The sequence below is a fragment of the Stakelama saccharophila genome, from assembly GCF_032229225.1.
Lineage (GTDB): Bacteria > Pseudomonadota > Alphaproteobacteria > Sphingomonadales > Sphingomonadaceae > Sphingomonas > Sphingomonas saccharophila.
Genome location: NZ_CP135076.1, coordinates 2,764,916 through 3,185,593, shown reverse-complemented (window position 1 = coordinate 3,185,593; position 420,678 = coordinate 2,764,916). Strand labels below are relative to the sequence as shown.

The following is a 420,678-nucleotide window of genomic DNA, read 5'->3' as shown; positions in this document are numbered from 1 at the left end:
CAGAACCAGCTGCAGTCGGCGGTGAACAATCTGACATCGAACGTCACCAACCTGACCGATGCGCGCAGCCGGATCGAGGATGCGGACTTCTCGACCGAGACGACCAACCTCGCCAAGGCGCAGATCCTCAGCCAGGCCTCGACCGCGATGCTCGCCCAGGCGAACCAGTCGAAGCAGGGCGTGCTGCAGCTGCTGCGCTAACCGGACCAGATCCCCGGCGGTGATTGGCCGCCGGGCATCCCCACCTCTTCACGAAGGAACGGTATCATGACTGTTATCGGCACCAACACCGCGGCGCTTCGGGCGACCACGGCTTCGGCCAATTCCGACATGGCATTGTCGACGGCGATGGAGCGCCTGTCGACCGGCAAGCGCATCAACTCGGCGAAGGACGATGCCGCCGGCCTCGCTATCGCCAATTCGATGACCGCGCAGATCCGCGGCATGAACCAGGGCATCCGCAACGCGAACGACGGCATCTCGATGGCGCAGACGGCCGAAGGCGCGCTTAACGAAGTTACCAACATGCTCCAGCGCATGCGCGAACTGACCGTGCAGGCGAAGAACGGCACCTATGCCAGCGGTGATGTCACCAATATCAAGAGCGAAATGGATGCGCTGAAGACTCAGATCACCAGCGTCCTGTCGAACACCGAGTTCAACGGAAAGTCGCTGTTCGGTGCCACGGCTGCCGATGTGACGATCCAGGCCGGCGCCAACGCCAGCGATACGGTTACGCTGAGCTTTGCGCAGCTGAACACGGGCGGGGACGAAGTCGCCACCGCGCTGGCCGTCGATGTCACCGCCGCGGATGCAGGTACCGCCGGTACCGATGACTATCTGACGAAGTTCGATGATGCGATCGACAAGGTCGCCACGACCCGCGCAGGCCTTGGTGCTGCCCAGAACCAGCTGCAGTCGGCGGTGAACAATCTGACATCGAACGTCACCAACCTGACCGATGCGCGCAGCCGGATCGAGGATGCGGACTTCTCGACCGAGACGACCAACCTCGCCAAGGCGCAGATCCTCAGCCAGGCCTCGACCGCGATGCTCGCCCAGGCGAACCAGTCGAAGCAGGGCGTGCTGCAGCTGCTGCGCTAACCGGACCAGATCCCCGGCGGTGATTGGCCGCCGGGCATCCCCACCTCTTCACGAAGGAACGGTATCATGACTGTTATCGGCACCAACACCGCGGCGCTTCGGGCGACCACGGCTTCGGCCAATTCCGACATGGCATTGTCGACGGCGATGGAGCGCCTGTCGACCGGCAAGCGCATCAACTCGGCGAAGGACGATGCCGCCGGCCTCGCTATCGCCAATTCGATGACCGCGCAGATCCGCGGCATGAACCAGGGCATCCGCAACGCGAACGACGGCATCTCGATGGCGCAGACGGCCGAAGGCGCGCTTAACGAAGTCACCAACATGCTCCAGCGCATGCGCGAACTGACCGTGCAGGCGGAAAATGGGACCTATTCTGCCGACGATAAGAAGAACATCTATGTCGAGCAGAACGCCCTGGCCGATCAGATACGATCGATCGTGACCAACACGGAGTTCAACGGCAAGGCTCTTTTCAAGGGCGATGGCGCGACCGCCGGCACACAGCTGTCGGTGACGATCCAGGCAGGGGCTAATGCTTCTGACACCGTTAGCTTGAAGATCGACGATCTGAGCAACGACGCCGCCGCGACGAACAAGCTTTCGGCGGTAGTCGATATGGCGGCTTCCGGCGCCGACGGCATGACGGGCGATTCTGCTGCCGCGACGCCTGCTGTTCCGACGTTGCAGAATTTCGACGACGCGATCGATCAGGTCGCCACGGTGCGCGCCGGCCTGGGTGCTTCGCAGAACCAGCTGCAGTCGGCGGTGAACAATCTGACGTCGAACGTCACCAACCTGACCGATGCGCGCAGCCGGATCGAGGATGCGGACTTCTCGACCGAGACGACCAACCTCGCCAAGGCGCAGATCCTCAGCCAGGCTTCGACCGCGATGCTCGCCCAGGCGAACCAGTCGAAGCAGGGCGTGCTGCAGCTCCTGCGCTAATAAGCGCGTACTGCCGGCCCGCCGCCACCCCCTTACCCGTGGCGGGCCGGATGCCGCCCGCGCCCAGCGGGCAGCGCGAACCCCGGTAGCCGATATGGCTGTCGGGGTTTTCGCGTTGGCGGGCGGCGGTTGTGGAGGGGAGGCGTCGTGAAGCTGCCGATGCGAGCGGGTTGACGGCGAAAACCGTGCTCCCGCGCAGGCGGGAGCCCAGGGCGTTTGTCGTAGCGCTCGCGGCTCTGGACTCCCGCCTGTGCGGGAGTACTTTCTGTTCGATAATGATGCGCTTGTCCGGGGCTGTTCTTTCCTCGGGCCGGAAAGAGAAGAACGGTCCTTCGACAGGCTCAGGACGAACGGGGTGGCTGGGCGTGCGCCTTCAACGAAAGGCCCAGCGGATGGTGCGGCCGATCCCGCCCGTGCCGGCGCGGACCAATGGCGTCGTCAGGCTGGTACGAGGAAAACCGTGCATCGCTTTCGCCCAGCCGGGCAGCAGGTCGACGCCGGCGCGCAGCGTCAGGCGCTGGAACGGCGCGGCGGCGCGGCTGGTCGGAGGCTGGTCGAGCAACAGTTTCGCCACCGTGCGCGTGCGATCGTCATAGCGCAGCTCGGGCCGGGTCCGCGCGATATAGGCATTGATCGTCGCCCGGCTGTCCGGCACGTCGCGGGCGCCCAGCATTTGCGCGATCACCGCGACCTCGGCGAAATAGCGGTCCTGTTCGGCCGCCGGCATGTCCGGCTCGACATAGCGCAGCCAGCCTTCGAGAAAGCAGATGCTCTCGCTCACATGCACCCAGTTGAGCAGGTGCGGATCGTTGGCGTCATAGGGCGTGCCGTCGGGCAGCGTGCCCGATACCCGGTCGTGCACGGCGCGGATGCGGGCGATCGCTTCCGTGGCCTCGGCCTGCCCGCCATAGGTCGTCAGCGCGATGAAGCGCGCGGTGCGGCGCAGCCGACCGAGCATGTCCTGACGGAAATCGCTGAAATCCCACACCCCCGCCAGCGCGCCGGGATGCAGCATCTGCAACAGCAGCGCCGCGACGCCGCCGACCATCATCGAGGTCACGTCGCCGTGGACGCGCCAGGCGGCCGAATCCGGCCCGAACAGGCCGTCGGCCTTGCGCTGCACCGGCTTTTCGCCGCGCGCCTGATCGTGGAACAGCGCCCGGACCTGCCCGACCAGCGCACGCTTCAGCGGTGCCGTCAGCGGCGGGAAGGCGGCGGGTCGGGCCATGATCGGGAATGTGTGCCGACCGCCGCGGCCGCGCAAGTCGCAAGTGTTCATCCCAGGCGGCGGTGCAGGCCTTTTTTCAGGCGGTCATGCGCCTGCTTCTTGATCTGGCAGATGCGCGCCGCGCCGACGCCCAGCACCTGGCCGATTTCCTCCAGGTTCAGTTCCTCGACATAATATAGCTGGATCACCTGCGCCTCGCGCTCGGGCAGATCGGTGATGGCCGCGATCAGCGCCTCGCGCACGTCGCTTTCGGCGAGCTGTTCGAACGGATCGGGCTCCTCGCTCATGAACCAGGGACTGTCGTCGGCATAGACCTGGTCGATCGAATCGAAATAAAGCGGCTCGGCCGCGGCGTAGTCGGTTCTGAGCTTTTCCGGCGAAACCCCCAGCCGTTCGGCCAGTTCGGCGTCGCTCGGCTTGCGGCCGAGTTCGTGGGTCAGTGCCGCCAGCGCCCGGGCATAGGTCTTGCGCCGCCGCATCGCGCCGCGCGTCAGCGTCGCCTGCCGCCGCAATTCGTCGATCATCGCGCCGCGCAGCCGGGTCGCCAGATATTGTTCGAAGGTCACCTGGCCGCGATCCTCGAACGCCGCCACTGCCTCCACCAGCGCGACGAGGCCGGTCTGGATCAGGTCCTCCACCTCGACGATACCGCTCATCGTGCCGTGTACGTGCCAGGCGATGCGCCGCACCATCGGCAGATAGTCGCGCGCGATCGCATCGGTGTCGCGGCTGGCGCCGCCGTCGCGGCGATAGGTGAGCGGCCTGGCGCCGGTCAGATCTGCAAGCGGCATGCTCATGCGGGAAGCGCCTCCGGCGCGCCAACGACGGCGACGACCTCGACGGGCTTTTCCTCGGGCACTTCGAAGAAGCTCATCACCGGCGTGTCGGGGAGACAGGATTTGACCAGCCTGCGGATGGCCTGGCGGATCGAGGGCTGGACGACGAGCGCGAAGGGCTTCGCCTCGGCGATGAGCGGCGCGGCCGCCTTTTGCAGCGCGTCGACGATGCGGCGGCCGAGATCCGGCTCGATAGTGCCGCGGTTCGACGTGTCGGACCGCATGGCCTGGCCGAGCAGCGCCTCGAGCTGCCCTTCCAGCGTCATCACGCGCAGCGGCTCGCGCACGCTGCACAGCTTCTGGATGATCAGCGGGCCGAGCGCGGGCCGGATCAGTTCGCCGATCTCGTGCGGGTCGAGCGACCGCTGGGCGGCAACGGCGATGGCCGAGGCGATGCGGCGGAATTCCTTCAAGGGGATGTTCTCCGCCAGCAGGCCCTTCAGCACCTGAGTCAGCGTGGTCAGCGGCACCGGCTGCGGCGACAGCGAGGCGACGAGCTGGCCGGCGCTTTCCTTCAGTTCGTCGAGCAGGGCCTGGACCTCGTCCGGGCCGAGCAGGTCCGAGGCATTCTGGATCAGGAGCTGGTTGAGATGGGTGGCGATCACCGTGCCCGAATCCACCACCAGATAGCCCGCACCGGTCGCCTGGTCGGCGTCGGAGGGCGCAATCCATACGGCGTCGAGGCCGAAGGTCGGATCCTTCGCCTGTTTGCCGGAAAGCCGGCCGACCGCCTGTCCGGTGTCGAGCGCGAGCATTTCGTCGGGCGATGCCTGATCCTCGCCGACGACGACGCCGCCGACCGAGACGCGGTAGGTATAGGGCGCCAGGTTGATGTCGTCGCGCACGCGCACCTGCGGCACGACGAAGCCCAGTTCCTTCGAAAGCTGGCGGCGCACGCCGGTGATGCGGTTCATCAGGGCGGAGCCCTTGCGCTCGTCGACCAGCGGCACGAGGCCGTAGCCGATATCGACGACGATCTGCATCGTGTCGGTCACCTCGTCCCAGCCGATCTTCGACAGATCGGGCGGCGGCGCGGCGGGTTCGGGCGGCGGCGGGCGGTTGGCGATCTTGCGCAGCTTCCACGCGGTGAAGCCGGCACCGGCGGCGGCCGGCAGGATGACCAATGCGGGCATGCCGGGCAATATGGCCAGCAGGCCCAGAATGCCGGCGACCGGCGCCCAGGTCTTGTGGCTGCCGAACTGGCCGCTGATCTGGCTGGCAAGGTCGTTGTCCGCCTTTACCCGCGTGACGATGGCGGCGGCGGCGATCGACAGCATCAGCGACGGCACCTGTGCGACCAGCGCGTCGCCGATCGCGAGCATGACGTAATTGTGCGCGGCATCGCCCACCGACAGGCCGTGGCTGACGATGCCGAGGATCAGGCCGCCGACGATATTGACGCCCAGGATCAGCAATCCCGCGATCGCATCGCCCTTCACGAATTTGGACGAACCGTCCATCGCGCCGTAGAAATCGGCCTCGGTCGCGACTTCGATCCGCCGCGCGCGCGCCTCGTCGGGCGTGATCAGGCCGGCGTTCAGGTCGGCGTCGATCGCCATCTGCTTGCCGGGCAGGGCGTCGAGGGTGAAGCGCGCCGACACTTCCGACACGCGGCCGGCGCCCTTGGTGACGACGATCATGTTGATGATCATCAGGATAGCAAAGACGAACAGGCCGACGACATAATCGCCGCCGATCAGAAAGCTGCCGAACGCCTCGATGACATGGCCGGCCGCCGCTTCGCCCTCATGCCCGTGGACCAGCACGACACGGGTCGAAGCGACGTTGAGGCCGAGGCGGAACAGCGTCGCGAACAGGAGGACGGTGGGAAAGGCGGAGAAATCGAGCGGCTTGGTCGCGTTGAGCGCCACCATCAGCACCGCCAGGCTGATCATGATATTCATGATAAAGAAGGTGTCGAGCAGGAAGGCCGGGATCGGCACCACCATCAGCACGACGAGCAGCAGGATGACGAGCGGCAGCGCGCCGCCGCGGATCATGCCACCCAGATTTTCGGTACGCGGCAGAAACGACATGAACTAGGTCCCCAGGCTGGCGAGCATGAGATAGGCGAGACGCGCGGTTTCGGGCGTCGGGCGATAGGTCTGCGTGGCCGACAGGGCGGAGCCCGTCGTCCAGTCGGCGGCCATGCGCTCGGCCCCGGACAAAGCATCCATGGTGGTGCCGTCGCTGCCGTCGCCCGACAATTGCGCGAGCGTGGTGGCGAGCCATTGCCGGTCGCCACCCACGGCGCGGTTGCCCAGCACGACCTCGACACTCGGATTGCCGGGCACGAAGCCGGGCGCACGGTCGAGCGCGTCCGAGGCGAGGCCGGTCGCGCCCACGGCGGCGGCGCCGTTGTCGAGCTTGCTGGCGAAGCGCTGATAGATGTCGGCCAGCGTGCGCGGCTGACCGCTGGGCGCATAGAAGATGTTGCGGTTCGCGCGTGCGGCCGCCGGGAACATGCTGGCGCCGGTGCGATCGGGGCTGACGGACATGGTCGAGAGGAAGGAGCGCGCGCCGTTCAGGCCTAGAAAATGGGCCATGTAGAGATCGGTGCCGGTCGCTTCGCGGCCGAGGCTGGCCTCCAGCGCGACCTTGTTGTCGGCGGCATGCTCGGCCGCCATCAGCGAGGCCGCGCGCGGATCGTTGCGCAGGTCCAATATGGCTTGCCGGGTGGCGGAATCGCCGACGGTATATCGGCCGCCGGACGTCTGGTCGATGCTGGCCGCCGCCCAGCCAAGGCCGTGTTCGGCGCCGTGCTGCTTGACGACCGAAAGCCAGCTCTGCTCGATGAACTGATAGAGACCGGATGCGCTGGACGTGCCGGCGCGCGCATCGGCGCGCATGCCGCTTTCGACCTGCGCCTGGCCCATCAGATAGTCGAAATCCATGCCGGTCTGCCGACTGGCGGCAGCGATCGCGCGGGCGACCGGCGATCCGTTGGCGGTGATCGGATTGACGCTCATCCGTCCTTGCTCGTGTTACCCCTTACTGCGGGGTATTTCAGCAAGGACCGTGCCAATCGGCGCGAGCGGGCGCCGGCGGCGGTCAGGCCGCGCGGTAGGTTGCGGCGTAGGTGCCGGCGGCGGCACCACCGGTAATATCCTGCAGGCGGCGGCGAACATTTGCCGCCATCAGGTTGACATAGATGCGCGCGGTCTCGTTCAGGGCATGCGCCTGATCGGCGAGCGCGCGGGTTTCGGCGTCCATCGGCGCTTCGTCGTCATTGGCGGCGATCGTCTCGATGCCGGCCAGCTTCGCGCTGGTCGCGCGTTCCAGGGCGACGACATCGTTCGCCTTCAGCGCGGCGATCTCCGCATGGAGGCAGTCGATTACCCGGACAAGGGCGTCACGCTTAGTCATGCGGCCTCCATTGCAGTTTGAGGGCGATCAGCCGGTCCGCGATGGTGGCGGGCGTGATCGGGAAGCTTCCTTCCTTCACCGCCTGACGGATGCGGGCCACGCGCTCCGCATCGACCGGAGGCGCCTCGGCGAACGACCTGGCGGTCGAGGCGATCGACGCCGCGTCCTGCTCGGCATTCTCCTTCACGCGGTCGCCGCGCTTGGACTGCGCGACCGCGGACACCGGCCGCTGGGCCGAAATCTTGGGCTTTGCGCCGATAGGATCCACCATGTCCGCCGCCTTTCCTTCGTGCCGACAGGGGAGAAAACGACCGCATCGCCTATACCTTTAGGAAAAAATTCAGTCGGCCCAGCCTGGCAGGCGGACCAGGCCCGGCTCGACCGCGACCGCCTGGATCGGCGGTTCGGTGCGCTCCACACGGACGCGGAGCCTGCCGCCGGCCGGGGCGTCGTCCATGGCGATGCCGTTGCGCGTGATGCTGAAACCGGCGCCGCCGGCCTGGACCGTCACGGGGTCGTTGCGCTTGACGACGTCGACCGCCTCCGGCGCCTTCGCGTCCGGGCCGGCCGCGGACCGGTCGGGCGGCGCGGTGACGTTGAGCGGCACGTAGATGCGCCAGGCGGGCGCCATGCAGCGAACCACCACCGCGTCGTGAAAGCTGCCGCGCCAGTCGAATTGCGGCATCGGGCAGGGCGCCAGCTTCAGCCGCTCGTCGATCGCCGCGCGGGCGCCGCCCTCCTCTCCGATCGGCTTGCCGGTGAATTGCGCCACAGCCGAATCGAGCATCTCGGTGTCCTGGAACTTCGCCGTCTGCGCGGCCGCCGGCGCGGCATGCAGCAAAACGGGCAGCAGGGCGGGCAGCAGCATGCGGATCATCATGGTCTCCATCGTCAGCACTACGAATGCGCAAGGATTTGCCTGCGTGCAGCAAGAGCCGTGCCGAAACGGGCGGCAAGGCGGCAATGCCGGGCGGCAGATCATTGCCGCCCCCCGGCATAGCCGAGCGAAAGCGTCACCGAGCGTCGGCGGTCGGCCGCCGGGCGGGTGATGACAATCTGGTCCGGCCGCACCGCGCCGACCGCGATCAGCGCCTCCGCCACCGCGCGGGCGCGAGCATTGGCGAGCAGCATCGCGCTGCCCGTGGCGGGATCGACATCGGCGGCCGTACCGTCGGTGCCGCCGGCGATTTCGATCGCCGTTCGCGGGTCGCGCGCCGCGCCGCGTGCCCAGGCGATGGCAGCCGGGGCCTGGGCCGGAAGAACGGCGCTGCCGGGGGCGAATGCACCGACGCGCGCGCGGTCCACCGGCATCGGCGACGGCGCGGCTTCGGCATGGACGAAGCCGGCGCGCAGGCTGTCGGCCAAAGCGGGGCCGTCGAGATGATCGTTGGCCTGCAGAAACACGAAGAACCCGATGAGCAACAGGCCGAGATCGGCAAGCGTGGTCAGCCAGAGCGGCCGGCGTTCCGGTGCGGTGCCGAACCGCGAAAGGGCCGAGCTGGTCACGCCGCTTCCGCGCGAAGCCGCGGCTGGTGACGGCGTGCGAAGGCCACGAGGGGCCGTTCCAGGCGACTGCGCTCCAGCGCTTCGATCCGGGCCAGCCGGCGCAGTCTGCCGGCAATCGGCGCGGCGATCAGGCTTGCGATGATGGCGCCGTAGAGCGTGGTCAGCAACGCGACCGCCATGGCGCCGCCGATGCGGGTCGGATCGGTCATCACGATGAACAGCCGGACGAGCCCGACCAGGGTGCCGATCATGCCCATGGCCGGCGCGATTTCGGCGACGGAGATCCAGGTGTCGGCCGCCGCGAGGTGGCGCTCGGTACGGGCCAGTTGCGAGGCGGCGATCGCCCGACGCACCGTGTCCGGCCCGTGTCCGTCGACGATCGCTTCGGCCGCGGCGGCGACATCGCCGTCGCGGATGATCGAGCGGTCGAGCTGGATCACGCCGTGCCGGTCGGCGATGCGCGAGAGCGCGTCGATCTGCCGGAGCGTTTCATCCGCGCTCCAGGGGCGCCGGGTCAGTACGGCGAGGGCGCCGACGGCCCGGCCGAGGTCGTGGCGCGGTGTGCGCAGCACGACGGCCAGCGCGGTGCCGCCCAGAACGATGGCGAGGGCCAGCGGATCGAGAAACGGCCCCATCAGCGCCGGCAGGGAAATGGTGGCTGTCATGCCTCGCGCCTTTGCAAGCACTGCGCCAAATGACGCGGCGAGCACCGCACCGGCTGCGCCGCGCTGCCGGCGGGCACGGCAGCCGGTCTGCGTCCGTGCAGCGCCTTGCCGGCAGGCGGCAAGATGTTGCCGATCGCGCCGCCAGGGCGCCGGTTTCGGTGGATTGGCCCAGCTTTCACGGCCATCCTGCCAAAACTGGCACGGCCATTGCTTATCCAGTCGGGAGCGCAATTCCGCGCCAGGAGGCCTGCAATGGCGGACAACTCACTTTTCGGCGTGCACGGTGCAGCGCTCATGGTGCGTTCGAAGCGCATGGGGCTGCTGGCATCGAACATCGCGAACGCGTCCACGCCGGGATATCAGGCAAAGGATCTCGACTTTTCCGAGGCGCTCGCTTCGGTCGAGCGGTCCGGCGTCGCGGGCGCTGCGCATGCGATCGACGATGCCACGAAATATCGCGTGCCGCTGCAGGCTTCGATGGACGGCAACACGGTCGACCTTTCCACCGAACAGACCGCCTTCGCGGAGAACGCCGTCGCCTATCAGACGACGCTGTCCTTCCTGAACGGGCGGATCGGCACGATCACGCGCGCACTGAAGGGTGAATGACGATGTCCAATCCCATGAGCATCTTCGACGTGGCCGGGCGGGCGATGTCCGCGCAACTGGTGCGGATGAACACCACGGCGTCGAACCTCGCAAATGCCGGCGGCGTGGCGACGACGCAGGACGACGCCTACCGGTCGATGAAGCCGGTGTTCCGCACGCAGTACGACGCGGCATCCGGCATGGCCACGGTCGATGTGCAGAAGGTGGTCGCCGCCGGCGCCGATCCGGTGAAGCGGCATGATCCGGGCAACCCGCTCGCCAACGCCGATGGCGATGTCTTCGAGAATGCGGTCGACGAGACCCGCGAGCTGGTCGACATGATGGAGGCGGCGCGCACCTATCAGAACAATGTCGAGGTGATGCAGACCGCCAAGTCGCTGATCGTCGACACCCTCAAGCTGGGACGCTGATCATGGCGACATCTTTCGACAACACGATGGCCGATCTCGGCATTACCCGATCCAGTTCGGCGAGCCAGGCGCTGGCCAACGCGACCGGCAAGTCGACGCTCGGCCAGGAGGATTTCCTGACGCTGATGACGGCGCAGATGCAGAATCAGGACCCCTTCGATCCCATCGACAACACCCAGATGGTGTCACAGATGGCGCAGTTCTCCTCGCTTTCGGGGCAGGAGGAAATGAATTCCACGCTACAGGCGATCGCCGCCAAGCTGGGCGCCACCAGTTCCGTCGACGCCCTCGGCTGGGTCGGCAAGACGGTGCTGACCGAAGGCGACACCGCCTATCCGCTCAGCGACGGCAGCCTCCAGGCGGCGGTCGAGCTGGACGAGGACGCAACCGACGTGACCGTCGTCATCCAGGACGCCGACGGCAAGTTGATGCGCCGCGTGTCGCTCGGCCCGCAGGAGGCGGGCACGGCCCAGTTCGTCTGGGACGGCACGACCGAGGACGGCGAATCCGCCGGCACCGGTCCGTTCACCATCACCACCCAGGCCGAGAATGCGGACGGCGACGTTGCCAGCCGCACGCTCGTCTGGGCGCCCGTCAACTCGGTCCAGATGACCAATGACGGCGATCCGCTTCTCAGCCTGCCCGGCCTCGGACAGGTCCCCGCATCCGCCGTCCGCAGCGTCGGCTGAGTTCCAACAGGAGTTAAGATCATGGCCTTCTACACTTCGCTTAGCGGCCTTCAGGCGGCCCAGACCGAGATGTCGACCATCTCGCACAATCTCGCCAACGTCTCGACCGACGGCTTCAAGAAGAGCCGCACGGCCTTCGCCGACGTCATCGCCTCCAGCCTGTCGGTCAGTCCGGACCAGATGGTCGGTTCGGGCGTCGCGACCAAGAGCATCACCCAGCAATTCGGCCAGGGCACGCTGAAGCAGTCGGGCTCCTCGCTCGATCTCGCCATCGCCGGCGACGGCTTCTTCGCGGTCAAGCCCAAGCTCGACACCCAGGACGTGAACTTCACCCGTAACGGCGGTTTTTCGGTCGACAGCGACCGCTATGTCGTCGACGCGCAGGGCGCGCACCTGCAGGTCTATCCGGTCGATGGCAGCGGCGCCGTCGTCGCCAGCGGCCTCGATCAGGCGATCAGCCTGCGCCTGCCGCAGACCAGCGGCGAGCCGAAGGCGACCTCCAGCGTCGCGCTGGGCGTCAACCTGAACGCCAGCAGCGAGGTGCACACCGAAACGTTCGACCGGTTCAACACCGACACGTTCAACCAGTCGACGTCGACGACGATCTACGACGCCGAAGGCAATGCGCAGACGATGACCAGCTATTTCGTCCGCAAGTCGGCGCCCGATGCGTCCGACCCGACCAGCGGCAGCACCTGGGAAGTCCACAATTTCGTCGGCGACCAGGAGCTTCAGCCGAGCCCCGTGACCGCGCAGTTCGACGCCGGCGGCAACCTGACCGCGCCAACGGCGCCGACGACCTTCAACGCGGTCACGCCGAGCGGCAGCGCCACGCCGCAGGTCATCACCTTCGACATGTCGTCCTCTACGCAGCTTTCGGGGCCGTTCTCGGTCGCCACCCGTACCCAGGACGGCACCGCGGTCGGCCAGCTCCAGGGCGTGACCGTCGATTCCGAAGGGATCGTCAGCGCGAGCTTCTCCAACGGCGAGACCAAGGCGCTGGGCAAGGTGGCGCTCGCCAACTTCTCCAATCCCGGCGGTCTGCGTCAGCTCGGCAACAGCAACTGGACGACGTCGGCGCTGTCGGGTGAACCCATCATGGGCGCGGCCGGCGAAAACGGCTTCGGCTCGCTGATGTCGAGCATGGTCGAAGGGTCGAACGTCGACATCACCGAGGAACTGGTCGGCCTGATCGCCGCGCAGCGCAACTTCCAGGCGAACGCCAAGGCGCTCGATACGTCGAGCAAGATCAGCCAGGCGATCTTCAACATCCAGTGACGATCGGTTGAACGGACGGGGAACGCACGATGGACCGCCTGATCTATACCGCCATGTCCGGCATGAAGAGCCAGATGACGGCGCAAGCGGCGATCGCGAACAATATCGCCAACGCCAACACGACCGGCTTTCGTGCGGACCGCGTCAATTTCGACAATCTGATGGTCGAAGGCGACGGCTTCGATACCCGCCGCCCCACGACCGGCGACGTGGTCGACATGGACCGCGATCCCGGTGCGATCGAACAGACCGGCCGGGCGCTCGACATCGCCGTAGGGTCGGATAGCTGGATCGCGGTACAGGCGACCGACGGCAGCGAGGCCTATACCCGGCGCGGCGATCTTTCGGTCGCCCCGTCGGGCCTCCTGCAGACCGGCGACGGCTTCCCGGTGATGGGGTCGGCGGGTCCCATCACCCTGCCGCCTTATGATGCGCTGACGATCGGCGAGGACGGCACGATCTCGATCCGGCCGCTGGGCTCGGAACCGGGAACGCCGCCGCAGGTGATCGACAAGATCAAGCTGGCGAGCGCCGAGGGAACCGACACGGTGAAGGGGACCGACAACCTCCTCCACGTCCGCGGCGGCGGTGTGCTGCCGCAGGATCTCGGCGGGCAGGTGGTCTCCGGCGCGCTGGAACAGTCCAATGTCAACCTGACGCAGTCGCTGGTCGACATGATCGAGAACCAGCGCAGCTACCAAGTGCAGGCCAATCTCCTGCGCGAAGCCAAGAAGATGGATGAAGGCGGCGCATCGCTCTTGCGCATGCCCAGCTAAGGGAAACCGACCGATGAGCAATGCGGCAATGCATATCGCGCGGACCGGGCTCGACGCCCAGGACACGCGCATGCGGGTGATCTCCAACAACCTCGCCAACGTCAACACGACGGGGTTCAAGAAGGATCGGGCGGCGTTCGAGACGCTCGCTTATCAGACGGTCACGGCGCCCGGCGCGGCGAGCACCGCGCAGACCAAATACGCCACCGGCCTGAATGTCGGCACCGGCGTTCGGGTGCAGGGCACGGCCCGCATCGATACGCAGGGGTCGCTGCAGACAACGGGCAACTCGCTCGACCTGGCGCTGGACGGCGACGGCTATTTCCAGGTGCAGATGCCCGACGGCACCAACGCCTATACCCGCGCCGGCAATTTCTCGCGCTCGCCCGAGGGGCTGCTCATCACCTCGGAAGGGTATCAGGTGATGCCTGGCATCTCCGTGCCGGAGGACGCCACCGCGATCACGGTCGGCAGCGACGGCACCGTCTCTGCCACCATCGACGGCCAGACCGAGCCGAGCGAACTGGGACAGATCCAGATCGCGAGCTTTCCGAATCCGGGCGGGCTGCAACAGACCGGCGACAATTACCTGATCGAGACCGCGGCGAGCGGCGCCGTCAACATGGGCGTCGCCGGCGACCAGGGGCGCGGCCAGATCCGCCAGGGAATGCTGGAAGGTTCGAACGTCAACGTCGTCGAGGAGCTGGTCGACATGATCGAGACGCAGCGCGCCTATGAGGTCAATTCCAAGATGATCAAGGCGACCGACGAAATGCTGCAATATGCCAACCAGAACGTCTGAGATGGTGATGCGCACGCTCCTTTCCGCCGTCGCCGCCATCGGCGCGCTCGTCGCGGCGATCACCGTCGGGCCATGTGCGCAGGCGCGCGATCGCGACGGTCCGCTTTATTCGCGCACGCTGCCCATGCCGCCGGCGCCGCCTGCGGCCAACGGCTCGATCTTCCAGCCGTCGCAGGGTTACGCCGGCCTGTACGAGGGACAGCGCGCCGGGCAGGTCGGCGATCCCGTCACCATCGTCCTGGTCGAACGGACCAAGGCGACGAAATCGGCCGGGTCGACGCTGGACAGTGATGGCGGATTCTCGCTGCTGCCGCCGACGACGGGGCCGCTGTCGCTGTTCGATCCGACCGATATCGGCACCAGCGGCTCGCGCGGGTTCGACGGCGCCGGGTCGGCCGGCCAGTCGAACGCGCTGTCGGGCGAGATCACGGTGACGGTCGCGGCGGTCTATCCCAACGGCACGATGCTGGTGCAGGGGCGCAAGCGGCTGACGCTCAATCGCGGCGACGAATATGTCGAGATCCGCGGGATCGTGCGGCGCGCCGACATCACCGCGGACAACCGCGTGCCCTCGACCCGCGTCGCCGATGCGCAGATCGCCTATACCGGCAAGGGCGATGTCGCCCGCGCTTCCCGCCAGGGCTGGCTCAGCCGCTTCTTCCAAGTCATCAGCCCGTTCTGACGGCGCCTCCGGGGGAACCCATGACAACCTTGCTCCGCATCCTTCTCGCAGCGCTCGCCACCCTCGTCGTGGCCCAGCCGGCCATGGCCGAACGCGTCAAGGACCTGGGAAATTTCCAGGGCATCCGTTCCAACCAGCTCGTCGGCTACGGCATTGTCGTCGGCCTGCCGGGGACGGGCGACGACAATCTCGAATATACCGTCCAGTCGGTGAAGGGCATGGCCTCGCGCTTCGGCCTGCAGCTTCCGCCGGGCGCCAATCCGGGCCTGAAGAACGCAGCGGCGGTGATGATCACCGCGAATCTTCCCGCATTCGCGAAGCCGGGCCAGCGGATCGACGTGACCGTGGCGGCGCTCGGCAAGGCCAAGAGCCTGCGCGGCGGCAGCCTGATCCTGTCGCCGCTCCACGGCGCCGACGGCCAGATCTATGCCATGGCGCAGGGCAACCTCGCCGTGGGCGGATTGAGCGCGGACGGCGCCGACGGCTCTTCCATCGTGGTTAACGTGCCGTCCACGGGACGCATCCCGGAAGGCGCCACGGTCGAGCGCGCGGTGAACACGGGGTTCGCCAGCACGCCGTATCTGACGTTCAACCTCGCCGAATCCGATTTCACCACCGCGCAGCGCGTGGCGACCGCGATCAATGCCCATTTCGGCCGCGGGATCGCCGACGCCGTCGACGGTGTCTCCATCCAGGTGGCCGCGCCGCAGGGAGCGGGCCTGCGCGCCAACCTGATGAGCGAGATCGAGAATGTCGACGTGCATCCGGCCGAAGCGCCGGCGCGCGTGATCGTCAATGCGCGGACCGGCACCGTCGTCATCAATTCGGCGGTACGCGTGGCGCCGGCCGCGGTGACGCACGGCAAGCTGACGGTGCGCATCGACGAGCAGCCGCGCGTCAGCCAGCCGGCGCCGTTCAGCCAGGGGCGGACCGCTATCGTCTCCGACAGCGTCGTCGGCACCGACGAGGAGCGCAACCCGATGTTCATGTTCGCGCCGGGCCCGAAGCTGGCCGACATCGTCAAGGCGGTGAACGCCATCGGCGCCTCGCCCAGCGACCTCGTCGCGATCCTCGAGGCGCTGAAGGAGGCCGGCGCGCTCAAGGCCGACCTGGTGGTGCTGTGATGCAAGGGGTGACTTCCACCGTGAAGCCGGACGGCGTCGCCGGCGACAGCAGCCGGCTGAACACGCGCGCCAATCTCGACCAGGCCGGCGAACAGTTCGAGGCGATCTTCGTGCGGATGATGCTGAAGTCGATGCGCCAGGCGAACCTTGCCGATCCGCTCTTCGACAACAAGGCGACCGAGCAGTTCCGCGACATGCAGGACCAGCAGCTCGCGCAAACGATGGCGGCGACGACGCCGCTCGGCATCGGCGAGGCGATGACCGACTTTCTCGGCCGGGCGCAAGGTTCGGCCGATCCGGTCGTTACCCGTGTCGAACCCCCGACCGATAGCGAGGATGGCGGCTCATGAGCGATTTGCTGTCGATCGGCGCGAGTGGCGTGAAGGCCTATCAGACGGCCCTCACCACCACGTCCGAAAATATCGCCAATGTCGGTACCGACGGCTACAGCCGGCGCACGACCGACCTGCGCGAGATCACCGCGTCGAACAGCTATCGCACACGTTCCGCGCTCAGCGGCCAGGGCGTCTCGGTCGACGGCGTGTCACGCCAGGTCGATCAGTTCCGCATCGCGGAAGTCCGCGTCGCGACGGCGGACCTGTCGCGCACCCAGGCCGGCATCACGTCGCTGCAGCGCATCGACAATGCCCTGTCGGATTACAAGCTCGGCGATCGGCTGACCCAGTTCTTCAACAGCGCCACCGCGGTCGCGGCCGATCCCTCGGCAACGGCACCGCGCGCTACCATGCTCGAAGCCGCCGAATCGGTGGCCGACGCCTTTGCCGGCAGCAGCAGGCTGCTGGATGCCGCCGCGGCGGATATCGACGACCAGGCGGGCCTCGCGACGGCCAAGCTGAACGAGGCCGCACAGGCGCTCGCCAAGATCAACAGCTCGCTCAGCCGCACCGCCGCCGACAATAGCGGTCACGCGCAGCTTCTCGATCAGCGCGACCGAATCCTGGAGGAGATGAGCGAGCTTACGCATGTGAGCATCTCGCTCGACACCTTCGGCCGCGCGACCGTGAAGGCCGGCAGCGCCGATCGCCCGCTCGTGGAGGGCGATCATGCCGGTACGGTGAACTTTTCGCGCAACGAGGAGGGCGTCCTCCAATTCTCGCTGACCTTTCAGGGCGAGCGCTCCTATCTGGAACCCAATGGCGGCGCGCTTTCCGGCATGCAGGACGGCGCCCAGCGCATCGCGGCCACCTCGCAGAAGCTCGACCAGCTCGCCCAGGCCTTCGTGGAGGGCGTGAACGACGTGCAGGCTCCCGGCGAGGATCTGAGCGGCGGCGAGGGCAAGCCGCTGTTCGCCATTTCCGACGGCGCCGGCACCGTGTCGCGGGCGCTCGACGATCCGGCCGACATCGCCGCTGCGACGCCGGGTGCCGGTGCGCGCGACAACGGCAACCTCGAAAAGCTGGCCGAGCTTCGCACGACCGGCGGATTCGAAAACGGGATCACCGCCATCGTTACCGACAATGCCACCGTGCTGTCGGGGCGCGAGACGCTGGTCGATGCGCAGGAGGCCATTCTCGAAAAGGCGGTGTCGCTGCGGAATTCGGCATCGGCGGTCAATCTCGACGAGGAAGCGGTCGACCTCTTGCGCTTCCAGCAGGCCTATCAGGCGTCCAGCCGCGTCATCCAGGTCGCGCGTGAAACGCTGCAATCGCTGCTCAACATGGGGTAAGGCGCATGCGGATTTCCACCACCCAATTCTATGATCGCTCGATCAGCCGGCTCGACACGCTGAACGCGCAGGCGGACAAGCTGCAGACCCAGATTGCGACCACCAAGCGCTTCACCAGCGCGGCGGAAGATACGCTCGCCTTCCAACGGGTCAGCGTGCTCAACCGGCTTGCCGCCGACGACACCGCTTACGGACGCAACATCAAGACCGCGCAGGCTTCCCTCGACCAGGCGGATACGACTCTGTCCGGCATCACGAGCCAGTTGCAGCGGGTCAGCGAATTCGCCGTACAGGCCAATAACGGCACCTATTCCGACAGTGACCGCGAAGGCATCGCAGCGACGCTGGACGCAATCCTCGACGACGTATTGTCGCTGGCCAATACCAAGGATTCGCGCGGCCAGCCCCTGTTCGCGGGGACGGGGGGCACCACCGCCTTCACCCGCGATGCGTCGGGAGCCATCACCTATGCCGGCTCGGGCCCGGAAGCGACGGTGCCGATCGACGCCGAAGATTCCATGGCGGTGTCGACCGATGGCGAGAAGCTGTTTTCCGGCGCCGGCGGCGGCGTCGACATCTTCGCCGCCATTTCCGATCTCGCCGCCAAGGTGCGGTCGGGCGCCAGCACCGGCGATTCGATCACGACGCTGGAAAAGGCGATGCAGCAGGTGACGACCGCCCAGGCGTCGATCGGCGCACGGGGCGCGCGCCTGGAGCTTGAAAGCGCACGCCTCCAGGACGTGGCGACCGACCGCGAGGCGCAACGTTCCGCGCTGGAGGATACCGATGTCACGTCTGCGATCGCCAACCTGCAGAAGACGCTGACGGCGCTGCAGGCGACCCAGGCGAGCTTCACCAAGCTCGAGGGATTGTCGCTGTTCGATTATCTGCGGTGATTACCGATTTCGTAACCAAGATGGGCGAGGGTGCGAGGCCGACACGGATTGCCACGGCGCCGTCGCATGGCGCGATGGCGCGCACCTAGCAGCGGGGTTTCTGACGTTTATGTTTCCAGCAATCGGCCTTGTCGTCCTGCTCGTCATGGTGTTCGGCGGCTTCGTCTTCACCGGGGGCGCGCTCGGACCCGTGATGGAGGCGATTCCGCACGAGATGATCATCATCGGCGGCGCCGCCGTCGGCGCGCTGATCATCGGCAATTCGACGAAGGAACTGAAGGCGCTCGGTTCCGGCCTGGTCAAGGTGCTCAAGGGTCCGAAATACAAGAAACAGGACTATCTCGACACCATCTTCCTGGTCTCCAAGCTGATGAAGATGCTGCGCACCGACGGCCCCATCGCGCTGGAGCCGCATGTCGAGGAGCCGCAGTCTTCCGCCATCTTCGTCGAATATCCGCGCCTGCTGGCCGACAAGACGCTGGTCAACCTGATCGCCGACACGCTGCGCCTGATCGTGGTGTCGTCCGGCACGCTCGACGTGCATGCGGTCGAAGAGGTGATGGATAACGCGATCCGCACCCACCATCACGAGGTGGAAGGGCCGCAGATCACGCTCCAGTCGCTCAGCGACGCGCTGCCGGCGCTCGGCATCGTCGCCGCCGTACTGGGTGTGGTGAAGACGATGGGCTCGATCGACAAGCCGCCGTCCATTCTGGGCGGGATGATCGGCTCGGCGCTGGTCGGCACCTTCATGGGCGTGCTGCTTGCTTACGGTATCGTCGGCCCGCTCGCATCGCGCCTGAAACAGGTCATCGATGCCGATGCCGCGATCTATCACGTGGTCAAGCAGATCATCATCGCGTCGCTCCACGGCCACCCGCAGCCGCTGGTGATCGAGGCCGCCCGCTCGGGCATCCAGCACGCGAACCAGCCCGGTTTCGGCGAGGTGTTCGACGGCCTCAGGGGGCGCTGATCCATGGCCGCGCGGGCACCACACGGCTCCAACCAGCCGCCCAAGGTGATCGTCAAGAAGGTCTATGTCGAAGGACATGGCGGCCATCACGGCGGCGCATGGAAAGTCGCTTATGCCGATTTCGTGACGGCGATGATGGCCTTCTTCCTGCTCCTCTGGCTGCTCGGCGCCACGACCGAGAAGCAGCGCAAGGCGCTGGCCGACTATTTCACGCCGACGCTGGTCGAACTGAAGCAGAACAGTGCCGGCTCGAACGGCATGTTCGGCGGCTCCTCGCTGGTCGACAAGGACAATTATCCGCACCGCGCGACGCAGACCGGCACGCGTTCGCTGACCGTCCCGATCAACGCCCGCGGCGGCATCAAGGAAGGGTCCGGCGAGGAAGGCACACTGCGCAGCCGCCGCGATCTCGCCGCCGAAGACAAGCGCAATTTCGACAAGCTGCAACGCCAAATCCGCGAGCGCATCGCGAACTCGCCCAAGCTGGCGAAGCTCGCCGATCATGTGCGCTTCGTCGCAACCCGCGACGGCATGCGCATCGACCTTGTCGACGATGCCGATTATTCGATGTTCGCGCTGGGCACGACGCAACTGGTGCCGGAGGCCGACAAGCTGATCGGCATGATCGCGGAAACGATCGCGCCGATGGCGAACCCGATCATGATTCGCGGCCACACCGACAGCCTCGCTTACGGCGACCCGACCAACATGAACAACTGGATGCTGTCGAGCGGCCGGGCAGAGGCGACGCGCAGGCGGCTGGCCGAGGGCGGCGTCGGCGGCGACCGCTTCGACCGGATCGAGGGCGTTGCCGACCGCGAGCCGATGATCGCCGACAACCCGGCCGACCCGCGCAACCGCCGCGTGGCGATCACGCTGCTCTACCGTCGCGGCACGTTCGGCGAGTGACGCGTCAGAAGAACAGCTTGCGCACGCTGATCCGGATCGTGCGGCCCAGCGGATCGATATAGCCGGGCTGATAGCTCAGCGGCACGGTGCCGTCGGGGGTCGTCACCTCTTGCCGGGCATTGAAGATGTTGTCGACGCTCAGGCTGACGCGGGTCCCGCGCAGCCAGGAATGGTCGCGCACCAGCGATCGCTGTTCGCCCAGATTGGCGAAGATCCGCAGGTCGAAGGTGGCGAGGTCGGAAAAGCGCAGGGAATCCCCGCCCGAAACGCCGCCGTCCACCGTGGTCGCGCTTTGCCAGCTCGCCTCGGCGCGCAGACCGAGCCCGTTCTTGAAGTAACCGGCGCGCGCCTCGATCTCGTGCCGGGGCTGGCCGCCGTTGTCGCCCGTCGCCGAACCGTTCAGCAGGTCCAGCGGCGCCACGCCGTCGCGGATGAAGATCTTGTCCTCGAGATGGATGGTGTGGAAAACGCTGAAATCCAGCCGGCCGCCGCGGCGCCCGTGGCGTCCGCCGCCACCGCGCCCGCCACGCCGACCCGACCGCTGCTCGCCGCCGTCCGAACCGTTCCCGGCCTGCTGTCCGCCATCGCCGTTCTTCCGCTCGCCCTGCGCTTGTGGTGGTTGCTGCGGCGTCTCGGCCTGGAGCCGCTTGCGGAAATCGATGCCCCAGCGAAGCTGTTGCCGCCGCGATTGCTGGAAGTTCACCGGGCGGCGATCGACCTGAACCAGCATGCCCGAGGAATCGCGAACGAACCGGTCGGGAAAGGCGGCTTCAATCTCCGCGGTGGCGGACGGGAAGGACGCGATGGGATCGTCGATCCGCTCGCGGATATATTCGGTGGAGATGCGCAGGTCCTGGTCGCCTTCCAGCGGTTTCCAGTCCAGGCCGACCTTCAGCACATGGCGATTGTCGGCGCTGAGGCCGGCATTGCCGCCGGATATCGCCGTCACGTCCACCGTCTGACCGGTGACATAGTCGAAGATGCGCGTGTTGGGGGTGGAGATGACGGGATTGTTTAGCTGGCTTGCCGAAGGTGCGCCTTCTTCCTGGGTATAGCTGACGGTCATGCGGACCGGGTCGACCGGCTCCCAGTGAAAGCCGCCGCCCAGCGACGTCAGCGTGCCGAAGTCCGACAGTTCGGCGACCTGTGCATTGCCGTTGATCGACAGATTGCCGAGCGCCGACAGCACGCCGCGGCTTTCCCGCGCGATCGGCACGTCGACGTTCAACTGCGCATTGGCGCGGTCGCGACCGATCCGGCGCGACTGGAAGATGCCGCCGGTGGTCGATTCACTCTTCAGGTCGCTGGTTTCGAACTCGGTCTTCAAAGAGGTCGACACCTCGCCCGCCGGCAGCGAAAGCGGGCTGCCGTTGATCAGCGTATCGATGCTTCCCGTGCTGGAAACCGAGCGTGCGCGGTCGGTCAGCACCGGCGGGGCCAGCAGGTCGAAGGGGTTGGCACCCGGATCGCCGGCGGTGAGTGCGGCCTGCAACGCGGTCGTATCCACGCCGCGATCGGTTCGCGTCTCGGTGACGGCACGGTCATAATTGCCCGTGGCGGACCATTGCCAGCCGGAGAACTGGCCGTTGAGCGTGACGCCGCCGTGCCCGGTAAAGCTTTCCGACTTGCGATCCAGTGGATCGGCAGGACGCGCATACCGATAGAGCGTCACGTCGTTCGCGAAGGGCGAGAACGGATTGGCGGCGGGCAGGTCGAGCGCGAAGCCGGCCAGGCCCTGCAACGCCTGCGTATTTTCCTGTTCCAGCCGGATGTTGCCGGTGGCCGACATGTCGCCCAGCGGACGGGCGAGGATGGCGTTGAGGCTGTAGCGCTGGCTGGACGGCTGCAACGTGCGGTAGCGCGTGGTGTCGGTGACGTTGGTCGCGCCCGCCGTGGCGGCGAAATCGCCGAGCGACGGACGGGTGTTGCCGGCGGGAACCCCCGCCTGCGTGACCGGCTGGCCCGCTTGTGCGCTCAGGGCCGGATCGATCTCTCCGCCATCGGCGCCGACGACGTTGCCGAACAGGTCATAGGGGGAATCGGTCTCGGCGGCGACGATGTCGCGTTCGCTCTCCAGCAGTTTCGAGGTCCGCTCCGCCTCCAGGTCGATATTCAGCCGCTGGTCGCCGTCAATCGCGACATAGTCGGCTTCCGCCTCGAAATTGTTGGAGCCGCCGCCCGTCGGCACCTTTTCGTCGAGATCGGCGGTATAGGCCTTGAAATGTTCGCGCAGGACGAAGTTCACGACCCGCTGGTCGGCGCGATAGCCGTATTTCAGCGCGACCTCTTCGGGCAGGATGTCGACACGCTCGATCGCCTCGGTCGGCAGATCGCGGATTTCGGAGAAGCCGGAAATGCGTTGGCCGTTCAGCAGCACGACCGGCCGGCCCGAGCTGCGCCCTCGTCCGCTCGATGTCTGCGGCGACAGCGCGTCGAGCAATTCGGACACCGATGCCGCGCCATAGGAGCGGATGTCGCCGGCATCGAGCTGTTCTTCGGGTGGGATGTCGCCGATCACGGCGCCCCTTTCCCGGTTGGCGGTGACCACGATCTCGTCGACCGGCTCGCCACCGCCGGAAGCTGTTTCTTCTTCCGTGTCGTTTTGCGGATCGGCCTGCTGCGCGGCGATCGCCGCGGGCGCGGTAGCGAGCAGCAGGGCGGCGGCCAGACCGGGATATTTCAGCATCGAGGGAACTCCGTGGTTACGCGTCAACGGGCCGGGCGCGTTGCCGACGGGCCTTTCCTAAGTCTCGAATGTCGCAAAAGTTTCCCAATCGGGCAGCGGGGGCAAAAATTCGTGAACCGAACCTCTGGTTCCTGCATCTCTGCGACCTTTCCTCCGACCCGCGCGCACCTACCGCAGCCGCGAGCCTGCGCTTCGTGATTGCATTGCGCGACGTTGGACGCGACAAAGAGAAAAACGACCAAGATCGGGAGAAACGCCGTTGACGGGCACTCGGAACGGAAATCGCATATGACGTCGGCCGACCCGCGAGACCAATTGGGCCGCAACCTGACCTATGGTCTGCTCGACAATCTGGGCAGGGCGATCATCACCGGGGTCTATGCCGACACGCCTTTCCCCACGGAAGGCGAATTGGCGAAGCAACACGGGGTCAGCCGTTCGGTCACGCGCGAGGCGGTGAAGATGCTGACCGCCAAGGGATTGTTGAGCGCACGGCCGCGTCAGGGCACGATGGTGCAGCCGTCGGGCAACTGGAACCTGTTCGATACCGACGTGCTGCGCTGGATGCTCGATCGCAGCTTCTCGGTGGAGTTGCTGCGCGAGTTCAATCAGCTTCGAACGGCGATCGAGCCGGAAGCGGCAGCGCTGGCGGCGGCATTCGGCGATGCGCAGCAGCATGCGGCGATTTCCGCCGGACTGGCGCGTATGCAGGCTGCCGACCGGGGCGAGGACGACGTGCTCGACGCCGACATCGCTTTCCATGTCGCCGTGCTGCAGGCCTCGGGAAATCCCTTCTTCGCGCAGTTTCGCGATGTCGTATCGACGGCGCTGCGCCATTCGATCCGCTTCACCAATCGGATCAAGGGGCGTTCGGCCAGCGTGGTCGACCATGCCGCGGTGTGCGACGCCGTCCTCGCGCGCGACGCCGACGCCGCGCGGATATCGATGCGCCGCATCATCGGCGATGTCCTCGATCTGATGGAATCGGCAACGGCCCCCGAATAACCGCGCCGCCTCGATCGCGAACCGCGAATAGGAAAATCGGCGAAGTCGCGCCATCGGAAACGTCTCTCTCGATCGGAGTCATGCCAGCGACAGCCTGAGCGCCAGCGCCGCGAGCGTTACCAGCAGGATCGGCGTGGTCAGCGTGAGCCCCACGCGGAAATAATAGCCCCAGCCGATCCTGACGCCCTTCTGCCCGAGTACATGGAGCCAGAGCAGCGTGGCGAGCGAGCCGATCGGGGTGATCTTCGGCCCCAGATCGCAGCCGATGACATTGGCATAGACCATCGCCTGATGCACCGCGCCGCTCGCTCCTGTCGCGTCGATCGACAGCGCGCCGACCAGGACGGTCGGCATGTTGTTCATGATCGAAGACAGCAGGGCGGCGAGGATTCCGGTGCCGAACGCCGCGCCCCATACCCCGCCTTCCGCCGAGCGCGCCAGCAGCCCGGCGAGCGCGGTCGTCAGGCCGGCATTTTTCAGGCCATAGACGACGAGATACATGCCGAGCGAGAAGATCACGACCTGCCACGGCGCTTCGCGGACGACCTTCCGCGTGGGGATGATCCGGCCTTTGGCGGCGATGGTGATCAGCACGATCGCACCCGCCGCCGCCGTGGCGCTCACCGGCACGCCCAGCGGATCGAGGACGAAGAAGCCGATCAGCAGCAACGCCAGCACCACCCAGCCGGCGCGAAACGTGGCGCGGTCATGGATCGCCTCGGCCGGGGCGCGGAGCTGTGCGACATCGTAGCGGCGCGGAATGTCCTTGCCGAAGAAGAGCAACAGCGCGGCGAGCGTCGCGGCGGTCGCGGCGAGGTCGACCGGGACCATCACCAGCGCATAATCGCCGAAGCCGATATCGAAGAAATCGGCCGAGACGATGTTGACGAGGTTGGAGACGACCAGCGGCAGGCTGGACGTGTCGGCGATGAATCCCGCCGCCATGACGAACGCCAGCGTCGCCTTCTCATTATAGCCGAGCGCCCGCAGCATCGCGATGACGATCGGCGTCAGGATCAGCGCCGCGCCGTCATTGGCGAACAGCGCCGCGACGCCCGCGCCGAGCAGCACGACCAGCGCGAACAGCCGTCGCCCGTCGCCCCCGCCCCAGCGCGCGACGTGCAGCGCCGCCCATTCGAAGAATCCCGCGCGGTCGAGGATCAGGCTGATCAGGATCACCGCGACGAACGCAGCCGTCGCGTTCCAGATGATGTCCCACACCACCGGAACGTCGGACAGCGCGACGACACCGGTCAGAAGTGCGACCAGCGCGCCGCCCATCGCGCTCCAGCCGATGCCCAGCCCGCGCGGCTGCCAGATCACCAGCGCGATCGTGGCGACGAAGATCAGGATGGCGAGCAGCATCAGGCGATGCGCTGGCCCGATTCGCCGACGACCCGTTCGCCGTCTTCCTTCACGAAGGCGCCGCGCTGTGGCGACGGCAGGATGTCGAGCACCGTTTCCGATGGACGGCACAGCTTCACGCCGAGCGGGCTCACCACCAGCGGTCGGTTGATGAGGATCGGATGCGCCATCATCGCGTCGATCAGCGCCGCGTCCGACAGGCTTTCGTCGCCCAGGCCCAGTTCGCCATAGGGCGTGCCCTTTTCGCGCAGCAATCCGCGCGGCGCGACCCCGGCCCGCGCGATGAGCTGTTCGAGCATCGCGCGCGACGGCGGCGTCTTCAGATATTCGATGATATGCGGCGCGATCCCGGCGTTGCGGATCATTGCCAGCACGTTGCGCGAGGTGCCGCAATCGGGATTGTGATAGATGATGACATCGCTCGGCACGGCGCGTTCCTTCAACAGCAGGCGAGGTCGGCGATAAGCGGTTCGCACAGGTCGGCACTGCCGTTGCAGCAATCCCGGGCGAGGAACAGCATCAGCGCGCGCAGCCGTTCGATATCGGCTCGCTGGATCATCTGCCGGCCGCGCTTTTCGGGCGTCACCAGGCCGGCGGCGACCAGCACCGCCAGATGGCTGGAAAGGGTGCTCTGACCAAGGCCCGACGCCGCAACCAACTGGCCGGTCGACAGTCCCGCCGGCTCGGCCCGGACGAGCCGGCGAAAGGCATCGAGCCGCGTCGGGTGCGCAAGCGCGGACAGCGCCGCAAGAGCCGCATCGGTATCCATTGATCACCGAATATCGGTGGCCCGCGCCGACGGCAAGACCCATCGTGAATTTTCGATGATTCGTGCGCCGCCGCGGCCTCACGCGGTTGCGGTATCGGCAACGTCCAGGCTGCGCAGATCGCGTCCGCGCGTCTCGCGGCCGAACCAGACGACCAGCACCAGCGCCACTGCGGTCGGCGCAAGCATCAGCACAGCGGCGTTCTCCAGGTCGGGTTCGAGCGCGAGAACGCCCAGAAGCTGCGCGATCAGCGCGCCACCCTTGCTGCACGCCGCCACCCAACCGGTCGCCCGGCCGCGCACGCGCAGCGGGAAGCTTTCGGCGGTATCAGGCAGCAGCGTCGCGATCACGCCGTTGATGCCCAGGATCAGCAGCGCCACCGGCAGCACCGGGCTGCCGCCGATCCAGGCGAGCCAGAATATGCCGGCAAGGCCGAGGAGCGTCAGCGCGATCATTGCGGTCACGGTCCGCTTGGTGCTCCAGCGGCTATAGAGCGCGGCGGCGACGAACACCATCGGCAGCGCGATCAGCGCCGACTTGGCGAGCAGCGCGCTCGCGATCTCGACGCTGTAGCCGCGCGCGACCAGGTCGGCCGGAAGCCACAGGATCAGCCCGAAATTGATCAGTCCCCAGGCGAGCGCGGTCAGGCTGAGCGCGGCCAGCTTGCCGGTCATCGACCTGGGCATCGGTGCGGCCGGTGCGGCGCTCGGGACCGTGTCGCGCTTCACCTCGGCATGCGCACCGAAGGCCTGCATGATGCGCTGCGCCTCGCGCCGCCGGCCGCGGGCGATCAGATAGGCGGGCGATTCGGGGAACAGCGCAGCAGCGCATAGGTGACGGGCAGCATCCCGCCCGCGGCCAGGCCCATCAGGAAACACATGAAGATGTGCCAGCCGAGCGAGGGCATCGCGCCGCAGATCGAGGTGCCGACGAACATCACCGCCGACAGGAGAATCGATGCCTTGCGGCCGTAGAGATCGGCGATCGCGCCCCACAGGACCGATCCGGTCACCGTTCCCGCGATGGCGGAGAAGGGCACCAGCGCCGCATGGGCGGAGGTCACGCCATATTCGGCCTCCATGCCGGCATGGTTAACCCCCGCGTCGCCGGCTTCATTACGTCGATGGTCAGCGCGACGACGAGCACCATCATAAGCCGCCAATGCGCGGGGCCGAGGGCTGCATCCTCCGGCGCGGCGACGGTAATCGCATGCGTATCGTGCGCGACCGCCGCCTTGGCGGGAAGCAGATCTCGCGCAACCATCTCACAAAGGTTGTGCATGGCCTGGCCAGGGCCGGCTTTGTCGACAGCGTTCGCGGGCGTGCGGGCGGCATCCGGCTGGCCCGCCCGGCCGACGAGATCAGGCTGGGCGAGGTGTTGCGGATGACCGAGGAGGGTTTCGACCTGGTCGACTGCGCCAATTGCGTCATCGCCCCCGCCTGCGGTTTGACCGCGGTGGTGAATGAGGCGCTGCGCGCCTTTTTGGCGGTATTCGACAGCTATTCGCTGGGCGACATATTGGGCAGGCGCGACCAGTTGCTGGCCGTTCTGGACGCGCAGCGGCGGGTTCCGGACCTGGAGACGGCCTGAACCGATGGAACAGATCGTCGAACGCATTGCGGTAACAGGCGACGATCTCACGCCGCTGCAAGTCCTGCGCTACCGTTTCCTTCGGGCAGAGGAGACCGATGCCGGAAAGCGGGTTCGCATCGGTGCCGAACGGCTTGCGCTGAGCAGCGGTGAGGCCGTTCGGCCGCTGAACGGTTCGGAATTCCTCGTCATTTCCACCGGCCTGGTGCGCCGTTGAATACGCGGCGAAGCGCGACAGCGCTGACCGCTACCGCCGGGTTCGGGAGGGGAACAGACATGCCGTCCGCCTTCACAGGGTTGGGAAGCTACCGGGCGTGCGCTGCATCCCGTGCGATCGGGGGAGCGCCGCGCTGACAGATGGTGTAGCACCGGACCCTTGCCTGAAGGCGTCCTGCGATCGGCCGTCTTACGGCTTTGACTGGTAATAGCCCGGGGGATCGCTGGCAGGGAAGGATTCGTCCGAGGCCTCGTCCACCTTGTCCCAGTCGCGACGCGGCGCATCGCGCATGCTTTCTGCGCCGGCCGGCCGCACATCCGAATCGCTGTCGACGGGCGCCTCGCGTTCTCCGTTCTGCTTCTGCTTCTGCTTCCATTCCGTTTCACGAGCCTGCTTCGCCGTCGTGTCGCTGTTGGGCGCGTTCTCGATGCTCATAGGAATCTCCGCTCGCCGAACCCGGTTCTTCGGCCTCGGCCTTGACGAGGAGACGACTCCCGCCGCCCTTGGTTCCACCGCAAACGCCGCCGCGGCAATGACCAACAAATGCGGGCGGCAATTGTGTGCGGGTTCCCGCCGCCGGATCGGGAAGCCGATGGGCGCATACAGGCCGGCGGAAGAGTTCGGGGATCGTGCGCGGGCCGGCAGCTATCGGGGTCGAAAAGCTCGCCGCGCTGGCAGATCAGGAACAATAACCGCGCCGCTGCTTTGATAACGCTTGGATATGGTATCAGGAGAGAAGATCATGCGCGTATTTGCGTCCCTTGCCGTGCTCGCCCCGGTGCTCGCTTTGGCGGCATGTTCCTCTGACCCGAATGGCGCGCCGGACAACAACGCCGCAATGTCCGGTATGTCCCGCGATTCGCTGATGGGGAACGACGCCTTTGGCGGTGACATGATGGCGAACGAGCCGATGATGAACGGTGCCGCGCCAATGCCGACCGACGCCACCGCCTTCGTCAAGGCTGCCGGCGCCAGCGACCTGTACGAGATCCAGTCGGCCAAGCTGGCGCTGCAAAAGACCGAGGACGATGATATTCGCGAGTTCGCGAACATGATGGTGACCGACCATACGAAGACCACCGACGCTGTGAAAGCCGCCGCCAACAAGGCCGGCATGACGCCGCCGCCGCCCGCGCTGACCGCCGATCAGCAGCAGATGATCGCGCAGCTCAAGCCGCTGACGGGAGACGAGTTCGACAAGGCGTATCTCGCGCAGCAGACGCCGGCGCACCAGAAGGCTTTGACCATGCTGCGGAACTACGCCCAGAATGGCGACACGCCCGAACTCAAGGACGCCGCGCAACAGGCGGTGCCGATCGTGCAGAAGCATATCGACCGCCTGCAGGATCTGTCCAACCGATCGTGATCGGGGGCGACAGCGCCCCCGATCTCTCGCCCGCGCCGGGTTCCGGCCGGGCGACCAGGTCGTTCGCGTCGCGTTGGATCAGCAACCCGCCGCCGCGTCTCTCCACCTTCCGGCCTCGTGATCGGCTATCCGGCGGTTTCCATCGCGCGGCCGCGGCGTGCGTCACACGGCAGCTTGCCCGGCGGCTATGAGCGGGCAGAGATGATCGACGCGCTGACGGGCGAATCGGCAAAGCAGTCCGCGGCCGCGATCCATCTGTCACCGGGCGCCAGGATGGCGGTATCGGCCCACCATGCGGGCTCCGGCGTGCAGTTGTCCGTGTCGGCCAGGGCCGGCGCAAGGCGGATCGCGACCGCGGCGAACAAGACGCGGTCCCCGTGACGGCAAGTCCAGGCGAGAATGTGGTCCTTGCGCTCGCCCTTTACGGAAGTCCGCTTGATTGGTCCGCCGTTGAACAGCATCGGGCAGTCGCGGCGCAGCGCCAGCAGTGTCCGGATCAGCGCCAGCTTGCGCGCGCCGGGCGCGTTCGAATCTCCGTCGAGAACGGCGCGGCGCAAGTCGAAGTCCACCGGTCGGCGGTTGTCCGGATCGACGAGGCTGAGGTCGAGGAGCTCGGCGCCCTGGTAACAATCGGGAACTCCCGGCAGCAGGTAGCGCAGCCCTGTCTGGGCGAGACTGTTCGCCATCGCCGGGGCGTGAATACGGCGAAGGAACGCGTCCAGGCTGGAAAGAAACCCGCCCGAACATTGTGGATCGAGGAGGCTGCGGACGAAGGTCGTGCAGCGAGCCTCATATGCTTCGTCGGGGGCGGCCCAGGATGAACGGCGCTTGGCCTCGCGCAGCGCCTTCACCTGCCAGCCGACGACACGCTCGGCAAAGTCCGCAAGAACTTCGGCGTTGCGTTCCGACGGACCGGGCGGGAACGCTCCCAGCAGCGTTTGATAGAGCATGTAGCGGTCGGCCGGATGGATGCCGCTGTCCGCGCCGTGAGCGAGTGAATCCCAGTCGGCGACGGCGCAGCGCCAGGCTTCGGGCATGGCACTGAGCACCGCGAACCGCGCGCGCGTGTCTTCGCCGCGTTTGTGATCGTGGGTGGCGGTGGCAAGCATGGCATTGGCGTGCTGCTCCGCCCGCCGCGCGACCGTGCGCAGGAAATCATCGGGTGAAAGTGCGAACCGGCCCGGATCGCCGCCGACGTCGTTGAGCGACAGCAACCGGCCGTAGCGGTAGAAGGCGGTATCCTCGACCGCCTTCGCCGCGATCGGCGCCGCCAATTGCTGGAAGCGTCGTACCGCCTCTGCGGCGAGCGCCGGATCGCCGGGACCTTCGCCCGCGAGCCAGTCGAGCAGCCTGTCCAGTACGCCGCGTTCGCCGGGCGCGCTATAGGGCGCGGCGCGTTCGCGGACCCGGTTGCGCACGGAGCCGTCGCCCGGCGGAGCGCCAGTTCCGGTTCCATAGGTGCGATAGACGGGAAAAGCCCACAGCGCGCGTTCGATCGCGCGCCGCAGCATATGGGGTGTGAGCGCGTGCGTTTCGCCGTTCGAGCGGGCAAGCGCTACAAAGGCCTCGACACAGCCATCGAGCTGGCCAGCGAACGCCCAGGACAGCATCTCGCGGCGCGCGGTGCGTTCGACCGCCGCGAAAGTGTCGGCGTCGCGCGCCATTTCGTCCCATAAGCGGGTGAGCGGCGGTTCGCCGGCGGGCTCGTTCAGAAGTGCCGTCACATCCGCCATGAAATCGTAGCCGCTGGTGCCGTCGACCGGCCAGTCCGGCGGCAGCATCTCCCCCGGCGCGAGGATCTTCTCCACGACGATATAAGCGTGCCCGCGCGCGGCATCGGTACGTTCCCCGGTCGCGGCGAACCGCTCGCGCAGGCGGCGGCAATAGCCCGCGGGATCGGTGAGGCCGTCGATATGGTCGACCCGGACGCCGTCGATCAGGCCTTCTTCGTACAACCGGAAATAGAGCGCGTGCGTGGCCTCGAACACGCGCTCGTCTTCGGCGCGCAGCCCGGCCAGGTCGTTGATCGTGAAGAAGCGGCGCCAGTTGAGTTCGTCATTGGCGACACGCCACCAGACGAGGCGATAATGCTGCCGATCGAGCAGTGCCGCGATCTCGGCGTGGCTCTCCACGGCGCTCGCGATGGCGTGATCCGCCGGCCGGATCGGCACGCGATGCTCGCCATAGACGCTCAGCACCGGCTCGGCGCCGCTCGCATCGACCCCGATCTCGCCCGCCGCGATCACCTCGTCCAGCGGCGCACCGAGGATCGGCAGCATGACCTTGTGCCGCCAGTCGATGTCGAAGAAATCGGCATAGGCGCTGGCGCGGCCATGGCGCAGCACGTCGTTCCACCACGGGTTGTCACCGCCGGCGACGCCCATGTGATTCGGCACGATGTCGACGATGACGCCCATGCCGTGCGACCGCAGCGCCGCCACCAGCGAGCGGAACCCCGCTTCGCCGCCGATCTCCGGATTGATGCGCGTGGGATCGGCGACATCGTAGCCGTGCATCGAACCCCGGCGCGCGGTGGTGATCGGCGAGGCATAGAGATGGCTGATGCCGAGGTTGTGGAGATAGGGGATCAGCGCCTCGGCATCGGCGAAGGTGAAGCCCTTGTGAAATTGCAGGCGATAGGTTGCACGCGGGATCATGTTCGGCGCTCCGCATCCAGTCGCGCAAGCCGGGCCGCGACATCCGGGCGGGCGAGTATCGTATCGACGGCTTCGGGCATCCGGCGGCGCCAGTTGGGATGCTGGTCTGTCGTGCCGGGCAGGTTGGGCTGCTCGACGAGCGCGGCGACATCCTCCATCGGCACGATCGCCAGCGTGGCGGGGGTCGCGCCGACGAAGGCCAGGGCTGCATCCGCGACGGCCACGCCCCGCTCGGGCGCGGGGGCAGGGCCGTCCGCGGTCCCCGCGCGGGTGAAGGCCTGCCACAATTGCCCGCGATCATCCTGCCGTTGCCGCCGGTCCTCTGCGACCTCGGCCGCGGGCTTGCCGAGCCGCTCGCGCCAGTCGATGTCGCGCCCGCGCCACCAGCCGACGACGGTCGGCGTGTCATGCGTGCCGGTCATCGCCGCGGCATCGGGCTCCCAGTCCCTGGGGGAACGATAGCGCCCGGCATCGTCGCGCTCGAACCACAGCACCCGCATGCCCATGAGGCCGCGCGATGCCAGCTTCGGCCGCAATCCCTCCGGCACGGTGCCGAGATCCTCCCCGATCACGATGGCGCGGGACCGGTGCGATTCCAGCGCGATCAGTCGAAGCAGATCGTCGAGCGGATAGGTCAGATAGGCACCCTCGACCGAACGGGAGCCATGCGGGATGACCCACAGCCTTCGCAGGCCGAGGACATGATCGATGCGCAACCCGCCGGTATTGCGGGTCGCCGCCCGGACCGTCTCGATGAAGCCGGCGAAACCCGTGCTTCGCAGCGCGTCGGGAGCGAAGCCTGTGATGCCCCAATCCTGTCCCTCCGGGCCCAGCGGATCGGGCGGCGCGCCGATCGACAAGCCGGTCAGGAGATCGCCCCGGTGGCTCCAGGCATGGCTGCCGCCGCCATCCATTCCGACCGCAAGGTCCGCGATCAGGCCGACGGCCATGCCGGCGTCGCGCGCCTGCGACTGCGCGGCGCCGAGGCTGGTATCGGCGAGCCACTGCGCAAAGATATAGAAATCGATTTCAGCACGATGCGCGCGTGCGAACGCGTCGACCGCAACGCTGTCGGGGTCGTGATAGGCGGCGGGCCAGTCCTGCCAGCCGCGCGCACCATCGGCGGCGAAGAAATGGGCATGAAGCGCATCGAAGGTTGCGTGGCGTTCCAGATCGCGGCCGCGCTGCACGCGATAGGCGGCGACCGCGCTCGCAACCGTCTCGTCGCGTGCCGCAAAGGCGTGGCGCAAGGCGGCGAGGCGTGCCGGCATCGCCGCGTGCCAGTCGATCAGATCGCCGGTCTGCGCCTCCGCGACCGGTCCGCCGGCCAGCAGGGGATCGCCGAACAGAATGTTGTGGAACAGGCGGCTTGAAGGGGCATAGGGACTGAAGCGGCTGGCGTCGGCGGGAAAAAGAGCGTGGGTCGGGCTGATCGCCACCGCGTCGGCACCTTTCCCTGCAAAGGCGCGGGCGGCGCTGGCGAGGGTGGCGAAGTCACCGAAATCCGTCGCACGCTCGGCGCGCAACGCGGGCACCTGCACCGCCGGTCCCCAGAGGCGCCTGCCCGGCGCCAGATCGGCGGTTCCGAGACAACGATCCGGGGCGACGGCGAGGGTGATCGTGCGCTCGCCCAGATGCAGGCGGTGATAGCCCGCCGCGGCTATCGGCGGGATGCGAAGACCCTCGGCCGTGCGTTCGACCGGAACCCGGTGGACGGTCCCGTCCTCCTGTTCCAGCGCGGCCGAATCCTCTCCGGCAAGCCCCGGTATGAGGATCGCCCGGCCCCCGTCGGCAGCGACCAGCGGCGGTGGATTCCGCGCCAGGCGGGATTCGATGCTGGATTCGACGGCCGCATCGCTGTCCGCCGGATGCCCCAGCGCGGTCAGCACCCGGCGCAGCGCTTCGTCCGACACATGCTGCGGCTGACCGGTCGCATCCTGCCACCCGATCTGAACGCCGACGGCAGCGGCGAGGCGGTGGAGCGCGCTCATGTCTCCAGCCATGCCGCAAAGCTCGCCGGCGCGCCGGGGTGCCTCAGCGTGAACAGCGTCTCACCCCGCGACGCCGGGAAGGAAACGGGGGTGTCGCCCAGATTGACCGCAAGCCCGAGCACGGCCCCGTCGGCCATGTGCCAGCGCGCCGCCACCGCGCCGTCGCCCAGCAGGTCGGCGGCCTTCCCGCGCGCCCCGTCGAGCCGCGGCATGATCGCGCGCCGCCGTATCGCGATGAGATCGCGATAGAGCCTGCGCCAATCCGCCGCATCCGGGCCGGGTTTCGGCCGCGAGGCCGCGAACGTCGCTTCGGCATTCGGGTCGGGGATGCGGGCGCGGGCTTGCTCGTCGGCGAAGGCGGCAAAAGGAGCGAATTCGCGCCGCCGGCCCTCGCATACCGTATCGGCGAGCGCATCGTGAAAGTCGGTGAAGAACAAGAAGGGCGAGCGGCTTCCCAGCGCATCGCCGGTAAAGATCAGCGGAATCTGCGGGCTCAGCAACAGCAACGCCGTCGCCGCGCGCAGCCGGTCGGGATCGGCAAGCACCGTCAGACGCTCGCCAAATGCCCGGTTGCCGATCTGGTCGTGGTTCTGGAGGAAGGAAACGAAGGCGGTCGGGGAGAGGTGTCCACTCGGTTTGCCGCGGCGGGCGCCATCGCGGTTCGCCGACGGGTCGCCCTGATATACGAAGCCCTCGGCAAGACAGCGGGCAAGTTTTTCGGTCGGGCGGTCGGCGAAATCGGCATAATAGCCCTCGCGCTCGCCGGTCAGAAGGACATGAAGCGTGTTGTGGAAATCGTCGTTCCACTGCGCATCGAAGCGACCGGGGGCCAGGCGGTCGGCATCGTTGCGTTCGTTCTCCAGGATCAGGTGAACGTGCCTGCCCGTTGTCGCTTCGCGCAGTTCATCCGCCATGGCATCGAGAAAGCCGTTGTCCGCGATCGCATGCACGGCGTCGAAGCGCAGCCCGTCGAGCCGATATTCCTCCAGCCACATCCGCGCATTGTCGATGAAGAAGCGGCGCACCGGCTCGGCATCGAAATCGATCGCCGCGCCCCAGGGCGTATGCGCATCCGGATTGAAGAACGCGCTTGCATAGGCGCCGAGATAATTCCCGTCGGGTCCGAAATGGTTATAGACGACGTCCAACAGCACCATCAGCCCCAGCCCGTGGGCCCGATCGATCAGCGCCTTGAGTTCCTCGGGCGTGCCATAGGCTTCGGCAGGCGCATATGGCAGCACACCGTCATAGCCCCAGTTGCGCGTACCGGAGAAGGCGGCGATGGGCATCAGTTCGATCGCGGTGATGCCGAGTTCGGCAATGCCCGGCAGTTGTTCTGCAAGCCCGGCAAAGCCGCCCGCAAGCCCGACATGAACCTCCTCGATCACCGCCTCGCGCCAGGGGCGGCCCTGCCAGTCATCATGCTGCCAGACATAACGGTCGGGAGCGGGAAGCACGCTCCAGCCATGGACGCCGCCAGCCTGCCCGCGCGAGGCCGGATCGGGCACCTGCAGGTCGCCCAGATCGAAGCGGTAGCGTGTGCCAGGTGCGGCTTCCGCGTCGCAGACGAACCACCCCGCTTCGTCGCGCGTCATCGCCAGGGATCCGCCGTCCGCCAGCTTCAGCGCCACCGCCGATCGGTCCGGCGCCCACAGGTGGAAGCGGACCCGGCCGTCGGCACGGCGTTCCGGCCCCCAGCGTCTCATTCCTCACCGGCCCCGGTGATCCAGCAGACGAGCACCGCGGCATATGCCTGCACCTCATATTCATGCCCGATGGCGAACGGCTCGCGGTCGGGTTCGGCGCTGTCGACAAGAACCGTGCGCGGCACGTCGGGCGCGGGAGGAAGATGGAAGCACAACGCCTCGTCCGAAGCGTTGAGCAGCAGCGTCAGCGCCTCCACACGGCCGTCGTCGCAGCGGACCGCGCGCCGCATCGCGAGTGCGCGACCTTCGGGGTTGTTCCAGTCGTCCACGGAAAACTGCTCCCCGCGTTCGTCGAACCATTCGATGTCGTTGACGCCGTGTCCGGGCGAATCCTGCCCGTAAAGGAAGATGGGTGCGCGCAGCATCTGGAACCGCTTGCGCAACTCGATGACCCGCCGGGTAAAGGCGAACAGCGCGCCGCCGCGTTCGGTCTCGCGGTTGCTCCAGTCGATCCAACTGATCTCGTTGTCCTGGCAATAAGCGTTGTTGTTGCCGCCCTGGCTGTGCCCGAATTCGTCGCCGGCGAGCAGCATCGGCGTGCCGAGCGAGGAGAAAAGCGTGACCAGCATCGAACGGCGCACCCGATCGCGAATTGCCAGGATGTTCTCGTCTTCGGTCGGCCCCTCGACACCCCAGTTGCGGGAAAAGTTTTCGCCGTGGCCGTCCGCATTGCCTTCGCCATTGGCCTCGTTGTGACGCTCTTCGTAGGATACGAGGTCGCCCAGCGGAAATCCGTCATGGCTGGCGAGATAATTGACGCTGGCCCAGGGGCGCCGCGCGCGCCGGTCGAACAGATCGCCCGAACCGGACAGCCGCGCCGCCAGCTCGCCGCGCTGCGAGGCGTCGCCGCGCCAATACCGGCGCGCGGTGTCGCGATACTTGTCGTTCCATTCGGCAAAGCCGGGGGGAAAGCCGCCCAGCGCATAGCCGCCCGGCCCGATGTCCCACGGTTCGGTAATGAGCTTGAGCCGGCCGAGCACCGGATCCTGGCGCAGCACATCGAAAAAGCCGGCGCCGGGGTCGAAACCGTGGTCGGTCCGGCCAAGCGTGAGCCCGAGATCGAAGCGGAAGCCGTCGACGCCGAACGATGTCGCCCAGTAGCGCAGCGAATCCGCCACCATCTGGATTACCCGCGCCTTGGACAGGTTCAAGGTGTTGCCGGTGCCGGTATCGTTGACGCAGTAGCGCCAGTTATCCTGCTGCAGCCGGTAATAGGTGGCGTTGTCGAGGCCGCGCCACGAAAGCGTCGGGCCGAGTTCGCTGCCTTCGCAGGTATGGTTGTAAACGACATCGAGAATCACCTCGATACCGGCAGCGTGGAGGAGGCGCACCGCCATGCGCAGATCGTTGGCGTCGCCCCCGCCCATGTACCGCTGCTCCGGCGCGAAATAGCCCAGGGTGGAATAGCCCCAATAGTTGCGAAGCCCCTTTTCCTCCAGGAAGCGATCCTGCGCGAAGGCGTGGATCGGCATCAACTCGATCGCGGTGATGCCGAGCCGTTTGAGATGGTCGATGACGCGCGGATGGGCGAGGCCGGTGAAGGTGCCGCGGGATCCCGGCTCCACGTCCTTCATCAGCTTGGTGAGGCCACGTACATGCGCTTCGTAGATCACCGTCTCCGACCAGGGCGTGTTGGGGCGGACGTCGCCGGACCAGTCGAAATTGTCGATCGTCACCACCGCCTTGGGCATGGAAGGCGCGCTGTCGCGGCGGTCGAAGCTGAGATCCTTGCGCGGAGAGCGCACGCGGTAGCCGTGCATCGCGTCGGTCCATCGCAATTGTCCCGCAATCTGCCGGGCATACGGATCGAGCAGAAGCTTGTTGGGATTGAAGCGGTGCCCCTCTTCCGGTGCGTAGCGGCCGTGCGCGCGGTAGCCGTAAAGCAGCCCCGGCCGCGCGTCGGGCAGATACCCGTGCCAGACCTCGTCGGTCCATTCGGGCAGATCGAAGCGGGCGATCTCTCGCCGGCCGGTGCGCTCGAACAGGCACAATTCGATCCTTTCGGCATTGGCCGAGAAGACTGCGAAATTCACGCCGAGGCCGTCGAAGGTGGCGCCGAGCGGATAGGGGGAGCCGGGCGAGAGCCGGTCGGGCAGTGGCGTCAAGCGAGCACCTCGTCGTGGCAGAGGAAGATGGCGGCAAGCGGCGGCAGCGTGACGCTTGCCGAGGCGGGCTGGCCGTGCAGCGGTTCGTCGGCGGCTTCCACGGCACCGCCATTGCCGAAGTTGGAGCCGCCATAGAGGTCGGCATCGCTGTTGAAGATCTCCACCCAGCGTCCGCCGCGCGGCATGCCGGTACGATATCCCGTTCGCGGCTCCGGCGTGAGATTGAGCAGCACCACCACGGGCACGTCGTCGTCATCGCCGAAGCGGGCGAAGGTGAAGACGGAGTTATCGGCGTCGTCGCCGACGATCCAGGTGAAACCGCCGGGATCGGTGTCGCGCCGGTGCAGGGCCGGCTGCTCGGCATAAAGACGGTTCAGGTCGCGCACCAGGCGCTGGATGCCGGCATGGCGGGGATCGTCCAGCAGGTCCCAGGGCAGGGGGGCGTCGTGGTTCCATTCGGTTTCCTGGCCGAGTTCGCACCCCATGAACAACAGCTTCTTGCCCGGATGCGTCCACATGAAGGAGAGATAGGCGCGCAGGTTCGCGCGCTTGCGCCACTCGTCGCCCGGCATCTTGCCGACCAGCGATCCCTTGCCGTGCACTACCTCGTCATGGCTGATCGGCAGCACGAACCGCTCCGAATAGGCATAGACCAGACTGAAGGTGAATGCGTCGTGGTGCCAGCGCCGGTGGACGGGGTCGTGCTCGATATATTGGAGCGTGTCGTGCATCCAGCCCATGTTCCACTTATAGTCGAAGCCCAGCCCGCCATCGGTGACGGGCGCCGTCACGCCGGGCCAGGCGGTCGATTCCTCGGCTATGGTGATCGCGCCGGGGCAGCGTTCGGCGACGACGGCGTTCATGTGCCGGAGGAAGGACACGGACTCCAGATTCTCGCGCCCGCCATGGACGTTCGGCACCCATTCGCCGGCATTGCGGCTATAGTCGCGGTACAGCATCGAGGCGACGGCATCGACACGCAGACCGTCGATGTGAAAGGTCTCCAGCCACCACAGCGCCGAGGCCAGCAGGAATCCCGAAACCTCGCGCCGGCCGAGATTGTAGATCAGCGTATTCCAGTCCTGATGGAAACCCTCGCGCGGGTCGGCATGCTCGTAGAGATGCGTGCCGTCGAAGTGCGCGAGACCGTGCGGGTCGGTCGGAAAGTGCGCCGGCACCCAATCGAGGATGACGCCGATACCCGAACGATGAGCGGCATCCACGAAGCGCGCGAAATCCTCCGGGCTGCCGAACCGGGCCGAAGGGGCGAATTGCGACAGCGGCTGGTATCCCCAGGAGCCGCCGAAGGGGTGTTCCATGATCGGCAGCAACTCGACGTGCGTGAAGCCCATGTCCGCGACATAGGGGATCAGCCGGTCGGCGAGGCCGGCCCAGTCCAGCGCTTCCCGCTGTTCGCCCGGTGCCGCCATCCACGAGCCGGCATGGACCTCGTATATGGAAATCGGCGCATCGCCGGCATGGCGCTGCGCGCGTTCCGCCATCCAGTCCTCGTCGTTCCAGCGATACTCGGGTGGATCGGCGACGACCGAGGCGGTCGCGGGCGGTGCCTCGGTCTGGCGGGCGACAGGGTCCGCCTTCTGCACGATCCCGCCATCGGCGCCGGCGACCTCGAATTTATAGCGCTCGCCGGTGCCGAGGCGCGGAACGAACAGTTCCCATATGCCGGCGCCGTGGCGCAGCCGCATCGGGTGGCGGCGGCCGTCCCAGCCGTTGAAGTCGCCCACCACGGAAACGCGACGGGCATTGGGTGCCCAGACGGCGAATGCGACCCCCGGTACGCCGTCCATGACGCGCCGATTGGCGCCGAAGATCCGCGCCAGATCGAAGTGCCTCCCCTCGGCGAAGAGGTGGAGGTCGAGATCACCTAGGATCACGCCGAAGCAATAGGGGTCTTCGGTCTCGTGGACGACGCCGTCCGGCCATACGACGCGGAAACGATAGCTGTCGCGCGCGCCGAGCGTGCCGACGAACACGCCGGGTGCGACTTCGTCCATGGCGGCGGGCTCGCTGTCGTCGCCGGCGATCAGCATGACGCTTTCCGCGCCGGGCTGAAAGGTGCGCACGGTGCGCTCCGCGCCCTCGCCGTGCGGCCCGAGCAGTGCGAACGGGTCCTCCAGCCGGCCCTCGAGCAGTGCCGCGGCCGCGCCGGCGAGCAGGGTGTCGTTGGCGGTCATGGCAGTTCCTTGTGGATCAGTCTTGCTGCGATGCGGGCGAGGCTGGCGGTCGGCACGCCGATCCAGCCCGGACGGTTGGCGGCTTCATAGCTCACTTCGTATGCCGCCTTTTCGAGCAGGAAGAGGTCCAGCAGCGGATCGGCCGCGGCCTCATCGCCGAAATAGCCGGCGTGGAAAGCGGCGATCGTGCGCTCGCGGAACTGTGCGATCGCCCGTGCGGCTTCGTCCTCCCACGGCTCGGCGGCGGCGGGCAGATCGCGTGCGGCGACGGCGGCGGCGTAGTCGAACGAGCGCAGCATGCCCGCGACGTCGCGAAGCGGCAGGTCCTTGCCCCGGCGCTCGGCGAGCGGGCGCGTCGGTTCGCCCTCGAAATCGATGAACACGGCATCGTTGCCGGCGACCAGTATCTGGCCCAGATGGAGGTCGCCGTGGATTCGCGTGCGTGCCCGCCCCGCCGCGCGCGCCGCCAGATCCGCGATGGACCGCACGGTCGCATCGCGCTGCCCGGTGAGGAAGTCCGCGGCGCCAGCCTCTTTCCCGGTGAACTGCACGTCGCTGTCCAGCCGCGTGAGCGCGGCGTCGAACTGCGCCGTGACCCGTTCGCCCAGGCGCCGGGCCTCGTCCGCGCTCATCGTTTCGGGGGCGAAGGCCGGATCATCGGTGTCGCGCGCGAGCGCGGCGTGCATCTCGGCCAGCCGGCGACCGGCGTTGCGGGCGAAATCCTGGGCATCGGCCGAACCGCTCGCACTGTCGGTTGCGGCGCGCTCCAGCGCCCGCAGCGTCCATTGCCAGCCGTCGCCCTGATTGTACACGAACCGCTGCGCGAGCATCATCAACGTCTCTTCGCCGTCTTCGACGCGGCTGGCGGTGCCCAGCATCGGCGGTACGTTCTCGAAACCGCCGGCGGCGAGGTAGCGGACCATCTCAACCTCCGGGTGCATGCCCGGCGCGACCTTGCGCAGCAGCTTGAGTACCGCCCTGGCACCGATGATCATCGTGCTGTTCGATTGCTCGGCGGCGATCCATTCGGGCTCGTCCGCGGGATCGAGGTCGAAGCCGTCGAAGGCGGTGAAGCGCAGTTCGCCCTCGCCGCTCGGCAAGCGCGCGCCGTCGCGCATCGCCGCGACCACCGCCGAGGCGAACGTCGCCAGCGCAAAGCCGTCGGTCAGCAGGCCGACATGACGACCGCGCCGCACCCGCGCGATCGCGAGGTTGGAGGCGAAACGGCCATGCTGTTCCCCCTCCCAGGCAATGCCGAAGGGGAGCAGATAGGTCGTCTCGCGGTGGTCGGTCCCGACCGCGATTTCGCCGAGCAGCAGGTCCTGTGCCCCGGGGAGCGGCGTCGCGCGCACGAGCCGGGTCCGCGCAACCGTTTCGTCCTTGGCGCCGAACCAGCGGCGCTGTGCGATATAGTCCGGCAGCACGTCGCCTTCGAGCACACCGCGATTGGCGCCCAACGTGATATCGGCAAGGTCCGGGCGCAGCACGAAGGTATGGCGCTCGACCGCCTCGCCGGGCGCCGCACTTGCCCAGTCGGGCGCCTCGGCATCCTCGGACAGCGCGAACCACGAAAAGCCGTAGGGCGGCAGCGTTAGCAAATAAGGGAGCTGGCCAATCCGCGGAAAGGCGCCTTCGCCCGAAAGCTCGATCGGCGTGCGGCCGGCGAATTCGTGCAGGTCGAGTTCGACCGCCTGCGCGGTACGCGCGAGATTGGCGACGCACAGAATCGTCTCGCCGCCCTGTTCGCGGAAAAAGGCGAGCACCTTGCGATTGGCCGGGCGCAGGAAGCGCTGCGTGCCGCGGCCGAACGCGCGGTGCTGACCGCGCACCGCGAGCATGCGCTTCAGCCAGTTGAGCAGCGAATGGCGGTCACGCTCCTGCGCCTCGACATTGACCGCCTGATAGCCATAGACCGGGTCCATGATCGGCGGCAGCGCCAGAGCCGCGGGGTCGGCGCGGGAGAAGCCGCCATTGCGATCGACCGACCATTGCATCGGCGTGCGCACCCCGTCCCGGTCGCCGAGGAAGACATTGTCGCCCATACCGATCTCGTCGCCATAATAGAGGACCGGCGTGCCCGGCATGGTGAGCAGCAGGGCGTGCATCAGCTCGATCCGCCGGCGGTCGCGCTCCATCAGCGGCGCAAGGCGTCGGCGGATGCCCAGATTGATGCGCGCGCGCGCATCGGCGGCGTAGGTGTTCCACAGATAATCGCGCTCGGCATCGGTCACCATTTCGAGCGTCAGCTCGTCATGGTTGCGCAGGAAGATCGCCCATTGCGCGTGCTCGGGAATGTCGGGCGTCTGGCGCATGATGTCGGTGATCGGGAAGCGGTCCTCCTGCGCCACCGCCATGTACATGCGCGGCATCAGCGGAAAGTGGAACGCCATGTGGCATTCGTCGTCGTCGCCGAAATAGGCCTGCGTGTCCTCGGGCCACATATTGGCCTCGGCAAGCAGCATGCGGTCGGGATAATGGCGGTCGAGATCGGCCCTGATCTTCTTCAGCACCGCATGCGTCTCGGGCAGGTTCTCGTTCGAGGTGCCGTCGCGCTCGATCAGATAGGGAATGGCGTCGAGCCGGAGGCCGTCGATTCCCGCATCGAGCCAGAAATGCATCACCGACAGCACTTCGGCGAGCACCCTGGGATTGTCGAAATTGAGATCCGGCTGGTGCGAATAGAAGCGGTGCCAGAAGAAGGCTCGGGCCTCTTCGTCCCACGTCCAGTTCGATTTCTCCGTGTCGAGAAAGATGATCCGCGTGCCCGAATAGAGCTGGTCGGTGTCGGACCAGACATAGAAATCGCGCTCGGGGCTGCCGGGCGGTGCGCGGCGTGCCGCCTGGAACCAGGGATGCTGGTCCGACGTGTGGTTGATGACCAGTTCGGTGATGACGCGGATGCCCCGGACATGGGCCGCGTCGATGAAGGCGCGCGCTTCCTCCATCGTGCCGTAATCGGGGCTGACGTCGCGATATTCGGCGATGTCGTATCCGTCGTCGCGGCGCGGGCTGGGATAGAAGGGCAGCAGCCAGATCGCCGTGACGCCCAGATCGGCGATATAATCGAGCTTCTGCATCAGCCCGGCAAAGTCGCCGATCCCGTCGTCGTTCGCGTCGAAGAACGACTTGAGGTGAAGCTGATAGATGACCGCGTCCTTGTACCACAGCGGGTCGTCCGCCGCCGCCACGGTCGCGCTCACCGACTGCGGCGCGGTCACGACGCGCGCTCCGGGACGATCCGCCAGAGGCGGAAGGGCTCGTCGGGCGCGATGCGGATATGCTGGACCTTGCCGTGCCAGGTGAAGCGGTAGCCGGCGGCGAGATCCTCGACCGCGACGCTGCCGTCGTCGGCCAGCCCGAACTCCCAGAGCGGCACCTCGAAATCGCATTCATGGGGGCGGTGCGGATCGAGATTGACCATCACCATGATGATCGACCGCCGGTCGGCTGCGGGCTTTCCGTACCAGATGATATTGTCATCATACGCCTGGTAGAAGCGCGTATTGAGGTGCGTCTGAAGCGCCGGCCAGGTGCGGCGCAGGCGATTGAGCAGCGTGATGTCGGCGATGATGTTGCCCGGAGCTTCGTAATCGCGCGGGCGGATCTCGTACTTCTCGCTGTCGAGATATTCTTCCTTGCCCGGCCCCAGCGGGGCGCTCTCGCACAGCTCGAACCCCGAATAGACGCCGAACAGTCCCGAAAGGGTCGCGGCGAGCACGGCGCGCACGCGGAACCCGGCGCGGCCCGAGCCTTGCAGGTACAACGGATTGATGTCGGGCGTGTTGACGAAGAAGTGCGGCCGGTAAAACTCCCTGGGCGCCGTCGTCGTCAGTTCGGTGACATACTCGATGAGCTCGTGCTTGCGATCGCGCCAGGTGAAATAGGTGTAGCTTTGCGAAAAGCCGACCTTGGCGAGGCGGTACATCATTGTCGGCCGGGTGAAGGCCTCGGCGAGGAAAATCACATCGGGATGCTTGCCGCGCACATCGGCGATCATCCATTCCCAGAACGGCAGCGGCTTGGTATGCGGATTGTCGACGCGGAACGTCTTCACCCCGTGCTCGATCCACAGCAGCACGATGTCGCGCAGCGCCAGCCACAGATCGGGCACCGCGCCGGGGGCGTAGAAATCGACGTTGACGATGTCCTGGTACTTCTTCGGCGGATTCTCGGCATATTTCATGCTGCCGTCGGGGCGCCATGCAAACCAGCCGGGATGCGCCTTCAGCCAGGGGTGATCGGGCGCGCACTGGATGGCGAAATCGAGGGCGATCTCCAGGCCCTGCTCATGCGCCGCGGCGACGAGCCGGTCGAAATCCTCGAAGTTGCCAAGCTCTGGGTGGATGGCCTCATGGCCGCCCGCTTCGCTGCCGATCGCATAGGGGCTGCCGGGATCGTCCGGCCCCGGTGTCAGCGTATTGTTGGGACCCTTGCGGTTGGTCTGTCCGATCGGATGGATCGGCGGGAAATAGAGCGTGTCGAAGCCCATGTCGCGGATGGCGGGCAACCGATCGATCACGTCGGCGAAGGTGCCGTGGCGCGGCCTGGAGCCGGATTCCGGAATAGGGGTGATGGAGCGCGGGAAAAGTTCGTACCAACTGGAAAAACGGGCGGCGAGACGTTCTGCGTCCAGCCGCTGCACCGGCGAGCGGATCGCGTGCGGGCGGTCGTCGGCCCGGCTCACCAGCTTGGCGAGATCGTCCGAAAGCAGCAGGTCCGCCCGAACCTCATCATCTGCTTTTGCGCAGTCGGCCAGCACCGCCTGCAGCGCCTTCTTCAGGTCACCCCTGCTGCGCCCGGCCACGGCTTCAACCAGCGCCACGCCCTCCTGGAGGTCGACCGGCCGGGCTACGCGCGCATCGCGTTTCTTGCGGAAATCGCGCCGGAAGCCGCCGAAGCGGTCGAGCCAACCCTCGACGCGGAATTCATGTGCGCCGAGCCGGTCGGGCACGAAGGACGCCGTCCAGCGGTCGTTGGGAAGCGGCGTCATAGGCGCCGTATGCCATGCGTCCGCATCGGCGGCGCGCCACTGGAGTTCAGCGGCGAGCTGCTCGTGCCCGTCGGCGAAGACCGTTGCCTCCACACCGACGGAGTCGCCGGCCACGCGCTTCACCGCGAAGTCGCCGCCCGCGACACTTGGCGACAGGTCCTCCACGACGAGCCGGGGCCAGTTGCGCGCGGCGGCAGGATCGCGGAGCGGTGGCTGCGGCCGGCGGACCGCGGGCGCACATTCGGCGCGCAGCAGCAACGCATCGCCCTCGCCGAGTTCGCGCGGCGCCGTTCCGCCATCGAGCGGGGAAAGGGCGGAGCAGGGGAACCCGACCGGCTGGAGCAGCGGCGCCGGCATCGGCAAGGGGCGCGTCTCTTCGCGATTGATCAAGGCGACGACGATCCGTTCCGCCATGCGCAAGTCACCTCGGTCGCCGCGCGCGATCACCGTCACGGGGTCGTCGGGAGCGCTGGCCTCGCGAACCTCGCCGCGTATTTCCGCAAGCCGGTCAAGGTCGGCAAAAGCACGCGTGGCGGCCTCGCGCAGATCGGGGGAGGCGAGCCATGTCAGCGGCACCACCAGTCCTTCGGAGAGAAGCGGCGCCACCTTCAGCGCGACCTCCGGCCGGACATGGTCGGCGGAGAGTTCGGCGACGAGCGCGGTGGTGCCGCGCAATGCCTCGATCTCCTCGGTCATCCAGCGCGCGCCCGGATCCCATCGGCCGAAAGACGTAACCAGGCCGTCGATGCCCGATGCGCCCAGGCGCCGCGCGCTCGCGCGGTCCCGCAACGGTCCTGCAAGGAAGGTAATCTCACGCCCTGCGAAGGCTTCTGCGAGATAGCGAACCACATCGACGCCGAGCCGCTCGGGCGACAGGAGCCGAAAGCCGCGGGCGCCGGCCGATGCCAGCGCGTCCAGCCGCTCGACCAGTAGCTCGCCGAAACGATCGACAGCATCAGGCGCCCGTAATCGCGCCAGCGCCTCCCCGGCTGCCGGCATGGGCCGCCGGGGATCGACGGTCGCGCGGGCGCCGCCGGCACGGCGCACCGCAAAGGCCTCCGGATGCGCGACAACGAGCGGATGGTCGAGCGGAAAGCGGCTCAGATCGACCTCGATCGTGCAGGGCGGCAGGTCGTCGGGACTGCCGCGGATCGGTTCCACGGCTTGCGCAATCCCCGCTTCGAACAGCGACATGCGTCCGCTCAGGAGAACCGCGTCCGCGCCGGTTTCGCGGGCCAGGCCGGCAAGGTTGCCACCGCGACAGATGCCGTCCGAACCGATCGCATCAAGGGGCGCGGATATGTAGCGATGTGCGGATAGGGGCAAGTGACAGCTCTCCGGACCTTGGTCGGTATGCAGGTGGCGTTAGGCCTTGGTCGTGCGCTTCCGGCCGCCCGCGCGCTTGGCAGGCGCCCTTTTCGTCGCTGTTTTGCGGGTGCTGCTCGCCCGTTGCCTGCGTTCCCCGGACTTTGCCGCGCCGGGGCGCGCATCTTCGATTTCGGTTCTCGCCCTGGCCCAGTGTTCATGCTCGCGGCCTTCGGGCTGCCCCTCCTCCTGCCAGATCTGATATGCGCGGTCGCGAATATGCTGCTCGGTATCGTCTTTCATCGTCGCGGGTTCCTCTTCCGCTGGTCCGCCGGGTCAGCCACGGCGGCCAACGAAGACAATGCACTGATCGGGAAAAGGTGCCGTCGGCGTCGAAATCCTTCCCGTTCGGAGAGAGGGCGCGGCGACGAACCGATGCGCAGTGTGCCGGACGACGCAACCCGCGTCTGAAAGCTGTGCGCCGCAACCCGACAGCGCCTCCGGCGATATGCGGGCGTGCCTCCGGCGGTCGCCTCAAGATCGCGGTGCCAATCCCCATCGCCAGCCTCGGCGGATCTGTGCCGCCTTCGGTCTGCAGCCGCATCGCTCCGAGACGTTCAAGCTCTCCAGGGGTTCACTGTTGGTCGGCACTGTCATTTGCTATCTGCAAGCCATCATGAAAGTCTTCGCACATTCGGTCACCAATTCGCCGGAGGAACGATGGGAGCCGCTGTCGGCGCATCTCGCTGCGGTAGGAGCGAAGGCATTCGAGTTAGGCTCGCATCTGAACATCCCCGCATTGGCGCAAACAGCCGGATTGCTGCACGACATCGGCAAATGTTCGCCTGAATTCCAGGACCGGCTTCGTGGTGGACCGCCAGTGGATCACAGCACCGCCGGCGCGATCGAGGCTGGCAAGCGGTTCGACTCTTTTCTGGGCCGGCTGCTCGCCTTTGCTGTCGCGGGCCATCACGCCGGGCTTGCGGATGGCGGCGATCTGAAGAAGCGGCTGGCACGGGCCGATCTGCCCGATTATGCGGGCTGGGAAACCGAGACCGGGCCGCTGCCCCATATCGCGCCACCGCCTTTCCCATTTCGGCGTCAGCGCGCCTATTCCGCGGCCTTTCTGGGCAGGATGCTGTTCTCCTGTCTCGTCGATGCCGATTTTCTGGCGACCGAGGCCTTTTACGGCGCGAAGGAGCGCGGTGGCTATTCGTCGCTCCCGGTCTTACGTGAACGGTTGACCAAGCATCTCGCGGCGTTGACGGACAGCGCCCGCGAGAGCGACCTGAACACGCTTCGCGCCGAAATTCTCGGCCATGCCCGGGCCAAGGCCGGAATGCCGCCCGGGCTATTCACGATGACCGTACCGACCGGGGGCGGCAAGACGCTGGCCAGTCTCGCCTTCGCGCTCGACCATGCCGTTCGCCACCGGCTGCGGCGGATCGTCTATGTCATTCCCTACACCTCGATCATCGAGCAGACCGCTGCTGTCTTTCGTTCGGCGGTGGGTGAAGCCGACGTGCTCGAACATCACGGCAATATTGAATGGGAGCATGTGGGGGGCCGAAACCATCGCACAGGCGGACGACGAAGGGCGCGATGCCTCCGACAAGTTCCGCCGCGCGGCGGAAAACTGGGACGTGCCGATCGTGGTTACCACCGCGGTCCAGTTCTTCGAAAGTCTGTATGCCGCCCGCACCTCGCGCTGCCGCAAGCTCCACAACCTGGCGAAGAGCGCGATCATCCTCGACGAAGCGCAGACGCTTCCCACTCATCTGCTGCGGCCCTGCTTGGCGGCGATCGACGAACTTGCCGGCAATTACGGTGCGAGCGTGGTCTTGTGTACGGCGACCCAGCCGGCGGTGACGGAGGCGAAGGGCTTTCGGGACGGTTTACAGATCGCAGACGACCGCGAACTCGCGCCGCGCCCGCGCGAGCTTTACGACGAATTGCGCCGCACCGAGGTCCGGCACGCCGGAAGCGTCGCCGACGCCCGGATCGCGGCACGCTTCGCCGAGCGCGAGCAGATGCTGTGCATCGTCAACAGCCGCAAGCACGCCCAGGCCCTGTTCGCCGAGATCGCTGAGATGCCGGGCGCCCGCCATCTGACGACGTTGATGTGCCCCGCGCATCGCCGCGCGGTGCTGGCGGACATACGAGACGACCTTAAGGAAAAGCGGCCGGTGCGCCTTGTCGCCACGAGCCTGATCGAGGCGGGCGTCGATGTCGACTTTCCGGAGGTCTGGCGCGCCGAAGCGGGTCTCGATTCCATCGCGCAGGCGGCGGGACGGTGCGATCGTGAGGGCAAGCTGAACCGGGGTGAGGTCGTGGTGTTCGAGGCGGCGGATCACAAATCGCCGGCAGTGTTCGAGCAACCGAGAGCCGCGATGCGCGCCGCGATGCGCGGACATGAGGCCGACCCGCTTGGCCTCGGCGCGGTCGAGACCTATTTCCGCGAGCTTTATTGGACCAAGGGAGACGAGGCGCTCGATGCCGCGACGCTCGCCGGGAAGCCCTATCCGATCCTGCCGGCAATTGCGGAGCGCGCCGTGCCGCCCTTCGATTTTCCCTATCGCAGCATCGCCGACGCCTTTCGCATGATCGACGATGTCATGGACCCGGTGATCGTGCCGTGGCGCGGCGGCGATGGCCGGGACGAGGTGTCGGGTCTGCTCGACCAACTCCGAATGGCGGAGCGGCCACCCGGCGACGTTCTGCGGCGGTTGCAGCAGTTCACCGTTTCTATTCCGACCAAAGCGCGCGCGGCAATGCTGGCAAGCGGCGCGGTGCAAGCCGTGCTTCCCGCTTATGGCGACCGCTTCGTCCATCTGGTCAGCGACAGTCTCTACAGCGAAGCGACCGGGCTCTCGCTCGATCCATTCGGCATGGATGCGCGGGCGGGGGTGTTCTGATCCGTATCCGAGCGGATTCCCCTATTGTGCTTTCGGCCGAACGATAAAAGCATATCTTCGAGGGGGAAACGCATGACCGTTGGCATCCGTCTGCACGTCTGGGGAGAGCGCGCCTGCTTTACGCGGCCCGAGATGAAGGTCGAGCGCGTTTCCTATGACGTGATGACGCCGGCGGCAGCGCGCGGTATCCTCGAAGCGATCCACTGGAAGCCGGCGATTGCGTGGACGGTGACGCGCATTCATGTGCTCAAGCCCATCCGCTTCCAGTCCTTTCGCCGCAACGAGGTCTCCGCCAAGGCCTCGGAACGGCTGGCCAAAAGCGCGATGAAAGCGGGCACCACCGCCGGGGTGGGCATCGACGTGGCTGCCACGCGGCAACAGCGCGCGACGACGCTGCTTGTCGATGTCGGCTATGTCATCGAGGCGCGCTTCGACATGACGGCCAAGGCCGGGGCGGAGGATACGCCCGCCAAACATATCAGCATGTTCAATCGCCGCGCCGCCAGCGGGCAGTGTTTTCACCGCCCCTGTCTCGGCACCCGCGAATTCGCCTGCGACTTCCGCCTGATCGAGGATGGCGCGTCGCTGCCCGAAAGCACGCTGCCCGAAGCCGAGCGCAACCGCGATCTCGGCTGGATGAGCTACGCACCGCCCTATGCGCCCGGCCAGGAAGCCACCTTCTTCCGTGCGCAGCTCGACGACGGCGTGCTGGAGGAAAAGCTGGTCGCCGAGGGATTGGCGGCATGACCATCCTCCAGGCGCTGTCGAGCTATTACGATCGGATGGCGGCGCGGGGAGAGGCCGAACGGCCGGGGTTCAGCCGGGAAAAGATTAGTTTCGCGGTGATCCTTGCTCGAAACGGCACCGTCATTGATGTCGTCGATGTCCGGGATCACACGGGCAAGAAGCCCCGCCCGGTTCTTCGCGATGTGCCTGCCGCGGCCGGACGCACGAGCGGAATCAAACCCTATTTCCTGTGGGACAAAACGGCTTATGTGCTTGGAGCAACGGCCGGCGCCGGCAAGCGCCTCGCCGAGGAACATCAGGCGTTCCGCGATCTGCATTTCGAGCTTTTGGCCGACACCGACGATGCCGGCTTGGCAGCACTTCGGTTTTTCTTAGAGAATTGGGTGCCGGAACGCTTTTCGGAGCCGCCATTTTCCGACGACATGCTCGACACCAATATCGTCTTCCGGCTTGACGGCGACGTTGATGATAGCGGCGCACCTCGCTTCATTCACCAACGTCCGGCCGCCGCGCCGCTTGTCGCCGCCCGCACGACGGCCGGAGAAACCGGGCGTTGCCTGGTTACAGGCGAGGACGTGCCCATCGCGCGGCTGCATCCGACCATCGGGGGCGTCGACGGCGCGCAGAGTTCGGGTGCGGCGCTGGTCTCGTTCAATCTCGATGCTTTCGAATCCTGGGGGCGGAAACAGGGCGATAATGCGCCGACGGGTGAGACAGCAGCCTTCCGCTACGGCGCTGCGCTCAATCGCTTGCTCGATCGCAGCAGTCGGCACCGGCTCCGGATCGGCGATGCGACCACGGTGTTCTGGGCGGACACGTCCGCGACGGATGAAAGCCACGCAGCCGCGGCGGAGGACTATTTCGCGATACTGTTCGGCGCTGCCGATCGCGGTGGCGACCAGGACGCGACCGAAGCCGTCAAGCTGCGCGATGCGCTGGAACCGCTCGCGGCGGGGCGGCCGGTCACCACGGATCTGGGCGAACTTCGCCCCAGTACACAGCTTCATGTGCTCGGCCTTGCACCCAATGCGGCGCGCTTGGCGATCCGCTTCTGGTTTACACAAAGCCTCGGCGACCTCGCCCGCAATCTCGCCGCGCACGAAGCCGATTGCCGCGTCGAGCCGTTGCCGTGGAAGACTCCGCCCTCAATCAACCGCTTGTTGGTGAACACGACCGCCGCGCAGCAGAAATGGGACAATATCCCGCCGCTGCTCGCGGGCGAAGTCGCGCGCGCGGTGCTTGGCGGCGGGCGCTATCCGCGCAGCCTGTTGTCGGCGGCGATCATGCGGCTGCGCGCGGGCGACGACCCGGCGCGCGGCTGGCACGCCGCCGCGATCCGCGCGGTGCTGGAACGCGACAAGAGACGAAAGCTGGCAAGGGAAGGAGCCCCGATGAGCCTGGACAGAGAGGAGACGAACCCGGCCTATCGGCTCGGCCGGTTGTTCGCCGTGCTGGAAGCCGCACAATATGGCGCATTGGGCCGGGTCAACGCGACCATTCGCGACCGCTATTTCGGAGCGGCATCGGCGACGCCGGCAAGCGTGTTTCCGTTGCTGTTGCGCGGCGCGCAGAACCACCTCGCGACCTTGCGCAAGGAGCGCTTTGAAATGGGGGTTTCTGGCACATCCTGAAATTCAAAAGGTCCCGGAAAACCTTGATTTTGTATCTCCCAAGGCGCAGTGAAGTCTGAGTATGTTTTCCGTACTTTTTCCGTACGGAATGGATTTCGAGGTGGTGCGATGGGGCTAGACCTGAGCAGGGTGAGAGAGCGCGATGAACTGCCATCGCGCCGTGAGCCATATTGGCAGCGTATTCGACCAGGTTGTTTTCTGGGCTATCGGCCATCTGCTCGTGAAGGAATAGGAACATGGATTGCACGCGCCTATGACGAAGATAAGCGTGCCTACCGGTTAAAGGCGCTTGGGGGCTTCGGCGACCTTCCTGGACGCGATCGATTCTCCGCTGCCAAAGAGCAAGCCGAGGCCTTCGTCAAAATAATAGAAGCGGGCGGTGAGCCCGAGCAGAAGGTGGAGACGGTAGAACAGGCTTGCCGCAGATACGCCGACGAGAACGACGACGCCAAAGGGCGCTTCAAGCGCTATGTCTACAGTGATCCGATAGCCAAGCTGAAATTGTCGAAGCTGCGCCGCCACCATTTGAAAGCCTGGCGCCGGCGGCTGGAGGAAACGCCGGCGCGGGTCACCCGCCGCAAGAAGGGTCCCCAGGTGACCCGCCCTCGCGCGCCCTCGACGATAAACCGCGACATGTCGATGCTTCGGGCGGCGTTAAACAAGGTTCTGGCGCCCGGTACGCCAAACACGGAAGCAGCCTGGCAGGAAGCGCTGAAGTCCATCAGAAATGCCGATCGGCAGCGCACCCTCTATCTCGACCGCACGCAGCGCCGGACCCTGCTGGATCATATCGGCAGTGAAGCGCAGCCATTTTTCAAAGCGCTCTGTCTGCTTCCTTTGCGACCCGGGGCGGTTGCCCAGCTGACCGTGGCTGATTTTGACAAACGAACGTCGGAGTTGAGCATCGGAAAGGACAAGAGCGGGAAGCCGCGCCGCATTCTGATACCGCCCGCCGCCGCTGAACTATTTGCCGCGCAGGCAAAGGGTAAATCACCGACCGCGCCATTGATGACGCGGGCCAATGGCAAGCCTTGGGACTGTTCGACTTGGAAGGACCCGATTGCGAAAGCCGTGATTGCAGCCAAACTGCCCGCTGGCACGACCGCCTACACGTTACGGCACAGCACGATCACCGATCTCGTAAACGACGGTCTGCCGTTGCTGACCGTTGCGCAGATCAGCGACACGAGCGCGGAAATGATCGAACGCCATTACGGCCATCTCTGCCGACATGCGGCGGTCGAGGCGCTTGCTGGCCTTACGCTGTAAGCACCATGCCATGTAGCGGGAACCTCAATAGGCGAAAACTACTCGCCGCTATCGGCGGCTTTTTCTCCAAGGTACTTGTTAAACCACGCCAGCGTGCGCTTATCCAAGTCGGCGCGATGTTCAGGATCGCGGATGCCATGGCCCTCACCGGCATAGATCACCAGCGTTGTCGGCACGTTCATGTCTTTCAGCGCATTCCACCATTCGATCGATTGCGTCGGCGGTACTTCAATGTCGCGTTCGCCGACCACGATGAACGTGGGCGTGTGTGCCTGCTTGGCGAAATTCACCGCTGACACCGCGCGATATGCCTCGGGGTCGTCGTACATCGTCTTCCCGAAATAGGGCAGCATCCAGGTATTGATGCCGTTGGTGCCGTAATAGCTCACCCAGTTGGACAGGCCGGCACTGGCGACGATCGCCTTGAACCGATCGGTCTGCGTGTTCGCCCACATCGCCATGAACCCGCCATAGCTGCCGCCCGTCAGGCCCGAGCCGGTCGTCATCGATCGGTGCCTGTTTTTCGACCGCGTCGATTCCTGCAAGGATATCGCGCAGGTCGCCGCCGCCGAAATCGCTGCGGTTGGCGCGCACGAACGCCTCGCCCTGTCCATAGCTGCCGCGCGGATTGGGAAAGAACAGGTAATAGCCCGCGTCCAGCACCTTGCTGATCGTCTCGCCGGACAGGAAGCGCGGCATGTGCGCCGCTGCCGGACCGCCGTGAACGTTGGTTATCATCGGCGCTTTTTCGTTCGGATCGGCACCCAGAGGCGCGATCAGCCAGCCTTGAAGGTTATATCCCTCATTGGTCCATTTTGATGCTGCGCGCCTCGACAATCGGGCGAACGTCGTCATTGTCATGGGTGATCTGCTTCGGTGCGGTCACCGGCCCGGCATAGATCGCCGGCGCGTGCGTGAAATCCTGCACGACCGTCGCCACCGTGCGGCCGTCGCGGCTGAACACGGCCTTGCCGTCGCCCGCCGAAAAGCTCGCGGGACGCCCCCAATAAGGCGCCATGGCCTTGCCGGTGGCATCGATTGCGCCGATCTGGAGCGTATCGCTCTTGAGCGCGGTCGTACGCATTCCGCCCCTGCCCCAGTCGAGCGAGACGTTGGTCGTGTCCGAGCCTTGGGTCAGGTTTTTCGGCGTGCCGCCGGAAAAGGGCACGGTATAGATGTCGCCGCCCACCGAGCCGAAATCGCTCATCAGACCACCGATATAGGCAACCGTCTTCCCGTCGGGCGAGACGCGCGGCATGTCGAGCTGGGTGGTCGGCTTCGTGATCTGACGAACCTTGCCGGTGGTCGCATCCACCGCATCGAGCGTCGCCACCCACCAGTTTTCGTCGCCATTGCCGATCGCGCTGGTGACGACGAGACTGCGACCATCGGGCGCCCAGTCATATTCGTAGATATAGCGGTTCGCCGGCGACAGCGGCTTGATGGCGTCCGGCGCTACCGATGCGCCGACATCGAAAATCGCAAGCCTGCGCTCGTCGAAATGTTCGCCGATCTCGCCGACCTGGCGCACCCCCGCCTGGCGCGCACCAGCCTCCTTCTGCGCGCCCAGCGTCACCATCAATGCGATCCGCTTGCCATCGGGTGAAAAGCGCGGGGTCGATGCGATGCCGTCGATGGTCGCGACGGTGCGCACCCGATTGCCCTTCGCGGTCTCCAACATCACGCCCTCGTCCCCGCGCGCGAGAAAGGCGATGGTTCCGTCCGGGCCGAACGTCAGGTCCGAATACCGGCAATCATCGCACGGATCGACCGTGCCCAGAATGTGTCCGTCGGCGACCGAGCGGATCACTACCTTCGCGGCACTATCCATCGCTTCGACGGTCGCGATCCGGTCCCCGGCCGGCGCGATGGCGAGATCACCGTAATAATGGACTTGCGCGAGCGCGGGCGTGGAAATGGCGGTGAGAAGCAAAGCGGCAAATGGCAAGCGCATTCAGGATAACTCCGAGGAAAGGGAGGCTGTATCAAAGCCATAGCACGGACCCGCCGGTGCGCAATCGATCCGGTGAGCTCGGTTCGGCGCACGAATGGGAAGGTAGCCGTCATGATAATGATTTGCCTGGAGCGGGTGTCCTTGCTCATGGCGAGCGCACTGATTTAGCGACGGTGTTCATCATCATCTGTCTGGTTTAAGGCGAGCGAAAGGCAGCAAGCGATCGAGCAAACGGTCTTTTCCGGCGGCCCAATGCTATCGTTTCCGCCACGCGTGCGGCGAATAGCGAAACAATCTCCGCACAGGCTGCGGCGAATACGTCTGGACCGTGCGGCGAATATGGCCTATAATCGCCGCAAATTATGCGGTGAATATGGCCTATATATACGACATCGCTGATTGGCCGGGCTTTCGCTGGCAGGGTGACGCGCTCGTTCGCCCATTGGCGGACGTGCGTCACCGACAGGGCAGGCTCATCGGTCGAATGGAAGCGCTCGGCTTCCCGCTGCGCGAGGAGGCCGTGCTCAGGACCCTTACCGAGGATGTGATCAAATCAAGCGAGATCGAGGGCGAACAGCTCGACAAGGATCAGGTCCGCTCGTCGATCGCGCGGCGTCTCGGCATGGATATCGGCGGGCTGATTCCCGCGGACCGCGATGTCGAGGGTGTCGTCGAAATGATGCTCGACGCCACCCAGAATTATACCGCGCCGCTCGATGCCGAACGACTTCATGCATGGCATGCGGCGCTGTTTCCGACCGGACGCAGCGGCATGGTCAAGATCGCCGTCGGCGCCTGGCGCACTGATGAGACAGGGCCGATGCAGGTCGTGTCCGGGCCGGTCGGTCGCGAGCGTGTTCACTACCAGGCGCCGTCCGCAGACCGCGTCGACGACGAGATGGCCCGCTTTCTCGACTGGTTCGAAAACGGTCCCGATATCGATCCCGTCCTCAAGGCGGCTATCGCCCATTTATGGTTCGTCACGATCCACCCGTTCGACGACGGCAACGGGCGCATCGCGCGCGCCATCGCCGATCTGACGCTGGCGCGCGCAGAGAAGACCCCGCAGCGTTTCTACAGCATGTCCGCGCATATCCGCGCCGAGCGCAAGGCCTATTACGACATGCTGGAGCGCACGCAGAAGGGCGACCTCGACATCACGCCCTGGGTGCAATGGTTTATCGGTTGCCTGGCAGGGGCGATCGACGGTGCCGATGGCGTTCTTGCCGCCGTTCTCGCCAAGGCGCGGTTCTGGGAAGCCCATGGCCGCGAGGGTCTGAACGAGCGTCAGCAAAAGATCATCGAACGTTTGCTCGACGGATTCGAGGGCAAGCTCACCAGCTCGAAATGGGCAAAGATCGCGAAATGCTCTACGGACACCGCGCTGCGCGATATCAACGATCTCGTCGCGCGCTCAATCCTGCAAAAGGACGCCGCCGGCGGGCGCAGCACCAGCTATTCGCTGGTGAGGCCGTGAAGTTGCGGTCGTCTCAGCCTGTCTGTTCGTCGACGCTGTAGCACATCGGATTCCTGAGCCAGTCCTCGACCTCGTGCTCGCGCCAGCCCGCGCAGCGGGTGCCGATCTTGAGCTGTCTGGGAAACGTACCCTCGTGGATTTTGCGGTAGACGGTCGAGCGGCTGAGGCCGGTTCGGTCGAGCACGGTACCCAGTCTGATGATGCGGTTGGTGATCTGTGTCGTCGTCATGATGTCATCTCGCATTTCATGGATTGCGAAGCTCTCCCACAAGCAGCGTCGAGACATGACGCACGGATGGCAATAGGGCCGCGTCGGATCTAGCGAACAAACACGCTCCAACAACAAATGGGGCGCTGCGCGTCGCTACGTGACGCTCGCCATCGCTTGCCAACGTCCAGGAGGGGCCAGGGCGTCTCGCGGCGAGCGCGACCGCGTCCTATGGTGCTTGGCGCCACCAAGCCGCTGAAGCGTCTTAGCCCATTCGGGTGACGCCCGCTGACGTGTCGAGTCGGGCCTTGCCCGACCTGCGGACAGCGCGGAGGCGGTGCTCCCGCGCTGGCGTGCGCGCGTCGGGCGCGCGGGATGGCGGTGTGGGCGTCGCTCCCCTGTGGTCCCGCAGCACCGTGCCGCAACCGGCTGCGCCGGTGCTCCATTCCATTACGCCCCTACGGGTGCGGCCCGCCGCTTTCACGGGACCGTCAGTCCGCTCTTGCCGCCCACCCCGCCATTCCGGCGCCGGTGCGCTGGTGAGGAGGAGTAAGGGAGATGACGGACAGGACGAATGGCAAGCGGTCGAGCCTCTATAGCGAGGTAACCGCGCGGGTGATCGCCGAGCTGGAGGCGGGGCGGGTGCCCTGGATCTGCACCTGGGACAAATCCGCATGCGGGTGCGGGATGCCGCGCAACGCGGTGACCGGCAGGCGCTATTCCGGGATCAATGTCTTGATCCTGTGGGCGGCGGTGATCGAGGGCGGCTATGGGTCGCAAGCGTGGCTGACTACCGGCAGGCACAAGCGGCCGGTGGCAATGTCTGCAAGGGCGAGCGCGGCACGACCGTTTGCTACGCCGACCGCTTCACGCCGAGGGGTGAGGAAGAGAAGGCTCGCGACGAGGACCGCGACGCGCGGCAGGTGGCGTTCCTCAAGCGCTTCACCGTCTTCAATATCGACCAGTGCGAGGGCCTGCCCGACACGCTGACCGCGCCCGATGCGGTTCCCGAACCCGTAGAGATGCTGCCGGAGGTGCAGGCGCTGATCGATGCGAGCGGGGCGGATTTCCGGATCGGTGGTCCCGAGGCCTTTTACGCGCCCGACCGGGATTTCGTGCAGGTGCCGCCGCGTCAGGCCTATGGCGAACAGATCAATTGGTATCGGACCGCGCTGCACGAGCTTGGCCATTGGACGGGACACCCGACGCGGCTGGGCCGAGACCAGTCGGCCGCCTTCGCTTGCGAAGCCTATGCGCGCGAGGAATTGATCGCGGAGATGGCGAGCGCGTTCACGTGCGCGTCGCTTTCGATACAGCCCACCGTCCGGCACGCCGATTATATCGGGGCGTGGCTTGCCGTGCTGCGCGAAAACGAGAAGGCGATAGTTCGCGCGGCGAGTGCCGCTAGCAAGGCGGCGGATTACCTGCTCGCCTTTGTGCCCGACCCGGAGGCGGGATCATGAGCCGCGCGTCGGATGCTCTCGCGCGCTCGGTCGCGCCGCTACCGGAGCGGATCGAGGGTGAGCCCGATCCGCAAGCCGTCGCGAGACTGGACGCGGCGCTGCGCTCGCTGCGCCGGATCGACCGCGAGATATTTCTCGCCCACCGGCTGGACGCGATGTCCTATGCCGAAATCGCCCGGCGTACCGGCTTGAGCGCGGCGCAGGTCCAACGCCGCATGGCCTGGGCGCTCTACGCCATCAGCCGGCATATGGACGGCACGCCGCTGCCTTGGTGGCGGCGGTGGTTTTGAAAATTTCGCCTCGCGGGGTTCGCCCCGCGAGGCTGTGCTTATCGCCATCGTCGCGTTAGGATCGCTCTCGTGAAGACCAGCCTCGATCATCTGCCCCCGGCCAAACAGCGCGAGCTGGAACGTGTCGTCCAGATCCTCTTCGAGGAGTTCGGCGACGCGACCGCGATCGCGACGTCGGACTGGAAGAAGCAGGCGCGCATCCTGAAGGTGATTCTCTACGGCAGCTATGCGCGCGGCGGCTGGGTCGACGAACCGCACACCGCCAAAGGCTACCAGTCCGACTTCGACCTGCTGGTGATCGTCAATCACCGGAAGCTGACCGACCGCGTCGAGTTCTGGGCGAGCGCCGAGGACCGCTTGAACCGCGAGCTGGCGATCACGAAGACGCTGAAGACCCCGGTCAACTTCATCGTCCATACGCTGGCGGAGGTGAGTGCAGGCCTGTCCGAGGGGCGTTATTTCTTCATCGACATCGCCGCCGACGGCATCGCGCTCTACCAGAGCGCCGATACCGATCTGCCCGAGCCGCAGCCCAAGACGCCCGATCAGGCGCTCGCCATGGCGCGGGAATATTTCGAGGAGTGGTTGCCGGCTGCGAAAGGGCGCATCAAGCTGGCCCGCTACGCAATTGAACAGGAACTACCAAAGCACGCCGCATTTGAATTTCATCAAGCCGCTGAGAGCTTTTTCCACTGCGTACTACTCGTCGCCTGCTTCTACACGCCGCACGTTCACAATCTCGGTTTCCTGCGTACCCAGGCCGAACGCATCGATCCCCGGCTGATCGAGGTCTGGCCGCGCGCGATCAAGGCGGATCGCTCTCGCTTCGAGAAGCTGAAGGAAGCCTATGTGAAGGCGCGTTACTCCAAGCATTACCGGATCAGCGAGGAGGAGCTTGCCTGGCTCGGCTCGCGGGTCGAGGCGCTGGGACAGGTGGTCGAGACGATCTGCCGCGAACGGATCGCCGAGCTGGAGCGCAGCGCCGCCGCCTGAGGACGGCCGTCGCTTCCGATCGTCGATCCTCTGCATCGGTCCGGCGCTTGTTCCCCGCGCCAGACATCTTCCGGCAATGTTGCGCCGCTATCTCGGGGCCGGGACGCAAGGAGACCGGCCGTGGCCACAATCGATGACGATCTGCCCTATCTTCTGCGGCGTGCCGAGCAGGAAGCGATCACCGCGATTTTCGGCGATCATACGCCCGCGGGCGCGGCGCATTACGAGATGAGCGTACGCTATTCGGCGATGGCGGTGCGGGCCCTCGCCAAACCGCGCACCGAGCAGGTAGCCCCATCAATCGCGGTGAATGCGAACCCGCCTGCCGACTGAGCATCTACCATCGGTGATAGGGCTCGCAGGCCGTGCCGTCGTTGTCGCCATCGAGATGGTCCCGGTATCCGGGCGAGCCGCGATGCATCGGGGCAGCACCGGCGGCACGCGCAGCGGCGCAATCCGGATAATAGACCGAGCCTTCGATATCGGCGACGGCCTCGGGTGAGTTCGTGCCGACCGTCCACGCGGAAATGATATTCGGCGCGATCGTCCATGTGATCAGGGCGACGAATGCGCACAGCGTAAGCGCGGTCGTCAGGAAATCGTCGCGACCGCCGCGCTGGCGGTAGTGACGGCCAGACCTGTTGCGCCCTCGCGCGCTGAAGTGACGGTTCGACATAAAGAACATCGTCGTACGAGCCGGTTGCGAATGGATTAAATCTCGCCGGTGCACAGGATGAGACACCCGCCAACTCGAATCGATCGCCAATACAACTCCATACGGAGGAGCAGGTCGGGATCTCCGGTCGAACGACCCGACACCACACCCGATCTCCATGCCTTGTCCTATGGCCGGCGGTGCCCAACGGGAAACTGCGTCGCGTCTATTGGGATCCCGCTTTGCGCCATTCGCGTGTGCTGATCCCATATCGCTTCAACTTGTCATAAAACGTCTTTCTGGGCAGCTGCAGCGCTGCAATTGCCGCGGCGGCATTTCCCTCGGCCCGTATCAGCGCCTCGCGGAGTTGCGCCGCTTCAAAGTGCGCCACTCTTTCGGGTAGGGGAAGGCGCTGCGCCTCCGACGCCTCCGCGCGGCCGATGCCCAGCACCGAGCGTTCGGCCCAGTTGCTCAACTCCCGCGCATTGCCCGGCCAAGAATGATCGTGGAAGCGAGCCCAGTCGGACGCGCCGATGGCGGGCTTGGCGCGGCGGTGCCGTCTCGCCGCCTCGGCAAGAAAATGTTCGAAAAGCAAGGCGATGTCCTCGCGTCGCTCGCGCAGCGGCGGCAATTGGAGCGTGATCGCGTTTAGTCGATAAAACAGGGCGTCGATAAAGCGGCCTTCGCGCACGCGCTCACCGAGATCGGCGCTGCTGGCGGCAATTATCCGGACATCGACGGGATGCGCCTCGTTCGTGCCGAGCGGCACGACCACGCGTTCTTCCAATGCCTGCACCAGCTTCGGCTGAATTGCGGGCGGCAGCGCATCGATATTGTCGAGAAACAACGTGCCTTGCTCGGCGGACATGATGCGGCCGGTTCGCGAATGGTGCGCGCCAGGAAAGGCACCGGCGACATGGCCGAACAACTCGCCTTCGGCCATGGCTTCCGGCAGCGCGCCGGCGTCCAGCGTCACCATCGGGCGGCCGCCGCGCGCACTGGCACGGTGCAGCAGCGCAGCGACGAGCGACTTGCCGGTGCCGGTCTCGCCTTCGATCAGGATGTCGATATCGACGGGGCCGACCTGATCGATCGTCCTGCGCAGCCGCTCCGTCTGCGGCGACGACCCGATCAGCGCCGAACCGGCGGTCGCCCCCTCGGCCTCGCGCCGCAGCCGCCGGTTGTCGAGGGCGAGCGAGCGCTGCTCCAGGGCGCGCTCGACCGAGCGGAGTAGGGTCTCTGCGGAATAGGGCTTGGTCAGGAAATCGTAGGCGCCGTCCTGGATCGCCTTCACCGCGGTCGGCACATCGCCGTGGCCGGTGATCAGCAGGACCGGAAGCTCGACATCGCGCTCGCGCAGTTCGGCGAACAGTTGCAGACCGTCCATGCCCGGCATGCGCAGGTCGCTGACGACGACGCCGGCGAAATCGGCGTCCACCTGCGCCAGTGCCTCGGCTGCCGAGGCGCAGGCGACGGGCTCGTAGCCCGCCAGCTCGATGCTCTGCACATTGGCACGGCGCAGATCCGCGTCGTCATCGACGAAGGCGACGCGGCGACAGGCGACCCGGTCCGCGCTCATGCCGGTTTCAGCTTCAACGCGAAGGCGACGCTCGTGTCGCTGGCGGCCAAGGTCAGGTCGCCGCCAAGCTCGCGCACGATGTCGCGGGAAATGACGAGGCCCAAGCCGAGGCCGTCCTCCTTGCTCGACGTGAACGGCTTGAACAGGTTGGCCGCCACCTCGTCGGCAAGCGGCGGGCCGTTGTTGGCGATGACGAGGGCGATGTGGTCGGCCCTGGTGCCGGCGGTGATGCGGATCATCGGCGAAGGGGTGTCGCGCAAGGCGTCGAGCGCGTTGCCGAGCAGGTTCATCAATACCTGTTCCAGCCGCACCCGCTCGGCCACCACCAGCAGCGGTTCGCCGGGCGTGTAATCGACGTCAACGCCCTGGCGAGCGATCCGGTCGCGCAGCAGGAGCAGCGCGCCCATCACCGCGTCATCGAGCGAGATCGTCGCCGCAGTTCCCCGCGCCTTGCGGGAAAAGTTGCGAAGCTCGCTGGTGATCGACCCGATTCGGTCGGTCATGGAAACGATCGATTCGAAATTCACCGAGGCGTCTTCGTCCCGGCCGCGCGACAGGAAGGCGCGGCCATTGTCGGCATAGCTGCGAATGGCGGCGACGGGCTGTGCTATTTCGTGCGCGACGCCGGCCGTGATCTGGCCGAGCGATGCCAGCTTGTTGGCCTGGAAAAGCTGGTCGCGCGTCTCCTGAAGCTGCATCTCGCTCGCCAGCCGGTCGTTCATTTCGCTCTTCAGCTGTTCATTGGCCAGCCGCACGTCGCGCGTGCGTTCATCCACCTTGTGCTCCAGCGCGATCTGCGCCGCTTGGGCATCCGCCGCGCGCTGCCGGATCGCCCGCCGCCGCCGCGACACGAACAGGGCAAGGCCGACGATGACAACGCATACCATCGCGGTCGCGAGCCGCGCCGTCGTCGCCGCGCCGCTGATCGCCTCGTCGATCGGGGTCAGGACGTGCAGGGTCCAGCCGGGCTTTGCCGTCGGTTTGGTCGCCTCGACATAATGGGGGGACGGTGCATCGTCGTCGGCGATTCGAATGATCTGGTGATCGGCGATACGGTCCCGGCGGATCGGGAGCGGCGTCAGCGATGCCGACCCGAAATCGAGATTGCGCCGGATCGACCGCCGCTCGGCCCGTGGCAACGGCTCCAGCGAGCGGAAGCGCCACGTCGGTTCGCTGGTGACGAGCACGATTCCGCGCCCCTCGGCAACGAAGGCGGGTTCGCCCGAATGGCGCCATTCCTGCTCCAGCGCGTCGAATTCGACCTTCAGCACGATGACGCCGGATCGGCCTCCCGCGCGGATCCGCCGCGCGATGTAGAGGCCCGGATGTTGGCTGACCGTGCCCAGCGCGAACTGTTCGTGCCCGCCCGTCGCGAGCGCGCGGCGGAAATAGTCGCGGAAGCTGTAGTTCGAGCCGACGAAGCTGTCGGCCTCGTTCCAGTTGCTCGCGGCGATCGTCGTACCGTCTTCAGCGATCAGATAGATGGCGGATGCGTGGATGGCGTCGTTCAGCCGTTCGAGCCGCTTGTCGAAATTGCGGATGGTCGCGGGGGCGGGGGTGCCGAGAACCGATGCCGCCTCGGGGTCGCCGGCGAGGGCAAGCGGGACGAGGCGGTATTTCTGCAGCTCGCTGCGCAGGAGGGCGCCGTGCAGGGTCGCGGAGGCATTGGCGCTGCGCTCGATCCGCCCGATCGCGCGCTCGGTCGCGATCCGGCCGGACGCCCATATCGCGGCACCGCACAGCGCCGCCACGATCAGCGCGATCAGGACGGTCGATCGGTCGACGGCGGGGCGGTGTGCAGAAGTCATCGCTTGATTGGCACTCTGTGCGGAAAATCGCACTGCGTCGACCTGTAAAGTCCGATAGTCCGCACTTTTTGAAATAGAAAATGATGAAACGGACTTGATATCAATCGGTTATGAAATAGTCGGATTTCGTATTTTCCGGGAACTGGTCCGGCTATCATTGCTGCATCCACCGCCAGAGTGGCGTGACGATCAGGTGCAGGAGAGATGATGCTGGTTCAGGCAGACGACGCCGGGCGCGAGACGCCCCCCTGGTGGCGCCACCTTTACGTACAGGTGTTGGTGGCGATCGCGTGCGGTGCGGTGATCGGGCATTTCTGGCCGGATGTGGGCGCGTCGCTGAAGCCGCTGGGCGATGCCTTCATCAAGCTGGTAAAGATGATCATCGCGCCGGTGATCTTCCTCACGCTGGTCACCGGCATCGCCGGCATCCGCAACCTGGGCGAGGTCGGGCGCGTCGCGTTGAAGGCGTTCGTCTATTTCCTGTTCTTCTCCACCCTCGCGCTCATCATCGGCCTGATCGTCGCCAACACGGTGCAGCCCGGCGCCAGCCTCAACATCGATCCCGCCACGCTCGATGCCGGTCAGGTCAGCAGCTACGCCAGCAAGGCGCACGAAGTGACGCTGACGGGCTTCCTGATGAACATCATCCCGACCTCGCTCCTGTCGCCGCTCGTCGGCGACAACATTCTGCAGGTGCTGCTGGTGTCGATCCTGTCGGGCGTCGCGCTGGTGCTGATCGGCGAGCCGGGCAAACCCGTCCTCGCCATGCTCGACCGCATCGGCGCGGTGGTGTTCCGCATTGTCGGCCTGCTGATGCGCCTCGCGCCGATCGGCGCGTTCGGCGCGATCGCCTTCACCGTCGGCAATTACGGCGTCGAAAGCCTCGCCAATCTCGCCGAGTTGGTCGGCCTGTTCTATCTGACCGCGATCCTCTTCGTGACCGTGGTGCTCGGCACGGTGGCACGGCTCGCGGGTTTTTCGATCCTGAAGCTGATCCGCTATCTGCGTGCCGAACTGCTGCTCGTGCTCGGCACCTCGTCGTCGGAAGCGGCGCTCCCGGCGCTGATCGAGAAGATGGAGGATGCCGGCTGCGCCAAGGCGGTGGTCGGCCTGGTCATCCCCACCGGCTACAGCTTCAATCTCGACGGCACCAACATCTACATGACGCTCGCCGCCCTGTTCATCGCCCAGGCCACCGGTGTCGACCTGTCGCTGGGCGAACAGATCGCCCTGCTGGCGGTCGCGATGCTGTCGTCCAAGGGCGCCGCCGGCGTCACCGGCGCGGGGTTCATCACGCTTGCCGCCACGCTGTCGATCGTGCCTTCGGTCCCCGTCGCCGGCATGGCGCTGATCCTGGGCATCGATCGGTTCATGTCCGAATGCCGCAGCCTGACCAATTTCACCGGCAATGCCGTCGCCACCATCGTCGTCGCCAAATGGGAGGGGCAGCTCGACCACGAGCGGCTCACCGCCGCGCTCGACGGCAAGACCGCGACCGAACTCAGCGAGCAGGAGGCTTGACCATGTTGATGCGAAGAACGGTTCTGGGCGCCATAGCGGCGGCCGCTGCGCTCGCCACGGCACCGTACGTGCAGGCGCAGGCGAATTCCGACGACGGCGCGACCGTCATCAAACTTTGGCCCGGCGAGGCGCCCGGCAAGGGCAAGCCGAGCGGTCCCGAACATATCGGGCGCGAGGGCGCGGCACTCGGCGCGGTGTCTAACGTCTCGGTGCCGCGCATGAAGGTATATCGCCCGACCAACCCGGACGGCACGGCGGTCATAATCATGGGCGGCGGCGGATATTTCCGTATCCAGATCTCGCATGAGGCGATGCCCGCGGCACGCTGGCTGAAGGCGATCGGCGTGACGCCCATCGTGCTCTATTACCGTCTGCCGGACGATGGCTGGTCGGCCGATGCGCCGATACAGGATGCGCAGCGGGCCGTGCGCCTGGTTCGCTCGCGCGCCGAAGAGCTGGGCATTGACCCTGACGAGATCGGGGTCATGGGCTTTTCCGCCGGCGGTCACCTGGCCGCGATGACGGAGACAACCTACGACAAGGAGTGGTACCAGCCGGTTGACGACGCGGACACCCTGTCCTCGCGCCCCGACTTCTCCGCGCTGCTGTTCCCGGTCATCACGCTGACCGCGCCGTACGACACGTCGCGAACCAAGGAAGAGCTGGTCGGCGACAGCACCGATCCGGCGACGCTCAAGCCCTATTCGCCTGAGCTGCACGTCACCAAGAACACGCCGCCGACCTTCCTCGCCCAGGCCGAGGACGATCCGATCGCGGACCCGCATCATTCCATGATCATGTTCGACGCCCTGCAGAAGGCGGGCGTGCCGGCGGAGATGCATCTTTTCCAGAGCGGCGGACACGGCTTCGGCCTCGGCGCGCCGGGGACGCTGCCATCGGCATGGCCGCGGCTGTTCACTGCCTGGGCGAAACATAACGGTCTGATGGGGGCACCCGCGCCGAAAGGCCGGGATGACAATGCGGGACCGATCGAGGAGGACGAATAATGTCGGGGGTACACAAATACGCGCTGGCCGTCAGCGCCGTCGCGCTGATCGCCGCCAATCCGGCATCGGCGCAGGAGCGGGCCGATGTCGAAAAGCTGATCGACCTGGTCAAGCAGCAGCAGTCGCAGATCGCCGACCTGAAGGCGCGACTGGAAAAGCTGGAGGCCGAGCAACAGGCGAGTGCGGCCAGCGCGGCAGCGGCACCGACCGGCACCGCTCAGGCGACACCGCCGACGGCGCTTTCCGCCAAGCAGCAGCAACAGGCGGCCATCGATGCTCAGGTACAAAACGCCGTTGCCGACAGCCAGTCCAGCGAGACCGCCGCGATGCAGGCGCAGCTCGCGCAGTTGGCGGCGAACAGCGAGCGCGGCGTGGACGTGCGCTGGCGCACTGGCGGCCCCGCGTTCGAATCGAAGGACGGCTTCTTCACCTTTCGCCCCCGCGGGGATTTCCTGTTCGACTTCTCCCACACCTGGGGATCGGATTTCGCCGATCGCAACATCACCGGCACCGAAATTCGCGACGTGCGGCTGGGCATGGAAGGCTCGGTCGGCAAGATCGGGTACAAGGTCGATGTGGGCTTCGACCATAACGACGTGCATCTGAAAGAGGCCTATCTTTCATACGACGCGAAGCTGTTCGGCAACACGACGGAATTCTATGTCGGCCAGCGCCTGGAAGACCGCAGTATCGAGGGATCGACGACCAAGCGGCGCATTCCGTTCATGGAGCGAAATGCCGTGGCCACGGTCGGTGCGCCCGACCTCGGTTTCTTCAACACCGGCGTGCTGGCGAAGATGATCGGGCCGAACTGGCACATATCGGTGTCCGCCAGCGGCGACGGGGTGACCAACGAGGGTGACGAGTCCGACAGCTACGCCTTCTTCGCGCGCGGCCACTGGAACCCGATCAAGACAAATACCGGCTTCGTCCATCTCGGCGCCTGGGGCTGGACCGAATATCTCGGCTCGGACGCGGACAGCATCAACGAGTTTCCGGACATCGCCCAGCATTTCAACACGAATCTGCACGTCTCGGCGAGCTCGATCGACGGCACGATCCGCGATCATGCCTACGGCCTGGAGGCAGGTGGCGTGTTCCACAATCTCTACGCCTTCGGCGAATATACCGACCGCTTCATCCGCGCCAACGACGACCCCAGCGCGCATCAGAAAGCCTATTCGCTCTATGGCGGCTGGATGATCACGGGCGAGGACCCGTCCTTTTCGACGCGGTCGGGCATCTGGGGATCGACCAAGGTGATCGATCCGGTCACCTCCGGCGGGACCGGCGCGTTCGAACTCGCCGGCCGCTACGACAATTACGATTTCAGCGACGAACGCAGGGGCGGCATCGGCCATAGCTGGACGCTGGGCGTCAACTGGTACCTGAACAATTGGGCCAGGCTGATGGTGAACTATGTGCGCTGGCACACCGACAATCAGGTCAGCGCGCAAAAGGGCCCCGATTCCGGAAATTCGATCGGCGTACGCAGCCAGATTTCTTTCTGAGGCGCGCCCGCGCCTCGCACGAATAAATCGCAAACCCCGAGAACGGGGAAGCGGGAGGAGAGGATATGACGATGATCAAGACAGCGATTCTTGCAACCAGTTCGCTTTGCGCGGTGGCAGCCGCCCCGGCGCTCGCCCAGACGGCGCCGGCCGGCCGGACCGCGGAACAGCCGGCCGCCACCGATACCGACGATACCGAGTACAGCGGCGAGATCGTGGTCGTCGGCACCCAGATTCGCGGCAGCAAGGTGACCGAGGCGTTGCCGGTGAGCATTATCGATGCCAAGGATATCGACGCGACCGGCGCGGTGTCCGGCGACGAGTTGCTGCGCACGATCCCCCAGATGGGCGATGTCGATTTCAATTCGTCCAACGGGCCGCAGACGAGCAACACCGCGCGCGGCGACATCAACTCGATCGACCTTCGCAACCTGGGCGCTGGCAACACGCTGGTGCTGATCAACGGCCGGCGCATGGTCCAGCATCCGGTCAGCCAGGCCGGCATCGCCAATGTCCCGGTTCTCACCTACAACGCCAATGCGCTGCCGGTCGCGGGCATTCAGCGGCTGGAGGTCCTGCGCGACGGGGCCGCCGCCATCTATGGCGCCGACGCGGTGGCGGGCGTGGTCAACGTCGTGCTGAAGGACGATTTCGAGGGCCTGCGCCTGAACGCGCGCTACGGTCTGGCCGAGGGCACACATCTCCACGAGTTCAACACCAACATGCTCGCCGGCACCAATTTCGGCGGCGGGCGCGGCAATGTCACGGTGATGGGCGAATATACCCATCGCACGGCGGAGCTGGCGTCCGACCAGCCCTATACCGAGACGGGCGACCTGCGGCCTTATTTCGCGGACGACCCGGCCTATGCCGACAGCACTTCGCCGGACAACCGATCGAGCTATACGCCGTTCGCCAATTTCTCGGTCGTCGGGAATAGAGGTGTCATTCAGAACGGCGAGACGATCACGTCGGGTGCGGGGTCTTTTCACATCCAGCCGGACACGACGGACGGCTGCACGACGCCGTTGCCGAGCGGCGTGTGCCTCGCTTCCGGCTCGCTGTCCTATGGCCGACACCGCGAGCTCCGCTACGACGACGCCTATGACACCACGGTCAAGCCGTCGGTCGATCGCATCAACCTCTATCTGAATGGTCATTACGACCTGACCGACCATATCACCGCCTTTGCCGAGGCGGGCTATTACCGTGCCGTCTCGCACGCCAAGCAACCGCCGGTGATCGCGCTCAACGAGATCACCGTGCCGGCGTCCAATTACTGGAACCCGTTCGGGGCGACAACGCTGCCCGACGGGTCGCTCAATCCGAACCGGCTGCCGGGCCTGGACAATGTGCCGGGTGAAGGCCTGCCGGTGACGCTAACCCGCTACCGCTTCATCGACACCGGGCCGCAATATGTCGACGTCACCAACCACCAGGCACGCTTTGTTGGCGGCTTGCGCGGTGACGTGGCCGGGTTCGACTGGGAAACCGCGCTCACCTATTCGGAAGCGAAGGCCGAGGACGTCTCCGACAATGTGAACAGCACCGCGCTGCAACAGCAGCTCGCGCTGGCGACGCCGGACGCCTATGATCCGTTCAACGGCGGCGGGTGCGACGGCGACCCGAATATCGGCGACTGCACGCCCAGTTCGCAGGCCGCGATCGACCCGATCCTGTTCCGCATGCGCCGCGAGGACCGCACGACGCTGACCCAGGCCCAGGCAAAGCTGTCACGGCCCGACCTGTTCCAGCTTCCGGGCGGCCCGGTCGGCATCGCGCTCGGCCTGGGCTTCCGGCACGAGACTCAGGCGGACGACCGGGACCCCAATCTCGACGGCACGAACAGCTTCACCGACTCCGTGACCGGCACGACGAACGAAAGCAATGTCATCGCCGTCAGCCCGACGCCCGACACGTTCGGATCGCGCAATGTCTTTTCCGCCTATGGCGAGCTGGCCGTTCCCGTCATTTCCAAGGACATGCACGTGCCGCTGGTGCGCAGCATCGAGTTGCAGCTTGCCGGCCGGTACGAACATTACAGCGATTTCGGCGGGATATTCCGGCCGAAGATCGCAGGGTCGTGGGACGTGATCAGCGGCGTCAGGCTGCGTGCATCCTGGTCGAAGGGCTTCCGCGCGCCCAATCTGGAACAGCTGCACGCCGCCGAATATGCCCGGCTCGACACCAATAACGACTATATCCGCTGCGAGGCCGATCTGCGCGCGGGCCGGATCGACAATTTCAACGACTGTTCAGAGCCGGTCGGCTTTTCCGTCCGGGTCGCGGGCAATCCTGACCTTCAGCCGGAAAAGAGCGAAGACCGCTCGGTCGGGATCGTGCTGCAGCCGCATTTCATCCCCGAACGCTTCGGCCGGGTGACATTCACGGCCGATTACTGGGAGATCAAACAGCGCGGCATCGTCGGCCAGTTCGGCGGGCGGAACTCGCTGGTGCTCGATTATCTCGATCGGGTGCGGGGCACGAGCAATTCCAACGTGGTGCGCGATAATCCGACCGCGGACGACGTCGCCTTCTTCGCCGGCACCGGCATCGATCCGGTGGGCGAGGTCACGAGCGTCAACGACGAGTTCGTGAACCTGTTGCCGCAGACGGTGCGCGGGCTCGACCTCGCCTTTCTCTATGCGCTGCACGGTACCAGCGTCGGCGATTTCGACCTGAAAGTGAACGCCGCGCACCTGATGAAATTCTCGCGCGATACCGGCGATCAGGTGGCCGAGCTTTTCGACGCGCGCGACGCGGGCGAGATCAACGCCGCGGTGCCGCTGTCCAATGCCGAGAACCTGCTGGCGCGCGGCGGCCGGCCGAAATGGAAGGTGACAAGCTCGCTGACCTGGAGCCTCGACCAATTCGAGATCGGCGCGCTCGGCAAATATACCGGCGTGATCTACGACCACAGCTTCCTTTCGGACGACGGCGTGCCGTACCGCGTGGGCTCGCAGTTCACCGCGAACCTCTATCTTCAGTTCACGGTGGACGATGATCGCGGCCCGCTCAGCGGCATGCGGTTCCGTCTCGGTGCGCGCAACATCACCGACGAGCAACCGCTGATCTCACAGGGAGGCTATTACGGCTCGCTCTATCAGCCCTATGGCCGCTATCTCTACGCCTCGGCAGGGGTTTCGCTTTGAGAAAGGACCGCATGACGACCAAGACGATCGGAAAGGGCATCGCCGTGTTTGCGGCGGCGATGCTCGCCACCACCCCCGCCTTTGCGCAGCGGGCCGGCGGCGACGGGGCGACGCAGCCGCAGACCGTGCTGTTCATCGGCAACAGCTTCACCTTCGGCGCGCATTCGGCGGCATTGCGCTACCGGGCCGAGACCATTGCCGACCTGAACGGCGACGGCATCGGCGGCGTGCCCGCCCTGTTCAAGCTGTTCACCGAGGAAGCGGGGCTCGACTACCGCGTCAGCGCCGAGACCTCGCCCGGCAAGACTCTCGAATGGCACTGGCAGCACAAGCGCAATGTCGTCGATCACGCCTGGGACCATGTGGTGATGCAGGAATATAGCGTCCTGGACCGCGACGATCCTGGCAACCCGGCGAAGCTCCTCGAATATTCGGCGAAGTTCGCGCAGATGTTCGCGGACGAAAACAAGCATGTAGACGTCAGTCTGACCGCCACCTGGACGCGGCCCGACCAGACCTACAAGCCGGATGGCCACTGGTACGGCAAATCCGTCTATCAGATGGCGCGCGACCTTCGGCGTTCCTATGACCGTGCGGCTGAAAATAGCAGCGCGATCGACCACGTGAACCCGGTGGGGCAGGCCTTCAATTGCGCGATCAAGGCCGGCTTCGCCGATCCCGATCCCTATGACGGCATCACCTTCGGCCAGCTCGACCTTTGGACCTATGACCATTACCATGCCGGTGTCGCGGGCTACTATCTAGAAGCACTGACGGTCTTCATCGGCATCACGGGCAAGGATCCGCGCGCGTTCGGCCAGTCCGAGCGCGCTGCAAGCGAACTCGGCCTTTCCCCCCGGCAAGCCACGCGCCTGCAACGCGTCGCTTGGGCTAATATCCATGACGAAAGCTGCGAATCGCTGGCAAAATAAATGCCCGGATAATCGACCGCTACCGATCGTTCCACTGCCGGCGCGAGCGAATTACAGCAGCTCATCCACTTTTTGCGAAGCCGCCTTCCAGCGGCTGCAATCGCGGTCGAGAGCCAATGGTGTTCCACAGCACGAACCCGAATGTAGAAAGAGCAGGGTTTTTGGGCGTCTTCAGCGTATCGGTAAGGCTATGAAGTCCCAGTTCAGACAGCGGGCGAATAGCGGCGGCTTGCGCCCGTTCCATCTCCCCGCACAAATGCTCGCTCGTCATTTCTTTTTCGCTGCGCGGCCTTTCTTGCCGAGGCCGATCTGCTTTGCCATCGACCGGCGCTGCTCGGAATAGCTCGGCGCGACCATCGGGTAATCGGGCTTCAGGTTATAGCGCTCGCGATACTCCTCCGGCGTCAGCCCGTGCGTCGACAAGTGCCGGCGCAACGTCTTGTACGGCTTGCCGTCGATCAGCGAGATGATGTGGTCCTTGGATGCAAGCGATTTGCGCACCGATACCGCCGGCTCGGGCGCCGCTTCCTGGTCGGTATCGCCCGGTGTAGCCGCTGCGCCGGAGAGTTCGCTCACCGTCGCATGCATCTTCTTCAGAAATTCGGGCGCCTCCTCGGCCATCACCCGGTTGTTCGGGTTGCTGAGCCAGGCGACGGTCAGTTCGGTTGCGAGCTCGACAAGGTCGGGGCCGGTCTGTTCGATTTCTTCGGTCAATTCTACACTCCGATTATTTCGGTTCGAATATGGATGCGGGGCATCAGCTCGCATCCTGCCAGTTGATCGTGATAACGGTTCAGTGTTCGACGATATGCGGGCAGCGGTTTCGTCTTGTCGCCTGCGACAGAAACCATCCCGTCTCTGTGCCTTGACCTATGACCGGTCGAAGACCGGCGCAACCGGGGCACACCAATATTCTTCCCCGCCGCGTTCGCGGCTCCTCGCGGTCCAACAATATTGGCGCTCCACCGGTCCTTCGCTTCGCTGCGGCCAGACATGGTGCGCCGGTCTCCTGATGCCCGGTCTTCGGATCGGCAGGTGTCGATACGGGAACGGTCCCGGTCGAGAACCAAGGAGACGTCACATGCCTGCCATCGGATATGTCACCCGGAGCGACAACGGATCGTTCAAGGGCCAGCTGAAAACCCTCAGCATCCGCGCCGAGATCAATATCGTCGCCAATGCCGCAAAACGGAACGACGCCCAGCCCGATCACCGGGTCTATTCCGGCGATGTCGAGATCGGTGCTGGCTGGATGCGCCATTCCGAAACCAGCGGTCGCAACTATTTGTCGCTGAGCCTGGCCGCGCCCGAGTTCGGGCCGCGCCGGCTCTACGCCAATCTCGGTCGCGTTATCGGCAAAGATGATGATCGGTTCGCGATCATCTGGAACCCGGCGGATTGAATTCGTGTGGCGCCCCGCAGCTGATCGAGCTGCGGGGCGTCCCTTGGAAAGAACAATGGCAAGTCCGATCCGATTATTGCATTCGTTCGTCGGCTTTGCCGGTTCAGCCAGAAAACCGCAGCGCACATGGATCTGATACAGTCACCTCAGGCAGGTCCTCCATGATGACTGTTCCGGAATCTCGACCGATCGCGGCCACACGCCGGTCATGCCCGGCTACGAAGGCGAAGGCCTGGCCCTCGGCTTCGACCGCGATGGTGGCGACATGAATCAGCACCGGACCCATGCACGGGCGCGCCAGCACGTACATTTCCGGCCGGTCATGGCCGGTGACATAGAGCAGCCCGTCCGGCCCGATCACCCCGCCCGAGGCCGCCTTGGGCGCCAGACGGTCGAGTACGTCGCCCGGGAATAGCCAACCGCCGGTCCGCCGCCACTCCGCGTCATAGGTGGCGACATTGGCATAGCGCGCATTCTTCATGCCATTGCCGCCATGATCGTCATATTGCGCGAAGCCGGCGAGCCAGCCGCCCTTGTAGGGATTGGCCCAGACCAGCGAACCCTCATCGGTCAGGCCCAGCGACTTTGTCCCGACATGCGTCATGGTCGCGGTGTCGAAGATTTCGATCGAGGATCCCATAGGCACGTTGGGATAGTTGGAATTGGCGCATACGAGCCGCGTGTCCTCAACGATACAACTGTTGATGTGGCGGATGCGTTCATTCGCCGGACCTTCCCAGCGCGCGACCACCTTGCCGGTGCCGCGTTCGTGCTTGACGATGGTGTGATTGTCGATGGCATAGAAATAATCGCCATCGACCGCCACGCCCTGGTCCGCCGCGGGCGCCTCGAAGCGATGGACCGTCTTTGCCGAGAGCTGCGTCACGGCCTGCGCCCGCGCCGCCACCGGCGCCAGCGCGAGGATCAGGCCGGCGAGCATTGCGCTGCGCATCCGATCAGAAGCCGACATTGATGCCCGCCGATACGGTGGTGCCGACATATTCCGCCTCGGTGCGCCAGACCTTGTGGCCGCCCTGGAATTCGGTGGTTGGCTCGTTGGTCAGATTGACGCCCTGCACGAACAGCTTGAGCATCGGCGAGACGACATAGGTGAGCTTGGCGTCCAGCCGTCCGAACTCGCCCTGATTAAGCCGGTTGTCGGGGTCGCTCGCCCGGTCGGTCAGGTAATCGCCGTTATAGGTATAGTTGAGCGAAGCATCGATCGGTCCCTTCTGATAGAAGAGCGTGGCGGCGTAGGTCTCGCTCGCTTGCCCCTCTATGGGCGCCTTCTCGCCGTCGATGGTCGTGCTTCCATCGAGGAAGGTCGCGGATAGCGATACGCCCAGCCCGTCGAGCGGCGCCGGCAGAAAGGAGAACTGGGTCTGCCCGTTCATCTCGATGCCGTAGAGCTCGGCGCTGCCGGCATTGACCGATGTGGACACGATCAGCTCGGTCAGCCCCTCCGGATTCACCGCGCCGCCCAGGCCGTTGGCATCCAACGCATCCTGGATATCAGCCGGCGAGGTAAAACGGTCGGACACGCCGGTGATCTGGTTCCCGATATCCTTGTAGAAGACGCCGACCGTCACCGCGCTCAGGTCGTTGGGATACCATTCGGCGCTGGCGTCGAAATTCCACGACGTACGCGGCTTCAGATCGGGATTGCCGATAGACAGGCTCGCCTCGTTCGTCTCGACCGAATAGCTGGAGATCGGCGCGATGGTGTCGTAGCCTGGCCGGCCCAGCGCGCGCGATACCGCACCGCGCAGGATCGTTCGATCGGTCGGATGCACGTTGACGATCAGCGAGGGTAACCACTCTGCGTAATCGCCGCCGGCATGGATGCGATAGGCCTCGCCGTCGCTCTGCAGATAGCCGGCGCTGTTCACATCGGTATATTCATAGCGCACGCCGCCGATGATCTGCGCGATGCCGATCGTCTTGACGCCCATGATGTAGCCTGCGGCGATATTTTCCGTCAGGTCGTAATCATTGGCATAGCGCTGGACGAACGTATCGTCGTCGTTGCGCTCGAAATAGGCGGCGTTGGCGGGGTCATCGAAGAATGCGTTCAGCGCGTCGATGTTCATCCACAGGTTCGGGACATCGCTCGCCTCGACGTCGTTGACGAAGCCGCCGCTGTTGAGCGCCGGGTCGGTCGCCAGCGTCATCATCTGGGAGCCGGGGTCGTAGCGCTGGCGGTTATAGTCGTTGTGGCGGATCGTCTGCGTGCCCTTGGCGCCGACCTTCAAATAGAAATCATCGCTGGCGTTCCAACGCAGATTGACCGCCGTGACCCACGCATTCTCCTTCAACCTGGACTGCTGATAGCGGAGCCGGTCGAAAACCTGATATCGCGGGTCGGTGCGGTCGGCCGTACCTTCGTCCGGCATCAGCGTGACGATTCCGTCATCGTCGCGGGTGAACCGGCCGGGGCCGAACATATCATCCGACTCGAATTCCCAATAGCTGTAGGGATTGTTCAGCCGGTTGCGGTTGTACTGCAGCAGATAATCGAGCTTCAACGTGCCGAAATCGGAATTGCCGCCCGCGGCGATACTGAGCACGGATTTCTCCGTGTCTTCCAGCCGGAGATTGGCGCGCGTCGCGTTCATGCCATAGGTGCCGCCGCTGTCTCCGGTGTCGGTCACATCCTCGGTCAGTGCTTCCTGAAAGCGGTTGCGGTGCTGATATTCGTCCCATTCGGCATAAAAACCGCGCACGAAATACTCGCTCACATTGTCCGGCCGGAATTGCAGCGCACCGTTCAGGTTCAGCCGCTGCCGACCGATGGTATAATAATTGTTCTTCACCTCCTCGGGCAGGCCGAGGCCGTCGGCGTCGTGGAAATCGTCCTGATAGATGCCTTGGGCGATATATTCGCGGTCGGACCAGGCGCCGCCGACCAGCCAGCCCAGCTTGTCGCCGAACAGCTTGCCGGAAATGGTACCGTCGACACTATAGGGGTCGTGGCCGCCATAGCCCTTGTCCTTGGGCTCGATCGTCTCAATGCCGTAATTCGTGCTGCCATAGCCGTAGAATTTGTCCGAGCGGTCGAAAGGCATCTTGGTAACGATATTAACGGTACCGCCGATGCCCTGCGCATCCATGTCCGGCGTCGGCGTTTTCACCACCTGGACTGAGCCCAGCACGCTGCCGGCGATCAGGTCGAGCGGAACCTGCCGCCCGCCGCCATCGGTTTGTGGCGAGCCGATATAGACACCGTTGATCGTAACCGCGTTGAGATTGGCCGCGACGCCGCGAATCTGGACGAAACGTCCTTCGCCTTTTTCGACCAGCATGGTCACGCCCGGCAGGCGGTTGAGCGACTCGCCGACATTCTTCTCCGGCAACTGACCGAGTTCGTCGGCGCCGAGCGCATCGATCACACGAAGCGAATCGCGCTTCTGGTCGATGGCGCTCGCGCGGTTGCGTTTGGTGCCGATGACGACGATGTCGCCGCTGTTGTCATCGGCGGACTCGTCGGCTTGGCCGGCCGGAGTGCCAACACGCTGCGCTGCGGCCGGCGCGGCCATCAATGCCGAAGTCAACATGAAAGATACTATCGTGATTGGCGCACGGGCGCACGATCGCGTCGCTTGCATGGATACTCCCCGGTTTGATTGCCGCCGCTGACGGAGCAGCGGCACGGGGCGCCTGTGCTGGAGTGTGTTTACGCAGATATGACGAAAGGTTTACGCTGGCGTGACAAGCGCGAGCCGATGCAGTCGAACAAGAACCGCGGCATGATAAGTGCGGTGTTGGATCCGGAATCAGTCGGATGACTCCTGATGGGCAAGCCACGCCCCGCTTTATGACACGTGACTGGAAATGCTCTGAAACTGGGTTTGGCAAATAAAGATTGTGCTGCGAGATTTATCGCGCCTTCTCATCGAATGCTCGCTTCCCTCGCCGCCGCCAGAGCGTCAGCAGCTGCTCGCGCTCTTCGCCGCGCAACTTGGGGCTGCATCGACCAGCACACCAAGGATAATGGCGCGGTCGTCATCGCACAGATCGATCAGTCCCGACTTTGCGACCAACCCACCCAGTTCGATCAGCCGGCGCGTACGCTCGCGTCGCTTCACCTGCCAGTCGCGATTGTCATGCCGCGCCCGACGAAGCAGCAGCCGGTTCCGCGCCGCCGTTGTTCGATGTATCGCCACCGCGATCGTGCGAAACCCGGCCAGCAGCTTTGCCCTTTGCGCCGCGAAAGAACGCCTCGCCGCGCTGGCGCCAGGCTCCCTTCGTGGTGGCGTTCTTTTCTTCGATCGCGGCGATGAGCGCCCCGGCCAGCTCCTCGACCGGGAGCGCGTCCGCATCGGTCGCCTGCACGAGCTCGCCCAGCTGCATGACCTTGCGCTCGCGAAGCTTCCGGGCTTTGTCGCCGAGCGCCTTCAGTTCCGAATCATAGTCGCGGGGTTTGCGCATGACAGTCGTCCTCTTGTTGGTGGCGAAAACGGTTCAGCTATCGCTCGCTTGTGCGCGCGTAAATACCGCGATATCTCCTGACATGTCCTAGTCCCGAGGAAGATTAAATCTTTCGAGGGCGCGCTTATACGTCGTGCCGACGTCGCTTTTATAGTGTAGATGGATTGCCGCCATGGCGATCTACCATTTCTCCGCCAAAGTCATCTCGCGCGCCGCAGGGTCGTCGGCGCTGGCGGCTGCCGCCTATCGTTCCGCGTCGCGGCTGCACGACCAGCGGCTCGACCGCGATCACGATTTTTCCAGCAAGGCGGGCGTCGAGCATTCGGAAGTGCTGCTGCCGGACGGCGCGCCGGAGCATCTCCGTTATCGCGAGCGACTGTGGAACGACGTCGAGGCGGGCGAGGTCCGCAAGGACGCGCAGTTGGCGCGCGAGGTCGAGTTCGCGATCCCGCGGGAGCTGGACAGCGCCGAGGGTATCCGGCTCGCGCGCGAGTTCGTGAAAGCCGAGTTCGTCGACCGGGGCATGATCGCCGACCTGAACGTCCACCGCGATGTCGGACCGGACGGCATGGTCAAACCCCATGCGCATGTGATGCTCACCATGCGCTCGGTCGATGAGAACGGGTTCGGCGCGAAGATGCGCGAGTGGAACCGCACCGATCTGCTCGACCATTGGCGCGAGGCCTGGGCACAGCATGTGAACCACAGGCTGGTCGAGCTCGATATCGACGCGAGCGTCGATCACCGCTCACTGGAAGCCCAGGGCATCGATCTCGAACCCCAGCACAAGATCGGCCCGGCGGCATCGCGCATGGTCGAGCAGGGACGGTCGTCCGAGCGGCTCGACGAGCACCGCGACATTGCGCGCGAGAATGGCGACAGGCTGCTCGCCCGACCGGAACTGGCGCTCGATGCGATCACCCACCAGCAATCCACCTTCACCACCCGCGACCTTGCCATGTTCGTCCACCGCCATAGCGACGGAAAGGAGCAGTTCGATCATGTGATGGCGGCGGTACGCGGGTCGCCCGAGCTGGTGAAGCTCGGCAAGGACGGGCGCGGGCAGGAGCGGTTCACCTCGCGCGATATGCTGGAGACCGAACGGCGCCTGGAGATCGCGACCGAGGCGCTGGCGCGCCAGCGCGGCCATGGTCTTGCCGAGCGGACGATAGGGGGGACCCTCGCTCGCTCGGCAAGTGCGGGTCTCGTTCTCGGGGAGATGCAAGAAGCCGCGCTTCGCCACGTAACACGCGACACTGGCCTGGCAACGGTGGTCGGCTATGCCGGGACGGGCAAATCGGCCATGCTGAGCGTTGCGCGGGACGGATGGGAGCAGGAAGGCTACCGCGTTGTCGGCGCGGCGCTCTCCGGCATCGCCGCCGAGAACCTCGAGCACGGCTCGGGGATCACTTCACGCACGCTAGCCAGTCTCGAACATCAATGGGAGCAGGACCGCGATCTGCTCACGTCGCGCGATGTGCTCGTGATCGACGAGGCCGGCATGATCGGTACGCGGCAGATGGAACGGGTGATTGCCGAGAGCCGGAAGCGCGGCGCCAAGGTGGTGCTGGTCGGCGATCCCGAACAGCTCCAGGCGATCGAGGCCGGCGCTGCGTTCCGCTCGGTCGCCGAGCGCCACGGCAGCGTGGAGATCACCGAGGTCCGGCGGCAGCGTGCAGACTGGCAGCGCGATGCGACGCGGCAGCTGGCGACCGGGCGGACCGGGCTGGCGATCAGCGCCTATGACGAGCACGGCCATATCCACGCCGCCGAGACGCGCGAGCAGGCACGGCGCGCGCTCATCGCGCGGTGGGACCGCGACTGCGATCGGTCGCTGGAGGCGAGCCGGATCATCCTCACTCACACCAATGCCGAAGTGCGCGAGCTGAACCTGGCGGCCCGCGCGAGCCTGCGCGAGGTGGAAGCGCTGGGCGAGGATGTGACGTTGCAAACGGAGAAGGGCGAACGCCGCTTCGCGTCCGGCGACCGGGTGATGTTCCTGAGGAACGAGCGCAGCCTGGGGGTGAAGAACGGCTCGCTCGGGACCGTCCACTCGGTCAGCCGAAGCCGCATGGCGGTGATCCTCGACGACGACCGGGCGGTCGCGCTCGATGTGAAGGATTATGCCGCGATCGATCACGGCTACGCCGCGACCGTCCACAAGGCGCAGGGGATGACGGTCGACCGGGTGCACGTGCTGGCGACGCCGGGGCTCGATCGGCATGCCGCCTATGTGGCGCTGTCCCGCCACCGCGACAGCGTCGATCTCCATTACGGCCGCGACGACTTCGCCGACCGGTCGAAACTCGTCCGCGCGCTCTCTCGCGAGCGGGCCAAGGATATGGCGTCCGATCATCTCCGCACGCCCGAGCGCGAGCAGGCGAAGCAGCCCACAAAGCGCCGGAGCATGTTCGATGGCCTGAAGATAAACCGCGACATGGTCGAGAAGGTCATACCCACACCGTCACACGATCCGTTTGCCGGGCTGGACCTGCGGCCGGCCGCGCCGCCAATGACGCGCGGCATGTTCGACGGACTGAAACTCGATGCGTCGCCCGCGCCGGGGATCGAGCCACCTGGTCTGGGTAGCGCGGTCCAGCGGTTCGCGCGGGCGACCGCCGATATTATGCGCATGCGGCGCGACGGCTATCGCGAGCTGCCGCATCAGACGGCGGCGCTCGACAAGGCGCGTGCCGCGCTCGAGGCGGTGCGCCCGCACGCCGCGCGCGACCTCGGCGAAGCCTTTGCGCGCGACGCCGGCCTTGCCGACGAAGCGGCAAAGGGACGGACCAGTGCCGCCATCCGCGCGATGACGCTGGAGACGGAAATGCGCGCGAGCCCCGAGCGCCGGGCCGACCGGTTCGTCGAGGACTGGACCAAGCTGGCGACGGCGCACCGCAGGCTGGACCGTGCCGGTGACAGCAAGGGCGCACGGGCGATCGGCCAGCAGATGACCGCCATGGGCAAGAGCATGGAGCGCGACGCCCAGGCCGAGTCGCTGGTGAGAAAGCGTCTGCCAGAACTTGGTCTGGCGCCCCACCAGGGCGCATCCCTGTCCCACAGCATCCAGAACTGGCTCGGCCACTCGCGTTCGCGCGGGCTCGGCCGATAGATACGGTCGCATGGACCAGGAAAGCACCGAAGGAGCGGCGGCCAGCTTTGCCGCGCAGGCCTTTACCGAACTGCGCGGCGAGGTGGGACTGCTTCGCCGCGCGATCGAGCAGCTCACCGCCGAACGCACATCCATGCCCGATTACGAACCAACGCTTGAGGCGATCGGCAAGCGGCTGGAGGATATCTGTGTCTGGGCGCGCAAGGTTGCCGGCCAGCCGGGCGTCAAGCTGACGCCGGAAGTTATCGCGCAACAGATCACCGCAGCTGCCCGGAGCAGCCGCGAACACGATCAGCAGATGCTGGACCGAGCCACCTACAATATGAATGCCGCGAGCGACCGGTTCGATGCTGCCATTGCCACGACCCGGTCGGTCCATGCGCAGAACCGCGAACTGAAGAAAAACCGGATCGCGTTCGCGGTCGCCGGCATGATGACGTTCGCCATCCTGCCAGGAGCTGTCGCACGGTCGATGCCGGTAAGTTGGGCGATGCCCGAGCGCATCGCCGCGCGCATGCTCGGGCTGGACATGTGGCATGCCGGGCAAGACATGATGGCCAAGGCCGATCCGGACCGGTGGGAGGCGATATTGCACCGAGAGCACGAGCGGGCGGAACGTGCCGCTGCCAGGGCATCTCCGGAGAAGCGATAGGGCGGCTTTGCGCCCTCATTATCGCCGTTCAGTGTCAAGATCGGTGAGCCCGGAACCCACCATTCGTTCAGCTGCTTGGTTGTGCCGCGCGGAACGACCGCAATGTTCGACGTTCCGGAACGGCTCCTTTCGGGAACACAGATGGATATAGCGGACGTTCCCGGCTGCGATCGACGCGTCAGCTACGCGCCCTCATTGCCGTATTTCGTGCAGTCCTGCTGCGCCGCAAAAACTGGCCCCCTGGTTTATCTATTGACCGCACCTCCCCGGCGACAGGTCGGGATCTTTGGTCAAAAGATGTCCGGAACCTGTCGCACGCGAGGACAGGTTCACGCTAGTTCACATTTTAGAACGAATGCAGTACACCGTTGGCATGTGATCAGCGGTAGTTGGAGACGGAAGAAGTTATGACCAAGCGTCGTCATGTGTTCATCAGCCATCATCACGCAGATGATGCTCGGGTCACGAGCCTGACAAACATGCTGCGCCGGAATGCGCTAGAAATCCGTAACAGCTCGATCCGCGCAAAGCCCGCTAATGCAGAGAGACTTCGTAAAGGGCTAATCGCTGACAAAACACTCAAGCGTTTGCTGCGCATGAAGATGTCCTGGGCCTCAACGGTCGTGGTTGTCATCGGCAAGAACACCCACCAGCGCCCTTGGGTGAACTGGGAAATCGAGACGGCTCATCGTCTGGGCAAGCGCATCGTCGGCGTCTATGAACACGGTGGCACAGAAAATGACATTCCGGCCGCCCTAGACAAGTACGGCGATGCGATCGTTGCTTGGAACTCAAAGAATATCATCGGCGCGATCGAGGGACGATGCGATCCGCAGGAAACCCCGGCAGGCATCGAGAGAAGCACGCGCGACGGCACGAGGGGATGCGCGGCCTGATGACCAGCGTCTATATGTACGCTGTTAGCTATGACCTTGGGTTCGCACCGAATCCGTTCGGGGGCATCTGCAGCCTCGCCTGCTGCAAACCGGCTATCCGTTCCGGTGCGAAAGATGGAGATTGGATTGTCGGGTTAACGGGCACAAAATTGCGTCCAGCATTGCGGTGCATATTCGCCATGCAGGTCACACGATCAGTAACATTCGACGAATACTGGGCCAGCGAAGAGTTCGAAACTCGGAAATCTAGGCGAAATGGATCCGCCAAGAAGCAGGTAGGCGACAACATCTATCACCGCGACGAGCTGGACGCTCCGTGGGTGCAGGAGGATTCGGTGCACAGCCTAGAAGATGGATCTCAATGTCCGCTCAACACGGCGCATGACACGCGTGTCAACAGGGTATTGCTGTCCGAGCGGTTTGTCTATTTCGGAGCCTCCGCTCTGGCTGTGCCGGCCCATATCTTGGCCAGTATGAACTACGCGAAGAACCCGCGTGACATGCGCAAATATGCTCTGGCGGAAGCCAAATGCTTGATCGACTGGCTTGAGCCTCAAATCGTCGCCCACCGCAACATTCCATTGGATGACCCGATCAATTTTGATGCGACGTCCAAACGTTTCTCGGCCACGCGTCAGCGCATGGTCTAACCCTGCCTCATCTGTCTAAGCATTCGGCCGGCGCGCTAGGCTAGCGCAGCACGCCAACGGACGAACAGATCGCAGACCGCAAACGCGGTTGGCTCGCTTCGGTCATCGTTGGCAATGTCCTGCAAATCGGGCCTAACAAGCGCCGGTATCCGATCGACCATCGCCGCGATGCGGGCAATCGCATCGTGGTACCCAGATTGCTGCGCTTCACGCGGAACACGGGCGGCGGGATCCATCAGTTCGAGCGCAATGGCGCAGTCGCGAGTTGCACCACCGTAGGCTCCGAGGAGAACCAGTGGCTTGTCCGCCTCCAAGGTCATGACCGCTTCTTCTATGACGCCTGGCATCCGACCTTCATATCGGTCTTCCGGCAGGCCGACGATGCCCATCTTCCCACCCATCGCCACTCGCGCGTCCGCTTCCGCCGCAATTGCCCGTCGGACTGCGGTGTAGGCGTCGGCGTCAGACTGTCCCGGTTGGTTTTTCAGCCAGTCGTTCCACTCGGCTTCGGTGGATATGGTTTGCCGAGCCTCCCCAACACCGCCGACGATGAGGTGCTTACCTGATAGCCGCACCGAGGTCAGTTTGTCGGCGCTCGACAGTCTGATACTTGCGACGTTGCGGGCAAGTTTCAGCGCTGCAACGAAATCGAGGAACTGGATTCGTCGGGCGATGGGCTCAGCGATGATGTATAAGAAGGGGGCTGTCTCCCGGCTTCCGGCGTAGGCGCCCGCGAGATGCTGAAATATCTTGAAGGTAAAGTGCTCGGGCTGCAAATCGCCGGCATACAGTATTTCGCCCCCTTCGCGGATTATCGCGGTGCATACTGCGAGGAGCGTCCGTTCAACTTCCCTCTGAGGGAACCCCAGACGCGCCCGGTCGGGCGCATCGCTGACCGACAAGGCGACTTTCCATCCCTTCAGTTTCATGCCTGGTATTCGCCCAATGTTTTCAGCTGGCTGTCACTTCGCAATGCGGCCATCGCCCGAGTGACGAGCCGAGCCTCAAGGTCTCCTAGCGGAGGATCGGGATATAGGATCACTCGTGGGCATAGATCGGCGTCGATCACGTCAAAAAGCTCAGGGGGGCGCGGCATCACCGTGACCTCCGAATCCGCCGCCACAACTTTCGCCGCTTGAGCCTGAAAGATGTCGCAGCGCAGCCCTTCGGACATGGTTTCCACCAGCAATGGATCTATCCACGAACCGGCCGAACCGGTGGGATCAAGACGAACCCGGGGAAGATTTGCGCCGTAGGGATAGGTTCGGCTGACGCGAACGCCCCCGATATCGGCCAAGACGATTGGCCGCCTATGCCGCTTCGCGGTCGTCAGCTCGAAGATGCACCATGGCCGGGAGTCGTACACATCCGAGACGATGGCGATCAGCGTCCCTCGACTGATTTCAGCGTCAAAGCGCGCTTTGAAATCCTCGCCCGGATTCAACTCCATGGCGTCGTAGAAGGTGTGAAGGGGCACGTCATGATCTGGTGACTGTACATAAGCCACAATCTCTCTGGCGATCGTGTCTCCGTCCGCCTTGGCGTGACTAACGAACAGCGGCTCGTCGCGGTCGTCGCCGCTGAGTTTTCGCAGATGCCGACGGATCTGAACGAGCACATGGAGCAACAGACGCTTATCTCGCGCTAGCTGGTCCAGTCCCTTCCAGCCCGTCCTATAGACGTATTGCGTGTTCCGCTCCCTGTCCGAGGCGGGTATCGCGCTGCCGCCGTAGTCACAAAACGGGATGTAGACGTCAGCTGCGCCGCGCGTCTCCATGGCCGCACGCGTGGACTGAACATATTGATCCCATACTGAGGCTTGTTCGTCCATGAAGTCGTCATGCAGCAGCACGACGGCATTGTGGTCCGCGCGCGATAGGTCAACGGGTTTAGGCAACGGCGAGTCCGGAAGCCACGGCGCGCTCGCGAAGCGAACGGGCACTCGATAAGCCACCCCGTCCCTTTCCATTCCGATTCCGTCGAAATGCCGGGAGATCATTTCAGCGACGCGCGCTCCTTCTAGCGACCCGGAAGCCCAGACAACATGTATGCGCAGATGATCAATCATGGGCTACCGGCCGGTGTAATGAAAATCGCCATCGAATACAGGCGGGTTGAACAGTAGGCATACTTTACGAATACAGAGAATCAACATTGGGGTTGAGAATGCGGGCGGGACCGGGGGGAAGTTCATGAAATCGGAGCGGTACCGCAACATTAGCCACGCGACGGTAGGTGGTTTCGAGGCAGTGCTGAAAGACGGCAAGGCCGTCTCGGTGCGCGGCGAAGCCACACGGGAAGTGCTCGGACGTGGCACGCTCATAGAATGCCCACAGGAACGGTTTCCGTTCTTACCCGGGCGACTAGGTGATCCGTTCGCCCTCGTGGCTGAATGCATCTGGGTCCTTGCCGGGCGAAACGACCTCGACTGGCTGACCCATTACCTTCCGCGCGCCGCCCAGTTCTCCGACGATGGTAGGGTCTGGCGAGCGGGATATGGACCGCGCCTCAGGGACTGGCAGGGCGTGGACCAGCTGGCCGAAGTCTTTCGGCTTCTCAGCGCAGACAGGACTAGCCGACGCGCGGTCATGAGTTTATTCGATCCTCGATCTGACTTTGGTCCATCCCTAGACATCCCCTGCAACAACTGGCTCAGCTGGCTGATCAGGGACGGCCGTCTGCTGCTCAATGTTGCGGTACGCAGCAACGACGCAATGTGGGGGTTCTCGGGCGTCAATGCGTTCGAGTGGAGCGTCCTGCAGGAACTGTTGGCGAACTGGCTGGGGGTTGAACCCGGCCCAACCTATTTCCTCGCCTCCTCGTTTCACATCTACGAACGCGACCGGCATCTCGAACGTGCGGCCGCGGTCGTGAATGCGTTTCCTGGCGTTACGCCGTACGATTTCGAAGTTTCGACACCGCGTCTGGAAGTCGCCCAAGACCGCTTGGATGCCGCCTTATTGGAATGGTTCGCAGCCGAAGCACTCGTTCGCCAAGATCCCGACGCCTGGCCCGTTGAGAGCTTGCCAGAGGATCCCTTCCTCCTTGCCTCCCTCCGGACCGTTCGTCTCAAATGGGGCGCTGACATTTGGACAGAGGACAGGCTGAGGAACGAATTGCACGCGTGCCCTGACGACGACTTCACGGCCGCGGCTTATGAACGCCTGGCGCGCCGTTTTCCGCGGTTAGTAGACGGCATTCCGCAGCCCGGCGCTCGGGCTTACTTCAACCGAGCGACGTGCCGGCCGACTTCCGGCGATGGTCTCATCCAAGCGATAGACGCCCTACATCGAGAGAAGAACGCCGGCTACGGCGCGGCCTGGAAGCGGCGCGGTGAGCGCATCAGCATTCTGCCCAACATTGCGCGCAAGGTCGACCGGCTGGAACATTTCAGCACTTCGGGCCTGGAACTCTCCGGCGAGACGCTGTTCGACACGGCGGTTGACCTGTTGGTGTACGTTCTCAAATACGAGTTGTTTCTCGCGGAACAGTCCCCCTCACTAGCCGAGCGAATCGGCTTGCAAGGTGGGACCAGAGCCTACAGTGATTGTAACGATGATTTCACCGTGGCACTCCGTCATGCGGGTGTGACGCCGCTCGCCGACAATGAGGTAGACAGCGAGCTCATAGCGGCGGTTAGCACCTTTGAAGATCTCTGGCCCAAAGTAAAGGCGGAAGCGGACGTCGAGGCGCGCATCGCCGCTACCAGTCGGTTACGTGTTCATGCGGCGCGACTGGTCGGGGCAATCGCGCTGACTCAGCCTCAAGTCCTGTTGGCGTTCATTCAGCAATGGAGCCCGCGCGATGAAACCCCCTCCTCCTCGTAGCGTCGATATGAACCCTGCCGACCTGTCGACACTGCTCGAAACGCTCAAGCAAGAGTTGTCCGCTCGCCCCGAGACTGACGTTCTCGGAATCCTAGGCGTCGGCCCCGCCGCATACGACGTCGTAACCTGGCTGAACGTTGCGGGGCTGACCGGCCGGTTGACCGGAGTCTACGACACGTCACCGCAAGAGGCCGGGCTTCGCTGCCGACCGATGGAGGCGCTGGAACAGGACCGGCCCCAGATCCTGATTGTAGCTTCGGACCAGCGTAAAGAGGCGCTTATCGAGGCCGCTGTACCCCACATTGAGGCGAGCGTCCGGTTGCTAATCGGAGGATTCGACCACTTCCGGTACCGCGACCTGGCCTTTGAGCAAGAAACTGCAAACGCGCTCGTGCCCTCCTTCGCGAACGGATATCCGAACTGCCTGATCCATCTTTGGCAGGTTCTTCAGAACGCTGCACGCTTGGGCGTCGACGGGACGATCGTGGAATTCGGAATGTTCCGGGGAGGAACGACCATGTTGCTCTCTCGCTTCGCCGAGCGACTGGGCAAAGACTGGCCAGTCATCGGTTTCGACACCTTCGACGGTTTCCCTCCGCCACGTAGTCCGCTTGACATGTATTCTCACCCTGACTGCGTCTTTATGGACGAGGCCGCAGCCCGCCGATATCTGGCCGGACGGAACGTCAAGATCGTGCCGGGCGATATCGTCGAGACCGCGTCTCAGTTGAAGGAGCGGGGTATCCTGCTAGCGTTCATTGACACCGACAACTACACCTCGGCAGTGGCGGCGCTGGATGCTGTTCAAGGTCAGATAGTGCCCGGGGGCGCCATTGTGTTCGACCACTTCACTGGTGTAGACCGCTTTTTGTACACCTTGGGCGAACGCATGGCCGCCAAGCGCCTTCTCGAAGACCCGCGATTCTTCAATCTACACGGCACCGGCGTATTTCTTCGGCAGTCAGCGTGATGGATATCGTCGAAACACGCAGCAAGCCAAAGCCCCGCCGGGGAGTCTACGAACTGTACTGGCAGTTCGCCTCTCGACGGCAGGCAGCGTTTGAACGTCGTCTCGCCGGCAAGAATGCGCCTTGGTCGGACGATCCCATCCTGCAGGAGTTCAAGTTTTGCAATGTTTACCGGGCAGCTGATCGCGTCTCCCAGTATATGATCCGAGAGGTATGCTATGCTGAGGAAGTCGGCAGCGCAGCCGATCGCGCCTTTCAGATCGTCGCTTTCAGGACGTTCAGCAAAATCAGCACCTGGAACAGGCTCATGGCGCTACTGGACGGGCCTCCACGCATCCGAGATTTGGCGGACGGGAGTTTCGTCGCCGCGCTAGACCGTATCAAGCGCGAGGACGGCGGCCTTTACACCGGGGCCTTTATACTGTGCGCGAACAAGGCGTTTGGACACGACGAGAAGCATCACAATCACGCCGCCCTTTTTGAGAAAATGTTTGTCCAAGACGCCGTTGCAGATCGGCTGATCGGTGCGAACTCCTTCGAAGGCCTCGTCCGCACGCTTGAGGGCTATCCCTTGATGGGTCCGTTCATGGCCTATCAGACTGCGGTCGATCTTAACTATTCCGAACTAACGGATTTTAGCGAGAACGACTATACGCAAGCTGGCCCAGGCGCCGTGCGCGGCCTCGCCAAGGTGTTCGAGAACTTAGGCGATTACACACCGTCCGAAGCGATTCAATGGATGGTCGACCAACAGGAGGTCGAGTTCGAACGGCTCGATCTACCCTTCTCGGGCCTCTTCGGGAGACCTTTGCACGCGATCGACTGTCAGGGGCTGTTCTGTGAAACTGACAAGTACTGCAGAGAAGCTGCGCCGGAGCTCGCCAGCAACCGGTCGCGGATCAAGGCTCGCTATCGGCCATCGACGACCTCGCTTGAGCTTTTCTTTCCACCGAAGTGGCGGCTGGAGCCGCCTGCGCGAACGATTCCAGCTGCCCGCCTACAGACTCAACCGGACTTGTTCTCGAACGCCTAAGCCCCAATTTCAGTCCCAGAGAAGTTTCGCCGGGTGATGGCTTAAAGCGGTTATGCTCTGATCCTTCTTTACCGCACTGTGGACGGTCGTCGTCGTCAATGAATTTTCCACTCTACACGTTCAGCCACCAAAAGCGGACACGCGGCTTCCGGCCCACTTTTTGTCGCTATCCTATGCCGGTCGCGCAAACGCCGGATGTCGGCTCCAGACAAAACCTGTCCTTCAACACATCGCCAGCGAACGGCAGCAATGTCAGCGTCAACTGACACCGACTAGAGACGGCCTATTCGCTTCTGTCCAGACGAACGTTCGGTCCTATCAAAACTACCGTTTAGGTCGGTCAAATGGGAAGACTATGACGCGCAATAACGCCGGTCGGACGCCGGGCGGTGCGGCAGCGGGGGCGAGAGGCGCTACATGTAGAAGCTGTAGCTGACCTGAGGCTTCTCGGTCGGGCTGACGTACTTCATGATGTCGCCGATCTTGCGAGCGCATTCGAGCGTGATCGGCAGGCGGCCGTCCATCTGGGTGTTGTTCCAGTTCATCTTGGTCAGACCAAGGATCTCCTCGCATAGGTTCTCGAGGGACGAATCTTGTTCGTAGACCGTGATCTTGAGGGGCTTGGGAACGTAAGCGCCGGGATAGGTCTTGTAGAAATCGACGGTGCCGCGCGTGTATAGCAGTCCCTCGGTCTCGGTGATGGCGAGCATGGTACCGCGTTTGGGCGGATAGTCGCCGTCACCGAAAAGGCGGATGTCAGTGTCGGTGATGGCTACGAAATCCTTAACGCGAATGCCCTTCTCATCGAGAGCGCGCAGGAAGCCTTTTCGTTCACTATCGCGGAAGCGACTAGATTTGTGGATGACGATTCGAGCCGGCATGTGCTGTAGGGCGCGGTCGTATTCGTCCAATGCATCGCGCAAGAGTTCGTACGCCTGATCCTCGCTCAGGTAGGGGTGGCGGTTCTTCTTATCGATGGAGACCGGGGTTCCGCGCAGGATGATACCGTGGCCGAACTCGTCGAAGACCTGCGCGAGGCTGGACGAGACAGTTTCACCGTCGCGGCTCTTATAGAAGCCGATCCCTATGTAGCAGGAGCGCAGCTTGGCGGTCTCCTCAACGAGCCTCCATGGGATGGTGCGGTTGCCCTTGTAGTAGAGAGCAGTGCAGAAGTTCCATGCCTTGGTGGCCGGATCCTGCTGCTCCCCGGCCTGCTTCGTGATGAGAATGGTCTTCTCGCGTACGAGCTGTAGCGGCGTTCCGAGATGCATGCACTTCGCCTTGAGGATGCGGCGGAAATTGTGTTCCAGCCCGCTATCCCCTTCTTCACCCTCCTTGGAAGTGGTGACGGAGTCAAACATTTCGTTCGGCATTACGCAGACGATGACATCAACGGATCTGTTCTCGGCTAGGAAGCGGATCTGCTCGTAGTACAGCTCGACCGCACGCTCGACGCGGTCGGGGCGTGACGGTAGCTTTACGATGGCGGTGATCTCGGACTTCTGCAGCGTACGCGTGTACTGGGGCGAGTTGATGAGGCGGGTCAGGAAGCCGTAGCTCTGGTTGATGCCGCCGAAGCCCCGGAAAAGGTTAAGCAGCTTCGATTCCTTCTTGCGCTCGATGCCGCTGCGGCATTGAGCGAGCCATTCGTCAAGCAGATCGACACCTTCGCCGCGGCCGACGACGCCAATGCGCAGTTCTGTGCGGCGCAGCTCATCGCGCTTGTCGTACACCCCCATGTGCTCGATGCCGGTTCGCGGGCAGACGTGGGTGCCGGTGCCGAACCCAAGAAGCGGCTCGGCGAGAGTGGTGAGCTTCAAGCGGCTTCCTCCTGGTGGTCTGCGGCATCGGCGATGGACGTCTCGTCGGCATCGTCGGCGACGTCATCGGCGTCCTCAGCAACGTCGAACTCGATGAGGTTTTGGAATGCGAGCCCATCCTCATCGCCAGCGTCTGTTGCGGACAGGAAGTAGGCGATAAAGCGCACCTGGTTCCTGACGCTGGCATTCCGCTCGAGCCGCTTCTGTTGGGAGAGCAGGTCGTCGTGCCAGTTCGACTCGCGGAACCCGTCGAACGAGTAGAACCAGCTGGGCAAGATCTGCGCGAACCAATCGTCACCGAGCTTCGTGAAGGTTAGGTCGAACGAAAGGTGCTGGTGATGCGCGATCCGAGCGGGATCCTTTTTCGACGGGCGGGCGAAATAGACACGCCGTGTCGCCTTCTGTTTGCCAATCCACGGTTCCTTGCGTTCACTCTGTCCCTCCTCGTTGGCAATGAAGTAGAAGAAACGATCTTTGGGCTGCATGCGGACGTGGCGTGCCTTGAGGATCTCACGGGCCTCGGCGGTGAGCAGCTGCTTGAGCACGTTGATGTTGTCGGTTTCCAGGGAATCAGCAAGGTCAGAGACGTCGAGTCGTTCCACTGACCCCTCGTCCACGATGCTGATAAGGCCGCTGGTTTCCATGTCGTGGAAAGAGAAGAGTTTGTTGTCGTGGCAGACCCAGGCGTCTGAGTGCACGTCGTTGAGGAGGAGGGCCATCTTAACAACCGATGTTCTGCTCCGAGCCTTGCCCTTGTATGAAAGACTACTGCGCGCCTGCGCGACCACCTCCTTGTCGTTGATCGTCAACTCAGCGACGTAGACGGCCTGCGGCATCCGAATCTGTTGTAGGTTGGTCGTGATGGCCGTCGGATCGGGGATGCTGTCGGAGCTATACGCGATATAGGCGTCCACCTCACCCAGGATGCGTTGGAACTCCTCAAGGATGCGCTCCTGCGCGGGCAGGCGCAGCGCCGCGACCAGCCCGAGCAAGTCACCGAGGTCGATGACGTGCTTCTTGGTATTAAACGCGAAACGGTCGCCCACGATCTCGTTGACGGCGGCTTGGCTATAGGACGCCTGCTTCTTAACGAGGGTGAGTACGTACAGTTCGTCGAAGCTGTTGAAGTAGGTGCGATCCATGAACTGGCGGAGGGTCGCCTTCACCTTGTGGAGCGAGGTGGTCGAGGTGACCTGAAAGCAAACGCGGTCGTGATCGTCGCCAAGGTCGATGCCAGGAAAATTCTTCTGCTTGCGGTTAAGATTGAGGAGTTGGGGCAGGTTGTAAACCGACCGTAGGATCGGGATAAACGCGTCCTCGAGCGCTAAGTTGATGTCTGTTTCTTGATGGCTCCAGATTCAGCCTCAAGCGCCGGCTTCTCTATCGCGGCCGGGGTCAAGGACAAATTTCTGTTACCATGGCCTTTCTCCCATTTCGTGGCTCTGCGAAGGATGCTGTCTCACGAGGCTCTTGCTTCTCTTCGAGGTCGGCGCGGGCCGCCTCAGGATGGGGTAAGAAGGGGGCGTGGTTCTATCTTTGTTGCGTCCTTGCCATCGCGGCAGGATCCGCCGACGTTACGAACTCACGCCACCCATCGTCCCCGTGAGGACATCTTCCTGCCGAGGCAGAACCGTTTTTCCTGTCGTTATCCGATGGTTCAGGCCGCCGGCACGACGACGGCGATATTGCTATAGCGGAAGTCGGTGCCATCGACCCACATGCGGTGGAGTATGACGGCGAGCCTCCTGGCAAGCGCGACGGTGGCGCGGCGCATGCCCCTGCGCTGGGCGACCCGCGCTGCCCATGCCTTGAGCCAGGACCATTTCTGGCTGTGGCAGAGCATCGACTGCGCCGCTTCGTAAAGCATCGCACGCAGCATGGTGTCTCCGCATTTCGAAACACCGCCGTTATAGTCGATCTCGCCCGACTGGTGGCGCCGAGGCGTCAATCCCACGTGCGCGCCAACTTCCCGCGAATGGACAAACCGGTGCGGCTGATCCACCGACGCGCGGTAGGTGAGCGCCACCAACGGGCCCACGCCGGGAACGGTCATGAAGCGCCGGCACACCGGGTCCTGGCGAACCGTATCGAGCACCATCTTGTGCAGGACGGCGAGTTGCTCGCGCATCACGCGCCGTACGCTCAGCAAAGGCTCGACGATCGTGGCAAGCGCAGGGAAGTCTTCGACCAGATGCCGAATGCGCGCTTCGTAGCCGGTCGGGCTTACAGGACCGACCCTCAAGCCGAAGTTGCGCAGCGTACCGCGCAGATCGCACTCGATGTCGAGCAGCTTGCGCTGGACGAGCCTGCGGCTTGTCAGCAGCATCCTGTTTTCCTGCGCCGCCAGCGTCTTCACATGCACCGGCTTGAACAGACCCGCGCGCATCATCCGCGCAATACCGCGGGCGTCATTGGGATCCGACTTGTTGATCTGCTGGGCTTTGAGCAGCGCCTTCATGTGCCGGGTCTCGACACATACCATGGGCAAACCCGCTTCGGTCAATGCGTTCACTAGCCATTGGGACAAGGGACCAGCTTCGATCCCAACCCGAACATAGTCGCCGCCCACTGACGTAAGCAGGACAGCAATGTCGTCCGGCTCGGTCGCCACCTTGCGTTCACATAGAACCGCGCCAGCATCGTCCAGCACGCACACCGACGTCTCCTTCATCGAGACATCCAGACCAACGAAATGTGTCATCGTCTTCAATCCTTCCCTCGATGCGCGAGGTCAGGTGTGACCCCGATCAGCCATCGTACGTGAAGGAGGCTGCGCCCGATTGCGTTCCAAAGCGCAGCCGCCGCGATACACCATCTTTGTTGGCGCTGCTGACCGGGAGGTTGGTTCAAACGAACGGCAGCTTCACCCGCGCCAGCTGACCCATGCGTCGGCGTGATAGAAGGGCAGCTTCGCTTGTTCTGGCGGCTATGACCGGACAGGCGGAAACGTGTTGTTAACCGGCGCGGAACGGAGCAAAGCTGCATCCTGAGCCTTTAACGGAGGCAGCATGGATAACCATGCTGCCTCTCGCCGACGATCCTTAGAAGCGGATGCTCAGACCCGCGTGACCACCGCCGCCGCCTCGATATCGAGCTGCAAAGGCTTGCGGCCACGCCCGAGCGTATCGTCAGTTGCCTGGTCGTCGACATCGACCATTTCAAGCGGTTCAACGACGAGCATGGGCATGCCGCCGGCGATTTCGTGCTGCAAAGCGTCGCTACCGCGCTGAAGCGACAGATACGGCAGGGCGATCACGCGTTCCGCTATGGTGGCGAGGAATTCGTCCTGCTGCTGCCCGACCTCGATATCAAGCCGGCGACCGAGCGCGCTGAAATGCTTCGCGAACATATTGCCGGGATGCCGCTCGACTTCGATGGCCGCGATCTCGGCACGCTTACCATTTCGGTCGGCGTTGCGAGCGCATCGACGCAGGGCCGGTTGCAGGACCTTATAGATTCGGCCGATACGGCGCTTTACGCCGCCAAGCACGCCGGACGAAACCGTGTGGCGATCGCGCCGGAAACGCCGGAAAACCCGGTGTCGCGCACCGGCTGAGGCCCGAGCGGAATCGCGGCCATAGGGGCGATAGCGTATCAAAGCCGTTTATTTACAATTGCTTCATAGGCGCAGCTTAAATCTGCGGGAACAAGATTTACGGGACAGTGAGCTTGGCGTGAACCGGTATCTGGGCCGCAAGAAGGTGGTGAAGCGGGGCGAGGCGCTCGTCATCGCGCTTGCCGGTATGGTGCTCGGATTCCTGTTTATCCATTTCGACGCCTTCACAAAATACAGCAAATTCGTGGACAAAGCCGCCTATGAGCAGCTCGACGAGTTGCTCTTCGTGATCTTTTTCGGTGGTTTTGCGGCGCTGGTCATCGCCATTCGCCGGACCGCCGATATGGCAAGAGAGGTGCGCCGTCGCGAGGAGGCCGAGCGAAAGGCGCTGAAGCTGGCGCGCCTCGACCCGCTGACCGGTCTTCCCAACCGTCGCGTGCTTGGCGAACTGCTGGTTCGCGCCGTCCAGGAAGCCGCTCGCCACGACCGGGACTGCGCCGTGCTGCTGATCGACCTCGATCACTTCAAGTCGGTCAACGACCTTCACGGCCATCATATCGGCGACGCGTTGCTGGTCGAGGTTTCCAACCGGCTGCGCGAGCTGGCCTCCGATACCGCTCATATCGCACGCCTTGGCGGTGACGAATTCGCCTGCTGGCTGTCCTATGAACGCGGCAACGACGCGCCCGGCCACCTTGCCATGCGGATCATCCGGAGCCTGGGCCGGCGTTACGTCATAGAGGGGCGCACGCTCGAGGTCAGCGCCACGATCGGCATTGCGCGGTCTCCCCGCAACTCGGGAGATCCGGCAACATTGCTCCGCGCTGCTGATATCGCGATGTATCATGCCAAGCGCGAACAGCGAGGGACCTTCGAATATTTTCGCACGGAAATGGACGAGAAGCTGCAGGCCCGTGCGATGCTCGAGCGCGATCTCAGGCACGCGGTCGCCGAAGGCCATATCATTCCCTATTTCCAGCCGATCTATTCGCTCGTCGAAGATCGGATCATAGGATTCGAAGCGCTCGCAAGGTGGTTTCACCCCGAGCGCGGACTGGTAAGTCCCGTCGAATTCATTCCGGTCGCCGAAGATATCGGACTGATGCACGACCTGACGCAGCACATCCTGACGCAGTCCTGCATCGTTGCGCAAACATGGCCGGACGGGATTTCGTTTTCGGTCAACGTCCCGCCTGCTCAGTTGCTTGCCGGCTGGTTTCCCGCGCATACGCTGGCAACGCTGACCGCAACGGGCGTCGCGCCGAGCCGTCTGATCATCGAAGTGACCGAAAATGCGTTTATCGAGGATGCGGACTTCGCCTCCGGCATATTCGAATCGCTGCACAATGCGGGCATCCGCGTCGCGCTGGATGACTTCGGCAAGGGCTATTCAAGCCTCACCCACCTACGGCAATTGCGTTTCGATCACCTCAAGATTGACAGCTCTTTCATTCGGTCGATCGACACGACCGAGAGTCGCCAGATCATCAAGGCCGTGATCGGGCTGGGCGGAGCGATGGGCATGTCGGTTACCGCCGAGGGCGTCGAGGACGAGGCGGTCGCCCATGCGCTTGGGTCGCTCGGCTGCACCCACGCTCAGGGCTATCTTTTCGGCAAGCCCGTTCCGGCGTCCATGACCTTGCCAATGCTTCAGCCCCGGGCGAGCTTGCGCTCAGAAGCGGTGGGCGGCTAGGGGCGACAGTCCGAGCGAGGCGGAATCGGAAGACGACCGGGCTTGGCCGGCAAGTCGGTCCCGCCTTCATCGGCTTGTCCGACGGCGATACTATGGGCTCTGCCTATCGCTCTCGCCGCTCGGCGACGGACGAAGAATTGCGACGGGAGACCGGGATGCGCGTTGCCGTTTTCGCAACGAAGCCGTATGATCGTCACTACCTGGATGCCGCCAACGCGGCGTTCGGACATGACCTGGTCTATTTCGAGCCGCGGCTCGACGGAGCGACTGCGACACTGGCGAAGGGGTGCGCGGCGGTCTGCGTGTTCGTCAACGACACGCTCGATGAACCGGTGCTCGAGGAACTGGCGCGAAACGGCGTCCGGCTTGTCGCGCTGCGCTGTGCCGGCTTCAACAATGTCGATTTCACGGCGGCCGGGCGGCTGGGGATCGATGTCGTTCGCGTTCCGGCCTATTCGCCGCATGCCGTCGCCGAATTCACCATCGGCCTGTTGCTGGCGCTCGATCGAAAGATCCACCGCGCCTGGGCGCGCGTGCGCGAGAATAATTTCGCGCTGGACGGCCTTATCGGCCGCAATCTGTTCGGTCGCACCGCAGGGGTGGTCGGCACCGGGCAGATCGGCCGGCTCGTCGCCCGCGCGCTGCGCCTCGGCTTCAGTTGCGACGTTCTGGCGAGCGATCCCGCGCCCGACGCCGGGCTGGAGGACTGCGGCGTCCGCTATGTCGATTCCGCCGAGCTGCTCGCCGCCAGCGATATCGTCACGCTGCACTGCCCGCTGACGCCCGACACCCGCCACCTGATCGACGCCGCGGCGATCACGCGCGCCCGCGACGGGCTGCTGATCGTCAACACCAGCCGCGGCGCGCTGATCGATACGAGCGCGCTGATCGCCGGGTTGAAGAGCCGCAAGCTCGGCGGCGTCGCGCTCGACGTGTACGAGCAGGAATCGAACCTGTTCTTCGAGGACCTGTCGAGCGAGATCATCGACGACGACGTGTTCCAGCGTCTGCTTACCTTCCCCAACGTTCTGATCACCGGGCATCAGGCCTTCCTTACCGATGAGGCGCTGACGGCGATTGCGCAGACTACGCTGGCAAGCATCGCCGATGCCGAGGCGGGAAGGCCGCTTCGCCACCGGGTCGCGCCGCCGCGAACCGCTTGAGCAATCGCGGCTTTGACCACCGTCAATGCCGCCACACCGGTAAAGCGCGATTTTCAGGCGAGAGGAGAATGCCGATGAGCGAGGCCGCCGGCTCTGACGGTCGCGTCGAGCCCTTTTGCCGGTGCTGGCACGTCATTAAGGAGATCGATGTCGCCCGTCTTGTCGCCGGGCATCACCGACTCGCGGCGCTGTGCCACGAATTGGAGGCGTGCGCCGACGCACTGCCGACGCTGCCGTCGCCGACACATTCCGTCGCACTGTGCAGGCTGCTGGCGGCAACCGTCGTCCGGCGCGAGGGTGACCGCGGCAATTTTCCGGAGGCGCTCGCGGGAAAGCGCGATACCGGCCTGCTGGCACCGCTGCTGATGGCGCGGGTAGGACGCCTCCGCCTTGCCGACGCGGCCTATGGTCAGGAATTGATCGAGGCGTTGGAAGACGCCAGGCACAGCCAGCCGGTGGCCGGAGAAACGCTCGGATATCTGCTCCGCTGCGTGTTCGAGGGATGCCGCCGGACGATGGACGTCGAGGGGCTGGTCGTCCTGCATCTCGCCAGCCACCGGCTGACGGCCGAAGCGCGCATGCTTCTGGTCGAGAGCCTCCGCCGCCGCAGCGCCGTTTAAGCTGCTTCGGCGCGCGCCTCCAACGCCTCGCGGTTGGTGATCGTTATCGCCCGCGTTCCCGGCAGCGCGATGACGCCGGCGGCCTTGAGCCGCGTCATCTGGCGGCTCACCGTTTCGATCGTCAGCCCCAGCACGTCGGCGATCTGACCGCGCGTCAGCGGAAGGTCGAAGGTGAGCGGGCCGGCCGGCGTGGCGCGGCACGCCGACGCGCCCGCGCGCGCCGCCATATCGAGCAGAAAGCCGGCCACCTTTTCCTGCGCCGACTTGCGCGCCAGCGTCAGCATGCGGCTGCGGGCTTCGTCCAGCGCCTCCATCGTGCGCCGAAGCAACAGGCGCTCCATATGCGCATGATCCTCCAATACACGTGTGAACGGTTCGCGCGGGAAAATGCAAAGCTCCGCCTCAGTAAGCGCCGTGATCGTGAAACTCGACCGGCCGGGATATGGCTGTCCCACGAAGTCGGCGGGATAGAGCAGTCCGACGATCTGCTCGCGCCCATCGGCCGTCGACGCCACCAGCTTCAACATGCCCGACAACAGGTTGGCGCAGATCACATGGTCGTCGCCGGCCCACGTGATCGTTTCGCCAGGTGCGACCAGCTGTCGCCGGCTGAGCATGTTGAGCGCAGTCAGTTCGTCGTTGTCGAGGCTGCCGCACAGCGCCTGGTCGCGCACCGCGCAATCGGCACAGATATCGCTCGTCGCCATGCGCCCCATATAGGCGAAAGGTTGGCCCGTGCCGACCCCTCGCGTCAAGCCGCGCGTACGCCGCCGCGTCAGCGGTTGGCCGGCCCCTCCGCATCGTCCTCGACCGGCAAGTCGAATTCGTGCCAGATCCCGTTCAAAATGCCGAAGACGACCGCGAGGCCGAGCCCCAGCACCCAGGTGAAATACCACATGGCCTGTTATCCTTCGTCAGTAGAAATCGGGATTGGTGCGGACTTCCTCGGTCGTCACGCGGCCGAACATCACCTTGTACGCCCAGGCGGTGTAGGCGAGCACGATCGGCAGGAAGACAACGGTCACGACGACCATGATCGCCAGCGTGTGCGCCGAGGACGAGGCGTTCCACACCGTCAGGCTGGAATGCGGATCGATGCTCGACGGCAGGATGTACGGGAACATCGACAGCCCCACGGTGGCGATGATCCCCAGCGCCCCCGCCGACGATCCGGCGAACGCCGCCCATTCTCTGCCCGCGCGGATGCCGACCAGCGCGAGCGCGCTGCTAGCGAAGCCCAGGGCCGGCGCGATCAGCATCCACGGATAGCGGCCGTAATTGGTCAGCCAGCCGCCGCCGACCTGCTCGGTCGTCGTGCGCAGCGGGTTGGACGGGCCGATCGGATCGGCCGCGCCGACCATGCGGTAGCCGATATCGCCGAACGCTACATACAGCCCGCCGAGCGCGAACAGGGCCAGCGCCGCCAGCGCCGCCCAGGTGCCGAAGCGCCGCGCGCGGTCATGGACCGCCCCGTGCTCCAGCTTGATCGCCAGCCATGCCGCGCCGTGCACCACCAACATGGCTAGCGAGAGCAGCCCGCACAGCAGGGCGAACGGTGTGAACAGGCCGAAAAAGCTGCCCTCGTACCAGGAGCGCAGGTCGCTATCGATGCGGAAGGGCGCGCCCTGGAGCACGTTGCCGACCGCGACGCCGAACACCAGCGCCGGCACGAAGCCGCCGACGAACAGCGCCCAGTCCCAGCGGCTGCGCCAGGCGGCGTCGGGCTTTTTCGATCGGTATTTGAACCCCACGGGCCGCAGGATCAACGCGGCGAGCACCACGAACATCGCGAGGTAGAAGCCCGAAAAGCTGACCGCATAGACGAACGGCCAGGCCGCGAAGATCGCGCCGCCGCCGAGGATGAACCACACCTGGTTGCCCTCCCAGGCCGGCCCTACCGAATTGATGACCATCCGCCGCTCGGCATCGGTCCTCGCGGCGAAGGGCAGCAGCGCCGTCACCCCCAGGTCGAAACCGTCGGTGAGCGCGAAGCCGATCAGCAGCACGCCGAGTAGCACCCACCAGATCAGGCGCAGGATTTCATAGTCGAACATGGTGTGTCCTTTCGCGGATCATGCGGTGACGGGTTCGGCGGGGATCGGCCCGGGCAGCGGCTGCGGATCGTCGTCATGCTCGTAGGGGCCGTGGCGAATCGTGGCGAGGATCAGCCGCACCTCGATCACGGCGAGCGTTCCGTAGAGCAGGGTGAAGCCGATCAGCGTCGTCCACAGCGCCCCCCGGCTGAGCGTCGAGGTGGCGAGGAAGGTTGGCAGCACGCCCTCGATCGCCCAGGGCTGGCGCCCGATCTCGGCAACGAGCCAGCCGAGTTCGATGGCGATCCAGGGCAGCGGGATCGCGAGCACCGCCAGCTTCAGGAACCATTTCGCATTGAGGTGCATCCGCAGCGAACAGAGCATAAACGCGGTCGCGAACAGCGCGATCATCAGGAAACCGATCGCCGCCATGACCCGGAAGCCCCAGAACATCAGGGGCACGTTGGGCACCGTATCCCACGCCGCCTGGTCGATCTGCTGTGGCGTCGCCGCGGCGGGATCGGCCACATAGCGCTTGAGCAGCATGGCATAGCCGAGGTCGCGGCCGTGCATCGCGAATGCGGCCCGGGCGGTCTGGTTGTTCGGGTCGTTCTTCAGCGTCTCGACCGCTCTATAGGCGACCTGCCCCGATTCGATGCGGTCATGCGCCTTGAGCACGAGTTCGGACATGCCGGCGACGGTCTTGTCGAGGCTGCGCGTCGCGATCAGGCCCAGCACCCAGGGTATCTCGACCTTGTAGCGCGTCGTCCGCGCAGTAGTGTCGGGCATGCCGAACAGCGTCAGGCCGGAGGGCGCGGGTGCGGTGTGCCATGCCGCCTCGATCGCGGCGAGCTTCATCTTCTGGTTGTCGGTCAGCGCATAGCCGCTTTCGTCGCCCAGCACGACGACCGACAGCGACGAGGCCAAGCCGAAGGCGGCGGCCACCGTCATCGAACGCCGCGCCACCGCGACCCACTTGCCCTTGAGCAGATAATAGGCCGAAATGCCGAGCACGACGACCGAGGCGCAGACATAGCCGGCGCTGACGGTATGGACGAACTTGGCCTGCGCGATCGGGTTGAACAGCACTTGACCGAAGTCGCTGACCTCCATGCGCATCGTATCGGGGTTGAAGGTCGCGCCGACGGGGTTCTGCATCCAGCCGTTGGCGATCAGAATCCACAGCGCCGACAGGTTGGTGCCCAGTGCCACCAGGAAGGTGACGATCAGATGCCCCAACTTCGACAGCCGGTTCCAGCCGAAGAACATGATGCCGACGAACGTCGCCTCCAGGAAGAAGGCCATCAGTCCCTCGATCGCCAGCGGCGCGCCGAAGATGTCGCCGACATAGTGCGAGAAGTACGACCAGTTGGTCCCGAACTGGAATTCCATCGTCAGTCCGGTGGCGACGCCCAGCACGAAGTTGATCGCGAAGATGCGCCCCCAGAACCGCGTGACGACGCGCCAGATCGGGCGGTTCGTCATCACGTATACGCTTTCCATGATGACGAGCATGAACGACAGCCCGAGCGTCAGCGGCACGAACAGGAAATGGTATAGCGCGGTTGCCGCGAACTGGATTCGCGACAGGTCGATGACCTGTGGGTCCATGATTGAATCTCCCCGCGAGGCCGATCCTCCGACCTCTTGCTGGCGACGCGCTACGACCAGTCTTCGCGCCGGACATTGACCGCGATCAAAGACCCGACCGGGCGGAGCGGCGATGGCGATGCCCATGACGGCGGTTCCACACGAAAAGGCGCAGGCAGACGCGCGCAGGCATTGGTTGAAGGCGGCGGTCGCCGATGGCGGGCGAACCGGCGCATCGATCGCACTTCTCCTGCTCGACACGGTCGCCGCGATCGGATTCGCGGGCGGGATCGCCGGGGCGGTGATCGCCGTGCCGCACGGCGTCGCGGCGGTACTGCCCTGGGCGGTGCTTGCCGCGCTGTCGGGTGTCGCGCGCGGGCTGTTCGCCATGCTGGCGGCGCGATCGGGCGCGGCGGGAGCCGAGGAAGCGAAGGGTCGGCTGCGCCGGCGGGTCGTTGCCGCGGCGCTCCACCGGCCGCCCGGCGGCATCGCCACGACGGGCACGCTGATGAGCGCCGTTGGCGACGAGGTCGATGCGCTCGACGGCTATATCGCCCGCTTCCTGCCCGCGCGGAAGGCGGGGGCGATCGCGCCCCTGCTCGTGCTCGCCGCCACCGCGCTCGCCAGCCCGATCTCGGCGGCGATCCTTTGCGCGACGCTTATCCCCTTCATCATCGCGATGGCACTTGCGGGCGGTGCGGCGGCAGACGAATCGCGGCGGCAGTTCGTCGCGCTGGCGCGGCTGTCGGGCCGCTTCGCCGATCGCGTGCGCGCGTTGCCGGCGGTGCTCGCCTTCCGTGCCGAGGAGCGCGAGGCCGCGGCGCTGGGCGCGGCGGCGGACGAGCTGGCGCGGCGCACCATGCGCGTGCTGCGCGTCGCATTCCTGTCGTCGGGCGCGCTCGAATTCTTCGCCGCGCTGTCGGTCGCGCTGGTCGCGGTCTATTGCGGGTTCAACCTGCTCGGCCTGCTGCCCTTTCCGGTGCCCGAGCAGTTGGGCCTGGGCCAGGCATTCTTCGTGCTGGCGCTGGCGCCCGAATTCTATGCGCCGATGCGCCGCCTCGCCGCCGCCTATCACGACAAGCAGGCCGCCGAGACCGCCGCCGAGCGGCTGTCGGCGCTACCTGAGCCGGCGGCGCGCGCCGCGCGGACGCCGCCCGCCGGCCTGCCCGAATTGTGCTTCGAAAGCGTTGTCATCCGCTATGCCGGCGAGGACCGGCCGGCGCTGCCCGCCACCAGCTTCCGGGTCGCGCCCGGCGAGACGGTGGCGCTGCTCGGCCCGTCGGGAAGCGGAAAGTCCAGCCTGCTGCACCTGCTGCTCGGCCTCGCGCCGCTCAGCGCGGGCGCGGTGACGGTCGGCGGCGTCGCGCTGGCCGAGATCGGCGGCGTCGCGGCGATCGCCGCCTGGGCGGGGCAGAACCCGCTGATCGTGCCGGGTACCATCCGCGACAACCTGCTGCTCGCGCATCGGCAGGCCGGCGCCGACGCGCTCGCCGGGGCGGTGCGCGGCGCCGGGCTCGGGCCGATGCTCGCGCGGCGCGGCGACGGGCTCGACCATGTGCTCGATGCGCGCGGCAGCGGCCTGTCGGGCGGCGAGCGGCGGCGGATCGCGCTTGCCCGCGCGCTGCTCAGCCACGCGCCGCTGCTGCTGCTCGACGAGCCGACCGCGCATCTCGACGCCGCGTCCGAAGACGCGCTGATCGTGACGATCGCCCGCGCCTGTCGCGGTCGCACGGCGCTGATCGCCACCCATTCCACTGCGCTCGCCGCGACCGCCGATCGCGTCGTCCGGCTGGGAGACGCGGCATGAGCCCGCTCGAAACGCTGATCGCCGCAGAGCGCCGGCGCGAGCGGCGCCTGTTGCGACGCGGTGCGCTGCTCGCCGGGCTGGTCGCGGCGGCGTCGGTGCTGCTGCTCGGCCTGTCGGGCTGGTTCATCACCGCCGCCGCGATCGCGGGGACGGCGGGCGCGACGGCGGCGCTGGCGTTCAACTATATGCTGCCCGCGGCCGGCATCCGCCTGCTCGCGATCGTGCGCACCGGCGCGCGCTATGGCGAGCGGCTGGCGAGCCACGGCGCGGCGTTCGGCGCGCTCGCCCGCATCCGGCCCGCGTTGTTCCGCGCGCTCGCCGCCGCGCCGCCGGAACGGGCGCTCGCGCTCGGCACGGGGGAGGCGACGGCGCGGCTGGTCGGCGACGTCGATGCCGTCGAGACGCGCTTCGTGCGGCTGTCGGCGCCCTGGGGCGTCGGCGCGGCGCTGGTCTCCGGCATCGTGCTGGCGCTGCTGGGCGGCATCGGCGCGGCGCTGGCGACGGTCGCCTGGCTGGCCGCGCTGCTCGTCGCCGGCGAACTTTTGTCGCGCCGGTTGGTCGATACGGGCCGCGAGGTCCAGCGCGCGGCGGGCACGCTGCGCCAGGAATTCGCGAGCATGGCCGATGCCGCCGCCGAGCTGCGCTGTTTCGCGCTGGAGGAATGGGCCGCCGATCGCATTGACGGGGCCGGCCGCGCGCTCACCGCCGCCCAGCGCAGACAGGCGAACGCCGCGGCCTGGGTCGAGCTGCTCCATGCCGGCGCGGTCGGCGGCGCGGCGGCTTCCGCGCTGCTGCTGTCGGTCGCCGCCGGGCCGGCGATCGCGGCGCTGGCGGCGCTCGCCGCCGCGATGACGGTCGACGCCGCCGGCCCGGCGCTGCGCGCGATGACCGATCGCGGCCGGATCGAGGAGGCGCGGGCGCGGCTCGACGGAGTGCTCGCCGCGGCGTCGACGGAGGGCGCCTCGGCCGCTGCCGCGGGCGCGGCCATCTCGGCGCGGCCGGCGATCGTCTTTCCGGGCCTGCCCGCCCCCGTCCCGCCGGGCGCGCGGCTGGCGCTGGTCGGCCGTTCGGGCGCGGGCAAGACGACGCTGCTCGAAACATTGCTGGGCCTGCGCACCGCCGCCGCCGGGGCGGCACGCATCGACGGCGAAGATGTCGCGGCCATCGCCCCCGAAAGCCTGCGCCGCACCTTCGCCTGGGCGCCGCAGGATGCGAGCCTGATCGCGGGCACGGTGCGCGACAACCTGCTGCTCGCCGATCCGCAGGCCGACGAGGCGACGCTGCGGCGGGCGCTGCACGACGCCGCGCTCGACGATGTCGTCGCCGCGCTCGATCGCGGTCTCGACGGCTGGATCGGCGAGAATGGCGCGCGGCTGTCGGGCGGCGAGCGGCGGCGGCTCGCGCTCGCCCGCGCCTATTGCGCGCCCGCGCCCTGGCTCCTGCTCGACGAGCCGAGCGAGGGGCTCGACGCCGCCACCGAAGCGCTGGTCGCGCGGCGGCTGACCGCGCGGTTCGAACGCACGGGGCAGGGGCTGATCCTCGTCAGTCACCGCCCGGCGATGACCGCGCTGTGCGACCGGCAGTTCGATCTCGAGACCAGTCGCGCCGCGCCGCTAGCGGAAATTGCCGCCTGATCCTCATGCTGACATACCTTGCCTATCTGATCGCCCTGACAAGTCCGGCTGTGCCGGCAACCGCGCAGGCCGTCCCTGACGCGCCCGCCGCGACGGCGCCCGCACCCTCGGTCCTCGACGGCCCGATCGAGAAGCTGAAGCCGGGCGAATATCTCTGGGCGCCGCAGATCGCGCCGGACGGGCCGGTGACGATGGTCATCAGCCTCGCCGCGCAGCGCGCTTTCGTGTACCGCAACGGCGTGCCGATCGGGGTTTCGACCATCTCGTCGGGCAAACCCGGTCACCGCACCCCGACCGGGGTGTTCACCATCCTGCAAAAGGACGTGGATCACCATTCGAACCTCTACAACAGTGCGCCCATGCCCTTTATGCAGCGGCTCACCTGGGATGGAATTGCGCTCCATGCGGGCGACCTTCCCGGCTATCCCGCCAGCCACGGCTGCATCCGCCTGCCGCTCGCCTTCGCCAAATTGCTGTTCGATACGACCGAGCTCGGGCTGACCGTGGTCGTCACCGATGACGCCTGCGTGCCGGAGGTTTCGCCGGCGCCCAGCCCGCTGCCCTCGCGGTCCCGGGATGCCCGGGGAGCGCGGCAAGCCTATCGCTGGATGCCCGAACGCGCGCCGCACGGGCCGGTGTCGATCGTGGTCAGCGGGCGCGACCGCCGGATCGTGGTTCTGCGCAACGGCGTCGAAATCGGATCGGCGAGCGTTTCGCTCGACGCGCCGATTACCCGGACGCAGGCATTCACCCTGCGCGCGATCGACGCGAAAGGCGCGCACTGGATGCGGTTGCCGCTTCCGGAGACGGCGTCGGACAGCGCGGGAGGAGAGCTCAGCGCCGAAGAGCGCGCAGCCGGTCATGTCGCCGAGGGATTCCGGACCACGCTCGAAGCGATCCTCGAGCCGGGCGCCACCATGCTCGTCACGCGCGGGACGCTGGCGAGCAGCGGCACCGGCGCGCGCCTTCCGGTGCTGGAGGCGGACCCGGGCTCACCCTGACCCTGTCGCTGTCCCTTGCGACGCCGCGCGCCGTTCAAACCAGATCGCGGACGATGGCGCGTTCAGGAGCGGTACGATCAGCGGCTAAGCCGCTGCCCCGACCAACAGTGCCAATCCTTGCCAATACACCGCTATTGAAGCACGATGGCGTGCCCGTGTGCCGAACATCGACCGATCTGAGCGCTGCCGTTGTCAGTAAAGCGACTCGCGAGCAAGTAGTAGGTGGCATACATTATGTGATTGGCAGCTATCACGCTTCAGTCGTTGGAAAGCCACCCGACAGCTGCTGGTCCCGTTGCCATCGTCGAAAGGCTGCTGAATGAACGGCAGTCATCACTGAACGACTTCGAGGCCGCGAATGGCCGGTATGTTCGCGGCTGGCGTCACTGCAGACCCGGATCGAACGTGCATCTACTCGGTGGTAACTGCTTAGCGAACGCTTTTTAGGAAACGCCCGGTTTCGAGTGCTCGTCGTGAACTTGCACACTCCTCATCCCAGCGGCATGGTTGTTCCATGACATCGATAATGTTGATGATCCTCCTCCTTCCGGTTGGACTCCTTCTTGCGACCCTATTCGGGCGTAACGCCTTGATTGGACTTCGGACGGGCGTAATCTACGCTCAGAGCCATCGGATCGAACGAAAGGCTCAGCCGATCAACTTTTGGATTGCTGTCGTCTTTTCCATTGCGTTTGCGACGGTGAGCGTCGCGATGGTCGGCGTGGCCAGCTGGGCGATCGTCGCCTTCGGTTAGCGTCGACGTCTGACGCAAAATCCGCCCTCGATCCCCCATAGGCGTCATAATCCGCCGTGTGAACGAATGGCCGGTTTCAGGCGCCAGTTCAAAGCCTCGGAACGGCTGCAAAGTTGGCGGGAGCCGAACGTTTGATTCGGCCCATTTGTTGTCAGCACCGGACAGGTGGCAACCGGCCCCGATTCAACCATCGGTAGAATGAGCCAGACCGTGCCAATAAATCCGAGTACGATTGTGGGCATAATCGTGGGGTAGCCAGCTGTGGTTGGCGAAATATAGCCCGTCGTTCAATAGGCTAACCGTACCCCTAAGCGCCCTCCCGCAATTCCCTAGTGCGAAGCGGACGATACGCGCATGCCGGAAGGGCGCGCACTACCAACCCGAATCGTCGCAACGCGCATTCCAATTCAGCACAGACTGTACGATTGCGTTTTCCGTACGTTTTCCGTGCGGCAACATCGAATATTCGCTAAGTCATTGATTTTGTGGCGCACCCGACAGGATTCGAACCTGTGGCCTCTGCCTTCGGAGGGCAGCGCTCTATCCAGCTGAGCTACGGGTGCGTGGCAAGGGCGCTTAGCATCGCTGGTCGGGGGATGCCAGTCCGATTCAGTCGCCGGCGAGCTCGACCGGCTGAAATTCGCCCAGGCCGCAGGTCGGGCCCGGCTGCGGCGGGGAACAGAGAACCGTGATCGTGTCGGTCGAGCAGAGCTGGCCGATATGGGTTTCATACCCGAAGCGCTCTTCGAAGCCGAGGCCGGAGCAGCGATTGGGCAGCCGGTTGCGATAGACGCGGCCGCCGTCCATCACGAAGTCGATGACGGAATCGCCGTGCACGCGCGTCTCTCGGATCCGGTTCGTCTGGATGCAGGAAACCGCTTCGCCCGTGGGCGTGGCAGCGGGCACCTTTGCGGCCTCGCTCGCCTCGTAGGCGCTGCGCTCCTCCGGCGTGGTGGCGCAGGCGGCGAGGGCGGCGCTTGCGGCGATGGCCGCCGGCGCGATCAGGATCGGTCGCATGTCGGCATCTCCTATTGCTTCGCGCCCTGTTGCTTCTTGCGCGCGTCCGGCGCGGGCGTCTTGTCCTTATACGCACAGAGATCGCGAACGATGCATCGCCAGCATTCGGGCGTGCGCGCCTTGCAGACATAGCGGCCGTGCAGGATCAGCCAGTGATGGGCGTGGAGCCGAAAGGGTTGCGGCGTTGCCCTATCGAGCTTCTGCTCGACCGCGTGCGGGGTCTTGCCGCGCGCCAGACCGGTGCGGTTGCCGACGCGGAAGATGTGGGTGTCGACGGCGAAGGTTTCCCGGCCGAAGGCGACGTTCATCACCACGTTCGCGGTCTTGCGCCCGACGCCGGGAAGTTGTTGCAGGGCATCCCGGTCGGCGGGGACCTGCCCGCCATGATCTTCGATCAGCGCCTTCGACAGGGCGATGACGTTCTTCGCCTTGGTATTGAACAGGCCGATCGTCTTGATGTGCTGCTTCAGCCCGTCCTCGCCCAGCGCCACCATCTTTTCCGGCGTGTCGACCTGCCGAAAGAGTTGGCGCGTCGCCTTGTTCACGCCGGCGTCGGTCGCCTGCGCCGACAGGACGACGGCGATCAGCAGGGTATAGTCGTTGACCGATTCGAGCTCGGTTTCCGGGTGCGGGTTCTCCTCGGCGAGGCGGGAATAGAATTCGACGACATCCGCCTTCTTCACAGGCCGAGCACCGCGTTCATCGTGTAGCGGCCCGGTTGTTGCCCTGCGAGCCACAGCGCCGCCCTGATCGCACCGTGCGCGAAGATGTCGCGGCTTTCGGCCTGGTGCGACAGGGTGATGCGCTCGCCATTGCCGGCAAAGATCACGCTGTGGTCGCCCGCCACCGTGCCGCCGCGCAGGGATGCGAAGCCGATGGTGCCGTCGGTCCGCTCGCCGGTCAGGCCGGCGCGCCCGACGACGGAGAGGTCGGACAGGTCGCTGCCGCGCCCTTCCGCCGCGGCGTCGCCCAGCATCAGGGCGGTGCCGGAAGGCGCATCCACCTTGGCCCGGTGGTGCATCTCCAGCACCTCCACATCCCAATCGATGCCGAGGCGGGAGGCGGCGTCCTTCACCAGCGCCGCCAGCATGGCGATGCCGAGCGAGGTGTTGCCGGTCTGGAGCACGGCGATGTCGCGTGCGGCCTCGTCGATGCGGCGGTGATGGGCGCCGGTCAGGCCGGTGGTGCCGATGACGATCGGCGTCGCTGCCGCCTGCGCCGCGGTGAGATGCCGGTCGAGCGCGCCGGGAGCGGAGAAGTCGACCAGCACGTCGGCCGACCGGGCGAGCGCCGAGGCATCGCCGCCATGATCGATGCCGCCGGCGAAACTGCCGCCCGTCCGCGGGATCGCCGCCTCGATGGCGCGGCCCATACGGCCGAGATTGCCGAAGATGCCGATGCTGGTCATGCCGTTTCCCTCGTGTCGCGCGATGCCGCTCGCGCCCCTAGGCCCATGGCAGAAATCCGCGACGCGTGACAGGGGCTGGCGAGCGGTTATGTTCGCATGCGCATGGACGACATCCGCAACATCGTTGTGCTGACCGGCGCCGGCATCTCCGCCGAAAGCGGGGTGGCGACCTTTCGCGGGCCGGGCGGGCTGTGGGAAGGACATCGGGTCGAGGATGTCTGCACGCCGGAGGCACTGGCGCGCGACCCGGAAACCGTACATCAATTCTATGACGCGCGGCGGGCGGCGCTGGCCGGCGTGGAGCCCAATGCGGCGCACCGCGCGCTGGCGAGGCTGGACGCCGCATGGCCGGGCGAGCTGCTGATCGTCACGCAGAATGTCGACGACCTGCACGAGCGCGCCGGGGCGAAGCGGCTGATCCACATGCATGGCGAGTTGCGATCGGCGCTGTGCGCGATGTGCGGCGCGCATTCGCGGTGGCCGGGCGCGTTGCCGCCGGGAAGCGCCTGCACCGATTGCGGCGAGGCGATGCTGCGGCCCGACATCGTCTTTTTCGGCGAGATCCCGCGCGAGATGGAGCGAATCGAGCAGGCGCTGGCGCGGTGCGATCTGTTCGTGTCGGTGGGCACGTCGGGCGCGGTCTATCCCGCCGCGGGCTTCGTGCAGATGGCGGCGGCGTACGAAGCGGCGACGCTGGAGCTCAATCTCGACCGGTCGGAGGGCAGCCACCGGTTCGACGAGAGCCGGCTGGGGCCGGCGGGGGTGCTCGTGCCGCGATGGGTGGACTCGCTGCTTTCCTGAAAGGCGCGGAAATTCGCCAAAGGTCGCACAGAGTCGCACCTCTGCGCGCGCGCCGGCGCGCGGGTGCGCGCGAGGGGGAAGTATAACCGATATCAAAGAGCCATGGCGGTGGTGGCACAGACCGGCGGGTGTAGGAAAATGGTTTTTCCGGAGGTGGGGGGTGTCGAGGGAAGCATGGGTCCCTGCCTGCGCAGGAACGACGGGTTGGGGAGGTGGTTCTATTTCCCCTCCCTTCAAGGAGACTTCTCGCGAAACTCCCCGTCACCCCGGACTTGTTCCGGGGGCCACGGAGCCACGAACCCGTACGGTGCCGGTTTGCTGCACCGTGGATGCCGGAACAAGTCCGGCATGACGAAAAATGGAAAAGGGTATGCCCACCTTTCGCAGAGGCCTCTTTCAAGGGAGGGGCCGGAATCAGTCGACCCAGTCGAGGCCGATTTCGCTGTAGAGCGATCGGTCGTCTTCCCAGCCGGGGCGGACCTTTACGTGCAGATAGAGGTGGACGCGCACGCCCATCAATTCGTGCAATTCCTGGCGCGCGGCGGCGCCGATCGCCTTGATGCGAGCACCGCCCTTGCCCAGCACGATGGCGCGCTGGGTTTCGCGTTCGACCAGGATCTGCTGGTGGATCTCGACCGATCCGTCCTCGCGCTCGGTATAGCGTTCGGTCTCGACCGCGCTGGCATAGGGCAATTCGGCGTGAAGCTGGTGGTAGAGCTGTTCGCGCGTGACCTCGGCCGCCATCATCCGGTCGGTGGCGTCGGACACCTGGTCTTCGGGGAAGTGCCATGGCCCGGCCGGCATCCGCGCGGCGAGCGCGGCCTTCAGATCGTCGACGCCGTCGCCGGTGGTGGCGCTGACGAAATAGGTCTCGTCGAAGGCGGCGAGCGCGTTCAGCCGGGCGGCGTGGTTCAGCAGCTTGGGCTTGTCGGCCACGTCGACCTTGTTGAGGATCAGGATCTTCGGCTCGCGGCGTTCGGCCAGCGCTTCGGCGAGTTTGGTGATGCGCGGGCCGACGCCGCCCTTGCCGTCGACGACGAACAGGACCGCGTCGGCATCTTCCGCCCCGCCCCAGGCGGCGGCGACCATCGCGCGGTCGAGCCGGCGGCGCGGATCGAAGATGCCCGGCGTGTCGACCAGCAGGAGCTGCGTTTCGCCGGTAATGGCGATGCCCATCAGCCGGGTGCGCGTGGTCTGCGCCTTGGGGCTGGTAATCGCGACCTTTTGCCCGACGAGGCGGTTCACGAGCGTCGACTTGCCGGCATTGGGCGCGCCGACCACGGCCACGAGGCCGCAACGGGGGGAGGATTCGTGCATGGCGTGGCTCTTAGTGCGTTCCGGGGGGCGTGTCGAAGGGGAAGGGGGCGTGTGTTGGTTGGGTCGTCGGTGGGCTGTAGAGAAATACCGCCCTTCGACAAGCTCAGGGTGAGCGGGTGGGGTGGGGGCAGGAGTGAGCGGTGGTTTGGGGCCGCGTGGGTGTTGGTCGGACCTGTGGGCGGAAGAGGAGTGCAGCCCTTCGACAAGCTCAGGGCGAGCGGGGTGGGTTAGAATGTCGGGTCCGGGGGTCTTCGGCGTTGCGATTATTCCGTTTGCCCTGAGCTCGTCGAAGGGCGGTTCTTATTCCTCGCCAGGCGCGAGATTTCGGCGAAGTCGCCTCGGATGAGGGCGAGCTTCTTGGCCCGGCTCCAGCCCTTCAGGCGGCGTTCGCAGGCCTTGGCTTCTTCGCGGGTGGGAAAGGCTTCGGACCAGACCAGCTCGACCGGCAGGCGAGTGGCGGTGAAGCTGGGGATTAGGCCGGAGCGGTGCTGGGCGATTCTCCGGTCCAGGTTATCGGTGTGGCCGATGTAGAAGGCACCGCCGCGGCAGTGGAGCATGTAGGCCCAGAAGCGCATGCGGTTCAGATAAGGGGAAGAACGGCCCTTCGACAAGCTCAGGGCAACGGGAGGGCGGATCACCTTGCTCCATGCCTCTTGCTTTATCCGCTTGTGCTGAGCCTATCGAAGCACGGCCCTCCTTCGGGATCAACGGCGCTTGGCTGTTCCCTTGTCTTCTAGATCCTTCAGCAGTGCCTTGGCCGCTGCCGTTTCGGCTTCCTGTTTGGACGTACCCTCGGCCGTGGCTTCGGCGAAGGTGCCGATCGCCACCCTCACCGTGAAGCGCGGGGCGTGGTGGGGGCCGGAGCGGTCGAGAATGCTGTATTCGGGCGGACGGCGGTTGTGGGCCGCGGCCCATTCCTGCAGCGCGGATTTGGGATGCTGCGGCGCGCGGGTTTGCGAATCGATGCGGTCGCCCCAGGCCCTGCGGACGAAATCGCGCACCGGCTGCAGCCCCGCTTCCAGATACAGCGCGCCGAGCAGCGCCTCCATGACATCGCCCAGCACATTGTCGCTTTGCGCCGCGCCGTCGTCGCGCGCCTGCTTGCCGAGGCGCAGATGCGGCGCCACGCCGATGTCGCGCGCGACCTCGGCGCAGGTGGTGCCGGCGACCAGCACGTTCAGCCGGCGCGAGAGGGCGCCTTCCGGCTCGCTGCCGAAGCGTTCGTACAGCCATTCGGCGATGACGAGGCCGAGGATGCGGTCGCCGAGAAATTCCAGCCGCTCGTAATTGGCCCGTCCCTGGCTTCCGTGCGTCAGTGCGCGTTCGTAGCGCTCGATCGCCTGTGGCGCATGGCCGAAGGTTTCGCTCAGCCAGGTCTTCAGGTCGGCGCCGCTCAAAACGTCTTGCCGATCCGGTCCCAGCGGGCGGCCGACGCCCAGGTCCAGGGCAGGAACCAGCTCGCGCTGCCGTCGGTCGACCAGAAGTTGACCACGGCCTTGCCCTCCAGATTTTCCATCGGGACCATGCCGATCCCCTGGCCGACGACCTGCGGAAAGCGGCTGTCCTCGCTGTTGTCGCGATTGTCGCCCATCAGGAAGACGTGGCCGGCGGGCACCTTGTAGACTTCGGTATCGTCGGCGATGGTCTGGCCGAGGTCGAGCACCTTGTAGCTCTTGCCCGAGGGCAGCGTCTCGCGGAACTGCGGATAGTGGCAGGTGAGGGTGTCGCCGTCCATCTGCTGGTAATAGGCGTCGCAACTGAAATTGGGGCTGACGGGCAGGACGAAATCGGCCACGCGCTGTTTCGGAATCGGCTTGCCGTTGAGGATGACCTGGCCGGCGCGCATCCGGATCGTGTCGCCGGGCAGGCCGATGACGCGCTTCACCCAGTCCTCGTCATCGGCGGGCGGCGCCTTGAACACCACAACGTCGCCGCGGTGCGGGGTGTCGGCGAAGATGCGGCCCGGGATGATGGGCGGGCTCCACGGCATCGCGTGCTTGGAATAGCCGTAATTCCATTTGGTGACGAAGATATAGTCGCCGATCAGCAGCCGCGGCAGCATCGAGCCAGAGGGGATGACGAAGGGCGAGACGATGAAGCTGCGGATGATGAAGACGGCGAGGGCGAGCTTCACCACGAAGGAGAGCGTGTCGCGCCATTCGGAATGCGGCTTCGCCTCGGTGGCCTCGTTCCGGTCGGCGGAGGGTGCGTGATCGTTCATGGGCCGGATGCTGTGCGGCGCGGGACCCGCGCCGTCAAGCATGCGTTACCGCTGGCGACACCGCCTTTCGCACGATAGGGAGGCCGCATCCGGGGCAAATAGCAGGAGAAGACACGATATGGCGAAGCGCGATTGGTCGGCGATCGAGGGGTTGGAGCAGCAACGGCTCGATACGCTGTTCGCCGCGGACCCCGAGCGGGTGTCGCTGCTGAGCCTGGACGTGGCCGGCATCCATTTCGACTGGTCGAAGACGCATCTGACGGCGGAGGCGATCGACGCCTTCGTCCGGCTGGCGGGCGATTCCGGGCTGGCCGACAAGCGCGACGCGCTGTTCGCGGGCGAGACGGTGAACGTGACCGAGAGCCGCGCCGCCGAACATACCGCCGAGCGCGGCGAGGGCGCGCCCGACAGCGTGGCGCGCGCCCAAGGCTTCCACGCCCGCATGCGCGCGCTGATCGACGCGATCGAGGCGGAGGCGCTGGGGCCGGTGCGGCACATCCTGCATGTCGGCATCGGCGGATCGGCGCTGGGGCCGGACCTGCTGGTCGATGCGCTGGGCCGCGACAGCGACCGCTACGACGTGGCGATCGTGTCGAACGTCGACGGCGTGGCGCTGGAGGAGGCGTTCGCCCGGTTCGACCCGCAGGCGACGCTGCTGGTCGTGGCATCGAAGACCTTCACCACGACCGAGACGATGCTGAACGCGAACAGCGCGATCTCGTGGATGCGCCATGGCGGCGTCGCCGATCCGTACGGCAAGGTCGTGGCGCTGACCGCATCGCCCGACAAGGCGGTGGAATGGGGCGTGGACGAGACGCGCGTCCTGCCTTTTTCGGAAAGCGTGGGCGGACGCTATTCGCTGTGGTCATCGATCGGTTTTCCCGCCGCACTCGGCCTGGGCTGGGACGTGTTCGAGGAAATGCTGGAGGGCGCGGCCGAGATGGACCGGCATTTCCGCTTCGGCGATTTCGGCGCCAACGCGCCGGTGCTCGCGGCGTTCGCGGACCTGTATTACACGCAGGCCCGCGGCTGCGAGACGCGCGCGGTGTTCGCCTATGACGAGCGGCTGCGGCTGCTTCCCGACTATCTGCAACAGCTCGAGATGGAATCGAACGGCAAGGGCGTGACGGCCGAGGGCGAGCCGCTCGACCGGCCGAGCGCGCCGATCACCTGGGGCGGCGTCGGCACGGATGCGCAGCACGCGGTGTTCCAGTTGCTGCACCAGGGCACGCATCTGGTGCCGGTGGAGTTCGTCGCGGTGACCGAGCCGGGCGATGCGCTGAACCCCGACCATCACCGGCAATTGCTGCTCAACGCCTTCGCGCAGGGCGCGGCGCTGATGAAGGGGCGCGAGAACGACGATGCGGCACGCGCTTATTCGGGCGACCGGCCGTCCTCGACGCTGCTGCTCGACACGCTCGATCCGCGCACGCTGGGCGCGCTGATCGCCTTTTACGAGCACCGGGTGTTCGTCAGTGCGGTGCTGCTCGGCATCAATCCGTTCGACCAGTTCGGCGTCGAGCTGGGCAAGGAAATGGCGAAGGCGGCGGGCGCGGCTGCCGAGGGGGGCGAGCTTGATTTCGACGCCTCGACCAATGACCTGATCAAGCGGGCCTTCGGTTGAATGCGCCGTTTGCCCTGAGCCGGTCGAAGGGCTGCTTTCTACCAGGTGGAGAAGTGCAGTGATTCGACAAGCTCAGCACAACGGCTTTTACGTCTGCCTGAACGGAGAATGTGATGGCTTCCTATGACTACGACCTTTTCGTCATCGGCGCCGGGTCCGGCGGCGTGCGGGCGGCGCGGGTTTCGGCGGCGCACGGGGCGAAGGTCGCGATCGCCGAGGAGCACCGCGTCGGCGGCACCTGCGTCATCCGCGGCTGCGTGCCGAAAAAGCTGCTCGTTTACGGCGCGCATTTCGCCGAGGACCTGAAGGACGCGATCCGCTTCGGCTGGAAGGTGCCCGACCAGTGCGAGTTCGACTGGGGACGCCTGCGCGACAATGTGCTGGGCGAGGTCGATCGGCTGAACAACGCCTATACGCAGACGCTGACCAATCACGGCGTCGAAATCGTGGGTGAGCGCGCGACGATCACCGGCCCGCACGGCGTGAAGCTGGCGAGCGGCAGGGAGGTGACCGCGAAGGTGATCCTGATCGCCACGGGCGCGCGGCCGCATATACCGGGATGTCCGGGGCACGAGCACGGCATCACGTCGAACGAGGTGTTCCACCTGGACAAGTTGCCCAAACGCATCCTGATCGCGGGCGCGGGCTATATCGCCAACGAGTTCGCCGGGATCTTCCAGGAATTCGGCACCAAGGTGACGCTGATCAACCGCACCGACGTGATCCTGCGCGGATATGACGAATCGGTCCGCGACCGCTTGCTTCAGATTGCGATGATGAAGGGAATCGAATTCCGCTTCCACGCCGAGTTCCGCGGCATCACCAAGAACGAGGACGGCAGCCTGACGGTCGAGATGACGGGCCATGACCCGATCACCGTCGATTGCGTGCTGTTCGCCACCGGCCGCGTGCCGAATACCGAAGGGCTGGGCCTGGAGAATGCCGGGGTCGAGATCGACGACAAGGGCGCGGTGAAGGTCGATGCCGACAGCCGCTCGACCTGCGACAGCATCTATGCCGTGGGCGACGTGACCAACCGCGTGCAGTTGACGCCGGTGGCGATTCGCGAGGGGCAGGCGTTCGCGGACACCGTGTTCGGCGACAAGCCGACGCGCGTCGATTACGGCTGTATCCCGTCCGCCGTGTTCAGCCATCCGCCGGTGGCGGGCGTCGGCATGACCGAGGGCGAGGCGAAGGAAAAGCTGGGATCGGTCAAGGTCTATACCAGCGATTTTCGCGCGATGAAGAACGTGCTGGCGCAGCGCAACGAACGCGCGCTGTACAAGATGGTCTGCGACGGGGCGAACGGGAAGGTCGTGGGGCTGCACATGATCGGACCGGATGCGCCGGAAATCCTGCAGGCGGCGGCGGTCGCGGTGAAGGCGGGGCTGACCAAGGCGCAGTTCGACCAGACCGTGGCGCTGCATCCGAGCATGGCCGAGGAGCTGGTGCTGCTGAAGTAAGGCCGTTCGTCATGCTGAACTTGGTTCGGCATTCGGAGACGCAGGCGCTGTGGGCTCTGGATTCGGACTTTCGTCAGAATGACGATGGGCGATGGGGGGCGGCGTCAGTCCTGCGCCAGCAGGGCGTCGGCCTCGGTCGCCGGTTCCGCGTCCTTGCCGACGATGGCGGTGGTGACGGCAACGTCCATCATAACGTTGCCGATGGTGCGGACGAGGTCGGGCATCGTCTCCACCGCGACGAGCAGCGCCAGCGGTTCGATCGGCACGCCCATGGCGATGGCGATCGGCGCGATCGAGCTGATGAAGCTGACCTGACCGGGCAGGCCCACCGCACCCATGGTCGTGATCGCCGCGGCGGCGACGCCGGCCGCGAGCTGCGCCGGCCCGAGATGGATGCCGAAGACATGCGCGACATAGATCGCGACGGCGATGTTCATCACCGGCCCGGTGAAGCGGAAGATCGCCACCGCCATCGGCAGCACCATGCCGCCGCTCGCGACCGGCACGCCCGTCTTTTCCGTGCTGCGCAGCATCTCCGGCAGCGAGGCGAGCGAGGACTGGGTGGAAATCGCCACCGCCTGGGCCGGGGCGATCGCGCGGGCGAACCGGCCGAGCGGCACCCGGCCGCCGAGAACGGCGAGCGGATAGGCGACGAGCGATACCACCGCACCGACGCCGGCGACGATCAGGACGTAATGGATGAGCGCGCCGAAGGCCGAGGTGCCGGCGCGTGCGCCGACGACATAAGCGAGCGCGAAAACGCCGATCGGCCCCAGCCACAGCACCCAGTTGACGACCACCAGCATCGCATCGGCCAGCGCCTGGAAGAATCCCGTCAGCCGTTCGCGCGGTTCGTTCGGCAGGCGGGTGACGGCGAAGGCGAAGACGGTGGTGAAGATGATGAGCGGCAGGAAACTGTCGTTCGCGGCCGCGGCGATGGGGTTGGTCGGGATCATCGCCTGGAGGAATTCGGAAAAAGGCGGGATGTCGCCCACGGGCTTCGCCGCCGCGAAGGTCTGGCGCAGCGCCTCCGCCGCGTCGCCGGCGAGCGGGAACCAGGCGAGCGCCAGCGGGGTAAGGAGCGCGCCGAGGAGCGAGGACAGCCAGAGAAGCGCGATGAAGGTCACGATCGCGCGCGTCGCCAGCCGGCTGGCGCGGGCGGCCTTCGCGGTCGCGCCGATCCCGGTAATCAGCAGCGACACCACCAGCGGCACGATCGTCATCCTGAGCGCGTTGAGCCAGGCGGTGCCGACCGGCCGGACATAGTCGGCCCAGTCGAGCGCGCGGTCGGGCGCGACCGCGGCGGCCGCGATTCCGGCCGTCAGTCCGACGATCAGGCCGATGAGGATACGCGTGGCTTGTGACATGCTCGCTCTTTGTGGCTGGCGGCGCTATCACACGCGCAGGGAGTTTCCGGCAAGATTAGGGTATTATCGGCAATGGCAAGAAAATATTTCGGCACCGACGGCATTCGCGGCGTGACCAACCGGCTGCCGATGACCGCCGAAATGGCGATGAAGGTGGGAATGGCCGCGGGCGCGCATTTCGTGCGCGGCGACCACAAGCACCGCGTGGTGATCGGCAAGGATACGCGGCTTTCCGGCTACATGCTGGAAAACGCGCTCGTCGCCGGGTTCACCAGCGTCGGCATGGACGTGGTGCAGGTCGGCCCGATGCCGACGCCGGCCGTCGCCATGCTGACCCATTCGATGCGCGCCGATCTGGGCGTGATGATCTCCGCCAGCCATAATCCGTTCGCCGATAACGGCATCAAGCTGTTCGGGCCCGACGGGTTCAAGCTGTCCGACGCCGACGAGGAGCGGATCGAGGCGCTGATCGACGGCGACGTGCCGCTGGCCGCCGCGGTCGATATCGGCCGGGCGCGCCGTGTCGAGGATGCGCGCGGGCGCTATACCCACGCCGCGAAGATGACCTTTCCGACCGACCTGACGCTGGACGGGCTGAAGATCGTGATCGATTGCGCCAACGGCGCGGCCTATCAGGTGGCGCCGTCGGCGCTGTGGGAACTGGGCGCGGACGTGACCGCCATCGGCGTGACGCCCAACGGCAAGAACATCAACGACAAGGTCGGATCCACCGCGCCGCAGACCCTGTGCGAAACCGTGGTGACGATGGGCGCGCATCTCGGCATCGCGCTGGACGGCGACGCCGACCGCCTGATCGTGGTGGACGAGAACGGCCGGGTCGTCGACGGCGACCAGTTGATGGCGACCATCGCCTCCGGCTGGGCGCGCGACGGGCGGCTGGGCGGCGGCGGGCTGGTCGCGACGGTGATGTCCAATTTGGGGCTGGAGCGCCATCTGGGCGCGCAGGGCATGAACCTGATCCGCACCAAGGTGGGGGACCGGCACGTGCTGGAGAAGATGCGCACCAGCGGCTTCAATGTCGGTGGCGAACAGTCGGGACACATCATCCTGTCCGATTATGCCACGACCGGCGACGGGCTGATCGCCGCGCTGCAGGTGCTGGCGGAGATCGTGCGCGCGCAGGCGCCGGCGAGCGAGGTGCTGAACCGCTTCGACCCGGTGCCGCAGCTCCTGAAGAATGTGCGATTCGACGGCGGCAGGCCGCTGGAGGACGGGCGCGTGAAGGAGGTGATCGCCAGGGCGGAGGAAGAGTTGAACGGCACCGGCCGGCTGGTGATCCGTCCCTCGGGCACCGAGCCGGTGATCCGCGTGATGGCCGAGGGCGACGATCGCGGCAGGGTCGAGGAAATCGTCGACCGGATTTGCGACGCGGTGCGCGAGGTGGCGGAGTAGCCGGCGGCGCGGGTGCGTTCGCCGCTTCGGTTGCGGGTCCGAGGTCCTCGAGGGGGACCATCTGAAGCGTAGTGAAGGGGTGCCTCAAGGGCGAAGGCGTGTCTTTGCGCGGCTTCACCGATTCGCGGTGCCCCTCCACCGCCTTCGGCGGTCCCCCTCCCCAAGCGAGCTTGGGGAGGAATGGGTACAAATGGGGGGCGATCGCTGGCACAAGGGGCCCATGGCGCCACCGCGAATCCTCATCATCGCCGGGTCCGATTCGGGCGGCGGGGCCGGTATCCAGGCGGATATCAAGACCGTCGCCATGCTGGGCGGCCATGCCATGACCGCGATTACCGCGATCACGGCCCAGAATACGCTGGGCGTGCAGGCGGTGCACCCGATTCCGACCGAAACGGTGCTGGCGCAGATCGAGTCGGTGGTAGCCGACATCGGCGTCGATGCGGTCAAGATCGGCATGATCGGATCGGCGGCGACGGCACATGCGCTGGCGGACAGGCTGGCGGTGCTGCCGCAAGTGCCGATCGTCTTCGATCCCGTCATGGTCGCGACGAGCGGATCGGTGCTTGCCGACGACGCCACCATCGCGGCGTTTCGGCGGCTGATGACGCTCGCCACGCTGGTGACGCCGAACCTGCCCGAACTGGCGGCGCTGGGCGGCGACGCGGCGGTGCGCGCGGGCGGCGCGGCGCTGCTCGCCAAGGGCGGCCATGGCGACGGCGACATGGTCGAGGACCGGCTGGTCACCGATGCGGGCACGCGCCTGTTTACCAATCCGCGCATCGTTACGCGGCACACGCACGGCACCGGCTGCACGCTGGCCAGCGGTATCGCGACCGGCCTGGGCGCCGGCCTGGCGCTGGAGGCGGCGACCGGGCGTGCCATCGCCTTTGTCCGGGCGGCGCTCGCGAACGCGCCGGGGCTGGGCGGCGGTGCGGGGCCGATGGGCCACGCCCTTGGCGTCGCGCCGTTCGATGCGCTAACGCACTGAACATGCCCAGCCGCCGCCATGAAAAGCTGTTCGCCGCACCGGTGTGCGGGGTGGACGAGGCCGGGCGCGGGCCGCTCGCCGGGCCGGTGGTGGCCGCCGCGGTGATCCTGCCGGAACGCGGGCGGCCGCGCGGGCTGGACGATTCGAAGAAGCTGACCGCGCCCGCGCGCGAACGCCTGCACGACCGGCTGATGGCGTGCGCGATCGTCGGCGTCGGGATCGTCGAAGCCGACGAGATCGACCGGATCAACATCCATTGGGCGACGATGAAGGCAATGGCGCTGGCGGTCGAGGCGCTGGGATGCGCGCCGGGCCACGTCCTGGTCGACGGCAACCGCCTGCCGCGCTGGCAGCACCCGGCGACCGCGATCGTCGGCGGCGACGGGCAGGCGCAGTGCATCGCCGCAGCCTCCATCGTCGCCAAGCACAGGCGCGACACGATCATGATCGGCCATGCGCGCGATTACCCGCAATATCGCTGGGAATCGAACAAGGGCTATGGCTGCCCGCAGCACCGTACGGCGCTGCGCGAACACGGACCGTCGCCGCTTCACCGGCGCAGCTTCGCGCCGGTCGCGCAGGCCGAACTGCCGCTGGAGCCGCTCACGAGCCGTTTGTCCTGAGCAGGATGCCTCTGCGAAACCCATTCTCGTCTCCCCGGCGGAGGCCGGGTCCACCGAGCCGCTTGGCTTAAGCGCTTGATATTGCAGCTAAGTGGATGCTGAAACACGTTCAGCATGACGAAAGAGGCTTCCGTTTCGCGCCTTTTGCAGAAGTCTCCTCCAGGAAGGGACTGCCCTTCGACCGGTCCGGCGCCGACGGAAAACATCGGTGTGAGTCTTTCGTGCCACACCCCATCGGTTGTGCCGGAGGGCGCCTCCCGGACTCAATATCTGCCGGGGTCGCGAAATGTTCCGGGTCGTCAACGACCTCGTAACGCGATGCGTTAACTATTGTTCGCTTGACGGAGTCCGCGCGATCCGCACGATCGCCGGCCGAACAAGAGGGGGCAGGGATCGATGGCGGTGTTGGAGAAGGTCAAGGCGAAGCCGCGTGTCCGGCGGGTGCCGGAGGGCGAGCTGCCGCTCGACCGCATCCTGACGGGCGACTGCATCGCGGCGATGCGGTCGCTGCCCGCCAAGTCGGTCGACATGATCTTCGCCGATCCGCCCTACAACCTGCAGCTCGGCGGCGACCTCAACCGGCCCGACGGCAGCCGGGTCGATGCGGTGAACGACGCGTGGGACAAGTTCGACAGCTTCGCCGCCTATGACGCCTTTACGCGGCAATGGCTGGCCGAGGCGCGGCGCATCCTGAAGGACAATGGCTCGATCTGGGTGATCGGCAGCTATCACAACATCTTTCGCGTCGGCACCGCGATCCAGGATAGCGGCTTCTGGATCCTGAACGACGTGGTGTGGCGCAAGGCCAATCCGATGCCGAATTTTCGCGGCACGCGCTTCACCAATGCGCACGAGACGCTCATTTGGGCATCGATGGGCGAGAAGGCGAAATATACCTTCAACTACCGGTCGATGAAGACGCTGAACGACGAGTTGCAGATGCGTTCCGATTGGGAATTCCCGATCTGCGGCGGGCCGGAGCGGCTGAAGAAGGACGGCCACAAGGTCCATCCGACGCAGAAGCCCGAGGCGCTCTTATACCGCGTGCTGCTGGCGACGACGCAGGCCGGCGACGTGGTGCTCGACCCGTTCTTCGGCACCGGCACGACGGGCGCGGTGGCGAAGCGGCTGGGGCGGCGCTGGATCGGGATCGAGCGCGAGGCGGCCTATATCGAGGCGGCGGAGGCGCGGATCGCGGCGGCGCTGCCGCTCGACGAATCGCAATTGCAGACCATGCAGGCCAACACCAAGAAGCCGCCGCGCGTGGCCTTCGGGCAGTTGGTCGAAAACGGCTTTCTCGCGCCGGGTACGGTGCTGACCGACGCGAAGCGGCGGTGGCAGGCGGTGGTGGGCGCCGACGGATCGCTGACCTGCGGCGCGGCTGCGGGGTCGATCCACAAATTGGGCGCGACATTGCAGGAGGCGCCGTCGTGCAACGGCTGGACCTTCTGGCATTACGAGGCGGCCGACGGGCTGAAGCCGATCGACGCGGTGCGGCAGACCTATCTGCTGGCGACGCAGCCGTAGCGCTTCGCCACCGCGATGCACGTCACATGCCCCCGCTTTCGCGAGGGCAGGGGCGGCCCTAGAAAGGAGCGATGTCCGAAGTGATCTCCCTCCCCGCCGAGGCGAAACTCTATCTGCGGCCGGTGCAGTTCGTCGATTCGCCGATCGGGCTGGACGGACAGGTGGCGCGGATCGCAGGCGGGCTCGTGTGGTTCGCGGCCTATGAGGTGATCGCGGTCGTGGACGGGCGGCGCGCGGTGCAGCAGCCGGTGGCGGTTACGGACTTCGATGCCTTTGCCGAGGCGCTGCCGGCGGCGCAGCGCGAGCGGCTGACGGTGCTGGCGGCACATATCGCGGCGCCGCGCGGCGCCATCCGGGCGGGCGAGCGGACGCTCCGGCTCGATCAGCCGCTGGTGATGGGCATCCTCAACATGACGCCGGACAGCTTTTCCGACGGCGGCAGGCACGACGACGCGGACGCCGCGGCGCAGGCGGCCTTCGATATGGGCGCGGCGGGCGCGGCGATGGTCGATGTCGGCGGCGAATCGACGCGGCCCGGCGCGAAGGCCGTGTGGGAAGGCGACGAGATCGCGCGGGTCGTGCCGGTGATCGAGCGGCTCGCCCGGTCGGGCACGCCGGTGTCGATCGACACGCGCAAGGCGGCGGTGATGGAGGCGGCGCTGGCTGCGGGTGCGCATGTCGTCAACGATGTCGCGGCGCTGCTTTGGGATGAGCGCGCGCTGGAGGTGGTGGCCCGCGCCGGGTGTCCGGTGGTGCTGATGCATTCGCCCGATCCGGCACGCGGCCCGCATGGCGGCGACGGCTATGGCGACGTGCTGATCGAGACGTTCGACTGGCTGGAGCGGCGGATCGAGGCGGTGGCGGGCAGCGGCGTGGCGCGCGGCAATATCCTGGTCGATCCCGGCATCGGTTTCGGCAAGTCGATGGCCGACAATCTGGCGCTGCTGAACGGCCTGTCGCTGTTCCATGGCCTGGGTTGTCCGGTGCTGCTGGGCGCGAGCCGCAAGCGGATGATCGGCGCGCTGTCGAACGAGGCGCCGGCGGGCGAGCGGCTGGGCGGGTCAATCGCGCTGGCGCTGAAAGGGGCCGAACAGGGGGTGCAGATGCTGCGCGTCCACGACGTGGCCGAGACGGTGCAGGCGCTCAGGGTGTGGCGCGGGATGCGCGATGCGGCGCTGGTGGGGCGCGGCGGTTGACCATCCCTTAGCCCGGTGCGCCTGAGACGAAGGTCAAGCCCCGCAATACGGCCATGGTCGCGGTGCCGTCGCCGTGTTCGCGGTGTCGGTGTTCGATTACGACCGTGCGATCACCCGCGGGCAGGAAGGTATAGGTCGCGCCCATGCCTTCCGCCGTCTGTTCGACCCGAAAGCCTTCCCGCCGCGCCAGTGTCGTCCGTGCCGCCCGGCTGGCGTCGAAGCGGTCGCGCAGCGTCGCCAGCGGCAAGTCGACGACGGCGAAGGACAGACCGGCCTCCTTTTCGGCCGAACAGGTGCTGGTGCGTCCGGACAGGCCGTAGCGGCATCCGTTCTTGCCCAGCTTCGCGCGGCGATCCAGCGGCAGCAGTTTCGTCGCGTCGAATGCGCGGTCGTAGTCGGGCGGGAGGCGGAGCGCAGTGGCGACGGCCGCGAGACGTTCCGGTTGATAGCGAAAGGTGAGCGGGCCGGCATGGCCGACCATCAGCAAGCTGTCGAGTGCGCGCTCGGCGGTGTCCTTCAGCGCCATGCCTTTCGGCCAGGTGAACTGTGCGGTGACGATGCGCGAGTCGCTGGGACGGGCGAGGAGGATCGCGACGTACTCGCCGTTCTTCGTCATGGCGGTGGCGCGCCAGGTGGCGGGGGTTCGATCGACCACTTGGACGTCGCCGAGCCCTTTTCGTGCGCGGGCAATCTGGGCGTCGAAATCCTCTGCGAGCGCGTTATGGCTGCCAAAGACGCGCAAGCGGGCGCCGCTCTTGCGAAAGACACGGCCGTCCTTGTTCCGCGGCGCTTCGTCGGCGGCGAAGCCCGGTGGCACCTCCAGGGCAAAATCGAAGCGGGCGTTGGTGTAGCGGTGCCAGTCGCGGCCTGGAGCAGTGCCTGCGTCGCTCGTCGGCTGTACCGTCAGGCCGTTGGCGGTGGTCGTGGCGTCGACGACGTTCCCGGATTGCGGTGCGGAGGCGGAGTTGCTGGTCCCCGAACCGCCGGAGCAGGCGGCGAGGGCGAGCGCGAGGGTGGTTGTCGGGAGAATTGGTCGCATGCCCCGCCAAAGCGCGGCCCTGCGACGATGTTCCATCCGCTTCAGGCGGCGTGCTGGTCGATGCCGAGTTCGCCGAGCTTGCGGTAGAGCGTCGAGCGGCCGATGCCGAGGCGGCGCGCGACCTCCGTCATGCGGCCGCGATAATGGCCGATGGCGAGGCGGATGACATCGGCCTCGATATCCTCCAGCCGGCGTAGGTTGCCATCCGGGTGGAACAGGGTGACGCCGGCATGGCCGGTCGCGCGTGTCTTGTTCGCCGGGCGATCGGGCCGGCCGATCGCGATTTCCGCGATCTGGGGAAAGTCGGCCGCGGTCAGCGCGTCGCCTTCGCACAGCACCGAGGCGCGGAACAGCGCGTTGTGGAGCTGGCGCACATTGCCGGGCCAGTCATAGCTGGCGAGCAGCGACAGCGCCTCGTCGGTGATGCCCAGCGGGCGCAGGCCCGGCTGGTCGGCGATGCGGCGCAACAGGTGCCGCGCGAGCGGACCGACATCGCCCGGCCGGTCGCGCAGCGGCGGCACCGTGACCTGAACGACGTTGAGGCGGTAATAGAGATCCTCGCGAAAGTCGCCGGCCTCGATCGCATCGGTCAGCCGCTTGTTGGTGGCGGCGATGATCCGGACATCGACATGGTGGACATGGCGCGCGCCGAGCGGCTGGATCTCGCCCGATTGCAGGACCCGCAGCAGCTTCACCTGCGCATCGAGCGGCATCTCGCCCACCTCGTCGAGGAACAGGGTGCCGCCGTCCGCTTCCTGAAAGCGACCGATCTTGCGCTCGAACGCGCCGGTGAAGGCGCCCTTTTCGTGGCCGAACAGTTCGGATTCGACCAGATTTTCGGGAATCGCGCCGCAATTGACGCGCACCATCGGCCGGGCATGGCGCGGGCTGGCGGCGTGGACGGCGTCGGCGATCACTTCCTTGCCGACGCCGCTTTCGCCCTCGATCAGCACCGGCACGCGCGCCCGGGCGGCCTTTGCCGCGATGGCGAGCGCGGCGCGGAACTGCGGCGCGGAGCCCACCACCTCGTCAAAGGCGAGCGGGGCCGACATCTTTTCCGACAGCGGGCGGAGTTCGCCCTTCGCTTCGTCCTCCAGCACCGCGTCGAGGGCGCCGAGCAGGCGATCGGCGGCGATGGGCTTGACCAGGAAATCGGTGGCGCCGGCCCGCATCGCGCCGACGGCGGTGGCGGCGGAATCATTGGCCGACAGGATGAGGATGGGCAGCAGCGGCCGGTTCGCGCGCAGTTCGCGGATCAAAGCGGCGGTTTCCGCGTCGCTCAGCCAGGTGTCGATGATGACGGCGTCGAGCGACATGCCGTCCTGCGTGCCGAGCGTGGCGAGCGCGGTTTCGCCATCGGCGGCGAAGACCGTGCGCCAGCCGCGCCGCGCGGCGATCGCGGCGACGAGCCGCCGCTGGGCGGGTTCGTCGTCGATCAGCATCAACATACGCTGGCCGTTGCGCGTCATCCGGTGGTCCTTGAATCGTGCCAGATCGGAACGACGTGGATAGCGGCCATCGGTAAAGGGCTGCTTAAGTCGCCACCCGTCAGCGGGGCTTGAGATGGGCAGCGGCCGGGGTTAGGACAGAGGCAAGAGGGAATTCGCCATTCGGAAAGGAATGCGACGATGGCCGGCGACGGCGAACAGCTTCAGGCACATGAACAGACCTACCATTCGATCATGCGGTTGATGCGGGTGGGGGCGATCGCCTGTTTCGTGATCGCCCTGATCGTCGTCTGGCTGATCGCGCCGTAACGTGCGGATCGCCGTTCTCAAGGAACAGGCCGCCGGCGAGCGCCGGGTCGCCGCCGTTCCCGAAACGGTCAGGAAATTCACGTCGCTGGGCGCCGGGATGGTGGTCGAACAGGGCGCCGGGCTGGCCGCGTCCCATGACGACGACGCCTATCGGGAAGCCGGGGCGAGCGTCGCACCGCGCGCCGAGGCGCTGGCCGGCGCCGATGCGGTGCTGGCAGTGCAGGGGCCGGACCCCGACAGCCTGCAGGGTATCGGCAAGGGCGCTTTGCTCATCGCCGGGCTCAATCCGTTCGGCGAGCGTGAGCGGGTCGACCGGTATGCGCAGGCCGGCATCGAGGCGATGGCGATGGAGTTCATGCCGCGCATCACCCGCGCGCAATCGATGGACATCCTGTCGTCGCAGGCCAATCTGGCCGGGTACAAGTCGGTGCTGGATGCCGCTGCCGAATATGGCCGCGTCTTTCCGATGATGATGACGGCGGCGGGCACGGTTTCCGCGGCGCGCGTGTTCGTGATGGGCGTGGGCGTCGCCGGGCTGCAGGCGATCGCGACCGCGCGGCGACTGGGCGCGCAGGTGTCGGCGACCGATGTGCGCGCGGCGACGAAGGAGCAGATCAAGTCGCTGGGCGCCAAGCCGGTCTTTGTCGACGAAGGCGGGATCGAGGGCGAGGGCAGCGGCGGCTATGCCACCGAGATGTCCGAGGAATATAAAAAGGCGCAGGCCGAACTGGTATCGAGCCATATCGCCAAGCAGGACATCGTCATCACCACCGCGCTGATCCCGGGCAAGGCGGCGCCGCGGCTGATTTCCGATGCGCAGATCGCGACGATGAAGCCGGGCGGCGTGATCGTCGACCTGGCGGTCGAGCAGGGCGGCAATGTCGAGGGCGCGGTCGCGGGCGAGATCGTCGAAAAGCACGGCGTGAAGATCATCGGCCACCGGAACGTGGCGAGCCGGCTGGCGGCGGACGCATCGGCGCTGTTCGCGCGCAACCTGTACAATTTCCTGTCCGCCTTCTGGGACGAGGAAGCGAAGAAGCCGGTGTTTCCGGACGATGACGAGATCGTATGCGGCGTGCGGGTGACGCGGGGCGGCGAGGTGGTGAGCGAGAGGTTGGCGACGTGATCCTCCCCGGCACGGGGAGGGGGACCGCGCCCGCAGGGCGTGGTGGAGGGGGCGTTCCGCCTGCGCGGCGCCCGGAAGTCGTTGTTGCCAGAAAACTTCGCCGCAAGCTGACGCTTCCCGAAGCGATGCTTTGGAGGCGCCTGCGAGGGGGCGCCACTGGCGTGAAATTTCGTCGCCAGCATCCTATCGGCCCATATATCGTGGATTTCTATTGTCCGCGGGCTCGGCTCGCGATTGAGATCGACGGCTCCGTGCATGATGGGACCGCTACAAGCGAGCGCGATGCGTCACGGGACCGATTTTTGTCAGAGAACGGGTATCGGGTAGTCCGGATCGGGGCGAATGACGTGATGCGCGACTTGGACGCGACGATCGCTTCCATCGTTTCGCTTGCCGCCGTCCCCCTCCACCATGCTTCGCATGGTCCCCCTCCCCGTGCCGGGGAGGATTAAATGGACTTCATCTCGATCCTGTCGATCTTCGTGCTGGCGGTGTTCGTCGGCTATTATGTGGTCTGGTCGGTAACGCCGGCGCTGCATACGCCGCTGATGGCGGTGACGAATGCGATTTCCTCCGTCATCATCGTCGGTGCGCTGATCGCGAGTGCCGGGGCGGGTTCGGCGAGTTCGAAATGGCTCGGGCTGCTGGCGGTGACGCTGGCGAGCGTGAACATCTTCGGCGGCTTCGCCGTCACGGCGCGGATGCTCGCGATGTACAAGAAGAAGGAGCGGCCGGCGGCTGCGAAGAAATAGCTGCATGATATCACCGTCGCTCCTGCACAGGCAGGAGCCCATGGCTCTCTCCATCAGCGCGAAACCGTTGGGACAGAGAGATAGGCCCCTGCCTTCGCAGGGGCGACGTTACGGGGGAAGTAAGTAGCGATGGACGAGGCACTAGCGATCAATCCGTGGGTGGCGCTCGCTTATCTGGTCGCGGGGGTCTGCTTCATCCTCGCGCTGCGCGGCCTGTCGAGCCCGGAGAGCAGCCGGCGGGGCAATCGCTTCGGCATGATCGGCATGACGATCGCGGTGGTGACGACGCTGATCACGCACGGCCTGGGACTGAACGTGACGCGCGGCCTGAATTCGGTGACGGCGGGAATGGATTTCGACCCGGCCGCGCTGATCGAGATCCTGATCGCCATCGCGATCGGCGGCGCGATCGGCATCACCATCGCGCGGCGGATCGCGATGACGGCGATGCCGCAGCTCGTCGCGGCGTTCCATTCGCTGGTCGGCCTCGCCGCGGTGCTGGTGGGCGCGGCGGCCTATCTCAACCCCGGCGCGTTCGGGATCGCCGACCTGGTGACGCCGATGATCGGCGACCCGTTCATGGCGATCCACCCGGTAAGCCGGATCGAGATGGCGCTGGGCGTGGCGATCGGCGCGATCACCTTTTCCGGCAGCGTGATCGCGTTCGCCAAGCTGAACGGCAACATGTCGGGCACGCCGATCCTGCTGCCGGCGCGCCATGTCGTCAATTTCGGGACGCTGGCGGCGATCGTAGCGCTGGTCGCCTGGTTCACGCAGGACCAGAGCCCGTGGGTGTTCTGGGCGATCACGGCGCTGAGCTTCGTCGTCGGTTTCCTGCTGATCATCCCCATCGGCGGGGCGGACATGCCGGTCGTGGTGTCGATGCTGAACAGCTATTCCGGCTGGGCGGCGGCGGCGATGGGCTTCACGCTGCACAATACGGCGATGATCATCACCGGCGCGCTTGTCGGCAGCTCGGGCGCGATCCTGAGCTACATCATGTGCCGGGCGATGAACCGCAGCTTCGTCAGCGTGATCGCCGGCGGGTTCGGCGCCGACAGCGGCGGCGGGGCCGAGGGGGCGGAGAGAATCGACCGGCCCTGGAAGCGCGGATCGGCCGAGGACGCGGCGTTCCTGATGAAGCAGGCGGAACAGGTCATCATCGTGCCGGGATACGGCATGGCGGTGGCGCAGGCGCAGCACGCGGTGCGCGAGATGGCCGACAAGCTGAAGGCGGAAGGCGTCACCGTGAAATACGCCATCCACCCGGTCGCGGGGCGGATGCCGGGGCATATGAACGTGCTGCTGGCCGAGGCGAACGTGCCCTATGACGAGGTGTTCGAGCTGGAGGATATCAACAGCGAATTCTCCCAGACCGACGTCGCCTTCGTGATCGGCGCGAACGACGTGACCAACCCGGCGGCCAAGACCGACAAGTCCTCGCCGATCTACGGCATGCCGGTGCTGGACGTCGGGAATGCCAAGACGGTGCTGTTTTCCAAGCGGTCGATGGGCGGCGTGGGCTATGCCGGCGTCGACAACGAAGTCTTCTACCAGGACAATACGATGATGCTGCTCGCCGATGCCAAGAAGATGGTCGAAGAGATCGTCAAGTCGCTGGATTGAGGCCGGGCATGACAGGGGGTGAGCGGACGGTTTCCCTCCGGAATGGAGGCGATTTGACTTATCCGGCGCGTGTTCGTCTGGCATCGGGGGCTTTTCCCGACGACGAGGGCGCGATGGCGGATCAGGCAGGCACGGCGTTGCGGACGACACCGGCCGTAATCGTGATCACGGACGAAGAGGCGGCGCTGCGCACGGCGCGCGAGGCGGCGACGCTCGCCGGCGCGCGGATCCTCGCCGCGTGCGATTTCGCCGGTGCGCGCGAGCGGCTGGCGATGCAGGTCGGCGCCGACATCATCCTGATCGAGGCGGCGGGAATCGGCCAGGCGCTTCTGGACGACGCCATGGAGGCCGCGACCCTGTTCGCGCGCGAATGCGGTGCGCGCCTGGTCGCGACCTTCGCGCGCGACCAGATCGACGCCGTCGCCGCCTGCCTGCTCGGCAGCGACGTGCAGTTGCTCTGCGACCCCAGCATGGCGGAGCGGGTGGGGGCGCTCGCCGTGGCTGCGCGCGGCGGCCCCGGCGGCGTGCGCGAGGGCGCGGATGAGGAGATCGCGCGGCTGCAGCGGATCAACGCCGAAGTCGCGCGCATCGCCGAAACGCTGGCGCGGCTGACGCGGTCCGACGCGACCGGGCCGGATCGCGGCGTGCGCGACCGCGAAACCGGCTATGGCGCGCCGCCGCCGCTGCCGCCGCCGCGGCGGGTCGATGCCGGCACCGTGCGCGCCGTGATTCGCCTGCGCCGCCTGCGCGACCGGTTCTTCGACCCGGAACTGTTCGCCGACCCGGCCTGGGACATGCTGCTCGACCTGTACGCCGCCGCGATCGAGCGGGTGGGCGTGTCGGTGTCGAGCCTGTGCATCGCCGCCAGCGTTCCGCCGACGACCGCGCTGCGCTGGATCAAGACCATGACCGACACCGGCCTGTTCGAACGCCGCGCCGATCCGCACGACCGGCGGCGCGCCTTCATCGTGCTGGGCGAGCGCGCCGAAGCCGCGATGGGCCGCTATTTCGCCGCGGCCGCCGATGCCGGCCTGGCGCTCGGCTGAGGACGCGCCACGACATTGCGGCTTGCGGGCGGCGCGGGCTTGCCGTATCGCCCGCGCGACCGGGCGGTTAGCTCAGTTGGTAGAGCATCTCGTTTACACCGAGAGGGTCGGCGGTTCGAGCCCGTCACCGCCCACCAGCAAACCCCGACATCGTTACGCCGCCGCACCAGCCGTCCGATTATTCGGCGTTGCCGGGCATACTTAATTTGCGTCAAGCGTTTCGCTCTGTTGTAATAGCCTTCGACTACTCCAGAGCTGTCGCCGTCATCCGTACGGCTTTCAGGCCGCGTCGCCGCGGCCTCGCTACGCTCGCACAATGCAAGGGGAAGCTATGCAGACGCAGACCGACCAGGGCGTATTCGTGCCTGACGACAAACAGGATTATGGGGACGACCCCAAAGCGGTACGCAATACCGAGCATTACAAGAACGAATATGTCCGCGGATTCGTGGACAAGTGGGACGAGCTGATCGACTGGGACGCCCGCGCCAAGAGCGAAGGGCAGTTCTTCATCGACGTCCTGAAGGCGCGCGACAAGAAGAGCGTCCTCGACGTTTCCACCGGCACGGGCTTTCATTCGGTGCAGTTGCTGAAGGCCGGGTTCGACGTGACATCGGCCGACGGTTCGGCGGAAATGCTGGCCAAGGCGTTCCAGAACGCGATGGACGAAGGGCTGATGCTAAAGACGGTCCATGCCGACTGGCGCTGGCTGAACAAGGACGTGCACGGCAAATTCGACGCGATCATCTGCCTGGGCAACAGCTTCACCCACCTGTTCGAGGAAAAGGACCGCCGCCGCGCGCTCGCCGAATTCTATGCCGCGCTGAAGCATGACGGCGTCCTGATCCTCGATCAGCGCAATTACGACACCATCCTGGACGACGGTTTTTCGACCAAGCACAAATATTATTATTGCGGCGACCGGGTTTCGGCCGAGCCGGAATATGTCGACGATTCGCTGGCGCGGTTCAAATACAGCTTCCCGGACGGATCGGATTACCATCTGAACATGTTCCCGATCCGCAAGGACTATGTCCGCGGTCTGTTGCGCGACGTCGGCTTCCAGAAGCTGCACACCTATGGCGATTTCATGGAGGAGGGCGAAGAGAAGGCGCCCGACTTCTTCGTTCACGTTGCGGAGAAAACATATGACGGTTGATGCAGGCGTTGCCACGGCGCGCGACTATTACGACAGCGACGAGGCCGACGACTTCTACAACACCATCTGGGGCGGCGAGGACATCCATGTCGGCATCTATGACGACACCCGGGATATCCGCGAGGCGAGCCGGGCCACGGTGGACCGCATGGCGGAACTGCTGGGCGATGTTTCCGGCAAGGTGCTGCTCGACATCGGCTCCGGCTATGGCGGCGCTGCGCGAGTCATGGCGGCCGAGCATGGCGCGCGGGTCACCTGCCTGAACGTCGCTGTGGTCGAGAATCAGCGCAACCGCGAACTGACCAGGGCGGCGGGCCTGGAGGACAAGGTGTCGGTCGTGGACGGGTCGTTCGACGACCTGCCGTTCGACGATGCGAGTTTCGACGCCGCCTGGAGCCAGGATGCGATCCTGCACGCGCCCGACCGGCTGGCCGTCCTGCGTGAGGTCGCCAGGGCGCTGAAGCCCGGCGGCGATTTCATCTTCACCGATCCGATGCAGGCCGACGACCTGAAGGACGAGGGCGACTTGCAGCCGATCTATGACCGCATCCACCTGCCGAACCTGGCGTCATTCGGTTTCTATCGCGAGGAACTGGGCAAGCTGGGCTTCGAGGAGGTGGCGGTCGAGGACCGCTCGATCCAGCTTCGCAACCATTATGCGCGGGTCGCCGAGGAATTGTCGGCCCGGCGCGAGGACGTGAAGGCCGGCGACGCCTTTGTCGAGCGGATGCTCGAGGGGCTGAGCCACTGGGTCAATGGCGCCGATGCCGGCAAACTGACCTGGGGAATCCTGCACTTTCGCAAGAAAGGCTGACCGGGCTGGGGCCGACGATGAATGTAAGGGGCGGGCCTTCGGGTCCGCCCTTTTCTTGTCGGGCTCGCTTCGCTCGCGCCCACCCCCGACCCCTCCCTTGAAAGGGAGGGGAGATTTGCAGGGGTCCTCCCTGAAACGATGCCTCTGCGAAAGGCGCGATCAAACGCTTAAGCTAAGCGGCTCGGTGGACCCCGGCCTTCCCCGGGGTGACGAGAATGGGTTTCGCAGAGGCATCCTGAAAGGGAAGGGGAGCGTTACAGCGGGCGGATCAGGCGGGTGGCGACGGCGATCCAGGCGGGATCGGTGACGATGGTCTGGCGTTGCCCCGCGCCGAGCGGCAGGAGCTGGAGGCGGGCGCCATCGGTCGCGATCAGGCGGGCAAAGACGAAGCGGCCGGCGGGGCGGGGGACGAGGACGTCGCGATTGACCGCCTGGCGGAAGGCGTCGGGGGCGAGGCGGTCGCACCAGATCTCGTCGCCGGCGCGATAATCGCCGACACCGCCGCGCACGATGACGGCGACCATGCCCGGCCCGGCCTGCGGCGCGGTGACGGTTTCCGCGCGCCGCGGGGCGGATGCCGTGCCGCCGTCGAGAATGGCGGCGACGGGAATGTCGGGACGGTCGGGCAGGCGGACGAGGTCGGCGGCGTCGACACCCAGTGCCGCGGCGATGCGGTTGAGCCACTTGACCGACACGGTGCGCGTGCCCGTTTCCAGCCGGCCGATCGTCTGCGCCGTGGTCGGCGGATCGCAGCGTGCGGCGACATCTTCCAGCGTGAGTCCCTTCGCCCGGCGCACTTCGCGGATGGCGGTGATCATTCCCGTCTCCTGTTGACGAACCAAATCGGTTTTTCTTCTTTCCTACAAGCTACGCGATATGGCAACCCCCGCCGCGGGCCGATTCGGGAGAAGAGCGATGCGGGAACTGGTCGAACGGTGCTTCGACGATGGCGTGATCGGGGACGCGGCGGCGAAACGCGGCGGGCGGCGCGGGCGCAGCGTGACGGTGAACCTGGCGGAATCGCCGCTGGGCTGGCTGAAGTCGCGCGGGCTGGTGTCCAATCGGGCGTTCGACGCGGGCGAGCGGTTGCGCGCCGATTACGAGACGGCGTCACTGGGGCCGAGCGTCACCATGCGCTGGGACGCGTCGCCGACCGCCGGCGGCCGGCGCGGGGCGCCGGAAGGATTGGACCCCACGACCGCGCAGCTTGCGGCGAAACGGCGTTTCGACGGGGCGATGGCGGCGGCGGGACCGGGCCTGCGCGACGTGCTGTGGCGGGTGGTATGCGCGTGCGAAAAGCTGCCGGCGGCGGAAAAGGCGCTGGGCTGGCCGGCGCGCGCGGGCAAGCTGGTGCTCACCCTGGCGCTCGACCGGGTTGCGGACTTTTACGGCATTCGTTGAAGATGGCGGCCGCCCGCTGGCGGTCGGGTCGGACCCGAGGCGCCTGCCGCCCCAGCCAGTTTATCCGTAAACGGTTGGCAAGGTAGCAAAAGTCGGGTCACGCCATCCCTGGTGACCGCCGGCAGCGTAACGCGTCCCGTCCCGGCCCGGATTCGGTGTCAGGCAGGCGCTGTTCGGCGTGCCGTTAGAGCGCAAACCGAATTCCCGCAGTATAGGTCGTGTCGTCATAACGATACTGGTTTCCGAGATACTTCTCGTTGTAATAGCCGTAATAATGGCTGCCCAGGATGTTCGTCCCGCCAACGTCCAGCCGGATGCGGTCGTTGACCTCGTAACTCAGGCTGAAGTCGAGCCGGCCGGACGGGCGGACATAGTTGAGCACCGCCGGCGTGTAGCTGGTGTCGTCGGCGCGGTCGGGATCGATGGCGCGCAGGAACACGTTGCCGGTGAGATCGCCGTCATAATAGCGGGAGCGATAGGTATAGACTGCGCGCGCCGTCAGTCCGTATTTTTCATATAGCAGGCCGGCGTTGAAATTATATTTGGACACGCCTTGAAGCGGATAGCCGGCCAGGGGGTCGTCGCCCTTCACTTCGGTATCCGCATAGGTGAAGTTGCCGAACGCGCCGAAGCCGGACAGCGCGCCGGGCAGGAAGTCGAAGAAGGTCTGTCCGCTGATCTCGACCCCCTGCAACCTTGCCGATCCGACATTTCTCGGCCGGCTGATATTGTAGAGGATACCGCCGATCGATTCCGCGCTTGCAGAGGATATGACGCGATCGGTCAGATCGTGGCGGTATATGGCGATCGCCGCGAACCCCTTGTCGAAATAATATTCGAGTGAGGCATCGTAATTCTCCGACTTTTGCGGGCGCAGATCGGGATTGCCGGCAGAACCGGAGTTCAACACATTCTTGTTGACGGCCAGTGCATAGCTGAGGCCGGGATTGAGCGAGGCGAAACCCGGTCGACGAATCGCGACCGAATAGGCCAGCCGGGCCTGGAGTCCGCCGCCGAACCGGAGTCGCGCGCTGGCATTGGGCAGAATATCGGTGTCCGTGGTGGTTGCCGACAGCGGCACGATTTCGGTCCTTGCCGGCTCGTCATCCGTCGCCGGAATGCTGATGGCGCTAAAGCCATTGATGGTCCGTTTCGTGCGCGTCGGCCGCACGCCGACCGTGCCGTCGAGCGTCATCGAGCCGAGCGGGACCTCGTAATGGACCTGGGCATAGGCGGCGAAGGTGGTTTCCCTGGCATCGAAATGACGCTGCGGTTGGTAATCGGGATCGCCCGCTGCCGCGCCGAACAGCGCCCGGATTGCGTCCCGCCCTTCGTCGGAGCGGAGATATCCCGGATCGGGCACCAGCGACCGTTCGCCGCCGTTCAGTCCGGATATGCTGGGAAGCAGCGAAAGGAACCCGTCGGGAAGGCCGGCATCGACCACCCGAATCGCGTTCGGGTTCGACGGAGAACCACCGCCGGGCGACGGGGTCTGGACGACGGCCTGATCGAATTCCGCCTTGCGGACGGCGTAGCGCATGCCGACGTCGAAACTTTTCATGATGTCGCCGATCTCGAACGAACTGTCGAGCTTGGCGGCGAACAGATCGCCTTTCGATCGGGAGAAATACTGGTTCAGTCCCTGCGCGATAACCAGACCGTCCGGTTGCGCATAGGCATTGTCACCCACCGTATCTAGCTGCAGGCCATCGCCCTGGTTGGAGACATAGCGCAGCTCGGGGATGCGTTGTGCGGTGGCGACGAGGATCTCCTCGCCGATATTGTGCGAATTCTGGTACGATACGTCGCCGTTCACCGTCACGCGATCGGTGTCGAGCTTGAAGCCCAGCGCGCCGAGATAATTGTCGGTTTTGTTGTAATAGGAATGGGTGTTCTGCTGGCTGACGGCGTTGCGGAACGTCGCCGATTTCAGATTGCACACCTTGTTCAAGGTAAAGGGCTGAAGCGTCTGGACATCGTCGCCGGGGTCCGCAGTACCCTGCCGGTCGACCACTTCGCGCGGATTGAGGCCGTTCTGGTTTACCCGCGCGGTAAAGCACTGGTCGGTGGTCTCCACATCCGACATGGTGGTTTCGTCGGAGATGAAGAATTGCGCGTTCGACAGCGACCACTCGTCCTCGGCGCGGGAACCGGTGTAGAGTCCGTCGGCGTAGATCTGGAGGGCGTCGGACGGCTGCCATTGCAGCGACGCGTTGACCTGCGGCCGTTCATAATAGCCGTGGTTGGAATGCCCCTCGGCCACGATCGGCACCATCACGTCGGGTCTGCCGAGCGATGCGCCACTTCGCGGACCTCCTTCGCGCGTGCGGGGATGGTTGTAATGCGTCTTGTACCAGGTCGCGTTCACCAGCGCGCCGATATCGCCGATGCCCGTGCTCCAGGTGTCGGTGGCGAGGAAGCCGAGCTGCGGGTCGAGGCGGTCGGCCTTGACGGAGTAGTTTCCGCGTCCGTTCAGGACGACGGTCGGCTTGTCGAAATCGAAGGGTTTATGAAGTTGCAGGTCGATAATACCCGCAATGCCCCCCTCGATCAGGTTGGCGGTATTGGTCTTGATGACATCCACCCGCGCCAGTGCGGCGGCCGGCACGTCCTGCAACGAAAAGGAACGCCCCGTGGTGGAAAAGATTTCGCGCCCGTCGAGAGTCGTCAGAATGTCCCCCAGACCGCGGATCTTCACATTGCCGATCTGATTGGACTGGGTGACAGCGACCTGTACGCCGGGCACCCGCTGCAGCGCCGCAGCGGTCGTCGGATCGGGGAACTTGCCGATATCTTCGGACACGATGCTGTCGACGACCTGGTCCGCATTGCGTTTGATCTCGGCGGCGCGCTCCAGGCTCTGCCGGATACCCGTCACCACGATTTCCCTGACTTCGTCGGGAGCGGGGGCGGCGGCCTTGTCCGCGCTGTCGCTCGTCGTCGATTGCGGCGGCGCATCGCTTGTCTGCGCCGCGGCGGGATGCGCCGTAGCCAATGCCAGTGCCGACGCGCCCGCGAGATAACCGAGATGCCTCATACCCTCTCCCCTTCGGCCGAATTGATGTTCGGCTGCTTGATTTACTATTTATAATAGATCATATCATTCCGATGTAAAGGGCATCGAGCAAGTGCCAACCGCCTGAAATTTGCAGACAGCGCTATGTGCTTGTCATATAAAAAAGAGCAGCTTTGGCGCACATGAGAGAGGAGAGCCGCATGAATCGCCGTCATTTCCTGGGCGTGACCAGCATCCTGGCATCGACGGTCTCCAGCCCTGCGCTGGGAGCCGGGTTCCAGCAGTTGCGAAGCGCGCAGCCGCGTGGGCGGACCGGGCCGGCCAGCGTGTCGAAGCCGAACATCCTCCTGATCATCGCCGACCAGCACCATGCCGGCGTCAGCAAGCGGCATGGCTATCCGCTCGACGTCACCCCGACCATGGACCGGATGGCGGCGACCGGCGTCGACTTCTCCCGCGCCTATTGCACCATTCCCGCCTGCGTCCCGAGCCGCATTTCCATGCTGACCGGCCGCTGGCCCGAGGCGACCCGCGTGCGGATGAACTTCGACAGTCAGGACGCCTATTTCGCCAAGGACATGTATCAGGTAGCGCGCGAGCAGGGGTATCGCACCGGCCTTGCCGGCAAGAACCATACCTATCTGCGCCAGGGGGATATCGATTTCTGGCGCCAATACGGCCATCTCGACGGCTATGTCGGCCCGGACGCTCCGCCGGAATATGCCGCGTTCGACAAATGGCTGAAAACGACCCAGTTCAATCTCGTCACCGAACCCGCGCCTTTCCCGGTCGAGGCGCAGCACCCCCACCGGATCGTCTCCGACGCGATCGATTTCATCAAGGAATCGGCCGACCAGCGCTTCCTGCTGCAGGTCAGCTTTCCCGAGCCGCACAATCCCGAACAGGTTCCGAAACCCTATTGGGACATGTTCCCGCCGTCCGAAGTGCCCGAGCGTGACGCTGGCCCGGAGGCGCTGAAGCGGATGGGCGACCGCGAACGCTGGCTCCACGGGCTGGAAGGCGCTTATCCGGATCTAGAGAAACAATGGCGGCGCTACGTCTCGAACTATCTCGGTATGCTGCGCCTGATCGACGACCAGATGAAGCGACTGTTCGATCATCTCGACGAGTCCGGTCTGGCCGAAAACACGGTCGTCGTGGTTACCGCCGATCATGGCGACTATATGATGGAATATGGCCTGGGGCGGAAAGGCGTGGGGCTGCCGGATTGCCTGGCGCGCATTCCGATGACCTGGTTCGGCGCCGGCATTCGGCCGAACCGGGAGCTTGGCGAAAGCGCGCATGTCTCCATGGCCGATGTCATGCCTACTTTCTGTGAATTGATGCGGGCGGAAATTCCGTCGGGCGTGCAAGGGCGCAGCTTGGCGCCACTGCTGCACGGCGAGGACTATCCAAAAGAAGAATTCCGCAGCGTTTATGCCACGTCCGGCGTGGGCGGCTTGTTCTACGACGCGGAAGACAAGGTACCCTACGCCATTTCCCGTTCCGGAACGGAGGGCTTCGACGAACTCAACAAGGTCACCCAAAGCGGCAATACGAAGATGGTGCGCATGGGCGATTGGAAACTGATGTACGACATGATGGGCAACGGACAGCTCTATCATCTTCCCTCCGACCCGGCGGAGCTGAACAACCGGATGGACGATCCGAAGGCTGTCGATGCCCGAAACCGGTTGATGGCCGAATTGCTGATGTGGACCATTCGCAGCCAGGACGACCTCCCCACCGGGCCGCAGCGGGGGAAATACGACACCAAGGAGCCCAAGGCCCATAATTGGTTCGCCCCGTACCGCCGCGCACCGATCGGCACAGGATACCGCCCCTGAACACCACGCGGTTTCCTGCCGCCGACCCCGGACGAGGCCCGGCAGGTTCAGGGCAGACGGGTCAGACCAAGGTGGGCGAAGCCTCCGGACTTCCCGCTTTCGCGGCATGGCGCGGAGGTGCTATTCGGCGGCGTTGCCGATGAGGTCGAGAACATCGTCGATGAGCTTGTACATGGCGTCGTGCGCAGCCTGTGCCTGACCAGAGGCGATCGCGGAATGGACCATGGCGTGGTCGTCGATGCTTGCGCTGCGGCCGGCGATACGGTTGGTGAAGCGGATCGAGGTGCGAAGCGCGGTCGAAACGATGTCCCGGAACTGAACGTAGAAGGGATTGCCCGATGCGCGCAGCACGGCAACGTGGAATTCGATGTCGGCCGACAGCGTATCGTCCTGACCGCGTTCGGCATCGCGCATCCGCTGCAGCCCGGCGGCGATCGCCGCGACCTGGCTGGGGCGCGCGCGCTGTGCAGCCAGCGCCGCCGCCCGAGGCTCGACGCCGATGCGCAGCTCGTTGAACTGCCGCAGCGTCTTCACCGAAAGCTTGCGCTCGAGAATCCAGCGCAGCACGTCGGTATCGAACAGGTTCCATTGATCGTCGGGCTGGACGAAGGTGCCTTGCCGCGGCCGCGCGCCGAGCAGCCCCTTGGCGGCAAGCATCTTCATCGCCTCGCGCGTCACCGATCGGCTGACGCCGTGCTGCCTGGCAAGATCGGCTTCGGTGGGAAAGGGCTTTCCGGTGGCATATTCACCGACGACGATCGCCCGCCCGATCACCTCTTGCAGGCCGTAGGTGAGGTTGCGACCCAGATTGTTTGCCGCGGCCGTAGATGCCGCCGGGGGTGAAGCCATGCTGCCCTTCCGCGATGGGGGCCGGGAAAATACCCGCCTAACCGTGCAGCGTTAGCGCTGAAGCGCCTGCTCGACAAGTGAGATAGATACCACAAAGCGGAGCGGTAGCGGTAGCACCGATCGACATTCAGGCCGTCATCTTCTGAATGTCGACCGATCCTAGCCGCTCCAGGATCGCTCCTAAACGCGCCGGCGTAATCCGACAGGGCAATGTCATCTGCAGCCAGGCGATTCCGCGTCCCTTCTTTGTGGTGTGGGACCTGACGGTCGCCGCCGAAGCGCAGCGCGACCTCCGTGTTCCGGGCCCTTTACTTTAGCATATATGTACGACAAACTGCTCGTGAGCAAAAACAGAGCATGATAATGCCGTTGATGAAGCGACTTTCGAGAAAGCCGGGACGGGCTGAATGGTCGCCGGACGTGAAGGGCAAGGGAAAGGGGCGCAATGGATATCCGCGGCACGAATGCGACGAAGAAGGCAGCCAGGTCGGGTCTGCGAGGCGCGGCGATGCGACTGGCGGTCGCGGGAAGCATGCTCGGCTGCTGCGCGGCGGGCATTCAGCAGCCGGTGCATGCGGCTCCGGGGCCGCAGTCCGCCGCAACGCCCGCGCAAGCGCCCGATTCGGCCCCGTCGCGGCCGAATCTGCTGGTCATCATGGGCGATGATATCGGCTATTCGGACATCGGCGCCTATGGCGGCAATATCGATACCCCCAATCTCGACGAGTTGGCGCGCCATTCGATCAAGTTCACCAATTTCTACAACATGTCGCGCTGCTGCCCTTCGCGCGCGGCGTTGCTGACGGGGCGCTATCCGCACCGCGTCAACATGGCGGGCAACGGGACGAGCCTGTCGCTCGAGGTTCCGACGGTCGCCGAAGAGCTTCGCGATTCGGGGTATGCGACGTCGATGGTGGGCAAATGGCACCTGACCGCGGCGAAGCCGATCAAGAACGAGGCCGAGCATCTCAAATGGCTCAACCACCAGGGCCATTTCGACCGCGACTTCGGCGACAGGCGGACATATCCCGCCGCGCGCGGATTCGATCATCACTGGGGCATCATCTGGGGCGTGGCGGACTATTACGACCCGTTCTCGCTGGTCGACGACTTCACGCCGGTGAAGTCGGTGCCCAAGGACTTCTATCTTACCGACGCGATCACCGATCATGCCGTCCAGCAGATCAACACGCTGGCTCACGGCAGGAAGCCGTTCATGATGTATCTCGCCTACACCGCGGCGCATTGGCCGCTGATGGCGCCCGAAAAGGTTATTCAGAAATATATCACGCGCTTTTCCGGCGGCTGGAATGCGTTGCGCAGGCAGCGCTATGAAAAGCAGGTCGAACTCGGCCTGATCGCGCCGGGAACCGAGCTGCCGCCGGTGACGACCGGCTATGCGGGCAATGCCGACATCGCCTGGAACAAGCTGACGCCCGAGCAGCGCAAGGTGCAGATCCGCAAGATGGCGACGCACGCCGCGATGATCGACATCATGGATCAGGGCATCGGGCGCGTCATCCAGGCGCTCAAGGACAGCGGGCAGTACGACAATACGGTGGTGATGTTCCTCGTCGACAACGGCGCGTCGCCCGAGGTGATGACGCGGCCGGGCTATGACCGCCCGAGCGAGACGCGCGACGGCCGCAAGATCCGGTACGGCGAATATCCCGAGGCGAAGATCGGCACCGAGCTGACGATGGCGGGCATCGGCACGCAATGGGCGAGCGCCGCCAATACGCCGTGGCGCTATTGGAAGCGCGAGCAGTATCAGGGCGGCACGCACACGCCCTTTCTGTTCAGTTGGCCGGGGCATATGGGCGATCGCGCCGGCACCAAGACGACCGAGGTCGCGCATATCATCGACGTGACGCCGACGCTGCTCGACCTTGCCGGGACCAAGCCGCACCTAAAGGGCAAGCCGCCGATCGACGGCGTGTCGTTCGCCGGCGTGTTGAAGGGACAGCCGGTCGAGCGGTCGCAGCCGCTGTTTTTCGAGCACTATGCTGCGCGCGGCATTCTCGACGGCAACTGGAAGATGGTCTCGCTCGCCCCCAATGGCCGCCGCAAGACGTACCGGCCGTGGCATCTCTACGACATGAAGACCGACCGCACCGAAATGCATGACGTTTCGGCCCAGCATCCCGAAGTCGCCGCGCGGCTCAATCGCGAATGGCTGGCCTGGGCGCAGGATGTCGGCGTCGACATCCACGCCGAGCCGACCGAAGCCGACCGTACCGACGACTGACCGCATGGACGGCATGGCTGCAGCGGATCGCATGGGGGCAAGACGATGACAGTTCGAAAAGGATGCCGGAAAAACGCGTTCTCTCGCAGCCGCGCAAAGGGAAGGGGGGCATTGTTGCGGTGCGCGCTGGCGTGCGCGTGCGCGCTTCCGGCGTTGAGCGGCGTGTCGGCGGATGCCGCGCCCGCCGCCCCGCCGCCGACGCCACAGCAGGCGCCCGTGCCGACGCCCGATGCCCGCCCGAACGTCCTGTTCATCCTGATCGACGACATGGGCTGGGGCGATCTGTCGATCATGGGCGACAAGAAGGTGCAGACGCCCAATCTCGACAAGCTGGCGCGCGACGGCGTGCTGCTGACCAAGTTCTATGACGCCGCGCCGATCTGTTCGTCTTCGCGCGCCGGATTCCTGACCGGGCGGTTTCCGGCCGAGGTCGGGTTTGTCGGCATTACCGCATCACGCGCGCGCAATGCGGAGACCGGACAGGCGAACTGGCTCGCCCCCCAACTGCCCAATGTCGCGCGCATGCTACAAGACGCCGGTTATGCAACGGCGCATATCGGCAAGTGGCATCTGGGCGGCGGGCGCGACATTGGCGACGCGCCCTGGCCGACCGCCTATGGTTTCGACCAGAGCTTCACGACCTTCGAGGGGCTGGGCCCGCGCGTGCTCGTGTCCGACAAGGAACGCGGGCTTGCCGAACAGTCGGACAAGCTAGGTCAGGGGCCGCGCTTCTGGGAGATCAAGACGAAGCTCACCCAGCTTTATTGCGACATGACGGTCGATTTCGTCGCGCAGCACAGCGACGAGCCGTGGTTCGTCAACCTGTGGTTCAACGACGTCCATGACCCCTGGGCGCCGGACGACGAGTCGCTGTCGGACGCGATGGGCAAGGGCACCAGTTCGGACGACGACCGCTATCTCGCCACGCTGGTCAAGATGGACCGGACGCTCGGCAAACTGTTCCAGCGGCTCAAGGACATGGGCGAGTTCGACAACACGCTGATCATCGTCACCTCGGACAACGGGCCGTCATCGCTGCAACGCTACTATCGCGGCGGCGAGCAGCCGCCGGGCAGTGCGGGCCATCTGCGCGGGCGCAAGTTCAGCCTGTACGAGGGCGGCATCCGCCAGCCGCTGATCCTGTCCTGGCCGGGGCATGTGAAGGCGGGGTATCGCGACGACACGACGGTCGGACAGGGTGTTGACCTGCTGCCGACCATCGCTGCGGTCACGGGGGCGAAGCTCCCCGACGGCGTTGATGGCACCGATCTGTCGCCGGTGCTCGAAGGGCATGCGGTGGCGGCGCGCCCGGACCTGTTCTGGGCCTATGGCAAGGCAGGAGCGAAGCGTCAGCCGCGAACCCCGGCCGATCCGCACGACGTATCGCCGCGTTACGCGGTTCGGGAGGGCGACTGGAAGCTGCTCGTCAATGCCGACGGGGTCGACCCGGAACTCTACAATCTCGCATCCGACCCGGTCGAGGCGCACGACGTCGCGGCGGAGAACCCGCGCGTGCGCGACAGCCTGCTCGGCAAGCTCGAGCGCTGGACGGCAAGTCTGGGTCGGGCGAATGGCACCGCGAACCGCTGACAGCGCGACCGGCGGGCGCGTCGCCCCGTCGCCAATGCCGCAGCGATCAAGGGGGCTTGCGCAATCGCGTCGCCATGCGCTATCGCGCCTAATTAATAATATATATATGTTGGAGAGATGGTGATCAAAAGGCTTCTGCTCGCCGGTGCGACGAGCATGTTTGTGCTTGGCCCGGCATCGGCGCTCGCGCAAACGGCACCACCAAGCCCCAAGAACCCCGCTGCCGGGTCGGCCGGCTTCACCCGGCCGGGGACGGTCGAGGCGGGCAACACCTATGTCGGGCCGATCCTCAGCAAATGGGGACGCGAGGTCACCGCTGAGAATGCGTGGCGCGATTATCCACGCCCGCAGATGAAGCGTGACGCCTGGCTCAATCTCAACGGCAATTGGGACTATGCGATCACCAAGGCGGCCGCCACGCAGCCGACCGAGATGGATGGCAAGATCCTCGTCCCCTTCGCGGTCGAATCGCGTCTGTCGGGCGTCGCCCGGCATCTGATGCCCGAGGATCGGCTATGGTATCGCCGCTCCTTCACGCTGCCGGCCGACTGGCCGGGCAAGCGGACGCTGCTTCATTTCGGCGCGGTCGACTATGAATCGACCATCTGGGTCAACGGCAAGCTGGTGGGAAGCCACAAGGGCGGCTTCGATCCCTTCACCTTCGACATCACCGACTTCCTTCAGCCGGGGGCGAACGAGATCGCCGTCGGCGTCACCGACCCGACGTCGATGCGCGATCAGCCGCGCGGCAAGCAGACGCTCGAACCGCGCGGCATCTGGTACACCGCGGTCAGCGGCATCTGGCAGACAGTATGGCTTGAGCCCGTGCCCGATCTTTACATCAAGGATATCCGCACGACGCCGGATATCGACAAGGGCGAGCTGGGCGTCGATGTCGCGCTGAATTCGATGGCGCAGGATACCGATGCGGTGCGGGTCACCGCGCGCGCCGACGGCAAGGTCGTCGCTTCGACCGTCATCCGCGGCAACCGGCACGGAACGCTTCGTATTCCCAATGCGCATCTGTGGTCGCCGGACGATCCCTATCTCTATGATCTGACCGCAGAACTCGTCTCGGTCGAGGCGCCGAAGCGCGGGAACAAGCGGCAACGGGGCGTGGCGCCGATGACCGATGCAGAGGCGGGGGCTTATGCACGGGCGAAGGTGACCGCAACGGGGCGCGACCGCGTCGATTCCTATTTCGGGATGCGCAAGATCTCGACCGGCACCGACCCGAAGACCGGCAAGCCGGCGCTGCTGCTCAACAACAAGCCGCTTTTCCAGAACGGCACGCTCGATCAGGGGTGGTGGCCCGGCGGGTTGTTGACGCCGCCGTCGGAAGAGGCCGCGCGTGACGACATCCTGTTCCTCAAGAAAGCCGGCTTCAACATGTTGCGCAAGCATATCAAGGTCGAGCCCGCCCAATATTATTACGATGCCGACCGCCTCGGCATGCTGATCTGGCAGGACATGCCGTCGGGCGCATTTGGCGACCAGTCGGTGCGCCGTCCAAGCAATCGCGAGGCGACGATGTCGTCCGAGGCGATGGCCGAATATCAGTCCGAACTGTCGCGGATGATCGGCGCGCTGCGCAATTTCCCCTCGATCGTAATGTGGGTGACCAACAATGAGGGCTGGGGCCAGTATGACGCGAAGACGGTCGCCCGCCTGGCCAAGGATATGGACCCCAGCCGGCTGGTCGATGCCACGAGCGGGTGGATGGATGTTCCGGGAGCCGAATCGGACGTTTTCGACATCCACACCTACGATCCTGTTCCCGACGCGCCGACTCCGCACGGCGACCGGCCGCTCGTGATCGGCGAATATGGCGGGGTGGGCCTGCCCATCAAGGGACATCTGTGGTTCACCGATCGCGACGCCCGCATCTATCAGTTCGCAAGTGATCGCGAGGATTATCGCGCCCGCTACAAGCGCAAGTTCGACGAGATCGTGCGGCAGGCGAAGGAAATCGGCCTTGCCGCGGCGATCTATACCGAAACGTCCGACGTCGAGGGCGAGCTTAACGGGCTGCGTACCTATGACCGTGCGGTGGAGAAACTCCCGGCGAGTGATTTCGCGAAAATGGCGGCCCCGCTTTTCAGCGACGCCGAATAGGACGGGCCAGATTCACACGGAGGGAAGGTCGGCCGCGCGCCTGCCGACAGCGCCTTCGTTCCATGACCGCCGAACTCGCCGAGGAGGATGCCATGCCTGCCGCACATCAGACTGCCGAAGCCCGTGCCCACCGCCGGCGCTGTAAAGGACGTGCCCGTCGCATGGCGATGTTCGCCGGCGCGGCGCTTGCCACCGTCTCGCTGTTCGGCGGCTCCGCCATCGCAGTGTCCCCGCCCGTTACTGCCGCGGCATCGGCCCCCCGCGCGCCGCAACCAGAGCAGGCACGGCCGAATATCCTGTTCGTCCTGATCGACGACATGGGTTGGGCCGACCTGTCGGTGATGGGCGACAAGAAGGTGCAGACGCCCAATCTCGACAAGCTGGCACGCGACGGCGTGCTGCTGACCAAGTTCTACGACGCCGCGCCGATCTGTTCGGCCTCTCGCGCCGGGTTCATGACCGGGCGCTTCCCGGCGGAAGTCGGCTTCTACAGCTATGAGGGTAGCCGCGAGAGCAACCGCGCGCTGGGGCAGGTCGACTGGCTCGACCCCGAGGTGCCGACGATGGCCCGGATGCTGCAGCGGGCGGGCTATGCCACCGCGCATATCGGCAAGTGGCATCTGGGCGGCGGGCGCGACATTGGCGACGCGCCCTGGCCGACCGCCTATGGTTTCGACCAGAGCTTCACGACGTTCGAGGGGCTGGGCCCGCGCGTGCTCGTATCGGACGAGGAACGTTTTCTCGCCGAGCAGTCGGACGAACTCGGCGAGGGCGCACGCTTCTGGGAGATCAAGACGAAGCTCACCCAGCTTTATTGCGACATGACGGTCGATTTCGTCGCGCAGCACAGCGACGAGCCGTGGTTCGTCAACCTGTGGTTCAACGACGTTCACGATCCCTGGGCACCGGACGACGAGTCGCTGTCCGACGTGATGGGCAAGGGCACCAGTTCGGACGACGACCGCTATCTCGCCACGCTGGTCAAGATGGACCGGACGCTCGGCAAATTGTTCCAGCGGCTCAAGGACATGGGCGAGTTCGACAACACGCTGATCATCGTCACCTCGGACAACGGGCCGTCGTCGCGCCAGATCTACTATCAGGGCGGTGATACCGCGCCCGGCAGCGTCGCGCATCTGCGCGGGCGCAAATGGAGCAACTATGAAGGCGGCATCCGCCAGCCGCTGATCCTATACTGGCGCGGCCACACGAAGCCCGGCACGGTGGACCGACAGACCGTCGGGCAAGGCGTCGACCTGTTCCCGACCATCGCCAGCATCATCGGCGAAACGCCTCCGGCCTCGCTCGAAGGGGTCGACCTGTCACCGGTGCTAACGGGGCATCCCGTGACGGAACGGCCGCCGCTCTTTTACGCCTATGGCAAGGAAGGCGCCCCAAAGCAGCCGCCGAGCCCCGCCGACCCGCATGACGTCGCGCCGCCGTTCGCGGTGCGCGACGGGGACTGGAAGCTGCTCGCCGAGGCGGGCGGAAATAAGCCCGAGCTGTACAATCTGGCGAGCGATCCGACCGAATCGAAGAACGTTTCGGCGAAGCATCCCGCGATACGCGACCGGCTGCTCGCCGAACTCCAACGGTGGCTCCGTGACCGCACCACTCCGGAAAAAGGCGAAGGCCTTGAAAGCGCACCCACGGACGGCGCCGGATAGGCGGCATCGCCGCTATCGGTGCGTCGAAGCCCTTGCGCCCCAAGCCGGCTGCAAAGCAGCCCTGGAGACTTGACCTTCGGCCGATCGGCGCTTGAAGCTGGACTCTCAGATTTATATGCTTTAAATGACTTGTAAAACAATCAGTCGGTAACGACGACATCCCGGCAAAAGCGCAAGGCCGGGAAAACAAAAGGGGAGGAACGGGATGCGTGCGAGCATATCCTTGTGCGGAACGACGTCGGCCATCGCATTGGCCCTGCTGTCGCAGCCGGCCATGGGGCAGACGGCCTCGGAAACACCGGAACAGCAAAAGTTGCCGGACGATCAGGTTCCAGTGGCGAGCGGCAACGAAATCGTCGTCACCGGCGTCCGACAGAGTTTGGAAACCGCGCAGGCGATCAAACGCAACGCAGATCAGATCGTAGACGTGATCGCGGCGGAGGATATCGGCAAGCTTCCCGACATCACCGCCTCGGCATCACTGGCGCGCATCGCCGGCATCCAGGTGACGCGCAATGCGGGCACGGCGCAAAATGTTCGTATCCGCGGGCTTCCCGATGTATCGACCACGTATAACGGCCGCTCGATCTTCACCGGCTCCGGACGCAACGTCGCCATCCAGGACTTTCCCGCGGCCAGTGTGGCGCGCCTCGAAGTCTATAAGTCGAGCACGGCCAATCTGGTGGAGCCCGGCATTGCGGGCCAGGTCAACGTGGTGTCGCGCAAGCCATTGGATTTCAAGGGGTTCAAGCTAGCGGGTTCCCTCAACATGCGCCATTTCACCCAGTCGGGCGATGTCGACTGGAACGGTAACCTGCTCATCAGCGATCGTTGGGACACCGGGATCGGCGAGATCGGCGTGCTGTTGAACGGCAATCTTGCCTACACCGATTTCATGGATTCAATCCGGCAACAGAGCCAGGTGATCCAGGTCGCGCAGCCGAGCCAGACGGATTCGCCGGGCTTTCGATTTCCCAACTCCCAGGCCATCATCATCAATCAGGGCCATCGCTGGCGGCCCTCGGTCAACGCCGCCGTGCAATGGCGCCCGAGCGGCGATCTCGAACTCTACGCGGATGGTCTGTTCCAGGGCTATCGCGGGCGCGATCGCAATCGCAACCTCACGTCGCCGCTGCTCGATACCGGCGCGGATCTAGGCGGTCCGATCCGGTTCGAGGACGTTGTTCTCGAGGACGGCACCAACCAGGCGCAAGGCTTCACCGCCGTCGGCGGCCGACGACCCGAAGGTCATAACGACGCCTTCAACGCCAACACGAATACCTATCAGGTCGGCGGCGGCGCCATCTATAACCACGACCGGTTTCATGCGTCGACGGACGTCGCTTATTCCCAAAGCACCTATTGGTACGACCAGGCGAATATCGACTTCGCCTTCGCGCGTACGCCGGTGCGCGACGTCGAGTTCGACAGCAACAGCGCCGATGGCGGGCCGATCTTCGGTTTCCGCGACTTCAATCTCGCCGATCCGGAAAATTTCGTGTTCCGCGGCCTGTACGAGCATCGCCACGTGTCCAAGGGGCACGACGTCCAGGCGCGTCTCCACCTGCAATACGATATCGGCGCGGGCTTCCTGGAAAATATCCAGGCGGGAATCCGCTATGACGATCGCACTTCCAGCGTGCGAGACGGCACCCGCTATCAGAATGTCGAGGCGCAGCACATCCTCTATCCAGAACTCCCGGTTTCGTTGTACAATACGACGCCCGGTTTCGCCTTTGGTGGCACCGGAGGCATCTTGCCCCGCACATGGATAAGCCCGCGCCCGGAGAGCATCTTCGAGAATCTGGGCGAGTTGCGCGACATCGTCGGCTTTCCCGAGGGGCCGACGCCGTACAATCAGCTCAACACCTTCGATGCGAACGAAAAGTCCTATACCGGCTACGCCCAGGTGAAATACAATGTCGATATCGGCTTTCCCGTCGACGGATTGATCGGCCTGCGCGCCGTCCGCACCGAGGATAGGCTCGACGGCATCAGCCGCAATGTCGAGCCCGACCCGGCCGGAGGCGGGGATGTCGTGACGTTCACGCCTGTGACCGATCGCAACGGGTTCACCGACCTGCTGCCCAATTTCAGCGCACGGCTGAAATTTCGCGACGATCTTCAGTTGCGGGCGGCCTTCACAAAGACGCGGACCCGCGCAGCCTTTGGCCAGCTCAATCCCTCGCTCAACATCGCACCGCCGCAAGGTGTCTGCGACGCCGACTCGCCGAATTACGATCCGGAAAACTGTGTCCGGACGGGATCGGGCGGAAATCCCGATTTGAGCCCGATCACCTCGGACAATTACGACCTAAGCCTGGAATATTATTTTGCCCGGACGGGATCGTTGACGCTGGCGCTGTTCCGACACGACGTGACCGGCTTCATCTCCAGTTTCTCCGCGGTGACCGACGATCCCGAACTGGGGCGGCTGCGGATCACGCGGCCCGAAAATGGCGGCAAGGGGCGGCTGCAGGGGCTCGAAATGTCGTTTCACACCTTTTTCGACCTGCAGGTGCTGCCCAAATGGGCGCGCGATTTCGGCGTGAACGCCAATTACACCTATATCGACCACGGTTCCGAACTTCCGCCGGAAGGGCTCGGCCAATATCTGCCGGGGCTGCAGCCCGTCGCTGGCGTCTCCAAGCACACGTTCAACGTCGCGGGATACTACGAAACGCGCACCTTCTCGGCGCGGCTGGCATATCATTACCGTTCGCGCTTCGTCTTCAACTACACGCGCGTGAACAATCCCGGTCTTCCCGAGGGGCCGGGACCGGGGATCGTCAGTCCTGTCATGCAGGACGGGCGGGGCATTCTTGACTTCTCGGCCGGTATTACGCCCCAGCCGAACGTCACGATCGCGCTCAACATGTCCAATCTGTTGGCCACCCCGCTTTCGCGGGATCGCGCCTATGACCAGACCGGTGCGCGCTTTCCGACATTCGTAGAATATCTGGAGCGCACCGTGTCGCTGGGCGTCCGGTTCCGGTTCTGACGGGCGATCGACTGCGGGGACGGCGGAGACGCCGTCCCGCCACATCTTTTCGCGACGCGGCCATTTTCTTTCGGGCGAGTAGCGTCGAACAGTGCCTGAATCTGCTCTGTGACCGCGCGAAGGCGCGTGCGCGCTATTGTCGGCATCTTTCCTGGAATATGGCTCCAGTGATCTTATGCCGGCGGCCGGTCCAAAGGCCCGGATTGCGCTCCCAAGCTGGTGCGCCTCCCGCCTTCAGGCCCGCTTGATGCAGCGAAAGCCGATATGGCTGGTCGAGGTGTCGATCGTTTCGGGATGGCGCGCCGCGGGGCGATAGCGCTGGCAGTAATTCGCCGCGCACAGGTGCGATCCGCCTTTCACCACCTTGCGCGGTATCGTCACGCCCAACGCCGGATCGTAGCTGTCCCGTTCGCGTCCACCGCGCGGGTTCTGCGGCATGCAACAGCTTTTTGGGGCAGGCAGTGCCGAGCGCGTCGCATACCAGTCGCTCGTCCATTCCCAGACATTGCCGATCATGTCGTACAGCCCGAAACCATTGGCCGGGAAGCTCTTGACCGGCGACGTGCGCTCCCAGCCGTCGAGCTTCTGATTGGCGAAGGGAAACAGTCCCTGCCAATAGTTGGCGAGCATCGCGCCGTCGGGCGCCAGCTCGTCGCCCCAGGCATAGTCCTTGCCGCCCAGCCCGCCGCGCGCGGCATATTCCCATTCGGCCTCAGTCGGCAATTCCTTGCCCGCCCAGGCGGCATAGGCTTCGGCATCGCCGTATGCGATGTGGACGACCGGATGATCGTCGAGTCCCTCGATCGTGCTGCCGGGGCCCAATGGATGCCGCCAGTCGGCGCCGAACGAATAGTGCCACCATTGCGACGCGTCGCTCAAGTCGACCGGTCCGGAGGTCTTGCGGAACACCGCCGATCCCGGCCGCGCCATTTCGGCAAGCATGTCCGGATAGTCCGCGGGGTCCGGTGCGGTCTCGGCCACCGTGACATGGCCGGTGGCCTCGGTGAAGCGCGCGAACTCAGCATTCGTCACCGGGGTTTCGTCGATCCAGAACGAATCGACGCGAACCGACCGCGCCGGCATTTCCTCGGGATAGAAATTGTCCGATCCCATGGTGAAGCTGCCGCCTTCGATGAAGCGCATCGAGGAAGCGGACCGGGTATTCGAAACGTGCAAGGTGGGAAGGCCTATTTCCGGTTGGCGAGTTGTTCACGAAGCAGCGGCGTCATCTCGTCCATCGCATCGGGATGTTTGGGGACATCGCGTTCCCCAATTATGCCGTGGATTGTCACCGGGGTAAACGTCACGTAGCGCCCGGCTTTCATTGTCCCACATATATATGACATATATTACGGGTAAGGTAAAGAAGGCGAAGCTGGTGAACCGGGCGGTTCAACTGATCGTCGCAACATTCCGGAGGTTGCGCTGGGCATTCGAAAGCGGCGTTCGGATCGATGGGTGGCCGCCATCGGTCACCTGGTCAGCCATCGGGGGTAGAGGGCCGGGCGAGCGTCAGCCCCCGGATCGCCTCCGGGCTATCTTTGCCGCGAACCCGGCCCTGTACCGTTTCCCCGTCTTCTTCGTTCCCGTCGCATTTCCTCAGGTCGGGATGAGTTTGACATCCTGTGCAAGTTTCCGGGAGCGCCTCGGTCAGAACGCAAAGGCGGGGCCGGTGCGTCGGGCGCCGATGAGGAAAGCGTCGGCTACGAGTTCGAACGGCCGGATGTCGATATCCTGCTCGCCGCCGGCGACGAGTTCGGCGAACCGCGCGTAGAGCCGCGGATATTCGGCATCGGGAGCCCTGACCGGCGCACCGCCGGGAAGACGGAGGATGTTTCCGCCCATGGCGAGCCTCAGCGTGCCCTGGTCGGTATCGACCTCGATGTCCCAGGTCTGCGGTCCCGTCTGGAGGAAATCGAATTCGGCACGGACGGGGGCCGCCCCGCTGCGCATCTCCAGCTCGGCCCTGAGTGGTGAGGCGCGGTTCTCCGGCACTTCCATCGATGCCGATTCGAGGATGACCGGGCCGGGCAGGATCCGCGTCGCGATCGACAGCGCGTTGATGCCGGGGTCGAACACCCCGAAACCGCCGGCGGCGAGAATCCATTCCTGCCCCGGATGCCAGCGGCGGATATCTTCCTTCCAGGTGATCCGTACCGCTTCGACACGCCTGCCCGCGAGCCATTTCCGTGCCGGTTCGACGCCCGCTGCCTCGCGCGAGTGCCATGTGGTGAACAGCGTGACGCCGCGTGCGCGCGCCTGCTCGGCGAGCGTCGTTATCTCGCGGATCGTTGCGGCGGGCGGCTTTTCCAGCATGAGATGGAGGCCCGCGGCGATGGCGGCTGCCGCCTGGTCGAAGCGCCCGCCCGGCGGCGTGCACAGCGAGATGGCATCGAGCTGATGCCCCCCGGCGATCAGCGCATCGATGTCGCCGTGGCTTGGAATCCCGTCGACCTGCGCGTTGCGGCTCGCCGTCGCGACGAGTTCGAACCGGTCGTTGTCGACGATCGCGGGAAGGTGCTGATCGCGCGCGATCTTTCCAATCCCGACAAGTCCGAGACGAATTTCCCTGGAAAGATCCGGGCGAGCGCTTTCCATGATCCTCCACCCCCAAATTATAAGATATATAATCTTTCGATTAGCGGAGGATGGCGCCGGACGCAACCGGCGTTCGTGTATCAGCTTCGGACCAGGCCGGTCACCGGTTTCGATGCGTTGCCACGGCGAACGTGTAGCAGCGGTGCGTTGCGGATCGACCGCCAGTGCCTGGGCCCTGGCGATGACGGCATCGAGTGCTATCGCCGGCCGCGGGTCGCGTTTCTGGTACAAGTGCGGAATCCAGGCCGACCAGTCGAATACCCGCCGCCCTTACTCCGCCGCTGACGAGCATCGCCGTCGACGCGGTCTCGTGATCGGTATCCTGAGTTGTCGCTTCCAGCCGAATGACGCCGAGACCAGCTTCGAGCCGAACCCGCGAGCATCGGCGCGGCCGCCGATCGCAGCGCCGAACCGCGGCGCCCGTTCGCCCGGCGCAGCAGCAATGTGCTGCACTGGCCGCTAAGCGATAACCATTCCCGCGATTTGCCGCGGTGATTTGGTCCATTGCGCATTTGTGATCGGGCCGACCGCGAAGTGCTGGACGCCAATGTGAACTCCGCCTACGCGGTTGATGTTGCCGCGACGAAATCTTGCTTTGACACTTAAATCATATTTATATACGCCTCCTGGCAGAAGCGCAAGATCGAGGGAGGGCGTTCGGTATCGGTTGTAAGCGATGTCCCGCGTCCGGGCTTTGGCATGTCGCGCCCGGTGGCTTTTCGGGGCCGCTCGAAACGAAGAGCGGCGCTCGGCTTTCAAATGCGATGCTTGCGTCTGAATTCCTGAAACGAGGCATAGCGGTGTATTGTACTGGATATACGAGCCTATTCCGGCCTCTGGCGAATTCCGTCCGGGAGCTTCGGAATGGCTGAAGCTGGAAAATCCCCTTCCCGTCTGCGTTCGCGTGCGTGGTTTGACGATCCGGGGAATCCGGACATGACGGCGCTTTATATTGAGCGATACATGAATTACGGGCTGAGCCTGGAGGAGTTGCAGTCGGACCGGCCGATCATCGGCATTGCCCAGACGGGGAGCGATCTGGCGCCGTGCAACCGGCATCATCTGGTTCTGGCCGATCGGGTGAAGCAGGGCATTCGCGATGCCGGCGGCATTCCGATCGAGTTTCCGGTGCATCCCATCCAGGAGACCGGCAAGCGCCCGACGGCGGGGCTCGACCGCAATCTCGCTTATCTGAGTGTGGTGGAGACGCTGTACGGCTATCCGCTCGACGGGGTGGTGCTGACCATCGGCTGCGACAAGACGACGCCGGCCTGTCTGATGGCGGCGGCGACGGTGAACATCCCCGCCATCGCCCTGTCGGTGGGGCCGATGCTGAACGGGTTCCACAAGGGCGAGCGGACGGGCTCGGGCACGATCGTGTGGAAGGCGCGGCGGATGCTGGCGGCCGGCGAGATCGACTATAAGGGCTTTATCGAGCTGGTCGCGTCGTCGGCGCCGTCGACGGGCTATTGCAACACGATGGGCACGGCGACGACGATGAACAGCCTGGCCGAGGCGCTGGGCATGCAGCTTCCCGGCGGGGCGGCGATTCCGGCGCCCTATCGCGACCGGCAGGAATGCGCCTGGGCGACCGGACGCCGGATCGTCGAGATGGTGGCGGCCGACCGCAAGCCGTCCGACATCATGACGCGTGCGGCGTTCCTGAACGCGATCCGCGTCAATTCCGCCATTGGCGGCTCGACCAACGCGCCCATCCACCTGATCGCGATCGCGCGGCACATGGGCGTCGAACTCGACATCGCCGACTGGGAAGCGCACGGCCATCACGTGCCTTTGCTCGTCAACCTGCAGCCGGCGGGCGAGTATCTGGGCGAGGATTATTACCGCGCCGGCGGCGTGCCGGCGGTGATGGGCACGCTGCTGCGCGCAGGGATGCTGGACGGCGCGGCGATGACGGCCAACGGCAGGACGGTCGCGGACAATTACGGCGCGGCGGCGATCGAGGACGAGCGCGTCATCCGCCCGCTGGACGATGCGCTGAAGCCCGATGCCGGGCTGATCGTGCTTTCCGGCAACCTGTTCGAGGCGGCGGTGATGAAGGCGAGCGTGATCTCGCAAAGCTTCCGCGACGCCTATCTCTCCAACCCGGACGATCCGGAAGCGTTCGAGGGACGCGCGATCGTGTTCGACGGGCCGGAAGACTATCACGCGCGCATCGACGATCCGGCGCTCGGCATCGACGCGAAGAGCATTCTGGTCATCCGCGGCGCCGGGCCGGTCGGCTATCCGGGCGGCGCGGAGGTGGTGAACATGCGCCCGCCGGCCGCGCTCATCCGCGCCGGGGTCGATGCGCTGCCGTGCATCGGCGACGGGCGGCAATCGGGCACGAGCGAATCGCCGTCGATCCTGAACGCCGCTCCGGAGGCGGCGGTGGGCGGCGGCCTGGCGCTCCTGCGCACGGGCGACACGATCCGCATCGACCTGAAGCGCCGCGAGGCCAACATGCTGGTGGACGCGGACGAACTGGAACGCCGGCGCGCCGGCCTGGCGACGGTGGAGGCCGATGTCACGCCCGCTTCGCAGACGCCGTGGCAGGAGATCCAGCGCGGCATCACCGGCCAGTTCGATACCGGCGCGGTGCTGGAACCCGCGGTCAAATATCAACGCATCGCACAGACAAAGGGCCTGCCGCGCAACAGCCACTGATCGCGCCTGCGTGAACAAGGAGAGAGAGTCGATGATGAAGAAGCGGACGATGGCGGGCACGGCCCTTGCGCTGATGGCCGTGTCGGCAACGGCCGGCGCCGCACAGGCGAGCGAGGTGAGCAAGCGCTCCTTCGGCACGCTGCCCGACGGGCGCACGGTCGAGGCGGTGACGCTCAGCAACGATCACGGCGTGTCGGCGACGGTCATCACCTACGGCGCGGCGCTGCAGGCGTTGATCCTGCCCGATGCGCAGGGCGAACCCGCCGACATCACGCTCGGCTATTCCGACATCGAGGATTATCTGGAGCAGCCGCAATATTTCGGCGCCACCGTCGGCCGCTTCGCCAACCGCGTGGCGCGGGGCACGTTCGTCATCGACGGCAAGACCTATCACACGCCGCTCAACGACGGCGACAACACGCTGCATGGCGGCACCAAGGGGTTCGACAAGGTGCTGTGGGACGTGGTCGGCACCAGGGACGACGATACCGCCAGCGTGACGATGCGTTATGTCAGCCCCGACGGCGACATGGGCTATCCCGGGAAGCTGACGGTCAATGCGACCTATGCGCTTGACGATCACGACCAACTGACGATCACCTACACCGCGACGACCACCAAGCCGACGGTTGTGAACATCAGCAACCACAGTTACTGGAACCTGTCCGGGGAAGGATCGGCGAACGGGGCGATGGCCGATCTGCTCACCATTCCCGCGGACTATTACACCCCCACCGACGCTACCGCGATTCCGACCGGCGAATTGCGAGCCGTCGAAGGCACCGTATTCGACTTCCGCAAGCCGAGGGCCATCGGCGCGCGGGTGCGGGATGGCGACGATCCGCAGATCGTCTATGGTCGTGGCTATGACCATAATTTCGTCATCGGTCGCAAGGTCGCCAAGGACATCCATCTGATGGCGAAGGTGCGCGACCCCGCATCGGGTCGCGGCTTCGAACTCTGGTCCAATCAGCCCGGCCTGCAATTCTACTCGGGCAATTTTCTCGACGGTACGACGATGGGCAAAGCGCGCAAGATCTATCGCGAAGGCGATGCGATCGTGCTCGAACCGCAGCTATTTCCCGACACGCCGAACCAGCCGAAATTCGGATCGGCCCGGCTCGATCCGGGCGAAACCTATCGCAACGTGATCGTCTACAAGTTCTCGACCGGCAAGTGATCGGCCGTCCGTCGGCGCTGAAGGGTTGAACGAGATCGGTTCTCCGGGCCGCGCGCGCCGGGGCATCAGGAGAGTGGAATGAAGCTGGCAACCATCGATCTGATCGTCGTGATCGTCTACGCGATCGGCATTTTCGGGCTCGCCCAGTGGGTGAGCCGGGAAAAGGCCGGGCACGAAAAGGATTCGAGCGACTATTTCCTCGCGTCCAAGAACCTGCCCTGGTGGGCGATCGGCGCATCGCTGATCGCGGCGAACATTTCGGCCGAACAGATCGTCGGCATGTCCGGCTCCGGCTATGCCATCGGCCTGGCCATCGCGTCCTATGAATGGATGGCGGCGCTGACGCTCCTGATCGTCGGCAAATTCTTCCTGCCGATCTTCCTGCGCAACGAAATCTACACCATGCCGCAATTCCTGGAGCAGCGCTTCGGCACGCGCATCCGCACGCTGATGGCGGTATTCTGGCTGGCGCTCTACATCTTCGTGAACTTGACCTCGATCATCTGGCTCGGATCGATCGCCGTGACCGAGGTGACGGGGATGAACCAGGACCTCGCGCTCGTCGTGCTCGGCAGTTTCGCGCTGCTCTATCAGCTCAAGGGCGGGCTGAAGGCGGTGGCGCTGACCGACATCGTGCAGGTCACGCTTCTGGTGCTGGGCGGCCTGATCATCGCCTGGCTGACCCTGTCGAAGATCGGCGGCGATGCCGGCGTCGTCGCGGGGTTCGGCGAGCTGACCCGCCGCCTGCCGGGCCATTTCGACATGATCCTGTCGCGCGACAATCCTTATTTCAGCGACCTGCCGGGGATCAGCGTGATCGTCGGCGGCATGTGGATCGCCAATCTCAGCTATTGGGGCTTCAACCAGTATATCATCCAGCGCGCACTGGCGGCCAAGAGCCTGCCCGAGGCGCAGCGCGGCGTGGTGTTCGCCGGCTTCCTGAAGCTCTTGATCCCGGTCGTCATCGTCCTGCCGGGCATCGCCGCGGCGGTGCTGGCGCCCGACCTTGCCAAGCCGGACGAGGCCTATCCGGCGATGATGCGGCTGTTGCCGGCGGGGCTGCTGGGCCTGGTCTTCGCCGCGCTGATCGCCGCGATCATCGCCTCCACGGCATCCAAGATCAATTCGATCGCGACGATCTTCACCCTCGATCTCTATGCCAAGTACCGCCGCATCGAGACCGAAGCGGAGGACGCGCACGGCCGCAGCCGGCAAGAGCGCCATCTCGTGCTCGTCGGCCGCGTTACCGCCATCGCCGCCATCGTCATCGCCATGCTAACCGCCCGGCCGCTGCTCGGCAGCCTCGACCAGGCGTTCCAGTATATCCAGGAATTCTCCGGCTTCGTAACGCCGGGCATCACCGTCATCTTCCTGCTGGGGCTGTTCTGGCCCAAGGCGACGGAGAATGGCGCGCTGGTCGGGGCCGTTGCCTCGGTCGTGCTGTCCTATCTGATGTACCTGTTCGTGCCGGACTTCCCGTTCATGAACCGGATGCTGGTCGTGTTCTTCGTCTCGCTGGCGCTCGCCATCGTCGTATCGCTGGCGAAACCCGCCGCGCGCGAGAGCAACCGCATCACCATGGAGGGGGTCCGCTTCCGCACCTCGACCGGCTTCAACATCGCCGCGGTGATCATTATCGCGATCCTCATCGCGCTCTACGCGACATGGTGGTGAGGTGACGCAGGGCGCTTTCCTCGCCATCGACTGGGGCACCACCAACCGGCGCGTCTATCGCATCGATGCGACCGACGAGGTGGTCGCGACCGAGCGCGACGATCGCGGCATGCTGGCGATGGAGGGCGGCGATTATGCGGACGAGATCGCCCGCATCCGCGAACGGCACGGCGACCTGTCCGTCCTGATCGCCGGCATGGCGGGGTCGAATCGCGGCTGGCGCGACGCCGGCTATTGCCCCTGCCCCGCCGGGCTGGCCGATCTGGCGGCCGCGATCGCCTGGATCGAGCCGGGGCGCACGGGGATCGTGCCGGGCGTATCGCTGGCGACCGACACCCGCGCCGACGTGATGCGCGGCGAGGAAGTGCAACTGCTCGGCGCCGTCGCCAGCGGCATGGCCGGACCGGACGCGTTGTTCTGTCAGCCGGGGACGCATTGCAAATGGGCCGATCTGACCGGCGGGCGGATCACCGGATTCACCACTGCGATGACGGGCGAGGTCTTCGCGCTGCTGCGCCGGCACAGCATCCTTGCGCCGCAGCTCGGCGGCGCGATTGCCGACGGCCCGGTCTTTCGTGCGGGCGTGGAGCGCGCGCGCGACGGCGATCTGCTCGCCAACCTGTTCGACGTCCGCGCCTCGGCCGTTCTCGGCCGCCGGGCGGACAGCGATGCCGCCGCTTATGCCAGCGGACTGGTGATCGGCGCCGACGTCGCTGCGCGCCCGCTCGATCGCAAGATCGCCATTCTCGCCGATCCGGAATTGGGCGATCTCTACCGGGCGGCGGTCGAGACACTCGGCGGTGAAGCCACTATCCTTGACAGCCACGGCGCCTTCGTCGCCGGCATCACCGCCATCTGGAGACAGCTATGACCACGCCGAACGACTTCGCCGACGCATTCGCCCGTTGCCCGCTGGTCGCCATCCTGCGCGGCATCCGGCCCGACGAGGTGGAGGATGTGGGCGCCGCGCTGGTCGCCGCCGGCTTCACCCTGATCGAGGTGCCGCTCAATTCGCCCGACCCGATCGATTCGATCCGGCGCCTCGTCACAGCGATCGGCGACCGTGCGGTGATCGGCGCCGGCACCGTGCTCGATACGGCAGCGGTGGCGGCCGTGGCGCAGGCGGGCGGGCGCATGATCGTATCGCCCAACACCGATACCGGGGTCATCGCCGCGACCAAGCGGGAAGGCATGGCGTCCCTGCCGGGCTATTTCACGCCGTCGGAAGGCTTCGCCGCGCTTCAGGCCGGCGCCGATGCGCTAAAGCTCTTCCCGGCAGAGGCCGCGAGCCCGGCCGTGCTGAAGGCACAGGGCGCGGTGTTGCCGAAGGGCACGCGCAAGCTGGTGGTCGGCGGCATCACGCCGGACAACATGGCCCCGTGGCGCGCGGTCGGCGCCGACGGATTCGGCCTGGGATCCGCTCTCTACAAACCCCGCGACGATGCCGCGAGCGTGCGGGCGGCCGCCGACCGCTTTGTCGCCGCATTGGGATAAAGAGGACGACCATGGCCCATCGTGCATCGAAGCTGGCATTCGCGCTCGCCGCGTTCGGCCTTGTCGCCGGTTGCGCCGATACCGCGCCTCCGCCCGCCGCGATATCGCAGCATGCGGCGACCTTCACCAATCCGCTGCTGCCTTCCGGCCCCGATCCGTGGATCACGCAGGTCGACGGCACCTACTACTACACCCATACCACGCGCGACCGGATCGCGCTGTGGCGCACCGACGATATCGCCGATCTGAAGGATGCCGAGCATGCCGTCGTTTGGACCCCGCCCAAGACCGGCCCGAACGCGCACCTGATCTGGGCGCCGGAACTGCACCGGATCGACGGCAAGTGGTTCCTTTATTATTCGGCCACGGCGAGCGGGCACAAGGACGACCTGCATCGCGGCGTTTTCGTGCTTGAGAATGACTCCGCCGATCCGCTGACCGGCGAATGGATCGATCGGGGCAGGGTCGACACCCGGCTTCCCGGCATCGACGGCACCGTCTTCCGTTACAAGGGCGATCTGTATTTCGTCTATTCGGCCTATGACGGCCCCGACAGCGCGCTCGCCATCGCGCGCATGGCGAACCCCTGGACGCTCGCCACCCCCGAAACGGTGATCGCGCGCCCCGACAAGGCGTGGGAGCGGCAGGGCGGACGCCAGATCGTCGAAGGGCCGGAATTCCTGCTGGGGCCGAAGGGCGACCTGTTCATGACCTATTCGGGCAGCGCCTGTTGGTCGGACGACTATGCGCTGGGCCTGCTCCACGCCGCGCCGGGGGCGGACCCGCTCGACGCCGGTGCGTGGGCCAAGTCGCCCGGTCCCGTCTTCAAGCGCGGCAACGGCGTCTATGCGACCGGGCATAACGGCTTTTTCACCTCGCCCGACGGCAGCGAGAACTGGATCATCTATCATGCCAATTCGGGGCCGGACATGGGCTGCACCCCGAAGCGCGCGCCGCATATCCAGAAATTCGGCTGGACAGATGCGGGCTGGCCCGATTTCGGCGAGCCGGTGCCAGAGGGTGAGCCGATCCCGGTGCCTTCGCGATAAAGGGCGTCGAAACGTTCAGGCGGCGCTTACGTTTTCCGCCGGGCGGGCCGGAATAGTACGACTGCAAAGAAGGATAGCGATTGCCTTCGCTACCGTCGGCACTGGAAGAACAAGCGCGCCGTTGAGGGGCGCGCCTGGGACAATGTCGTGATGCAGGGATAAGGTACGTCCGACCGTCAGACCCCGGCGATCCGGGGTCCCTCTTCCTTCACGCCGCCCGTGGACCGGTTGCGCCGAGCGAACAGGCGGTTGACGCAAAGTGCGTGTTACGGACCGGGTGACAGCGTGCGTCGTGGCGGCTGTCACCCGGTTGCGGTCCGCCCTAGATCTTTACGCGGAGCCCGACCGTATAGGTTGTGCCGTCATCGCGGTAGTCGATGGGCAGCCACGGCACGGCATAATAGCTCTTATACTTGTTGTGCAGGATATTGGTGCCGCCGACATCCACGCGGATCGCCTTCGTGATGTCATAGCCTACGCTGAAGTCGAGACGGCCGCCGGAACGAACATAACTGAGGACGACGGGATCCGGGCGCAGGGTGTTGGTGCCCGTCGAATTGCCCTCTGCGTATTTCGACCGATATGTGTAGACCAGCCGGCCCGAAATGCCGCTGTGGTCGTAGAGCAAGCCCGAATTGAAGTTGTATTTGGACACACCGAGCAGCGGATAGCCCGCCAAAGGATCGTCTCCCCCGATCTTGGAATCGATATAGGTGAAGTTGCCGAAGACACCGAGGCCTGAGAGTGCACCGGGAAGGAAGTTGAAAAAGGTCTGCCCGCTGACTTCGACACCCTTCAGCTTGACGCTGCCGATATTACGCGGTCGATTGATATTGTATTCCTGCCCGTCGATCGTCTCACGCTGCGGATCGCCGACGACGCGATCCTCGATCGTGCGGTAAAAGCCTGCGACAGCCGCAAAGCCCCCGTTCCAGTAATATTCCAGCGTGGCGTCATAGCTGTCGGAGACCTGGGGGCGCAGGTCGGGATTGCCCGCAGATCCCGAATTGATGACATTGGGATTGGTGGACACCACATAATTCAATCCGGGATTGAGATCGCCGAAATTGGGCCGGCGCATGGTGCGCGAATAGGTTGCGCGCGCCTGCAGCCCCCCGCCGAACTGAACGCGGAGGCTGGCATTGGGCAACCATTTGGTGTCCGACCTGTTCGCATCGACCGGAACCGCGACGCCGTTTACGACACCAGCGCCTGAGATGGATCGTTCGGTGTTGACGACGCGCCCGCCGATCAGGCCATCGGCCTTGACCGGGCCGCCGATATCGAAGGCATATCCGAGTTGCGTATAGACCGCGTAGGTTTTTTCCTTTGCGTCGAATTCGCGCTCGGGCTGGTACGCCGGATTGCCGAGTTGCGTACCGTAAAGCGCACGGATGAGATCACGCCCATCGTCGGAGCGCAGATAATCGGGATCGGGACCATAGCCGTCGGCGCCGTCATTGACGCGCGGAACGCCGGGTACGGGCACCATGAAGCCATCGGGCGCGTTGCCCGCCACCGGCGTCGCGAAATCGCCGCCCGGCGCAGGGGTGTTGACCACCGCTTCCTGAAACAGTGCCGCCCGGCGGCTGAAGCGCGCCCCGAACTGGAATTTTTGAAGGATACCCAGTTCATCATCGAGATCACGCGTGATGTCGAAACGTCCCTGCCACATATCGCCGTTGGATTTATTGAACGTCTGGGCAAGCCCGTGCCAGAAGGCCCAACCCTCGGGGTCTCCGGCCGGGTTTCCGGGCTGTTCGGCGACGCCCGCGCCATTGACGTCGGTCTGCAGATTGACGGTGATCCGTTTTCCGACATCGACGATGAACGCCTCGTGCCGCCCGGTCGACTTTTGATAGGCGATGTCGAAGTCGATATGCGTCGCGTCGCTGTCGTATTTCAGCCCGAACGCGCCAAGATAGTTGTAATTCCTGTCGCGGAACGACTGGGTGGAACTGTTCAAAGGCACATTGTCGAATGTTGCCGATTCGAGCTTGCACAGATTCTGGGTCGTATACTGCCCGTTATCGAACTGATCTTGCGTTGGATAAAATCCATTCGGCGCAACGGGCGTGTCAAAACACTGGTCGGGATTGGTGACGATGTTCGAAACGGTGGTGCCGCCGACAAAGAACGGGGTCGCCAGGAACGATGTCTGATGGTCCGATTCGTACCCGGTGAACAGGCCGTCGACATAGACCTGAAGCTCCGGCGTCGCCTGCCATTGGATCGATCCGTTGACTTCGGGCCGGTCATATTGGCCATAAGTATTGACCGCGCCGAAGTTGAGCGGCGCGATGGCGCCCGGCACGTTGAACGGCCCCGTATCCAGGCTGCGACGCAGTCCGTCGAAGGTGATCGATCGATCATAATCGAAATAGGCATAGCTGGCGTTCACGAGAACGCCGATCTTGCCGATACCGGTTTCCCAGCTATCGGTCGCCAGCAGGCTGGCCTGCGGATTGATCTTGTCGGCGTTGTTTTCGTAATTGCCGCGCGCCGTCGCCACGATCGTGGGCTTGTTGAAATTGAACGGCTTGTTGAGTTGCAGGTTGATCGTGCTGGCGATGCCGCCTTCGATCAGATCGGCGGTGCTGGTCTTGATAACGTCGACCCGGGCGAGCGCCGCGGCAGGCAGATCCTGAAATGCGAAACCGCGGCCGGTTGCGGAGAAAATCTCGCGCCCGTCCAGCGTCGTCGTGATGTCGTCGAGGCCACGGACGCGCACGCCGGTGATTTCGTTGTTCGCGCCCACCGCAACCTGCACGCCGGGAACGCGTTGCAGTGCGCCCGCAGTGGTCGGGTCGGGAAATTTGCCGATATCCTCCGCCACGATCGAATCGACGACCTGCGGTGAATCGCGCTTGATCTCCGCCGCGCGTGCGAGACTTTCGCGGATGCCGGTGACCACGATTTCCTGACCCGGCAGGGTGGAAACCGTCTGATCGTCAGATCGGGATATAGAGTTGCTCTGCGGAGTTTCGCCGGCACGCGACTGCGCATGTGCGCCGGCGGCCATCGACATCACCGCCAATGCCGAAGCTGAGCAGCAGAAGATATTGCGGTTGTTCACTAAACCCCTCCGTACTTTGTGCGGATCGCACCCTGATGTCGGCGGCATTTTGCATGCTGCGTCCGATTGCCATCCGGCGGTATCGCATTTATAGGACTTATACAATAAGCTTTCGGCGGAGTTGCCGTGGCATTGACCATGTCGCGCGCGACAAAGCCGTGTCCGGCGGCGCAATGGATCCACCGCCGACACAATTGGAGGGGAGATGTGATGAAGGCTTTTATCCCGATCGTACTGGCGCTCGCCGGCATCGCAAATGCGCCGGCTTTCGCGGAAAACGCAACCGGCGCGCTTGGCGCGAACTACAATGAGCATTTCGAAGACGTCGATTACCGCGATCTCGAAAAAGCGCAGACGCACTGGGTGCGCATCTTCCTGCCGATGCCCCAGGTCGATGCCGAGGGGGCGGCGGGTCCGGGAGCCGTACGCACCATCCTCGACGTTCACGAACACGGCTATCGCACGCTGCTCACGCTGAAATGGCCGTATAATCATCGCGATTTTCCAAAGCCGGGCAGCGACGGGATGAAGCGCGAGCTGGCCCGCCTGGATCAGGTGCTGCCGATGGTGATGGGAAAGGTCGACATCCTCGAAATCGGCAACGAGCCGTTCATCGAGAGCCGCACGGAGGACCGTGACGCGGATCTCAACGTCTTTTACGAAACGATGGCGCGTCGCGTCATCGCATATCGCGAGGCGCATTGCGGCGGCGAATGCCCGACACGGCTGTACATGGGTGCGCTGAACCAGCTTCAAAAAGCCGGCCGGCGCACGAAGACGGCCGAACGCTGGATGGCCTTTGTAAAGGCCACGCCCCAGATCGCCGGGGTCGATATCCATCCCCACATAACCGATATCGAGGAATCGCGGGCGTTCCTGTCCTATGTGCTACCGCGCATGCGAGCGGACCAGTCGTTCATCGCCACCGAATTCTCGTTGATCTGGTGGTGGAACGACCAGATGAAGCGGCCGGTTTCGCCGACCTTCGCGAAGATGTACGGCCTGCCGTCGGACACGCGGAACTGGCAGGTGATCGCGCAGGCGCTCAAGGAACCGTTCGGCAAATCGAAATGGGATGACTTCCTGGCGCTCAGCCCCTGGTTCGAGGAGCATCGCCACTATCTGCGCGCGCAGATGAAGATTTTCCGCGATACTGGCCGTCTCGACGTCGCCACCTACGGCTTCAAGCAGGGCAGTTCGATGTCGGCGAATTTCGGGCCGGACAAGACGCCGTGGCTCATCAACAGCGTCTTCGCTCCGCGCACGGTACGGCCGAACCCGGACGGCAGCGCCCCCTATGGATATGCCTGGATCGAGGATTTCCGGGCGCTGCAAACGCGCTGAGCGGTTGCGGACCGCCCCCAGGCAAGGGCGGTCCGCCTCCACACCTCATTGCGGCCGCGTGCGCGAGCCCGCCAGAATGGCCTCCAACCGGTTGAGCATCTTGTCGGTGCGGTCAGGATAGCGCGCCGCCAGGTTCACGGTTTCGCCGGGATCGTTGGTGATATTGTAGAGCTGCGGCGCCGGCGCGTTGCCGATTTCGTTTCCGTGGAACGATGTCGGCTGCCCGTGCGGCTTGATGACCTTCCAGTCGCCCTGCACGAACGCGAAGATGCTGTCGCTGTGCCTGGTGAGGTTGCTTTCCTCGGCGATATTGGTGCTCGTATCCTCGATCAGATATTCGCGACCGTCGAGCGCGTGGCCGGTGAGGGCGGGGAGCAGGTCGAAACTGTCGACGGCGGCGTCGCGGCCCAGCGATTGCCCGACCAGGCCGGCGAGGCTGGCGAACAGGTCGACATGGTCGATGCGCGCGGGCGACACGACGCCGGCGGGCATGGCGTCCGGCCAGTGCGCGATCATCGGCACCATCAGGCCGCCGTCGAAGATCGCGTATTTTCCGCTGCGGAACGGGCCGGAGGGGCGATGCTCGCCGATCTTCTGCACCGCGTCATCGTTATAGCCGTCGTTGAGGACGGGGCCGTTGTCGCTGCTGAAGATGATGAGCGTGTCGTCCAGCTTACCGAGTTCCTCCAGCTTCTGGACCAGCGCGCCGACCACCCAGTCCAGCTCCGCGATCGAATCGCCGCGCGGACCCATGCCGGTCACGCCCTGAAAGCGCTTGGCCGGTACGCGCGGGACGTGGATTTCGCTGGCCGAGAAATACATGAAGAACGGATCGCTGCCGGTCTGTTCGAACCAGGCGCCGGCCTTTTCGACCAGCGTGTCGGCCATGTCCTCGTCCTTCCAGCGCGCGGCATGGCCGCCGCTCATATAGCCGATGCGGCCGACGCCGTTCACGATCGTTCCGTCATGCCCGTCATTGGACGTCATCCTGAGCAGTTCGGGATGTTCGCGCCCGGTGGGATCCGAACTGATATTGTCGGTATAGCTCACCCGGATCGGATCATCGGGGTCGAGCCCAACGACCTTGTGATCCTCGATGAAGACGGTCGGAACGCGGTCGAGCGTCCCTGGAAAATAGAAGGCATAGTCGAACCCGATTTCGAGCGGGCCCCGCGCGATCCGGCCGTTCCAGTCGAGATCGCCCGAGCCGAGGCCGAGATGCCATTTGCCCACGACCGACGTGGTATAGCCCGCGCCCTTCAGCATCGACGCGATAGTCGGCTTGCCGGGGGGGATCAGTGCGGGGGCGTTGCCGGGCAGGATATGCGCGCCTTCCTTGCGCCAGGCATAATCGCCGGTCAGCAGAGCATAGCGCGACGGCGTGCAGGTTGCCGACGGCGCGTGCCCGCGGGTGAAGCGCACGCCGTTCTTCGCGAGGCGGTCGATATTGGGCGTCGAGACCGCCGTCGCGCCATAGCATGAGAGATCGCGGTAGCCGAGGTCGTCGGTATAGATGATGAGAATATTGGGCTTGCGCGCCGCCGCGCCGTGCCGCGCAAAAGCGCTTGCGTTCGCCGCCGCGGCCGTAACGAGCGCCACCGCGCTTCCTGTCAGCAGCCGCCGGCGCGAGATGTTGCCGTTCATGGTCGTCTCCCCTGAATGTCGTTATTTGGATCCGGTTTCGGGCGGCAGCGCGTCAAAATCGGTCGGGACCGGCTTTTTCTTCATGTCGGGCGGTGGATCGTAGCTTGCCAGACCCGCAGTGCACCGAGATGCGGCTCGCGCGCATAGCCGTGATCGCGATCGGTTTCGCCGCGGTTCTTCCACATCCGCGGTGCGTCATACGCATGGGACGGAAGATAGATCGCGCCGCGGACCGATCCGGCATCGTCGACGCTGCGCGACGGCAGGCGATACGGACGCCCCGATTGCCGGCGGGCCGATGTCCGCGAGCGCCGGCGAGGCCGGTCTTCACGCATTTGCCGATGCCGATACATCATCTCCTTCCTGTTTGCATGACTGCAGCGACGGGCATACTAATCATATTTATCCCTAGACATGTCGAGGGCGAAAAGCCAGAGTGTCGTGCGCACCGATGATGCAATCAGGGCCGATGGAGGGGAAATGATGAAGTTTCGCACGCGTTTTTCACAACTGACGGCACTGGCTGCGGTTGGACTGGCGGCCGTCCATGTCTCGCCGGCAACCGCGCGCGATCGCTGGACCGCCGAGCAGGCAAAGACATGGTATGCCGGCCAGCCCTGGCAGGTCGGCGCGAATTATGTGCCGTCCAACGCCATCAATCAGATCGAGATGTGGCAGCCGGCGACCTTCGACCCGAAGCGCATCGACCAGGAGCTTGGCTGGGCCGAGAATATGGGAATGACGACGATGCGCGTTTTCCTGCACGACTTGTTGTGGGACCAGGACCCGAACGGCTTCGCAAGGCGGATCGACACCTTCCTGGCCATCGCGGACAAGCACCATATCAAGCCGCTGTTCGTCCTGTTCGACAGTTGCTGGGATCCGGACCCGAAGCTGGGGCCGCAGCATCCGCCGATACCGGGCGTGCACAATTCGGGCTGGGTCCAGTCGCCCGGCACTGCGGCGCTTCAGGACCCGAAACAGTATCCGCGGCTCGAAGCCTATGTGAAAGGCGTGGTCGGCCGGTTCGCCAACGATAAGCGCATCCTTGGCTGGGACGTCTGGAACGAGCCCGACAACCCCGCCGGGCAATATCCCGGCCAGCCGAAGAACAAGGCCGAACTGGTCGCCAAGCTGTTGCCGCAGGTATTCGCCTGGGCGCGCAGCGCGGACCCGGTGCAGCCGCTTACCAGCGGTCTCTGGGGACGCGGAACCGACTGGTCCCACAAGGATGAGCTGAACCCGGTGCAAGCCGTTCAGGTCGCGCAGTCCGATTTCATCAGCTTCCACGATTATGGCTGGCCCGAAAGCATGGAAGCGCGCATCGAGCAGCTCGAACACTATGGGCGGCCGATCATCTGCACCGAATATATGGCGCGTGGAAACGGTTCGACATTCGATGGGTCGCTGCCGGTGGGCTGGAGGCACGATGTAGGAATGATCAACTGGGGCTTCGTAAAGGGCAAGGAGCAGACTCATCTGCCGTGGGATTCCTGGCAGAGGCCGTATGTGCTCCAGCAGCCGACCATCTGGTTCCACGATGTCCTGCATGAGGACGGCACGCCGTATCGCAGGGCGGAGGTCGAACTGATCCACCGGCTGTCGCAAACGCCGCCGCCCGGCACGGCTGGGGGCCCGTAGGCGCCGCGACGGTTGAAGGCGGCATGCCGTTTTCACGGGATATCCGAAAGGCCCCGGCCGGCGACGCGTTCGCCGCCATGGCGCTCTTCCCGGCGGTGGCTTCCTCATGGGATCGGACCGCCACTACCTGGAGACAGCGACGGCCTTCCGGTCGATGATGCGCTGCTGGTCGATCGGCCTTCGCGTTGGAATTCCGGGTCCTGTGCAGCGCGAGCCGGCGCTGGTGAACAATCCGGAACGGCTATTCAAGAATTGAAGGGGGTAGTGGCGGCTCAAGGTCAGCGATGAGGCTGGAGAAATTCGGAGGTATGACGTGCTCCTGCCTTCGCGGGAGCACGGTCTGGTCTTAATGCCGGGCGACCAGCGTGGCGTTGTTGCAGCGGTCGCTTTCGGCGTGGCCGCCGCCTTCCAACTGGCCGATGACGAGGATGCCGCCGATCACCAGGATGACAAAGGCGATGGTCAGCCAGACCAGATATTTCTCGATAAAGGCCTTTGCCCAGGCGCCGAACAGGCGGAACAGCACGCCCACGAGCATGAACTGAAAGCCGCGGCTGAGGATGCTGGCCCAGACGAAGGTGATCAGGTTCATGTGGATGAACCCGGCGGTGATCGTCACCAGCTTGAACGGGATGGGCGTGGCGCCCTTGATGAGGATGAGCTGCCAGCCATATTCGCGCAGATAGCAGGCGGCGACGGGAAATTCCCGCGTCAGGCCGAGCGCGTCGAGCAGCGCCTGGCCGACGCTTTCGTAGAGGAAATAGCCGATTGCGTAGCCGAAGATGCCGCCCAGCACCGAGGCGACGGTGCAGATCGCGCCGTAGCGCAGCGCCTTGCGCGGATTCGCCAGGCACATGAGCCCGAGCAGCGGATGCGGCGGGACCGGAAAGAAGCTCGATTCGACAAAGGCGAAGAGGAACAGCCAGCGTTCGGCATGGGGATGCCCCGCCTTAGCCAGCGTCCAGTCGTAGAGGCGGCGCAACATGGACGCGGGGCTTAGCCGAGCCGAGGCGGGATGGAAAGCGGGTGCGACCGGCTGTGCGAATGCGATTTTCCTGATGCGTGCCGGATCGATCCCCTCTAGAGGGACGGCCATGCGCCTCGCCTTCATCAAGTGCCACGGATCGGGCAACGACTTTCCCCTGGTCGATGCGCGCGAAATCGCGCTCGACGATGCAGGATGGGCACGGGTGGCGCGGGCGCTGGCGAATCGCGACGGGCCGGTGGGCGGCGACGGATTGTTGCTGCTGACCCCCGGCGGGGACGGGCACGCCTTCGGCATGCGGATGTTCAATCCCGACGGCAGCGAGGCCGAGACGTGCCTGAACGGCCTGCGCTGTACCGCGCGGCTGGGGTTCGAAACGACCGGCCTGAACGCCGCGCAGGTGCGGTTGAAGACCAGCAGCGCACAGGCCGCCATGGCCGAGCCGATCGCGCCGGGCGTGACGTCGATCACGACGCGGGCGGGGCCGGTGACGACCGATCCGGGGGCCGTGGGCCTGGTCGGGCTGGCGGAGGCGGTGATCGACGCCGCGATCGCGGGCCTGCCGAGCGAGCGCGCCTTTACCGCGCTCGCCATCGCCAACCCGCATCTGGTCGCCTTTGTCGAGACGGTGGACGAGGCGGAACTGGTGGCGCTGGGCGACTGGTGCGAGGCGAAGCCGGCGCTGATCCCGAACCGGATCAATGTCAGCTTCGCGAGCGCGGGCAGCGGCGGACTGTTCGTGCGAACCTATGAGCGCGGGGTCGGGCTGACCAACAGTTGCGGGAGCGCGATGGCGGCGGCGACCTTTGCCGCAGGGCTGACCGGGCGGATCGCCTTCGGCCGCGAAATCGTGGTGCGCAATCGCGGCGGGCTGGTGCGGGCCCGCGCCGAGGCCCCGGCGGCGGGCGGCATGGTATCGGTCACCGGCAATGCCACCTTCCTCTATGACGGCGTGATCACGGTCGATCCCGACAGCGGCGCGATCGACGACCTTGCCGTGCATAGCCGGCGCCCGGACGAGGTGGCCGCCTGGGCGGCGGTGGCGGGCGGAGCATAATTTCCGGGTTCGGTCCGCGTCCGCAGGGCCGGCAGCCGGAGCGCGATCAGAAGTGCTGACGAATATTTAGAGTTAACCAAATAGGCAAAAAGCTCTTGACATCGTCACGCTGTTCTGGCACATAACGGGAACGCTGACGAATTGCGAATCGGGGTCGGGCGCCGACGAGGTGCTTCCGGCCCCTTTTGTTTGCGGGGGAGGGCGAGCAGATGGCCGACACGGTCGTGAGGCGGGGCAGGAACGGCAAGCCGCAGGTGCGCGCAACGCACTCCAACGGGTGGACGAAGAAGCGCCGGGAGACGTTTCTCAACACGCTTGCCGAGACCTGCAACGTCACGGCGTCGGCGCGCGCGGCGGGCGTTTGGCCGTCCAACGCCTATAAATTGCGGCGCAGTGATGCCGAATTCGCCGCGTTGTGGCGCGCGGCGATGGTCGTGGGCTATGACCGGCTGGAGGCGCGGCTGCTGGAAGTCGCGACGTCGGCGCTGAACGATATCGACCTGAAGGACCCCGGCGATACCAAGTCGCGCGAGATCAATTTCGACAATGCGGTGAAGCTGCTGCGCACCCACCGCGGGGCGGTGGCAGAAGGACGGACACGTTCCGCCGACGCGCCGCGCCGGCGGGCGACGCAGGAGGAAACCGACGCCGCGCTGATCCGCAAGCTCGACGCGCTCGACCGGCGGCGGAAGGCGAAGAATGACCGAAAGTGACGTGATCGAACGGCTTCTCGCCTGCAGTGCCGAGGAGCGGCGGCACGTCCTGCGCGGCCTGACCCCGCCGCAGCGCCGCGAGCTGAACGGGCGCTGGTCGGAATGGGCGCATCCCGGCCAGCTCGCCCCGCAGGGGAAATGGCGCATCTGGATGATCGTGGCGGGGCGCGGGTTCGGCAAGACGCGGGCGGGCGCCGAATGGGTGAGCGCCTTCGCCCGCGACCGGCCGCATGCGCGCATCGCGCTGGTCGGCAGCTCGGTCGACGATGTGCGCCGGGTGATGATCGACGGCGAGAGCGGATTGCTGGCGGTGGCGCAGGCCGAGGAGGCGGTCGCGTGGAACGCGACCAGGGGCGAGGTGCGGTTCGACAGCGGTGCGCGCGCTTATGTCTATTCGGCGGCGGCGCCGGAGCGGCTGCGCGGACCCGAACATCATGCGGCCTGGTGCGACGAGCTGGCCAAATGGGGGCCGGGCGCCGAGATCGCCTGGGACAATCTGATGATGGGATTGCGGCTGGGCGACGATCCGCGCGCGGTGGTGACGACGACGCCGCGGCCGGTTCCGCTGATGCGCCGGATCGCGAAGCTGCCGGGCGCCGCGGTGACGCGGGGCAGGACGCGCGACAATCCGCACCTGCCCGACACCTTTGTCGAGGCGATGGTCGCGCAATATGGCGGCACGCGGATCGGGCGGCAGGAACTGGACGGCGAGCTGATCGAGGATGTCGCAGGCGCGCTGTGGACGCGCGCGCTGCTGGAGGCGGCGCGGGTGCGCGAGCGGCCGGCGGTGCGGCGCGTCGTGGTGGGGGTCGATTCGCCGGCGGGGAGCGACGGCGATGCGTGCGGGATCGTCGCGGTGGCGCTGGGGCGTGACGGGCTGGGCTATGTGCTGGAGGATGCGAGCGTGGCGGCGACCTCGCCCGAAGGATGGGCGCGGGCGGTGGCGGCGTGCGCGGTGCGGACCGGCGCCGACCGCGTGGTGGCCGAGGCGAATAATGGCGGTGCGATGGTCAGGAGCGTGCTGTTGGCGGCGGACACCGACCTGCCGCTGAAGCTGGTCCATGCCAGCCGGGGGAAGAGCGCGCGGGCCGAGCCGGTGGCGGCGCTGTACGAGGCGGGCCGCGCATTCCATGTCGGCGCGTTTCCGGCGCTGGAGGACGAGCTTTGCGGGCTGATCGCCGGTGGTGGATATGAAGGGCCGGGGCGCTCGCCCGACCGGGCGGATGCGCTGGTGTGGGCGATGAGCGAGGTGATGCTGAAGCGGCGGGGTGCGGTTGGGGTGCGGGTTATGTGAGGAAAGATCGGCGATGCTGCGGAATGACAGGAAGCGTCATGCTGAACTTGATTCAGCATCCAGAGCCGCAGGCGCTGCGGGCTCTGGATCCTGACTTTCGTCAGGATGACGGACGGGGCGCGGTCGGCGTTGCTCATTCGTCATGCCGGACTTGATCCGGGGTGACGGTGATACACGATAGCCGTCGTTTCCGTTTGCCGCCCGCGCGGCTATGGCGGGTGGCATGTGTGTTCTGGCGATGGCGTGGGTGGTGCATCCGCGGTGGCGGTTGGTGGCTGTCGGGAATCGGGACGAGTTGCATGCGCGCGAGGCGTTGCCGCTGGCTGCGTGGGACGCGCCGGCCGGGGTGATTGCGGGACGCGATGCTGTCGCCGGGGGGACCTGGCTGGGGGTGAATCCCGCCGGGCGGTTTGTCGTCGTTACCAATTTGCGTGGGGAAGGGATGTCCGATGCGGCGAAGCGGTCGCGGGGGCGGCTGGTGAGCGAATTGCTCGGCGGGGAGCGGGCGGGATTGGCGGAGCTTGGTAACTATAACCCGTTCAACCTGATCGCGGTCGCGGGGGACGAGGCGTTTTATTGTACCAATCGGCCGGAACCGGTGATCGCGCCGCTGGCGCCGGGGATGCACGGGCTTTCGAACGGGTTGCGCGATGCGGCCTGGCCGAAGACACGCAAGCTGGAGGCGATGCTCGGGGACTGGCTTGCGGCGGGGAGCGAGGATATCGAGCCGCTGTTCGCGGCGCTCGGCGACGAGGAGCGGTTCGAGGGGCCGGCCGGGGATGGCGAGGTCGAGCCGGTCGCGTCGCCAATCTTCATTCGCGATGCCGTCTATGGGACGCGGTGTTCGACGGTGGTGACGGTGGATGCCGCAGGGAAAGGCGTGATCGCCGAGCGGCGCTTCGATGCGGGCGGCGCGGTGACGGGCGAGACGCGGTTGGGCTTTGCCTGGTCGGCATGAAGGGAAGATAATGGTTTCGCGCGAGTTGATCGATACGGCCGAGGTGCCGGACGGCGCGCCGCTGCGGCTGTTCCGGCGCGGGGGCGACTTCATGATCGTCATGGAGCGCAACGAGCTGATGAACAGCCGGATGAGCGGGTCCGAAGAGGCGCTCAGCACGCTGACCGCTGAGCGGTTGCGGGGCCGTGCGGGGCAGCGCTGGCTGATCGGCGGATACGGCATGGGATTCACGCTGAGGAAGGCGCTGGACGAGCTGGGCGACGATGCCGGGGTCGTCGTCGCCGAACTGGTGCCCAAGATCATCGACTGGGCGCGCGGGCCGATGGCGGCGCTTGCCGGCGGGTGCCTGGACGACGGCCGGGTGCGGGTGGTGATCGACGATGTCGGGCGGGTGATCGGTGGCGGGCAGGGGCGCTATGACGCGATCCTGCTCGACGTCGACAATGGGCCGGACGGGATCGTGCGCGCGGGCAATGACGGGCTGTATTCGGATGCCGGCCTGCGTGCGGCGAAGGCGGCGCTGACGCCCGGCGGGGTACTGGCGGTGTGGTCGGCGGCGCCCGATGCGGCGTTCGTGCGAAGGCTGAAGGCGGCGGGGTTCGTGGTCGAGGAGCAGGCGGTGCGGGCGCGGGCGAGCGGCAAGGGGCCGCGGCATGTGATCTGGCTGGCGCAGAAGCGGGGGTAGGCGGAGCGGCTGCGCTTCTCGACTTCGCTCGAAGCGAACGGGTGCCTGGGGACGCAATATCCTGTTCGTCATTCCGGATCCTTCGACTTCGCTCAGGACGGGCTTGATCCGGAATCCATTGGCGCTGCGTCAGATGGTCGAGCGGAGTGAGAATGGATCCTGACTTCCGTCAGGATGACGGGGAGGGTGGCTGCGGGCTGGACTGCCCTCCCCCGACCCCTCCCGGAGGCGGGAGGGGAGAAAAAAAAGGAAATCTCGGATGAAATGGTTCGGTCGGAAATCGGCCGGGCGCGATGGTGCGCGTCCGGTGTTGTCGCGGGTCGGCGCGGTGCCGGTGATCGGGGAATGGCCGCGCAGTTACGAAGCGCAGGTGCGCGAGGCCTATTGCGGCAATGCGGTGGCGCAGCGAGCGGTGCGGCTGGTCGCGGAAGGCGTTGGCGGGGCGCCGCTTGCCGTATCGGACGAGAACTTGCGGGCGCTGGTGGCCGCGACATCGGGCGGGCAGGGATTGCTGGAGACGGTGGCGTCGCATCTGTTGCTGCACGGCAATGCCTATGTGCAGGTGCTGGGCGACGGCGCGGGCGGGGTGGCGGAGCTGTTCGCGCTCAGGCCCGAACGGGTGTCGGTCGAGCCCGATGCGAGCGGGTGGCCGGTCGCCTATCGCTACCGCGTCGGCGAGCGGACGATGCGGCTGGCGTGCGAGGACGAGGCCGGGCGACCCGCGATCGTGCATATCCGCGCGTTCAACCCGGTCGACGATCATTACGGGCTGGGGTGCCTGGGCGCGGCGGCGGGGGCGGTGGCGGTCCACAACGCCGCGGCGAAATGGAACAAGGCGCTGCTCGACAATGCCGCGCGGCCCTCCGGCGCGCTGGTCTATGAACCGGGCGACGGGGCGGGCCTGTCGGGCGAGCAGTTCGAGCGGTTGCGCGCCGAGATGGACGGGGCGTTCGCGGGCGCCGCCAATGCCGGACGGCCGATGCTGCTCGAAGGCGGGCTGCGCTGGCAGGCGATGTCGATGACGCCGGCGGACATGGATTTCGTCGGGCTGAAGGCGGCGGCGGCGCGCGAGATCGCGCTGGCGTTCGGGGTGCCGCCGATGCTGCTGGGGCTGCCGGGCGACAGCACCTACGCCAATTACCGCGAGGCGAACCGGGCGCTGTGGCGGCTGGCGATCCTGCCGCTGGCCGACAAGATCCTCGGCGCGCTGGGGCAGGGGCTGGCCCCGTGGTTCGCGGGCGCGGCGCTGTCGGTCGATCTCGATCGGGTTCCCGCGCTTTCCGAGGATCGCGAGCGGTTGTGGGCGCAGGTGTCGGGCGCGGAGTTCCTTACACCCAGTGAGAAGCGCGCGATCCTGGGTCTGGCGTGACGGGAATGCGACAGACGCGGGCGTCCGCGTCCCAGATGCCGCCGACCCGGCCGCATTTATAGTCGAGCACGGCGTCGGTCCACCATAACCAGACGAGAATCGCCAGAAGCACGGCGAGGATCATGAAGACGATTTTGCCGGGCGAGGGGGGCATGGCGCCGACCGGTAGGATGGTGCGCGCGGCGGGGCAAGTGGGCGATCGCTGGAGCGGCGAGCCTCGGACCAGGCCCGTTTGGGCTGAGCTTGTCGAAGCCCTGCCTTTCCTTGCCACGGGAAAGAAGGAGGACAGCCCCCTTCGACTGCCTGCCAAGGCAGGCGCTCAGGACAGCCCTTCGACAAGCTCAGGGCAAACGGGTCTGGTTAACGCTTGATGGGCTGGTGAGCCAAGCTCGCGAGGCTTCGTATCCTCTCGCATAGGGGGAAGAAGGGGGGAGTATGACCAACGGATTGGTATTGGCGCAGCTCATCGATCAGGCGGAGGATGCGGGGGCGGATCTCGTGACGCTGCGCGCGATCGTCGAGGAGGCGGGCGAGCTGGGGGCGGCGCGGGCGCTTGCGCGGCTGGGGCTGGAGGATGCGGCGGCGGCCAAGGACATGGCCGAACTGCGCGAACTGCTGGGCGCATGGCGCGACGCCAAGCGGTCGGCGGCGAAGGCGCTGATCGGATGGATCGTGCGGCTGGGGCTGGCGCTGGTGCTGGTCGGGCTGGCGGTGCGGCTGGGGTTCGGGGCGTGGGTGAAGTGAGCGAGGGGTCGGACCTGCCCTCCCCCGGCCCAGTTGCCGAAGAACGATGCCCCGCATCGTTCAGGTCAGGCTGGGAGCTTGACCGGCCGGCAACTCGCACGCGGGAGGCGGGATTGGTGCGCTTTGCCGGCTATGCGGCGGTGTTCGACGCGCCGGATCGCGGGGGCGATGTGGTGCGTCGCGGGGCCTTTTCGGGCGTCGCGGGCGAGGTGCCGCTGTTGTGGCAGCATGGGGGAAAACCAGTCGGGCGCGTGCGCGTGCTGGGCGAGGATGCGCGCGGGCTGCGCGTGATCGGCGCGCTGGCCGAGCCGAAGCTGGCGGGGCTGGTGTGCGATGGTGCGGTGACGGGGCTGAGCTTCGGATACCGCGCGCGCGAGATAAAGCGAGGAAGATATCGGGAACTCGCGCGGCTCGACCTGATCGAGGTGAGCCTGGTGGCGCAGCCGATGCAGCCGCTGGCGCGGGTGCATGCGGTTGTGGGGGGTGGCGGGGCTGCCCTCTCCAACTTCGCCTAGGCGGCTTCGCCGCCGAGGCTTCGTATCCTCTCCCGCAGGCGGGAGAGGAAAATTGGGAGAATGTGAATGAGCGATACGGATATGGGTGTGCTCGAGACGAGCTTTGCCGAGGAGGAAGCGAAGGGCGTGCGCGCGGCGCGGCCGATGTTGATGGGCGGCGGTGAACCGGGCGGCGATGCGTTCGGCAGCTTTCTGCGGTCGGGCGCGGGTGCGGTCGAGATGAAGGCGATGTCGGGGGCGAGCGGGGCCGAGGGCGGCTATGCCGTGCCGGAGGAGATCGATCATGTCATCGACGCGACGTTGAAGAGCATCTCGCCGATCCGGTCGATCGCCAATGTCGTGCGTGTGGGCTCGGCGGGCTATCGCAAGCTGGTGGCGAGCGGCGGCACGCCGTCGGGCTGGACGGCGGAGACGGCGGAGCGGCCCGAGACCGACACGCCGGTGTTCAACGAGATCGCGCCGCCGATGGGCGAACTCTACGCCAATCCGGCGGCGTCGCAGGCGATGCTCGACGATGCGGCGTTCGATGTCGAACAGTGGCTGGCGGGCGAGATCGCGAGCGAGTTCGCGCAGGCCGAGGGCGCGGCGTTCGTCAACGGTTCGGGGATTGACCGGCCGCGGGGTTTCCTTCGCTCGCCGGTCGACGATGCCGGCGATGCGACGCGCGATTTCGGTACGCTGCAATATATTGCGAGCGGCGAGGATGGCGGCTTCGGCGGCGCGCCCGACGAACTGCTGATCGACCTCGTCCAGAGCCTGGCTGCGCCCTATCGCCAGGGCGCGGCGTTCGTGATGAATTCGTCGGTGCTGGCGCGCATCCGCAAGATCAAGACGGCGGACGGCGCGTTCCTGTGGCAGCCGAGCCTCGCGGCGGGGCAACCGGCGACGCTGCTCGGCTATCCCGTGGTCGAGGCCGAGGACATGCCCGACATCGCGGCGGGATCGCTGTCGGTGGCGTTCGGCAACTTCAAGGCCGGATATCTGATCGCCGAGCGGTCGAGCACGCAGATCCTGCGCGATCCCTATTCGAATAAGCCGTTCGTCCATTTCTACGCGACCAAGCGCGTGGGCGGGATGGTGTCCAATTCGGAGGCGATCAAGCTGATGAAGTTCGCCGCGGCCTGACGGGCGGCGAAGGATGCGGGGGCGCCGGTTGCGGCCGGTGCTCTTGCTTTCCGATCTACGAAAGCCGCAGCCGATTATCGTCATGCTGAATTCGGTTCAGCATCCAGACGCGCAGCCGCTGCGGACTCTGGATCCTGACTTTCGTCAGGATGACGGAAGAGAATTTCAGGGGATATGGCGATGGGGGTGAGACCGGCCGATGGCGGGGCGGTGGTGCTGGGCGATGCGGATCGCGCGGCGGCGCTGGACGAGGTGCGGGGCTGGCTGCGCAATGGCGGGGACGGCGATGCGGTGCTGGTGCCGCTGATCGAAACCGCGCTGGCGGTGGGCGAGGCGTTTCTGGGGGCGGCGCTGATCGCGCGCGAATTTCGTGACGTGATGCCGGTATCGGGAGTTTGGGCTGCGCTTCCCATGCTGCCGGTGACGGCGATTACCGCGGTCGAGGGGGTGCCGGCGGACGGGGCGGGGTTCGCGCTTTCCGCCGATGGCTATGCGGTCGACATCGGTGCCGACGGGATCGGCTGGGTGCGGGTGATGGTCCCCGGCTCGGCGGGGCGCGTGGCGGTCGAATATCAGGCGGGCGTCGCGGGCGACTGGGCGAGCCTGCCGCAGCCGGTGCGACAGGGCGTGGTGATGCTGGCGGCGCATCTGGTGCGCGGCGCGGATGCGGGCGCGGCGCCGCCGGCGGCAGTGACGGCATTGTGGCGGCCGTTCCGGCGGATGCGGCTGAATGCGGCGGTGCGGGCATGAGGGCGGCGCTGGAGCGGCGCGGCCGGGAGATCGCCGCGCGGCGTGCGGACCGGGAGGCGGACAAGGTCGCCGAAGCGGTGCGCGACGCCGCGCCCGACGTGCGCGTGACGCGCGAGGGCGAGGACGTGGTGCTGAGCGGGCGCGGGCTTTCGCGGCGGCGGCTGCGCGACCCCGTGCTGCGCTGGATCGGAGGGCTGGTGCGATGAGCGTGCGGAGCTTGCTGCAACAGGCGCTGGTGACGGCGCTTTCGGGCGATCCGGCGGTGGGCGGCGCGGTGACGGCCGTGTTCGATGCGCCGCCGCCGCGCGTTGCGATGCCCTATGCGCTGGTCGAGGAGACGGTGCTTTCCGACTGGGGTGCGAAGGATGTCGCGGGGCGCGAGGGGCGCGTGCTGGTGCTGATCGAGGATGCCGGCGAGCGGCCGGTGCGGGTGCGGTCGCTGTGCGATGCCGCGGGCGCGGCGCTGGCGGCGATGCCGCGCGAACTGGGCGAAGGGTGGCGGATCGTGACGATGGTGCCGCTGAGGAGCCGGGTGCTGCGCGCCGGGCGGGACCGCTGGACGGGATCGGTGGAGGCGCGGGTGCGGCTGCTGCGGGTCAGCTAGGGCAGTTCTCGGGAAGCCGGCGGGGATACCCCTCCACCATGCTTCGCATGGTCCCCCTCCCCCTGCGGGGGAGGAAATTTTTCCAGAGCAGGAACAATCTCGAAATCGCGGGCGAACAAGGAGACGAACGATGGCGGCGGAGAAGGGGAGCGCCTTTCTGCTGAAGGTGGGCGATGGCGGCGATCCGGCGGGCTTCACCACGGTGGCGGGGCTCAGGACGACGCAGATGTCGGTGAACGGCGAGATGGTGGCGGTCACGTCGAAGGATTCGGGCGGCTGGCGCGAGCTGCTGTCGGGCGCGGGCGTGCGCTCGGTGAGCGTTTCGGGCGCGGGCGTGTTCACCGGCTCGGCGGCCGAGGGGCGCGTGAAGGCGAACGCGCTTTCGGGCGAAATCGACGACTATCGGCTGAGCTTCGAGAGCGGCGACACGATGACCGGGCGGTTCCTGGTGACGCGGCTCGATTATGCGGGGGATTATAATGGCGAGCGGAATTACACGCTGAGCCTGGAGAGTTCCGGGGCGGTGGTTTCGGGATGAGCGGGGGTGACGGCGATGGTGCCTCTCTTGCGGGTTCTGCTGCCCCTCTCGGAGATTCGACTGCCCCTCTCCCTAACCCTCTCCCCGGCGGGGAGAGGGGACTTGGGGCCAATCCGGCTCGCGGGGAGGCGGTGTTGCGGGTTCGCGGGGCGGAGCTTGTGGTGCGGCCGTCCTTTGCGGCGCTGGTCGCGGCTGAGGGCGAGCTGGGGCCGCTGTTCGCGCTGGTCGAGCGGGCGGCGGCGGGGAAGCTGGCGCTTTCCGAGATGGTGGCGCTGTTCTGGCACTGCCTGCGCGAGCGGCCCGAGGGGCTGAGCCGTGCGGAATTCGGCGAGGCGGTGACGGCGTGCGGGCTGGGCCATGCGACGCCGGTGCTGAAGGGGCTGCTGGAGCAGATCCTGGCGGGGCGGTGATGAGAAGTACGGACAGCGCGGCACCCCTCCACCATGCTTCGTACGGTCCCCCTCCCCTTGCAGGGGAGGATTTTGGGAGCGGTGCCGCGCGGTTGGCGGGGATTGCGGGGGTGCTGTTCGGGTGGTCGCCCGATGCGTTCTGGGCGGCGACGCCGGCGGAGCTGGGAGCGCTGGTGCGGGCGATACGGGGTGATGGCGGCGACACGATCGAGCGCGCGACCGTCGACCGGCTGATGGAGATGTTTCCCGATGGATGAGGAAATCGAGCGGCTCGTCGTCAGCGTGCGAGCCGACACGCAAGGGTTCGCGCGCGACGTCGATCAGATGCGGCAATCGCTGGAAGGGCCGTTCGCCGATGGCGTCGGCCGCGCGGGGCGATCGCTGGAGACGACGCTGGCGCGGGCGGTACGGACGGGCAAGCTGGGCTTTGAAGACCTGGAGAAGGTGGCGCGCGGGGCGCTGGATCGCATCGCGGCGAGCGCGCTGCATTCGGGCCTCGATACGCTGTTCGGCGGATCGGGCGGCGGCGGATTGCTGACATCGCTGATGGGCGCCCTGTCGGGGCTGCCGGGCCGAGCGACCGGCGGGGCGGTGTCGCCCGACCGGCCTTATCTGGTTGGTGAGCGCGGGCCGGAATTGTTCGTGCCGACCGCAAGCGGACAGGTGATGCCGGCCGCGCCGGAAGCGGGCGGGCGCGATGTGCGGGTGGCGATCACGATCAACGCGGGCGGCGGCGAGGCGCCGAAGGCGCTGGCGCAATCGAGCCGGCAGGTCGCTAGGGCGGTGAAGGCGGCGCTGGCCGGGGTGGAATGACGGCGTTTTGCGGGGAGTGGGGGCGTGAGGGGCGGCTGCCCCTCTCCCTAACCCTCTCCCCGGAGGGGAGAGGGGACTGGTGGGCTATTCTCTGATGGCGGAGCGAACCGGGCAGCGCGAGGGGGTGATCTCGCGCTTCGACCCGCGGTTCTGGACCGTCAATTTCCCGCGGCCGATGATGGCGAGCGTCGTCACGACCGCGCCGGATGCGTTGCGGGTGGATTGCGTCTTCTATCGCAGGGGCGATCTCGCCGGGTTGATCTGGGAGGCGGAGGACCGGGAGGACCATCCGTTGCTCGCTTATGCGACCGACCGGGATTTCCGGCAGTGCCGGCTTTCCTTTCTCTGGCGGTCGTCGGGGAGCGCGGCGCTCGACGGCGTAAATGGCGCGGTGCTGACGATCGAGGGGCGCGACGCGAACGGCGATGCGCGGTCCTGGTATGTGCGGCTGTGGAACTATGCCAGCGGGACGGAGGGCGATGCGCAAGTGTCGCTGGACTTCGCCGATCTGACCGGCGGGTTCCTGTTGCCGGAGGAGGCCGATCCGGTATGGGCGGGCGATGTCGACCGGATGTTCGTGTCGCTGGTGCCGCCCGACTACGCCGAAGGTGACGAGACGCCGCTGTCGGCGCCGACCGAGGGCTGGGTCGAGCTGTCGGAGATCGTGTGCGAAGGACCGGGATCGGTGCTTGCCATCGGTGAGGCGATCGTGCCGGAGCACGGCCTGTCGATCGCGACCGGATATGACGACAGCTATCACCTGACGCCGGCGCGGCTGCTGCGGAATGCGCTGCACCTCGGCTATCGGGGCGCGATCAACCATTATGTCGGCATGAGCCATTATTTTCGGCTCGAGGCGCTGTACGGCGGCTATTATGTCAGCCTGGCGGGCGGGGTGCTGAACGCGCCGTGCGCCGCCTGGCACCGCGACTTCGCCGCGCGTGCGGCGCCGCTGGGATACGGCGTGATCTGGTCGCTGTCCTATGAACTGTTCGACGCGCATTGCTGGAACGACTGGAAACAGCGGGCGGCGGACGGTGCGGCCGGACAGACCGGCTGGGAGCCGCCCTCGGCGCTGCTGTCGCCGGCGCATTCGGGAGCGATGAACTATCTGCACACCGTGGCGCGCGCGTTCGTGGCGATCGGGCGCGATGCCGGGCTGGCGGTGCGGTTCCAGGTCGGCGAGCCGTGGTGGTGGGTGATGCCGGACGGGCGGCCCTGCCTGTACGACGTGGCGGCCCGGGCGGCGCTTGGCGGTGAGCCGCCGGTGATTACGAGCGTGCGCGGGCCGCTGTCGCCGGCCGAGACCGATCTGCTCGACCGGGCGGGGGAAGTGCTGGCGGCGTCGACGGCGGCGCTGTGCGAAGCGGTGCGGGCTGAGGCGCCGGGGGCGGAGGTGCTGCTGCTCGCCTATCTGCCGACGGTGCTGGACCGGGAGGCGCCGGAGCTGAAGCGGGCGAACCTGCCGCTCGGCTGGCAGCGGCCGGCCTTCGACGTGCTGCAACTGGAAGATTACGACTGGGCGGCGGCGGGCAATTCCGCAGGCACGGCGCGCGGTGTCGCGGCGGCCGAGGCGCGGCTGGGCTATCCGCCGTCGGAGCAGCATTATCTTTCCGGCTTCGTGCTGCGGCCCGAGGACCGGGACCAGTGGCGCGCGATCGATGCGGCGGCGGAAGCCGGGCGCGTGCGCGGCGTCGCGGCGACCTTCGTCTGGGCGCTGCCGCAGGTGATGCGCGACGGATTTACCCATTTCGACGAGGAGAGGGACGTGCAGCCATTCGACGACGTGCTGTTCCCGCTGGCACTGGGGCGCGAGGCGGAGGTGGCGCCGGAGCTTTCCACCGCGATCGTGACGAGTGCGGGCGGTGCCGAGAAGCGCAATGCGGACTGGTCGGCGGCGCGGACCCGCTACGATGTCGGGCCGGGGGTGCGCTCGGAAGCCGATATCGCCGCGCTGCTGGCATTCTTTCGCGCGCGGCTGGGCGCGGCGCGGGGCTTTCGCCTGCGCGATCCGTTCGACTGGTCCTCGGGCGAGGGCGGTGCGGTATCGCCCGGAGACCAGACGATCGGCACCGGCGACGGAACGACGACGCGGTTTGCGCTCGTCAAGCATTATGGCGAGACGGTGCGGCGGATCACACGGCCGGTCGCGGGCAGCGTGCGCGTGGCGGTGGACGGGACGGAGACGCCGTACTTCACGGTCGAGGCCGGCGGGTGGGTCGCGCTCGACAGCCCGCCCGCCGGCGGTGCGGCGGTCACGGCCGGGTTTCGGTTCGACGTGCCGGTGCGCTTCGCCGAGGACCGGTTGACGGTCAACCGCGCGTCCTTTCTGGCCGGAGCGGCGCCGTCGGTGCCGCTGGTCGAGATCCGGGAGGGCGGCGATGGCTGACTGGCTGCAGGGCGCGCTGACGACGATGACGCTGTGCTGGCGGCTCGACCGGCGCGACGGGGTGACGATCGGTCTGACAGCGCATGACCGCGACCTGGAACGGAACGGGCTGGTCTATCGCGCGGCGCCGGGCATGACGCCGTCCGCGATCAAGCGCGGCGCCGGACTGGACGTCGACACGATGGATGTGACCGGTGCGCTGGATCACGGCGCGATCGACGCGGCGGACCTGCGCGCCGGGCGCTGGGACGGGGCGCGGGTGACGCTGTTCGCGGTCGACTGGGAACGACCGGATACGCCGATCGAGCTGGGACGCGGCACGATCGGCGATGTCGAGACGACGGATACCGCCTTCACCGCCGAATTGCGCGGCGTGACGGCGGCGCTGGAGCGTGCGGCGGTGGAGGAGACGGCGCCGGCGTGCCGCGCCGCGCTGGGCGATGGGCGCTGCCGGGTGGCGATGGCGGGGCGGCGGCGCATGGCCCGGGTCGTGACGGCGGAGAATGTGGTGCTGACGCTCGATCGGGAAGAACCCATCGGGAATGCCTATGGCTTCGGCATGCTCGCCTGGTTTTCCGGGCCGAATAGCGGGCTGCGCGCGGCAATCGCGGCGTCGGACGGCGCGACGGTGACGCTGCGCCGGCCGCCCCGGTTCGAGACGGTCGGCGCGCTGGTGGAGATCACCGAGGGCTGCGACAAACAACTGGCGACCTGTGCGGAGCGGTTCGGCAATGCCGTGAACTTTCGCGGCGAGCCGTATCTGCCGGGCATCGACCTTCTGACGCGTTATCCCGGCGCATGACGCGGGGCGAATGCGTGACGGCGGCGGCGCGGGCGCTGGTCGGCGCGCCGTTCCGCCTGCACGGACGCGACCCGGCGACGGGGCTGGATTGCGTAGGCCTGGCGGCGGCGGCGATGCGGGCCGGCGGCATGTCCGGGCCGGTAGCGCAGGGATATGCCCTGCGCACCGGCGATCGTGACCGTGTCCGGCGCGCGATCGGAGCGGCGGGGCTGCGACCGGTGGACCGGGCGGCGGCGGGCGACCTGATGCTGTTCGCGGCGGGGCCGGGGCAACTTCACCTCGCCATTCGGACGGAGACGGGGATCGTTCATGCCGATGCGGGGGCGCGGCGCGTGCTGGAACGGCCGGGGCCGGCGCCCTGGCCGGTGATCGGATGCTGGCGGCTGATGCCGGAGGGAGAGGATAATGGCGACGCTGGTGTTGACGGTGGCGGGCGGTGCGCTGGGCGGTCCGGTGGGGGCGGCGCTCGGCGCGGCGCTGGGACGGACGGTCGATCGCGAATGGTTGTCCGACGCAGGCACGCGGACGGGCCCTCGGCTGACCGACCTGGCGGTGCAGACCTCGTCCTACGGCACGCAGATCCCGAGGCTGTTCGGGACGATGCGCGTGGCGGGGACGGTCATCTGGTCGACCGACCTGATCGAAAGCAGCAGCACGACCGACGGCGGCAAGGGGCAGCCGGACACGACGCGCTATAGCTATTCGGCGTCCTTCGCCGTTCTCCTGTCGGCGCGGCGCATCCGCACTGTGCGGCGCATCTGGGCCGACGGCAAGCTGTTGCGCGGTGCGGCGGGCGACCTCAAGAGCCGCTGCGCGGCGCTGCGCATCCATGATGGCGGCGAGGCGCAGGCGCCCGATCCGCTGATCGCGTCGCTGGAGACGACCGGCCGGACGCCGGCGCATCGCGGATCGGCCTATGTCGTGTTCGAGGCGCTGCAACTGGCCGATTTCGGCAACCGGATCCCGTCGCTGACCTTCGAGGTCGAGGCCGATGCCGGCGCGGTCGACCTGGGCAGCATCGCCGGCGACGTCTCCGACGGCGCGATCTGCGGCACGGCGGATTTCGGGCTTGCGGGCTTTTCGGCCTATGGCAGCGACATGCGCGGCGTGATCACGCGGCTGAGCGATGCTACCGGAAGCTGGTTCGTGCGCGACGGCGGCGCGGTTCGCTGGATGCGGGGGCCGGGCGAGGCGGCCGTGCTGACCGATCCGGGCGCGCGGCCGGCGGGAGAGCGGGGCGATGCGACGCGGCGGAGCATCGCCGCGGCGTCAAGCGCCGCCGACCGGGTTCTGGTGCGGCATTACGACCCGGCGCGCGATTATCAGGCGGGCGTGCAGCAGGCGGTGCGCCATCGTTGTGGCGCGCACCGCACCGAGCAGATCGAGCTTCCCGCGGTGCTGGGAGCGGTCGAGGCGCGGACCCTTGCCGAAATGGCGCTCGCCCGGGCCGATCTGGGGCGGGAACGGCGCCGGGTGGCGCTGGACTGGACGAAGATCGATATCCTGCCCGGTTCGCGCGTGCGGCTGTCCGGCGAACCGGGGCAATGGCATGTCGCCGGCTGGTCGCTGGAGGCGATGACGCTGATCCTCGATCTGGTGCGGATCGCACCGCCGGAACCGGTGGCCGCGGCGACGTCGGGCAGGGTGGCCGCAGCACCCGACCTGACGATCGGGGCGACGGTGCTGGCGCCGTTCGAACTGCCACTGGTGCGCGACGAACTGTATGCGACGCCGCAACTGGCGATCGTGGCGGCGGGGCAGGGCGCTGGGTGGCGCAGCGCGGCGCTGCTGCTGGACGACGGCGCGGCCGGGGCATGGCGGCCGATCGGGGCGACGGCCCTGCCGGCGGTGATCGGAACGGTGGCGAACGTGCCGGGGACGGCGCCGTCGGCGCTGGAGGATCGCCGCACCGCATTCGAGGTCGAGCTGCTGCACGAGCGGATGGCGTTGACGCAGGCGGACACCGATGCACTGGACGGCGGCGGCAATCTGGCGCTGGCCGGCGACGAACTGCTGCAATTCGCGGAGGCCGAGCAGATCGGCCCGCGCAGGTGGCGACTGCGTCGGCTGTGGCGGGGGCGGCGCGGCACCGAGCATGCGACCGGGCGGCAGAAGGCGGGCGACCGCTTTGCCCTCCTGTCGGCGGACACGGTCAAGCTCGTCGGGACGGACCTGTCGACGCTCGGCCGCGACGTGTCGGTCCAGGCGTCGGGTGTCGGCGATAGCAAAGGGCCGGTCGAAGCGGTTGCCCGGATCGACGGGCGGTCCCTGTTGCCGCCCGGTCCGGTCCACCTGCGCTGGCGGCAATCGGGCGAGGGCGATGTCGTGCTGACCTGGGCGCGGCGCAGTCGCCTCGGCTGGCGCTGGATCGACGGCGCCGACGTGCCGCTGGGCGAAGAAGCGGAGCGCTATCTCGTCTCGCTGAGGCGCGGTGACGGCCGATCGAGCGAGATCGAGGTCGGCGGTCCCAGCCACACGATTCCGGCGGTGGAACGGCCCGCGGAGCCGTTCACCGTCGCCGTCAGGCAGATCGGCGCGCACGGCCGGTCGCTTCCGGCTTCCACGACAATCGCATGAGGGGGACGATGACCCAGGAACAGACCGACCGCCTGGCGCTGCCGCTGTTGCAGCCGGGCCAGGCGCAAAAGGAAATGTTTCACAACGAGGCGCTGACGCTGCTCGACATGCTGGTGCAAGGCGTGGTCGAGTCGGTGTCGGCGGACGACCCGCCGGCCGCGCCGCAAGCGGGACAATGCTGGATCCTGGGCGATGCGCCCGGCGGCGCCTGGGCCGGCATGCCGGGTGCAATCGCCGGGTGGACGGCGGCGGGCTGGCGCTTCGCCGGTCCGCGCATCGGTTGGCGCATGTGGTCGGCCGCGGACCGGACCGCGTACCGCTTCGGTGACGGGGGCTGGATCGCCGATCCGATACGGCCCGAGGCGATCGTGTTCGCGGGCGAACAGGTGCTGGGCCCGCGCCAGCCGGCGATCGCCGCGCCGGCGGACGGCGCCACGGTCGACGTCCAGGCCCGCGCGGCGATCGGCGCCATCCTCTCGGCGCTGCGTGCCCATGGGCTGATCGGGCCGGAATAAGTGTGTTTTTCGGGCAACACCGAGGTAATTTTGTTCGCTTGCGCGGAAACATTCCCTTCGGTAGTGAGTTTGCGCTGTCCGTAGGACGTTTTGAAAGGGGATTAAGATGCGGAAGCTTGCCGTTACTATGGCACTCGCCTCCACCGCGCTCGCCTCCCCCGCGCTTGCCCGCGATAATTCGTGGTATGTAGGTGCGGAAGGTGGCCCGATGATCGTGGAGGACATCGACTACGATATCGGCACGACCGATCAGGGTACCGCAGATCATGACTATGGCTATGACGTCGACGCCACGGTCGGGTATGATTTCGGCGGTTTCCGGCTCGAAGCCGAAGTCGGGTATCGCAACGCCAGCCTAGACAGCTATCGTTCGACCACGACGACGCCGGCTTTTGGCCCGTCTGGTGCGCTGGGCTCCGCTCCCGCGGGTGATTATGGCAATGTCGGCGGTTCGACCTCGGCACTCAGCTACATGGTCAATGGTCTGCTCGACTTCGGTCCGGACGATGGCATTTCCGGCTTTGTCGGCGGTGGTGTCGGCCTCGCTCGGGTCAAGGCGGACGATTATGCCCTGACCTCGGGTGGTCCGTTCCTCGACGACTCCGACACGGTGTTCGCCTATCAGGGCATCGCCGGTGTCCGTGCGCCGCTGAGCGACAATCTGGACGTGACGCTGAAATATCGCTTCTTCACCGCTGACGACGCGAAGATGATCGATGCCACGGGTCGCGAATTCGAGGGCCGGTTCCGGTCGCACAGCATTCTGGGCGGCCTGGTGTATAACTTCGGCGCCGCTCCGCCGCCGCCTCCTCCTCCGCCCCCGCCGCCCCCGCCGCCGCCTCCCCCGCCGCCGCCTCCGCCGGCACCGGAGCCAGAACCGGTGACGTGCACGCCTGGGCCGTACATCGTGTTCTTCGGTTGGGACAAATCGGACATCACGCCGGAAGCCGCGAGCATCCTGGACAACGCCATCTCGGCTTATCAGAGCTGTGGCAATGCGCAGGTCATGCTGGCTGGTCACGCCGACCGGTCGGGTCCGGCTTCCTACAATGTGGGCCTGTCCCAGCGCCGTGCCGACGCCGTTCAGGCGTATCTGACGCAGCGTGGCATTCCCGACTCGGTCATCTCGACCGAAGCGTTCGGCGAGAGCCGTCCGCGTGTCGCGACCGCCGACGGCGTCCGCGAACTGCAGAACCGCCGGGTGGAAATCACCTACGGTCCGGGTTCGGGCATGTAAGCTCCGATGTATCGGAAACCTTGAAGAGGGAGGTCGGGAAACCGGCCTCCCTTTTTCTATGCGGATTCATCGGTGCGCCTGCTGGACTGCACCGCCTGCGCATTTCGCCGGTGCGTCGACCGGTGCACGCCGGGCCTCCGATCCCGATCGCGGTGCGCCGGATGCCGGTATCGCACTCGCCCGACGGACCTGGCGCGAATTCTCCTCCAATCCGACCGCAACGCCGGCCGCACACGCGCCGCATGTCGCGTGCCTGCAGCCTGCCTCTCCCGCGGTCCGCTGCCTGTTGTCTGCTCCTCCCGGATTTCGCCCGGATCGCACTGTTCGGGCAGCGCCCGGTGGAGCTGCCGACGGGTCCGTGTCCCGGACCATCCAGGCACGCTGCCGCCGTCCGAACAGGGATGTGCGGTCGACGCCGAGGCCGCCTGGAAGGCGAATGCTGTCGGCTTTGAACACTGGGCTCCTGCCTTCGCGGGAGCACAAGGTGGGGAAGGAAGGTGAGGTTGGTGCGAGGCTCTTCCTGAGCCGGCCCTGCCCCTGATGCGCGGATGATGCTGGTTGCGGATTCCGGTGCGCGATCGGCCGCCCCCCCCCGCTTGAAGGAAGCGCATGCGCAGAGGTGCGATCGGCGAGTTGCGCGCGTGCAATTCGGAAAACCGCGGGTTGATCGTCGTTACCGCACGGTGGCGTCGTGTCGGACCATGGACGCGGTACAAGGGCTGCAGGGCGCGGCGCGATTGGAGAGGTTCCGCCCAGGCCGCTCCGGCGGCCGCGAATTACGGCCGCGGTCGACCGATCGGCGGTCCGGGCACGCTATCCGGGCAGATCGTCCCGCAAGGCGTCGGCGAGCCAAGGGGGGCGCAGCGCGTCGCCCAGATCCTCCACCCTGCGCAGTTCGACCATGAAGCCGAGGTCCGGATAGACCGCACGTGTGCGCGGCCCCGGTTCGCCGAGCGGACAGACGACCAGGCGCCGGTTCACCTTGTTGCGGTAATGCATGCGGGCGGTGTTTTCCTGACCGATGAAGCAGCCCTTGTCGAAGCTCACCCCGTTCAGCTCGCGCGCATTGCATTCGAGCCACAGCGTCCGGTCCTGACCGAGTTCCGCCACCCCCTCGACCACGCCGAGCGAGAGCCGATGTGCCGGCCAGCGCGTGTCCGGCGGTCCCGCTTGCCCCAGCCAGCGATAGCCGAGATCCGCGAGCCGCGGGTCGGGCACGCCGCGCCCGGATTCCCGCGACCAATGGACGGCGCCCTCCACGGGCGCGATTTCGATATTGCGGCGAAGGCGATACAGCGCCAGCCGCTGGATCAGCGCGTCGCGTTGCGCCGCTTCGCAATCGACGAGCACGGCGTCGCCATCGTCCCATAGCAGGAAATCGAACAGCGCCTTGCCCTGCGCGCCGAGCAGTCCGCACCAGATCGGCGCGGATGGCGCCAGACGGGTGACGTCGCGCGTCACCAATCCCTGAAGGAAGGATCGCGGTTCGTCGCCGGCGATGCGGACGAGGGCGCGATCGGCGAGGCAGGTTCCCGGGCTGGCATCGGTCATGGTGAACAGGTAGGACGCACCATCAGCGCAGGAAAGGGGTATTGCAGATGCCGAGCTACGATCTGAAACTCACCGGCGGCACCGTTCACCTGCCCGGCGGCCCGGTCCACGCCTCGATTTGCGTCAGCGACGGCAGAATCGAGCGGATCGGCGGCGATGGCGATGCCGGAGAAACGATCGACTGCACCGGCCTCGACATCCTGCCGGGCGTCATCGACACCCAGGTCCATTTCCGCGAACCGGGGCTGGAGCACAAGGAGGACCTGGAAAGCGGCAGCCGCTCGGCCGTGCTGGGCGGCGTGACGGCGGTGTTCGAGATGCCGAACACCAAGCCCAACACCGACAGCGCGGAGGCGATCGAGGACAAGCTGACGCGCGCGCGCGACCGGATGTGGTGCGACCATGCCTTCTATGTCGGCGCGACGGCGGCGAATGCGGCGCACCTGAAGGAGCTGGAGCGCCTTCGCGGAACCTGCGGCGTGAAGATCTTCATGGGCGCGTCGACCGGGGACCTTCTCGTCGCCGAAGACGGGGAACTGGCCCGGGTGCTGGCATCCGGCCACAGGCGTGTGGCGATCCACGCCGAGGACGAGGCGCGGATGAACGAACGCGCCCATCTTCGCCGCAAGGGCGACCCCTCCTCGCACCCCGAATGGCGCGACGACGAAAGCGCGATGCTGGCGACGACACGCATCCTGCGGCTGGCGCGCGAGGCCCGGCGGCGCATCCACGTGCTGCATGTGACGACGCCGGCCGAACTCGAACTGCTGGGCCGCAACAAGGATATCGCCTCGTGCGAGGTTACGCCCCAGCATCTGACGCTGGCGGCCGAGGAGGCCTATCCGGCGCTCGGCACGCTGGCGCAGATGAACCCGCCGGTCCGCTCCGCCGCGCATCGCGAAGGCCTGTGGTACTGGTTGGGCCAGGGCGTGCCCGACGTGATCGGTTCGGACCATGCGCCGCATACGCGCGAGGAAAAGGCCGCCGAATATCCGGCGTCGCCCAGCGGCATGCCGGGGGTGCAGACATTGTTGCCGCTGCTGCTCGACCATGTGGCGAACGGACGGCTGACGCTGGAGCGGCTGATCGATCTGACCAGCGCCGGTGCGCAGCGCCTGTTCGGGATCGTCGGCAAGGGGCGGATCGTGTGCGGCTATGACGCCGATTTCACCATCGTCGACCGCAAGCGGCGCTGGACCATCGACGAAGGCTGGGTCGCGTCGCGCGCGGGCTGGTCTCCCTTCACCGGCCGGACGCTGACCGGCAAGCCGATCGGCACGATCATCCGCGGCCGGCGGGTGATGTGGAATGACGAGTTGATCGATCAGGCGACCGGCCGTCCGATCCGGTTCGAGGCGACCGAATTCGGCTGAACCGCCCCGTCAGAAGGGGAACCACTTCTGATGATCGCTGAACTTCATGTAGCCGATATTGGCGCCGAGCCGCCAGCCGACGCCCAGGCGGACGGGGATCAGCACCACGTTGCCCTTGCGTAGATAGCTGGCCGAAAAGCCGCCGACGAAATAGGCGCGCCCCTCCGCCGCCGGGAAGCGTTCGTACAGTTCCTGCGAGTCATAGAGGTTATAGACCAGCACGAAGACCTTGGCCGCGTCGCCGCCGACGTCGAACCCGACCGACGGACCGGTCCAATAGACGGGCATCGATCCTTCGATACGGTGGTGCATGATGCCGGAGCCGTATCGCAGGCCCACGACGAAGGCGCCCGATGCCTCTCGCCCGGCGATATAGGCGTTGGGCTGGCCCTGATCCTTGAGGATGTCCTCGATAATGTCGGCCAGGCCGGCCGCGCCCTTGCCGAACACGCCTTCGGCGGCGCCGATCAGGTCATCGCGGCCGTAGGTGCTGGCCGCATCGGTCGTATCACCGGCGGTAGGGCCGGAAGCCGACTGGCGCTGCGTCGCGGCCTGTTCGGGCGGCGCGACATAATCCGGTCCGCGAACGGGTGCACCGTTCCCGTTCCGGGCCGGGGCCGCCGTCTGCGGCTCGGGCTCGACCGTGGCGGGCGCGGTCGTGGGGGTCCGGTCCTCCGGCTCGCCATAAGGCGGGGCGGGCTCGTAACTCGGCGCTGCGCCGCCGGCGTCGCCCGCGCTCGTCGGGTCGGCTTGCGGCTGTTGCAGGTCGCCATCGATCACGTCGTTCGGATCCACCGTCCGGATCTGCGCGGTCGCAGGCATTGCCGCCATCATCATGACGACCAACCAGACGAGACCAAACGAACGCATTTTCCCTCCCCGCATACGATAAGTATCTCTTACTATGCCGTAACCGGCTTGCGCTGCAATGAACAGGCGATGACGCGAGTCCAATTTGCGACGGGAATTGTCCGGCGCGGCGCGCGCCATGCAATGCGCCATTGATCCGTTCGGCCGCCATCGCTATAGCCCGCGCTTCCGGCCAGGCGCGGAGACGTGGGTGAGTGGCTGAAACCAGCGGTTTGCTAAACCGCCGTACCGGGATTACCGGTACCGAGGGTTCGAATCCCTCCGTCTCCGCCAGCCGCCGGTCTTCGGCGAGCTTTGACGAACCGCCGCAATTAACAAAAACCGCTGAAAAACGGCGCTTTATGCGGGTGAATTATCCGCGGTCGGTCGCGATCGTTCGTCCCAGACCGTAGATATTTTTATGACCACTTTTATGACTAGCTTTTTCCGAATATGTGCCGCATACCTTATTCGAGGTTCTCAGGATGCATGCTCGCGGAAAGCTTCACGTTCGCCAGATTGCCGGTCTGACGAAGCCGGGTGTCTATTCGGATGGCGGAGGACTCTATCTGCGGGTCAGAAGGACCGGTAGTCGGTCATGGCTTTTTATCTGTATGATCAATGGAAAGCGCCGGGAAATGGGACTCGGATCCCTTCTCGATGTCTCCCTCGGACAAGCGCGCGCCAAAGCACTTGAAGCTCGGCAGCTCTTTCTGGAAGGCCGCGATCCTATCGAAGAACGGCGAGAATCGAAGTCGATCGCCGCAACTACGACAGTTTTGTTCGGACCATTCACCGAAGCACTGATTGACGATATTGAATCCGGTTTTCGAAACGAAAAGCATCGTAAGCAGTGGCGGTCGACGCTACGTACGCATGCGGCGCGACTGTTCTCCAAACCCGTTGATGAGATCCAGACAGAAGATGTCGTCGAAGTTCTGCGACCGATTTGGTTGGAACTGCCTGAAACCGCTTCGCGCGTTCGTGGCCGCATTGAGCGCGTGCTCGATGCAGCGAAGGCCAAAGGTCATCGGAGCGGAGAAAATCCGGCGCGCTGGCGTGGGCATCTCGATCTTCTGTTGCCGCGACGGCCTAAGGTGTCGGTTGAGCATCATGCAGCACTACCCTTTATTGAACTAGCTGCTTTCATGGGCGAATTGCGGAGGAGGCCCGCGATCGCTGCACGGGCGCTCGAATTTACGATTTTGACCGCTGCACGCTCTGGCGAGGTTCTCGACGCGACTTGGGGTGAAGTGGATCTGCGTGCCGCTATCTGGACAGTTCCAGGAGAACGAATGAAAGCGGGTCGCGAACATCAGGTGCCTCTGAGTGAAGTGGCCTTAAGCTTGCTGAACTGTTTGGCGAAAGAATCACGCTCGGCCAGCGATCGGATTTTCACCAATACAGATGGCCACAAACTGTCAAACATGGCGATGTCGATGGTTCTTCGTCGGATGAAGTGTCGAAACGTGACTGTACACGGCTTCCGATCGACGTTTCGAGACTGGGCTGGAGAGCGGACGGATTTCCCCCGCGAAGTAGTCGAAATGGCGCTTGCGCACGCCATCGAATCAAAGACTGAGCGAGCTTACAGACGCGGGCGCGCGCTGGAGAAGCGACGCCTCCTTATGGAGGATTGGGCGTCATATTGTGCTCAATTGCGGCGTGGATGAAAATACCTGGGCGCAAAGGGGTGTCCTGATGACGACGTTTTAATCCTACCGCTGGCGTACGGGCGAGGGTTCTCTATTTTAGGATCTGGCACGGTGCTTTGGCATGGCGACTTTGGGCGGTGTTTACGCTCTTCGGGCTCCGCTACGCAGCCCATTGCTTCAGATGCGCTGATGCGCGAGGCAATCGCCGGGCTCTAATCCCAGTTGGGGGAAACTGGGGATCTCGTTATTGCCTCGGCGGCCGCGGTCGGCTTGGGACAGCGATGTTCGTAGTGAAAAGGGATAGCCTGATAAGTGCGGCAGCGGGTTTCTCGCCGATCGTGCTCGGCGCAAGCGCATTCGGGCTGATCGATGCGGTCGTCGGAACTGACCGGCCAATATCAACCAACGACAAGCATCCACAGTCCCATCGCGAACATCATCACATTTTCGGTCAGTGAGACGAAGCCGAGCGGCACGTTCGATCCACCGCCTACGCAAGCGCACTTTAGCTCGCGCTTCTGGATGTAGACGGCGTAAAACACCGAAATCGCGCCCACGCCGCCGATGAACAAGGCGATCGGCACCGACAGCCAGTTCAGCGCGTGCGCGATCATCAGCGCGCCGGCCAGCCCCTCGCCGAACGGGTAGAGATAGGCATAGGGCACCCAGCGTTTGGCGAGCAGGTCGTAGCCAAGAAACATGGTCGCGAAGCCGTCAACATCCTGCAGCTTCTGCATCGCGAGCAGACACATCGAGATGGCGATGAACAGCTCGGCCGTCATCACGCTCAGTAGCGCACCCGTCAGCAGCCAATTGACCGCCAGCGCCATCGCCGCGCCCATGCCGAAGATCGCGATCACCGGCTTGTAGCTGGTCGCGCTCGGGTCCTTCACCGGCTTGCCGAAGAAGCGCCGCAGATCGTCATAGCCGCCGACGCGTTCACCGCCGATAAATGTCTGCGGTGTCGTCTTCACGCCGTTCTTTTCCTTGAACGCGTCGGTTTCCTCGCGCGTGGTCAGGGGATGATCTTCGACCTTGTACCCCTGGCTTTTGAGCAGATGCAGCGTCTTCAACCCGAAGGGACAGACATGCTTGTCCATCACCATCCGGTATACGGTGGCGGCCCTGTCGCGCGTGTTCGGCGCGGTGCTCATGTCGTTCATCGTTTCACCTTTTCGAACAGTTCGACCAGTTCGCCGAACTTAACCTGCTGCTCCGCCGGATCGCCCGACCGGATGGCATCGGCGACGCAGTGTGCGGCATGATCCTTCAAGACCGCGTTTTCGACCTTGGCGAGCGCGGCTTTCACCGCCTGCACCTGATAGAGAATGTCGAGGCAGTAGCGATCGTCCTCGACCATCTGCGCGAGGCCGCGGACCTGTCCTTCTATTCGCCGCAAGCGGTTCACAACGGCACTGCGCATAGTGTGGTCCTCAAGATACCCCTGTAGGGTATAATCGGAATTGGCCGAGTGGGTTTCAACCTCGAGCAATATTGGTCGACGATCGTGGACATTCGACGTCGTCAGCGAGGAAGCGAGCTTTCTGACCCAAGATAGGCGGCGTACATTTTGCCGGCGGCAAGGTCGGAGTTTGACACGGTAACGGTTCGGTTGCCGGCATCGAGAAATCCGAACAGGTCCACCACGCCGCCGATCTTCAGGGTCGCTTTGCCTGCAGCCGCGTCGATTGCCGAAATCCGGCCAAGTTTCCGTCCCTCGGCATCAATAACACGCGTTCCGACATTGGTGCGATCGACGGAGTCGAACCGGTTGGGGAAGGGCAGCGTCGTCAAGCGTCCAGCGCCGGTCTCGAGAATTCGAGCTGCCTCGTCCGGACGCCCTGTCTGGACCGCATGACGCGCCGATTCCACGAATTTATAGGCAGCCTCACCCGCAGGTCCCAGTTCGTCGCGCATGACGCGTCCGAGCCTGCGGGCGTCGTCAAGCGTCTTCATTGCCTCGTGCCGGCGTGACGGGCTCCGCAGCGCCGTTGCTGCCTTTTGAAAGTCCTTTGCAAGGCCCTTGACCAAAGGACGAGGAGAGCGTGCATCTGCCAGCTGCGCGACTTGCGAAGCAGCCGGAAGTGAGGTCGGCAAGGCACCTGCCGATAGAACCGACAACGCAAGAATTGTGTGGGGCGCAATGCGGATCATGGTGGAATTCCTCAATATTATTGTTCGCTGGTGCGAGCTTCTTGCCCGCGGCGCCCGTCGCGTTCGTCCTTGTTCATCTTTTTCAGCATGTCTTCATGTCCCTGGCCGTGTTTCCAGCCGATCGCGACCAGCCAATAGTTCATCGGGTACGTGAAGATGAAGCCAACCATCAGCCCCAAGGCGCCGAAGGTCCAGAAGGCGTAGGTATCGGGCAGCGGCTGAGCACCGACCGTTGCTGGCGTGACAAAGCGCATGACCAGCCCCATCCCCAGCATCACGGTGATCATGGAGAAGAATTCCGCACGGCCGCCCTTCCAAATCGACTCGAACCAGCCATTGTCGTGCATGCGCATCGCCCAGGTCTGGAAGATGAACCAGCCAAGCAGATAGCCGATGAGATATTCGAACCAGAACTCACCCCAGAAGCTGAAGCCTTCGACGCGGGCAAAGACCATTGCCGTCATGATCCCCATGCCGTCGCCGCCGACGCAATGCGTGGCGGACGCGACCACCTTGCGCCACGTCGGTTTCGAATATTGCGTGAAGCGCTCCGTCTTTGCCTTGCGTCCTTGGACGCGTCCGATGTCGCCAGGCCGCGACATCACGAGATAGAGGGCGACACCAACCAGCGAGAAGAAAAAGACGATGATCGGCCAGGCGACCTTCAGCGGTGGATTGAGTGCGCTGTTGGCAGTGTTCGCGTCTATCGCGATCGCAACCGCGCCGATAACTCCGATCGCGTACCAGCTGATCGCAAAGGCCGGCGACGCCATGAATGGCAAGACATGCGCCACCCAGTCGAGAAATCCCATCATTCTTTCTCCCTGTTTTGCGACTGAAAAAAGATCGAGGGGCGCAGGGGGTCCGGCGCGTAACAAATAGGACAACCCCTCGGAATCGCTTGATTCCGGGGAACATCTAGCCTGCGTGACGTTTGAGGTTGCAGGTATCGATGTCGGAGATAGAAGCTGCTCTATTTCGCTTCCTTGGTGGCCCTGATTTTCGCGCTGGCGCTGCTTGGCCAGTTGGCCTCACCTAGTTCTTGGCCGACATCGTGGCCGCAGGCGATGCCGTTTCTCGGCGGTGGTGATCAGGGCGCGCACGCCTGGCAGCGCTATCACATCCGCTATTATTCGATGACGCTGTTGTTCATCGCCTTCGAGATGGAGATGATGTTCATGTATCCCTGGGCGGTCGTCTTCGTCGCCGAGGGGATGAAGGCGATGGTCGAGATGGGTATGTTTCTCGCCATCCTGTCGGTCGGTATCGTCTATGGCTGGCGCGAGGGGGTATTTCGGTGGCAATGAAGGCGCTCGCACGGATCGCGATGCGCGCGCCGATCCCCGTGTTCGTGGCGACAGGGCGGGGTTGGCTTGGCCCGTGCCGGAAACTTGCCGCGAGCGCGGACATCGCGGTCGTCGCGAACATCCGCCAAGCTGCGATCCTCATCGTCGCCGGCGAACCGCGCGACGAGGATCGCGATGCGCTTCGGCGATTGCACGACCAGATGCCGCATCCGCGCGCGACCGCGTGGTGGGGCACGCGCCCGTTCGCCGAGGCCGATTCTGCACTCGAGGTCTCCGCGACCGACGATCCGGGGCCGTTGCTCCGCAGGGCATTCGCCGCACTTCTGGCGCGCGTCCGAGAGAGCGAGCCGGATTGGTTGCCCGATGACCCTCCCAATCCGTGGCGAGGCGAGGGGGATCATGGTCAGGGCGGCAAGGGCATGATGGGCGGAACCCCCTATGGCCGTCCCATGGCGATGACCGCCGACGACTTACGCGACGGGCTGGCGCTCGACAGCTTCAGCTTCACGGTCGGCCCCTTCTATCCAAGCCTTCCGCCTGGTCTCGCGCTCGAGCTGGTGCTGCAGGGCGATATCATTCAGTCGGCGCGTATCGTGCGCCCTCCGCTCGATCCGGGCAAGGGCGCCGCGGACGCGTGCCGGTCGATGATCGTGGGGCGCATGCTGCACCTTCTGGAGCTCGACGCCTTGGCGCGCCGATGCGAAGCGGTGCCGGTCGACGATCGGGACGCGGTCGCCGCTTTGCGACGACGGATCGGCGCGAGCGGCGCCATGCGTGCCATTCCGGACGGGCTCGGCAGGATCGCGGGTGCTGATGCACGCACCCGGTTCACGCGAATGGTCGCGGCGTTGGGCGATGCAGAAGCGTCATCGTTTGCCGGTCCCGGCGGTCGACTCGTCGACCTCCTGCCGGGGCTCGAATGGAGCGAGGCGATGCTTGTCATCAACAGCTTCTCGCATCGCGATCTCGTGGCGCTCGCGCCGCGCGAAGTGGAGCCGGAAGAGCACCGCGAAGGGCATGGGACGTGACCGCGCTCATCGCCGTGCTTCTGCTGCTTGCCGCCGGCATCTGGTTCGGTGCGACGGCCGACGCTGTTGCCGAGGCCGCTGTGGCTGGCCATCCGGTACGGGCCGCTCTGACGTCACCGTTCCGTCGCGCCGCACTGATGCTTTCGCGCCAGGCGATCGCGACCGAACATCCCGACAGGCTCAATCGTTTGCTCGCGCCAGCCTGTTATCTCGTGCTGGCCGCCGCCGGCCTTTCGGTCATACCGTTCGCGCCCGGGATGGCGGTTACCGATATCGCCACGGGTCTCGTGCTGTGGGGCGCTTGCGAGGCGTTGGTGGTTGTGGTGGTCTTTCTGAATGGCTGGTCGGCCAATGCGCCATTGCCGCTTATCGGCGGATACCGTTATGTCGCGATCGGCCTGCCGGCGATGCTGATCAGCATGTTCGTTCTGATCGGCGCGGCGCTACCTGCACAATCGCTGGGAGTCGGCGCCGTCGTCGAATCGCAGCGGGTGCTCATCAACGCCGTCCGGCAGCCGCTCGGATTGCCTCTGTTTCTGCTGCTCGGCCTGTCGATCACGTTGCGCGGGCCGTTCGACTATGGCGACTCGGCGGACCTCGCCGGCGGCACGCATGCCGAGGCCTCAGGTGCACATCGGCTGTTGTGGCGCGCTGCCAAGCTCGCGATGCTGACCGCCTTTTCCGCGATGGCGGCGACGGTGTTTCTCGGCGGGTATCTCGGAACCGTGCTGCCCGGCCCGGCGTGGCTCGTGCTGAAGACCGCTCTCGTCATGCTCGTTCTGGTCGCGATCACGCATCTGGTGGCGCGCGTGCCGCCGGCGCGGATGCTCACCTGGCTGTGGACGGTGTTGTTGCCGCTGTCCTTCGTCGATCTTGTCTGGGCGGGACTGGAGGCAATGCGATGACCCTCAGCGATATCGCCTTTTGGCTGTTTTCGGCAGGCGCCGTTTGGACCGCGTGGCGTGTGTTTCGCACCGATTCGATGGTCCGCGCCTCATTCGCGCTGATGCTCTCCTTCTTCTGCGTCGCGGCGATCCTGCTGCTCCTGTCCGCGCCCTATCTCGGCATCGCGACGATCTTCATGATGGCCGTCGAGATGATGGTCATGGCGCTGTTCATGGTCATGTTCATGATGAACCCGGCCGGCCTCAACCCGATGATGATGGTGCATCAGCATAAGGTATCGATCGGTGCCGGCGTGGCGGCCTTTGCCGGGTTGGGCGCGGCGGCTCTCCTGACCGATCTGCCCCATCACGCGGTCGCCGCCGGCAAGCCGGTGATTCGCGACCTCGGAACCGAACTGCTCGGCGGGTCGATGCTGATTTTCGAGACCGCGGGGATCACGCTCCTGGCGACGATGGTGGCGACGGTGGTGCTGTCGAGCCGGTCGGGGCGGTTTGGTGCCGCCGATGAGGGATCACGCCCGCCGGGCCTCGAACCCGGCGGCAAGCCCGCCGGCCGGGCGCCGGAGCGAGATAGCGATCATTCGCACCATGCGGAGCATGGCGGATGACTTTGACCGCGATCCTGCTCGTGGCCGCCGCGCTGATCGGCATCGGGCTGTACGGCGCGTTGTCGCAGCAATCGTTCGTCATGCTGATGATGGGGCTCGAACTGATCCTCAACGGGGTGCTGCTGATCGCGGTCGGATTCTGGTCGCTGGGTCTTGGCGGCCCGCCGCGCGGGCAATTGCTCGCGATCGTGGTGATGGCGGTGATGGCGATCGAGATGGCGGTCGGTTTCGCACTCGTCACCGCCGTCTACCGGAAGCGCCAAGCCGACACGACCGAGGGACTGGAGACGATGAAGCACTGATGTTGTGGCTACCCGCCCTCGTGCCGATCATCGGCGCTGCCGCGATCTTCGCCTGGCCTTCCGAACGGCGGATGGGGCTCGGCGCAGCGGGTGTCTTGGTACTCACGGCGACCCTCGCCCTCGCGGTTCTCGCTGCGACGCAAGGCTGGAGCGAGGCGCTCGAATGGGGCGGGCCGCTGCGCCTGATCGCGGTGCTGACGCCGCTTTCGTCCATTGTCGCAATCCTCGTGCCGGGGGTTGCGCTGGCAGTCGTGCTTTATGCCGCCGCGCATGAGGCGGAGCGCGGATTGCGGCGGTTATTGGCGCTTATGGTCGCTTTTGCCGGCGCGATGGAGTTGCTCGTGATCGCCGGGGATTTCGTCACGCTGCTCCTCGGCTGGGAACTGGTCGGCGCCTGTTCCTGGGCGCTGATCGGGCATCGCTGGCGCGACGCGGACGTGCCCGCGTCGGCGAACTACGCCTTTGTCGTGACGCGATTCGGCGATCTCGGCCTGTTCCTGGCCGGGATGGCATGTTTCGCCGCGACCGGGCGTTTTGCCTTCTCCTCGCTCGCGGTCATGCATGGCCCGGCGCTTGGCGTGGTCGCGGCGGGCCTGCTCTTGTCTGCAGCCGCGAAATCGGGGCAGGTGCCCTTCGCGCCCTGGCTGTTCCGGGCGATGGCCGGCCCGACCTCGGTGTCGGCCCTGCTTCATGCCGCGACGATGGTGGCGGCAGGCGCGTTCCTGCTCGCGCGGCTGTGGGAACCGCTTCACGCGGTCGACTGGTTCGGCCCGGCGACGATCGCGATCGGCCTCGCCACCGCGCTCGCCGGAGGGATCGTCGGGTTCGCGCAGTTCCACGCCAAGAAGCTCCTGGCGGCGTCGACCTCGGCGCATTTCGGGCTGATGTTCGTCGCGGTCGGCGCGGGATTTCCGGGTGTCGCCGTTCTCCACCTCGTCGCCCATGCCGCATTCAAGGCACCGCTGTTCCTGTCCGCCGGTGTGGCCGAACATGCGGTCGGCAGCTACGATTTGCGCCGGATGCGCCTCGGACGCGTCGTGCCCTGGACCGCGGCGGTCGCGCTCGTCGCCGGACTGGCGCTGGCCGGATTGCCGCCGCTCGGCGGGGGCTGGACGAAGGATGCGATCGTCAGCGCCGCCGAGGCCCGGCAAGGATTGCCCCTTGCGCTTGCCGTCATCCTCGCCGGCGGGTTGAGCGCGGCCTATGCGGCACGCTTTGTTACGCTCGGCTTTGGTTTGGGGGAAAAACACCAGCTCACCTCGCCGCGGGCCGCCGAGCGCGTTGGGCTTGGGCTGTTCGCGGTGGCAACGCTGGCATTGTCGCTGTTGTGGCTGCCGGGCGTCGAAGCGGCGACGGCGCGGCTGCTGGCGGCGGATTTTCCCGAACGGAGCGGCACCGGCTTGCTGTTGTCGCTCGCATTCGTGGTGACAGGACTGGTGGTCGGCGTCCGGGGGGTACGGATCGAGTTTCCGGGATGGATCGCCGAATGGTTCGGGCTGCCGTTACTGATCGACCGGCTTGTTGTACGCCCGGCCGTTCGCTTCGCCGAAAGCCTCGCGGGCGTCGACGACCGTCTGATCGATTGGGGCGTCGCCTGGACGTCTCGTCTGGCGGGCGTCATCGCGCGCCTCGGCGACAATGTCGGCGAGCGGCTTGCCGACCTGCTGCCGCACGGCAGCGCGCGCGCGGTGTCGATGACCGGCCTGAAATCGATGAAGCTCCAGACCGGACTCTCGCACCATTATTATCTGCTCATCGCGGGTGGAGGAGCAGGGATGCTCCTGTTGCTGTTCTTGTGGAGGTGACATGCTGACGATCGCGATCCTGCTGCCGCTTGCCGCCGCGCTCGCGCTGTTCATGATTCCCTCGCTTGGCGCGCGGGCATCGCGCGGCATCGCCATTGGAGTAGCGGCCGTGCCGCTCATATTGCTGGCGGTTGTCGCGGCGCGGTTCTTCGGCGGCGGTGCGCAGCCGGCGTTCGTCGCGACCGCCGAATGGCCGTGGATTCCGGCGCTCGGCATCGCCTGGCGGGTGGGCGTCGACGGCGTTGCCATCGCGATCGCCCTGATGAGCGCGCTCTTGTTCGTCGCGGCGATCGCCTGGCCGATCCGTCTCGATCGCGAGCCAAGGCATTATTACGCCTGGATGCTCTTCCTGCTCGGCGTCTCGCTCGGCGTATTCCTCGTTCTTGACCTGATCCTGTTCTACGTGTTCTTCGACCTGAGCCTGGTCGGCATGTATTTCCTGATCGGGCGGTGGGGCCATGGCGACGCGCAGGCCGCCGCGACCAAATTCTTCATCTATACGCTGCTCGGCTCGCTCGCGATCCTGCTGGCGATCATCGGGCTAGCGCTCTCGGGCGGGGGGCCGCTGACCTTCGACATGCGCACGTTGATCGTGCGCCAGCCGCTCGGCGGCGTCGATCCGCGGAGTTCGCTGATCCTGTTCGGTTTCGTGCTCGGCTTCGCGATCAAGACGCCGCTCTTTCCCGTCCATACTTGGCTTCCGCCCGCGCATGTCAACGCGCCGGGGCCGGTCTCGGCGATCCTCGCCGGCGTGCTCCTCAAAATGGGCACCTACGGCCTGGTGCGCATTCCGCTGTCGATGATGCGCGAGACCGTTGCCGCCTATGCGCTGCCGCTGGCGATCCTCGCGCTCGTCTCCATCCTGTGGGGGGCGTTCGTCGCCTTGGCGCAGAGCGATCTGAAGCGCCGGATCGCCTACACCTCGGTCAATCACATGGGCTACACCGTGCTCGGGATCGCGGTTGCCGGTGCGTTGGCGAGCGGCGATGCCGCCGCGCACCGCCTCGCGCTCGACGGCGCGGTGGTCGAGATGGTCGCACACGGCCTCATCACCGGCTCTTTGTTCCTGATCGCGGGCGCGTTCTGGCAGCGCACGCGCGACTATGATCTCGACCATTATGGCGGCTTGGCCGACGTGGCGCCGCGCCTGACGGCGCTGACCATCGTCGCCGCTTTCGCCAGTCTGGGCCTGCCCGCGCTTGCCGGCTTCGTCGCCGAGTTCCAGATTTTTGCCGGAACCTTCGCCACTTGGCCGTGGATCGCGGCGATCGGCCTGCTGGGCGTGCTCATTACGGCCGCCTTGTTCCTGAACATGCTTCGCCGGCTCTTTTTCGGTGACCTGCCAAAAGAGCGTCAGGGATTTGTCGATCTCGGCCGCATCGAAACCGCGATCCTCTCCGTTCTGCTCGGGCTCGTGCTGGCGATCGGCGTCTATCCGCGACCACTGCTCGCGCTGATCGGTTTCGGCACTGTCCCGATCGTCGCGGAGCGCTGAGGTGCCGATAGGCGACATCGCCCCCGAAATCGCGCTCGTCCTGAGCGCCGTCGCGATCGTCCTGCTCGCTACGTTCCTGCCGCGCGCGCAGCAGCGGCTGTGCGCCTTTGTCGCGCTGGCGGGCGGGTTGGTGGCGCTGGCGTTGGTCGCCATCCAACTCCGCACGCCGGTACGCGAGACGTTTTCGGGCCTGTGGGTGATTGATCCGGCGTCGATCTGGGCGCGACTTCTGATCCTCGCCGTTACGCTCGCGGTCACCATGATGAGCATCGGCTGGTTCCGCGCCGATCAACGCGAGGGCGAATATTATGCGCTGCTCCTGCTGTCGGCGCTGGGCGCGATGATCCTCGCCGGTGCGACCGACCTGTTGCAGCTCGTCATGGGAATCCTGCTGTCCTCGGTGACCGGCTATACGCTCGCCGCCTATCACCGCGACTGGGCGCTGTCGGTCGAGGCGGGAATGAAATATTTCCTGATCGGCGCGCTCGCCAATGCCGTGCTGATGGTGGGCGTGGCGTTGCTGTTCGGCCTGCTCGGCGATTCGAGCTATGCCGCCATGGCGGCGGCGCTAGGCACAACGGCGCCATCGCCGCTGCTGCTGGTCGGTTTCGCGCTGACAGTCGTCGGCGTGGCGTTCAAACTCGGGGCGGTGCCCGTGCATAGCTGGATGCCCGATGTCGCCGAGGGTGCGCCGGCGCCGGTCGCGGCGTTCCTGACGATCGCGCCCAAGATCGGCGGCGCCATCGCGCTCGCGCGGCTGGTGACGCTGTTCGGCGGCATCGACGCCGGCGTCCGGCCGTTGGTCGCCGCGCTGGCGGTAGCGACGATGACGCTCGGCAATCTCGCCGCGCTATGGCAATCGGACGTGCGGCGATTGCTCGGCTGGTCTTCGGTGTCGCAATCTGGCTATGCGCTGATGGCGGTGACGATCGTCGGGCTCGTGCCCGATGCCACGGCGGCGCTGCTGCTATTCCTGGCAGGGTATGCGGCGGCGAACCTGACCGCGTTCGGCGCGGTGATCCACCTGCGCGGACGCACCGCGATCGAGGATTATGCCGGTTTTGCTGGACGGCGACCTTTTACCGCGGCCGCGCTGGCGCTGGCGCTGCTCTCCCTGGTCGGTGTTCCGCCGCTCGCTGGTTTCGTCGGCAAGTTGTTGCTGTTCAAGACGACCATCGCGGCCGGCTATGCCTGGCTCGCCGCGATCGCGGTCGCGAATACCGTGATATCGCTCTTCTACTATCTGCGTGTTCTCGCCCGAATGTATTTCGGCGAGCGGGGAGGCAATGCCCGGATACTCGGCGGATGGAGCGGTGCCGCGTTGGCGATAGGCGCGGTCGGGGTGACCGGTATAGGAATTTTTGCCGGATTGGTGCTGGCAGCATTTTGATCCACGCCCACCCGCCGTCACGGAAATACTCTCTCGGGTGAGGGGAAAGGCCGCAAGGTGACGTAATGGAATTGAGGCCTTGCGTGAGGCGCGACAAGAAGGGGAGACCGAATCCGTGGCCGCAATCCGAAATTTCGACCATCGCAAACATCTACCTAGCGTCTCGTTCATTGTCGTAGCCGCGATCGTCATTGCGGTCTTCGCGGCCGTGCTGATCTATACCGGCGTGTACAATATCGGCGCCGACGCCCCGCATACCCGCGCCGTCTATTCGCTGCTCGACACGGTCCGTGACCGGTCGATCGCGGTCCATGCGCGCGGAATCAAACCGCCCGCCAACCTCGCCAGCGCCGAACGCGTGTCGCGTGGCGCGGGGCTCTATGACGAAATGTGCACCGGCTGTCACTTGGGGCCGGGCATGGCGCCGACCGAACTGAGCCAGGGCTTATATCCTGAGGCGCCCGAGCTGGCAGAACATGCGCATCACTCGAATGCACAGAAATTCTGGATGATCAAGCACGGCGTCAAGCTGACGGCGATGCCGGCCTGGGGCAAGACGCATAGCGACGAGCTGATCTGGGACATGGTCGCGTTTGTCGATCGTCTGCCGAGCATGACCCCTGCACAGTATAAAGCGATCGTGGCCAATGCGCCGGCCGATCATGATGAAATGATGAAGGAAGACGAAGGCGCGAACACCAAACCGGCGGGCGAAGCGCATGGCGGGGATGGTCACGATCGTCAGCACTGAGCGGGACGCGATGGGGAACCGGTGCCGTGCGACCAAAGCAGGCAGTGGTGCGCTGGTGGGTTGGGATCGCCGCCGAATTGGTATGCGTGATCGCGGCAGGCCTGAGTTTCTTCCTATTGCCCTCCCCGTGGAGCGATATTTTCCTTGGCGGCTTTGTCGCGCTGGGGTGGTGGTCGACAGCAAAGCTCGGGGGTCGACGCAAATCGTGATCTCAAGCCCGTCTAGCTCGGCGTGAATTTTCGCACGATCATCCGGCGCATTGGTTGCTCGACATAATCGTGGCTCAATGCTGCAAGCGCAAGGATAATCGCCGTCAGGACGACCGCCCATACAAGCTTCGCGGTGTTCGCGGGATGGCTACCGGTCAGGCCCGATAGCTGAGGCCATAGAAGCTCGGCGGTCATCAGCACGGGGAAATTGAGCAGATAGAGAGCATAGGACATGGTGCCCAAGCGCTGTGCCGCACGCGTCCTCGCTATTGCTCCAATCGGCCCGGCGTCCGAGGCGCTGGCGTAGATCAGTGTCGCGAAAGCTGGGATGAGAAAAACATCATGAAAACCGGACAAGAAAATGGCTGCGATCAGGATCAGCGCGCCGCACTGGGTTAATCCCATCCACGGTCTAGCGCGCAGCGGTCGTCGCTCATGCGCCCGGTAGAGAACGACGCCAAGCGCGAAGCCGGCAAAGCAGCGAAGAAGCGCAAAGGGTGTCAGGATATCGAGCGAGGGCTTTGCGTGAAGGATCGCAAGGTAGATCGACACCGATGTGACACACAAAACTACGATGCTGCGCACCGGGGCACGCGCGAGCGCGAAGGCCAGAAGCGGGAAGATCAGATACACATGCATTTCCGCGCTGATCGACCAGGATGGAATGTTCCAGCTGAGCGCTGCCTTCGCGTCCCAGATCTGGAGAAGAGAAAGCTGTTCAAGAAAATGGCGAAAATCGAACGTCGTCAGCGGCTTCCAGAAGCGTCCGCCCCCCAGCAACGGTCCTAGAAACGAGGTGCCGATCATGAGCACCGCCAGATAGGTGAGCGCCAAAATGTGAAATGGAAGTATCCGTGCGATTCGGGCGACGGCAAAGGCGGTGACCGATGTCTTTGACGGTGACGCGAGAAAGCCTTGATAGGTAAGCGCAATGACGAATCCGCTCAGAATGAAGAACAGGTCCACCCAGGCATAGCCGCGTGCGATGACCGGTGCTGCGGATCCAAGCGGTATCCGGAATGCGCGTATGAGCTCGAAATGGTAGAAGAATACGAACAATGCAGCCATGCCGCGCAATGCGGTGTGCGAGTGGATGTACGGTTTGACGCCCGCAGCTTCGTGCACGACGGCGCCGGCATCGCTCAGGCCGATACCCCGATCTACGCTGTCACGGTGGCGACCGGTCGCTGTTTCTCGGGTCGGACCCGACATAATAGACATGAGAAACGGACCCCCGCATTCCTCTTTGTCTATGATACGTGTGTGCACCCCCGATCCCCTCGCCGAGATCCGGAATGAGGTTAGGAAATTGGAAGAGAATAACCTGCGCACCGAGTGCGTGATGCTTAATGTACGCTTGACCGCTGTCCACGACATGTTCCCGCGAACATCGGTTTGCCGGCACTCAGGATTTGCGAAGAATCCGAGCCTATCTCGTGACCTCGAAGTCGAGTTCGCCACGCATAGGGTGCCCGTCCGCCGCTTCCACCGCCCAGCGCAGCGCATAGGTTCCAGGCTTTAGCCGATTGCGAAGCTTCAAGGTCACCGTTCTCGTGGTCGGGTCGGTGGCGGCGACGAACGCCTTGATCGCCATTGGCGAATGGTTGTTCATTCCCGGCATACCGGTCATCACGATTTCCGCGCTGCCGCTGTCAGGCGTGATCGCGGCATCGAAGGTCAAGGTGACGACCGATACGCCGGTAGTGGTGGTTCCCTCTGCCGGTGTGGACTTCACCAATTTCGTATGCGCAAGTGCGGATTGCGAAGCCGCAAACGTCATGCTCAATAGCGCAAAACCCGCCCATTTTATTCCGGTCATCGCAGTATCTTCCTTCGGCAAGCAACTTGTTGGTGTTGGATCAGAACCACAGCCTGATGCCCGCCACGAAATTCGTGACGCTGGGATCGTCGCCGCGTGCCCGGGCGAAATCGGCGCTGTTGCCGACCCGCCATTCCTGCTCGACGCCGATATAGGGCGCGAACTCGCGGGCGATTTCGTAGCGCAGCCGCACGCCGATCTCGGCGGTGTCGATCCCGGCACCGACGCCGCGTTCGCGAATATCCTGCGCCGACAGGTTGATCTCGGCGCGCGGCTGCAACCGCAGGCGCTGCGTGATGCGCTGGTCGAGTTCGGCCTCGATACGCCCGCGCAGCTCGCCCTTGGTCGACAGGAACGCCGCAGCGTCGATTTCGAACATATAGGGCGCGAGACCCTGAACGCCGATCACCGCGTCGGTACGGTCGGGGCCGGCGAAATCATGGCGCACGCCGGTCTGGAGATCGAACCACGGCCCGATCGCATGGCTGTAGAGCGCCTGAACCTCGGCCTGTTCGTTCTCGCCGCCGAACGCGCCTTCGCCCTCGCTCTTGAACCACAGCTTGTCGACGTCGCCGCCATAATAGCCCTGGACGTCCCACAGATATCCGTCCTTGCCCTTGTGCGCGCGGTATTCGAGCCGATCGGCCATAAACCAGAAATATTTCTGAGCGCCCTGTTCGCGGCGAAGCGTCTCGCGCGACGGCGCCATCGCATCGGCGCCGTAGATCGCATCGGCCGCGGTCGGCGGACCCGATCCCGCCGCGGCGGGTGGCGGTGTTTCCGTCGTCGGTGCAACGGGCATGTCCATCGCGCCGTGATCCTGCATTTGCATGGGCGCGGACGACTGCGGTGCGACCGACGGCATGTCCATCGAAACCGGCGCGGCAGGAGCCTTTGCCTTCGCCGCCGGCGTCGTCTGCGTGCGGCGCTTTGCGGGCGGCATCGGTGCGGGCTTCGGCGCGGCCTTCTGCCCGGTCGCCGCCTTGGGCTTTGCCGGCATCGGCATGTCCATGTGCATATGCTGTGCAGCAGCGGGCGTCGCGGCGAACAGCAGCGGAAGGAGGAGCAAGGCGCGCGTCATGCCCGCTCTCCCGGTGCGGCGACCGAGACGACCTGAAACATGCCCGCATGCATGTGGTAGAGCAGATGGCAGTGAAACGCCCAGTCGCCATATTCGTTGGCGGTCAGGTCGAACTGCGCGCTGCCGCCGGGCTGTACGATCACCGTGTGCTTGCGCGGCTGGTGCAGATGTCCGGCACCGTTCACCAGCTCGAAGAAATGGCCGTGCAGGTGAATCGGATGCGCCATCATCGTGTCGTTGACGAGCTTCACGCGGACGCGTTCGTCGTTCGCGAAGCGGATCGGATGATCGCTGACGGCGGAGAATTTTTCGCCGTCGAACGACCACATATAGCGTTCCATGTTGCCGGTCAGATGGATCTCCATGAAGCGCGACGGCACGCGGTCGTCGGCGCCGGGTTCGAGCGCGACGAGCTGCCTGTAATCGAGCACGCGGTGATCGACGTTATCGAGCCCGAGGCCGGGATCGCCCATCCGGTCGATCGGATTCATCGCGACCATGTCGATGCCGGGCCCGACTTTGACGTCGGGCGGCAGCAGCGATGTGTCACGCATCGACATGCCCGACATCGACATGCCCCCGCCGCCCTGCGACGCGCCCATCGCCATACCGCTCGTGCCGGCCATGTCGCCATGGTCCGTCTGACCGGCATGGCCCATCGCGCCGTGATCCATTCCGGTCATGTCCGAAGAGGCGCCATCGCCCATCTTCATGCCGTCCATACCGCCCATGCCGCTCATGCCCATATCGGCCATCGTCAGGAGCGGCGGATCGCGAAGCGCCGGTACCGCCGCGCGCGCGCCGGGAGCCGAAGCGAGCGTGGCGACCGCCATGCCCGATCGGTCCATCGCTTCGCCGACGATCGTATAGGCGGGCGCCGAACCGGGTTCGACGACCACGTCATAGGTCTCGGCAACGCCGATCTGCAGCTCGTCCACCTCGACGGGCCGCACATTCTGTCCATCGGCGGCGACCACCGTCATCGGCAGGCCGGGAAGCCTGACGTTGAAGAACGTCATCGCCGAGCCGTTGATGATCCGGATTCGCACGCGCTCGCCGGGCCGGAACGCGAATTCCATCCCTTCGGTCGGGCCGTGTCCGTTGGCGAGATAGGTGTAGGTGGATCCCGTCACGTCAAGGATGTCGGTCGCCATCATCCGCATCTTCGCCCACATGCGGCGGTCCTTGCCCGATAGCGGATAATCGTCGGTCCAGCTCGTCTGCTGGTAGTTGAAATAATCCTCGCCCTTTTTGAGCTTGGCCATGATCGCATGCGGATCGAGCGAAGAGAATTCGCTCAACAGGAGAACATAATCGCGGTCCGCTTGGACTGGATCGGGACTAGCGGGATCGACTACGATGGGTCCGTAATGGCCCGACTGTTCCTGCAGGCCCGCATGGCTGTGCCACCAATAGGTGCCCGACTGCCGGACCGGAAAGACCGCGCTGAATGTGCCGCCTGCGGGAATGCCGGGAAAGCTCACGCCGGGCACGCCGTCCATCTGGAACGGCACCAGCAGGCCATGCCAGTGAATTGAGGTATCGACGTCGAGGTCATTATGGATGTTGAGTGTCACCGGATCACCTTCGCGCAACCGAATGAGCGGTCCGGGAACACTGCCATTGACTGCGATGCCGCGTCCGGCGCGGCCCTCTACGCGGCGCGGGCCTCGGCCAACGCGAAGTTCGATGGTCTCGCCGCTCACCTCGTCGAAACCCTGACGGATCAGCGGCTGCGACAGGTCACCCCCGCGCGCCCAAGCTGGACACGAAAGCAAGGCGCTGCCGGCGAGTGCCGATGCGCGAAGGAAATCTCGCCGGCCAAACGGCGTCTGGAATGTCTCGGTGCTCATATCGCCTACTACGCGAGCTCGGTGTGACAACCCTCAAACATTTTGTGCGCCGCCGCGAAGCCGGGCACGCGCCCGGTAAATGCGCGTCTCCACCGCCTTTTCCGAAATGCCGAGAATAGCAGCTGCCTCGCCTTGCGAATAACCCTCGTGAGCCACAAGGATCAATGGCTCGCGAAGGGACGTAGGGAGGCGCGCGATCTGCGCCTGTACACGGCGGAGCTCGTCGCGCCGCTCGATCGACTCGACGGGATCCTCGGGATCGGGACGATCATGTTCGTTCGCCGGATCGAGCCGATCGAATGGGTTTTCGGTGAAGAAGCGCCAATGCCGACGCCGCAGGAGATCGCGGCACTTGTTCAGGGTTACGCGTGCCAGCCAGGGAGCTAGTGCGCGCGTTTCGTCGAAACGGTCGAGCTTCAGCCACGCCTGCGCAAGCGCTTCCTGCGCGGCGTCCTCGGCTTCAGCGCGATTGCCCATCGTCGCTTGAGCGATGGCCAACAAGCGCGGCGCATGGCGCGCGATCAGGCGGTCATAGGCAGCGCGGTCACCGGCCCTCGCGCGTCGAACAAGCTCCTGCTCTTGTGCTTCCGTCTCGCCGCCCCCGGGGGTCATTCCGGCTGGCTGGTGAGCGATTGCGTGACCCGGGCATCGAACCGCTCGCGCTGCGCCGGCGTAAGGATCGCGCGCATCGCGAACAGGTGATCGATCGTGGCGTCCTGGAGCGCGCCCATACGGGCATGGACGATTTCCACGGCCGCTTTCACTCGCGGGCCGTTGCGCCCTTCGATCTCGATCGCACGGGCGAGATCGACATTGGCCTGCTGCAATTGCAGATCGAGCGCGCGCTGCCGCGCGCCGAACCGTGCCTCGAGCGTTTCGAGCGCGGCCTCTTGGTCGGGCGATAGCCGCAACCGCTCATGGACAAAACTGTGGAGACCGGTCGCTGTGCTGTGAGTCGGCGCCCACCGATCGACCGCGAGCGCGCCGAGTGCGCCGAGTGCCACGGCGAGAAGCACGAGTAGGACGAGGCCAATGCGCCGCACCTTCAGCCTTCCAGATCGAGTAGCGCAGCGGGGGCATGGTCGGTTACCCAGATAGCACTGGGGTGTGCCCGGGCGGGATCGCTTCCGGCGATGCCCATCCCAGAAACCGTCGCGATGGCGAGGAACAGCGCGCTCAACGCCGTTTGGCGCAACCGTCTTTGTCGTTCGGTAATCGTGCCGATCCGCTGCCATACCCCACTTATGAATGCTGCATCGAGGGGCGCTGCAACGTCGGATTGCATTGGCTTCATTGTCATCACTTCCTGCTTTCACCTCTAATACGTATTGTCCAACCGGTTCCCCTCGCGGGCCGAGGGATAAGACACCTGGCGAGCGTAAGCGCAGGTGGAAACCTGGGGAATCTGCATTCGCATGGCCGAAACATGCTGAGCACTATCATTCTGACATTCGCGATTTTCGCGATAGTTTGCGCTGTACATATCGGGGGGATTGCCGGAACGGCACGCCATATCAGGCGCATCTCCGGTCATGGTCGGAGGACGGCGTGCTTACTGCCGTTGTTGCTCGCATTGCATCTGGCCGGCGCGGCGTTGTTCGCCATAGGGTTTTATTTTGGGGGGCTTTTGGGCCTCGGCGCGCTATCTGGATCCTCGCCACCGGATGCGATGGATCAATTCTACTTCTCGCTGATCAACATGACGACGCTTGGTCTCGGCGACGTATACCCGGTGGGCCATTTACGGTTTCTGGCTGGCGTCGAATCGCTGACGGGGTTTCTACTTCTCAGTTGCTCGGCGTCCTATGTCTTTCAGTCGATGCATCACGGTGTTGAGGAGAGGTGAGAAGTTGATCGGGTCATCGAGGGCCGAAGAGATCACCCGCTCCGGACAATATTTTCGTCCAGATATTCGCACTGTGCTTCGGTAGCATTCCGGTTCGGAGGTTGTCGCGATGGGTAGCGGATTTCTTCGCCAGATTGTACCCTTGGGGATCGCGCTCACTATTCCCGGTGTCGTCGCTTGGCATTGCAGATCAGTGGAAACAGCTTTTTTGACGCTAGGTTTGGCGACGCTCCTAAATACTGTCGCCTTGGGCATTGCCTGGGTTTCTATTCGCCTCTTCAGCCAGAACATTGGAGCGAGTTGGCAGCGCCTGCTCGGGTCTGCTCTACCGTTCGATCTTCCGCTCATCTGCTCTATCGCAAGCGGCATCGGGATTTGGAATGCCTGCTGACGGTGGTTCTTGGCTTAGCATATTTGACGGCGGCCAAACCCAAGCAGGCTGTCAGGCCCTAACGACGAACTGGCCCATCATGCCCGCATCCTCGTGCTCGAGGATATGGCAATGATACATATAGGGCAGATCGCGATCGGTGTATTCCTCGAACCGCACCAGGATGCGCACGCGCTCGCGGGGGCGAACGACGACGACATCCTTGAGCCCCAGTTCGGCGGCCGATGCGGGCCGGCCGTCGCGATCGAGGACACGGAACTGCACATTGTGGACGTGGAAGGGGTGCGCCATCATCGACGCGTTCTCGATTTCCCAGATTTCATCGGTTCCGACCGTTACCGCTTCGTCGATCCGCTGCATGTCCATCGACCGTCCGTTGATCGTGAAGCCGCCGCCGCGCATCATTCCCATCGGCATGTCGAGCACGAAACGCCGCTTCCGCACCGCCTTGCTCGCATCCGGAGGTGCGAGATCGACGAGACGACGCGGCAGCGGACCCCAGCGTCTCCTCGCTTCGCCCGGGCGGATGTCGAGCGCGACGAAGCGCTCGCCGCGGTCCGCGCCGCGCGCCATCATTCCCCCGCGCATCATTGTACGCCGGGCATCGGCGGCCAGGAGCTTGACCGCTAAACCGTCCTGAAGATCGACGATGATCTGAGCGCGTTCGGCAGGGGCCAGGATCACATGGTCGGTTCGCAAGGCGGCGGCGAGCAGCCCGCCATCGGTGCCGATCAGGTGGAATGACCGGCCATCGCTGAACGACAGGCGATAGAAGCGCGCGTTCGAACCGTTGAGAAGGCGAAGACGCAACCGGTCCGAGCCGGCATCGAATGTCCGGCCGATGCCGCCGTTCACGAGTAGCGTATCGCCGGTGACGCCCATCATCCTGTTCATCATCGACGGCGAATAGATCAGCTCCCCAGCGCTGCCGAACGACCGGTCCTGCAGGATGAGGGGAACGTCGTCGACGCCGTACTCGCCTGGAAGCGCGAGGCGCTCGCTTTCGCGGTCGCGAACGTAAATCGCACCCGCCAGCCCGTGATAGACCTGCGGTCCCGCTCGGCGGTGCATATGCGAATGATACCAGAACATCGCGCCGCGTTCGCGTATTTCAAACGATGGCGACCACGTCTCGCCCGGTGCGATCGGCTGATGCGGTCCGCCGTCCGCTGCCGCCGGCAGGTTGAAGCCATGCCAGTGCAGCGTCGCCGGCTCGTCGAGCGCGTTGACCACGGACATGCGAACCCGCTCGCCCGCATGCATTTCCAGCGTGGGACCGAGATAGGCGCTGTTGATGCCGATGGTTGGCGTCGTCCGCCTCTCGATAAATTCGCTGACGCCCTTTTGCAGCCGTAGCGAGAATTGGCGCGCGCCGCCGGCTTGAACTCCCGGGAGCAGCGGTGGAATGTTGAGCGGTTTACGGTCGCCGGTGCCGCCCGACACTGCCGTTCGAGACTCGTCGAACAGACCGGGCAGCGTGACGCCGGCGACGATCATGCCCCCGCCCAGCGCCGCTCCCGCGACCAGTTGCCTTCGGCCAATCATGCTGTTCCTTTCGTGGCTTGGGATCGGCAATCCGGCACGCAACCGGTGGCGTCATCCGGATCGCAGATATTTGACGAGCGCCAGCAGGCTGAGGACGAGCCATGCAAGAATGAGGATCCAGACGATGCCCATTCCCACCATCATGCCGGTCGGCATGTCACTCGCGCAGTTCATCATGGTGTTTCTCCTTGTTCTTTCTTGGCTGACCGGCGGCGCAACAGCAGATAGCCGGCGGGAATAACCAGCATTGAGATCAGCGGTGCGGTGAACATGCCGCCGATCATGGGCGCCGCGATGCGGCGCATCACTTCCGACCCTGTTCCCGCGCTTATCAGGATCGGCAGCAGGCCCGTCAAAATCACCGCGACGGTCATTGCCTTGGGCCGCACCCGCAGCAGCGCCCCTTCGCGTACCGCGGTCGTAATTTCGGCAATGCTCGGATTGGGGCCACGGTCGGCGAGCGCCTGCTTGAGATAGACAAGCATCACCACGCCGAACTCGGCCGCGACGCCGGCAAGCGCTATGAAACCGACCGCGGTCGCGACCGACTGGTTGTAGCCGAGCAGATAGAGCAGCCACAGCCCGCCGGTCAGCGCGAACGGCAGCGTCGCCATGACGAGCAGCGCCTCGTCGAACCGCTTGAAGATCAGATAGAGCAGGACGAAGATGATGAGCAGCGTCGCCGGAACGACGATCATCATCCGCTGCTCGGCGCGCTTCAGATATTCGAACTGGCCGGTGTAGGACACGCTGACGCCCGGCGGCAGCTTCACCTGGCTACGAACCGCGTCCTGAAGATCCTCGACGACCGAGGCGATGTCGCGCCCGCGGCTGTCGATATAGATCCAGGTCGATGGCCTGCCATTCTCGCTCCGGAGCATCGGCGGCCCCGAACTTACCGTCACATCGGCGACGCTGCCGAGCGTGATTTGCTGTCGCGACGGAGTGAGGATCGGCAGCGCGCGCAGCTCTTCCAGGCTGTCGCGAATTTCGCGCGGATAGCGCACGCTGATCGGATAGCGGGCCAGCCCTTCGACCGTCTCGCCGATCGTCTGCCCGCCGATCGCGCTCGCGACGATCGATTGCACGTCGGAGATGTTAAGCCCGTAACGGCCGGCCCGCGCCCGGTCGATATCGACATCGATATAATGTCCGCCGGACAGCCGATCGGCGAGCGCCGAGGTGACGCCGGGGACCGATTTCGCGACGCCTTCGATCTTTTGCGCGACGCCGTCGATCGTCGACAGCTCGGCGCCCGAGACCTTGACCCCGATCGGGCTCTTGATGCCGGTCGACAGCATCTCAATCCGATTGCGGATCGGCGGGATCCAGAAGTTGGCGATGCCGGGAACCTTCACCGCCGCGTCGAGTGCGTCGACGAGCTTGTCAGGCGTCATGCCTTCGCGCCACTGATCGCGTGGTTTGAAATGAACGACGCTTTCGAACATCGTCAGCGGCGCGGGATCGGTCGCGGTATCGGCGCGCCCCGCCTTGCCGAAGACGGTTTCCACTTCGGGAACGGTCTTGATCATCCGGTCGGTCTGCTGGAGCAGCTCGGCCGCCTTGGCGGGCGAAACCCCCGGCAGCGTCGACGGCATGTAGAGCAGATCGCCCTCGTCCATCTGCGGCAGGAATTCGCCGCCGAGCTGACTGATGGGCCACAGGCTCGAGGCGAAGACGAGACCCGCGATCAGGATCGTCGTCTTCGGGCGGACCATGACCCAGTCGATCGCGGGACGGTAAATCCGCGTCAGCCAGCGATTGATCGGATTGGCCTGCTCTTCCGGTATCCGCCCGCGGATCAGATATCCCATCAGGATCGGAATGAGCGTGACCGACAGGATCGCCGCGCCCGCCATCGCATAGGTCTTGGTGAACGCAAGCGGCGCGAACAGCCGTCCTTCCTGTCCCTGCAGCGTGAATACCGGCACGAACGACAGGGCGATGATGAGCAGGCTGAGGAACAGCGCCGGCGCGACCTCGACGGCGGACGCCGTGACGAGACGCCAGCGCGCCTCGCCCCTCAGCGTATCGTCGGGGTGAAGGTGGTTCCACCGCTCGATATGCTTGTGCGCGTTCTCGATCATCACGATCGCGGCGTCGGTCATCGCGCCCACCGCGATGGCGATGCCGCCGAGCGACATGATGTTCGCGTTGACGCCCTGGATGCGCATGACGATCAGTGCGATCAGCACGCCGAGCGGCAAGGTGAGGATCGCGACCAGCGCCGAGCGCGCGTGCCACAGGAACAGCGCGCAGACGAGCGCGACGACGATGAATTCCTCGAACAGTTTTTCCTTGAGGTTGTCGACGCCGCGATCGATCAGCGACGACCGGTCATAGGTCGGCACAATCTCAACGCCGGGCGGGAGGCTCTTCTTGAGGTCGTCGAGCTTGGCCTTGACGTTGGTGATCGCCTGCCGCGCGTTCTTGCCCGACCGCAGCACGATGATGCCGCCCGCGACCTCACCTTGGCCGTTCAGTTCGGCGACGCCGCGCCGGATAGCGGGGCCGGTCTGGATCGTGGCGACGTCGCCGAGCGTGATCGGAATGCCGCCCGACACCGTGTCGACGGGGATCGCCCGGAAATCATCGAGATTTTCGAGATAGCCGCTGGCGCGCACGATATATTCGCTTTCCGCCATCTCGACGACCGAGCCGCCCTTTTCCTGGTTGGCGTTGCGAACGGCGCTGATCACGGCATCCTGGGTGATGCCGTAGGAGGCCATGCGTTCGGGATCGAGCACGATCTGATACTGGCGCACCATCCCGCCGATGCTTGCCACCTCGGCGACGTCGGGGACGGTCTTGAGCTCGTAGCGCAGGAACCAGTCCTGGATGCTCCTCAGCTGCGCGAGGTCGTGCTGCCCGGTCCTGTCAACCAGCGCATATTCATAGATCCAGCCGACGCCGGTCGCATCGGGTCCGAGCGATGCCTTGGCGCCCTCGGGCAGCTGGCTTTGCACCTGGCTGAGATATTCGAGGACGCGCGAGCGCGCCCAATAGAGATCGGTGCCGTCGTCGAACAGAATGTAGACATAGCTGTCGCCATTGAACGAATAGCCGCGCACCGATCGTGCGCCCGGCACCGACAGCATCGTCGTCGCGAGCGGATAGGTGACCTGGTCCTCGACGAGCTGCGGCGCCTGTCCCGGATAGCTCGTGCGGATGATGACCTGCACGTCGGACAGATCGGGAAGCGCGTCGACAGGCGTGGTTTTCGTTGCCCAGATGCCGACTGCGAGCAAAGCTCCAACCAGCAGCAGGACGAGGAAGCGCCCGCGGACGCAGGCACGGACGAGCGACCCGATCATTGGCCGCCTCCCGCGCGCGCGATGCTCGTCACGGTTTGCGAGCGGCCCTGTTTGCGGAAGTGGAAGGTGATGCGGTCCCCCGTCTTGAATCCCCGCGCCAGTTCAGGTTTGGCGAGCGCGAAGGTCATCGTCATCGCCGGCCATTGCAGTGCCGGCACCGGCTCGTGCGAGATGGTGATCGCGTTGGGCTTGATGGCTTCGATCTTGCCGGTGGCGGAATGGTCCGCGCTGGCGTCTTGCGCCTTTTTCGCGCTATCGGCGGGCGCCGGGCGCGACGCGTCGAGCGGTCGGACCTGAAGGTTCGAGAGGCTGGCTTCGGAATCGACGAGGAACTGGCCCGAGGCGACGACCTTCTCGCCGGCGGCGAGACCGTCGAGGATTTCGGTCTGGCCTCCGCCCTCGCGGCCCAGCTTCACCTCGGCCGGCTGGAAGCGGCCATTGCCCGTCGCCAGCATCACGATGTCGCGCTTTCCGGTGCGGATCACCGCTTCGCTCGGAACGAGGAGATGCGGTTCGCCGCTTTGGCCGAGATGCACGGTCGCGAACATGCCGGGTTTCAGGCGGCCGCCGCGATTGGCAAGCTCGATGCGCACGGTCAGCGTGCGGCTGGCCTCGGCGGCGGTCGGCAGAACCGCGATGACGCGGCCGGTGAAGCGTTCGCCGGGATAGCTCGCGACATCGGCGGCGGCGGTTTCGCCGACCCTGATCTGCCCGGCCTGCGCCTCGGGAACGGCGGCATTGAGCCATACCGTCCCCAGCCCGTTGACTTGCGCCAGCGTCTGACCGGCGGCGAGCGTCATGCCCGAGCGCACGTCGAGCGTCTGGATGACGCCGCTGACAGGAGTCGAGATCGTCACCACATTCTGTTCGCGCCCGGTCCGGTCGACGCGCGCGATCAGGCCCTCCGGCATCCCGAGCAGTTTCAGCCGCTCGCGCGCCGCCGCGGCGAGGCTCTGATTGCCCGCACGCCGGAGCGCGAGATATTCCGCCTGCGCACCGCCCCATTCGGGCACCAGGAGGTCGGCGATCGGAGCGCCGCGCCGGACCAGGTCGCTCGGCGCCCGACCATAGGTGCGCTGGACGAATCCGCCGGACCGTGCCTGAATGACCGCGACGTCGCGCTGGTTGAAATCGATCGTGCCGGTGACATCGATGCTCGACCGCAGCGTGCCCATCTGTGCGGTCGCGGTGCGGATGCCGAGATTTTGCATGACGCGCGGATCGATCTTGACGCCGGGCGCCGAATTGCCGTCCTCGTCGGCATATTTGGGGATGGTCTTCATGCCCATCGACGACAGCGTGTCAGGATTGTCGTAATGCTCGGTCGGCACCATCGGATCGTACCAATAGAGGATCTTGCGGCCGTCCTTGGCCGCCGCGCCCGACGGCGCGGCGCTTGTCTGTTCGGCCAAAAAATAGCCGCCGGCGCCGGCGGCCAGCGAGGCGACGCCGATTGCCGCGGCAATCCGCAGCTTCAGAGATTTGTCGAGGGTCACTTGGCGTCTCCGGTATAGGCGAACAGGATTTGGACGGCGGCGCGCTTGAGCGCCGCTTCGCGTTCGAGAAGGTCGATTTCGGCGTCGGCTAACGCGATCGTCTGGTTGAGTGCGGCGCCCAGATCGAGCCGGCCGGCGGCGTAGCTTTCCTGCGCGACGACGGCGCGCTTCTTCGACAGGGGCACCAGCTGGTCGCGCGCGCGATCATATTGTTCGCGCCGCATGCGATAGTCGGCGAGATCGGTGCTCAACGCGGCACGGGCCTGACGCTCGGCATCGATCCGTTCGAGCCGCGCCGCCTGTTCATCGCCGAGCCGTGCGTCGATCACGGGATCCTGCCGCTTGCCGGCGAAGAGCGGAAGGTCGATCGAAACGCCGATCGACACGAAATTGCCGAACTGCGGCTGGCGATGCGCGAACGACGCCTTCAGCGCCCAGTCGGGATGCTTCTCGGCGCGGGCGAGGCGGACATCGGCTTGCGCCTGACCGATGGCGGCATCGCGCACGCGGAGTTTGGGAAGCGTATCGATCCGCGCAGCCAGCGCTGTCGAGTCGATCTCCGTGGCAGGCGGCGGGCCGGCGACCTGGGGCGCGGCGATACCGGTCCAGCGGCGCAGTTCGGCGCGCGCCTTAGAGATCGCCGCCTCGCGCTCGCTCCGGCGGTCGGCAAGTTTGGCGGCAAGAATGTCGGGATCGAACGCCTCGGCGCCGGTGGCGCTGCCCGAGGCGAGCCGCGCGCCCATCGTCTTTTGCAGGTCGCCGATATCGCTCTCCAGTTTCGCGAGGATGTCGAGGCGCTTTTGAGCGAAATAGAGATCGACCCAGGCCAGCGCCGCGCCGAGCCTGGCCTCGCGAACCGCGACCGCCTCGCGCGCGTCGGCGGCGGTGATGTCCGCCGCCGCCCGGTCGGCGCGAGCATGGCGCTTCTTGAGATTGGGAAATTCCTGACGGACACCGATGGTTTGCCGGACGTAGCCGTTGGGCGTCACCGGCGGAGCCTGCGTCAACCGGAAGTCGTTGAAATCGAGATCGATCGTCGGATCGGGGAGCTGATCGGCGGCAACGGCGGAACGTCGCGCCGCCGCGGCTTGCTCCGAACGTGCCTCGACCGACGGTGCGTCGCCTTCGGCGCGTTCGACCGCCTGTCCGAACGTCAACGATTGCGCTGATGCGGGTGTGGCTTGCACGATCGCCGCCATCCCAACGGTGATCGCCAGGCGCGCGGCGGCGCCTTGCATAGAGTTCTTCATTCGTGAGCCTTCGTGTCGCCGCGTACCAAGCGGGTACGGGCACGTCGCGAATCTGCCGCGCTCGCGGTGATGTCGCGGGAAGAGGCGCACGCCGCGGCGACGCAAAGGCCCCCATGTAACCGGGCAGCCGAGACGTCCGCCGCGTGGTCGCGGCGCCGTTGCCTAAAGGATCAGATAGATGGGCGCGGAGGCGCGAGTGGGGGTGCGACCGTCAAGCCGGTCAAGCGCGCGGAGGACGGGGCGAACGCAATGTCGTCCGACAGTGCAACGCGACGCGCGATCGCCGGGTCGGCCGATGGCGCCATGACGCCGCTGCACCCGGCCATGCTGACAAGACAGGTCGCGAAATTGCAGCCTTGCTTGTCCGAGCCGCTCTTGTTGGTGTCGTTCATCATCCGCATGCAGTCGGCGGAAGACGACGTACTCGCAGTCACGGTCGCATCGGTTGAACGGGCGTGCGCCAAGCCCTGCCCGCTCACGGTCAGTGCAAGCAGCGATAACAGGATCGAGTAGAGCACGGTTCGCAACACGCGCGATCCCTTCCATGCATCTGGCCGAATTGTCAACACCGAAAGCATCAGTGGCGGAATGTGGTGGCCTGCGAAAGGGACCAAATCTCTGACGGGTACTTTGCGTAGTAGTGTTTTCGCTTCTGCGGTGCAGTTGCTGAATTTCAAGTATTCGACTAAAGTTTACCCGAATAATACTTGTGGTAAATGCTTCCAACAGATCACAGTTATGCCGCCTCGGATTTGCCGAGCGGGGTTCGCCCGTGACGAGATCCGATCAATGGCAAACCCTGTCTAACCACGCTAATGGCGACAATCGGCGTCCTGCTCGGACGCAAGGCCGATGAGTATATGGGGAAAAGCGCGGAGGTGCTGGGCCGCGTGGCGCTGATCGTGATCGACGTATCGATGCTCCATCAACACATATGGGCCTAGCGGCGAGAGACCCCAAACGTCGCTCAACGCGTCTGGGAGCTTGTCGTACGTCGGATAGGTCCTATCGCTTCCGCGACGCAGCGATATGCCGCACCGGCGAGGAATTCCTTGTGGCTGACGGGTGAAAGCAACTCCTCGATCGCGTGCCAGGGCTTGATGGCGGCATAGTCGCGGCTGACGCCGAACGGGCGGTTGATGAAGATTGCCAGGTCGATGAGCCATTTCGGCCAGTGCTCGGGTTCCTTCAGCCCGAGACAAGCGAAGCGTGCCCCCGGTTGCAGTCGATCTGCTACGCGCGCTACCACCTCGGCGTGATCGGGCAGCATTTCGAGTGCGAATGTTGCCACCGCGCCGTCAAGTGCGTCTGGCAAGTCGGCGGTTCTGAGGTCACCGCATCGTAGCTCCACATTGTCCCAACCGTTATCGGCGACCCGTTCACGGGCCTTGGCCAGCATTTCCGGAGAAAGATCGATGCCGACGACCCGGCCGGTCGGTCCGACCCTCCGGACCAACATCGCGAGGTTCGCGCCGGTCCCGCAGCCAAGATCGACGACCGTTGCGCCGGGCCGAAGGTTCAGCGCATCGATCGAAGTCGCGCGCTGTCGGCCAATTCCCGCGAGCCGGTAAATGACCAGAGCGGCGTCATAGAATTTCGCGGTCCTGCCATAGACCTTCTTAACTTGGTCATTCTCGAGAACCATCACTCGTCACGGTAGCATGTCGACTGCTCTTGCTGAAGAGGAGTATTGAAGCCATCCTCGCCAATTCATGCTATATCAATACATAGCCCGTGCGGCGTCAGGATACATTTTTGAGTTTGACTAAGCACGCGGTGGCACTATGGATGCACGCCGCATGCGAGGATTGATCGCTCTTGTTCTGGGAACGCTGCTGTCGCTGTCATTGGCGGCAAGTGCGGTCGCGCATGTCATGGAGGCGCCGGTTTCGCATCTTGCCGGCGCGGTCGAGTGCACCGCCGATAACGACGGCAAGACCGGCGATAGCGACGGTGAGAAGTCCGCACCGCACGCTCATGCCTCGCATTGCCATCACCTGATTGCGCCCGTGGATGCGGTCGCGTCCGAGGTCCCGGTATCGCTGCGGGATATCGGTCTTGCGCTTCCGTCACGGCCGCTGGATCCGGCACCGTCCGACGGCATGCTGAGGCCTCCGCGCGCCTGACAAATGCGTCCTCCCCCTCACGGGGGATGTCCGTTCGTCAGGAGATAATTCATGTATCGTATCGTCGCCGCGGCCTTCGCCGTGGCCGCGACCGGCTGGGGCACATCGCCCTTGTCGGCGCAAACCGTGGCCGGACCGCCGGCCACGATGGGGCCTGTCGCGCAAGGCGCGCCGCCAGTATCGTCCACGGCAAAGCTGCCGGAGCGGCTCAGCCTTGCGGAAGCGCTCGCCCTAGCGGCGGCTCGCTCGCCGCGCATCGTGGACGCGCAGAGCCAGGTCGACGCTGCGCGTGCACGCGTTCGCCAGGCAGGCTTTCGGGTAAACCCCACGCTCAGCGTCGAGGCTGAGAATTTCCTGGGCTCCGGCGCTTTCGAAGGGTTTCGAAGCACCGAGCTGACCGCCTCGATCAACCAGCAGATCGACCTTGCCGGCCACCGCAAGGCGCGCGTGTCGGTAGCCGAAGCTCAGCTATTTGCCGAAACCCTGCGGCTGGCGATCGCGCGCGCCGACCTCATCCAGGACGTCCGGCAGCGCTTTGCCCGGGCGGTGGCGGCGCGAGAGCAGCTTACGGTCGCACGCGACAATGCCGATCGGTCTCGCGAACTCGCCCGCATCGCGGGGGAACTGGTCGATGCCGGACGCGAGCCGCCGCTGCGTGCGCTACGCGCCCGCGCCGCACTTGCCCGCGAGCAGGCGGCGGTCGAGTCGGCACAGGCAGAAGAGCAGGCCGCGCGCGCCGCGCTCGGCACCTTGCTTGGCAGCAAAACGCCGCCGGCACAGGTGGTCGGCGCTGTCGAGGTGCCGATGCCGGCCAGCATCAGTGCTCCGGAAGCGCTCGATGTGCTACTCGCCCGCGCGGAAACGGCGATTGCCGAAGCGCAGGTGAGCAACGCGCGGGCCGAGGGTCGGGTCGATCCGTCGATCGGTCTGGGTGTGAAGACGGTGCGCGAAACGGGCGATGTCGGACTGGTGGCGGGCATATCGCTGCCGCTGCCGGTCTTCGACCGCAATCAGGGCAATATCGCTGCCGCCGGTGCCGAACGCGTCGCTGCGGAAGCGAGGCTGGTCGATGTCGAGAACCGGACCCGGGCGGAAATCGACACCGCGCGTGCCGAGCTGCGCGCCGCTGACGCGCGCCTGACCGCCCTGCGCGACAGCGGGATCGGCGAGGCAAAGGAAGCGCTGCGCCTTGCCGACCTGTCCTATCGCGCCGGCAAGTCGTCGCTGATCGAATTGCTCGATGCCCAGCGAAGCCTCGCGCTTCTCCAAACCGATCTGATCGATGCGCGGCGCGCCCGCGCGGAGGCAGCGGCGGCGCTTGCGCGCCTTGCCGCGCCCTTCACCCAGGGGACCAACTGACATGAATCGCAACATCATCGCCGCGTTCGCGGCAATCGCCATCATATCCGGCGGCACCGGATATCTGCTCAGCGGAAGCGAGGACGCATCGCCCGACCAGGCGCCGGCGACCGCGCCGGAAACCGCCACTACTCCCGACAGCGTCGCGATGACGCCCGAGCGGATCAAGGCCGCCGACATCGCGCTGGTCGAGGTCGGCCCGGGTGCGTTCGGGTCCGAAATCGTCGCCCAGGGCTCGATCGAGGCGCCGCCCAGCGGCGTCGCCGTCCTCACCGCCGGTGCCGAGGGGCGCATCACCCGGATCACCAAGCAGATCGGCGACGCCGTCTCGCGCGGCCAGACGGTCGCCCGCATCGAGAGTCGCGACGCAGCCGATATTTCCGGCGACTTGCGTGCGGCGCAAGCGCGTGCCGCCCAGGCAAGGGCCGAATATGAGCGCGAGCAGCGCCTGTTCGATGCGAAGGTCACCGCCGAGGCCGATCTGCAAAAGGCCCGCGCCGACTATCAGGCCGCGGTCGCCGCAGTCGATGCGGCGCAGGGTTCCGCTGCCGCGGCGGGCGTGACCGGGCGCTATGTGCTCGTCCGATCGCCGATTTCGGGAAGCGTCACCGCGGCGCCGGCCAAGCTCGGCAATTATGTCAGCCCGGAAACCGAGCTGTTCCGCATCGCCAACCCCAATCTCGTCCAGGCGCAGGTCTCGGTGCCGGTCGCCGATGGCCGCCGGATCGAGCGCGGCGCGCGTGCCGTGATCGAGGCGGGCGGGCAGGAGATCCCGGCGCGGGTTCGCTCGGTCACGCCGTCCGCCAATCCCGAAAGTCGCACGCTGACGGTGATCCTGACGCCAACCGCCGGCCGTAGCATGTTGACGCCGGGTGATTACATCCGCGCTCGCATCACCGCCGCAAAGGGTGGTGAAGCCGGCCTGTCGGTCCCCGCCGAAGCGGTGCAGTCGGTCGGCGGGCGCGACGTCGTCTTCGTGCGGACGGACAAGGGCTTCGCCCCGCGCCCCGTGCAACTCGGCGCGCGCACCAGCGCGGCGGCGCAGATCCTGAACGGGCTGAAGCCCGGCGAGACGATCGCCGGCGCCAATGCCTTCCTCCTCAAGGCCGAACTCGAAAAGGGTTCGGGCGAGGAAGAGTGACCGGACCGATCAGGAGATACGCGACATGCTAGCCAAGCTAATCGACGGATCGGTCCGACACCGGTATCTGGTCCTCTTCATCATCGCGGCGATCGCGGCCTTCGGGTTGTTCCAGCTCAAGAAGCTGCCGATCGACGCGGTTCCCGACATCACCAACAATCAGGTGCAGATCAATTCGGTCGCGCCCGAGCTATCCCCCGTCAACATGGAAAAGCTGGTGACGTTTCCGGTGGAAACGTCGCTTGCGGGCATCCCGGGGCTGGAGACGACACGCTCGATCACCCGCAACGGGTTCAGCCAGGTCGTCGCGATCTTCAGCGACGATACCGACATCTATTTCGCCCGCCAGCAGGTCGGCGAGCGGCTTAACCAGATCGGCGACGCGCTGCCGCAGGGTGTGCAGCCGACCATGGGCCCGATCTCGACCGGTCTCGGCGAAGTGCTGATGTGGTCGATCCGCTATGCCGAGCCGGGGACCAAGGATGCCAAGGTGCGCGACGGCAAGCCGGGGCCGCAGAGCGACGGGTCCTATATCACGCCCGAAGGTCAGCGGCTGACGACCGAGACTGCCAAGGCCGCTTATCTGCGCACCGTTCAGGACTGGATCGTCGCGCTTCAGATGCGAACCGTTCCCGGCATTGCCGGCGTCGACTCGATCGGCGGCTACCAGAAGAAGTATCTGGTCCAACCCGACCCCGCGAAGCTTTCCTCCTACGGTCTGTCGTTCATGGATGTCGCCGACGCGCTCGAACGCAACAACCTCTCGGTCGGCGCGAACTATGTCAATCGCGGGGGCGAGGCGTTCCTCGCTCGGGTCGATGCGCGCATCACCTCGATCGACCAGATCGAGAATGCGGTGATCGCCGACCGTGCCGGCGTTCCCATCCGCCTGTCCGACGTCGCCTCGGTTTCGATCGGCGGCGAGCTGCGCACCGGCGCGGCATCGGAAAACGGCAATCAGGCGGTGATCGGAACCGCGCTGATGCTGCTCGGCGAAAACAGCCGGGCAGTCGCGCAGGACGCTGGCGAAAGGTTGGAACAGATCAGGCCGTCGCTTCCGCCGGGGGTAGAATTGCAGGTCGTGCTCGACCGCTCGAAACTGGTCAACGCGACGATCGAGACGATCCAGAAGAACCTGACCGAAGGTGCGCTGCTCGTCATCGTGTCGCTGTTCCTGCTTCTCGGCAATTTCCGCGCGGCGATCATTTCCGCGCTCGTCATCCCGTTTTCGTTTCTGATGATGGCGATCGGGATGAACTGGCTGAAAGTGCCGGGCAATCTGATGAGCCTCGGCGCGCTTGATTTCGGGCTGATCGTCGATGGCACGGTGATCATCGTCGAGAATTTCCTGCGCCGCATGGCGGAACGGCAGGAACATGAAGGCCGGCTGCTGAACGTCGGCGAGCGGCTCGAGGAGGTTGCGGGCTCGGTCAAGGAGATGATCCGGCCTTCGTTGTTCGGACAGGCGATCATCCTGATGGTGTTCGCGCCGCTGCTGACCTTTACCGGCGTCGAGGGCAAGACCTTCTCGCCGATGGCGATCACGGTGATGCTCGCACTGGTCGCCGCGTTCATCCTGTCGATGACGTTGGTGCCCGCGCTACTGGCGGTGGTCATCCGCGGACGGGTCGCCGAAAAGGAGGTGCGGGCGATTGCCTGGCTCAAGGATCGCTATGCCCGCGGCCTGCCGCGCGCGCTGGCGCGCCCCTGGGTCACGATCGGAACGGGCGTCGCGGTGTTCGCGCTGTCGCTCGTCGTGTTCCAGTTCGTCGGGCGCGAGTTCATCCCGCAGCTTGATGAAAAGGACTTTGCCGTCTCGGCGATTCGCATCCCCTCCACCTCGCTCGAACAATCGGCGAAGATGCAGCGCGACGTCGAACGCGCGCTGATGAGCGTGCCAGAGGTCGACTACGTATTTTCCAAAACCGGCACCGCCGAGGTGGCGTCCGATCCGATGCCGCCGAACCGGTCGGACAGCTTCGTGATGCTCAAGCCGGAGGAGGAATGGCCCGATCCGGACCTCAGCAAGGCGGAACTTGCGAAGAAGCTCGATGCGAAGCTGCAACCGCTGGTCGGCAACGCATTCAGCTTCACTCAGCCGATCGAGATGCGGTTCAACGAACTGATCTCGGGCGTGCGTGGCACGGTCGCGATCTCGCTTTACGGCGACGATCTCGACCAAATGGCGACGACGTCGGAACAGATCGCACGCGTCCTGCAATCGATCGACGGCGCGGCCGACGTCCAGGCCGACCAGACCGGGGGCTTCCCGACTCTCGACTTCCGCTTCGACAGAGCGGCAATCTCCGGATTGGGGCTGCAGGTCGAAGATGTCGCCAAGACGGTTTCGGCCGCACTCGGCGGCCGCGAAGCAGGCGTGGTGTTCGAGGGTGATCGCCGGTTCGACGTTGTCGTGCGCATGCCAGACGCCACCCGCGACAATATCGACGCGATCGGTGCGATTCCGGTCATGTTGCCGCAAGAAGCGAGCGCAGGACGCCATTCGGTGCCGCTGCGACAGCTCGTCGACTTCAAGGAGGTCGAGGGGATCAACCAGATCAGCCGCGTCAACGGTAAGCGGCGTGTCGTCATCCAGTCGAATGTGCGCGGGCGTGATGTCGGCACCTTCGTCGCCGAAGCGCAGGCGAAGGTCCGAAGCCAGGTCGATCTGCCAGCGGGCATGTATCTCGAATGGGGCGGGCAGTTCCAGAGCCTGCAGGCGGCGTCGCAGCGGCTGATGATCGTCATTCCCATCGCGGCGGTGCTGATCTTCGTTCTGCTCTTGATGGCGCTGGAAAGCATCGGGATGGCGGCGGCGATCTTCGCCGCGGTTCCGCTGGCGATTTCGGGCGGCATCTTCGCGCTGTTCCTGACCGGGCAGCTCTTCTCGATCTCGGCGGCGGTCGGCTTCATCGTGCTGTTCGGCGTCTCCGTGCTGAACGGTCTGGTAATGATGACCAGCATCCAGGCCAGGCTCAAATCGGGCATGGAAGTCGGCGAGGCGATCGAGGGCGGCGCGATGGAGCGCTTCCGCTCGGTGCTGATGACGGCGATCGTGCCGTCGCTCGGCTTCGTGCCGATGGCGATCGCGCACGGCACCGGGGCCGAAGTGCAGAAGCCGCTGGCGATTACGGTGATCGGCGGGCTCATTACCGCGACCATCCTGACGCTGTTCGTGCTGCCGGCGATCTCGAAGCTGGTGCTCGGACGACGGCGCAAGGAAGCAGCAACCGAGCTTCACCATGAACCGGCGAACGCTTGACGAGAGGAGAGGTGAGATGAGCGAAGAAGCAATGTTGCTTCGGCTTTATACCGATGAGAATGCCCGCCACGGCGATGAGGCGGTAATGGATTTGGTCGTCCGGCGCGCGAGGCGCGCCGGGCTGGCCGGCGCGACCGTCCTGCGTGGCCGGGCGGGTTTCGGTGCCCGAACGGCGCCGATCCATGAGCATCACGCGTTCGGTATCGCGGACAATCTGCCGGTGGTGATTGAAATGGTCGACCAAGAGGCTGCGCTCCGTGCGTTCGCCCATACGGTCGCCGATCTTCATCATATCGGCCTGATGACGCTCGAGCGCGTCGAAACGCTGATGCCGCTTCGGCGCGACTGACAGAAAGGGAAAGGACCATGGGCGGTCATCACCACCACGGACATGATCACGGCCATTCGCACGCCGGGCACGGCCATGCTCCGGCGAGTTTCGGCACGGCGTTCGCGGTCGGCATCGGCCTGAACGTCATATTCGTGGTGATCGAGGCCGCCTATGGCATTCTATCCAATTCACTGGCGCTTCTCGCAGACGCCGGTCACAATCTGAGCGACGTTTTCGGGCTCGTCATCGCCTGGGTGGCCTTGCTCGTCGCGAAGAAGGCGCCGACCTGGCGCTATACTTACGGCCTGCAGGGCAGCTCGATTCTCGCAGCGCTCGCCAATGGCGTGTTCCTGATGCTGGCAGCGGGCGCGATCGCCTGGCAGGCGGTGCTGCGCTTTTCCGATCCCGAGCCGGTCGCCGGTAATACGGTGATGATCGTCGCCGCGATCGGCATCGCGATCAACACCGGCACCGCGCTGATGTTCATGCGCGGCCGCAAGGGCGACATTAACATCCAGGGCGCGTTCCTGCACATGGCGGCCGATGCGGCCGTGTCGGCGGGCGTGGTGCTCGCCGGGCTCGCCATCCGCTATACCGGGTGGAATTGGCTCGACCCGGTCACCAGCCTCTTGATCGTCGCGGTTATCGTCTGGAGCACTTGGGGGCTGTTGCGGGAGGCATTCGCCATGTCGCTCAACGCCGTGCCGTCGGGGATCGATGCGAAGGCGGTGGAGGAGCATCTGGCGCAGATCGACTGCGTGACGGCGGTACACGACCTGCACATCTGGGCGATGAGCACCACCGACACCGCATTGACCGCACATCTGGTCGTGCCCGCCGAACACGACCGCGATGCGTTTCTCCACGACGTTGCCGCCGACCTGCACGAGCATTTCGGTATCGACCACACCACGCTCCAGATCGAGCGCGATCCCAAGGCGTGCGCGCTCGAGCCGGCGGACGTGGTGTAGCATCGTGCAGGCGCTCACCTACACGCTCATTCCCCTTGCCGCGCTTGCGATCGGCGCCCTGACGACGCTTCGCTTCAATGCCGGACCCCTGCTTCGCAGCGCCGTCCAGCATCTCGCAGCGGGCGTGGTATTCGCGGCGGCCGCGGGTGAGATTTTGCCCGACGTCAAACATGGCGGCTCGCTGCTCGCGGTCATCGTCGGCGCACTTACGGGTATCGCGGCGATGCTGCTGCTCAAGGCATATAGCAGCCGCACCGAGGGGGCGACCGGGCTCGCTGTGGCCACCGGCCTCGACCTCGCCATCGACGGATTGGTGCTCGGACTGGGCTTCGTCGTGGGGGCGCGGCAGGGCATGCTGCTCACCATCGCATTGACGCTGGAGGTGCTGTTCCTCGGCTTGACGCTGGTCGGGGCATTCGCCGAGACGCTTTCGCGTGGACGCGCGGTGTTGATGACCATGCTTGTCGGCCTGGCGCTTCCCATTGGCGCGCTGCTCGGCCAGCCGATTGCTGCGCTACCCGAAGCATTTCGCGCCGGCTGCTATGCCTTCGGTCTGATGGCGCTTCTCTATCTCGTCACCGAGGAACTGCTGGTCGAGGCGCATGAAAAGCCCGAGACGCCGGTCGCGACGGGCATGTTTTTCCTCGGATTTCTTGCCATTCTGGTCATCGAGGAATTGATGCGCGGGTAAGGCTTTGCCAAAAAGGAGCATGGCCAGCTATCTCGCTTATGTCGGTGCGGCTTTCGCGGAAATCGCCGGCTGCTTCGCCTTCTGGGCGTGGCTTCGGCTCGACTGGTCTTCGCTCTGGGTTCTGCCCGGCATTGCGTCGCTCGCGCTTTTTGCATGGTTGTTGACACTCGTCGACACGGACAGGCCGGGCGCGCTTTTGCAGCCTATGGTGGTGTCTATATCATGGCGGCGATCGGCTGGATGTGGATTGTCGAGAAGACGCCCCCCGACCGCTGGGATATCCCGCCGCGGTGTGCCTCGCGGACTCGGCCGTCATCCTCTTCGCCCCGCGGTCGGCCTGAGCGGAATGACCGAAATGGCTTATAGGCGACCGGACGCCCTTCTTCGCTGATCGCGCAAAGCGGCTATCATCCGCAGGCCGCGCCACCAGCCCGTCGTCCACAACAGCCAAACGGTGGTCGAAGAAAGCGTGGCGGTCAAACCGAGCCGCTGTAACTGCGCGCGGAGCATCTCTGACATCGGCAGCAAGCACCCCAGTGCGCCGATGCTGGCGGCGAGCAGAACAATGATGAGGGGACGTCTCACGCCTCTTGCCGCGATGCCATCTTCACCCTTCGCTCCGGGACGGCGGACCTTCGGGCGCCAAAGCCTGCAGGATGTCGCATTCGCCGATTGCCCCGCCTGTGCAGGAATTCACCAACCCGCTCAGTTCGCGCCGCAGCGACGAAAGGTCGACGATCTTACGCTCGACTTCCGCAAGGTGCTGACGCGCGATGGCGTCGACGCGTTCGCAATCGGCGCGGGCGTTGCGTGTCAGCGCCATCAATTCGGTGATCTGCTCCAGCGAAAAGCCGAGATCGCGCCCGCGCTTGATAAAGCTCAGCCGAGCGAGCGCGGCCGCGTCATAGTCGCGGTAGTTGCCGGCGTTCCGCGCCGGCTTCTCGAGCAGCCCGCTCTTCTCATACCAGCGGATGGTTTCAACGCGAACGCCGGTGCGGCGCGCGAGTTCGCCAATGCGCATGTGCCGATCCCTTGACCCTGTAGCGACTTCAGGGAGCATATGGCGTTCATGTTTGATTTTTCCACTCCGCACGGAGACCGCGATGCCATGTTGTGATTGCTCGTCCGAGGAGGCGCCGGCCAATGATCCCCATTGGCGGCGCGCGCTGTGGATCGCGCTCGCGGTCAACGCGGCAATGTTTGCAGGCGAGATTGTCGTCGGCCTTGTTTCGGGATCTCAGGCGCTACGCGCCGACGCGCTCGATTTTCTCGGCGATTCGGCCAATTACGCGATCAGTCTGGGCGTCGCAGGTTCGGCACTTGCCTGGAGAGCGCGAGCGGCGGTCGCCAAGGGTGCAACGCTTGCGCTCCTGGGAATGTCTGTCCTGGTTTCGACAGCGATCGCGGCATGGCATGGATCGGTGCCGCACGCCGATATGATGGGCGTGGTCGGGATCATCGCCCTTGTCGCGAATGGTGGCGTGGCAGTCATGCTGTTCCGCTATCGCGACGGCGATGCCAACCGGCGATCGGTTTGGATTTGCTCGCGCAACGACGCCATCGGCAACATCGCGGTTGTGGCAGCCGCAGCCGGCGTGTTCGGGACCGGCACGGCATGGCCCGATCTCATCGTCGCCGCGATCATGGCAGCACTCGGCATATCGGGCGGATGGCAGATTCTGCGCCACGCGATGCGCGACCTGTCCGAGGCGCGATCGGCACGGGAATCCGTCTCGATCTGAAATCTGAAAGTAAGAATGCGTTGCAATAGCCTTGACCCTATAGCGGCTTCAGGGATTATTGCGCGCGCTATGAACTTCCGGGAATCGCATCCGACATCGCGTCTCGCCTACCGCAGCACAGCGACGCAACGGCTCTTGCTGGCGCTTCTGACGGCGATGATGCTGGTGATGGTTGGCGGCGCTGCCTCGGCGCAGACGGTAGACGCCGGAACTGCCGGTAAGGTGACAACGACCTGGAAGCTGCTCGACTATATGGCGGTCGACTATGACGGGGCGGTGCGCAACGGCAAGATCGTTAGCCGCGGCGAATATGCCGAAATGACCGAATTCGCGGCCACCATCGTGAGCACGATCGGCGATTTACCCAGCCGACCCGGCCGTAGCGCGCTTGTGCAGCAGGCGGGGGCCCTACAGCGTCAGGTCAAGGCGAAGGAAGGTGGCGACCGGATCGCCGCGACTGCCCATGCGCTGTCAAAGGCGCTTCTCGCCGCATACCCGGTCGCGATCGCGCCCGAGACGCCACCGGATGTCGCGCGTGGCGACCGGTTGTTCGCCGACAACTGCGCCGCCTGTCACGGCGCCAGCGGCAATGGCAAGGGACCCAACGCCGCTGCTCTGGATACGCCGCCGATCGCCTTTACCGATGCCGGCCGCGCTCGCAAACGAAGCCTTGCCGCGCTCGAGCAGGTGATCACACAAGGCATCGACGGAACGGCGATGCAGAGCTTTCGCGATTTGCCGCCCGGCGATCGCTGGGCGCTGGCGTTTCGGGCGGGTGAATTCGCTTTTTCCGAAGCCGATGTTCAGCGCGGCAAGGCGCTCTGGCGAAACGAGGCTGCCATCCGATCGCGCATTCCCGACCTGAAAGCGCTGGTTACGACGACGCCCGCCGCGCTGGGCGAGGCGATCGGCCAGCAAAAAGCCGACGTCGTGATGGCCTATCTGCGCATGCACCCGGAGGCGGTGGCGCGCGCCTCGACAGGGGGAGCCGGCGACTCCATCGCGGTCACTCGGACGAAGCTCGATGCGAGTTTGGCAGCATATCGCGCCGGTGACGCGAAAAAGGCGAAGGCGCTGGCGCTTTCCGCGTATCTTGACGGGTTCGAACCCATCGAGCCGCTTTTGAGCGCCAAGGACGCCGGCCTGATGGCGAATATCGAGACCCGCATGGGGGCGTTCCGCGCCGGCATCGGCGACGGAATCTCGTCCGGCGAGCTGGCGTCACGGGCCGCGGCGATCGAAACGCTGCTCGACGATGCGTCGGCTGCACTGTCCCCGCAAGCGTCAAGCGCCGTTTCGACCTTTCTCGGAGCGTTCACCATTCTCCTGCGCGAAGGCCTGGAAGCTCTGCTCATCGTTGTCGCCATGCTTGCCTTTCTTCGCAAGGCGGAGCGGGTCGATGCCCTTCGTTATGTGCATGGCGGCTGGATATCCGCTCTCGCCGCCGGCGGCGCGACCTGGGCGGTGGCCACCTACGCGATCGGCATCAGCGGCGCGAGCCGCGAGCTGACCGAAGGGCTGGGCTCGCTCCTGGCTGCGGTGGTTCTGCTGTCCGTCGGGATCTGGATGCACGGCAAGAGCCACGCCGACCAGTGGCAGCGCTATATCCGCAAAAAACTTTCAGGTGCGCTCAATCGCCAATCCGGCTGGTTTCTGTTCGCGCTGGCTTTTGTCGTTGTCTACCGCGAGGTGTTCGAGACGATCCTCTTCTATGCGGCTCTTTGGGCGCAGGGTAACGGCGCGGTGATGCTGCTCGGCGCGGGCGCCGCCATCGGCGTGCTTGCGCTGATCGCTTGGGCGATGCTGCGCTACAGTCGCTCGCTGCCGATCGGCACCTTCTTCCGCTACAGCGCATGGCTGATGGCGATCCTTACGGTGGTGCTGGCCGGCAAGGGTGTCGCCGCGCTTCAGGAGGCCGGTTGGATTGATATCGCGCCGCTCGCCGAAATGCCGCGAATCTCAATGCTCGGAGTGTTTCCAACGTGGCAATCGGTGCTGGCGCAGATTGTCGCGCTGGTCGCGATCGTGATTGGATTCGTCCTGAACGACCGGCAAAAGCGGCCGCAAACCGCCGCGTAAATGGTGGCTGCCACGTGCGAACCGCGCGACCACAAGTTCAGGGTATCGCAGCGCGGTCTGGCTATTCCGCCATCGGCGCCTGCCAGATTCCTTTGGCGGCGTCGGCATTTATGACGCCGATGATGAGATCGGGATAGACAGACCGCCACACGATGGTGACCAAGCCCGCGACGATGATTGGAATATTGGCGAAGACGTCGGTACCGGCAACCGCAATAGCAAGATCGGTCTCGGCCATTTGAGTTCAGCGACCAGAGACCTTTGCGCATCGCGTGTCCGCCCAACGCGAAAGTCTACGCGATGCCCAGCGCCGTCTGGGCAATGTCCAACCGATACGGACCGATTCCGACAAAGTCCTCGACGTCCGGCGGACGACGTAGTGGGGCCGCAAGCGGGCTTCTACGGCGCGCGTCGTGGCGGTTACTACCTCAGAGCCCGCAGTCAGAATAGCGGATGAATTGCCATGCGCGAGCGCAATCGCTTCGCGAGGATGCAGGTGCGGAATGGCTTGCGTTAGTCCGTGCTATTAGGCGCGCAGGCGAGCAACAAAGTCATCAATACTTGACTTTAGGATCAAGCTGCGACGGCCGATATGAACCAGTTCCAGCTCACCCGAGCCAATCAGCTCGTATAGTTTTGTTTTGCCGATACCCAGCATCTGTGCCGCTCGATCGGCGCGGACGCAAATGGGCGTATCGAGCCGGTCTCGGTCAGGCACGCAGCTTGAATCAATTGATCCACTCATGATTTTGCCCGCCGCGCTTTTGCGAAGCCTCGATCGCTCTCGAGAAAACTGGTGAGCATATAGGGAACGAGGTTACCGACCGGCTCGGCCCGGCCATAGACTGCCTCGTAGACGGCGGCGTATTCGGTTAGCGCCTGATGTAGATCCGGGGCCAGGTTGATGGTCATCTTGACCGGCTTTCGCTCAGGCAATTTTGCAAGTTTCAGGTCGGGCATCTCAATTCTCCTTGGATCGTGGTGGCAGGATCAGATCGTGATGCACGACCAGTCGAACGGGTGTTCCCGGACGGATCGTGATGGTCGGTTGAATGCGAAGATCGCGCGAAATGAGTTGATCGCCGGCGCGCGATGCGTTTTGCTGCGTCGACTCACGTATTGCCTGGACGAGGTCACTTTCGCCCGTAAATGTCAGATTGGAACCGATACCCAGGAGTGTCGATACGGCAGCGCCCTTGAGCAGCGTCCAGGTGTGGAAATCGACTTTGTCGGCAAGGCCGGCATAGCCTGCGGGATCGGTTGCCGGCACATTATCCATGCGAAGCGACCGTCCATCGGGAAAGATGATGCGTTGCCAGACGATCAATGCGCGCCGCTGACCAAAGGCGACAACACTGTCATAGCTGCCGATGAGGCGCGCGCCTTGTGGGATTAGAAGAATGCGTCCCGTCGGGCTGTCGTAGACGCGCTCGGTGACCTGGGCGATCACAACCCCGGGAAGATCGGATCGCAATCCGGTGATGAGGCTGGCTGGAATGACGCTTCCGGCCGATAATATGTAGGGCGATGCCGCTGGCTCGATCTCATGCGGGTTCACGTCACCCTTGGTGTCGAGTGAGGCCATGAATTCGACCTTGTGCGGCGACGCATTCGGAAAGCGCCCGGCACTCGAGCCTGTGGGAATTTGTGGGGATGGCGTGGACATATCGGACGCCGTCGCCGGCTTGGGTGATTGATCGTGTCCTTCGTTTGCGGATCGAATCATCAAGGCAGACCTTCGCGCGCTATCAATCTCGGCCAAGACCCGCTCGTGCTTGGAATTCCGCGTATCGGCCGGTCCGCTTTGCCCGTTCGCAGGAAGCATATTCTGAGCACGCTGATGATCGAGAATGGGCTGACCGAGGTCTCCCGGAAGCGGCGGCCCGAGTTTGGGCGCGTCAGCGTAGCTGGTCGGCAGGTTGCCGAAGCTTCCGGCGGGAAGCCTGGCGGGCTCGCTGCCATCGCTCGGCGTTGAGATAAGATGCAATGCCTGGGGCTTGAGCGAGTACCAGGCCGCTGCGACGACGCCGACGATGGCGGTGGCTGCGATCAGGATGACGATGCTGCGCCGAAAACGGATCGCGCGGCTAGGCTGTGCTCGCAGAACGAGCGTTTCGGGATTCTCCTTCGTCTGGGCGGATGTCTTCGGCCCCTGAGTTGACTCAGATTGAACATGTGCGGCGGGTTCGGTCATAATCCGCTCCGCGCCACTGGGGCGGTTCGCGCAATTTGAACGGTCTTTTGATGTTTCGTGCCGAGCCGCAGCTCGGCGATATCAAACAGCCGATCGACGATGTAAAACCGCCCTTTGACGCGATAATTGACAAGGCTGATGGTCTTGTCGCCGTCAACGAGAAACAGCGGTGGCGCTTCGCCGACGCCGATCGATGCCGGAAATTCGATGAAGGTCTGCCGTCCATCGTCAAAGGCACGTACTGGACGCCACGCCGGATGATCGCCGCTGATGCGATACCCGAAATGAAGCTGTTCGACATCGAGACCGGTTGCGACTGGCGCCGCCGCTTCGGCGGTCTCGCGAGCGCGCTTGACGGCCAGCAGCGCGTCTTGCGGGTAGCGCCAGGAGAGCGCGGACATCGCCGCGCCATCGCTGCTGGTAAGCGCAAGATGATAGGTCCGCCGATCGGTCGTGATAACCAAATTGGTCGATAATTTCGGGGCGATTGGCTTTACGAGAACATGAACGCGCCGATCAGGTCCCGCGCCGCTGCTTGTGTCGCCGATCACCCATCTGACCGTGTCCCCGCTCGCGACCGCGACAAGCGCCTCGCCCGCCTGCAGGGCGATGTCGGTGACATGCTCGGGGGCGGCATAGAGCCGATACACGGCGTCATCACTATAGGCGTAAACCGCGCCCGCATTGACGAAGTCGCCACTGACCGGTTCGACCGTCGCCGCCGTTGTCGCTATTCGAACCGCGTCGGGCGGACTCGCTTCGGTCTGGTGCCGGCCAAGGGCCTGGATTGGCGCCGCCGATACAGGGACGGCAAGCGTTGGAGCGAGGAGGATCGGCAAAATTGTCGTATAGCGATACGCGGTCATGGCTGGATCTCCGGAGAAGAAGAGGGAAGGACAGTGTCGCCGCCATTCACGGTGGCTGCGGCAGGCGCGGTGACAGCGGGATCGAGCTCGCGACTCCAGTCGATGCTATCGATGTAAATGCCGAGCGGGTTGCGACGCAGTATCTCGGCAGAAGCGGGAGCGTGGTGGACCACGCTCACGATGCCGGTCCAATGCGAGACGCCGACTTGCGTACCCCGCTCAAACGCGGTCTGTGTCCATTTGATCTGGAATGACTGGTCCGATGCGCGCACCACGCTGGTCACCTGAACCGAGATCGTCCGCTCGCCAATCGACGCGAACGGATCGCTGGCACGCGCATAGGAATCGAGATAGCGCGCGCCGCGTTTGGTGACGAACGCATAGGCCGAAAGCCAGTTCTGACGCATGAGCACGGGATCGAGCGAGACCGAGCGTATCTGTTCGATGAACCGCGAAAGGTGCCAGGCGATTTCGGGATCGTCCGGACGATAGTCGCGGTTGGCTGGACTGACCGATCGCGCTTCGCCGAGATGATCGACTTCCACGACATAGGGAACGATGTGGCTTTGAAGCGACTGCCAGACGAGCGCGCTCGACATGCCGGCCGTCAGCAGCAAGCCGCCGAACGCCATGATCCGCCAGTTTCTTGCCTGAAGACGGGCCGAGCCGATCCGCTCATCCCAAATTTGGCCAGCACGTTGATAGGGCGTTGCGGGCTCGGGTGTATGTCCGTAGCGCTGGACACTGCGTTTAAAGCGCATCGTTCAATCCTCCTTTTCCTTGATGTCCGGGGTGGCGCCGCTGCCGCCGCGGTCGCCTTCACGCAGCGTCTGGAGCGCGACATGGCGGTGATGACGGGCGTTCTGCTGGCGGCGAAGGTCGCGTGCCCAGCCGGGCGCGCCGCCAGTCGCGCCACTTGTCGTTGGCTGGCCTGACCCACCAGCGTTGAGGGCTGACCAGGCAGCGGCGCGACCCGACTCGGAGGCTTGCCGGAGTCCGAAGGCTTGGCCGGCACGCTGCCGCGCCGCGCCCCCGGCGGCACGGGCGACGCCACCCATGCCCGAAGCGATGCTCGATGAACCTGAACCTTCCTGACCGAGCGTATAAGCCGTCGAAGCGGCCGAACCCATTGCCGTCCCGGCCCGAACCGCGCCGACCGCCGCACCACCTGCAAGCCGTGCCGCGCCGATGGCGGCACCACCGCCAAGCGCTACCACGCCGGCGGCGCCAATTGTCGAACCGAGGGCCGCGCCAGCGCCAAGTTGCGGCGCTCCCGCGACGAGGCCCGAAGCGATGCCGGGGCCGAAGATGCCGAGACCGAAGAGCGACAAGCTGGCGAGCACGAGGCTCATCGCTTGACCGATATCGGGTTCCTGGCCCTGAAGCGCGCCGGTGAACTCGCTGAAAAAGTTCGAGCCGATGCCGACGATCACGGCGAGCACCATCACCTTGATCCCCGACGAGACGACATTTCCCAGCACACGCTCGGCGAGGAAACTGGTCCGCCCCCAAAGTGCGAATGGCACGAGGATGAAACCGGCGAGACTCGTCAGTTTGAACTCGATGATGGTGACGAACATCTGCACCGAGAGGATGAAGAAGGCGATGATGACGATGATCCAGGCGAACAGCAGCACCGCGATCGTCAGAAAATTGTCGAAAAAGCTGGTGAAGCCCATCAACTTTGCGGCCTGGTCGAGCAACGGCCACGCCGCTGAAAAGCCGGTTGCCGCGAGGCGCCCCGGTTTGAGCAGGTCGTCAGCGGAGAGCGTCCCGCCACCGGCCGTCAGCCCCGCTTGCGCGAACGACCTGAAAATGATGTCGGCCAGCGTCGCGAAACGGTTCAGGATGAAGGCGAAAGCGCCGATATAGAGGATCTTGCGCAGGAACCGGCCGATGACGTCCTGCTCGCCGCCCATCGCCCAGAACAATCCTGCAAGCGTGATGTCGATCGCGATCAGCGTCGTGGTCAGAAAGCCGATGTCCGGACCCAGCAGGCCGAATCCGCTGTCGATGTAGCGGATAAAGGCATTCATGAAGCGGTCGAGGACGTTCAGGTCGTTCACGGATGATGATCCTGGTGGCCGTGGAGAAGAGAAGGTCGCGGGGCGCGCGGGGGAGCGTACGCGCCCCGCGACGGTGACGGACGGAGGGCGAATCCGCCGTCACCTCTCGGACTCAAGCCTATTGGGGCGTGTAGGCCGAGCCGGAGCCGAGAAAGCGTTTCGTGGTCGCGCGGGCGTCGCTTTCGGCTTGCGCGCGTCGCGCCGCCTCGACCGCTTGAGCGCGATATTGTGCCGCCATCATATTCTGGACCTGAAGCTGTTGCTTGGCGGTGAGCGCAAGCAGCTGATTGGTCGCCTGTTGAACCTGAAGCGCGCCTTCGGCGCCTTGGCTACGCGCGATAAGCGTGCGCAGGGTCGCGGCGTCCGAGGCGACGTTTTCGACGACCTGCGCCTGAACCGTCATCGTCTCGTGATAGGCGTCCATCGCGGTGCCGAGCCGGGTGCGCGCCGCGATCACACGCTCATCGCTCGACAGCGCCTGATCAAAGTCTCTTGGAAAGAGCCGACGAAATTGCCGGTCGAGGCCATCAACCCGAAATCCAACGCCCTTTGCCTCGCCCATCAATTGGTCGATTTGCTGGAGCGTCCGGTTGAGCGTCTCTACCTCGGGAAAATCAACGCGGCGAAGATTCTTCGCCTGATTGAGGAGCATCGACGCTTCATTTTGCAGCGACTGGATCTGGTTGTTGATTTGCTGGAGGGTGCGTGCCGCCGTAAGCAAATTTTGACTGTAGTTGCTCGGATCGAACACGGTAAATTGCGCCGCGGCGGGCGTCGCGGGGAGAGTGAGCGCGACGCCGAACGACACCAAAGTGCCGAGCGTGAGGGCAGACGAAACGAAATATTTGCGGGCGTCGAAGGACATTGTCTTACTCCTGTGCTGATGAGGTGTCGGGAAATTCCGCGAGCAGATCTGCCGCCCAGGACAGACCGGAGGCGGTGAGGAAGCGGGCGGCCAAGCCGTCCTGCCCGCCATTGGCGATGAGCGCGTCGATCTGCGCCTGCGTCGCGGGATCGGCCGCGCCACACAGCGCGAGCGCGATGGGGCCGAGACCGAGTTCGAACAGGCGGTTGCCGCGCGCTGATTGCAGATAATAATGCCGCTTGGGCGTCGATCGGCTGATCAGTTCGACCTGGCGCTCGTTGAGGCCAAAACGTTCATAGGCAGCGCGGCTTTGTGGCTCGATCGCACGATCATTCGGCAGGAAGATGCGCTGCGGACAGCTTTCGATAATGGCCGGTGCGATCGCGCTGTGGGTAATGTCGGCGAGACTCTGCGTCGCGAACAGAACCGAGACGTTTTTCTTTCTGAGCGTCTTGAGCCATTCACGAATTCGCGCGGCGAACAGGGGATCGTCGAGCAGACTCCAGGCTTCGTCGAGCAGCAACAGGGTCGGGCGACCATCGAAGCGCTTTTCGATGCGGTGGAACAGATAGGTGAGGACGGGCGCGACGACGCCTTTGCGCAGCATAAGCGCCTCGGTCTCGAAGCATTGCACATCGGCAAAGGCGAGCCGCTCGTCGTCGGCGTCGAGCAGCCCGCCATAAGCCCCATCGAGCGTATAGGGCGCAAGCGCGGTCCTGAGCGCGTTCGACTGGAGCAACAGACTAAGCCCGGTAAGGGTGCGTTCTTCGCGTGGCGCGCTCGCAAGGTTGCCGAGCGCCGACCAGATCAGCTCCTTGATATCGGGGGTAAGATTGACCTGTTCGTGGGTCACCAGGGCCGCGACCCACTCCGCCGCCCAGCTGCGTTCATCGACGTCATCGATATCGCGCAGCGGCTGGAAGCTGAGCCCTCCGCCATCGCCATGCTCCGGCCGAGGACCAAGGGAATGGTGACTCCCTCCCATCGCCAGCACCGCGGCGCGCGCCGAAAACCCCATGTCGAACACAATGATCCGGGCATTGGCGTAGCGACGGAATTGCAGCGCGATCATCGCGAGCAGTACGGATTTGCCCGCGCCGGTCGGACCGACGACGAGCATATGGCCGACATCGCCGACATGGGTCGAAAGCCGAAACGGCGTCGTGCCGCTGGTTTGGGCGTACAGTAGCGGCGCACCGTCAAGATGATCGTTCTTCACCGGGCCGGCCCAAACGGACGAGAGCGGCATCAGGTGAGCGAGATTGAGCGTATGAATCAGCGGCTGACGGACATTGGCGTAACTTTGGCCAGGCAGGGATGAAAGCCATGCCTCGACCGCGTTCACGCCCTCGCGCATGCTGGTAAAGCCCAGCCCGTTGACGATCCGCTCGACGGCGCGGAGCTTGTCGTCGACCCGGACGCGGTCCGTGTCGGTAACCGTGATAGTGGTGGTCAGATACCCGAACGCGACATGGTCGCCGCCAAGCGATTGGAGCGCCAGGTCGGCGTCAGCCACCTTGTTGTCGGCGTCGCTGTCGAGCAATTGCGCCGGCTGACTGTAGAGCACTTCACGCAGGAGCGCAGTGATCGACTTGCGCTTGTTGAACCACTGACGACGAAGGCGGGTGAGGATCTTGGTCGCATCGGCCTTGTCGAGCGCGATGAAGCGCGTCATCCAACGATAGGAGAAATCGGTGGCATTGAGCGCGTCGAGAAGGCCGGGCCGGCTGGTATTTGGAAAGCCGAGGATCGTCAGGGTGCGCAAATGCGCGGTCCCGAGCATCGGCTCGAGACCCCCGGTCAGCGGAGTATCGGCGAGGATCGCATCGAGGTAAACCGGCGTGTCTGGCGCGCGCACGACGTGCGGGCGCGTCGATATGGTCGCATGGAGATAGGTCAGGGTCTCGGTGTCATCCAGCGGATGAACATCGGGCATGAAGCCCGCGAGCAAATCGAGCGCACGATCGGTTTTCGCTGCAAAGCTTGCAAGGCTGGCGTGCCAGTCGCGGCCCTCTTGCCGACTATCGCGCTCCACCAGCGCGCGTCCGGCGGCATCGCTGCTGTCGGCGGGCGGCATCCAGACCAGGGTTCCAAAATACCGGCTCTCGAAGTGCCGACCCTCGGCTTCGAAGGCGGCGCGACGTTCGGCATCGACGAGCCAGGAGACAGGATCGGGGAAGCGGCTGACCGGATAATCTAGTGCTTCACGGCGGACTGCTTCGAAGAACAGCGCCCAGCCCGTCCCGAACCGCTTGAGCACGTTATTGGCGCGCGCGGATGCGGACACCAGTTCAGCCTCGGTCGCGCTTTCGAGATCGGGACCGCGAAACGTAAAGCTTCGCTGAAAGCTGCCGTCCTTGTTGAGGACGACGCCCGGCGCGACCAACGCTGCCCATGGCAAGTGGTCGGACAGCCGGTCAGCGCGCTGGCGATATTCATGGAGCGCTAACATGCCAGATAGCCCTTCTGGCGCAGATGGCGGATCAGCACGGGCGCGAAGTCGGGATCGTGGCGCGCAGCGAACACCGCAAGGCTGTGCCCGACGGCCCATAGTGCGAGGCCGGCGATCCATTGCTGGAGGCCAAGACCGACAGCGGCGGCAAGCGTTCCGTTGACGATCGCAAGCCCGCGCGGCGCACCGCCGAGCAGGATCGGCGAGCCGAGACTGCCATGGATGGGCACTTCGAAACCCTCGATATGGTGGGACGAAATCGAGGTCATGCGACCAGCGCCCCGCCGCCAAAGCTGAAGAAGGAAAGAAAGAAGCTCGACGCGGCAAAGGCGATCGACAGGCCGAAGATGATTTGGATGAGACGGCGAAATCCACCCGCCGTCTCGCCGAACGCAAGCGTCAATCCGGTGACGATGATGATGATCACCGCGACAATCTTCGCGACCGGCCCCTGCACCGATTCCAGCACCTGCTGAAGCGGCTGTTCCCAAGGCATGCCCGAACCGCTCGCCCAGGCGGTGGTCGAGGTCGTGGCTGAGAGAAACGCGGCGGCGATAAAGCAAGCCGCGCGGCGACGAAGGCGCATTGGGTACATGGTCAGTCTCCTTGACTGTCGGGGGGTGTGAGGGGGGTGATGTCGAGCACGGCGTAGCCGCCGTCCGGATCGAGACCGGCGACGCGCGCGAGCGTCTCGACCCGGCGCGCGGTTCCCCGGCCGGAAATGAACACGATCAGATCGATCGCATCAGCGATCAGTCGCTGGGGCACGGTGACCACGGCTTCCTGGACGAGCTGCTCGAGCCGGAAAAGCGCTGCACCGGCGCCGTTCGCATGAACCGTCGCGATGCCGCCGGGATGGCCGGTATTCCAAGCCTTGAGCATATCGAGCGCTTCGGGGCCCCGCACTTCGCCGACGATGATGCGGTCGGGCCGCAGCCTCAGTGTCGAGCGGACAAGATCGGCCATCGACACCGCACCAGCGCGAGTCCTGAGCGCGACGGTATCGGCCGCGGGCGATTGGAGCTCGCGCGTATCCTCGATCAGGATCACGCGCTCGTCGAGATGGGCCATTTCGGCAAGCAGCGCATTGGCGAGCGTGGTCTTGCCCGAACTGGTGCCGCCCGCGACAAGGATATTACGCCGATCGACGACAGCCAGGCTCAGCAACCGCGCGACTTCGGCCGACATGATCCCATCGGTCACATAGTCCATCAGCGTATAGAGCCGGGTCGCGGGCTTACGGATCGAAAAGCAGGGCGCGAGACTGACCGGCGGCAACACGCCTTCGAACCGCTCGCCGGCGCCGTCACCGAACGGCGGAAGTTCCGCCGATACGATCGGTGCCGTAGCATTCACCTCGGTACGAGCATGGCTGGCGACCAATCGGACGATTCGTTCGATTTGAGCGGGATCGTAGCGCACGCCGGTACCGATGCGGCCTTCGCCAAGCCGATCGAGGCGCAGCTCTCCATCGGGGTTGACCATGACTTCGAGGACAAGCGGATCGGTGAGGGCGGCGGTGATTGTCGGCCCCATCGCGGTGCGCAGCATGGTTCGGCGGCGGCCATCGCTACCGGCATCGAAGGTGTCGCCGCTCACGAGATTTTTCCGGTATCGGATGTTTCACCGAGCGTACGATGCTCCGAGGCGATTTGGCGCGCCACCTGGGACACGAACTTGTCGAACCGTGCCTGGCCGACCGCGATCGCGGCGGCGTCCCCTTCGGGAAGCGGCGCGGTCACCATCAGCTGGTAGCGGATGAACAGCGACAGGCTTTCGAGCAGCACTTCGATGTCGCGGCGGGTATGGCCGATCTCGCGACCGAGTCGGTCGAGCCGGCGCTTCAGAAGATCGTCAATCTCCTTTGCGCCGCGCCGTTCAAGCCAATCACGAATCGCGTCATTGACGAGCCGTGACTTGTTGCCGGCCTCGCCCGCGGCGAGCGCCTGGAGCGCCTCGGCGAGTTCTCGATCGATATAGAGGTTCTGGCGTATTTTCATCGCTCAGATCCCCGGCACCAGATCGTGGTCGCTTGACTGATTGAGCCCGTAGCCCCGCGCGACCGCGCTCAGGCTGCGCGCCTGATCCATGGCGCGCTTGTCCTGCGCGGGATCGTCGTCCTCAGCGGCCACAAGGGTCGGCTCTTGCGGTTCTGTCGCGCGAGGCGCGTGTTCGGGCAGCCCAGGCTGACGCTGCTGCTCGCGTCCGCCATCTCGAGTGCAGGCCTCGTCTTCGGCATCCGGTCGATCGCGATCGTCGAGGCGGACTGCGTCTGCCCAAACATTCGGGCGGTCAGCCGGACGGTCACCATAGCGGCCCTTGGCCAGGACGGGTGGTGCGGTGTCGCGCGCGGCAAAATTGCCGTCGGCGAAATAGCGCAGCTTGGTCGCCCGAATCGGCGCGAGACCGGCGACGAGCACAAGCTGCTCGTCGGACGGGAGCTGCATGATTTCGCCGGGGGTCAGAAGCTGGCGCGCGGTTTCCTGGCGGCTGACCATGACATGCGCGAGCCACGGCGCGAGGCGGTGACCAGCATAATTACGCATCGCGCGCTGCTCGGTCGCCGTGCCGAGCGCATCCGAAATGCGTTTTGCCGTGCGCTCGTCATTGGTCGCAAACGCCACCCGGACATGACAATTGTCGAGGATCGAATTGTGCTCGCCGTAAGCCTTCTCTATCTGGTTAAGGCTCTGCGCGATCAGGAACGCGCGGATGCCGTAACCGGCCATGAAGGCGAGACTGGTCTCGAAGAAGTCGAGCCGACCGAGTGCTGGAAACTCATCCAACATCATCAGTAGCTTGTGTCGATGTTCGGCGACGGTCGGTTGATCGAGGCGTTCGGTTAGCCGCCTGCCGATCTGATTGAGCACCAGGCGCACCAGCGGCTTGGTGCGGCTGATGTCCGAGGGCGGGATGACGAGGTAGAGCGAAAGCGGCTGCTTGCCCTCGACGAGATCGGCGATCCGCCAATCGCAACGCGAGGTCACCGCGGCCACGGTCGGATCGCGGTACAGGCCGAGAAACGACATGGCGGTCGAGAGCACGCCCGAACGTTCATTTTCGCTCTTGTTGAGAAGTTCGCGCGCGGCCGAGGCGACGACCGGATGCGGGCAGGGGGTCTTTTCGGTGCCGAGATGATTGGTTGCCATCATCTGTCGAAGCGTCGCGACGAAGCTACGTTTGGGGTCGGATAGAAAGGTTGCGACGCGGGCGAGCGTCTTTTCTTCCTCGGCATAGAGAATGTGGAGGATGGCGCCGACGAGCAGCGCGTGGCTGGTCTTCTCCCAATGACTGCGGCGTTCGAGCGCGCCTTCGGGGTCGACGAGGATGTCGGCGATGTTCTGGACGTCGCGCACTTCTTGGGCGCCGCGACGCACTTCGAGCAGCGGATTATAATGCGCCGAGCGGCGATCGGTCGGGTTGAACAACAGGCAATGCGAAAAGCGCGACCGCCAACCCGCCGTCAGCTGCCAGTTTTCGCCCTTGATATCGTGAATGACCGCCGAACCGGTCCAGGACAGCAAGGTGGGCACGACAAGGCCGACGCCCTTGCCCGAACGGGTCGGGGCGAAGGCCATGACATGTTCGGGACCGTCATGACGCAGATAGCGGTCGTCGAGACGGCCAAGCATGACGCCTTGATCGCGTAGCAGGCCCGCCCGTTTGATTTCGCGCGTTGTCGCCCAACGTGCCGAGCCATAAGTGGTGACATTGCGAGACTGGCGTGCGCGCCACAACGACCCGAAAATGGCGGCACCGCAGCCGGTAAAGCCGCTGGCACCCGCGAACATGCCGGCGCGATCGAAAATCCGCGGGGCATAGGCATTGAAATGATACCACCACGGAAATAGCGCCCAGGGACGGTAGATCGGCGTGCCAGCGAAGCGAAACCACGCGCCGCCCAATTCCGGTTGATAGGCGAGCGCCGCTGCGACCCACTGGGTCGAAGCCCAGAGACCGAGGAGGACGATCCCGAAAACGACGAGAATCTGACCGAGAAGAAGTTTGGTGGGCGTCACGTCGAAGCTCCCATACGGAACGACGACGGTCGAACCGGATGGCCTCAGACTCGATCAGAGACGATGGAAACGGAACGGTGCCGAATGGCCTTGAAGAGCTCGCTATGGCTCGTTGCGCTGATTGGAACGGCCACCGTCAGAGGCGTTAGAGGCCCGCGGCGGTTCGAAGTTCGTCTATTCGTTGCTGTGAGACGCCAGCGACTAAATTGCGCAAATCGCGGACCGAGCGCGTCAACATTTCGAGGTCCTCGGTGCCGATGGTGAAATTCGCCGAATAACGCGCTTCGACATAAGCGCGCTTGAGCAGTTCGAACCGGCGCCGCTCGAGACGGGTCGCACGGGGCCAGGCAGCGACGAGCCGGGGTTCGCTATCTTCGGCCAGCGACCGCAGGAACTTGATATTGTGCGACCGGGGGAAATAGAGCGTGCGGACGAGCAGGAAGCAGGCGTACGCGGTTTCAGTCGCTTGATGCAGATTGAAGGCGGCGTTGCGGGTCCATTCTGTGTCTGAGGCACCTTCCTCCATCGAAACTTGGGCTAGCTTCAGCCATCGATTAACCGCTGGCAGTTGTTTCGACAGATATGCTCCGCCCATTTCGTATGCATCTGCAGGCGTAAGTGGTTTGGGTGTCGCGAGCGTGCTGCCGGGCAGCTCGTAAAGCACGATGCCGTCGCGCGCGATATCGATCCAGAAATATTCGCCGCGACTGAGCGCCTGGTTCACTTCGTTGAGGGTATGGACGATGATATTGACCGGACGGTCGATTGCGGAATCGCGCTGGATCAGATCCTCGGCGATATACCAATAGTCCGCGATGTCGGTCAGATCGGGATGGCTGACGATCACGAGCAGATCGAAGTCCGACTGATAGCCCCTGTCCGGATCGTCAACCCAGTCGCTGCGCGCATAGCTGCCGAACAGGATGATCTTGAGAATCTTCCCGTTCTTTTTCCAGGGCTGGGTCGCGCGCGCGATCGCGGTCGCGAACTCGGCCATCAAATGCCGCGTGACGCGTTCCAGCTCGCCTTGCTGTGTCGGCGGCAAATGGTCGAGATTAGTGCGCATCGCGGACATCTTCGCGCGCGACGGCGATTTCTACAAGGAAAGCGGATGAGTCATTCATATCACGAGGTGTCCGCGATGGCGGTCGATCGCTGCTATGACCTTGCTCGATAGTGGCAGATGGTCCCTTTCCGACGCCCACGCCGCGTCGAACCGTTCGACCGTGTCTTTTGCGGCCCGGATGACGGGGCGAGTGGCGAGACGCGCCTTGTCGGCCATCGCGCCGAGTTCGTCATAGGTGTAGGATCCCCACGCCTTGGACCGGCGAAACTTGAGCGCCGCTTCCTCGTCGCCCAGATAGGGAACGGTCGATAAGAGGTCATAAGCCGGCGACAGGATCGGCGCTCGCCGGTCGGGATATACCAGCGACCAATTCTTCAGATGCATGTCGCCATTGCCGATGAGCACGCTAAATGTGAGACGGCGCACGAACTGCTCGATGCTCGCTTCGTCGGTCTCGATCGCCAGCACCGACAGGATATTTCGGTAGCTGGCATTTTCATATTTATCGTCGGGGTAGACGCCAAAGACCTGCGCGAAATCCTCGATATGGACGGGACCGTGCGGGGTCCGGTCGAAGCGCCGGATGGCATAGGCATTGTCGCCGAACTCGCCGATCCCTTCGGGCAGCCCCTCGATTTTTGCGACGGGTACGAGATCGATATCCGGCACCTCGATGCCGACGTGCCGGGCCAGGCTCATCGACGCGAACTCATTCTCGGGAACGTCGGAAAAGCGCGTGGAGGGTAGTTTGACGATCCAGTCACCGCCATTGCCATGCGCCGGAATCGTCAGGCCACCATTCTTGCCGCGATTTTTCAATGCCGAGAATTTGAGCTGCACCCCCGCCAGCGAGAAGCGAAATATGGGCGGCGCGGCGACATGGCTTTCGTTGTCAGCGAATTCGCCTCCGCCGGCTGCTGTGGTCTGCTGGACGGGCACTGCGCGAATGGCGCCGGGAAGATCGGTGCCGAGCTCGGCGAGCAACTGGAATTCGCGGCTTGCCTTCACGCCAGCCCGCTTAGCGAGATAGTCGCGCAACGTACCTTCGGGCAGCAGGTTGGAAAAGAACGGCGCGACGCGCGTCCGATAGGCACGGGTATCGGTGATCAGCGCGCCATATTCGTCTCGAACGGAGAGGCTTAGCGTTTCGCGCGCCTCGTCCGCGACATAGCCTTCGTCGAACGTGAAGATACTGTGATCACCGTCGAGCAGCGTGATCGTTCCGATCCTGCGATCGTAAAGGAAGATGTCGAGGGCACGGGCGTCAGTCATCGTCCTCCTCCAGCCTGTGGGCGGGACGCTGGCGCGGCGACGGGAGAACAGGCGCGTGAACGCGGTGGTTTCGCAACGCGCGCAGACTTGCGGTCGCCTGATCGAGCGCCTTCATGATGTCCGCTCTGCTGTCATTTGAATGCAGCAGCCGCGCGAGCTTACGCGAGGGTTCTACAGCCTCCTGCAATGCCTTCAGTGCCGGGGTATCGAAATGCAGCTGCCGAAGCTCGTCGATCGCCTGTCCATAACGCGACAGTTTGTCGGTCGCAGGAAAGGCGCTTTCGAGGTCCGCCAAGAGCTGCGCTTGTTCATCCAAGATCGTCCTGGCCCGACTGGCACTTGGATCGGCGTTGCGTCCGGTCGCTGCCTGGATCGTCCCCTCAAGCGCGGCGACCGCGGCGCGCGGGACGAGGGTGAGTTCGAGATCAAGCGCACGCGCAAGTTCGGCGAGACTCGAGAATTGAAGGTCCACCGCGCCCTGTTCGATCTTCGAAATGTGACTCTGGGGAAGTCCTACGCGTTCGCCAAGTGCACGCTGGGACAGGCTCTTTTCCCGCCTCGCGTGCCTCAGCCGATGGCCGAATGTAACCAGCAATTCAGTTTTAAGCTGCTCTGACATATGTTTTTATCAATCCATATGCTTGAATATATAACCCGCCCCCTGAGTGGCAAGCCTATATAGCATAATCTTGCTGCATTATATATTATTGCATATGATCGATAATCATCCTGAATGGTCACCGCAATCGCGGCTTAAGCGCTAGAGGTTTGTTTCGATTGGATATCTATATTCCTGTGTCTGACTGGACATCGGGAACGATCGGAAACCAATTAATCCTTCGTGACACGCGTTTTGCGGTCAGCGGACCTTCGGGCACTTTTCTTGGTGCATCGATCGACCCTCTGCATAGGTCATCGATAATTTTATCCGTCTTTGAGCAACGCATCCATCACAGGGCAGTGCGGCACATCGCCGCCTTCGCACTGGGCTGATATATCGGCGAGCGTGTGTTCGAGGCGTGCCAGATCCTTTATTCTCGTCCGGATATCCGTGAGATGGCCCCTGGTGAGCGTGAGCACCTCTCCGCAGGTATATTCGTGTGAGTCCGCGAGGCTGAGCAGACTGCGAAGCTCTTCCACCGAGAAGCCAAGTTCGCGGGCGCGCAGGATAAATCCCAACCGCGTTTGATCTGCTGGGGAATAGATCCGGTGTCCGCTTCGGGTCCGTTCGGGCGCCGGGAGCAGCGCGATATTCTCATAATATCGGATCGTCTCAATGTTGCATCCGAAACGCCTGGCCAGCGCGCCGCGTTTTAACGGACGGTCGGTCGCCGCGAATGCCATCGAAAATCACCTCTTGAACCTGTATCTACTACAGGGACTACATAAGTTCGGTCGGACAGGAATCGAGAGTTAAGGGCGAATGGCGGCCACGCGACCGGAAAGCGAAGGATCGACGTCCACGCGTCAGGGCGGCAGGCGCGGCGGGTGGTTGGCCACGGGCGGGATCGTCGGCGCCGTGCTGGCGTCGTCGTGCTGCATCGTCCCGCTCCTTCTCGTCATGCTGGGGATTTCGGGTGCATGGATCGCCAATCTTACCGCGCTCGAACCTTACAAGCCCTATTTCCTCGCAATGACGCTGGCATTTCTCGCCGGCGGCTTCTGGCACGTCTATTTTCGTCCGAAGCCCCACTGCGACGAAGACAGCTATTGCGCCCGTCCCCGATCCGACTTGCTGACCAAGGCAGTGCTGTGGGTAGCGACGCTCATCGTCGCGCTCACCATGACCCTGCAATGGTGGGCACCTCTGTTCTATTAGGAGACCTAAAATGAAGCACCGCCTGTCGATCGTCCTTTCAGGACTTGCCGCCGTTGCCGGCGGCACTGCCATCGGCGTCGCGCCCGGCCGCGCGGCGATCGCCGCACCGGCAAGCGAGCGGACCCGGACATTTGCGATCGGCCACATGACGTGCCCGACATGCCCGATCACCGTGAAGACCGCGATGGGCCGTGTCGCAGGCGTCAGGTCGGTCAAGATCGACTTCGGCGCGAAGACTGCCACAGTCACCTATGATGCGAAGGTCGCGACACCGGCGAAGATCGCCGCCGCATCGACCAATGCCGGCTACCCGGCGAAGGTTCGCGAGCACTGAACCGGTCAGCTCCAGAATCGCAAATGCAGAGTATGGTTATGGAATTGCAATCAACCTTGACGTGTCCGGTGTGCGGGCGATCCGAAATCGAGACGATGCCGACCAATGCGTGTCAGTTTTTCTACGACTGCAAAGGTTGTGGCGCGGTGCTACGCCCCAATGCGGGCGATTGTTGTGTTTTCTGTTCGTTCGGCAGCGTACCCTGCCCCCCGATCCAGGAAGCGCGCGCCACCGGAACGACGGCCTGTTGTCAGGGGAATACGGTATCCTGACGCAATCGTTCGACCTGGTCGTGCTCGGCGTCGGGATGGCGGCGGTGAGTGCGGCGAATAAATGCGCGGCGGCCGGCTGGTCGGTCGCCGTCGTCGACGAACTCCCTTATGGCGGAACCTGCGCGCTGCGGGGTTGCGATCCCAAGAAGCTGCTTCGCCGGGGTGCGGAGATCATCAACGATGCGCGGCTGATGCGCGGCAAGGGGGTCAAGGACGACGACCTGCGGATCGACTGGGGCGAACTGGTCGCGTTCAAGCGCAGCTTCACCGACAAGATGCCCGGCCGGATCGAGAGCGGTTTCGATGAAAAGGGCATTGTGACGTTGCACGGTCACGCGCGGTTCCTGAATGAAAACACAGTGGAAATCGGGGGCGGGACACGGATCCAGGGCCGCCATATCCTGATCGCAACCGGTGCCGTAGCACGACCGCTGTCGATGCCGGGGTCCGAACACGCAATCGACAATGCCGGGTTCATGGACCTCGATGAGCTTCCCAAGCGCATCCTGTTCATCGGCGGCGGCTATATCTCGTTCGAATTTGCTCATATCGCGGTTCGGGCGGGGAGCAGCGTCTGCATCGCCGATCACGGCCCGCGACCACTGCGCGCCTTCGACCCCGATCTCGTCGATCGACTGGTGGCGCATAGCCGCGATCTGGGTATCGACATCCGGCTGAACGTGGCGGTGCAATCAATCGAACGCGTGTCAGACGGCTTTCTGATCCGCACGAAGTCGGGCGACGAATGCGCCGAATTCACCGTCGACCTCGTCGTTCATGGTGCAGGAAGGGTTCCTGCCGTCGATCAACTGAATCTCTCTGCGGCGAATATTGAACGCACCGATGCCGGCATTCGCGTGAACGCGCACCTCCAGAGCGTATCCAATCCCGCTGTCTATGCCGCCGGCGACGCCGCCGGTACGGCGGGACCCGCGTTGACGCCGGTCGCGGTGGCCGAAGGCAAGGTCGCCGCGTCCAACATGCTCAAGGGCAATCATGCCAAGGCGGATTATAGCGGTGTGCCAAGCGTCGTGTTCACGATTCCCGAGCTCGCACGGGTCGGGATGCTCGAAAGCGAGGCCCGGGAGGCCGGATACGATGTGCGCATGGCGGTCAACGACACGAGCGACTGGTTTTCCAATTTTCGGGTAGGCGAATCCTGCGCCGCCACGCGCATCGTTATCGACGCCAAAACCGATCGAATTCTGGGCGCCCATCTGCTGGGACCGGGATATGCGGAATTGATCAATTATCTAGGTCTGGCGATCCGGACGGGACTAAAGGTCGGTGATTTGAACAAGATGATCGCCGCCTATCCGACGATATCGTCGGATCTGGGATCAATTTTGTAGCCGTCATAGATCATCCGAACACATGGTACCGCCTCCCTATCACGCGGAAGCTATCGTGATCAGGTGGCCCGATCCTGGAGTCGCTTTCGCATGATCGCAAAGTGAAGCGGACGATCGAGCGCAACCGGATAGGGCTTCGTTCGGCCGGTGAAGCCAAAGCCGCGTCGTTGATAGAATGATATCAATCGCGGTTGTTGAACGATGACCGCGATCTCCATCCACTGAGCACGAAATCGCTCGATCGCGACCCTCTCGGCCGCTGTGATCAGACGTTTGCCGAGTCCCGCCGTTTGACGATCTGGTTCGACCGTCAACAGACTTAGTTCGCATACGGTTTCAGGCTCATAGGCAATCCGCACGCAGCCAATGGGCGCATCATCGGCAAAGGCACCGAGCAAGCACTGCCGCGGGTCAGCGAGAATAGCCAGGAGCGCAGCGCGAGAAATTCGCTCTCCCTCGGCTAGAGCGACTTCATACGACCAACTCGCCCGGGAGGTCTCGCCTCGAAAGGCACGTTCAATCAGCGGATGCAAGCTATCGAGGTCGATGTGCCGCACCGCGCGAATGCGACTGTCGCCAAATATCGTCATGCTGTTATCCCATAAGCGAACCCAACCATGCGATAATCGGACCCAAAATCTAGCGGAGATTCCCAACTGCCTGCGGGTCGCGTGAATTGCGGTAAACGCGATGGCTTCGCGATCGAACAGGTTGGTGACGCATTGTGCCAGCCTTCTCGGCGCGGACAAGCTTGCCAGCTGGTCACCGCGCCGGCCCGCTCCGCCCGCGACCGATCGTCCAGTTGATCCCGTCGCCGCGCATCAGTCCGGACACGCTTTTCCCGACATGGCGATCGAGCACCGGCCGCCACGGCACGAGGGTAAAATCATGCGCGCGTTCGATGAGCGCGAACCGCCCGCTGACCAGATCGAGGCGGCGGCGATAAAGCCCCTCGATGCGTTCACCCGATGCCGCTTCCTCAAAGGAGCGTTTCAACTCCGATGAAAGGCGCGTCGCGACCGTGAGCAGTTCGCGTCGCCGCAGCGCCTCGATAAACCCGGTTCTGGCAACGAAATCCGTCCCGTTCCCCGAGCCCAGCCCTTGTGCGACGAGCCATTGCCGGCGGCGGTTCTCGGCATCCCGCACGGCGTGCCCAAATCCGGTATCGCGGGCAGGCGGCGGCGCGGCGTCCACGAGGCGATGATCGAGCCAGGTCGCGGCCTCGCGGTCGACCAGCCGATCGACCGCCATCGGTGACAGCATCGTGATCGCGACCGGGCGATCGCGCAGCCTTGCCGTCTCGAACCGGTCGACGGTATCGAGATGGTCGGCGCCGATACGCCAAGTGCCCGAGGCCTCACGAACGACATCGACGCCCGCTTTGCGCATCGCTTCGAGCCGTCGCACATGGGTTAGGGCGAAGGGTTCGCTGGCACGCTGATCGAAGGCGAGATGCGCTTCGACATCGTAGCGCCCGCCATTCGCGGCGGCGACTGCGGCGATGGTGTGATCGACTTCGCGGGCGCCGCCGGTGAGAGGCTCGATCTGGACGATCGCGCCCGGGCCGATGTCTTCGGCGCTTTCCTTTCCGATCGCGACATAATGGCTGCGGCCATCGAGCGCATCGACGATCAGATAATGGCGATCGGCAAATTCGTCGGCGAGGCCGCGCATCAGCACGCTGCCGGTCAGTGCTCGCGCGTCCGGTTGGGCGGGGTCGTAGATCGACCGGTCCGCGCTTGCGCGCTCGATCCGCGCGGCGGTAAAGGCGCGCTGCATGGTGCGGATGATATCGTCGCGTTCGCCGATCCGGGTCAGCGTCGCGGCAAGATCGGGGGCGAGCCACCAGCGTCCCCGTCCCGCCTCTTCGGCGAGACCGAGCTTTTTGAGTTTCGCCAATCGCCCCGCGCGCAGACTCTGCGCGAACGCGCCGCGCGCTCGCGCCTCGACGAGCCGGTCCTCTCCGGCCTCGGCGATCAGCTGGCGGTCGATCGCGGTCAGCCGGTCCTGATCGATTTCAACGGCCAGGGCGCGCGCGATGTCGCGATCGGTACGCGGTCCGAGATCGAGGTCGATCAGCTCGGCGGCGCGCTCGCGAAAGCCGCGCGTCAGATAGTCGCGCGCGATGACGAGATCGGCGCCTTTGTCGTCGACTCCGCGCAGGAGAATATGGCTGTGCGGGTGGCCGGTGTTGAAATGATCGACCGCGACCCAGTCGAGCCTGGTCCCGAGGTCGGATTCGGCGCGCGCCATCAATCGCCGGACGAGCGGCTTCAGATCGTCATAGTCGGCGCCGTCCTCGGGCGAGACGATGAAGCGGAACTGGTGACGATCGCCATGCCCGCGCGCATGAAAGGATTTGGCGTCGACCGCGTCCGCATCGCGTCCGTACAGGGCGCCGCGATCGCCCTCGCGGGTGGTGCCGTCACGCTCGAGATAGCGCAGATGGGCGGCCGCCGCATTCGCTCCCTTCCCCGCGAGCCGGACGATCCGCGTCTTGACGATGACGCGGCGGCGCGTGAGCGCCGAGCTGCCAGCCCGGCTGCCCAACAATCGCCCGACGCCCGCGCCGCGCCCGGTGCGACTGCCCGAATAGCCGCGCCGGGCCTTGCTGAATCCGGGCCTGCCGCCGCGCGCGAGATTGGTGGCGGCGAGCACGCGTTGGAGATAGCGCCGACCGCGCTTGCCGCCACGCGCGCGCTGGCGGCCCAATCGGGGTTCGAAATCGTCATCGCCGGACATCACAGGGCTCGTATAACAAGGGACGGATCGAGCTTGCCGCCGTCCGGACCTGCTGAAAACCGGTGTCGGCAGCAATGGCGCATTTGCGCCGTTTCTGCTCATCGACCGACACTGGTTCCCGCCGACCGGTGTCGGTAAAAGCGCCTGAAAACGATGTGCAGACAAAGACTTACGCGCTGGCCCGTGCCAGCGCTTTATCTTGCCTTACGCCGCCCCATTCGCCTTCCTGTCCTTTCCGGTCCCATCTGGTCCCACAACGCCCACCCCGCGCGGCCAAAAAATGCCGGGACGCGCCGCCCTTGTGACAGGCAACGCATCCCGGCCGTTCGCACCGGCTTCAGCCCAGACTTGCCAATGCCCGTGCCGCCTCGCTCCTGCGCCGGAAATCGCGCCGGCCCATCAGTCCGTGCGCGCATCCCTCGCCATCGATAATCAGCACCGCCACGCTCCACGCGCGCCCGAGCCGCGCCAGGATCGCCACCCGGTCGAGATCATCCGAACCCTCTTCGTCCGCGCTCCAATAGCGCCCGAGCCAGCGTTCGCTAATCCGTGCTTCCCAGAGAAAATCGCTCTCCTCGGCCTCCAGAAACCGCGCCGCGAGCGCTGCGCCCACGCCCTGCCCGAATTCGCGTTCTAGGCCTGCGCTCAGTACCGACAGAACCGTCTTCCCCGCTGCTATGTGCTGCATCATCGCCATCTCGAAATCTCCATCCTGTGATGCCCTTTGGATAAGGGCAGACAGTCCCGAGACGGGCGGCGGCGCGGCTGTCAGGGCCGCTGGCGGCGTGCCGCCAGCGCCGCGTCAGCGGCGGCGGAGGAACCGATTTTGTCGCGAGCAAGCGAACAACGCGCGCGCGGCAGCGCGCTCCTTATCTCGCGGGAAAATTGGCGGGGCCGCCGGCCTTGCACAGCCGCGCCGCCGGCCGTCATGCTGGGCCTTGCCGAGCCGAGCCCCTCTTATCCCCACCCACGCGCGGTGACGTCTGAAGGAGCGATCATCATCGGTCGGATTGGGCGCGGGTATCGCCGGTCGATAGCGGCATGAAGAGCGATCGCGATGGCGACGGCGGTGCTGACGACGGCAGCGATGATGCCGTGTTCGCCGTGACCGACGCGCCGTGTTGAACGACGAAAAGCGGTGGCGGCGGCGACGGTTTCGCCGCAGCCACGGTAGGCGTCGGCCGCCCATCGCCAGCGTCCCGGCCACCGACGAGCGCGAGATATTCTTGTGTCTCGCGCGGCAATGAACGCCGTCCCTCGCGCCATCCGGCATAGCGGCCGGGGCCGGCATTATAGGCGGCGAACAGGCCTGGATAGCCGAACCGGCGATACATTTTTGCCAAGTAAGCGGTGCCCGCGAGGATATTGTCGCGCGGGTCGAAAGGATCGCTGCCGAGCGCCTGCTCGGCGCGCATCGCCGCCCAGGTCGCGGGCATCAGTTGCATCAGTCCCATCGCACCCTTGCGGCTGGTGATCGGGCGTCCGGCACGCTTGACATGACCGCCGCTTTCGGCGCGCATGACGCGGCTAATCCACGCCTCGGGCACGCCGAACCGGACCGAGGCCTCGCGGATAAAAGGGCGCCAGCGCGCGACCGGATCGGGTGCTCGCGATGCAGGGACAGACGGCGACGATGCGGTCGGTGCGCGCTGATCGCGAAGGTGCAGCGCCGCATTGGACCCGGCAATCGCGGCGGTTTGACCTTCGGCAAGGTTCGTCAATGCGATGACGATCCCGATCGGCGCGAGCGCGATCAGTCTCCCGAGGCCCGCGGCACGGCGCGGGCGCGGCTCAGCCACGATCGTCGCCACGGTCATGCGGCGCCCAGATCAGCCGCGCGGTGCCGAGCACGTCGCGCGTGTCGCTGATGCCAAAATAGCGCCCGTCGAACGAATCGGGCCGGTCGGTCGCGAGCAGCAGAATTTGCCCGCGCGCGAGCGTGCGGCATCCCCGCCACGCGGGGAGCGCGTCGCCGCGTGCGTCGGCGGCAAGCCGCCGCGCTACGGCCGCGCCGTCGACCGTGATGACGCTGTCGAGGGCGCACACCCGCATGCCGGCGACCGCTGCGACATGCTTCACCGCGGGCACATTGGCGGGAAGATAGTGCCGCCGCGCCGCCAGCTTGCGCGCGCGGTCCGGGAACCAGGCGATGACCATGGCGCCGAGCGGCGGGCGTTTGCCCGGCGTCACGAGATAGAGGCCGATCGGCGCGCTGGCGCTCGCATTCCAGACGAGACGCGGGACCGGACGAACTGCGATGGGCATGAGGACGAGACCGGTCGCGACGGCGGCGAGTGCGCAAAGACGCGCGGCGCGGCGGCGCGCGCGGCGGTGCGCCGTTCGCTGTTCCTGCCAGGCGAATAAAGGCGGCGGCCCGCGCCCGGTCACGCGCGGTCGCCTTTGGCATTGGCGCGCGACCAGGCTTCGATATCGTCGATATGATAGCGCCAGGTACGACCGTGGCGGCGGCAGCGCGGGCCGGTCCCGGCTGCGCGCATCGCCTTGAGGGTCGAATAGCCAAGCCCGAGATGAAACGCCGTCTGTTTGGCGGTGAGGAACGGGCAGGTGTCGCGCGCGGCCTGGGCGCGCCGGGCGGTGTCATCCATGAGCGGCGGATCCCGATTAGGCGGCGCCGATGCGCGCCGCGTCGGTCCCGTCATCGCCCGATCGATCCCGTCCGGGCAGGGTCGCAATTACGTGCATGCGATTCCGACCCCCCTTGTCGGCGCTGGCGACGCGAAACGCCCGCGCCCCTTTCGAGAAGGACGCGGGCGTCGCCGGACTGGTCAGTCGGCGGGGTTCCAGATGATCGCGAACGCATCGTCGTCATCCTGACCGGCGGCGCGGCCGAGATTGGCGTAGAGCCGGCGCGGCCCGAATTCGGGCGCGGCGAGCGATAGCGACACATAGTCCTTGCCGGACATTTCGCCGCGCCGGACCCATCCCGCGCCGACCTCGACGCCGTTCGCCGAGACCCGGTAATCGGGCTGGGTGTCGGACGCCTTGCGGGTATTGGGCACGATCTCGATCTCGGTGCGGATCGACAGCGTCTTCAACTGGCCCTTGAAGCCGTTTCCCTCGCGGGTGACATAACCGATGGCTGGCATTGTTCGTCTCCTGATGTGTCGCCCGAACCCTTTTCCGGACGATAGCGCGACCGTCGGACCGGCCAGGCCGGACGCGCGAACCGTCAGGCCGAAGCGTCAGCGGAGGACCGGAGCGCCAAAGGCTTATTTGACCGCGAAGCGGGCGCGAGGAGCCCGTGGACACGGGCGGGGAAATAAGCCTTGGCGGCGATGGTTTCGCGCGCGCCGGCGGCAGGTCCAGGTCTTGCGCTGAACGAACCGGCAAGGGGCGGCGACGCCCTCCAGGCGACACATGCCAGCACGTTTTTTCGGAGCAGGCGAGTAGGTTTCCGGCGGACAGGGACAGGGGCCGATCGCCGTGCACCGAGATGATCGATGACCGCCCCCGCCAGCCGTCAATCATGCCCCTTCATTTCGGTGTCGGCGCGGCGTCGGACCAGGCATCGTCGCGACGGCATGGCGGAGACGGCATTGCCACGGGTGGTCGCGCCGCTGCCGACCAAAGTTCCTACTGGCGCCGGATCACCAATTTGGTCGCGCCGCACAGGCTGCACGCCGCCTTGCGCCGCTCGAATCCGTTCGATCCGGCAAGTTCGCGGGCCTTGTGTTTGGCGTGCTGGCGGACCGAAAAGCCGAGTCTGTCGGCGATACAATCGTCGCAGACCGGCTCGGGCGACAGTCGCGAGACGAAGCGCTCGACCTCCTCCAATAGTGTCATTGTGTTGCGTCTTCCCCTTGATCGGTCGGCCCTGCCGCACGGAGATCGCGTCGGCAATCACCAAGACGACACCATGCCTGGCCGCACGATCGGCGGTGACGCGAGAAAGCGGTTTTTGCCAACAAGTCACGGTAATTTTCACCGCGCGCGCGGTACGGATGACGCATTATGCGCGCGCGATCCACCGTGATGGACACCGCCATCAAGGACATGAATCGTGCAGACGAATCAGCGCAATCCGCCCCGCATTCAGGCGGTGGCACCCGCCACGTGAAGCGGCGGGACGGCAAAATCCGCAGCGGCGAAATATGCGAGCACGGCATCAAAACACCTGCATTGTTCGACCGTTTGACGATCGATCACCACGCGTTCCTGCTCGTCGGCGGCAAAGGCCCGAACCGCGCCGCTGCCGGTAAAGACGATGATTTCGGGCGACCATGCGCCGCCATAACCGTCCGACCAGCGCATGAAGGGGAGCGCCAGTTCCAGGCACAGGGCTTCGAGCGTTGCGAGCCGTCCTCAGGCGATGGCATGGGCATAAAGTCTGAGCGCATCGTCCTTGGGCGGTTGGCACGCGTCAAAGGCGGGGCCGTCCTATTCGATCGACACGCCTTCCTCGATGATCGCCGCGACGAAGCGGTCGCGGTCCTGTGCGGCAAGCGTACCGCCGATGGTGATCGCTACCGAAACCCGGTCCGCCATGATATTTCTCCTTGCTTGCCGCGCGTCCGAGCGCCGTCAGGCGCGAGGCCGCGCGGCCCGATTTTTTGGCTCCGAAAAATGGGAGCGGCGGATCGCCGCTCCCTCACTCCGTCACGCCGCCAGCGGCACCGGCTCGCATCCCGTCTCGCCGTCCGTTTCGGGCGGCGCGGCGACGGCACCCGGCGCGGTCGGATCGGGGTCGGACGGCTGCTCGATCGCGCGCGCGGCCTCGGCGCGGGCATTCGCCGCGACCGTTCCCACCCCGCCCCGGTCGGTATAGGCCGAAGGCGGGAAGGCCATCCATTTCGGCACCCAGCCTTCGACCTTGTCGCGTCCGTTCGCGCCGTCCAGATGATCGCGGACAATCGCCTTCATCACCTTGGTCTTTTCGCCTTTATTGGCCTCGGCGACCGCGTCGCCCGCCACCTCGGCGACGATATGGCCAAGCATCTCCTTGTCGCGAATCAACTCGAAAAAGGCGTCATCGGCTTGCCAATAGTCCGCCATATCGACGCCGATCCGCATCCCGACCGCCTCGACGGCGGCGCTGCCGCTGGCGAGCGTTTCGCCCATGACGATGGCGATCACGTCCATGAGCGCCGCATCGGGTATTTCGAGCAGCCGCAGGAACAGCCCGACCAGCCCATGTTCATCGGCATTGCCGCCGGTGACGGTCGGCGTGTCGGCATCGAAGTCGAGAAGCCCGAGCACCGCGCGGCGGCGTTCGTCGAACGCCGCTTCGGCCCGGCTGTTGTCGAGGCTGTCGCGCACGGCCTCCTTGCGCGTGGTCTGCGGCTCGGGGCTGATCCGCCACAAGGGCGAGCCGGTGATGGCATGGGCGACCATCAAGCGCAGCGCGACGCCGGGATGACCGGTGAGCGCGGCGCGAACGGCGGCGTGGCGGTGCAGATCGATATAGGTCTGGCACGTCGAGGTGATTTCGGGGCGTTTGGGCTTGTCGGCGGTCGGCGTCTCGCCGCGCGCGATCTGTGCGGCTTCCTTGTGGCTGATATAGCCTTCGTGGAACGCCACCTCGCCCGACTGGCGGACATCGATATAGACGCGCCCGCCTTTGCGCTTGGCGGCCTTTTGATATTCCCATGTCGAGAAATACCGGTCGGGGCCGACGATCACCGCATCGGCCCAGCCCGCCTCGATATAGCTGGCGCGGCTCTGCTCGATCGCCGCGTCCTGCGCGGTCCAGAAGGCATCGGCGTCGGCGAAATAACGGTCCTCGCCGAACAGGTCGGCGATGGTCGCCAGCCCGCTCGCTTCGACATCGAACAATGCGAAACCGACCGGGACCGACTGTCCGCCGAACAGCCATGCCTTCAACTGATGGCCGGTCGGCAGATAGGCATTGTCGTCATCGGCGAGCGCGAGCCATGCCCTTTGCTGGCTTTTGGAGGCGAGCGTCAGATGGCGCACGGTCGCACGGTCGATTTCCTCGCGCGCATAAAGCGCGCGGATGCGCGGCAGGAGATTGCCGAGCGCGAGGACGCGCTTGATCGTCAGTTCGGGCAGACCGAAGGTCGCGGCGATATCGTCGATGCTGCGGCCTTCCTTGACCAATCGCGTGAAGGTCGCCCACTGCGTGACCTCGTCGGCGTCGAGGCGCGCGATATTTTCGATCAGCGAGGCCTCGACCGCATCGGCATCGTCGCCCCAATCGAGGATTGCGCAGGGCATCGGTTCGGGGTCGAGCGATTCGGCGCGGCGCTCGTCGGCAACGATCGTCGCGGCGGTGAAGCGTCGCGCGCCCGCGACGATTTCATAGCCATCGGGCGCACAGCCTTGGACGGGTTCAGGGCCGGGATTGGGGCGCACAATGACCGGCTGGATGACGCCGCGTTTCCTGACGCTGGGCAGGATATCGGCGACATCGGGCGGACGTTTGCCGTAGCGCATATTGGTCTTGCTGACCGACAACTTGTTGAGCGGGATAAAATCGAGTTTCATGGGATTGCTCCTTGGTGAGTGCCGGTCCCGTGTCGGGTGGAATCGCGGGCGGGACCGGTTTTGAATGACGGCGAGACGCGCCGCCCGCGTCAGCCGCCTCCCGGATCGGGAGGCGGAAGCTGGTTGGAACCGCCGCGCGGCAATTCCGGGGCGAGCGCGGTCTCGGCGGCGGCGATCGATCCCGCGCGGCGCGCGGTGTCGGCCCAGACCGACAGTGGCGCGTCGCTTTCAAAGAACAGGTCGCGTTCGATGGCGAGGCCGAACGGCAAGCGCAAAGCGGCGATTTCCGCGAGGCTGAACGCGCCGAGTTCGGGACAGCCGAACCCCAGATCGGCAAGTCCGAACAAGGTATCGCCATCGGGATCGAGTTCGCTCGCGAGCCAGGTCGCCGCGCCGACGGGAGTGAACAATTTAACCAGCGGCGCGGGATCGAAGCTCGGATCGGCGGCGCTGCGCGCGGCGTTGGCGGCGAGCCGGCGCGCGGTTTGCGCGGGAATCAAAATCATCGACTGGACTCCTCGGATGGTATCGCTGGAAGGCTGCGGCGATCCGCTGTGTCGCGGGATGGCGGCGGCGGGGTGAACAGGTCGAACTGGTTGCGCGCGTTGAGGTCGAACAGCCCGTGATTGCAGGGACGCTGCGGCTTTTTGGGTTCCATCGGCGCGGCGGCGCGCCATGCGAGCCGGTCGCGCGCGTTGATCGGCGTGATGCCGGGCACCAAGGATTGCGGACCGATCGCGGTCGGTTCGGTGGCGAAACCGGGTAGCGCCTCGGGGGCCGGCTTAGGTGCGGGCGCGCTCATGCCGCCGTTTCGATTTCGCCGGTGGGCGCGGTTTGAGGGTCGGCAAGTGCTGTGTGATGGCGCGCGAGCAACCAGTCGGCGGCTTTGCTGGCGGCGCTCGCGGCGCGAAAGATCGCGCGATTATCCTCCTTGAGCACGGCAAGCCACGAGCCGAGATAATCGGCATGGCGCACGGTCGGGGTGATGCCGAGCGCGGCGCACAGGAACGCCGATCCCATTTCGGCGATCAGTTCCTCGCGGGCATAGTCTTTCGAGCCGAAACGGTTGGTCAGGTCGCGACCGAGCCGCGATCCGTGGCCGGTTGCGTGGCAAAGTTCATGCAGCGCGGTGCGGTAATAGTTGATCTGCTCGAAGAATGCGGGCTGCGGCGGCACCTGCACGGTATCGGGGCCGGGGGCGTAAAAGGCCTTGTCGCCGCCGATCCGAAAGCGAACGCCGCTTGCCGCGATCACCTGTTCGGCGACCGGCACGATCTCGCGGCCGGGAAGCGGCGCGGGGTCGGCGGCAAAGTCGGCGGCAAGGCCGTCGCATTGCGCGGCGTTGAACACGGTAAAGCGCTTGAGAAAGGGAATGGCGCGCGCGTCGGTGCCGCTCTCGCGCGCCCGCGCCGCCTCGCTTTCGGGGATGAAACGGTCGGCATAGACGACGCTCTGGCCGTGCTCGCCCTTGCGGACGCAGCCGCCCGCGTCCCGCGCCTGTTTGAAGGTCAACCAGCCTTGGCTCGGATAGCCTTGCTCGATGACCGCGCCCCACAGGATGAGGATGTTGATCCCCGAATAAGGCCGTCCGGTGCGCGCGTTGCGCGGCAGACCCGGCGCGGCCCCGCCGGGCACGGCGCCCCAAGGCTGAACCCAGGGCAGCCGCCCGGCTTCCAATTGGGCGATGATCGATTGCGTGACGCTGTCATAGAGATCGGCGCGCGGCTGTTGCCCTTTACCCGCTTTTTCGGCCTGTGCCGCCTTGTCGGTCTTGTCCCGGCGCGTCGTCCGGGCGCGGCGGTTGCTTGGGGTACGCATCGCGAGCCTCCTGTCCCTGCCCAAAGCCAGCATGGCCTCCCCCGGAAAAGCGGGGGGTGGGCGGCACCAAGCGACCAGAAAGGCCCGGCTAGGAGCGCGTCCGGCACCGACAGGCCGGAACGATGAGTGGAGGAGCCGGGCGTCAGCCCGGCTTGCCGGACGCGCGGCCGGGCCTAGACGGGAGCGCCGCCCATCCCCGCTTTGACCGGGAGGCCACACGCAAACGCCGCCGCGCGAAACGCGCGGCGACCGCTTTACGGGATGGGCCGTCAGGCCCAGCCGGGCGCGCCAGCGATCGTCACCGTCAGGCCGAGACCCGCTGGGCGGGGCTCGGTGGCGAGGGGCTCGGGCCCGAGCCATAGAGCGCGGTCGCGCCCGGCGTCAGCGCGGGCGCGAGGCGCCAGCCTGTTCAGGCATCAGGACAGGAACAAAGCTGTCGTCATGGCCGTCTTTGTCGACCGACTGGACGTGGATGATATTGTCGCTGTCATTGCCTTTTTCGCAATAATTGCCGGTATCCGCCCGCCGCCATCGCCCGTGCCTCGCGAACCAGTCGCCGCACTCGCGAGCGCAGCGATCCCGATCCTGCATGCCAGTCCCGCGTCACACGGTCGCGACCGAACAACGCCGCGCCGATATCGGACTGGCTCGCCCCGTCGGCCAGCGCATCATGCACGCGCAGCATCGTCAGCAGGCGCGGAATGGCCGCATCGCGGGGAAACAGCGTCCGCGCGAAGCGCCGGTGCCGGCACAGATACAGAAATCGCCGCAGCGGCAGGAGCCGCTTTTCGGCGCTCGCCTGGCCAAACAGATGATAATATAGAAGCACATTATCCGCACCGGTCAATCGCCCCGCATCGACATCGAGGCGGATATGGCGCCAGCCATCGGAAAGCACGCAATGTTCATACCCATCGGGGTCGGTCGCGATCGTCAGCCAGGGAGCGAGATCGCGAACGCGGATGCCATCGGGATCCAACGCCCCCGTCGGCGTCGCGCTGACGCTGAGCGTGCCGGGGTCGAGTTCGGCATCCCAGATGATCCGTGCCTCGGGCGCCGTGAATTCGGGCGCTTCGGCGAAAATAGAGCCCCCATTGCACCGGGTTCGGCGTGGCGCCGCGCGTCGCTTCGCTCGCGCGCACGTGCCAGGCGATATAATCGGGATCGCGCCTGAGCCATTCCCACATGATCCCGGTGCGGTCGATCGCGCCAAGCCGCCTGTAAAAAGCGCCATTCTCCCAATCGCGTCGCGCGGTCATGCGTTGTTCCGATCGGGGGGTGGCGTGACGGGACGGGGATGCCGGGCCGGCGCCTGAGATGCCTCCATGACGGACCATGCCCGATTTTGCCGGATCAAGCTGCTGTGATATGAGGATTTAATGACCGGAGTCGCCGGGCAGCGGGGTGAGATGCCGCGGCCCAGCCCGAGCCAGGGGGCGGCCACGGGACCGACGGTAGCTTGAGACGCCGCCCGCGGCCGACAGGGTGCAAGGTGGGCATGCATCAGATGGCGATGCGCTTGATGCGCATCGTCGAGATGGTGACGAGTACCGACGATCTCACCGCGGCGATGGTCGCGGTCACCGCCGAGCTCGGCTTCGAGTATTTCGCGCTTACCCATCATGTCGATGTCGTCGCGACAAGCGGGATCGCGCTCCGGCTGCACAATTATCCGGCGCGCTGGGCGGACTATTATGATGGCCATGCGCTCGGCGTGTCCGATCCGGTCCACCGCGCCAGTCATGTCACGAGCATGGGGTTTTGCTGGTCGCAGATGCCGGACATGATCCCGCTGACACGCGCGGATCATGAAATTCTCGCGCTGGGTCGCGAAGAAGGGATTGGCGACGGCTTCACCGTCCCGGCGCATGTACCGGGCGAAGCGCGCGGATCGTGCTCGTTCGCCAATCAGGCCGGGCGGCCAATCCTTCCGGAAATGCTGCCGCTCGCCCAGCTTGCCGGAGGCTTCGCGTTCGAAGGCGCCCGGCGGCTGTGCTCGGCGCGCGGACATCTGCCCGACGCGCCGCGTCCGGTCTTGACCGATCGGCAACGCGACTGCGTGATGTGGGCCGCGCGCGGCAAGGGCGACTGGGAGATCAGCCGCATCCTGGAGGTGAGCGAGGAAACCGTTGCCCGCCATATCAAGCAGGCCTGCGCGCGCTACGGTGTGAACAAGCGGACATTGCTGGCGATCCGGACGCTGTTCGACGGAACATTGACCTTCACCGATATTTTCGGGCGCTGATATACCCCTTTTCCGGCATAGCGCCGCCAAGCCCCTAGGCTGATCCTTGGCCAATCCCGTCACAGCCAAGGTCATCCGCCATGCTTCATACGCTTCGCTTCGGCGCTTCCGAAACGCCCGACGGCGTCCTGCGCGCGATGTTCGCCGCGCGCAAATCGGTGTTCGTCGATCTGCTCAAATGGGACGTGCCGGTGATCGACGGCCGCTATGAGGTCGACCAGTTCGACGACGAGCACGCGACCTATCTGGTGCTCGTCGATCGCGCCGGCCGCCATCTGGGATCGGCCCGGCTGCTGCCGACGACGCGACCGCACATTCTCGGCAGCTTTTACCCGCAGCTTTGCGAAGACGGCCCCCCGTGCGGGGCCGATATCCTGGAAGTGACCCGCTTCTGTCTCGATCGGGGCCTGCGCGCCCGTGAGCGCCGTGCGGTGCGCGACACGCTGGTGACCGCGCTAGCCGACCATGCGCTCGATCAGGGCATCGCGGCCTATAGCGCGATTGCCGAGATGGGCTGGTTCCAGCAAATTCTGGCCTTTGGATGGCGCTGCATCCCGCTCGGCCTTCCCCAGCGCATCGGTGGCGAAATGCTCGCCGCGCTGCGCATCGATATTGCCGAGGACACCCCGCAGCGACTCTCCGTCGCCGGTATCCGGTCGGCCGCGACGCTTGTCGGTGGCGAACGCGAAGCCGCTTGACGCCCATATTTGAAGGACAGATGCCATGACAGGAATATCGACCGGGAACGACAGCGAGCGGTACGCCACCGAGCTCGCCGAGCGTGGCTATTGCATCATTCCCGATGCGGTGCCCAAAGCGACGATCGGCGCGCTGGATGACGATTTGGCCAAGGACTTTGCGGCGACGCCGTTCGGCCAGGGCGGTTTTTATGGAGCCACCACCAAGCGGTTCGGCCGATTGCTCACCCGGTCGTCGCAGACGGCCCGGCTGGTCCGGCAGGCGACCATCCTCGCCATCGTCGAGCGCATCCTGTCGCCCTGGTGCGACTGTATTCAGCTCAATGTTGCGCAGGCGATCGCCGTACATCCCGGTGCACCCCAGCAAATGCCGCACCGCGATCAGGATATGTGGCGCGTGCCCGTCGGCGAGTCCGAATATCTCGTCAACGTGATCTGGCCGCTCAGCGATTTCACCGCTGAAAATGGCGCGACGCGCGTCTGGCCCGGAACGCACGGCCCCGCCGCGCTCGATCCAGAGCCGAGCGGTGACCCGGTCCCCGCGGCGATGCCGCCCGGCGCGGCACTGGTCTTTCTCGGCTCGACGCTGCACGGGGCGGGCGCCAATAGAACACAGCAGGTTCGCCGCGGCGTCGTCATCGGCTATTCGCTGGGCTGGCTCAAACCCTATGAAAATCAGTGGCTCGCTTACCCGCCGTCGGTCGCGCGGCACTTCGATCCCGAACTCGCCGCGCTGATCGGCTACCGGCAACATCGGCCCAATCTCGGCAATTTCGAGGGACAATGTCCCTCGGTGTTGCTCGAGGGGTGCCCCGACACGCCGCGCGGCGCGATCGACGCGCTCAGGCCCGACCAGCAAGCGCTGATCGAGGCCTATGTCCAGGACCAGCGGGCGGCGTGATGAATTCGGGAGCGACCACCGAGCGGGTCTATGAAGCGCTCAAGCGCCGGATCATGGATCACGGCTTCCGGCCCGGTGACCGGCTCGATCCCACCGTGCTCGCCGATCAGATGGCCGCGAGCGTCACACCGGTGCGCGATGCCTTGCATATGTGTGCCGGCGAAGGATTGGTCGAGGCGCATAGCGGCACGGGATTCTATCTGCCGACGCTCGACGAGCCATCGCTCAAGGATCTCTACGCCTGGTCGGCCGAATTGGTCACGCTCGCGATCCGGGGCTGGCCAAAAAAGGTCGTGTCCGCAGAAAAGACCATCGAGGGTGTCGCGCAGTCGGTCGCTGGTGGCGATGCCGATATTTTTGCCGCGATCGCGCGGCGATCGCTGAACGGCGAACATGTCCGTGCGGTCGAGGCGCTGAACGCCAGGCTAAGCGCCGTGCGCGTCATCGAAGCGCAGTTGCTCGAGGACATTGGCGCGGAATTGCGTGCGCTCGCCGCAGCAGTCGATGCTGGCGATAAAAACACGCTGCGGCGCCTGAGCGGTCAATATCACCGCCGGCGTCTTAGAATAGCCGCCGATATCGTGCGCCTCGTCCATCGACGAGAATGAGCGATCGCCGGCCAGCCCCGCTTCGCGCGCGGTCGAAACACCCTTGGCGGTGGTGTCGATGCAAGCCATATGGCAAAGAACAGTGATGGGTGTTTCTCGCGAATTGGCAAGCGAGAAAATATGGCGAAAAATTCGAACGCGACTATGATCGATAGCCATATGGTCGGATAGGACAAGATGGCGCGCGGCGAACTGATGAAAAAGCTTCTGGCAAGCTATGGCAGGGATGAGGAGTTCCACGCCGTTGCCGAGCAGATCATCACCGAAGAAGAAAAGAAGAATAACCGCGTCCTTGCCCGGTCGCTGCGCAAGTCGCTGTCGAATGGTCCGTCACGTCGATCGCGACCAAAGGCGCTCGCGCCACTGCTGCCCTTTCCCGAGGCCGCGGCCGATTTCATCGAGCGCATCGAGCCGGTGCACGGCAAGCAGGATATCATCCTGTCATTTGAGAATATCCGGATATTTCTCGGGTTGATGAAGGAATTCGACCGGGCCGACGAGATTCGCCGTCACGGACTGCCGGTGCGCTCGAAACTGCTGTTCTGTGGACCGCCGGGCTGCGGGAAGACGCTTTGCGCCGAGATATTCGCCGCCGAACTCGGTCTGCCGCTCTATGTCGTCAAGCTCGACCAGCTCATTTCCTCCTATCTGGGCGAGACGGCCGCGAATGTGCGCAAGATTTTCGAGTTCGCCCGCACCCAGCCTTGCGTGCTGTTCTTCGATGAATTCGATGCGCTTGCCCGGACGCGCGACGAGAGCGGCGAGCACCATGAATTGCGCCGGGTCGTCAACAGCCTGCTCATCTTCATCGATCGCATGCGGCCGAAGGGGTTTCTGATCGCGGCGACCAACCTCGATCAGACGCTCGATTCGGCGATCTGGCGGCGGTTCGATGAGGTTGTATGGTTCGACAAGCCGGATAGCCGAATGATCCAGCGTTTCGTGGCCATGAAGTTCAAGAATCTCAGCATCGATTTCGACCCCAAGGCGCATCTGTCCGACCTTGAGGGCTATGCCTATGCGGAACTCGATCGAATCTGCCTGCAGGCGACCAAATCGTCGATCATCGCCAAGCGCAAACGGGTCAGCGAAGGGGATTTTGTCGATGCGATCGCCGATGAACGGCGCAGACGTCGCCGGACCTCCCGCATGAACGAACCGGTCTGACCGCATCCGGGGTGGCACGATACGATCATCTTCAGCTTGTACGGCTGCCGGAGCGACTGCCGCGCCGCAAGACCGGTGGCGGCGGCCCACCCCCTGCCCGGAACGCTGGCGGTCATAGCCGGCGCCTCGGCGATGAACTCGACGGGGCGATTGCCGCGCAGCAGCGGCGGCGGCGTCCGGACGCGGTCGATCCCTCGCTGATTTTGCGTGTCGAGATGAACGCCGCGCTGCTCGAAGACGAATGGAACAAGGTCGGACTGACCGTGCTGTCGAGCGACGAGGATCGCACGATGGTGCTGTTCGCGTCATCGGACGAGCTGGACGAGTTTCGCACCAAGCTCGAAGCCTATGGTCGCGGCGTGCAACCGGGTCGGCAAAATCCCGCTTACGCATCGTTCATCGCCAATATCGAGAGCTTTTCGGAGGTGTCGCCGCGCGACCGGATCGGCATGCGCGCCCGCGAGGCAGGGCTGGTCGAGGTCGAGGATTTTCAGGTTGGCGAGAGCTATATCGTCGATATCGAATTATGGGATCTCGGCCGCCGCGAGGTGCGCGAACGCAAGACCGATGATGTGGCGCGCTATGCCGAAGCGCTCGGCGCCGAAGAGCTGGACCGGCATATCGGTCCGAGCATCACGATGGTGCGGTTGCGCTGCGACGGAACGGTGGTGCGCTCGTTGCTGACGATCGAGGAAATCGCCGATCTCGATTTCCCACCCGAACCAGATCTCGCGACGGGCGAACTCGTCGACCTCGCGCTTGGCGATCTGCCGGAACTCGGCGCGCTCGATGCCGACGCTCCGCTCATCGGCATCATCGACAGCGGCGTCAACGATCATCCGCTGATCGAGGACATTATCGCCGGCGCGATCGGTGTTCCCGCTGCGCTCGGCACCGCCGACGATTATGGTCACGGCACGTTTGTCGGCGGCATCGCGACCTTCGGAGACCTGCGCGGGCAACTTGGGGCGGGCACGCTCGCCCGTCATGCGCGGCTTTGTTCGGCGAAAGTCGTCGATCATGACGGCAAGTTTCCGAACAGCCGCGTGACGCCGAAACTGATGCGCGAAGCGATCGGCCGTCTGCACGACGATTATGGCTGCCGGATCTTCGTCGTCGCGCTCGGCGACCGGAAAAAACTCATCGAAAACGGCAAGGTGGGCCCCTGGGCGCAGACGCTTGACGAACTGGTCCGCGAACTCGATATCGTCATTGTCGTCGCGGCGGGCAACCGACAGCCCAGGGGCGGCCTGCGCGTCGAGGAAGCGGTCACCGACTATCCGCGCTATCTGCTCGAGAACGCCAATCGCCTGTGCGAGCCGGCCGGCGGAATGAATATCGTCACCGTCGGCTCGCTCGCCCATGGCGACGGCCTAGGTCCTCGGGCGGCGGACAATGTCGGGATCCGTCCGATCACCGGCGCGATGGAGCCGTCGCCCTTCACCCGCATCGGACCCGGCGCACGCGGGGCGATCAAGCCCGATTTCGTCGATATCGGCGGGACGCTCCTCTATGACGGGCCGACAGCGGCGCTTCGCGGCGGCGAGGTTCGTCCCGAGGCCGGTGTGGTTTCGCTTCACTACCAGCCGGTCGACCGGCTCTTTGCCGCGCGCTCGGGCACATCGCATGCCGCGCCGCTCGTCGCGTTGAAGGCAAGTCAAATCCTGGCGCGTTTCCCCGACGCGTCCGCGAACCTCGTTCGAGCGCTTCTGGCGGGCGGCGCGAGCATCCCCCAAGAAGCGACCGCGCGGGTCAATTTGCTCGGCGACCCTGCGGCACGCGCGCTGTGTGGCCATGGACGGGTCGATGCCGAGCGTGCAGCTTATTCGGACGACAGCCGCGTCGTGCTCTATGCCGAGGATGAACTTCCGGTCGATCATTTCGCGGTCTATCAGATACCGATCCCCGAGCCGTTCCAGACCCGCCGCGGCCGACGCCATGTTCGCGTCAGCCTCGCATATGATCCCCCGGTGCGGCACAGCCGACGGGATTATAATGGGGTGTCGATGGGTTTCCGGCTGATCCGGGGCTGCGACACGGACAAGATATTCGACCATTTTCGAAAGCGCGCGCCCGACGACGGTCCGTTTCCGGAAATGGAACCGCGCTTCAACTGCAAGCTCGATCCGAGTTCGACCGTGCGGGAGAAATCGAGCCTGCAGACCGCGACCGTCACCTTCCAGCGCGACGTCAGCCAATATGGCGACAATTATTATCTGGTCGTTCGCTGCGCGAGCGGGTGGGCGGGGGACGCCGGACAGCAGGCCTTCGCGGTAACGGTCGAGATCGCTCACGAAGCGGAAATTCCGCTCTACGAACGGCTGCGCCAGCGCGTCCGGGTGCGCGTCTAGGCAATCGCTGCGGATTCTACATAATCCAAATAGAATCCGTATAAAGTTCAGATAGCCGCCCCCGCTTCCTACACTCCAGGAGCTGCATTTTCGCAGCGATTTGATGAAGGAGTGTATCATGGAACGCGAAGACGATGTCATCGATCTGGGTGCGGCGAGCATCGAGACGCAGGGTCCGGGTGCGCAGGTTGGGGACGAATTTCTCGGCCTGATTCCGACCGGTCTTGCCGATGACTGACCGAATGAGCGCGCGGACTGTTTCCGCGCGCTCTTTTTCGGGTTGCGCGCCATGGTTTTCCAACTCGCTCCGGATATCAGCTTTTGCGATGCCGGTGGCCGCTTCGTCTTTCTGGATCTCGCGGCCGATCGCTATTTCTGCCTGGGTACGGATATGGAACGGTCCTTTGCCCGCCTGGTCGCGGGTGAACCGCTGTCGGATGAAGACTGCGATCGACTAACGAGTCTGGTCCGTCAGCGACTTCTCGTCGAAACCGACGGGCCGGGCGTGCCGTCACGTTTCACGCCACCAATATCGCCTGTCCGTTCGGCCTTTGAAGGTACCGCCAATGTCGGTCTGCGGCACGTTGTCGACGCTTCGGTTTCGCTTGTCAGGGCAAGAATCGAGCTGCGATGTCGCGCCCTCTGCCGTCTGATCGGGACGCTGCGAGCTGCCAAAGCCGGACGGCTTCGTACCGATGACGAGGAAAATGCGGCCATACTCGCGAGAACGTTCAGGCGTGCAGCGCTGACCACCGGATCGCTGAACCAGTGTCTTGCTATCTCGATCGCGATGACCCGCACGGCGATCGCGGGCAATCTCGATGTCGACCTGGTAATGGGGGTGAGATTGCGGCCCTTCCAGGCACATGCCTGGGTCCAGCATGGCGAGCTGGTGCTAAGCGACGAGCTCGACACTGTGATACCCTTCACCCCGATCTTCTCGATATGATTCGCCCCCGGTATCTGGCTTTTCTGGCTTGCGGAATTGACGCCGATGCCGACTGGAAAGACCCGCTCGATGGCCCGGTGGCGAATGCTTTCGGCCTGATGACGATTGTCGATCATCCAGGTCTGCATCTCATGGCCGCCTCGCCCGGCCTTGGTCTTGGCGGCGAGAACATTGTCTTGGGTGAAGTCTTCCGCCGCGATGACTGCGCGCGGGTTCGATCGTTCGAATCGGCGGAGAGCCGTGCGATCGTCGCAACGGGTGGGACGCGCTTGGCTGATGAATATTGGGGGGCCTATCTTGCTATCCTGTCAGACGAGGGTGGTGGTTTCATGGTCTTGCGCGCGCCGCTCGGAGATCTTCCGGTCTATGTCTGGCAATCACAGCATGGGCTGGTGATTGCTTCCGATGTCGAGTTACTGGTTCGCATCGCTGGATACCGCCCGTCGATCGACTGGGTCGGTGTCGCCGAACATCTCGTCGCACCCGATCTGCGCCGTCCGCGTACATGCCTCGCCGGACTGTACGAGCTTTCGGGCGGAAGCCGGGGGCGCTGGCACCGCGGCGCCTGGACGGTGGACGATATCTGGTCGCCATGGCGGGCTGTCGCTGCCGAGCCGTTGCGCGTCGATTCACGGGACGCCGCCGAGCTGCTGGCAAGCACGATCCAAAGTGCCGTGACCGCGCGTCTCGCTCAATTCGACAGAATGCTTGGCTTGGTTTCAGGCGGCCTCGATTCGTCGATCGTGGCCGCCTGTGTCGCCGATATGGACAAGGCAGCGACTGCGTTGACCATGGTGACCCGGGATCGGGGTGGCGACGAACGCCATTACGCCGAAGCACTGACATCCCATTTGGGCATGTCGCTCAGGTCGGTTCTGCGTGAACCGGTCGAAATCGATCTATTCAAATCCGCCGCGGCGGGACTTCCCAGACCCAGCGCGCGCAGTTTTGCGCAGGCTACCCGGGCCGCCGCGCACGCCGCCGCTTGCGAGACGGGAGCGCAGGCGATCGTTCATGGCGGGGGAGGCGACAATGTCTTCTGCTCGGTACAATCGGCCGCGCCGCTGACCGACCGCCTTCTAGCCGGTGGCGATCTTCAGGGCAGCTGGAAGGTGGCGGGCGACATCGCCATGCTGACGCAAGCGAGTGTGGGGCGTGTCTTATGGCAGGCGATAAGACGGTTACGCCGCGATCCAGCATATCGGGTCGCGGGCGATCGCTCCCTGCTCTCTTCCTGCGCGGTCGCCGCTGCCTCCTCGGCGCTCGATCACCCTTGGCTCCTGCCGCCGCCCGGCGCCATGCCAGGATCGGCCGCGCATATCGGCCTGATCGCGGCGGCGCAGAGCGTGGTGGAAAGCCCCGACCCGCGAGCGGCCGTACCATCGGTTGCGCCGCTGATCGCGCAGCCGATTGTCGAGGCCTGTGTCGCGATTCCAAGCTGGCACTGGTTCGACCGCGGCCACAACCGTGCGGTGGCGCGGCATGCGTTTAACGACTACCTCCCGGAACCGATCGCATGGCGTCGGTCGAAAGGTGCGATGGACAGTTTCGTCATTGAGATATTCGAGCGCAACCGGGACGTGATCGCGCAGCTTGTGAAAGAGGGATTGTTGGCGGCGCACGGGTTTGTCGACAGGAACGCGATCGCTGGCATTCTTGATCAGCGGGGACCGACGCGTGGTCATGGCTATGCCCGCCTCATGCACTTCGCCGACGTCGAAGCCTGGCTTCGATCATGGATCTCGGTTTGATCGCGTCGAGCCATTTTGTTGGTGATTGGCGCGCAGTCTTCGCCATCGGCGATATTCATCTGTCTTTTCGGGCGCGGGATCGATCTTGCCGTTCAACCAGAAGTCGAACCAATCGAGATTGGTCTGGTAGATCGCGGCGCGGTGCGCCGGTTGCCACTTGATGTGGAACTCATCCGGAAAGACGCGCATCTCGACCGGCTGATGATATTGGCGCAGCGCCGTGATTGTCGGCAGCGCATAGAGCGACTCGCTATCGGCAAGCTGCAACAGGAGCGGCGTGTCCATCCTTCGTGCGTTGCGCACGAAGGAATAGGGACGCCAGAATTCGTTATCGACCGGATATGCCGGCGGATAGCCGATCTTGCGACTATACTCGGCCCATGCGGGTCCCGCGAGCGCGGGAGCCGATTCATCGACGCAGCAGCTGCTGATCGAGGCGGCAGCGAACAGATCGGAATTGATGAGCGCGAAGCGCGCCGCGGACGCGCCGTCGCTAAGCCCGGTAATACCAAGGCGGCGCGGATCGGCGATACCGCGCGTGACAAGGCGTTCGATTCCGGTCGCGATCGCGGACTGGACGCTGCGCCGCTCGCTCCAGTTCTCAAGGTCCGCGGCGTTGATGGCGTCGAATGTGGTTAGCTCGGGAAAGCGCTCGGCGAATATGGCGGGGCGTTCGATGCTGAGAACCGCGAACCCGCGCTGCGCAAAGAGAAAAACGGGATATTCATTGCCGGTCCCGCCACGCAGAAACCCGCGCGAATGATAGAGCGTGACGATTGTCGGCAGCGGCCTATCGCCTCGATAGCCGGGCGGCAGTACGAGATCGCCGTAAACCTCGAGGCCCAATGCATTGCGCCATGTCAACCGTTTCACATGGCCCAGGTCGAGCCGGTCGAAGGCCTGATTGGGATCGAACAGCGTCTCGATCTTCCCGGTTTGGGGGGCGATTTGGACGATATCGGCGGGATGGGTGGCGGTTTCGTGCAGGCACAGCAACTTCCGCAGATGCATCTGACATCGCTCGAGAAGGTCATCGGTTCGTAGCATCCGCCGGGGAGCGCCGGTTGCCGGCAACCAGCGATACAGCGCGGTATAGCGATGGTCCCAACCTTCGCGTTTGAGGAAAATCAGCGTTGTCCCGCCGCCTTTCCACCACATCCCTGCAAAAGTGCCGGTGCAGGCTGGTTGATCGCAGCGGACCTCTCTTCCGTTTCGGTCCGTGACCTGCAATCGTCTGGCGGAGAGTGGCGATGGTGCGGTTGGTTCGGTCGATGCCGACGCTTCGCCAGCACGGGCCTTTTCCGGATTGGCAGCGCGGTCCGCATTCGCGCGGATCAAGCGGACCTCCTGATCCGTCGCGTCGGTGACGCGCCCCGAGGCCAGTGTGACTACCTTGTAGCTATTGGCCACCGGCGCCTTGGGTTGCGGGCGCCAACTGGTATTGGGCGTCACCCGTTCATCGTACAGCCAGCCCCTGCGACTGGCGGCGTTGATCTGCCTCTCCATCATGTGGCGCCTGGCCTCGGCAGCAAATCCGATGCGCTTGTCGCCGGGCATCCAGGCGAACGATGCGACATCGCCCGCCTGACTGATGATGTCGCGGGCTTTACCCGTCGCGACCGAGACAAGCCGGATATGCGTTGCTCCATGCGCTCGGCGCAGATAGGCGATCGACCGCCCATCGGCCGACCAGACCGGCACGATCTGTCGAGGAAAGCCGTTCGGAATATAGAGGCCGCGCGCCACAACCTCGGTCATGATGAAGTCGCCGCCGCGATCGACAATTCGTGGCGGGCCCGAATTTTTGAGGTCGATCAGAACCAGCGCCTGGCAATAGCGATTGGTCGCGGTGTCGGCGCGCGCAATGAGGAACGCCGCTGTCTCGCCATCGGGCGAAATCGCCAATGGACTTGGGCCGCCGATCGGTTCTGAATCGGGCCGGCCGATACCGGCGATCCCGAGTAAATCGGACGCGGCAATCGGTCGGGTGACAGCGGATCGTTTTGCGAACGGCGTCCAGTCCGTACATCTGCTCCAGGCGGGATGCGCGGCAACGATCGACATTAGAAGAAGGAGCAGCCGGACATAGCCGGATGTCGCACGTTGCTGCGTCACCCTCACCATGATTTGCTGACCGCGAGGCTGATAACTCGACCGAGCGGAGAATAATTCGTCGAATCATAGGGCGTATCGGTCACGGTCGTTGTGAAGATCGTCGGCGGATCGACATCGAATGCGTTCTCGACGCCCAGGGTGATGTCGATTCCGCGAAGCCAGTACGGGCTTGAATCTCCGGTTCGATACCGCGCGGTGAAATCGAAGCGAAACTGCGACGGAAGCTCGGCAGCGGGTGAATACCGCGTGTCCTTGAGCGCGCCGGAATAGTTGGCGATGGCGGTCAGCGAAAGATCGTCATGGCTCCAGGTTGCGCTGGCACGTCCGCGCCAATGCGGCGGATTGAACAGGATGCCCGCAAGCGGCAGATCGGGTTGGCTTGCGCTGATCTGCCGGTGGCTGGTCAAATAACTCGCATTGGCATTCAGGGCGATCGTATCCCGGCCTATCTTGCCGTGATAGCTTGCGAGCATGTCGACGCCGTGCACCCATTGCCGCCCCGCATTGACATTGCTGTTATCGATGAAGCCAATGACGTTGGCAGGATCGTACGGCGCGCCAGTGGCGTTTACGAACGATGCGCCGCTCGCCAGGATTGCGTCCAACATCTGCTGAGACGGCGTTCGCGTCACTTGGGCTGCATAGACGGGGTTGCTGAGCGCTTGGGTGATGAAGCCGATCGGTGTGACGATACGACTGATATAGCGGGTGTCGAAATAGCTGATTTCGGCGGTCAGGCCGGGAATGCCCGGCGGATGGAAACTGCCGGTAGCCGACCAACTGGTCGCGCGTTCCGGGGAGAGCGTGGCATTGCCCCCCTGAATATAAAGCGCGGATGATCCGGGCGGCGGATCGGGCTCGCCGAAGACCGCAGCGTTGAGAAGTGTGAGTGCTGGTGGCTGATAGCGTTGCAGCAATGTCGGTGCGCGAAACGACTTTCCCCAACTGGCCTTGAGATCGATGCTCGACGTCGGCGCATAGATCAGACCGAATTTCGGCGTCGCGACCGAGCCGGTCTCCTGATAACGCTCGTAACGGAGCGCCGCACTCAGGTTGAGTCGATATACTGCCGGGATCACCATCGCGGGGCCGACAACCGGCATGCTGAGTTCGCCGTAAGCATAGCGGTTGGATTGTGAGCGCTCGAAATTTAGCGGACTGTCTGCGCCGCGGTCGTTTCTTAGCCTGACGTTGCGATATCCGACCCCCAAAGCGACCTTGGCGGGGCCAGCGGGCAAGCTGAACAATGGCCCGTCGCCGGCAAGTTCGACCGATTGCGCCCCGTTGCAGTAGCAACCCGCGCCGAGCAGCGTGGAACTTCCCGCAGAAAAGCCGTCAATGCGATAGTTGGTTCGGTCTCCCGCATAACTTCCCGACAGGGCAAGATTCCAGGCATCTCCGACGGCAACCGAAAGGGTGGGAGCGATCGCATAGGCCCGTGTCTTCGTAACCTGGTGAGCACCGCTTACCGACAGATCGCCTGCTGGATTTTGAGCATAGGTGATCGCGCTCCGCCGATCGTTGAAGAGCGCGTCGATTGAGAACTTGAGCGCGCTGGTCAGCTGTTGGTGACCACTGACGACGGCGTTGTGATTACGCAGTGACGGAAACAGGGTGAGGCCCGGCGATCGCGTCGCCGCATAGGATCGCTGCGATGCCTCGACCGCCGTATTCCGGTTGAATTCATAGGCCGCAATCAAGCCGCCCGTTCGCCACCGATGTCCACCGATCACATCATATTGTTGTTGAAAGTCCCCGCCCTGCGTCGACGTGGCGAGGCGCGCGCGGGTCTCGAGCCCGTTCATATCGCGCTTCAAAATGATGTTGGCGACGCCCCCCACGGCATCCGATCCATAGAGCGCCGAGGCACCGTCCGCGACGATTTCTATTCTTTCGACAGCCCCCACGGGAATGGTCGAGACATCGACACTTTGGCGTGAGCCACTATAGGATATCCGGTGTCCATTCAGAAGCGTCAGGGTCGCGTCGCTTCCGAGCCCGCGCAGATTGATCGACGATCCGCCGCCGACATCGACGCCGTTGATGGCAGGAACATTGAAGCCGATACCGGGATTTTGACCGCCTCCGAAACTCTGGGGAATATTGCGGACGACATCGCCGAGCGTGGCTTGGCCAGCATTACGAATTTGCGCCTGATCGATGGTGATGACGGGCGAGGGTATTGGCGCTCCCCGAATTCGGCTGCCGGTAACCACAATGTCCGCGGCATTGGCATTTTCGTCGCCGGCATTTGATGTGGCTGCCGGACGGATTACGAACGCTCCGTCGACGATACGAAATGACATCCCTGTGCCAATCAACAACTTGGCGACTGCCTGTTCGGGCGTGAAGGTTCCGACCACGGCAGCGCTGCGCTTGTTCGCAACATCGTCGCTCGCGGCGACGATTTCGCGGCCCGATGTTGCCGCGAACGCCTTGAGCGCCGCTGAAAGATCCTGCTCCGGAATGTTATAGGCGCGCGCGTTTTTGGTCTGGCCAATTGCGGTCTGAGGCGTCGCTGTGACGCACATCGCCGCGATTGCGCCCATCCATTTGTGCTGCACTCGTCTTCTCCCCCTCTGGCACCATCGCGGTGCCTGCGGGAGGATTGACGAGGTTGATCGAGGTATGGCCCCCCTCGATACGAAAATTTATGAAGGGACGCGCGCCAATCGTATGGCGTCGGGTGTGGCGCTCACTTTCAGGCCGAAGGTGGCGGAAAGTTTGCGCGCGAGTGCCCGCGTGTCGCGCAGGTCGAGAACCGCCGTTACGCGAAGCCGGCCGATTTCGGCAGATGCAAAGCGAATCGGCGGCGTGCCGATCTTGTTCGCAGCCGCAATGACATCGGCAAGGGGCGTGTTATCGAATGCCATTCTACTCGCCGGCCAAAGACGCTCGTCGCGAGAAATTGAAATCGGTGCCAGCTTGCCGTCGTAAAACCGCATGGCTTGACCTGCAACCAAGCCGATATCGCTTGCTTGGGGCGCATCGGAGCTGGACAGGCTCGCGGTTCCGCGTAGCGCTATCACCCGCATTCCGTCTGCGTCCGCCACAAGGTCGAATTCGCTGCCAGTTGAGCGAACCGTTCCACCGCGCAACTCGACCACGAAAGGAGTGGCCGGATCGTTGGCGACATCGAATCGGGCACGCCCGGATTGAAACCGTATCCGCCGCGAGCCTTGCGTGATCAAGACGGATAGCGATGTGTTCCTATCGAGCGCGACAATCGTCCCGTCGGCGAGCCTGACCGTCCGCACCGCGCGGCCGGAATTCGACACCTCCGCATAGGCTGGCGATGCGCCGCGACCGACGAACAGCAAGAGCCCGCCCATAATGCAGAGTGCTACGATAACCACGCCGAACGCCGGTTTCATAAACGTCGAAGCCCGCGGCGCTCGGCGGACCGGGCTCGCCAGTCTGCTCCCCAGCGCTGAAAAAGGCTCGACTTCTCGATATGCCCGTTCGTGCGCCGGGTCGGCGGTTCGCCAGGCGTCGAAATTTGCCTGTGTCTCCGCCGAAGGCGCTTCGAGCATTTCTGTATGCCAGTAGGCAGCGTCGCGCGCGATCCGCGCGTTGCGCCCCCACAACCACCAGCGCGGCATCAGATCGGTCCGACGTCACGGCGGAGCTGGAACAATGCTTTCGCCATCTGTTTCTTCACGCCCTTCACGCTCATATTCATCTCGGTGGCGATCTCCGCATAGGTGAGGCCTTCCACGCGATGTAGCAGGAATATCTCGCGCGTGCGGCGGTTCAAGCGTTTGACTGCCGCATCCACTCGGGCGAGCGCGTCTCGATGGTTTAGCTGCGGGTCGGGGTCGATCCCCACATGAAGCGCGTCATCATATTCGGTTCGCATGGCATCGGCGCGCTGGATTGCTGACTTTTTCTGGTCGCGAAGCAGGTTCTTCGCGATTCTTGAGAGATAGGCAGCCGGGCTTTCGATGCGCGTTTGCGACGATCGCTCTACTCGGACCAACCGCGCAAAACTCTCCTGCACGAGGTCAGCGGCATCGCTATCATTCGTGCGTCGCGAAAAGAAGCGAAGCAATCGGGGGGCGTGCCCGCGATAGAGCGCTTCAAACTCTATGGTCGGCGGACCTGGGGGCCTTTCCGGCGGCAGCGGATCATCTTCCGAGAGGCGCGGGTCGAAAAATGCCGCCAATTTGGGGGCGCTCAATGGCATGGTTTCGGCCAGCGCCGACGCACATTGCAAGAATCTACCTTGTCGAAATGCCTCATCACCCGTCGACCCCGCTTCATTCTTCGAGGCGAGGCCGGCAAAAGCCGGGTGTTGAGAACATGCTTGAGACATGCGCCGATGCCTTTAGCCGCATGGCTTGGACATACGCATCGGCCACCCGGCCGGATAAGTGGCGGGTCCGATCCCCAAGCGAGGTTCTCACGCCTCGGCGCCGTGTTCGCGACGCTCGACCAACTTAGCTATGCAGAACAAAATCGCAACCCGAAGTGATTTCAGCTTATGAGCATATGCCTCAGTCGAACGCCAAGTCGAGTTAGAGCGTCGGTTCCGAAGGGAAGCGCGACCAACTTATATTCTTATCTTCGGCGACAGAATGTTCTACAAAGGTTCTCGTTGTTGAGGAGAGCGATTTTGGCCAAAGTTGTGACGGACGCGCACGCGATCGAGGCGGGCGAGAATTACATGGCTGTTTACATCGACTGCTCTAAGGGCGTCGGTCAATCCATCGTTGCCGAAATGGAGATGGACCTCACCGGCCCCGTGACGGCCGATGTCGGCCAACCCCGAAAGTTGAGCGGCTTTGAACTCCCTGCTCTGGAACTCCTGCATCTGGCGCAAGCGCGCGCCGGGGAGAGGGGCGTGAAGAAGATTCTTCTCGTCGATCCCCAAGGGTTTCTGAGACTGGCGCGAACCAATCGCTACGCGCACCGTTAAGCGCCTGACGGAAGGCGTGGGGCGCTTGTTTGATCGGAAACGAACTATTCGGACAGTCGATTTCGAGCTGCCGCGCGGCGCGGTGTCGATCGAAGCTCTCATGGCGATGCCCCGCGAAGGCTGGGAGCATCTTCGCAATGAGATCAATATCCGGCGGCAGGCCGAACCTGCTCGCCCATTCGCCCGATGCAGGCTTTGCGAGGCCGGTGTCTTCATTCGCGCCCAGGCGGTCGATGGGGGGCATATTCCGTTCTACGCCCATTTTCCGGAGAGTCCGAAAAGCTGCCCCTGGTATGAAGGCGGTAATCTGAAACCCGACGACGCTCGTGCCGCGCAATATCAGGGACATCAAGAGTCCGCGCTTCACCGGCGCCTCTGCCAGACGATAGAGGCCCTCGCCAAAGCCGACCCGCGATGTGTCAGCTCGGCGATCGACACCTATTTGCGGCCGGAGATTCATGCCCGTGGCCGGTGGCCGGACGTGTACCTCGACATGGGTACGTTCGGCAGGTTCGCCTTGGAAATTCAGCTTTCAAAGCCGTTCGCCCCCGAGGTCGTGGCCCGTCATGTACATTATGAACGCGAAGGCGTCCGGCTGATCTGGATTTTCCGGGAGCTGGAAGACCCGCTTCCGCAGGGCTTTCATGATGTCATCACCATGCAGCGCGGCAACGCTTTCGTATTCGATAACGACGCCGAGGCCGCCTCGATCGAGAAAGGCACCCTGATCCTCAAATGCTATCTCGAGGATGGGAAAGGCGGCTATCTCAAATCTCGTCTCGTGACGCTCGATGATCTCGACATTACCACGGGCCTGTCGGTGTTTCTGGAGGACCGGCGCAGCGAGCGGCTGGTAAAATATTGCAAGGAGGTCCGAAACCGTTGGTGGCAGGCGTTTCAGCAGGCCAAGACGGACAAGCCATCCTCACCGTTCTACAGCGAAAAATTCGCTCCCGCCTGGGCATCTGTGCGAAGCTATGTGCCCGAGCTGTCCGCGTGGAAGGAGAACTATTGGGCGAGCCATTCCGATAGAGGACAGGCGCATCTTGCCAGCCTGTTCGCCATTCTCTGCTCGGTGGCACACAGCGCTGAGCAAGACAAAGAGGTTCTCCATATCACACGCCATTCGGGCGATGGCGCCCTGCTTGCGATGCTGAACAGCAAGCTTAGTTCCGCGACCTTCGCACCCTATGCCAACTTGATCGAAGCATTTGTGACGACTACGCCCTTGGCCAATCTACTGGATCGTCCCTCTCTCCGGAAGATTCAGGGCAATGCCCGGAGCGCCCACGACCAAGTCGATCGGGAGCATCCCGTCTGGAAGGCTTTGGCCCGCCTGTTTCCAGAAGCCCTTGATGGCATGGTCCGGGCGGAAATGGCGGATTTGGGACGATTGCCCAAGTGGGCGACCGGGCCACAAGCACTTCCGTCAAGCTGATATGATCTGTTCTTATATTTCGCCGGGAACACACCGACATGACCATAGAATCTTGCGATTTAACGACCACGCAAGAGTTCACGATTGATCTGGCAGGGGCGGGTGATTGTTATCGCCGAAAGACCCGGCCAGCTAATCGCCGCAGGCAGAGGGTCACGCGCTTCATTGGGCGTGAGGGCGATGTTGAGACCTTTACAGTTCAACAGACGTTCCCGGTCGTCGGTAGTCTGAACTTCGATCTCCCATCCGACGGTCAGCGCGAAGCTGTGGAGCAGTTCTTCGGACACTGCCCGGAATCCCGCTGGCAAGCTCACATCATGCTGAGCGCGCGCGACTACGGATTGGAGGTTTCGAGCCGCTATCCGTTCACGGCTATTCGGCGGATGGTCATTGGCGTCAGCGTTGCAGCCTACATACTCAGCGATCGAGGACTCCGCGACGACGTGCGTCAATGGTGTGAAAATCGCTATCAAGAACAGTCCCCAGGCATCAGCTCGGGAATAGCAAATCACCGCCCTTATCGGATGGCGAGCCGGTTCGTCGAAAAACTCGTGATGGATATGCGTGGTGCAGGATCGGAGGTATTCGGCTAAAGCCAGCCACGATCGTGGGGACTAACTGGGGGAATATTATGACGACCGTGCCGCCGGCACCTATCGACTATCACCTCATCGGCCTCGCTGAAGACGGCGGCATCGGGGATCTACTGGCGGGCCTCGATCAGAAGCAGGGACGTATCCGCCTTCAGGCACTCATATCCGAATGGCTACGAATGGAGAATCTCGTCGTTCTGACGGGATCGGGCACGTCGGTTTCCGCAGGCGGCAAGACGATGGCCAATCTTGAAACGGCTGTATTCGCCACGATCGAGGCTATGCCCGACGTTCCGACCTCGATCACTCCCATCATCGAAGCCCGCAAAAACGCTGTCCTTCTTGCCGCCTTCGACGACGATGACCCCATCGGCTTTGAGGCATGGCTCTCGTTCGTCGCGAATGCTTTGGTCGTCGCGGAGTCGCCCGGCGGGCCATTTTCCGCCGTGACCTGGCCCAGCACGCCCGCGCCTAGCGTCGCCGATCTGCGTTGGTTCGTTGATCGGCTTCGCATGGCAATCTTCGCCGAGTGCGCGCTTTTGCTGCCCGATAACGGGCTGGCTGCGTCTGCCGATAGCATCGCTCCGCATCTTGCGTTCCTGTCAAAGCTCGTGGCGCGGGATAGCAACCTCGGCCGCACCCATCTCTTCACGCTCAATTACGACACGCTGTTCGAGCAGGCACTGGAACTGCTCGGCGTCCAGTATTTCGATGGGTTCACCGGCCGCGCCTCCGCCCGCTTCGATCCTTCCGTCTATGGTTTGGACATCTACTATCCAGGCGAGGTGGCAGAGGGCCGCGTGCGGCGTTTCGACAAGTTCCTGCATTTCTATAAGCTCCATGGCTCGATCCACTGGTTCGAGCACGGCAATGAAATGCGTGCGCGGCATCCCGATCTGATGCCATTCCGGACCTACGCCACCTTGACAGCCGAGCAGAAAGCCGCGTCGCTTCCTTCTCTGGCTGGGGGGACTCCCTCGGTCGGAATCCTACCGACCGCGAACAAATTTGCTCAGACGCTTGCGATGCCCTACGCGCACTTGTTCCGGTCCTTTCAGGTGAGGCTCGGCACTCCCCAGACCTTCCTCCTCGTGCTGGGCTATGGCTTCGGCGACGATCATGTCAGCCGGATCATTGAGAACGCGCTGATGAATCCGTCGCTGGTGATGCTTGTGGTCGAACCCGATCCGAACAGTCCGGTGATCGCGCGCATTCGGCGATACAAGGATCTCGGCAAGCGCGTTTTCGTCCTGTGCCCGGCGACGGACGCCTTCTCTGCAACGCCGTTTAAGCACGCCACCTTCGACGATTTTGCGCGAACGGTGATGCCTGACGTGCAGTGGCTCGACGATTTTCTGCGCTTGCGCCGCTTCGAAAAGCAGATCGCTTCCTCCGCGACTTCAACCGGGGCGGACACGGAGGACGCGGATGGATAATCCCCGCCTCGTGGGTCACATCGTCTCGGTCCAAGGCTTCCGGGTGAAGGTCGAACTGCTGCCCGAAACTCGGTCGGCGTTGCGCGCCACGCTGGACGGAGTGCAGGCCGCCATCGCGATCAACGCCTATTTGACCTTCTCGCTCGGCGCCGGTGAAACGGTCATCGGCATCATCACCGATCTAGAAGCTCGCGAGACCTTCGATCCTGGCAGCGGAGACGATCTCAACCTCGAACTGATGAAACCGCGCCGCGTCGCGAGCGTGCAGTTGCTGGGGACGATCGAGCACAAGGATGAGGAGCCCGCGTTCGGTCCGGGCATCTCGGTGCTGCCGACACTCGATACGCCCGCGGAAATCGGATCGCCGGATATCCTTCGCGCAATGTTCGAAATACCCCCTCGGCGCAACAAACCGGAGGACTATGGCGCGAAGGATTTCGATTGTGATCTGAAGATCGGATACCCAACTGGTCAGGATCGCAACGTTGTCCGCGCCTCTTATAACGACCTGTTCTCACGACCGCTTGCGATTGTTGGCAATACCGGCTCGGGCAAGTCCTTCTCGGTGTCGAGCCTGATCCAGAAGGCGATGACGGCGCTTGATGGCGCCGCCGAAGAGCCGCACGTCTTCATCCTCGACATCAACGGCGAATATGCCAAAGCCTTCCCGGCCGCTGAAGCATCGCAGCGCTTGCCCGATCGCATTTACCTTAATGGCAAGGAGTTCGGCCTTCCGCTTTGGTTTCTGAACGCGGAGGAAATCTGTGCGTGGCTCAGCGCTTCGGAACAGACGCAGGAGCCCGTGCTGAAGGACTGGTGGGCGATTGCCAAAGGCGGCAGCGCCACGGCCGCTGCCAGCATGGGGGCGCTTCAGAATGGCATGAGCGCTCTCGACCAGCTCCTTAGCGAACTGACGAAAATCAAGAAGAAAGCAGCCGGTTCCTATTGTGATGCCGTGATTGGCCACCTCGCCCATGCAGATATTGATACAGACCCGTTCGCTGGCCTGTTTACCGCTCATCGGTCAGCCAACGATTTCAACACTGAGGTTATGAACAATCAGGCCGCCATCGCAGCGGAGGCGGAGAAGCTGAAAGACGCGGTTCGCGCCAAGATCGCAGGCAGCAGCGGCACGGCAGAGGCCGGTGCGCGCACTGCCGACTCCCCGTTGCACATCGCTCGCGCAACCCTGACCGATCCGTCGCTCATCAATCGCGCTGTGTCCAAGGAGGATACGTTTCGCGTCGATGCTCATCTGACAACGTTGAAGCTGCGGCTGAAAACTCGCATCGACGATAAGCGGTGGCGCGCCTTCCTCAATTATGAGGAAACCGATACAAAGATCGAGAAGCTGTCCGCATGGTTTGCGCGCTTCGGGCTTGGCACTGTGACTGGACCGAAAGTCTCGGTGCTCGACCTGTCGATGTTGAGCAACGAGGTTCTGCCCTATGCGTGCGCGGTGATCGGGCGGGTGTTGTTGGAGGCGCGTGAGCGCCTGCCGGCAGCCTCGCGCTATAAGCATCCCTGGGTGCTCGTTCTCGAAGAGGCGCACAATTATGCACGTCCGGCCCGCTCGGACGAGGATCGCGGTCATCGCTTGGCCCGATTGACATACGAGCGGATCGCCAAGGAGGGCCGCAAATTTGGCCTTTCGCTTATCATTGCCAGCCAGCGGCCGAGCGAGATCAGCCAGACCATCATCAGCCAGTGCGCCAACTTCATCAGCCATCGCCTGCAAAATCCTGACGACATCGACCATTTTCGGCGCATCATTCCAATGCAGGCACGACGGCTGCTCGATCAGGTGACAATCTTATCGTCAGGTGAAGCGATCGTGTTCGGCAGCGCCTTCCATATTCCGACGCGCGTCCAGTTCGATCGACCGGAGCCTAGCCCCTATAGCCAGACGGCCGCGCCTTATCATGAATGGCGGAAGGAACAGAATCCCTTCCCGCTATCGCAAGTCATTGAGGCTTGGGGTGCCTGACGAGGCGCATATCCGCCAGCGCTGCTCATGGGCATTGTGCAGCGGCTCATTTTAAGGAACCAAGAAGGGGCCTACCCAGGCGAACAAACCGCTGCCCCCTACGGTGCCAATCGGCGGAGAAAGACGCTTTACGGCGGCGTGATCATAGCGCGATAGCGTCGGTATAGTGCCCATCGTCATTGGACGTGGCCAGCCATTTTGCCACTGGCCGCCGTTCGCTGCCAATTCCTACACAAAAGCCGCACTTGCTACGCCCGCTCGGTACATCCAATCACCGGCCTGCAGCCCCGCGCTCAAACTCGTCGTGCATTTCTCGGACAGGAGTACCCCGCGCGCGACGAATCTCAGGACTGTAAATGCGGCTATGTGCGCGTTATGTTCCATTCGTGGTTGAGTTGTCAGGCTCTGAGGCAAACGCTGCACCCTCTCGGGCCGACAGCCTGCGTGTTATGACTCGAGGCATAGCAGTCGCCTCCGCATCGGCGCTGCCGTGCAAGAAGTCGTGTCGCCGATGAACAGACGGCGGGTTTCGAAAAGTCGAATCGAGCGCACGAAGGACCGCTATGTTGGCGGGAGTGGACTACTCGCGTCGAGTCCGAAAACGGCCGCTTTCCCAGGATCGCTTCTCGAAACATGTCAGTCAGCAAGCGGCGCCTGAGCCACGAGGCGGCTCCCGGCATAAGCTGCCGGTCAGCTAAGCGCCCCGATCTCGGTCGTTCGGGCAGGCTCGCGTCCTGAGAGTATCACTTACGAAACACCACTGGCGGAGGAAGATCCGCAGACGGAGTCATCCAGGAACCAGCTGCGCCAGCGAGGCGCACGTCCCCGAGCCGGTCCGCAAAATGACAATGTGGTCGGGCTCGGAAACGAACCACGCGAAGCTCCCCCACGCCAATTGGGTCACGGTCTTCTTGAATCCTGCCGAGGCGCGATCCTGATAGGCGGTGACGAACGCGATCTGCCGGCGATCGAAGCCTGCCGCATCGGTTAGGTCGAAGATCGCCTCTTGCCTGCGTGGCGTGATCGCGCCGTCGGTTGCGACAACTTCGACGAACACAATGAGCGGATCGCGCGGCGCGAGATCGGCAAGAATGAGGTCGGGCAGGTTCTTGTCCGCCTCGATGTTCAACCCGATCGATGCGGCGATCCGGTCATCGCGAACCACGACCTTGTTCCCGCTCTCGCTGAGCCAGAGCACGGCCGGTGTCTCGAGGAAGCGCGGGGCGAAGACCTCGACGACGCCTTGGGCAATAAACGAACTTGGGCCCGGCGCCAGCGGTCGAGTTTCGCCACTGGGGAAGGTGACGAGCACGCCGTCCGAGCGCGCGGCCGCGCCCGCCTGCATAATCGTTACGCGGGCAAGCGCACTTTTGCTCAAATGCGTGGCCTGAAATTCCGCTATCCGTTTCTCGAGTGCCTCGCCAGCGAGCGCCGGATCGAACAATGCAGCGAAATCGCGCTTGAGCGCGTAGCGCGGCTTGCCCGATGTCGTCGGCAGATCCTCACGGCGCGTGATCGCACCGATGGCGACCAGCCCGTCGCGCAAGGTCTCATCCCGGATCGGCTCGCGTGTGTTGTCGGCATACCAGCGTGCGCCGCTGACATGGCCGCCGCGCTTGAGTACGGCTTTGTCATAGCCGAGGCGCTCAGCGTCCTCGGCTCTGGCCGCCTGCTCGTTGGTCATGCGATAAACGTGGACAGGCCCGAGATAACATCCGGTGCCTTCAACGGCGCCGACATAGAGCGCGGCAAAGACGGTGCTCGCCGCCAACTCGCGAACGCAATAGTTCCGGTTGGGCGTGCCTTCGGGAAAGATGAGTGGCAGGCGCTCGGCGACGAGGTCGCGATCGGCATAAGGCGGCAGGTCGATCATGCGGTCGTCTGGCCGTACAATCTGTTGCACTCGGCGTCGACTGCCTCGCGACCGGCGCCCGCCGCAACCAGCCTCTCCAATTTGCCGAGCGCGCATGCAGTGGGAAGTGGCAGCGCGCCCAGTTCGAACGCCGAGACGGCAACGCTGCCGTTCATGCAACGGAACAGCTGATCGACGACTCGGCTGTTGAGGATCGCCGCGACGACCCTTGGCGCCACCGCGGCGCCATGAGCCGCGCGGATCATGTTGAGGTGGTTCTCGACGACGACGCCGCCATGCTCATCGACGAACGCCGCGGGCAACTCGGCGGCGATGAGGCGACGCGCCTGTTCCTTGGCGGTGGTGCGCTGTACCAGAACGCACGGCTCCTCGACGAGCAGCCAGCCATCCTTTCGCTCGAGCTTGAAAAACGGCGCGTGATTTCGTTTGAACGCGCGAAAGATAAAGCGCCCGTCGGCGCTGACACATTCCGCCCAGATCAGCGGACGGACGTCCTTGCCCGCCCCGCTCTGGCGCAGCTGCGATTTGAAACGATTCCAAACGAGCGGACCGGTGGATATCGAATAGCCCCAGTCGCCCAGGCGCGCGGTCATCGTCTCGGCCTGCGCGATCAGCGGACTGTCCGCGGCAGAGCGGGGCGCGAGCCAAGGCGCGCCCGAATCCGGAGGGAGGGCTACCGTGCCGTTGCGCGTGGTCGTCGCCTCGCGCTCGTTCGTGACATGGAGATAGTGAATCTGCGCTCGCCCTGCCGGCGCGCCCTTGCGATAGAGCGCGAGCAGCGTCTCTTGAAGCACATCCTCGAACACGCCGCGACGCGCGTGCACAAAATCGATCGCCACCGGCGGCGCCTCGTCGGCCAACAGGCGCCGCAAGGCGGCATAATATTGGCCGGCGAGAAAGCTCGTCGGGGTCAGATAGGCAATCAGCCCGCCGGGCTTCGTCCAGCGCAGCGCGATGTCGGTAAAGACGCCATAGAGATTGGCATGCCCGAAAAGGCTGCGCGCGAACCGCTTCCGCTGCTCGGGTGTGAGATTGACACGGCCATAAGGCGGATTGCTAATGACAAGATCGAATCGGGCCTCGGGCGCCTGTTCGAGCGTGTCCGCGATGCGCAATAGCTCGGGGACCGGCTCGCCCGCCGCCAGCGACACATCGGCAAGAGCAATTTCCAGCGCGGCCTGGGCAAGCACCGCGGCAGGGGGATCGAGCTCGATCCCCGCTAGCCGCGTGCCGATCTGGCGCAAGACGAACGCCGGTTCGCTGGCGACCATCGCGGCGCGCATGCGCAGCGCCGCCTGAACCATGAACGCGCCCGCGCCAGCTGCTGGGTCCAGCACGCGCACGGTCGCCCAATCGGCACCATGTTCTTCGGCCTGGTCGAGCAGACGCTCGACCAGGCACGGAGGTGTATAGAACGCACCGCGCAAGCCGCGGCTGCGCTCGGACAAAAGCGCCGGATAGAGACTGGTGACCAGATGAAGGCCCTCGACGAGCGGAAGCGCCGCCGCTTCGTGGCCGATAGTCGCGGCCAATTGCGCAGCGGCATGATCGAGCTCGCCGAAGGGCTTTGCCGCAGGGGCGCGGAGGTCGAGCATGGGTGCATGGCGATGCGCAAGCGCTTCAAGCGCGCGGTGCGCGAAAAGCGCCGCCATATCGTCGCGGCGCGATTCAGGAATAGTCCCAGCCCAAGCGCGACACAGCGTGCGGGCACGCGTGAGTTCGAGGCGAAGCTTCGGAAAATCGGCGTCCGGTGGTACCGGATGGTCGCGCTTGGCGTCGCCTAGAATCTGCACACGTTCTTCCTTCTCGTCCGAGGTATGAGCGGCACGGAGGTGCGCGCCGGTTCCCGATACGTTCCAACGATGCCCGACCTCGCTGACGATCGCAACTGTGTCCTCCATTAGGTAACTGCAGTTCGACGCGGTATAATTGGTGGCGTCCAAATAGCGAGAGGCGTCGGCACGACTTGGGCTCGACCCGCCTATCGACTGAGTGCTTATCCCGGCGCCGGCATGCGATGAATGGAGGGCGGCTTTCGACGAGCTCGCGGAGACCAGGGAACGTCCGCTTTGTTGGCGAGAACCGTCAGCACGCTGGGGTGCGAGGGTCGGCCACTAGGCGCCCAATCTCGGTCATCTGCTCGCTGCAATGCTAACGCTGGAAGCGATCATCCAATCACGAGCGAATGGCGATTGCTGACAGGTCTTGATTTGGGTCGAGGGGGCGGTCATCCGCTTTGCGCTCCGAATAGCGATCGACCAGTTGCTCGGCATGGGGACGGAGCAGCACGGTGAAGCGCACCAGCTCCTCCATCACGTCGACGATGCGGTCATAGAGCGGCGAGGGTTTCATCCGCCCGGTCTCGTCGAACTCCTCATAGGCCTTGGGCACGCTTGACTGGTTGGGGATCGTCACCATCCGCATCCAGCGGCCGAGCAGGCGCAGCGTGTTGACGCTGTTGAACGACTGCGAGCCGCCCGAGACCTGCATCACCGCGAGCGTGCGCCCCTGCGTCGGCCGCATGCCGCCGATGTTGAGCGGCAAGTGATCGATCTGCGCTTTCATGATCGCGCTGACCTGGCCGTGGCGTTCGGGGCTGCACCACACCATGCCCTCGGACCAGAAGGCGTGTTCGCGCAGCTCGGTAACGGCGGGGTGATCGTCGCCAGCGATCTGATCGGGCAGCGGCAGGTCGGCGGGATTGAAGATGCGGGTCTCCGCGCCGAACAAGTGCAACAGCCGCGCCGCCTCCTCGACCGCGAGCCGCGAATAGGATCGCTCGCGCAGGCTGCCGTAGAGCAGCAGAATGCGCGGGCGCGGGCTGTCATCGCCGAGTCCGAGCGCGGGCCGTTCATGGACATAGGCCGGGTCGAGCGCGGGAAGGTGATCGAGCTCGGGAAGCGGGCGCAGACGGGACAAGCGAAACTCCGAAAACAGAAAGCTCAGCCGCGCGGGCCGAACAGGATGATGGCGGCGCCGGCGAGCACGACCGCACCGCCGGCGACGTCCCAGCGATCGGGCGTCGTGCCTTCGACGACCCACAGCCATAGCAGCGAAGCAGCCACATAGACGCCGCCATAGGCGGCATAGGCACGCCCGGCTTCGTCGGTCGGCACCTGCGCGAGCAGCCAGGCGAACAGCGCGAGCACGGCGAGCCCCGGGACGATCCAAGCCGGCGTGCGGTCGAGCCGCCACCACGCCCAGAACGCGAAGCAGCCCGCGATCTCGCACAGCGCGGCCAGCGGATAGGCGAGATAGCCGGTCATGCCAGCGTCAGGCGCAGCGCCAGCGCCGCCAGCGTCACGAGCAGGATCGGCGTCGTCAGCGTGATGCCGACGCGGAAATAATAGCCCCAGGCGATCTTCACGCCCTTCTGCCCCAGCACGTGCAGCCACAAGAGCGTGGCCAGCGAGCCGATCGGGGTGATCTTGGGCCCGAGGTCGCAACCGATGACGTTGGCGTAGACCATCGCCTGGTGCACTGTGCCGGTGGCCTGCGTCGCGTCGATCGACAGCGCGCCGACGAGCACAGTCGGCATGTTGTTCATGATCGACGACAGCAATGCCGCCAGGATGCCGGTGCCGAATGCCGCGCCCCACACCCCGCCCTCGCTCGCGCGGGTCAGCAGCCCGGCCAGCGCGTCGGTCAGCCCGGCATTCTTGAGACCGTAGACGACCAGATACATGCCGAGCGAGAAGATCACGACCTGCCAAGGGGCCTCGCGGATCACCGTGCGCGTCGGGATGACGGGGCCGCGCGCGGCAATGGCGATGAGCACGACGGCGCCGACGGCGGCCACCGCGCTCACCGGCACGCCGAGCGGATCGAGCACGAAGAACCCGGCGAGCAGCAACGCCAGCACCACCCAACCGGCGCGGAAGGTGGCGTGGTCGCGGATCGCCTCGGCGGGCGCGCGCAATTGCGCGACGTCGTAGCGGGCCGGAATATCTTTGCGGAAGAAGATCATCAGCGCCGCCAGCGTCGCAGCAATCGCGGCGAGATCGACCGGGATCATCACCAGCGCATAGCGGCCGAAGCCGATATGGAAAAAATCAGCCGAGACGATATTGACGAGATTGGAGACGACCAGCGGCAGGCTGGAGGTATCGGCGATGAACCCCGCCGCCATCACGAAAGCCAGCGTCGCCTTCTCGTCATAGCCCAGCGCGCGCAGCATCGCGATGACGATCGGCGTCAGGATCAGCGCCGCGCCGTCATTGGCGAACAGCGCCGCGACCCCTGCGCCGAGCAGCACGACCAGCGCGAACAGCCAGCGCCCGTCGCCGCCGCCCCAGCGCGCGACATGCAGCGCCGCCCATTCGAAGAAGCCGGCGCGGTCGAGGATCAGGCTGATGAGGATGATCGCGACGAAGGCGCCGGTGGCGTTCCAAATAATGTCCCAAACGACCGGAATGTCGCCGAGTGAGATGACGCCTGTCAGCAGCGCGACGACCGCGCCGCCGATCGCGCTCCAGCCAATGCCCAGCCCCTTGGGCTGCCAGATCACCAGCGCGATCGTGGCGACGAAGATCAGGATCGCGAGCAGCATCAGGCGATACGCTTACCGGCATCGTCGGCGACGCGCTCGCCGTCCTCCTTGGTGAAGGCGCCGCGCTGCGGGTTCGGGAGGATGTCGAGCACGACTTCCGAGGGACGGCACAGCCTGACCCCGACCGGCGTCACCACCAGCGGCCGGTTGATGAGGATCGGATGCGCCATCATCGCGTCGATCAGCGCCTTGTCGCTCAGGCTTTCATCACCGAGGCCAAGCTCGGCATAGGGCGTGCCCTTTTCGCGCAGCAGCGCGCGCGGGGTCAGCCCAGCACGGGCGATCAGTTGCTCGAGCATCGCGCGCGACGGCGGCGTCTTGAGATACTCGATCACATGCGGCTCGATTCCCGCATTGCGGATCATCGCCAGCGTGTTGCGCGAGGTGCCGCAATCGGGATTGTGATAGATGACGACGTCGATCGCGGTCATGCCGCACCTTCCGGCGTGCCCTGCGCGAGCGGGGTCGCGCCGTCGCGGGCGCCGATCTCGTTCAGGCTGCGCTTGAGCGCGAGCCGGTCAAGGCTCTCTATCGGCAAGGCAAGCAGCAACTGGATGCGGGTATGGAGATAACGCATCGCGGTGAGGAACGCCTGTTCCTGCCCGGGGCCTTCGGCGGCGGTCGGATCCTCGATCCCCCAATGCGCGGTCATCGGATAGCCGGGCCATACCGGGCAGGCCTCGCCGGCCGCATCGTCACACACGGTGAAGATCAAATCGATCGTTGGCGCATCGGGGCCGGCGAATTCGTCCCAGCTCTTCGAGCGATAGCCATCGGTGGGAAGGCCCATCTGCGTGATCAGCTTCAGCGCCATCGGATGCGGCGCATCCTTCGGGAAGCTGCCCGCGCTATAGGCGCGGAACCGGCCTTCGCCGTCGCGATTGAGCAGCGCCTCGGCCATGATCGACCGGGCGGAATTGCCCGTGCACAGGAACAGCGCGTTGTAGGAACGCTCAGGCATGATCGGCTCCTTCAGCAGCAATCGGCGAGTTCGGTGACGAGCGGCGCGCACAGCTCGGCGCGACCGCCACAGCAATCCTTGGCGAGAAACAGCATCAGCGCGCGCAGTCGCTCGATATCGGCGCGCTGGATCATTTGCCGCCCGCGCTTGTCCGGAATGACGAGCCCGGCGGCGACGAGGATGGCGAGATGGCTCGAAAATGTGCTCTGGGAGAGACCGGAAGCATCGACGAGCTGACCGGTCGAAAGCCCGTCGGGCTCGGCCTGAACGAGCAGGCGGAAGGCGGCAAGTCGCGTCGGATGCGCGAGCGAGGCAAGCGCTGCGAGGGCGTCGTCAGTCGTCATCCCATCGACTTTTGTCGATGGGAATGCGCCCGGTCAATTCGCATCGTAGATTTACGATGGATCGCGGCCGCTATCTATGTAGCCGTTGCTAAAGGCGGAATGTCGGCAAGCGGGCCAGTTCAGGCCGAAAATGCTGGCAGTTGGCGAGAGTGAACTTGAGGAACTCGAGTATACAGCATCACTCGTCTCGGTCGTCGCGAGAGCAAGAGCGCAACGAACGTTCACTTCGAAGCGCCAACGAACGCCACCGGTCGGCGACTATTTTATGACCGCTTTTATGACGAAGATCAGTAAACCCGATAAAACCCTTTAATTTCAGTGCGGCAAGGCGGACTCCGTCTCCGCCACGGGCTGTTCCGCAGGGGCCTAAAGGGCCACCGATATCGAATTTTCCTCGTAAAAGCCGACGTTTAGCTGACCGGTTCGGCCGCGGCCGTTCATGGCCTTCCGGCGTTCGGAGGTGCGAGAATGTGGTACGAGCGGTCAAAAAACATGGTACTTTGGGAGACTGAAATTGTCGCCCGATGCGAAGCTGCGCGCCGTCAGACCGCACGCCAAACCCTACAAGTTCACCGACGCCAACCGTCTTTATCTGCGGGTCGCTCTCCGGCGTCGATTTTTGAACGTCAATGCGACGGCGCTTCGAGGTGCCGGAGCTTGTCGGGATTGCGCATTACATAGATTGCCTTGACCCGGTCATGCTCGATCAGCAACGCGGTCGTCTGGAGAATGCCGTCCTGCTCGCGCGTGACGAAGCCTGGCAGGCCATTGATATGGGCATAGCGCACGAGCTTTCCCGTCCCCCCGCGCATAAGCCGCGCGATCGCGGCAAAGGTGCGGATGACCTCGCCCGCTCCGCGCATAACGCGGCCCGCCGCCGGCCGCTTGCCGCCGCCGTCCGAATAAAGGCTGACATCCTCCGCCAGCATCGTGCTCAGCCGTGCGATTTCACCGCCGCGCGAGGCGGCGAAGAACGCCTGCGCTATCTCAAACCCGCGCGATCGCTCCACCGGAAAGCGCGGTTTTTCCGCACGGACATGCTCACGGGCGCGGCTGGCGAGCTGTCGGCAAGCGGCCGGATCGCGGCGAAGGATCTCGGCGATGGCATCGAAACTCTCGCCGAACACGTCGTGGAGAAGAAACGCGGCGCGTTCGAGCGGCGATAGCCGTTCAAGCGCCAGCATCAGCGGGAGGGTGACGTCCTCCTCCATATCCGCTTCGACCACCGGATCCGGCAGCCACGGGCCGAAATAGTCCTCGCGCCGCGCCCGCGCCGATTTGAGCTGATCGAGGCACAGCCGCGTGACGACACGGCGCAGGAATGCCTCCGGGACGCGAACGGCTTCGCGATCGGCATGTGCCCAGCGCAGCCACGCGTCCTGCACCACGTCCTCCGCATCGGCCATCGACCCGAGCATGCGATACGCAACCCGTAACAGCGGCGGCCGCAGCGCATCGAAGATGGCCGCAGCGTCGTTCACCGCTTCCAGCCCAGTTCCGGCGCGAACAGGTCGAAACCGACCGCCAGCCGGTTCCAGCCGTTGATGACGTTGATCATCATGGTCAGCGTAACCTGCTCCTCCTGGCTGAACTGGGCGTCCAATGCGTCATAGACATGCTGCGGCGCACGCTTGTCGGCAATCAGCGTCAGATGTTCGGTCCAGTCGAGCGCAGCGCGCTCGCGATCAGTATAGCATGGCGCGTCGTGCCATGCCGTCAGAACGGCAATGCGCTGCTCGCTCTCGCCGGCCTGCCGCGCTTCATAGCTGTGCATGTTGAGGCAGTTGGCGCATCCGTTGATCTGTGATGCGCGGATCTTGACCAGTTCGAGCAACGGCTTTTCGAGCCCGCCCGCGGCGACCTGGTCGGAGAAGTCCAGCCACATCTTGAGCAACGCAGGCGCGGCGGCATAGGGATTGATACGGTCGGTCATGTTTGCGGTCCTTTCGTCGGGTTGCGCGGACCTGACGAGACAGCGAGCCGGTTCGTGACATGCGGCGAGCAGATTATTGCATTTTGCGGACGCGGCCGCACGCATGTCGCGGATCAGGCCATGATCCCCGATGCGTCGTCCATCGCGCGATCAGCCGCCATGCGCGAACGAGGATAATCGGTCATGCCACCGTCGACGAACACCGTCGTCCCCGTGACATAGCCGGCAATGTCCGAAGCGAGCACGACCGCCGTCCGGGCGATATCCTCCGGCGCTTGCCGCGCACGAAGGAACGTGCCCTTCCGATTGATGTCGATCACCTCGCCCCAGGCGCTCGGCTCGGCTTCGCAGCGAGCGCGGCATGACCGTCGATCCCGGCATTGTTGGCCAGCACGTCGGTCCCGCCCCAGGCTTCGTCGACCTTGGCGAACATCGCCTCGACCGCAGCGGCGCGCTGATGTCCGCCTTCAATCCAAGCGCCTGCACGCCGGCGCCGGTGAATTGCCTCACCAGCATATCGGTCGCGTCGGGGGCGACCAGACAGTTGATCGCGACCCGAGCGCCTTCACCGGCGAACGCCCTCGCCATCGCCGCACCAAGCCGCGAATTGCCGCCGGCGTTTTCTTACGGGGAATGGCGTTTTCTTATGGGGAATAACGGGCCGGAAGCCGCGCACTCGGGCGGCCTACCCGAGTAACGACTCCGCTTCATGCCCGAATTTGCCATTCACGGATTCTGTCGCAACGCCCGAATGCTGACGCTCGGCATCGCGGTGGGCGAGAAAATGTGTCGCTTGGCAGGCGTCTGGCAGGTTTCACCTGAGGGCACATGCTGCGATCGAATCGCGGGGACGTGCTTCGTTTACGATCGTTGGTCGGCAAGCCTCACCGATCAGGAGCAGCGTCGGGTCGCTGTTGCCGAGTGCTTTCACCAGGAATGGCAGCGCGTCCAGCCGCCCGCGGATCAGGCGCTCGTTCGGAAGCGAGGCGTTGACGGCGATCATCACCGGCGTGTCCGGCGCGCGGCCCGCTGCGATCAGCTTCCGCGCGATGTCGGGCGCGGCCGCGCGGCCCATATAGATGGCGAGCGTGGTATCGGTGCGCGCCAGCGTCGCCCAGTCGAGATCGAGCGCCTCACCCGATCGGGCATGTGCGGTTACGAATGTGAGCTGTCGTGCGCTGCCCCGCAGGGTGAGCGACGCAAGTCCGCTCGCCGCGGCCGCGCTGGCGGCGGTGATGCCGGGACAGATGCGCACAGGCACGCCATAGGCTGCGCAAGCCGCCAACTCCTCCGCCGAGCGGCCGAAGATCGGCGGATCGCCGCCCTTCAGCCGGACCACGCGCTTGTCTGCCAGCGCGGCATCGACGATCAGGGCGTCGATCGTTCTTTGATCCTTCGAGTGCCGGCCAGAACGCTTGCCGACACAGATCAACTCCGCTGGTGCCGCGAGGTCGAGCACGCCAGCACCGACGAGTGCGTCGTAAAAAACGATGTCCGCACGCGCCAGCAATCGCGCTGCCTTGCGGGTGAGCAACTCGGGATCGCCGGGGCCGGCTCCGACCAGCCAGACCGTGCGCGGCGTGAAATCGTCATCCATTGGCGGCCTCCGTCAGTTCTTCATCGAGGATCCGGGCGAGCGCCGGGCGGCACGAGCCGCAATTGGTGCCGGCGCCGAGCGCCTCGCCGATCGCCGCGACATCGGCGAGGCGTTGCTCGCGGATCGTCGCCAGGATCGTCTTCAGTCCGGCATCGAAACAGGTGCAGACGATCGGCCCGCGATCGGGTTCGTCATCGGGCGCGCGGCCGGCGAGCACCTCGGGCCCCTGCTTGGTATCGAGTTGCGCGATCAGCCAGTCGCGGCCGGGCAATTCACCGCTGGCGGCGACGAACAGCACTGCCGCCAGCCGATTGTCGTCGAGCACCGCCACTCGCCGGTTGCCGCGTGCCGGGTCGCTCGCCTCGATCCGCGCGCCTTTGGGCATAGCCGCCTCGAGCGCGGCCGGGTCGCCGTCGCCGGCCAGTTCGAACAGGACGCCACCGGGCACCGTCACCCGCGTCGACCACAGGCAGTCGGGCGCCTTCACTGACCCGCGCGCGATAAGGAAGCCGCGCCAGTCGACGGTGACCGGCTCGAGCCGCGCCGGCGCGATCTTGAAGCCGGGCTGACCCGACCATGGATCGGTCAGCGATCGCGTCAGCAGCCCGGTGCGGCCGCCGGTCGATTGCCGGTCGGTCCAGTGAATGGGCGTGAACAACTCGCCGGGGCGCTGGCTTTCGCTCACCTGAACCCGAAACAGGCTGTCGCCCTGCGGCGTGACAACCCGGCCCAGCCCGCCATCGACGAGCCCGAACCGTTCGGTATCGGCTGGATGGACCTCGACCAGCGGCTCGTCGCGGTGACGGGCGAGCTTCGGGCTGAGGCCGGTGCGCGTCATCGTGTGCCACTGGTCGCGATACCGTCCGGTATTGAGCGTCAGCGGCCAGGCGCGCAGCGGCTTTTGCGTCCGCCGTTGCGCCACCGGCACAAGCCGGGCTTTGCCGTCGGGCATCGGGAAACGACTGTCGGTGAATGGGCGCTCGACCCAACGAAACGGCGCCATCGCATCGTAATCCATATTGCCGATCGCGGTTCGTCCGCGAAGATCGAGCAGACGCCGGCCGCCGTTGCGATAGGTTGTCAGCCGGGCATGCTCGCGCCAGATGTCGGCGGGACGATCGTATGCGAAGGCGGTGCGCCAGCCCATCCGCCGGGCGACCTCCTTGATGATCCACCAGTCGGGCCGCGCCTCGCCGGGAAGCGGCAGGAAGGCGCGCTGGCGGCTCACCATGCGCTCGGAATTGGTGACGGTGCCGTCCTTCTCGCCCCAGGCGGCGGCGGGCAGGCGGACGTGCGCGTAGCGGCTGGTGTCGGTCTCGGCGATCACGTCGGAGACGACGACGAACGGGCACGTGGCCAGCGCCGCGCGCACCGTGCCGGCGTCGGGCATCGACACTGCCGGGTTGGTCGCCATGATCCACAGCGCCTTGATCCGGCCCTCGCCGACCGCGCGGAACAGGTCGACCGCCTTCAGACCCGGCTTGGTCGCCATGTTGGGCGCGGCCCAGAAGCGGCCGACCTCGGCGACGTCCGCCGCCTCGAAACCGCGATGCGCCGCCAGCGTCGAGGCGAGGCCGCCGACCTCGCGCCCGCCCATCGCATTGGGCTGGCCGGTGATCGAGAAGGGGGCAGCACCCGGTTTGCCGATCCGCCCGGTGGCGAGATGTACGTTGATGATCGCGTTGACCTGATCGGTTCCCCGGATCGACTGGTTGATGCCCTGGCTGAACATCGTGACGGTGCGCGGCGTCGCGGCGAACAGGTCGTAGAAGCGCTTGAGCTCCATCGGCGGCAGGTCGCAGGTGCGCGCGATCGTCCACAGATCATGGCCGTCGTCGAGCGCCTTCCAGAAACCCTCCGGCACGGCGACGTGATCGGCGAGGAACGCCGTATCCAGCACGCCTTCGCGCCGGCAATGCGCCAGCAGCCCGTTCATCAGCGCAACGTCGCTGCCGGGCTTGAGCGCGAGGTGGCAATCGGCCTCGCCGGCGGTCTCGGTGCGGCGCGGGTCGATCACCACCAGTTTCGCACCTGCCTCGCACCGCGCGCGGATGCGCTGATAGACGATCGGGTGGCACCAGGCGGCGTTGGAGCCGACCAGCACGATCAAATCGGCGGCGTCGATATCGTCATAGCTGCCGGCGACGAGATCCTCGCCGAACGCGCGCATGTGCCCGGCGACCGCACTCGACATGCACAGCCGCGAATTCGTGTCGATATTGGCCGAGCCGATGAAGCCCTTCATCAGCTTGTTGGCGACGTAATAATCCTCGGTCAGCAACTGGCCCGAGACATAGAAGGCGACGCTGCCCGGCCCGTACCGCGCGATCGTCTCGCGGAAGCGCTTTGCCACCAGATCGAGCGCCTTGTCCCAGCGCGCCCGGCGCTTGCCGATCGTGGGGTGGAGCATGCGGCCATCGAGCCCGATCGTCTCGCCCAGATGCGTGCCCTTGGAGCACAGCCGGCCGCGATTGGCGGGATGCTGCGGATCACCGGCGATCGTCGCCGTCCGTTCACCGGTCGGCGTTGCAAGCACCCCGCAGCCGACGCCGCAATAGGCGCAGGTGGTGCGAGTGGTGGTCATCGCTCCTCCCCGGCACGGAGTTTCGGGTCGGATCGTCCCCCGGACGATCCTTGGCCATGCGGGGCATGGCCAACCCGAAGCTGGGGACCGCCGGCCGCAGGCCGGTGGTGGAGGGGCCTTCGCCACGTGCGAATCGCCCAGTGTCGACGCCCCTCCACCAAGCCGCTTCGCGCCTTGGTCTCCCTCCCCACGCCGGGGAGGAATAGGGCGCTCATCTTCACGCCGCCGCCTTCAGCGTGCTGGCGCGGCAGATCAGCACGCGGCCGGCGCTGACCTTGGCCGGGATCACCGGCGTACACCCGTTGTCGGCACCCTGTGCCTCGCCGGTGGCGAGCGCGATCTTCCAATTGTGCAGCGGGCAGGTCACGCTGTGGCCGTGGACGATGCCCTGGCTCAGCGGGCCGTTCTTGTGCGGGCAGCGGTTGGCGAGCGCGAACACCTTGTCGTCGCTGGTGCGGAACACCGCGATCTCGTCCCCGCCAGCAACCGGCACGGTGCGCGCGCCGCGCACCGGGATTTCATCGAGCCAGCCGATATCGAGCCAATCGCCGATCATGCCATTTCCTCCGTCCGGGGGGTGAACGCCGCCATCGGAGTGTGATGCTCGGGCCGGGCGCCGGCGGCGCGCTCGGCCCAGGGATCGTCCTGGCTGAAGCTTTGCGAGAACAGGAAGCGATCGGTCAGCGCCGCGCGGCCCTCGGCATCGTCGATGATCCGCGCCTTGACGGTATCGAGCCCGACGCGCTCGATCCACGGCGCGGTGCGCTCCAGATAGCGAGCTTCCTCGCGATAGAGCTGGATGAAGGCGGCGCAATACTCCATCGCCTCGCGCTCGGTCGCGACCTTGCAGAGCAGGTCGGTCGCGCGGACCTTCGTGCCGCCATTGCCGCCGACGTGCAGCTCGTAGCCCGAATCGACGCATACCACGCCGAAATCCTTGATCGTCGCCTCGGCGCAGTTGCGCGGACAGCCCGACACCGCGATCTTGAACTTGTGGGGCATCCACGATCCCCAGCTCATCCGTTCCAGCTTGACGCCCAGTCCAGTCGAATCCTGCGTGCCGAAGCGGCACCATTCGGAACCGACGCAGGTCTTCACCGTGCGCAGCGCCTTGCCGTATGCGTGGCCGGAAACCATGCCGGCAGCGTTCAGATCGGCCCAGACGGCCGGCAGGTCTTCCTTCCTGATGCCGAAGATGTCGAGCCGCTGGCCGCCCGTCACCTTGACCATCGGCGCGTCATATTTCTCGACCACGTCGGCGATCGCGCGCAATTCGGTCGGCGAGGTGATGCCGCCCCACATGCGCGGCACCACCGAATAGGTGCCGTCCTTCTGGATGTTGGCGTGCAGGCGTTCGTTGACGAAGCGGCTCTGCTGGTCGTCCGCATAATCGCCCGGCCAGGCGCACAGCAGGTAATAATTGAGCGCAGGCCGGCATGAGGAGCAGCCGTCGGGGGTCGACCAGTGCAGCTTCTGCATCACCTCGGGGATCGACTTCAGTTCTTGCGCGACGATCTCGCGGCGAACGTCGTCATGGGTGAAGCTGGTGCACTCGCACAGCGTCTTCGGCCCGCTCTCGACGCTGTCGCCGAGCGTCAGCGCCAGCAGCGTCTCGACGAGGTCAGTGCACGACCCGCACGAGGCCGAGGCCTTGCAGGTCGCGCGCACCGTGTCGAGGCTCGTCGCGCCGTCCTCGATGCAGGCGACGACCTTGCCCTTGGAGACGCCGTTGCAGCCGCAGATCTCGGCGTCGTCCGAGAGCGCCGCAACGGCCGCCTTAGGGTCCGCCCGCCCACCTCCGGAGGCGAAGGCCTGGCCGTAGATCAGCACGTCGCGGATATCGGCGACATCCTCTCCTTTTTTGAGCAGGTCGAAATACCAGCCGCCGTCACCGGTATCGCCATAGAGCACCGCGCCGATGATCCGGTTGTCGCGCAATACCACCCGCTTGTAGATGCCGCGCGCGCCGTCGCGCAGCACGATGTCCTCGCAATTCTCCCCGCCGGAAAAGTCGCCCGCCGAAAACACGTCGAGCCCCGCGACCTTGAGCTTGGTCGAGGTGACGGAGCCGCGATAGCCGGTGGGTTTCCCGACCAGCCCGTCGGCCAGCGCGCGGCACATCTCCCACAAAGGCACGACGAGGCCATAAACCTGCCCGTCATGCTCGACGCATTCACCGACCGCGAGCACGTCGGGGTCGGATGTGACCATATGATCGTCGACCTGAATGCCGCGTCCGACCGCGAGGCCAGAGGCGCGCGCCAGCGCCACTGAAGGCCGGATGCCGACCGCCATCACCACCAGGCTCGCCGGGATGTCGCGGCCGTCCTTCAGCCGCACGCCCGCGACCTTGCCGTCGCCGTGGATTTCGGCGGTGTCGGCGCCGGTCAGGACGGTCTGGCCGCGGTCCTCGAGCGCGGTCTTGAGCAGCCAGCCGGCCGCCTCGTCGAGCTGGCGCTCCATCAGCGTCGGCATCAGGTGCAGCACCGTCACCTTCATGCCGCGCAGCATAAGCCCGTGCGCTGCCTCCAGCCCGAGCAGGCCGCCGCCGATCACCACCGCATCGCCGCCGGTCGCGGCCGCCGCCAGCATCGCATCGACATCCGCCATGTCGCGGAAGCTGATCACGCCGGGCAGGTCGTGGCCGGGCACCGGGATGATGAACGGGTCCGATCCGGTGGCGATCAGCAGCTTGTCGTAGCCGATCGTGCGTCCGGCCTGCGATGTCACCGTTTTCGCCGCCCGGTCGATCGCGGCCACCGGGTCGCCGGCGATCAGTTCGATGCCGTTATCCTGATACCAGTCGTGACCGTTGATGACGATGTCGTCGAACGTCTTCTCGCCGGCGAGAACGGGCGACAGCATGATGCGGTTGTAATTGACGTGCGGCTCGGCACCGAAAATGGATACGCGAAACCGGCCCGCATCGCGCGCCAGCAATTCCTCGACCGCGCGGCAGCCGGCCATGCCGTTGCCGATCACCACCAGATGCTCGCGGGGGCGGGGCGTCGCGATCTCGATCGCGTCGGTCGCGCCGGGCGACGGAGAATCGTGTATGTCCATTCGTCTCGCTCCAAAACGAAAAAGGCCGCCATCCGGACCCCGTTTCGAGCGGGGCCTGGATGGCGGCCTTGCCATCATTCGCGCCTTGACGATCCAACGGCGGACCATCGCGGCTATGTCACGCGGGCATCATCGCCCTGTTGCGGTGCAACAATATCCGATTGTCGCCGCGCACTCAAGAGGCTTGTTGATTGGGGGGAAGCAAAGCCCCGCGCAGGCCCCGCTCGTCGATCGTTCAGATGCGTGCGCCGGTGGTCCAGGTGGCGCGCCAGCGGCGCTTGACGAGCGCCAACCCGATCAGCGCCAGCACCGCCAGCCCGGCAAAGATCAGGAAACCCGGCGCGAAGCTGCCGGTAAGCTGCCTCGCAAAGCCGAGCGACGAGGCAAGGTAGAAACCGCCGACCCCGCCGGCCATTCCGACCAGCCCGGTCATCACCCCGATCTCTTGCTGAAAGCGCTGTGGCACGAGTTGGAAGACCGACCCGTTGCCGACGCCCAGCGCCAGCATCGCCGCCACGAACAGGCCGAGCGCGATCGCCACGCCCGGCGCGATGCTCACGCCCGCCAGCGTCACGGCCGCCACCGCGAACACCACCGCCAGCGCCTTGATGCCGCCGACCCTGTCCGCCATCGCGCCGCCCAGCGGCCGCACCAGCGAACCGACGAACACGCAGGCCGCGGTGCAATATCCCGCCATCTCCGGACTCAGCCCGAACTGGTCGGTGAAATAGATCGGCAGCGACGCCGCCAGCCCCACGAACCCGCCGAAAGTGACGGCGTAAAATCCCATCAGCCACCAGGCGTCGACCGACTTCAGCGGGTGGAGATATTCGGTGAGCTTCTTGGGCGCCGGCTGGTCGGGCGCGTCCTTCGCCATCATCATATAGGCGATGAACACGATGGTAAGTGGAATGCAGGCGAGCCCGAGCACGCTGGTCCAGCCGAGCATCCTGGCCAGCGTCGGCGCGAACAGGGCGGCGAGCACGGTGCCCGAATTGCCCATGCCGGCCAGCCCCATCGCCTTGCCCTGATGCTCGGGCGGATACCAGCGGCTCGCGAGCGGCAGCGCGATCGCGAAGCTCGCCCCGGCAAAGCCCAGGATCACACCGAGCGCCAGCGTGCCGCCGAAGCTGTCGACGCCGAGCAGCCAGGCCGAAAGCAGGCCGCCGATGACGATGAGCTGACTGATCGCGCCCGAACGCTTCGGCCCGATGCGATCGACCAGCAGACCGTTGGAGACGCGCAACAGCGCTCCGGCCAGCGTGGGAGTGGCTACCATCAACCCTTTCTCGGCAGGGCTAAGCCCGAGTGTCAGGGCGATCTGCGGCGCCATCGGCCCGAGGATTACCCAGACCATGAAGGCCAGATCGAAATAGAACAATGCGGCGATCAGCGTCGGCCAGTGGCCGGCCTTCCAGAAGTTGGTGGGCGCCTGCTCGTCTGTCGATGCTTGCGCCGTGCGATCCCAAAATGCGGTTGCCATGATGCTTGTCCCCGTATGCGAAAGACACGAAAAAGCCGCTCGCCGGACGTTCGCATCGGCGAAATCCGGTCAGCGGCTCTGCTGCTTGCTGGGTGGACGCTTGTTGCCCCGCCTTTGGGGAATTGCATCCGATCAGGCGCACGTCGTTGCGCGTCGGATAATGTTATTCACCGATTCGACTCATGTTGCAATACGGAAAAACGAGCTGCTCAGCGCGGCACATCGAACCCGGCGATATAGTCGGCGACGCGCTCTGGATCGAACACGCGCTGGTCGAAGAAACGATCCGGCCCCAATGTCAGCGCACCGCGATAGGCGCCGACGCCGATCGGCGCCGACACCGCGCCTTCCAGCTTCATGCTGGCGCCCGGCATCGCGACATCGCTGGCACCGAGTGCGCGCCGGAACACGTCGGGCCGAAATACCGATGCCGCCGCTTGTTCGGCCGCTCGGCTCGGTTTGACCTGCCCCCAGCGGACGAGCTGCGAATAGATCCACAGCGTCTGGCTGCGCCACGGAAAGGCGGTTGCTTCTCGGTTGAAGATCAGGAAGTCGGGGACTTCGATCGGTGCTGCGCTTGCTCGAGGAATCACGAGGCCCTGCAGCCCGCGTTCGATGATCGCCGCCGGCTGATCGACATAATCGGGCCTCGCGAGCAATGCCGCAAGTTCGGCACGATTGGCCGGATCGTCGCACCAGCGCGCCGCCTCGGTCAGCGCGGCCAGGAAGCGGTCGATCGTCGCGGCATTGTCCTCCATCCACTCGGTGCGGAAAGCGAGTACCTTCTCTACCCCGCGCTGCCAGATCCGCGCGCCGAGCGCGACCGCCTCGACAAGCCCCTGCTCGATGGCCGCCGCCGGCCAGGGATCGCCGGCGATGAAACCATCAATCTCGCCGGATCGGCTCGCCTCGACCATCAGGGAAGGCGGCAGCACGCGCAACACCACGTCGCGGTCGGGATCAATACCTGCACTTGCCAGCCAATAGCGCAACGACAGCGCATGGCTGGAAAAACGATGCACCACGCCGATGACCGGCTTTCGGCGATAAAGCCCGATCGCGCTGGCAAAATCGTGCGCGGCGGCGAGCGGATCGGCCAGCCGCGAGGGCAAATCGGGATCCAACGCCGCTGCGAAGTCCGCCGTCATCACCAGCATGTTGCCGTTGATGTTGAGCTTGAACGGTGCCGCCAGCGCTGCCGGCTGCTGGCTCAGGCCGAGCGCCACCGCGACCGCTAGCGGTGCCAGCATGTGCGCCGCCTGTACCTGGCCGTAAACCAGTCGATCACGCAATGTTGCCCAGCTCGTAGTGCGCACCAGGTCAAGTTGGATACCTTCGGACTCGGCGAAGCCTTTCTCGCGCGCCGCCACGAGCACGGCGCTGTCGGTCAGCGGCAGAAAGGCCGCGCGGATCGTCGTCATGCTTGATCTCCCAGCAGGCTGCTGGCGGTGATCAGAGCCTCCGCAACCTCGACGATGCGCAGCCCCTGGTTCATCGCCGTCGAGCGCAGCAGCGCATAAGCGTCAGGCTCGCTCATCCCCCGGTTGGTCATCAGGATCGCCTTGGCCTTGTCGATCGTCTTGCGGTCGGCAAGCGCGGTGCGCGCTTCGTTGAGTTCCGCCGCCATTCGCGCAAAGGCATTGAAGCGTCTGACCGCGAGGTCGAGAATCGGCTTGACCCGATCCTTGCGCAGTCCGTCCACCACATAAGCGGAAACGCCGGCATCGATCGCCGCGCCGATCATCGCTTCGTCGGACCGGTCGACAAACATGGCGATCGGCTTGGCGAGTGCGCGGCTGACCAGCAGCATTTCTTCGAGCATGTCGCGGCTGGGACTGCCCAGGTCCATCAATACGACGTCGGGTGCCATCCGTTCAATCTGCGCGACGAAAGCGCCGCGCGGCGGCACGAGATGGATATCGTCATAGCCGGCCTCACGCAGCCCCTCCTCGAGGACCGAGGCGCGCAAACCACTATCATCGACGATGACAATCCGCACAGCCATCCTTCCGTTTCGTCGTCCGATTGCCTGTCATGCTGCGGCGCGTCAAACGATTTGCCGCACTTCGATTGGCGGATGTCCTTCCGAAACCAATCGCCAATTAGAGATGTGCGGGTTCCCGGAGGAGCAGCTTTCCAGCCATCTTCGCCCGAAACCCGACCGACAGAAAATGTTTAGAGTTGGGACGCCGAGAGGCGTCGGAAAGTCGGCGGTGCCCGAATCCGTGGACCCCAGGCGATGATCTATGGGATTTCGGCTTCTGGACAGTCCCCGGTGGTGACAGGTGCTGCCGACAAGCGGACGAAGTAAAATCAATCTAGCTAGGTTTCGGCGTGTCTACCACTGCCCCTACCAACAGGGTTGCCGCTGCTCGCCGGCTATCTGCTCGGCCGTCGGGATACCGAATGCAGCGGATGCGCGCCGCCAAGGACTGAGCGGTTGCGTGCGAAAGCTGCCGGGCAGTGTGCATTTCGGCGCGGACATTCGCATGCTGACACCAGACGGCAACAGTCGGACATTTTGTTCCGGTGATGACCCGGCTGTCGCTGCCTTGCTGAAAAATGCTAGAAGGCGGCAGGTTCTCGCGTTGCCGGTCGGTGCGGCTCGGAATGGAGGATGACGATGCTGGAATCGCTTGATGCTGTCCTGCTTGCGCGCATCCAGTTCGCCTTCACTGTGAGCTTCCACTTCATTTTTCCATCCTTCTCGATTGGGCTGGCGAGCTATCTGGCGGTGCTGGAGGGCCTATGGCTAAAGACCGGCAAGCAGGTCTATCTGGATCTGTTCCGCTATTGGGTGAAGATCTTTGCCGTCGCATTCGCCATGGGCGTCGTGTCAGGCATCGTCATGTCCTATCAGTTCGGCACCAACTGGTCGGTATTTTCCGAAAAAGTGGGGCCGGTCATCGGGCCGTTAATGGCCTATGAGGTGCTCACCGCCTTTTTCCTCGAAGCAGGTTTTCTGGGCGTCATGCTGTTCGGCATGGAAAAGGTCGGCAAGAAACTGCATTTCCTCGCCACGCTGATGGTTGCGGCGGGCACCCTGATTTCCGCCACCTGGATCATCGCGGCGAATAGCTGGATGCATACGCCGACGGGCTTCACCATGAACGCGCGCGGCCAGTTCGTGCCGGCGGGATCGTGGCTGCCGATCATCTTCAACCCCAGCTTTCCGTTTCGGCTCGTTCACACCGTCATCGCATCCTATCTGACGACGGCACTGGTGGTCGGCGGCGTCGGCGCCTGGCATTTGCTGTGCGATCGGACCAGCGGGCATGCGCGCAAAATGTTCTCGATGGCGATGTGGATGGCGGCGCTGGTCGCGCCGATCCAGATTCTTGCCGGCGACATGCACGGTCTCAACACGCTCGAGCATCAGCCCGCAAAGATATTGGCGATGGAGGGCGATTACCAGCCCAGCCCGGACGGCGCGCCGCTCATCCTGTTCGGCTTTCCCAGCAACGAGGACGCGACCGTCCATGCCCGGGTAGAAGTGCCGAAGCTCGGCTCGTTCATCCTCCAACACAATCCCGATGCCCCGTTGTCGGGGCTCACCGATTTCCCGCGCGACCTGTGGCCGCCGACACCGATCATCTTCTGGTCGTTCCGCATCATGGTCGCGATCGGCTTTGCCATGCTGGGCCTCGGACTGTGGAGCCTGGTCGCGCGCTGGCGGGGGCGGCTCTATGACTGGCCGTGGCTGCTCCGCGCGGCAATGATCATGGCGCCGTCGGGCTTCGTCGCGGTGATCGCGGGCTGGGTGACGACCGAGGCCGGCCGCCAGCCGTTCACGGTGTACGGGCATCTCCTGACGGCACAATCGCATTCGCCGCTGGCGGCGCCGGCGGTCGCCAGCTCGCTCATCGCATTCGTGCTCGTCTATTTCGCGGTGTTCGGCGCGGGCGTCTGGTACATCTTCCATCTGATGCGGCGCTCGGCCCGACCGCGCGGGGACGAGCCGGAAACTCCCATCCGCACAGCCGGCATCACGCCGGCTTCGGGCATCGATCACCAGCCGGCGGAGCAGGATTGATGGCAGTCGATTTCGACCTTACCACCGCCTGGGCGTTCATCATCGCTTTCGCCGTATTCATGTATGTGGTGATGGACGGGTTCGACCTGGGCATCGGCATCCTGTTTCCCGGTTTCGCGGTGGGAACCGAGCGCGACCAGGCGATGAACGCGATCGCGCCGGTCTGGGACGGCAACGAAACCTGGCTCGTGCTGGGCGGCGGCGGGTTGTTCGCGGCTTTCCCGCTGGCCTACGCCATCATCCTGCCGGCGACCTATCCGCTGATGATCGCGATGCTGCTGGGGCTGGTCTTTCGCGGTGTTGCATTCGAGTTCCGCTGGCGCGACGAGCGCCACCGCCCCTTGTGGGACGCTGCGTTCACCGCCGGCTCGCTGATTGCGGCACTGGCCCAGGGGATCACCCTCGGCGCGATCCTGCAGGGCATCACGGTTGCCGACGATGCCTATGCCGGCGGCTGGCTCGACTGGCTGACGCCATTCACGCTGCTGACCGGGGTCTCGCTTGCGTGCGGATATGCGCTGCTCGGCGCCTGCTGGCTGATCTGGAAGACCGAGGGCAGCGGGCAGGCGCGCGCCTTTCGACTCGCCCGGCTGTTCGGCGTACTGACGCTTCTCGCGCTGCTTGCTGTCAGCCTCTACACGCCCTTCCTCCATTACAGCTATTGGCGGCGCTGGTTCGATATGCCGGGCGTGCTGCTGACGGCACAGGTGCCGCTGTTGACGCTGATCGCCTCGGCCCTGTTCTTCCGCGCGCTGTCGCGCGGCCGCGAACGGGTGCCCTTCCTGTCGGCGCTCGGCCTGTTCCTGCTGGGCTTCATCGGCCTGGGGATCAGCATGTATCCCTATGTCGTGCCTGAGAGCCTGACCATCTGGGATGCCGCCGCCCCGGCGAAAAGTCAGGTGTTCATGCTGGTCGGCGTCGCCGTCATCATGCCGATGATCCTGGCCTATACCGCCTGGGCCTATTGGGTTTTTCGCGGCAAGGTCGGAACGCACGGATATCATTGATGAAAGCCGACCATTCGTCCATTTGGAAGCGGCTCGGTTGGATGGCGCTGATCTGGCTGGCAAGCGTAGTCGTCATCGGCGCGGTCGCCGGCGTCCTGCGGCTGTGGATCGCTTGAACGCCGAGCGCGGGGCATCTGCGCTGGGCGGTGATCTCCACCTGTCGCACGGCCGCCTTGGCCTCCAACGTCCGTAATCATGGCGTGTTTCAGGTGCTGCAAGGACATCGCGGCTTTGCCGCCGCGAAGAGAAAGCCGATCGGGCTGCCGAAAGTGTCGGTGGCCATGTGTATCGTGGCGTGCGTCCTCCACCGGACCCGCGCCGTAGAGCGCGGTCGCGTGAAGCGCCTTCCGCGTGCAGCATTGCCATTTGGCAGCATAATAGCCATATAAAGCCATATGACAGGAAATATGGCATGGCAGTGCTGACGCGCATCGACACCGAAGCGGCGCCCTTTGTGCCGGACCCGATCACCGATGCGGAAGCCGGGGCCATGTTCCGCGCGGTGGTGCGCCTGTTCGGCCATTGGGGCCTGACCGACGAGCAGGCGGCGACCCTGCTCGATCTGGGGCTTCGCAGCTATCGGCGCTGGAAGGCGGGCGGTCCCGGTCGTATCGGCCGCGACGGCAAGGCGCGGCTGTCGAACCTGATGGGCATCCACAAGGCGCTCAGGATCGTCTTCAACGAGCCCGCGCGGGGCTATCGCTGGATCAAGGCGCCGAACGACGCCTTCGGCGGCCGCTCGGCGCTCGACGTGATGCTCGGCGGCGAGTTGACCGATTTGATGCGGGTGCGGCGCTATCTCGACGCCGAGCGCGGCGGCTGGTGATCGATCCCGAAACCGTCCCGGTCCGCCGGGTCGAATGGCGGCACGCCCGGCGCATCATCCGCAGCGTCCATCCGCCGATCGACCTGTTCGAGGACGTGGCCGATCCGGAAGACTGGCCGCTCCTCGTCTCGGCCGAGCAGAAGACGAACCCGCGGCTGATGGAGACGCTGGGCACTATCGACCTGGTGCCCCCGGAGCGCCGCGTCGGCGGCCCCGGAGCGTCCTATCTGATGGCGCCGTTCACCCATGTCAGCCGCGACCGGCCAAGCCGGTTTACCATCGGCGAGTACGGCGTGCTCTATGCCGCCAACGCCTTCGAGACGGCACTTGCCGAGACCGTCCACCATCACGCGCGGTTCATGGCCCGCACCGAAGAGCCGGAGGGTTGGACCTCGCAATTCCGTGAGATCGTGCTCGACCTCGAACTGGACGCCCATGACCTCCGGAACGGCGCCGGGGCGTTCGACGAGGCGCTCGACCCCGACAGCCATGCGGCGAGCCAGGTGCTTGCCGCCGCCTTGCACGCGGCCGGCAGCGACGGCATCGCCTATCCGAGTTGCCGGAATCGCGGCGGTGAATGCGCGGCGCTTTTCTACCCCGATCTGGCCGCCAATGCGATCCAGGGGCGCCATCTGGACTATCACTGGAACGGCACACGCGTGGACTTCTATCGTGACGTCACGGGGGGCGAGGTGTTCCGGATCGACGAGGATCCCGCCTGAGCATACCGGCTGCGGCGCTTCCGCATAGGCCATCCGTCACCGACACCGCCGCCGCGCTCGCGCTCGCGCTCGCGCGCCAGGCGCGCCTGTATCAGCCGACCGGCGCGAGGCGGCTTCTCGCCATATGGTCCGAACGGCAGCGAGAGGACATTGCCAGGCAGTGGTGATCCAAAGAACGCGCTTTATTTAGTCTTATAAATATGTTCCTATCCGGTCCGGAGATACGTGCATATGGCCGAGACAGATCTGATCCGCGCGATGAGCGAGGCGCCCAAGGGCGTTGTGCCGGATGTCGAATATTGAGGCGGGCGGCGTGACCGCGAAGCGGACGAAACGGATGCTGCTGGCCGCGGTAATGGCGGCTGGCATCGCCGGCGCGGCACAGGCGCGGGATTCGGTTTTCGACGGGGCCGACCCATCTGCAATGGTCGTGGACGATACGGTCTATCTCTACCCCACCCATGACGGCGAGACGCTGTCCGCCTGGGCCTCGGACGACCTGGAGCACTGGCGACGCGAGGGTCCGTTGCTCGACATCGCCGATATCGACTGGATCGACGATGACGGCGCCCGCTTTCATGCGCTGTGGGCGCCGGACATGGTGGCGGCGAACGGGAAATATTTTTTCTATTACGCCGTCGGCCCGCAGAATCCGACGCCCAGCCGCATCGGCGTGGCGATATGCGACACGCCGACCGGCCCCTGCCGGGATTCGGGCAAGCCGCTGGTCGGCGGCGGTGACGGATTCGAGGCGATCGATCCCATGGTCTATGTCGATCCGGCCAGCGGCCGCCGCCTGCTCTATGCCGGCGGCAGCGCAGGCTCGACGCTGCGGCTATGGGAATTGGCGGACGACATGGTGACGGTCGCGCGCCGCGTTCCGGTGAACCAGCCGCCGCATTTCACCGAGGGAGCGTTCATGCACCGGCGCGACGGGCGCTATTACCTGTCCTACAGCCATGGCCGTTACAATGATGCGAGCTATCAGGTGCACTATGCGACCGCGGATTCCCCGACCGGGCCGTGGCGCTATCAGGGCGTGCTGTTGAAGAGCGACGACCGGTATAAGGGGCCGGGCCACCACGCATTCTTCAAAAGCCCGATCGACGGGCGCTGGTGGATCGCCTATCACCGCTGGGAAGACAAGGATGACGACGGCCCCTATCGGGGATCGCGCAGGGTCGTCGTCCAGCCGATCGAATATGACGCCGCCGGCCGCATAACGCCGGTCGACATGGAGCGTTGACCACGCTGCGCAGTGAGCGGCCTCGTCGCTCGGTATGCGGCCGGCTGATCCCCCAACCACCAGGCTCGTCCGCAGCGCATGTCGGTAGGCATAGCTGCCGCTGGCCGGGGTCGGATGTTGGAATACTGAGCGAACCCGTCAAAAATACAAAAAAATCGGCCCGCTGTCATCAACGCTCCACATTGGGGCCCTAGCGCATTTCCCGATTAGGTGCATCACTTCGCAGGAGCCCGGGATGCGGGTGCAGCGCTTGCGACTCTGGGTTCCTGCTTTCGCAGGAACATGTTCGACCGCGTCGGGAAACCTATTAGCGGGCGGCGATGCAAAGCTGTTGGGGCGGATATGGCGGTAGATCGCAGAACTTTCCTCTTGAGCGCGTCTGCAATGGCAGCGACGCAGGGCAGTGCGGCAAACGGGCTGGCGCGCGCATCGGAACGCGGATCGATCGACGATATCGAGCATGTCGTGATCCTGATGCAGGAGAATCGGTCCTTCGATCACTATTTCGGCGCATTGCGGGGCGTTCGCGGCTTTGCCGACCCCCGCCCGGTTACCTTGCCCACCGGCCGGCCCGTCTGGGCGCAGCGACGGGCGGACCGCGACGGCGGGCAGATCGCGTGGCCGTTCCGCCTCGATTATAACGACAGCAATGCGCGCTGCTTCACGGGGCTCGACCATAGCTGGAAGGACAATCAGGCGCGCTGGCGCAACTGGGACTGCTGGGCGGCGCAGAAAGGCCCATTGACCATGGCGCACCTGACCCGTGCTGACATTCCCTATTATTACGCGCTGGCCGACCAGTTCACCATATGCGACGCCTATCATTGCTCGCTCCAGGGGCCGACCGGGCCGAACCGCCTATATCATTTCACCGGCACCAACGGCCTGAGTGTCGGCCTGGAAGGCGAATATTGCGTCACCAACGGCGGCAGCGATCCCAATCCGGGCGCCGATATGGCGAAGGACGACGATAGCGAAGGACTGCCCTGGCGAACCTATGCCGGGCGGCTGGAAGAAGCGGGCGTATCGTGGCGCATCTATCAGGAACTCGCCAATTATTCGGACAACCCGCTCGGCTATTTCAAGGAGTTCCGAAAGCTGGATCCGACATCGTCCCGCTATCGCCGGGGCCGCGCCTTTGTCGACTGGATCGACGGCCAGGCGCCAAAGGATCCGGAAAAGACCCAGGCCCGACATCTGATCGCCGCCTTCGCCGCGGATGTCGCCGCCGACAACCTGCCGCAGGTGTCGTGGATCGTGCCGATGATGCAGATGAGCGAGCATCCCGATGCGCCGGTGCCGTTCGGAGAGGTGTTGATCAGCAGCCTGGTCGCCGCCCTTGCCGCCAATCCCAAGGTCTGGGCCAAGACCGCGTTCATCCTCAATTATGATGAGAATGACGGGTTTTTCGACCATGTGCCCGCGCCCGTGCCCGCCATTTCGCCGCGCTACGGCGCGAGCAATGTCGATGTCCGCAGCGAAACCTATCAGGGGGAGCCTGTCGGCCTCGGCCCGCGCGTGCCGATGATGGTGATTTCGCCCTGGACGCGGGGTGGCTGGGTCAATTCCCAACTGTTCGACCATACATCGGTGCTGCGTTTCCTGGAAAAGCGATTTGGCGTTGCGGAACCGAATATTTCGCCATGGCGCCGCGCCTGCTGCGGCGACCTGACCTCCATCTTCGATTTCGACACGCCCTATGAGGCGCGGCTCGACACCCGCTGGGCAGCGGCGCTCCCCTCGGTGGCCGGCTATGTCGAGGAGACGGAGAAGCTGTGCGCCAGCGCGCCCGCACCCGCTATCGCAACCAGCCGGGAGGTGCCGGTGCAGGAAGCGGGGACGCGCCCGGCTCGTGCGCTGCCCTATCGATTCTCGGTCGAACCGAGCTGGGGCGACGGGAAACTGAGGCTGCGCTTCGTCAATGACGGGCCGGTCGGCGTCATCTTTGGCGTGCAGGATGAAATCGCCTTTCCCGGCTGGCGCTATTTCACGGTCGCGGCCAATTCGCATCTGGAGGAAAGCTGGGCATTGCGCGCTGATGAAGCGCATGCCCTGGTCGTGCGCGGGCCGAACGGATTTCAGCGCGACTTTCGCGGCGGTGCCAACGCCCCGCGCGTCGAGGCCTTGTTGGCGTTTGACGAACCGGGGCGCGAGGGCGTGCTCCGCCTGGTCAATCGCGGCGCCTCGGCGACGGACCTGTCGCTGCACTGTGCGCATACCGGGGCAAGTGACAGGCTGCGCGTGAGCGCGGGCGCGCGGGCGAGGTGGCCACTCAGGCTGGCGGCGCATCGCTGGTACGACCTGCAGGTCGATGCGCCGGGCGCCACGCGCCTGCGCCTTGCGGGCAATATCGAGAATGGCGAGCCGGGCGTCAGCGAACCCGTGGCGGGATTCCCCCACCCGGCCTGAGTGCCGGCGGGCGCGGAAATGCGCGCCCGGAGTTCCCGGTTATCACTGTCATTTTCCTGTTGCGAAGCGGGCCTAGGTGCAGCGCGCGATGACAGCGGGCGCCATGATATCTGGCAGGGCGGCGGCACACTCACCCCTGTGGACCAGAGAATTTCTGGCGGTGGCCGTCATGGAGTTCTGGGAGCGCTTCGCCATGTACGGCGTCAAGTCGCTGCTGGTCGTCATCCTGCTCGACCGGATATTGACCGGCGACCTCAGCCATGTGGCGGGTGCGGCGATGGTGCGAGACGCAAGCGCGGCGTTGTTCGGTCCGGTCTCCAGGACCGGCCTGGCGTCGCAGCTCTATGGTTATGCCAACGCGCTCCTCTATCTTTCCATTCCCTTTGGCGGACTGGTCGGCGACCTGCTGGGCAGCCGGCGGGCGGCGGTGGCGTGCGGCGGGGCAGGGATGCTGGCCGGCCTCGCGCTGATGCTGCGCGAACACAGTTTCCTCATCGGCCTTGTCCCTTTCGCGATCGGCACGGGGCTGCTCAAGGGCAATCTGTCGGTACAGATCGGAATGCTGTTCCGCGATGAAGCGCAGCGGCGGCGCGGCTTTACGGTCTATCTGGGTTTCCTGAACGCCGGCGTGATCTGCGGGCCGCTGCTATGCGGGGCGGTTGCCGCCTATGCCGGGCCGACGTACGCTATCGCCGTCGCTGCGGCGGCGGTCGCCATCGGGCTGTTCTTCTATGCCCGGCGCGCCGGACGGAACGATATGGCCGAGCCGGCACCGGTGCGGGCCGCCCCTGCGAATGCTCCCATTCCGGCCACGGCAATGCTGATCGTGACGATGGTCGCGGTCTATCTCTGCTTCGCCGCCTATGAGCAGTTGGGGAATATCTTTCTTGTTTGGGCGAGGGCGCGGGTCGACCTGAATCTCGCCGGCTGGACCATGCCCGTGGCCTGGTTCCTGTCCCTGGACGGTCTTGTTACGCTGGGGCTGATCGCGGTGTGGCAGATGGTGCTGCGGCTGCTCGACCGGCGAGGCATCGCCGTCGGCGCGGTCATGCAGATATTCGCGGGCGCGCTGCTCTGCGCAGGGGGCTATATCGTGCTGGCGATCGGAAGCGCATATGGCGGCACATTGTCGCTGCCCTGGGCGCTTTCCTATCTGGTGCTGGTGGACGCCGCCATCGTGCTGATCTGGCCGTCGGGCCTCAGCGTGATCGCGGAAACCGCGCCGCGCAGGCTGGTCGGATTGTGGACGGGCCTCTTTTACCTGCACGGCTTTTTCGCCCATCTCTGGGTGGGGATGATCGGCATTTATTACGAGCGCGTGCCGACACCGCTTTTCTGGCTGCTTCATGCCGCCATGGCCGGGGGCGGCGCGCTGCTGGTCCTGATCGCCGGCATACCGATGCTGCGCGTCCTGCGCGCGCGTCAGGCGATCACCACTTCGGCATGAGCGAAGGCGTCGGCATATTCATCGTCCAGCGGCTGATCGGTGACGAGAATGTCGACATCGGTGAGCGCCGCCGTCCGGATCAGGGCGTACCGGCCGAATTTCGACGCATCCGCGCCCAGCAGAACCCGCTTTGACGTGGCATAGGCGATGCGGCTCATTTCTGCTTCGCCCGGATGGAAATCCATCAGTCCCTGGTCGGTGCTGATCCCGCCGACCGACAGAATGGCAAGGTGCGGCGTGAAGCCGCGCACATATTCCTGCGCGATGTGATCGGAAAAGGCGCGATAATCGTAATCCATCTGCCCGCCGGCGAGAAACAGGCGATTATTGTTGATGCCGCCAAGGTCGTTCGCGACACCAAGCGAGTTGGTGATGACGGTCAGTGATTTGCGGTCCACCAACTGGCGCGCGATGAAGCAACTGGTCGTACCGGAATCGATGAACAGGATCGCGCCGTCCGGCACCAGTTCCGCCGCGGCGCGTGCGATCCGCAGCTTTGCATCGGCATTTTCGCCAATCCGCTGATGCAGCGGGCCTTCCAGCACGGGCGCAGCCATGCGCGCGCCGCCATGCTCGCGGATGATGGCGCCGTGATCCTCCAGCGCCCGCAACTCGCGGCGGATGGTTTCGTCGGATACGGACAGATCGCTTGCCAGGGCGGTAACCGACAAGGTCCGCCCGCTTCGCAGGCGCGACATGATCTCGCGCTGGCGTTGTGATCTCTTGTCCATGGCTCCATCCGTCCGTCGCCCAACCATCCCGCCGTCATGCCCAAGGGCGTGGGCATTGCGCAAGCAAGGGCAGGCCGGGGGGCGCCCGATCGGACGGTCCCCGGCCCGATATGATCGGACCCTAGAAGCCCAGCTTCGCGGTCACACGCACATAGCGCGGCGTCTGATATGCGTTTGGCGAGCGATAATCGGGATTCACGGATCCGTCGCTGATCTCGCCATAATTGTTATAATTGGTGACGGCCTGGCTGTTGAAGATATTGAACACATCCAGCCGGATCGACGCATCCACATTCTCCAGTGGAAGACGGCCGACCGCGCTCAGGTTGAACTCGGTACGCCAGTCGCCGTCGAACGCGGTGCCGCGCGGGACGACCTTGCCCTGACAGTAGAAGCCGTAGCCGTGATAGGTGTTGGCATAAGCATCGACATCCACCGGCACCGCGCCGATGCAGCTATAATGGGCGGGCGACTGCACAAGGGCGTTGAGGCCAAGGTCCAGCACGTCGAACAGGCGATAGCTGCCATAGGCGCGGAAGGTGTGGCGCCGGTCGTTCGGCAGGTAGCCATATGCGCCGTTCACGAAGCCGGGCGAATCGAAGTCCGCCGACCGGTTGATCGATAGCTGTCCGTTCTCTGAGCGCACGCCGCCTTCGTAATTGCCCTTGTTGAAGGCGAGCGTATAGGATGCCGACAGGCTCCACTCCTGGTCGAAGGTCAGCGTCAGCGCGTCGTAGTTGCGCTTGGGATCGGGATAGCCAAGGTCCGATGCCTTCAACGTAGCGATCGGGGTGGTCCCGTCGGGCAGCGGATTGATCTGCACCGTCACGTCGCGGCCGGGATTGGCGATGACGAACTGGCTGCCGCCCGGATAGGCGTTCTGGCAGGCCTCCTCCGTAAAGCCCTGCGCGGTGCAATAAGCGCGGGCGCCTGCATCGATGGAAATATCCTCGATGACATTGCCGAGCCTGCGATGGGTGAAGGACGCGCCGACGCGGACATGGTCGGCCAGTTGCCGCTCCACGCCGATGATGAATTCATCGGCCGACTGCGGCTTGATACCGGCGTCGATGGCACCCGCCGGATTGAACGGCGAACCGTCGGCCGACACTTCGCAGTTGGCGATGCCCGTATCGGGGCAGGCCTTGGTGTTGACGACCGAAAGGATGGGATCGCCGGCGACCGGGATATTCCCTTCTCCGCTCACTCCGTTGAAGAGGTTATAGCGGGTATAGGTGACCAGGCTGCCCGCGACGTTCAGGTTGATATCGCCCGCCATCGGCAGGAAATATTTGCCGTAGGAACCGAAGATCCGCGTGCGGCCGTCACCGACCGGATCGAACGCCGCCCCAAGGCGCGGCGCCCAGAGGTCGCCCGATTTGAAGAAGGATTCGCCGTTCACACCCTGATTGCTGAAACGGTCGTTCCGCAGGCCCAGGTCGAGCCGCAGCCGATTGTCGAGCAGCGACCATTGGTCCTGAATATAAAAGGCTTCGTTGCGGACATGCGCCACGCCGTTCTGGGCATAGACGCGCGTCGTATAATATTCACTGCCGACCGGCAGCCCGATGCGCTCCGCCGATTCGTCGGTGACGGTGTAGATTTTGAATGCGCCCTCGCCGATCGTCTCGAAGGTCTGGGTCTGCTGATCCGTTTCATGATCATAGCCGATGCGGACATGATGCGCGCCCAGAAGATGGAATTGCAGATCCGTGTCGATCCGGTAGAATTCGCGCTTGTTGTCGGTCTTGCTGAATGCGTCGGTGACCTTGTTGAGGCCGATTTGAACGCCTGCCGGGTCGGTGCGGTAATCGATGACCTGCGGGTTGACGGTATCCAGCGGCAGATTGCCGGAACGCAGCTTGCTGACGCCGTAGGCGCCCGACACGGTCAGCCAGGGGGCGAAGGTGCCGGTGTAGCGGCCGACATAGTTGACGCCGCCCGCGCGCGCATTGGTGCCGCCGGTTTCGTCGCCCAGCGTATAACCGGTGCGGTCCCAGTCGTGGCTTCGGTTACGGGTTTCGTTGCTGGTGTCGAAATAGGTGAATTCGAGATGGTGGTCGCCGGTGATATAGCCGTCGACCTTCGCGCCCCAGAACGGGCTGTCGTTGCGGACCGTCGTCGCATTGTCCTGATTGGCCTGCGGCGTCATCGACCGGATGTCGCGCAGGTTGTAGAGACCATAGACGAACAGATGGTCCTTGATGACTGGTCCGCTTGCCTGAAGGACCAGTTCCTTGCGGCTGGTCGTTGCGTGGGCATAATCGGTGGTGCGGGTCGACGGCGCATCGTCGCGCAGGCCGCCCGGCTCCCAGATGCCCGTTACGCTGGCATGATATTCGTTCGATCCCGACTTGGTGGTGGCCACGACATAGCCGCCGGTGGCGCGGCCGAATTCGGCCGGGGCGCCGCCGGTCTTTACCTCGATGCTTTGATAGAAGTCGAACGGCACCTCGGTAGGCTGGCCGCCTGATACGAAGTCGGTGACGTTCAGGCCATTGATGTAGAAGGCATTTTCCGTGAAGGACGCGCCCGCGATCGACACCTGGTCGGCGAAGCCGCCATTGGAAGAAGAACCCTGCACCGTGCCGGGGGTCAACAGCATCACGTCGCGCAGTGTCCGGCCGATGGGAACCCGGTCCTTGAGCGTGCCGACATCAATGGTGCTGCCGATCGTCGTATCCTGAAAGTCCGCGATACGTTGCCGCGATCCGGTGACGACGATTTCGTTCCCGGTATCGGCGGGCACGAGGCGAAAGCTGTTGGCGCCGCCGGTCTGGCGCGTCAGCGGAATTTCGGCTTCGCTATAGGTGCCGAAACCCGGGGCCGAGACGACAAAGTCGTAATTGCCCGGCGCAAGCTGCGGGATCGTGTAGGCGCCGGTGTCGTCGGTCGAAACCGTGCGGCTCACGCCGCGGTCGGACGAGGTGATCCGCACGGTCGCGCCCGCGACAGGGGTGCCGTCTTCGGCCACCACGCGGCCCGATGCGGCGATATTGGTATAATCCTGGGCGCTGGCGGCCGGTACGGCGATCACGGCGGCCGGTATGGCGGAACTGAGCATCAACAGCGCGCGCAGCGACGCGCGCGACGAAAGTCGCGAAAAGCGGAACATCTGAATTTCCCCGGTTTGAGCACAGTAAACGTTGTCGAGCACGTTGCGAGCCGGGCTGTATGCGTGCGATGTTGATCTTTTGTGACAGATCAACACAATTTCAACATTACGCGTCGCTCTTCACATGTCCGAGGCCGCAGGAGCCTGCCGCCTGCGGATATCCCGCACAGCCCGGCGCTAAGCCGCCGCTTCTGAGGGGGCGTAGCCTTTGCCGGCTATGCGGCCTATCCGGTCTTCACCTGATGTTCGAGGTCTTCGGGAACCGTCAGCTACGCCGTGCGCGAATATCTGGAGGTGCTCGACGATGCAGCGTTCGGCGGAGCGATGTCGGTGCCGCCCAGGCAGCTTGCGGTGGCCGATCCCCGCCGCGCGCTGGACGGCAACTGGCCGGGAACGCGCGTTCTTCACTTACCGCTCTGGTGAACAGTACGCTTGATCACTCCTCATCCGGATAGGGCCCGACACCGCCCTCCGCAATGAAGCGGTCGATACGCGCGTTCAGTACGGGGAGCGGCACGGACCCGGTCTGGAGCACGGCATCGTGAAATGCGCGGATGTTGAATTTGGCGCCGAGCGCCTTTTCCGCTCTGGCGCGATCCTGACGTATCGCCATCTCGCCGAGATAATAGGACAGTGCCTGGCCCGGCCAGGCGATGTAGCGGTCGACCTCGGTCTCGATCTCATGATCGGCGAGCGCGGTATTGTCGTGAAGATATTGCTGCGCCCGCTTCCGACTCCAGCCCATGGAATGGATACCGGTATCGACGACAAGGCGGGCGGCGCGCCACATCTGATAGCTCAGCATCCCGAAACGCTCATACGGTGTCTTGTACATGCCCATTTCCTGGCCGAGCCACTCGCAATAGAGCGCCCAGCCTTCGCCGTAAGCGGAGATATAGCTATTCTGGCGAAATTCGGGCAGGTCCTTGTTCTCGGCAGCCAGCGGCATCTGAAACGCATGGCCTGGGGCGCTTTCGTGCAGCGTCAGTGCCGGCAGGGAATAGAGTGGGCGCGAGGGCAGGTTGTATGTATTGACGAGATAGATGCCCGGTCCGCCGCGCCCGCCGGTATAATAAGGCGCGATATCGGCCGGGACCGGCTTGATCGCGAAGCGGCTGCGCGGCAGGTGCCCGATCCACTTCCCGGCAATGCCGTCGAATTCCTTGGCGATCCAGGCTGCGTCCTTGAGCAACTCCTCGGGCGTCTTCGCATAGAATTGCGGATCGGTACGCAGGAAGTTCAGGAATTCGGGAAAGCTGCCTGTGAAGTTTGCGTCCTTCATCGTCTGCAGCATTTCGGCGTGGATCTCGGCGACCTGATCGAGGCCGATCCGGTGGATTTGCTCGGGCGTCAGGTCGAGCGTTGTGAATTCCTTGATCTTGGCGCGGTAATAGGCTTTGCCGTCGGGCAGATCATAGGCAGCGATCGAGGGTTGGGCGCCGGGGATATAGTCGTTGCGCAGGAACGCCAGCAGCTTCTTGTGCGCGGGGATCACCGAGTTGCGGATCGCCGCCACGGCCGCCGCGCGCAACTGTGCTTTGGTGGCGTCCGGGATGTTCGCCGGCATTGCCTCGAACGGCTTATAGAAGATGCTGTTTTCGGGCTTGTCGATATCGATGACCGAACTGACCGTGTCGTCGCGGCCCCTGAGCGTGATTTTCGGCGGGGTAAAGCCGCGCGCCAACCCAGCCCGCATATTTGCGATCTGCTGGTCGAAATAACGCGGGATATCCTCTAGCTGCGCAATATAGTTCCGGTAATCGGATTCGGTCGTGAAGGTCTGCCGCGCGGTGCCGGCGAGATTACCCCAGAACGAAGTGTCAGCATTGAGCGGACGCTCATAGTCCTTGAACTTCTGCTGATTGACCAGGACAGCGATTTGCGCCTTGTAGACGTCGAAATTGACCTGGTTTGCGGGCGACAAGCTGGCGCGGTCGATTCCGTCAAGGGCATTTGTCACCGATTCCCACTTCGCCAACCGCCTTGCCTGGGCGGCGGCGGAGACATCGGGCAATTTGGCGCGGATGTCCGATTCACCACTGTCCTCGTCTGCGGCGAACTGTTGCTGGCGCCAATCCCATTCGTCCGAATAGATTTTCCTGAACTTCAAGTCGGCGGCGGATTCGGCGGCCTTCGAGGTGCATTCGCATGCCGAGACATCCTCGGCCCTTGCGCTGGTGGCGTTGGTCATGCCGGCCGTTGCAACGACGATGCTCAATGCGCCCAAACAGATCGAACGGCTCATGCCTAGCTCCCCTTTTCGCCTCTATGTATTGTATACCGTATAATTATCATCTGCAACCGCGCGACCCAGCTGTGGCAGAGTTCGGATACGTTCCGATCAAAAGGCGCCGACCTTCACCCGGACAAGACGAGCGTCCTTATGAAAGTTGATGCCGTAATCGACCTCGTCGCCGTTGAGCCAGCGGTGTGCCTGCCATCTGCCGTCGCGGTAAACGCCTTCCTCGACACGGAGCAATTGGCCGCGCCGCCCATCTTCCGCCGTGCGCTCGAACGACGCGCGCACGTCAACGCCGCTCACGAGAAAATGATCGGCGTCGAGCCGGATCACGAAGGCGCGTCCGTCGATATCCGGCGAGTTCGGAATGATCGCCGGCGAACTGCCCCAGGGCGGCGGACCAAAAGCGAGCCTGACCCGCCAATCGCCGAAATCGAGCGTGCGCCGCGAAGCTCCGGCGGTCTCGATAGCAGCCTTCAATCGACCGTCGGCCATTGCCCGGGCGAGTAGGTTGTTGATCGGACCAAGAAGCCGATAATTGCGGGCGTGCGCCGTGATCGTCGCTGTCTGCGTATCCGAAGGCGGATTATCGATCCCGAACAGGGAAAAGCCGATGCCGCCGCGCGCGAGCACCTCGTAGAGCAGCGGGGCAGTGCCCGGTTCGAAACCGGTTTCCGAAACCCATGCCGGATTGTCCGGCCGGTGATACTGATCGAGTACCTTGCGAAATTCGGTGGCGTTGGTGGTGTAGAGATCGGTGCCGATGAAGTCGATCGCGGGACTGGCAGCGCGCCAGATGTCGAATACGTTGTAGGTCGGGCCGCCGCTTGGATAGTCCATCCCAGGGTATTTCTTGTCCTTGTAGCGCAGCCAGCAGTTCACATACATCGGCAGCGGATAGACGCGCTTGCCGGCCTGGGCGACTGCGCCGATGTAGCGTGCGTTCGCCCAGGCGTTGAACATCTCGTCGGCGTCCGGGCCGAACACATCCTGCCACGACCCTGAACTGCGATGCACCGACTTCAATATTCCCTCGGGAACGGGTGCGGCGAACGCGGCATTGGCAGCGGGGCTATGGTCACGGACAGCGCCGAAGGTCCCCGGTTCGTTTTCGACCTGCACCAGGATCACGGTGTGGCGGTTCCCGTCCACTTCCTTGAGGTGGGCCATCAATGCGGTAAATGCTCGCCGGTCGGCTTTGAGGTTGGCGGGCGCGAAGGTCGACAGGTTGTCGAGCGGCTGCCCGTGCGCGTCGAGCTGGCGCGGATAGGTTGCCGGGTCGCGCTTCACCCATTCGGGCGCATATTGCATCTGCCCATTCTTCCAGGTCCCGAACCACAACAGCACGAGCCGCTTGTCGGTCGCGCGGGCCTTGGCGATCAGGGCATCGACATTTTCCGTGTCGAAACGGCCCTGCTCGGGTTCGAACTGTTCCCAATAGACGGGCGCCTCGACCGTATTGGCCGCCAGGGCCTCGACGGATTTCCATGAGGCGTCGAGCATGTCGGGCCAGGCGTTTGAGTTGTGCAGTTGCGCAGCGAGGATGAAATAGGGCTCGCCATCGACAATCAGAGAAAAGCGGCCATCGTGACGTTCGAGGCGGGGTAGCGAAGTCGCAGCGGAGTCGCGCGCTACGGCGACCTGCGGCGCAGTGGCGGCGATTGCGAGCCCGGTCAGCGCGACAGCAATCGTTCGGCGCATCCGAATTCCTTTCGATCAGCGAAGAAAAAAAGACCGTGCTTCGCGCGGCCCCTGAGTGGGGCTCGGCGGGAGGAGACCCGAAGCGCCCTTAGAATTCAGCGGTGAGGCCAACGAAGATCCGGCGTCCCAGTGCATCGTAAAATCCCGGGAAGGTATTGCCGTTGCCGAACGAACTGTTCAGCCCCTCGTACAGCGCCGGCGGGTCGCGATCGAAAAGGTTGTTGACGCCCATGCGCAGTGAGACCCCCTTGCGCATCCTCACCGATGCCACGAGGTCGAAATAGTCATAGGCCTTGATCGTGTCGCCGTAGATGTAGTTGGTGCCGGACAGCAGCGAGTTGTCCTGATTATTGGTAAGCTCGACCGCCCCTTTGTGGCGCCAATTGAGCGACAGCGTGGCATGCGCCCACGGCATCTGCCAGGTCGTGCGCAGCGTATGCCGCCAGTGCGGATTGGGCTGGCCGCAGCTCGGGCCGTACAGTCCGACACAGTCATAGGTTCCAAGGCCCGGCAGTGGTTCGGTGATCTGGTGCAGCATGTAACTGCCGACCATGTCGAAGTTCAGCTTGCCCATGTTGCCGATGCCAAGGGTGTAGCTGGCGTTGATGTCGATGCCGTCGGTTTTCAGATAGCCCGTATTCTGCGTCGTCGCGACGACATAGCCGTCGGTGCCGAACAGCACGCCCGACTGGGGATCGCGGTGGAACAGATCGCAGAAGAAGGCATTGCCCGAATTGATGCACTGCTTGATGATCAGTGAGGGGTCGATCGAGCTGATATAGCCGTCAACCTTGATGTTGTAATAGTCGACCGACAGCGAAAGGGACGGCGCGAAACTCGGCGTGAACACCGTGCCGACGGTGTAGGTGTCGGCCTTTTCCGGCTCAAGGTCCGGATTGCCGCCATATTGCTGGACGCATACCTGAGCCGGGCATTCGGGAATGGAGCCGTATTGCGCCTGCGTTACGCCGCTGGCCTGACAGGCTTGCAGACTCGCGGCTGGATTCGCGCCCGCGCATGGATCGCTCGCGGTGACGTTGCCAACGCCCTGCGCCTGGAACAGCTCGGCGATATTGGGCGCGCGAATGGCGCGGTTGTAACTCGCGCGGAAGCGGATGTCGCGCGTCGGCGCATAGTTGAGTTCGATCTTGTATGTCGACGCCTCATAGTGCGATTCCGAGCCGCTGCCTTTGTTGGTATAACCCGAATAGCGAAAGCCCCCGTCGATCCCGAGCGCGTGTATGAACGGCGCATCCTGTACGATCGGAAGGTCGAGTTCGACGAACGCTTCGTTCACGTCGATCGTGCCATGGGCGTTCTGGGTGCCCTTGGACAGCGCGACCTGATCCGCCTGGAAATCTAGATACTCCTCGCGGTGCTCGGCACCGACGGCGATGCCGAGGCCCTGGGTAGCCCACGGGCTCGCGATGCCGTAGCTGGTCAGGTCGCCGTTGATCGTGCCGTTCAGGACGAGTTCCCGGTTGACGCCGTGGGTGTAGCTCGGGACGTACAAGTAATCGAATGCGGCGTCGGAGATCGTGCCATAGCCGAACACGTCGACCGGCGCGCAATCAGGGTCGGTGCCGTCGATCACCGACTTGCAGGTCGGCGTGCCATTGACATTGACGACCTGCAGCGCCTTTGCGGCGCGCGTCTGGTCGATATCGTTCTTGTAGCTTTCGTCGAAGATCACTTCCGAACGCAGCGCGCTGACGTCGAAGGAGATGCCCTGGGCCACGGTGCCGCGCATGCCGGCGGTGAACCGATAGTCGGTATGACGCAGATCGTCGCGCCGCGGGCTCGCACCTCCGGCGGTCGGACGATAGCCGATGAAAACATTCGCGTTGGTCGGCGTGCCGGCGCTCGTCCCGCAAAGCGTCGTAGCCTGCGATGCGCTCAACAGCGGGTTGTCGCAATTGATCGCGAAGGTCGTGCCCTGCCAGATCGCTGACGGCGCGACCTGCGACCAGCTATGGTCATCCATGAACATCGCGCTGCCGTAAAGCGTCAGGAAATCGGTAACGTCGTAATGCGCGAAAGCGCCCGCCGTATAGCGGTTGTCGGAGCGCTGGAAATAATTCGTCGGCGCATAATTATAGGCGAACGAGCTGTCATACGGGACCCAGTTCTTCGAACCGTCCTTCGAATTGACCAGCGTCTGTCCCTGGTTGGGACCCGTCAGCAGCGTGAACAGGCCGTACTGGTTGTTGCTCGAACCGCCACAACGTAGCGCGCTGTTGGCGGCATCGGCCGGATCGATCGCGCAGGCCGAGACGTCGCGGGTGGATTGGAGCACCGGTTCCGAATGTCGGTTGCCGATGAACATCGTGACATTGCCGCGATTGTCGGCGAAGTCGGTGCCGATCGCCGCATTGATCTCGTAGGTCGCGCCGTCGGCAACATGGCCCGGCGCCAGCTCGTATCCGCTGCTGGATACGACATCACGCAGGCGCCCGTTATTGTTGTGATGCTCGAAAAAGCCGTAGGTCGCGTCGATACGCGCGCCGTTGAGATCATCCTTGAGGATGAAGTTGACAACGCCCGAGACCGCATCCGCGCCGTAGACGGCGGATGCGCCCCCGGTCAGCACGTCGACGCGTTCGATCAGCGAGGCGGGAACGAAATTGAGATCGGTCGCCTGGGTCGGCAGCAGTCGCTTGCCGTTCAACAGCGTGAGAACGCGGTTCGAGCCGAGATTGCGAAGGTTGATGTTCGCGGTGCCGTCCGATCCGTTCGAAACATTGGAATTGGCGTCGGGCGTGAATTGCGGAAGGCGGTTGAGCGTGTCCTCGACCGCGGTCGAACCCTGATACTGGAATTCCTGATTGTCGACGACCGTTATCGGGCTGTTGCTCTCGAGATTGGGGCGGCGGATCAGCGTTCCGGTGACGGTGATTTCCTGGCCTTGTTCGCCTGACGGCGTCTCCGGCGACACTGGAGGCGTCTGGTCGCTCTGATCGGGCGGGTCGCTCTGCGCATATGCGGACGTGGAGAGCATCGCCGTGGCGAGCGCAATGCCGACCGTGCCGAGCAGTGCTGACTTCCTGTTGGGTGTCGCAATCATATCAAACCCCCTTCTCGTTGCTTGCACGTGAAGAAGGAGAACACGATTCGCAGCGATTATCAAATAAATTATACGATATCTGTTGTACGTTTGTTACGGGCGTATTTCCAGGCAGTTACAGTTCTCCAGCATTGCATCACGTAGGTGCCGTGCGTTGGCCAAGCTCGTCTCAGCCAGCGCTCGGCAGCCGACTCGGAATGATTGCGTGTGACCCTCGAACAGAGATGAAGCGGCTTTTGCGGTCAGGTGAGGTGCCCGGCATGATGCAATGTGGTCGCCGCGTCCTCGGGGAAAACGACCCTGTCATTTGCGGAGGCGGTTCGGTTCGGGGAAAGACGTATGCCGGGCGGAAGCAGATTGCCCGCCGGACACTATACATGATCCGGCATTTCCGTATACCGTATAATAGACAGTGCCATAAGGGGGGCGACGGAAATGTTCAAGCGGATGCTGGCTCACGGACTTGGCGGCATGGTCGTGCTGGCGATGGCTGCCACGCCGGCGACTGCCAAGGGGCCGGACGCGGAGCAGTATCGCGATGCGCTGACCCTGCGCGATCGGTGGCAATATCTGACGCGAGATGTGGCCTTTCCGGCGAACTGGGTAGGCAAAACGCACGATTTTGTGTTCCGCAAGACGGTCGCCGGCGGTTTTGCATTCGTGCGGCAGAACGCCGATACCGGAACCAGCCGGCCCGCATTCGATCAGGCGGCGGTCGCCGACGCGCTCGGCAAGGCGACCGGCGAACACTATTCGGCGCTGAAACTGCCGTTCGACGATTTCCATTATGATGCCGACGGCCGGGCCATCCTGTTCGACCTGCACTATTTGCCATGGCGCTGTTCGCTTGCGGGCGAGGGGTGCGCGCCGGTCGAACGTCCGGGCAGGCCGAAGGGCTTCGGCGTCGTGCGAGACCTGCGCGTACCGGCGGACAACATGCCGCATGTTTCGCCCGACGGGCGGTGGGAAGCTCTGGTCCAGGGCTTCAACCTCGTCCTGCGCCCCGCAGGTAGCGGCGCGGCAACGGTCCTTAGCCGCGACGGGACCGAGGGCAATTTCTACGATCCCGAGACGATCCGGTGGTCGCCCGATTCAGAAAAAATCATCGTCGATCGCGTCCGGCCCGGATTTCCGCGCTATGTGAATCGGGTGCTGTCGTCCCCCGACGACCAGCTACAGCCCGGAATGCGCGAGCAGCTTTATCCCAAGCCGGGCGACGCGATCGATATCGATCAGCCGGTGCTGTTCCGCGTCTCACCCGACGGTACGGCGCAGCAGATCGTGGTGGACGATACGCTGTTCCCCAATCCCCATCAGCTCACCGATATGCACTGGCGCGCCGACAGCCGGAGCTTTGCGTTCGAATATACTCGGCGCGGTCATCAGCAGGCGAAGATCATCGAGGTCGACGCTGAAACAGGCGCTGCGCGGACGGTGATCTCGGAATCGGCCGACACCTTTATCTGGCAGGATCGCGGCTATTGGCACGATGTCGGCGGAAAGGGCGACGAACTGGTCTGGCTGTCCGAACGCGATGGCTGGGCGCATCTCTATCTCTATGACGGCCGGACAGGCACTGTGAAGAACCAGATCACCCGCGGTGACTGGCCGGTGCGGCAGGTCGTCCGGGTCGACGACGAAAAGCGCCGGATCTGGTTCGCCGCAAGCGGGATGAACGAGGGCGAAGACCCGTATTTCGTTCATTATTACCGGATCAACTTCGACGGAACGGGCCTGACGCCGCTGACGCCGGCCCAGGCCTCTCACGACGTCGCGTTTTCCGGCGACATGAAATATTATGTCGACACCTATTCGCGGGTGGACCTGCCCAACGTCTCCGAGCTTCACCGGACGCGGGACGGCGCGCTCGTCCGCACGATCGCCAGGGGCGACATTTCGCGGCTGCTCGCCGCCGGATACCGGTTTCCGAAGCCGTTCGTGGCAAAGGGGCGCGACGGGAAGACCGACATATGGGGCCTGATCGTCCGGCCGCGCGACTTCGACCCGAACCGGAAATACCCCGTCATCGAGAACATCTATGCCGGACCGCACGGCAGCTTCGTGCCAAAGACGTTCTGGCCGTTCGGCTATCATTCGGGCGGCGACAAGGTGATCGGCATGCAGGAACAGGCCGACATGGGCTTCATCGTCGTCCAGATCGACGGCATGGGTACCGCCAACCGGTCCAAGGCGTTTCAGGACGTAGCGTGGAAGAACCTGGCAGATTCCGGATTTCCCGACCGCATACTGTGGCATGAGGCGGCAGCGGCGAAATATCCTTGGTATGACATCGCGGACGGAGTCGGCATCTATGGCGGCTCGGCGGGCGGCCAAAGTACCGCCTCGGCGCTTTTGTTCCATTCCGACTTCTATACCGTCGGAGTCGCTTATGCCGGCTGTTACGACAACCGCATGGACAAGATCAGTTGGAACGAACAGTGGCTCGGCTGGCCGGTCGACGCGAGCTATCTGCGCTCGTCGGACGTGGCCAATGCCGGTCGGCTGAAGGGTAACCTCCTGATGATCTTCGGCGAGCAGGACAGCAACGTCGATCCGTCGTCATCGCTGCAGTTGGTCGATGCGCTGATCAAGGCGCACAAGGATTTCGACCTGCTCGAAGTCCCCGGCGGCGAGCATACGACGGGCCGGTCGACGGGTCCGATCCTCTATGCCGAGCGGCGGCAATTCGACTTTTTCGTGCGGCACCTGCGGCACGAGCAGACACCCGACTGGAACCGGTTGCCGGATATCCTGCCGGCGCCCTGATCAGCCAGGTCGCGCCGGTCAGTCGCCGTTCGCACCCAACTGACGGCGAAGATCGACAATGGTCTTCTTGATGTGTGCGTGCATGCTTCGCGCGACGCCCTTTTCGTTGCGGTCGAGCCAGCACTGCATCACTTCTGCATGTTCCTGGTTGGCGCGCTCGTTGCGGCCGAGCGGCTCGAGATGTTTGCGCACATAGCGATCGCTCAGAACATGGAGCCTTTCGAGCAACTGGGTCGTGATCGACTGGCCGGCGGGACGGATGAGCGCGAGGTGGAACGCGCGGTTGGCGGCGCCGACACCGTCGGCATTGTTCGCGGTCACGACATCCAGAGCCTCGAGTGCCGTCACCGCGACTTTCCGCTCCTCATCGGTCGCCCGTCTCGATGCCAGTGCAGCGGCGTCGGGTTCGAGTTTGAGCCGGAGTTCATAGACTTCCTCCGCTTCGGCCGCGGACAATGGTCGCACGAAAAAGCCGCGATTGGCCTGGGAGCGGACCAGCCCTTCCTGTTCGAGCCGGGTCAGCGCCTCGCGCAGCGGAATCTTGCTGACGCCGAGTTCGGAGGCCAATGCATCCTGCCTGATCGCCCGGTCGACCGGCACGGCGCCGGCAAGAATCCGGTCGCGGACCAGTTCGACGAGTTGGTCCGGAAGCGTGCGGATGACGATGCTGCTCATGTTATCTGACCCCTTCCGCGGTCGCTATACCTTATAGTTCAGTAATTCGCGACCCGCGAAGATCCGTCACGAACGCGGAAACAGGTGGCGTGTTGCCAACCGGATAGGCTTTGTACCTGGCATATAACAACCCGCCGAACTGCCGCGGGGTTCTGGCGCGGTCGGCGAAGTGATCTCAGCCGTCGCGCGGGGAGAGCATGCGCCGGCCGTCGATCCTGGGCCGGGCGATTGTCTTGCGCGCCGCGTCGGCCTCGGCATCGCTGACATGGGCGAGCGCGGTCGCTGGCAGCGCCGCGAGCAGCCCGGCACCGAGCCGGGTTGTCACGGTATCACCCGGCCGCATCGACGATGTCGCGCGCCAATGCGCTGCGCGACCGGCCGTAGAGGAAATAGACGACCAGCCCGATCGCGTTCCAGATCATGAAGCGCACGAGCGTCTTCTCCGGCAGGCTGACGAGGAGATAGATGCACCCGGCGATCGCCGCGGTGCCGACGATGTAGGGGGCAGGGCAGCGAAAGATGCGTTCGAGATCGGGCGCCCGGCGCCGCAGGATCATCATGCATCCGCCGACCGCGATGAAAGCGAGGAGCGTCCCGGCATTGGCAAGCTCCGCGATCTCCCCGACATTGAAGAACGCGGCGATCAGCGACACGAATATCCCGGTCAGCGCGGTGACGAAGATCGGCGTTCCGGTGCGCTTCGATACGTTGGCGAGCTTGCGCGGCAACAGTCCGTCGCGCGCCATGACGAAGAAGATCCGGCTTTGTCCGTACATCATCACCAGGATGACCGAGGGCAGCGCGACCAGGGCTGCGCCAGCGACGAGCCACGAGGTGACCGGATGGCCGAGTTCGCGAAGGGCGAGTGCGAGCGGTTCGGGCGACCCGCCGAGCGTGGTGTAGGAAACCGCGCCTACCGCGGCGATGGCGACGAGGATGTAGATGGTCGTCGAAACGGCCATCGATCCGATGATTCCGATCTTGAGGTCGCGACCCGGATTGCGTGCTTCCTCGGCCGAGGTCGCCACGGCATCGAAGCCGTAGAACGCGAAGAACACGATCGCCGCCGCCGCCATCACGCCGCGCTTTTCACCGGCTTCGAAATGGCTGCCGAAGCCATAGGGCATGAACGGATGGAGGTTGGCGGCGTCGAAGGCAGGGAAGACCACCACCACGAATATCGCGAGTGCGACGAGCTTGATGATGACGAGCAGGATGTTGACGGTAGCACTCTCGCGGGTGCCGGCCATCAGCATCGCCGCGATGCCCATCGATACCAGCACTGCCGGCAGGTTGATGAGGCCGCCTGCACCGGGGCCCGCCAGCAGCCATTGCGGAGGATGCACGCCCGCGGACTCGATCAGGCCGACGAGATAGCCCGACCAGCCGACCGCGACGCCCGAGCAGGCGAGGGAATATTCGAGGATCAGGCTCCAGCCCACGATCCATGCGACCGTCTCTCCGAGGACCGAATAGGTATAGGTGTAGGCGCTTCCCGCCGCCGGGATCGCGGTGGCGAGTTCGGCATAAGCGAGCGCGGCGCAGGCGCACACCGCGCCGGCGATTGCGAATGCGACGATCACCGCCGGTCCGGCGCGATCGGCGCCGACACCGGTCAGTGTATAGATGCCGGTGCCGACGATCGCGCCGACACCCAATGCGATGAGATGGGGCCAGGACAGTGTCGGTTTCAGACGATGCTCGCCGTCGCCGCCGTTTCGCTCGATCGGCTTGATTCGTCCCAGCACGCCCATCGGCTACTTCCCCCTGATCGCTATTGCTTATCTGCCTTTATCGTCCGCCCCGGGAAGCTCCTGACCGACGCCGTCCGCCGGCTCGGAAGCTGCCCCGGATCACGGCCATCAGACCGTTTCGCGCTCTCGTTTGCTCGGCTGGGTGGCGCGGCACTGCTCCACCATCCGGGTGACTTCGGCGCGCCGTTCGCCGGTCAGCGGCATGCGGGGCATCCGCACGTGTTCGCTGCCGCGGCCCATGATCGTCTCGGCGAGCTTGATCGACTGGACCAGATCGTGTTCGGCGTCGAGGTGCAGCAGCGGCATGAACCAGCGATAGATTTCGCGCGCCTCTTCCCAGTTGCCGGCGTCGGCAGCGGCGACCAGCCGCACCGATTCATGCGGAAAGGCGCTGGTCAGTCCCGATACCCAGCCGCTCGCGCCCAGCATCAGCCCTTCGAGTGCGATATCGTCGAGCCCGGCCATCACGGTGTACCGGTCGCCGAAGCGGTTGATGACATCGGTGAAGCGGCGAGGATCGGGCGCGCTTTCCTTGATCGCGACGATATTCTCGACATCTTCGAGCACTGCCAGCGTCTCGAAATCGATATCGACACGGTAAGCGGGCGGGTTGTTGTAGAGCATCACGGGGAGCGATGTCGCCTCGGCCACCGCGCGGAAATGCGCCGCCAGTTCTTCCGGCTTCGGAACATAGACCATGGCGGGCAGCACCATCAGCGCGTCGACGCCGATCTTTTCGGCATCGCGCGCATAGCGAATCGCGGCGTCGGTGGTGAACTCGGAAACGCCGGCGACCAGCGGAGCACGGTTCTTCAGCGCTTCGACCGCGCCGGAGAGCACCAGGCGCTTTTCATCGGCGGTGAGCGAGTTGTTCTCGCCGCAGGTGCCGAGCAGGATCAGCCCGTCCACGCCATCTTCAATCAGCGCGGTCTGCATTCGCTGGGTTGCGTCGAGATCGACCGAATCGTCTGCAGCGAATTGGGTTGTTGCCGCGGGATAGACGCCCTTCCACAAGGCCTTTGGCGCATTCATCGAGTATTTTTCCTCCGTTCAAGACAGTTTCGTATACGATATAAGATTGTCCCGAACAACCGGTTTGTTTGCGCTATTTTCGGCTGGGCGGCGAGTGGATTGTCGCTTTCGGGCCACCTGGATGACCGACCTTGGTCGGACCGATCAGTCCAGCAGGCGGAGGAGATCGTCATGCAGCGTGCGAGCCAGCGTCACGCCGCCCCGCTCTTGGGACTGCTCGCGCGCGGCGAATCTTCGCTGCGAAGGCAAGCGGGCGCCCTGAGCGGTGATGCCCTCGAACAGCGCCTCGGCTCGGTTCATGTGCTGTGCCGCTGCATCGCCCAGAAAGCCGGACGGGTCGATGGCGACGATCAATTCCCCGCCAATCGGTGACGAACCGGCGCCTTCATCGGCAGTAAGCGATTCCGCGCTGGTCATGTCGCCGATCAGCGGCCCGGCGATCAGTTCGATCATCGCCGAGAGAGCCGAGCCCTTGTGGCCGCCAAAGGTCAGCATGGCCCCGGCGAGCGCGGCCGCCGGGTCCGTGGTGTCGTTCCCTTCCCGGTCGATGCCCCAGCCCGTCGGGATTTTCCGACCGGAACGGCAGTGCAACTCGATTTCGCCGCGCGCGACAGCGCTGGTCGCGAAATCGAAGACGAACGGGTAGGGGCCGGGCCTCGGCCAGCCGAATGCCAGCGGGTTGGTGCCGAACAGCGGCTTGCGGCCGCCGGCGGGAGCGACCCAGGCATGGCTGGGTGTGCAGGCGAGCGCGACGAGACCCTGGTCGGTAACCGCCTCGATTTCCGGCCAGAGCGCGGCGAAATGCACGCAATTGTTGATCGCCAACGCGGCGATGCCAGCGGCTTGCGCCTTTTCGACCAGGAGGGGCAGCCCGCGTTCGAAGGCGAGCTGGGCGTAGCCCCCGCCGGCATCGACCCGCGCCAAGCCTGGCGCGGAGTCGCAGACCTCTGGGTCTGCATCGCGGATTACTTTGCCGGTTGCCAGCGTCGCCGCGCACACGATCAGGCGATAAGCGCCATGACTTGCGCATCCGTCGCGCTCGCCGGCGACGATGGTGCGCGTAACTGCCTCGATCTGGTTCGGTCCAAGACCGTGATGCCGCAGGATGCGGCGGGACAGGTCTGCCAACGCGTCGAAGGTGAGGAAGATTGCGGTGTCGGCGGTCATCCAGAATCCCTGAACGATTGTTGGTGGCGCAGAAGCCGTGGCCGCGGCATTCGCTTATCGTATATAAAATACGTTGTGGCATAATTACGATACGATGCAAACGGGCCGGGGATCTCGACATCGAATTGGAAGTCGCTCGCGATCCGGACCGGGCTCAGCCTGTCGCCTATCGGATGCGGTTCAATCACTTCGCCGCGGGCGAATGCGGCTCCAGCACTATCTTGGTGGTCGTGGCGCCCAGCGGAATCGCATAGGCGCCGCGCACTTTCTGATGCCCGTTCAGCCTGTAGGCCGCGCCGTCGGCGGTCTGCTCGACCCGGAGCAGTGCCGTGTCGGTGTTCGCCGTCGCAGGCGCGAGCGTCAGCGTCACCGTGTCGGTTGCGGCATCGAAATCAACCGCTTCGAATTTGCCGGCGTCGAGCGTCAGCCATAGCGTCACAGGCGCGATGAAGAAGCGTGACCGTGCGCTGTCTTTCGGCACGACATGGATCGTATCGCCGCGCCGTGTGAGATTGCCGCCGAAGCTGATCCAGCCGAAGCGCGGATCGTTCACCATATAGGTCGCGGTCGCATAAGCATGGGCGAAGAACCCCATGCCGTAATCGCCGGTATAGGGATCCCAGCGCATCATGTCCGGCCAGCTATGGAAGGCGGCCGAGCCGAAGCCCTTCTGGTCGATATTGGTGATCCCGCCCATCAACCCGCCATAGGCGACGCGCAACAGATAGAGGTCGCTCGGATCCTGCCGATATGCCTGGAAGAGCGGGATCGCATTGTTGGTCGATCCATAGTGATGGATCTGCCGCTCGATGCGCGGATATTTGCCGGCATAGAGAAAGTCCCAATAACGGCGGGCATTGCCGTTATAGCCCCAGCTCGGGATCGTCGGATCGTAGCCCAGGATCACGTCGCGCGTTTCGTCGGCGAGCTTCTGGTGCCCGAAATAGCGCATCCACGCATAGACTTCGGGCTGGCCGGTGGAATCCCAGGCCATCTCGCTGCCGAAGGGGTAGGGGAGCGTCGTCCAGTGCTCGACCCGCGCCTTCATCAGTTTCTCGAGACTGTCCGCCTCGCCCGTCATCCCCTCGCGCCGGAGATCGTCGAGTATCTCGACGAAGACCTGACCCTCCATCTGGCCGAACTGCGCGTAATGGGGAGCGTCGCGCATCATCGCGACGATCGTCTGATAGGCGTGGTCTAGATACCAGCGCCATGGATGCGCGGTGACCAGCCCCTGGTGATCGCGTGCGAGGCGATAGAGCACCCAATAGCCGATCGCGACATGGGGATAGTTGAACGACCGGCCGAGACTGTCGGCTTCCTTCTTCGGCCAGGCGGTCCAGTTCTTCCAGTTCGCCTCGGGGTCGTAATAGCCGGGAAACCTCTCGGGGTCGTAATAGAACAGGCTCTTCTTCACCCCGCCCGCATGCTTGCCCTCGGCAACCTGCAGCTTGCCGACCACGGTCTCGTCGACAAGTCTCTCGAGCTTCGCGACTTCCTCCGGTTCGGGATTGTCGAGCTGCTTCATCATCGCTGCAACCCAGCCGCCCGCGCCGCCCTCGTCGCTCATGCCGGCGATCCAGACGCGCTCCTCCTGCGTCAGGATCTTGCCCGTCTCGTCGTCATAACCAAGGATGGACGGCGCGCGGTGGAACGGATCGTCCTTGTCGTCGAACCACTGTTCGGTCGTGGTGAAACGTCCCAGATCGGCGACCGTGCGGTCGAGCGGCTTGGTGATGTAATAGCTGACCGTCTGCGCGCTGCCGTCGGCATAGTCGATCGTCAGCCGCGCCCGCCCGAAACCGTGGCTCTTTACCGTATAGCGTCGCCAGGGGCCGCGCCGCCGCGCGGGCGTGACCGTGAGCGCGCCCTTTGGATAGCTGGAAAAGCCGGCAACCTTTTGCGGAGCCTTCAGGAACAGCGATGCGTCCATGTCGGTCGGCACGACATAGCCCGGAATTCCAACAGCGACCGGGCGGCCATAGGCGGCGAGCCTATCCTCGATCTGGCGGATACCAGGCGACAGGACAAGGCGAACACCGAAGCTGCGCGTAGCACCGGGCGCCAGCATGATGCTGGTCGGCGCATTCCATTGGCGGCCTGCGTCCTTCCATTCGCGATCGGCAAAGCCCTTGCTCGCGACCGTCCAGTCGTAAAAGCCTTCCGAAGTCTGGTTGCGCGGCGTCCGTTCGGTGAAGATATTCGCGTTGCCGCCGCGCTCTCGCGCATGGCGAAGCGGGCGATAGGCCTCGAGCGGCGTTCCCTTTTCCGGCAGCACCAGCAGCGCAGGCCCTTTGCCGTTCAGTCGGGTGACCTGAAGATAGCCGGCATCGCGCCCGATATAGGGATCTGCGAAGCTCGCCTTGGCATGCGCCTCCTCCAGCGAACGGTCCTGGATGATGTTGTCGAACACCATCGGCATCCCGAGCGCGCCGATTTCGATCGGACGGTCGGTCGGATTGGTGATGGCGAAACGCATGACGAGCGCGTCGTCGTCGGCAATCCAGGACCGGCGAACCTGCAGTGGAAATCCATCGCCCATCGTTGCGGTGATATCGGCGGCTGCGATGACTTTGCCTGTCGCTGCGAGCGGCCTGATCGGCGCGCGGCGATGGGCGGACGCGAAGTCCCGCCACTCTCGCCCGTGCGAGCGGATGCGCAGATTGAGATCGCCCAGATGGTTGTATCCGTTGCCGGCACGCTCGGCCTCGCGATCGGTGGGGACGAAGCTGAACCCTGGCGCATTCTTGGGCGACAAGCGCGCGAGCGTCTGCGTGTCGGTTCTCAGCGTGATGTCGAACGTCGCGAGATTGCGCCTCGTCTTCGCAATCGGGGGGAACACCTTTTCGGGCTTGTCCTGCGAACGTGCGGCGTCGGGGAGCGGGCCGGCGAGGGCCGTGGCAGCAATCAATGTGGCGACGATCACAATACGGCTCGGTTTCATGGAGATCCTCATCGGGCCTCGTGGCGAGCCCGCAATCTGCCGCCCCCCATCTGGGGGCCATACAATCAAGCGGATTTGCAAAGGTCAAACATATTATACAATATACGTCGACGCGACCTTTTGTCGGCCGGTTCGGTACACACGCTGTCCGCCGGGTCAGACAAATCATCCTACCGGACGCGACGCCGCGTCACACAGATTGACTGCACCGCGAAAGGCGATATCGTATACTGTATTCCAGCGAGAAGGACATGATCGTGACCACCCGAAGAATGCTCCTGATCGGCGCCGCAGCCAGCGCCATGCTCGCGCGGAGCGGTGCCGCGCTCGCGGTGCCACCGGTATCGCGCCTGCCGGGCCGGGCCAAGCCGCTCCCGCTCTCGGCGGTGCGGTTGCTGCCGTCCGATTATGCGACCGCGGTCGAGGTCAATCGCGGCTATCTGATGCGGCTCGTGCCGGATCGGCTGCTGCATAATTTTCGGCTCTATGCGGGGTTGAAGCCCAAGGGCGAAGTCTATGGCGGTTGGGAAAGCGACACGATCGCAGGCCACACGCTGGGCCATTATCTCTCCGCGCTCGCGTTGATGCATGCCCAGACCGGCGATGCCGAGGCATGCGAACGCGCGAACTATATCGTCGACGAACTCGCGCTCGCGCAGGACAAGCGCGGCACCGGCTATGTCGGCGCGCTGCAGCGCAAGCGAAAGGACGGGACCGTCGTCGACGGGGAAGAGATCTTTACCGAGATCATCAAGGGCGACATTCGTTCGGGAGGCTTCGACCTCAACGGCGCATGGTCTCCGCTCTACACCGTTCACAAGCTCTTTGCCGGGCTGCTCGATGTCCAGGCGCTGTGCGGCAACGACAAGGCGATGAAGGTCGCGATTGCGCTCGGCGGCTATTTCGAGCGCGTGTTCGCCGCACTAGACGAAGACCAGATGCAGGAGGTGCTGGCCTGCGAATATGGCGGGCTGAACGAAAGCTTTGCCGAGATGTATGCGCGCACCCGCGACAAGCGCTGGCTGCGCATCGCCGAGCGCATCTACGATCACAAGGTGCTCGATCCGCTCGTCGCGCGCGAGGACAAGCTCGCCAATTTCCACGCCAACACGCAGGTGCCCAAGCTGATCGGCCTGGCGCGGCTGCACGAGCTAACCGGCAAGGAGTTCCAGCGCGTCGCCCCGCGCTACTTCTGGGAAACGGTGACGCGGCATCACAGCTACGTCATCGGCGGCAATGCCGACCGCGAATATTTCTCCGCGCCCGACACCATTGCCGAGCACATTACGGAGCAGACCTGCGAGCACTGCAATACGTACAACATGCTCAAGCTGACCGAGCATCTGTTCGGCTGGAATCCGGACGGTGCGCTGTTCGACTATTACGAGCGCGCGCACCTCAACCACGTGATGGCGGCGCAGAATCCGCGTACGGCCGGCTTCTCCTATATGACGCCGCTGATGACCGGTTCGGCTCGCGAGTATTCGCAGCCGGGCGAGGACGCTTTCTGGTGTTGCGTCGGCACGGGCATGGAGAGCCACGCCAAGCATGGCGAGGCGATCTTCTGGGAGGGCGACGGCATGCTGTTCGTCAATCTCTATATTCCCGCCGAAGCGAGCTGGAAGGCGCGCGGCGCCGAGCTGACGCTCGATACCAACTATCCCTTCGAACCGGAAACGCGCCTGACCTTCGACCGGCTGGCGAAGCCCGGCCGCTTCCCCGTTGCGCTACGCATTCCCGGCTGGGCGGGATCGGCGGCGACCGTTGCGGTCAACGGCAAGCCGTTCGCGGTGACGCCGGACCGCGGCTACGCAGTGGTCGAGCGGCAGTGGAAGCAGGGCGACACGGTGGCGATCGTGACTCCGCTCGACCTCCGGATCGAAGCGACGCCGGGCGATGCGAAGACCATTGCCGTAATGCGCGGGCCGATGGTGCTTGCGGGCGACCTCGGCACGAAGGAGAGTGACTTCGAAGGGACCGATCCCGCGATGGTCGGAACCGACCTGCTGGCCGGGTTCGCACCACTCGCCGCCGATCGTGGTATCTATTCGGCGAAGGGCGTCATTCGGCCGGGCGATCTCAAATTCGTACCCTTTTACAGCCAGTATGATCGCCGCAGCGCGGTCTATTTCAAGCGCTTCACCGAACCCGAATGGAAACAGGAGGAAGCGGCGTTCCTCGCTGCGCAGGCGCGCGCCAAGGATATCGCCGCGCGCTCGGTCGACGTCATGCACCTCGGCGAGATGCAGCCCGAGCGCGATCACGAACTGACTTCGGAGATATCCTATCCGGTCACCTATCGCGGGCGGAACGGCCGCGACGCGCGCTCGGGCGGCTTTTTCGAGTTCGACATGAAGGTGCAGCCCGGACCGCTGATCTTGCAGGCGACCTATTGGGGCGGTGAGCGCAGCCGCGACTTCGATATCCTCGTCGACGACGTGAAGGTCGCCACGCAGCATCTGGAAGAGGACGAGCCAGGCGAGTTCGTGGACGTCGAATATCGGCTGCCGGAAGCGTTGACGGAGGGCAAGGATCGGGTGCGGGTGAAGTTCATCCCGCACGCGAAAAGTTCCGCCGGCCCGGTGTTCGGCGTCCGCATCTTTACCGCCAAGCCTGCCGTTACGACTTGACCGGGGGCGGCTTCATGCCTGGCTTGCGCGGCCGGGCAAGAAGCCGCACGGCCGCACGCAGCCGGGGCGGCTACCCGGTTCGCGGCGATCTGCGGCGCCGAATGGATCTGCCGCCGGGAACTAGTCGAACGGTCGGTCAATCGACTTCTGGGGCTCGGTAAACCAGGCTGCGCCGGTTTCCGTGACGTGGAAATGATCCTCCAGCCGGATACCGAACCGTTCGGGGACGACCAGCATCGGCTCGTCCGAGAAACACATGCCGGGCTCGAGCACGGTCCGGTCTCCGGGAACCAGATAGGCGGGCTCGTGGATCGAAAGGCCGATGCCGTGCCCGGTGCGGTGCGGCAATCCGGGCAGGCGGTAGCCGGGGCCCAGTCCGGCCTTCTCGATCACGTCGCGCGCCGCCTTATCTATTTCCTCGCATGTGCGGCCGGGCCGTACGGCATCGAATGCCGCCTGTTCGGCGGCGGCCTCGATCTGCCAGATGTCGCGTTCCGCGTCGCCGACATTGCCATAGGCATAAGTGCGGGTGATGTCCGAATGATAGCCCTCGACCAGACATCCCGTGTCGACGAGTACGAGTTGATCGTCCTCCAGCGCCCGATCGCCGGGCAGGCCGTGCGGATAGGCCGTGGCATGACCGAATTGCACGATGCAGAAGCTGGAGCCGGCAGCGCCCAGCGCGCGGTGCGCCGCGTCGATGAAGCGCACGACCTCGCTCGCTCGGATGCCGGGGTGCAGGATTCGCGCGGTACGCCGATGCACTTCGAGCGTCATCGCCTTGGCCTGTGCCAGCAGTGCGATTTCGGCCGCCGACTTGATGATCCTGCAGCGATCGATCGCCGGTCCTCCGTCGACGAGACGGCTCGGCGTTGCGGCGCGCAGGCGTTCGGCCCATTGAAAGGGAAACAGCGGATCGACCGCCAGTGTCCGGGCGCCCATGGCGCCGAGCGTATCGGCGATCAGCGCGATCGGGTCCTCCTCCTCTTCCCACAGCCGCATGTCGACATCGATCGCGAGATCAGCCTCGAGCGTGCCGAGTTCGAAGGCGGGGCAGATCATCGCCGGGCGGCCCGAGGCCGGCACCAGCATGGCGACCAGGCGCTCGCTCGGTTGCCAGGATATGCCGGCAAAGTAGCGCAGATTGGGGCCGACATTGACGAGCACGGCATCGGCACCGGCCTCGCCAGCGAGCGTGCGCAGGCGGTCGAGGCGGACTGCGCGTTCCTCTCGCGTTATGGCCGGCGCCTCGTCCGGCCAGGGTCCGAGGTCGGACAGTTCGGCTTCGGGCGTCGATCCGCCGATCATGCAAATATCCTCATTTTGCGAAACGATTGATATCGAACGGCGCGATGTCGACAGGGAGCGTATCGCCCCCGATCATCGCTGCCACGATTTCCGCGGTAAGGGGGGCGAGCGTCAGGCCGAGATGCTGATGGCCGAAGGCATAGAACAGGTTATGCGCTCGCCGCGATCGTCCGATTGCCGGCAGATAGTCGGGAAGCGTCGGTCGGCACCCCATCCAGCGGCGATAAGGCGGGCGCATCGGTAGACCGAGTTCGGCGACATGGCGTTCGAGGCGGCGCCACTTGCGCGGGTCGGGCGGCGCGGTGGGACTGCCGAGTTCGACAAAGCTCGCGGCTTGTACGCAGTCGGCATAGCGGGTGACGATCATCGAGCGGTCCTCGAACACGACCGGTGGCAGATCGGCCGGCCACGCATCAGCGCGGGCGCGGATATGATAGCCGCGCTCGGCGATCAGCGGGGTGGGATGGCCCGCCCGTTCCATCAGCGGGCGCGAACCGACGCCCGCCGCCACGAGAACCGCATTTGCCGCGACGCCCTCGACGACCGCCTTGCCGGCCCTCAGTGTCAGATCGGCGCGCTGATCGCGCACATCGACGCCGGCTTCCGAGACCGCGTCGCGCAGCAACTCGTGAAGGTGGCCGAGGTCGCGGATCTGTCCGCTTCCCATGAACTGCGTCGGTTCGTGGAGAGCCTTGCCGGTCAAGGCGGCCAGCTTCGCTTTGATGTCTGGCGATGCGGGCTTCACCGTGGCGGTCCCGATGTCGATGGCCTGCCAGGCGCGACGGCCGGCCTCGGCCGATGCGGCGCTTTCCCAGACTACCAGATGACCCCCGTCGGACAGGATATCAGGGGCATCCAGTGATTCGGTCAGACGACGCCACGCGGGCACCGCGTCTTTCATCAGCCCGCCGAGCGCCGAGCGCCCCGCGGCAAAGCGCTGCGGCTTCGTCGCCTTCACGAAATCGAGCGCGAAGGGTAGCCAGTGGCGCGCCATCGACAGCGGAAAATCCAGCGCACCGCCAACGGCGAACAATCTGCGTGGCGCGCTGCGCAGCGACGCGCGCGACGCCAGAGGTTCGATCTGCTCGACGGCGAGATGGCCCGCATTGCCCCAGGAAGGCGCTGCCTCGTCGCGCGGCGCATAGGCGACGACGTCATGCCCCGCGCGGGCGAGTGCGAGCGCGCTGCTCAGGCCGACAATCCCACCGCCGATTACGATCTTCATCCTGCGTGCTTCACCCGTTGCGCCACCAAATCATGTATCGTATACGGTATAAGTCCGCAATTGGTCGGGAATGCTGATTACCATGAATTTCGGTTGGAGGGGGGCGTTTCCCACCACCATCATGCGGGTGGAAAAGCCGCTGAGAATCCAGTTGTCGGGGCTGCGGCAGGTTGTAGACAAGCCGGGCCATCACCTCGCCCGGGCCTTGATCGTCTGACACGTTACCAATGCGGCACACATTCTTTTGCATTGATGGCCATACTGCGGGAAATCCCGTTCGGCTGGTCGCCGGTGGTGCTCCGCCGCTCAGGGGCGCGACCATGTCCGAGCGGCGGCAGGATTTTCTCGCACGCTTCGACTGGATTCGGACCGGACTGTGCTTCGAACCGCGCGGTCACGATATGATGTCGGGGGGCTTTCTCTATCCGCCCACACTTCCCGACGCCGATGTCGGAATTCTGTTCATCGAGACCTCGGGCTGCCTGCCGATGTGCGGGCACGGCACGATCGGCATCATCACCTTCGGGATCGAACATGGCCTGATCCATCCTGCCGAACACGGCCGCGTGCGGGCGGAAGTTCCGGCCGGACTTGTCGACATTCGCTATGAACAAAAGGGCGACCGCGTCACGTCGGTTCGGATCACCAACATTCCGTCCTATGTCGCCGCGCGCGGTATCGATGTCGATGTCGAGGGGATCGGGCCGCTGACCGTCGATGTCAGCTATGGTGGAAACTTCTACGCGATCGTCGAGCCGCAGGGCGCGTATGCCGGGCTCGATGCGCTCGGTGCCGCCCGGCTGCTCGACCTCAGCCCCAAGGTCCGCGCGGCGGTGCGCGAGAAGGTGACGCCGGTGCACCCGCTCGATCCCACCATTCAGGGCGTCAGCCATGTGCTGTGGACCGACGTGCCGAAGGGCGAGGGCGCGCATGGCCGTAATGCCGTGTTCTACGGCGACCGCGCGATCGACCGCAGTCCCTGCGGTACGGGCACGTCAGCACGTATCGCGCATCTCCACGGGACCGGGCGGCTGAGCGTGGGCGAGCGCTTCGTCCATGAAAGCTATATCGGCAGCCGGTTCACGGGGCGCATCGAACAGGAAATGATGCTCGGGGAACAGCCTGCGATCATACCGTCGATAGAAGGTGCGGCGATCGCCACTGGCCTGAACACGATCTGGATCGATCAGGAAGATTTGTTCTGGCGCGGATTTCAGGTCACATGATGGCGACTGCTCTCACCAAGGGACCAACCGCATGAGCATCGTCGTTCGCACGCTTTCCGAGCAGGTGAGCGAAATCATCCGCGAGCGGATCGTGTCGGGCCAGCTTCGCGAGGACGCTCCGATCCGTCAGGATGCGCTCGCCGCGGAGCTTGGCGTCAGCAAGATCCCGCTGCGCGAGGCGCTTGCCCGTCTCGAACAGGAAGGGCTGCTGATCAGCCACGCCAATCGTGGCTATTCGGTGCGTGCGATGAGCGCGGAAGAAGCGGATGAGATCTTCGAGCTTCGCCTTGCCATTGAACCTGCCGCGGCCAGCGCCGGCGCGAGTGCGGCGGATGACGAGGAGCGCGCGGCCGCCGAACGTCTGTTCGAGGAACTCGACGCCGCGACGCTCGAAGGTGCGCCCGATGTTGCCGAACGCAACCGGCGCTTCCATACCGCGCTCGTCCGGCCCGGCGGCCGGTTGCTTACCACCCAGCTCGTCGAGCGGCTGGCCATTTTGGCGGAACGCTATGTGATCGAGCATCTTCAGCCCGCCGGCCGCGAAAGCCGCGCGCATCAGGAGCATCGCGGACTTCTCGACGCATGGCTGGCAAGGGACGGCGCACTGACGGCGGAACTGCTCGACCGCCATATCCAGGGCACGCTCAACGATCTGCGCGAGCAACTCGACGCCGAACGGCAGGGCTGAGTAATAGCCTCGACGCCGGGGCGATGGTCGGGTCGCGCGTAGCGCGAGCCGTTGGAGCGTATCAAAGATGGAGACCGTGCGCGCGGTTACGCTTGCATGTTCTGCCTCGCGATCAGGCTCACCGGATGTCTGCGGAGAGGGATGGTGGTGCCCAGGGACGGAATCGAACCGCCGACACTGCGATTTTCAGTCGCATGCTCTACCAACTGAGCTACCTGGGCGCCTCCGACGGACATCGGAAGAGGCGCGTATTAGTCGCGCTCGCGGTCGCTGTCCACCCCGGAATCGGCTTTGGCCATGGCATCCGGGTCTGCGACGGGGCCGGGAATGCGATACCCCTCGCCCAACCATTGCAGCAGGTCGCGATCCTTGCACACGCGGCTGCAGAAGGGGCGCAGCACGGTGTCGGCGGGGGCGCCGCATATGGGGCAGGTGTCACTGGAATCGCGCTTGGACATGGCCGGCAGATATGGCGAGCCCGCCATCGCCGCGCAAGGCGAGCGTGGCGCCGACCCGCCGCTCGATTTCCGCCACCCAGCCGGCGCGCTCGATCCGCGCGACCACGTGCGGATGCGCCGTCAGCACGCGTTCGCCGCGGCCGCGGCTGCGTTCGGCCTTGCGGACCAGCGCGCGGGCATGGGCGGCGACGGCGTCCTCGGCATAGGCTTCGGGAAGCGACAGCCGGCTGCGGCGGCGCACGATCTGGACGAAGCCGAAGCCGTTGACGGCCGTCCGCTCGAACGGCTGCGCAAGCGCCTCGTCTATGGCGGCGGCGGCGGTCAGCCGCACCCGGCGGTCGTCGACGGTCGGCAGGTCGATGCCGATCGAACCACCGATGTCGAGCCGCCGGGTCGCCCGCGCCGCCGCGGCAGCGCCCGATACGGCAAGCCGTTCCGGCTCGCACTCCCCATCGACGTCGATCAGCGTCATGGCCGGCGTCGGCGAAATGGTCAGCCAGCCATCGGCGAAGGCGACGCGGCCCGTCGCCGCTTCTTCCAGCAATTCGGACCAGCCCGCATCCTCCAGCAGGTCCGGCCCCTGCGGCGGGGCAGTGCGCACCATTCCGTCCAGCGTTTCGGCCAGCGCCGGTGCCGGGCCGGGTTCGGCGCTCCGGACGGCAGGGCGTGCGCGTGCGCGCTTGGGCTTGCCGGGTTCGGGCAGGGCCGGCCGCGTGATCTCGACCAAAAGCGTAGCGCCCTCGGTCACGGCCCGCGGCAGCGGCGCGAGCAACGCTTCACCGCCGTCCCATGCGACCACGCCCTGATCGCGCTCGGGTAGGCGCGTTACCAGCCGTGCCTCCAGCACGGTGCCGGCGGTCAGGGTGCCGTGGACGAGGATGCGCGCTTCGACGATGCGCTCGCCCTCGATCAGCGCGGCGCGGGTCTCCCCGATGCCGTCCTCGACGATCCATTCACCCGGAGGTCTCTCAGCCAGGGGGCCATTCATCCGACGGGATAGCCGCTGGCGTCGAGCAGCGCCCTGGTCTCGAACAGCGGCAGTCCGATCACGCCCGAATGGCTGCCGGACATGAACCGCACCAGGCTTTCTGCCCGGCCCTGGATGGCATAGCCGCCTGCCTTGTGCAGCCCCTCGCCGCTTGCGACATAGCGGTCAATCTCCGCCTCGCTGAGACGCTTGAACGCTACGATCGTATCGGACAGCCGCGTCCGCGCGCGGCCCGCGATGTCGATCACGCAGATGGCGGAAAGGCAGTGATGCCGCCGCCCCGACAGCAGCGCCAGCATGCGGCGCTGTTCCGCCTCGTCCGTCGCCTTGGCGAGAATGCGCCGGCCGAGTGCGATGGTCGTATCGCCGGCGAGCACGATTTCATCGGCCGCGCGGTCGATCGCGCGCGCCTTTTCCCCGGCCAGGCGCAGTGCATAAGCGCGCGGCAACTCGCCTGGGCGGGGCGTCTCGTCGATGTCGGGATGGGCGATCCGGTCCGGCGTCACGCCGATCCGCGCGAGCAGATCGCGACGCCTGGGCGACGAAGAGGCGAGGACGAGCCGCACGGCCAGGGAACCGCTCAGGCCGGATTCCCGCCGTCGTGGCGGCGATCCGTCCCCGGCCGGATCACTTGAAACGATAGGTGATGCGACCCTTGGTCAGGTCATAGGGCGTCAGTTCGACGAGCACCTCGTCGCCGACGAGCACGCGGATGCGGTTCTTGCGCATCTTGCCGGCGGTGTGCCCCAAAATCTCGTGGTCGTTTTCCAGGCGCACCCGGAACATGGCGTTGGGCAGCAGCTCAACGACCTGACCGCGCATTTCAAGTAGTTCTTCCTTGGCCAAAAATACCTCGTCCAGTGTCGATCGATCGGCGCACGCCTGTACGACGGTCGCGCCGAAAAGAAAAGATGTCCGTAACAAATACCCCGCCGGAAACCCGTTCCGGCGGGGAGAAATTCTGCAATCTATATTGGGTCAGGCGCCGCCCGCCGCAAGTGCGGCGAGCAGCAGCAGCGCGACGATGTTGGTGATCTTGATCATCGGGTTCACGGCAGGACCCGCCGTATCCTTGTACGGATCGCCGACCGTGTCGCCCGTCACCGCGGCCTTGTGCGCCTCGGAACCCTTGCCGCCGTGATGGCCGTCCTCGATATATTTCTTGGCATTGTCCCACGCGCCGCCGCCGCTCGTCATCGAAATGGCGACGAACAGGCCGGAGACGATCACGCCCAGCAGCATCGCGCCGACCGCGGCGAACCCGCTTTCGCGCCCGGCGACCCAGCTCACGATGAAGAACACCACCACCGGGCTCAGCACCGGCAGCAGCGAAGGGATGATCATCTCCTTGATCGCGGCCTTGGTGACGATGTCGACGGTGCGGGCATAATTCGGGCGGCTGGTGCCGGCCATGATGCCCGCATCCTCGCCGAATTGCGCGCGCACGTCCTCGACCACCGATCCCGCCGCGCGGCCCACCGCCGTCATGCCGAACGCGCCGAACAGATAGGGCAGCAGCGCCCCCAGCAGCAGGCCGACGATGATATAGGGGTTGGACAGCGAGAAATCGACCGCCTCCGTCAGCCCCAGCGCCGACGAATAGCGGTCGAGGTCGGTGGTATAGGCGCCGAACAGCACCAGCGCGGCCAGCGCCGCCGATCCGATGGCATAGCCCTTGGTCACCGCCTTGGTGGTGTTGCCCACCGCATCGAGCGCGTCGGTGCGGCCGCGCACGTCTTCGGGCAGGCCCGCCATTTCGGCGATGCCGCCGGCATTGTCGGTGACGGGACCATATGCGTCGAGGGCGATCACCATGCCGGCGAGCGCCAGCATCGCGGTCGCGGCGAAGGCGATGCCGATGATTCCGGCGAGCTGATAGGCCGCGATCACCGCGACGACGATCACCAGCGTCGGCAGCGCGGTCGATTCCAGGCTGATCGCCAGGCCCTGGATGACGTTGGTGCCATGTCCCGTGACCGATGCCTTGGCGATCGATTTCACCGGCCGGTACTGCGTGCCGGTATAATATTCGGTGATCCATACCAGCGCGCCGGTGACGCCCAGTCCGATCATCATCGCCCAGAACAGGTCCATGCCGGTGAACGGATTGTCGCTCGCTCCGCCGCCGCCGAGAAAGGCGTTATGGTCGAGCGGCACGTTCATGTCGCCGCCCAGCGCATAGGAGGTAACGAGATAGATCGCCGGCACCGCCAGGATCGCGGCGGTCCAGAAGCCCTTGTAGAGCGCGCCCATGATCGACTGGCTGGAGCCGAGCCGCACCATGTAGGTGCCGATGATCGAGGTGACGATGCACACGCCGCCGACGATCAGCGGCAGGGTCATCAGCGCCAGCAGATAATCCGAATTCGCCATCAAGAGCGCGATCGACACCATGGTCAGGCCCAGCGTCACGACATAGGTCTCGAACAGGTCGGCGGCCATGCCGGCGCAGTCGCCGACATTGTCGCCCACATTGTCGGCGATGGTCGCCGGGTTGCGCGGATCATCCTCCGGGATGCCCGCCTCGACCTTGCCGACCAGATCGGCGCCGACGTCGGCCGCCTTGGTGAAGATGCCGCCGCCCAGCCGGGCGAAGATGGAAATGAGCGACGCGCCGAACGCCAGTGCGGTCAGCGCCTCGATGATTTCCCGGTCGTCGGGCGCATGGCCCGCCGGCACGACCAGATACCAGAAGAAGACCGAAATCGCGAGCAGCCCCAGCCCCGCCACCAGCATGCCGGTAACGGCGCCCGACCGGAACGCCACCGTCAGTCCGCGCTGCAGCGAATGGCGCGCGGCTTCGGCGGTGCGCACGTTCGCGCGAACCGAGATGTTCATGCCGACAAAGCCCGCCACGCCCGACAGCACCGCGCCGATGACGAAGCCGATGGTGGACAACCAGCCCAGCGTGACGGCCAGGATCACCACGACGACGATGCCGACGATTCCGATGGTGCGGTATTGCCGCGCCAGATAGGCGGACGCGCCCTCCTGGATGGCGGACGCGATGTCCTGCATCTTCGTTTCACCGGCGGATTGGCGCAGCACTTGACCGCTGGTGATAAATCCGTAGAGCACGGCCAGCAGCCCGCAGGCGATGGCGATATAGACGCTCGTCATGTGGTGAACCCCTCCTTTTTTGCCCCGCGAGCGGCCGATCTGGCGCCGGCCTGCCGCGCATCACCCTGCAGGTATAGGGGGCTGATGCGTCAGTGCAAGCAACGATCAGGCGCGGTGTTCGAAGCCCGCGCGCCCGGGCACCGGCACGGGGTCTGCGCCATCCGTCAGCGAAATTCCGCCGCCCTCGCCGAACCGGCCGATCCGCGTCGCCGCCACCGGCGGCGCGGCGCCGGCGGGCAGGGCGAAGAGGAGTTCGTAATCGTCGCCCGCCGTCGCGGCCGCCAGCCGGGCCGCGCGGTCTTCGCCGGAAAAGGCCTTCAGCTCCGCCGAAAGCGGAATGCGCGAAAGGTCGATCGTCACCGCCAGCCCGCTTGCCGCCGCCATGCGCCGGGCGTCGATCACCAGGCCGTCGGACACGTCCATCACCGCGCCCGCGAGGTGGGCGAGCGCCTGCCCTTCCGCAATCCGCGGCACCGGCCGGCGATAGCGCCGCAACAGCGCCTCCGGCCCGGCAGCGCCCCCGGCGATGGCGAGCCCCGCGCCGCCGTCGCCGATCGTGCCCGTCACCCACAGCGCGTCGCCCGCACATGCTCCGCCGCGCGCGGGTGCGCGGTCCGTCTGGCCCAATGCGGTGAGCGACAGCGTCCGCGGCGCGCCGGGCGGCAGGGCGATGGTGTCGCCGCCGATCAGCGGACAGCCGAAGCGCCGCATCGCCTTGCCCAGCCCGTCCAGGAAAGCGCGGTCCCAGCCGGTATCGCTCAGCGGATAGCCGAGCATGACGCCGATCGGCGCCGCGCCTTTCGCCGCGAGGTCCGACAGGTTCACCGCCAGCAGCTTCCACGCCACGTCGCCCGGCGGATCGCCGGGCAGGAAATGCACCCCCTCGGCGATCATGTCCTTGGTCAGCACCAGCCCCGGCCCGGCGTCGAGCACGGCGGCATCGTCCACCAGCCCGCGTGCCGCCGGATGCAGCGGCAGGTCGCGCAGGGCGGCGATGAAATCGGCTTCGGTCATGGGTCGGGATTGTCCGCGGATTCGGATAGAATTGCTACACGCAATCCGTATCGTCATGCCGGACTTGATCCGGCATCCAGAGCCGCCACCGCTGCGGCTTCTAGAGGTAAGTTCGACTCCCTGAACGTGTATCCCCTGGAAGGAGACTTCTGCAAAAGGCGCGAAACGGAAGCCTCTTTCGTCATGCTGAACTTGTTTCAGCATCCATCTGGCTGCAATAGCAAACGCTTGAGCTAAGCGGCTCGGTGGACCCGGCCTCCGCCGGGGAGACGAGAATGGGTTTCGCAGAGGCATCCTTGAAAGGAGATGCGGCTTTGTGCTCCCGCGGAGGCGGGAGCCCAGCGAGGACACAGGATAGGGGACCAAGAAATCCCCGAAATCCCAAGGTGACAGGCAGCGTTCAAGGCTGATCGCGCTCGACTCTGGATCCTGACTTTCGTCAGGATGACGAAACAGAGCGATTCCGGAAATTTCTACCGTTACGCGTCGCCATTATCTCGCCCATCCTCAGCCGCGCACGGCTTTTGCCACGGCGTCGAGCAGGCCGTTGACGAAGCCCGCCTCGCGCCGGTCGTAAAAGGCGTGCGCGACATCGACATACTGGGTGATCACCGCGCCGGTCGGCACGTCGGCGCGCGCCATCAGTTCATAGGTGCCGGCGCGCAGGATCTGCCGCATCGGCTTGTCGAGCCGTTCCAGCGACCAGCCGGCCGACAGCTTGCCCTCCACGGCCGCGTCGATCTCTTCGCGCCGGGCGTCGACGCCGCGCACGATATCGTCGAAGAAATCGATGTCGGCGTCGATGAATTCGACATCCTCGATCACCGCGCCCAGCCGGTGCTGGTGGAATTCGTGGAGCAGGGTGGGAAGCGGCGTTCCCTCCATTTCCCGCTGGTACAGCGCCTGCACGGCGCCGAGGCGGGCCGCGGCACGGGCGCGGGTTCGATTGCGAGCGGTCTGGCTAGGCATGCGCACGCAGATAGCCGCGATGGCGGCGAAGGCAAACCGCAATTGCGCGATCTGCGGCATTCCCCCTCCCGCAAGCGTCGCGCCCGAAACCCTGTGCTCCTGCGTTCGCAGGAGCACAAGAAAGGTGCGCCAACCTGATCGGGAAATGCCTTAGCCCGCGCGCGCCAGCCGCAGCGCCACCGATTTTGCATGCGCCGGCAGACCCTCGGCCTCCGCCAGCGCCACTGCCGCCGGCCCGATCGCCGCCAGCGCCTCACCGTCCAGGGCCAGGAAACTCGTCCGTTTCATGAAGTCGAGCACCGACAGCCCGCTGGCGAAGCGGGCGCGCCGGCCGGTCGGCAGCACGTGGTTCGGTCCGGCGACATAATCGCCCACGGCTTCGGGCGTGTGCCGGCCGAGGAACACCGATCCGGCATGGTGGATCAGGGGGAACATCTGGTCGGGGTCGTCGATCGCCAGTTCCAGATGTTCCGGCGCCAGCCGGTTCACCAGCGGGCAGGCGGCGGCAAGGTCGGGCACCAGCACGATCGCGCCGTTCGCATCCCAGCTCGCCCGTGCCACGTCCTTCGTCGCCAGCGTTCCGATTTGCAGGTCGATCGCGGCCGACACGGCATCGGCGAATGCCGCGTCGTCTGTGAACAGGATCGACTGGCTGGTGGGGTCGTGCTCCGACTGGCTCAACAGGTCGGCGGCGATCCAGTCGGGATCGTTCTTCGCATCTGCGACGACGACGATCTCGCTCGGCCCCGCGACCATGTCGATGCCGACGACGCCGTATACCTGCCGCTTGGCCTCCGCGACCCAGGCGTTGCCGGGGCCGGTGACGACATCGACGGCGTCGATCCGCTCCGTCCCGTAGGCGATCGCGGCGATCGCCTGCGCCCCGCCGATGCGCCAGATCTCGTCCACGCCGGCGATCCGCGCGGCGGCCAGCACCAGCGGATTGGCCTCGCCCTTCGGCGTTGGCGTCACCATCACCAGCCGCCGCACGCCGGCGACCTTGGCCGGCACCGCGTTCATCAGCACCGAGGACGGATAGGCCGCCCGCCCGCCGGGGACGTAGATACCGGCCGAATCGACCGCCCGCCACCGCGCGCCCAGGCGCACGCCGGCATCGTCGGTGTCGTCGCTGTCGGCCGGGCACTGCTTTTCGTGATAGGCCGCGATCCGGTCGCGCGCGAGTTCCAGCGCCGCGCGCAGCCCCGGTTCCAGCCCGTCGAGCGCCGCTTCGCATTCGGCCTGCTCGATTCGCCAGCCGCTCGCGTCCAGGTCGTGCCCATCGAATTTGTCGGTAAAGGCCTGCACCGCATTGTCGCCGTCCTGGCGCACCGCCTCGATGATCATGCGCACGTCGCGCGCGACCTGCGGCTCGGCCTCTCGGCGCGCGTTGACCAGCTCGTTGAAAGCATGGCCGAAACCGGGATCGGACGCGTTGAGGCGGATCATATCCCCCTTCCCGCAGGCGAAAGGGGAGAGGCCTGCCGGAACGCATCCACCAGCGGCACCACCGTTTCGGTCCGCGTCTTGAACGCCGCCCGGTTGACGATCAGGCGCGACGTCACCTCGGCGATCACCTCGACCTCGACGAGCCCGTTCTCCTTGAGCGTCCGGCCCGAGGAAACCAGGTCGACGATGCGCGGCGCGAGCCCCAGGATCGGGGCCAGCTCCATCGCGCCGTTCAGCTTGACGCATTCGGCTTGCACGCCGCGCGCTTCGAAATGGGCCTGGGTCAGGTTCGGATATTTGGTCGCGATCCGCACATGGCTCCAGCCGCGCGGATCGTCCTTTGCCGCCATGTCGGCGGGTTCGGCGACCGACAGCCGGCAATGGCCGATGCCCAGGTCGACCGGCGCGTACAATTCCGAATAGCCGAATTCGCCGATCACGTCCGATCCGACGATGCCGAGCTGCGCCGCGCCGTGCGCGACGAAGGTCGCGACATCGAACGCGCGCACGCGGATGATGTCGATGTCCGGCCGGTTGGTCCCGAACCGGAGCGCGCGGCTGCTGTCGTCGGAAAAGGCCGGCTCGGGCACCACGCCCACCTGCGCGAGCAGTGGCAGCGCCTCTTCGAGGATGCGTCCCTTGGGAACGGCGATGATGACGGGTTCGGTCATGAATGCGGCGGGCTTTACTTGGGGTGGGCGGCAGGCGCAATGCGGCTTGGAGCCGCGACGGGAGGGAAGATCGTGATGCGGCGAGGCGGCTCCCTCCCCGATCCGCCTGCAAGCGGGAGGGGCGCTTACGGGTAGCTCACCGTCTTCGGCACCTCGGGGATCGGGATCCATTCCTTTTCGTCGCCCGGCACCTTCGCGAATTCGCCCGCTTTCCATGCGCGCTTGGCCTCGTTGATCCGCTCACGCGACGAGGAGACGAAATTCCACCATACATGGCGCGGCGTCGCGAAGGCTTCGCCGCCGCACAGCATCACCCGCGCGCCGCTGTCGGAGCGCAGCGTCGCCGTCATACCCGGTCTCAACAGATAGAGCGTCATCGGATCGAGCCGCATCCCGTCGAGCGTCGCATCGCCCTCGGCGACATAGACTGCGCGCTCGTCCGCCTCGGCATCGACCGGGATCGTCCCGCCGCCGGCCAGCGCGATATCGGCATAGATCGTGTCGGCATAGGTCGTGGTCGGCGCACGCCGGCCCCAGAGCGCGCCCATCACCACCCGCGCCTTCACGCAAGCGTCCTCGACCACCGGCAGGTCGCCGCGCGCGACGTGCTCGAACGCCGGCGCCATGTCCTCTTCGCCGTCGGGCAGCGCGATCCAGGTCTGGATGCCCGACAGTTCCGGCCCCACCGCCCGTTCGGCGGACGGCGAGCGTTCGGAATGGACGATGCCCGATCCGGCGGTCATCAGATTCACCGCACCGGGCTCGATCGTGGCGAGGGTGCCCAGCGAATCGCGGTGGTCGATCGCGCCGGCGAACAGATAGGTGACGGTGGCGAGGTTGATGTGCGGGTGCGGGCGGACGTCGATGCCTTCGCCGACCGACAGGTGCGCCGGCCCCATCTGGTCGAAGAACAGGAACGGCCCCACCATCGTGCGTTCCTTGTTGGGCAGCGTCCTGTGGACCTTGAACCCGCCGAGATCGTGCGTTGCAGGCGTGATCGTCTGCAGGATCAGATCCTCGTTGGTCATGCCGCGTCAAGCTCCGGATAGTGACGGAAAATGCCGTCTTCGTTGAATGCCAGCCGCCGGTTGCTGTCGAGATATGCCTTGATGCCCGGCAGTTCGGCGACCGCATCGTGGATGCCGATCAGCTTCGGCAGGTCGGGTTCCAGCGTCTTCATCCGCTTCGGGAACATGTAGCGCAGTCCCTCAACGAGCTGGAACAGCGAACAATCGGTATAGCACCAGCGATGGTCGATCAGCCAGTCGCCTTCGTTCGACTTGGCCGCCGCCTCGAAATGACGGAGGAATTTCGGCATCCGTTCCTCCCGGAACTGCTTGGCGGCGCGGGCGGCCTCTTCCTTCTGGTCCTCGTAATAGGCGCCGCTGCCTACGGGATGGTGCACATTGTGCACCTCCGCCACCATATCGGCGATGGTCAGTTCGACCTGGTGCAGCCAATAGCGGTCGTTCATGTTCGACGGCGCCAGATGGTCGCGATCGCCCAGGAACAGCAGGATGTTGGCGACCTGCGCGATGGCATGGCCGTCCAGTTCCAGATAGGGCGGGGCATAAGGCGGCCGGTCGAACGTGGCCATGTTCTCGATCAGCGCGTGGGCGCCCTCCTCGCGCGCGCAATCGCGATATTCGATGCCGCCGGCCTCCATCGACAGGCGGACGAATTCGCCGCGCCCCTGGATGCCGGGCCAGTACCACAGGTTATACGCCATTCGTCTCCTCTCCCGGGGCCCGGGCCCGGATCGCCAGCGCGTGGATGCGCGTGGCGAGCAGGTCGGCCAGGGCCCTGTTCACCAGTCTCTGGCGCTGAACGCGGGACCGGCCGGCAAAGGTCCGGCTCTCGACGGTCACGGTGAAATGGCTTTCGCCGGTGCCGTCGTCCCCGGCATGGCCGGCATGGTGGTGGCTGTCGTTGACGACCTCCAGGTAGGTGGGATCGAGGGCTTCGGTAAGCCGCGCCGCGATCTGGTCGGCGACGGGAATTTGGGGCGAACGGTCGGTGGCGGTATCGGTCATGGCGCCTATATAGTGGATTTGCCTTGGGGAGTCGCGTGGCGCGCGCTGAACGTAAGAAGGACCGACCGAATACCCGTTTTCATGGCCGCATGGAAAGTGGCCGAGAATGCATGGCGCCGGGCTGCGACGCGCCGGGCGAATTCCGCGCCCCGCCGCTCGAGGGCCCGCCATCGGGTGAGGGGCCGCGCGGCTGGCGCTGGTTCTGTCTCGACCATGTCCGAGAATTCAACGCCGGCTACAATTTCTTCGAAGGCATGAGCGCGGACGAGATCCACGATGCGCAGCGTCCCCTGTCGGGCTGGGAGCGCGAAACCCGGGCCTTTGCCTCGACCGGCGCGGACCGCCCGCCCGAATGGGCCGATTTCGCCGATCCGCTCGACGCCATCGGCGCCCGCTTTCGCACCAAGGTGCAGCGGTCGCGCAACGACGGCAAGCCGCTCAGCGACCGCGATCGCCGCGCGCTGCAGGTGCTGGGGCTCGATACCGATGCCGACCGGTCGATGCTGCGCGCCCGCTACGGCGCGCTGGTGCGCGAATACCATCCGGACCGCAATGGCGGTGACCGCAGCCACGAAAAGGCGCTGCGACGCGTGATCGATGCCTATCAGCACCTCCGCCACTCCCCCGCCTTTGCGGGGTAAGGCCCGCGCGCTTCATTCCACCAGCGCGTCGATCGCCTGCGCCATCTCCACGTCGCGCGACGACAGGCCGCCGGCGTCGTGCGTGGTCAGCAATATCTCGACGCGGTTATAGACGTTCGACCATTCCGGGTGGTGGTTCGCCTTTTCCGCCATCAGGGCGACCTGCGTCATGAAGCCGAACGCCTGGTTGAAATCGTCGAACGTGAAGGTGCGCGAAATCGCGTCCCGGCCGTCGTCATAATCCCAGTCGGGCAGGCCATCGAGCGCATCCTCGCGATCGGCCTGGCTGAGTGGTTGGACCATCATCGCCTCCTTGCTGCTTGCCCGGAAACGGGCCTATGCATTGCACGATGCGCGGGCAAGCACCTTTCACCGGCGATCCGGACGCGGCCATGATCGAACGGCTGGCATGGGACGCGCTCGGCCGCATTCCCGAACCCTTCGCCCGCCACCTCGGCGACATCGTCATGGTCGTGGAGGAATTCGCCGATGCCGAGACGCTGGCGCATTTCGGCATGACCGATCCGTACCAGCTTACCGGGCTGTATCGCGGCCTGCCGATCGGCGACAAATCGAGCTTCGACATCGCCCCCTATCCGGACGAGATCCATCTCTACCGCCGCCCATTGATCGCCGAATGGCAGGAAACCGGCGTCGATTTCGACAAGCTCATCACCCATGTCGTGGTGCACGAGGTCGGGCACCATTTCGGCCTGTCCGACGACGACATGCACGCGCTGGAAGACGCCGCCGGGTGAGCGGGGCGTTTCTTCGCCTGGCGGATGTCGACTGCGTGCGCGGCGGCCGGATGCTGTTCGCCGGGCTGGACCTGGCGCTCGGCCCCGGCCGGGCGGCGCTCGCCACCGGCCCCAATGGCGCGGGCAAGTCCAGCCTGATCCGCATTGCCGCCGGTCTGTTGCCGCCCACGGCGGGAACGGTCATGGGCGAAGCCTCCCGCACCCTGATGGCGGCAGAGGCCCCGGCGCTCGATCCCGAGCTTCCGGTCGCGAAGGCGCTCGCCTTCTGGGCGCGGATGGACGGTGCGGTCATCGCGCGGGTGGCGGACGCGCTCGATACCGTCGGTCTCGCGCATCTCGCTGAGGTGCCGGTACGGCTGCTTTCCACCGGTCAGCGTCGGCGCGCGGCGCTGGCGCGGGTGATAGCGAGCGGTGCGCCGGTCTGGCTGCTCGACGAACCGGGCAACGGCCTCGATGCCGCCTCGATCACCGTTCTCGAACGCGCCATCGCGCGTCATCGGGCGGAGGGCGGGGCGGTATTGCTCGCCACGCATCTGCCGATCGCGCTGCCCGATGCCGTGTCGATCCCGCTGGGCGGTGCGGCATGAGGTTCGCCGCCCTGGTCGGCCGTGAACTACGCCGCGCCTGGATCAGCGGCGGCCTGGTGACGCCCGTGGCCTTCTTCCTGCTGGTCGCGATCCTGTTCCCCTTCGCCATCGGTCCCGATACCGGGCTGCTCGCCCGCGTCGGCGGCGGGGTGGTGTGGGCGGCCGCGTTGCTCGCGGCGTTGTTGCCGGTGGAACGCCTTGTCGCGCCCGATCTCGAAAGCGGCGTAATCGACCAGTTCGCTGTGCGCGGCCTCGCGGAGGCATGGGTGGCGGCGGCGAAGATCGTCGGTCACTGGCTCGGCTTTGCGCCCGCGCTGATGCTGGCGAGCGTGATCGCGGCCGGTCTGCTCAACCTGCCGGGTCCTGTCCTCGCGCGCGTCGAGATCGGGTTGCTGATCGGCACTCCCGGCCTTGCCGCGCTGGGCGTCGCCACCGCTTCGCTGACCGCTGGCCTGCGCGGGGCGGGAGCGGTGGCGGGGCTGGTGATGCTCCCGCTGGCGGTGCCGCTGCTGATCTTCGGCGCCGGCGCGATCGCTGGCGGCGCGGGCGCGTTCAAGCTGCTCGGCGCGGTCAGCCTGCTATTGCTGGCCGGAAGCCCGTTCGTCGCCGCCGCCGCGATGCGCCTGGCGCGAAGCTGATCCCGTCGCGCCTCTTCAGTCCGCGCCGGAGCCAAGCCTCGCCGATCTGCTACGCCGCAAATGCGAGCGATAGGCGCCTGCCTGCGCAGGAGCGATGGTGGACTTACCGCGACCAGCGCGCGAAGATCGCCGTCGGCAGCGCCAGGCCGCGCGCCTCTTCGCGCACGCCCAGCTCGCCCGCCTCCACCGTGCCGCCAAGGTCGGCGAACGCCTGCCGCACCAGCTCGCCGATCGCCAGCGCCGACATCCTGACCGCATAGACGGTCAGGAACAGGAAGCGCGAATCCTGGTCGAGCAGCTTGCGGCAATCGGCGATCAGCCCCGGCAGGCCCTGTTCCAACTGCCAGACTTCCTTGCCCGGTCCGCGCCCATATTTGGGCGGGTCGAGCAGGATGCCGTCATAGCGCCGCCCGCGCCGTACCTCGCGCGCGGTGAACTTCACCGCATCGTCGACCAGCCAGCGAACGGGCGCATCCTCCAGCCCCGACAGCGCGGCATTGGCGCGCGCCGCTTCGACCGATTTCTTCGAGGCATCGACATGCACCATTTCGGCCCCGCGCGCCGCCATCGCGCATGTGCCGACGCCGGTATAGCCGAACAGGTTCATGCAGCTTGGCGCATCGAGGTCCGCGACCTGCTCGCGCATCCAGCTCCAGACCGGGGCCATGTCGGGAAAGAAACCGAGATGCCGGAACGGCGTCGTCTGCGCGGTGAAGCGCACGTCGTCCCACGCCAGCGGCCAGCCGCCCTCCGGCGTCGGCTTGTCGAAGCGCCAGCGGCCGCCGCCTTCCTCGTCGGAACCCGGCACGAATTCGCCATGCGCGTCCCAGTCTTCGCTCGCCGGCGCCCACATCGCCTGCGGCTCGGGCCGGATGAAGCGATAATCGCCATAGCGTTCGAGCTTGCGCCCGCCGCCACTATCCACCAGCCCGTATTCGTCCCAGGGCTCCCCGATGAGCTGGACGAGGTTCACGAACGCGGCGTCGCCAGCTCGGCGATATGCGCGGTCACGTCGTCGAATGTCGCATGGATCACGTCATAGCGTTCCTCGCGCTCGAACAGGTCGCCGACGCGCGGCGGCAGGGTGGGGCGCACGCCGGTCGCGCGCTCGACGGCATCGCCGAACTTCGCCGGATGCGCCGTCGCCAGCGTCACGACCGGGACGTCGCCCGGCAACTCGGCCGACCGCGCCGCCGACAGGGCGATGGCGGTATGCGGGTCGACGACCTGTCCGGCCGATTCGTGCGTCCGGCGCAGCGCCAGCGCCATTTCGTCCGGGTCGACCCGGCAGCTCGTGAACAGCGTTGCCGCGCCCTCGCATTGGCTGTTGGAGAGCTGAAGTCTGCGGTCCGCTTCGAACGCCTTCATCTGCGCCGACAGCGCGCCGCCGTCGCGCCCGCCGAGATCGAACAGCAGCCGTTCGAAGTTCGAACTGACCTGGATGTCCATCGACGGCGCCGCAGTCGGCGTGACCTCGCCCACCGAATAGTCGCCGCTCGACAGCGCGCGGTGGAGGATGTCGTTGATGTTGGTCGCGACGATCAGCCTGACGACCGGCAATCCCATCCGCGCCGCGACATAGCCCGCGAACACGTCGCCGAAATTGCCCGTCGGCACCGAAAAGGCGACCTCGCGCTCCGGCGCGCCCAGCCGGACGGCGGCGTAGAAATAATAGACGATCTGCGCCATCAGCCGCGCCCAGTTGATCGAATTGACCGCCGACAACGCAAACTTGCCCGAAAAGCCGGGATCGTTGAACATCGCCTTCACCAGCGCCTGCGCCTGGTCGAAATTGCCGTCGATCGCGATGTTGTGGACATTGGGCGCCAGCACCGTCGTCATCTGCCGCCGTTGCACCTCCGATACCCGGCCGCGCGGATGGAGCATGAAGATGTCGACGCCCTCGCGCCCGGCCAGCGCGTCGATCGCCGCCGATCCGGTATCGCCCGAGGTCGCACCGACCACGGTCAGATGGTCCTTTGCTCCGGTGATGAACCGTTCGAACAACAGGCCGAGCAACTGCATCGCCACGTCCTTGAAGGCGAGCGTGGGGCCGTGGAACAGCTCAAGCAGCCAGTGCCGATGATCGAGCTGGACGAGCGGCGTCACCGCACCGTGCGCGAACCGCCCCTGATAGGCCTGCTCGCACAGCCGCCGCAGCGCGTCTTCATCCAGGCTGTCGCCGACGAAGGGCAGCATCACCCGCACCGCCGTCTCGACATAAGACAGGCCGGCCATATCGGCGATCTGGTCGGCCGAAAAGCGTGGCCATGCCTCTGGCACGTACAGGCCGCCATCGGCAGCCAGCCCCGTCAGCGTCACCTGCTCGAAATCGAGAACCGGCGCGCTCCCCCGCGTGCTCACATAGCGCATCGACAGATGCGTTAGCGGTCGCCGCCCGACCCGGCAAGCACCGAACGGTTCCGGCGGATGATCGCCAGCGCGTAGATCACCACCGCCAGCGCGGCGAAGATGAACCACTGGATCGCATAGGCGAAGTGGTTGTTCGGAACCGCGCTCAGATCGGCCGGCGGATTGGCGGCAAGGCCGTCGGGCGGGGTATCCGCGACCAGCATCAGCGCCTTGGGCGTGTCGTCGAAAATCTGTCCGATAACCGACCGGTGATCCGGCGCGTGACTGATGAATCCCGATACCGGCCCGCCCGGCCAGCCGACCTTCTGCTCCGGGTCGCGCGTGATGCCGAGTTGGACGAACATCGGGGGCGTATCCTCCGTGCCCCGGCAATGGGCCACGACGCGAAAGCCGTACCGGCCCGCGCCCTCCTTGTGGAAGTCGACAGGCCCCGCACAGCGTCCGTACGCCCGGCGGAACAGGGCTGACCGGTCGGGCCGGGCGGGGAAGGGGATGGGCGGCTTGTGCTCGTTGGCGGAATATTGCGCCAGCAGGCCTTCCTTCCAATCCAGCCGCTGCAGTTGCCAGATGCCCAGCGCGACCATGGCGGCGACCGCCAGGGCGACAATGACCGTCGGCAGAACGGGAAGGCGTCTCACCGGTCGGATTCCGGAGGAACGATGCGCCCCTCGCGTGCGGCATTGCGGTATTCGAGAGAGATCAGGATGCCCTTGGCGAATCGCAGGGACGCCATCACGCCGATGATGGTGAGCGGGACCCAGAGCAGGACGTGCACCCAGACGGGCGGGCTCACTGCAAGCTCCAGCCAGACGGCCAGGACCGTGATGATCGTGCCGATGATCAGGATCAGGAAGGCTGCCGGACCGTCCCCGACGTTGAAGCCCTCGAACTCCAGCCCGCATTCGCGGCATCGCGGCGCGAACCGGACAAGGCCGTCGAACAGGGTGCGCGCGCCGCAGCGCGGGCACAGGCCGCGCAACGCGGCGTCGGCGGGCGCGGGCGCTCGTGGATCGAGGTCGGCGCCCGCGATCGTCAGCCTCCGTGGATCGGCGCGCCCCAGCCGCCCCAGACATAGATGGAGACGAACAGGAACAGCCAGACGACATCGACGAAATGCCAGTACCAGGCCGCGGCCTCGAACCCGAAATGCTGGCGCGGGGTGAAATCGCCGCGATAGGCGCGGATCAGGCAGACGATCAGGAAGATCGTGCCGATGATGACGTGAAAGCCGTGGAACCCGGTCGCCATGAAGAAGGCGGCGCCGTAGTTCAGCCCTTTGAAGGCGAAAGGCGCATGGGCATATTCATAGGCCTGGATCGTGCTGAACAGCAGGCCGAGCACGATCGTCGCCCACAGCCCCTTTTTCAGATTGTCATTGTCGCCAACGCCGAGCAGGCCCCACAGCCCGCGCTTCTCGCCGCCGCGCTGATTGTGGATCAACGCGTGGTGCGCCCAGGTGATGGTGGTGCCCGAAGTCAGCAGGATGAAGGTGTTGAGAAGCGGGAATTCGAACGCGTTGATCACCTCGATGCCCGCAGGCGGCCACTGCCCGCCGACCACTTCCACGTTGGAGGGGAAGAGCGCAAAATCGAAGAACGCCCAGAACCAGCCGACGAAGAACATCACCTCGGACGCGATGAACAGGATCATGCCGTAGCGCAGGTGCAGCGAGACGATCGGCGTATGGTCGCCGGCCTTCGCCTCGCGGATCACATCGGCCCACCAGAAATACATCGTCGCGAGGACGCCGAGCAGACCGAGGAAGAAGACGGGCAGCGAATGCGCGGCATCGTGCATCCACATGATGCCGCCGGCGGCCATGGCGAGCGCCGAAAAGGATCCCATGAACGGCCAGATGCTCGGCGGCAGAATGTGATAGTCGTGGTTCTTGGCTCCGGCCATGACGTGTCCCTGTCCTTTGCGTTCCCGGTGCTGCTCTAGCTTGCGTTCTCGTCCGAATCCACCGGGTAAAATGTGTAGGAGAGCGTGATTTCCTCCACATCGCGGGTATCGGGATCGCCGAGGATGCCGGGATCGACGAAGAAGATCACCGGCATCCGCGCCGTTTCCCCCGGCGCCAGCGTCTGCTGCGTGAAGCAGAAACACTGGATCTTGGTGAAATATCTGCCCGCCTGGGCCGGCGTGACGTTGAACGTCGCGGTGCCCGTCAGCGGCCGGTCCGATCGGTTGGTCGCGCGGAAAAACGCCATGTCGCGCGCGCCGATCTGGACCGTGTCGGCACGGCGTTCCGGTTCGAAGCGCCAGTCGAGCCTGGGGCTGACATTGCTGTCGAACGCGACCGTCATCGTGCGGCCCACCGCGCCCGGCGCCGCGGTGGCGACCTGCGGCGTGCCGTTCAGGCCGGTGATCTGGCAGAATGCACGGTACAGCGGCACGCTGGCGAAGCCGAGCCCGCCCATGACGATCACGATCGTCACCCCCAGCATCGCCGTGCGCCCGTTCCGCGTCACTAAAGGCCGCCGTTCTTGATCTTCACGAATGCGATGGCGAACAACAGGACCACGAACGCGCCGAGCAATATGGCGGTTACCCGCGCCCTGCCGCGTTGGCGCTGACGGATGAGCTTTTCGTCCCCCGGCGTCATCAGCCGACCCAGCGATCGACGACGAGCGCGCCGAACACGATGAAGAGGTAGAGGATCGAATAAGCGAACAGGCGCTTTTCGGGGCGCATGCGATCGTCGGCCCCGGTGGTGCGGAAGGCGACGCGTGCGGCCAGCCCCGCGAAGATGAGCGACGTGGCGGTCGCCACAATGCCATAGACGGCGCCGGTCAGCCCCAGCGGCCAGGGCGCGATCGCGGCCAGGGCCATGGGCACGGTATAGATGCCGATCTGGCGCCGGGTCGCCGCCTCGCCGGCGACGACGGGCAACATCGGCACCTCGGCATTGGCATAGTCCTTGTGCACGAACAGCGCGAGCGCCCAGAAATGCGGCGGAGTCCAGAGGAAGACCAGCGCGAACAGGATGATCGGCAGCGGCGCGAGACCGCCGGTCGCCGCGGCCCAGCCGATCAGCGGGGGGAAAGCGCCCGCCGCGCCGCCGATGACGATATTCTGCGGCGTGCGACGCTTCAGCCACACGGTGTAGATGAGGACGTAGAACAGGATCGACGCGGCCAGGATGGCCGCCGCCACCCAGTTGATGGCCAGTTCCATCAGGACGACCGAGAACACGCCCAGCCCTACGCCGAAATGCAGCGCGGCCTGCCGCTCCATCCGGCCGGCGGGCAGCGGGCGGGACGCGGTGCGCTTCATCCGCGCATCGAGATCGGCTTCGTACCACTGGTTGAGGGCGCCTGCCGCGCCTGCCCCGAGCGCGGTGCACAGGATGGCGGTGAAGCCCAGTACCGGATGGATGGCGACGGGCGCCGCCAGCATGCCGCACAGCGCCGTGAAGACGACGAGGCGCATGACCTTGGGCTTGGTCAGCGCCAGGAAGTCGCGCCACTCGGCGGGCGCCATGATGGAGGGGTCGGCGGTGGTCACGGTCATCGATGTAGGCTCAATGGCAACGCAGCGCGAGGGGCAGCGGGTATCCATGATGGAAAAAGCCCCTCCCGGCGGGGGAGGGGCTGATCCGTCAGTCGACCTTCGGCAGGGTTTCGAACTGGTGGAAGGGCGGCGGGCTGGACAGCGTCCATTCCAGCGTCGTCGCGCCTTCGCCCCACGGATTGTCCGGCGCCTTCCGACCGGCCGCGAGCGACCAGATCAGGTTGACGAAGAACACGCCCATGCCGGCGGCCATGATCCAGTAGCCGTGCGTCGCGATGCCGTTCCAGAATTCGTACATCGGCGTATAGTCGGGAATGCGGCGCGGCATGCCCTGCAGCCCGAGGAAGTGCATCGGGAAGAACACCATGTTCACGCCGACGAAGAACAGCCAGAAATGCACATGGCCGAGAAGCTCGTTGTACATCTTCCCCGACATCTTCGGGAACCAGTAATAGAAACCGGCGAACAGCGAGAACACCGCGCCCTGGGCGAGCACGTAGTGGAAATGCGCCACCACATAATAGGTGTCCTGCATGTAATCGTCGACGCCGCCATTGGCGAGGACGACGCCCGTCACGCCGCCGACGGTGAACATGAAGATGAAGCCGATCGCCCAGACCATCGGCACCTTGAAGCTGATCGAGCCGCCCCACATCGTCGCGATCCACGAGAAGATCTTGATGCCGGTAGGAACCGCGATGATCATGGTCGCGGCGGTGAAGTACATCTTCACGTCGACCGGCAGGCCGGTGGTGAACATGTGGTGCGCCCACACGACGAAGCCGACCACGCCGATCGCGACCATGGCATAGGCCATGCCGAGATAGCCGAAGACCGGCTTGCGGCTGAAGGTGGCGACGACATGGCTGATCATGCCGAAGCCCGGCAGGATCATGATGTACACTTCCGGATGGCCGAAGAACCAGAACAGGTGCTGCCACAGCACCGGATCGCCACCGCCGACGGGGTCGTAGAAGGTCGTACCGAAATTGCGATCGGTCAGCAGCATGGTGATCGCCGCGGCCAGCACCGGCAGCGCCAGCAGCAGCAGGAACGCCGTGACCAGCACCGACCAGGCGAACAGCGGCATCTTGTGCAGCGTCATGCCAGGCGCGCGCATGTTGAAAATGGTGGTGATGAAGTTGATCGCGCCCAGGATCGAGCTGGCACCGGCAAGGTGCAGCGCCAGGATCACCATGTCGACCGACGGTCCGGGCTGGCCATAGGACGAAAGCGGCGCGTAGAGCGTCCAGCCGGTGCCAGCGCCGCCGCCGATGAAGGCGGAGCCCAAAAGCAGCGTGAAGGCGGGAACCAGCAGCCAGAAGCTAATATTGTTCATCCGCGGAAAGGCCATGTCCGGCGCGCCGATCATCAGCGGCACGAACCAGTTGCCGAACCCGCCGATCATCGCCGGCATCACCATGAAGAAAACCATGATCAGGCCGTGCGCCGTGATCAGCACGTTCCACAGATGGAGCGCCTGATCGCCCTGCTGGCCCGACCAGCTTTCGAGGAACTGGATGCCCGGTTCGGCCAGCTCCATGCGCATCATGCCGGAGATCACGCCGCCGATGATGCCAGCGCAGATCGCGAAGATCAGGTACAGCGTCCCGATGTCCTTGTGGTTGGTGGACATGAACCAACGGGCGAAGAATGCCGGCTTGTGGTCGGCATGGCTGTCATGGCCGTGATCTTCGTGCGCCTGGAAGGCGTTGGGGGTGAGGGTGGTGTCTGTCATGGCTTAGTTGTCCAGGCTTCCGGTGGCGGACTGGGAGGTCGGTGTGGCGACAGCATCCTGCGTCGTGTCGACGGCATTCTGCGGGGAGCCGGGAACGATCCCGGTCGCGCCGGTCGGGTCGCTGGTATCATCGACCGTATCGGCGCCGCGCTGCGCCGGGGCAGCGGTCGACGGCGCGTTCGGATCGCTGGGCATCGACCCGCCCTTGGAGCGTACCCACTGGGCGAACTGCGCCGGCGAAACCGCCTCGACCGCGATCGGCATGAAGCCGTGGCGCGCCCCGCACAATTCGGAGCACTGGCCGAAATACACGCCGGGTTCGTCGATACGGAACGTGCGTTCGTTCAACCGGCCGGGAATGGCGTCCAGCTTGATCCAGAAGGCGGGGACGGCCCAGCTATGGATCACGTCGGTGGAGGTGGTGATCAGGCGAATGGGCGTGTCCACCGGCAGCACGACGCGATTGTCCGTGGCGAGCAGGCGCGGGCCGTCCGCGGCGGTGCGATACCGCTCGCCCGGCTGTACCTCGTCCTGTTCCTTCAGCATGTTGGCGGTAAAGGTGATGTCGCCATTGTCGGGATATTCGTAGGACCAGTACCATTGGTTGCCGATCGCCTTCAGCGTGACGGCGTTGTCGGGCGCCGGGCGATATTGATGGGCCAGCAGCTTGATCGATGGAATCGCGATGAACACCAGGATCAGGACCGGGACCACCGTCCAGATCACCTCGATCGTGGTATTGTGCGACGTCTTGGACGGCACCGGATTGCGGGCCTGGCGAAAGCGCACCATGGCGATGAGCAGCAGCGCCAGCACCAGCAGCGAGATCACGGTGATGATCGGCATCAGGATGGCGTTGTGAAATCCCGCCGCTTCCTCGCCGGTCGGCGAAACCTGAGCCTGAAGCCCCAGCGCCGCGTCGATCGGCTGGCCCACATCGTCTCTGGCCGCCAACTCCGGCAGGGCCTGGTTGGACAGGGCCGGATCGGCGAGGGCCGGCGTCTGCGCAACGGCGGGGGCGGTGCCTGCCGCGTCCACGGCCTGCGCATTGTCGGCGGGCGCGGTCTGCGGCGCGGCCGGTTGCGCGGAAGCGACGGTCGCCGTTCCGGCAAGCGCCAGCCCCGCAGCCATGAGAATCGACTTCAAGCCAGGCATTCGCATCTCTATCCTGTTACCCCATGTTCAGGAGCGCCGCGCTGGAGCATGGCGCCGTTGGGCGAGTTTGACCCGCGAAGGGCCTATACGCGGCGTATCGCGGTGCCTCAAGTTTGTCACCGGGTCTTTTTCCGATAGTTGCGGTCGGCCCGCGCCGCGACTAGACGGGGTGGCGGCAAGTCGCGGGAGAAAGGTCGGTAATGGACGAGGCAGCGATTCTGGCGGAATTCCGCGCCGCGGACGCCCTGCTGGAAGGACATTTCATTCTGTCGTCCGGCCTTCGCAGCCCGCGTTACCTGCAATGCGCGCGCGTGCTCATGAACCCGGCGCGCGGCGAACGCCTCGCCAATGCGCTCGTCGCGGCCATGCCCGACGCGGTGAAGCGCCAGATCGAGGCGGTCGTGTCGCCGGCGATGGGCGGCGTGATCGCCGGGCAGGAGGTCGCCCGCGCGCTGGGCGTCGATGCGATGTTTCTGGAGCGCCCCGGCGGAACGTTCGAATTGCGGCGCGGCTTCCGGCTCGCGCCCGGGCAGAAGGTGCTGATGATGGAGGATGTCGTCACCACCGGCCTTTCCTCGCGCGAGGCGATGGCCGCGATCCGCGAAGCCGAAGGAGAGGTCGCGGCCGCGGCGGCCCTGGTCGACCGGTCCGGCGGCAAGGCGGAATTCGATGTTCCATTCTTTCCGCTCGTCCGTCTCGACATCCCCAGCTACCAGCCCGACGATCTGCCGCCCGCGCTCGCCGCCATCCCGCCGGTGAAGCCGGGCAGCCGGGCCGCGGCATGACCCTTCGGCAAGCTCAGGACGGGCCGCTCCGCCTCGGCGTCAACATCGATCACGTCGCCACCGTCCGCAACGCGCGCGGTTCGGGCTATCCCGACCCGGTCCGGGCGGCGCTGGTGGCGGCGGACGCGGGGGCGGACGGCATCACGGCCCATCTGCGCGAAGATCGCCGGCACATCACCGACGACGACATCGCGCGCCTGTCGGATCAACTCGCGATCCCCCTGAACCTCGAAATGGCGGCGACCGGAGAGATGCTGGAGATCGCGCTGCGTCACCGCCCGCACGCGGCCTGCATCGTGCCCGAAAAGCGCGAGGAACTGACGACCGAGGGCGGCCTGGATGCCGCCGGCCAGCACGACCGCCTGACGCCGATGGTAGCAGAGCTTGGGGCAGCGAATGTCCGCGTCAGCCTGTTCATCGAACCCGACTCGCGCCAGATCGACGCGGCGCTGAGGCTTGGCGCGCCCGTGGTCGAACTCCATACCGGCCGCTACGCCGAGCTGTCGGGCGCGGCGCAGGCGGAGGAGCTGAAGCGGCTTTCGGATGCCGCGGCGCTGGCGGCCAAGAACGGGATCGAGGTGCATGCCGGCCACGGCCTGACCTTCGACAATGTGGTGCCGATCGCCGCCATTCCGCAGGTGCGCGAACTCAACATCGGACATTTCCTCATCGGCGAGGCGATATTCGATGGCCTCGCCCCCGTGGTGCGACGCATGCGCGCGCTGATGGACGAGGCGCGGTGATCGTCGGTCTCGGCTCCGACCTGTGCAATGTCGAGCGCATCGCCAATTCGCTCGACCGCTTCGGCGACCGTTTTCTCAATCGTGTCTTCACCGAAGTGGAGCGCGCCAAGGCGGCCCGGCGGCCGCACACCGTCGCCGGCACGCTCGCCAAGCGCTTCGCGGCGAAGGAGGCGTTTTCCAAGGCTGTCGGCACCGGCTTCAAACGCGGTGTGTTCATGAAGGATATCGGCGTGGTTAATGCACCGTCCGGCGCACCGACCCTGGCTTTGGAGGGCGGTGCCAGGGCAAGGCTGGATGCGATGATACCTCCCGCGCATGTCGCGCAGATCCATCTTACCCTGACCGATGACCACCCCTGGGCGCAGGCCTTCGTGATCATCGAAGCCGTCCCCGCGCAGGGCGGCGCTGCATGACGCACAGCGAACTCGCGCTGCAACAGGACGAGCCCGGCGGCGCGGCCCGCCCCGCTCGATACCGGAAGGCGCGGCACCGTACCGACTGGTGGGCGGAGGCGAAGGGAATCTTCTGGCTGATCCTCGCCGTGCTCGCGTTCCACAGCCTGATCGCGAAACCCTTCTACATCCCGTCGGAATCGATGATGCCGACGCTGATGGTCGGGGACCGGCTGGTCGTGACCAAATATCCGTACGGCTATTCCTATGTGTCGCCGACCTTTCACGTGCTGCCGTTCCTGCAGGGGCGGTTGTTCGGCGCCATGCCCCGGCGCGGCGATGTCGTGATCGCGGTGCCGCCGGAATCCCACACCGACTATATCAAGCGCGTGATCGGCCTGCCGGGCGACCGCATCGCCGTTCGCGGCGGTCGGGTCTATCTCAACGGCCGGGCGCTGGCGCACCGGGACATGGGGGATAGGTTGGTCCCCGTCGACGGCAATTTCGACTGCGATCCGTTCGAATATCCCGGCCGCCGGGTTCGCGGCGACGACGGCCGTTTCTACTGCAGCCTTCCCATCGTGCGCGAGACGTTGCCGAGCGGGCGGGCCTATGACACGATCGATCTGGGCTATCGCCCGCAGAGCGACGATTACGGGCCGATCACGGTGCCGCAGGGCCATGTTTTCCTGATGGGCGACAATCGCGACAACAGCGCCGACAGCCGCTTCCGGCTCGATCAGAACGGGCTCGGCGGACCCGTGCCCTGGGAAAATCTCGGCGGCCGCGCCGAATTCATCACCTTTTCGCTCGACGGTTTCGGCACCTGGAACCCGATGAGCTGGCCGGATGCGTTCCGCCCCGGCCGGGCCGGGCGCACGCTCCATCCCGGAAAGGCGACGCGATGACGGCCCGGCGCGGCAGCACCGTGCAGGAGCCCGGTCCGAACGAAATGCGCGATCCCGTGTCCCGCGCGGAGTTCCGCAAGGCGGTGATCTGGTTCTCGGTCGCGGTGGCCATCGGGCTGATCGTGCTGCTCATCCAGCCGCTGCTGATCATTTTCGGCGGTCTGGTCTTCGCCGCCATGCTCGACGGCGGGGTGCGGCTGCTCGGCCGCGTGCTGCCGGTGCCGCGCGGCCTGCGCCTGCTGATCGTCGTGGCGCTGGCGGTCGCCTTCGTCCTAGGCGTCTTCTACCTCGCCGGGATGCAGATATCGGCCCAGGCCGAACAATTGCGCACCACGCTGATGGCCCAGGGGGAGCGTCTGGCGCACTGGGCGTCGGAACTGGGCATCGTGCCCGGCCGGCAGGATGTCGCAGATCTGGCGCGGCAGGCGCTCGGTTCCATCGGCAGGCTGACGAGCTTCGTCGGCAACGCGGTCGGCGCCGTCACCACCTTGTTCATGATCATGGTCATCGGCCTGTTCGTCGCGATCGAACCGCGCATCTACGATCGCGGGCTGCAATGGATGGTGCCGATCGGAAAGCGGGACGACTTCGCCGTCACGATCGACCGGATGGCCTTCACCATGCGCCGCCTGCTTGCCGGGCGCCTGCTGGGCATGGCGTTCGAAGGCGTTCTGACCGGCATCCTGTTGTGGGTGGCGGGCGTGCCGATGGCGTTGCTGCTCGGTATCCTTACCGGCCTGCTTGCGTTCATCCCGAATATCGGCGCGTTCATCAGCGGGCTGTTGATGGTGGCGGTCGGATTCAGCTCGGGCGTCGAAACGGGCATCTGGGCGATCGCCATCTACCTGGGGGTGCAGACCTTCGACGGCTATGTCGTCATTCCCATGGTTGCCAAGCGGACGGTCGACCTGCCGCCCGCGCTCACCCTGTCGGCGCAGATCCTCGCCAGCACGCTGTTCGGCATATTGGGGCTGGCTCTCGCCGATCCGCTGGTCGCGATGATCAAGGTGACGCTGGAGCGCGAGGCGGAGATCGCGGCCCGAGTGGGGGTGCGGCGGCAGGGGGGCGAAAGCGAAGCCGGGCCGTGAGGCTGCACCTTTATGACTATTTCCGCTCGTCGGCGGGATACCGCGTGCGCATCGCGCTCAATCTGAAAGGGCTTGCCTATACGCGCGAGGAAGTTTCGCTGATCGACGGCGAACAGGGCGCATCCGCCCATCGCGCCCGCTCGCCGCAGGGTCTGGTGCCCGTTCTCGACACCGGCGAAGCAATGCTGACGCAGAGCCTCGCCATTATCGAATGGCTCGACGCGACCTGGCCGGAGCCGCGGCTGATCCCGCGCGATCCCACGCAGCGCGCGGCGGCCATGGCCCGGGCGCTCACGATCGCCTGCGACGTCCATCCGCTCAACAATCTGCGCGTGCTGCGCCATCTCGAACGGGAACTGGGGGCCGATCAGGCGGCGCGCGACAGATGGTATGCGCGCTGGACGGCGGAAGGATTCGCAGCCCTGGAAGCCATGGCGGGGCCGGGGCCGTTTCTCGGCGGCGAGGCACCCGACCTCGCCGACATCTGCCTGGTGCCGCAGATGTACAATGCCCGTCGCTTCGGCGTGCCGGTCGACGCCTATGCCCGGCTCGTTCGCGCCGACCACGAAGCGGGTGCGCTGCCCGCCTTCGCCGCCGCGCACCCGGACCGCGTAAGGGGCGTCACCGCTTTCTAGAGGCGAACGCTATCGGCTTTGCACATGATCAGCCGGATCAGATCTTTTCGGGATAGATCGGCTGGATGTCGACGGGAATGGCGTCCATCGTGCCGATCACCTGGCGGGCATGGGCGTCGAGATGCGCCCATTTGTCCATCAGGGCCTTGGTCCCGGCATAGTCGCCCCTGGCCTGCAGCATCAGCATGTCGTGCAGCAGATCGCGCACCCCGCTTTCCATCCTGGCGTTGTCGACCCGGTAGCGTCCGGCCTTTTCGTCCCAGCGGATCGCGCCCTTGTCCTGCAGATAGGCAAGCTGCAACGCCGCGCCCTGGCCGTGCGCTTCCTCGGTGCCGAACCGTACCGCACGGAAGATGCCGGCGACGTAGGAGGCGAAGAGCTGCGGCTTCTCGGCGGCCGGGATCTCGCCCTTCTTCATCATGAACAGGATGTTCCACACGCCCGCCACGTCGGCCTTCGCCTCTTCGAGGGCGGACGCCTGGTCCTTCAGTTCGTCGTCGACGGTGGTGGTGCGGCCGTTGATGACGATCGTGCCGGGCCCGAGGCTGTGTGAAAGTTCGTGGAACAGCGTTTCGAGCTGCATGTACTTCTTCGCGACGAGCTGCGCCTGATCGGGCACGAGGACCAATGGCGCCATCGGTTTCAGGATGCGTTCGTATTTCGCGCCGAGGACGTTGGACAGGATGACCTTCTTCGCGCCCTTCGCCTCACGCACGCGCTCGTCATTGGGCAGGTTGAACGCGATGGTCTGTACGCCGGGTACGTTGTCACCACCGCCGTGGATCTGCTCCGCGACCGCGATCGGGCTGGCGAAGCCGCGCCGGAAATTCTTATTCTCGTCCGGCTCGGGAAGGTTGCCCTCCATATCGCGCAGATATTTCTTGTACTTGTCGAGCGCCGCCGATTCTTCCGGGTCCTTCAGCGTCACGAAGCTCTCGAACGCCGCCTTCTGCCCGAACAGGCGATCGGTATAGACCTCGTACGGGCCGATCGCGATCTCGATCGGCGTATCCTTCAGGTCCATCCAGGCGAGTTCGCTTTCGAAATAGTCGTCGGTGCGAAAGGCCTCGGCGCGCAGATGGAGGAACTTCTTCAGGCTGGAATTGCTGGTCGTGTCGGCCGCCTGGTCGAGCAGCTTCGCCGCGGGCTCGAGCCACTGCTTGTACTCGACGGAATAGGGCACCGCCTTCAGCTTGGCGCCGTCGCGCCGCACGACCGTATAGAGGCTGGTCAGCGCGTCCTTCTGCTCCGGATGCGCCGCGGCATACTGGTTGAACTCTTCGCGCGTCATATCGGGCGGGTAGAAGCCCGCCCCCTCGGGAAACTGCTGGTCGCCCCAGAACGGACGGAATTCGGCCAGCGTGTCCCACGGCCCGAAATTCAGGTCGAACATGTCGAGCAGCAACTGCTTGTCGGGGGCGTCGCTGTCGGCGATCTGCTGCCGGACCTGCGGCAGGTTCGGGCTGCGCTGTCGCAGATAGATGTCGTTCATGTAATCCGACGCCTGGATCAGCAGATTCACGACCTTGCGCTGCTCGTCGTTCAGGAAGCTGGTGTCGGGGTTCATGTCGATCCGCGCGATCTTCGCGCGCTGCGCTTTCAGCGAATATTGCTCCTGCCCGGCCTGGGCGGTGGCGCCATTGCCGGCGGCGGCATTGTTGCCGGCCTCGCCGTTGGGCGTGCAGGCGGTGGTCGCGAGCAACAGGGCGATCAGGGATTTGCGCATTCACATCCTCGGTCGGTGGCCGCATCCGGTGCGGCATGGTTGTCGTTGCGGCCCGGTCTAGCCTTCCCGCGTTCGCCTGTCACGAAGGGGTCCTATCCTCTTCGTGGCGACCATCCCCGCCATCTCGACATCCGGCGGAGATCGGACGCGGCGCCGTCTCGCCCGAGCCCCGGCGTCAGGCGTCGATACTCGCCCCCAGCGCCGCGTTGACCAGTCCGCCGTCGACGGTGATCGTCTCGCCCACGACATAGTCGCCGGCACGGCTGGCGAGGTAGATGGCGGCGGCTGCCATGTCCTCGGGCTCGCCGATGCGCTTCGCAGGAATGCCGCGTGCGACCTCGCCGCCATGGTCGCGCGCGGCACGGTTCATCTTCGATGGGAAGGCGCCCGGCGCGACCGAGGTGACGTTGATCGAATCGCGGATCAGCCGCGCCGCCATGCGCCTGGTGAGATGGATCAGCGCCGCCTTCGACGCATGATAGCTATAGGTATCCCACGGATTGAGCCGCTGGCCGTCGATCGAGCTGATATTGATCACCTTCGCCGGTTTTTCGTGCCGCGCCGACGCCTGCAACAGGCCGTGCAGCGCCTGCGTCAGGAAAAAGGGCGACTTGACGTTCAGGTCCAAGACCTTGTCCCAGCCGGATTCGGGAAAGCTCTCGAACGGTTCGCCCCAGGCCGCGCCGGCATTGTTGACGAGGATGTCGAGCTTGTCCTCGTGCTTTGCCAGCGCTTCGGCGAGCGCCTTGCAGCCGGCGACCGTCGAGATGTCCTGCGGCAGCGCGGTGCAGTTCCCGCCCAGCGCCTTCGCGGTTTCGTCGCAGGCGTCGGCGTGGCGCGAGGAGATATAGACCTTGGCGCCGCTGGCAACGAAGCCTTCGGCGATCATGCGGCCGATCCCGCGCGACCCGCCGGTGACGAGTGCGACTCGTCCGTCGAGGCGGAACAGCTTGCTGACGTCCATTTTTTCTCCCCTCCCGCTTGCGGGAGGGGCCGGGGAGGGGCGGCATCCGCAAGCAACTGGTAAAAGATTCAGCCCCTCCCCTGACCCCTCCCGCAAGCGGGAGGGGAGGATGACTATCCCCCGCGCTTCAGCGTTTCGCGGGCGATGATGAGCTGCTGAATCTGGCTCGTGCCTTCATAGATGCGGAACAGGCGCACGTCGCGGTACAGGCGTTCGATGCCGTAATCTGCGATATAACCGGCGCCGCCGAAAATCTGCACCGCGCGATCGGCGACGCGGCCGACCATCTCGCTGGCATAGTATTTCGCCGCCGCCGATTCCATCACGACATTCACGCCGCGATCCTTCCTGCCCGCGGTTTCAAGGACGAGCGCGCGGGCGGCGAGCGCCTCGGTCTTCGAATCGGCGATCATCGCCTGGACGAGCTGGTGTTCGGCAATCGGCCTGCCGAACTGGTGGCGCTGGGTCGCGTAAGCGACGCTGTCGGCGATCAGCCGCTCGGCCACGCCGACGCAGACCGCCGCGATGTGCAGTCGCCCGCGATCCAGCACCTGCATCGCGATCTTGAAGCCTTCGCCTTCCTCCCCCAGCCGGTTCGCCGCCGGCACGGGCACCTCGTCTAGGGTGAGGTCGGCGACTTTTGCACCCTTCTGCCCCATTTTCTTTTCGGGCTCGCCGATGCCGATGCCGGGCAGGTCGCGCGGCACCAGAAACGCCGATACGCCGCGTCCGCCGGGTTCGTCGCCGGTGCGCGCCATCACCGTGAACAGGTCGGCCCTGTCGGCATTGGTGATGTAGCGCTTGGTGCCGCTCAGACGATAGACGTCGCCGTCGCGCACCGCGCGCGTCTTCACCGCGCCCGAATCGCTGCCGACATCGGGTTCGGTCAGGGCGAAGCTGGTGACGATGTCGCCGCTGGCGATCTTCGGCAGCCATTCACGCTTCTGTTCGTCGCTGCCGGCGATGACCAGGCCCTGGCTGCCGATGCCGACATTGGTGCCGAAGGTCGATCGAAAGGCCGGCGTGGTGCGCCCCAGCTCGATCGCCACGCGGCATTCCTCCGCCATGGTCAGGCCGAGCCCGCCATAGTCCTCGGCTATCGACAGCCCGAACAGGCCGAGCTGCTTCATCTCCGCCACGATCTCCGGCGGGATCGCATCGTCCGCCTCGACCTGCGCTTCGCGCGGGCGGAGCCGTTCGGCGACGAAGCGGCGGACCGTGTCGATCAGCGCGTCGAAGGTTTCGGGGTCGAGGGCCATGGCTGCATCCTGCTGTCTGGCCCCTACCGCTATCGCGGTCGCCGGTGCGCGGCAAGTCAGTTACGCATACCGCATGTTCCAAAAGGATGATGTGGAGCTAATCATGTGGGTTCCATGGGTGGACCGAAAAAACGAAAAACTGCGGGAGTTGCCGCCACCGCCGCGCGCGGTACACAGCGGAAATGCCCGCCGGGATCGCTCCCGACGGGCACCTTTCCTCCCCAGGAAAGTCGAGCCTCAGGCGTAGGTGCCGAGGCGGTGGTAGAGCGCCTTCACGCACGCCAGCTCATGTTCGTCGTCGAGCGATTTGGCATAGTCGCCAAGCGCGGTGCGGATGAGCCTGAAGTCGGCGGTGGACAGCAGCGCGCGGGCGCGGCCGGGCTCTCCGGCGGGACGGGCGGGCGGGGTTTGCGGTTCGCTATGCATGATGCCGTCTCCCCTTCAGGCTGCCTGTTTCTTGAACTGGTCGGCTTCGGTCGAGTGGGCGTATGCGGTGGTTGAGCTGGCGCCGCCGGCGAGCGTGGTGGCGACGAGGTCGAAATAACCGGTGCCGACCTCGCGCTGGTGGCGCGTCGCGGTGTAGCCGTTCGCTTCGCTCGCGAACTCGGCCTGTTGCAGTTCCGAATAGGCCGCCATGCCGCGTGTCCGATATCCGCGCGCCAGCTCGAACATGCCGTGGTTGAGCTGGTGGAAACCCGCCAGCGTGACGAACTGGAACTTGTATCCCATCGCGCCCAGCTCGCGCTGGAAGCGGGCGATGTCGTCCTTGTCGAGATTGGCTTCCCAGTTGAAGCTGGGCGAGCAGTTATAGGCGAGCAGCTTGTCGGGATGATCGCGCCGGATCGCCTCGGCAAAGCGGCGCGCATCTTTCAAATTGGGTCTGGACGTTTCCCACCACAGCAGGTCGGCATGGGTCGCGAAAGCGAGGCCCCGCCTGATGCAATGGTCGACGCCCGTCCCCTCCTTCAACCGGAAAAAGCCTTCGGGCGTCCGCTCTCCGGTCAGGAATTCCCGGTCGCGCGCGTCCACGTCGCTGGTGATGAGCTTCGCCGATTCGGCATCGGTGCGCGCGATGACCAGCGTCGGCACGCCCGACACGTCGGCGGCAAGGCGCGCGCTGTCGAGGTTGCGGATATGCGCTTGCGTGGGGATCAGCACCTTGCCGCCCAGATGGCCGCATTTCTTTTCCGCCGCCAACTGGTCTTCGTAATGAACGCCTGCAGCACCGGCGGCGATATAGGCCTTCATGATCTCGAAACAGTTGAGCGGTCCGCCGAACCCGGCCTCCGCATCGGCGACGATGGGGGCGAACCAGTCGCGGGTCGCGCCACCTTCCGAATGCTCGATCTGGTCGGCGCGCTGCAGCGTGTTGTTGATCCGGCGCGCAAGCTCCGGGCCGGCATTGGCGGGGTAGAGCGACTGGTCGGGATACATCGCGCCGGCGGTATTGGCGTCGGCGGCGACCTGCCAGCCGGACAGATAGATCGCCTTCAACCCCGCGCGCACCATCTGCATCGCCTGATTGCCAGACAGCGCGCCGAGCGCGTTGATATAATCCTCCGCATGGAGCAGCCTCCACAGCTTGTTCGCGCCCTCGCGCGCCAGCGTGTGCTCGACTGCCACGGACCCGCGCAGCTTCGCCACGTCCTGCGGCGCGTAGGGACGCTCGATGCCGTCGAAGCGGCCGCTGGGGGCGGGAACGAGATCGTCGAAGGTCATGTCGTGTCCTTTACAGATGCTGTTCGTCGTGACGGTCGGGACACGCTCAATTTCTCATAATTCCCGGTGATGGAAACAGAATATGTCGTCGAAAGCGGTTGTGGGGTCGGCAATAGCGACGGCAAGTGCTGTAATGTTGTAACTAGATTTACAGAAGCCTACCGTCATTCCCGCGCAGGCGGGAATGACGATGGAGGTAAGGACATTGCGCTGTCGCGAACGTATCATGTACAAAGGGCTGTAGGAAAATGGCCGAGGGCAAATTGTTCGCCGGCCATGTCGTGCGGCGGTTGCGGCGTCAGTCAGGGCTCACCCAGGCGGCGATGGCCGAGATGCTCGACATCAGTCCGAGCTATCTGAATCTGATCGAACGCAACCAGCGGCCGTTGTCGGCGACGCTGCTGCTGCGCCTGTCCGAACGTTTCGATTTCGACCCGCGCCAGCTTGCGGCGAACGAGCCCGGCGGCGGTGCGGATGCGGTGCGGCGGCGGCTTGCCGATCCGATGTTCGCGGATCTGGAGATCGACCGCGGCGAGCTGGAGGAATGGCTCGCCGGCGCGCCGGGCGGGGCGGAAGCGTTCGCGCGCGCTTATGACCGGATCGGGCAGGGCGGGCCCGCCCCGATGTCGGGCGAAAGCGATCCGGCGGTGCCGGTGCGCCGCGAAATCGAGCGCTGGCGCAATCATTTCGCCGATCTCGACGCCGCGGCCGAGGAAGTCGCCGACGAATTGCGGCTGGGCGCGGGCGACCTCTACGGCGCGATCGCCGAACGCTTGCGCGTCAGGCACCAACTCTCGATCCGCATCCTGCCCGCCGACGTGATGCCCGATCTGTTGCGCCGGCTCGATCTTCATGCCCGCCAGTTGCAGCTATCCGAATTGCTCGATCCCGCCTCGCGCACGTTCGCCGCCGCCTTTCAACTCGCGCAGAACGAGGCGCGCGGCGGGATCGAGGCGCTGGTCAAGGCGGCCGGGTTCGCCACGCCGGCCGCCGAACGCCTCTATCGCCGTCACCTCACCGGCTATTTCGCCGCCGCGGTGATGATGCCCTATGCCCGTTTCCTGCGCGCGTGCGAGGCGACCGGGTACGACCTCGAAATCCTGCAGCGCCGCTTCGGCGCGGGATTCGAGCAGGTGGCGCACCGCCTGACGACGCTCAGCCGCGTCGGCGCGCGGGGCCTGCCTTTCTTCATGATCCGCATCGACCGGGCGGGACAGGTGTCGAAACGCTATGCCGGCGCCAGCGCCGCAGCGCTGGTCGAGGCACAGGCGCGGTGTCCGTTATGGCGGCTGCACCACGCCTTCGACCGGCCCGGCACCCTGACGGCGCAACTGGTCGACCTCGACGGCTCGGGCGACGCGGGTGTCGCGCGCTGGTTCACCATGGCGCGTACCGTCACGCCGCCGGGACGCCGCTATGGCGGGGTCGAGGCGATGTTCGCGATCGGGCTCGGGGTCGAGGCGACGCTGGCCGCCCCCCTCTCCGCCGCGCGCGGGATCGACCTGGCCGGCGAGGCGACCCCGATCGGTCTCGGCTGCCGCCAATGCCTGCGCGCCGACTGTCCGCAGCGGTCGGCGGCGCCGGCAGCACGCGCGCTGCTCATCAACGAACGCGAACGGCGGATGTCGGCGTTCACCTTTGCGGGGGACTGACGGGGTGCTCCCCAGCCTGCCGCGAAGGGCGATTTTGGCCCGGTTCGCAGAATAGGGCGGAGATGCTGCCGGGCGAATAACGCGGCCCGGCCTACGCTTCTCGCCGGCGGACGATGCGCGCGGCGACGGCCAGCGCCAGCGAGGCCAGCACGCACCAGCCGGCCATCCACAGCATCTGGGTCGGCAGCGGCACGCCCAGGTCGATGAACGCGCCGGTGATGCCGGGGCCGAGCGCGGTCGACAGCACCATCGCCGACACGGTGATCGCGCGGATGCCGCCGAGATTGGCGAGGCCGTAAACCTCCGGCCAGAGCGCGCCCATCAGGTTCTGGGTGAAGCCGTTGCTGATGCCCAGCAGGAACATGAACAGGTAGATACCCCAGACCGGCGTCACCAGCCCGACCGCGAGCGAGGCGATCGCGAGCGGCGCCAGGAAGAAGGGCAGCAGCCGCAGCGCACCGAACCGGTCGACCAGGTGCCCGCACAGAAAGCCGAAGACGATCGTCGTCACCGCCATCACCGGAAAGGCCGCGGCGAAGACCAGCGGGTCGTAGCCGCGCAGCGCGATCAGATAGCCCTGGTGGAAGAAGATGACCGTGCCGATGAACGGCGGGGCGAGCGTGCCGGCAAGCAGCAGGTACAAGACGGGGTCGCGGATCACCTGCCGCCGCGTCCAGTCCCGCGCGGTGCGTGTTTCGGAAATGTGCGGGTCGCTCGATTGCGGCACGCGCTCCACGCGCATGAGCTTCAGGATCGCCGGATAGCCGAGCAGGAGAACGGCCAGCGCCGCCGCGATCCAGGCGCCGCGCCAGCCCAGCGCCTGCGCGCCCGCCACGAAGATGACGGGCAGCAGCGCGTTGCCGAGTTGCAGCCCCGGCGTGATCAGCGCCATGGCGCGGCCGCGATTGGCGGCGAACCAGCGGCCGATCTCGGTAAAGGCGATCTCGGTCATCATGCCCTGGCCGAACAGGCGCAGCAGATAGAGCGCCAGCACCAGCACCGCGATGTTGGACGCACCGGCCATCAGCAGACAGGCCAGCGCCAGCATCGGCATGACGAAGCGTACCACCTTCCATCCCGCCATCAGGTCGAGCGTGCGGCCGAGCCAGGGCAGCGAGGCGGCGCTCGCCAGCGTGGCGATCATGTAGAGCCCGCCGAATTCGCCGCCCGACAGGTCGAACGCGGCGCGGATGGCATTGCCCGACAGGCCGATGAAGAAGGTCTGGCCGAAGGACGAAAAGAGCGTCAGCAGGAATCCGCCGCCGATCCAGCGGCCATTGGCGCGCAGGAAGTGCAGATTGTCGCGAAGAAAGAGGCGCATGCCCCGCCATTGCCCGATCCGGCGGCCGGACGGAAGAGGCGGCGGAACGTATCGGCCGCGCCCCGCCAATCTGCCTGCCGCCGGCGAACATCGCGGTCGTCGGCTTGCGCGAGACCGCAGGGGCGCTTGCCGGAGTGAGGCGCCTCGCTTAGGCGAACGGCCATGGCCTGGACCGCACCGCTTCGCCTGCGTCTCGACATGGACGCGCTCGCCGCAAACTGGCGCACCCTCGACGCGATGAGCGGCACGGCCGCGTGCGGCGCGGCGGTGAAGGCGAACGGATATGGCCTGGGCGCGCGCAGGGTCGCCCTGCGGCTGGCGGCCGCAGGGTGCCGCGACTTCTTCGTCGCGACCTGGGGCGAGGCGGCGGCGCTGGCCGATACCGGCGTCACGCTTTCGGTGCTGCACGGCGTCCGCGACGAGGATATGGCGGTCGCGCGCGCCGCCGCCCATGCGCGCCCGGTCCTCAACACGCCCGATCAGGTGCGCCGCTGGCGCGGGGCGGGCGGCGGTGCGTGCGATATCATGGTCGATACGGGGTTGAACCGCCTCGGCCTGTCGGCGGGCGATATCGCCGGCGGACTGCTCGACGGCCTGACGATCGAGACGCTGATGAGCCACCTCGCCTGTGCCGACGAGCCGGGCCATCCGCTCAACGAGAGGCAGCGCGCGGCGTTTGCATCGCTGGCGGGAAAGACGCGGGCGCGGCGGATGAGCCTCGCCAATTCGGCCGGCATCGCGCTGGGGCCGGACTATGCCTTCGGCCTGACTCGGCCGGGGCTGGCATTGTACGGCGGTGTGCCGGTGCCCGCGCTGGAAGGCCGCATCGCGCAGGTGGTGTTTCCCGAGGCGCAGATCCTCCAGCGCCGCACCGTCCGCGCGGGACAGACGATCGGCTATAACGCCACCTGGACGGCCCGCGCCGATACCGAGGTGGCGATCCTGAACCTGGGCTATGCCGACGGCTATTTCCGGGGGTTTTCGGCGCGCGGCTGGGCGGTGCACGAAGGCGAACGCCTGCCGGTGCTGGGGCGGGTCTCGATGGACCTGGTCGCGGTGGACGTGGGCACGGCCAGCGCATTGGCGGAAGGCGACTGGCTGGCGATCGGCTATCACCTTCCGGAGGCAGCGGCCGTGTCGGGGATGTCGCAGTATGAATTGCTGACCGGGCTGGGTGTTCGGTTCGGGTGATTTCAAGCTGACGCGTTGGGCTGTCGGACAGCCTTCATCTAGACGAGTTTGCCGGGGCCATGGTGTTGTTATATCTCCGACTGCGGACGTAAATTCCCCTTAAAGCAATTGGTTGCGGCATTGCAAAATGGCAACAGTCTGCTGTGCATTCGGCTCTATTGTCGTGCCGTCGCTTTACAATTGGGCGAATCATTAGTCATCATATGTGTGTGACGGGGCAAATACGTCGCGGGCGTCACTGACGCTGGTTACGACAAAAGGGGATTACAGAATGAATAGGTCTTCAGACGCCAGGCAGTCCTATCTGCGCAGCGCTGCGATGGGCGCGCTTTTGGCTGGAATGTTGGCGGCGTCGCCTGCGCTCGCGCAAACTGCCGATCCAGATGATTCCGCAGACCAGGCTGCTGTTCAGGCGACCGACGAGGTGCCTGCGGACGAGCCCCAGGCAATCGTTGTAACCGGTAGCCGTATCGCTCGTCCGAACCTGGATTCGCCGGTGCCGGTAACATCGGTTGAAATCGAAAATCTTCAATCCGGCAACGTATCGCTCGGTGACTCACTTAACCAGCTTCCGGCGCTGCGGTCGACTTACAGTCAAGCGAATTCGACGGCCTTCATCGGCACGTCTGGTCTGAACCTGCTCGACCTTCGGGGGCTCGGTACGAGCCGTACACTGACGCTGGTGAATGGGCGCCGCGTCGTCACCTCAGATCCCGGCACTGAGAGCGTCGACACGAACACTATCCCGGACGAGTTGGTCGAGCGCGTCGACGTCGTCACGGGGGGCAATTCGGCGGTGTACGGTTCGGATGCCGTGGCCGGAGTCGTAAACTTCATTCTGAAAGACGATTTCGAAGGTCTCGAAGCGGGCGGCCAGGGCGGTGTGTCTTCGCGCGGCGACCGGCAGTCGTATCGTGCTTACCTCACCGCTGGTAAGAACTTCTTCGATGGCCGTGCGAACCTGACGGTCAGTGTCGGTTACGCAAAGGCGGACGCTCTCTATTACACTGACCGGGATGCCCGCTACGGCGGTTACTCGGGGCGGCATCAATTTAATAGAGTTCAGGACACGATCGGAGAGCCTGCTACCGGCGATGGTATTCCCGATACGGCATTTCTGACCGGCGTGAAGAACAACAATATCTCCAATGGTGGGCTGATTACATCAACTTGCCCCGCTCCTGTGCCGGAGAGTGACCCAGCATTTGGGGTAATTGCGGCCGTGAGGGCACAGAATTGCACCGGAGAGATGACGCCAACCGGAGGTAGAATCGGCCGCACCTATGTATTCGATTCAACGGGAACGTTGGTCGCCAATCCCGTAATCAACGATCTTCGAAATGTCGGATCCTCTAATTCGATCGGCGGACTGGGCTCGACACTGCTGGAAGGAAGTCAGCTAGATCCCGCATATGAGCGCAAGACCGCTAATGTTCTTGCACACTATGAACTATCGGAGGCGGCCGACCTGTTCTTCCGGGGTTCGTATGTGGATATTGGTTCGGTTCAGGCCGGCCAGCCTACATTTGAATATAACGTCTTCAACATCAATAATCCTTATCTTACCGATCAGAATGAAGCATTGCTCCGGGCCATATATGGTGCGGGGCCGAATGAAGATTTCAACTTCGGTGCTTATCGGTTCAATACCGACTTTGGCGCTCGCGGTGAAAATCATGACCGCGAGACGTTCAACCTCGTCGGCGGTATCCGGGGCGACTTCAACGATGACTGGCATTATGAACTCGCCGCAACCTACGGTGAAACGACGACATTCTATCAGACTGAGGGGAATATCAACGAAAACAAATACTTCAACTCCGCTTCAGCTTCGCGTGACGCCTCCGGCAACATCGTCTGTTCCATCAACGCCGATTCCGATCCAACGAATGATGATCCGGCGTGTGTTCCCATCAACCTGTTCGGTGCAGGACTAGCGCGGACGCAGCAGGCGGCGCTTGACTATTTCGGTGTAACGTCGACGCGTAATCAGAAGGCGACACTGTTCGACGTGACCGGATACGTTTCTGGTGATTCCTCACAGTTTTTTGAGCTTCCGGGCGGACCGGTCAGCTTCTCGATCGGTGGCGAGTTCAGGAAGAGCACGGCGTTCTCCGCATATGATGATGTGACCAAGAGTGGCGTGACCTTCTTGAATGTCATCAACGACTTCGATCCGCCGGCCCTTGAGGTCACCGAAGGGTTCGGAGAATTGAGCATACCGCTGCTCGCGGATATGCCTTTTGTCCGAGAGCTTACGGTGAATGCAGCCGGCCGCGTGTCGCATTACAATGTCGGCAGCACGGGTACTGTGTTTGCTTGGAACCTCGGCGGGACTTACGCACCGGTGGATAGCCTTCGTTTTCGGTTGTCCTATGCGAAATCGGTCCGCGCACCGTCCCTGAGCAATCTTTTCGATTCTCGGTCTCAGACGTATCTGCTCGTGAGCGACCCGTGCGATCAGGCAAATATCAACGACAATCCGAACCGGGTCGCGAACTGTGCAGCCGACGGTGTTCCTACTACCGTGGTTGATCCGGCTACGGGTGATACGATTCCATTCACCAACCGTCCTTCGTCCAGTATCGCTGGCTTCAATGGCGGTAATGCGGACCTTAACGAAGAAACGGGATACAGCTTTACTGTTGGCGGTGTGTACGAGCCGACATTCCTGCCGGGTTTCTCGGTCACGGTCGATTATTACAATATCCGTTTGGATAACGTGATCTACACTCTTGGCGGACAGACGCTGATCGATCAGTGCTACGATGCGCCAGGCGGTATCGATAATCCCTATTGCGCAGCGGTAAATCGCAGGGAAGACGGGACATTCGCTGGACAATCAGACCGCATCATTAATGGCATAACCTATCAGCTTGATGACAGCGGTTCGGCATTCGAAGCTGGGCCATTCAACTTCGCCAAGCAGGAAACTTCAGGTATCGACCTTACGACGAATTATCGGCAGGAGTTCGGCGAGGGAGTGTCGCTTAATCTTAAGGGTTTGCTATCTTACGTAATTAAGCGCAACAATTATACGGATATCAACGATCCCGATTTTAAGGATCGGCAACTTAGTGAACTTGGCGATCCTGTTTGGGCAGGAAGTTTGTTCGCGACTCTGAATGTCGGCAAATTTGACTTATATTACAAATTTCAATACGTCGGTAAGCAGACGATTGGTGAGTACGAAACTCAGAATTCTTTCCAGGGACGTCCGCCGGAAAACCCGGATGCCTATCCGGTAGCCTATTATCCGGATCTCACCTACCACGACATTCGCCTTGGATTCGAGCCGACGGATATCTTCCGCTTCTATGTAGGTGTCGATAATCTGTTCGATAAGCAGCCGCCGTTCGGGGCCGATGGTACAGCTCCTGGTTCGACCTATGACAATATCGGGCGCTTCTTTTACGCAGGTGCCAGGGTCACCTTCTGATCCTTTCATTCGGCATAAAAAAGGGGGAGGCTGCCCTTTGGCAGCCTCCCTTTTTCGTGTCGCCAGAAAGGGCCTCGGCGACCTGATACTCCGAGCGTTAGGCACTTCCCCGTTCGGCTTGCATCATCACCTTTCGCAGGAACACGTCCGTTCCCTACATAATCACCGCTCCACGCACATGGCGATGCCCATGCCGCCGCCGATGCACAGCGTCGCCAGGCCCTTTTTCGCGTCGCGTTTTTCCATTTCGTAGAGCAGCGTCGTCAGCACGCGCGCGCCCGATGCGCCGATGGGGTGGCCGATGGCGATGGCGCCGCCGTTGACGTTCACCTTTTCCGGGTCCCAGCCCATGTCCTTGCCGACCGCGAGCGCCTGGGCGGCGAAGGCCTCGTTGGCCTCGATCAGGTCGAGATCGGCGACACTCCAGCCCGCCTTCGCCAGCGCCTTGCGCGATGCCGGCACCGGGCCGATGCCCATGATCGACGGGTCGACGCCGGCCGACGCCCAGCTCCTGATGCGCGCGAGCACCGGCGCGCCGCGTTTCGCCGCCTCGTCGCCCGACATGACGACCAGCGCCGCCGCGCCGTCGTTGATGCCGCTGGCATTGCCCGCCGTCACCGTGCCGTCCTTGCGGAAGGCCGGGCGCAGGGCGCCGACGCCCTCCACGGTCGCGCCGGCGCGGATATATTCGTCCCTGTCGACCACGGTGTCGCCCTTGCGGCCCTTCACCGTGACGGGCGCGATCTCGTCGGCGAAGCGGCCGCTCTCGCGTGCCTTTTCCGCCAGGTTTTGTGACCGCACGGCGAATTCGTCCTGAGCCTGGCGGGTGAGCTGATACTGTTCGGCCAGATTTTCCGCGGTGATGCCCATGTGATAGCCATTGAAGACGTCGGTCAGCCCGTCCTTGATCATCGTGTCGACCAGGCTGACATCGCCCATCTTGGCGCCGGCGCGCATCGTCTGCGCATGTGCCGACATGGACATGCTTTCCTGACCGCCCGCCACGACGATGTCGGCGTCGCCGCCGGCCACCATCTGATAGGCGAGTGCGACCGAGCGCAGCCCCGAGCCGCAGACCTGATTGACGCCCCAGGCGGGCACTTCCTTCGGGACGCCGGCGGCCATGGAAGCCTGGCGCGCCGGATTCTGGCCCTGGGCGGCGGTCAGCACCTGGCCGAGGATGACTTCGGACACGTCTTCGCCGGTGATCTTCGACTGGGCGAGCGCGGCCTCGATCGCGGCGCGGCCGAGTTCGTGCGCGGGCACCGTCGCGAAGCTGCCTAGAAAGCTGCCGACGGGCGTGCGCTTGGCGGCGGTGATGACGATGTCGGACATGGGGTCGGCCTCCTGAGGAAATGCAGACGAAAGGGTTTGCGTGTTCGCTACGTAAGCGCTGGCAGCGCCCTTATCCAGTCGGCGAGCGGCTGCCACAGCGCTTCGCGTGCCCGGCCGCCGACGACCATGCCGACATGGCCGGCGGCCGTCCGGCGCTGGTCGGGCAGGCCGATGGCGCTTGCCGCCGGCACGATGCGATCGGTGGTGGAGACGAACTCGACCATGGGCGCACCGATCAGGCCGGGCAGAACGGGCCGACCGCCGAGCATCCACCGGCCCCGGCCGGGCAGGTCGGCGGTGAAGAAATCGTCGAACATCTGCCGCCCGGCGGCATAGGTCAGCGGCGCGCCGGCGTTGGCCCAGTCCTCCAGCGCGACGAAAGCACGCGCGCGCTCGCTGTCGGGGTCGAGCGTGCCGAACCGCTCGAACTTGGCGACGGTGCGCGCCGGATCGAGCCGCCAGAAACCCGATTGCAGCACCTCCATCGGCACCAGGCCGAGTGCCTCGCAGGTCGGCTGCGCTGTGCGCCAGAGCGCGTCGATATCGGCGATCGCACCCCGGCCGAACCCGGAAAAACGCCAGGGCGCGGCGATCAGCGCCAGCCCCGCCACCGGCAGGACGGCGGCGGCGGCCGTCGCGATCGTTCCGCCCAGGCAATAGCCGGCAAGCACCGGCGGCGTCTGCAGCGTCTTCAGCATCGGGAGGAGCAGCGATTCGACATGGGCGGTGACGTCCTGATGCGAATCGGCAGGCTCCGGCGTGCCCCAGTCGACCAGCATCGGGCGGCAGTCACTGTGGCTTCTCAGCCACTGCAACAGGGAATTTTCGGGCGCGAGGTCGAGGATGAAGGGTGGATTGATCAGCGACGGCACGAACACCACCGGCCGGCCCGAACCCCCATAGTCGCGCAGCGACGCCCGGCCCGACCGCGCGATTATCGGGGCTTGCCGGGCGTTTGGATCGCGCGGCGCCTCCTGATAGGCGCGCAGCCCCTTCAGCGCCGCGGCCCGGCGCTCGGGCGATGCTGCGGTTTCGTTGCGCAGCATTTCGAGAAACAAGGGGAGTGGACGCGGCCCTTGTTGCGGTGCATCATCGCAGGATGACAAAGCCCGTTCAGACACTTGCGAGGGCCTTATGAAGAAGACGACTCCGGGGGACGGCCCCGTCATTATCAAGAAATACGCCAATCGGCGGCTCTACAATACCGAAACCTCTTCCTACATCACGCTCGACCATCTTGCCGCGATGACGCGCGAAGGCCGGGATTTCAAGGTGATCGACGCAAAATCCGAAGACGACATCACCCACAACGTGCTCACCCAGATCATCATGGAGGAGGAAAGCCGGGGGCAGACTATGCTGCCGGTCAGCTTTCTGCGCCAGTTGATCGCGCTGTACGGCGATTCGATGCAGGCCATGGTGCCGGGCTATCTGGAAGCGTCGATGGAAAGCTTCCAGCGCAATCAGAAGGAATTCAAGCACGCGGTCGAAGGCGCGTTCGCGAACTCGCCCTTTGCCGAGATCGCCAAGCGCAACATGGCCATGTTCGAAGCCGCTACGACGGCCTTCCAGCCGGGCGCCGAACCGCCCGCCGGCCAGGATAACGGGCACAAGGACAAGGAAATCGCCGCACTGCGCGCCGAACTTTCCACGCTTCAGGAAAAGGTGGAGAAGCTGAGCAAATAGGGGCGGTGCTTCTCGGAGCGCCGCGCCTTCAAATCCGCCCGTTCGTATCACGTTCGTCGGAGCAGCGCTCCTTTGCGGTGTCGCGAAGGAGAACGGCCCTTCGACAAGCCCAGGGCGAACGGCGGGCAGGCAGGTGGATCGGCGACCGCTCGTCATGGTTTCGCCGGCGGTGTATTGGGGCTTGCCAGGCCATGGCCGGTCGCGGGCTATTCTGGCTTGACGAAGCGCAGCGTCATCCGGTCGCTTTCGCCGATCGCGGCATATTGGGCGCGGTCGGTATCGCCCAGCGAATAGGTGGGCGGCAGCGTCCACACGCCCTTCGGGTGGTCGTGCGTGTCCTTCGGATTGGCGTTCACGTCCGATCGGTCGGCGAGCTTGAACCCCGCCTTTTCGGCATAGGCGATGATCGTGCCCGCCTTCATGTAGCCGCTGTCGCCCTCGGCAATGCCTGTCTGATCCTCGCCCAGTCGGTGGTCCACCACGCCCAGCGTGCCACCGGGTTTCAGCATCGAATACATCTGGTCGAACGCGGCCTGTGCCGTTTCCGGGCCGGCCATCTGCCAGTTATGTGCATTGCGGAACGTCAGCACCACGTCGGCACTGCCGTCGGGCACACCGCTCTGGCCGCTGGTCGCCGGGAAAGCCGCGGTCCGGATGGTGCCATAGACTTCGGGGGTTTCGGCTTGCATGCGCCGGATCGCCTTCAGGCCATCGGGCATCGGCGCAGCTTCCCACAACGTCCCGCGGGCGCGCAGATAGGGGGCGAGGATTTCGGTATACCATCCGCCGCCCGGCCAGATCTCCACGACCGTATCGTCCGGTTCGACACCGAAGAAGCGCAACGTCGCCGCCGGATGGCGAAAGCGATCGCGCGCCACGTTTTCAGGCGATCGGCCGGGGGCGGCGATCGCCTGTTGCAAAGCGTTCTCCTCACGGGATTGCGGTGCGCCGACGGCGACGCTGGTGACAGCCGCGACGGTGCTGGCTAGGGCAAGGGCGCTGAACAAGACACGCATGGAAGCCTCCCGACGGCGATGAACCTTTTCCATGAACGCTTATGGATCGCAGTTGTTGCGATGGTGTTTCTTGCCGTCGTCGCGGGCGTGGCCGAGCATCGCCGCAGCCGTCGCGACGATCTCGACCGCATCGGCATCGTCGCCTGGCCGGGGGTGCAATTGCTGGCGCTGATGGCGGCGCTGGTGCTCACCGCGGCGGCACTGTTCGGCTGATCTTAACAGAAGCTGGCCTCAACGGAAGCTGGCCTCAATAGAAGCTGGCGAGGGTGAGGGTGCGCCGCGTGCCGTCGCACATGCCCAGTATCACGACATCGCCGGGCGGACCCGCGGACCAGCTTGTGTCCATACCCTTATCCGCACCCAGCGCCACGGGGCGGCCGTCGACCCGGCAGATCAGGTCGCCGTCGCGCCAGCCGGCTCGTGCAGCGGGGCTGTTGCGCATGACGTGCAGTACGCGCAGCCGGTCCCGGTCGAGCCCCACCAGCAGGCCGCTGGTCGATCGCACCGGCGGCTGATCCGCCCTGCTGCCCGGAGCGAGCACCATGTGCCCGGCGCGCGGGTCGAGCAGCACGCGGTAGCGTTGCAGGAAGGCGGAGCCGATCCGTCCCGCCGTGCCCGTCTCGTCGGAAAAGCCGCGCTCGGGCTCGATCCGGACTTCCACGTCGCGGGCGCTCAGTCCGGCGAGCCCGATTTCCGGCAGAACCGTCAGGCGGGTTTCGATCGCGCCGCCCAGGCCGAAGGCGACGGTCGTCGTCATGCGGGCGTCAGGGGCCGGCCGGGTGCGGTCCCACATCGCGCGGGCCACCGTGATCGAGGCGCCGTCCCCGGTATCGACCAGCACCGGCCGGATGCGCACCGTGCCGATGCGCAACTCGCTGACCGGCAAATGGGTGTCGCGCGTCACCGCGAGCGGGACCGAGGTGCCGGCAAAGGGCATGTGCCCGCTGGGTAACAGGCGGAAGCGGCGGCGGTCATAATCGATATCGAGCGCGCAGCAGGACAGGATGTCGCTGCCGATCAGCAGGTCGACGCCGCGCGCGCTTCCCGTCGCCATCCCCGACAATTTCGCCACGGCGATCCGCCCGTCGCGCCGCGTCAGCCCGCCGAGGCGAAGCCTGCCGGCGGTCGTCCAGCCGATCGTGATCTCGCCGCCGATCGCGTCGGCGCTGGTGCCGGCGGCGATGTCCAGGTCCGCGCGCCGGGCGAGCGCGAGCGATGCCACCGACGCGCTGACGCCGCTGTCCAGGATCGCGGTTACCGGCTCATCGTCCAGCGTCATGGCGAACCGGATCTGGTTGCCGGGCGTCAGGTCGAACGCGACCCACTGTTCAGCACTGTCCGCGGCAAGCTCGATCCGCGGCTCGCGCGCATGCGCCGCAACCGATAGGCTGACGCACAGCATCAGGGCGAGAATCACGCGGATCATGGCTGCAGTCTAGGACCGATAGCGGCCGGGCGAAATGGCGTGTCCGGCGCACGCTCCGTCCCGCTCTACCGGGCGAGAGGGCCGGGCATTGCCAATGCCGCTGCTACAGGCAGGCTTCGAGCAGTGCCTGGTCGAAGCCGAACTGCTTGGCCTTTTCGAGCGTATAGGGGCGCAGGCCCATGGAGCGGTATTCGCCCATGATCTTGCCGTCCGCCGACTCCTCCAGATATTCGAACTTGAACAACTCCTGGGTGACGATCACCGGGCCTTCCATACCGATCACCTCCGTCACGTTGGTGATGCGGCGCGAACCGTCGCGCAGGCGCTTGACCTGGATGATGAGGTCGAGGCTGTCGGCGATTTGCCGGCTGATCGCCTCCTTCGGCACCTTGATGTCCGACATCATCACCATGTTCTCCATACGCGCCAGGCACTCGCGCGGGGAGTTGGAGTGGAGCGTCGCCATCGACCCATCATGGCCGGTGTTCATCGCCGCCAGCAGGTCGAAACATTCGCTCCCGCGAATTTCGCCGAGGATGATGCGGTCGGGGCGCATACGCAGCGCATTCTTCACGAGGTCGCGAATGGTGATCTCGCCCTGACCTTCGAGGTTCGCCGGGCGCGTTTCCAGCGGCAGCCAGTGCGGCTGCTGCAGGCGGAGTTCGGCGGCATCCTCGATCGTCAGCACGCGCTCTCCGGGGTCGATCATCTTCGACAGCGCATTGAGCATCGTCGTCTTGCCCGAGCCGGTGCCGCCCGAGATCACCACATTGAAGCGGCTGGCGCCCGCGATCTTGAGCGCGGTCGCCATCTTGTCGGACATCGACCCGCCCTTGGCCATCATGTCCAGCGTGATCGGCTTGGCGGAGAATTTGCGGATCGAAAGCGCGGTGCCCTTCAGGCTCAGCGGCGGGACGATCACGTTCACGCGGCTGCCGTCCTTCAGGCGGGCGTCGGCGAGCGGCGTGGTCTGGTCGACGCGGCGGCCGACCGAATTGCAGATGCGCTGCGCGATCTGGAACAGATGCTCCTCGTCGCGGAACTGGATGTTGGCGAGTTCCAGCTTGCCCTTGCGTTCGACAAAGGTCTGTTCGGGACCGTTGACCATGATGTCGCTGATCGCCGGGTCGGCGAGCAATTCCTCCAGCGGGCCGAGGCCGAGCAGTTCGTCGACCAGCACCTTTTCCAGCGCGAACTGTTCGCGCCGGTTGAGCGTCAGCTTCAACTCGGCGAGCACCTCGTGGATGATCGGCCGGAATTCCTCGGCCAGCTCGTCCTTGGAAAGGGTGGCCGCGGCTTCGGGATCGACGCGTTCGAGCAGGCGCGGCAGCACCTGTTCCTTGATCCGGTGGATCGAGCTTTCGAAACCCTCGCTGCGCGAATTGCCCTGTTCGCCGGAAGCGTTCTGCCGCTCAGTAAGTCGGGCCATGGCATCCATGCCCAGGCCGCCTGTCGGCGCGGGTGTTTCGGTGGGCGGGGGTGCTTCCTCACCGGAATCCGGCAATGGGTCGGCTTCGATCGGGGGAAATTGGCTACCGCCCCGATCCTCGGCGCGTTCCGGCGCGCCGCCCTGCATCGGCCGCGCCACTCCAAAAGAGGGCCGCCCGCCGCCCATGCCACCACGTCGTCCGAAAGCGCTCATACCGGTGTCCACGATCCCCGAATCTGCAGTCGGAATAGTGGGTAAACGGGAAGGTTTTAGAATGTCCTAACCAAACGGCGCCCCGATGCCGCATGCAAAAAGGGCGGCCCCCGCAGGCACCGCCCCCGTTTCGAAGAATGCCGGCGGATCAGGCGTCGGCGTGTTCGGCCAGCACCGTCAGGCCCTTTTCGTTGACCTCGGCGAAGCCGCCGCGGATGGCGATGGTTTCCGGGGTGCCCTTTTCCTGCGCATATACGATCAGGTTGCCGTCGCGGACCGTCGACATGAGCGGGGCGTGGCCCTGAAGCACGCCGAAATCGCCTTCCTCGCCGGGAACGACGACCTGATAGACCTCTTCCGACCGGACGAGCTTTTCGGGGGTTACGAGTTCGAAGTGCAGTGCCATTTTTTCTTCTCACTCCCCTCCCGCTCGCGGGAGGGGTCGGGGGAGGGCCTGATGGGGAGGGCCTGCCGTTCCGGCATTCCCGCCGCTGACCCCTCCCGCAAGCGGGAGGGGAACCGGATTACGCGTCGTTCGCCATCTTTTCGGCCTTGGCGACGGCCTCGTCGATGCCGCCGACCATGTAGAAGGCGGATTCGGGCAGATGGTCGTATTCGCCGTCGACCACCGCCTTGAACGACTTGATGGTGTCTTCCAGCTCGACGAACTTGCCGGGGATGTTGGTGAACACCTCGGCGACGTGGAAGGGCTGGGAAAGGAAGCGCTGGATCTTGCGTGCGCGCGCGACCGTCAGCTTATCTTCCTCGCTCAGCTCGTCCATGCCGAGAATGGCGATGATGTCCTGGAGCGACTTGTACTTCTGCAGGATCGACTGGACCGCGCGCGCCGTCTCGTAATGCTCCTGGCCGACGACGCGCGGTTCGAGCACGCGGCTGGTCGAATCGAGCGGGTCGACCGCCGGATAGATGCCGAGTTCGGAAATCGCGCGGTTGAGCACCGTCGTGGCGTCAAGATGGGCGAACGAGGTTGCGGGCGCCGGGTCGGTAAGGTCGTCCGCGGGCACGTAGATCGCCTGCACCGAGGTGATCGACCCCTTGTTGGTCGAGGTGATCCGCTCCTGCAGCGCGCCCATGTCGGTCGCCAGCGTCGGCTGATAGCCCACGGCCGAAGGAATGCGGCCGAGCAGTGCCGACACTTCCGCGCCCGCCTGGGTGAAGCGGAAGATGTTGTCGACGAAGAAGAGCACGTCCTGGCCCTCCTGGTCGCGGAAATATTCGGCAATGGCCAGGCCCGACAGCGCGACGCGGGCACGCGCGCCCGGCGGCTCGTTCATCTGGCCATAGACGAGCGCCACCTTCGATCCTTCGGAGATCGCGTTGCCTTCCTCGTCCTTGGCGATGACGCCGGCGTCGAGGAATTCGTGGTAGAGGTCGTTGCCCTCACGCGTGCGCTCGCCGACGCCGGCGAACACGGAGGTGCCGCCATGGCCCTTGGCGATGTTGTTGATCAGTTCCTGGATGAGCACCGTCTTGCCGACGCCGGCGCCGCCGAACAGGCCGATCTTGCCGCCCTTGGCATAGGGCGCGAGCAGGTCGATGACCTTGATGCCGGTGACGAGAATGGCGCTCTCGGTCGACTGCTCGATGAATTCCGGCGCCTTGGCATGGATCGGTGCCTTCAGGTCGGTGCCGATCGGGCCGCGCTCGTCGATCGGCTCGCCGACCACGTTCATGATGCGGCCTAGCGTCTTGGGGCCGACGGGCACGGAAATCTGGCTGCCGGTGTCCTTGACCTCCTGACCGCGGGTCAGGCCGTCGGTGCCGTCCATGGCGATGCAGCGCACCGAGCTTTCGCCCAGATGCTGCGCCACCTCGAGCACGAGGCGGTTGCCGTTATTGTCGGTTTCGAGCGCCGACAGGATTTCGGGCAATTCGCCGTCGAACGTCACATCGACGACGGCGCCGATCACCTGGCTGATGCGGCCGACAGTGTTGGTGCCCGTCGCGGGGCGAATGTCTTCAGCGGCGGTTGCCATTGTCTGCTATCCTTGGGGCTTGCTGTTGTCCGCGGATGTAGCCGCGGGACGGGTGAAAGTCACGGTGATGGCGGCGGGCATCGCCTCGGTCGCGTCGCTGCGTTCGACCGTCACCGGGGCGCCCTCGATGGTGCCGCCGGTGCTGGTTTCCTGCGTGATGGCGTCGAGAAGCGCGCCGTCATCCTCGATATCGAACTTCGCCAGATATTGGCGGATCAGGTCGGCAAACCGCTTTTCGGCGGTCGCGGCGTTATCGGGATCGGTCAGCTTCAGCGTGAAGACGATCTGTTCCAGCGCGTCGGCCGTGCGCCCGGTGGCGACGAAAGTCGCCTTGTTCGGCATTTCCGCGGCGGTGCTGGACAGGGTGATCGCCTTTCCGGCCGCGCGATAGGCCGGCCGCGCGCCGGTGGGCTGATAGTCGCGCGTGGCGAAGCCGTATTGGCGCGACCATTTCAACGCCTCCTCCGGCGCGCCGAATACGCGGTCCCAGCCGGTCAGCGCCTCGATCTGCTGCGCGCGCTCGGCTTCCCGCTCGCGCACCGACGTGTCGGACGTCGCGTTGCAGGCGCCAAGCGCCAGACAGCCGGTGAGCAGGAGGGCGCGCACGCGCATCAGAGCGCCTCGGCGCCCGAGATGATCTCGACCAGTTCGGTCGTGATCGCAGCCTGGCGCTGCCGGTTATATTCGATGTTGAGCCGCTTCAGCAGATCGCCGGCATTGCGCGTGGCATTGTCCATCGCGGTCATCTTCGAGCCCTGCTCGGACGCCGCATTCTCGCGAACCGCGCGGAAAAGCTGCACCGCAACGTTGCGCGGCAGCAGGTCGGCCAGGATCGCCTCCTCGTCGGGCTCGTATTCGACCGCGGCCGAACCCTTCTTTTCGTCGGCAGCGTCTTCCGGAATCTTGACCGGGATCAATTGCTGCCGCGTCGGCACCTGCGCGATCACCGACTGGAATTCCGAATAGAACAGGTGCGCCACGTCGAACTCGCCGTCCTCGAAGCGCGCGATCAGATCCTCGGCCCAGCGGTGCGCGTCTTCGAAGGAAAGCTTGCCGAGATCGCCCGGCTCGATCGATTCGACGATCTGGTCCGGATAGAGCCGGCGCAGCACCGCGCGGCCCTTGCGCCCGATGGTGTAGAAGCGGACCGTCTTGCCCGCGGCGATCAGCTTGTCGGCCTCGCGCCGCGCGAGCCGCGCGATATTGGCGTTGAACGCGCCCGCCAGCCCCTTGTCCGACGTGGCGACGACGAACAGATGCGTGTCGTCCTTGCCCGTGCCGGTCAGCAGCTTCGGCGTGGTCGAGCTGATCGTCACCTTGGAGGCGAGGCTCGCCACCACCTTTTCCAGGCGCTGGGCATAGGGGCGGCCGGCCTCGGCACGCTCCTGCGCGCGCTTCAGCTTGGCCGCGGCGACCATCTGCATCGCCTTGGTGATCTTCTGCGTCGACTTCACCGAGCCGATGCGGTTTTTCAGAGCCTTGAGAGAGGCCATTTTCTTCCATCACCTCCGTTCGGGCTGAGCCTGTCGAAGCCCTGTACTTCTCTCTCCCGAAGGAGAGAGCAGCCCTTCGACAAGCTCAGGGCAAACGGTTCCTAGAATTTACGCGAACGTCTTGGCGAAAGCGTCGAGCGCGTCCTTCAGCTTCTTCGTCGTCTCGTCCGAAAGCGCCTTCGTCTCACGGATGTCGCTCAGAACGTCCGCATGGTTCGAACGCATGTCGGCGAGCAGCGCCGCCTCGAACCGCGTGACCTGCTCGGTCGGGATTGCGTCGAGATAGCCATTGGTGCCGGCGAAGATCGATACCGTCTGCTCCTCGAACGGCAGCGGCGAGAATTGCGGCTGCTTCAACAGCTCGGTCAGGCGCGCGCCGCGGTTGAGCAGCTTCTGGGTCGAGGCGTCGAGGTCCGATCCGAACTGCGCGAACGCCGCCATCTCGCGGTACTGCGCCAGCTCCAGCTTGATCGAACCCGCCACCTTCTTCATCGCCTTGGTCTGGGCCGAGCCGCCGACGCGGCTGACCGACAGGCCGACGTTGATGGCGGGGCGGATGCCGGCGAAGAACAGGTCGGTCTCCAGGAAGATCTGGCCGTCGGTGATCGAGATCACGTTGGTCGGGATATAGGCCGACACGTCGCCCGCCTGCGTCTCGATGATCGGCAGCGCGGTCAGCGAGCCGGCGCCGTTGGCCTCGTTCAGCTTGGCGGCGCGCTCCAGCAGGCGGCTGTGCAGGTAGAAGACGTCGCCCGGATAGGCTTCGCGGCCCGGCGGGCGGCGCAGCAGCAGCGACATCTGGCGATAGGCGACCGCCTGTTTCGACAGGTCGTCATAGACGATGCAGGCGTGCATGCCGTTGTCGCGGAAATATTCGCCCATCGCGCAGGCGGTGTAAGGCGCGAGGAACTGCAGCGGCGCCGGCTCGGACGCGGTCGCGGCGACGACGATGGAATATTCCATCGCGCCGTTTTCCTCGAGCTGGCGCACGATCTGCGCCACCGTCGAGCGCTTCTGACCGACCGCGACATAGATGCAGTAGAGCTTCTTCGATTCGTCGTCGCCCTGGTTCACCGTCTTCTGGTTGATGAACGTGTCGATCGCGACGGCGGTCTTGCCGGTCTGGCGGTCGCCGATGATCAGCTCGCGCTGGCCACGGCCGACGGGGACGAGGGCGTCGATCGCCTTGAGGCCCGTCTGCACCGGTTCGTGCACCGACTTGCGCGGGATGATGCCCGGCGCCTTCGTCTCGACGCGGCTGCGCTGATCGCTCTCGATCGGACCCTTGCCGTCGATCGGGTTGCCGAGACCGTCGACGACGCGGCCCAGAAGGCCCTTGCCCACGGGCACGTCGACAATGGTGCCGGTGCGCTTCACCGTGTCGCCTTCGCGGATTTCGGCGTCGGAGCCGAAGATCACGACGCCGACATTGTCGGCTTCCAGGTTGAGCGCCATGCCCTGTACCGAATTGGCGAATTCGACCATCTCGCCGGCCTGCACCTTGTCGAGGCCGTGGATGCGCGCGATGCCGTCGCCGACGGAAAGCACGGTGCCGGTTTCGGAGACTTCGGCCTCGGTGCCGAAGCTGGCGATCTGGTCCTTGATGACCTTGGAGATTTCTGCGGCGCGGATATCCATTATTCTAGCCTTTAGCCTTTCCCACTGACGGCGTGTTCGCCATCAGCCTTTCATAGCATGCGCGAGGGAGTTGAGACGGGTCTTGATCGAGCTGTCGATCATCTGGCTGCCGATCTTCACGACCAGGCCGCCCAGAAGCGAGGGATCGACCGACAGGTCGACGGCGACGTCGCGGCCCACGCGCTGGCGCAACTGCGCCTTCAGCGCCGCGACCTGATCGTCGGAAAGCGGATGGGCGGAGCTGACCTCCGCCGTGGTCTCGCCGCGATGCGCGGCCGCCAGCAGGCGAAAGGCGCGGATGATCGCGGGTAGCTGCGACAGGCGGCGGTTCTGCGCCAGCACGCCGAGGAACTTCGTCGTCATCGCGTCGAGCTGCATCGCCTCGGCAGCCGCGGTGACGGCCTTCACGGCGTCGCCGCGGCCGACCAGCGGGCTCGTCGTCAGTCGATGGAACTCCTGCGATTCGCCGAGTGCGCCGCGCACCTTGGCGAGGCTCGCCTCGACCGAATCGATCTGCTTCGATTCGCGCGCGAGCTCGAACAATGCGCTGGCATAGCGTCCGCTTAGGCTTGCCTGAATACCGGCGGAAATCTCCACGCGTACCAGTTCCTCTTTTGAAAATGCGTGCCCCGACCAAAAAGGGCGGTCGAAATGCGCCCTTTCACGGATCGCGCGGCTGCTAGCATCGGGGGGCGGGGGATGCAAGCCGGCAGCCGACCCGCCGGCACCCGTCGGCGATCCTGTCGCGATCGGGATTTGAGCGCAAGCAGCGGGATGTCGCGCCGGCGCTCGGCACCGTATATGCAAGGGCATGACCGCTTCGCCCGCCATGGATGACGCTACGGCCTGGGCCGCCTTCGAACGCCGCGACCGCGCTTTCGACGGGCGCTTCGTCGTCGCCGTCGATACCACCGGCATCTATTGCAGGCCGAGTTGCCCCGCGCGCCGGCCGCGCCGGGAAAATTGTCGTCTTTTCGGCACGCCCGGCGCGGCGCGCGACGCCGGCTATCGCGCCTGCCTGCGCTGCAAGCCCGATGAGGTGGCGCGCGACCGGGTGGCGGTGGCGAAGGCGGTTGCCCTGATCGAGCAGGCGGAGACGGCGGTGCCGCTCGACGAACTCGCCGCGCGGGTCGGCTATGCGCCGCATCATTTCCACCGCCTGTTCAAGCGCGCCACGGGGGTGACCCCGGCCGCCTATGCCCGCGGCCTGAAGGCCAGGCGAGCGCGCGAGGCGCTATCAATGGAGACCAGCGTGACCGATGCCATCTACGAAGCGGGCTATTCCGCGCCGAGCCGGTTCTACGAGACCGCGAACCAGCGGCTCGGCATGACGCCCAGCGCCTGGAAACGCGGCGGGGCGGGGGTGACGATCCGCTGGGCGATCGCCGACACCAGCCTTGGCCCGCTCCTGATCGCGGCGACCGGCAAGGGGCTGTGCCGCGTGTCCTTTGACGAGGATGCAGCCGCCCTCGCCGAGCGCTTTCCCAATGCCGATATCGAGCCCGGCGGCGCGGCCCTCGGCGATCTGGCCGCGCGCGTGGTGGCGGAGGTGGAAAGCCCCGGCCGCGACACCGACCTGCCGCTGGACGTGCAGGGCACGGCGTTTCAGGAAGCGATCTGGCAGGCGCTGCGCGAAATCCCCGCCGGTGAGACGCGCAGCTATAGCGACCTCGCCATCGCCGCCGGCAATCCCGGTGCGGTGCGCGCGGCCGGCACGGCGTGCGGCGCGAACCACGTTTCCATCGTCATCCCCTGTCACCGCGCCCAGCGCAGCGACGGATCGATGGGCGGCTATGCTTATGGCGTGGAGCGCAAGCGGGTGCTCAGGAAGCGCGAGGGCGTGAAGGACTGAGCGCCCGGGCTGGCGCATCGTGACGAGCGAATGACCCATTCCTCCCCAAGCTTGCTTGGGGAGGGGGACCGCCGAAGGCGGTGGAGGGGCACCGCGAAGCGGTGAAGCCGTGCAAAGAAAAGATATGCTGTTCGCCCTTCGGGCGGCCCCTCCACCATGCTTCGCATGGTCCCCCTTCCCCGAGCTGAGCTCGGGGAGGACTCTCGGCTCCGTGAAGGGCATTCGCCTATTCGACGGCGATCTTCCACTTCTTCCCCGGTCGTGCAACCGCATACATCTCCCCGGCGATGGTCTTCATCAGCGCAAGCGGATCGTCGTCCTTGGCGAACAGATCGAAATGCGTCTTGCCCGGCAGGAAGCGAAACTGCGCCGTGTCGCCCAGATCGCGGAGCACGCGCTGCAACCGGTGGGCCGGGCCGTCGAGATAGAAGGTGTCGGCGGTGCCGACGACCAGGTGGATCTTGCCCTTCAGGTTCTTGCCGATCAGCGGCCAGTCGCGCTTCACCATGCGGGCGATGTCGTAATTCTCGATCCAGTAGCGCGCGACCTGCGGATCCACGTCACCGGTCGCGCGGTCGAAGATCGGGCAGGGCCGGCCGTCGGGGCAGCGGGGCGAGAAGACCCATTCGAAGCTCGCGAATTGACCGCCATAGCGGCCCAGCACCTGCTCCAGCTCGGCGAACTGCTCGATCGTCGCCACCACCTTGCCGTCGCGGCGGATCAGCGGCAGCGCGCGGCCGTCCGGCCCGTGATAGAAATTGGCGTTGGCGTCGTAGAGATCGACATTGGTGAAATCGTGGAAATCGCTCGGGTCGGGCGAGGTCGGCCAGGTGCCGCCGAACACCGTCGGATGCTTCACCTGCAGCCACAGCGTCGACCAGCCGCCGGAGCTGTGCCCGGTGAGGAAGCGTCCGGCCGGCCGCGCATCCATGCGGTACTGCTCCTCCAGCGCCGGGATTAGTTCGTCGACGAGCGCGGTGCCCCACGGGCCGTTATTCTTCGAATCGGCGAATTCGTGCGTGCCCGTGGCGATGTGATGGTCGAGGAACACCCAGATCATCGGCGGCAGGTCGCCCGTTTCCATCATGTGCCGCGTGCGCGTGGCATAGGCCTTCACCGAATCGATCGTCGCGCTGAAGCCGAGATCGGAATAGACGGTGGGATAGGTCGTCGCTGCGTCCGCATCATAGCCGGGCGGAAGCGCGACGAAGCCGTGGAAATAGGTCGGCCGCCCCCAGAAGTCGCTCATCGTGACGCTCAGCAGGTCCACCGGCTTCAACGATTCCAGGCTGGCGCGATACGCCGCCTGCTTGTCGGCCGGCATCGCCGCCAGCATCTCCTCGAAACCGTGGCCCGCCACGACATGATCCAGCGTCAGCGTGGGGATCGGCCCCGGCAGGGTCGCGGTGACGACCGGCGATTCCAGATCGCCCTGGCCGCGGCCGTCATAGGCATAGCTGTGATCGCGATCGAGCACCGCCTGAAAGCGGTAGGTGCCGGGCGCCAGTTCGGAAAACGGCTTGGGAAAGACATCGGTCCGGTTGCCCACCAGCGCCACCGTGCCGGGGCGGAAATCGGTCACCTCGCGCGCCGCCACCGCCGTGCCGGTGGGATCGAAGGCGGAGGTGTCGACATCGGCGTCCGGCTTTTCCTCGCCAGTTTTCGGCTGCGCGAAGACGAGCAGCCGGCCCGCATTGGTATCCCCCAGTTCCGGCGCCACGGCGACGGGTACGGCGTTCGGCCCATCCTGCGCGTGCGCGGCCGAGGCGACGGCGAGCCCGAGGGCGCAGAAAAAGGCGGGCAGGCGCGGCTTCGGCATCGTTGCTCCTATTGCTTCGTATCGGCGGCGCGGCAGGAATAGACCAGCCGTTCATTGGGCTGCGGCGGCAGAAGCGAGCGCAGGCTCGACTGGCGCGAGGCCAGTTCCCCGCGCACCGCCGGATCGCTCGTGCACTGCGCCTTGGCGTCGCCCTGCATTTCGCGGAGCTGCTTCATCGTCGCGGCGTCGAGGAAGTAGCGATCCTCGACATAGCTGTGTTCGAGTGGGTCGTAGGTGGCGAGGCGGACCGTCTGTCCCGCTTCCGGCACGATCACGCGCTGCCAGGTGTCGCCCTTTTCGACATATTGCGTCTTGCCGCCTGCGCACCCGTCCTCGCCCCAGGTGAGGGGCACGGGGGCGCCGTCGGACACGGTGATGCGGCTGCGCTCGGGTGCGACTATGCACTGGAAGCGGCCCGTGCTCGGCTGCACCGCCCGCTCGCCATTGCCGGGCGCGGGTTGTTCGACCGAAGCGGGGTCGAAGTCCGGACGGAGTACGAACAGCAGCCCCGCGCCGATCAGCAATATGCCGCCTCCCGCGCCAGCCGCGATCGCCGGCCGCTTGCGTCCGCGCATGGCGAGCAGCCCCGCGCCGCCCGCGCCTAATGCGCCGAACACCAATGCGACGGCCGCGCCGGCCATGAAATTGTCGCGGGTCGCGGCATTGTCCGCGCGCGCCTGGCGCAGCGCCTCGTCATAGGCGCGCTGCGCCTCGATCTGCCGGTCGCGCGCTTGTTGCTCGCTCAGCCGCGCCTTTTCCGCCGCCATCTCGCGGTCGCGTTCCAGCGCGTCGGCCATGCTGGTGCAGGGCCAGTCGACGGCATGGAAGGCCTGCTTCTTCTCGCGCAGGAACGTGATCAATTCGTTCTCGGCGAGCGAGATGACGAAGCTGCCATCGCCCTCCTGCGCCGTCGTCACCGCGCGGTTGACGCCGACGACGCGGCCGCAATTGTCCAGAAGCGGCCCGCCCGAATTGCCGCGCGCGATCTGTGCGGTATGCTCCAGCGTGTCGAGCCCGCGCTGGCTGCGGTGGCTCGACAGGATGCCGGTCGATCGCGCCGGTTCCGTCGGCATCAGCAGTTGCGCCAGCGAATTGTACGTCGCCTCGTCGATATTGCCGGGATAGCCGAGCGAGACCAGCGGATAGCCGTCGGGCAGCGGCTTGCCGTACAGCGTCAGCGGCGGCAGCGGCGGTCCGTCGAAGCGGATGAGCGCGAGGTCGCGATCGACGTCGAACGCGATCAGTTCGCCGCGATAATGCTCTTCGCCGGTTTCCGGCACGACATCGATACTGACGAGCGAGGGGAAGCGCTGGGCGAGTTCGACGACATGGGCGTTGGTGACGATCGTATTGGGCGCGACCGCGAAGCCGCTGCCATGCCCGCGGCCGATCTCGTCGCCGTTGATCGAGGCGGTGATGACGACGCGCACGACGCCGCGCGCCGCCGCCGAGATATCGTCCGCCCGCGCCGGTGCCGCCAGCGCGAACGCCAGCCAGACCATCAGCAGCAACCGCCGAATCACGTGCGTAGAACTCCCCATCCCGCTCGCCCGCTGTTTCGGGGAAATATCGGCGCGGTTCAAGGGGAGGGTGAATCAAGCGTGCGCTTGTCGCACGCCTGTTTGCGCCTTCGGGTCGTTCAGGAACTCATTTCAGAATCCTGCTCCGCTGCCTGCTTCCTCAATGCATTCTCCTTCTTTTGAAGAAGATCCGCCGCGGCATCGGGACCCGCGCTGCTGAGCTCTTTCAGGGCAGCCTGTGCGATGTCTACGACAGGTGAGGCGTGCGGACTGTAAGCCACCGGCTTCAGCGCTGTTTGCGCCGCTTTACCTTCGCCCATTTCGAGCAGGACTTTCGCTGCCATTAGTCGCAGATCCATGCTGTAGGGTGCCAGCGCATAGGCGTAAAGCAATGCACTTTTCGCGTTCTTTGTAGGCTCCTGCTTCGCCGCCTCGAAGCTTTCGTAGAAGAGCTGCAATGCGCGCGGATTTTCCGTGTCGAGCTTGTTTGCTTTCAGGAACCACTGGCGAATCTCTTCCCAGCGTTTTGCATCGGTACCATTATTGTTCCACGCTACCGCCATGGCTGCCATTCCGCGATACAGCAGCGCATCGACATTTTCGGCATTCGCTGCGAGTGCGCGCTGGGCTGCTGCTTCGGAGGCCTTGAAGTCCTCGGCGTCGAACGCGGCCTCGGCGAGTTCACGCTGCACAGCCGAAGATTCGGGATAGGATGCGGCGATGCTTCTGGCGAGCTTCTCGACCGCCGGGGCGGTTTCCTCGTTAACCCCGGCCGAAGACGCGATACGCGCCGGCATTATTGCCGCTTCTCCCGGTTCGAGCTTGCGCAACTCGATGGCGCCCACGGCGAGCTTATCCGCATCCACCGTGATGGCGGGTAGTGCTCTACGTTGGATGTAGTGATTGAGACGCATGTCGCTGATGCCGTCGAGTGCCTTGGCCGCTTCCTCAGCGGATTTGCCGGTGTTGATCGCTTTGAGGTACGCGACCAGTTGTCCTCGCTGGTCCGGCTGCGTGAGCAGAAAGTGCGTGAGCAGCCACGCACGGGAATATCCGATAGCATGCTGTTCCGCCGACATATCCTCGAAGCTCGGCCGAAGCAGCATGCTGAGCGGCACCGTGCCGGAGCGGAGCATGCCGTAGTCGCGATAATCAGGACGTGCACCGAAAGTGATCGAACCGTCACTGCGGAAATCGGCGGTCGCATTGAATTCCGCGAATCCTTCGCTGAACCAAGTGGGAAAGCTGCTGTTCGCCCAATTCGAATACATGAATTGATGTGCATATTCGTGCCGCAACACCTCCGCAGCCGTAAGGACATCGCCCGAATCGGCCGGAACAAATGCAACCGGCCCGGAAGCTCGCGCTTCATAGAACCCTGCAGCAGATCTGCCTGGAAGTAACTGCTGAACCGAGGCGACGTCACTGACGACGTAGATCGTTAGGCGTTGCGTTGCCGGGATCTTGCCATCCGGCACACCCCACAGTTCACGCATCGCCTTGTCATAGATCTCCAGCTTCTTGGTGAAATGGCGAATGTCGCTTTTATCGTCATTTGCATACACCCGGAAATGCTTGGATGACGCTTCTATCCAATCCGCGTGGGCCGCCATCGGCAACGACAGCGCTACCGCACAAATCAACCAGCGAAACATTTCCCACCCCCCAAACTTAGTAGTCGTAAGGCCGCCCCTAAAGGTCGCCCGTTTAGTTGGGGTACATCCTAGGCAACGATCTACCGAGAGCGCAACTGTAGTGGTCGCCCTTTTCCAGCGATCACAGGAAGCTATAGGGGTCGATGTCGACGGCCACGCGCACCTTGGGCGACCATTCGAGCGCGCCCAGCCAGTCGCGGATGACGTCCTGCACGTCGAGCGCGCGGCGGGCGTGGACGAGCAGGCGGTAGCGGTGCCGGCCGCGCAGCATGGCGAGCGGCGCGGGGGCGGGGCCGAAGACCATCATGTTCTCGATTCCCGGCGCCGTCCGGCCGATCTGCTGAGCGACCTGTTCCGCCAATTCCTGTTCCTCCGCCGACACGACGATCGCGGCATAGCGACCGAAGGGCGGGGCGTCGGCGTCGCGGCGCATTGCCGTTTCCGCGGCATAGAAACTTTCGGCATCGCCCGTCACCAGCGCGCGCATCACCGCGGTGTCGGGGGCATGGGTCTGGATCAGGACCGTGCCCGGTTTCTCGCCGCGTCCGGCGCGCCCGGCCACCTGCATGATCTGCTGGAACGTGCGCTCGGCCGCGCGCAGGTCGCCGCCCTCCAGCCCGAGATCGGCGTCGATCACGCCGACCAGCGTGAGTTCGGGAAAGTGATAGCCCTTGGTGACGAGCTGGGTGCCGACGACGATGTCGATCGCGCCCGCCTCCATGCGCCGGACGAACTCGGCGGCGCGCGCGGGCGAGGAGATCGTGTCCGATGTCGCGATCGCGATCCGCGCGTCGGGCCACAGCGCTGCCGCCTCGTCGGCGATGCGTTCCACACCGGGGCCGCAGGCGACCAGCATGTCCGGCTCCTCGCATTCGGGGCAGATTTCCGGCGCGGGGATGGTGTGGCCGCAATGGTGGCAGGCGAGCCGGCGGATCAGCCGGTGCTCGACCATCCAGGCGGTGCAATTGGGGCATTGGAAGCGGTGGCCGCAATGCCGGCACAGGGTCAGCGGCGCATAGCCGCGCCGGTTGAGGAACAAGAGCACCTGCTCGCCGCGCTCCAGCGTCTCGTCGATCGCTGTCACCAGCGGCGGCGCGATCCAGCGGCCGCGCTCGGGCGGATGCCGGATCATGTCGATGGCGGAAAGCTGCGGCAGCTCGGCCGCACCGTAGCGGCCGGGGAGCTTCAGTTCTTCGTACCGGCCGAGCGCGACCTGGTGTCGTGTCTCGATCGCCGGCGTGGCGGAGGCGAGGACGACGGGGCATTTTTCGAACATGCCGCGCATCACGGCCACGTCGCGGGCGTGATAGTGGACGCCTTCTTCCTGCTTGAAACTGGTTTCGTGCGCTTCGTCGACGACGATCAGGCCGAGGTCGCGATAGGGCAGGAACAGCGCCGAGCGCGCCCCCACCGTCACCAGCGCCTCGCCGCCGGCGATCGCCCGCCAGGCGCGCCGGCGCTCGGACTGGCGCAGGTCCGAATGCCAGGCGACGGGCTCGCAGCCGAAGCGCGCGGCGAAGCGGGTGAGGAAGGGCTCGGTGAGCGCAATCTCGGGGAGCAGGACGAGCGTCTGCCTGCCGGCGGCGATCGCCGCGGCGACGGCTTCGAAATAGACTTCCGTCTTGCCTGAACCCGTGACCCCGTCGAGCAGGAAGGGCTGGAACGCCTTTGCCTCGACCGCGCGCCGCAATATCGAGGCGACGCGCGCCTGGCCGGGCGACAGGTCGGGCGCGCCGAAATCCGGGTCGGGCGGCGGGAAGGGGCGGTCGATGTCGACCTCGACCGCCTCCATCGCGCCCGCCTTGACCAGCCCGCGGATCACGCCATCCGACACGCCGGCGAGGCCGGCAAGCTCGCGCACGACCCCCTGGCGGTCGCCGATGCGGTCGAGCGCCTGTTCGCGTTGCGGCGTCATGCGTGCCGGAACCTCTCCGGTCGCGCGATATTCGATCGTGGTCCGGGCCCCTTCCAGCGCTGCGGTGGAGGCGAGCGCCATGCGCAGCACCGAGGCCGGCGCGGCGAGATAATAATCCGACGTCCATTCGACGAGGCGGCGCAAGGGAGCAGGGATCGGCGGCGCGTCGGCCACCGCGATCAGGTTGCGCAGGCGGTTGTCGCCCACCTCCTCGGCCGGCAGGCGTTCGGTTTCCCACACCACGCCCAGCAACTGTCGCGGCCCGAGCGGCGCCACCACGATCGACCCCGGCTCGACCGCCATGCCGTGCGGCACCCGGTAGTCGAGCGGGCCCAGCGCGGCATTGAGGACGAGAACGCGGACGCGGTTTCCGGGCATGCGCCCCTATCTAGCGATTTCGCGGGCGGGCGCGACCCTTCAGAAACCGAGGGACAAGCCGATATCGGCGATGTGCGCCATCCGGTCGCGTTCGCCGCCGCGGCCGAAATCGAGCTGGTTCAGATAAGCGACCGAGCCCGACACCGCGCCGAACAGCGGCACCTTCACGCCGATCGTGTTGCGCATGCGGGCATAGCCGTCATCCTGGCCCCAGTCGGTGTCGTTCAGTTCCAGAAAGCTCTCATGCCCGGCGAACAGCGAAACGCCGCCGTCGCCCAGCGGCAGTGCCGCCTTCACCTGCGGGCGCAGGCGAAAGCCGGTGTCGGCGCCGGTGTTGCGGAACCGCTCCTCCAGCCGCACGCGGCCTGACAGCTTTGCCGCGCCCAGCGATCCCAGCGGGAAACTCACCTGCTGTCGCAGCCGGTTCTCGACCCGGGTGCGATCGCCATGGGAATAGCCGGGCACGTTGACATAGCCGAAACCGAACTCCACGCCATTGTCGAGCCGATAGCCGATGAAGCCGCCGAACTCGGCCTCGTACAGGCCGGCTGCGGCGTCGCCGAAGCGACCCAGCGCCTCCAGGCTGAGAACGACATGGTCATCGACCTTGCCGGACGCAGCAACGGTGAACCACGCCTGTTCGTCCTTCACCTGCGCGTGCGCCGCGTCGGCGATCGCCGATGTGGTGGCGACAAGGGCGATGAGGAGTATGCGCACGCGACTCTCTTTCGTTCGGTCCGCTGTTTCTGTCGGCATGTCCAGCTATAGGGGGCGGGTTCCGATTCGCCGCGCCCTAGCATCTTGTTACAAGACTGTCATAATCACCGATCGAGGTCTGCAATGAAATTCTTCGTAGATACCGCCGACACCGCCGAAATCCGCGAGCTGGCGGAATCCGGGCTGGTCGACGGCGTCACCACCAATCCTTCCCTGATCCACAAGTCGGGCCGCAAATTCCTCGAGGTCGTCGAGGAGATTTGCGGGATTACGCCGGGGCCGGTTTCGGCCGAGGTCGTCGCGCTCGATCACGAAACGATGATGAAGGAAGCCGAGGTGCTGCGGAAGATCGCCGACAATGTCGCGATCAAGGTGCCGCTGACGATCGACGGGCTGAAGACGTGCAAGGCGCTGACCGATGACGGCACGATGGTGAACGTCACCCTGTGCTTTTCGGCGAACCAGGCGCTGCTCGCGGCGAAGGCGGGGGCCAGCTTCATCTCGCCTTTCGTCGGCCGGCACGACGATATCGGCTTCGACGGGATGCAGCTTATATCCGACATCCGGCTGATCTATGACAATTACGACTTTCAGACCGAAATCCTGGTCGCGAGCGTCCGCCACCCCGTCCATGTGCTGGAAAGCGCGCGGATCGGCGCCGACGTGATGACCGCCCCGCCCAAGGTGATCCGCCAGCTCGTCAACCACCCGCTGACCGACAAGGGGATCGAAGGCTTTCTCGCCGACTGGCAGAAGACCGGCCAGACCATCGGTTGAGGCGCTCCGATCGCAGCCGAGGCAATCTGCCGACAGATCCTCCCCCGGAGGGGGAGGGGGACCGCGCGCAGCGCGGTGGAGGGGTATTCCGGCCGGCGGGGACACCCCTCCGTCAGTCCTTCGGACTGCCACCTCTCCTTGCAGGGGACTTCTGCAAGAGGCGCGAAACGGAAGCCTCTTTCGTCATGCTGAACTTGTTTCAGCATCCACTTGGCCGCAATATCAAACGCTTAAGCTAAGCGGCTCGGTGGACCCGGCCTCCGCCGGGGAGACGAGAATGGGTTTCGCAGAGGCATCCTTGCAGGGAAGGATTACCGTCGCCTCGATCAACGTCGGAACGACCCTGGGCGTTTGCTCCGAACCTTCCCACGGCACCGGGCGCCATGCGTCGATTTCGTCCGAACGTCGCCGCCAGCGTTCCCGCCCGGCGCGCCAGCGACCTACCCCGCCGGCTGCATCCTGAGCGCCACCTCGTTCATGAAGCGCGCGTCGTCGCCGTTCGCCAGCCAGCCGGCTTCCGCCGCGACCGCGCCCAGCATGTCGGACAGATCCTCGATCTCCGCCTTGGCGTAATTGCCCAGGACATAGCCGTGGACCCGCTCCTTGTGGCCGGGATGGCCGATGCCCAGGCGTACCCGGCGGAAATCGGCGCCGATATGCGCCTGGGTGGAGCGCAGGCCGTTATGACCGGCATTGCCGCCGCCGGTCTTCACCTTCACCTTGAACGGCGCGAGATCGAGTTCGTCGTGAAAGACGGTGACGTCGTCCGGCTCCAGCTTGTAGAAGCGCATCGCCGCGCCGATCGAGCGGCCGCTTTCGTTCATGAAGGTGGCGGGTTTCAGCAGGACGATTTTCTCGCCGCCGATCCGGCCTTCCTGGACCCAGCCCTGGAACTGCTGCTTCGGCGCGGGAAAATCGTGTATCTCGGCGATGGCGTCCGCCGCCATGAAGCCGACATTGTGCCGCTGCATCGCATGGCGCGGACCGGGATTGCCGAGGCCTGCCCAAAGCTGCATGTGTGCGCCTCTCTCTGGTGGCGATCAGCGCCCCTGGGGCGCCTCGGTGTCGTCGGCGGGGGAATCGGCGCCTGCGACATTGTCGGACAGCGCGCCGGCGACCCGTGTCATCGCGGCCTTGTAGGCGTGATAGCAATCGACCGCGACCTTGTCCCGGTCGTCCGTCGCCTCGAACGCTTTCCGCGCGGTGGTCAGCATGTCCTCCAGCGCGGCGTCGTCGTCGAACCGCGCGTTCAGGCGCGCCGCGTAAAACGGAAGAGCGAAGCGGAGCAGCTCCATGCGCTCGCGCTGCTCCCGCTTCATGTCGTCGGCCCTGGCCTGCAGCAGCATGCCGATATAGGCGCCGCTGACGAAGCATAGCGCATCGTCGTCGGCGTCGGCCACGGCAGGCGCATCTTCGTCGGGCAGGGGGCGGGCCGCCAGCGGCGCGGTCGCGATACCGACCGCGGCCAGGGCCGCACCCCCTTGTCCGATCATGCGGAGCAGGCGAAAGGCCATGAAGGCTTACGCCTCCTCGTCGCCTTCGGTCTTGTCGAGGACGGCCTCGTCCTCCTGCTTGGTGACTTCGGTCGCACCTGCCTCCTCGGCCGCGGCTTCCTCGTCCTCGCTCGACTTGAGCGCCGACGGAGCCACGACGGTGGCGATGGTGAAATCGCGGTCGGTGATCGCCGATTCCGCGCCCTCGGGCAGCTTTACATGGCTGATATGGACCGAATCGCCAACCTCGAGACCCTTCAGCGAGATTTCGACCTCGTCGGGGATCCGCGCCGCGTCGACCACCAGTTCCAGCTCGTGGCGGACGATGTTGAGCACGCCGCCGCGCTTGATGCCGGGGGCTTCTTCTTCATTGGTGAAGACGACCGGAATTTCGACATGCACCTTGGCATGTTCGTCGATGCGCAGGAAATCGACATGGACCGGAAAATCGGTCACGGGGTCGAGCGCCACGTCCTTCGGCAGCGTGCGGACCGGCTTGCCGTCACCGGTGTCGATCATGACGATCGAGTTCATCAAATGACCGGTGTTGAGCTGCCGGATAAGCTCGCGCTCCTCGACATGGATGGGCAGCGGCTCCTTCTTGTTGCCGTAAAGAACCGCAGGTGTACGGCCGTTGCGACGCAGTGCGCGGGAGGCTCCCTTGCCAACCCGGTCGCGCGTCTCGGCCATAAGCTTGATCTGATCGCTCATGGGCGTTTTCCTGTTGCGCTAGTGTTGCTGTAACTGCTGCCGCATCCGCGCCTCCAGGGATGATCACGGATCGGCAAGCGCGCGCCTATAGGCGTGATGCGGCCGAATGGCAAGGGCGGGTGCGGCGGCCGGGGCGCTTGCCCGCGTCGCTCCGGCTGCTATGCGGGCGCGATGGGCGATCGTGCGGATATCCTCGGCGTGGACCCGGAGCTGTTCCGCGCATGGGTGGCGGCCCGCTCCCTGTCGCGCGGCGTGCCGGCGCCTGTCGCGGACCATGGCGGCTGGCGGGTGGATACGGGTTCGGACAGGGAGCATTGCCGCTATTTCTTCGCCGCGCCGGATGCGGGGCTGATGGCGCTGGGCGAAGCGATCGACCGGCCGCGCATCTTCCTCAAGCTTTGCGGAGACGTGGCGGCCCTGAAGCGCCTGCTGCCGCCGCGTTGGCGGGTCGAGGCGACCGGCTATTTCATGGTGGGCAGCGGGGCGCCGGCGCTACCCGTCGCGATCCCGCGGGGCTATGCGCTCGACCGGGAGGCGCGAGGCGCGGTCAGCCATGTCCGAATCCTCGCCCCTGACGGCGCCCTCGCGGCGTCCGGCCATGCAGCGGAGCATGGCGGCGTATTCGCCTATGATCGCATCGTCACGGAAGAAGGCCACCGTCGGCGCGGGCTGGGCAGGGCGGTGATGGCGGCGCTCGGCGCCATGCGGCGTTCGCCGGCAGTCCCCGTGCTGGTCGCCAGTCATGCCGGCCACGCGCTCTATTCGGCTCTGGGCTGGACGACGTTGCGCCCCTATTCCACTGCCGAGGTGCAAGAGGGTTAAGCGTCGCGGTCTTCGAGCGCGTGCGGGGCGCGACAGCGATCGTCAGTTCACCCGGACGACTCGGATTCCCCGGCGCCGCAACATCGCCGGCACCGAATCCGGCCCCGCCAGATGACCCGCGCCGACGGCGACGAGCACCGCGCCCGGCTGCTTCATGCGCCGCGCGATCTCGGCGGTCCAGCGTGCATTCCGGTCGATCAGCAACGCCTGTTCGAGTGCGGGTGAATCGGCGAGCAGCGGCCGGAACGCGGCTTCGATCCGCGCCGGATCGCCCGAGGCCCAGGCATCCAGCGTGCGGGCATAGTCCGCCCGGCCGGATGCCGCCGCCCGCACGCTTTCGGCGAGCAGGCTGCGCTGCGCCGTCTCGGGCAGCGAATCGAAGATGGCGAACTGCCCCGCCAGCGTTTCCAGCGCCTCGTGCCGCTTGCCGGCACGGGCGAAGGCGCGGGTCAGCACCGCCTCCGCCCCGTCCGCAACGGTGGCGCCGCTGTCCTTGCCCGCGCCGGTCGCGATGACGAGCGCGGCGGCCCAGCTCTTCATGCGCGACAGCGCCGCGCGGTCGGTCCCGGCGGCAGAGACGGCGCGGTCCAGCAGCGCGGGATCGACACCGGGCAGCCGCTCCGCGATGGGCGGTAAATCCTCCGCCCGCGCCATGCGCAGAAAGGTGCCGGCGCGGTCCTCCGGATCGGCGGGCGGGATTTCCGTCAGCAGCGTGTCGGCCTCGGCGATCGCATCGCGAACGGCCGGCGTTCGCCACGCCACGCCCGGCGGCAACAGGTGGATGGTGCCGAACAGCCATATCCGGGTATCGCCGTCCGATGCCAGCCACAGCGCCGGCGTCGCCTGGCGCTGTGGCTGGGGCCGGTCGCAGGCGCTCAACGCCAGCGCCCCGACGCATGCGATCAGCCCCAGCAGCCATCGCCCGATGCCGGCGTGCACCATCAATAATCGATGCGCGCGGCGATCAGGTCGTGCGCGGCGAGCTGTTCCTGCACGCTGCCCTCGCCGGCGAGATGTCCCGCACCCACCGCGACGAACACGGTGCCCGGCGTGTCGAGCCGGGTGTCGATCCAGTCCGCCCAGTTGGCGTTGCGATCGGTGAGCAGGATCTTCTGCAATTCGGGCGAATCGGTCAGTTCGTCGTTCAACAGCTTGCCCAGCGCTTGCGGATCGCCCGACGACCAGCGGTCGACCATGGCGTCCATCATCGCCTGCGCCTCGTCCATGTCTTCCAGCGTGCTAGTCAGGAACGCGATCTGCGCTTCGTCCGACAGGCTGTCGAGATAGCCGAGCTGCTGTTCCGGCGTCTCCAGCGCGCCCAGCTTCTTCTTCGCCGCCTCGGCCGCGGCCGTCAGCACCGCCTCGGGACCGTTGACGGGGTCGTAGCCCAGCTTCTGCAGCGGCGCGACCGACAGCAGCGTGGCCGCGAACCACGGCTCGAACCGGTCGGCGGCGGCCTGCGGAATACCGATACCGGCCATCGCCTTCAGATATCTGGCGCCCAGGCCCTCCGGCAGCGTCTCGCTGAGCGGCGCCTGTTCCGGGTCCAGGCCGTATTGCAGCATCAGCTTCTGCATCGCCTTGCCGTCGGGCTGGCGGATTTCCAGCACCAGCTCGTCGGAGGCGTCGAACGCCTGCTTCACCGCGTCGTCGAACCAGGACAGTCCCGGCTTCAGCACATGCACCGTGCCGAACAGATAGATGGTCGTGTCGTCGTCCTTCACCACCCACAGCGCCGGGTCGGCGTCCCGGGTCGTGGCGGCGGCGGGGGCCGCATCGGCGGTTTGCGCGGCCGCCGGCGCGGCGAGTGCGAAAGCGGCGAGCGCCGCACCGCTCAGCAATTTGCAGATCATCATGTCGGTCGTTCCTGTCCTTGATAGAGAAAAGGGGGGTCAGCGCATCGCGCGCCATTTGCGAGCGCCATAGGCAAGGCACATCGCCGCCATGGTGAGCACCCACAGACCCCAGGGCGTGGGCGCCGGCACCTGGCCGGCCCTGGCGAGCAGATACCAGCACGGCATCCCCATGATCATGGCATAGGCGCCGATCATGCCGCCCCACAGATTATCCTGAACGTCGAGTTCGTCGACGCGGGCGAAATAGCGCCGGCTGTAATCGACGAACCACCAGATGCCGCCGAGGATCACCGGCCACAGCAGCCAGCCGGCCCAGCGTGGCAGCTCGCTTCCGCGTATCTCCACGAACGCGGCGGCCGCCCCGCCGACCATGCCGATCAGCAATCCGCCGCCGACGCCGATGCCGACCAGCTTCCAAAGGCTCCTGCGGCGTTCGCGAAAACTTCGTTCGCCGTCGTTCGGCCCGCGCTCAGCCATGGTCCGCTCCGTCATCGAAAATCTCCTCTATCCGCTGTCCGAACAGCCGTCCGATCTTGAAGGCGAGCGGCAGGGAAGGATCGTATTTTCCCGTTTCGATCGCATTTACCGCCTGCCGCGACACGTCGAGCCGCCCGGCAAGCTCCGCCTGGCTCCAGTCACGCTCGGCGCGCAGCACTTTCAACCGGTTCTTCAACAGCACCTCGCGACTCGTTGTCAGGTTTCCATGACTTTATGTCAGCGAGTCGCGTCTATGTCAATGAAACGTGACAAATAGTCGTCATACCCTGACAAAGCCCGGCTTGCTTGATTCCCCCGTGGCGATCCGGCAAGGCACCGCGAACGCCATATTGCACCGCCACAAAGGACGTTCGTGACCGAGCCCCCCAGTTTCCAGCGCATGATCCTGACGCTCCACGATTATTGGAGCGAGCGGGGCTGCCTGATCCTGCAGCCTTATGACATGGAAATGGGCGCGGGCACCTTTCACACCGCGACCACGCTGCGCGCGCTGGGGCCGGAAAGCTGGAACGCCGCCTTCGTCCAGCCCTGCCGCCGCCCGACCGACGGCCGCTACGGCGAAAATCCCAACCGGCTCCAGCATTATTACCAGTATCAGGTGATCCTGAAGCCGAGCCCGGCCGATCTTCAGGACCTCTATCTCGGCTCGCTGGCGGCGATCGGCATCGATTTCACCCGGCACGACATCCGCTTCGTCGAGGATGACTGGGAAAGCCCCACGCTCGGCGCATGGGGGCTGGGCTGGGAAGTCTGGTGCGACGGGATGGAAGTCACCCAGTTCACCTATTTCCAGCAGATGGGCGGCTTCGACTGCAAGCCGGTGGCGGGCGAACTGACCTACGGGCTCGAGCGGCTGGCGATGTACATCCAGAATGTCGACAGCGTATACGACCTGAAATTCAACGACGCCGGCGTGAGTTACGGCGACGTCTTCCTCGAAAACGAACGCCAGATGTCGACCTGGAATTTCGAGGTCGCCGACACCGACTCGCTATTCGACCTGTTCAGAAAGGCGACGGCGGAATGCGAGCGCTGCATCGACGCCAAACTGCCGATTCCCGCTTATGAGCAGGCGATCAAGGCCAGCCATGTCTTCAACCTGCTGCAGGCGCGCGGCGTGATCTCGGTCGCCGAACGCCAGGCCTATATGGGCCGCGTCCGCGACCTCGCGAAGGGAAGCTGCCAGGCGTGGATCGACAGGAAGACGCCCGAATGGGAAGCGAACTTTCCGGGGTGGGTGCTGTGATGAGCATGATGGATCACGCGCGTATCTCCCTCTCCCGGCGGGAGAGGGAAGGGGCCCGCGAGGCGCAGCCGAGTGGGAAGGGTGAGGGCGACCGCTGTGCGCTATTCACCCTCATCCTTCCGGCGCTCCGCGCCTCCCTCCTTCTCCCGGCGGGAGAAGGACTGTGACCGATTTCCTTCTCGAACTCCGCTCGGAAGAAATCCCCGCACGCATGCAGGAACGCGCGCGGGCGGACCTTGAAAAGCTGTTCGTCGCCGAGCTGGACAAGGCCGGATTGCAGGCGACCGAAATCGTGACCTACGCCACCCCGCGCCGCCTCGCGCTGATCGCGAAAGGCCTGCCGCAGGGTACGCAGGCGGTATCCGAAGAATTGAAAGGCCCGCCCCAAGGCGCCCCCGATCAGGCGGTCGAGGGCTTCTGCCGCAAGGCCGGCCTGACGCGCGACCAGCTCGAGGTGCGCGAGGTCAAGGGCCGTGCGACCTATTTCGCCGTCATCGACACGCCGGGTCGAGAGACGACGAGCGTCCTCGCCGAGGCGATCCCCGCCGTCATCCGTGCCTTTCCCTGGCCGAAATCGATGCGCTGGGGCGCGGCCTCGACCTCGACGGAGTCCTTGCGCTGGGTCCGCCCGCTGCACGGCATCGTCGCCCTGTTCGGCGAGAACGTGGTCGACTTCGAATTCGCGGGCATCCGATCCGGATCGGCCACGCTCGGCCACCGTTTCCATCATCCGGGCGCGATCACCATCGGCTCGGCCGCCGACTATGTCGAAAAGCTGCGCGCCTGCCATGTCATCGTCGATGGCGCCGAACGCCGGAACATCATCGCACTGGGCGCGAAGATGGCGGCGAAGAAGGCCAATCTGGCGCTGGTGGAGGATGAGGGGCTGCTCTATGAAAATGCCGGCCTGACGGAATGGCCGGCGCCGCTGCTCGGCCGCTTCGACGAAGGTTTTCTCGACGTGCCGCCCGAGGTGATTCAGCTCACCGCGCGCGTGAACCAGAAATATTTCGTGTGCACCCCCCTCCCGCCTGCGGGAGGGGCCGGGGGAGGGCAGTCTCCCGAGGATAATGCCGCCAGCGGTCATGCCCTCCCCCCGACCCCCTCCCGCACGCGGGAAGGGGAGTTGGCCAACGCCTTCGTCTGCGTCGCCAATATCGACGCGGCCGATGGCGGCGAGCGGATCGTCGCCGGCAACGAAAAGGTCCTCGCCGCCCGCCTGTCCGACGCGCGATTCTTCTACGACACCGACCGCAAGACGAAGCTCGAGGACCTGACGCCGCGGCTCGAAAAGATCGTCTTCCACGAAAAGCTCGGCACCGTCGCCGACAAGGTCGAGCGCGTGGCGAAGCTGGCCCGCTGGCTGGTGGAAGAGGGGATTGTCGGCACGGCCGCCACCACTCCCCCGTTCGCTTCGAGCAAAGTCGAGACGCGTGATCCCGGTGCTGCCCAAGAACGTGTCTCGACTTCGCTCGACACGAACGGGGATCGGGCAAGGCTCGCCGCCCTCGCCGAACGCGCGGCGCGGCTGGCCAAGGCCGATCTCGTCACCGGCATGGTCGGCGAGTTTCCCGAGCTGCAGGGCCTGATGGGCGGCTATTACGCCGCCGCGCAGGGCGAGCCGCCAGAGGTCGCCGATGCGATCCGCGATCACTACAAGCCGGTCGGGCAGGGCGACGAGGTGCCGACCGCCCCGGTGACGGTGGCGGTGGGCCTGGCGGACAAGCTGGATACCATCGCCGCCTTCTTCGTGATCGGTGAGAAGCCGACCGGATCGAAGGACCCCTTCGCGCTCCGGCGCGCCGCCCTCGGCATCCTGCGCCTGCTGTCCGAGAATGCGATCCGCTTTCCGCTTTCCACCGTTCGCCCTGAGCTTGTCGAAGGGCTGTCCTTCGTCGCGGAAGAACAGGGCGGTACTTCGACGGGCTCAGCACCAACGGCGTGGTGGAATGAAATCCTTCTCTTCTTCGCCGACCGCCTCAAGGTCCAGCAGCGAGAGGCGGGCGTCCGGCACGACCTGATCGACGCGGTGTTCGCGCTCGGCGGCGAGGACGATCTCGTCCGCCTGCTCGCGCGGGTGAAGGCGCTTCAGGCATTCGTCGCCACCGAGGACGGCGCCAACCTGCTCGCCGGCTACAAGCGCGCGGCGAACATCCTCAAGAAGGAGGGGTGGGGCGATACCCCCAGTGCATCCGTTGCCCCTGCGCAGGCAGGGGCCCATGGCTTTGGCGAGCAGCCACAGGCGGCCGAAGCCAAAGACATGGATTCCCGCCTTCGCGGGAAGGACGACGAGGGTGCGGAAAAGACACTTTCCTACGCGCCCGAACCTGCGGAAAATGCCCTGATCGACGCGCTCGATGCGGCCGAGCCGCAGGCCACGGCCGCGATCGCACGGGAGGATTTCGAAGGTGCGATGGCGGCACTCGCCAGCCTCCGCGCGCCGATCGATGCGTTCTTTGACACGGTGACGGTAAACGACGCCGATCCCGACAAGCGCACCGCGCGCCTCGCATTGCTGGCGCGGATGCGCGACGCGGTGCACCGCGTCGCCGATTTCTCGAAGATCGAGGGGGCAACGATCTAACTCTTGCGAGACATTTTCTGTCGCACCCCCCGAGAATATAGTGTGAACCTAAGCCGGTGCCGGCGCTTTTCCCTCCCCAGGAAAGAACGGCAACGAACACAGGGCAGGACGAACGCATGACGCAATATGTCTATCGCTTCGGCGGCGGGATTTCGGATGGCGGGCAGGGGGACAGGAATCTCCTCGGCGGCAAGGGGGCGAACTTGGCGGAAATGGCCTCGATCGGCCTGCCGGTGCCGCCGGGCTTCACGATCTCGACGGAAATGTGCGCGCGCTATTACGAGGAAGGCGAGACGTTCCCCGACAGCTTGCGCGACGAAGTGGCGAACGGCATCGCCCATATCGAGGGCGTGACGGGCAAGACCTTCGGCGACGCCGCCGATCCGCTGCTCGTCTCGGTGCGTTCGGGCGCGCGCGTCTCGATGCCCGGCATGATGGACACGGTCCTCAACCTCGGCCTCAACGATGCGACGGTCGAGGGGCTGGCGAAAAAGGCCGATGACGAACGCTTCGCCTGGGACAGCTATCGCCGCTTCATCCAGATGTACTGCGACGTCGTCCTCGGCCTCGATCACGGCCGGTTCGAGGAAGCGCTGGAGATCGCGAAGGAGGATCGCGGCTATACGCTCGATACCGAGATGACGGCGAAGGACTGGCGCGCGCTGGTCGACGAATACAAGTCGCTGGTGAAGGAAATGTGGGACAAGCCGTTCCCGCAGGACGTGCACGACCAGCTCTGGACCGCGATCGGCGCCGTGTTCGGCTCGTGGAACGCGGAGCGCGCCAAGGTCTATCGGCGCCTCAACTCAATTCCCGGCGACTGGGGCACCGCGGTCAATGTGCAGGCGATGGTGTTCGGCAACATGGGCGACACGTCCGCCACCGGCGTCGCCTTCACCCGCGATCCCTCGACGGGCGAGAAAGCCTATTACGGCGAATTCCTCATCAACGCGCAGGGCGAGGACGTCGTCGCCGGCATCCGCACGCCGCAATATCTGACGCGACGCGCGCGCGAGGATGCGGGCGCAAAACCGCTCAGCATGGAAGAGGCGCTGCCCGAAACCTTTGCCGAGCTTGCCGCGGTCTTCGACAAGCTCGAAAACCACTATCGCGACATGCAGGACATCGAGTTCACCGTCGAGCGGGGCAAGCTGTGGATGCTCCAGACGCGGACCGGCAAGCGCACCGCCAGGGCGGCGCTCAAGATCGCGGTGGAGATGGCGGGTGAGGGGCTGATCTCCCAGGACGAGGCGGTGATCCGCGTCGATCCGGCCGCGCTCGACCAGCTCCTTCACCCGACGCTGGACCCGGAGGCGGATCGCGACGTGCTGACCAAGGGGCTGCCCGCCTCGCCGGGCGCGGCCTCCGGCAAGGTCGTATTCGATGCCGATACCGCAGAAAAGATGGCCAATAACGGCGAGGACGTGATCCTCGTCCGTGTCGAAACGTCGCCGGAGGATATTCACGGCATGCACGCCGCCAAGGGCATCCTGACGGCGCGCGGTGGCATGACCAGCCACGCCGCCGTCGTGGCGCGCGGCATGGGGCGGCCGTGCGTGTCGGGCGCGGGCACGCTGTCGGTGAAGGCGAAGGAAGGCGTGATGCGCGTCGGTTCGCGCGAAGTCCGGCAAGGCGAGGTCATCACCATCGACGGCGCGACCGGCGAAGTCATGGTGGGCGAAGTGCCGACGGTGAAGCCGGAACTCGCCGGCGATTTCGCGACGCTGATGGAATGGGCGGACAAGGGCCGGCGGCTGAAGGTCCGCGCCAATGCCGAAACCCCTGCCGACTGCCGCACCGCGCGGGAATTCGGCGCGGAGGGCATCGGCCTGTGCCGTACCGAGCACATGTTCTTCGATTCGGGCCGCATCAACGCGGTGCGCGAGATGATCCTCGCTTCGGACGAGGCGGGCAGGCGCGCCGCGCTCGACAAGCTGCTGCCGCACCAGCGCCAGGACTTCACCGAGATTTTCGAGGTGATGGCGGGCCTGCCCTGCACGATCCGCCTGCTCGATCCGCCGCTGCACGAATTCCTGCCGCACGAGGACGAGGAATTCGAGGAGGTCGCCAAGGCGATCGAGATGGATGTCGACAAGCTCAAGCGCCGCGCCGCCGAGCTGCACGAATTCAATCCGATGCTCGGCCATCGCGGCTGTCGCCTTGGCGTGACCTATCCGGAAATCTATGAAATGCAGGCGCGCGCCATCTTCGAGGCGGCGTGCGACGTCGCCGCGAAATCGGGCGATGCGCCGACGCCCGAGGTGATGATCCCGCTCGTCGGCACGAAGAAGGAACTCGAACTGATGCGTGCGGTGGTCGAGAAGGCCGCCGAGACGGTGTTCGAGGAAAAGGGGCGGCGCCTCAGCTATCTCGTCGGCACGATGATCGAACTGCCGCGCGCCGCGCTGAAGGCGGGCGAGATCGCCGAAAAGGCCGAGTTCTTCAGCTTCGGCACCAACGACCTGACGCAGACGACGCTGGGCGTCAGCCGGGACGATGCCGGGCGGTTTCTGAGCACCTATGTCGAAAAGGGCATCTATGCCCGCGATCCGTTCGTCAGCCTGGATGTCGAAGGCGTGGGCGAACTGATCGAAATTGCCGCAGAACGCGGGCGGGCGACGCGTCCGGAAATCAAGCTCGGCATCTGCGGCGAACATGGCGGCGACCCGACGTCCATCGCCTTTTGCGAAAAGGTCGGGCTCGATTATGTCTCCGCCTCTCCCTACCGTGTGCCGATCGCCCGGCTCGCGGCGGCACAGGCGGCGCTACAGGCGAAGTGAGCCCACGCGATTTTGAACGACCGGAGGATCACGCCCGTCACACATAATTGCGGGCGTGATCCTCGTCCTTGCCCTCGCGCAGCATCGCGGCCTGCTCGCGCCAGTGTTCGCGTTCGATCCGCCCCGCGCCGAGATCGAGCTTCGCCTCGAGCTTGTCCGCATCCTCGGCGGTCATCACCTCGATCGCCTTGTAGGTCTTGATGCCATGCTCGTTCAGCCGCTTCTCCAGTGGCTCGTCGATGCCGCGGATGCGCGACAGGTTGTCCCGGCCCCAGCCGAACCAGCCGCGATTGGCGTCGTGCCGTCCGGCTTCGTGATGGGCCGCCGCGGCAGTCCCGGCGGTGTTGGCGGCACCGGTGGCAGCCGCGTCGCGGTGCAGGCGGTCGCGCTCATGTTCCAGTTCGCGGATACGCTCGTCCCGCTCGGCCAGCACGCGATCGCGTTCTTCCCGGTACGCCTTGTTCTC

General features: G+C 65.2%; 381 protein-coding genes, 4 tRNA genes and 7 pseudogenes (1 of these 392 running past the window's edge). 183 read left to right on the top strand and 209 right to left on the bottom strand.

Features of this window, described 5'->3' with window-relative positions:
* From RPR59_RS14855 to RPR59_RS14845, 3 genes are all read left to right on the top strand, one after another.
* Positions 1 to 201: flagellin (locus RPR59_RS14855; protein ID WP_313915385.1), on the top strand; the 201-nt coding region annotated here is incomplete at its 5' end.
* Between the two features lie 66 nt (positions 202 to 267).
* Positions 268 to 1,104: a flagellin N-terminal helical domain-containing protein gene (locus RPR59_RS14850; protein ID WP_313915382.1), complete on the top strand. Its 837-nt coding sequence runs from the start codon at positions 268 to 270 to the stop codon at positions 1,102 to 1,104.
* Between the two features lie 66 nt (positions 1,105 to 1,170).
* Complete coding sequence (locus RPR59_RS14845; RefSeq protein WP_313915380.1) at positions 1,171 to 2,052, top strand: flagellin N-terminal helical domain-containing protein; 882 nt, start codon at positions 1,171 to 1,173, stop codon at positions 2,050 to 2,052.
* Positions 2,053 to 2,425: 373 nt separating this feature from the next.
* Here the strand turns inward: RPR59_RS14845 and RPR59_RS14840 are convergent, their stop codons facing one another.
* The 9 genes from RPR59_RS14840 to RPR59_RS14800 all read right to left on the bottom strand — a co-directional run bounded on the left by RPR59_RS14840 (position 2,426) and on the right by RPR59_RS14800 (position 9,653).
* The gene (locus tag RPR59_RS14840) at positions 2,426 to 3,280 is read right to left on the bottom strand and encodes an oxygenase MpaB family protein (RefSeq protein WP_313915377.1); all 855 of its coding nucleotides are present in this window, start codon (positions 3,278 to 3,280) and stop codon (positions 2,426 to 2,428) included.
* Between the two features lie 47 nt (positions 3,281 to 3,327).
* A complete protein-coding gene (locus tag RPR59_RS14835; protein ID WP_432280272.1) occupies positions 3,328 to 4,077 on the bottom strand; it encodes a sigma-70 family RNA polymerase sigma factor in 750 nt (249 codons plus the stop codon).
* Complete coding sequence (gene flhA, locus RPR59_RS14830) at positions 4,074 to 6,152, bottom strand: flagellar biosynthesis protein FlhA (protein WP_313915375.1); 2,079 nt, start codon at positions 6,150 to 6,152, stop codon at positions 4,074 to 4,076. The genes RPR59_RS14835 and flhA overlap by 4 nt, the downstream gene beginning before the upstream one ends.
* 3 nt (positions 6,153 to 6,155) lie before the next feature.
* Positions 6,156 to 7,085 (bottom strand): lytic transglycosylase domain-containing protein, encoded by a 930-nt coding sequence (locus RPR59_RS14825; RefSeq protein WP_313915373.1) that lies wholly within the window; start codon positions 7,083 to 7,085, stop codon positions 6,156 to 6,158.
* Between the two features lie 82 nt (positions 7,086 to 7,167).
* Positions 7,168 to 7,482, bottom strand: coding sequence for a flagellar protein FlgN (locus RPR59_RS14820; protein ID WP_313915371.1), 315 nt, complete (start codon positions 7,480 to 7,482; stop codon positions 7,168 to 7,170).
* The gene (gene flgM, locus RPR59_RS14815) at positions 7,475 to 7,753 is read right to left on the bottom strand and encodes a flagellar biosynthesis anti-sigma factor FlgM (RefSeq protein WP_313915368.1); all 279 of its coding nucleotides are present in this window, start codon (positions 7,751 to 7,753) and stop codon (positions 7,475 to 7,477) included. The genes RPR59_RS14820 and flgM overlap by 8 nt, the downstream gene beginning before the upstream one ends.
* Before the next feature lie 69 nt (positions 7,754 to 7,822).
* Positions 7,823 to 8,359, bottom strand: coding sequence for a flagella basal body P-ring formation protein FlgA (locus tag RPR59_RS14810; protein WP_313915366.1), 537 nt, complete (start codon positions 8,357 to 8,359; stop codon positions 7,823 to 7,825).
* 101 nt (positions 8,360 to 8,460) lie between these two features.
* A complete protein-coding gene (locus RPR59_RS14805; RefSeq protein ID WP_313915364.1) occupies positions 8,461 to 8,988 on the bottom strand; it encodes an OmpA family protein in 528 nt (175 codons plus the stop codon).
* Complete coding sequence (locus RPR59_RS14800; RefSeq protein WP_313915361.1) at positions 8,985 to 9,653, bottom strand: motility protein A; 669 nt, start codon at positions 9,651 to 9,653, stop codon at positions 8,985 to 8,987. Before RPR59_RS14800 ends, RPR59_RS14805 begins: the two co-directional genes overlap by 4 nt.
* Positions 9,654 to 9,905: 252 nt before the next feature.
* Between RPR59_RS14800 and flgB the strand changes: the two genes are divergently transcribed.
* The 13 genes from flgB to RPR59_RS14735 all read left to right on the top strand — a co-directional run bounded on the left by flgB (position 9,906) and on the right by RPR59_RS14735 (position 20,488).
* Complete coding sequence (gene flgB / locus RPR59_RS14795; RefSeq protein WP_313915359.1) at positions 9,906 to 10,262, top strand: flagellar basal body rod protein FlgB; 357 nt, start codon at positions 9,906 to 9,908, stop codon at positions 10,260 to 10,262.
* A 2-nt stretch (positions 10,263 to 10,264) separates the two neighbouring features.
* Entirely contained in the window at positions 10,265 to 10,672 is a 408-nt protein-coding gene (gene flgC, locus RPR59_RS14790; protein ID WP_313915357.1) for a flagellar basal body rod protein FlgC, read from the top strand.
* A gap of 2 nt (positions 10,673 to 10,674) precedes the next feature.
* On the top strand, positions 10,675 to 11,361 hold the full coding sequence (locus RPR59_RS14785) for a flagellar hook assembly protein FlgD (protein WP_313915355.1): 687 nt from the start codon (positions 10,675 to 10,677) through the stop codon (positions 11,359 to 11,361).
* A gap of 21 nt (positions 11,362 to 11,382) precedes the next feature.
* Entirely contained in the window at positions 11,383 to 12,639 is a 1,257-nt protein-coding gene (locus tag RPR59_RS14780) for a flagellar hook protein FlgE (protein WP_313915354.1), read from the top strand.
* 29 nt (positions 12,640 to 12,668) lie between these two features.
* Positions 12,669 to 13,415: a flagellar basal-body rod protein FlgF gene (gene flgF, locus RPR59_RS14775; protein ID WP_313915353.1), complete on the top strand. Its 747-nt coding sequence runs from the start codon at positions 12,669 to 12,671 to the stop codon at positions 13,413 to 13,415.
* 13 nt (positions 13,416 to 13,428) lie between these two features.
* Entirely contained in the window at positions 13,429 to 14,217 is a 789-nt protein-coding gene (gene flgG / locus RPR59_RS14770) for a flagellar basal-body rod protein FlgG (RefSeq protein ID WP_313915352.1), read from the top strand.
* 7 nt (positions 14,218 to 14,224) lie between these two features.
* Positions 14,225 to 14,899 (top strand): flagellar basal body L-ring protein FlgH, encoded by a 675-nt coding sequence (locus tag RPR59_RS14765; protein ID WP_432280271.1) that lies wholly within the window; start codon positions 14,225 to 14,227, stop codon positions 14,897 to 14,899.
* A 20-nt stretch (positions 14,900 to 14,919) separates the two neighbouring features.
* Positions 14,920 to 16,023: a flagellar basal body P-ring protein FlgI gene (locus RPR59_RS14760; protein ID WP_313915350.1), complete on the top strand. Its 1,104-nt coding sequence runs from the start codon at positions 14,920 to 14,922 to the stop codon at positions 16,021 to 16,023.
* The gene (locus RPR59_RS14755; RefSeq protein ID WP_432280270.1) at positions 16,023 to 16,373 is read left to right on the top strand and encodes a rod-binding protein; all 351 of its coding nucleotides are present in this window, start codon (positions 16,023 to 16,025) and stop codon (positions 16,371 to 16,373) included. Before RPR59_RS14760 ends, RPR59_RS14755 begins: the two co-directional genes overlap by 1 nt.
* Positions 16,370 to 17,710 (top strand): flagellar hook-associated protein FlgK, encoded by a 1,341-nt coding sequence (flgK, locus tag RPR59_RS14750; protein ID WP_313915346.1) that lies wholly within the window; start codon positions 16,370 to 16,372, stop codon positions 17,708 to 17,710. The genes RPR59_RS14755 and flgK overlap by 4 nt, the downstream gene beginning before the upstream one ends.
* Before the next feature lie 5 nt (positions 17,711 to 17,715).
* Entirely contained in the window at positions 17,716 to 18,606 is an 891-nt protein-coding gene (flgL, locus tag RPR59_RS14745) for a flagellar hook-associated protein FlgL (RefSeq protein WP_313915344.1), read from the top strand.
* Between the two features lie 109 nt (positions 18,607 to 18,715).
* Positions 18,716 to 19,579, top strand: a complete 864-nt coding sequence (gene motA, locus RPR59_RS14740; RefSeq protein WP_313915341.1) for a flagellar motor stator protein MotA — start codon at positions 18,716 to 18,718, stop codon at positions 19,577 to 19,579.
* Positions 19,580 to 19,582: 3 nt separating this feature from the next.
* A complete protein-coding gene (locus tag RPR59_RS14735; protein WP_313915339.1) occupies positions 19,583 to 20,488 on the top strand; it encodes a flagellar motor protein MotB in 906 nt (301 codons plus the stop codon).
* Positions 20,489 to 20,492: 4 nt separating this feature from the next.
* Here the strand turns inward: RPR59_RS14735 and RPR59_RS14730 are convergent, their stop codons facing one another.
* The gene (locus RPR59_RS14730) at positions 20,493 to 23,174 is read right to left on the bottom strand and encodes a TonB-dependent receptor (protein ID WP_313915337.1); all 2,682 of its coding nucleotides are present in this window, start codon (positions 23,172 to 23,174) and stop codon (positions 20,493 to 20,495) included.
* A 288-nt stretch (positions 23,175 to 23,462) separates the two neighbouring features.
* Here RPR59_RS14730 and RPR59_RS14725 point away from each other — a divergent pair, with 288 nt between their 5' ends.
* Complete coding sequence (locus tag RPR59_RS14725; protein WP_313915335.1) at positions 23,463 to 24,179, top strand: FadR/GntR family transcriptional regulator; 717 nt, start codon at positions 23,463 to 23,465, stop codon at positions 24,177 to 24,179.
* Positions 24,180 to 24,257: 78 nt separating this feature from the next.
* Here RPR59_RS14725 and RPR59_RS14720 read toward each other — a convergent pair whose 3' ends face one another.
* The 5 genes from RPR59_RS14720 to RPR59_RS14700 form a co-directional block, all read right to left on the bottom strand.
* Positions 24,258 to 25,544 carry an arsenic transporter gene (locus RPR59_RS14720; RefSeq protein ID WP_313915332.1) on the bottom strand — a complete coding sequence of 429 codons (1,287 nt, stop codon included), beginning with the start codon at positions 25,542 to 25,544 and terminating at the stop codon, positions 24,258 to 24,260.
* Positions 25,544 to 25,972, bottom strand: coding sequence for an arsenate reductase (glutaredoxin) (arsC, locus tag RPR59_RS14715; RefSeq protein WP_313915331.1), 429 nt, complete (start codon positions 25,970 to 25,972; stop codon positions 25,544 to 25,546). Before arsC (RPR59_RS14715) ends, RPR59_RS14720 begins: the two co-directional genes overlap by 1 nt.
* A gap of 11 nt (positions 25,973 to 25,983) precedes the next feature.
* Positions 25,984 to 26,313 carry an ArsR/SmtB family transcription factor gene (locus RPR59_RS14710; protein WP_313915329.1) on the bottom strand — a complete coding sequence of 110 codons (330 nt, stop codon included), beginning with the start codon at positions 26,311 to 26,313 and terminating at the stop codon, positions 25,984 to 25,986.
* A 78-nt stretch (positions 26,314 to 26,391) separates the two neighbouring features.
* Positions 26,392 to 27,189, bottom strand: a complete 798-nt coding sequence (locus RPR59_RS14705; protein ID WP_349254886.1) for an MFS transporter — start codon at positions 27,187 to 27,189, stop codon at positions 26,392 to 26,394.
* Positions 27,102 to 27,392: an MFS transporter gene (locus tag RPR59_RS14700; RefSeq protein WP_313915325.1), complete on the bottom strand. Its 291-nt coding sequence runs from the start codon at positions 27,390 to 27,392 to the stop codon at positions 27,102 to 27,104. The genes RPR59_RS14705 and RPR59_RS14700 overlap by 88 nt, the downstream gene beginning before the upstream one ends.
* 128 nt (positions 27,393 to 27,520) lie before the next feature.
* On the opposite strand from RPR59_RS14700, the gene RPR59_RS14695 reads away from it, so the two are divergent.
* Positions 27,521 to 27,901 (top strand): Rrf2 family transcriptional regulator, encoded by a 381-nt coding sequence (locus RPR59_RS14695; RefSeq protein ID WP_313915322.1) that lies wholly within the window; start codon positions 27,521 to 27,523, stop codon positions 27,899 to 27,901.
* 4 nt (positions 27,902 to 27,905) lie between these two features.
* Positions 27,906 to 28,118: a hypothetical protein gene (locus tag RPR59_RS14690; protein ID WP_313915320.1), complete on the top strand. Its 213-nt coding sequence runs from the start codon at positions 27,906 to 27,908 to the stop codon at positions 28,116 to 28,118.
* 189 nt (positions 28,119 to 28,307) lie between these two features.
* On the opposite strand, the gene RPR59_RS14685 is transcribed toward RPR59_RS14690, so the two are convergent.
* Positions 28,308 to 28,553, bottom strand: coding sequence for a hypothetical protein (locus RPR59_RS14685; RefSeq protein ID WP_313915318.1), 246 nt, complete (start codon positions 28,551 to 28,553; stop codon positions 28,308 to 28,310).
* Between the two features lie 307 nt (positions 28,554 to 28,860).
* Here RPR59_RS14685 and RPR59_RS14680 point away from each other — a divergent pair, with 307 nt between their 5' ends.
* Positions 28,861 to 29,484 (top strand): DUF4142 domain-containing protein, encoded by a 624-nt coding sequence (locus RPR59_RS14680; protein ID WP_313915316.1) that lies wholly within the window; start codon positions 28,861 to 28,863, stop codon positions 29,482 to 29,484.
* A 185-nt stretch (positions 29,485 to 29,669) separates the two neighbouring features.
* On the opposite strand, the gene treY is transcribed toward RPR59_RS14680, so the two are convergent.
* The 8 genes from treY to RPR59_RS14890 are packed head-to-tail and all read right to left on the bottom strand — an operon-like array spanning position 29,670 to position 46,736.
* Positions 29,670 to 32,141 (bottom strand): malto-oligosyltrehalose synthase, encoded by a 2,472-nt coding sequence (gene treY, locus RPR59_RS14675; RefSeq protein WP_313915314.1) that lies wholly within the window; start codon positions 32,139 to 32,141, stop codon positions 29,670 to 29,672.
* A complete protein-coding gene (gene malQ, locus RPR59_RS14670; protein WP_313915312.1) occupies positions 32,138 to 34,132 on the bottom strand; it encodes a 4-alpha-glucanotransferase in 1,995 nt (664 codons plus the stop codon). Before malQ ends, treY begins: the two co-directional genes overlap by 4 nt.
* A complete protein-coding gene (gene treZ / locus RPR59_RS14665; RefSeq protein WP_313915311.1) occupies positions 34,129 to 35,838 on the bottom strand; it encodes a malto-oligosyltrehalose trehalohydrolase in 1,710 nt (569 codons plus the stop codon). The genes malQ and treZ overlap by 4 nt, the downstream gene beginning before the upstream one ends.
* Positions 35,835 to 37,943: a glycogen debranching protein GlgX gene (gene glgX, locus RPR59_RS14660; protein ID WP_313915309.1), complete on the bottom strand. Its 2,109-nt coding sequence runs from the start codon at positions 37,941 to 37,943 to the stop codon at positions 35,835 to 35,837. The genes treZ and glgX overlap by 4 nt, the downstream gene beginning before the upstream one ends.
* Positions 37,940 to 40,138 (bottom strand): 1,4-alpha-glucan branching protein GlgB, encoded by a 2,199-nt coding sequence (gene glgB, locus RPR59_RS14655; RefSeq protein WP_313915307.1) that lies wholly within the window; start codon positions 40,136 to 40,138, stop codon positions 37,940 to 37,942. The genes glgX and glgB overlap by 4 nt, the downstream gene beginning before the upstream one ends.
* Complete coding sequence (gene treS, locus RPR59_RS14650) at positions 40,135 to 43,356, bottom strand: maltose alpha-D-glucosyltransferase (protein ID WP_313915305.1); 3,222 nt, start codon at positions 43,354 to 43,356, stop codon at positions 40,135 to 40,137. Before treS ends, glgB begins: the two co-directional genes overlap by 4 nt.
* Positions 43,353 to 46,454 carry an alpha-1,4-glucan--maltose-1-phosphate maltosyltransferase gene (locus RPR59_RS14645; RefSeq protein WP_313915303.1) on the bottom strand — a complete coding sequence of 1,034 codons (3,102 nt, stop codon included), beginning with the start codon at positions 46,452 to 46,454 and terminating at the stop codon, positions 43,353 to 43,355. Before RPR59_RS14645 ends, treS begins: the two co-directional genes overlap by 4 nt.
* Before the next feature lie 39 nt (positions 46,455 to 46,493).
* Positions 46,494 to 46,736, bottom strand: coding sequence for a DUF2934 domain-containing protein (locus tag RPR59_RS14890; protein ID WP_432280269.1), 243 nt, complete (start codon positions 46,734 to 46,736; stop codon positions 46,494 to 46,496).
* Between the two features lie 205 nt (positions 46,737 to 46,941).
* On the opposite strand from RPR59_RS14890, the pseudogene RPR59_RS14640 reads away from it, so the two are divergent.
* Positions 46,942 to 47,550: pseudogene (locus tag RPR59_RS14640) on the top strand (CRISPR-associated endonuclease Cas3''); the annotation flags it as partial.
* 234 nt (positions 47,551 to 47,784) lie between these two features.
* On the opposite strand, the gene RPR59_RS14635 reads toward RPR59_RS14640, so the two are convergent.
* Positions 47,785 to 47,967, bottom strand: coding sequence for a hypothetical protein (locus RPR59_RS14635; RefSeq protein WP_313918572.1), 183 nt, complete (start codon positions 47,965 to 47,967; stop codon positions 47,785 to 47,787).
* Between the two features lie 22 nt (positions 47,968 to 47,989).
* Here RPR59_RS14635 and RPR59_RS14630 point away from each other — a divergent pair, with 22 nt between their 5' ends.
* The 4 genes from RPR59_RS14630 (at position 47,990) to RPR59_RS14615 (ending at position 52,995) form a co-directional block, all read left to right on the top strand.
* On the top strand, positions 47,990 to 49,348 hold the full coding sequence (locus RPR59_RS14630) for a CRISPR-associated helicase/endonuclease Cas3 (protein ID WP_313918570.1): 1,359 nt from the start codon (positions 47,990 to 47,992) through the stop codon (positions 49,346 to 49,348).
* Between the two features lie 72 nt (positions 49,349 to 49,420).
* Positions 49,421 to 50,095: a type I-C CRISPR-associated protein Cas5c gene (gene cas5c / locus RPR59_RS14625; protein WP_313915301.1), complete on the top strand. Its 675-nt coding sequence runs from the start codon at positions 49,421 to 49,423 to the stop codon at positions 50,093 to 50,095.
* Positions 50,092 to 51,726 (top strand): type I-C CRISPR-associated protein Cas8c/Csd1, encoded by a 1,635-nt coding sequence (gene cas8c, locus RPR59_RS14620; RefSeq protein WP_313915299.1) that lies wholly within the window; start codon positions 50,092 to 50,094, stop codon positions 51,724 to 51,726. Before cas5c ends, cas8c begins: the two co-directional genes overlap by 4 nt.
* 108 nt (positions 51,727 to 51,834) lie before the next feature.
* On the top strand, positions 51,835 to 52,995 hold the full coding sequence (locus tag RPR59_RS14615; protein WP_313915297.1) for a tyrosine-type recombinase/integrase: 1,161 nt from the start codon (positions 51,835 to 51,837) through the stop codon (positions 52,993 to 52,995).
* Positions 52,996 to 53,033: 38 nt separating this feature from the next.
* Here the strand turns inward: RPR59_RS14615 and RPR59_RS14610 are convergent, their stop codons facing one another.
* The 3 genes and pseudogenes from RPR59_RS14610 to RPR59_RS14600 form a co-directional block, all read right to left on the bottom strand.
* Entirely contained in the window at positions 53,034 to 53,501 is a 468-nt protein-coding gene (locus RPR59_RS14610) for an alpha/beta hydrolase family protein (RefSeq protein WP_313915295.1), read from the bottom strand.
* A gap of 46 nt (positions 53,502 to 53,547) precedes the next feature.
* Positions 53,548 to 53,694, bottom strand: a pseudogene (locus RPR59_RS14605) (hypothetical protein); the annotation flags it as partial.
* A gap of 103 nt (positions 53,695 to 53,797) precedes the next feature.
* On the bottom strand, positions 53,798 to 54,949 hold the full coding sequence (locus RPR59_RS14600; protein ID WP_313915293.1) for a TolB family protein: 1,152 nt from the start codon (positions 54,947 to 54,949) through the stop codon (positions 53,798 to 53,800).
* Between the two features lie 373 nt (positions 54,950 to 55,322).
* Between RPR59_RS14600 and RPR59_RS14595 the strand changes: the two genes are divergently transcribed.
* Positions 55,323 to 56,426, top strand: coding sequence for a Fic family protein (locus RPR59_RS14595; protein ID WP_313915292.1), 1,104 nt, complete (start codon positions 55,323 to 55,325; stop codon positions 56,424 to 56,426).
* A gap of 13 nt (positions 56,427 to 56,439) precedes the next feature.
* On the opposite strand, the gene RPR59_RS14590 is transcribed toward RPR59_RS14595, so the two are convergent.
* On the bottom strand, positions 56,440 to 56,655 hold the full coding sequence (locus RPR59_RS14590) for a helix-turn-helix transcriptional regulator (RefSeq protein ID WP_313915290.1): 216 nt from the start codon (positions 56,653 to 56,655) through the stop codon (positions 56,440 to 56,442).
* A gap of 537 nt (positions 56,656 to 57,192) precedes the next feature.
* Here RPR59_RS14590 and RPR59_RS14585 point away from each other — a divergent pair.
* From RPR59_RS14585 to RPR59_RS14570, 4 genes and pseudogenes are all read left to right on the top strand, one after another.
* Positions 57,193 to 58,097: pseudogene (locus tag RPR59_RS14585) on the top strand (ArdC family protein).
* Positions 58,094 to 58,387 (top strand): sigma factor-like helix-turn-helix DNA-binding protein, encoded by a 294-nt coding sequence (locus RPR59_RS14580; RefSeq protein WP_313915288.1) that lies wholly within the window; start codon positions 58,094 to 58,096, stop codon positions 58,385 to 58,387. The pseudogene RPR59_RS14585 and the gene RPR59_RS14580 overlap by 4 nt, the downstream one beginning before the upstream one ends.
* Before the next feature lie 69 nt (positions 58,388 to 58,456).
* Positions 58,457 to 59,380, top strand: a complete 924-nt coding sequence (locus tag RPR59_RS14575) for a HEPN domain-containing protein (protein ID WP_313915286.1) — start codon at positions 58,457 to 58,459, stop codon at positions 59,378 to 59,380.
* 120 nt (positions 59,381 to 59,500) lie between these two features.
* Positions 59,501 to 59,713: a hypothetical protein gene (locus RPR59_RS14570; protein WP_313915284.1), complete on the top strand. Its 213-nt coding sequence runs from the start codon at positions 59,501 to 59,503 to the stop codon at positions 59,711 to 59,713.
* 4 nt (positions 59,714 to 59,717) lie between these two features.
* Here RPR59_RS14570 and RPR59_RS14565 read toward each other — a convergent pair whose 3' ends face one another.
* The 3 genes from RPR59_RS14565 to RPR59_RS14555 form a co-directional block, all read right to left on the bottom strand.
* Positions 59,718 to 60,146, bottom strand: a complete 429-nt coding sequence (locus tag RPR59_RS14565) for an excalibur calcium-binding domain-containing protein (protein WP_313915282.1) — start codon at positions 60,144 to 60,146, stop codon at positions 59,718 to 59,720.
* A gap of 115 nt (positions 60,147 to 60,261) precedes the next feature.
* Positions 60,262 to 61,614 carry a sigma-54-dependent transcriptional regulator gene (locus tag RPR59_RS14560; protein ID WP_313915280.1) on the bottom strand — a complete coding sequence of 451 codons (1,353 nt, stop codon included), beginning with the start codon at positions 61,612 to 61,614 and terminating at the stop codon, positions 60,262 to 60,264.
* The gene (locus tag RPR59_RS14555; RefSeq protein ID WP_313915277.1) at positions 61,611 to 63,422 is read right to left on the bottom strand and encodes a sensor histidine kinase; all 1,812 of its coding nucleotides are present in this window, start codon (positions 63,420 to 63,422) and stop codon (positions 61,611 to 61,613) included. Before RPR59_RS14555 ends, RPR59_RS14560 begins: the two co-directional genes overlap by 4 nt.
* Before the next feature lie 207 nt (positions 63,423 to 63,629).
* Here RPR59_RS14555 and RPR59_RS14550 point away from each other — a divergent pair, with 207 nt between their 5' ends.
* From RPR59_RS14550 to RPR59_RS14530, 5 genes are all read left to right on the top strand, one after another.
* Positions 63,630 to 64,943, top strand: a complete 1,314-nt coding sequence (locus tag RPR59_RS14550; protein ID WP_313915275.1) for a dicarboxylate/amino acid:cation symporter — start codon at positions 63,630 to 63,632, stop codon at positions 64,941 to 64,943.
* A 2-nt stretch (positions 64,944 to 64,945) separates the two neighbouring features.
* Entirely contained in the window at positions 64,946 to 65,950 is a 1,005-nt protein-coding gene (locus RPR59_RS14545; RefSeq protein WP_313915273.1) for an alpha/beta hydrolase, read from the top strand.
* The gene (locus tag RPR59_RS14540; protein WP_313915271.1) at positions 65,950 to 67,461 is read left to right on the top strand and encodes an OprO/OprP family phosphate-selective porin; all 1,512 of its coding nucleotides are present in this window, start codon (positions 65,950 to 65,952) and stop codon (positions 67,459 to 67,461) included. The genes RPR59_RS14545 and RPR59_RS14540 overlap by 1 nt, the downstream gene beginning before the upstream one ends.
* A 65-nt stretch (positions 67,462 to 67,526) precedes the next feature.
* On the top strand, positions 67,527 to 70,613 hold the full coding sequence (locus RPR59_RS14535) for a TonB-dependent receptor domain-containing protein (protein WP_313915269.1): 3,087 nt from the start codon (positions 67,527 to 67,529) through the stop codon (positions 70,611 to 70,613).
* Positions 70,614 to 70,624: 11 nt separating this feature from the next.
* The gene (locus RPR59_RS14530; protein WP_313915267.1) at positions 70,625 to 71,545 is read left to right on the top strand and encodes a DUF4886 domain-containing protein; all 921 of its coding nucleotides are present in this window, start codon (positions 70,625 to 70,627) and stop codon (positions 71,543 to 71,545) included.
* 61 nt (positions 71,546 to 71,606) lie between these two features.
* Here RPR59_RS14530 and RPR59_RS14525 read toward each other — a convergent pair whose 3' ends face one another.
* Positions 71,607 to 71,816, bottom strand: a complete 210-nt coding sequence (locus RPR59_RS14525; RefSeq protein WP_313915265.1) for a hypothetical protein — start codon at positions 71,814 to 71,816, stop codon at positions 71,607 to 71,609.
* Entirely contained in the window at positions 71,813 to 72,259 is a 447-nt protein-coding gene (locus RPR59_RS14520) for a Ros/MucR family transcriptional regulator (RefSeq protein WP_313915264.1), read from the bottom strand. The genes RPR59_RS14525 and RPR59_RS14520 overlap by 4 nt, the downstream gene beginning before the upstream one ends.
* Before the next feature lie 367 nt (positions 72,260 to 72,626).
* On the opposite strand from RPR59_RS14520, the gene RPR59_RS14515 reads away from it, so the two are divergent.
* Entirely contained in the window at positions 72,627 to 72,947 is a 321-nt protein-coding gene (locus RPR59_RS14515) for a DUF736 domain-containing protein (protein WP_313915261.1), read from the top strand.
* A gap of 103 nt (positions 72,948 to 73,050) precedes the next feature.
* On the opposite strand, the gene RPR59_RS14510 is transcribed toward RPR59_RS14515, so the two are convergent.
* The 4 genes and pseudogenes from RPR59_RS14510 to RPR59_RS14495 all read right to left on the bottom strand — a co-directional run bounded on the left by RPR59_RS14510 (position 73,051) and on the right by RPR59_RS14495 (position 77,375).
* Entirely contained in the window at positions 73,051 to 73,917 is an 867-nt protein-coding gene (locus tag RPR59_RS14510) for a hypothetical protein (protein ID WP_313915260.1), read from the bottom strand.
* Positions 73,904 to 76,501 (bottom strand): TonB-dependent receptor, encoded by a 2,598-nt coding sequence (locus tag RPR59_RS14505; RefSeq protein WP_313915258.1) that lies wholly within the window; start codon positions 76,499 to 76,501, stop codon positions 73,904 to 73,906. Before RPR59_RS14505 ends, RPR59_RS14510 begins: the two co-directional genes overlap by 14 nt.
* 322 nt (positions 76,502 to 76,823) lie before the next feature.
* A pseudogene (locus RPR59_RS14500) lies at positions 76,824 to 77,032 on the bottom strand (conjugal transfer protein TraD).
* A gap of 16 nt (positions 77,033 to 77,048) precedes the next feature.
* Positions 77,049 to 77,375, bottom strand: a complete 327-nt coding sequence (locus tag RPR59_RS14495) for a conjugal transfer protein TraD (RefSeq protein WP_313915256.1) — start codon at positions 77,373 to 77,375, stop codon at positions 77,049 to 77,051.
* A 172-nt stretch (positions 77,376 to 77,547) separates the two neighbouring features.
* Between RPR59_RS14495 and traA the strand changes: the two genes are divergently transcribed.
* The 4 genes from traA to RPR59_RS14475 all read left to right on the top strand — a co-directional run bounded on the left by traA (position 77,548) and on the right by RPR59_RS14475 (position 82,685).
* Positions 77,548 to 80,487, top strand: coding sequence for a Ti-type conjugative transfer relaxase TraA (traA, locus tag RPR59_RS14490; RefSeq protein WP_313915252.1), 2,940 nt, complete (start codon positions 77,548 to 77,550; stop codon positions 80,485 to 80,487).
* A gap of 10 nt (positions 80,488 to 80,497) precedes the next feature.
* Positions 80,498 to 81,139 carry a DUF6118 family protein gene (locus tag RPR59_RS14485; protein WP_313915250.1) on the top strand — a complete coding sequence of 214 codons (642 nt, stop codon included), beginning with the start codon at positions 80,498 to 80,500 and terminating at the stop codon, positions 81,137 to 81,139.
* Between the two features lie 407 nt (positions 81,140 to 81,546).
* On the top strand, positions 81,547 to 82,035 hold the full coding sequence (locus tag RPR59_RS14480) for a TIR domain-containing protein (RefSeq protein ID WP_313915248.1): 489 nt from the start codon (positions 81,547 to 81,549) through the stop codon (positions 82,033 to 82,035).
* Positions 82,035 to 82,685 (top strand): Nmad2 family putative nucleotide modification protein, encoded by a 651-nt coding sequence (locus RPR59_RS14475; RefSeq protein WP_313915247.1) that lies wholly within the window; start codon positions 82,035 to 82,037, stop codon positions 82,683 to 82,685. Before RPR59_RS14480 ends, RPR59_RS14475 begins: the two co-directional genes overlap by 1 nt.
* A gap of 35 nt (positions 82,686 to 82,720) precedes the next feature.
* Here RPR59_RS14475 and RPR59_RS14470 read toward each other — a convergent pair whose 3' ends face one another.
* Both RPR59_RS14470 and RPR59_RS14465 read right to left on the bottom strand, forming a co-directional pair.
* Complete coding sequence (locus RPR59_RS14470) at positions 82,721 to 83,614, bottom strand: hypothetical protein (RefSeq protein WP_313915245.1); 894 nt, start codon at positions 83,612 to 83,614, stop codon at positions 82,721 to 82,723.
* Complete coding sequence (locus RPR59_RS14465; protein WP_313915242.1) at positions 83,611 to 84,753, bottom strand: toll/interleukin-1 receptor domain-containing protein; 1,143 nt, start codon at positions 84,751 to 84,753, stop codon at positions 83,611 to 83,613. The genes RPR59_RS14470 and RPR59_RS14465 overlap by 4 nt, the downstream gene beginning before the upstream one ends.
* A gap of 124 nt (positions 84,754 to 84,877) precedes the next feature.
* Between RPR59_RS14465 and RPR59_RS14460 the strand changes: the two genes are divergently transcribed.
* The 3 genes from RPR59_RS14460 to RPR59_RS14450 are packed head-to-tail and all read left to right on the top strand — an operon-like array spanning position 84,878 to position 88,513.
* On the top strand, positions 84,878 to 86,512 hold the full coding sequence (locus tag RPR59_RS14460; protein WP_313915240.1) for a thymidylate synthase: 1,635 nt from the start codon (positions 84,878 to 84,880) through the stop codon (positions 86,510 to 86,512).
* Positions 86,513 to 86,519: 7 nt separating this feature from the next.
* Positions 86,520 to 87,482: a TylF/MycF/NovP-related O-methyltransferase gene (locus RPR59_RS14455; protein WP_313915238.1), complete on the top strand. Its 963-nt coding sequence runs from the start codon at positions 86,520 to 86,522 to the stop codon at positions 87,480 to 87,482.
* Positions 87,482 to 88,513 (top strand): nucleotide kinase domain-containing protein, encoded by a 1,032-nt coding sequence (locus RPR59_RS14450; protein WP_313915235.1) that lies wholly within the window; start codon positions 87,482 to 87,484, stop codon positions 88,511 to 88,513. Before RPR59_RS14455 ends, RPR59_RS14450 begins: the two co-directional genes overlap by 1 nt.
* 413 nt (positions 88,514 to 88,926) lie before the next feature.
* Here the strand turns inward: RPR59_RS14450 and RPR59_RS14445 are convergent, their stop codons facing one another.
* From RPR59_RS14445 to RPR59_RS14430, 4 genes are all read right to left on the bottom strand, one after another.
* Positions 88,927 to 90,333 (bottom strand): argonaute/piwi family protein, encoded by a 1,407-nt coding sequence (locus RPR59_RS14445; RefSeq protein WP_313915233.1) that lies wholly within the window; start codon positions 90,331 to 90,333, stop codon positions 88,927 to 88,929.
* The gene (locus tag RPR59_RS14440; RefSeq protein ID WP_432280321.1) at positions 90,330 to 91,634 is read right to left on the bottom strand and encodes an SMEK domain-containing protein; all 1,305 of its coding nucleotides are present in this window, start codon (positions 91,632 to 91,634) and stop codon (positions 90,330 to 90,332) included. The genes RPR59_RS14445 and RPR59_RS14440 overlap by 4 nt, the downstream gene beginning before the upstream one ends.
* Positions 91,635 to 91,990: 356 nt before the next feature.
* Positions 91,991 to 93,034: an IS110 family RNA-guided transposase gene (locus RPR59_RS14435; RefSeq protein WP_313915229.1), complete on the bottom strand. Its 1,044-nt coding sequence runs from the start codon at positions 93,032 to 93,034 to the stop codon at positions 91,991 to 91,993.
* A gap of 354 nt (positions 93,035 to 93,388) precedes the next feature.
* Positions 93,389 to 93,544, bottom strand: a complete 156-nt coding sequence (locus tag RPR59_RS14430; protein ID WP_313915227.1) for a hypothetical protein — start codon at positions 93,542 to 93,544, stop codon at positions 93,389 to 93,391.
* On the opposite strand from RPR59_RS14430, the gene RPR59_RS14425 reads away from it, so the two are divergent.
* The 4 genes from RPR59_RS14425 to RPR59_RS14410 all read left to right on the top strand — a co-directional run bounded on the left by RPR59_RS14425 (position 93,470) and on the right by RPR59_RS14410 (position 97,365).
* On the top strand, positions 93,470 to 93,889 hold the full coding sequence (locus tag RPR59_RS14425; RefSeq protein WP_313918542.1) for a GGDEF domain-containing protein: 420 nt from the start codon (positions 93,470 to 93,472) through the stop codon (positions 93,887 to 93,889). The two genes, RPR59_RS14430 and RPR59_RS14425, sit on opposite strands and share 75 nt — an antisense overlap.
* Positions 93,890 to 94,007: 118 nt before the next feature.
* The gene (locus tag RPR59_RS14420) at positions 94,008 to 95,582 is read left to right on the top strand and encodes a putative bifunctional diguanylate cyclase/phosphodiesterase (RefSeq protein WP_313915226.1); all 1,575 of its coding nucleotides are present in this window, start codon (positions 94,008 to 94,010) and stop codon (positions 95,580 to 95,582) included.
* Between the two features lie 155 nt (positions 95,583 to 95,737).
* Positions 95,738 to 96,745, top strand: a complete 1,008-nt coding sequence (locus RPR59_RS14415; protein ID WP_313915224.1) for a 2-hydroxyacid dehydrogenase — start codon at positions 95,738 to 95,740, stop codon at positions 96,743 to 96,745.
* Positions 96,746 to 96,819: 74 nt separating this feature from the next.
* A complete protein-coding gene (locus RPR59_RS14410) occupies positions 96,820 to 97,365 on the top strand; it encodes a hypothetical protein (RefSeq protein WP_313915222.1) in 546 nt (181 codons plus the stop codon).
* On the opposite strand, the gene RPR59_RS14405 is transcribed toward RPR59_RS14410, so the two are convergent.
* The 4 genes from RPR59_RS14405 to RPR59_RS14390 all read right to left on the bottom strand — a co-directional run bounded on the left by RPR59_RS14405 (position 97,362) and on the right by RPR59_RS14390 (position 101,009).
* On the bottom strand, positions 97,362 to 98,072 hold the full coding sequence (locus tag RPR59_RS14405; protein ID WP_313915220.1) for a Crp/Fnr family transcriptional regulator: 711 nt from the start codon (positions 98,070 to 98,072) through the stop codon (positions 97,362 to 97,364). The genes RPR59_RS14410 and RPR59_RS14405 overlap by 4 nt on opposite strands.
* Positions 98,073 to 98,140: 68 nt before the next feature.
* Positions 98,141 to 98,263, bottom strand: coding sequence for a cytochrome bd-I oxidase subunit CydX (gene cydX / locus RPR59_RS14400; RefSeq protein ID WP_313915218.1), 123 nt, complete (start codon positions 98,261 to 98,263; stop codon positions 98,141 to 98,143).
* Positions 98,264 to 98,279: 16 nt separating this feature from the next.
* Positions 98,280 to 99,419 (bottom strand): cytochrome d ubiquinol oxidase subunit II, encoded by a 1,140-nt coding sequence (gene cydB, locus RPR59_RS14395; RefSeq protein ID WP_313915217.1) that lies wholly within the window; start codon positions 99,417 to 99,419, stop codon positions 98,280 to 98,282.
* Between the two features lie 18 nt (positions 99,420 to 99,437).
* A complete protein-coding gene (locus RPR59_RS14390) occupies positions 99,438 to 101,009 on the bottom strand; it encodes a cytochrome ubiquinol oxidase subunit I (protein ID WP_313915214.1) in 1,572 nt (523 codons plus the stop codon).
* 124 nt (positions 101,010 to 101,133) lie between these two features.
* Here RPR59_RS14390 and cydD point away from each other — a divergent pair, with 124 nt between their 5' ends.
* The 4 genes from cydD to RPR59_RS14370 all read left to right on the top strand — a co-directional run bounded on the left by cydD (position 101,134) and on the right by RPR59_RS14370 (position 106,184).
* Complete coding sequence (gene cydD, locus RPR59_RS14385; protein WP_313915212.1) at positions 101,134 to 102,795, top strand: thiol reductant ABC exporter subunit CydD; 1,662 nt, start codon at positions 101,134 to 101,136, stop codon at positions 102,793 to 102,795.
* Entirely contained in the window at positions 102,792 to 104,429 is a 1,638-nt protein-coding gene (locus RPR59_RS14380; protein WP_313915209.1) for an amino acid ABC transporter ATP-binding/permease protein, read from the top strand. The genes cydD and RPR59_RS14380 overlap by 4 nt, the downstream gene beginning before the upstream one ends.
* 5 nt (positions 104,430 to 104,434) lie before the next feature.
* The gene (locus RPR59_RS14375; RefSeq protein ID WP_313915207.1) at positions 104,435 to 105,430 is read left to right on the top strand and encodes a L,D-transpeptidase; all 996 of its coding nucleotides are present in this window, start codon (positions 104,435 to 104,437) and stop codon (positions 105,428 to 105,430) included.
* A 526-nt stretch (positions 105,431 to 105,956) separates the two neighbouring features.
* Positions 105,957 to 106,184 (top strand): hypothetical protein, encoded by a 228-nt coding sequence (locus RPR59_RS14370; RefSeq protein WP_313915205.1) that lies wholly within the window; start codon positions 105,957 to 105,959, stop codon positions 106,182 to 106,184.
* A 486-nt stretch (positions 106,185 to 106,670) separates the two neighbouring features.
* Here RPR59_RS14370 and RPR59_RS14365 read toward each other — a convergent pair.
* The 4 genes from RPR59_RS14365 to dapB all read right to left on the bottom strand — a co-directional run bounded on the left by RPR59_RS14365 (position 106,671) and on the right by dapB (position 108,609).
* Positions 106,671 to 106,747, bottom strand: a tRNA-Arg gene (locus RPR59_RS14365).
* Positions 106,748 to 106,793: 46 nt separating this feature from the next.
* Positions 106,794 to 107,201: a DUF6491 family protein gene (locus tag RPR59_RS14360; protein WP_313915203.1), complete on the bottom strand. Its 408-nt coding sequence runs from the start codon at positions 107,199 to 107,201 to the stop codon at positions 106,794 to 106,796.
* A gap of 11 nt (positions 107,202 to 107,212) precedes the next feature.
* Complete coding sequence (gene nth, locus RPR59_RS14355; protein WP_313915200.1) at positions 107,213 to 107,884, bottom strand: endonuclease III; 672 nt, start codon at positions 107,882 to 107,884, stop codon at positions 107,213 to 107,215.
* Positions 107,881 to 108,609: a 4-hydroxy-tetrahydrodipicolinate reductase gene (gene dapB, locus RPR59_RS14350; RefSeq protein WP_313915198.1), complete on the bottom strand. Its 729-nt coding sequence runs from the start codon at positions 108,607 to 108,609 to the stop codon at positions 107,881 to 107,883. Before dapB ends, nth begins: the two co-directional genes overlap by 4 nt.
* A 102-nt stretch (positions 108,610 to 108,711) precedes the next feature.
* Here dapB and RPR59_RS14345 point away from each other — a divergent pair, with 102 nt between their 5' ends.
* Positions 108,712 to 109,410, top strand: a complete 699-nt coding sequence (locus RPR59_RS14345) for an NAD-dependent deacylase (RefSeq protein ID WP_313918541.1) — start codon at positions 108,712 to 108,714, stop codon at positions 109,408 to 109,410.
* 414 nt (positions 109,411 to 109,824) lie between these two features.
* Here the strand turns inward: RPR59_RS14345 and era are convergent, their stop codons facing one another.
* The 4 genes from era to lepB (RPR59_RS14325) all read right to left on the bottom strand — a co-directional run bounded on the left by era (position 109,825) and on the right by lepB (RPR59_RS14325) (position 112,948).
* On the bottom strand, positions 109,825 to 110,727 hold the full coding sequence (gene era / locus RPR59_RS14340) for a GTPase Era (protein WP_313915196.1): 903 nt from the start codon (positions 110,725 to 110,727) through the stop codon (positions 109,825 to 109,827).
* A 263-nt stretch (positions 110,728 to 110,990) separates the two neighbouring features.
* The gene (locus RPR59_RS14335; protein ID WP_313915194.1) at positions 110,991 to 111,365 is read right to left on the bottom strand and encodes a GIY-YIG nuclease family protein; all 375 of its coding nucleotides are present in this window, start codon (positions 111,363 to 111,365) and stop codon (positions 110,991 to 110,993) included.
* 66 nt (positions 111,366 to 111,431) lie between these two features.
* A complete protein-coding gene (gene rnc / locus RPR59_RS14330; RefSeq protein WP_313915192.1) occupies positions 111,432 to 112,124 on the bottom strand; it encodes a ribonuclease III in 693 nt (230 codons plus the stop codon).
* Positions 112,121 to 112,948 (bottom strand): signal peptidase I, encoded by an 828-nt coding sequence (lepB, locus tag RPR59_RS14325; RefSeq protein WP_313915189.1) that lies wholly within the window; start codon positions 112,946 to 112,948, stop codon positions 112,121 to 112,123. Before lepB (RPR59_RS14325) ends, rnc begins: the two co-directional genes overlap by 4 nt.
* 118 nt (positions 112,949 to 113,066) lie before the next feature.
* Between lepB (RPR59_RS14325) and pgi the strand changes: the two genes are divergently transcribed.
* On the top strand, positions 113,067 to 114,572 hold the full coding sequence (gene pgi / locus RPR59_RS14320) for a glucose-6-phosphate isomerase (protein WP_313915186.1): 1,506 nt from the start codon (positions 113,067 to 113,069) through the stop codon (positions 114,570 to 114,572).
* Between the two features lie 113 nt (positions 114,573 to 114,685).
* Complete coding sequence (gene gorA, locus RPR59_RS14315; RefSeq protein WP_313915184.1) at positions 114,686 to 116,035, top strand: glutathione-disulfide reductase; 1,350 nt, start codon at positions 114,686 to 114,688, stop codon at positions 116,033 to 116,035.
* A 104-nt stretch (positions 116,036 to 116,139) separates the two neighbouring features.
* Here gorA and RPR59_RS14310 read toward each other — a convergent pair whose 3' ends face one another.
* A complete protein-coding gene (locus tag RPR59_RS14310) occupies positions 116,140 to 117,402 on the bottom strand; it encodes a dicarboxylate/amino acid:cation symporter (protein ID WP_313915181.1) in 1,263 nt (420 codons plus the stop codon).
* A gap of 72 nt (positions 117,403 to 117,474) precedes the next feature.
* On the opposite strand from RPR59_RS14310, the gene glmM reads away from it, so the two are divergent.
* The 5 genes from glmM to folP all read left to right on the top strand — a co-directional run bounded on the left by glmM (position 117,475) and on the right by folP (position 123,152).
* The gene (glmM, locus tag RPR59_RS14305) at positions 117,475 to 118,815 is read left to right on the top strand and encodes a phosphoglucosamine mutase (RefSeq protein WP_313915179.1); all 1,341 of its coding nucleotides are present in this window, start codon (positions 117,475 to 117,477) and stop codon (positions 118,813 to 118,815) included.
* Between the two features lie 220 nt (positions 118,816 to 119,035).
* Complete coding sequence (thiD, locus tag RPR59_RS14300; protein WP_313915177.1) at positions 119,036 to 119,806, top strand: bifunctional hydroxymethylpyrimidine kinase/phosphomethylpyrimidine kinase; 771 nt, start codon at positions 119,036 to 119,038, stop codon at positions 119,804 to 119,806.
* 2 nt (positions 119,807 to 119,808) lie between these two features.
* Positions 119,809 to 120,429, top strand: a complete 621-nt coding sequence (gene rnhB, locus RPR59_RS14295) for a ribonuclease HII (protein WP_313915175.1) — start codon at positions 119,809 to 119,811, stop codon at positions 120,427 to 120,429.
* A gap of 396 nt (positions 120,430 to 120,825) precedes the next feature.
* Complete coding sequence (locus RPR59_RS14290; RefSeq protein ID WP_313915173.1) at positions 120,826 to 121,956, top strand: site-specific DNA-methyltransferase; 1,131 nt, start codon at positions 120,826 to 120,828, stop codon at positions 121,954 to 121,956.
* A 71-nt stretch (positions 121,957 to 122,027) separates the two neighbouring features.
* Entirely contained in the window at positions 122,028 to 123,152 is a 1,125-nt protein-coding gene (folP, locus tag RPR59_RS14285; protein ID WP_313915170.1) for a dihydropteroate synthase, read from the top strand.
* A 7-nt stretch (positions 123,153 to 123,159) separates the two neighbouring features.
* On the opposite strand, the gene RPR59_RS14280 is transcribed toward folP, so the two are convergent.
* Entirely contained in the window at positions 123,160 to 124,191 is a 1,032-nt protein-coding gene (locus RPR59_RS14280; protein WP_313915168.1) for a hypothetical protein, read from the bottom strand.
* 41 nt (positions 124,192 to 124,232) lie between these two features.
* A complete protein-coding gene (locus RPR59_RS14275; protein WP_313915167.1) occupies positions 124,233 to 125,660 on the bottom strand; it encodes a sigma-54-dependent transcriptional regulator in 1,428 nt (475 codons plus the stop codon).
* Positions 125,661 to 125,819: 159 nt separating this feature from the next.
* Here RPR59_RS14275 and RPR59_RS14270 point away from each other — a divergent pair, with 159 nt between their 5' ends.
* The 9 genes from RPR59_RS14270 (at position 125,820) to RPR59_RS14230 (ending at position 132,471) form a co-directional block, all read left to right on the top strand.
* Positions 125,820 to 125,948 (top strand): aa3-type cytochrome c oxidase subunit IV, encoded by a 129-nt coding sequence (locus RPR59_RS14270; RefSeq protein ID WP_313915165.1) that lies wholly within the window; start codon positions 125,820 to 125,822, stop codon positions 125,946 to 125,948.
* A 1-nt stretch (position 125,949) separates the two neighbouring features.
* A complete protein-coding gene (locus RPR59_RS14265; RefSeq protein WP_313915162.1) occupies positions 125,950 to 127,074 on the top strand; it encodes a Re/Si-specific NAD(P)(+) transhydrogenase subunit alpha in 1,125 nt (374 codons plus the stop codon).
* Complete coding sequence (locus RPR59_RS14260) at positions 127,017 to 127,526, top strand: endonuclease domain-containing protein (RefSeq protein ID WP_313915160.1); 510 nt, start codon at positions 127,017 to 127,019, stop codon at positions 127,524 to 127,526. Before RPR59_RS14265 ends, RPR59_RS14260 begins: the two co-directional genes overlap by 58 nt.
* Positions 127,527 to 127,826, top strand: a complete 300-nt coding sequence (locus RPR59_RS14255; RefSeq protein ID WP_313915158.1) for an NAD(P) transhydrogenase subunit alpha part 2 — start codon at positions 127,527 to 127,529, stop codon at positions 127,824 to 127,826.
* Between the two features lie 129 nt (positions 127,827 to 127,955).
* Entirely contained in the window at positions 127,956 to 129,452 is a 1,497-nt protein-coding gene (locus RPR59_RS14250) for an NAD(P)(+) transhydrogenase (Re/Si-specific) subunit beta (RefSeq protein ID WP_313915156.1), read from the top strand.
* A gap of 113 nt (positions 129,453 to 129,565) precedes the next feature.
* Positions 129,566 to 130,498, top strand: a complete 933-nt coding sequence (locus RPR59_RS14245; protein WP_313915154.1) for a hypothetical protein — start codon at positions 129,566 to 129,568, stop codon at positions 130,496 to 130,498.
* A gap of 61 nt (positions 130,499 to 130,559) precedes the next feature.
* Positions 130,560 to 130,635 (top strand) — tRNA-Val (locus RPR59_RS14240).
* A gap of 194 nt (positions 130,636 to 130,829) precedes the next feature.
* Positions 130,830 to 131,657, top strand: coding sequence for a glycine/sarcosine N-methyltransferase (locus RPR59_RS14235; RefSeq protein ID WP_313915152.1), 828 nt, complete (start codon positions 130,830 to 130,832; stop codon positions 131,655 to 131,657).
* Complete coding sequence (locus RPR59_RS14230) at positions 131,647 to 132,471, top strand: methyltransferase domain-containing protein (RefSeq protein ID WP_313915149.1); 825 nt, start codon at positions 131,647 to 131,649, stop codon at positions 132,469 to 132,471. The genes RPR59_RS14235 and RPR59_RS14230 overlap by 11 nt, the downstream gene beginning before the upstream one ends.
* Positions 132,472 to 132,725: 254 nt before the next feature.
* Here RPR59_RS14230 and RPR59_RS14225 read toward each other — a convergent pair whose 3' ends face one another.
* On the bottom strand, positions 132,726 to 133,289 hold the full coding sequence (locus RPR59_RS14225; RefSeq protein ID WP_313915147.1) for a helix-turn-helix domain-containing protein: 564 nt from the start codon (positions 133,287 to 133,289) through the stop codon (positions 132,726 to 132,728).
* Between the two features lie 97 nt (positions 133,290 to 133,386).
* On the opposite strand from RPR59_RS14225, the gene RPR59_RS14220 reads away from it, so the two are divergent.
* Positions 133,387 to 133,872, top strand: a complete 486-nt coding sequence (locus RPR59_RS14220; protein WP_313915145.1) for a DUF6456 domain-containing protein — start codon at positions 133,387 to 133,389, stop codon at positions 133,870 to 133,872.
* Between the two features lie 184 nt (positions 133,873 to 134,056).
* On the opposite strand, the gene RPR59_RS14215 is transcribed toward RPR59_RS14220, so the two are convergent.
* Entirely contained in the window at positions 134,057 to 136,909 is a 2,853-nt protein-coding gene (locus tag RPR59_RS14215) for a TonB-dependent receptor (RefSeq protein ID WP_313915143.1), read from the bottom strand.
* Between the two features lie 179 nt (positions 136,910 to 137,088).
* On the opposite strand from RPR59_RS14215, the gene RPR59_RS14210 reads away from it, so the two are divergent.
* Positions 137,089 to 138,735: a sulfatase family protein gene (locus RPR59_RS14210; protein ID WP_313915141.1), complete on the top strand. Its 1,647-nt coding sequence runs from the start codon at positions 137,089 to 137,091 to the stop codon at positions 138,733 to 138,735.
* Positions 138,736 to 138,855: 120 nt separating this feature from the next.
* On the opposite strand, the gene RPR59_RS14205 is transcribed toward RPR59_RS14210, so the two are convergent.
* The gene (locus RPR59_RS14205; RefSeq protein WP_313915139.1) at positions 138,856 to 139,584 is read right to left on the bottom strand and encodes a FadR/GntR family transcriptional regulator; all 729 of its coding nucleotides are present in this window, start codon (positions 139,582 to 139,584) and stop codon (positions 138,856 to 138,858) included.
* A 445-nt stretch (positions 139,585 to 140,029) separates the two neighbouring features.
* Between RPR59_RS14205 and RPR59_RS14200 the strand changes: the two genes are divergently transcribed.
* The 5 genes from RPR59_RS14200 to RPR59_RS14180 all read left to right on the top strand — a co-directional run bounded on the left by RPR59_RS14200 (position 140,030) and on the right by RPR59_RS14180 (position 150,205).
* Positions 140,030 to 141,832, top strand: coding sequence for an arylsulfatase (locus RPR59_RS14200; RefSeq protein ID WP_313915137.1), 1,803 nt, complete (start codon positions 140,030 to 140,032; stop codon positions 141,830 to 141,832).
* A gap of 114 nt (positions 141,833 to 141,946) precedes the next feature.
* A complete protein-coding gene (locus tag RPR59_RS14195) occupies positions 141,947 to 143,422 on the top strand; it encodes a sulfatase-like hydrolase/transferase (RefSeq protein WP_313915135.1) in 1,476 nt (491 codons plus the stop codon).
* A gap of 117 nt (positions 143,423 to 143,539) precedes the next feature.
* Positions 143,540 to 145,537, top strand: a complete 1,998-nt coding sequence (locus RPR59_RS14190; RefSeq protein ID WP_432280268.1) for a glycoside hydrolase family 2 protein — start codon at positions 143,540 to 143,542, stop codon at positions 145,535 to 145,537.
* A 161-nt stretch (positions 145,538 to 145,698) separates the two neighbouring features.
* A complete protein-coding gene (locus RPR59_RS14185) occupies positions 145,699 to 147,204 on the top strand; it encodes a sulfatase-like hydrolase/transferase (RefSeq protein WP_313915131.1) in 1,506 nt (501 codons plus the stop codon).
* A gap of 205 nt (positions 147,205 to 147,409) precedes the next feature.
* A complete protein-coding gene (locus RPR59_RS14180) occupies positions 147,410 to 150,205 on the top strand; it encodes a TonB-dependent receptor (protein WP_313915129.1) in 2,796 nt (931 codons plus the stop codon).
* Positions 150,206 to 150,439: 234 nt separating this feature from the next.
* On the opposite strand, the gene RPR59_RS14175 is transcribed toward RPR59_RS14180, so the two are convergent.
* Positions 150,440 to 151,348, bottom strand: a complete 909-nt coding sequence (locus tag RPR59_RS14175; RefSeq protein ID WP_313915127.1) for a formylglycine-generating enzyme family protein — start codon at positions 151,346 to 151,348, stop codon at positions 150,440 to 150,442.
* A 507-nt stretch (positions 151,349 to 151,855) separates the two neighbouring features.
* Positions 151,856 to 152,803, bottom strand: coding sequence for a Gfo/Idh/MocA family protein (locus RPR59_RS14170; protein WP_313915125.1), 948 nt, complete (start codon positions 152,801 to 152,803; stop codon positions 151,856 to 151,858).
* 864 nt (positions 152,804 to 153,667) lie between these two features.
* Here RPR59_RS14170 and RPR59_RS14165 point away from each other — a divergent pair.
* From RPR59_RS14165 to RPR59_RS14140, 6 genes are all read left to right on the top strand, one after another.
* A complete protein-coding gene (locus RPR59_RS14165) occupies positions 153,668 to 155,470 on the top strand; it encodes an IlvD/Edd family dehydratase (RefSeq protein WP_313915123.1) in 1,803 nt (600 codons plus the stop codon).
* 34 nt (positions 155,471 to 155,504) lie between these two features.
* Complete coding sequence (locus tag RPR59_RS14160) at positions 155,505 to 156,650, top strand: aldose epimerase family protein (RefSeq protein ID WP_313918539.1); 1,146 nt, start codon at positions 155,505 to 155,507, stop codon at positions 156,648 to 156,650.
* 78 nt (positions 156,651 to 156,728) lie between these two features.
* Positions 156,729 to 158,324: a sodium/sugar symporter gene (locus RPR59_RS14155; RefSeq protein ID WP_313915120.1), complete on the top strand. Its 1,596-nt coding sequence runs from the start codon at positions 156,729 to 156,731 to the stop codon at positions 158,322 to 158,324.
* A gap of 1 nt (position 158,325) precedes the next feature.
* Positions 158,326 to 159,195 (top strand): 2-dehydro-3-deoxygalactonokinase, encoded by an 870-nt coding sequence (locus tag RPR59_RS14150; RefSeq protein ID WP_313915118.1) that lies wholly within the window; start codon positions 158,326 to 158,328, stop codon positions 159,193 to 159,195.
* A complete protein-coding gene (locus tag RPR59_RS14145; protein WP_313915116.1) occupies positions 159,192 to 159,818 on the top strand; it encodes a 2-dehydro-3-deoxy-6-phosphogalactonate aldolase in 627 nt (208 codons plus the stop codon). Before RPR59_RS14150 ends, RPR59_RS14145 begins: the two co-directional genes overlap by 4 nt.
* An 11-nt stretch (positions 159,819 to 159,829) precedes the next feature.
* Complete coding sequence (locus RPR59_RS14140) at positions 159,830 to 160,867, top strand: glycoside hydrolase family 43 protein (protein ID WP_313915115.1); 1,038 nt, start codon at positions 159,830 to 159,832, stop codon at positions 160,865 to 160,867.
* Between the two features lie 322 nt (positions 160,868 to 161,189).
* Here the strand turns inward: RPR59_RS14140 and RPR59_RS14135 are convergent, their stop codons facing one another.
* Positions 161,190 to 163,943 (bottom strand): TonB-dependent receptor, encoded by a 2,754-nt coding sequence (locus RPR59_RS14135; RefSeq protein ID WP_313915113.1) that lies wholly within the window; start codon positions 163,941 to 163,943, stop codon positions 161,190 to 161,192.
* A gap of 210 nt (positions 163,944 to 164,153) precedes the next feature.
* On the opposite strand from RPR59_RS14135, the gene RPR59_RS14130 reads away from it, so the two are divergent.
* A complete protein-coding gene (locus RPR59_RS14130; RefSeq protein ID WP_313915111.1) occupies positions 164,154 to 165,287 on the top strand; it encodes a hypothetical protein in 1,134 nt (377 codons plus the stop codon).
* A gap of 45 nt (positions 165,288 to 165,332) precedes the next feature.
* On the opposite strand, the gene RPR59_RS14125 is transcribed toward RPR59_RS14130, so the two are convergent.
* Positions 165,333 to 166,931 carry a sulfatase family protein gene (locus RPR59_RS14125; RefSeq protein WP_313915109.1) on the bottom strand — a complete coding sequence of 533 codons (1,599 nt, stop codon included), beginning with the start codon at positions 166,929 to 166,931 and terminating at the stop codon, positions 165,333 to 165,335.
* Positions 166,932 to 167,411: 480 nt separating this feature from the next.
* Between RPR59_RS14125 and RPR59_RS14120 the strand changes: the two genes are divergently transcribed.
* On the top strand, positions 167,412 to 168,572 hold the full coding sequence (locus RPR59_RS14120) for a glycoside hydrolase 5 family protein (protein WP_313915107.1): 1,161 nt from the start codon (positions 167,412 to 167,414) through the stop codon (positions 168,570 to 168,572).
* A gap of 346 nt (positions 168,573 to 168,918) precedes the next feature.
* Here the strand turns inward: RPR59_RS14120 and RPR59_RS14115 are convergent, their stop codons facing one another.
* A complete protein-coding gene (locus RPR59_RS14115) occupies positions 168,919 to 169,557 on the bottom strand; it encodes a YqaA family protein (protein WP_313918537.1) in 639 nt (212 codons plus the stop codon).
* 109 nt (positions 169,558 to 169,666) lie between these two features.
* Between RPR59_RS14115 and dapF the strand changes: the two genes are divergently transcribed.
* The 22 genes and pseudogenes from dapF (at position 169,667) to RPR59_RS14005 (ending at position 188,652) form a co-directional block, all read left to right on the top strand.
* Entirely contained in the window at positions 169,667 to 170,614 is a 948-nt protein-coding gene (dapF, locus tag RPR59_RS14110; protein ID WP_313915104.1) for a diaminopimelate epimerase, read from the top strand.
* A 209-nt stretch (positions 170,615 to 170,823) separates the two neighbouring features.
* A complete protein-coding gene (locus RPR59_RS14105) occupies positions 170,824 to 171,327 on the top strand; it encodes a hypothetical protein (protein WP_313915102.1) in 504 nt (167 codons plus the stop codon).
* Positions 171,314 to 172,621, top strand: a complete 1,308-nt coding sequence (locus tag RPR59_RS14100; protein ID WP_313915101.1) for a DNA-packaging protein — start codon at positions 171,314 to 171,316, stop codon at positions 172,619 to 172,621. Before RPR59_RS14105 ends, RPR59_RS14100 begins: the two co-directional genes overlap by 14 nt.
* A 271-nt stretch (positions 172,622 to 172,892) precedes the next feature.
* Positions 172,893 to 173,579 (top strand): NRDE family protein, encoded by a 687-nt coding sequence (locus tag RPR59_RS14095; RefSeq protein WP_313915099.1) that lies wholly within the window; start codon positions 172,893 to 172,895, stop codon positions 173,577 to 173,579.
* Between the two features lie 10 nt (positions 173,580 to 173,589).
* Entirely contained in the window at positions 173,590 to 174,264 is a 675-nt protein-coding gene (locus tag RPR59_RS14090; protein WP_313915097.1) for a spermidine synthase, read from the top strand.
* 259 nt (positions 174,265 to 174,523) lie between these two features.
* Entirely contained in the window at positions 174,524 to 175,633 is a 1,110-nt protein-coding gene (locus RPR59_RS14085; protein ID WP_313915094.1) for a phage portal protein, read from the top strand.
* Between the two features lie 435 nt (positions 175,634 to 176,068).
* Positions 176,069 to 176,377 (top strand): DUF6127 family protein, encoded by a 309-nt coding sequence (locus RPR59_RS14080; RefSeq protein WP_313915092.1) that lies wholly within the window; start codon positions 176,069 to 176,071, stop codon positions 176,375 to 176,377.
* A gap of 116 nt (positions 176,378 to 176,493) precedes the next feature.
* The gene (locus RPR59_RS14075) at positions 176,494 to 176,892 is read left to right on the top strand and encodes an HK97 family phage prohead protease (RefSeq protein ID WP_313915090.1); all 399 of its coding nucleotides are present in this window, start codon (positions 176,494 to 176,496) and stop codon (positions 176,890 to 176,892) included.
* Between the two features lie 66 nt (positions 176,893 to 176,958).
* Positions 176,959 to 178,017 (top strand): phage major capsid protein, encoded by a 1,059-nt coding sequence (locus RPR59_RS14070; RefSeq protein WP_432280267.1) that lies wholly within the window; start codon positions 176,959 to 176,961, stop codon positions 178,015 to 178,017.
* A 180-nt stretch (positions 178,018 to 178,197) separates the two neighbouring features.
* Positions 178,198 to 178,767, top strand: a complete 570-nt coding sequence (locus RPR59_RS14065) for a head-tail connector protein (RefSeq protein WP_313915088.1) — start codon at positions 178,198 to 178,200, stop codon at positions 178,765 to 178,767.
* Positions 178,764 to 178,973 (top strand): hypothetical protein, encoded by a 210-nt coding sequence (locus RPR59_RS14060; protein ID WP_313915085.1) that lies wholly within the window; start codon positions 178,764 to 178,766, stop codon positions 178,971 to 178,973. Before RPR59_RS14065 ends, RPR59_RS14060 begins: the two co-directional genes overlap by 4 nt.
* Positions 178,970 to 179,371, top strand: coding sequence for a DUF3168 domain-containing protein (locus RPR59_RS14055; protein WP_313915083.1), 402 nt, complete (start codon positions 178,970 to 178,972; stop codon positions 179,369 to 179,371). Before RPR59_RS14060 ends, RPR59_RS14055 begins: the two co-directional genes overlap by 4 nt.
* 130 nt (positions 179,372 to 179,501) lie before the next feature.
* Entirely contained in the window at positions 179,502 to 179,909 is a 408-nt protein-coding gene (locus tag RPR59_RS14050) for a phage major tail protein, TP901-1 family (protein WP_313915081.1), read from the top strand.
* A gap of 131 nt (positions 179,910 to 180,040) precedes the next feature.
* Entirely contained in the window at positions 180,041 to 180,319 is a 279-nt protein-coding gene (locus tag RPR59_RS14045) for a gene transfer agent family protein (RefSeq protein WP_313915078.1), read from the top strand.
* Between the two features lie 92 nt (positions 180,320 to 180,411).
* A complete protein-coding gene (locus RPR59_RS14040) occupies positions 180,412 to 180,576 on the top strand; it encodes a phage tail assembly chaperone (RefSeq protein ID WP_313915074.1) in 165 nt (54 codons plus the stop codon).
* Positions 180,569 to 181,132, top strand: a complete 564-nt coding sequence (locus RPR59_RS14035; protein WP_313915072.1) for a tail tape measure protein — start codon at positions 180,569 to 180,571, stop codon at positions 181,130 to 181,132. The genes RPR59_RS14040 and RPR59_RS14035 overlap by 8 nt, the downstream gene beginning before the upstream one ends.
* 79 nt (positions 181,133 to 181,211) lie before the next feature.
* Complete coding sequence (locus RPR59_RS14030) at positions 181,212 to 183,521, top strand: phage distal tail protein, Rcc01695 family (protein ID WP_432280266.1); 2,310 nt, start codon at positions 181,212 to 181,214, stop codon at positions 183,519 to 183,521.
* Positions 183,514 to 184,323, top strand: a complete 810-nt coding sequence (locus RPR59_RS14025) for a DUF2163 domain-containing protein (RefSeq protein ID WP_313915070.1) — start codon at positions 183,514 to 183,516, stop codon at positions 184,321 to 184,323. Before RPR59_RS14030 ends, RPR59_RS14025 begins: the two co-directional genes overlap by 8 nt.
* Positions 184,320 to 184,706: pseudogene (locus RPR59_RS14020) on the top strand (NlpC/P60 family protein); the annotation flags it as partial. The gene RPR59_RS14025 and the pseudogene RPR59_RS14020, both read left to right, overlap by 4 nt.
* Positions 184,707 to 184,728: 22 nt before the next feature.
* Positions 184,729 to 186,900 (top strand): phage tail protein, encoded by a 2,172-nt coding sequence (locus RPR59_RS14015; RefSeq protein WP_313915069.1) that lies wholly within the window; start codon positions 184,729 to 184,731, stop codon positions 186,898 to 186,900.
* Between the two features lie 8 nt (positions 186,901 to 186,908).
* The gene (locus RPR59_RS14010) at positions 186,909 to 187,415 is read left to right on the top strand and encodes a DUF2793 domain-containing protein (RefSeq protein WP_313915067.1); all 507 of its coding nucleotides are present in this window, start codon (positions 186,909 to 186,911) and stop codon (positions 187,413 to 187,415) included.
* 106 nt (positions 187,416 to 187,521) lie between these two features.
* A complete protein-coding gene (locus tag RPR59_RS14005; RefSeq protein WP_313915065.1) occupies positions 187,522 to 188,652 on the top strand; it encodes an OmpA family protein in 1,131 nt (376 codons plus the stop codon).
* A gap of 813 nt (positions 188,653 to 189,465) precedes the next feature.
* On the opposite strand, the gene ygfZ is transcribed toward RPR59_RS14005, so the two are convergent.
* The gene (gene ygfZ / locus RPR59_RS14000; RefSeq protein ID WP_313915063.1) at positions 189,466 to 190,203 is read right to left on the bottom strand and encodes a CAF17-like 4Fe-4S cluster assembly/insertion protein YgfZ; all 738 of its coding nucleotides are present in this window, start codon (positions 190,201 to 190,203) and stop codon (positions 189,466 to 189,468) included.
* A gap of 47 nt (positions 190,204 to 190,250) precedes the next feature.
* Between ygfZ and RPR59_RS13995 the strand changes: the two genes are divergently transcribed.
* Positions 190,251 to 191,576: a dihydroorotase gene (locus RPR59_RS13995; protein WP_313915061.1), complete on the top strand. Its 1,326-nt coding sequence runs from the start codon at positions 190,251 to 190,253 to the stop codon at positions 191,574 to 191,576.
* Positions 191,577 to 191,585: 9 nt separating this feature from the next.
* On the opposite strand, the gene RPR59_RS13990 is transcribed toward RPR59_RS13995, so the two are convergent.
* Positions 191,586 to 192,446, bottom strand: a complete 861-nt coding sequence (locus tag RPR59_RS13990; RefSeq protein ID WP_313915059.1) for a DUF1134 domain-containing protein — start codon at positions 192,444 to 192,446, stop codon at positions 191,586 to 191,588.
* A 180-nt stretch (positions 192,447 to 192,626) separates the two neighbouring features.
* On the opposite strand from RPR59_RS13990, the gene RPR59_RS13985 reads away from it, so the two are divergent.
* Together RPR59_RS13985 and RPR59_RS13980 are read left to right on the top strand one after the other, a co-directional pair.
* Positions 192,627 to 192,719: transfer RNA gene (locus RPR59_RS13985), tRNA-Ser, on the top strand.
* Between the two features lie 191 nt (positions 192,720 to 192,910).
* Complete coding sequence (locus RPR59_RS13980) at positions 192,911 to 194,098, top strand: tyrosine-type recombinase/integrase (RefSeq protein WP_133494311.1); 1,188 nt, start codon at positions 192,911 to 192,913, stop codon at positions 194,096 to 194,098.
* Between the two features lie 380 nt (positions 194,099 to 194,478).
* Here RPR59_RS13980 and RPR59_RS13975 read toward each other — a convergent pair whose 3' ends face one another.
* The 4 genes from RPR59_RS13975 to RPR59_RS13960 form a co-directional block, all read right to left on the bottom strand.
* Positions 194,479 to 195,243 carry a MauE/DoxX family redox-associated membrane protein gene (locus RPR59_RS13975; protein WP_425326415.1) on the bottom strand — a complete coding sequence of 255 codons (765 nt, stop codon included), beginning with the start codon at positions 195,241 to 195,243 and terminating at the stop codon, positions 194,479 to 194,481.
* Positions 195,240 to 195,503, bottom strand: coding sequence for a metal-sensitive transcriptional regulator (locus tag RPR59_RS13970; RefSeq protein WP_133494310.1), 264 nt, complete (start codon positions 195,501 to 195,503; stop codon positions 195,240 to 195,242). Before RPR59_RS13970 ends, RPR59_RS13975 begins: the two co-directional genes overlap by 4 nt.
* 101 nt (positions 195,504 to 195,604) lie before the next feature.
* Positions 195,605 to 196,234, bottom strand: coding sequence for a hypothetical protein (locus RPR59_RS13965; RefSeq protein WP_133494309.1), 630 nt, complete (start codon positions 196,232 to 196,234; stop codon positions 195,605 to 195,607).
* Between the two features lie 17 nt (positions 196,235 to 196,251).
* A complete protein-coding gene (locus RPR59_RS13960) occupies positions 196,252 to 197,049 on the bottom strand; it encodes a DUF4396 domain-containing protein (RefSeq protein WP_313915056.1) in 798 nt (265 codons plus the stop codon).
* A 174-nt stretch (positions 197,050 to 197,223) separates the two neighbouring features.
* Here RPR59_RS13960 and RPR59_RS13955 point away from each other — a divergent pair, with 174 nt between their 5' ends.
* The 9 genes from RPR59_RS13955 (at position 197,224) to RPR59_RS13915 (ending at position 205,825) form a co-directional block, all read left to right on the top strand.
* A complete protein-coding gene (locus RPR59_RS13955; protein ID WP_211338462.1) occupies positions 197,224 to 197,541 on the top strand; it encodes an NADH-quinone oxidoreductase subunit A in 318 nt (105 codons plus the stop codon).
* Between the two features lie 20 nt (positions 197,542 to 197,561).
* Positions 197,562 to 198,569, top strand: coding sequence for a hypothetical protein (locus RPR59_RS13950; protein WP_313915052.1), 1,008 nt, complete (start codon positions 197,562 to 197,564; stop codon positions 198,567 to 198,569).
* Positions 198,566 to 199,474, top strand: a complete 909-nt coding sequence (locus RPR59_RS13945; protein WP_211338461.1) for an NADH-quinone oxidoreductase subunit H — start codon at positions 198,566 to 198,568, stop codon at positions 199,472 to 199,474. Before RPR59_RS13950 ends, RPR59_RS13945 begins: the two co-directional genes overlap by 4 nt.
* Entirely contained in the window at positions 199,471 to 200,082 is a 612-nt protein-coding gene (locus RPR59_RS13940) for an NADH-quinone oxidoreductase subunit J family protein (protein ID WP_133494305.1), read from the top strand. Before RPR59_RS13945 ends, RPR59_RS13940 begins: the two co-directional genes overlap by 4 nt.
* The gene (nuoK, locus tag RPR59_RS13935) at positions 200,079 to 200,384 is read left to right on the top strand and encodes an NADH-quinone oxidoreductase subunit NuoK (RefSeq protein ID WP_133494304.1); all 306 of its coding nucleotides are present in this window, start codon (positions 200,079 to 200,081) and stop codon (positions 200,382 to 200,384) included. The genes RPR59_RS13940 and nuoK overlap by 4 nt, the downstream gene beginning before the upstream one ends.
* Positions 200,384 to 202,189 (top strand): NADH-quinone oxidoreductase subunit 5 family protein, encoded by a 1,806-nt coding sequence (locus RPR59_RS13930; RefSeq protein ID WP_133494303.1) that lies wholly within the window; start codon positions 200,384 to 200,386, stop codon positions 202,187 to 202,189. Before nuoK ends, RPR59_RS13930 begins: the two co-directional genes overlap by 1 nt.
* Position 202,190: 1 nt before the next feature.
* A complete protein-coding gene (locus tag RPR59_RS13925) occupies positions 202,191 to 203,684 on the top strand; it encodes a complex I subunit 4 family protein (RefSeq protein WP_133494302.1) in 1,494 nt (497 codons plus the stop codon).
* Between the two features lies 1 nt (position 203,685).
* Positions 203,686 to 205,074 (top strand): NADH-quinone oxidoreductase subunit N, encoded by a 1,389-nt coding sequence (locus RPR59_RS13920; RefSeq protein WP_133494301.1) that lies wholly within the window; start codon positions 203,686 to 203,688, stop codon positions 205,072 to 205,074.
* Between the two features lie 115 nt (positions 205,075 to 205,189).
* The gene (locus RPR59_RS13915) at positions 205,190 to 205,825 is read left to right on the top strand and encodes a c-type cytochrome (protein WP_313915041.1); all 636 of its coding nucleotides are present in this window, start codon (positions 205,190 to 205,192) and stop codon (positions 205,823 to 205,825) included.
* A 221-nt stretch (positions 205,826 to 206,046) separates the two neighbouring features.
* Here the strand turns inward: RPR59_RS13915 and RPR59_RS13910 are convergent, their stop codons facing one another.
* The 7 genes from RPR59_RS13910 to RPR59_RS13880 all read right to left on the bottom strand — a co-directional run bounded on the left by RPR59_RS13910 (position 206,047) and on the right by RPR59_RS13880 (position 212,087).
* Positions 206,047 to 207,255, bottom strand: coding sequence for an acyltransferase family protein (locus tag RPR59_RS13910; RefSeq protein WP_162848765.1), 1,209 nt, complete (start codon positions 207,253 to 207,255; stop codon positions 206,047 to 206,049).
* Positions 207,256 to 207,463: 208 nt separating this feature from the next.
* A complete protein-coding gene (locus RPR59_RS13905; protein ID WP_188656368.1) occupies positions 207,464 to 207,853 on the bottom strand; it encodes a copper resistance protein CopC in 390 nt (129 codons plus the stop codon).
* 40 nt (positions 207,854 to 207,893) lie between these two features.
* A complete protein-coding gene (locus RPR59_RS13900) occupies positions 207,894 to 208,934 on the bottom strand; it encodes a copper resistance protein B (protein WP_133494297.1) in 1,041 nt (346 codons plus the stop codon).
* On the bottom strand, positions 208,931 to 210,787 hold the full coding sequence (locus tag RPR59_RS13895; RefSeq protein WP_133494296.1) for a copper resistance system multicopper oxidase: 1,857 nt from the start codon (positions 210,785 to 210,787) through the stop codon (positions 208,931 to 208,933). The genes RPR59_RS13900 and RPR59_RS13895 overlap by 4 nt, the downstream gene beginning before the upstream one ends.
* Before the next feature lie 33 nt (positions 210,788 to 210,820).
* Entirely contained in the window at positions 210,821 to 211,399 is a 579-nt protein-coding gene (locus RPR59_RS13890) for an RNA polymerase sigma factor (RefSeq protein ID WP_133494295.1), read from the bottom strand.
* Positions 211,396 to 211,830: a periplasmic heavy metal sensor gene (locus RPR59_RS13885; RefSeq protein WP_313915032.1), complete on the bottom strand. Its 435-nt coding sequence runs from the start codon at positions 211,828 to 211,830 to the stop codon at positions 211,396 to 211,398. Before RPR59_RS13885 ends, RPR59_RS13890 begins: the two co-directional genes overlap by 4 nt.
* A gap of 2 nt (positions 211,831 to 211,832) precedes the next feature.
* Positions 211,833 to 212,087 (bottom strand): hypothetical protein, encoded by a 255-nt coding sequence (locus RPR59_RS13880; protein ID WP_133494293.1) that lies wholly within the window; start codon positions 212,085 to 212,087, stop codon positions 211,833 to 211,835.
* Between the two features lie 126 nt (positions 212,088 to 212,213).
* Between RPR59_RS13880 and RPR59_RS13875 the strand changes: the two genes are divergently transcribed.
* A complete protein-coding gene (locus RPR59_RS13875; RefSeq protein WP_133494292.1) occupies positions 212,214 to 212,633 on the top strand; it encodes a potassium channel family protein in 420 nt (139 codons plus the stop codon).
* 442 nt (positions 212,634 to 213,075) lie between these two features.
* Here the strand turns inward: RPR59_RS13875 and RPR59_RS13870 are convergent, their stop codons facing one another.
* The 5 genes from RPR59_RS13870 to RPR59_RS13850 are packed head-to-tail and all read right to left on the bottom strand — an operon-like array spanning position 213,076 to position 220,629.
* Positions 213,076 to 214,569 carry a multicopper oxidase family protein gene (locus RPR59_RS13870; protein WP_313915029.1) on the bottom strand — a complete coding sequence of 498 codons (1,494 nt, stop codon included), beginning with the start codon at positions 214,567 to 214,569 and terminating at the stop codon, positions 213,076 to 213,078.
* Positions 214,570 to 214,620: 51 nt separating this feature from the next.
* Positions 214,621 to 214,746: a hypothetical protein gene (locus RPR59_RS13865; RefSeq protein WP_268237628.1), complete on the bottom strand. Its 126-nt coding sequence runs from the start codon at positions 214,744 to 214,746 to the stop codon at positions 214,621 to 214,623.
* Complete coding sequence (locus RPR59_RS13860) at positions 214,743 to 217,883, bottom strand: efflux RND transporter permease subunit (RefSeq protein ID WP_133494291.1); 3,141 nt, start codon at positions 217,881 to 217,883, stop codon at positions 214,743 to 214,745. The genes RPR59_RS13865 and RPR59_RS13860 overlap by 4 nt, the downstream gene beginning before the upstream one ends.
* Positions 217,880 to 219,379: an efflux RND transporter periplasmic adaptor subunit gene (locus RPR59_RS13855; protein ID WP_313915023.1), complete on the bottom strand. Its 1,500-nt coding sequence runs from the start codon at positions 219,377 to 219,379 to the stop codon at positions 217,880 to 217,882. Before RPR59_RS13855 ends, RPR59_RS13860 begins: the two co-directional genes overlap by 4 nt.
* Complete coding sequence (locus tag RPR59_RS13850) at positions 219,376 to 220,629, bottom strand: TolC family protein (protein ID WP_313915022.1); 1,254 nt, start codon at positions 220,627 to 220,629, stop codon at positions 219,376 to 219,378. The genes RPR59_RS13855 and RPR59_RS13850 overlap by 4 nt, the downstream gene beginning before the upstream one ends.
* Before the next feature lie 249 nt (positions 220,630 to 220,878).
* On the opposite strand from RPR59_RS13850, the gene RPR59_RS13845 reads away from it, so the two are divergent.
* Both RPR59_RS13845 and RPR59_RS13840 read left to right on the top strand, forming a co-directional pair.
* Complete coding sequence (locus RPR59_RS13845; protein ID WP_133494288.1) at positions 220,879 to 221,142, top strand: hypothetical protein; 264 nt, start codon at positions 220,879 to 220,881, stop codon at positions 221,140 to 221,142.
* A gap of 302 nt (positions 221,143 to 221,444) precedes the next feature.
* The gene (locus RPR59_RS13840; RefSeq protein ID WP_133494287.1) at positions 221,445 to 221,573 is read left to right on the top strand and encodes a manganese efflux pump; all 129 of its coding nucleotides are present in this window, start codon (positions 221,445 to 221,447) and stop codon (positions 221,571 to 221,573) included.
* Positions 221,574 to 221,596: 23 nt separating this feature from the next.
* Here the strand turns inward: RPR59_RS13840 and RPR59_RS13835 are convergent, their stop codons facing one another.
* A complete protein-coding gene (locus tag RPR59_RS13835; protein WP_188656370.1) occupies positions 221,597 to 222,274 on the bottom strand; it encodes a class I SAM-dependent methyltransferase in 678 nt (225 codons plus the stop codon).
* A 139-nt stretch (positions 222,275 to 222,413) separates the two neighbouring features.
* Between RPR59_RS13835 and RPR59_RS13830 the strand changes: the two genes are divergently transcribed.
* The 8 genes and pseudogenes from RPR59_RS13830 to RPR59_RS13795 all read left to right on the top strand — a co-directional run bounded on the left by RPR59_RS13830 (position 222,414) and on the right by RPR59_RS13795 (position 230,851).
* Entirely contained in the window at positions 222,414 to 222,755 is a 342-nt protein-coding gene (locus RPR59_RS13830; protein ID WP_313915021.1) for a hypothetical protein, read from the top strand.
* Positions 222,756 to 222,806: 51 nt separating this feature from the next.
* On the top strand, positions 222,807 to 224,114 hold the full coding sequence (locus RPR59_RS13825) for a TolC family protein (protein ID WP_313915020.1): 1,308 nt from the start codon (positions 222,807 to 222,809) through the stop codon (positions 224,112 to 224,114).
* Position 224,115: 1 nt separating this feature from the next.
* Positions 224,116 to 225,255 (top strand): efflux RND transporter periplasmic adaptor subunit, encoded by a 1,140-nt coding sequence (locus RPR59_RS13820; RefSeq protein ID WP_162848764.1) that lies wholly within the window; start codon positions 224,116 to 224,118, stop codon positions 225,253 to 225,255.
* Between the two features lie 25 nt (positions 225,256 to 225,280).
* Positions 225,281 to 228,517 carry an efflux RND transporter permease subunit gene (locus tag RPR59_RS13815; protein WP_133494283.1) on the top strand — a complete coding sequence of 1,079 codons (3,237 nt, stop codon included), beginning with the start codon at positions 225,281 to 225,283 and terminating at the stop codon, positions 228,515 to 228,517.
* A 16-nt stretch (positions 228,518 to 228,533) separates the two neighbouring features.
* A complete protein-coding gene (locus RPR59_RS13810) occupies positions 228,534 to 228,866 on the top strand; it encodes a DUF190 domain-containing protein (protein ID WP_133494282.1) in 333 nt (110 codons plus the stop codon).
* A 17-nt stretch (positions 228,867 to 228,883) separates the two neighbouring features.
* The gene (locus RPR59_RS13805; protein WP_313915013.1) at positions 228,884 to 229,819 is read left to right on the top strand and encodes a cation diffusion facilitator family transporter; all 936 of its coding nucleotides are present in this window, start codon (positions 228,884 to 228,886) and stop codon (positions 229,817 to 229,819) included.
* A 4-nt stretch (positions 229,820 to 229,823) separates the two neighbouring features.
* The gene (locus RPR59_RS13800) at positions 229,824 to 230,510 is read left to right on the top strand and encodes a ZIP family metal transporter (protein ID WP_313915011.1); all 687 of its coding nucleotides are present in this window, start codon (positions 229,824 to 229,826) and stop codon (positions 230,508 to 230,510) included.
* A 19-nt stretch (positions 230,511 to 230,529) separates the two neighbouring features.
* A pseudogene (locus tag RPR59_RS13795) lies at positions 230,530 to 230,851 on the top strand (YnfA family protein).
* A 266-nt stretch (positions 230,852 to 231,117) separates the two neighbouring features.
* Here the strand turns inward: RPR59_RS13795 and RPR59_RS13790 are convergent.
* Complete coding sequence (locus tag RPR59_RS13790; protein ID WP_313915009.1) at positions 231,118 to 231,699, bottom strand: MerR family transcriptional regulator; 582 nt, start codon at positions 231,697 to 231,699, stop codon at positions 231,118 to 231,120.
* On the opposite strand from RPR59_RS13790, the gene RPR59_RS13785 reads away from it, so the two are divergent.
* Complete coding sequence (locus tag RPR59_RS13785; protein ID WP_133494278.1) at positions 231,614 to 232,252, top strand: cation efflux transmembrane domain-containing protein; 639 nt, start codon at positions 231,614 to 231,616, stop codon at positions 232,250 to 232,252. The genes RPR59_RS13790 and RPR59_RS13785 overlap by 86 nt on opposite strands.
* A 156-nt stretch (positions 232,253 to 232,408) precedes the next feature.
* Positions 232,409 to 234,331 carry an FTR1 family protein gene (locus tag RPR59_RS13780; protein WP_373287493.1) on the top strand — a complete coding sequence of 641 codons (1,923 nt, stop codon included), beginning with the start codon at positions 232,409 to 232,411 and terminating at the stop codon, positions 234,329 to 234,331.
* 61 nt (positions 234,332 to 234,392) lie between these two features.
* Here RPR59_RS13780 and RPR59_RS13775 read toward each other — a convergent pair whose 3' ends face one another.
* The 18 genes from RPR59_RS13775 to RPR59_RS13690 all read right to left on the bottom strand — a co-directional run bounded on the left by RPR59_RS13775 (position 234,393) and on the right by RPR59_RS13690 (position 250,475).
* On the bottom strand, positions 234,393 to 234,569 hold the full coding sequence (locus tag RPR59_RS13775; RefSeq protein WP_162848763.1) for a hypothetical protein: 177 nt from the start codon (positions 234,567 to 234,569) through the stop codon (positions 234,393 to 234,395).
* A 288-nt stretch (positions 234,570 to 234,857) separates the two neighbouring features.
* On the bottom strand, positions 234,858 to 234,989 hold the full coding sequence (locus tag RPR59_RS13770; RefSeq protein ID WP_313915005.1) for a helix-turn-helix domain-containing protein: 132 nt from the start codon (positions 234,987 to 234,989) through the stop codon (positions 234,858 to 234,860).
* 83 nt (positions 234,990 to 235,072) lie between these two features.
* On the bottom strand, positions 235,073 to 235,291 hold the full coding sequence (locus RPR59_RS13765; protein ID WP_133494275.1) for a DUF2274 domain-containing protein: 219 nt from the start codon (positions 235,289 to 235,291) through the stop codon (positions 235,073 to 235,075).
* 1 nt (position 235,292) lies between these two features.
* Complete coding sequence (locus RPR59_RS13760; RefSeq protein WP_133494274.1) at positions 235,293 to 236,525, bottom strand: TraB/TrbI/VirB10 family type IV secretion system protein; 1,233 nt, start codon at positions 236,523 to 236,525, stop codon at positions 235,293 to 235,295.
* Positions 236,522 to 237,391, bottom strand: a complete 870-nt coding sequence (gene trbG / locus RPR59_RS13755; protein WP_133494273.1) for a P-type conjugative transfer protein TrbG — start codon at positions 237,389 to 237,391, stop codon at positions 236,522 to 236,524. Before trbG ends, RPR59_RS13760 begins: the two co-directional genes overlap by 4 nt.
* Positions 237,388 to 238,152 (bottom strand): conjugal transfer protein TrbF, encoded by a 765-nt coding sequence (gene trbF, locus RPR59_RS13750; protein ID WP_133494272.1) that lies wholly within the window; start codon positions 238,150 to 238,152, stop codon positions 237,388 to 237,390. Before trbF ends, trbG begins: the two co-directional genes overlap by 4 nt.
* Before the next feature lie 3 nt (positions 238,153 to 238,155).
* A complete protein-coding gene (trbL, locus tag RPR59_RS13745; protein WP_133494271.1) occupies positions 238,156 to 239,457 on the bottom strand; it encodes a P-type conjugative transfer protein TrbL in 1,302 nt (433 codons plus the stop codon).
* Between the two features lie 118 nt (positions 239,458 to 239,575).
* Complete coding sequence (trbJ, locus tag RPR59_RS13740) at positions 239,576 to 240,322, bottom strand: P-type conjugative transfer protein TrbJ (protein WP_313914999.1); 747 nt, start codon at positions 240,320 to 240,322, stop codon at positions 239,576 to 239,578.
* Positions 240,323 to 240,326: 4 nt separating this feature from the next.
* Entirely contained in the window at positions 240,327 to 242,774 is a 2,448-nt protein-coding gene (gene trbE, locus RPR59_RS13735; protein ID WP_284054000.1) for a conjugal transfer protein TrbE, read from the bottom strand.
* Positions 242,768 to 243,043 carry a VirB3 family type IV secretion system protein gene (locus RPR59_RS13730; RefSeq protein ID WP_133494268.1) on the bottom strand — a complete coding sequence of 92 codons (276 nt, stop codon included), beginning with the start codon at positions 243,041 to 243,043 and terminating at the stop codon, positions 242,768 to 242,770. Before RPR59_RS13730 ends, trbE begins: the two co-directional genes overlap by 7 nt.
* Positions 243,040 to 243,360 carry a TrbC/VirB2 family type IV secretion system protein gene (locus RPR59_RS13725; RefSeq protein WP_373287494.1) on the bottom strand — a complete coding sequence of 107 codons (321 nt, stop codon included), beginning with the start codon at positions 243,358 to 243,360 and terminating at the stop codon, positions 243,040 to 243,042. Before RPR59_RS13725 ends, RPR59_RS13730 begins: the two co-directional genes overlap by 4 nt.
* An 11-nt stretch (positions 243,361 to 243,371) precedes the next feature.
* Positions 243,372 to 244,325 (bottom strand): P-type conjugative transfer ATPase TrbB, encoded by a 954-nt coding sequence (trbB, locus tag RPR59_RS13720; protein ID WP_284054057.1) that lies wholly within the window; start codon positions 244,323 to 244,325, stop codon positions 243,372 to 243,374.
* 44 nt (positions 244,326 to 244,369) lie between these two features.
* Positions 244,370 to 244,774, bottom strand: coding sequence for a ribbon-helix-helix protein, CopG family (locus RPR59_RS13715; RefSeq protein ID WP_133494266.1), 405 nt, complete (start codon positions 244,772 to 244,774; stop codon positions 244,370 to 244,372).
* Positions 244,775 to 244,777: 3 nt separating this feature from the next.
* Positions 244,778 to 246,793: a conjugal transfer protein TraG gene (locus RPR59_RS13710; protein WP_313914994.1), complete on the bottom strand. Its 2,016-nt coding sequence runs from the start codon at positions 246,791 to 246,793 to the stop codon at positions 244,778 to 244,780.
* A 145-nt stretch (positions 246,794 to 246,938) separates the two neighbouring features.
* Positions 246,939 to 247,859, bottom strand: a complete 921-nt coding sequence (locus tag RPR59_RS13705) for a HEPN domain-containing protein (protein ID WP_313914993.1) — start codon at positions 247,857 to 247,859, stop codon at positions 246,939 to 246,941.
* A gap of 54 nt (positions 247,860 to 247,913) precedes the next feature.
* A complete protein-coding gene (locus RPR59_RS13700) occupies positions 247,914 to 249,131 on the bottom strand; it encodes a type II toxin-antitoxin system HipA family toxin (protein WP_133494263.1) in 1,218 nt (405 codons plus the stop codon).
* A complete protein-coding gene (locus RPR59_RS13695) occupies positions 249,124 to 249,750 on the bottom strand; it encodes a helix-turn-helix domain-containing protein (RefSeq protein ID WP_133494262.1) in 627 nt (208 codons plus the stop codon). Before RPR59_RS13695 ends, RPR59_RS13700 begins: the two co-directional genes overlap by 8 nt.
* A 305-nt stretch (positions 249,751 to 250,055) precedes the next feature.
* On the bottom strand, positions 250,056 to 250,475 hold the full coding sequence (locus tag RPR59_RS13690; protein ID WP_133494261.1) for a MerR family transcriptional regulator: 420 nt from the start codon (positions 250,473 to 250,475) through the stop codon (positions 250,056 to 250,058).
* A 79-nt stretch (positions 250,476 to 250,554) separates the two neighbouring features.
* Between RPR59_RS13690 and RPR59_RS13685 the strand changes: the two genes are divergently transcribed.
* The 4 genes from RPR59_RS13685 to RPR59_RS13670 are packed head-to-tail and all read left to right on the top strand — an operon-like array spanning position 250,555 to position 252,908.
* Positions 250,555 to 250,950 (top strand): mercuric transporter MerT family protein, encoded by a 396-nt coding sequence (locus RPR59_RS13685; protein WP_133494260.1) that lies wholly within the window; start codon positions 250,555 to 250,557, stop codon positions 250,948 to 250,950.
* 10 nt (positions 250,951 to 250,960) lie between these two features.
* Positions 250,961 to 251,284 (top strand): heavy-metal-associated domain-containing protein, encoded by a 324-nt coding sequence (locus RPR59_RS13680; protein WP_133494259.1) that lies wholly within the window; start codon positions 250,961 to 250,963, stop codon positions 251,282 to 251,284.
* Positions 251,285 to 251,307: 23 nt separating this feature from the next.
* On the top strand, positions 251,308 to 251,556 hold the full coding sequence (locus tag RPR59_RS13675) for a GDCCVxC domain-containing (seleno)protein (RefSeq protein WP_280524581.1): 249 nt from the start codon (positions 251,308 to 251,310) through the stop codon (positions 251,554 to 251,556).
* Positions 251,532 to 252,908: a dihydrolipoyl dehydrogenase family protein gene (locus RPR59_RS13670; protein WP_229668118.1), complete on the top strand. Its 1,377-nt coding sequence runs from the start codon at positions 251,532 to 251,534 to the stop codon at positions 252,906 to 252,908. Before RPR59_RS13675 ends, RPR59_RS13670 begins: the two co-directional genes overlap by 25 nt.
* Positions 252,909 to 252,967: 59 nt before the next feature.
* Here the strand turns inward: RPR59_RS13670 and RPR59_RS13665 are convergent, their stop codons facing one another.
* The 15 genes from RPR59_RS13665 to RPR59_RS14885 form a co-directional block, all read right to left on the bottom strand.
* A complete protein-coding gene (locus tag RPR59_RS13665; protein WP_133494258.1) occupies positions 252,968 to 253,498 on the bottom strand; it encodes a GNAT family N-acetyltransferase in 531 nt (176 codons plus the stop codon).
* Positions 253,499 to 253,670: 172 nt separating this feature from the next.
* Complete coding sequence (gene rlxS / locus RPR59_RS13660; protein WP_313914976.1) at positions 253,671 to 255,650, bottom strand: relaxase/mobilization nuclease RlxS; 1,980 nt, start codon at positions 255,648 to 255,650, stop codon at positions 253,671 to 253,673.
* 337 nt (positions 255,651 to 255,987) lie between these two features.
* Complete coding sequence (locus RPR59_RS13655; RefSeq protein WP_313914974.1) at positions 255,988 to 256,347, bottom strand: hypothetical protein; 360 nt, start codon at positions 256,345 to 256,347, stop codon at positions 255,988 to 255,990.
* 301 nt (positions 256,348 to 256,648) lie between these two features.
* Positions 256,649 to 257,449, bottom strand: coding sequence for a lytic transglycosylase domain-containing protein (locus RPR59_RS13650; RefSeq protein WP_313914971.1), 801 nt, complete (start codon positions 257,447 to 257,449; stop codon positions 256,649 to 256,651).
* A complete protein-coding gene (locus RPR59_RS13645) occupies positions 257,442 to 258,038 on the bottom strand; it encodes a S26 family signal peptidase (RefSeq protein WP_313914967.1) in 597 nt (198 codons plus the stop codon). The genes RPR59_RS13650 and RPR59_RS13645 overlap by 8 nt, the downstream gene beginning before the upstream one ends.
* On the bottom strand, positions 258,035 to 258,256 hold the full coding sequence (locus RPR59_RS13640) for a helix-turn-helix transcriptional regulator (RefSeq protein WP_313914965.1): 222 nt from the start codon (positions 258,254 to 258,256) through the stop codon (positions 258,035 to 258,037). The genes RPR59_RS13645 and RPR59_RS13640 overlap by 4 nt, the downstream gene beginning before the upstream one ends.
* 180 nt (positions 258,257 to 258,436) lie before the next feature.
* Positions 258,437 to 258,757 carry a DUF736 domain-containing protein gene (locus RPR59_RS13635; RefSeq protein ID WP_284053992.1) on the bottom strand — a complete coding sequence of 107 codons (321 nt, stop codon included), beginning with the start codon at positions 258,755 to 258,757 and terminating at the stop codon, positions 258,437 to 258,439.
* 487 nt (positions 258,758 to 259,244) lie between these two features.
* Positions 259,245 to 259,454: a hypothetical protein gene (locus RPR59_RS13630; RefSeq protein ID WP_313914962.1), complete on the bottom strand. Its 210-nt coding sequence runs from the start codon at positions 259,452 to 259,454 to the stop codon at positions 259,245 to 259,247.
* Between the two features lie 249 nt (positions 259,455 to 259,703).
* Positions 259,704 to 259,922, bottom strand: coding sequence for a hypothetical protein (locus tag RPR59_RS13625; protein ID WP_313914958.1), 219 nt, complete (start codon positions 259,920 to 259,922; stop codon positions 259,704 to 259,706).
* 345 nt (positions 259,923 to 260,267) lie between these two features.
* Complete coding sequence (locus RPR59_RS13620) at positions 260,268 to 262,115, bottom strand: ParB/RepB/Spo0J family partition protein (protein WP_313914956.1); 1,848 nt, start codon at positions 262,113 to 262,115, stop codon at positions 260,268 to 260,270.
* An 89-nt stretch (positions 262,116 to 262,204) separates the two neighbouring features.
* Positions 262,205 to 262,621, bottom strand: coding sequence for a DUF2958 domain-containing protein (locus RPR59_RS13615; protein ID WP_313914954.1), 417 nt, complete (start codon positions 262,619 to 262,621; stop codon positions 262,205 to 262,207).
* Positions 262,618 to 262,917: a hypothetical protein gene (locus RPR59_RS13610; RefSeq protein ID WP_313914952.1), complete on the bottom strand. Its 300-nt coding sequence runs from the start codon at positions 262,915 to 262,917 to the stop codon at positions 262,618 to 262,620. Before RPR59_RS13610 ends, RPR59_RS13615 begins: the two co-directional genes overlap by 4 nt.
* On the bottom strand, positions 262,914 to 263,933 hold the full coding sequence (locus RPR59_RS13605; RefSeq protein WP_313914949.1) for an ArdC family protein: 1,020 nt from the start codon (positions 263,931 to 263,933) through the stop codon (positions 262,914 to 262,916). Before RPR59_RS13605 ends, RPR59_RS13610 begins: the two co-directional genes overlap by 4 nt.
* A gap of 487 nt (positions 263,934 to 264,420) precedes the next feature.
* Positions 264,421 to 264,912: a DNA -binding domain-containing protein gene (locus tag RPR59_RS13600; protein ID WP_313914947.1), complete on the bottom strand. Its 492-nt coding sequence runs from the start codon at positions 264,910 to 264,912 to the stop codon at positions 264,421 to 264,423.
* Positions 264,839 to 265,120, bottom strand: a complete 282-nt coding sequence (locus tag RPR59_RS14885; protein ID WP_432280320.1) for a transcriptional regulator domain-containing protein — start codon at positions 265,118 to 265,120, stop codon at positions 264,839 to 264,841. The genes RPR59_RS13600 and RPR59_RS14885 overlap by 74 nt, the downstream gene beginning before the upstream one ends.
* A 326-nt stretch (positions 265,121 to 265,446) precedes the next feature.
* On the opposite strand from RPR59_RS14885, the gene RPR59_RS13595 reads away from it, so the two are divergent.
* From RPR59_RS13595 to RPR59_RS13555, 9 genes are all read left to right on the top strand, one after another.
* Positions 265,447 to 266,178, top strand: a complete 732-nt coding sequence (locus RPR59_RS13595) for a LuxR family transcriptional regulator (protein ID WP_313914945.1) — start codon at positions 265,447 to 265,449, stop codon at positions 266,176 to 266,178.
* 80 nt (positions 266,179 to 266,258) lie between these two features.
* Positions 266,259 to 266,876, top strand: coding sequence for an acyl-homoserine-lactone synthase (locus RPR59_RS13590; RefSeq protein WP_284053983.1), 618 nt, complete (start codon positions 266,259 to 266,261; stop codon positions 266,874 to 266,876).
* A gap of 25 nt (positions 266,877 to 266,901) precedes the next feature.
* Positions 266,902 to 267,777: a phytanoyl-CoA dioxygenase family protein gene (locus tag RPR59_RS13585; protein ID WP_313914942.1), complete on the top strand. Its 876-nt coding sequence runs from the start codon at positions 266,902 to 266,904 to the stop codon at positions 267,775 to 267,777.
* On the top strand, positions 267,777 to 268,385 hold the full coding sequence (locus tag RPR59_RS13580; RefSeq protein ID WP_284054055.1) for a GntR family transcriptional regulator: 609 nt from the start codon (positions 267,777 to 267,779) through the stop codon (positions 268,383 to 268,385). The genes RPR59_RS13585 and RPR59_RS13580 overlap by 1 nt, the downstream gene beginning before the upstream one ends.
* Before the next feature lie 195 nt (positions 268,386 to 268,580).
* Positions 268,581 to 269,552 (top strand): AAA family ATPase, encoded by a 972-nt coding sequence (locus tag RPR59_RS13575; protein ID WP_313914939.1) that lies wholly within the window; start codon positions 268,581 to 268,583, stop codon positions 269,550 to 269,552.
* An 11-nt stretch (positions 269,553 to 269,563) separates the two neighbouring features.
* Positions 269,564 to 271,903, top strand: a complete 2,340-nt coding sequence (locus RPR59_RS13570) for a S8 family peptidase (protein ID WP_313914937.1) — start codon at positions 269,564 to 269,566, stop codon at positions 271,901 to 271,903.
* Between the two features lie 118 nt (positions 271,904 to 272,021).
* A complete protein-coding gene (locus tag RPR59_RS13565) occupies positions 272,022 to 272,141 on the top strand; it encodes a benenodin family lasso peptide (RefSeq protein ID WP_284053979.1) in 120 nt (39 codons plus the stop codon).
* Between the two features lie 51 nt (positions 272,142 to 272,192).
* Entirely contained in the window at positions 272,193 to 272,852 is a 660-nt protein-coding gene (locus RPR59_RS13560) for a lasso peptide biosynthesis B2 protein (RefSeq protein ID WP_313914932.1), read from the top strand.
* On the top strand, positions 272,849 to 274,603 hold the full coding sequence (locus tag RPR59_RS13555; RefSeq protein ID WP_313914930.1) for an asparagine synthase-related protein: 1,755 nt from the start codon (positions 272,849 to 272,851) through the stop codon (positions 274,601 to 274,603). Before RPR59_RS13560 ends, RPR59_RS13555 begins: the two co-directional genes overlap by 4 nt.
* On the opposite strand, the gene RPR59_RS13550 is transcribed toward RPR59_RS13555, so the two are convergent.
* From RPR59_RS13550 to RPR59_RS13535, 4 genes are all read right to left on the bottom strand, one after another.
* Positions 274,586 to 276,724 carry an Atxe2 family lasso peptide isopeptidase gene (locus RPR59_RS13550; protein ID WP_313914929.1) on the bottom strand — a complete coding sequence of 713 codons (2,139 nt, stop codon included), beginning with the start codon at positions 276,722 to 276,724 and terminating at the stop codon, positions 274,586 to 274,588. The genes RPR59_RS13555 and RPR59_RS13550 overlap by 18 nt on opposite strands.
* Positions 276,721 to 279,282: a TonB-dependent receptor domain-containing protein gene (locus RPR59_RS13545; RefSeq protein ID WP_313914927.1), complete on the bottom strand. Its 2,562-nt coding sequence runs from the start codon at positions 279,280 to 279,282 to the stop codon at positions 276,721 to 276,723. The genes RPR59_RS13550 and RPR59_RS13545 overlap by 4 nt, the downstream gene beginning before the upstream one ends.
* 87 nt (positions 279,283 to 279,369) lie before the next feature.
* Positions 279,370 to 280,320, bottom strand: a complete 951-nt coding sequence (locus tag RPR59_RS13540) for a FecR family protein (protein WP_313914925.1) — start codon at positions 280,318 to 280,320, stop codon at positions 279,370 to 279,372.
* Positions 280,320 to 281,033, bottom strand: a complete 714-nt coding sequence (locus tag RPR59_RS13535) for an RNA polymerase sigma factor (protein ID WP_313914922.1) — start codon at positions 281,031 to 281,033, stop codon at positions 280,320 to 280,322. The genes RPR59_RS13540 and RPR59_RS13535 overlap by 1 nt, the downstream gene beginning before the upstream one ends.
* Positions 281,034 to 281,333: 300 nt before the next feature.
* Between RPR59_RS13535 and RPR59_RS13530 the strand changes: the two genes are divergently transcribed.
* From RPR59_RS13530 to RPR59_RS13510, 5 genes are read left to right on the top strand one after another with little or no spacing between them, the layout of a single operon-like run.
* Complete coding sequence (locus RPR59_RS13530) at positions 281,334 to 281,636, top strand: hypothetical protein (protein ID WP_313914920.1); 303 nt, start codon at positions 281,334 to 281,336, stop codon at positions 281,634 to 281,636.
* A 25-nt stretch (positions 281,637 to 281,661) separates the two neighbouring features.
* Positions 281,662 to 283,074, top strand: coding sequence for a competence protein CoiA family protein (locus tag RPR59_RS13525; RefSeq protein WP_313914919.1), 1,413 nt, complete (start codon positions 281,662 to 281,664; stop codon positions 283,072 to 283,074).
* Positions 283,075 to 283,112: 38 nt separating this feature from the next.
* Positions 283,113 to 283,667 carry a hypothetical protein gene (locus RPR59_RS13520; protein ID WP_313914916.1) on the top strand — a complete coding sequence of 185 codons (555 nt, stop codon included), beginning with the start codon at positions 283,113 to 283,115 and terminating at the stop codon, positions 283,665 to 283,667.
* A 38-nt stretch (positions 283,668 to 283,705) separates the two neighbouring features.
* Complete coding sequence (locus RPR59_RS13515) at positions 283,706 to 285,103, top strand: SIR2 family protein (RefSeq protein WP_313914914.1); 1,398 nt, start codon at positions 283,706 to 283,708, stop codon at positions 285,101 to 285,103.
* On the top strand, positions 285,096 to 287,090 hold the full coding sequence (locus RPR59_RS13510; RefSeq protein ID WP_313914912.1) for an ATP-binding protein: 1,995 nt from the start codon (positions 285,096 to 285,098) through the stop codon (positions 287,088 to 287,090). The genes RPR59_RS13515 and RPR59_RS13510 overlap by 8 nt, the downstream gene beginning before the upstream one ends.
* 787 nt (positions 287,091 to 287,877) lie before the next feature.
* Here the strand turns inward: RPR59_RS13510 and RPR59_RS13505 are convergent.
* From RPR59_RS13505 to RPR59_RS13455, 11 genes are all read right to left on the bottom strand, one after another.
* Entirely contained in the window at positions 287,878 to 288,963 is a 1,086-nt protein-coding gene (locus RPR59_RS13505; protein ID WP_313914910.1) for a BsuBI/PstI family type II restriction endonuclease, read from the bottom strand.
* Complete coding sequence (locus RPR59_RS13500; protein WP_313914908.1) at positions 288,960 to 290,864, bottom strand: Eco57I restriction-modification methylase domain-containing protein; 1,905 nt, start codon at positions 290,862 to 290,864, stop codon at positions 288,960 to 288,962. Before RPR59_RS13500 ends, RPR59_RS13505 begins: the two co-directional genes overlap by 4 nt.
* Positions 290,865 to 291,138: 274 nt before the next feature.
* Positions 291,139 to 291,882, bottom strand: coding sequence for an arsenical resistance protein ArsH (gene arsH / locus RPR59_RS13495; protein ID WP_313914906.1), 744 nt, complete (start codon positions 291,880 to 291,882; stop codon positions 291,139 to 291,141).
* 23 nt (positions 291,883 to 291,905) lie between these two features.
* On the bottom strand, positions 291,906 to 292,229 hold the full coding sequence (locus RPR59_RS13490; protein WP_133497233.1) for a YnfA family protein: 324 nt from the start codon (positions 292,227 to 292,229) through the stop codon (positions 291,906 to 291,908).
* The gene (locus RPR59_RS13485; RefSeq protein ID WP_313914903.1) at positions 292,226 to 293,512 is read right to left on the bottom strand and encodes an arsenic transporter; all 1,287 of its coding nucleotides are present in this window, start codon (positions 293,510 to 293,512) and stop codon (positions 292,226 to 292,228) included. The genes RPR59_RS13490 and RPR59_RS13485 overlap by 4 nt, the downstream gene beginning before the upstream one ends.
* Positions 293,512 to 293,943, bottom strand: coding sequence for an arsenate reductase (glutaredoxin) (gene arsC, locus RPR59_RS13480; protein WP_313914900.1), 432 nt, complete (start codon positions 293,941 to 293,943; stop codon positions 293,512 to 293,514). The genes RPR59_RS13485 and arsC (RPR59_RS13480) overlap by 1 nt, the downstream gene beginning before the upstream one ends.
* Complete coding sequence (locus tag RPR59_RS13475) at positions 293,940 to 294,473, bottom strand: arsenate reductase ArsC (RefSeq protein WP_133497230.1); 534 nt, start codon at positions 294,471 to 294,473, stop codon at positions 293,940 to 293,942. The genes arsC (RPR59_RS13480) and RPR59_RS13475 overlap by 4 nt, the downstream gene beginning before the upstream one ends.
* 11 nt (positions 294,474 to 294,484) lie before the next feature.
* Positions 294,485 to 294,817: an ArsR/SmtB family transcription factor gene (locus tag RPR59_RS13470; protein WP_133497229.1), complete on the bottom strand. Its 333-nt coding sequence runs from the start codon at positions 294,815 to 294,817 to the stop codon at positions 294,485 to 294,487.
* A gap of 626 nt (positions 294,818 to 295,443) precedes the next feature.
* On the bottom strand, positions 295,444 to 296,298 hold the full coding sequence (locus RPR59_RS13465; protein ID WP_313914893.1) for a sigma-70 family RNA polymerase sigma factor: 855 nt from the start codon (positions 296,296 to 296,298) through the stop codon (positions 295,444 to 295,446).
* A complete protein-coding gene (locus tag RPR59_RS13460) occupies positions 296,295 to 296,750 on the bottom strand; it encodes a carboxymuconolactone decarboxylase family protein (protein ID WP_313914891.1) in 456 nt (151 codons plus the stop codon). The genes RPR59_RS13465 and RPR59_RS13460 overlap by 4 nt, the downstream gene beginning before the upstream one ends.
* A 113-nt stretch (positions 296,751 to 296,863) precedes the next feature.
* Entirely contained in the window at positions 296,864 to 297,070 is a 207-nt protein-coding gene (locus RPR59_RS13455) for an SDR family oxidoreductase (protein ID WP_313914888.1), read from the bottom strand.
* A 41-nt stretch (positions 297,071 to 297,111) separates the two neighbouring features.
* Between RPR59_RS13455 and RPR59_RS13450 the strand changes: the two genes are divergently transcribed.
* Positions 297,112 to 297,447: a hypothetical protein gene (locus tag RPR59_RS13450; protein WP_313914886.1), complete on the top strand. Its 336-nt coding sequence runs from the start codon at positions 297,112 to 297,114 to the stop codon at positions 297,445 to 297,447.
* Positions 297,448 to 297,564: 117 nt separating this feature from the next.
* On the opposite strand, the gene cobA is transcribed toward RPR59_RS13450, so the two are convergent.
* From cobA to RPR59_RS13415, 7 genes are all read right to left on the bottom strand, one after another.
* Positions 297,565 to 298,347, bottom strand: a complete 783-nt coding sequence (gene cobA, locus RPR59_RS13445; RefSeq protein ID WP_313914884.1) for a uroporphyrinogen-III C-methyltransferase — start codon at positions 298,345 to 298,347, stop codon at positions 297,565 to 297,567.
* On the bottom strand, positions 298,340 to 300,931 hold the full coding sequence (locus RPR59_RS13440; RefSeq protein WP_432280265.1) for a molybdopterin-dependent oxidoreductase: 2,592 nt from the start codon (positions 300,929 to 300,931) through the stop codon (positions 298,340 to 298,342). The genes cobA and RPR59_RS13440 overlap by 8 nt, the downstream gene beginning before the upstream one ends.
* A 217-nt stretch (positions 300,932 to 301,148) precedes the next feature.
* On the bottom strand, positions 301,149 to 301,487 hold the full coding sequence (gene nirD, locus RPR59_RS13435) for a nitrite reductase small subunit NirD (protein WP_313914882.1): 339 nt from the start codon (positions 301,485 to 301,487) through the stop codon (positions 301,149 to 301,151).
* On the bottom strand, positions 301,484 to 303,994 hold the full coding sequence (nirB, locus tag RPR59_RS13430) for a nitrite reductase large subunit NirB (RefSeq protein WP_313914880.1): 2,511 nt from the start codon (positions 303,992 to 303,994) through the stop codon (positions 301,484 to 301,486). The genes nirD and nirB overlap by 4 nt, the downstream gene beginning before the upstream one ends.
* Positions 303,995 to 304,229: 235 nt before the next feature.
* Positions 304,230 to 305,477, bottom strand: coding sequence for a nitrate/nitrite transporter (locus RPR59_RS13425; RefSeq protein WP_313914877.1), 1,248 nt, complete (start codon positions 305,475 to 305,477; stop codon positions 304,230 to 304,232).
* A gap of 209 nt (positions 305,478 to 305,686) precedes the next feature.
* Positions 305,687 to 306,898 (bottom strand): CmpA/NrtA family ABC transporter substrate-binding protein, encoded by a 1,212-nt coding sequence (locus RPR59_RS13420; protein ID WP_313914875.1) that lies wholly within the window; start codon positions 306,896 to 306,898, stop codon positions 305,687 to 305,689.
* Positions 306,895 to 307,476: an ANTAR domain-containing response regulator gene (locus RPR59_RS13415; RefSeq protein ID WP_313918526.1), complete on the bottom strand. Its 582-nt coding sequence runs from the start codon at positions 307,474 to 307,476 to the stop codon at positions 306,895 to 306,897. The genes RPR59_RS13420 and RPR59_RS13415 overlap by 4 nt, the downstream gene beginning before the upstream one ends.
* Positions 307,477 to 308,100: 624 nt before the next feature.
* On the opposite strand from RPR59_RS13415, the gene RPR59_RS13410 reads away from it, so the two are divergent.
* From RPR59_RS13410 to RPR59_RS13375, 8 genes are all read left to right on the top strand, one after another.
* Positions 308,101 to 309,510: a cytochrome ubiquinol oxidase subunit I gene (locus RPR59_RS13410; RefSeq protein ID WP_313914873.1), complete on the top strand. Its 1,410-nt coding sequence runs from the start codon at positions 308,101 to 308,103 to the stop codon at positions 309,508 to 309,510.
* On the top strand, positions 309,510 to 310,517 hold the full coding sequence (cydB, locus tag RPR59_RS13405; RefSeq protein WP_313914871.1) for a cytochrome d ubiquinol oxidase subunit II: 1,008 nt from the start codon (positions 309,510 to 309,512) through the stop codon (positions 310,515 to 310,517). Before RPR59_RS13410 ends, cydB (RPR59_RS13405) begins: the two co-directional genes overlap by 1 nt.
* A complete protein-coding gene (locus tag RPR59_RS13400; protein ID WP_313914869.1) occupies positions 310,517 to 310,633 on the top strand; it encodes a DUF2474 family protein in 117 nt (38 codons plus the stop codon). Before cydB (RPR59_RS13405) ends, RPR59_RS13400 begins: the two co-directional genes overlap by 1 nt.
* Before the next feature lie 374 nt (positions 310,634 to 311,007).
* Positions 311,008 to 311,343 carry an MbcA/ParS/Xre antitoxin family protein gene (locus tag RPR59_RS13395; RefSeq protein WP_313918524.1) on the top strand — a complete coding sequence of 112 codons (336 nt, stop codon included), beginning with the start codon at positions 311,008 to 311,010 and terminating at the stop codon, positions 311,341 to 311,343.
* Positions 311,340 to 312,065, top strand: a complete 726-nt coding sequence (locus RPR59_RS13390) for an RES family NAD+ phosphorylase (RefSeq protein WP_313914867.1) — start codon at positions 311,340 to 311,342, stop codon at positions 312,063 to 312,065. The genes RPR59_RS13395 and RPR59_RS13390 overlap by 4 nt, the downstream gene beginning before the upstream one ends.
* Before the next feature lie 289 nt (positions 312,066 to 312,354).
* Positions 312,355 to 313,311 (top strand): family 43 glycosylhydrolase, encoded by a 957-nt coding sequence (locus RPR59_RS13385; protein WP_313914865.1) that lies wholly within the window; start codon positions 312,355 to 312,357, stop codon positions 313,309 to 313,311.
* Between the two features lie 384 nt (positions 313,312 to 313,695).
* On the top strand, positions 313,696 to 315,720 hold the full coding sequence (locus RPR59_RS13380; protein ID WP_313914863.1) for a phosphocholine-specific phospholipase C: 2,025 nt from the start codon (positions 313,696 to 313,698) through the stop codon (positions 315,718 to 315,720).
* 169 nt (positions 315,721 to 315,889) lie between these two features.
* Positions 315,890 to 317,167 (top strand): POT-type proton-dependent oligopeptide transporter, encoded by a 1,278-nt coding sequence (locus RPR59_RS13375; protein ID WP_313918522.1) that lies wholly within the window; start codon positions 315,890 to 315,892, stop codon positions 317,165 to 317,167.
* On the opposite strand, the gene RPR59_RS13370 is transcribed toward RPR59_RS13375, so the two are convergent.
* Together RPR59_RS13370 and RPR59_RS13365 are read right to left on the bottom strand one after the other, a co-directional pair.
* Positions 317,143 to 317,898: a DeoR/GlpR family DNA-binding transcription regulator gene (locus tag RPR59_RS13370; protein ID WP_313914861.1), complete on the bottom strand. Its 756-nt coding sequence runs from the start codon at positions 317,896 to 317,898 to the stop codon at positions 317,143 to 317,145. The two genes, RPR59_RS13375 and RPR59_RS13370, sit on opposite strands and share 25 nt — an antisense overlap.
* A 121-nt stretch (positions 317,899 to 318,019) precedes the next feature.
* The gene (locus tag RPR59_RS13365) at positions 318,020 to 321,013 is read right to left on the bottom strand and encodes a TonB-dependent receptor (RefSeq protein ID WP_313914859.1); all 2,994 of its coding nucleotides are present in this window, start codon (positions 321,011 to 321,013) and stop codon (positions 318,020 to 318,022) included.
* A gap of 273 nt (positions 321,014 to 321,286) precedes the next feature.
* On the opposite strand from RPR59_RS13365, the pseudogene RPR59_RS13360 reads away from it, so the two are divergent.
* A pseudogene (locus RPR59_RS13360) lies at positions 321,287 to 321,425 on the top strand (IS5/IS1182 family transposase); the annotation flags it as partial.
* Positions 321,426 to 321,449: 24 nt separating this feature from the next.
* Here the strand turns inward: RPR59_RS13360 and RPR59_RS13355 are convergent.
* From RPR59_RS13355 to RPR59_RS13345, 3 genes are all read right to left on the bottom strand, one after another.
* Entirely contained in the window at positions 321,450 to 323,258 is a 1,809-nt protein-coding gene (locus RPR59_RS13355) for a DUF885 domain-containing protein (RefSeq protein ID WP_313914857.1), read from the bottom strand.
* A gap of 96 nt (positions 323,259 to 323,354) precedes the next feature.
* Complete coding sequence (locus tag RPR59_RS13350; RefSeq protein ID WP_313914854.1) at positions 323,355 to 324,953, bottom strand: DUF5597 domain-containing protein; 1,599 nt, start codon at positions 324,951 to 324,953, stop codon at positions 323,355 to 323,357.
* Positions 324,954 to 325,041: 88 nt separating this feature from the next.
* Positions 325,042 to 328,017, bottom strand: a complete 2,976-nt coding sequence (locus tag RPR59_RS13345; protein WP_313914852.1) for a TonB-dependent receptor domain-containing protein — start codon at positions 328,015 to 328,017, stop codon at positions 325,042 to 325,044.
* A gap of 435 nt (positions 328,018 to 328,452) precedes the next feature.
* On the opposite strand from RPR59_RS13345, the gene RPR59_RS13340 reads away from it, so the two are divergent.
* Positions 328,453 to 330,783, top strand: a complete 2,331-nt coding sequence (locus RPR59_RS13340; protein ID WP_313914850.1) for a S9 family peptidase — start codon at positions 328,453 to 328,455, stop codon at positions 330,781 to 330,783.
* Positions 330,784 to 330,801: 18 nt separating this feature from the next.
* Here RPR59_RS13340 and RPR59_RS13335 read toward each other — a convergent pair whose 3' ends face one another.
* From RPR59_RS13335 to RPR59_RS13310, 6 genes are all read right to left on the bottom strand, one after another.
* A complete protein-coding gene (locus tag RPR59_RS13335) occupies positions 330,802 to 331,458 on the bottom strand; it encodes a GntR family transcriptional regulator (RefSeq protein ID WP_313914848.1) in 657 nt (218 codons plus the stop codon).
* Between the two features lie 175 nt (positions 331,459 to 331,633).
* Positions 331,634 to 331,783: a hypothetical protein gene (locus RPR59_RS13330; RefSeq protein ID WP_313914846.1), complete on the bottom strand. Its 150-nt coding sequence runs from the start codon at positions 331,781 to 331,783 to the stop codon at positions 331,634 to 331,636.
* A gap of 4 nt (positions 331,784 to 331,787) precedes the next feature.
* Entirely contained in the window at positions 331,788 to 333,212 is a 1,425-nt protein-coding gene (locus tag RPR59_RS13325; RefSeq protein WP_313914844.1) for an amino acid permease, read from the bottom strand.
* Positions 333,213 to 333,320: 108 nt separating this feature from the next.
* Complete coding sequence (locus RPR59_RS13320) at positions 333,321 to 334,244, bottom strand: dihydrodipicolinate synthase family protein (protein WP_313914841.1); 924 nt, start codon at positions 334,242 to 334,244, stop codon at positions 333,321 to 333,323.
* Between the two features lie 144 nt (positions 334,245 to 334,388).
* Entirely contained in the window at positions 334,389 to 335,411 is a 1,023-nt protein-coding gene (locus RPR59_RS13315) for an Ldh family oxidoreductase (protein WP_313914839.1), read from the bottom strand.
* Between the two features lie 184 nt (positions 335,412 to 335,595).
* Complete coding sequence (locus tag RPR59_RS13310; protein WP_313914837.1) at positions 335,596 to 338,355, bottom strand: DUF5695 domain-containing protein; 2,760 nt, start codon at positions 338,353 to 338,355, stop codon at positions 335,596 to 335,598.
* A gap of 251 nt (positions 338,356 to 338,606) precedes the next feature.
* On the opposite strand from RPR59_RS13310, the gene RPR59_RS13305 reads away from it, so the two are divergent.
* Positions 338,607 to 340,985, top strand: a complete 2,379-nt coding sequence (locus RPR59_RS13305) for a beta-L-arabinofuranosidase domain-containing protein (protein WP_313914835.1) — start codon at positions 338,607 to 338,609, stop codon at positions 340,983 to 340,985.
* Positions 340,986 to 341,105: 120 nt separating this feature from the next.
* On the opposite strand, the gene RPR59_RS13300 is transcribed toward RPR59_RS13305, so the two are convergent.
* A complete protein-coding gene (locus RPR59_RS13300; protein WP_313914833.1) occupies positions 341,106 to 342,293 on the bottom strand; it encodes a M24 family metallopeptidase in 1,188 nt (395 codons plus the stop codon).
* 10 nt (positions 342,294 to 342,303) lie between these two features.
* Positions 342,304 to 343,518 (bottom strand): NAD(P)/FAD-dependent oxidoreductase, encoded by a 1,215-nt coding sequence (locus tag RPR59_RS13295; protein ID WP_313914831.1) that lies wholly within the window; start codon positions 343,516 to 343,518, stop codon positions 342,304 to 342,306.
* Positions 343,519 to 343,745: 227 nt separating this feature from the next.
* On the opposite strand from RPR59_RS13295, the gene RPR59_RS13290 reads away from it, so the two are divergent.
* Both RPR59_RS13290 and RPR59_RS13285 read left to right on the top strand, forming a co-directional pair.
* Positions 343,746 to 344,744, top strand: coding sequence for a 4-hydroxyproline epimerase (locus tag RPR59_RS13290; RefSeq protein WP_313914828.1), 999 nt, complete (start codon positions 343,746 to 343,748; stop codon positions 344,742 to 344,744).
* Between the two features lie 31 nt (positions 344,745 to 344,775).
* Positions 344,776 to 345,432 carry a GntR family transcriptional regulator gene (locus RPR59_RS13285; protein WP_313914826.1) on the top strand — a complete coding sequence of 219 codons (657 nt, stop codon included), beginning with the start codon at positions 344,776 to 344,778 and terminating at the stop codon, positions 345,430 to 345,432.
* A gap of 145 nt (positions 345,433 to 345,577) precedes the next feature.
* Here RPR59_RS13285 and RPR59_RS13280 read toward each other — a convergent pair.
* The 13 genes from RPR59_RS13280 to RPR59_RS13220 form a co-directional block, all read right to left on the bottom strand.
* Positions 345,578 to 345,653 (bottom strand) — tRNA-Phe (locus tag RPR59_RS13280).
* A 30-nt stretch (positions 345,654 to 345,683) separates the two neighbouring features.
* Positions 345,684 to 345,890 carry a DNA gyrase inhibitor YacG gene (locus RPR59_RS13275; protein WP_313914824.1) on the bottom strand — a complete coding sequence of 69 codons (207 nt, stop codon included), beginning with the start codon at positions 345,888 to 345,890 and terminating at the stop codon, positions 345,684 to 345,686.
* Positions 345,868 to 346,878, bottom strand: coding sequence for a ribonuclease (locus tag RPR59_RS13270; RefSeq protein ID WP_313914822.1), 1,011 nt, complete (start codon positions 346,876 to 346,878; stop codon positions 345,868 to 345,870). Before RPR59_RS13270 ends, RPR59_RS13275 begins: the two co-directional genes overlap by 23 nt.
* Positions 346,875 to 347,444 (bottom strand): Maf family protein, encoded by a 570-nt coding sequence (locus RPR59_RS13265; RefSeq protein ID WP_313914820.1) that lies wholly within the window; start codon positions 347,442 to 347,444, stop codon positions 346,875 to 346,877. The genes RPR59_RS13270 and RPR59_RS13265 overlap by 4 nt, the downstream gene beginning before the upstream one ends.
* A gap of 61 nt (positions 347,445 to 347,505) precedes the next feature.
* A complete protein-coding gene (gene infA, locus RPR59_RS13260) occupies positions 347,506 to 347,724 on the bottom strand; it encodes a translation initiation factor IF-1 (RefSeq protein WP_003049127.1) in 219 nt (72 codons plus the stop codon).
* Between the two features lie 132 nt (positions 347,725 to 347,856).
* Entirely contained in the window at positions 347,857 to 349,998 is a 2,142-nt protein-coding gene (locus RPR59_RS13255; RefSeq protein WP_313914818.1) for a sodium-translocating pyrophosphatase, read from the bottom strand.
* A 105-nt stretch (positions 349,999 to 350,103) separates the two neighbouring features.
* Entirely contained in the window at positions 350,104 to 351,012 is a 909-nt protein-coding gene (thiL, locus tag RPR59_RS13250) for a thiamine-phosphate kinase (protein ID WP_313914816.1), read from the bottom strand.
* A 507-nt stretch (positions 351,013 to 351,519) separates the two neighbouring features.
* Positions 351,520 to 351,981, bottom strand: a complete 462-nt coding sequence (gene nusB, locus RPR59_RS13245) for a transcription antitermination factor NusB (RefSeq protein ID WP_313918519.1) — start codon at positions 351,979 to 351,981, stop codon at positions 351,520 to 351,522.
* A gap of 150 nt (positions 351,982 to 352,131) precedes the next feature.
* Complete coding sequence (gene hisD, locus RPR59_RS13240) at positions 352,132 to 353,427, bottom strand: histidinol dehydrogenase (RefSeq protein ID WP_313914815.1); 1,296 nt, start codon at positions 353,425 to 353,427, stop codon at positions 352,132 to 352,134.
* Positions 353,424 to 354,098, bottom strand: a complete 675-nt coding sequence (hisG, locus tag RPR59_RS13235; RefSeq protein WP_313914812.1) for an ATP phosphoribosyltransferase — start codon at positions 354,096 to 354,098, stop codon at positions 353,424 to 353,426. Before hisG ends, hisD begins: the two co-directional genes overlap by 4 nt.
* A 125-nt stretch (positions 354,099 to 354,223) precedes the next feature.
* Positions 354,224 to 355,126 (bottom strand): pirin family protein, encoded by a 903-nt coding sequence (locus tag RPR59_RS13230; protein ID WP_313914810.1) that lies wholly within the window; start codon positions 355,124 to 355,126, stop codon positions 354,224 to 354,226.
* The gene (locus RPR59_RS13225; RefSeq protein WP_313914808.1) at positions 355,123 to 355,827 is read right to left on the bottom strand and encodes a glutathione S-transferase; all 705 of its coding nucleotides are present in this window, start codon (positions 355,825 to 355,827) and stop codon (positions 355,123 to 355,125) included. Before RPR59_RS13225 ends, RPR59_RS13230 begins: the two co-directional genes overlap by 4 nt.
* On the bottom strand, positions 355,817 to 356,131 hold the full coding sequence (locus RPR59_RS13220; RefSeq protein WP_313914805.1) for a BolA family protein: 315 nt from the start codon (positions 356,129 to 356,131) through the stop codon (positions 355,817 to 355,819). Before RPR59_RS13220 ends, RPR59_RS13225 begins: the two co-directional genes overlap by 11 nt.
* 89 nt (positions 356,132 to 356,220) lie before the next feature.
* Between RPR59_RS13220 and RPR59_RS13215 the strand changes: the two genes are divergently transcribed.
* Entirely contained in the window at positions 356,221 to 356,772 is a 552-nt protein-coding gene (locus tag RPR59_RS13215) for a J domain-containing protein (protein WP_313914803.1), read from the top strand.
* A 12-nt stretch (positions 356,773 to 356,784) separates the two neighbouring features.
* On the opposite strand, the gene RPR59_RS13210 is transcribed toward RPR59_RS13215, so the two are convergent.
* Positions 356,785 to 357,078 (bottom strand): 4a-hydroxytetrahydrobiopterin dehydratase, encoded by a 294-nt coding sequence (locus RPR59_RS13210; RefSeq protein ID WP_313914802.1) that lies wholly within the window; start codon positions 357,076 to 357,078, stop codon positions 356,785 to 356,787.
* 86 nt (positions 357,079 to 357,164) lie between these two features.
* Between RPR59_RS13210 and RPR59_RS13205 the strand changes: the two genes are divergently transcribed.
* Genes RPR59_RS13205 through RPR59_RS13195 form a run of 3 tightly spaced genes read left to right on the top strand, consistent with a single transcriptional unit; the run spans position 357,165 to position 358,755 of the window.
* A complete protein-coding gene (locus RPR59_RS13205) occupies positions 357,165 to 357,530 on the top strand; it encodes a metallopeptidase family protein (RefSeq protein ID WP_313914800.1) in 366 nt (121 codons plus the stop codon).
* A 50-nt stretch (positions 357,531 to 357,580) separates the two neighbouring features.
* Entirely contained in the window at positions 357,581 to 358,117 is a 537-nt protein-coding gene (gene ccmA, locus RPR59_RS13200; RefSeq protein ID WP_313918517.1) for a heme ABC exporter ATP-binding protein CcmA, read from the top strand.
* Positions 358,114 to 358,755 (top strand): heme exporter protein CcmB, encoded by a 642-nt coding sequence (locus RPR59_RS13195; protein ID WP_313914798.1) that lies wholly within the window; start codon positions 358,114 to 358,116, stop codon positions 358,753 to 358,755. Before ccmA ends, RPR59_RS13195 begins: the two co-directional genes overlap by 4 nt.
* A 103-nt stretch (positions 358,756 to 358,858) precedes the next feature.
* Here the strand turns inward: RPR59_RS13195 and RPR59_RS13190 are convergent, their stop codons facing one another.
* From RPR59_RS13190 to coxB, 10 genes are all read right to left on the bottom strand, one after another.
* Positions 358,859 to 359,728, bottom strand: a complete 870-nt coding sequence (locus RPR59_RS13190; RefSeq protein ID WP_313914796.1) for a class I SAM-dependent methyltransferase — start codon at positions 359,726 to 359,728, stop codon at positions 358,859 to 358,861.
* Complete coding sequence (thrC, locus tag RPR59_RS13185) at positions 359,725 to 361,128, bottom strand: threonine synthase (protein WP_313914794.1); 1,404 nt, start codon at positions 361,126 to 361,128, stop codon at positions 359,725 to 359,727. Before thrC ends, RPR59_RS13190 begins: the two co-directional genes overlap by 4 nt.
* Before the next feature lie 11 nt (positions 361,129 to 361,139).
* Positions 361,140 to 361,766, bottom strand: coding sequence for an SURF1 family protein (locus RPR59_RS13180; protein WP_313914791.1), 627 nt, complete (start codon positions 361,764 to 361,766; stop codon positions 361,140 to 361,142).
* The gene (locus RPR59_RS13175) at positions 361,763 to 362,164 is read right to left on the bottom strand and encodes a DUF983 domain-containing protein (protein WP_432280319.1); all 402 of its coding nucleotides are present in this window, start codon (positions 362,162 to 362,164) and stop codon (positions 361,763 to 361,765) included. Before RPR59_RS13175 ends, RPR59_RS13180 begins: the two co-directional genes overlap by 4 nt.
* Positions 362,161 to 363,030: a cytochrome c oxidase subunit 3 gene (locus RPR59_RS13170; RefSeq protein ID WP_313914789.1), complete on the bottom strand. Its 870-nt coding sequence runs from the start codon at positions 363,028 to 363,030 to the stop codon at positions 362,161 to 362,163. Before RPR59_RS13170 ends, RPR59_RS13175 begins: the two co-directional genes overlap by 4 nt.
* A gap of 35 nt (positions 363,031 to 363,065) precedes the next feature.
* A complete protein-coding gene (locus tag RPR59_RS13165) occupies positions 363,066 to 363,575 on the bottom strand; it encodes a cytochrome c oxidase assembly protein (RefSeq protein ID WP_313918513.1) in 510 nt (169 codons plus the stop codon).
* Between the two features lie 23 nt (positions 363,576 to 363,598).
* A complete protein-coding gene (locus RPR59_RS13160; RefSeq protein ID WP_313914787.1) occupies positions 363,599 to 363,733 on the bottom strand; it encodes a cytochrome c oxidase system small membrane protein in 135 nt (44 codons plus the stop codon).
* Positions 363,733 to 364,641, bottom strand: a complete 909-nt coding sequence (locus RPR59_RS13155) for a heme o synthase (protein ID WP_313914785.1) — start codon at positions 364,639 to 364,641, stop codon at positions 363,733 to 363,735. The genes RPR59_RS13160 and RPR59_RS13155 overlap by 1 nt, the downstream gene beginning before the upstream one ends.
* 88 nt (positions 364,642 to 364,729) lie before the next feature.
* Positions 364,730 to 366,379 (bottom strand): cytochrome c oxidase subunit I, encoded by a 1,650-nt coding sequence (gene ctaD / locus RPR59_RS13150; RefSeq protein ID WP_313914783.1) that lies wholly within the window; start codon positions 366,377 to 366,379, stop codon positions 364,730 to 364,732.
* Positions 366,380 to 366,382: 3 nt separating this feature from the next.
* Positions 366,383 to 367,540 carry a cytochrome c oxidase subunit II gene (gene coxB, locus RPR59_RS13145; protein WP_313914781.1) on the bottom strand — a complete coding sequence of 386 codons (1,158 nt, stop codon included), beginning with the start codon at positions 367,538 to 367,540 and terminating at the stop codon, positions 366,383 to 366,385.
* A gap of 194 nt (positions 367,541 to 367,734) precedes the next feature.
* On the opposite strand from coxB, the gene pyrE reads away from it, so the two are divergent.
* The 6 genes from pyrE to maiA are packed head-to-tail and all read left to right on the top strand — an operon-like array spanning position 367,735 to position 372,085.
* Entirely contained in the window at positions 367,735 to 368,319 is a 585-nt protein-coding gene (gene pyrE / locus RPR59_RS13140) for an orotate phosphoribosyltransferase (RefSeq protein WP_313914779.1), read from the top strand.
* Entirely contained in the window at positions 368,316 to 369,062 is a 747-nt protein-coding gene (locus tag RPR59_RS13135) for a pyridoxine 5'-phosphate synthase (protein ID WP_313914777.1), read from the top strand. Before pyrE ends, RPR59_RS13135 begins: the two co-directional genes overlap by 4 nt.
* Positions 369,059 to 369,475, top strand: a complete 417-nt coding sequence (acpS, locus tag RPR59_RS13130) for a holo-ACP synthase (RefSeq protein ID WP_313914775.1) — start codon at positions 369,059 to 369,061, stop codon at positions 369,473 to 369,475. Before RPR59_RS13135 ends, acpS begins: the two co-directional genes overlap by 4 nt.
* Positions 369,472 to 370,362: a signal peptidase I gene (gene lepB / locus RPR59_RS13125; protein ID WP_313914773.1), complete on the top strand. Its 891-nt coding sequence runs from the start codon at positions 369,472 to 369,474 to the stop codon at positions 370,360 to 370,362. The genes acpS and lepB (RPR59_RS13125) overlap by 4 nt, the downstream gene beginning before the upstream one ends.
* Entirely contained in the window at positions 370,359 to 371,450 is a 1,092-nt protein-coding gene (locus tag RPR59_RS13120; protein ID WP_313914771.1) for an AI-2E family transporter, read from the top strand. Before lepB (RPR59_RS13125) ends, RPR59_RS13120 begins: the two co-directional genes overlap by 4 nt.
* Positions 371,451 to 371,452: 2 nt before the next feature.
* Positions 371,453 to 372,085, top strand: coding sequence for a maleylacetoacetate isomerase (maiA, locus tag RPR59_RS13115; RefSeq protein ID WP_432280318.1), 633 nt, complete (start codon positions 371,453 to 371,455; stop codon positions 372,083 to 372,085).
* 37 nt (positions 372,086 to 372,122) lie between these two features.
* On the opposite strand, the gene RPR59_RS13110 is transcribed toward maiA, so the two are convergent.
* From RPR59_RS13110 to aceA, 5 genes are all read right to left on the bottom strand, one after another.
* Entirely contained in the window at positions 372,123 to 373,811 is a 1,689-nt protein-coding gene (locus tag RPR59_RS13110) for a DUF8614 domain-containing protein (RefSeq protein ID WP_313914768.1), read from the bottom strand.
* Positions 373,812 to 373,986: 175 nt separating this feature from the next.
* Complete coding sequence (locus RPR59_RS13105; protein ID WP_313914766.1) at positions 373,987 to 374,775, bottom strand: SDR family oxidoreductase; 789 nt, start codon at positions 374,773 to 374,775, stop codon at positions 373,987 to 373,989.
* 113 nt (positions 374,776 to 374,888) lie between these two features.
* Entirely contained in the window at positions 374,889 to 376,034 is a 1,146-nt protein-coding gene (locus tag RPR59_RS13100; RefSeq protein ID WP_313914765.1) for an acyl-CoA dehydrogenase family protein, read from the bottom strand.
* 237 nt (positions 376,035 to 376,271) lie between these two features.
* On the bottom strand, positions 376,272 to 376,460 hold the full coding sequence (locus RPR59_RS13095) for a hypothetical protein (RefSeq protein WP_313914763.1): 189 nt from the start codon (positions 376,458 to 376,460) through the stop codon (positions 376,272 to 376,274).
* 15 nt (positions 376,461 to 376,475) lie between these two features.
* Complete coding sequence (gene aceA / locus RPR59_RS13090) at positions 376,476 to 377,753, bottom strand: isocitrate lyase (RefSeq protein ID WP_313914762.1); 1,278 nt, start codon at positions 377,751 to 377,753, stop codon at positions 376,476 to 376,478.
* A 248-nt stretch (positions 377,754 to 378,001) separates the two neighbouring features.
* Between aceA and RPR59_RS13085 the strand changes: the two genes are divergently transcribed.
* Positions 378,002 to 379,405, top strand: coding sequence for a helix-turn-helix domain-containing protein (locus RPR59_RS13085; protein ID WP_313914760.1), 1,404 nt, complete (start codon positions 378,002 to 378,004; stop codon positions 379,403 to 379,405).
* Positions 379,406 to 379,496: 91 nt separating this feature from the next.
* On the opposite strand, the gene RPR59_RS13080 is transcribed toward RPR59_RS13085, so the two are convergent.
* Positions 379,497 to 380,726, bottom strand: coding sequence for an MFS transporter (locus tag RPR59_RS13080; RefSeq protein WP_313914758.1), 1,230 nt, complete (start codon positions 380,724 to 380,726; stop codon positions 379,497 to 379,499).
* A 162-nt stretch (positions 380,727 to 380,888) separates the two neighbouring features.
* On the opposite strand from RPR59_RS13080, the gene alr reads away from it, so the two are divergent.
* Positions 380,889 to 381,917, top strand: a complete 1,029-nt coding sequence (alr, locus tag RPR59_RS13075; RefSeq protein WP_313914756.1) for an alanine racemase — start codon at positions 380,889 to 380,891, stop codon at positions 381,915 to 381,917.
* 271 nt (positions 381,918 to 382,188) lie between these two features.
* Positions 382,189 to 385,356, top strand: coding sequence for a TonB-dependent receptor domain-containing protein (locus RPR59_RS13070; RefSeq protein WP_313914754.1), 3,168 nt, complete (start codon positions 382,189 to 382,191; stop codon positions 385,354 to 385,356).
* Positions 385,357 to 385,518: 162 nt separating this feature from the next.
* Here the strand turns inward: RPR59_RS13070 and RPR59_RS13065 are convergent, their stop codons facing one another.
* Both RPR59_RS13065 and RPR59_RS13060 read right to left on the bottom strand, forming a co-directional pair.
* Positions 385,519 to 386,691, bottom strand: a complete 1,173-nt coding sequence (locus RPR59_RS13065) for an acetyl-CoA C-acetyltransferase (RefSeq protein ID WP_313914752.1) — start codon at positions 386,689 to 386,691, stop codon at positions 385,519 to 385,521.
* Between the two features lie 47 nt (positions 386,692 to 386,738).
* Positions 386,739 to 387,737, bottom strand: a complete 999-nt coding sequence (locus RPR59_RS13060) for an alpha/beta fold hydrolase (RefSeq protein ID WP_313914750.1) — start codon at positions 387,735 to 387,737, stop codon at positions 386,739 to 386,741.
* An 88-nt stretch (positions 387,738 to 387,825) separates the two neighbouring features.
* On the opposite strand from RPR59_RS13060, the gene phaR reads away from it, so the two are divergent.
* Positions 387,826 to 388,377: a polyhydroxyalkanoate synthesis repressor PhaR gene (phaR, locus tag RPR59_RS13055; protein WP_313914748.1), complete on the top strand. Its 552-nt coding sequence runs from the start codon at positions 387,826 to 387,828 to the stop codon at positions 388,375 to 388,377.
* Between the two features lie 206 nt (positions 388,378 to 388,583).
* Here the strand turns inward: phaR and RPR59_RS13050 are convergent, their stop codons facing one another.
* On the bottom strand, positions 388,584 to 389,393 hold the full coding sequence (locus RPR59_RS13050) for a class I SAM-dependent methyltransferase (RefSeq protein ID WP_313914745.1): 810 nt from the start codon (positions 389,391 to 389,393) through the stop codon (positions 388,584 to 388,586).
* 60 nt (positions 389,394 to 389,453) lie between these two features.
* Here RPR59_RS13050 and RPR59_RS13045 point away from each other — a divergent pair, with 60 nt between their 5' ends.
* The gene (locus RPR59_RS13045; RefSeq protein WP_313914743.1) at positions 389,454 to 389,606 is read left to right on the top strand and encodes a hypothetical protein; all 153 of its coding nucleotides are present in this window, start codon (positions 389,454 to 389,456) and stop codon (positions 389,604 to 389,606) included.
* 34 nt (positions 389,607 to 389,640) lie between these two features.
* Here the strand turns inward: RPR59_RS13045 and RPR59_RS13040 are convergent, their stop codons facing one another.
* From RPR59_RS13040 to RPR59_RS13005, 8 genes are all read right to left on the bottom strand, one after another.
* On the bottom strand, positions 389,641 to 390,819 hold the full coding sequence (locus RPR59_RS13040; protein ID WP_313914742.1) for an aspartyl protease family protein: 1,179 nt from the start codon (positions 390,817 to 390,819) through the stop codon (positions 389,641 to 389,643).
* Between the two features lie 103 nt (positions 390,820 to 390,922).
* Complete coding sequence (locus RPR59_RS13035) at positions 390,923 to 392,461, bottom strand: TadA family conjugal transfer-associated ATPase (protein WP_313914740.1); 1,539 nt, start codon at positions 392,459 to 392,461, stop codon at positions 390,923 to 390,925.
* Positions 392,462 to 392,609: 148 nt separating this feature from the next.
* Positions 392,610 to 392,867: an ATP synthase F1 subunit epsilon gene (locus RPR59_RS13030; protein WP_313914738.1), complete on the bottom strand. Its 258-nt coding sequence runs from the start codon at positions 392,865 to 392,867 to the stop codon at positions 392,610 to 392,612.
* Positions 392,868 to 392,985: 118 nt separating this feature from the next.
* Positions 392,986 to 394,458, bottom strand: a complete 1,473-nt coding sequence (gene atpD, locus RPR59_RS13025) for a F0F1 ATP synthase subunit beta (protein ID WP_313914737.1) — start codon at positions 394,456 to 394,458, stop codon at positions 392,986 to 392,988.
* A 6-nt stretch (positions 394,459 to 394,464) separates the two neighbouring features.
* Positions 394,465 to 395,070, bottom strand: a complete 606-nt coding sequence (locus RPR59_RS13020) for a hypothetical protein (protein ID WP_313914735.1) — start codon at positions 395,068 to 395,070, stop codon at positions 394,465 to 394,467.
* Complete coding sequence (locus RPR59_RS13015; protein WP_313914733.1) at positions 395,070 to 395,951, bottom strand: F0F1 ATP synthase subunit gamma; 882 nt, start codon at positions 395,949 to 395,951, stop codon at positions 395,070 to 395,072. Before RPR59_RS13015 ends, RPR59_RS13020 begins: the two co-directional genes overlap by 1 nt.
* A gap of 108 nt (positions 395,952 to 396,059) precedes the next feature.
* Positions 396,060 to 397,589, bottom strand: coding sequence for a F0F1 ATP synthase subunit alpha (gene atpA / locus RPR59_RS13010; protein ID WP_313914731.1), 1,530 nt, complete (start codon positions 397,587 to 397,589; stop codon positions 396,060 to 396,062).
* 42 nt (positions 397,590 to 397,631) lie between these two features.
* The gene (locus RPR59_RS13005) at positions 397,632 to 398,186 is read right to left on the bottom strand and encodes a F0F1 ATP synthase subunit delta (RefSeq protein WP_313914729.1); all 555 of its coding nucleotides are present in this window, start codon (positions 398,184 to 398,186) and stop codon (positions 397,632 to 397,634) included.
* 214 nt (positions 398,187 to 398,400) lie between these two features.
* Between RPR59_RS13005 and ada the strand changes: the two genes are divergently transcribed.
* Positions 398,401 to 399,441 (top strand): bifunctional DNA-binding transcriptional regulator/O6-methylguanine-DNA methyltransferase Ada, encoded by a 1,041-nt coding sequence (gene ada, locus RPR59_RS13000; RefSeq protein ID WP_313914727.1) that lies wholly within the window; start codon positions 398,401 to 398,403, stop codon positions 399,439 to 399,441.
* 226 nt (positions 399,442 to 399,667) lie between these two features.
* Here ada and RPR59_RS12995 read toward each other — a convergent pair whose 3' ends face one another.
* The 5 genes from RPR59_RS12995 to RPR59_RS12975 form a co-directional block, all read right to left on the bottom strand.
* Complete coding sequence (locus tag RPR59_RS12995) at positions 399,668 to 401,260, bottom strand: alpha/beta hydrolase (RefSeq protein ID WP_313914725.1); 1,593 nt, start codon at positions 401,258 to 401,260, stop codon at positions 399,668 to 399,670.
* Positions 401,261 to 401,268: 8 nt separating this feature from the next.
* Positions 401,269 to 402,783, bottom strand: coding sequence for a S1 family peptidase (locus RPR59_RS12990; RefSeq protein WP_313914723.1), 1,515 nt, complete (start codon positions 402,781 to 402,783; stop codon positions 401,269 to 401,271).
* Positions 402,784 to 402,899: 116 nt separating this feature from the next.
* Positions 402,900 to 404,435: a DUF1570 domain-containing protein gene (locus tag RPR59_RS12985; protein ID WP_313914721.1), complete on the bottom strand. Its 1,536-nt coding sequence runs from the start codon at positions 404,433 to 404,435 to the stop codon at positions 402,900 to 402,902.
* Between the two features lie 121 nt (positions 404,436 to 404,556).
* Complete coding sequence (locus RPR59_RS12980) at positions 404,557 to 406,728, bottom strand: primosomal protein N' (protein ID WP_313914720.1); 2,172 nt, start codon at positions 406,726 to 406,728, stop codon at positions 404,557 to 404,559.
* A 39-nt stretch (positions 406,729 to 406,767) separates the two neighbouring features.
* Entirely contained in the window at positions 406,768 to 407,445 is a 678-nt protein-coding gene (locus RPR59_RS12975) for a DUF2490 domain-containing protein (RefSeq protein WP_313914718.1), read from the bottom strand.
* 123 nt (positions 407,446 to 407,568) lie between these two features.
* On the opposite strand from RPR59_RS12975, the gene fsa reads away from it, so the two are divergent.
* Entirely contained in the window at positions 407,569 to 408,222 is a 654-nt protein-coding gene (gene fsa / locus RPR59_RS12970; protein WP_313914716.1) for a fructose-6-phosphate aldolase, read from the top strand.
* Positions 408,223 to 408,662: 440 nt separating this feature from the next.
* Here fsa and pth read toward each other — a convergent pair whose 3' ends face one another.
* From pth to RPR59_RS12955, 3 genes are read right to left on the bottom strand one after another with little or no spacing between them, the layout of a single operon-like run.
* Complete coding sequence (gene pth, locus RPR59_RS12965) at positions 408,663 to 409,238, bottom strand: aminoacyl-tRNA hydrolase (protein WP_313914715.1); 576 nt, start codon at positions 409,236 to 409,238, stop codon at positions 408,663 to 408,665.
* A gap of 24 nt (positions 409,239 to 409,262) precedes the next feature.
* Positions 409,263 to 409,736, bottom strand: coding sequence for a hypothetical protein (locus tag RPR59_RS12960; protein WP_313914713.1), 474 nt, complete (start codon positions 409,734 to 409,736; stop codon positions 409,263 to 409,265).
* A 6-nt stretch (positions 409,737 to 409,742) separates the two neighbouring features.
* Positions 409,743 to 410,426, bottom strand: a complete 684-nt coding sequence (locus RPR59_RS12955) for a 50S ribosomal protein L25/general stress protein Ctc (RefSeq protein ID WP_313914711.1) — start codon at positions 410,424 to 410,426, stop codon at positions 409,743 to 409,745.
* 171 nt (positions 410,427 to 410,597) lie between these two features.
* Between RPR59_RS12955 and RPR59_RS12950 the strand changes: the two genes are divergently transcribed.
* Positions 410,598 to 411,248: a GNAT family N-acetyltransferase gene (locus RPR59_RS12950; RefSeq protein ID WP_313914709.1), complete on the top strand. Its 651-nt coding sequence runs from the start codon at positions 410,598 to 410,600 to the stop codon at positions 411,246 to 411,248.
* A 42-nt stretch (positions 411,249 to 411,290) separates the two neighbouring features.
* Here RPR59_RS12950 and RPR59_RS12945 read toward each other — a convergent pair whose 3' ends face one another.
* The 4 genes from RPR59_RS12945 to RPR59_RS12930 are packed head-to-tail and all read right to left on the bottom strand — an operon-like array spanning position 411,291 to position 413,777.
* Entirely contained in the window at positions 411,291 to 412,190 is a 900-nt protein-coding gene (locus RPR59_RS12945) for a TraB/GumN family protein (protein WP_313914707.1), read from the bottom strand.
* A complete protein-coding gene (locus tag RPR59_RS12940; RefSeq protein ID WP_313914705.1) occupies positions 412,190 to 413,104 on the bottom strand; it encodes a TraB/GumN family protein in 915 nt (304 codons plus the stop codon). Before RPR59_RS12940 ends, RPR59_RS12945 begins: the two co-directional genes overlap by 1 nt.
* 36 nt (positions 413,105 to 413,140) lie before the next feature.
* The gene (locus RPR59_RS12935; protein ID WP_313914703.1) at positions 413,141 to 413,596 is read right to left on the bottom strand and encodes a hypothetical protein; all 456 of its coding nucleotides are present in this window, start codon (positions 413,594 to 413,596) and stop codon (positions 413,141 to 413,143) included.
* Positions 413,574 to 413,777, bottom strand: a complete 204-nt coding sequence (locus RPR59_RS12930; RefSeq protein ID WP_313918511.1) for a helix-turn-helix transcriptional regulator — start codon at positions 413,775 to 413,777, stop codon at positions 413,574 to 413,576. Before RPR59_RS12930 ends, RPR59_RS12935 begins: the two co-directional genes overlap by 23 nt.
* 204 nt (positions 413,778 to 413,981) lie before the next feature.
* On the opposite strand from RPR59_RS12930, the gene RPR59_RS12925 reads away from it, so the two are divergent.
* The 3 genes from RPR59_RS12925 (at position 413,982) to ppdK (ending at position 420,212) form a co-directional block, all read left to right on the top strand.
* On the top strand, positions 413,982 to 414,848 hold the full coding sequence (locus RPR59_RS12925; RefSeq protein WP_313918509.1) for a glycine--tRNA ligase subunit alpha: 867 nt from the start codon (positions 413,982 to 413,984) through the stop codon (positions 414,846 to 414,848).
* Positions 414,849 to 415,011: 163 nt separating this feature from the next.
* Entirely contained in the window at positions 415,012 to 417,432 is a 2,421-nt protein-coding gene (gene glyS / locus RPR59_RS12920; RefSeq protein ID WP_313914701.1) for a glycine--tRNA ligase subunit beta, read from the top strand.
* 116 nt (positions 417,433 to 417,548) lie between these two features.
* Entirely contained in the window at positions 417,549 to 420,212 is a 2,664-nt protein-coding gene (gene ppdK, locus RPR59_RS12915; protein ID WP_313914700.1) for a pyruvate, phosphate dikinase, read from the top strand.
* A 37-nt stretch (positions 420,213 to 420,249) separates the two neighbouring features.
* On the opposite strand, the gene RPR59_RS12910 is transcribed toward ppdK, so the two are convergent.
* Positions 420,250 to 420,678, bottom strand: the 3' portion of a protein-coding gene (locus RPR59_RS12910) for a helix-hairpin-helix domain-containing protein (RefSeq protein WP_313914697.1). 126 nt of this gene lie beyond the right edge of the window; the window shows 429 of its 555 coding nt (coding positions 127-555); its start codon lies beyond the right edge, outside the window — the gene reads right to left on this strand; it ends in the stop codon at positions 420,250 to 420,252.

Excerpts from the sequence above, each read along its gene's own strand:
- RPR59_RS14850 (WP_313915382.1), top strand. The coding sequence starts at position 268 with ATGACTGTTATCGGCACCAACACCGCGGCGCTTCGGGCGACCACGGCT.
- RPR59_RS14845 (WP_313915380.1), top strand. The coding sequence starts at position 1,171 with ATGACTGTTATCGGCACCAACACCGCGGCGCTTCGGGCGACCACGGCT.
- RPR59_RS14840 (WP_313915377.1), bottom strand. The coding sequence starts at position 3,280 with ATGGCCCGACCCGCCGCCTTCCCGCCGCTGACGGCACCGCTGAAGCGT.
- RPR59_RS14835 (WP_432280272.1), bottom strand. The coding sequence starts at position 4,077 with ATGAGCATGCCGCTTGCAGATCTGACCGGCGCCAGGCCGCTCACCTAT.
- flhA (WP_313915375.1), bottom strand. The coding sequence starts at position 6,152 with ATGTCGTTTCTGCCGCGTACCGAAAATCTGGGTGGCATGATCCGCGGC.
- RPR59_RS14825 (WP_313915373.1), bottom strand. The coding sequence starts at position 7,085 with ATGAGCGTCAATCCGATCACCGCCAACGGATCGCCGGTCGCCCGCGCG.
- RPR59_RS14820 (WP_313915371.1), bottom strand. The coding sequence starts at position 7,482 with ATGACTAAGCGTGACGCCCTTGTCCGGGTAATCGACTGCCTCCATGCG.
- flgM (WP_313915368.1), bottom strand. The coding sequence starts at position 7,753 with ATGGTGGATCCTATCGGCGCAAAGCCCAAGATTTCGGCCCAGCGGCCG.
- RPR59_RS14810 (WP_313915366.1), bottom strand. The coding sequence starts at position 8,359 with ATGATCCGCATGCTGCTGCCCGCCCTGCTGCCCGTTTTGCTGCATGCC.
- RPR59_RS14800 (WP_313915361.1), bottom strand. The coding sequence starts at position 9,653 with ATGACAGCCACCATTTCCCTGCCGGCGCTGATGGGGCCGTTTCTCGAT.
- flgB (WP_313915359.1), top strand. The coding sequence starts at position 9,906 with ATGGCGGACAACTCACTTTTCGGCGTGCACGGTGCAGCGCTCATGGTG.
- flgC (WP_313915357.1), top strand. The coding sequence starts at position 10,265 with ATGTCCAATCCCATGAGCATCTTCGACGTGGCCGGGCGGGCGATGTCC.
- RPR59_RS14785 (WP_313915355.1), top strand. The coding sequence starts at position 10,675 with ATGGCGACATCTTTCGACAACACGATGGCCGATCTCGGCATTACCCGA.
- RPR59_RS14780 (WP_313915354.1), top strand. The coding sequence starts at position 11,383 with ATGGCCTTCTACACTTCGCTTAGCGGCCTTCAGGCGGCCCAGACCGAG.
- flgF (WP_313915353.1), top strand. The coding sequence starts at position 12,669 with ATGGACCGCCTGATCTATACCGCCATGTCCGGCATGAAGAGCCAGATG.
- flgG (WP_313915352.1), top strand. The coding sequence starts at position 13,429 with ATGAGCAATGCGGCAATGCATATCGCGCGGACCGGGCTCGACGCCCAG.
- RPR59_RS14765 (WP_432280271.1), top strand. The coding sequence starts at position 14,225 with ATGCGCACGCTCCTTTCCGCCGTCGCCGCCATCGGCGCGCTCGTCGCG.
- RPR59_RS14760 (WP_313915350.1), top strand. The coding sequence starts at position 14,920 with ATGACAACCTTGCTCCGCATCCTTCTCGCAGCGCTCGCCACCCTCGTC.
- RPR59_RS14755 (WP_432280270.1), top strand. The coding sequence starts at position 16,023 with ATGCAAGGGGTGACTTCCACCGTGAAGCCGGACGGCGTCGCCGGCGAC.
- flgK (WP_313915346.1), top strand. The coding sequence starts at position 16,370 with ATGAGCGATTTGCTGTCGATCGGCGCGAGTGGCGTGAAGGCCTATCAG.
- flgL (WP_313915344.1), top strand. The coding sequence starts at position 17,716 with ATGCGGATTTCCACCACCCAATTCTATGATCGCTCGATCAGCCGGCTC.
- motA (WP_313915341.1), top strand. The coding sequence starts at position 18,716 with ATGTTTCCAGCAATCGGCCTTGTCGTCCTGCTCGTCATGGTGTTCGGC.
- RPR59_RS14735 (WP_313915339.1), top strand. The coding sequence starts at position 19,583 with ATGGCCGCGCGGGCACCACACGGCTCCAACCAGCCGCCCAAGGTGATC.
- RPR59_RS14730 (WP_313915337.1), bottom strand. The coding sequence starts at position 23,174 with ATGCTGAAATATCCCGGTCTGGCCGCCGCCCTGCTGCTCGCTACCGCG.
- RPR59_RS14725 (WP_313915335.1), top strand. The coding sequence starts at position 23,463 with ATGACGTCGGCCGACCCGCGAGACCAATTGGGCCGCAACCTGACCTAT.
- RPR59_RS14720 (WP_313915332.1), bottom strand. The coding sequence starts at position 25,544 with ATGCTGCTCGCCATCCTGATCTTCGTCGCCACGATCGCGCTGGTGATC.
- RPR59_RS14710 (WP_313915329.1), bottom strand. The coding sequence starts at position 26,313 with ATGGATACCGATGCGGCTCTTGCGGCGCTGTCCGCGCTTGCGCACCCG.
- RPR59_RS14700 (WP_313915325.1), bottom strand. The coding sequence starts at position 27,392 with ATGGAGGCCGAATATGGCGTGACCTCCGCCCATGCGGCGCTGGTGCCC.
- RPR59_RS14695 (WP_313915322.1), top strand. The coding sequence starts at position 27,521 with ATGCGTATCGTGCGCGACCGCCGCCTTGGCGGGAAGCAGATCTCGCGC.
- RPR59_RS14690 (WP_313915320.1), top strand. The coding sequence starts at position 27,906 with ATGGAACAGATCGTCGAACGCATTGCGGTAACAGGCGACGATCTCACG.
- RPR59_RS14685 (WP_313915318.1), bottom strand. The coding sequence starts at position 28,553 with ATGAGCATCGAGAACGCGCCCAACAGCGACACGACGGCGAAGCAGGCT.
- RPR59_RS14680 (WP_313915316.1), top strand. The coding sequence starts at position 28,861 with ATGCGCGTATTTGCGTCCCTTGCCGTGCTCGCCCCGGTGCTCGCTTTG.
- treY (WP_313915314.1), bottom strand. The coding sequence starts at position 32,141 with ATGATCCCGCGTGCAACCTATCGCCTGCAATTTCACAAGGGCTTCACC.
- malQ (WP_313915312.1), bottom strand. The coding sequence starts at position 34,132 with ATGAGCGCGCTCCACCGCCTCGCCGCTGCCGTCGGCGTTCAGATCGGG.
- treZ (WP_313915311.1), bottom strand. The coding sequence starts at position 35,838 with ATGAGACGCTGGGGGCCGGAACGCCGTGCCGACGGCCGGGTCCGCTTC.
- glgB (WP_313915307.1), bottom strand. The coding sequence starts at position 40,138 with ATGACCGCCAACGACACCCTGCTCGCCGGCGCGGCCGCGGCACTGCTC.
- RPR59_RS14890 (WP_432280269.1), bottom strand. The coding sequence starts at position 46,736 with ATGAAAGACGATACCGAGCAGCATATTCGCGACCGCGCATATCAGATC.
- RPR59_RS14635 (WP_313918572.1), bottom strand. The coding sequence starts at position 47,967 with ATGTTCGAGCACGTCGGCTTCACCCACCGCCGAACGAAAGACAGCAGC.
- RPR59_RS14630 (WP_313918570.1), top strand. The coding sequence starts at position 47,990 with ATGTGGGGGGCCGAAACCATCGCACAGGCGGACGACGAAGGGCGCGAT.
- cas5c (WP_313915301.1), top strand. The coding sequence starts at position 49,421 with ATGACCGTTGGCATCCGTCTGCACGTCTGGGGAGAGCGCGCCTGCTTT.
- cas8c (WP_313915299.1), top strand. The coding sequence starts at position 50,092 with ATGACCATCCTCCAGGCGCTGTCGAGCTATTACGATCGGATGGCGGCG.
- RPR59_RS14615 (WP_313915297.1), top strand. The coding sequence starts at position 51,835 with ATGGGGCTAGACCTGAGCAGGGTGAGAGAGCGCGATGAACTGCCATCG.
- RPR59_RS14610 (WP_313915295.1), bottom strand. The coding sequence starts at position 53,501 with ATGACGACCGGCTCGGGCCTGACGGGCGGCAGCTATGGCGGGTTCATG.
- RPR59_RS14600 (WP_313915293.1), bottom strand. The coding sequence starts at position 54,949 with ATGCGCTTGCCATTTGCCGCTTTGCTTCTCACCGCCATTTCCACGCCC.
- RPR59_RS14595 (WP_313915292.1), top strand. The coding sequence starts at position 55,323 with ATGGCCTATATATACGACATCGCTGATTGGCCGGGCTTTCGCTGGCAG.
- RPR59_RS14590 (WP_313915290.1), bottom strand. The coding sequence starts at position 56,655 with ATGACGACGACACAGATCACCAACCGCATCATCAGACTGGGTACCGTG.
- RPR59_RS14580 (WP_313915288.1), top strand. The coding sequence starts at position 58,094 with ATGAGCCGCGCGTCGGATGCTCTCGCGCGCTCGGTCGCGCCGCTACCG.
- RPR59_RS14560 (WP_313915280.1), bottom strand. The coding sequence starts at position 61,614 with ATGAGCGCGGACCGGGTCGCCTGTCGCCGCGTCGCCTTCGTCGATGAC.
- RPR59_RS14555 (WP_313915277.1), bottom strand. The coding sequence starts at position 63,422 with ATGACTTCTGCACACCGCCCCGCCGTCGACCGATCGACCGTCCTGATC.
- RPR59_RS14550 (WP_313915275.1), top strand. The coding sequence starts at position 63,630 with ATGCTGGTTCAGGCAGACGACGCCGGGCGCGAGACGCCCCCCTGGTGG.
- RPR59_RS14545 (WP_313915273.1), top strand. The coding sequence starts at position 64,946 with ATGTTGATGCGAAGAACGGTTCTGGGCGCCATAGCGGCGGCCGCTGCG.
- RPR59_RS14540 (WP_313915271.1), top strand. The coding sequence starts at position 65,950 with ATGTCGGGGGTACACAAATACGCGCTGGCCGTCAGCGCCGTCGCGCTG.
- RPR59_RS14535 (WP_313915269.1), top strand. The coding sequence starts at position 67,527 with ATGACGATGATCAAGACAGCGATTCTTGCAACCAGTTCGCTTTGCGCG.
- RPR59_RS14530 (WP_313915267.1), top strand. The coding sequence starts at position 70,625 with ATGACGACCAAGACGATCGGAAAGGGCATCGCCGTGTTTGCGGCGGCG.
- RPR59_RS14525 (WP_313915265.1), bottom strand. The coding sequence starts at position 71,816 with ATGACGAGCGAGCATTTGTGCGGGGAGATGGAACGGGCGCAAGCCGCC.
- RPR59_RS14515 (WP_313915261.1), top strand. The coding sequence starts at position 72,627 with ATGCCTGCCATCGGATATGTCACCCGGAGCGACAACGGATCGTTCAAG.
- RPR59_RS14510 (WP_313915260.1), bottom strand. The coding sequence starts at position 73,917 with ATGTCGGCTTCTGATCGGATGCGCAGCGCAATGCTCGCCGGCCTGATC.
- RPR59_RS14505 (WP_313915258.1), bottom strand. The coding sequence starts at position 76,501 with ATGTTGACTTCGGCATTGATGGCCGCGCCGGCCGCAGCGCAGCGTGTT.
- RPR59_RS14495 (WP_313915256.1), bottom strand. The coding sequence starts at position 77,375 with ATGCGCAAACCCCGCGACTATGATTCGGAACTGAAGGCGCTCGGCGAC.
- traA (WP_313915252.1), top strand. The coding sequence starts at position 77,548 with ATGGCGATCTACCATTTCTCCGCCAAAGTCATCTCGCGCGCCGCAGGG.
- RPR59_RS14485 (WP_313915250.1), top strand. The coding sequence starts at position 80,498 with ATGGACCAGGAAAGCACCGAAGGAGCGGCGGCCAGCTTTGCCGCGCAG.
- RPR59_RS14480 (WP_313915248.1), top strand. The coding sequence starts at position 81,547 with ATGACCAAGCGTCGTCATGTGTTCATCAGCCATCATCACGCAGATGAT.
- RPR59_RS14475 (WP_313915247.1), top strand. The coding sequence starts at position 82,035 with ATGACCAGCGTCTATATGTACGCTGTTAGCTATGACCTTGGGTTCGCA.
- RPR59_RS14470 (WP_313915245.1), bottom strand. The coding sequence starts at position 83,614 with ATGAAACTGAAGGGATGGAAAGTCGCCTTGTCGGTCAGCGATGCGCCC.
- RPR59_RS14465 (WP_313915242.1), bottom strand. The coding sequence starts at position 84,753 with ATGATTGATCATCTGCGCATACATGTTGTCTGGGCTTCCGGGTCGCTA.
- RPR59_RS14460 (WP_313915240.1), top strand. The coding sequence starts at position 84,878 with ATGAAATCGGAGCGGTACCGCAACATTAGCCACGCGACGGTAGGTGGT.
- RPR59_RS14455 (WP_313915238.1), top strand. The coding sequence starts at position 86,520 with ATGAACCCTGCCGACCTGTCGACACTGCTCGAAACGCTCAAGCAAGAG.
- RPR59_RS14450 (WP_313915235.1), top strand. The coding sequence starts at position 87,482 with ATGGATATCGTCGAAACACGCAGCAAGCCAAAGCCCCGCCGGGGAGTC.
- RPR59_RS14435 (WP_313915229.1), bottom strand. The coding sequence starts at position 93,034 with ATGACACATTTCGTTGGTCTGGATGTCTCGATGAAGGAGACGTCGGTG.
- RPR59_RS14415 (WP_313915224.1), top strand. The coding sequence starts at position 95,738 with ATGCGCGTTGCCGTTTTCGCAACGAAGCCGTATGATCGTCACTACCTG.
- RPR59_RS14410 (WP_313915222.1), top strand. The coding sequence starts at position 96,820 with ATGAGCGAGGCCGCCGGCTCTGACGGTCGCGTCGAGCCCTTTTGCCGG.
- RPR59_RS14405 (WP_313915220.1), bottom strand. The coding sequence starts at position 98,072 with ATGGCGACGAGCGATATCTGTGCCGATTGCGCGGTGCGCGACCAGGCG.
- cydX (WP_313915218.1), bottom strand. The coding sequence starts at position 98,263 with ATGTGGTATTTCACCTGGGTGCTGGGGCTCGGCCTCGCGGTCGTCTTC.
- cydB (WP_313915217.1), bottom strand. The coding sequence starts at position 99,419 with ATGTTCGACTATGAAATCCTGCGCCTGATCTGGTGGGTGCTACTCGGC.
- RPR59_RS14390 (WP_313915214.1), bottom strand. The coding sequence starts at position 101,009 with ATGGACCCACAGGTCATCGACCTGTCGCGAATCCAGTTCGCGGCAACC.
- cydD (WP_313915212.1), top strand. The coding sequence starts at position 101,134 with ATGACGGCGGTTCCACACGAAAAGGCGCAGGCAGACGCGCGCAGGCAT.
- RPR59_RS14380 (WP_313915209.1), top strand. The coding sequence starts at position 102,792 with ATGAGCCCGCTCGAAACGCTGATCGCCGCAGAGCGCCGGCGCGAGCGG.
- RPR59_RS14375 (WP_313915207.1), top strand. The coding sequence starts at position 104,435 with ATGCTGACATACCTTGCCTATCTGATCGCCCTGACAAGTCCGGCTGTG.
- RPR59_RS14370 (WP_313915205.1), top strand. The coding sequence starts at position 105,957 with ATGTTGATGATCCTCCTCCTTCCGGTTGGACTCCTTCTTGCGACCCTA.
- RPR59_RS14360 (WP_313915203.1), bottom strand. The coding sequence starts at position 107,201 with ATGCGACCGATCCTGATCGCGCCGGCGGCCATCGCCGCAAGCGCCGCC.
- dapB (WP_313915198.1), bottom strand. The coding sequence starts at position 108,609 with ATGACCAGCATCGGCATCTTCGGCAATCTCGGCCGTATGGGCCGCGCC.
- RPR59_RS14345 (WP_313918541.1), top strand. The coding sequence starts at position 108,712 with ATGGACGACATCCGCAACATCGTTGTGCTGACCGGCGCCGGCATCTCC.
- era (WP_313915196.1), bottom strand. The coding sequence starts at position 110,727 with ATGCACGAATCCTCCCCCCGTTGCGGCCTCGTGGCCGTGGTCGGCGCG.
- lepB (WP_313915189.1), bottom strand. The coding sequence starts at position 112,948 with ATGAACGATCACGCACCCTCCGCCGACCGGAACGAGGCCACCGAGGCG.
- pgi (WP_313915186.1), top strand. The coding sequence starts at position 113,067 with ATGGCGAAGCGCGATTGGTCGGCGATCGAGGGGTTGGAGCAGCAACGG.
- gorA (WP_313915184.1), top strand. The coding sequence starts at position 114,686 with ATGGCTTCCTATGACTACGACCTTTTCGTCATCGGCGCCGGGTCCGGC.
- RPR59_RS14310 (WP_313915181.1), bottom strand. The coding sequence starts at position 117,402 with ATGTCACAAGCCACGCGTATCCTCATCGGCCTGATCGTCGGACTGACG.
- glmM (WP_313915179.1), top strand. The coding sequence starts at position 117,475 with ATGGCAAGAAAATATTTCGGCACCGACGGCATTCGCGGCGTGACCAAC.
- thiD (WP_313915177.1), top strand. The coding sequence starts at position 119,036 with ATGGCGCCACCGCGAATCCTCATCATCGCCGGGTCCGATTCGGGCGGC.
- rnhB (WP_313915175.1), top strand. The coding sequence starts at position 119,809 with ATGCCCAGCCGCCGCCATGAAAAGCTGTTCGCCGCACCGGTGTGCGGG.
- RPR59_RS14290 (WP_313915173.1), top strand. The coding sequence starts at position 120,826 with ATGGCGGTGTTGGAGAAGGTCAAGGCGAAGCCGCGTGTCCGGCGGGTG.
- folP (WP_313915170.1), top strand. The coding sequence starts at position 122,028 with ATGTCCGAAGTGATCTCCCTCCCCGCCGAGGCGAAACTCTATCTGCGG.
- RPR59_RS14280 (WP_313915168.1), bottom strand. The coding sequence starts at position 124,191 with ATGCGACCAATTCTCCCGACAACCACCCTCGCGCTCGCCCTCGCCGCC.
- RPR59_RS14275 (WP_313915167.1), bottom strand. The coding sequence starts at position 125,660 with ATGACGCGCAACGGCCAGCGTATGTTGATGCTGATCGACGACGAACCC.
- RPR59_RS14270 (WP_313915165.1), top strand. The coding sequence starts at position 125,820 with ATGGCCGGCGACGGCGAACAGCTTCAGGCACATGAACAGACCTACCAT.
- RPR59_RS14260 (WP_313915160.1), top strand. The coding sequence starts at position 127,017 with ATGCGGCGTGCGGGTGACGCGGGGCGGCGAGGTGGTGAGCGAGAGGTT.
- RPR59_RS14255 (WP_313915158.1), top strand. The coding sequence starts at position 127,527 with ATGGACTTCATCTCGATCCTGTCGATCTTCGTGCTGGCGGTGTTCGTC.
- RPR59_RS14250 (WP_313915156.1), top strand. The coding sequence starts at position 127,956 with ATGGACGAGGCACTAGCGATCAATCCGTGGGTGGCGCTCGCTTATCTG.
- RPR59_RS14245 (WP_313915154.1), top strand. The coding sequence starts at position 129,566 with ATGGCGGATCAGGCAGGCACGGCGTTGCGGACGACACCGGCCGTAATC.
- RPR59_RS14235 (WP_313915152.1), top strand. The coding sequence starts at position 130,830 with ATGCAGACGCAGACCGACCAGGGCGTATTCGTGCCTGACGACAAACAG.
- RPR59_RS14230 (WP_313915149.1), top strand. The coding sequence starts at position 131,647 with ATGACGGTTGATGCAGGCGTTGCCACGGCGCGCGACTATTACGACAGC.
- RPR59_RS14225 (WP_313915147.1), bottom strand. The coding sequence starts at position 133,289 with ATGATCACCGCCATCCGCGAAGTGCGCCGGGCGAAGGGACTCACGCTG.
- RPR59_RS14220 (WP_313915145.1), top strand. The coding sequence starts at position 133,387 with ATGCGGGAACTGGTCGAACGGTGCTTCGACGATGGCGTGATCGGGGAC.
- RPR59_RS14215 (WP_313915143.1), bottom strand. The coding sequence starts at position 136,909 with ATGAGGCATCTCGGTTATCTCGCGGGCGCGTCGGCACTGGCATTGGCT.
- RPR59_RS14210 (WP_313915141.1), top strand. The coding sequence starts at position 137,089 with ATGAATCGCCGTCATTTCCTGGGCGTGACCAGCATCCTGGCATCGACG.
- RPR59_RS14205 (WP_313915139.1), bottom strand. The coding sequence starts at position 139,584 with ATGGCTTCACCCCCGGCGGCATCTACGGCCGCGGCAAACAATCTGGGT.
- RPR59_RS14200 (WP_313915137.1), top strand. The coding sequence starts at position 140,030 with ATGGATATCCGCGGCACGAATGCGACGAAGAAGGCAGCCAGGTCGGGT.
- RPR59_RS14190 (WP_432280268.1), top strand. The coding sequence starts at position 143,540 with ATGGTGATCAAAAGGCTTCTGCTCGCCGGTGCGACGAGCATGTTTGTG.
- RPR59_RS14185 (WP_313915131.1), top strand. The coding sequence starts at position 145,699 with ATGGCGATGTTCGCCGGCGCGGCGCTTGCCACCGTCTCGCTGTTCGGC.
- RPR59_RS14180 (WP_313915129.1), top strand. The coding sequence starts at position 147,410 with ATGCGTGCGAGCATATCCTTGTGCGGAACGACGTCGGCCATCGCATTG.
- RPR59_RS14175 (WP_313915127.1), bottom strand. The coding sequence starts at position 151,348 with ATGCGCTTCATCGAAGGCGGCAGCTTCACCATGGGATCGGACAATTTC.
- RPR59_RS14170 (WP_313915125.1), bottom strand. The coding sequence starts at position 152,803 with ATGGAAAGCGCTCGCCCGGATCTTTCCAGGGAAATTCGTCTCGGACTT.
- RPR59_RS14165 (WP_313915123.1), top strand. The coding sequence starts at position 153,668 with ATGGCTGAAGCTGGAAAATCCCCTTCCCGTCTGCGTTCGCGTGCGTGG.
- RPR59_RS14160 (WP_313918539.1), top strand. The coding sequence starts at position 155,505 with ATGAAGAAGCGGACGATGGCGGGCACGGCCCTTGCGCTGATGGCCGTG.
- RPR59_RS14155 (WP_313915120.1), top strand. The coding sequence starts at position 156,729 with ATGAAGCTGGCAACCATCGATCTGATCGTCGTGATCGTCTACGCGATC.
- RPR59_RS14145 (WP_313915116.1), top strand. The coding sequence starts at position 159,192 with ATGACCACGCCGAACGACTTCGCCGACGCATTCGCCCGTTGCCCGCTG.
- RPR59_RS14140 (WP_313915115.1), top strand. The coding sequence starts at position 159,830 with ATGGCCCATCGTGCATCGAAGCTGGCATTCGCGCTCGCCGCGTTCGGC.
- RPR59_RS14130 (WP_313915111.1), top strand. The coding sequence starts at position 164,154 with ATGAAGGCTTTTATCCCGATCGTACTGGCGCTCGCCGGCATCGCAAAT.
- RPR59_RS14125 (WP_313915109.1), bottom strand. The coding sequence starts at position 166,931 with ATGAACGGCAACATCTCGCGCCGGCGGCTGCTGACAGGAAGCGCGGTG.
- RPR59_RS14120 (WP_313915107.1), top strand. The coding sequence starts at position 167,412 with ATGATGAAGTTTCGCACGCGTTTTTCACAACTGACGGCACTGGCTGCG.
- RPR59_RS14115 (WP_313918537.1), bottom strand. The coding sequence starts at position 169,557 with ATGTTGCGCCGCCTCTACGACTGGACGCTGGCTAAGGCGGGGCATCCC.
- dapF (WP_313915104.1), top strand. The coding sequence starts at position 169,667 with ATGCGCCTCGCCTTCATCAAGTGCCACGGATCGGGCAACGACTTTCCC.
- RPR59_RS14105 (WP_313915102.1), top strand. The coding sequence starts at position 170,824 with ATGGCCGACACGGTCGTGAGGCGGGGCAGGAACGGCAAGCCGCAGGTG.
- RPR59_RS14100 (WP_313915101.1), top strand. The coding sequence starts at position 171,314 with ATGACCGAAAGTGACGTGATCGAACGGCTTCTCGCCTGCAGTGCCGAG.
- RPR59_RS14090 (WP_313915097.1), top strand. The coding sequence starts at position 173,590 with ATGGTTTCGCGCGAGTTGATCGATACGGCCGAGGTGCCGGACGGCGCG.
- RPR59_RS14085 (WP_313915094.1), top strand. The coding sequence starts at position 174,524 with ATGAAATGGTTCGGTCGGAAATCGGCCGGGCGCGATGGTGCGCGTCCG.
- RPR59_RS14080 (WP_313915092.1), top strand. The coding sequence starts at position 176,069 with ATGACCAACGGATTGGTATTGGCGCAGCTCATCGATCAGGCGGAGGAT.
- RPR59_RS14070 (WP_432280267.1), top strand. The coding sequence starts at position 176,959 with ATGAGCGATACGGATATGGGTGTGCTCGAGACGAGCTTTGCCGAGGAG.
- RPR59_RS14065 (WP_313915088.1), top strand. The coding sequence starts at position 178,198 with ATGGGGGTGAGACCGGCCGATGGCGGGGCGGTGGTGCTGGGCGATGCG.
- RPR59_RS14060 (WP_313915085.1), top strand. The coding sequence starts at position 178,764 with ATGAGGGCGGCGCTGGAGCGGCGCGGCCGGGAGATCGCCGCGCGGCGT.
- RPR59_RS14055 (WP_313915083.1), top strand. The coding sequence starts at position 178,970 with ATGAGCGTGCGGAGCTTGCTGCAACAGGCGCTGGTGACGGCGCTTTCG.
- RPR59_RS14050 (WP_313915081.1), top strand. The coding sequence starts at position 179,502 with ATGGCGGCGGAGAAGGGGAGCGCCTTTCTGCTGAAGGTGGGCGATGGC.
- RPR59_RS14035 (WP_313915072.1), top strand. The coding sequence starts at position 180,569 with ATGGATGAGGAAATCGAGCGGCTCGTCGTCAGCGTGCGAGCCGACACG.
- RPR59_RS14025 (WP_313915070.1), top strand. The coding sequence starts at position 183,514 with ATGGCTGACTGGCTGCAGGGCGCGCTGACGACGATGACGCTGTGCTGG.
- RPR59_RS14015 (WP_313915069.1), top strand. The coding sequence starts at position 184,729 with ATGGCGACGCTGGTGTTGACGGTGGCGGGCGGTGCGCTGGGCGGTCCG.
- RPR59_RS14010 (WP_313915067.1), top strand. The coding sequence starts at position 186,909 with ATGACCCAGGAACAGACCGACCGCCTGGCGCTGCCGCTGTTGCAGCCG.
- RPR59_RS14005 (WP_313915065.1), top strand. The coding sequence starts at position 187,522 with ATGCGGAAGCTTGCCGTTACTATGGCACTCGCCTCCACCGCGCTCGCC.
- ygfZ (WP_313915063.1), bottom strand. The coding sequence starts at position 190,203 with ATGACCGATGCCAGCCCGGGAACCTGCCTCGCCGATCGCGCCCTCGTC.
- RPR59_RS13995 (WP_313915061.1), top strand. The coding sequence starts at position 190,251 with ATGCCGAGCTACGATCTGAAACTCACCGGCGGCACCGTTCACCTGCCC.
- RPR59_RS13990 (WP_313915059.1), bottom strand. The coding sequence starts at position 192,446 with ATGCGTTCGTTTGGTCTCGTCTGGTTGGTCGTCATGATGATGGCGGCA.
- RPR59_RS13980 (WP_133494311.1), top strand. The coding sequence starts at position 192,911 with ATGCATGCTCGCGGAAAGCTTCACGTTCGCCAGATTGCCGGTCTGACG.
- RPR59_RS13975 (WP_425326415.1), bottom strand. The coding sequence starts at position 195,243 with ATGAACGACATGAGCACCGCGCCGAACACGCGCGACAGGGCCGCCACC.
- RPR59_RS13970 (WP_133494310.1), bottom strand. The coding sequence starts at position 195,503 with ATGCGCAGTGCCGTTGTGAACCGCTTGCGGCGAATAGAAGGACAGGTC.
- RPR59_RS13965 (WP_133494309.1), bottom strand. The coding sequence starts at position 196,234 with ATGATCCGCATTGCGCCCCACACAATTCTTGCGTTGTCGGTTCTATCG.
- RPR59_RS13960 (WP_313915056.1), bottom strand. The coding sequence starts at position 197,049 with ATGATGGGATTTCTCGACTGGGTGGCGCATGTCTTGCCATTCATGGCG.
- RPR59_RS13950 (WP_313915052.1), top strand. The coding sequence starts at position 197,562 with ATGCGCGCGCCGATCCCCGTGTTCGTGGCGACAGGGCGGGGTTGGCTT.
- RPR59_RS13940 (WP_133494305.1), top strand. The coding sequence starts at position 199,471 with ATGACCCTCAGCGATATCGCCTTTTGGCTGTTTTCGGCAGGCGCCGTT.
- nuoK (WP_133494304.1), top strand. The coding sequence starts at position 200,079 with ATGACTTTGACCGCGATCCTGCTCGTGGCCGCCGCGCTGATCGGCATC.
- RPR59_RS13930 (WP_133494303.1), top strand. The coding sequence starts at position 200,384 with ATGTTGTGGCTACCCGCCCTCGTGCCGATCATCGGCGCTGCCGCGATC.
- RPR59_RS13925 (WP_133494302.1), top strand. The coding sequence starts at position 202,191 with ATGCTGACGATCGCGATCCTGCTGCCGCTTGCCGCCGCGCTCGCGCTG.
- RPR59_RS13910 (WP_162848765.1), bottom strand. The coding sequence starts at position 207,255 with ATGTCTATTATGTCGGGTCCGACCCGAGAAACAGCGACCGGTCGCCAC.
- RPR59_RS13905 (WP_188656368.1), bottom strand. The coding sequence starts at position 207,853 with ATGACCGGAATAAAATGGGCGGGTTTTGCGCTATTGAGCATGACGTTT.
- RPR59_RS13900 (WP_133494297.1), bottom strand. The coding sequence starts at position 208,934 with ATGACGCGCGCCTTGCTCCTCCTTCCGCTGCTGTTCGCCGCGACGCCC.
- RPR59_RS13895 (WP_133494296.1), bottom strand. The coding sequence starts at position 210,787 with ATGAGCACCGAGACATTCCAGACGCCGTTTGGCCGGCGAGATTTCCTT.
- RPR59_RS13890 (WP_133494295.1), bottom strand. The coding sequence starts at position 211,399 with ATGACCCCCGGGGGCGGCGAGACGGAAGCACAAGAGCAGGAGCTTGTT.
- RPR59_RS13880 (WP_133494293.1), bottom strand. The coding sequence starts at position 212,087 with ATGACAATGAAGCCAATGCAATCCGACGTTGCAGCGCCCCTCGATGCA.
- RPR59_RS13875 (WP_133494292.1), top strand. The coding sequence starts at position 212,214 with ATGCTGAGCACTATCATTCTGACATTCGCGATTTTCGCGATAGTTTGC.
- RPR59_RS13870 (WP_313915029.1), bottom strand. The coding sequence starts at position 214,569 with ATGATTGGCCGAAGGCAACTGGTCGCGGGAGCGGCGCTGGGCGGGGGC.
- RPR59_RS13865 (WP_268237628.1), bottom strand. The coding sequence starts at position 214,746 with ATGATGAACTGCGCGAGTGACATGCCGACCGGCATGATGGTGGGAATG.
- RPR59_RS13860 (WP_133494291.1), bottom strand. The coding sequence starts at position 217,883 with ATGATCGGGTCGCTCGTCCGTGCCTGCGTCCGCGGGCGCTTCCTCGTC.
- RPR59_RS13850 (WP_313915022.1), bottom strand. The coding sequence starts at position 220,629 with ATGAAGAACTCTATGCAAGGCGCCGCCGCGCGCCTGGCGATCACCGTT.
- RPR59_RS13845 (WP_133494288.1), top strand. The coding sequence starts at position 220,879 with ATGTCGTCCGACAGTGCAACGCGACGCGCGATCGCCGGGTCGGCCGAT.
- RPR59_RS13840 (WP_133494287.1), top strand. The coding sequence starts at position 221,445 with ATGGCGACAATCGGCGTCCTGCTCGGACGCAAGGCCGATGAGTATATG.
- RPR59_RS13835 (WP_188656370.1), bottom strand. The coding sequence starts at position 222,274 with ATGGTTCTCGAGAATGACCAAGTTAAGAAGGTCTATGGCAGGACCGCG.
- RPR59_RS13830 (WP_313915021.1), top strand. The coding sequence starts at position 222,414 with ATGGATGCACGCCGCATGCGAGGATTGATCGCTCTTGTTCTGGGAACG.
- RPR59_RS13825 (WP_313915020.1), top strand. The coding sequence starts at position 222,807 with ATGTATCGTATCGTCGCCGCGGCCTTCGCCGTGGCCGCGACCGGCTGG.
- RPR59_RS13820 (WP_162848764.1), top strand. The coding sequence starts at position 224,116 with ATGAATCGCAACATCATCGCCGCGTTCGCGGCAATCGCCATCATATCC.
- RPR59_RS13815 (WP_133494283.1), top strand. The coding sequence starts at position 225,281 with ATGCTAGCCAAGCTAATCGACGGATCGGTCCGACACCGGTATCTGGTC.
- RPR59_RS13810 (WP_133494282.1), top strand. The coding sequence starts at position 228,534 with ATGAGCGAAGAAGCAATGTTGCTTCGGCTTTATACCGATGAGAATGCC.
- RPR59_RS13805 (WP_313915013.1), top strand. The coding sequence starts at position 228,884 with ATGGGCGGTCATCACCACCACGGACATGATCACGGCCATTCGCACGCC.
- RPR59_RS13785 (WP_133494278.1), top strand. The coding sequence starts at position 231,614 with ATGCCATGTTGTGATTGCTCGTCCGAGGAGGCGCCGGCCAATGATCCC.
- RPR59_RS13780 (WP_373287493.1), top strand. The coding sequence starts at position 232,409 with ATGATGCTGGTGATGGTTGGCGGCGCTGCCTCGGCGCAGACGGTAGAC.
- RPR59_RS13775 (WP_162848763.1), bottom strand. The coding sequence starts at position 234,569 with ATGGCCGAGACCGATCTTGCTATTGCGGTTGCCGGTACCGACGTCTTC.
- RPR59_RS13770 (WP_313915005.1), bottom strand. The coding sequence starts at position 234,989 with ATGCTGGGTATCGGCAAAACAAAACTATACGAGCTGATTGGCTCGGGT.
- RPR59_RS13765 (WP_133494275.1), bottom strand. The coding sequence starts at position 235,291 with ATGCCCGACCTGAAACTTGCAAAATTGCCTGAGCGAAAGCCGGTCAAG.
- RPR59_RS13760 (WP_133494274.1), bottom strand. The coding sequence starts at position 236,525 with ATGACCGAACCCGCCGCACATGTTCAATCTGAGTCAACTCAGGGGCCG.
- trbG (WP_133494273.1), bottom strand. The coding sequence starts at position 237,391 with ATGACCGCGTATCGCTATACGACAATTTTGCCGATCCTCCTCGCTCCA.
- trbF (WP_133494272.1), bottom strand. The coding sequence starts at position 238,152 with ATGCGCTTTAAACGCAGTGTCCAGCGCTACGGACATACACCCGAGCCC.
- trbJ (WP_313914999.1), bottom strand. The coding sequence starts at position 240,322 with ATGTCCTTCGACGCCCGCAAATATTTCGTTTCGTCTGCCCTCACGCTC.
- trbE (WP_284054000.1), bottom strand. The coding sequence starts at position 242,774 with ATGTTAGCGCTCCATGAATATCGCCAGCGCGCTGACCGGCTGTCCGAC.
- RPR59_RS13730 (WP_133494268.1), bottom strand. The coding sequence starts at position 243,043 with ATGACCTCGATTTCGTCCCACCATATCGAGGGTTTCGAAGTGCCCATC.
- RPR59_RS13725 (WP_373287494.1), bottom strand. The coding sequence starts at position 243,360 with ATGCGCCTTCGTCGCCGCGCGGCTTGCTTTATCGCCGCCGCGTTTCTC.
- trbB (WP_284054057.1), bottom strand. The coding sequence starts at position 244,325 with ATGCTGCGCACCGCGATGGGGCCGACAATCACCGCCGCCCTCACCGAT.
- RPR59_RS13715 (WP_133494266.1), bottom strand. The coding sequence starts at position 244,774 with ATGAAAATACGCCAGAACCTCTATATCGATCGAGAACTCGCCGAGGCG.
- RPR59_RS13705 (WP_313914993.1), bottom strand. The coding sequence starts at position 247,859 with ATGCGCACTAATCTCGACCATTTGCCGCCGACACAGCAAGGCGAGCTG.
- RPR59_RS13700 (WP_133494263.1), bottom strand. The coding sequence starts at position 249,131 with ATGACTGACGCCCGTGCCCTCGACATCTTCCTTTACGATCGCAGGATC.
- RPR59_RS13695 (WP_133494262.1), bottom strand. The coding sequence starts at position 249,750 with ATGTCAGAGCAGCTTAAAACTGAATTGCTGGTTACATTCGGCCATCGG.
- RPR59_RS13690 (WP_133494261.1), bottom strand. The coding sequence starts at position 250,475 with ATGGCATTCGCGGCGACCGACCGTCCGTTAAAACGCGGCGCGCTGGCC.
- RPR59_RS13685 (WP_133494260.1), top strand. The coding sequence starts at position 250,555 with ATGGCGGCCACGCGACCGGAAAGCGAAGGATCGACGTCCACGCGTCAG.
- RPR59_RS13680 (WP_133494259.1), top strand. The coding sequence starts at position 250,961 with ATGAAGCACCGCCTGTCGATCGTCCTTTCAGGACTTGCCGCCGTTGCC.
- RPR59_RS13675 (WP_280524581.1), top strand. The coding sequence starts at position 251,308 with ATGCAGAGTATGGTTATGGAATTGCAATCAACCTTGACGTGTCCGGTG.
- RPR59_RS13665 (WP_133494258.1), bottom strand. The coding sequence starts at position 253,498 with ATGACGATATTTGGCGACAGTCGCATTCGCGCGGTGCGGCACATCGAC.
- rlxS (WP_313914976.1), bottom strand. The coding sequence starts at position 255,650 with ATGTCCGGCGATGACGATTTCGAACCCCGATTGGGCCGCCAGCGCGCG.
- RPR59_RS13655 (WP_313914974.1), bottom strand. The coding sequence starts at position 256,347 with ATGGCGATGATGCAGCACATAGCAGCGGGGAAGACGGTTCTGTCGGTA.
- RPR59_RS13640 (WP_313914965.1), bottom strand. The coding sequence starts at position 258,256 with ATGGATGACACCGCCCGGCGCGCCCAGGCCGCGCGCGACACCTGCCCG.
- RPR59_RS13635 (WP_284053992.1), bottom strand. The coding sequence starts at position 258,757 with ATGCCAGCCATCGGTTATGTCACCCGCGAGGGAAACGGCTTCAAGGGC.
- RPR59_RS13630 (WP_313914962.1), bottom strand. The coding sequence starts at position 259,454 with ATGACACTATTGGAGGAGGTCGAGCGCTTCGTCTCGCGACTGTCGCCC.
- RPR59_RS13625 (WP_313914958.1), bottom strand. The coding sequence starts at position 259,922 with ATGCGCTGGTCGGACGGTTATGGCGGCGCATGGTCGCCCGAAATCATC.
- RPR59_RS13620 (WP_313914956.1), bottom strand. The coding sequence starts at position 262,115 with ATGAAACTCGATTTTATCCCGCTCAACAAGTTGTCGGTCAGCAAGACC.
- RPR59_RS13615 (WP_313914954.1), bottom strand. The coding sequence starts at position 262,621 with ATGATTTTGATTCCCGCGCAAACCGCGCGCCGGCTCGCCGCCAACGCC.
- RPR59_RS13610 (WP_313914952.1), bottom strand. The coding sequence starts at position 262,917 with ATGAGCGCGCCCGCACCTAAGCCGGCCCCCGAGGCGCTACCCGGTTTC.
- RPR59_RS13605 (WP_313914949.1), bottom strand. The coding sequence starts at position 263,933 with ATGCGTACCCCAAGCAACCGCCGCGCCCGGACGACGCGCCGGGACAAG.
- RPR59_RS14885 (WP_432280320.1), bottom strand. The coding sequence starts at position 265,120 with ATGTGGGAATGGCTCAGGCGCGATCCCGATTATATCGCCTGGCACGTG.
- RPR59_RS13595 (WP_313914945.1), top strand. The coding sequence starts at position 265,447 with ATGCGCTTGATGCGCATCGTCGAGATGGTGACGAGTACCGACGATCTC.
- RPR59_RS13590 (WP_284053983.1), top strand. The coding sequence starts at position 266,259 with ATGCTTCATACGCTTCGCTTCGGCGCTTCCGAAACGCCCGACGGCGTC.
- RPR59_RS13585 (WP_313914942.1), top strand. The coding sequence starts at position 266,902 with ATGACAGGAATATCGACCGGGAACGACAGCGAGCGGTACGCCACCGAG.
- RPR59_RS13580 (WP_284054055.1), top strand. The coding sequence starts at position 267,777 with ATGAATTCGGGAGCGACCACCGAGCGGGTCTATGAAGCGCTCAAGCGC.
- RPR59_RS13575 (WP_313914939.1), top strand. The coding sequence starts at position 268,581 with ATGAAAAAGCTTCTGGCAAGCTATGGCAGGGATGAGGAGTTCCACGCC.
- RPR59_RS13565 (WP_284053979.1), top strand. The coding sequence starts at position 272,022 with ATGGAACGCGAAGACGATGTCATCGATCTGGGTGCGGCGAGCATCGAG.
- RPR59_RS13560 (WP_313914932.1), top strand. The coding sequence starts at position 272,193 with ATGGTTTTCCAACTCGCTCCGGATATCAGCTTTTGCGATGCCGGTGGC.
- RPR59_RS13555 (WP_313914930.1), top strand. The coding sequence starts at position 272,849 with ATGATTCGCCCCCGGTATCTGGCTTTTCTGGCTTGCGGAATTGACGCC.
- RPR59_RS13540 (WP_313914925.1), bottom strand. The coding sequence starts at position 280,320 with ATGCCGCGCTGGTGGTTGTGGGGGCGCAACGCGCGGATCGCGCGCGAC.
- RPR59_RS13535 (WP_313914922.1), bottom strand. The coding sequence starts at position 281,033 with ATGTCTCAAGCATGTTCTCAACACCCGGCTTTTGCCGGCCTCGCCTCG.
- RPR59_RS13520 (WP_313914916.1), top strand. The coding sequence starts at position 283,113 with ATGACCATAGAATCTTGCGATTTAACGACCACGCAAGAGTTCACGATT.
- RPR59_RS13515 (WP_313914914.1), top strand. The coding sequence starts at position 283,706 with ATGACGACCGTGCCGCCGGCACCTATCGACTATCACCTCATCGGCCTC.
- RPR59_RS13510 (WP_313914912.1), top strand. The coding sequence starts at position 285,096 with ATGGATAATCCCCGCCTCGTGGGTCACATCGTCTCGGTCCAAGGCTTC.
- RPR59_RS13505 (WP_313914910.1), bottom strand. The coding sequence starts at position 288,963 with ATGATCGACCTGCCGCCTTATGCCGATCGCGACCTCGTCGCCGAGCGC.
- RPR59_RS13500 (WP_313914908.1), bottom strand. The coding sequence starts at position 290,864 with ATGGAGGACACAGTTGCGATCGTCAGCGAGGTCGGGCATCGTTGGAAC.
- RPR59_RS13490 (WP_133497233.1), bottom strand. The coding sequence starts at position 292,229 with ATGACCGGCTATCTCGCCTATCCGCTGGCCGCGCTGTGCGAGATCGCG.
- RPR59_RS13485 (WP_313914903.1), bottom strand. The coding sequence starts at position 293,512 with ATGCTGCTCGCGATCCTGATCTTCGTCGCCACGATCGCGCTGGTGATC.
- arsC (WP_313914900.1), bottom strand. The coding sequence starts at position 293,943 with ATGACCGCGATCGACGTCGTCATCTATCACAATCCCGATTGCGGCACC.
- RPR59_RS13475 (WP_133497230.1), bottom strand. The coding sequence starts at position 294,473 with ATGCCTGAGCGTTCCTACAACGCGCTGTTCCTGTGCACGGGCAATTCC.
- RPR59_RS13470 (WP_133497229.1), bottom strand. The coding sequence starts at position 294,817 with ATGACGACTGACGACGCCCTCGCAGCGCTTGCCTCGCTCGCGCATCCG.
- RPR59_RS13460 (WP_313914891.1), bottom strand. The coding sequence starts at position 296,750 with ATGACCGACCGTATCAATCCCTATGCCGCCGCGCCTGCGTTGCTCAAG.
- RPR59_RS13450 (WP_313914886.1), top strand. The coding sequence starts at position 297,112 with ATGACCGTCGATCCCGGCATTGTTGGCCAGCACGTCGGTCCCGCCCCA.
- cobA (WP_313914884.1), bottom strand. The coding sequence starts at position 298,347 with ATGGATGACGATTTCACGCCGCGCACGGTCTGGCTGGTCGGAGCCGGC.
- RPR59_RS13440 (WP_432280265.1), bottom strand. The coding sequence starts at position 300,931 with ATGACCACCACTCGCACCACCTGCGCCTATTGCGGCGTCGGCTGCGGG.
- nirD (WP_313914882.1), bottom strand. The coding sequence starts at position 301,487 with ATGATCGGCGATTGGCTCGATATCGGCTGGCTCGATGAAATCCCGGTG.
- nirB (WP_313914880.1), bottom strand. The coding sequence starts at position 303,994 with ATGGACATACACGATTCTCCGTCGCCCGGCGCGACCGACGCGATCGAG.
- RPR59_RS13425 (WP_313914877.1), bottom strand. The coding sequence starts at position 305,477 with ATGGCAACCGCATTTTGGGATCGCACGGCGCAAGCATCGACAGACGAG.
- RPR59_RS13420 (WP_313914875.1), bottom strand. The coding sequence starts at position 306,898 with ATGACGACGATCCGCGCGGCCTTTCTGCCGCTGACCGACAGCGCCGTG.
- RPR59_RS13410 (WP_313914873.1), top strand. The coding sequence starts at position 308,101 with ATGCTGGAATCGCTTGATGCTGTCCTGCTTGCGCGCATCCAGTTCGCC.
- cydB (WP_313914871.1), top strand. The coding sequence starts at position 309,510 with ATGGCAGTCGATTTCGACCTTACCACCGCCTGGGCGTTCATCATCGCT.
- RPR59_RS13400 (WP_313914869.1), top strand. The coding sequence starts at position 310,517 with ATGAAAGCCGACCATTCGTCCATTTGGAAGCGGCTCGGTTGGATGGCG.
- RPR59_RS13395 (WP_313918524.1), top strand. The coding sequence starts at position 311,008 with ATGTTCCGCGCGGTGGTGCGCCTGTTCGGCCATTGGGGCCTGACCGAC.
- RPR59_RS13385 (WP_313914865.1), top strand. The coding sequence starts at position 312,355 with ATGTCGAATATTGAGGCGGGCGGCGTGACCGCGAAGCGGACGAAACGG.
- RPR59_RS13380 (WP_313914863.1), top strand. The coding sequence starts at position 313,696 with ATGGCAGCGACGCAGGGCAGTGCGGCAAACGGGCTGGCGCGCGCATCG.
- RPR59_RS13375 (WP_313918522.1), top strand. The coding sequence starts at position 315,890 with ATGGAGTTCTGGGAGCGCTTCGCCATGTACGGCGTCAAGTCGCTGCTG.
- RPR59_RS13370 (WP_313914861.1), bottom strand. The coding sequence starts at position 317,898 with ATGGACAAGAGATCACAACGCCAGCGCGAGATCATGTCGCGCCTGCGA.
- RPR59_RS13365 (WP_313914859.1), bottom strand. The coding sequence starts at position 321,013 with ATGTTCCGCTTTTCGCGACTTTCGTCGCGCGCGTCGCTGCGCGCGCTG.
- RPR59_RS13355 (WP_313914857.1), bottom strand. The coding sequence starts at position 323,258 with ATGAGCCGTTCGATCTGTTTGGGCGCATTGAGCATCGTCGTTGCAACG.
- RPR59_RS13350 (WP_313914854.1), bottom strand. The coding sequence starts at position 324,953 with ATGCGCCGAACGATTGCTGTCGCGCTGACCGGGCTCGCAATCGCCGCC.
- RPR59_RS13345 (WP_313914852.1), bottom strand. The coding sequence starts at position 328,017 with ATGATTGCGACACCCAACAGGAAGTCAGCACTGCTCGGCACGGTCGGC.
- RPR59_RS13340 (WP_313914850.1), top strand. The coding sequence starts at position 328,453 with ATGTTCAAGCGGATGCTGGCTCACGGACTTGGCGGCATGGTCGTGCTG.
- RPR59_RS13335 (WP_313914848.1), bottom strand. The coding sequence starts at position 331,458 with ATGAGCAGCATCGTCATCCGCACGCTTCCGGACCAACTCGTCGAACTG.
- RPR59_RS13325 (WP_313914844.1), bottom strand. The coding sequence starts at position 333,212 with ATGGGCGTGCTGGGACGAATCAAGCCGATCGAGCGAAACGGCGGCGAC.
- RPR59_RS13320 (WP_313914841.1), bottom strand. The coding sequence starts at position 334,244 with ATGAATGCGCCAAAGGCCTTGTGGAAGGGCGTCTATCCCGCGGCAACA.
- RPR59_RS13315 (WP_313914839.1), bottom strand. The coding sequence starts at position 335,411 with ATGACCGCCGACACCGCAATCTTCCTCACCTTCGACGCGTTGGCAGAC.
- RPR59_RS13310 (WP_313914837.1), bottom strand. The coding sequence starts at position 338,355 with ATGAAACCGAGCCGTATTGTGATCGTCGCCACATTGATTGCTGCCACG.
- RPR59_RS13305 (WP_313914835.1), top strand. The coding sequence starts at position 338,607 with ATGATCGTGACCACCCGAAGAATGCTCCTGATCGGCGCCGCAGCCAGC.
- RPR59_RS13300 (WP_313914833.1), bottom strand. The coding sequence starts at position 342,293 with ATGATCGGCGGATCGACGCCCGAAGCCGAACTGTCCGACCTCGGACCC.
- RPR59_RS13295 (WP_313914831.1), bottom strand. The coding sequence starts at position 343,518 with ATGAAGATCGTAATCGGCGGTGGGATTGTCGGCCTGAGCAGCGCGCTC.
- RPR59_RS13290 (WP_313914828.1), top strand. The coding sequence starts at position 343,746 with ATGCGGCACACATTCTTTTGCATTGATGGCCATACTGCGGGAAATCCC.
- RPR59_RS13285 (WP_313914826.1), top strand. The coding sequence starts at position 344,776 with ATGAGCATCGTCGTTCGCACGCTTTCCGAGCAGGTGAGCGAAATCATC.
- RPR59_RS13275 (WP_313914824.1), bottom strand. The coding sequence starts at position 345,890 with ATGTCCAAGCGCGATTCCAGTGACACCTGCCCCATATGCGGCGCCCCC.
- RPR59_RS13270 (WP_313914822.1), bottom strand. The coding sequence starts at position 346,878 with ATGAATGGCCCCCTGGCTGAGAGACCTCCGGGTGAATGGATCGTCGAG.
- RPR59_RS13255 (WP_313914818.1), bottom strand. The coding sequence starts at position 349,998 with ATGACGAGCGTCTATATCGCCATCGCCTGCGGGCTGCTGGCCGTGCTC.
- thiL (WP_313914816.1), bottom strand. The coding sequence starts at position 351,012 with ATGACCGAAGCCGATTTCATCGCCGCCCTGCGCGACCTGCCGCTGCAT.
- nusB (WP_313918519.1), bottom strand. The coding sequence starts at position 351,981 with ATGCCTAGCCAGACCGCTCGCAATCGAACCCGCGCCCGTGCCGCGGCC.
- hisD (WP_313914815.1), bottom strand. The coding sequence starts at position 353,427 with ATGATCCGCCTCAACGCGTCCGATCCCGGTTTCGGCCATGCTTTCAAC.
- hisG (WP_313914812.1), bottom strand. The coding sequence starts at position 354,098 with ATGACCGAACCCGTCATCATCGCCGTTCCCAAGGGACGCATCCTCGAA.
- RPR59_RS13230 (WP_313914810.1), bottom strand. The coding sequence starts at position 355,126 with ATGACCAACGAGGATCTGATCCTGCAGACGATCACGCCTGCAACGCAC.
- RPR59_RS13225 (WP_313914808.1), bottom strand. The coding sequence starts at position 355,827 with ATGGCGTATAACCTGTGGTACTGGCCCGGCATCCAGGGGCGCGGCGAA.
- RPR59_RS13220 (WP_313914805.1), bottom strand. The coding sequence starts at position 356,131 with ATGACCGATACCGCCACCGACCGTTCGCCCCAAATTCCCGTCGCCGAC.
- RPR59_RS13215 (WP_313914803.1), top strand. The coding sequence starts at position 356,221 with ATGGAAAGTGGCCGAGAATGCATGGCGCCGGGCTGCGACGCGCCGGGC.
- RPR59_RS13210 (WP_313914802.1), bottom strand. The coding sequence starts at position 357,078 with ATGATGGTCCAACCACTCAGCCAGGCCGATCGCGAGGATGCGCTCGAT.
- RPR59_RS13205 (WP_313914800.1), top strand. The coding sequence starts at position 357,165 with ATGATCGAACGGCTGGCATGGGACGCGCTCGGCCGCATTCCCGAACCC.
- ccmA (WP_313918517.1), top strand. The coding sequence starts at position 357,581 with ATGCTGTTCGCCGGGCTGGACCTGGCGCTCGGCCCCGGCCGGGCGGCG.
- RPR59_RS13195 (WP_313914798.1), top strand. The coding sequence starts at position 358,114 with ATGAGGTTCGCCGCCCTGGTCGGCCGTGAACTACGCCGCGCCTGGATC.
- thrC (WP_313914794.1), bottom strand. The coding sequence starts at position 361,128 with ATGCGCTATGTGAGCACGCGGGGGAGCGCGCCGGTTCTCGATTTCGAG.
- RPR59_RS13170 (WP_313914789.1), bottom strand. The coding sequence starts at position 363,030 with ATGGCCGGAGCCAAGAACCACGACTATCACATTCTGCCGCCGAGCATC.
- RPR59_RS13165 (WP_313918513.1), bottom strand. The coding sequence starts at position 363,575 with ATGCTGGGGGTGACGATCGTGATCGTCATGGGCGGGCTCGGCTTCGCC.
- RPR59_RS13160 (WP_313914787.1), bottom strand. The coding sequence starts at position 363,733 with ATGACGCCGGGGGACGAAAAGCTCATCCGTCAGCGCCAACGCGGCAGG.
- RPR59_RS13155 (WP_313914785.1), bottom strand. The coding sequence starts at position 364,641 with ATGACCGTGACCACCGCCGACCCCTCCATCATGGCGCCCGCCGAGTGG.
- ctaD (WP_313914783.1), bottom strand. The coding sequence starts at position 366,379 with ATGACAGACACCACCCTCACCCCCAACGCCTTCCAGGCGCACGAAGAT.
- coxB (WP_313914781.1), bottom strand. The coding sequence starts at position 367,540 with ATGCGAATGCCTGGCTTGAAGTCGATTCTCATGGCTGCGGGGCTGGCG.
- pyrE (WP_313914779.1), top strand. The coding sequence starts at position 367,735 with ATGGACGAGGCAGCGATTCTGGCGGAATTCCGCGCCGCGGACGCCCTG.
- RPR59_RS13135 (WP_313914777.1), top strand. The coding sequence starts at position 368,316 with ATGACCCTTCGGCAAGCTCAGGACGGGCCGCTCCGCCTCGGCGTCAAC.
- lepB (WP_313914773.1), top strand. The coding sequence starts at position 369,472 with ATGACGCACAGCGAACTCGCGCTGCAACAGGACGAGCCCGGCGGCGCG.
- RPR59_RS13120 (WP_313914771.1), top strand. The coding sequence starts at position 370,359 with ATGACGGCCCGGCGCGGCAGCACCGTGCAGGAGCCCGGTCCGAACGAA.
- RPR59_RS13110 (WP_313914768.1), bottom strand. The coding sequence starts at position 373,811 with ATGCGCAAATCCCTGATCGCCCTGTTGCTCGCGACCACCGCCTGCACG.
- RPR59_RS13105 (WP_313914766.1), bottom strand. The coding sequence starts at position 374,775 with ATGGACGTCAGCAAGCTGTTCCGCCTCGACGGACGAGTCGCACTCGTC.
- RPR59_RS13100 (WP_313914765.1), bottom strand. The coding sequence starts at position 376,034 with ATGGCCCTCGACCCCGAAACCTTCGACGCGCTGATCGACACGGTCCGC.
- RPR59_RS13095 (WP_313914763.1), bottom strand. The coding sequence starts at position 376,460 with ATGCATAGCGAACCGCAAACCCCGCCCGCCCGTCCCGCCGGAGAGCCC.
- aceA (WP_313914762.1), bottom strand. The coding sequence starts at position 377,753 with ATGACCTTCGACGATCTCGTTCCCGCCCCCAGCGGCCGCTTCGACGGC.
- RPR59_RS13085 (WP_313914760.1), top strand. The coding sequence starts at position 378,002 with ATGGCCGAGGGCAAATTGTTCGCCGGCCATGTCGTGCGGCGGTTGCGG.
- RPR59_RS13080 (WP_313914758.1), bottom strand. The coding sequence starts at position 380,726 with ATGCGCCTCTTTCTTCGCGACAATCTGCACTTCCTGCGCGCCAATGGC.
- alr (WP_313914756.1), top strand. The coding sequence starts at position 380,889 with ATGGCCTGGACCGCACCGCTTCGCCTGCGTCTCGACATGGACGCGCTC.
- RPR59_RS13070 (WP_313914754.1), top strand. The coding sequence starts at position 382,189 with ATGAATAGGTCTTCAGACGCCAGGCAGTCCTATCTGCGCAGCGCTGCG.
- RPR59_RS13065 (WP_313914752.1), bottom strand. The coding sequence starts at position 386,691 with ATGTCCGACATCGTCATCACCGCCGCCAAGCGCACGCCCGTCGGCAGC.
- RPR59_RS13060 (WP_313914750.1), bottom strand. The coding sequence starts at position 387,737 with ATGCTGCGCAACGAAACCGCAGCATCGCCCGAGCGCCGGGCCGCGGCG.
- phaR (WP_313914748.1), top strand. The coding sequence starts at position 387,826 with ATGAAGAAGACGACTCCGGGGGACGGCCCCGTCATTATCAAGAAATAC.
- RPR59_RS13050 (WP_313914745.1), bottom strand. The coding sequence starts at position 389,393 with ATGCGTGTCTTGTTCAGCGCCCTTGCCCTAGCCAGCACCGTCGCGGCT.
- RPR59_RS13045 (WP_313914743.1), top strand. The coding sequence starts at position 389,454 with ATGGTGTTTCTTGCCGTCGTCGCGGGCGTGGCCGAGCATCGCCGCAGC.
- RPR59_RS13040 (WP_313914742.1), bottom strand. The coding sequence starts at position 390,819 with ATGATCCGCGTGATTCTCGCCCTGATGCTGTGCGTCAGCCTATCGGTT.
- RPR59_RS13035 (WP_313914740.1), bottom strand. The coding sequence starts at position 392,461 with ATGAGCGCTTTCGGACGACGTGGTGGCATGGGCGGCGGGCGGCCCTCT.
- RPR59_RS13030 (WP_313914738.1), bottom strand. The coding sequence starts at position 392,867 with ATGGCACTGCACTTCGAACTCGTAACCCCCGAAAAGCTCGTCCGGTCG.
- atpD (WP_313914737.1), bottom strand. The coding sequence starts at position 394,458 with ATGGCAACCGCCGCTGAAGACATTCGCCCCGCGACGGGCACCAACACT.
- RPR59_RS13020 (WP_313914735.1), bottom strand. The coding sequence starts at position 395,070 with ATGCGCGTGCGCGCCCTCCTGCTCACCGGCTGTCTGGCGCTTGGCGCC.
- RPR59_RS13015 (WP_313914733.1), bottom strand. The coding sequence starts at position 395,951 with ATGGCCTCTCTCAAGGCTCTGAAAAACCGCATCGGCTCGGTGAAGTCG.
- atpA (WP_313914731.1), bottom strand. The coding sequence starts at position 397,589 with ATGGATATCCGCGCCGCAGAAATCTCCAAGGTCATCAAGGACCAGATC.
- ada (WP_313914727.1), top strand. The coding sequence starts at position 398,401 with ATGACCGCTTCGCCCGCCATGGATGACGCTACGGCCTGGGCCGCCTTC.
- RPR59_RS12995 (WP_313914725.1), bottom strand. The coding sequence starts at position 401,260 with ATGCCGAAGCCGCGCCTGCCCGCCTTTTTCTGCGCCCTCGGGCTCGCC.
- RPR59_RS12985 (WP_313914721.1), bottom strand. The coding sequence starts at position 404,435 with ATGTTTCGCTGGTTGATTTGTGCGGTAGCGCTGTCGTTGCCGATGGCG.
- RPR59_RS12980 (WP_313914720.1), bottom strand. The coding sequence starts at position 406,728 with ATGCCCGGAAACCGCGTCCGCGTTCTCGTCCTCAATGCCGCGCTGGGC.
- fsa (WP_313914716.1), top strand. The coding sequence starts at position 407,569 with ATGAAATTCTTCGTAGATACCGCCGACACCGCCGAAATCCGCGAGCTG.
- pth (WP_313914715.1), bottom strand. The coding sequence starts at position 409,238 with ATGCAGCTTTGGGCAGGCCTCGGCAATCCCGGTCCGCGCCATGCGATG.
- RPR59_RS12960 (WP_313914713.1), bottom strand. The coding sequence starts at position 409,736 with ATGGCCTTTCGCCTGCTCCGCATGATCGGACAAGGGGGTGCGGCCCTG.
- RPR59_RS12955 (WP_313914711.1), bottom strand. The coding sequence starts at position 410,426 with ATGAGCGATCAGATCAAGCTTATGGCCGAGACGCGCGACCGGGTTGGC.
- RPR59_RS12950 (WP_313914709.1), top strand. The coding sequence starts at position 410,598 with ATGGGCGATCGTGCGGATATCCTCGGCGTGGACCCGGAGCTGTTCCGC.
- RPR59_RS12945 (WP_313914707.1), bottom strand. The coding sequence starts at position 412,190 with ATGGTGCACGCCGGCATCGGGCGATGGCTGCTGGGGCTGATCGCATGC.
- RPR59_RS12940 (WP_313914705.1), bottom strand. The coding sequence starts at position 413,104 with ATGATGATCTGCAAATTGCTGAGCGGTGCGGCGCTCGCCGCTTTCGCA.
- RPR59_RS12935 (WP_313914703.1), bottom strand. The coding sequence starts at position 413,596 with ATGACGGAGCGGACCATGGCTGAGCGCGGGCCGAACGACGGCGAACGA.
- RPR59_RS12925 (WP_313918509.1), top strand. The coding sequence starts at position 413,982 with ATGATCCTGACGCTCCACGATTATTGGAGCGAGCGGGGCTGCCTGATC.
- ppdK (WP_313914700.1), top strand. The coding sequence starts at position 417,549 with ATGACGCAATATGTCTATCGCTTCGGCGGCGGGATTTCGGATGGCGGG.